Below are 458,406 nucleotides of genomic sequence, written 5' to 3'. Positions count from 1 at the left end.
AGCGCCTCATCGGCGCCGGCGCGCAGCAGGCCGGCCAGGCCCATCGGCGCCACACCCAGCGGCATGGCGTAGCGCTGCCCGAACAAACTCACGCCGGTGTCGACCTGGCGCACGTCCAGACCGTAGCGCGGCACGATCTGGCACGCGTCCAGCGCGGCACGGTTGCGGCGCAGGCACACATCGTCGCCCAGGCCATTGGCGACGAAGTCGCGCGCGAAGCGCGGCGCACGCCGGCCCGCGGCGCGCTCCAGGTCGTCGATGGTGGGATAGCGACGACGCAGCGCGGCGGCCGCGCCGCTCAGGCCGCCAGTGCCCCAGCCATGTGCCGGGGCCGCATTCGCTTCGCGCACCGGGGACGACATCGCGATGGCCTGCTCAGTACTCACAGATCACGTTGACCAGCGCCTGGCGGCCGCCACGGACCGCGGCCACCGCCTGCGCCAGGGCCGTCGGCAGATCGTCGGCGTGCTCCACGCGCAGGCCCAGGCCGCCGCTGGCTTCCACGGCATGCTCGAAGCGCGGCGAAGGCGAGAGTTCGGCCAGCATGCGGTGCGCGTCGCCCGCGGCGTGGCCATCGCGGTACATCGCCTTGGTCGAGTTGCGCACCGCGCCGTACAGCGCGTTGTTGAAGATCACCGTGAGCACCGGCAGCGCATGCGCCTCGCTGACCCAGTGGCAGGCGGTGGGATTGGCGAACATGTAGGCGCCATCGCCCAGCGTGGCCACCACCAGCCTGTCCGGCGCGGCCAGCTTGGCCCCCAGCGCCGCGCCCAGGCCCCAGCCCAGGCCGCCGGCGGGGCTCAGGCCGAAATAGGTATTGGGCCGGGTCTGCGGGCACTGCGGCTGGCGCAGCGGGTACTCGTTGACGATGATCGCGTCCTCGCCCACGGCCTCGGCGATGCAGGCGCTGATCCATTCCGGCGTGATCGCGCCCGCGGGGTTCGCCGCGGCCTGCCGCCACTGCGCGCGCAGCGCAGCGGTGCGTTCGACGCAGGTCTCGGTGCGCGCCTGCACCACCTTAGGGTCGATGCCGCCGGTGTCGTGCAGGGCCTGGGTCAGGGCCTGCAGCAGGGCTGCGGTGGTTCCCGACAGGGCCAGATCGGTGCGGAAGCTGCGCATCGGGTAGCGCACATAGGCCGGGTCCTCGCCCAGATGTGCGACCCGGCAATCGGCCGGCGGCGTTTGCACCGCGGGCACCCACGGCACATCGCAGTCCAGCGCCAGGATCAGATCGGCCCGGGCCACCAGCGGTGCCGGGTCGTAGCCGGCAAACAGCGGATGCTCGGCCGAGATGTTCTGGAAGCGCGGGTGGAACACCGCCACCGGGATGCCGAAGCGCTCGGCGAACGTGGACAGCGCGGCGAAGCCGGCCTCGGTGCGCCCGGCGCTGGCGGTCACGATCAGCGGACGCTGCGCCTGGCGCAACCAGCCGGCCAGCGTGGCGATGTCGTCCGGATCGGGCCGCGGGGCGGCCGGCGGTTTCAGCGGCTGCGGCGCGACCGCATGCGCGCCGACCGCTTCGGCCAGCACGTCGCGCGGCAGGGTCACATAGGTCGGGCCGCGCGGCGAGGTCATCGCCACCTGCAGCGCGCGCTGCACGATCTCGCCGGCCTGCTCGGGCAGATGCAGTTCGTAGTCCCACTTGACCGCTTCGCGGATCATGCCGGCCTGGTCGAACATCTCCTGCGCCCAGTGGATGTAGCGCGTGCGCGTGCCGTGGCGGCCGCGTTCGGAATACGGCGAACGCCCGGCGAACAGCAGCACCGGGGTCTGGTCGCGGCTGGCATCGAGCGCGGCATTGATGGTGTTGGCCGTGCCGACATTGACGTGGACCATCACCGCCTGCGGCTGGCCGTCGATCATGTAGCTGCCGTGCGCCATGGCCACGGCGACGTTCTCGTGCGGGATGACCATCGGCCTCGGGCTGGGCGTGCCATCCAGGGCCGCACGGGCGAAGGCCTCGGCGATCGGCGGGAAGTCGGTGCCGCCGTTGGCGAAGAAATAGCGCACGCCGACCCTGGCCAGGGCCTGGACGAACAGGTCGGCAGCACTGTCGACGCGCGACCGTGCCTCCGCTTTCGCGGTTCCGTCGGACATCACACCCTCCCGGTGTCGACGCACGCCTGGTGCGTCTGTGGTCGTGCCCTTGCCGGTCGCGAGCGGATCGCGGCCTGGGGCGAGTGCGACCGACTCTACAAAGCGCAGCTCAATCAGAACAAGTAATGATTAATTATTGAATTCATCATCATATGTGATGCCCATCCTGGGCTACCGATGCGTTGCGTGCCGTGACCGCGCGCAGGCAGGACGGGATGCGCCGAGGCCGCGCTCTTCTTGCTCTGCAGCAGGCGGCCCGCGCTGCGCCGGCTCGACCGGACCAGGATCCTTCTTACGCAGCCACGCTGGTGCTTCCGCGCCAATCGCTGGGCTACGTCCGCTCTGACGCGCCTTTCGAGCGCCGCTCTGCGCGACCATGCGCCGCCACGCGCCCACGGCCGAGCCGGCGACAGGCGACCACTGCCGCCGTGCGGGGAACGACGTCTCCGGGCTTCCTCCATCGACCCCTCGGCCGCCCACCGGGCTGCCGAACGCATGGCCACCGAGGCCGCGCTGCCCCTGCTGGCACCACGCGTCCTTTCCCTTCGGCCCGTTACACTCCCCGCCCCCCAAATCTTCTCAAGGACTCCCGCCCATGGCGCTACCCGCATTCAAGGCCTACGACATCCGCGGCCGCGTGCCCGACGAGCTGGACGAGGACCTGGCCCGCCGCATCGGCGTGGCGCTGGCCGACATGCTGGACGCCGGGCCGGTGGTGCTGGGCCATGACGTGCGCCTGACCAGCGCCGAGCTGCAGGACGCGCTGTCCGCGGGCCTGCGCGCGAAGGGCCGCGAGGTGATCGACATCGGCCTGTGCGGCACCGAGGAGGTCTATTTCCAGACCGACCACCTCAAGGCCGCCGGCGGCGTCATGGTCACGGCCAGCCACAACCCGATGGACTACAACGGCATGAAGCTTGTGCGCGAGCAGGCCCGCCCGATCAGTTCGGACACGGGGCTGTTCGACATCCGCGACAAGGCCGAGGCCGACACCGCGCCGGCCACCGCGCCGACCGCCAAGGAAGAACACCGCCCGGACAAGTCGGCCTACATCCAGCACCTGCTGAGCTACATCAAGGCCGACGCGCTCAAGCCGCTCAAGGTGGTGGTGAACGCCGGCAACGGCGGCGCCGGCGCCATCGTCGACCTGCTCGCCCCGCACCTGCCGCTAGAGTTCATCCGCATCCATCACGAGCCCGACGGCCACTTCCCCAACGGCATCCCCAACCCGCTGCTGCCGGAGAACCGCGCCGCCACCGCCGATGCGGTCAAGCAGCACGGCGCCGACTTCGGCATCGCCTGGGACGGCGACTTCGACCGCTGCTTCTTCTTCGACGAGCACGGCCAGTTCATCGAGGGCTATTACCTGGTCGGCCTGCTGGCCCAGGCGATCCTGAAGAAGCAGCCCGGCGGCAAGATCGTCCACGACCCGCGCCTGACCTGGAATACCGTCGAGATGGTCGAGGCCGCCGGCGGCGTGCCGGTGCTGTGCAAGAGCGGCCACGCCTTCATCAAGGAGAAGATGCGCGCCGAGAACGCCGTGTATGGCGGCGAGATGAGCGCGCACCACTACTTCCGCGAATTCGCCTACGCCGACTCGGGCATGATCCCTTGGCTGCTGATCGCCGAGCTGGTGTCCACCTCGGGCCGCTCGCTGGGCGACTGGGTCGCCGATCGCGTGGCCAAGTTCCCGTGCAGCGGCGAGATCAACTTCAAGGTCAGCGACGCCAAGGCCGCCGTGCAGCGCGTGATGGACCACTACGCCGACCTCAAGCCGCAGCTGGACTACACCGACGGCACCAGCGCCGACTTCGGCGACTGGCGCGTCAACATCCGCAGCTCCAACACCGAGCCGCTGCTGCGCCTGAACGTGGAAACCCGCGGCGACGCGGCGCTGCTGAAGCAGAAGACCGACGAGATTTCGGCGCTGCTGCAGGGGTGAAAACTCGGGAGTGAGAAGTGAGCGGCATGCGCTGCTCACTTCTCACTCTGCTGCGCCGATCGTTGCCCTAGTTGTCGCCGAACAGGTCGCGCGTATAGACCTTGTCGGCGACATCGTTCAACGCGGGCGCCATGCGGTTGCTGATGATCACGTCGGCCTCGCGCTTGAACGCTTCCAGATCGTTGACCACGCGCGAGCGGAAGAACTCCGCCTCGCTCAGCGTAGGCTCGTACACGATCACCTCCACGCCCTTGGCCTTGAGCCGCTTCATCACGCCCTGGATGCTGGAGGCGCGGAAGTTGTCCGAGCCGGCCTTCATGATCAGGCGGTAGATGCCGACCACGCGCGGCCTGCGCTTGAGCACGTCGGCGGCGATGAAGTCCTTGCGCGTGGTGTTGGAATCGACGATGGCGCGGATCAGGTTCTGCGGCACGCTCTGGTAGTTGGCCAGCAGCTGCTTGGTGTCCTTGGGCAGGCAATAACCGCCGTAGCCGAAGGACGGATTGTTGTAGTGCGAGCCGATGCGCGGGTCCAGACAGATGCCTTCGATGATCTGCCGGCTGTCCAGGCCATGGGTCACCGCATAGGTGTCCAGCTCGTTGAAGTAGGACACGCGCATGGCCAGGTAGGTGTTGGCGAACAGCTTGATCGCCTCGGCCTCGGTCGGCTCGGTGAACAGCACCGGCACGTCCTGCTTCAGCGCACCTTCCTTGAGCAGGCCGGCGAACACCTCCGCGCGCGGCGAACGCTCGCCGACGATGATGCGCGAGGGATACAGGTTGTCGTACAGCGCCTTGCCCTCGCGCAGGAACTCCGGCGAGAACAGGATGTTGTCCGTCCCGAACTGCTGGCGCACCTTCTCGGTATAGCCCACCGGCACGGTCGACTTGATCACCATGGTCGCGGCCGGGTTGATCTTCAGCACCTGGGCGATCACCGCCTCGATCGAGCGGGTGTTGAAGTAATTGGTGTCCGGATCGTAGTCGGTCGGCGTGGCGATGATGACGAACTGCGCGTCGGCATAGGCCTCGACCGGATCCAGCGTCGCCTTGAAGTTCAGGCCGCCCTGCGCCAGCGCGGCCTCCAGTTCGGCATCGACGATGGGCGAGCGGCCCTGATTGATCAGCTCGACCTTGGACGGCACGATGTCCAGCGCCACCACCTCATGGTGCCGCGCCAGCAACACGCCATTGGACAGGCCAACATAGCCGGTACCGGCCACCGCAATCTTCATGAATCGCAACCTCGTGGGGGGATGGAAGCGAGCCTACGATACGGCACGACGCCATAACCGCCGATGGCTTGGCCGGACGAGCACGATCTGCGCGCGAAGGCCGCAGCGCAAAGCGCAACAGCCGTCACGAAAGCCTTACTTCAGTTCGGCCACCACGCTGTCGAGCGCAGTTTCCCAGGCCGGCAGGTCGATGCCGAAGTCGCGTTGCAGGCTCGTCGTATCCAGACAGGAATAGGCCGGACGCCGCGCCGGGGTCGGATATTCGGACGTCGGGATCGCCACCACCTGCGGCGCGCGCGGCAGCAGGCCGGCCGCCACGGCGCGGGCGAAGATGGCCTCGGCGAACCCATGCCAGCTGGTCTGGCCTGCGGCGGTCAGATGCCAGGTGCCGGAGGCTTTCGTTCCCTGTCGCAATACCTGCGCGGTGACGTCGGCGATCAGCGCCGCCGAGGTGGGCGTGCCGATCTGGTCGGCCACCACCCGCAGCTCGTCGCGCTGCGCGCCGACGCGCAGCATGGTCAGCAGGAAGTTCTTGCCATGCGAGGCGTAGACCCATGCCGTGCGGAAGATCAAATGCTGGCCGCCGGCCGCGCGGACCGCCTCTTCTCCCGCCAGCTTGCTGGCGCCATACACGCCCAGCGGCGCGGTCGGCGCATCGACGGCATAAGGCGCGGTGCCCTGACCATCGAACACGTAGTCGGTCGAGTAGTGCACCAGCGGCACGCCACGCGCGGCGCACCAGCGCGCCAGGGCGCCGGGCGACTCCGCATTGGCGCAAAAGGCCGCATCGCGATCCTCCTCGGCCTTGTCCACCGCGGTATATGCCGCGGCATTGACCACCACGGTAGGCGTGAGGCGATCCAGCAGCGCCGGCAGGCTATCGGGCCGATCGAAATCGGCGACTTCGCATGCCGCACCGTCTTCCAGCGTGCCGCTGCGCGTAGTGCAGACCACCTCGCCCAACGGCGCCAGCGCGCGGCGCAGCTCCCGGCCGACCTGACCGTTGGCGCCCAGCAGCAGGAGCGTCACGGCGTGTAGACCGGCAGGCGCGCCTGCGGCACCTCAGCCAGCAGCGGGGCGGCCGCGTCCTTGTCGGACAGGTTCGGCGAGCCGATCGGCCAGTCGATGCCGATGGCCGGATCGTCCCAGCGCACGCCCGCGTCGGCGGCCTTGTCGTAGACGTTGGTGCACATGTAGCTGAAGAGCGCGCGCTCGGAGAGCACCGCAAAACCGTGCGCGAAGCCTTCCGGGATCCAGAACTGGCGCTTGTTCTGCGCGCTCAGCACCACGGCGGCCCAGCGACCGAAGGTGGGCGAACCGAGGCGTACGTCGACGGCGACATCGTAGACCTCGCCTTCCAGCACGCTGACCAGCTTGCCCTGCGGATTGGGCCACTGGTAATGCAGGCCGCGCAGCACACCCTTGGACGAGGACGAGACATTGCTCTGCACGAAACGATCGGGCAGGCCGAGCTCGCCGTAGCGCGCGGCGTTCCAGGTCTCCATGAAGAAGCCGCGCTCGTCGCCGAAGACGGCCGGCTCGATGATGGTGCAGCCTGGAAGCGACGTCTCGATCAGCTTCAAACCACTTCTCCTCGGGCAGCCAGCGCGTGCAGGTAACGGCCGTAGTCGTTCTTCAGCAACGGCGCCGCCAGGCGCTCCAGCTGCGCGGCATCAATCCAGCCGTTCCCGAACGCGATCTCCTCCGGGCAGCAGACCTGCAGGCCCTGCCGTTGCTGGATGGTCTCGATGAAGTTGGAAGCCTCGTGCAAGGACTTGTGCGTGCCGGTGTCCAGCCAGGCGTAGCCGCGACCCAGCGCTTCCAGATGCAGCTGCCCGGCGTCGAGATAGCGGCGGTTGAGATCGGTAATCTCCAGCTCGCCACGGGGCGAGGGCTTCAGCGACGCCGCATGCTCGGGCGCATGGCCGTCATAGAAGTACAGCCCCGTCACCGCGTAATGGGAGCGCGGCTTGGCCGGCTTCTCCTCGATGTCGATCACCTTGCCGCTGGCATCGAACTCGGCCACGCCGTAGCGCTCCGGGTCATTGACCCAATAGCCGAACACCGTCGCGCCCTCACGGCGCGCATCCGCGCGCTGGAGCGTGTCGATCAGGCCGTGACCGTGGAAGATGTTGTCTCCCAGCACCAGACAGCTCGGCTTGCCGCCCACGAAGTCACGGCCGATCGTATAGGCCTGAGCCAAGCCATCGGGACTGGGCTGGACGGCGTACTGGATCTCCATGCCCCACTGCGAGCCATCGCCCAGCAGCTGCTGGAACAGCGCCTGCTCGTGCGGAGTGTTGATGATCAGCACTTCCCGGATGCCCGCCAGCATGAGCACGCTCAGCGGGTAATAGATCATCGGCTTGTCGTACACCGGTAGCAGCTGCTTGCTGACGCCCTTGGTGATCGGATACAGCCGCGTGCCCGAGCCGCCCGCGAGGATGATGCCGCGACGCGCATCCTTCGCAGTGGCGTGCGCATCCACGTGCGGGCTTCTCAATGAAGCGGTCACTGCACGCCTCCGATGCGCTCCAGCCGATAGCTGCCGTCGAGTACGCCATTGACCCAGTCCTGATTGTCCAAGTACCAGTCCACCGTCTGGGTGATGCCCTGCTCGAAGGTGTGGCGCGGCTCCCAGCCCAGCTCGTTCTTTAGCTTGGAGGCGTCGATCGCATAGCGGCGATCATGGCCCGGCCGGTCGGTGACGTGGATGATCTGGCTGCTGCGCGGCTGGCCATCCTCGCGCGGTCGGCGCTGATCCAGCAGCGCGCAGATCGCCTTGACGACCTCGATGTTCTGCCTTTCCGAGTTGCCGCCGACGTTATAGGTCTCGCCCACCCGCCCCTTGGCCAGGACCGTCCGGATCGCCTCGCAGTGATCGGACACGAACAGCCAGTCGCGCACCTGCTTGCCATCGCCATACACCGGCAGCGGCTCGCCGGCCAGCGCCTTGGCGATCACCAGGGGAATGAGCTTCTCGGGGAAGTGATACGGGCCGTAGTTGTTGGAGCAGTTGGTGGTCAGCACCGGCAGCCCGTAGGTGTGGTGGAACGCGCGCACCAGGTGATCGGAGGCCGCCTTGGACGCCGAATAGGGTGAGTTGGGCGCATACGGCGTTTCTTCGGTGAACTTGCCGGTCTCGCCCAGCGTGCCGTAGACCTCGTCGGTGGACACATGCAGGAAGCGGAATGCCTCGGCACGCTCGGCCGGCAGGCCCTTCCAGTAGTCGCGCACGGCTTCCAGCAGGCCGAGCGTGCCCACCACATTGGTCTGGATGAACGCACCGGGCCCATCGATGGAGCGGTCGACATGGCTCTCTGCCGCGAAGTTCAACACGGCATCGGGCTGATGCTCCGCCAGCAGCGCAGACACCAGTGCGCCATCGCCGATGTCGCCGCGGACGAACACGTGGTCGGGGTTACCCTCCAGCGAGGCCAGCGTCTGGAGATTGCCGGCATAGGTCAGCGCGTCGAGGTTGACGACCTTGACGCCCCTGGCGACCGCCTCGAGGACGAAGTTCCCCCCGATGAACCCGGCTCCGCCGGTGACCAACCACGTCTGTCCCACGCATCTCTCCTGATTAGGCAATGAAAGCCGCCCTTGGCGGCAGCGCGCAAGGATAAACCGTGCAGGGCCCGCTTCGTGAACAAGTCTGTCATCGAGACCGGACTGCGGCGCCTGACGACCATACGCTGTCGCACGGTCACGCCCGCCCGGCTAGAATCGTAGATCAAGCCCCGCGCCAGCCGCCGCGGCCGGGCCATCCGCATCCCGTGTCAGAGGACTCGCTTTCACGATGAAGATTCTCGTCGCCTACAAGCGCGTGGTGGACTACAACGTGCGCATCCAGGTCAAGCCGGACAACTCCGGCGTGGTGACCGAGGGCGTCAAGCTCTCCCCCAACCCCTTCGATGAGATCGCCCTGGAGGAGGCGCTGCGCCTGCGCGACAAGGGCGTGGCCACCGAGGTGGTCGTGGCGACCATCGCCCCGGCCGACGCGGCCGCGCACCTGCGCAATGGCCTGGCCATGGGCGCCAATCGCGCCGTGCACGTGGTCGCCGATGGCCCGGTCTCGCCGCTGACCGCCGCGCGCACCCTGCTCAAGCTGATCGAGAAGGAGCAGCCGGACGTGGTGATCCTGGGCAAGCAGGCCATCGACGACGACGCAAGCCAGACCGGCCAGATGTTAGCCACGCTGTGGGGCCGCCCACAGGCCACCTTCGCCTCCAAGGTCGAGATCGCCGACGGCAAGGCCACGGTGACGCGCGAGGTCGACGCCGGCCTGGAAACGCTGGAAGTCGACCTGCCGGCCGTGATCACCACCGACCTGCGCCTCAACGAGCCGCGCTTCATCAAGCTGCCGGACATCATGAAGGCCAAGTCCAAGCCGCTGGAGACCCTCCCCTTCGCCGAGCTCGGCGTGGAGGCCGACGCGGAACTGAAGGTGACCCACTACGCCGCCCCGCCCAAGCGCAGCCGTGGCGTGATGGTCAAGGACGCCGCCGAGCTGGTCGCCGCACTCAAGCAGAAGGGCCTGCTCTAAGGCTGCCTGTCGTTCCCGCGAAGGCGGGAACCCAGTGCCTTTCGCCGCCCGTCCCATCATGGATTCCCGCCAAGGCGGGAATGACGAAACAGGAATCCGCACATGTCCAAAGTCCTCGTCATCGCCGAACACCTGGACGGCGTGCTCAACGCCTCCACCGCCAAGACCGTCAGTGCCGCCGCCGCGCTCAAGCCCGAGGCGCTGGACGTGGCCGTGCTGGCCGCCGATCCGACCGCCGTCGCCGAGGCCGCCGCCAGAATCGCCGGCGTCACCAAGGTGCTGACCGTCGCCGATCCGGCCAACGAACACGCCATCGGCCAGGTGCTCGCCCCGCAGATCGCCGCGCTGGCCGCCGGCTACACGCATGTGTTCGGCCCCTCGACCACCTTCGGCAAGGACCTGATGCCATGCGTGGCCGCGCTGCTGGGCGTGGCCCAGGTCTCGGACCTGATCACCGTCGAAGGCGAACACACTTTCACCCGCCCGATCTACGCCGGCAACGCCATCATCACCGTCGAGGCAGATCCCGCACAGACCGTCGTGGCCACCGTGCGCACCGCCTCCTGGCCGGAAGCCGCGCAGGGCGGCAGCGCCCCCGTCGAAGCCGCCAGCGTCGAGGCGAGCCTGCCGACCCACACCCGCTTCGTCGGCCTGGCGGCCGGCAAGTCCGACCGCCCCGACCTGCAGTCGGCCCGCCGGGTGGTCTCCGGCGGTCGTGGCGTGGGTTCGAAGGAGAACTTCGAGATCATCTACAAGCTGGCCGACAAGCTCGGCGCTGCCGTCGGCGCCTCGCGCGCCGCGGTCGACGCCGGCTACGTCCCCAACGAACTCCAGGTCGGCCAAACCGGCAAGATCATCGCCCCGGAGCTCTATGTGGCCATTGGCATCTCCGGCGCCATCCAGCACCTGACCGGCATCAAGGACGCCGGCACCATCGTGGCGATCAACAAGGACGCCGACGCCCCGATCTTCGAGATCGCGGATATCGGGCTGGTAGGGGACCTGTTCACGATCCTGCGAGAGCTCGAGAACAGCTGACCTAACGCACCAGGCGGACATGAAGGGCCTGTCTGACAGCGTATCGGCATAAACTTGTAAGGCCGCCGAGGCCAGGTCCGCCACCAATCGCATTGCGGGTGTGCCACCACGACGCCTGACGCTCGTAAGAGTCGCATCTGTGGCAAAACTATAGACCAAATGGTTTTAACTGGACTTCTTACCCAGGTCGAGCCGATATCCAGGATCCACGGTCGGCGAGTGCCGACCGTAGCCACAGCTCACTCTGACAGCGACGCCAGTTCACCTGCGTTGGCGCCGCTGCTCACAACCTGCCCGCGGAGTCGTACGAGGCGCGCAAGAGATCTTCGCGGCACAGCGCCGATATCGAAATTGAAGAAGCTCAGCAGCAGCTGAAGCGAAGACAGCAATGCCACCGCGCTCAGCACAACGATGCCAGCACTGGTGGTTCCGCCCACCATCCAGGATTTCCACCAGTGAATGCCGCCGTAAATGGCGCCGAACATACCAAGCCCCATGCCGAAGATCAGCTCCAGACTGGCGATCGAAAAGTCCCGAAGATAGTAAAGATAGAAGATGCGCTTGAAGAAATTCCGCAGATGCTTCCACGCAAATTCGGGCAACACTTTTGTGATCTTGAGGCCACTTTCCTCATCGGCATAATGAGCTTTCATCGGAATGTCGAAAACCACAGCCCGGGAGAGCCCAAGGCGGAACAGAATATCCGTCTCGAAAAAGTAACGCGTACTTATTTTTCCAAGGTTCAATGACTCCAGTGCAGATCTGCCAATGGCTGTATAACCGTTCGTTGGATCGAAGACATCCCAGTATCCGGAAGAGACCTTGTTCAACAAAGACAATGACGCGTTACCAAACAGGCGCATGCGCGGCATGACTGCCACGTCGCTTGGATGAAAGAATCGATTGCCCTTCGTGTAATCAGCTTCTCCCGACAAGATCGGATTGACGAATGCCGGGAGCAGGCCGGGGTCCATCTGCCCATCACCGTCGATCTTGACGACGACCTCTACACCCTCAAGCAAGGCTTGCCTGTAGCCGTGCATCACCGCACCGCCCACACCTTGGTTGACCTGGTTGCGAAGTACAACGACGCGAGGGTCGGTGCATTCGCGCTGGATAAGGTCACCCGAACCATCCGGACACGAATCGTCGACCGCATAGATCCGAGAAACGGATGTCGGTACACGACGAATAACGTCCAGCACATGGCGGGTCACGCGATAGCAAGGGATGACTACCGCGACCCGCGGTACGATTTCTTCGGCCGGATACTCCATCTTCAGGGCCTCATAACCAATAACGATTGAGCAGGATGGTGGGGATATCGATGACCAACGTAATCATGTAAGCGACGAAACAAGCGGTTACCAGCCTTTGAAACATGGGTACGGCCCAATGCCTTCCAGGCACTAGGCCGCCAAACGTGATGGCCAATACCGGCAATACTGGCAAAAAATATCGGCCCTGTACGCCTTCGATTGTTTTGCTCTCAGGGACGGTCCAAGTCACCCACAAGAGCAGCATCGCGCCCACCACATACCCAACCGCAGCAACTCCCAACGCTGACCGGGCGGCAGGACCCAGCCGGACGGGAGCCAACAGGTCTGAGACAAGCGCCAGCGCCAACAGGATGCCGGACGCAGTATAGGTTCCCTTCAGCAACGGAGTATCGAGGTAACCAAGAATTCCGACCATCGACTCCCAATAGAACCTCGCCTTAATCTCAAACGTGCGCATAAGCAAGGCCAAGGCCTCGCCGGGCGACATCAGCGTGCGAGCAAGCCGATCAAAAGGCGACCCAGTCACCGCCATATTCGGGTTGGAGAAATAGTGCGCCACGTGGTATTGCCACGCCAATACAAAAAACAATATCACGATTCCGGGAATCAACTTCGCGACATCGCGATCACGCAACGCCAGAAACGCCGGCAGGACGAGCAACACCAGGAAGACGGGTTTGGCTAGAGCTAGCAACCCTAACAGCAACAACGCCGATTTCCAGGCGCAAAACCTCACCTCTTCTGTGAAGGCACGCGCTTCTGCCGAGAACAGCCAGCTGAAGATTGCGAAGAACAAGAAAGTGCCAGTGATGGTCACGCTATCCAGATTCCCACTGCCAAACTGGGCCAGACACATGGGCAGCAGTGCAACTCCACACATCATTCTGAAGCCGCCCCGCACGATCAGGAGCGCCAGACCCAATAAGCAAACGGACGCTCCCCACATACCAAGCCGCGCCCACATCATGACGACCCAAGGCGGCTGGCTCATATTCCTCGCCAACCCCATTGCTACCGACGCGGGCGCGTACAAAGCAGGAAAATAAATCGCTGCCGGATTATAGTACGCAACTTGGGATTCACTCCATCGAATTTTTCTGGATTTAAGTTCCATTTCCCGCTTGATCTGCACGTCAGGCTTCAAGGGCAGCGCAGTGCCCCACATATTCCCATAATCGAGCAGACTTTTCTCAACGTACATATTCTCGCGGAGACCTAGCTTTTCAAGCATGACATTCCCTTGCAACAGTGAGTAAGCTCGATTTATGTGAGCCAACTCATCGGGAGACTGCAACGGGGGAACGAGCACCGCCATCAGAAGCGAGAAAAATCCGACAAACGTAACGATCAAAAAACTGAAATGTCGCCGACCCTCATCGTTTTGCTCAACTTGTTTGGATTGACAATAAATCGCACGCGCAACACAAGAGGCACCCCCGATCATAGCGAGGAACGCAAATGAACAGAAGATGAGCCAGATCGAGTGAAGACCTGCTGTTACCAAACCGGCGACGACCGCAAGCGCGGCCGCCCCGGGCACAACTCGTCCTTGACGCACTGTAGAAATCGCCGTTTCTTTATTGGACAACCACGACGATCTTGCTATCGCATTCAGTAATTGCGGCGGGTGTACCAGTCCAAACGTATAACCGGTATCGGCCAGGCGCCGCCGGCAGCTTCCCGCTTAGTTCATAACCCGCCATTTTGTACGCAGCGTTACCGTTTGCGACATCGGGACGCTCGGTGCGCTTGCCCGGTAGGAGCATACCCTGACCCGACTGGTCGTACGGCTTGAGAACGCCGTAGACCAGCTCCGGGGTCGCATTACTCTTGTCGCTTATGATGTTCCAGCCAACGATCTTCACATCCTGTCCCGCAGTATAAGCAGCGCTGGCCACGGGAGCGCCGTTAATCTGATCCACCGGCGTCATGCATTCACCGGCCTTGATAGCATCCTTGCTCCAACCGGAAGGAATTTCCACACGGGCGTCAAGCAGGACCGGCGTTTCGTCAATATTGGATGGAGCTGAGGGCGCAGCTGGTGTAGCCGTAGCAGCGGGCTTTGCCGCATCCGCACCCTCCGCTGGTCTTTCTTCGATCTTCGAGCAAGATGCGGCAAGCATTGCAGCAGCGGCAATCATCAACGAGATGCGCGTGTTGTTCTTTTTCATTTCACAGTCTCCGTAAGGTCGTAGTAGTACCGCTCTATTCCTTCCCGCATCGCGATTTTCGGCGTCCAGCCAAGATGCCGACGGGATTTATCGATATTCAGATAGATTCGGTCGACGTCGTATGCCGGGTGAGCACCGTGGGTGACGCTCAATTCGTTCCCCACGATTCCCTCACAGATCCGGATCATCTCATTCGTCGAGGTGCCTGCACCAGACCCGACGTTAAAAACGTCCTCGTCGCCGGCATAGGACATTGCAGCGAAAAACGCCTCGATGACATCATCCACATGAACATAGTCACGAACCTGCGTGCCATCACCCCAAACGGTGAAGGGGGTGGATTTAATCAGCGCGGCAAGTAAATGTCCGACTAAGCCATGAGCACGCTGCCGTTCCTGCCCAGCACCATATGGATTGGCGATACGCAGATTAACCAGCTTGCAGGAACTGCGCCGCAAGCGGCTGCGCAGTGCGGTTTCAACCGCTAGTTTCTGCATGCCGTAAAGGCCGATTGGCGCGCAGGGGCCGTCCTCGCGTGCGTCAGGCACGTCCTGACCATACACCGTGCCGCCGGAGGAAGAAAAAAGCAGCTTGCGCACGCCTGCCTTGATGCACGCATCCGCGAGTCGAAATGCGAAATTTAGATTTCTTTCTACGCCGCCATACCCATGCTTCTCCGCACTCGAAGGAACCGTATCGGTCACTAGATGTACACAGAAGTCGGCCTCGGAGAGCAACGGCGCAAGATCCTCTATTTCGAACACATCCAGGCAAAGATGGGCATCGCGTTGGCCGACAGTGCGGCGTCCAACGGAAACAACATCAAAGCCCTCGGCATGCAACCGCTTACTGAGATGTGAGCCCAAAAAGCCAGTTCCCCCAAGAATCACGACGCGTGAAGTCATGCCGCACCCGGCGCTATCAGAAGATCGTAGACGTGCTTGATCTCGCTGTCCCAGTTCGTCTTCGCAACGAACGCCGAAGCGGCCTCAATCTGTGCTCGGCGCTTTTCCGGATGATCGAGCAGATCGACAATGGCACCGGCAAGCGCCTCGGGAGTTGCAGGCGCGAAGGTCGCGACTTCTTCGTTCAGACCCCAGGTTGCACAGGCGTCGTCATTGGAGACCACCGCGCAGTTGCACGCCATCACTTCGTAGGGAAGAAGTGACATATTGCTGAACGAAAGGATCAAAGCCACGTCGCACTGGGAGTAGAGGTCCGGCAGTTCCGACGTCTTCAAGACACCGCCATTGAGGTGGACATGATCGAAGCGGTAGTTGGAGATATCCCAGCCGGCAAAAATGAAATGCACGTCTGGCCTCATCCTCCCGACCAGATCCAACGCGAGCAGGCCAAGTTCGAAGCCACGTCGGGCTGTCGGCGGGCGGGCGTAGAAGAAAACGCGCCTAATCTCGTCGCGCTTGGGAAGCGCCCGATAATTGTCATGATCGTATGAAAAACCGAAGTGCCCGAGTGCCTTGACCCCATGCCGATCCTCTAGCTCCCTCGGAATCCACGAACCGGCACAGATCGCCTTGAATCCAAGCAAGTACGTCTCAGACGCAGCCGCGGCGTCAAAACCCGCCGGATAGAAGAGGGGCTCGTAGTCCTGAATAAAGTAAAAGCGCTGCACGCCTGGCGACTGATAGTGCTTCGCGAAGTGAGCGGTCAACCAGCTAGTCGCCATGATGCGTTGGGCTGGGGGCAGCTCGTCCTCGCCAAAGTAGACGTCGGCGGCAATGACGCCGAAAAAGCGGCTGATCTTGGCCTTGGCAAGGGCATGGTTGACATGAGAATTAGATCCCACGATCACGACGCCCATCCTCATGCCCATCCCTTCAAGGCCACGCATGAACCTGAAAATGTTCAGGTGACCGCCCGAGCCTTCACCGAAGTCGGGAATAAACCAAAGCATGTCCAGCGGCGCGGTCGCAGACGCGCCTTGACGCAGGACGGGATGGCTTGGGTCAATGGACGCTGGGGCAAGCACAGCGCGGAAAAAACCAGTCACGTCGTTGCGCGCATCAACCTCGGGAGTGATCGGATCCACACCGCGCGACGCCGCGCTCAGCATGCGTGCAACTGCGGGCCGGAATCCATCCTGCCGTGCGATGGAAATGAACCTGCGAAGCCCGCTGACGAGGCTGAATTGGCCGTGCTTGAGCTTCATATCCAGGGAAACACCATGCTGAACCCACGTGGGAAGTCGTTCGGAACGCGCGCCAAGCCAATGCCCCAGATGCTTGGCGACCTGATTGCCATAGGCTTCATAGGCCGCCCTGCGAGACGCGCCGGCGTTGACACGCGTGTAGCGGTAGTCACACAGACCAGCACGCATGCCCCCGCCGAGCGCGCCACGTAAGCGCCCACCGAGCGTATAGCCAAAATAACTTTTGAAGGCTTTCGCTTCATCAAACGAACGCTGGAAAGTCTGCAGGGGGCTGTAGTCGTGCGAATGCTTGACGACCGCATCAAAGGCGTACGCCTTCCGATAGCCTCGCTCGATGATGGCCTTGGCCCACAACTGGTCTTCCGCGAAATCCACATCTGGATAGGGAATCGTTTCCCAAACCGACTTGCGCAGGCAGGAATTGTTGTCAGAATAGAAATGCAGCAGCTGCCGATAACCCAGATCGTCCTGGTATCGCTGAAAATCATCGACCCACAACAACTCCCCAGCCTGGCGGAGATTTTCGAAATGCAAGTCTAAGTCGCGGCGCGCGCACGCACTGGCGTTGTCATGAGCGACATGTCGCCCAAAAACGCCGGCTACCGCGGGATCTTTTTCAAGGGGTGCAACCAGATTGTCTAGCCAGTGTTCGTCTGCCGGAATCGCGTCGTGCGTCAGCAGCGCGACGTACTCACCGCGCGCCATCTGCACACCCAGATTACGGGTACGGCCGTGGCCGTAGTCCTCCGGGGCAATCTGCACGACACGCACCCCTTCATGCTGCTGAAGCAGCTCCAGCGTGCCGTCGGTCGACCCTGAGTCGATTACGATGATTTCGAAAGGCCAGCGGGTGACCTGCCGCTCTACTTCATTAACCACACGATCGATGATCCACGCGGCATTTTTGACCGGTATCAGAACACTGACCTGCGGCATGGCCCGCCCCCCTGCGGGGTTGACTTCCATATTACTTTCCTTTCCTGTTTAGTATTTGACCCAGACGCACGTACCATGTCTGAGAAAGGGCATCGCGCTCGGCAGACAACTGTTCGTTCTTGAGTGCTTGGATGCGGCTTTCCGCGTACAACGATTTTATTTCCTCGTGCAGTTTTTCCTTTTCTGCATGCACGTGCCTCAGTTCACCCTGAAGGCGTTCCACTTCGCCTGCCAGCAGGTTGTTACGCTCCGCTTGCTCGGCCTGCGCGCCCTTGACGACATCCAGAGCGCGCTCGGCCTCCCTGCACTTCTTTTCGAGTTCGGTGTTGACCCAATCGGCATGCGAGAGATGATGAGAAATGCTCTGAATCTCCCGGACCAAGTCCGTATCACGTTCCTTGTTGTCGGCGATACTCGCGGTCGCCGCGGCAACCTCAAGCTCCGTTACGCGCTTGTGCAGACGCTCCTTGTGGACGTAGATATCTGTGAGCGCATGCGTGTGACAATCGGAGGCCTCATTGATGCGTAAGGCGGTATGCTCAAGTGCCAGAAGGTCATCTTCAGTGGTTGCAGCGCACAGCGCCTCGTAGAACAGCTGCAATGCTACTGGGATCGGATGCTCGGCCCCATCATGAACCTCGTGTCGCGCACCGCGATCGAGAAAAGTCTCAATGGAATCCTCCGCCGCTTGATCGCTTCTCACCTGTAGCGAGAAATCAAGCGCCTTTGAGATCCGGCTGACCTGTGTTGGCCAATCGTGTAAAAGCGCGGTGTAGTTGACGACTACGCGCTTCATTCCACGACTATGCCGGAGCGCTTCACTTAGATGCTCCCACCACAGGAGCAAGCCCTGCGAAAGCGGCAGGCCATCACGTCGATTGAGGGAGGAAGCCACTTCCCAAGGATGTCGGACCGCGATGACTGCAGAGAGCGCAACCCCACGGTGAGCGCCAGCGGCTTTTAACCAGAAAGGCAGAAGACGCGATATCCGCGGATCCTTGATAGACCACCGAGGGTGTCGCACGTAGTCGTTTTTCAGCAGCAGCTCAGCTTCTGGCAAAAGCGACCGGACGGCTGCATTCTGGAGCCAATTCGACTCCATCTCTCGCGGATCGCTCCAAGTACGACCGAGCATTGCCAACAATCGTTCGTTGATCTCGATGACTGGCAGCGGCTCCCAATGGCCCGACAGATTGCCTTCACGCGCACCAAGTAGGTTGTCTCCCAGGTGCAGTCCCAGCAGATTGAGCACCCGGGTCAGCGCGGACGTGCCGCTGCGATGCATGCCCAGTACAAACACGCCGTGGGAAAGCGGATGCTGATCCGTCATAACGTGCACTCAGAGATGGAACCAACGAGCTTGAAAGCGCAGGCCGGCTCTTCAGAGAGGTCGTAATAGCCACGAACCAGTCGCGAGGAAGCAGTGGACTCCACCTTGAACATGTAGGCGTCCAATATGCGATGCAGAAACCCCGGCTCCCCCTCCTTATCGATGCCATGACAGCCGACGTTGAGGAAATAGGTCCCTGGGAGGAAAAGGTTCTTGAACTTAAACTCAACTTGGCAGGCCGTGCCCTTGGGCATGGCGTCAAAGGCGTCGCCAACCGCATTGCTGGTCATGCCGAACAGCTCGATGCCTTCGATCGACTTGATCATCATCCCGAGATTAACATTGCGTCCCTCGTCTAGAAACTTGACGGTATAGGCCACGTAGTAGTACTGGCCAGGCGAAAGCACGTTCACTGGCGCGCGTGCTTCATTGAGTATTCGTACGTTCTCGATGCGAGCGCCACGTGGCACAAGCTCGACCATGCTGGTGGTCAGCAGGCCTGCGTCGAAACGCTCGTTGAGTTCGTCATACAACTCGATCTCCGGCGCGGCAATCGCAGTGGTGGTGCCTGGATCGGATTTCTCGGACACCTCGGCCTCAAGCACGCCACTCGCATCAACGGCGCGGATTTCCTCCAGGATTGCCTCTCGCTTGTCCTTCGGCGCGTACAGCAAGCGCTGGTAAAGCGCCACGGCCTGTTTGGGCGCGCCAGAAAGCAACCTTCTACCACCATCAAGCAGGATCACCCGATCGCACAGATACGTCACCGTGCCGGCAGAGTGGGACACGAACAGGAGCGTGCAACCCTGGGACTTCAGGTGCTCGATCTTACCGAAACACTTGCGCTGAAACGCTTCGTCGCCTACCGCGAGCGCCTCGTCCACGATGAGGATATCCGGCTTGACGCTGATAGCCAGCGAAAAAGCAAGACGTATGTACATGCCGCTCGAATACGTCTTCACGGGCTGGTCTATGAAATCCTCCAACTCCGCAAACCTCACGATCTCGGGCATCGCAGCCCGCGCTTCTGCATCGCTCATGCCAAGCAGAGAAGCGCCTAGCAACACGTTTTCCCGGCCGGTGAACTCGGTATTGAATCCAGCGCCAAGTTCAAGAATCGCGGCAATTCGGCCGTTGACTTGAATCTCGCCCGCAGTGGGGGACAGGACACCGCAAATGATCTGCAGCAGCGTCGACTTTCCCGACCCGTTCTTGCCGATGATGCCAACGGTCTCCCCGCGCTCGATCATAAACGAGACATCGTCGAGTGCAGTGAAATCACGGAAATACGCACCTTTTCGATTCAACGACTGCAATAGTCGGTGGTGCGGACGACTGAAGACGCGATAGGTCTTATTCAACCCATGCACACGAATCGCAGGAGGGTGTGTGTGATCAGACGACATCGGCAAAGCCCCTGCGTGCCTTGTTGAAGACAAGGAAGCCAAACAGCGCAAACAGCACCGCGCCGCCAAGGAGCGCCAAGTAATGTCCCCAATCCGGCATGTATCCCATCAACACGGCGTCACGCGCTGATTCGATGATGAAGGTCAACGGATTGGCCTGGACGACATTACGCCAACGCTCGGGCACTTGGGACAATGGGTAAAGGACCGGGATGAGAAACATCATCGCCGTCGTCAGCGGCGCGATAATCAGGCCGATATCACGGATATAGATGCCCAGCGCGGACAAAACCCAGGTCATACCGAAGCACAGGATGGTCAGCGGCACCAGCATTAGCACCGAACACAGGAACGTCAATGGAATACTGCCCTTGACCACCAGGACACCCAGCGCCAAGACTACGAGGCTTGTCAAAGCATTAAATGCAGTGGAGAGTGTCGAAATGATCGGAAGCAACTCGAGAGGGAAAACCACCTTTGTGATGAAACTGGTATTGGCCAGCATCAGACCTGGAGCCTTGAGCGCGCACTCGGCAAAGCAGGTGTAAAAGATCAAACCGGAAAAGATCGCAAGCGCGAACAAGCCCTTGTTCTGCGTCTGCATTCCCCAGCGCGCTTCGAAAACCTCCGTGAATACGAAGGTATAGATCGTCAGCATGAACAACGGCAACAGCAGCGACCAAGCGACCCCGAACAACGAGCCGCGATACTTGCTCAAGACTTCCCGCTGGGCGAGCCGCCAGATCAATGCACGATGCTCGACCACCGAGCGCGCAAGCATGAATAGCTGGACAAGGATCGACTTCATGTACTGAGGCCCACCGCGTGGTCCATATCCGCCCGCAGGTCTTCAACCTCCTCCACCCCCACACTCAACCGCACCAACCCATCGGTGATGCCCAGGCGCGCGCGGCGCTCGGCGGGGATGGAGGCGTGGGTCATCAGGGCGGGGACGTTGACCAGGCTTTCGACGCCGCCGAGGGATTCGGCCAGGGTGAACAGCCGGGTGTGCTCGCAGAAGGACTTGGCCGCGGCCGCGCCACCCTTGAGTTCGAAGGAGATGATGCCGCCGAAGCCGGTCATCTGCTTGGCGGCCAGCGCGTGCTGGGGGTGCGTGGTCAGGCCAGGGTAGATCACCTGCGCCACGGCGTCCTGGGTCTGCAGCCACTGCGCCAGGGCCAGGGCGTTGTCGCAGTGGGCCTTCATGCGCAGGTGCAGCGTCTTGAGGCCGCGCAGGGCGAGGAAGCTGTCGAACGGGCCCTGCACCGCGCCGGCGGAGTTCTGCAGGAAGGCCAACTGCTCGGCAAGTTCGGCGTCGTCGCCGACCACGGCCACGCCACCGACCATGTCCGAGTGGCCGTTGAGGTATTTGGTGGCCGAGTGCACCACCAGGTGCGCGCCCAGGCTGAGCGGGCGCTGCAGCATCGGCGAGGCGAAGGTGTTGTCGACGACCACCTTCAGCCCGCGCGCGCGGGCGATCTGCGCGATCGCGGCGATGTCCACGATCTTGAGCATCGGGTTGGTGGGCGTCTCGATCCACACCAGCTTGGTCTTCGGCGTGATCGCCGCTTCGAACGCCGCCGGGTCGGTCAGGTCGACGAAGCTGAAATCCAGCCCGGCGCTGCGCTTGCGCACGCGCTCGAACAGGCGGTAGCTGCCACCGTACAGGTCGTCCATGGCGATGACATGGTCGCCGCTGTCCAGCAGCTCCAGCACGGTCGCGGTGGCGGCCATGCCCGAGGCGAAGGCGAAGCCGCGGCTGCCGCCTTCCAGCGCCGCAATACAGCGCTCATAGGCGAAGCGGGTCGGGTTCTGCGTGCGGCTGTATTCGAAGCCGCTGTGCTGACCCGGGCTCGGCTGCGCGTAGGTGGAAGTGGCGTAGATGGGCGGCATCACCGCCCCGGTGCTGGGGTCGGGCGCCTGCCCGCCGTGGATGGCGAGCGTCGCCAAAGCCAGGCTGCTGTCGCCGTCCTGGCTCCCGCGGGTGTGGTCGGACATGAGGGGGTTCTTCAGAGATCGAGGGGAATTCTAGCAGTGCCGTCACGCACGCAGGCGCGACGGATTCATGAACGACAAGCTGAATGCGGCGCGGTTCACTGCACGCGCCGGCGCAGATAGTTGAGCAGGTCGATGCGCGTGATCAACCCCAGGAACTGCTCGCCCTGCATCACGATGGCCACCTGCCCGCGATCGAACACCGGCAGCAGCGCTTCGATCGGCGAGGCCACGTCCAGCCGCTCCAGCTTGCTGACCATCGCGGTGGCGACCGGGTCGCCGAAGCGCGCCTCGTCGCCGTACACATGCAGCAGCACGTCGGACTCGTCGATGATGCCGACCAGCTTCTCGCCCTCCATCACCGGCAGCTGCGAGACGTCGTAGAGCTTCATGCGCTGGTAGGCGGTGGTCAGCAGGTCGGTCGGAGCGACCACCACCGTGTCCTTCTGGCTGTATGGGCGCAGGATCAGGTCGCGCAGGTCGCCGTGCTGGGGGCGTTCGATGAAGCCGTTGTCCAGCATCCAGTAGTCGTTGTACATCTTGGACAGGTACTTGTTGCCGGTGTCGCAGACGAACACCAGCACCCGCTTGGGCGTGGTCTGCTCGCGGCAGTAGCGCAGAGCGGCGGCCAGCAGCGTGCCGGTCGAGGAGCCGCCCAGGATGCCTTCCTTGGCCAGCAGCTCGCGCGCGGTCAGAAAGCTCTCCTTGTCCGCGATCGCATAGGCCTTCTTGACCCGGCTGAAATCGGAGATGCCGGGCAGGAAGTCCTCGCCGATGCCTTCCACCAGCCAGCTGCCGGACTTCTCGCTCAGCGTGCCCTCGTTGATGTACTGGGTCAGGATCGAACCGACCGGGTCGGCCAGCACCAGCTCGGTGTCCGGCGAGGCCTTGGCGAAGGCGCGCGACAGGCCGGTCATCGTGCCTGAGCTGCCGCAGCCGAACACGATCGCATCCAGCCGGCCGTCCATCTGCTCCAGGATCTCCGGGCCGGTGCCGAACTCGTGCGCGGCCGGGTTGTCCGGATTGCCGAACTGGTTGATGAAGTAGGCGCCCGGGGTCTGGCTGGCGATGCGCGCGGCCAGGTCCTGGTAGTACTCCGGATGGCCCTTGGCCACGTCCGAGCGGGTCAGCACCACTTCGGCGCCCATGGCCTTGAGATTGAAGATCTTCTCCCGGCTCATCTTGTCCGGCACCACCAGGATCAGGCGGTAGCCCTTCTGCTGGGCCACCAGCGCCAGTCCCAGGCCGGTATTGCCGGCCGTGCCTTCCACCAGGGTCGCGCCGGGCTTGAGCTCGCCACGCGCCTCGGCCGCGCCGATCATCGACAGGCCGATGCGGTCCTTGATCGAGCCGCCGGGGTTGGCGCTCTCAAGCTTCAGGTACAGCTCGCACACACCGGTGTCCAGGTGCTGGGCCTTGACGATGGGGGTGCGGCCGATCAGTTCGAGGACCGAGGAATGGATCGCCATGCGGGCGGGACGCTCGTGATGAGGGCAGGCGATTATGGCATCGCCACCGCAACGAGCCGTTCAGTTCCGCCCGCGCCAAGGGCGGATGCGAAAGCGGCGGCCCCCAGGGCCGCCGCAGGACTACGAATTGCGCGGGTGCCGGCGTCCGACGAGGAAGTCACCGGCACCCGCGACTGTGAACCAGATCAGTGGGGCGTGGATTCGTACTTGCGCTGCAGGCGCTGCTTGGCCAGGAGCTTCTCACGCTTCATCTGGCCCAGGGTGGCGTCGTCGATGGGCAGGACGCCAAGCTCGGCATCCATCACCTTCTTGTTGAGTTTGCGGTGGCGCTCGTAGAGCTGCTTGAACTCGGGATCGGTCTTGATCAAGGCCTCGATTTCGGACTGCGGCTGCTCTTCAAACATGGGCATTCTCCTTCAGCGGAAATACGAACGCCCCGGCCGGGGGACGGCGCAGGGCGTGGCGTGGGGGAAGCGCGGATCGATGAACCAACGCCCGGACGGGGCGTGCACAGCGGTCTGGATTGGGTCGGGCATCGGCTTCATCGGCGCGGCGTCTCCGTCAATCCAGGAGGTCTTCAGCGACCCCCTGGGGATACGACCCTACTCCTGCCCTTCGGGGGCGACAAGCACCGTTCGGCGGACACAGACAGGTCCAGGTTGGCTTGGCGAAGACGACCCTCCCGGCAAGCGGGACGGGCGCCGCAGATTCAGATAAATGACTGATTCTTAATGAAATTACGGCGCCACGATGGCCGCGGCCGCCTGCGTCTTGCTGGCGCCCTTGCCGCCGCCGTCGGTGACCCGGGCCTTGGCCACGCCGGCGGAAATCAGCGCCGTCCGCAGGGCCGCCGAGCGGCCGGCACCCAGCTGTTTATCGCCGTAGCCCACCACGCGCAGCTTGGTGCCCTTGGTGGCGTCCATGTAGGCCGCCAGCGCCTGCACGGCGGACTTGCCGGCGGCCGACAGGGTCGCCTTGCCGTCCTGGAACATGGCTGGCGTCAGCACGAAGGTCTCGGCCCCGTCGGCGCCGAAGCTGGACTTGGGCAGCTTGGCGCCGGAGACCAGTTCTGCCTCCTGGCGGGCCAGGGCGGCGTCCTTCTGCCGGGCCGCTTTGAGCTTGGCCTGCTGGGTGGAGGTGGCGGTGGAAATCACCTCCTGCACCTGTTCGGCCTGCGCGGCCGCCTCGGCCTCGGCCTGCTGACGCAGGCGCTCGGCTTCCTCGGCCTGGATCTGCTGCTGCACGCGCAGGCGCTCGGCCTCCTGGCGCGCACGCGCGGTCTCGCGGCGGCTGGCTTCCAACAGCAGGTCGTTGCGGGTGCGGTCCAGGGTGTCGATCTGGCGGCCGATGGCGCCGTTCTGGGCGGCCACTTCGGCAATCTCGACCCGGCGCTGGGCTACGTACAGCAGGGCATCGCGCTCGCTGCGCTTGGAATCGGCGTAGCGGGCGATGGCCTGGACGGCCTGCAGGCGCTCGTAGGCGCCCTGCTCGCGCAGGTCGGGGTTGGCGTCCAGCGCGCTCAGGCGGGCGTTGAGCTGGGCTACGACCTCGTCGTCGGCGGCCAGCGCCGGCAGCGCCAGGCCCAGCGCCAGGGCGAGCAGCAGGCCGCGGGACAGGGAACGGTTCATGGCGTGCCTCCCGGGGCGTCAAGGGGAAGCTTGGGCAGCGTGTCCTGTGGCGGCAGCGGTGTCGGGGCGGGCGGCGGGGCGGCCAGGACCTTCTGCAGCCGATCGATCTCGGACTGCTCCTGGGCCAGGCGGGCCTGGGCGGTGGCCTGCGCGCTGCGCGCACGGGCCAGGTCGGCGTCGGCCTGCGCCTGCAGGGCCAGCAGCGGGATCTGCTTGCGGCCGCTGCGGCTCTCGCCCAATGCCTGGGCCTGGCTGACCTTGTCGCGCGCGGCCTGGATCAGGTCCGGGGCGTACTGGTCGGCGTCGGCGTCGCTGGCGCGCTGCACGGCGGCCTGGGCCGCGGCGAGTTCGGCCACGCCCACTTCCTGCGCCTGCGCTGCGGCACCGAGTGCGAGGAAGGCCAAACCGGTCACGCACAGCCGTCTGGAGAATTGTGCGAAGCTACGAATCATCTTGATGGCCGCGGCGTTCTAGGGGGAATCCGCGGCCATTGTCGTCAAGCACATAGCGCACTTGCAATGGACGTGCAGGCGCCAAGCCAGCGGGGACTCATCAATGGACATCGGCTATTTCCTCAAGCTGATGACGGAAAAGAACGCGTCGGACATGTTCCTGACCACCGGCGCGCCCGTCTACATCAAGATCGAAGGCAGGCTCTACCCCCTTGGCAACACCGGTCTGCCGCCGGGTATGGTCAAGAAAATCGCCTATTCGCTGATGGACGAGGGCCAGGTGCCGCAGTTCGAGCGCGACCTGGAGCTCAACATGGCCGTGGCCCTGGCCGAGGCCGGGCGCTTCCGCGTCAACGTGTTCAAGCAGCGCGGCGAGGTGGGCATGGTCATCCGCGCCATCCGCAGCAAGATCCCCTCGATCGAGGAGCTGCAGCTGCCGGAGGTACTCAAGGACATCATCATGACCCCGCGTGGGCTGGTGCTGCTGGTCGGCTCGACCGGCTCGGGCAAGTCGACCTCGCTGGCCTCGATGATCGACTACCGCAACTCCAGCACCACCGGGCACATCCTCACCATCGAGGACCCGATCGAGTACCTGCACAAGCACAAGCAGTCCATCGTCAATCAGCGTGAGGTCGGCCTGGACACCCACGCCTTCCACAACGCGCTGAAGAACGCCATGCGCGAGGCGCCGGACGTGATCCTGATCGGCGAGATCCTGGATGCGACCACCATGGAGGCGGCCATCGCCTTCGCCGAGACCGGCCACCTGTGCCTGGCCACGCTGCACTCCAACAACGCCGACCAGACCATCGAGCGCATCCTCAACTTTTTCCCCGAGACCGCGCACAAGAACGTGCTGATGAACCTGGCGCTGAACCTGCGCGCCGTGGTGTCCCAGCGCCTGGTCAAGGGCGTGGACGGGCGCCGGCTGCCGGCCGCCGAGGTCCTGATCAACACCCCGGTGATCCGCGACCTGCTGCGCCGCGGCCAGATCCACGAGATCAAGCAGGCCATGGAGGAGTCGCTGGAGGACGGCATGGAGTCCTTCGACCAGTGCCTGTTCCGCATGGCCAAGGAAGGCAGGATCAGCCAGGAGGAGGCGCTGCGGGCCGCCGATTCGCGCGATGGTCTGGCGCTGAAGTTCCGCCTGTCCGAGGGCGCCTCGGGCGAGCACGACCCTTACGCCGATCTGTACGACAGCAGCGCCCCCTCGACGATCACGCACGGCTTCGGCTGAGGCGCGCCACTGCGTGCTCGTGGGAGCACCTGTCTCTTCAAATCCCGCAGCGGCCTGCCTGGAGAGCGGAGCTTGTGGCGATCCCCTCTTGGGGACTCCGCTGCTCTTCGTTCGGTTCGTGGGGAAGGCCACAGCGGAGCAAGCTCCGCTCTACAGGGGGAGCCATGGCGACTCCCACAGGAGGAGAGACCTCTCAGGCGTCCAGAGGCGCCGGCCCTGGCGCGTCGGGCTGGCGCTCGGGGCTGGCGTGGATGAAGGCCGGCAGCGCCAGGCAGGCCTGCTCGATCCGGGCGATGGTCGGATAGGGCGACAGGTCCACCTCGAAGCGCCGCGCGTTGTACAGCTGCGGAATCAGGCAGCAATCGGCCAGGCCCGGCGCCTCGCCATGGCAATAGGTGCCGGTGACCAGGTCGTTGGCCAGCAGGGTCTCCATCGCCTGCAGCCCCTCGCCCACCCAGTGCCGCACCCAGGCCTCGCGCTCGACCGGCGGCACGCGCCATTCCTCGTCGAAGAAGCGCAGCACGCGCAGATTGCCCAGCGGGTGGATATCGCAGGCCACCAGCTGCGCCAGCGCGCGCACGCGGGCGCGGTCGCGGGCGCTGGACGGCATCAGCGGCCGCTCCGGCCAGCTCTCGTCCAGATACTCCAGGATCGCCAGCGACTGGCGCAGCACCCGCTTGCCATGCATCAGCGTGGGCACCAGGTGCTGCGGGTTGAGCCGCGCGTAGTCCGGATGGTGCTGCTGCCCGCCGTCGCGCACCAGGTGCACCGGCTCCAGGTCGTAGGGCAGGCCCTTGAGGTTCAGTCCGATGCGGACCCGGTAGGCGGCGCTGGAACGCCAATAGGAATACAGCCGCAGACGGTCGGACACGCGCAGAACCTCGAGGAATGTCGCACCGGCCTCCCCCATGGCGGCCGGAACCGGCGATTGTCGCGCACGCGGGCGCCGTGCGCCCGCCTGATGCCCGCCCTAGGCCTGGCGTTCGACGCGCTGCTCGATCGCGCCGAACACCGAGGCGCCGTCGCGTCCCAGCATCTCGATGCGCACCGTGTCGCCGAACGCCAGGAACGGCGTACTCGCCTGCCCGTCGCGCAGGGTCTCTACCACGCGCTGTTCGGCCAGGCAGGAAGCGCCCTTGCCCGTGTCGTGGTTGGCGATGGTGCCCGAGCCGACCAGGGTGCCGGCCACCAGCGGCCGGGTCCGCGCGGCGTGCGCGATCAGCTGGGCGAAGTCGAACTGCATGTCCGCCCCGGCCTCCGGCTCGCCGAACCAGGCGCCGTTGAGCTGGGTGCGCATGGCCAGGTGCAGCTTGTGCCCGGCCCAGGCATCGCCCAGCTCGTCCGGCGTGACTAGCACCGGCGAGAGCGCCGAGCGCGGCTTGGACTGCAGGAAGCCGAAGCCCTTGGCCAGCTCGGCCGGGATCAGATTGCGCAGGGACAAGTCGTTGACCAGGCCGACCAGTTGGATGTGCTCGCCGGCACGCGCCGCGTCCACGCCCATCGGCACGTCGTCGGTGACCACCACCACCTCGGCCTCCAGGTCGATGCCGAAGTCCTCGCTGGCCACGCGGATCGGCTCGCGCGGGCCCAGGAAGCCGGCGCTGGTGGCCTGGTACATCAGCGGATCGGTGTAGAAGCTCTCCGGCACCTGCGCGCCACGCGCCTGGCGCACGCGTTCGACGTGGGCCAGATAGGCACTGCCATCGAGGAACTCGTAGGCCCGCGGCAGCGGCGCGGCCAGGGCCGCCATGTCCAGCGCGAACACGCCGTCGGCCTGGTCCGTCTCCAGCGCCTGCGCCAGGGCCTGCAGGCGCGGGGCGAGGCTGGCCCACTCCTCCAGCGCGCGCTGCAGGGTCGGCGCGATGCCGACCGCGCGCACCGCACGCGACAGGTCGCGCGAGACCACGATCAGCGTGCCGTCGCGGCCGCCTTCCTTTAACGAACCCAGCTTCATTGCCCGCCCTCCACGGCTGCCCCAGCGAAATTGTTGCGATTGTAACCAGTTCGCCGGCAGGCGCGCTCAGTCCTCGCCCTGGAACGCCCCGGCCCGGTAGGTCAGCACCAGCGTGTCGCGGTGCCCGGCCTCGCCGGCCGGCTGGATCGGGGTGGACTCGTGGATCACCCGCGCGTCGTCCAGCAGCAGCGCCGACCACGGCTGGGCCAGGGTGAAGCGCTGGCCGTGGGTGCCTTCGGCCTCGAACACCCGCGTCTCGCCGCCCTTGATGTCCACCCGATCCACCAGCAGCACCGCCACGAAGTCCACGCCGTCGCGATGCGCGCCCTCGGGCGTGGGCCGGCCGATGCCGTCGGTCGTGTCGATGCGGAACTGGTGCGCCTCGATGAACCAGCGCGACTGCCCGCGCAGCCGGGCGAACAGCCGGCCGAACCCATCGATCAGGCCCGACCACGCCGGCAGCGCCAGCGTCCGCGCCTCGACCGGCTCGAACCAGCGGTGCATGCCGCCGTGCAGGGCGTTGTAGTCCTCCGACTGCCAGTGCGCGCGGTGCGGCGCCAGCGTCAGCGCGTCGCCCTCCTGCACGAAGCAGGCGTGGCGGCGGCGGCGATAGCGCCCGCCGTCGCGCAGGTAGGTGTCAACCGCCAGATCGTCCCAGCCCGGCGCGAGCGCGGCCAGCGCCGCCTCGTCGCAGCCGGCGATGCTGCCCACCGCCGCACGGTCGAGCACGGCGTAACCGTCCACGCGCATGCGCTCGAGCACCTCGGCAGCCGGAGTCAGGGGAGGATTCGGGGAAACACGCATGAGCAGGCGCCGTATCGGGGAAGCGGCGGCGATGGCGGCCGCGGAACAGCCGGAAATTCTACACGCGGCCCCAGAGGCGCCCTTGCCCTAGGCGTTGAACAGACACAGGGGGCGCGGGCCCCGTTCAGCGCATGGCGGCGCCAGCGCGCGGGCAAGAAAAAACCCGCCATGAAGGCGGGTTCTTCTTGAAGATGGCAGCCCCGGAAGGATTCGAACCTCCGAATGCCTGAGTCAGAGTCAGGTGCCTTACCGCTTGGCGACGGGGCTATGGTGCAGCTGGGCGGCGAAGTATACGAACCACGCCGCCCAGGGTAAAGCGTAAAACGATCAGCGCTTGGAGAACTGCGTGGCGCGACGCGCCTTGTGCAGGCCGACCTTCTTGCGCTCGACTTCGCGCGCATCGCGGGTCATGAAACCGGCCTTGCGCAGCTCGGACTTCAGGGTCTCGTCGTACTCGACCAGCGCACGGGCGATGCCCAGGCGGATCGCGCCGGCCTGGCCGGTGGTGCCACCGCCGGCGGCGGTCACGACGATGTCGAAGCTCTCGGTGTTCTTGGTCAGCTCCAGCGGCTGGCGCACGATCATGCGCGCGGTCTCACGGCCGAAGAACTCGTCCAGCGGACGGTCGTTGACGGTGATCTTGCCCGAGCCCTTGCGCAGGAACACGCGGGCGGTGGAGGACTTGCGACGGCCGGTGCCGTAGTTCTGAGTGATAGCCATGATTAGATGTCCAGGACCTGCGGCTGCTGTGCGGCGTGCGGATGGTTGGAACCGGCGTAGACCTTCAGCTTGCGGTACATGGCGCGGCCCAGCGGGCCCTTCGGCAGCATGCCCTTGACGGCGGTCTCGATCACGCGTTCCGGATGACGCTCCAGCGCCTGCTGCAGGGTCTCGGTCTTCAGGTTGCCGATGTAGCCGGTGAAGCGGTGATACTTCTTGTCGGTGAGCTTCTTGCCGGTGACAGTGATCTTCTCGGCGTTGATGACCACCAGGTAGTCACCGGTGTCGACGTGCGGGGTGTAGACCGGCTTGTGCTTGCCACGCAGGCGGCGGGCCAGCTCGGAGGACAGACGGCCCAGCGTTTTGCCGGAGGCGTCGACGAGGTACCAGTCGCGCTGGACGGTCTCGTTCTTTGCGGTGAACGTGCTCATGGAAGAAGCTCTTGTGTTTGGTCGGGCGGATTGCGCGTCCGGCGAACAGCCAGGGCGCGGAACTTTGCCACGCGTTGTGAAGGGTGAAACGGAAGGCGCGGAATTGTACGGATGCCGGCCTGGCATTGCAAGTGGCTGCCTGCGGCGGTTGGCAGGCGGCCACGGCGCGGGGGAACATGTCCCCATGGCCGCCTGCCGCGGCGCCTTTCGGACCGACCCGCTCCGCCATGACTGTCACCCGCCTGCATTCGCCGCTGGACCGCCTGCTGGACGAAGCCCAGCGCGCGCTGGAGACCACCCTGGGCAGCCCCTCGGCGCAGCGCCCCTATCCGGCCGCCGCCACGCCCGAGATCGCCCTGGACCCGGCCGAGCGCCGCCACGCGGCCGGGCTGATGCGCATCAACCATGTCGGCGAGGTCTGCGCGCAGGCCTTGTATTCGGGCCAGGCCGCCGTGGCGCGGGACCCGGCCACCCGCGCCCACCTGCTGCACGCCGCCCAGGAGGAAACCGACCACCTGGCCTGGTGCGCGCGGCGCCTGCGCGAACTGGACAGCCGGCCCAGCCTGCTCAATCCCCTGTGGTACTCGGGCAGCTACGCCATCGGCGTGCTGGCCGGCCTGCGCGGCGACGGCTGGAATCTGGGCTTCGTGGTCGAGACTGAGCGCCAGGTGGAGGCCCACCTGGACGAGCACCTGGACATCCTGCCCCCGGCCGACCTGCGCAGCCGCGACGTGCTGCAGGTGATGAAGGCCGACGAGGCCCGCCACGCCGACCAGGCCGAAGACGCCGGCGCCCGCACGCTGCCCTTCCCGATCCCCGGCGTGATGCAGTTCGCCTCGCAGGTGATGAAGACGGTGGCTTACCGGCTCTGAGCGGGTGCGGCCGGGCGCCAAGTGTTCGCTGCCGCCTGGGCGCGGTCCCTGCCTGGGTGCAGCCCAGTGCTTTTGAGGGAGGAGCGGCAGCCCGCCGATCCAGTCGCCACCTCGCAGACAGCGAAGCAATTCCGTGGGAGCCGCCATGGCGGCGATGAAGCCTTCCCGGTAAAGCCCCATCGCCGCCATGGCGGCTCTCCCCTGTAGAGCGGAGCTTGCTCCGCTGGGGCCCTCCCCACGAACCGAACGAAGAGCAGCGGAGCAAGCTCCGCTCTACAGACGGGCGGCTGCTGAGGAGACAGTTGCTCCCACCCAGCAGCGCCCTGCGCGCGTGATCCAGGTGCAGGGCGATTAGCTCTGCTCCGCAGGCCCGATCACGACACCAGCTTCAGGCCGACGACGCCGGCCACGATCAGCCCGATGCAGGCCAGCCGCGCGGGCGAGGCCGATTCGGCGAACAGCAGCATGCCGGCCACCGCCACGCCGGTGGCGCCGATGCCGGTCCAGACCGCGTAGGCCGTACCGACCGGGATGCCCTTCATCGCCTGGGTCATCAGCCACAGGCTGGCGCCGGCGGCCAGCATCGTGCCCACGCTCGGCCACAGCCGGGTGAAGCCTTCGGTGTACTTCAGGCCCATGGCGAAACAGATTTCCAGCAGGCCGGCGGCCAGCAGATAGAGCCAGGACATGGCGAGTTCTCCTTTGCATCCAACAACGGTGTGAAACGCGCAGGGCCGTAAAAAGCGAAACGGCCCGGGCGCGAGCCCGGACCGTCGTCGGTCATCCTGCGGCGCGGCCTTGAGGGCCGCGGGCGGGTCGTCCCGCCTTGATATCAGGACTTTACGTCAGGCCCGTGCAACCGCGCCTGACCCGCGCCCTCACTCGGCCAGGTTGCGGCCGTGGAAGAGCTCCTCGATCTCGCGCTTGAGCAGACTCTCGATCTTCATGCGCTCCTTGAACGAGAGGTTGCGCGCCTTCTCCTCGAACAGGTACTGGTCCAGGTCGAAGTCGGTCAGGTGCATCTTGGTGTGGAAGATGTTTTCCTGATAGACGTTGACGTCGATCATCTCGTAGCGCGACTTGATGTTCTTGGCCATGAAGTCCTGGATCGAGTTGATCTTGTGATCGATGTAGTGCTTCTTGCCCTTGATGTCGCGGGTGAAGCCACGGACGCGATAGTCCATGATCACGATGTCCGACTCGAACGACTCGATCAGGTAGTTCAGCGCCTTCAGCGGCGAGATCACCCCGCAGGTGGCCACGTCGATGTCCGCGCGGAAGGTCGCGATGCCCGCCTGCGGATGGGTCTCCGGATAGGTGTGGACGGTGATGTGGCTCTTGTCCAGATGCGCGACCACCGCATCGGAGATCACCTCCTTGCCGGCCTGCTTCTTGTCGATCACAGGTTCCTCGGAAATGAGGATGGTGACCGACGCCCCCTGCGGGTCGTAGTCCTGGCGCGCGACGTTGAGGATGTTGGCGCCGATGATTTCGGCCACATCCGTCAGGATCTGGGTCAGGCGGTCGGCGTTGTACTCTTCATCGATGTACTCGATGTAGCGCTGGCGCTCGTCCTCGGACACGGCATAGCAGACGTCGTAGATATTGAAGCTCAGCGCCTTGGTGAGGTTGTTGAAGCCCTGCAGCCTCAGACGCGGCAGTGGTTTGACCACGGCAGTGGGACCTGTGAAGGAAACGGGTGAAGGGGCGAATTATGGGGCAAATGCCCTGACGGTGAAATGACACCGCACCGCGCATTGCCGTGAGCGACACATTCAGACTAAGCTCGCTGACATTCGCTTCAGTTCAAGAGCCGACATGAAAGCAGGTCTTCCACCGAGCCTGACCCGTTCGCCGGCCGGCGCGCTGATCCCGGATCTGACGACCATCGAGTCGTTTCTGTCCAACAGCCACCGCCGCCGCTACCCCGCCCGGGCCGATGTCTTCCGCCCCGGCGACCCGGCTGGAACCCTGTACTACGTGGTCAGCGGCTCGGTCAGCATCCTGGCCGAGGAAGACGAGGACCGCGAGCTGGTGCTGGGCTACTTCGGCCCGGGCGAGTTCGTCGGCGAGATGGGCCTGTTCATCGAGTCGGACAAGCGCGAGGTGGTGCTGCGTACCCGCACCCAGTGCGAACTGGCCGAGATCAGCTACGAGCGCCTGCACCAGCTCTTCGGCGGCCAGCTGGCCTCGGATGCGGCCAAGCTGCTGTTCGCCATCGGCACCCAGCTCTCGCGCCGCCTGCTAGATACCAGCCGCAAGGCCAGCCGGCTGGCCTTCCTGGATGTGACCGACCGCATCATTCGCACCCTGCACGACCTGGCCCACGAGCCGGAGGCCATGAGCCACCCGCAGGGGACCCAGCTGCGCGTCTCGCGCCAGGAGCTGGCCCGTCTGGTCGGCTGCTCGCGCGAGATGGCCGGCCGGGTGCTGAAGAAGCTGCAGGCCGACGGCCTGCTGCATGCCCGTGGCAAGACGGTGGTGCTGTACGGGACGCGCTGACGGCGTGAGGGGCCCGGGGGCCCTCGGCGCGGGGCGCCGTGGGGCGGGATTCGGGATTCGGGATTCGGGATTCGGGATTCGGGATTCGGGATTCGGGATTCGGGATTCGGGATTCGGGATTCGGGATTCGGGATTCGGGATTCGGGATTCGGGATTCGGGATTCGGGATAGCAGTGTTCGCTACGCCGCGCCGGATGCGCGGTCGGGATTGCCGGCGGTAAGGCGGCGTTCGTTTTTCTGGGGGCCGGGCGCGCGATGATCGCGGTCGGGATGCGGTCGCCGAGGGCGTCGCGCCTGGTCTTCCCAGTCCTCTGTCCCGCGAGATCGCGATGCGCCGTGCCTTTTTGATGCTGCTGGCGTTGCTGTGCGTGGCGCTGCCGGCGCCGCGTGCGCGGGCGGACGAGGCCTTCGCCCGGCTCGGGCGCGGGGTCAACATCCTCGGCTACGACCCGATGTGGAACGACCCGGCCAAGGCGCGCTTCCGTCCGCCGCTGTACCGCACGATCCGCGACGGCGGCTTCCGCACGGTGCGGGTCAATCTGCAGGCCTTCGCCCACATGGATGCGGACAACCGCCTGGACCCGGTCTGGCTGCAGACGCTGGACACCGTGGTCGCTCAGGCCACGGCGGCGGGCATGAACGTGATCCTGGACGAGCACGACTACCATCCCTGCGCCGCCGACGCAGCCTCATGTCGGACCAGGCTGCTGGCGTTCTGGAGTCAGATCGCCTGGCGCTTCCACCAGGCGCCGTCCTCGGTGCTGTTCGAGATCCTCAATGAACCCGGCGGCCAGGTGACCAGCGAAGTGTGGAACGGCCTGCTGGGCGACGCGCTGCGCATCATCCGTCGCGACAACCCGACCCGCACGGTGGTGATCGGTCCTGCCAAAGGCAACTCCTTCACCGCGCTCGACGGCCTGCAGCTGCCCGACGACCCGCATCTGCTGGTCACCGTCCACTACTACAACCCGTTCCGTTTCACCCACCAGGGCGCTTCATGGGCGCCGGCGGACGTCCGCGACCACACCGGCGTGCACTGGGGCAGCGCGGCCGACCGGGCCAGGCTGTACCACGAATTCGACACCATCGCGGCCTGGGCGCAGGCGCATCACCGGCAGGTTCTGCTGGGCGAATTCGGCACCCATGAGCAGGCGCCACTGGACGACCGCCTGGCCTGGACCGTGGCCGTGGTCAATGCCGCGGAGAAGCGGCATTTCGCCTGGGCGTACTGGGACTTCGATGGCAGCTTCGGCACCTACGACATCGATCGCGGCCAGTGGAACGCGGCGCTGCACCGCGCCCTGGCAGGCAGCGACAGCGCCTACGCAGGCGCTGGCGGCTGACCGCGGAGGAACACGCGTGTCGCGGCGATAGGCGGGAACGAACGCGGCCGCACGGCCGCGCCTGGGACGATCAGGCGCCGACGGTGTCGCCGGCGCGGTCGCGGCAGCCCCAGTTGAGGATGGGCGTGCCGGCCGGCAGCACGCGGCGGAACAGCTCCACTGCGCTGTGCTTGGGATTGACCACCACCGCGCGCCGCGCGGCCTTGAGCAGCGGCAGGTCGGCCGTGCTGTCCGAATAGGCCATGGCGATCTCGCCATAGCCCTGCTCGCGCAGCATGCGCATCTTCTCTTCGTGATGGCAGTGGCGGCGCGCGGCCACGGCGCCGAACTTCGGGCCGACCACCGTGCCGATCACCGGCACGTCCTGGTGGGCGACGAAGGACAGGATCGCGCGGGCCAGCTCCGGCGGGGCGCCGGTGGCCACCACCACCCGGTCGCCGGCGACGCGATGGGCGGCGAAGACCTCCAGCGCGGCGGGCAGCAGCCGGGCCTGCATCTGCGTGCGGTTGGCCTCGACATAGCGATCGATCAGCGCATCCAGGTCGCGGCGGCGGTGCAGGCCGAAGGTGGCGATCCACACATAGCCGGAGATGCCGCGCCGGCGCGTGGGCAGCATCGCCACCAGCGGCCCCAGCAGCGGGGTCAGCGCCAGCGCCACCGCCGTGCGCAGCCAGCTGCGCCGGATCAGCCAGGCGAACAGATGGCTGCCCGAGTCGCCGTCGTACAGGGTGTGGTCGAAGTCGAACACCACCACCGGCGCGTCGGCGGCCGGTACCGGGTGCGGCCCGGCCGCGCTCATGCGGCGAAGAACAGCTGGCGCAGCGACTCGCCCGGCTCGGGCGTGCGCATGAAGGTCTCGCCGACCAGGAAGGCGTGCACCCCCTGCCCGCGCATCGTGGCCACATCGTCGGCGGTGACGATGCCGCTCTCGGTCACCAGGATGCGGTCGCGCGGCACGGCGTGGCGCATGTCCAGGGTGTTGTTCAGCGACACCTCGAAGGTGCGCAGGTTGCGGTTGTTGATGCCCAGCAGCGGCGCCGGCACCTGCAGCGCGCGTTCGAGCTCGTCGATGTCGTGGACCTCGACCAGCACGTCCATGCCCAACCGCATGGCCAGGTCGGCCAGCGACACCAGCTGGTCGTCGTCCAGGGCCGCGACGATCAGCAGGATGCAGTCGGCGCCCAGCACGCGCGCCTCGTACACCTGATAGGGATCGATGGTGAAATCCTTGCGCAGCACCGGCAGGGTGCAGGCCTCGCGCGCCTGCTGCAGGTAGGCGTCGGCGCCCTGGAAGAAGTCCACATCGGTCAGCACCGACAGGCAGCTGGCGCCGCCGAACTCGTAGCTCACCGCGATCTCGGCCGGATTGAAGTCCGCGCGGATCACGCCCTTGGACGGGCTGGCCTTCTTGACCTCGGCGATCACGCCCGGCTCGCCGGCGGCGATGGCCCGGCGCAGCGCGTCGGCGAAGCCGCGCACGGGCGAGGCGTCGCCCACGCGCGCGATCAGGTCGTCCAGCGGAACCTGCGCGCTGCGCGCGGCGATTTCCTCGCGCTTGCGGGCCAGGATGGTGTCGAGGATGTCGCTCATGGGGTCTTGTGCATGCCGCGTGCGGCGCGGCTGGAGGGGAATTGTCGCATTGTCGCCCGTCGCGGGCCTGACCCGGCGGTCAGGGGCCGCCGTAGGCGCGCTCGACCCGCCCGATCCGCAGCTCGAAATGGCTGTACCAGTCGCGGCGGCCGGTAGCGCGCGCCGCGGCGTGCTCGGCATGGGCGCGCCAGGCGGCGATGGCGGCTTCGCTGTCCCAGTAGGAGATGGTGATGCCGAAGCCATCGGCGCCGCGCGCCGATTCCACCCCGAGGAAACCGGGCTGCTGGCGCGCCAGCGCGACCATGCGCGCCGCCGCCTCACCATAGGCGGCGTCATCGCCCGCGCTGCGACGCGAGGAGAAGGCCACCGACCAGTACGGCGGCCTGGGCAGCGTGGCGAAGGCGTCGTCGCTCACGACAGCGCGCGGGTGAAGTCCACGTACTGGCGCAGCTTGTCGGCGGCGCGTCCGTCGGCGATGGCCGCGCGCGCCGCCTCGATGCCGGCGGCGATAGAGTCGCGCACCCCGGCCACGTACAGCGCCGCGCCGGCGTTGTAGGCGACGATGTCCAGCGCCGGGCCGGGCTCGCCGGCCAGCACCGCGCGCAGCATCGCGATGGACTGCTCGGGGCCGTCCACCTTGAGGTTGCGGCTGGCCGACATGGCGATGCCGAAATCCTCCGGATGCAGTTCGTACTCGCGCACCTTGCCGTCGCGCAGTTCGCCCACCAGCGTGCCGGCGCCGAGCGAGAGTTCGTCCATGCCGTCGCGCCCCCACACCACCAGCGCGCGCTCGGCGCCCAGCTGGTGCAGCACGCGGGCCTGGATGCCGACCAGGTCGGGATGGAACACGCCCATCAGGATGTTCGGCGCGCCGGCCGGGTTGGTCAGCGGCCCCAGGATGTTGAAGATGGTGCGCACGCCCATCTCGCGGCGCACCGGCGCGACCACCTTCATCGCCGGGTGGTGGATGGGCGCGAACATGAAGCCGATGCCGGTGGCGGCGATGGCCCGGGCGACCTGCTCGGGCTGCAGCTCGATGCGCGCGCCCAGGGCCTCGAGCGCGTCGGCGCTGCCGGACTTGGACGAGACGCTGCGGTTGCCGTGCTTGGCGACCTTGGCCCCGGCCGCGGCGGCGACGAACATCGCGCAGGTGGAGATGTTGAAGGTGTGCGAGCCATCGCCGCCGGTGCCGACGATATCGACCATGTGCGTGCGATCGGCCACCTCGACCGCGCGCGAGAACTCGCGCATCACCGTGGCCGCGCCGGCGATCTCGCCGATGGTCTCCTTCTTCACCCGCAGGCCGGTGATGATGGCGGCGGTCATCAGCGGCGACATCTCGCCGCGCATGACCTGGCGCATCAGGCCGACCATCTCGTCGAAGAAGATCTCGCGATGCTCGATGGTGCGCTGCAGGGCCTCCTGCGCGGTGATCGTCATGCGCGGGGCTCCAGGAAGTTCTTCAGCAGCGCGTGGCGGCACTGGGTGAGGCGGGTAAAGCTGTCGTGGCTGTCGATCATCGGCAACATGCAAGACCTGTCCATGCGGTTCCAGAGGCCCGGCATCTTCCAGAGGCAATCGAGCCCGCATCGGTACCGCGATCGCCTCGGGGACCCGCGACTGGAAGGACGCCGTGCCGGGGGGCGGGATTCTCTCACGTCCAAGCGCAAGCCGGTCCGGTGCCGCCGCTGGCAGTCCGCCAGCGCCCGACCGCCGCCTGGACTCACTGGAACTGCTTGCGCAGGCTCAACGTGATCGCCCGGCCGATCGGGTCGAGCAACTCCGGCTGGTAGCTCGCGGGCACCGCGCCAGTGCCATCGAGCACCTTCACGCGCCTGTCGAACAGGTTGGCGACCGTCAAGGTCATCCGCGTGCCCCGCAACCACGGATGATCCTGCGCCAGCGGCGTGCGGCCCGTGTTGGCGAAGGCGCGCAGGTTGAACGTCGTCAGGCCTGAAAAATCCAGATTGCCCGTCTCCGCGCCGCCGCCCTCCGCCCGGGTGCCGCTGCGCGAAGTGAAGCTGAGCCGCACGCCATACGCCGAGCGCGTATAGGCGATGCTGCCATCGATCTGGTTGCGCGCCACGCCGCCGCTGCCGCCGATCGCATCGCCGCCGATCGCATCGCCGCCGAGCAGATCCAGCCACGGCAGGCCGTTGCGAATCAGGACGCGGTCGGAAAACACAACGGTGTCGTACAGCGACCATACGATCTGCCCCTGCATCATCGAGGCAGGCATCCCCCCGCCGAAGCCACGCCCGCCGCCGCCACCACCGAAGCCCCGATCGCCTCCGCCCTGCCACCGTCCCTCGCGGGCCTGATCCGGCGGCGGGGCATCGCCTCCCGTGCCTCCCGTGCCTCCCGGGCTTCCAACGCCGCCATCGGCCGCATTGCCGCCACCGCGCGCGGCGAAGCTGGCACGCGTCATGTCAGGCGGCGGCGACGCGCTACTGAAGAAGCCGGCGACCGAATGCGCATCGTTGACCCCGAAGCGCAGCTGCCGGCGCCGTTCCTCGGCGAAATTGAGCGGGCGGCTGTCCACCTCGACCAGGTTGCCGTCGTCGTCGGTGAGGAAGCGGTCGCTCAGCGCCGCCTGCAGGGCCGCGGTAGCCGGCGGCAGGCTGCCGACCGGATCGCGCGTGTCGGTGTCGCTGTAGTTGAAGACGATGGACAGTCGCCGCTGATCGAACGGCTTGATGTTGATGCCGGCCCGGAAACGGTGCTGGTCGCTGGCCAGCAGATCGGGATTTCCGCCACTGATCGAGGTGACGCTGACGGTTTGCCCGGTGGCGTAATCGAACACGCGCGTGCCGATGCTGGTGATGACCGGGTTGGCCAGCTGGGTCAGGGTGGGCGCGGTCTTGCCGGCGTCGAGGTTGGCGGTGAACGTGAGCCGCGTCATCGGCGACCAGCGAAGGCCATAGCCCCAGCGCTGCAGGTCCTGGCCGTAGTCGGAAAGACGATCGAGCTGCGCATGCGCGTTGATCGACAGGTCGCCGAACCTGCCAAGCGTCTCCTGGCCGCGATTGATCAACGGCACCTCGATGCTCGCGGTCGCGCTGGCATCGTTGCGCTTGAAGTCGGCGATGCGCTGCCGGCCGCCCATGCGCGCCACATTGTCGATGCGGCTGTCGGTGTCGGCCAGGCCCAGGCTCACGATCGCATCGCCGGCCGGCAGCTTCAGCAGCGTACCGTTCACCAACACTTGCAGGTTCTTCGTGTCGGCCAGCGAAGTGGCGATGTTGGGCGCGTTGCGCGGGAACATCGCCCCGGTCAACAGGCCGTAGGGGTCGAAGTCCGCGTCGCCCGCATCCAGCAGCGCCTGCGCCGCGCTGTTGTCCACGCCGGCATCGGTGACGGTGCGGCTGCCGGCACGGTTCCAGTAGCCCACCACCGAAAGATGCCAGGCACTGTCGAAATCGTGGTTGAGCGTGCCGCCCAAACGGCTGCTCCAGCCTTTCGAATGCTGGCCCAGCACCACCGGCACGTAGCGGTACACGCGCTGTCCGTCGGCGGACTGCGCGAAGGGATCATCCGCAGGGACGTCCAATGCGGTGCCGGCATAGCCGCGCTCGCCATCGCTGGTATTGAGGTTGCCGGTGTAGTTCAAGGTCAACGAGGTGCGATCCCCCAGCGCCCTGCTCAGGACCGCGTTGCCATCCACCGCGTGACTGGCGTTGGCGAGGCTGCGCGCGGCGCGCGGGTCCAGCGGATCTTCGGCCTGCGCGTCGTAGCCCGGCTGCACCGGCACGGTCGCGATGTCGCGCTCGTCCTCGGTCAGCATCGTGTTGGCCGTGTACTTCAGGTCCAGGTTGAGGCGATCGTCGTCGTGCAGGATGAAGCGGTCCAGGTCGGCGACGCCGGTTTCCATGCCGCCCGCGCTCGGTGCGCTGCCATCCAGCTGCGCGGTGTAGCGGTTGAAGCGCGGCACCAGCACGACATTCACCACCTTCTGGTCGGGCGGATAGCCGTACAGCAAGGCCTCCTCTTCCGGCAGCACGTCGACGCGGCGGATCGCTTCGGTGGGGATGTCCTTGATTTCCTGCATGCCGGCAATCCGCTTGCCGTTGAGCAGCACGATCGGCGTCGAATCGCCGCTGTCGCTGGTGGTCATCGGCGCGATCAGGCCGAGCAACTCCTCCACGGTGGAGGCGCCATAGCTCTGCACCTCCATGCGGCCCAGCTGCAGCTCCGGCCGGATCGTGCCCAGGGCTGCGCCGGGTTCGCTCGGGAGACGACTCGCGGTGACCTTGACCGCGTCGAGCGTGTCGATGGGAGAGGCGACCTCCCCGCCCTCGCCCTGCGCCGGCGACGCTGCGGGGGGCGCGGATTGCTGGGCATGCGCCGTGCCGGCGATCAAGGCGAGCGCGAGTAAGGGTCGAGGTAATCTCATATCGCCTACAACGCGCCAAGTGGGACCGCGTTGACAGGCGGCCGTGATGAAGTGGAGGCCCTGCGGCTAGCGCGCCGCCCCCATCATGGGGCGCCCTTCAAGCCGTGCGCTCCAGGAAGTTCTTCAGCAGCGCATGGCCGTGCTGGGTCAGGATGGACTCGGGATGGAACTGCACGCCTTCCACCGGGAACTCGCGGTGGCGCAGGCCCATGATCTCCTCGATCGAGCCGTCCTCGTTCTCCGTCCACGCGGTGACCTCCAGCGCCGGCGGCAGCGTGGTCTTGTCGACCACCAGCGAGTGGTAGCGCGTGGCCTCGTAGCGGTCGGGCAGACCGGCGAACACCCCGCGCCCCTCGTGCCGGATCGGCGAGACCTTGCCGTGCATGATGCGGCCGGCGCGGATCACATCCCCGCCGTAGGCCTGGCCGATGCTCTGGTGCCCCAGGCACACGCCCAGGATCGGCGTGGTGGCGCCCAGTCGCTCGATCACCTCCAGCGACACCCCCGCCTCGTTGGGCGTGCACGGGCCGGGCGAGATCACGATGCGCTGCGGCGCCATCTTCGCGATCCGGTCCACGTCCAGCGCGTCGTTGCGCACCACCTCCACCTCGGCGCCCAGCGACTGCAGGTACTGCACGAGGTTGTAGGTGAAGCTGTCGTAGTTGTCGATCATCAGCAGCATGGCGGTGTACTCACTGCGCGATCAGGAAGACCGCATAGACGTTTTCGGAAAGGGTGAGGGTGCCGGCTTCGAGCGATTCGCCGTCGGCCGGGCGCAGCGTCGGGTCTACCCGCGCGCCGACGTCGGCCGAAGGCGGCGGTGGTGCCGGCGGGAACGGCGATTCCGGGCTTCGCCATGTCCCGGCCTGGATGCCGTAGCTGAAGGCGGGCGCCACGTCGGAGATGGTGTACAGGCCGGACAATCTGACGCCGTAGGCTTTTGCCAACCCTTCGGCCGCCCGTCGCGATTGCGCGGCCGCTTCGCCCTTCAAGGTCGCGCGCAGCGCGGCCTCGTCGCGGTAGCCGGGCGTGATGCCCGAGAGCTGCAGGAACTCGCTGGTCTTCAATTCACCCAGGAAAGCGCGGGTATCTTCCAGCGTGCCGAAGGCCACCGCCAGTCTGCGCGTGACTTCCGTGCCCTTGAACACCTCGCGTCCCTCTTCGTACGCATGCGCTGGCTTGATTTCCATCGTGGCCGCCTGGATCGAGCCGGGCAAGGCATGGTGGCGATGGAAGGCCGCCAGCACGCCGGTTGCATCGGCCTGCACCTTGCTACGCGCGACCTCAGGCGACGGATCGACCCGATCGAGCGTCACCACCACGCCGAAGCGATCCGGCCGGACCTCCCGGTGCGCCTCGCCCTTGACCAGCAGATGCGGCTGCGCGGGCAGGCTGTTGATCTGCGCGGATGCGACCACCGGGCACAACAGGGCCAGCAGTATCCAGAGACGTTTCATCGCACCGCTCCTGCGTTGGGCAACAGGCCGGCCAACGGCCTGTCGGATGATCCAGGCGTGTTCATCGCACCAGGCGCGCCACTTCGGCGATCAGCGCCTCCACCGCTTCCGGGCGGGTGGCCCAGGAGGTGACGAAGCGGATCACGGCATGGCTGTCGCTGTGCGGCGCCCAGCGCTCGAAGGCGGTCAGGCGGGCCAGCGCATCGATGTGCGCATGCGCCAGCACGGGGAAGATCTGGTTGGTCGGCGAGTCGATCAGCATCCGCACGCCGGCCGACTTCAGGCCCGACTGCAGGCGCTGGGCCATTGTATTGGCGTGCGCGCCGAGTTCGACGAACAGCGCGTCCTCGAACAACGCCTCGAACTGGCAGCCCACCACCATGCCCTTGGCCAGCATCGCGCCACGCTGCTTGATCAGGTAGCGCAGGTCGGCCTGCAGCGCCGGCTCGACCACCACCAGCGCCTCGCCCAGCAGGGCGCCGTTCTTGGTGCCGCCGATGTAGAAGGCGTGGGTGAGCGCGGCGATCTCGGCCAGGCCCAGGTCGGCGCCGGCGGCGGCCAGCGCGCAGCCCAGCCGCGCGCCGTCGAGGAACAGCAGCAGGCCGCATTCGTCGCAGAGGTCTCGCAAAGCCTGCAGCTCGGCGCGGGTGTAGAGCGTGCCCAGCTCGGTGCTGTGCGAGACGTACACCAGGCGCGGCTTGACCATGTGCTCGCTGGTGTTGGCGGCCAGCAGGCCGCGCACGGCGTCCACGGTGAGCTTGCCTTCCACGTGCAGAGCGACCAGCACCTTGTGGCCGGTGGCCTCGATCGCGCCGGTCTCATGCGTGGCCACGTGGCCGGTGTCCACGGCGATCACCGCCTCGTGCGGGCGCAGGAAGGCGGAGATCGCCAGCAGGTTGGTCTGCGTGCCGCCGGCCAGGAAATGCACCTGCGCCTGCGGCTGGCCGCAGCGCGCGCGGATCAGTTCGGCCGCGCGCAGGCTGTGGCGATCCAGGCCATAGCCGGTGTTCTGCTCGGCGCTGGCCTGGGTCAGCGCCTGCAGCAGCCGCGGATGCGCGCCTTCGCTGTAGTCGTTGCGGAACGAGGCCAGTCTGGTCATGCCGTTCCCGTCCATCACAGTCCCTTGGCGGCCTGCGCGACCGCGCGGAACAGGGCGCGGCCCTTGTTCATCGTTTCCTTCCATTCCAGATCCGGGTCGGAGTCGTAGACCACGCCGCCGCCGGCCTGCACGTACAGGTGGCCGTCCTGGATGACGGCGGTGCGGATGGCGATGGCCGTGTCGGCATCGCCATGCCAGCCGATGTAGCCGACGGCGCCGGAATAGACGTTGCGCTTGACCGGCTCGAGTTCGGCGATGACCTCCAGCGCGCGGATCTTCGGCGCGCCGCTGACGGTGCCGGCCGGGAAGGTCGCACGCAGCACGTCGGCGTAGCTCAGTCCCTGCTTCAGCTTGCCGGTGACCTCGCTGACGATGTGCATGACATGGCTGTAGCGCTCGATCACGAACTGCTCGCCCACCTCCACCGTGCCGGGCTCGGCCACGCGGCCGACATCGTTGCGGCCCAGGTCGATCAGCATCACGTGCTCGGCGCGCTCCTTCGGGTCGGCCAGCAGCTCGGCCTCCATGGCCGCGTCCTCCTCCGGCGTGTGGCCGCGGCGACGCGTACCGGCGATCGGGCGCACGGTGACGGTGTCGCCCTGCAGGCGCGCCAGGATCTCCGGCGAGGAGCCGACCACCTGGGTGCCGCCGACATCGATGAAATACATGTACGGCGAAGGGTTGAGCGCGCGCAGCGCGCGGTACACATCGACCGGACGCGCGCGGAACGGCACGCGCAGGCGCTGGCTGGGCACGACCTGGAAGATGTCGCCGGCGCGCACGTATTCCTGCGCGGTGCGGACCACGGCGTGGTACTCCTCGCGGGTGAACGAGGAGCGGAAATCGCCCTCGTCGATCGCATCGGACAGCTGCGTCTGTGGATAGCCGGCCCCGGCCTGGCGCAGGCGGTGCGCCAGCTCGTCCAGGCGGCGGTTGGCCTTGGCCCAGGCCTGCGGCTGGGTGGGGTCGGCGTGCACGATCAGGTACAGCCGGCCCTTGAGGTTGTCGAACACCGCCAGCTCTTCGGAGAGCATCAGCAGGATCTCGGGGGTGTTCAGCTCGTCGGGCTTGTCCACCGCCAGGCGCGGTTCGATGTAGCCGATGCACTCGAAGCCGAACCAGCCCACCAGCCCGCCGGTGAAGCCAGGCAGGCCCTCGAACCTGGGCACCGAATGCGCGGCGCGCAGCGCCTCCACCTCGGCCAGCGGATCGGCGACATGGCGGGACTCGACCACTTCGCCGTAGTCGCGCGTTTCCAGGGTGTGGCCGCGCACGGCGTACACGCGCCGGGCGGGCAGGCCGATGATCGAATAGCGGCCGAAGCGTTCGCCGCCCTCGACCGATTCGAACAGATAGGTATAGGGGCCGTCGGCGAGCTTGAGATAGACCGAAAGCGGCGTGTCCAGGTCGGACAGCACTTCACGGACGACGGGGATGCGGGTGTGGCCTTCAGCAGCGTGCTGCTGGAACTGCTCTGCGGTGATCAAGAGGACATTCCTTACCGGACGCGGGGGCGGGACGGACGACGGCAACAGGCCACCATCGCCACGCGCGGCGAGCGGAAAGGGAGGAACGCTTGGTCGTCACGGCGGGCACGGGCGGTACTTTACCGCACTGCGGCAGGCGTGCAACGCGGACTGTGCCGGCCGGCGTCAGCCGGTGGCCGCGAGGCGCGGCCGGCAGGTCCTGCAGGCGCGTCATCCGCAGATGCCGCGGGCCGACCCCGGCTTGGCGATCGACGGGAGCGCCTGCCCGCCAGGCACCGCCGTATCCTGCCCCTTACTTCCATCACGAACCGCGCCATGTCCGACTTGCCTGCCCTGCCCGCCACGCCTCCGGGGCGCTACGTCCACTACAAGGGCGGCCAGTACGAGGTGATCGGCACGGTGCGTCATAGCGAGACGCTCGAGCCGCTGGTGCTCTACCGCGCGCTCTACGGCGAAGGTGGCCTGTGGGTGCGGCCGCATGCGATGTTCTTTTCCGAGGTGGAGATCGACGGCGCGCGCCAGCCGCGCTTCCGCCGCCTGGACGGGGGGGCGTGAGCGCTCTGGCGATCGCGCTGCGCCAGGCTGTCTGGACCGATGACGGCGCGCTGTCCGCCGCGCCGGGCTCAGTCGACAGCGCGACGTCTCGCTTCGACCCGGTGTCCGGGACGCGCTAATGGAATGCGTGCTGCCGCTACCGGGCTGAGCGCGGCGACCATGGCGCATTGACGGCGCCGGCCCAAAAGAGAACAATTCTCATCAGCCACGCCCGTCGTGCGTTCGCACGCGTCCGCTCGAACCCCAAGGCCAGCCCTCCCCCGCCGCCTGCCGCCCTGTCGCAGGCCGGTTCCTGCTTCTCGATGGGATGTCTGATGTCTTGCCTTGCCTGCGTGTCGTTACCGTCCGACCCCGCTCCTGCGTGTGCGATCTTCCCGTGCGCGCCCGAGGCGACGCGGCCATGAGCGCGGCCTCCATGCGCGGCGCCGCCGTCTCCTCGTCCTGGTTCCGCCGGCCCTGGGTGGGCGTGCTCTCGCGCAGCCTGGCGGCGATCTTCGGCGGCTATGCGCTGGCGGCCAGCACCGGCGCGTTCCTGGCGGTGGCGCTGCCGATCGCGCGCAGCCAGGCGGTGCTGACCGGCATGCTGCTGGCGATCCTGGTGTGCGCCTGCGCGGCGCTGTGGGCCTTCGCCGCGGCCAGCGCCTGGAAGGCCTGGGCCGGGATCCTGATCCCGACCGCGCTGCTGGCCCTGACCACCTGGCTGCTCACGGTGCTGGCGTGAACGCGCGGCCGCCGGTTCGCAGCCCGGGCCGCGTCCGCCAGAGGCGTGGCACGCAGGGCATGACGCCATGAAGCAGGGCTTCCGCCAGTCGATGGCCTGGCTGCACACCTGGACCGGCCTGCTGGTGAGCTGGCTGTTGCTGCTGATCTTCATGGGCGGCACGGCCAGCTATTACCGCGAGGAGATCAGCCGCTGGATGCGCCCGGAGCTTGCGCGCACGGTGGTCTCGCCGGAGCAGGCCGCGACCAGCGCGCTGGCCTATCTGCAGCGCGAGGCGCCGAACGCCGACTACTGGAACGTGACCCTGCCCGATGCGCGCAACCCGGCGCTGGACATGTACTGGATGAACCCGGCCGCCGAGGGCGCTGGCAACGACCGCGCCGCGCGCCGCGCGCGCTTCGGCCAGGCCACGGTCGATGCGGCCACCGGCGAGGCCTCGGCGGTGCGCGACACGCGCGGCGGCGAGTTCTTCTACCGGTTGCACTTCGACCTGTACGCGATCCCGGTGCTGTGGGCGCGCTACATCGTCGGCTTCTGCGCGATGTTCATGCTGGTGGCGATCATCACCGGGGTGATCACGCACAAGAAGATCTTCAAGGACTTCTTCACCTTCCGCCCGCGCAAGGGCCAGCGCTCGTGGCTGGATTTCCACAACGTCAGCGCGGTGATGGCCCTGCCCTACCACCTGGTGATTACCTATACCGGCATCGTCACGCTGATGGCGATGTATCTGCCGATCGGTATCAAGGTGGCCTATCCGGAAGGCGAGCAGGCCTTCTACACCGAGTCCTTCAGCGATCTGCCGGCAGTCGGCCCGGCCGCCGGCAGGCTGGGCGAGCGCAAGCCTGTCGCCGAGCTGCTGGCCGATGCGCGCCTGGCGCTGGGCGGCGCGCCGGTGGCCAGCTTCCGCATCGACCATCCGGGCGATGCGGCGCAGACCTTCAGCGCCTACCAGCGCACCGGCCAGCGGCTGTCCTACGAGGCGCCGTCGGTGCGACTGGATGCGGCCAGCGGCCGGGTCCTGGCGCGCAGCGCCAGCGCTGGCGGCGCCTCGGAGACGCGCGGGGTGCTGTATGGCCTGCACATCGCGCGCTTCGCCGATGCCGGGCTGCGCCTGCTGCTGTTCTGCTCGGGCCTGCTCGGCTGCCTGATGGTGGCCAGCGGCGCGGTGCTGTGGGGCATCAAGGAGCGGACCAAGCACGCCAAGTCGGGCAAGGTCGGGTTCGGCCTGCGCCTGGTCGATGCGCTCAACATCGGCGCGGTCGGCGGCCTGCCGATCGCGTTCGCCAGCTACTTCTGGGCCAACCGGCTGCTGCCGCTGCAGCTGGAGGCGCGGCCGGACATGGAGGCGCGGGTGTTCTTCATCGCCTGGGCGCTCGCCCTGCTGGCGGGCTTCGTCTGGCCGCGGCGGCAGACCTGGGCGTGGCTGCTGTACGTGGGCGCGGGCCTGTTCGCGCTGATTCCACTGCTCAACGCGGCCACCACCCAGATCCATCTGGGCGTGACCCTGCGCGAAGGCGACTGGGCGCTGGCCGGGGTCGATCTGGTGACCTGCCTGCTCGGCCTGGCGCTGGCGGTCTGCGGCTGGCGCATGCAGCACTGGACGCCGCCGGTCTCGGCCGCGGACAAGCGCCGGCGCCAGGCGCAGGCCACGCAGGCGCCGGCGGCCGAAGGCGGCGCGGCATGAGCCTGCTGGCGATCGCGCTGGCCTTCAGCGGCTTCGTCGGCCTGTGCCTGGGCATGGAGAAGCACCAGCTGGAGCTGCACGGCGCCGCGCGTGCGCAGGACCGCGTGCGCCGGCGCTGGGCCTGGCTGGGCTGGGCGCTGGTGGCGGCGTCGTTCGCCTGCGCGGTGGCCGCGCGCGGCTTGGGCATCGGCCCGGTGCTGTGGCTGGTGGCGATGACGGTCTCGGGCATCGCCATCACCTTCGGCCTGCTGCCCTACCGCCCACGCTGGGTGAAGCCGGGCGCGGTGCTGCTGCCGCTGCTGGCGCTGGCGGGCCTGCTGGCCGGTTGATGCCGGGGGCCGCGGCGGCGCGGCGCGGTTACCGGGCCTCTGCCGCGACGCCGGCCGAGCGACCGCGGTGCCGGCGACGCTGGCGGTACAGGGCCTGATCGGCCAGCTCCAGGGTCTGCTCGAGCGTGGCGCCGGCGGCGCGGATGGCGGCGCCCTTGGAGAAGCCGATCGGCACCTGGTCGCCGTGGGCGCGCAGCTGCACCATCCAGGCCTCCAGGCTGGCCGGGTCCTGGTCGGGCAGGATCACCGCGAACTCGTCGCCACCCAGCCGCACCACGACGCCCTCGGCGCCGGCGTGGCGCTGCAGGAACTCGACGAATTCCACCAGCACCGCATCGCCGCGCCGGTGGCCGTGCGCGTCGTTGACCTGCTTGAAGTGGTCCAGGTCGACGGCTACGCAGCCGACCGACCGGTCCTGCCAGCGGCTCTCCAGCTCGTGCAGATAGCGGCGGTTGAAGCAGTGGGTCAGCGGGTCGCGGAAGGAATGGTCGCGCAGCACGCGCGCCTGGGCGACCTGGACGGTGACGTCCTGCGCATAGCCCAGGACGTAGGGCTCGCCCTCGTCGGAATCGACCACGTTGTGGTAGTCCCAGTAGCGCAGGCTGCCATCGCGCGCGATCAGCTCCAGCGTGCCCGAGGCGCTGCCGTCGCGGAACACGCGCTCCAGGTATTCGTGGAACTGCGCCTGGCGCTGGGGCCGGATGCGCTCGGTCAGGCGATGGCCCAGGACATCGGTCAGCTCGATGCCCAGCGAGCGCGCGCTGGCCGGGTTGGCGCTGAGGATGGTGCCCTGCGCATCGTGGGTGCAGATCAGCCCCAGGCTGGATTCGAACAGTTTGCGGAAGCGGCGCTCGCTGGTCTCCAGCGCCTGCACGGCCTTGTGCCGCAGCGTCACGTCCTGGAAGGCGCCGACCAGCTTGGGCTGGCCGTCGATCGTTTCCCGCCGGCCGACCGAGCGGACCCAGATGCGGCGGCCGGCGCGGGTGGTCTGCGGCAGCTCCAGGTCCCAGGGCTCGCCCTGCTCGATCGCGCGGCGCACGGCGTCGCGGAAGGTGTCGCGCACCTGTTCGTCATAGAACGAGAGCGCCTCGTCCAGACCCGACGGGGCGAAGCCCGGCGGCACATCGTGGATGCGGCAGGTCTGGTCTGACCACTGGATCCGTCCGGTGTCCAGGTTGACCTCGAAGCCGCCCACGCCGGCGGCGCGGCCGGTGCGCTCCAGGAAGGCCTCGCTGTCGCGCAGGCGGCGTTCGAGCATGGTGCTGCGCTGCAGGGCGGTGGACAGCTCCAGCGTGCTGCGGGTCAACCCCTCCTGGCTGCGCAGCAGCTGGGCGCGCAGCTCGATGGCCGCCACCGCCGCGTGCGCCAGCTGCTCCAGCGCGGCTCTCTGGGCCGGCTCGAGCTGGCGCGGTACGGTGTCGAACACGCACAGCGTGCCGACCCGGTGGCCGCTGGTCAGCGTCAGCGGGGCGCCGGCGTAGAAGCGCACGTAGGGCTCGCCGACCACGGTCTCGAAGCGCGAGAAGCGCACGTCGCGCCGGGCATCGCGCACCTCCAGCAGCCTGTCGCTGCGGATGGCGTAATCGCAGAAGGCGGTCGTGCGCGCGGTCGCTTCCAGCCCCGGCAGGCCGTGGTTGGACTTGATCCATTGCCGGTCCTGCTCGATCAGGGTGATCAGCGCCACCGGCGAGGCGGTCAGTTCGGCCGCGGCGCGGGTCAGCGCGTCGAACAGCGGCTCGGGCGAGCTGTCCATCACCCGCAGGTCCATCAGACGCCGCAGACGTTCGCTCTCGTAGTCCTGTTCGTGCTCGGCCATGGTGTTTCGAGGGAAAGCCAGGGTGGGTGGGCCTGGCGCGCCGGATTCTCTCGCATCTTCGGCGGCTGCGCGCGTGAGGGCGGGCGACCCGGCGCACAGTTTCCGCGCCGGGCAGGCGCCTGCGCTACTCCACGGTCACGGCCTTGGCCAGGTTGCGCGGCTTGTCCACGTCGGTGCCGCGCGCCAGGGCCGTGTGATACGCCAGCAGTTGGACCGGGATGGTGTGCACCACCGGGCTGAGCACGCCGGTGTGGCGCGAGGTGCGGATCACGTGCACGCCGGCGGACTCGCTGAAGTGGCTGTCCTGGTCGGCGAACACGAACAGCTCGCCGCCGCGGGCGCGCACTTCCTGCATGTTGGACTTGACCTTCTCCAGCAGCCGGTCGTTGGGTGCGATGAACACCACCGGGATGGTGTCGTCCACCAGCGCCAGCGGTCCATGCTTGAGCTCGCCGGCCGGATAGGCCTCGGCGTGGATGTAGGAGATCTCCTTGAGCTTGAGCGCGCCTTCCAGCGCGATCGGGTAGCTCAGGCCGCGGCCGAGAAACAGCGCGTTGTCCCGGCGGGCGAACGCTTCGGCCCAGGCGGCGATCTGCGGCTCCAGGTTGAGCGCGTGCTGCACGCTGCCGGGCAGGTGGCGCAGCTGCTCAAGGTAGTCGGCCTCCTGCGCATCGTCGACCTTGCCGTGCAGGCGGCCCAGCACCACGGCCAGCTGGAACAGCGCGGCCAGCTGGGTGGTGAAGGCCTTGGTCGAGGCCACGCCGATCTCGGCACCGGCGCGGGTATAGCAGACCAGCTCGCTGGCGCGCGGGATGGCGCTTTCGGGCACGTTGCAGATCGACAGCGTATGGGTGTGGCCCAGCGACTTGGCGTATTTGAGCGCCTCCATCGTGTCCAGGGTCTCGCCGGACTGGGAGATGGTGACCACCAGGTGGCGCGGGTCGGCGTGGGCGGCGCGGTAGCGGTACTCGCTGGCGATCTCCACGCTGCACGGCAGCCCGGCGATGGCCTCGATCCAGTAGCGCGCGGTCATGCCGGCGTAGTAGCTCGTACCACAGGCCAGGATCTGCACGCCGGTGATGCCGGCCAGCACCTCGCCGGCGCGCGCGCCGAACAGGCTGGCCGGGAAGCCGCCGGCATCGATGGCCGCCTCGATGGTGTCGCCCAGCGCGCGCGGCTGCTCGTGGATCTCCTTCTGCATGAAGTGCCGGTACGGCCCCAGCTCCAGCGAGGCCAGCGAGACGTCGGACACATGCACTTGGCGCTGCACGGCCGCATCGGTCGCGTCGAACACCGTCACGCCCTGGCGGGTCACATCGACCGTATCGCCTTCCTCCAGGAAGATCACCTGGCGCGTGGCCTGGAGAATGGCCGACACATCGGAGGCGACGAAGTTCTCGCCCTCCCCCAGGCCGACCAGCAGCGGGCAGCCCATGCGCGCGGCGACCAGGCGGCCGGGCTCGTCGCGCGAGACCACCGCCAGCGCATAGGCGCCGGTGAGCTCCTTGACCGTGGCCTGCAGCGCGGCCAGCAGGTCCAGGCCGTGGCTCTGGTGGTGGTGGATGAGGTGGGCGATGACCTCGGTGTCGGTCTGCGACTCGAAGGCGTAGCCCAGCTCGGTGAGCTTCTCGCGCTGGGCCTCGTGGTTCTCGATGATGCCGTTGTGGACCAGCGCCAGGGCGCCGCGGCTGATGTGCGGATGGGCGTTGGCCTCGGTCACGCCACCATGGGTGGCCCAACGGGTGTGGCCGATGCCCAGGGTGGCGCTGAAGTGCTCGGCGCGCGCGGCGGCCTCCATCTCGGCCACCCGCCCGGTACGGCGCACGCGGCGGACCTCCCCCTCGACCACGGCGATCCCGGCCGAGTCGTAGCCGCGGTATTCCAGGCGCTTGAGGCCCTCGATCAGGACAGGGACCACATCGCGATCCGCGATCGCGCCGACGATGCCGCACATGGGTGAATCCTTTGCCGTTCTGCCGTTGAAGAAGCCGCGCCAGTTTACAGGACAGACCTGAGCGGCTTCTGGCGCGGCGGAGCAGCAGCGCCACGGGCAGCGGGCAGAGTGTCGCAGCCGCCCGGAAACGCTCCTCCCCTTTCGCGCAGCGAAGGGGGAGGCTGGGAGGGGGTGCTTTTGCTCTTGCCTCCCCGCGAAAAGCACCCCTCCCCAACCCTCCCCTTGGCCTTCGGCCAAAGGGAGGGGGCAACAGCGCGCACCGCGGCAGGAGACAGACCGCGAGCCAGGCCCCTCCCCTTTCCGCGCAGCGAAGGGGGAGGTTGGGAGGGGGTGCTTTTGCCTTTGCCTCCCGGCGAAGAGCAACCCCTCCCCAGCCCTCCCCTTGGCCTTCGGCCAAAGGGAGGGGGCAAAGGCGCGCAGTGCCGCGGGAGGAAAATCTCATGCAAGCCCCCCTTCTTGTTCGGCCAACAGGAGAGGGCATGCGCTGTCCGCCCGGACAACCCAAGTGTCCGGTCGGACACTGTCCGCGGCGCGGACAGCTTGCAGATCAAGCACTTGCAGTTGGCACGCCCCGTGCGTGATGAAGCGCAGCTTTCCCAGCAGGCGTGCCCCGTGTCCATGCAACAGACCGACAACCCCTTCCGTATCCGCGATACCGCCGCCCAGGACGTGGTGGTCGACACCGGCAAGGGCAAGCGCTGGAAACGCTGGGGCCTGATCGGCGGCGGCGTGGCCGTGCTGGCCGCCGCCCTGGTCTGGGTCGTGATGGGCTGGGCTGCGGGCGGACGCTCGTTCGACGCCAGCCGCGTGCGCATCGCCACGGTCACCCGCGGCGACCTGGTGCGCGACCTGGCCGCCGACGGCCGCGTCATCACCGCCAACAGCCCGACCCTGTACGCCATCGACGGCGGCACCGTCAGCCTGAAGGTCGTCGCCGGCGACGTGGTCAAGAAGGGCGACGCGCTGGCGGTGATCGACAGCCCGGCCCTGCGCAGCAAGCTGGCCCAGGAGGAATCCACCCTGGCCGGCATGGAGGCCGAGGCCAGCCGCGCCACGCTGGACGTGGCCAAGGCGCGCTCGGAGGCGAGCAAGCTGGTCGACCAGGGCAAGATCGACCGCCAGGGCGCCGCGCGCGACGTCGAACGCTACCAGCGCGCCTATGACGCCGGCGCGCTGCCGCAGGTGGAGCTGGCCAAGGCCCAGGACACCCTGACCAAGACCGAGATCGAACTGCAGCACGCCCAGGAAGACGCCTCGCTCAAGCAGCAGGCCGCGCAGCTGGATGCGCGCAACAAGCAGCTGCTGGCCCAGCGCCAGCAGGCCGTGGTGGAGGAACTGCAGCGCCAGGTCGACGCGCTGACCCTGCGCGCGCCCTTCGACGGCCAGGTCGGCCAAGTGCAGATCGCCCAGGGCACCAACGTGGCGATCAACGCGCCGATCCTCTCGGTGGTGGACCTGTCCAAGTTCGAAGTGGAGATCAAGGTGCCGGAGAGCTTCGCCCGCGACCTGGCCATCGGCGTGCCGGCGCAGCTGACCTCCGGCAGCGGCGAACCCTTCCCCGGCAAGATCTCGGCCGTCTCGCCCGAGGTCGTCGCCGGCGAGGTCACCGCGCGCGTGCGCTTCGACGGCCAGCAGCCGCCGGGCCTGCGCCAGAGCCAGCGCATGAGCGCGCGCATCCTGCTGGACACGCGCAAGAACGTGCTCAAGGTCGAGCGCGGCCCGTTCGTCGAACAGTCCGGCGGCCGCTACGCCTACGTCATGGATGGTTCGAGCGCCCAGCGTCAGCCGGTCCAGCTGGGCGTGTCGAGCCTGTCGGAAACCGAAATCCTCTCCGGTCTGAAGGAAGGCGACCGCGTGGTCGTCTCCGGCGCCGACCAGTTCGGCGATGCACCGCGGGTGACGGTGCATTGATGCAAGTCACCCGGTAGAGCGGAGCTTGCTCCGCTGAGGCTCCGCCGTTCATGCCACAGCGGAGCAAGCTCCGCTCTACAGGCTCCGCCGGTCATGCGGCAGCGGAGCAAGCTCCGCTCTACAGACATCGCAGTACCCACCGCCCCACGCCATTCATTCCAACGAAGGACTCCGCCATGCTCGAAATGCACGCCGTCTCCAAGGTCTTCCGCACCGAGCAGGTGCAGACCCACGCCCTGCGCTCGCTGGACCTGCACGTGAAGGAAGGCGAGTTCGTCGCCGTCACCGGGCCGTCCGGCTCGGGCAAGACCACCTTCCTCAACATCGCAGGCCTGCTGGAGACCTTCACCTCCGGCACCTACCGCCTGGACGGCGAGGACGTGAGCCATCTCAACGACAACGCGCGCAGCAAGCTGCGCAACCAGAAGATCGGCTTCATCTTCCAGAGCTTCAACCTGATCCCCGATCTCAACCTGTTCGACAACGTCGATGTGCCGCTGCGCTACCGCGGCATGGCCGCGGCCGAACGCAAGCAGCGCATCACCGAGTCGCTGGAGCGCGTGGGCCTGGGCTCGCGCATGAAGCACTACCCGGCCGAACTGTCCGGCGGTCAGCAGCAGCGCGCCGCCATCGCCCGCGCCCTGGCCGGTAGCCCGCGCCTGCTGCTGGCCGACGAACCGACCGGCAACCTGGACTCGCAGATGGCCCGCGGCGTGATGGAGCTGCTGGAGGAGATCAACGCCGCCGGCAGCACCATCGTCATGGTCACCCACGACCCGGAACTGGCCGCGCGCGCCCAGCGCAACGTGCACATCGTCGACGGCCAGGCCACCGACCTGGTGCGCGAGGCGTCGCTGATGTCCGGCGCCGCGCCGGCCGCTTCCGCGCAGGCCTGAGCCACAGGTTCGCGGCGATGTTCGGCTACTACCTGGCCCTGGCCCTGCGCAGCCTGCGCCGCAACCCGGTGCTGACCGGGTTGATGGTGCTGTCCATCGCCGTGGGCATCGGCGCGGCGATGACCACGCTGACGGTGCTGCATCTGCTGTCGGGCGATCCGCTGCCGGGCAAGAGCGAGACGATCTTCATCCCACAGCTCGATCCTCGCCCTGCTTCGCGCCCCGGGCAGCGTCCGTTCGACAAGCTGGACTACATCACCGCGATGGACCTGTGGCGCCTAGGGCGCCCGGATCGCCAGGCCATGGTGGCCGAGAGCGAAGTCAAGCTGCGCGCGGCCGACGCCGGCACCCCGGCCCTGATGACCCAGATGCTGTCCACGCAGTCCGGATTCTTCCCGATGTTCCAGGTGCCATTCGCGCACGGCGGTGCGTGGAGCGCGCAGGACGATGAGGACCACGCGCGCGTGGCCGTGATCTCGGCCGATCTGAACAACCGCCTGTTCGCGGGGAAGAACAGCGTCGGCCAGCACCTGCGCATCCGCGACGCCGATGTGCGCATCGTCGGCGTGCTGGCGCCGTGGCGCCCTTCGCCCCAGTTCTACACCTTGGCCGGCGGCAGCTTCGCCCATGGCGACACGGCCAGCTTCTACGGCAAGCCGCAGGACGTGTTCATGCCGATGTCCAGCGCGCTGGAAGTCAACGGCCAGCACATGCAGCCGTGGACTTGCTTCGGTAGCGCGCCCACGCCGATGAACCTGACCACGGCCCCCTGCGTGTGGCTGCAGCTGTGGGTGGAACTGGACAACCCGCTCAAGGTCGCGCAGTACCGGCGCCTGCTGTCCGACTATGCCAGCCAGCAGAAGGCGGCCGGGCGTATCGGCATCAGCGAGACCGCGCGGCTGCAGTCGTTGCCGCAATGGCTGGATCACAATCGGGTCGTGCCCAGCGATGCACGCCTGCAATCGTGGCTGGCCGTCGCATTCCTCGGCCTGTGCCTGTTCAACGCCATCGGTCTGCTGCTGGCCAAGTTCCTGCGCCGCAGCGGCGAGATCGGCGTGCGCCGCGCGCTGGGTGCGTCCCGCAAGGATATCTTCGGCCAATGCCTGGCCGAGGCCGGCATGATCGGACTGATCGGCGGCGTGCTGGGCTGGATGCTCACGCTGCTGGGCCTGTGGGTGGTGCGTCAGCAGCCCGTGGAATACGCCGACATGATCGGCATGAACCTGTGGAGCTTCCTGCTGACCTTCGCCGCGGCGATCGCCTGCAGCGTGGTGGCCGGGGTGTTCCCCGCCATGCGCGCCAGCCGCATCGCGCCGGCCATGCAACTCAAAGCGCTGTAAGGACGCCGCCATGCAGATCAAGCCCATCCTCTCCGCGCTGACCCGCCACCGCATCGCCGCAATGTTGATCGCGCTGGAGATCGCGCTGGCCTGCGCGGTCCTGTGCAATGCGTTCTTCCTGATCAGCACGCGTCTGGACCTGCTGCACCTGGACAGCGGCGTGGACGAGAAGGCCTTGGCCACCGTAGCGCTGTCCGGCTGCGATGCCTGCGGCAGCCATACCGAACTCAACGCACGCGTCCTGGACGTGGTGCGCGGGGCGCCCGGCATCCAGGCGGTCGGCACGATCAATTCGCTACCTTTCACCGCACCTGCCGGCAACTCCGGCGTCTGCCTGGACCAACAGTGCGATCACGTCGGCGGCGTGCCGCACTTCTACACGGCCGACGCCGGTGCCATGGCCGCCCTGCGGCTGACGCCCGTGCGCGGCCGCGGCTTCTCCGATGAGGACTATCAGTCCTTCGATCGGTTCGCGCCCAACGCGGCGAACGTGCTGATCACCCGCGCCTTGGCCGAGCACCTGTGGCCGGGGCAGGATCCGCTTGGCAAGGAGCTTTGGGGGGCCGGCCACTATCGCGTCATCGGCATCCTGGAGCATCTTTCCCGACCGGACCCCGGCCGCAGCGAAGACGGCATGATCGGCACCGACTGGTCCGTGGTGGTGCCGGTGCGCAACGACTCGCAGTCGGGCGTTTACGTGCTGCGCGCCGATCCCAAAGAGCTGCCGCGTTTGCTGCAACAGGTGCGCGCTCGGATCACGCAGGTCATTCCGCAGACCCTGCTTGACGATCGCTACAGCCAACCGCTCTCCGAGCTGCGGCAGACCTACTTCCGTCCCGACCGCGCCATGGCCGGGCTGCTGGTGGCGGTGATCGCCGCGATGCTGCTGGTGACCGCGCTGGGCATCGTGGGGCTGGCCAGCTTCTGGGTGGCCCAGCGCACCAAGCAGATCGGCATCCGCCGCGCGCTGGGCGCCACGCGCACGGACATCCTGCGCTACTTCCAGACCGAGAACTTCCTGCTGGCCAGCGGCGGCATCGTGCTGGGGATGCTGCTGGCCTACGGCGGCAACCTGCTGCTGATGAAGTACTTCGAACTGGCGCGCCTGCCGCTGCTCTACCTGCCCATCGGCGCGGTGCTGCTGTGGGGCGTGGGCCAGCTGGCCGTGCTGGGGCCGGCGCTGCGCGCCGCCTCGATTCCGCCCGTCGTCGCCACCCGCGCTGTCTGACGCCTAAGGACCGCCATGCTCGCCTACTACTTCAACCTGGCCCTGCGCAGCTTCAGGCGCAACAAGGTGCTGACCGCGCTGATGGTGCTGGCGATCGCCATGGGCATCGGCGCCACCATGACGACGCTGACGGTGTTCCATGTGCTGTCCGGCGATCCGATCCCCGCCAAGAGCGATCGGCTGTTCATCGTCCAGCTCGACCCGGAGCCGGCGGCGAACTACAAGCCCGGCCAGGAACCGGAAGAACAGCTGACGCGCTTCGACGCCGAAGCACTGCTGCGCCAGGGCAAGGCCAAGCGCCAGGCGCTGATGACCGGCGGTGGCGCGGCCGTCCAGACGGCGGACAACAGCCTCAAGCCGTTCGTGATCGACACGCGCTGGAACTCATCGGACTTCTTCCCGATGTTCGAGGTGCCGTTCCTGTACGGCCACGGCTGGAGCGCGGCGGACGACCAGGCCCGCGCGCGCGTGACGGTGATCTCCAGGAAGCTCAACGACAAGCTGTTCGGCGGCGCCGACAGCACCGGCAAGACGATCCGCCTGGGCGATCACGACTTCCGCATCGTCGGGGTCGCCGACGACTGGGCGCCGCAGCCGCACTTCTACGACCTCAACGTCGGCAGCTACGGCAGCGACGAGCAGCTGTTCGCGCCCTACTCGACCGCCATCGAGCTCAAGCTCTGGGGCAACGGCACCACCAACTGCTTCGGCAAGAACCCCACCAACGATCCGCGCGACCTCAACGCTCCCTGCGTCTGGACGCAGTACTGGGTGGAGCTGGAGAGCCCCGCGCAGGCGGCCGACTTCAAAGCCTACCTGGACAACTACTCGCGCGAGCAGAAGGCGGCGGGCCGTTTCGAACGCGACCCGAACACGCGCCTGCGCGACGTGATGCAGTGGCTGGATTACAACCACGTGGTACCGGGCGACGTGCGGCTGCAGCTCTGGCTCGCGTTCGGCTTCCTGATGGTCTGCCTGCTCAATACCGTCGGCCTGCTGCTGGCCAAGTTCCTGCGCCGCAGCGGCGAGATCGGCGTGCGCCGCGCGCTGGGCGCGGCGCGCAGCGAGATCTTCAAGCAATGCCTGGTGGAGGCGGGAGCCATCGGCCTGGCGGGTGCGGTGCTGGGCCTCGGCGTGGCGGAGCTGGGCCTGTGGGCGGTGCGCCATCGCCCGACCCAGTACGCGGCGCTGGCCCAACTGGACGGCACGATGCTGCTGCTGACCTTCGTCCTGGCCCTGCTCGCCAGCCTGCTCGCGGGCCTGCTGCCCGCCTGGCGTGCGATGCAGATCACTCCGGCGGTACAGCTCAAGACGCAATGAGACAGGAGTGACGCTCCACCGCCCCGCATCGCCCTTCGCGCCCGACCCACTCACGCCTCGCCGCAAGAGGATCCCATGGAAATCCGCCCCATCTTCTCGGCCCTGCGCCGGCACAAGACCGCCGCCGCGCTGATCGTGCTCGAGATCGCGGTGAGCTGCGCCATCGTGTGCAATGCGCTGTTCCTGATTTCCCAGCGCATCGACAATCTGAACCTGCCGAGCGGAATCGCCGAGGACCAGCTGCTGCATATCCGCCTGAGCGGGGTCGGCAAGGACGACAACGCCGATGCGCGCACCGAGGAAGACCTGGCGGCCCTGCGCGCCATCCCCGGCGTCGTCGCCGTCACCACCAGCAACCAGCTGCCTTTTCGCAACGGCTCCTCGAACAGCGGTCTCAGCCTCACCCCCGACCAGGCGGACAACACCCTCAACGCGGCGGCATACCGCGTCGGCCGCGACGCGATCAAGACCTTCGGGCTGAAGCTCATCGCGGGACGCGACTTCAACGCAGACGAGTACCTGCTCGGCACCGAGCTGAACAAGCCGGACATCGATTTCAGCAAGGTGGCCGCGTCCATCATCATCAGCAGCGCGACGGCCAAGAAGCTGTTCCCGAATGAGCCGGCCGTCGGCAAGACGGTGTACATGTCGCAGACGCCGCTGCACATCGTCGGCGTGGTCGAGACCCTCACCCGCCCGACCTTGAACGGCGGCAACCGCACCTACTCGATGCTGCTGCCGATCCGCGACAACTACAACAGCATGGGACGCTACATCATCCGCGTCGGCGACCCATCGCGCCGCGACGAGGTGATGAAGGCCGCCCTGGCGGCGCTGGACAGGATCGACGGCAGCCGCCTGGTGCTCAACAACGAGACCTACCAGGACGTGCGCGCCGATTACTTCAGCGCCGACCGCGACATGATCGGCCTGCTGGGCGTGGTCTGCGCCGCACTGCTGCTGGTCACCGCGCTGGGCATCATCGGCCTGGCCAGCTTCTGGGTGGCCCAGCGCACGCGCCAGATCGGCGTACGCCGTGCGCTGGGCGCCACGCGAGCCCAGATCCTGCGCTACTTCCAGGTGGAGAACTTCCTGCTGGTCGGCATCGGCATCGGCCTGGGCATGCTGCTGGCCTACGCGCTCAATCAACTGCTGATGAGCCGCTACGAGCTGCCGCGACTGCCGCTGGCCTACCTGCCCGCCGGCGCGGTGGTGCTGTGGCTGATCGGCCAGGTGGCCGTGCTGTGGCCCGCCCGTCGCGCCGCGGCCGTGCCGCCCGCCATCGCCACCCGCAGCGCCTGACCCTTACGGAGCGCCCATGATCGCCTACTACTTCAACCTGGCCCTGCGCAGCTTCAGGCGCAACAAGGTCCTGACCGCGCTGATGGTGCTGGCCGTGGCGCTGGGCATCGGCGTGTCGATGACCACGCTGACCGTGTTCCATGTTCTTTCCGGCGACCCGATCCCGGGCAAGAGCGACCGGCTGTTCTACGCGCAGCTCGACCCGTTTCCGATCGACGGCTACACGCCGGGCGAGGAACCGCAGCCCGACATGAGCCGCTACGACGCCGAGACGCTGCTGGCGCAGAAGCGCGCCAAGCGCCAGGCCATGATGACCGGCGGCAGCGTCACCGTCCAACCGGAGGGCACGGCGATCAAGCCCTTCGTCCTCAGCGCGCGCTACACCTCGGCCGACTTCTTCGCGATGTTCGAGGTGCCCTTCGTCTACGGCCGCGGCTGGTCCGCGCAGGACGACAGCGGTCAGGCGCGCGTGGTGGTGATCGCGCGGACGTTGAACGACAAGCTGTTCGGCGGTGCCGACAGCACCGGCAAGACGCTGCGCCTGGATGGGCACGACTTCCAGATCGTCGGCGTGATCGACACCTGGGATCCGCAGCCGCTGTTCTACGACCTGGCAGTGGGCACCTACGGCACCCACGAGCAGGTCTTCGAGCCGTTCCAGACCGCCCTGGGTCTGCACCAGTCGCGCAGCGGCAACATGAACTGCTACGGCGACAACGTCACCTCCGATGCCACCGCGCGCGAGGCGCCCTGCGCCTTCATCCAGTACTGGGTGGAGCTGGAGCGCGCCTCGCAGGCAGCGGACTTCAAGGCCTACCTGAACCAGTACTCGCAGCAGCAGAAGGACGCCGGCCGCTACCAGCGCCCGCCCAATGCGCGGCTGCGCGATGTCATGGACTGGCTGGACTACCAGCAGGCGGTGCCGGGCGATGTGCGCCTGCAGCTGTGGCTGGCGCTGGCGTTCCTGCTGGTCTGCCTGGTCAACACGGTCGGTCTGCTGCTGGCCAAGTTCCTGCGCCGCAGCGGCGAGATCGGCGTGCGCCGCGCGCTGGGCGCCAGCCGCACGGAAGTCTTCAAGCAGTGTCTGGTCGAGGCCGGCAGCATCGGGCTGGTCGGCGGCGTGATCGGCCTGGGCCTGGCGGAACTGGGCCTGTGGGTGGTCCGCCACCGTCCCACGCAGTACGCCGAACTGGCCCACCTGGATGGATCGATGCTGCTGCTGACCTTCGTACTGGCGCTGCTGTCCAGCCTGCTGGCCGGCGCGCTGCCGGCCTGGCGTGCCATGCAGATCACGCCTGCGGTGCAGTTGAAAACACAGTAGGGCGAGGAACGCGTGGAGAGCAAAGAGGAACGAAAGCGAGCACCGCCACCCGTTCGTCCCTCCGACGCTTCGCAGCCTCGCACGCGCGCCTCGCTTCTTCCCGCTCGTTCCTCGTTCCTCTCCGCTCGTTCCTAGCTCCGGGACTTCCATGGAAATCCGCCCCATCCTGTCCACCCTGCGCCGCCACAAGACCGCCGCCGCGCTGATCGTGGTGGAGATCGCGCTGACCTGCGCGATCATCTGCAACGCGCTGTTCATCGTCGGCCAGCGTTGGGAGGCGCTGCGCGAGACCAGCGGGATCGACGAGCAGCAGCTGGTCACCGTCTCGCTCAGCGGCGTGGGCCCGCAGACCGATGTCGATGCATTGACCCAGCAGGACCTGGGCGCCCTGCGCGCGATCCCCGGCGTGGCCAGCGTGGCGCTGGTCAATCAGCTGCCGTTCCGCCGCGGCTCCAACAACTCCTCGCTGGCCACGCAGCCGGATCAGAAGATCCCCACCCTCAGCGCGGCCTTCTACACCGGCGCCGAAGGCACGCTGAAGACCCTGGGCCTGCGCCTGGCGGCGGGGCGCGACTTCGCGGCGGACGAATACATGGACTGGTCCGAGCTGATGAAGCAGGTGGACGGCAACAAGGGCGTGCCGCTGCGCACGATGCCGCTGATCGTCTCGCACGAGGCGGCCAATAAGCTGTTCCCAGGCGAAAGCGCGGTCGGCCGCAAGGTCTACATGGCCAACGTGCCGATGCTGATCGTCGGCGTGGTCGAGCGGCTGCGCCGGCCCAACACGGTCAATGGCGACACCGGCTACTCGATGCTGATCCCGGTGCGCACCCCCTACGAGAACGGCGGCCTGTACGTGCTGCGGGTGCGCGACCCGGCCCAGCGTGCGCAGGTCCTGCGCCAGGCGGTGGCCGCGCTCGAGCGCGTGGCCAGCAACCGCCTGATCATGGACAGCAAGACCTACGACGAATGGCGCAGCGACTACATGAGCAAGGACCGCGACATGATGGGTCTGCTGCTGGCGCTGTGCGCGCTGCTGTTGCTGGTCACCGCGCTGGGCATCATCGGCCTGGCCAGCTTCTGGGTTGCGCAGCGCACCCGCCAGATCGGCGTGCGCCGCGCGCTGGGCGCGACCCGCGGCCAGATCCTGCGCTACTTCCAGATCGAGAACTTCCTGCTGGTCACCCTGGGCATCGTGCTTGGCATGGGCCTGGCCTATGCGCTCAACCAGCTGCTGATGCGCCATTACGAGCTGCCGCGACTGCCGCTGTGGTACCTGCCCGTCGGCGCGCTGCTGCTGTGGGCACTGGGACAGCTGGCCGTGCTGTGGCCCGCGCGTCGCGCCGCGGCCGTGCCGCCGGCGATCGCCACGCGCAGCGCCTGAGCCAGGGACGACGCCATGCTTGCCTACTACCTCCAACTGGCCCTGCGCAGCTTCAGGCGCAACAAGGTGCTGACCGCGCTGATGGTGCTGGCCATCGCGCTGGGCATCGGCGCGTCGATGACGATGCTCACGGTGCTGCACAACCTCTCCGGCGATCCGCTGCCTTCGCGCAGTGGCGTGCTCTATCACCCGCAGGTCGACCCGCGTCCGGCGCGGCTGCCCGGCGCCAACCCCGAGCCGCCCGACGATCTGACCTGGCAGGATGCGGTCAACCTGTATGCGCTTCCGGGCGCGAGCCGGCGCGTGCTGACCAGCGCCAACTGGCTGCCGACGCGGCTGGATGCGGCCGGCAGCCCGCTGACCATGCGCGACACGCGCGCGGCCACGGCCGACCTGTTCGCGATGTTCGACATTCCCTTCGTTTACGGGGCGGGCTGGTCGCAGGCCGACGACGCCAAGCGCGCGCAGGTGGTGGTGATCACCCGTTCGCTCAACGATGCGCTGTTCGGCGGCGCCGACAGCGTCGGGCGCACGCTGGTGATCGCCACACGCAACTTCCGCGTGGTCGGCGTGATCGAGGACTGGAACCCGCAACCGCGCTTCTACGATCTCAACTCCAGCGCCTTCGGCAAGGCCGCGCAGCTGTACATGCCGTTCTTCACCTGGCTGGAGCTGCCCCAGGACTACGGCTACGGGCCGATGGCCTGCTGGGGCCAGGGCGGCAACGGGCTGCACGATCCCAAGACGCCGAACTGCACCTGGGCCCAGTTCTGGGTGCAGCTGGACGATGCGGCGCAGGCGGCGGCCTATCGCAGGACGCTGGAGAACTACAGCGCCCAGCAGCGTCAGCTGGGTCGGTTCGAACGCGCGCCCAACGTGCGCCTGCGTGGCCTGGTGGACTGGCTGGACTACAAGCGCGTGGTACCACCGACGGTGCGCATGCAGACCTGGATCGCCTTCGGCGTGCTGCTGGTGTGCTTGGTCAACGCGGTGGGACTGCTGGTCTCCAAGTTCATGCGCAAGGCCGGCGAGGTGGGCGTGCGCCGCGCGCTCGGCGCCAGCCGCAGGGCGGTGTTCGCCCAGTGCATGACCGAGTCGGCGCTGATCGGCGCCCTGGGAGGCGCGGCGGGCCTGCCCTTGGCCTGGCTCGGCCTGTGGCTGGTGCGGCAGCAACCCATGAGCTACGCCGCTTCGGTGCACCTGGACCCGCAGATGCTGGTCGTCGCCCTGCTCATCGCGGTCACCGCGGCGGGCCTGGCCGGCGTGTGGCCGGCCTGGCGCGCGTCGCGCATCGCCCCCGCCCTGCAGGTGAAGTCGCTATGAGTCCCTTCGATACCGTCCGGCCCATCCTCAGCGCGCTGCGCAGCCATCGCGCCGCCGCCCTGCTGCTGGCGCTGGAGATCGCCCTGACCCTGGCGGTCCTGTGCAACCTGGTGTTCATCGTCTCGGGCAATCTGCAGCGCGCCCGCACGCCCACCGGCGTCCCCGAGTCCGATATCGCCGTGATCCAGAGCATCGGGGTGATCGGCGCGGACAACCCCGGTACCGCCGGCAGCAATCTGGCCACGCTGCAGTCGGTGCCGGGCGTGATGTCGGCGGCTTACGGCGGACCGCCGCTCTGGGGTGTGGATCGCATCAGCCTGTTTGACAGCGTCGATGCGCAGCAGCCACTGGCGCAGGCGTATGTGTTCGCCGGCAGCCAGGGGCTCAACCGCACGCTGGGTGTGCGTATCGTCGAAGGCCGGGATATCCAGGACGCCGAACTGCCTGGCGTGGCCGAACTGGCGGGCGATCCGGCCACCACGCCCTCGGCCAGCCGGCAGATGCCTGCCCTGCTGACCGCACCCTTGGCCGGGAAGCTGTTCCCGGGCCAGTCGGCGATCGGCCAGATCCTGCACGCCAATGTCTTCGGAACGCCGGTCAGCCTGCGCGTGGTCGGCGTGGTGGCACCGGTGCGCGCGGCGATCACCGGCCGCGCCGAGGACGCCGACGCGGTGCTGACCGAGTTCCGCGTGGCCGGCGAGGGCCTGGGCGGCGGCTACATGATCCGCAGCCGGCCCGGGCAGTTGGCCCAGGTCCTGCCGCTGGCGGCCCGCGCCATGCAGCAGGCCAACCCCGGTCATGTGCAGCAGCGCGTGGAACCCATGACCAGCCTGCGCGAGCAGCAGTTCCGCAACGATGCGGCCACCAACCGCATGCTGCTGACGATCATGGGCATCCTGCTGACGGTCACCGCACTGGGCGTGGGCGGACTGGCCAGCTTCTGGGTGCAGCAGCGCACCAAGCAGATCGGCATCCGCCGCGCGCTGGGCGCCACCCGCGGCGACATCCTGCGCTACTTCCAGCTGGAGAACTTCCTGATCGTCGGCGGCGGCGTGGCGGTCGGCGCGCTGCTGGCCTTCGTCCTCAACCAGTGGCTGATGCAGCACTACGAACTGGACCGCCTCGACGCGAAGACCGTCCTGGCCGGCGTGGTGGCGGTCTGGCTGCTGGGCCAGCTCGCCGTCCTCGGCCCGGCCCTGCGCGCCGCCTCCATTCCGCCCGTTGTCGCCACCCGCAGCGCCTGACCCTCCGGAGAGCCCATGTTCGCCTATTACTTCAACCTCGCCCTGCGCAGCTTCAGGCGCAACAAGGTCCTGACCGCGCTGATGGTGCTGGCCGTGGCGCTGGGCATCGGCGCGTCGATGACCACGCTGACGGTATTCCACGTGCTGTCCGGCAATCCGATTCCCGCCAAGAGCGACAAGCTGTTCTACGTGCAGATGGACCCGCGGCCGATGGCCGGCTACAAGCCCGGTGGCGATCCGCTGGATCAGATGACCCGCTTCGACGCGGAGACGCTGCTGCGCGACAAGCGCGCCGACCGTCAGGCGGTGATGAGCGCGGGCAGCGTGGCGATCGAGCCGGACACGCCCGGGCTGACGCCGTTCGTGCTGGAGGCGCGCTTCACCTCGGCCGACTTCTTCCCGATGTTCGACGTGCCCGTCGTGCAGGGCCGGGCGTGGACGGGCGAGGACGATGCGGCGCGGGCGCGGGTGGTACTGCTGTCCAGCGCGCTGGCGCAGAAGCTGTTCGGCAACGCCGACCCGACCGGACGCACGCTGCAGCTGGGCAAGACCGCCTTCCGCGTGATCGGCGTGGTCGGCGACTGGAATCCCAACCCGCGCTTCTACGACCTCACCAACGGCCGCTACAACGGCGAGTCGGAGGAGATCTACGTGCCGTTCTCCACCTCGCGCGATCTGCACTGGGGAAGCAGCGGCAACATGAACTGCTGGGGCGATGGCGACGACAAGGATCCGGAAGGCGCCACCGGCCCGAACCAGCCGTGCGCCTGGCTGCAGTACTGGGCACAGCTGGACACCCCGCAGAAGGTCGCCGACTACCGCGCTTATCTGACCAACTACTCCGACCGCCAGCACGCGGCCGGCCGCTTCCAGCGGCCCACCAACGTGCGCCTGAGCGATGTGATGACCTGGCTGGACTTCAACCAGGTCGTGCCCAGCGACGTGCGCCTGCAGGCCTGGCTGGCGCTGGGCTTCCTGGGCGTGTGCCTGCTCAACACGGTGGGTCTGCTGCTGGCCAAGTTCCTGCGCCGCGGCGGCGAGGTCGGGGTGCGACGCGCACTGGGCGCCACGCGCAAGGACATCTTCCTGCAGTGCCTGATCGAAGCCGGCACCGTCGGCCTGGCCGGCGGCGTGCTGGGCCTGGGGCTGGCGACGCTGGGCCTGTGGGCGGTGCGCCATCAGCCGACCGACTACGCCGACCTGGCGCGGCTCGACCTGCCGATGCTGCTGGCGACCTTCGTCCTGGCGATCGTCAGCAGCCTCATCGCCGGCGTCCTGCCCGCCTGGCGGGCGATGCAGGTCACCCCCGCCATCCAGCTGAAAACGCAGTGAGGCAGGAGTGAGCGCGGAGCAGTGAGACGCGAGCCAGGGCAACGGCCAGACGCTCCAGACCTCCTCCTCTACCGCTCACTCCTCACTTCTCTCCACTCACTTCCCGCACAGGCCTCCCATGGACATCCGCCCCATCCTCTCCACGCTGCTGAGCCACAAGACCGCCGCCGCCCTGATCGTGCTGGAGATCGCGCTGAGCTGCGCTATCGTGTGCAACGCGCTGTTCCTGATCGGCAATCGGCTGGACCATATGCAGCGGCCCAGTGGGTTCGACGAGACGCATCTGGTGTTCGTCAAGGCCAACGGCATCACCAAGGACGAGGAGGCCAAGGCCGTCACCCGGGCCGATCTGGACGGCTTGCGGGCCATTCCCGGCGTGGATTCGGCCACCGTGGTCAACCAGATCCCGTTCGGAAGCTCGGTGTGGATGAGCGGCATCAAGCTGCGCCCGGACCAGGAGGATTCGACTCTCAGCACGACCAACTACATGGTGTCCGAAGACGGGCTCAAGACCCTCGGCCTGCGCCTGCTGGAAGGCCGCGATTTCGCCGCGTCGGAGTACGTGGACGACGGCGACGGCTGGATTCCGTCGGTGATCGTCAGCCGGGCGCTGGCCCAGCGCCTGTTCCCCGATCAGGGCGCGGTCGGCCAGTCGATCTACGTCTTCGGCAACAAGCCGCACCGGATCGTCGGCATCGTCGAGCATCTGCCCAGGCCGCGCGACGGCGGCGCGCCGGCGGCCGAGTACGACATGAGCATGCTGTTCCCCTCGCGCGTCACCTATAGCGATGGCGGCACCTATGCCCTGCGCGTGCACGACCCGGCCCAGCGCGCGGCGGTGCTGGCGCAGGCCCAGCGGGTCATCGCCTCGCATGGCCCCACCCGCATCATCAGCAAGGGCGGCACCGGCACGATGGAAGACAAGCGTGCGCGCTACTACCGCAACGACCGCGCCATGGCCTGGCTGCTGGTGGCGGTGAGCGCGGCGCTGCTGGTGGTCACCGCGCTGGGCATCGTCGGCCTGGCCAGCTTCTGGGTCGCCCAGCGCACCCGCCAGATCGGCGTGCGCCGCGCCCTGGGCGCGACCAAGGGACAGATCCTGCGCTACTTCCAGACCGAGAACTTCATCCTGGCCACCCTCGGCATCGTGCTCGGCATGGTCCTGGCCTACGCCATCAACCAGCTGCTGATGAGCAAGTACGAACTGCCGCGCCTGCCGCTGATCTACCTGCCGGTGGGCGCGGTGCTGCTGTGGCTGCTCGGACAGATCGCCGTGCTCTGGCCCGCGCGCCGCGCCGCGGCGGTGCCGCCGGCCATCGCCACGCGCTCGGCGTGATGCCGACTCACCGCATGTCACGAGGAATCCGAACGTGATCGCCTACTACCTCCGCCTGGCGCTGCGCAGCTTGCGCCGCACGCCGGTGATGACCGCGCTGATGGTGTGCGCCATCGGCCTGGGCATCGGTGCGAGCATGACCATGCTGACGGTCCTGCATGTCATGACGCAGGATCCGATTCCGGCCAAGAGCGGCGTGCTGTTCTATCCCACGCTGGATCCGCTGCCGGCGGACTATCCGAAGAGTACCTGGGGCAATCCGGCCGACAACCTGACCTGGCCCGACGCGATGGCCCTGCTGCGCCAGGGCAAGCCCGCGCGCCAGGCCATCATGGCCGGCGGCGGGCTACTGGTCTGGCCGCTGGACGCGGCTGGTCGCCCTACCGAACGCAGCGGGCGCTACACCACCTGGCAGTTCTTCGACCTGTTCGGCGTGCCGCTGGAACACGGCGGCGGCTGGACCGCGGCGGACGATGCGCAGCAGGCCCGCGTGGTGGTGCTGGGACGCGACCTGGCCATGAAGCTGTTCGGCAGCACCGACGTGGTGGGCCGCAGCGTGCGCCTGAAGGACACGGCCTTCCGCATCGTGGGCGTCGCGGCGCCCTGGTCGCCGCAGCCGCGCTTCTACGTGGACCTGGGCGGTGGCCGGTCCTTCGGCGAGGCCGACGACTTCTTCCTGCCGCTGTCCACGGCGATGGAACTGAAGTTCGACATCTCGGGCAACCGCTCCAGTTGGGCCGACACCGAGATGCAGGACACGCTGCGCTCGCCCAGCATGACCTGGCTGCAGATGTGGGTGGAACTGGAGACGCCGCAGCAGGTCGCCGACTACCGGCGCTTCCTGCACGACTACGCGGCCCAGGAGCATGCCAGCGGACGCTTCCAGCGCGGTCCCGAGACCGCAAGGCTTTATCCGCTGATGGATTGGCTGGGCCACAAGAAGCTGGTGCCGTCCGAGGTGCAGCTGCAGCTGTGGCTGGCGATCGGCTTCCTGATCGTGTGCCTGGTCAACATCGTCGCGCTGCTGCTGGCCAAATTCCTGCGGCGCGGCGGCGAGGTCGGCGTGCGGCGCGCGCTCGGTGCACGTGCGTCCGACATCCTGCTGCAGCTGGGCTGCGAGGCGGCACTGATCGGCGTGGCCGGCGGCGTACTGGGAAGCGTTCTGGCTCAGCTCGGCCTGTGGAGCGTGCGCCAGCGCCCGGACGGCTATGCCCGGATCGCGCAGATGGATACCAGCATGCTGGCGGCCTCGGTCGCGCTGGCCATCGTCGCCACGCTGCTGGCCGGCCTGATCCCGGCCTGGCGCGCCAGCCGCATCTCCCCCGCCCTGCAGATCAAGGCAGTCTGACCATGGCCCTGCCGCTCAAGCCCATTCTCTCGGCGCTGCGCCATCATCGCCTGACGGCCATGCTGCTGACGCTGCAGGTCGCCCTGACCTGCGCCATCGTCATCAACGCCGGTTTCCTGCTGGTCGAGCGCATCCAGCGCATCACCACGCCATCGGGCCTGATCGAGGATGAACTGTCGGTGGTCAGCGCGCGCGGTCTGGACGAATCGGCCAACGCTGCCGCTCAGCAGCGCACCGACCTGGCGGCGCTGCGCGCCCTCGACGGCGTCAAGGCCGCCGCGGCGATCGACGGCGGCAGCCTGCCGCTGTCGAGCAACATCGACATGTCCGGCGCCTGCGCCTCCCAGGCGGACTTCGACCGGGCCAAGGCCGCGCGCGGTACCCAGGGCATCGCCGGCTGCATCTCGATGTCGATCTACAGCGGATCGGACGGCATGCTGGAGACGCTGGGGCTGCGCCTGCTGGCCGGCCGCGACTTCACGGCCGCCGAGCGCGGGGCCGACAAGATCACCGCCGTGATCGTCTCGCGGACCCTGGCCCAACGCCTGTGGCCCGGGGAAAGCCCGGTGGGCAAGCAGCTCTACGGCTTCCAGGGCCCTGTCCCCGTCGTGGGCATGATCGAGGACATCCTGAGCCCGGTGCTGGGCATCGGTGTGGACGACCACATGGTGATGCTGACCGCGCGCGACCGCGCGGAGCTCTCCAGCACCTACGTGCTGCGCAGCGCGCCGCAGGATCGCCAGCGCGTCCTGCACGCCGCTGCCATCGCCCTCGACAAGGCGGGACCCGTCAGGCTGATTCCGGAGGACGGGCAGCGGACGTACACCCAGATCCGCCACGACTATTTCCAGCGCGACACCACCATGCTCGGCCTGCTGCTCGCCTCCTCGCTGGCGCTGCTGTTCGTCACCGCGCTGGGCATCGGCGGCCTGGCCAACTTCTGGGTCGGCCAACGCACCCGTCAGATCGGCATCCGCCGGGCCGTGGGCGCCACGCGGCGCGACATCCTGCGCCACTTCCAGGCCGAGAACTTCCTGATCGTCGGCGCCGGCGTCGTGCTGGGCATGCTGCTGGCCTACGGCCTGAACCAGCTGCTGATGCGCCAGTACGAGTTGGACCGCCTGCCGCTGTTCTACCTGCCCATCGGCGCAGCGCTGCTCTGGGCGCTGGGCCAGCTTGCCGTGCTGGGGCCGGCCCTGCGCGCCACGCGTGTGCCGCCGGCCATCGCCACGCGGGCCGGGTGAGCCATGTCCATCTCGAGGAGACCTTGACCATGCCACGCCCTGTCCTGCTCGCCCTGTTGCTGGCCTGCGCCGCGCCCGCGGCGCTCGCCGCCGCTCCGGCCGACCGTTCCAGCCACCACGAAAGTCATCTGCGCGTCGACGACAGCTCGCTCACCTGGGACAGCGATGGCCGGCGGCTGGCCCTGCGCGACGGCGCCGACGGCGTTCGCGTCTTGGAGGCCAACACCCTCCGCCTGCAGCGGGGCGACGTGGTGACCCGGGTCGGAGACACGCCGGTGCGCAGCGTCCGCCAGTGGCTGGCGGCCCTGCGCGCTCGGCCTGGCGAGAGCGTGGTCCTGCAGGTCCGCGGGATCGACGGACGCGTGCGCGTGGTGCAGCTCTCCGGCGGCGAGATCGCCGACCTGGCACCGCCGCCGCCTCCGCCGCCCCCTCCGCCGCCGCCAGCCCCCATCCGCTGATGCGCATACTTCACATGCACCGCGTCGTTGCCCCGCACGCCCGGCTGCACCAGGGCCTGCGCGTTAAGCTGGACCCAATTTGGTTCCCGGACAGGAGTCCGACAATGAAGGCCACCATCCTGAGCGCGTTCCTGGCCCTCGCGGCGAGCCAGCCGACCGGTGCGGCGGCCGCGGAAGCTTCCTCCTTGCAGAACACCATCAGCGCGCTCGATACGCAGGTCTTCGATGCGTTCAACCGCTGCCAGGATCCGGCGCAGCTGGCGCGCCATGCGGCGTACTTCGATCCGGCGGTGGAGTTCTACCACGACACCGGCGGGGTGACCTGGACGCGCGATGCGATGCTGGCCAACACCAAGCAATATGCCTGTGGCCGCTACACGCGCCAGCTGGTACCCGGCAGCCTGAAGGTCTATCCGGTCAAGGACTTCGGCGCCATCGAACAGGGCCAGCATCGTTTCTGCCAGGCCGGATCGCAGCAGTGCGACGGGCTGGCGGACTTCGTCATCATCTGGCGCCAGCACGACGGCCAGTGGACCATCACCCGCGTGCTGAGCTATGGCCACCGCAGCCAGTGAGCCGCATGCCATGATCTGGCTCCGTTCCCGTTCCTGGACACTCTCCATGCGCCTGCCTGCGTGCTTCCTGCTTGCCGCCGCCATGAGCGCGGCGCCGCTGCATGCCGCGCCACAGACCGCGCCGGACCAGGGCGTGCTGATCTCGCAGGACACGCTGGATGGCTACACCGGCCGCTACGTCACCCCCGACAGGCTGGCGCTGCGCGTGTGGCGCGAAGGCAACGTGCTGAAGCTGCAGCCCGAGGGCGGGTCGACCACGACGCTGATCGCCGATTCGGAAACCACGTTCCACACCGACGGCCAGGCCGCGCGCGTGGAGTTCGCCTTCGACGCGTCCGACCGTGTCAGCCACCTGCTGCTGGTCCAGGGCGGCGCCACGGTCAAGGCCTTGAGGCAGCAGTGAGCGGAGCGGGGTGAGGCGTGAGTCAAAACACTGATCCCCGCGCGCGCCCTCGCTTGTTCCTCACTCCTCGCTCCACCCACTCACTTCTCGCTCCACCATGCCCACTCTGCTGATCATCGACGACAACCCGGCCGTGGCCACGGCGCTGAACGTGCTGTTCTCGCTGCACGACATCGCCACGCTGCACGCGGCCATGCCGGAAGAGGGCCTGGCGCTGCTGGAACGCGAGGCGGTGGACCTGGTGATCCAGGACATGAACTTCTCCGCCGACACCACCAGCGGCGAGGAGGGCCAGGCGCTGTTCGCGCAGATCCGCGCGCGCCATCCCGACCTGCCGGTGGTGCTGCTGACCGCGTGGACCCACCTGGAAGCGGCGGTGGAGCTGGTCAAGGCCGGCGCGGCCGACTACATGGGCAAGCCCTGGGACGACCGCCGCCTGCTGGCCACGGTCAATACGCTGCTGGAGCTGTCCGAGGCGCGCGCCGAACTGGACCGCCGCCGCGCGCGCGATCGCCTGCAGCGCGTGCAGCTGGAGCAGAAGTACGAGCTGTGCGGCGTGGTGTTCAACGATCCGGCCAGCGAGCGCGTACTGGCGCTGGCCTGCCAGGTGGCGCGCAGCGACCTGCCGGTGCTGATCACCGGCCCCAACGGAAGCGGCAAGGAGAAGATCGCGCAGATCGTGCAGGCCAACTCCGCGGTCCGCCATGGCGCCTTCGTCACGCTCAACTGCGGCGCGCTGCCGAGCGAGCTGATCGAGGCCGAGCTGTTCGGCGCCGATGCCGGCGCCTACACCGGCGCCAACAAGGCGCGCGAAGGCAAGTTCGAGGCGGCCGACGGCGGCACGTTGTTCCTGGACGAGATCGGCAACCTGCCGCTGGCCGGCCAGATGAAGCTGCTGCGCGTACTGGAGACCGGCAAGTTCGAGCGTCTGGGCTCCAACCGCGAGCGCAGCGTGCGCGTGCGTGTGATCAGCGCCACCAACGCCGACCTGCCGGCGATGATCCGCGACGGCGCGTTCCGCGAAGACCTCTATTACCGCCTCAACGCGATCGAGCTGGCGCTGCCGCCGCTGGCCGACCGCCCCGGCGACATCCTGCCGCTGGCCGCGCACTTCGCCGACAAGCCCATCGGCGGCTCGGCGCGCGCCGCGCTGCTGCGTCATCCCTGGCCCGGCAACGTGCGTGAGCTGCGCAACGTGATCCAGCGCGCCAGCCTGCTCAGCCCCGGCGCCCACATCGAGGCGGCCGACCTGAATCTGCCGGTCGCCACCGCACCCGTGCGCACGCATGCGCCGGTCCAGGAACCGGACCGCGCGCAGATCGAAGCGGCCATCGCTCGCGCCGGCGGCGTCATCGCCCAGGCCGCCAGCGAACTGGGCCTGAGCCGCCAGGCCCTGTACCGGCGCATGGAGCGCCACGGCATCAAGAGCCCGACATGAAGCACTCGCTCGCCGGCCGCCTGCTGCTGTGGCTGATCCCGCTGGGCGTGGCGGCCATCGCGTTGCCGCTGACGCTGCGGCAGTGGCTCGAGGACGACTGGCTGGTCGGCGTGATCAGCGCCGCGCTCCTGCTGCCACTGGCGGCGTGGATGCTGCACCAGGCGCTGGCGCCGGTGCAGTCGCTGTTCCGCGCGCTGTCCGGCTCGGTCAACAGCTATCGCGACGGCGAGTTCAACTTCGGCATCCACTGGCAGGGCCACGACGAACTAGCCGGCCTGGTGACCTCGCACGAGGAACTGGGTCAGGTGCTGCGCAGCCAGCGCCAGGGCCTGGCGCAGCGCGAACTGCTGCTGGACAGCATGGTCCAGCACTCGCCGGTGGCGATGCTGCTGCTGGCGCCGGGTGGCGATGGCGGCATGCGTGTGGTGTTCGCCAACCTGGCCGCGCGCACGCTGCTCTACGGCGGGCGGCGCATGGAGGGCCAGCCGTTCGAGCCACTGCTGCAGCAGGCCCAGCCCGAACTGGTGGAGGCCCTGCAGCGCGGTGGGGACAGCCTGTTCGCCGTGCCGGCCGATGAGGAAGGCGGCGAAGAGCAGATCTATCACCTGGCGCGGCGCCGCTTCCAGCTCAACGGCCGCCAGCAGGAGCTGCTGCAGCTGTGGCGCCTGACCACCGAACTGCGCCGCCAGGAGGTGCAGACCTGGAAGAAGGTGATCCGCGTGATCAGCCACGAGCTCAACAACTCGCTGGCCCCAGTCGCCTCGCTGGCGCACTCGGGCGGCGAACTGGTGCGGCGCGGCCGCCACGACCAGCTCGAGCACGTGTTCGCCACCATCGAGGAACGCGCGCGGCATCTGGAGGAATTCATCCGTGGCTATGCGCGCTTCGCCAAGCTGCCGCAGCCGCAGAAGCAGGCGATCGAATGGGGCGCCTTCCTGCGTGGGCTGCAGCAGCAGATCGGCTTCAATATCGAAGGTCACGCGCAGGACACGCACAGCCGCATCGACCCGGCGCAGTTCGGCCAGGCCCTGCTCAATCTGGTCAAGAACGCGCACGAATCCGGCGGCGATCCCGCCCAGGTCACCGTGCGCGTGCTGCCGCTGGGCAACCAGGTGCGCGTGGAAGTGCTAGACCGCGGCAGCGGCATGAACGAGGCCGTGCTGCAGAACGCGCTGGTGCCGTTCTATTCGACCAAACGCAACGGCACCGGCCTGGGGCTGGCGCTGACCCGCGAGATCATCGAAGCCCACGACGGCCGCATCGCCCTGCACAACCGCGAAGGCGGCGGCCTGTGCGTGACCCTGCACCTACCAACCACCTGATCCGTTGCTGACGTGGATTGGAGCGGCTCCTCCCTGTAGAGCGGAGCTTGTGGCAATCCCCTTTTGGGGACTCGGCTGCTCTTCGTTCGGTGCGTGGGAAAAGCCTCAGCGGAGCAAGCTCCGCTCTACGGAGATCTGAGGAGACAGTTGCTCCCACCTGCTCCCTCAGCGGCTCCCGGCGTACGCCGTGCAATCCACTTCCAGCAGCGCCTTCATCGGCAGCGCGCTCACCGCCATCGCGCTGCGCGCCGGCAGCCGCTCGGGCTTGAACGCCGCGGTGTAGATGGCATTGAAGGTCGACCAGTTGGCCATGTCGGTGATCATGACCGTACAGCGCGCCACATCGTCCATCGACCGCCCGGCGCGCTGCAGCGCCTTGGCCACATTGGCCATGGTGTTGCGCGCCTGGGCGTCGAATGCGTCCGGCAGCTTGCCCTCCGCATCGACACCCAGCTGGCCGGAGACATACACCGTATCGCCCGCGCGCACCGCCGCCGCATACGGCGCCTTGCTGCCGGCGGGGCTGAAGTATTCAAGATCCGCGGCCGGCGCGACGGCAGCGAACACGGAGAGGATCAACAGCGCGGTACTGCACAGCAGAAGGCGTGACGGCGTCATGGGTCGGGTTCCAGGGGCAAGGAGCGGAAGATGCGCACGCAGGCGCCGCTTCCGGGCACCGGCCTTCGCACCGCGTTGCGCGCAACGCCTCCCCATTGAACGCCCAGCGAACTTACCTGTGTTGCTGGCCCAAGACCAGTGCCGCTTCCAGCAGGGAGCGACTGGAAGGATTGAGGAAGGCGACAACGGCAGCGCGCTGGTCCGACGGCTCGGCAGCTCAGTCCGCTGATAGCGCACAGCGCATCGCCACCCGCAGCTGCATCGGGAAGCCGAGCGCGGCCTCCTGCTGCAGCGTCGCGCGCAACTGCGGTCCGCACTGCGCGAGCGGCAGCTCGACGAAGCCTTCGCTGGCATAGAAGGGCGCATTCCACGGCACATCGCGTAGCGTGGTCAGCAGCATGCAGGGGAAGCCGGCCGCCAACGCGGCCGCGCGCGCATGCCGCAGCAGCGCGCGACCATGGCCGCGACGCGCGTAACGCGGGTCCACATCCATCTGCTGCACCTGGAAGCCATCGTCCAGCTGTCCACCAAGGAGGTACCCAGCGCAGGCGCCGTCCTCGTCCAGCGCCACCCAGAGCTGACCGCGCGCTAGGCCGTCGCGCAACGCGTCCTGATCCAGCCCATGCGCCGCGAACGCGGCCTGCGCCACATGCCCTTCCAGCAACGCGCCAGCACGGCGCTCGATGCCCGGCAGCAGCGCCAGTTCCTGCGCGCGCGCCGCGCGGATGCAGCCGGCCACGGCTTACTTGCGTTTGACCGGCCGCGTCCAGCCTTCCAGGGTCTGCTGGCGGGCGCGGGCGAGGGTCAGTTCGCCGGCCGGGGCGTCGCGGGTGATGACCGAGCCGGCGCCCAGCGTGGCGCCATCGCCGATGGAGATCGGCGCCACCAGCGCGCTGTTGCTGCCGACGAACACGTTGTCGCCGATGGTGGTGGTGAACTTGTTCACCCCGTCGTAGTTGCAGGTGATGACGCCCGCGCCGACGTTGGTGCGGCTGCCGATGACCGTGTCGCCCAGGTAGCTGAGGTGATTGGCCTTGGTGCCCACGCCCAGCACGGCGTTCTTGGTTTCCACGAAGTTGCCGACATGCACACCGTCGGCCAGCACCGTGCCCGGCCGCAGCCGTGCGAACGGGCCGATCTGCACCGCGCCCTCGGTGACCACGCCTTCCAGGTCGCAGTGCGCGCGCACCTCGGTGCCCGGGCCCAGCTTGACGTTCTTCAGGCGCACGAAGGGGCCGATCTGCACGCCGTCGCCCAGTTCGACCTCGCCCTCCAGCACCACGTCCACATCGATCTGCACGTCCAGGCCGACGCGCACGGTGCCGCGCTGGTCCACGCGCGCCGGATCGATCAGCCGCGCACCGGCCAGGCACAGCGCCTTGGCCTGGCGCATCTGCCAGGTGCGCTCAAGCTGGGCGAGCTGCCACGGGTCGTTGGCGCCCTCGGCCTCCAGCGGGTCGGCGACCAGCACCATCTCGGCCGGGGTGAACTCGGCCGCGGCCATGCCGAAGATGTCGGTGAGATAGTACTCGCCCTGCGCGTTGTCGTTGGACAGCTGCGCCAGCCAGCGATGCAGCGCCGTCGATTCGGCGGTGACGATGCCGGTGTTGATGGTGCGGATGCGGCGCTGCTCGTCGTCGGCGTCCTTGTGCTCGACGATGGCGCCGACCTTGCCGTTGGCATCGCGCACGATGCGACCGTAGCCGCTCGGATCGTCCGGCTCGGCCACCAGCACCGCCAGGCGGCCCGGCGCGTGCAGCAGGCGCAGCAGCGTGTCGGCGCGGATCAGCGGCACATCGCCATAGAGCACCAGCACGGTGGCCGCGTCGGGTACCTGTTCCATCGCCTGCTGCACGGCATGGCCGGTGCCCAGGCGCACGGCCTGCTCGGCCCACTGCAGGTCGGGCTGGTCGGCGAAGGCCTCGCGCACCGCCTCGCCGCCATGGCCATAGACCACGTGGATCGCCTCGGGCTGCAGCGCACGCGCCGTATCGATCACATGCGCCAACATCGGCCGGCCCGCGATCGGCTGCAGCACCTTGGGCCGGACCGAGCGCATGCGCTTGCCCTCTCCGGCGGCCAGGATGATCACGTGCAGGGGAAGCGTCATGGGCGTGCGTCGCTGGAAGACATGGCGAAGGATTCTAATCGTCCCGGCCCGCGCCCACGTCACAGCGTGCCGGCAGCGCGCAGTGCTGCGCCTCGCCTGCGATAATCGCGCGTCTGCAGGCTGCAACCCTCAAGGAAGATCGTCTTGTCCGAATCCCGTTCGTCAACCGCCTCGGCGCTGTCCTGGAAGTTCACCCTCGGCCTGGCCGCGCTGCTGACCCTGCTGACCGCGCTGATCAACGGCCAGGACCGCAACTGGGACCTGCGCAACTACCACCTCTACACCGGCTCGGCGCTGCTGCAGGGGCGTCTGACACAGGACATCGCCGCCGCCCAGCTGCAGACCTGGCACAACCCGGCCGCGGATCTGCCGTTCGTGTGGATGGTGCATGCCGGTTGGCCGGGTTGGCTGATCGCGTTCTGGCTGAGCCTGCCCTCGCTGCTGGCGCTGTTCTTCGCCCTGCGCCTGCTGGACCGCTGCTGGCCGCAGGCGCGCAGCCGCATGCGCCTGGTGCTGACCGGCGTGTTGGCGCTGACCGGTGCGGCCGTGGGCCCGAGCGTCGGCTCGACGTTCAACGACGCCCTCATCGCCGCCGGCGCGACCGGGGCCCTGTGGTGGGTGCTGCGCTCGCGCGAGCGGGCCGGCCTGTGGAAGACCTGGCTGCCTGCCGGGCTGATCCTGGGCCTGGCCACCGGCCTGAAGCTCACGGGCGTCATCTATTGCGTCGCGCTGGGCGCTGTCGCCCTGCTGGCCGGCCCCCTGCGCCAGGCACCGCTGCGCGTGCTGGCCGTGGCGGTCGGCGGCCTGCTCGGCGGCGTCGTAACCGGCGGACCATGGGCCTGGGTGCTGTGGCAGACCTTCGGCAATCCGCTGTTCCCGTACTTCAATCAGGTCTTCCAGTCGCCGGACGCCCAGGCGGTGGCCTACAACGACGCGCGCTTCATTCCGCACGGGCTGGATGCCTGGCTGACGGTGTTCCAGTTCACCAAGCGTGGCTTCCATTTCTCCGAGGCCAGGCTGGCCGATCCGCGCATCCTGCTGGGCCTGCTGGCGCTGGGCCTGACGCTTTTCGTGCAGCGCAGGCAACGCCGTGCGTGCGGCGATGTGGCGGTGCTGTTGTTGTTCTGCCTGGTGACCCTGGTCATCTGGACCAGGCTGTACGGCATCTATCGTTATCTGATCGCGGTCGAGCTGCTGTGCGCGATCGCGCTGGCGGGCGCCGCGACCGCGTTCCTGCCCAGGCGTTGGCCGCGCTTCGTGCTGATCCTCGGCCTGGCCTTGGTGATCGGCCTGACCAAGCGACCCAGTTGGGGCCGCACGCATCCGTTCACCACGCCGATGGTGCAGGTGCGTTTCCCGCCCATGGACGAGGAAGCGCTGGTGGTGATCTCGAGCGCTTCCCCGTTGGGGCACGCAGTGTCGTTCCTGCCGCCGTCGGTCCCGGCGATCTCGGTCGCCAACAACTTCATGCAACCTCAGGTCTGCACGGCCCTGCAGGCCCGCGCCGAGGCCCGCATCCGCGAGCACCGCGGCGCGCTCTATCTGCTACGCGAGGTCAGCACTGACCTGGACGATCCTGTCGCCAGCGAGTACACGCGCTACGGCCTGACGCAGGCGGGTGCGTGCCAACCCGTGGCCGACTCGCTGCGCCCACTGGAACTGTGTCCGCTGCAGCGGGTGCGTGAGGTCAGCGTGCTGTGTCCGCAGGCGGGCGCTGCCCCACCAGCTGGTCGGTGATCAGGCGCTGGATCTCGTTGGCACGGCGGTTGACCGTATCCAGGATCAGCCCGGTCGCCAGCGAGACGATGCCCACCAGCGTCAGCGCCACCGCCAGCACCGCGGTCGAGGGATGGGTGACCAGCCCGGTACGGCTGAACTCGGCGATCACCACGCTGCCAAAGCCCAGTCCGGCCAGCACCATCAGCGCCGCCACGCCGCCGAAGAACAGCAGCGGCCGCATGTCCTTGAACAGGAACAGCAGCGTGCGCAGCACGCGCACGCCGTCCCTGTAGGTGCTCAGCTTGGACTGACTACCATCGGGGCGCACGCCGTAGGCGATCGGCCGTTCGGCCAGCACGAAGCCGCTGCTCAGCGCGAACACGGTCATCTCGGTTTCGATCTCGAAGCCATGCGAGAGCACCGGCATCGACTTGACGAACCGCCGCGAGAACGCCCGGTAGCCGGACAACACATCGCGCACGGGGCTGCCGAACAGCATCGCCACGCAGCGCCGCACCAGCTGGTTGCCGATGCCATGGAAGCGGCGGAACGAGGCATGCTGGAAATCCTCCAGCCGCGTGCCGACGACCATATCCGCGCGCCCCTGCCGGACCTCCTCCAGCAGCGCCGCCGCCGCACCGGCCGGATAGGTGTCGTCGCCATCGACCATCAGATAGGCATCGGCCTCGACATCGCGGAACATCGCGCGCACCACATTGCCCTTGCCCTTGGCCGGCACGCGCCGCACCTGCGCACCGGCCGCGCGCGCGGCCTGGGCGGTGTCGTCGGTGCTGGCGTTGTCGAACACCCAGACCTCGGCCTGCGGCAGGGCCGCGCGGAAATCGCCCACCACCTTGGCGATAGTGGTGACTTCGTTGAAACAGGGAATCAGAACGGCGACGCGCACCTGACCTCCATGGCAGGAAACTGCGCGCGATCTTACAGGGCCGCAGGCATGCGTCGGCTAGAATGCGCCGCATGGGCTCCTTCTCGCTACCGCCGCAGCTGTTCAAGCAGGGCTCGATCTTCATCGTCGTCGGCGGCGTGCAGTTGCTGCTGGACTGGAGCGTCTTTGTCGCACTCAGTGCGCTGGGCCTCGACGCGGTGCCGGCCAACCTCGCCGGGCGCGTGGCGGGGGCGATCCTGGGGTTCTGGCTCAACGGGCGCTATACCTTCGCCTCGCGCGAGGACGGGGCGCGGCTGGGGTGGTCGCGGTTCGCGCGGTTCCTGGCGGTATGGATCCCCGCCACGGTGCTCAGCACCTGGATGATTCTGCTGGTCGAACAGCGCCTGGGCCTGCAGCTGGCCTGGCTGGCCAAGCCGCTGGTGGAGGGCGTGCTGGCGGTGCTGACCTTCGCTGCCAGCCGGTATGTGATCTATCGCTGAGCGCCACCACGCTTGGTGGGAGCTGGCCTGCTGTCCAATGGCGTGCTGGCCTTGCTGATCTTCGCTAGTCGCTCGCCGAAGAGCCCCCTGCTTGGTGGGAGCAACTGTCTCTAAGTTCAAGCCGCGGCCTTTTTGTAGAGCGGAGCTTGTGGCAATCCCCTCTTGGGGGCTCCGCTGCGTTTCGACCGGATCATCGGCAAGCCCCAGCGGAGCAAGCTCCGCTCTACAGGTGGGAGCCGCCATGGCGGCGATGGGGCCTTCCCTGAAAACTTTCCGGGGGTAAAGCCCTATCGCCGCCATGGCGGCTCCTACCGAGCGGGGTAGCTGCACTCCACAACGCAAAACGCCGGCTTGCGCCGGCGTTTTGCATTTCCGCGTCTGCGGCCCAGGCCGGGCCGCCCGAGCGCTTAGTGCTTGAGCGTCTTGCGCAGGCGCTCGAGGGCCTGCAGCTGGACCACGGCTTCCATCAGCTTGCGCTGGGCTTCGGCCAGGTCCTCGGTCTCACCGCGGTTGGCCAGCACGCGCTCGGCCTCGTCCTTGGCCGCCTTGACCGCGGCCTCATCGATGTCCTGCGCGCGGATGGCGGTGTCGGCCAGCACGGTCACCACCTGCGGCTGAACCTCCAGGATCCCGCCGGAGATGGCGAAGTCCAGGTGCTCGCCGGAGGGCGTGGTGACCACAACCTTGCCCGCCTTCAGGCGCGTGATCAGCGGCGCGTGCTTGGGCGCGATGCCCAGCTCGCCCAGCTCACCGGTAGCGACCACCAGGGTGGCTTCCCCGTGGTAGATCTCCTGCTCGGCGCTGACGATGTCGCAACGGATGGTGCTCATGGTTACCTCGCTGGTGCGAGGCGGGATTGGGGATTCGGGATTCGGGATTGGCCAAGACGGTCGCACCGCCTTGCCCTCACCCCCACGCCCATCTCCTCGATACCGCCTTGCAAATCCCTAATCCCGAATCCCGAATCCCGGCGCTTACGCCTTCTCAGCCAGCTTCTTGGCCTTTTCCACGGCCTCGTCGATGCCGCCGACCATGTAGAAGGCCTGCTCGGGCAGGTGGTCGTACTCGCCGTCCAGGATGCCCTTGAAGCCGCGGATGGTGTCCTTCAGCGCCACGTACTTGCCCGGGGCGCCGGTGAACACTTCGGCCACGTGGAAGGGCTGGCTGAAGAAGCGCTCGATCTTGCGCGCGCGCGAGACCGACTGCTTGTCTTCCTCGGACAGCTCGTCCATGCCCAGGATGGCGATGATGTCCTTCAGTTCCTTGTACTTCTGCAGCGTGGACTGCACGCGACGGGCGACGTCGTAGTGCTCGGCGCCCACCACCAGCGGATCCAGCTGGCGGCTAGTGGAGTCCAGCGGGTCCACGGCGGGGTAGATGCCCAGCGAGGCGATCTGGCGGCTCAGGGTGACGGTGGAGTCCAGGTGGGCGAAGGTGGTCGCCGGCGAGGGGTCGGTCAGGTCGTCCGCGGGCACGTACACGGCCTGGATCGACGTGATCGAACCGGACTTGGTCGAGGTGATGCGCTCCTGCAGCACGCCCATTTCCTCGGCCAGGGTGGGCTGGTAGCCCACCGCCGACGGCATGCGGCCCAGCAGCGCCGACACTTCGGTACCGGCCAGCGTGTAGCGGTAGATGTTGTCGACGAACAGCAGCACGTCCTTGCCCTTGCCCGAGGCGTCCTTCTCGTCGCGGAAGTACTCGGCCATGGTCAGGCCGGTCAGCGCCACGCGCAGACGGTTGCCCGGCGGCTCGTTCATCTGGCCGTAGACCATCGCCACCTTGTCCAGGACGTTGGAGTCCTTCATCTCGTGGTAGAAGTCGTTGCCCTCGCGGGTACGCTCGCCCACGCCGGCGAACACGGACAGACCGCTGTGCGCCTTGGCGATGTTGTTGATCAGCTCCATCATGTTGACGGTCTTGCCGACGCCGGCGCCGCCGAACAGGCCGACCTTGCCGCCCTTGGCGAACGGGCACATCAGGTCGATGACCTTGATGCCGGTCTCCAGCAGCTCGGTGGAGGAGGACTGGTCCTCGTAGGACGGCGCGGCGCGGTGGATTTCCCAGCTGTCGCTGCCCTCGACCGGGCCGGCCTCGTCGATCGGGCGGCCCAGCACGTCCATGATGCGGCCCAGCGTGGCGCTGCCGACCGGCACGGAGATCGCCTTGCCGGTGTTGGTGGCCACCAGGTTGCGCTTGAGGCCATCGGTGGAGCCCAGCGCGATGGTGCGGACCACGCCGTCGCCCAGCTGCTGCTGCACTTCCAGCGTGATCTCGGTGTTGTCCACCTTCAGCGCGTCGTACACCTTCGGCACTTCGCCGCGCGGGAATTCGACGTCGACGACCGCGCCGATGATCTGAACGATCTTGCCCTGACTCATTTGGATAACTCCACTAATGTCTATTCGAAACTGGTGTCGGGAATGGGGAACGGGGAATCGGGAATGGGAGGATCAAGCATCGCTGCGACCATTCCCGTTTCACCATTCCCCATTCCCGGCTACACAGCGGCCGCGCCGCCGACGATCTCGGAAATTTCCTGGGTGATCGCCGCCTGGCGGGCCTTGTTGTAGGACAGCTGCAGGGTGCCGATCAGCTTGCTGGCGTTGTCGCTGGCGGCCTTCATCGCGACCATGCGCGCGGCATGCTCGGAGGCCACGTTCTCCAGCACCGCCTGGTACACCAGCGACTCCACGTAGCGCACCAGCACGTGCTCGAGCACGGTCTTGGCGTCGGGTTCGTAGATGTAGTCCCAGTCGTGCTTGGCGACGTCTTCCTCGGCCTGCGGCAGCGGCAGCAGCTGGTCGAAGGAGGCCTTCTGCGACATCGTGTTGACGAAGTGGTTGTAGACCAGGAAGACGCGGTCGACCTTGCCCGACTCGTACGCCTCCAGCATCACCTTGACCACGCCGATCAGCTGCTCCACATGCGGCACATCGCCCAGGTGGCTCAGGCTGCCGACCATGTCGACCTTCAGGCGACGGAAGAACACCGAGGCCTTCTGGCCGATGGTCACCACGTCGATCTGCGCGCCCTTGTCCTGCCACTGGCGCATCTCGCCCAGGGTCTTGCGGAACAGGTTGTTGTTCAGGCCGCCGGCCAGGCCGCGGTCGGAGGACACGATGATGTAGCCGACGCGCTCGACCTTCTCGCGCTCCACCAGGTAGGGGTGCTGGAAGTCGGTATTGGCCTGGGCCAGATGGCTGATGACCTGGCGCATCGCCCGCGCGTAGGGGCGCGAGGTCTTCATGCGGTCCTGGGCGCGGCGGATCTTCGCGGCCGAGACCATCTCCAGGGCGCGCGTCACCTTGCGGGTGTTCTGCACGCTCTTGATCTTGTTCTTGATTTCGCGTCCGCCTGCCATCTCTCGCTCCGCTCGTGGGATTCGGGATTCGGGATCCGGGATCGGCCGAAGCCATCCGAATCCCACTCCTGCGAATCCCTAATGCCTAATGCCCAATCCCGGCTGCTGCTTACCAGCTACCGGTCTGCTTGAACTCCGCGATGCCCTGCTTGAAGACGCCTTCGATCTCGCCGTCCCAGGCACCGGTGCCGTTGATCTTGTCCAGCAGCGCGCCCTGGGTGTTGGTGAAGTGCGCATGCAGGCCGGCTTCGAAGGCCAGCAGCTTGTTCACCGGCACGTCGTCCAGGTAGCCCTCGTTGACCGCGTAGATGGACAGCGCCTGCAGGGCGATGGACATCGGCGCGTACTGCTTCTGCTTCATCAGCTCGGTCACGCGCTGACCGCGCTCGAGCTGCTTGCGGGTGGCTTCGTCCAGGTCCGAGGCGAACTGCGCGAACGCCGCCAGCTCGCGGTACTGCGCCAGCGAGATGCGGATGCCGCCGGAGAGCTTCTTGATGATCTTGGTCTGGGCCGCGCCACCGACGCGCGAGACCGAGATACCCGCGTTCACCGCCGGACGGATGCCGGCGTTGAACAGGTCGGTTTCCAGGAAGATCTGGCCGTCGGTGATCGAGATCACGTTGGTCGGCACGAACGCCGAGACGTCGCCGGCCTGGGTCTCGATGATCGGCAGCGCGGTCAGCGAACCGGTCTTGCCCGTGACCTCGCCCTGGGTGAACTTCTCGACGTAGTCCTCGGACACGCGGCAGGCGCGCTCCAGCAGGCGCGAGTGCAGGTAGAACACGTCGCCCGGATAGGCTTCGCGACCCGGCGGGCGCTTGAGCAGCAGCGAGATCTGGCGATAGGCCACAGCCTGCTTGGACAGATCGTCGTACACGATCAGCGCGTCCTGGCCACGGTCCAGGAAGTACTCGCCCATGGTGCAGCCGGAATAGGCGCTGATGTACTGCATCGCGGCCGACTCCGAGGCGGTGGCGGCCACCACGATGGTGTGGGCCAGTGCGCCATTCTCCTCGAGCTTGCGCACGATGTTGGCCACCGTCGAGGCCTTCTGGCCGATGGCGACGTACACGCACTTGATGCCCGAGTCCTTCTGGTTGATCACCGCATCGATGGCCATCGCGGTCTTGCCGGTCTGGCGGTCGCCGATGATCAGCTCGCGCTGGCCACGGCCGATCGGGATCATGGCGTCGACCGACTTGTAACCGGTCTGCACCGGCTCATCGACCGACTTGCGCCAGATCACGCCTGGCGCCACGCGCTCCACCGGCGCGGTCTGCGCGGTGTTGATCGGGCCCTTGCCGTCGATCGGCTCGCCCAGCGCGTTGACCACGCGACCCAGCAGCTCGGGACCGACCGGCACTTCCAGGATGCGGCCGGTGGTCTTGGCCACGTCGCCTTCGCGCAGGTGCTCGTAGTCGCCCAGCACCACGGCGCCGACCGAGTCGCGCTCCAGGTTCAGGGCCAGGGCGAAGGTGGGCGTGCCCTCGCCGGCGGGCGGCAGCTCGATCATTTCGCCCTGCATCACGTCGGCCAGGCCGAAGATGCGCACGATGCCGTCGGACACGCTGGTCACGGTGCCTTCGTTGCGCGATTCGGCGGCCAGCTTGACCTGCTCGATGCGGGTCTTGATGAGGTCGCTGATTTCAGAGGGGTTGAGCGTGGTGGCCATGATGGTTTTCCTTGTGCAGCCGGTGCGCGGCTGCGTATAAATGAAAGCGTGTGCCTGTCGCCAGCCGGTCGCTGCAGCGCGTCCGGCGGCGCCTGGAATCAGCCCGCCAGCGCCGTCTGCAGGCGCGCCAGCTTGCCCTTGAGCGAACCATCGATGACCACGTCGCCGGCATCGATGACGGCGCCGCCGATCAGTGAAGCGTCCACCTCGGTGGTCACCTCGACCTGGCGGCCGAAACGCTTGGCCAGCGCAGCCTTGATCACGTCCAGCTCGCCCGGCGGCAGTTCGGCCGCCGAGGTGACCCGGGCCAGCACGACGTGCTCGGCCTGCGCGCGCAGCTGCTCGTAGAGCGCGGCGATCTCGGGCAGCAGCGCCAGGCGGCCGGCATCGGCCAGCACGCCCAGAAAGCGCGTGAATTCCTCGCCTGCGCCTTCGGGCGCCAGCAGCGCCAGGGCCTGCTCGCGGGTCAGCTGCGGATTGGGCAGCAGCGCGGCGACGCGTGGATCGGCCGCGACCTGGGCGGAGAAACCCAGCGCCTGCGACCACGCCGGCAGCTGCTGCGCATCCTGCGCCGCGCCGAAGGCGGCGCGGGCGTAGGGGCGGGCGAGCGTGATGGACTGACTCATGATCGGATCATCCGCCTTAAATCTGCGCGGCCAGTTCGTCCAGCAGCGCCTTGTGGGCGGCCGGATCGATCTCGCGGTGCAGCAGCTTCTCGGCGCCACTCACGGCCAGCACGGAGATCTGCTTGCGCAGCTCCTCGCGCGCGCGGTTGGCGGCGGCGGCGATCTCTTCCTGGGCCAGTTCCTTCTGCCGGTTCGCCTCGGCGATCGCCTCGTTGCGGGCGGCCTCGACGATCTGGTTGGCGCGGGCGTGGGCCTGGTCGATGATCTCGTTGGCCTTGACGCGGGCGTCCTTGAGGGCCTCGTTGGCCTTCTCCTGCGCCTGCGCCAGGTCCTTCTGGCTGCGGTCTGCAGCGGCCAGGCCTTCGGCGATCTTCTTCTGCCGTTCTTCAAGCGCCGCATTCAGCGGCGGCCAGATGAACTTCATCGTGAACACAATCAGGATCACGAAGGAAAGCATCTGGCCGAAGAAGGTCATGTTGACGTTCATGACGTGTCCTCGACGGGTTCGTTCAACCCGCCATGCGCTGACCGCATGGCGAGCGTTACCTGGCGATCCGCGAATGCGGATCGCGACGACGGCGGATTAGCCGCCCTGCGCGTTCAGCACAGCGGTGAGCAGCGGGTTGGCGATACCGAAGTACAGCGCGATGGCCAGGCCGATGATGAAGGCGGCGTCGATCAGGCCGGCCAGCAGGAACATGCGGCCCTGCAGCACCGGGATCAGCTCCGGCTGACGGGCGGCCGATTCCAGGAACTTGGAACCCATGATGGCGATGCCCAGGCAGGCACCCAGGGCACCCAGGCCGATGATGAGGCCGATGGCGATGGCGGTCATGCCCTGCAGGTGTGCGATGAATTCCATGAAAACTCTCCAGCGATTGGTTGGTTAGTACGAAAGGGTGAAGCGAAAAACGGTCGAAGCGGCTTTAGTGGCCTTCACGCGCACCAGCGATGTAGACGACGGTGAGGATCATGAAGATGAAGGCCTGCAGCAGGATGATCAGGATATGAAAGATGCCCCAGGCCGCGTTGGCGATCACGCCCGGCAGGAAGGTCACCCAGCCGCTCATCAGGCCGGCGATGAGCATGAACACCAGCTCGCCACCGTACATGTTGCCGAACAACCGCATGGCCAGCGAGATCGGCTTGACCAGCCACTCGATGATGTTCATGGCCAGGTTGACCGGCGCCAGGATGATCGCGCCGATGCCGTGCGCATGGAACGGCGCGGTCAGCAGCTCCTTGCCGAAGCCGAAGCCGCCCTTGGCCGCCAGCGCATGGCCGATCAGGATGAAGAACACGGTGACCGACAGGGCCAGCGTGGTGTTCAGGTCGGCGGTGGGCACCATGCGGAAATAGGTGTGGTGCGCCGCCTCGGCGCCCGCGGTGTGGGTGATCAGGAACGACGGCAGATCCAGCGGGATCAGGTCCATCGTGTTCATGAAGACCACCCACATGAAGATGGTCAGCGCCAGCGGCGTCACCGAGTTGCGGTTGCCGTGGAAGGTGTCCTTGACCTGGCCGTCGACGAATTCCATCACCAGCTCGACGAAGGCCTGACCCTTGGTCGGCACCCCGGCGGTGGCGCGGCGCGCGAAGAACGCGAACCAGGCCACAAAAATCAGGCCCAGCGTCAGCGCGATCAGCCAGCTGTCGAAATGGAACGTCCCGCCCAGCGCCTGGCCAGCGTTGTGACCCAGGTGATGGGTGATGTATTCGGTCAGACCGCCCGAATTGTTGGCTTCACTCACGTGGCAACACCTTTGCGTTGGATCAGATTGGCCAGCACCATGCCCAGTGCGGCCCCTACAAGACCTGTGATCAGCGCCAAGCCTGGCAACCGAAATCCGGCCAGACCCGCCACCAGCACCAGCAGTACCACCACCCACTTCGCCGCCACCCCCATCAGCAGTCGCGCGAAGGCGACGCCGGCCGGGGCGATCCCGCCGCCCAGCGCCACTTTCGCGGCAGCCCAGGATCCGGCGGTGAAGCCAAGCCCCCCATACAGCGCTCCGAGGGCGTGCTGCGGCGAGTGCGCCAGCCAGGCCAGCGCGACCAACACGGCGGCGGCAGCCTGCCAGGCTATCGCCCGCTGTGCCAGTTGCCGACCCGTGTTTACGGAGTTCAGCACGTCGTTGGCCTTGTGGGGTGCGAGAGACGGTGAGTGCGAGTGGCCCCGTCAAGCCGCCAAAGTATAGCAGCGCGGCGATTTTCGCGACAACCTTCAAAAGTCTGATTTGCCTGAGAAAAGCTGTCCGTTCGCTCATGTGCGTGTGCGGGCTTGGCTGAAAGCGTTTCCGCAGTGCGGCACGCGCATGCCAGGTTGGCTGGGGAACTTTTCCTCATTGGCGCCGGTCAAGGGCATGCGAGGTCTGCGACCCACTTCCTCGTCGATGCTCTGTCGCAGACCTTCCCGAGCCCCGGCGCGCGCGCCGGGGCTCTTTTGTTGCGCATCGTGCGAGCCCATGGGGCCCAAGCGATGCCAGGCGTGCGCACGCGTAGCCGCTGGCACATGGGCGCCGCGTCCAGGCCGGCGGCGGGTCGTCACACGCCATCCGCATGAATGAATCTTGGAGTCTCATTTCTTCACCGGACGTGCACCGGGCCGCGTGCAGCGTGTGCGCACCTGAGCCGGGCGTCACCGGCATTACATCCGATCCGTAGAGAGAGCACCCCATGAAAGCCATCCCGTCCCTGGCCCTGGCAGGCCTGTCCCTCGCGCTGCTGGGCGCCGTCGCGGCCCCGGCCAGCGCGCAGGAGAACAACGACACCTTCACCCTGCGCGTGGGCGCCATGAACGCCGACGGCGACGCCACCCTGCGCGGCAGCGCCGAGGGCTTCGGCCAGAGCGTGAGCGGCAAGCGCGACTTCGACTTCGGCAGCGCCGAGGTGTCGCCGCGCGTGGATGGCGTGTGGCACATCAGCAACCGCAACCGTCTGATCTTCAACTACTTCCGCTATCAGAAGGACAACAAGCAGACCCTGTCCGAGGACATCTCCTACCAGGGCAACACCGTGCCGAGCGGCAGCTTCGTCAAGCTGGATTCGCGCTTCCAGCTGGCCAGCCTGATCTACGACTTCTCGGTGGTGGAGACCGACAAGTTCTCGATGGGCCTGGAGCTGGGCGCCGAGTGGGCCAAGCTGGACGCCAAGGCCACCGCCGACGCCGGCACGCTGGGCCGCTACCGCGAAACCTGGAAGGAAGACGGCGTCGCCCCCGTGGTCGGCGTGCGCTTCACCGCCACCCCGGGCGATCGCTGGCTGATCAACGTGCAGGGCCAGTACCTGGACGGCAGCTGGGGCAGCTTCGACTACGACGGCAAGATCAAGCGCGCCAACGCCACGGTCGAGTACAAGTTCACCCAGAACTTCGGCGTGTTCGCCGGCTACGACTGGTTCAAGATCAACTACAGCGAGCCCTACACCTCCGGCGACATCACCGGTCGCGCGGGTCTGGACCTGGAGTTCAAGGGCCCGACGGTGGGTCTGACGTTTGCGTTTTAACGCGCTTCAGCGCGATGCGCGCTGAAGCCCCAAAGTTTGCTCTGCAAACTTCGGGCCCCGGCTTATGAGTCTCCAGATCCCCGCGCCTTCGGCGCGCCCCCTTGACTCAAGGGGGTAGCGCTTCAACGCGCGATGCGCGCTGAAGCCCCAAAGTTTGCTGCGCAAACTTCGGGCCCCGGCTTATGAGTCTCCAGATCCCCGCGCCTTCGGCGCGCCCCCTTGACTCAAGGGGGCTCTCCTTCCGGAACGTGGGCTAGGCTTGCTGAAAGGCTTGGTTTGCGACAAAAAAAGCCCCGGCATGCCGGGGCTTTTCTTTGGTCAACTTCGCGCGAAGCCTCGAACTGCCGACAAAACTTCTATCGTCATTCCCGCGAAGGCGGGAATCCAGAGACTTTCGCGCGAAGCGTCGCAGACCCGCGCTCCCGCGATCGCGGGAGCGACGGACGCCGCTTACTTCTTCTTCGGGATGTACAGGTCGGTGATCGTGCCGTCGTAGACCTCGGCCGCCATGCCGACCGACTCGCTCAAGGTCGGGTGGGCGTGGATGGTGTGGCCGATGTCTTCGGCCTCGGCGCCCATCTCGATCGCCAGACCGATCTCGGCCAGCAGATCGCCGGCATGCACGCCGACGATGCCGCCGCCGACGATGCGGTGCGTCTCCTCGTCGAAGATCAGCTTGGTGAAGCCTTCGGTGCGGCCGATGCCGATGGCGCGGCCGCTGGCCGCCCACGGGAACTTGGCCACGCCGACCTTGAGTCCCTTGGCCTTGGCCTCGGTTTCGGTGACGCCGACCCAGGCGATCTCCGGATTGGTGTAGGCCACCGACGGGATCACGCGGGCCACCCACTCCTTCTTCTCGCCCGAGGCGACTTCGGCCGCCAGCTTGCCCTCGTGCGTGGCCTTGTGGGCCAGCATCGGGTTCCCGACGATGTCGCCGATGGCGAAGATGTGCGGCACGTTGGTGCGCATCTGCGGATCGACCGGGATGAAGCCGCGGTCGGTGACCTGCACGCCGGCCTTGTCCGCGCCGATCTTCTTGCCGTTGGGCGCGCGACCCACGGCCACCAGTACGCGGTCCCAGGTGCCGGATTCCAGATCGGGCTTGGCGCCCTCGGTGGCCGATTCGAAGGTCACGGTGATGCCCTTCTTCTCGGCCTTGACGCCGGCGGCCTTGGTCTTCAGATGGACCACGACGCCCTGCTTCTTCAGGCGGTCGGCCAGCGGCTTGACCAGGTCCTTGTCTGCGCCGGGCATCAGCTGGTCCATGAACTCGACCACGGTCACCTGGCTGCCCAGGGCGCTGTACACGGTGGCCATTTCCAGGCCGATGATGCCGCCGCCGACCACGAGCAGGGACTTGGGCACTTCGGCCAGCTCCAGCGCGTCGGTGGAATCCATCACGCGCGGATCGTCCCATGGGAAGTTGGGCAGCTTCACCGCCTGGCTGCCCGCGGCGATGATGCATTGCTCGAAGCGCAGCAGCTGGGTCTTGCCGTCGCTGCCGACGATCTCGATCTCGTTGGCCGACACGAACGTGCCCACGCCCTGGACCACGCGCACCTTACGCTGCTTGGCCATGCCGGCCAGGCCCTTGGTCAGGGTGCCGACGACCTTTTCCTTGTAGCTGCGCAGCTTGTCCAGGTGGATCTTGGGCGCGGCGAACTCGATGCCGCACTCTTCGGCATGGGCGGCCTCGTCGATGACGTTGGCCGAATGCAGCAGCGCCTTGGACGGGATGCAGCCGACGTTGAGGCACACGCCGCCCAGGCTGGCGTAGCGCTCGATCAGCACCGTATCCAGGCCCAGGTCCGCGGCGCGGAACGCGGCGGTATAGCCGCCGGGGCCGGAGCCCAGCACCACGATGCGGCATTCGATGTCGGCCTTGCGGCCGGTGCCGGCCGCGGCCTTTGGCGCCTGGACGCCCTCGGGCTTGGCGGGCGAGGCGCTGACCGGCGCGGCGCGCGGGGCCTGCGAAGGCGCGGCCGCGGCCTCGCCTTCGAGCACCACGACCAGGTCGCCCTGGTTGACCTTGTCGCCGACCTTGACCTTGATCTCCTTGACCTTGCCGGCGGCCGAGGACGGCACTTCCAGCGTGGCCTTGTCCGATTCCAGGGTCAGCAGGCCCTGCTCCTTGGCCACCGTGTCACCGACCGCGACCAGCACCTCGATCACCGGCACGTCGGAGAAGTCGCCGATGTCGGGCACCTTCACTTCGATGGGGCCGGCGGCCGGCGCGGGTGCGGCGGCTTCGGGCTTGGGCTCGACCTTCTCGGCCTTGGGCGCCTCTGCCTTGGCCGGCGCGGCCGGCTGGGGCGCGGCGGGAGCCGGCGCCGCGGCGGCTTCGCCCGCGGCTTCCAGCACCACGACCAGGCTGCCCTGCGAGACCTTGTCGCCGACCTTGATCTTGATTTCCTTCACCACGCCGTCGGCCGAGGACGGCACTTCCAGCGTGGCCTTGTCCGATTCCAGCGTGGCCAGGCCCTGCTCCTTGGCCACGGTGTCGCCGACCGAAACCAGCACTTCGATCACCGGCACGTCGGAGAAATCGCCGATGTCCGGCACCTTCACTTCAATGGTGTTCGCCATGCGCGCAGCCTCCGGTTACAGCAGGACCCGGCGCATGTCGCCGAGCACCTTGGCCAGATCAGCGGTGAAGCGCGCGGCCAGCGCGCCGTCGATCACGCGGTGGTCGTAGCTCAGCGACAGCGGCAGCATCAGCCGCGGCTGGAACGCCTTGCCGTCCCACACCGGCTGGATGGCCGACTTGGACACGCCCAGGATGGCCACCTCCGGCGCATTGACGATCGGCGTGAACGCCGTGCCGCCGATGCCGCCCAGCGAGGAGATCGAGAAGCAGCCGCCGGTCATGTCGGCCGGGCCGAGCTTGCCTTCGCGCGCCTTCTTGGCCAGCTCGCCGGTCTCGGTGGCGATGTCGTTGACGCCCTTCTTGTCCACGTCGCGGATCACCGGCACGACCAGCCCGTTGGGCGTGTCGGCGGCGAAGCCGATGTGGAAATACTTCTTCAGCGTCAGGTTCTCGCCGGTGGCGTCGAGCGAGGCGTTGAAGGTCGGGTACTTCTTCAGCAGCGCGGCGCTGGCCTTGATCAGGAAGGCCAGCATGGTCAGCTTGACGCCGGACTTGGACTTCTCCGCCTCCTTGTTGAGCGTTACGCGCAGGTCTTCCAGATCGGTGATGTCGGCCGAGTCGAACTGGGTGACGTGCGGGATCATGGCCCAGTTGCGCGCCAGGTTGGCGCCGGAGATCTTCTGGATGCGCGAGAGCGGCTTGACCTCGGTCTCGCCGAACTTGGCGAAGTCCACCTTCGGCCAGGGCAGCAGGCTCAGGCCATTGCCGCCACCGGCGGCCACCGGCGCGGCGGCCGGGGCGCCAGCGCCGGCGCCAGAGAGCGCCTGCTTGACGAAGCCCTGCACGTCCTCGCGGGTGATGCGCCCCTTGCGCGCGCTGCCCTTGACCTGGTTCAGGTCCACGCCCAGCTCGCGGGCGAACAGGCGCACGGCCGGGCTGGCGTGCGGCACCTTGTCGGGCATCACGCGCGAGGCGTCGAAGCTGACCGGCGGGGTGCTGGTCGGCGGCGACGGCGGCTCGGCCTGGCCGGCGGTGGCGCCGGAGGCGGTGCGCGACTGGGCCTGGGCGATCTCGCGCTGGGTCAGCTTGTCCGGCGTCGTGCCGGCGGTGTCGACCGGCTCGACCGGCGCATCGGGCTCGGTCGGCTTGGCCGGCGACGGCGCCGCCTTGGGCGCCTCGGCCGGCTTGGCCTCGGCCTTGGGCGCGTCGCCCTCGCCGGCCGGCTCGATCAGGGCCACGACCGACCCTTCCGAGAGCGTGTCGCCGACCTTGACCTTGAGCTCCTTGACCACGCCGCCGAAGGCGGCCGGCACTTCCAGGGTGGCCTTGTCCGACTCCAGGGTGATCAACCCCTGATCCTTCTGCACGGTGTCCCCGACGGACACCAGCACCTCGATCACGGGCACGTCGCTGTAGTCGCCGATATCGGGGACGCGCGCTTCCTGGGCTTGAGCCATCTTGGGGAACTCCGAAGGATTGGGTGGGACGGGCCGGGCATTGTACGTCTGCGATGCGTCGCGCCAACCTTGGCGGATGGTCGTAGCCGAAATTCTGTCAGGCCTTGACGAAATATCGTCCGATCCGCACGATTTCTCCCTGACCCGCGCCCAACACCGCCCGTTCACCCCGTGTTGAGAACAATGCCGTCCGACGTTTGCACGCTGAAGACGCCCCGCCGATCGCGCCACCCCATGGCCCCCACTGCCCCCAACCGTTTCCCCACCCCGCCCGCGCTGGGCGATCACTGCGCGCTGTTCCTGGACGTGGATGGCACGCTGCTGGACTTCCAGGACGATCCCACCTCGGTCCGCCTGCCGGAGGGCGGCCTGGACACCATCACGCGCCTGGCCGCACAGCTGGACGGCGCGCTGGCGGTGGTCAGCGGCCGCCCGCTGAAGGCGCTGGACCTGGTGTTCGCGCCACTCACGCTGCCGGCGGCCGGCATGCACGGGCAGGAGCTGCGCGGCGCCCCGCAGGTCCCGCGCACCGTCCCGGCCGAAGCCCTGGCGGCGCTGCGCCGCGAGGCCACGGTGCTCTCGCACCGCTATCCGGGCGTGCTGGTGGAGGACAAGGGCAGCAACATCGCCCTGCACTGGCGCGCCGCGCCGCGCGCGGCCGAGCCGCTGCGCGACCTGGCCGCCCGGCACCTGCCGCAGCTGACCGGTTATCGCCTGCAGCCGGGCGACCATGTGCTGGAACTGGTGCCCAGCGATGTGGACAAGGGCCGCGCAGTGCGTAGGCTGCTCGAACAGCCACCGTTCGCCGGGCGCACCCCGGTCTTCGTCGGCGACGATCTGACCGACGAGTACGGCTTCGAGGCCGCCAACAGCGCCGGCGGCTGGAGCGTGCTGGTCGGCCGCCGCGCCAACAGCCATGCGATGTACGCGCTGCCCGATGTGGCCGCCGTGCATGCCTGGCTGCAGGCCAGCCTGCAGGACGCGTGACGGGTCTTCCGGATCGGTCTTGATCGCAAGCCTGCAACACCCGCGCTTTCTCCTCCCACTTCGCAACATCCCCACGGAGCCCGCATGCGACAACCCAACCTGGATATGGGCGTGATCGGCAATGGCAGCTTTGGCGCCTTGATCGACAAGCAGGGCCGCGTGGTCTGGAGCTGCATGCCCGCCTTCGATGGCGACCCGGCGTTCTGCGCGTTGCTGGGCCCCAAGGACCAGGTCGGCGGCGACTTCGCGGTGGAGCTGGAGGACCTGGCCTCCAGCGAGCAGCACTACCTGACCAATACCGCGATCCTGCGCACCGTGCTGCGCGATGCGCACGGCAACGCGCTGGAGATCATCGACTTCGCCCCGCGCTGGCGCGAGAACCAGCGCTTCTACCGGCCGGTCAGCATCATCCGCCAGATCCGCCCGCTTACCGGCAACCCGCGCATCCGCGTGCGTGCGCGGCCGCTGGCCGACTGGGGTGCGCGCAAGCCCGAGTCGACCTGGGGCAGCAACCACGTGCGCTGGCTGCTGCCCGAGTTCACCCTGCGCTTGACCACCGATGTGCCGGTGCGCTTCATCCGCGAGGAGACCGCCTTCGTCCTCAACCACCCGGTACACCTGGTGCTGGGCGCGGACGAATCGCTGCGCCGCTCGCTGCCCGGCTACGTGCGCGAGGCGCAGGAGAACACCCATCACTACTGGGCCGAGTGGGTGCGCTATCTGTCCATCCCGCTGGACTGGCAGGACGCGGTGATCCGCAGCGCCATCACGCTGAAGCTGTGCCAGTACGAGGACAGCGGCGGCATCATCGCGGCGATGACCACCTCCATCCCCGAGGCGCCGGACACGCCGCGCAACTGGGACTACCGCTATTGCTGGCTGCGCGATGCCGGCTTCGTGGTGCGCGCGCTCAACCGATTGGGCGCCACGCGCACGATGGAGCAGTTCCTCGGCTACATCTTCAACATCGCCACCCACGACGGCACGCTGCAGCCGATGTACGGCATCAACTTCGAAGTCGAGCTGCACGAGCACGAAGTGCCCAGCCTGGCCGGCTATCGCGGCATGGGCCCGGTGCGGCGCGGCAACCTGGCCTGGATCCAGAAGCAGCACGACGTGTATGGCTCGGTGGTGCTGGCCTCGACCCAGCTGTTCTTCGACCAGCGCCTGGTCGATCCGGGCGACCGGCATACCTTCGAGCGGCTCGAGCCGCTGGGCGAGCGCGCCTTCGCCCTGTACGACGTGCCGGACGCAGGCCTGTGGGAGTTCCGCGGCCGCGCCGAGGTGCATACCTACACCAGCGTGATGTGCTGGGCCGCCTGCGATCGCCTGGCCAAGATCGCCGAACGCCTGGAGTTGCCCGAGCGCGCCGCGCACTGGCGCGCGCGCGCCGACACCATCAGCGCCACCACGCTGGAACGCGCCTGGCGCGAGGACCTGGGCTGGTTCAGCGCCTCGTTCGAAAGCGACTACCTGGACGCCTCGCTGCTGCTGCTGGCCGATGTGGGCTTCATCGCGGCCGACGATCCGAAGTTCGTCGGCACCGTCGAGGCCATCGGCCGCACGCTGAAGAAGGGCGACGCGCTGTTCCGCTATGTGGCGCCGGACGACTTCGGCGAGCCGGAGACCAGCTTCACCATCTGCACCTTCTGGTACATCGACGCGCTGGCGGCGATGGGCCGCACGGACGAGGCGCGGGCGATGTTCGAGCGCATCCTGGCGCGCCGCAACCACGTCGGCCTGCTGTCGGAGGATCTGACCTTTGAAGACGGCGAAGCCTGGGGCAACTTCCCGCAGACCTATTCGCACGTGGGCCTGATCACCGCGGCCATGCGCCTGTCGCGCTCCTGGCAGGAGGCCTCATGAGCCGACTGGTCGTCGTCTCCAACCGCGTCGCCCTGCCCGGCCAGCCGCAGACCGGCGGCCTGGCCACGGGCCTGCGCGCGGCGCTGACCGAGCGCGGCGGCATGTGGTTCGGCTGGAGCGGCAAGGTCACGCGCGAGCCAAGCGGCAGGCTGCACGAGCAGCGCGAAGGCGACATCACCTTCGTCACCATGGACCTGGACCGGGCCGACCACGACGCGTACTACACTGGCTTCGCCAACGGTTCGCTGTGGCCGCTGCTGCACTTCCGCCTGGATCTGGTCGACTACGACCGCAGCAAGCGCGAGGGCTATGCGCGCGTCAACGCGCTGTTCGCCGACAAGCTGGCGCCGCTGCTGAAGGACAGCGACACGGTCTGGATCCACGACTACCACCTGATCCCGCTGGCCTCGCTGCTGCGCGAGCGCGGCGTGGGCTGCAGGATCGGCTTCTTCCTGCACACGCCGATGCCCTCGGCCGACCTGATCGTGGCCCTGCCCGATCACCAGCGCATCTTCAGCACGCTCTACGCCTACGACCTGATCGGCTTCCACACCCGGCGCGACGTGGAGCGCTACCAGGCCTATGTGCGCCTGTTCGCCGGCGGCAAGGTGCTCGGCCCGGACATGATCGAGTCGCCGGACGGGCGCCGCGTACGCACCGGCGACTTCCCGATCAGCATCGACACCGGGCTGATCGCCCAGCAGGCCCGCGCCGCGGCCAACAAGGCGCCTGTGCGCGCGCTGCGCGAGAGCCTGCGCGGACGCGAACTGGCCATCGGCGTGGACCGGCTGGATTACTCCAAGGGCCTGCCCGAGCGCTTCAACGGGTTCGAGCGTTACCTGCAGCGGCACAAGGCCCAGCGCGGCAGCCTGACCTTCCTGCAGATCGCGCCGGTCTCGCGCGGCGAGGTCGCCGAGTACCAGTTGCTGCGCGGCCAGCTCGAACAGATCGCCGGCCACGTCAACGGCACCTATGCCGAGGCCGACTGGACCCCGATCCGCTACGTCAACCAGAACTACACCCACGCCACGCTGACCGGCTTCTACCGCATGGCCCGCGTCGGCCTGGTCACCCCGCTGCGCGACGGCATGAACCTGGTCGCCAAGGAATACGTGGCCGCCCAGGACCCCGAGGATCCCGGCGTGCTGGTGCTGTCGATCCTGGCCGGCGCGGCCGACGAGCTGAGCCAGGCGCTGATCGTCAACCCGCACGACCTGGACGGCGTGGCCGACGCGATCGCCACGGCCGCCGCGATGCCCAAGGCCGAGCGCATCGAGCGCTGGCGGGCGATGTTCGCGCACCTGCAGAAACACGATATTTCCGAGTGGCGGCAGCGCTATCTGGAGGCGCTGGAGCGGGGATGAGGGGCTTTGTGGGGCTGGGTCGGGCGTGGGGCGTCGTGTTGCGGCGCTGTTGCTCAGGGTGGCGCGCCGGCTGTCTGACGGCAGGAAAGGGCGTCGGCGCTTCCGTCTTCAAGCGTTCCCGGTGATCTGAAGCCAGAAGCAAGAGCACCCCTCCCCAGCCCTCCCCTTCGCCTTCGGCGAAAGGGAGGGGGCGGATTGCTTGGTCTGTGACTCAAACGCTCGATGCGGATTATCCAAGACCGCAACGTTCCTCATACGACGATCCAGCCCGCTGACATGGGAACGACACGCTAGCCATGATCTGCCCCCTCCCTTGCGCGCAGCGCAGGGGAGCTCGAAGTCGCGGCTAGCGACTGAGGGGGAGGGGTCGGGGCTTTCCCGATCAAATACCAGCGGCGATGCATTCCTCGTCGTTCCCGCAGAAGCGGCCACCGACGCACCTCAAGCAGGAGCGCCAAGTCCCTGGGTTCCCGCTTTCGCGAGAACGACGGAGTGACCGTAGCGACAGTTCCTGCGGGCAGTCGCGGGGGCCGCGGTAGCCGCTTGGCAGCCGCCGAGGCACGATGAACGCGCCCGAGCTTGCGCAAATCGTTGCCAAAACCGTCACCCAGGCTGAACGCCGCCGTTTAAAACGGCATCGGCCGCGCGTGAAGAAAACCGCCGCGATTTAACGTTTTTCTACACCACGCCTAGCGCTGCGCCTGCGCGCGCATCCAACAAGATGAAGCGTTGCTGTGCGGGAGCCTGAACCACGCATGCCGTGCAGGGAATCGTTCATTTGGCCGCGCCTACGGTGTGCGCCGTCCCGCCAGTGAGCGGGCCCCACAAGACAAGAACGAAGAGGAAGTCCCCATGAAGTCGATCCGTTTGGTTGGCCTGGCCCTGGTGCCGCTGCTCGCCGCCCCGCCGGTCTTTGCGCAGGAAGCCGTCAACGATTCCACGCCGCATGGCGTGGCCACCAACAGCACCACCGGCGGCGACGCTGACGCAGCGTTCAAGCGCTGGGCCGTGGTCGGCAGCGCCACCATGCTGCAGCCGTCCTCGCGTCCGCTGAAGGGCACCACCCTCGACGTCGATGGCGCCACCGCCCCGACGCTGAGCGCCAGCTTCTACGCCACCCCCAACATCGCCGTCGAGCTGTGGGGCGCCGCGGGCAAGTTCAAGCATGACGTTACCGACGACCAGGGCAAGATCGGCAGCGTCGAGCAGATGCCGCTCGCGCTGAGCGCGCAGTACCACTTCGGCACTCCGGACCAGGTGTTCCGTCCGTTCGTGGGCGTGGGCTACTACGAGTCCAACTTCAGCAACGAGAAGCTGGGCAGCGTCCCGGGCTCGCACGTGGGCATCGAAGACGCCAAGGGCGCCATTGGCACCGTCGGCGTGGACATGAACATCAACCCGACCTGGTTCGCCCGCTTCGACGCGCGTTACCTCGACGGTTCGCCGGACCTCACCGTCAATGGCAAGAGCAGCGGCGCATCGCTGGATCTGAACCCGTGGACGGTCGGCTTCGGTATCGGCGCCCGCTTCTGATCCAAGGCGTCGGTGACACCGCAACCGACAAGGCGGCGGCCCTCAGGGGCCGCCGCTTTTTTTATGGGCTTTCGCTAAGGTGTCGCGCCAGCAAACGCGCTTGACCAACCAGCCTCGCACGGCGGGGCGAGGTTCCGCAGCGAATGGACTTGGTCGCCTTTCGAATCGAAGCCTTTGGCTCAACGCCCGAGGCAGCGGTTTTGCGGGCAGTGGCCGCGACGAGCGAGGCAGGACGCCGAGCGCCCGAGTCAGGGCAGGATGCCCTGATCGAGGGAAAAGCGGCCACTGCCCGCAGAACCGCTGCCCAACCGAAGCCGTAAAGCCCCGCACCGCGATCCCGCTGCCGGACGAAGAATCTCTTCCTGCACCACGCCTGGGCACTCACCGCGCCTTCGCGCAAGCGTGGTCAGCATCCTGCGGCAACGAACCATCTGGAGAACCCCATGCCCACCCTGCGCCTGCGCGTGACCGGCGATGACGCGTCCACCCTGCAGCTGACCGATGCGCTCGAGTCCATCGAAGGCATCGAGCACATCGAGGAGATCGAGGACCTGATGCCGCACGGAGACGACGACGACTCCAGCTCGGCCGGCCTGAGCGACGACATGGCAGGTAGCTACTCGGTGATCGAAGTCGAGGCGCCCAACGACGAGGGCGTGCACCGCGTGCGCGAGGTCGCCGAACGCGTGGCCTTCGTCACCGGCGCGGTGATCGAGGTCCTCAACGAGGAAGACGAGCCGTACTGAATCCGGCCCTGACGGCGCCGCCGCGCTGCGCTACCCTTTGCGCCTTCATTTTTCGCGCCAGGTGCGCCATGCCCTCCTTCGACGTCGTCTCCGAGGTCAATTCCCACGAACTGACCAATGCGGTGGATCAGGCCAACCGCGAACTGTCCAACCGCTTCGACTTCAAGGGCGTGGACGCCAAGTTCGTGTTGGAAGACAACACGATCAACCAGTCGGCGCCGAGCGATTTCCAGCTCAAGCAGATGGAAGACATCCTGCGCGCGCGCCTGATCGCCCGCGGCATCGACGCGCGCTGCCTGGAGTTCGGCGAGGTGGAGACCAACCTGGCCGGCGCGCGCCAGAAGATCACCGTCAAGCAGGGCATCGAGCAGAAGCTGGCCAAGCAGATCGCGGCCAAGATCAAGGAATCCAAGATCAAGGTCGACACCCAGATCAACGGCGACAAGCTGCGCGTCAACGGCAAGAAGCGCGACGACCTGCAGCAGACCATCGCGCTGCTGAAGCAGCACGAGTTCGAGCAGCCGCTGCAGTTCGACAACTTCCGCGACTAGCCTGCCACGCATGTCCGACCAGCACGCCGCCCTGCACGACCCGCTCGCCGACACCCGCCGCTGGCTCGAGCGCGCGGTGATCGGGCTGAACCTGTGCCCGTTCGCCAAGGCCGTCTACGTCAAGCAGCAGGTGCGCATGGTGCTCAGCGACGCCACCACGCCCGAGGCGCTGCTGGAGCAGCTGATGGAAGAGCTGGTGCTGCTGCGGGAGACCCCGGCCGAGCTCATCGACACCACGCTGATCGTGCACCCGGACGTGCTGACCGACTTCCTGGACTACAACGACTTCCTCGACAACGCCGACATGGCCGTCGAACAGCTGGACCTGCAGGGGATCCTGCAGGTGGCCAGCTTCCACCCGGATTACCAGTTCGCCGGCGCCGCGCCGGACGATGTGTCCAACTACACCAACCGCTCCCCCTGGCCGACGCTGCACCTGCTGCGCGAGGACAGCGTCGAGCGCGCCGTGGCGGCCTTTCCCGATCCGGACGTGATCGTGGAGCGCAACATCGCCACGCTTGACGAACTCGGCGTGGAAGGCTGGCGGCGCCTGCTGGACGACTGAGCGCATCGCGGAACGCACACGCGTCGCAGATGCGGGGGCGAGGACACTGTGGCGCCATCGCCACCGGAACACCGCCATGTCGCTGACACCGCCGATCACGCCCTGGAACCCCGCGCCGCTGGCCGGCCGCGTCGTGATGATCTCCGGTGGTGCGCAGGGCATCGGGCGCGGGATAGCGCAGGCCGTGCTGGGCGCCGGCGGGCGCGTGGCGATCGGCGACCTGGATGCCGACGCGGGCAAGGCCTGCCTGGCCGAATGGGCGCGCGGGGAGGACGCCTTCTTCAAGCGCCTGGACGTGGCGAGCGAGCGCAGCGTGGCCGCCTTCATCACCGCCGCCCTGAAGCGTTTCGGCCGCCTGGACGGACTGGTCAACAATGCCGGCCCGCCCGATCCGCACGTGCCGCCGCTGGACACGCTGGACCTGGCGCAATGGAACCGGCGCCTGGCCAGCCTGCACGGCGCCTTCCTGTGCAGCCGGCATGCGCTGCCGGCGCTGCGCGCCCACGACGAGGGCGCCATCGTCAATATCGCCTCGACCCGCGCGCACCAGTCCGAGCCGCACAGCGAGGCCTACGCCGCCGCCAAGGGCGGGCTGGTCGCCTTCACCCATGCGCTGGCCCTGAGCGAAGGCCCGCGCGTGCGGGTCAACGCGATCAGCCCGGGCTGGATCGCCACCGAGGCTTGGCGCGGTCCCTTACGCCGGCGCACGCCCAAGCTTTCCAAGGCCGATCACGCCCAGCACCCGGCCGGACGCGTCGGCACGCCGGAAGACATCGGCGCGCTGGCCGTGCAGCTGCTGGCGCCGACGCTGTCCGGCTTCGTCACCGGACAGGAGTTCATCGTCGACGGCGGGATGACGCGCAAGATGCAGTACGCCTGAAGCGGCGCGCCGCCTGGGTCAGGTGGCGGCTTCCAGCTCGGCGATCCGTGCCTCCACGACCGCGATCTCTTCCTGCAGCTGCGCCAGGCGCGTGCGCAGCTGCGGCAGCTCCAGGTCCTCGACCGGCTTGGCCGCGGGCTTGGGACGCTTCTTGGCGTCGCGCACGCGCTTGGCGGCCTCCTTGAGCTCCTGCGCGCCGCCCTGTGCGGCGGCCTGCTGCTCCTGCGCCGGCAGCGTGGCGACCACGGCGGCGGCGTTGATCGACAGCTCGCCCGCGCGTACCGCGGCGATGACCTCGGGCGTGGCCTGCTTCTGGATCTTCTCGATCGCCGCGACCTGGCTGTTGCTGAGCTTGGCAGCGCGGGCCAGTTCCTCGCGCGTGGGCAGCATCGCCGAGGTCACCACCGGCGCGGCGGAGGCCGGCGCGCTGGTGTCCCACGGCGGAGCCCCGGCATCGCCTTCGCCGGCGGCTCCGGCGCCGCCGGCGCGGGCGCGGCCTGGCGCGAGCGTTCGAGCAGGATGTCGCGCCGGCGCAGCGCCAGCACGCCGCGCTGGAAATCCGACACGCTGCGCCGGCCCAGGTGCTGGTCGATCATCCACAGATGCACGTCTTCCATCGAAGTGAAGCGCGTGTTCTGCACGGTGTTGAACGGCAGCCCGTGCTTCTGGCAGATGCCGTAGCGGTTGTGGCCATCGACCAGTACATCGCCCCACAGCACCAGCGCGTCGCGGCAGCCTTCGGCCAGCAGGCTCTGCTCCAGCGCGGCGTACTCGTCGGGCGTGAGCGGATCGATGTAGGCCTTGAGGTCTTCTCTGACGACGATGTTCATGGACTGCCGGGTGTGCGAGGGGGCGGCATTGTAGGCAGCCGCGGCGCGCACGTCGCCCTTGCTTTTGCACGCGTCCTGGCGTGCGTCCTCGCGGGTGGCGTCAGCGGCCGGCCAGACGCGCCTCCAGCAGGCGCTGCGCATCGGTGAGCGAGGCCACGATGCGATGGCCACGCGCGCGCAAGGCCTCGTCCGGCATCACCAGATCGGGCACCTGGATCACCGTCATGCCCGCGGCCAGCGCGGCGGTCACGCCGGCCGGCGAATCCTCCAGCGCCAGGCAGCGCGCGGGATCGGCGCCCAGGCGCTGTGCGGCGAGCAGATAGATGTCCGGGGCCGGCTTGGGCCGGCTGACGTCGTTGCCGGCGGTGACCGCGTCGAAGTAGTCCAGCAGCCCGGCGTTCTCCAGCTTGCGCGGCGCCAGCGGCCGGCGTGTGGAGGTCGCCACGCCGCGCGGAATGCCCTGCTGCTGCAGCCACTGCAGCAGCGCCACGATGCCGGGCCGCAGTGGAACCCCAGCTTCGACTTCCTCGCGGTACAGCACATGACAGCGCGCCAGCAGCGCTTCGATCTGGGCCTCGTCCAGGCGCTCGCGCAGGATCGCCTCGCAGGCCGCGGTGCTGTGCCCGACCATGCGCAGCCAGTAGTCGTCCTCGATCTCGAAGCCCGCCTCGCACGCCGCGCGGCTCCAGCAGCGCAGCGAGGCGCGCTCGCTGTCGAGCATCAGTCCGTCCATGTCGAAGATCACCGCCTCGGGCAGGAAGGACAGTGCGGCGACATCGGCCTTCATGCCTGGGCTCCGGAAAACAGGGTGGCGAGGTCGGCCGCGTCCAGCGCGCGCCACTGGCCCTCGGGAAGATCGCCCAGCGCCAGCCCGCCGATGCGGCTGCGGTGCAGCGCCTCGACGTGGTTGCCGACCGCGGCGAACATGCGCCGCACCTGGTGGTAGCGGCCTTCGTGCAGGGTCAGGCGCACCTGGCGCGGGGCGATGACGTCCAGTTCGGCCGGCAGCAGCGGCTTGGGGTCGGATTCCAGCAGCAGCGTGCCGCTGGCGAAGGTCTGCGCCTCATCGCCGCGCAGATCCTGCGCCAGCGTGGCCTCGTAGACCTTCGGCAGCTGCGCCTTGGGCGAGATGATCCGGTGCAGCAGGCCGCCGTCGTCGGTGAGCAGCAACAGGCCGCTGGTCTGGCGGTCCAGGCGCCCGACCGTGGACAGCACCGGATCGCGCTGGCGCCAGCGCGTGGGCAACAGGTCGTAGACCAGGCGCCCGGCGTCCTTGGTCGAACAGGTGTAGCCGACCGGCTTGTGCAGCAGCACGCACAGGCCCGGCGCGGGATCGAGCGGCTCCCCGTCGATGCGGATCGCGTCGTGGTCGACCGGATCGTCGGTGTAGAGCACCTCGCCGGCCGCATCGGTGACGCGACCCTCGCGGAACAGGGCCTGCACCTGCTTGCGGCTGCCGTAGCCGAGGTTGGCGATATGGCGCACGATCTTCATGCGCGCCCCCCGGTGGCGGCGATGACCTTGAAGCCCGCGCTCTCGGCGGCCACGCGTACCTGTTCGAAGCGCGCTTCCAGCACGGCCTCGTAGGGCAGATGCCGGTTGGCGACCAGCCAGAGCTGGCCATTGCGGTTCATCGAGGAGGCCGCCACCTCGATGAAACGCCGGCCGATGTCCGGCCGTTCGCCGCGCGCCAGCGCATGGAACGGCGGGTTGCTGACGATGACGTCGTACTTCCTCGGCAGGCCGGCCGCCACGTCGTGCCAATGGAAGCCCAGGGCCACGCGCTGGGCCTGCGGCGCCAGGTTCTGCTCGGCCAGCGCCAGTGCGCGCTGCTCGGCCTCGAACAGATCCAGCGCGGCGATGCCCGCACAGCGTGTCAGCAGCGCATCGGCCAGGAAGCCCCAGCCGGCCCCAAGATCGGCCGCGCTGCCGCGCAGGTTGGCCGGCAGCGCATCGGCCAGCAGCTGCGAGGCCGGATCGATCCGGTCCCAGGCGAACACGCCCGGGCGGCTGCGGAACCGCCCGCCGAGGATCGGCCGGATCCGGTCCAGCGGCTGCCATTCGGCCAGCAGTGCCGCGTCGTGCGCCCCCTCCAGCGGCGGGCTCCAGAACACGCGGCAATGGTGCTTGGCCAGCGAGCCACCCAGCCCGGTCAACCGCGCCAGATCCTTCTCCACGGACCTGGCGCCCTCGTCGTTGGCCACGCTCGCCACCACCCGCCCGCCGGGCGCGCAGCGCAGCACCGCCTGCGCCAGCAGCGCGCGCGCTTCTTCCTTCTGGCGTGGGGGCAGGAGCAGGACCAGCGGTGCCTTCGTACCTTCATCACGTTGCGTCTCGACTTCATACCCCTCTCGATGCAACGCATCGAAGGCGGGCCGGAAGCTCTGCTCGCAGCGCAGGGTGAGCCCCTGCAGCGCGCGCAGCGCCACGCCGGGCCGGGCGCGCAGGAACAGCGCATCGCCGCGCACACTGGGCAGCGCTCCGGACTGCAGCGCGTAGGCCAGTGCATCGAGGGGAGGATCGGAGAACGCCACGGAGCATGCCACTACGGAAGAAGCGGCCCATTCTACTGTGCGTGCCGGCGCCGGGCTTTTCCTCATACCCGGCCCACGCTGGCGGGTGGGACATCCGGCACAGACAGATGAGGATCACGACCGCTTTCGCTGACGCGTGCGCTGTTGGGTCGGCAACCTGCTCATGTCTTCGGGAATTGAACGCGCTGTCGACCTTGGCGTACGGTAAGGTCGCGCCTGGACGCATCCCTCATCGCGGGATTCACACGAAGGCCCTGAACCTCGTTCACACCTCGTAACTCAACCAAGGACAGACACGATGAAAGTCACATGGACATCCGCGCTCTCATTGGCCGCGAGCACGCTGCTGTTCGCCGTCGCCTCCGCCAGTCAGGCGCAGCAGACGCCGTCGCAGAAAGCCACCTTCGACGAAGTGGATACGAACCACGACGGATACATTGACCTGGCGGAAAACAACGCCGCCAACGAAAAGCGCTTCAAGAAGTTCGACACCAACGGCGACGGCTACTTCACGCGTGCTGAGATGGTGGCGGCTAACAAGAAGTTCGGGCAATCGGACCAGGTCGCCAACCAGACCGCCCAGTTCTACCTGAGCGGAATGGACCGGGATGGCGATGATGCGGCGAGCTGGAAGGAATTCAGCGACTGGATGAACCAGAAGATGTTCGCTCCGCTGGACGCCGATGGCGACGGCAGGATGTCCAGAGCGGAATTCATCCTGCCTCCCTCTCCGGCAGCGCTCTGATTCGAGGCGCTCAATAAATAAGGGGACGGCAGCCAGCTGCCGTCCCCTCTTCCTCCGGTCAGTGACTTCACTGGAGGACGAAACGCGTCAGTGTCGTCCAGGTGTGTCCCTCGCCCTTTTCTGTCCCTTCCATCCTCCGGATTCGATGGCTTGCGGACACACGCGCATGTACTGGTTCAGCGCATCCACGTCGTCCTGCGTCCAGTCTCTTGGCTTGTAGTAGCCGTAGTTTTCTGGACAGGATGTGGTCGGGATGGAGCACCAGAGCGGCCAGTGCGGAATCCAGGGACCCGTGTACGGGCTGACCGGCTCCCAGGCCATCGTGAAGTAGTTTCCATTACGCTTCCAGCCTTCGGTACAGAAGACGAACGGATCGTTCTTTCGATAATCCAGCCTTTCGTAATACCCGGCACCGCTCTGCGCCAATGCGTGCGCCGATAAGGCCGCGAACAACAGTGCTATCCAATGCATCTTTTTCATGCTCACAGCTCCTTTGCGGCGGCCGGGTGCCCAGCCAGCATCCTGATCTCGACCTGGCCAACCTTAAAACAAGCCCATGACGCCCTCAAGGCTTGTAGGTCGACGCAGTGGGCCTGTACTCGCGGCCGGAGTCTGGGGGATCACAGCCTCCCACAGATTTTAGATGGAGATCCCAGAACGCGCCTTTTCCCTACCGGCTCCTGACCTTCCGATCCCCCAGCAGCGCGCTGATCACGATGCTGGCACCGAGCACGGCGCCGATGAAGAACAGGATCAGGGCGATGGTGGGATAGCCGAACAGCGTGCTGGCGGTGGGGATGCGCATCATCAGCGCCGAGGCCAGGATCAGCGCGGCGGTGACCACGCCGGCGGCCACGCGGTTGGCGATCTTCTGCAGGCTCTCCATCAGGTGCGATTCCTCCAGCCCGGAGATGCGCACCTGCATCTTGTTCTCCGAAAGCAGGCCCAGGATGTCCGACACGCGACGCGGGCCTTCGCGGGCCAGCGTCTGCAGGTCCATCAGCTCGCTGGCCATGTTGGGCGAGGAGAACGACTGGCGCAGGCGGGCGCGCATGACGTGCTGCAGATGGCCTTCGACCACGGCCTTGGCATCCAGCTCGGGCGACAGCGCGCGGCACACCGTGTCCAGGTTCAGCAGGGCCTTGCCCAGCATCGACAGCTCCGGCGGCGTGCGCAGGCCGCAGGCCATGGCGATGCGGACCAGGTCCAGCACCACGCGGCCTTCGGAGCTGGTGGCGCTGTGCGCGGAGTAGCGGCTGATCAGCTGGCCGATCTCGCGGTTGAAGCGCTCGCCGTCGAAGTCCTCCAGCTGCGTGCCCAGGGCCAGCATTTCGCGCGCGACCTGCTCACCGCGCCCGTCGACCGCGGCGAACAGCAGCTTGAGCAGGGTCTCGCGCTGGCCCGGCGGCACGTTGGCGACCATGCCCAGGTCGAAGATCGCCAGCCGATTGTCCGGGGTGACGCGCAGGTTGCCCGGATGCGGGTCGGCGTGGATCTCGCCGTAGACGAAGATCTGGTCGATGTAGCCGCGCAGCAGCGCCGCCGACAGCGGCAGCATCGAATGCTCGGTGCGGCGCAGGGGCGAGATCTGGTCCACGCGCACGCCCTGCACCAGTTCCATGGTCAGCACGCGGCGGCGGGTCAGGTCCCACACCGGGCGCGGCACCAGCAGCTCCGGGTGATCCTTCAGGTGGGTGGCGAAGCGCTCCAGGTTCTCCGCTTCGGCCACATAGTCCAGCTCGGCCACCAGGGTGCGGCCGAACTCCTCCAGCCAGTCGGAGAAGCGCAGGTTGCGACCGACCTTGGTCAGCCGGTCGGCCGCGCCGGCGATCGAGCGCAGCATCGACAGGTCCGACAGCAGGCGCTGGGCCACGCCGGGCTTCTGCACCTTCACCGCCACCACCGTGCCGTCGCGCAGCACGGCGCGGTGCACCTGCGCCAGTGAGGCAGTGCCCAGCGGCTCGGGATCGAAGTCCTCGAAGATCTTGCTCAGGCGCACGCCCAGCTCGGCCTCCAGCGCCAGGCGGATCTGCTCGGCCGGCACCGGCGAGACGTCCTCCTGCATGCGCTCCAGCGCCACCGCATAGGCCGGCGGCACGATGTCCGGGCGCGTGGACAGCATCTGACCCAGCTTGATGAAGGTCGGGCCCAGCGCCTCGAGGTCGCGGCTGAACTCGTCCGGCGTGCCGTCGTCGACGGTGGCGGCCTGCAGCAGCGAGTCCTGCGAGAAGCCGGAGAACACACCGGAACGGCGGTACCGGAACAGGAACTTCATGATCTGCTTGCGCCGCTCCATCGCGCCCTCGTTGTGCGGGGCGGCGGACGGATCGCCGGGAGCGGACGCGGATGGTTCGGTCATGCGGGCCAGGCCTTGAGACAGGTCCGCGATTGTGTGAAGACGGCAGTCGGTGCAGGGTGAACGGGCGGCGGCGCCGCGCTGCGGGAGCAGCACCTCGCAGCCTGCCTGTAGAGCGGAGCTTGTGGCAATCCCCTCTTGGGGACTCCGCTGCTCTTCGTTCGGTTCTTGGGAAAGCCCCAGCGGAGCAAGCTCCGCTCTACAGGGGAGCGGCCCTACCCCTGCAGCTCGCGCAGCGTCACCGACGGCGGGGCGTCGAGCACCTTGCGCGTAGCGATCAGGCCGGCGATCAGCGCGGCCAGCATGCCCAGCGCGCCGCCGACCACGGCCAGCGTCCAGTTGGGCTGCCACGGCAGGTCGAACACCCGCACCGCGACCACCCCGGACAGCACCGAGGCGGCGATGGCCGCCACCAGGCCGGAGAGCAAGCCGATGGCGGCGAACTCGGAGGCCTGCGCGGCGCGCAGCTGGCGCCGGCTGCCGCCCAGCACACGCATCACCCCACCCTCGAGCAGGCGCTCGTCCTGGCTGGCGCTGACCGCGGCCATCAGCACCAGCAGGCCGGCGGCCAGCGAGAACCAGAACACCACCTGCACCACCGTGCTGACCTGGTCGGCGGTGCTGCGCACCTGGGTCAGCACCTGGTCGATGTCGATCACCGACAGGTTGGGGAAGGCCTGCACCAGCTGCGCGGTGAAGCGCGGATGGTCGGGCGGCACGCGCACGGCGGTGATGTGGCTGGCCGCGTAGTCCTGCAGCACGCCGGGCGAGACCAGCACGAAGAAGTTGGGCTTGAAGCTCTCCCAGTCCACCTTGCGCAGGCTGGTGATCCTGCCTTCCAAGGTCTGACCAGCGATATCGAAGCTGACCGTGTCGCCGAGCTTCCAGCCCAACTGTTCGGCGAAGCCCTCCTCGACCGACAGCTCGGTGCCCGACGTCGGCGCCGCCCCCCAGAACCGGCCGGCGGTCACCTTGTTGTCCTCGCGCAGCGTGGCCGCGGTGGAGAGATTGAACTCGCGTTCGGCGCGGCGGCGCGCCTCCTCGTCGGCATAGCGGGCGCCGCTGGTCGCCTCGCCGTTATGGGTCACCAGGCGGCCGCGCACCATCGGGAACAGCGTCGGCGCGCCCAGGCCCTGGCGGGCGATGAACTCGGACACCGATGGCACCTGGTCGTCCTGCACGTTGATGATGAAGCGGTTGGGCGCATCGGCCTGCAGCGCTACCTGCCAGCGGTTGAGCAGGTCGGTGCGCACGAAGGTCAGCAGCAGCAGGGCCATCAGCCCCAGGCCCAGGGCAGCGATCTGCGCGATGCTGGTGCCGGCGCGGCGACTGACATTGGCCAAGCCGTAGCGCAGCGCACCGCGCAGGCGGCGACGCAGGCGGCGCACGGCCAGGATCAGCAGCAGCGCCAGCCCGGCCAGCACCGCCAGCGTGGCGGCGATGCCGGCCAGCATGGCCAGGCCCAGCGTGGCCGAGCCGGCCTGCCACCACAGCAGTGCACCCAGGCCGATCAGGCCGGCCAGCCCGACCAGCCAGGCACTGGGTTCGGTCGGGTCCAGGTCGCGACGCAGCACGCGCAGCGCCGGCACCCGGCGCAGCGCCAGCACCGGCGGCGCGCCGAAGGCCAGCAGCACGACCAGGCCGACGCCGTAGCCGCGCAGCACCGGCAGCCAGCCCGCCGGCGGGATCGCCACCTTCAAGGCCTGCGCCAGCCAGCCGCCGATGGCCCACTGCAGGGCGAAGGCGATGGCCACACCGACGGTGCAGGCGATCAGCCCCAGCAGCACCAGCTCGCCCACATGGATGCCGACCAGCCGCGACTGCTGCGCGCCCAGGCAGCGCATGACCGCCACACCGGACAGATGCCGCTCGCTGTGTCGGCGCGCGGCCATCGCCACGGCCACCGCCGCAAGAATCACCGAGACCAGCGCGGCCAGGCCGAGGAAGCGGCTGGCGCGATCCAGCGCCGAGCGCACTTCCGGGCGCGCGTCCTGGATGGTCTCCAGACGCTGGCCGCGGCCCAGCGCCTCACGCGCGGTCGCGGTGAAGCGCTCCACCGCGCCGGCGTCGCCAGCCACCACCAACCGGTAGCCGATGCGGCTGCCCAGCTGCACCAGCCCGGTGGCGGGCAGGTCGTCGGCATTGAGAAAGACCTTGGGCGCGACGTTGAAATAATCCAGCGCGGCATCGGGCTCCTGGGTCACCAGCGCGACCAGCGTCAGCGTCGCATCTCCCAGGCTGACGCGATCGCCGAGCCTGGCACCCAGTGTGTCGGCGCCGGCGCGGGTCATCCACAGCGTGCCGCGCGCGGGAATTCCGCGCGCGGCGTGTTCGCCGGGCATGGCCGCATCGACCAGGGTGAAGCTGCCGCGCAGCGGGAAGCCCGCGCCCAGCGCGCGCAGATCGCCCAGCCGCAGCTGCGCGTCCTCGCCCTGCCCGACGCGGATCATGGTGTTGAGCTCGGTGGTCTGCGCGCTGCGCAGGCCGCTGGCCTTGGCCGCCTCCAGGATCGTGCCGCCGATGGGCGCATCGCCGCGCACCACCACATCGCCGCCGAGCAGGCGGTTGGCCTCGATCGCCAGCGCGCGCCCGGCGCGGTCGGTGACGAAGCCCACCGAACTCACCGCCACCACCGCCAGCACCAGCGCGGCCAGCAGGATGCGGATCTCGCCCGCGGCCAGGTCGCGCCGCAGCTGGCGCCAGGCCAGGCGCAAGGTGTTCATGCGCCGGCCACCAGCACTCCGTTGTCCAGGCGCAGCACGCGCGTGCAGCGCGCGGCCAGCGCCTCATCGTGGGTGACCAGCACCAGCGTGGTGCCGGCCTGGGCGTTGAGCGCGAACAGCAGCTCCTCGATGGCATGACCGGTGCGCTGGTCGAGGTTGCCGGTGGGCTCGTCGGCGAACAGCAGCGCCGGCCGGGTCACGAAGGCGCGCGCCAGCGCCACGCGCTGCTGCTCGCCGCCGGACAGCTGGCGCGGGTAGTGGCCCAGGCGCCCGGACAGGCCGACCTCGTCCAGGATGCGTTCGGCCGGCGCCTGCGGATCGGCATCGCCGCGCAGCTCCAGCGGCAGCATCACGTTCTCCAGCGCGGTCAGCGAGGGCAGCAGCTGGAAATTCTGGAACACGAAGCCCACCTTCTCCCCGCGCACCTTCGCCCGCCCGTCCTCGTCCAGCGCCGAGAGCACCGCCCCGTCGAGCGTGACCGTGCCGCTGCTGGGCACATCCAGCCCCGCCAGCAGCGAGAGCAGCGTGCTCTTGCCCGAGCCCGAGGCGCCGACGATGGCCACGGTATCGCCGGGGGCGATCTCGAAGGACACAGCGTCGAGGATGGTCAGCGTGCTGCCGGGCAGTCGAACCTGCTTGCCCAGCGCCTGGACCTGCAGCACCGGCGTGCGCCGGGAAATGAGGGAGGTGTCAGCGTGCGGCAAGGCGGCGTCGGCCATGATGAGAAAGTCTTCGGGAACGGGAAAGATGACGATGCCTTCAGCTTATGCGGCCATCGCGCGCGCCATGCAATGGGCGCTGGCGCTGTGCGTGCTGACATTCATGCCACCTGCGTTGGCCCAAACGCCTGCCGGCGGCAAGACGGTGCTGGTGATGGGCGACTCGCTCTCGGCCGGCTACGGCCTGGGCCCGCGCGAGGGCTGGGTGCCGCTGACCGCGGTCAAGCTCAGCCGCGAGGCGCCCGGCTGGACGCTGGTCAACGCCAGCGTCAGCGGCGAGACCAGCGCCGGCGGCGCGGCGCGCATCGGCGCCCAGCTGCAGCGGGTCAAGCCGGCAGTGGTGGTGATCGAACTGGGCGCCAACGACGGCCTGCGCGGCCTGCCGCTGGCGCAGACCAAGGCCAATCTGGACAAGATGATCCGGGCCTCGCAGGGCGCCGGGGCCAAGGTGCTGGTGCTGGGCATGCGCATGCCGCCCAACCTGGGCCGCGACTACACGCAGGGGTTCGCCGACACGTTCAGTGCGCTGGCTAAACAATACAAGACGGCCTTCGTGCCGTTCTTCCTCGAGCCCATCGCCAGCGATCGGGCCAACTTCCAGCCCGACAACCTGCACCCCACCGCGGCCGCGCAGCCGGCGATCCGCGACCACGTCTGGCCGGCGCTGGCGCCGCTGCTGAAGTAAGGTTCGCCCGTGCCGGACCCCGGCACGGGGCTGCGTCGCTGCAGCGCCCCTGGGACCGTCTTCGCATTTCTCCAATGCCCGCTTCATGCCTGGGAAACATCGCCCCACCCATGATCGGACCGACTTCCCCAGCGGAGCGTTCCCATGTTGCGTGCCCTGTTTGTCGGTGGCGTCGTGGACAACAGCGAAATGGATCTGGACGGCCCACAGCCACCGGTCCACTACCCCGAGAACGGCCATACCGGCCATCCCCGCTATCGCCTGCATCTGGTCGGCAAGCACGCCCCGGACGACGCGGTGGTCTACGCGGTCTATGGCGCGCCTGACCTGCCCAGCGAGGAAGTCCAGCGGGTCGCCGAGGAGCGCGGCTACGCGCGGCGCTTCGAGGCCGCACCGCAGCCGGTCGCGTAAGCCCGCGTTCCGGGCGGGCCCTACCCGCCCGGATTCTTCGGGACCGGCGCGCTTCAGAAGGTGCCCAGCGGCACGACCTTGCGCACCTGGTCCAGCCACAGGTATTGCGCATGCGCGGGATGGTCGATGTCGTCCAGGCGCAGCAGCGCGTTGTTGCCCTCGTTGCCGTCATAGTCGCGGAACAGCTGCACGGTGGGCCGCACGGTCACGGTGCCGCGCAGCTCGCGCCCGTCATCCAGGGTCAGCACGACCCTGGCTTCGGAGGGGAGTTCGGTGATCAGGGTTTCCAGACGTGCGATTTCGATCGGATCGGTGTGCACGCGATCGGCGAGCTGGCTCATGCGCGGGGTCTTGTCGAGGGAAAGACCGCGATGCTGGCGAACGGCCCCGTAACGGCGCGTCGAGGCCTGCGGTCGGCACGCATCGGACTTTTCCTACACGGCGACGGGGCGCCGCCCGAGTGTGGACAACTCCGTCACGGATCACGCTGGCCTCCGGCATCCCCCGGTGCCATGAGGTGACCCCATGCAGCGTCTCCTGCTCACCGTCGCCGCGCGCGAACAGGGCTGGCAGCTCTACGAAGGCGACCAAGGCCGCCAGTTCTTCGAGGATCGCGAGGAGGCGCTGCACACCGCCGCGCTGATCGCCGCCACCCTGCACCAGCGCCACGGCATCCGCAGTGGCGTGGTGATGGACATGGCCGGCTGCGAGGCGGTGCTGGTGTCGCGGCACGGGTAGGGACGGCGGGTTCGTCGTCCCCGCGACGTCGAGGTGCGATATTGCCGGGGTCCGGTGCGAAAGCCGCTGGATTCCCGCATGCGCGGGAATGACGGTAGGGGCTGTGCGGCGGCCTTTGACGTTGCTCGGAGTAGCGACCCACGAAGCCGGTCGCCGTCTTGGTCGAGACGCCTCATCGCACGAAGGCGGTTGCTCGATGCGAGCGCCGCGGCGCCTCCCTCGCCCAGCGCTTGATGCAGAAGGCGTCGGCGCTACCCCACGATCCCCGACAATTGCCGCAGGGCCTGCTCGAAGGTGTCCACCGGCTGGCCGCCCTGCAGCAGGTGCTGCTGGTTGAACACCAGCGAGGGCACCGCGCTGATGCCGGCCTGGCGCCAGTGCGCCTCGTCCTGGCGCACGGCCTGGGCATAGCGGTCGCTGCCCAGCACCGCGCGGGCCTCGTCGGCCGGCAGTCCGGCCTGCGCGACGATCTCGGCAAGCACCGCGTGATCGGACACGTCCAGGCCTTCGGTGAAGTACGCCGTCAGCAGCGCCTGCTTGAGCCGCAGCTGCGCCTGAGCGTCGTCCCGTTCGCCGGCCCAGTGCAGCAGCCGGTGCGCATCGAAGGTGTTGAAGCTGCGCGTGCGCTTGTCCAGGTCGAAGACGAAGCCCAGCTCGGCCCCGCGCGCACGGATCGCCTCGCTGTTGGCCCTGTACTGCTCGGCGCTCATGCCGTACTTGCGCATCAGCCGCTGCTGCAGGTCCTCGCCGCCGGGCGCCAGGTCCGGGTCCAGTTCGAACGGCTGGAAATGCAGGTCCAGTTGCAGCCCCTCGATACGCTGGGCGGCGGTCAGCAGCGAGGCCAGGCCGATGGCGCACCACGGGCAGACCACGTCGGAAACGAAATCCACGCGCACCGGGCGGCCGATGCTGTCGGGAACCGCGCTCATGCCCTTCTCCTGTGCAAAGTCAGATGCGCATTGCAGCGCGCCGCGGCGCGCGCCTCAACGGCGCCGGTGGGACGGACCGTCGCCTCAGCCCTTGGGCAGGGATTGCCTGATCTTGCCGATGTCCGCCCAGGGATCGGCCTTGAGGCGCGCGGCGCGCTGCAGCGCCTTGTCCAGGGTGAACTGGCCCGGCGAGGTGATCCGGCCCAGGTCCTCCCAGCGCAGTGGCACGGCCACCGTGGCGTGCTCGCGGGCGCGCAGCGACCAGCTGCACACGCTGGTGTTGCCGCGCCCGTTGCGCAGCCAGTCGATGAAGATCCGCCCCTCGCGCTTGGCCTTGCTCATCGTGGCGATGTACAGCGTCGGCCGGTGCTGGGCCATCGCGTTGGCGAAGGCCTCGCAGAAGGCCTTGGCCGTGTCCCAGTCCGGCCCCGGCGTGATCGGCACCACCACGTGCAGCCCCTTGCCGCCGGACAGGCGTACGAAGCTCTCCAGACCTGCCTGGCGCAGGTTCTCGCGCACCTCGCGCGCGGCGTCCTTGGTCGCCGCCCAGGACACGCCCGGCCCGGGATCGAGGTCGAACACCAGCCGGTCCGGCCGCTCCGGCGCGGCCACGGTCGAGCCCCACGGATGCAGCTCCAGCGTGTTCATCTGCACCAGCGCCAGCACGCCCTCCACGTCCTCGACGTAGAGGTAGTCCTCCTTGCCGCTCTTCTGCCGCAGCGGGATCGCGTGCACGCCCGGGCCGAGCGCGGCGGCGTGATGCTTCTGGAAGAAGCACTGCCCGCCGGCGCCATCCGGGCAGCGCAGCAGGGACAGCGGCCGGCCCGCCAGTTCGGGCAGCAGCAGCGGTGCGATGCGCCGGTAGTAGTCGGCGACCTGGCCCTTGGTGATGCCGTCGGCCGGGTACACGACACGCTCGGGATGGGTGATCGTCACCGCCTGCTCCGGCGCGGCGGCGTCCTGCTTGATGTCCACCATCGACTTGTCCTCGCGCAGTCGCAGGAAGGCGGCCTGGCGCAGCAGCCCCTCCTTGCCCCAGCCGCGGTAGGCCACCTCGGCCACCAGCTGCGGCCTGACCCAGTGCACGGAGCGCGCGTTGAACGGCACGTGCGCCGGCAGCGCCACGGCGGCCTTGTCGGTGTGCAGGGGCTTGAGGGTCTTCAGCAGCGCGGTCAGCGTCACGTCGTCGAAGCCGGTGCCAACGCGGCCCACGTACTGCAGCGCCCCGTCCTGCGGACGCGCCAGCAGCAGCGAGCCGAAGCCGGCGCGCGCACCCTTGGGCGGGGTGTAGCCGACGATGGCGAACTCGTCGGACTGCTCGTGCTTGGTCTTGATCCAGGTGCCGCTGCGCTGACCCACATACGGCGCATCGGCACGCTTGCTGACGATGCCTTCCAGCCCGGCCTTGCCGCTGGCGGCGAAGACCTCCTGGCCATGGCCGACCACATGCTCGCTGTAAGCGATCAGACCGGGCTTGGGGCCGATCAGCGTCTTGAGCAGCGCCTTGCGCTCGGCCAGCGGCGCGCGGCTGATGTCGACGCCGGCCACGCCGGGCAGGTCGAACACCAGATAGCGCAGCGGCGCCTTGGAGGTACCCTCGATGCTGCGCTGCAGGGCGGCGAAATCGCTGCGGCCCTGTTCGTCGATCACCACCAGCTCGCCATCCAGGCGCGCGTCGTTCACCGGCAGCGCGCGCACGGCCTCGACCACCTCGGGAAAGGTGGCGTTCCAGTCTAGGCCGTTGCGCGAGCGCAGCCGCACCTGGCCATCCACCAGGTCGGCCAGCAGCCGGTAGCCGTCCCACTTGATCTCGTGCAGCCAGTCCTCGCCGGCCGGCGGCTGCGCGCGCAGCGTGCACAGCTGCGCGGCGAAGCCGGTCGGATACGGCGCATCGCGCGCGCCTTCCAGGGCCAGCGCGCGCCGGCGCACATCGGCGCCGCGTTTGCTCGCGGCACGCGGCGCGGCCTTGCCGGGTCGCGCCGCCTTGGCACGCGCCTTCGACCGGGCTGGAGCATCCGGCTTGGACGCGGCCGCATCCACCAGGTCGTCGGCCTCCGCATCGGCCGCGAACGCGTCGTCGCGCTTGATCAGCAGCCATTGCTTCTGCCGGCCTTTCATCTGCGTGCGCACCAGCTTCCAGGCGCCGCCGAGCTTGTCGCCGCTGAGCACGAAGTCCAGCTTGCCCGCCGCGATCGCCGCCAGCGGGTCGCCCTCGCAGGCCCAGTGCCCGTGGTCGAACACGTCCACGTGACCGGCGCCGTAGTGGCCCTTGGGGATATCGCCCTCGAAGGTCGCGTAGTCCAGCGGATGGTCTTCCACCTCCACCGCCAGGCGCTTCTCGCCCGGGCGCAGCGAGGGGCCCTTGGGCACGGCCCAGCTCTTGAGCACGCCGTCGGCCTCCAGACGGAAGTCGTAATGGCGCGAGGAGGCGTGATGCAGCTGCACCACGAAGATCGGCCGATGGCGCGCGACCTTGCCGTCGCCGCGCGGCTCGGGCGTCTGGTCGAAGCGGCGCTTGCGCGCGTACTCGTGCAGCGACATGTCAGATCACCTAGCCCGCCTTGCGCAACGGTGCCTTCTTCGCCGGCTTCTTGGCCGACTTGGCGGGAGCCTTCTTGGCGGTCTTCTTGGCCGCCTTCTTCACCGCCTTGGTGGTCTTGGCCGGCCGCTTGGCGACCTGGTCGGTGGCGGTCTTCTTGGCCGGCGTGCGCTTGTTCTCGCCCAGCGACTTCTGCAGCAGGGCCATGAAGTCGACCACGTTGGTGGCATCGCCCTCGCGCTCGTGCTGCGCCGGCTCATCGACCTTCGCGGTGGCGCCCTTGGCCTGGATGCGCTCGGCGATGATGGCCTGCAGGCGCTCGCGGAACTCGTCGTGGTACTCGTCCGGTTTCCACTCCCCGCTCATGGACTGGATCAGCTTGCGCGCCATCTCCATTTCCTTGGGCGAGACGCGGTAGTCCCCGGCATTGCCGCTGGGCAGCTTGTAATCGTCCGGGGCGACCAGCTCCTGCGGATAGCGCAGCAGCATCAGCACCAGCGCGTCGCCCTGCGGCAGCACCGCGCACAGGTACTGGCGGGTACGGATCACCACCCGCGCGATGCCGGCCTGGCCGGTGTCGCGCAGGGTCTCGCGCAGCAGCACATAGCCCTTCTCGGCCTTCTTGCCGGGCACCAGGATGTAGGGCTTCTCGTAATAGCGCACGTCGATGTCGGCCGCGTCGACGAAGGTCTCCACCTCGACCGATTCATGGCCTTCCGGCGCGGCGGACTTGATGTCCTCCTGCTCGACCACGACGTAGTTGCCCTTGTCGTACTCGAACGCCTTGACGATGTCCTTCCACGGCACTTCCTCGCCGGTCTCGGCGTTGACGCGCTCGAAGCGGATCGGCGACTTGTCGCGCGAATCGAGCATGCGGAAGTGCAGATCGACCTTGCGCTCGCCGGACATCAGCGACACCGGCACATTGAGCAGGCCGAAGGTCAGGGTGCCGCTCCAGATCGGTCGGGCCATGACGGGTCCTTCGCACGCGGCAGGCGCCGCAAGGCCCCCGAGTGTGCGAACTGCGCCCGTGGATGGATCGTGACGGGCCGGCGGCGGCTCAGTCCGCGTCGGGCAGCGCGTAACTCAGGTCGTAGAAGTGCTGGCCGTGCTCGATGCGGATGGCCAGCGTGCCGGTGATGCCGGCCAGCGCGCCGGTGCCCGATCCGGGCGAGACCTGCACCTCCAGCTGCTGGCGCTCGCCCTGCATCACGCCGCGATGCACCAGCACGAAGCTGCCGGTCCTGCCGTCCAGCGTGCCGGTGACCCGCTCGATGGCCACGTACGAGGCCGAGGTCGGCACCGCGGCGCGCGCGGCCAGCATCTCGCCAACGCCGGTGCCGACCAGGTCGCCGCTGAAGCGCTTGTCCAGCGACAGGCGCGAGAGGCTGTTGCCATCGTCCGCCTCCGGGCCGATCCCGCCCTGGGGCTGCAGCTTGACCTCGAAGGTCCCGGTGGCGTGATGCATGGCAGGCTCCCGTGCGCAGGCGAATGACATCGATGCAAGGCGCCGAGTCTAGCCCAAGCCGAGACCCTCTCTTCTGCCCGGAGGAGCCGCCATGGCGGCGATAGGGCTCTACCGGTGGAAGCCCGAAATTTCGGGAACGCCACATCGCCGCCATTGGCAAAAAAGGCCACGAGCGTCTCACCCGTAGAGCGGAGCTTGCTCCGCTGCTCTTCGTTCGGTTCGCGGGAAAGGCCCCAGCGGAGCAAGCTCCGCTCTACAAGGAGGCTGCGACTCGATCTGGGAGACAGTTGCTCCCACCGGGCGCGGAAGGCGCGGTATAACGCCGGCCAAACGCGACGCGCGAGCGCCCTGGCAGCCGGCGCAACTTCAGGGGCACGGGCGTAGCATCGGCGCATCCCCCCAAGGCGGGAGTTCCGTCATGAAGCGCTCTGCCCTCTTCGCCAGCGTGCTGCTGGCCGCCCTCAGCCTGCCGGCGCTGGCCGCGCAGTCCAACGTCACCGACCCGAACCTGCCCCGCGCCCTGCCCGCGCAGGGACCGGTATCGGTGTCCTGGACCGATCCGGCGCAGTTCACCGACATCCGCAACAGCCCCAACCGCTGGGAAGCCCAGCGCGGCACCTGGGTCACCGACCTGGCCGGCTATCTGCGCCAGGCCGCCGCCAAGCAGCTGCCGCCCGGGCAGACGCTGGATGTGCGCATCACCGACATCCATCGCGCCGGCGAGTACGAGCCCTGGCACGGGCCGTCGGCCGATCACATCCGCTTCCTCAAGGACATCTATCCGCCGCGCCTGAGCTTCGACTACACCCTGCACGACGCCAGCGGCAAGGTCGTCGACCAGGGCCAGGCCAAGCTGGTGGACCTGTCGTATCTGATGGGCGCCCGGCCGATGGACAGCGATCCGCTGCGTTACGAGAAGCGCATGATCGACCAGTGGACGCGACGCGAGCTGGGCCCGGACACGCGCGCGGCCGGCGCGCCGTGAAGGCCGCGGCGCGTGGGCGGGTACAGTTGAACCCTGCACGCACCGCCGCCATCTTCCAGTCTTCTCCTTGAGACCGCAGGCCCCGCCATGTCCGACTTCGACCTGACGCCCCCCGACACCCTCCAGCGCGCCGAACTGATCGCCGGGCTGAGCGAGGAGGAGCGCCACGTCCTGCTCCAGCACGGCACCGAAGCGCCGTTCTGCGGCGCCTTCCTGGACAACAAGCTCGAGGGCGTCTACACCTGCCGGCTGTGCGGGCTGCCGCTGTTCGCCTCCAGCGCCAAGTTCGACTCCGGCACCGGCTGGCCCAGCTTCTTCAAGCCCTTCGATCCGGCCCACGTCAAGACCATCCGCGACACCAGCTACGGGATGATCCGCACCGAGATCACCTGCGCGCGCTGCGGCAGCCACCTGGGCCATGTCTTCCCCGACGGGCCGCCGCCGACCTACGAGCGCCACTGCCTCAATTCGGTCTCGCTGGCCTTCACCGAGGCCGGTCAGCCGCTGCCCGACCCGCTGCGTCGCGGCGGCGCCGAGGCGCAGCTGGCGCAGGCCGCCTGAGCGCGGCGCGTCAGCGCCAGCTGAAGTCCCACCGCGTCAGGCGCCCGTCGCCGTCGCGGTCGTACTGGGCCATGGCCTGTTCGGCGTAATCGACGAACTCGGCCTCGCTGATCAGCTTGTCGTAGTTCTTGTCCATCGCCTCGATCCGCGCGCGGGCCGTGCCCTCGCGACCGATGCCGCCGGTGTTGGGGTCGATCGAGGCCCGCATCTCGTCCAGGGTGATGAAGCCGTCGTGGTCCAGGTCCAGGGCGGCGAAGGAGGCGCGGGCGCCGGCGTCGTACTCGGCCAGGTTCACCACCCCGTCGTGGTCGGCATCGAGCTGATCGAAACGCGCCTGCGAGACCTGCGCCAGCACGGGCGCGGCCAGGCCCAGCAGGACCAGGCCGAGCAGCGGTTCGGGACGGAGACGGGGCATCGCGGGCGCGCCAGGCGGGACGAGGGCGCCATCCTGCCATGCCGCGCGCCGCCGCAGCCAAGCCGGCGCCGGCGATTCCCACGCCCGGCTATGCTGTGCCCATGAGCGTGTACGTGGACGATGCGGTCTGGCCCTGGCGCGGCCGCCGCTGGGCGCACCTGATGGCCGACTCCCTGGACGAACTGCACGCCTTCGCCGCGCGGCTGGGCATGCCGCGCCGCAGCTTCCAGGACAAGACCAGCGGCGCGCACTACGACATCGACGCGGACACCCGCGCGCTGGCCCTGGCGCTGGGCGCGGTGGCGATCTCGCGCCACCGCGACCGCGCCCAGGTGCGCGCGGTGATCGCGCGGGCCAAGGCGCAGGGGCGCGGGCTGGCGCCGTAGCGCTGTCGGGCGCGCGCCGGTCTTCGCCGGCGTGGGCGTACCCGGGCGGCGGGGCCGCTCAGCGGCCCGGATGAAGGTCGCCCGCCTCCCGCCCAAGCGGTCGAAGCGGAAATCCGGCTTGATCCCGCACCGCGCGCTCAGCCGGCCTCGCTGGCCAGGCGCAGGTCGAAGCCCAGCAGCTGGCTCAGCGCGCGCATGGCCTCGTCGTCGCGGCGCAGCGCCATCCAGCCGCCGTAGCCGTCGGCATCGGCGTTCCAGCACCACAGCGTGTAGCCGTGCGGGCGCAGGCTGTCGTAGGCGATGGACAGCAGCTGCGGCACGTCCAGCCCCTCCATGAAGTCCTCGTCGTCGCGGTCGCCGCCCCACTCGATCTGCAGGCCGTAGCGCGCGGCCAGCTCGTCGAGCGCCTCCATCGTGGCATCGATGTCGTCCGGGCCGACGAAGAAGCCCGAGGTCCAGTCCACGATGTCGCGCAGCAGCCAGGGCAAGGGCTGGTCGTCGCCGGCGGCCAGGCGTTCGCGCAGCAGGTCGAACTGGCGCAGGGCGGTGTCCTCGTCGCCCGGGTTGATCAGCACCAGCAGATTCCAGGCCAGCGCCTCGGGCGTGTCGGCCTCGTCCAGGTCCAGACGATCGGCGTCGTCTTCGTAGTCGGCGGTGTTGTCGGGCATGGCGGAACTCGGCGTGCGGGAAAGGGGCCGGCCCTCGCACGGGATGCGCGCGGCCGGGGCGGCCATTATCCTGTGCGCCCTCGTTGCCCGCAGTGACCGTCCCACCATGTCCGAGACCCCTCCCGACCGCCTGGCCGTCGATCCGTCCAGCCGCTTCCACGATCAGGCCGCGCTGGACCGCGGCGTCGGCGTGCGCTTCAATGGCGTCGAGCGCGACAACGTGGAGGAGTACAGCGTGTCCGAGGGCTGGATCCGCGTGCAGGTGGGCAAGTCGCTGGATCGCCGCGGCCAGCCGATGACGCTGAAGATCAAGGGCAAGGTCGAGCCGTACTTCAAGACCGAGGCGGCTTGATCGCCGCGTTCCCATGGGCCCTTGTGGGCCTTTAGGCCCATGAGAGCAAGGGTTTCCCGCGAAAGCCCCTCGCCGCCATGGCGGCTCCCACCTGTAGAGCGGAGCTTGTGGCAATCCCCTCTTGGCGACTCCGCTACTCGTCGTTCGGTTCGTAGGGGAAGGCCCCAGCGGAGCAAGCCGCCATGGCGGCTCCCACTTGTAGAGCGGAGCTTGTGGCAATCCCCTCTTGGGGACTCCGCTGCTCTTCGTTCGGTTCGTGGGGGAAGGCCCCAGCGGAGCAAGCTCCGCTCTACAGGGAGGGGCTGCAAGATTTGAGGGGGACGGTTGCTCCCACCTGGCCATAGCGCTCAGCGCTGGCGGGTTTCGAGCAGGTCCAGGTTGCGGACGAGCTTGCGCGAGACTTCTTCGGAGATCTTGCGTTCGCGCGCCAGGCGGAACAGTTCGGCGCGCTCGGCGCGCAGGCCGGCCTGGCGCATCTGGCGTTCGACCTGTTCGATCCGGCGCGCCTGGGCCGGGGCGATGTCGGCCTCGCCGCCCAGGCGGTCGACGTGACGCTGGTAGAGCTGGCTGACGCGCTCGGCGCAGGCGCCGTAGAGCTCCTGGTCCTCGACCGCCTCGGCCGAGGCCACCAGCCGCTGGCGCTCGCTCTCCACCGCCACCAGCGCCGCGCGGGCGGCGGCCTTGCGCGCCAGGTCCTCTTCCTGCTGGTCTTCCTGCTCCTCGGGCAGCTGCAGGTTCTTCAGCAGGGGCGGCAGCGCCACCGAGGCGATCAGCAGCGAGACCAGAATCACCGCGGCGGCCAGGAAGATCGCCAGGTCACGCGCCGGGAACGGCGAACCGTCGCCCATCGCCAGCGGCAGGGTCAGCACGCCGGCCAGGGTGATGGCGCCGCGCACGCCGGCCAGCGAGGTCGCCACGATGATCCGCCAGTTGGGGCTGGTCCGCTCCACGCCGCGCGCGCGGTCGCGCAGGAGGTTCAGGCCCAGCGACACCCACACCCAGATCAGGCGCAGCAGGATGAGGCCCAGGCTGATGGCGGCCACGTAGATGGCCAGCCACCACGGCTGCAGGTGGCCGGTCTCGTCGATGCTGCGGATGGCGTTGCGCACGATGCCCGGCAGCTGCTCGCCCAGCAGGGTGAAGACGATGCCGTTGAGGGTGAACTGCACCATGTCCCACACCGCCGTGCGCTGGATGCGCACGCTGGCCGCGGCGCGGCCGGACAGCTCGACATAGCTCATGGTGATGCCGGCCGAAACCGCCGCCAGGATGCCCGAGGCGCTGACCGCCTCGGCCACCACGTAGGCGGCGAACGGGGTCAGCAGGCTGACCAGGATCGATGAGCCGGCCTCCTCGCCGAAGTGGCGCATGATCCAGCGCTGCAGCACGTTGATCGCCCAGGTCACGCCGATGCCGCAGCCCAGGCCGGCCAGCGCCACCCACAGGAAGGTCAGCGAGGCGTCGGCCAGCGAGAACGCGCCGGTCAGCGCGGCGGCCACCGCGAACTGGAAGCACACCAGGCCCGAGGCGTCGTTGAGCAGCGATTCGCCTTCCAGGATGTGCATCAGGCGCTTGGGAATGGGCACGCGCGAGGAAATCGCCGACAGCGCCACCGGGTCGGTGGGCGAGAGGATGGCCGCCAGGGCGAAGGCCACCGCCACCGGCATCGCCGGGATCATCCAGTGGATCAGGAAGCCCGCCCCGACCACGGTGAACACCACCAGCCCCAGGGCCAGCTCCAGGATCACCGTGCGGTCGCGGAACAGCCCCTGCTTGGGGATGCGCCAGCCGTCCAGGAACAGCAGCGGCGGCAGGAACAGCAGGAAGAACAGCTCCGGGTCCAGCTCCACGCCGTGGTTGAACATCGAAATGACCGCGCCCAGCCCGATCTGCACCAGCGGCAGCGGCAGCGAGAACGGCAGGACGCGGACCAGGAAACCACTGGCGGCCACGGCCAGCAGCATGGCCAGGACGATTTCGATCGAGTGCATGACGGTGAACTTACCAGACCGACATGCACTGTCTGCTGATCCGGACCGGGCGATGCGTCAGGTCTTGATCTTCCAGCCGGTACGGAACATCGCCCACACCGCCACCAGGCACAGCACCAGAAAGCCGCAGATCGCCGCCAGGCTGACGCCGACGTCCACGTCGGCCAGGCCGAAGAAGCTCCAGCGGAAGCCGCTGATCAGGTACACGACCGGGTTGAACAGGGTGATCTTCTGCCATACGGGCGGCAGCATGGACACCGAATAGAACGCCCCGCCCAGGAAGGTCAGCGGGGTGACCACCATCAGCGGGATCACCTGCAGCTTCTGGAAGTCGTCGGCCCACAGCCCGATGATGAAGCCGAACAGCGAGAAGGTCAGCGCCGTCAGCAGCAGGAAGGCCACCATCCACACCGGGTGCTGGATCTCGTAGGGCACGAACAGCCGCGCGGTCACCAGGATCAGCAGACCCAGCATCAGCGACTTGCTCGCCGCCGCGCCCACGTAGCCCAGCACCACCTCCACGAACGAGACCGGCGCGGAGAGCAGTTCGTAGATCGTCCCGGACCACTTGGGCATGTAGATGCCGAAGGAGGCGTTGGAGATGCTCTCGTTGAGCAGCGAGAGCATGATCAGGCCGGGGATGATGAAGGCGCCGTAGCTCACGCCTTCCACCGACCCCATGCGCGAGCCGATCGCCGCGCCGAACACCACGAAGTACAGCGAGGTCGACAGCACCGGCGAGGCGATCGACTGGGTGATGGTGCGGAAGGTGCGCGCCATCTCGAAGCGGTAGATCGCCAGCACCGCATGCCAGTTCAGGCCCAGATTCATGCGCGCGCCTCCCGCACCAGGTTGACGAAGATCTCCTCCAGCGAGGACTGCGAGGAATGCAGGTCCTTGAAGTCGATGCCCTGCTCGCCCAGGCGCTTGAGCAGCGCGGCGATGCCGGTCTCCTCGGCCTGCACGTCGAAGGTGTAGACCAGCTGGGTGCCGCCGGCCTGCAGCTCCAGCGGCAGGTCGGCCAGGGCGGCCGGCACGGCCTCCAGCGGCTGCTGCAGGGTCAGGGCCAGCTGCTTCTTGCCGAGCTTGTGCATCAGCGTGGCCTTGTCCTCCACCAGCACCAGCCGGCCGCCGGTAATCACGCCGATGCGGTCGGCCATCTCCTCGGCCTCCTCGATGTAATGCGTGGTCAGCACCACGGTGGTGCCGCGATCGCGCAGGGCGCGCACCAGTTCCCACATGTCGTGGCGAAGCTCGACGTCCACGCCGGCGGTGGGCTCGTCGAGGAACAGCACGCGCGGCTCGTGCGCCAGGGCCTTGGCGATCAGCACGCGGCGCTTCATGCCGCCGGACAGCGCCATGATCTTGGCATCGCGCTTGTCCCACAGCGACAGATCGCGCAGCACGCGCTCCAGCAGCGCCGGATCGGCCGGCTTGCCGAACAGCCCGCGCGAGAAGCGCACCGCGGCCCAGACCGTCTCGAAGGCCTCGGTCGCCAGTTCCTGCGGCACCAGCCCGACCAGCTTGCGCACGGTGCGGTAGTCGCGCACCACCTCGTGGCCCTCGATCTGCACGGTGCCCTCGCCCGGACGGACGATGCCGCACAGGATGCTGATCAGCGTGGTCTTGCCGGCGCCGTTGGGACCGAGCAGCGCGAAGATCTCGCCCTTGCGGATCTCCAGATCGACGCCCTTCAGCGCCTGGAAGCCGCCGTCATAGGTCTTGGTCAGCCCCTTAACCGAGATGGCCGAGGTCATGGTGGCTCCTGTGTTGCATGGATGGAACGACGCGCCGCGCGTGCGGGCGGCGGCGTAGCCTGCGGCAAGCCTCGTGATCGGGCAATGCAGGCCGGCGCGACGCTGTGTCCGTGCATCAGGTTGGCGAGGGGCCTCTTGCGTTCGACGCGGGTGCCATCAAGGGCGCGCGGCAGCGGGTCGACGCGTGTGCGCTTGAACGCGACGGCGTTACCTCCTCGTCGTGGCGAGCGCTGGCTAGCGTTCGCTGGCCCCGGGCTCGCCTGGGACCAGTTGCGCGCTGCGCCGCCGCGGCAGCAGGCGCCAGCCGAAGTTCACTCCGGCCGCCGCCAGCAGGATCAGCAGCGCCCCGAGCACCTGCGTCCAGGCCAGCGACTGGCCGAACGCGATCCGGTCGACCGCGATCGCCACCACCGGATAGACGAACGACAGCGCGCCGGTCATCGCGACGGGCAGCTTCTGGATGGCGCCGTACAGCAGCACGTACATCACCCCGGTATTCACCACCCCGAGCACGACCAGATCGAGCCACTGGCGCGGGCTGGAAGGCAAGGCATCGAACTGCGCGAACGGTGCCAGCAAGACGATGCCGACGCCCAGCTGAAGCAGCGCGAGCAAGTGCGGCGGCGTGCCTTTCAGATGCTTGGTGACGATCGACGACACCGCGTAGAGGAACGCGGCACCGAGCGCCAGCGCGATCCCGTGCAGATACTCGCCCGGCACCGCGAGGACGGCCGGCGGCACGCGCACCACGCCCACCAGTCCGACGAACGCCAGCGCCAGCCACGCCAGGGTCGAGGCGCTGATGCGCTCGCGGAACACGATCGCGCCGAGGCCGACCAGCATGAAGGGCTGCGTGTTGTAGACCGCGGTGGCCATCGAGATCGAGGCGCGCCCGTAGGCCGCGAACAGCAGCAGCCAGTTGCCCACGATCGCCAGCCCGCCGAACAGGACCAGCGCCAGCATCCGCGGCGAGAACGCCTTGCGCCGCAACAGCCCCAGCGCGGCGCAGACGATGATCAGGGTGGCCGCGCCGAACAGGCAGCGGAAGAACACCACATTGGTCGGCGACTGCTGCGAGGACACGACCAGCCAGCCGATCGTGCCGGACATGAGCATGGCCACGACCATCTCGGCCGCGCCACGGCGAATTTCGTTGGAGGCCATTGCCGGGAGTCCCTATCAAGCGTTGCGAACGGCTGAAATTCTAGGAACCCGGGCAGCTCGAATACATGCTAAAAATTACGCCGAAACTTGATTCCTCTTTCGGAAGAAAGGCATTTATGGCAAAGCACCTTCCAACCCCCAGCGTCGCCACGCTGGACGCCATCGACCGCGCGATCCTCGCGGCGCTGGCCCAGGACGCGCGCATGCCGAACAGCGAACTGGCCCGTCAGATCGGCCTGTCGGCGCCGGCCACCGCCGAGCGGGTACGCCGGCTGCAGCACCAGGGCGTGATCGCCGGGTTCGCGGTCGAACTCGATCCGCGCGCGCTGGGCTACACCTTGCAGGCGATCGTGCGGGTCAAGCCGCTACCGGGTCAGCTGCACCTGGTGGAGGAGCTGCTGCAGCGCATTCCCGAGTTCGTCGAATGCGACAAGGTGACCGGCGATGACTGCTTCATCTGCCGGCTCTACCTGCGCACGATCCAGCATCTGGACGGCATCCTGGCCAAGGTCACCGAGCGCGCGGAAACCAGTACCGCGATCGTGAAATCCACCCCCGTGCCGCGGCGGCTGCCGCCGCTGGTCGAAGCAGACTGAGCGCGACGCCAGAGCCGCTTCAGCGAATCCCGACGCTCCGCACGCACCCGCTGTTGGATCCTGCGCCGCGCCGTGATCGATCCACCGCGGCCGCAACGGCCGCACGCTCAGGCCGAAGACGCACAGGCCGCGGCGCGGGCGCGCATCTGCTCGGCCTCGCGCGCGTTGCGGGTCAGTGCGGCGGCCTGTTCGAAGCAGGCGCGCGCTTCGTCGAGGCGGCCGAGCCGTTCGAGCAGATCGCCGCGCACCGCCGGCAGCGCCGGGTATTCGCGCAGCGCGGCCTCGTGGATGAGCGTGTCGGCCAGCGCCAGGCCGGCCTGCGCACCGGCGGCGCGGCCCAGGGCGACGGCGCGATTGAGCTCGATCACCGGCGACGGCGCGACCTGCGCCAGGCGCGCATACAGCGCGGCGATGCGCGGCCAGTCGGTGTCCTGGCTGCGCAGCGCGCGCGCATGGCAGGCCGCGATCGCCGCCTGCAGCGTGTACGGCGCGTCGGCGCCGCCCAGCCGCACCGCGCGCTCCAGCGCCTGCAGCCCGCGCGCGATCTGCAGCCGGTCCCAGCGCGCGCGGTCCTGCGCCTCCAGCAGCACCGGCGTGCCGTCCGCCAAGGCGCGCGCGGCGGTGCGCGAGGCCTGCAGTTCCATCAGCGCCAGCAGGCCGAAGACCTCCGGCGCGCGCGGCATCAGCCCGGCCAGCACGCGCCCCAGGCGCAGCGCCTCGGTGCACAGCGCCGGCCGCATCCAGTCCTCTCCCGCACTGGCCGAATAGCCCTCGTTGAAAATCAGATAGAGCACGTCCAGCACCGCGTCCACACGCTCGGGCAGGTCTTCGCGCGCCGGCGCTTCGAAGGCCACCTGCTGCGCGGCCAGCGTGCGCTTGGCGCGCACGATGCGCTGGGCCACCGTCGGCTCGGGCTGCAGGAAGGCGCGCGCGATCTCGGCGGTGCTCAGCCCGCCCAGCAGGCGCAGGGTCAACACCACGCGCGAGTCGGCCGGCAGCACCGGATGGCAGGCGATGAACATCAGCCGCAGCAGGTCGTCGCCGATGGCGTCGTCCAGCTGCGCGGTGCTGTCAGGCCCCGCCACGACCTGGCCCTCCAGTTCGAAGGCGATGTCGGCGTGCTTGCGCTGGTGCAGCTGCCGCTGGCGCAGACGGTCGATGGCGCGGCGCTTGGCGGTGGCCATCCACCAGGCCGCCGGGTTGTCCGGCAGGCCTTCGCGCGGCCAGTGCTCGAGCGCGGCAACCAGCGCGTCCTGCGCCAGTTCCTCGGCCTGGTCGATGTCGCGCAGCATGCGCGTCAGCACCGCCAGCACCTTGGGGGCTTCCATGCGCCACAGCGTGTCGATGGTGCGGTGGAGGTCGGCGGCCATGGTCGGCGATCAGACCACCGGCCGGCGGCGTGCGCAACCGCGCTGGCGCGGTGCATGCGCCGACCTGGCGCGACGCCGCGCGCATCGATGCGGGGACGCGCCGCGGCGCTCCCCTACGCGTCCCGGCCATGCTCGCGACGCCGCCACGCGCCTAGCGCTGCACGAGCGTCTTGAAGCCGCCCCAGAACATGCGCTTGCCGTCGAAGGGCAGATTCTCCGGACCCCACCGCTTGAGGCGTGGATCGTCCATCGCGCGCTTGTTGACCTGATCGCGGTGGGCGCGCGACCTGAACACGATGTAGGCGAACACCACGACCTCGTCCGGCTTGAGCCTGACCGCCTGCGGGAACGAGGTGTGCTTGCCGGGTTTGACGTCGTCGGCGATGCATTCGACGTACTGCAGCGCGCCATGGTCCATCCAGACCTTGCTGCCCATCCGCGCCATCGCGCGGTAGGCGGCCAGCCTGGCGGTGGGAACGGGGATCACGAAACCATCGACATAGGCCATGTCGGTCTCCTTCGCATTGGACTGGGACGTATCGGGTTGGAACCGGGCTCAGACCTCACAGCCCGGTGCAGGGACGACCACGTTGAGCATCCACGGCGTGCCGAAGCGGTCGGTGAGCATGGCAAAGCCCGGCGACCAGAAGGTCGGCCCCAGCGGCAGCTGGATCTGCGCGCCTTCGGCCAGGGCCGCGTACAGGCGTTCGGCCTGGGCCACATCGTCCAGCTGTAGGCTCACGGTCATGCCGTGCGGCGGCGTGTAGTCCTGCGGCGGGCAGGCGTCGGAAGCCATCAGCGTGACGCCGCCGGCGATCACCATCGCGTGCATCACCGCCTCGTCGGGCATGCCGGGCATCCTGGCGTCCGGCGGCGCCTCGCCGACGGTGGCCATCGCCACCACCGCGCCACCCAGGGTCTGGGCGTAAAAGCGCATCGCCTCGCGGCAGTTGCCGTTGAAGAACAGGTACGGGGCTACGTTCATGGGCTTGCTCCTTGGGAGGGGGAATCAGGACTGTCCGGCGGTGCGTTCGCGCAGCCGGGCTTCCTGCTCGCGCAGTTCCGGCGTCATGGCCTGGCCGAAGTCCTCCATCTCGAACAGCGGGCGCACCTCGACCTCGGCCCCGCCGTCGAACGGCGCACGCTTGAGCCACTCGATGGCCTCGTCCAGCGAGCGCACCTGCCACAGCCAGAAGCCGGAGATCAGCTCGCCACTGGCCGCGAACGGGCCGTCGGTCACCTCGCGTGTCTTGCCGTCGAAGCGCACCCGCGCGCCGCGACTGGAAGGATGCAGGCCCTCGCCGGCCAGCATGATCCCGGCGTTGACCAGCTCCTCGTTGTAGCGGCCCATGGCGGCGAGCAGCTCGGTGGAGGGCATGACCCCGGCCTCCGAATCCTCATCGGCCTTGACGATCACCATCACTTTCATCGCATCGCTCCTCTCGGTGGATGCGCAGGCCGCAAGGCCCGCGCTGTGATGGAACGACGCACCAGCGCGTGCCGGATCGACATCGCGGCGCGAAGAGAATTCGCGATTACCGCCAGGCCAGCGCTGCGGGCGCGACCGGCGCGCCTGCGGCATCATGCGCGCACGCCCTCGTCCAGGAGCCTGACATGCAGTTCCTCATGCTGATCCACGTCGATCCCGCGCTGATGCAGGCCCTGCCGCAGACCGAGTTCGACCGCCTGATGCGCGGCTGCTTCGAACACGCCGACGCGCTGCAGCGGCAGGGCGTGCTGCTGGCCTCGCAGCAACTGGAGGGCGCACAGACCGCGCGTTCGCTGCGCGTGCGCGGTGGCCAGACGCGCGTGACCGACGGCCCCTTCGCCGAGACCAAGGAGCTGCTGGCCGGCTTCAACCTGATCGAGGCGCCGGACATGGCGGCGGCCGAGGCGATCGCGCGGAAGTTCCCCTGGGCCGCCTACGGCTGCATCGAGCTGCGCCCGGTGCGCGACATGAACCGGGTGCGCGAGCAGGTGGGCGCCGCGCCTGGCGCGCTGGAGCTGGCGCGCGCTTGACGGCTGCTTCACCGCCGCCGCTCCTAAAGTGCGATGTCGTCCGACATCGACGCCAAAGGAGGGCTGCATGTCCGTCTCTACGCCATCGACCGAGCCGGGCGCGCGCGCCATCGTGGTGGATATCCAGCACGAACTGCGCTGGTGGCGCGAGCACTACCAGCAGACCGGGCGCGGCGGCTTCGCCCAGGCCGAGCCGACGCTGAAGTTCGCCTACGACAGCTATCTGCTGCACCCGCACGAGCGCCTGCACGCGCTGTGGCCGGACATCCACCGGCGCTACGCGCTGCTGCCCGCGCACGAACAGCTCGGCCGCGCCCAGGCCGAACGGATCATCGCCGAGGTCTGGCAGCACATCCACGGCGACGCTCCGACCGCCTAACGCCGCGCCAGCGCTTACGCGGCTTGCAGCAGCGGGCGAAGCAGGGCCAGGTCGCCGCGCAGCACTTCCATCGCCTGCGCGCGTGCGTCGGCATCGGGCTGACGCAGCACCCAGGACGGATGCACGGTGGCCAGCGCACGCGCGCCGTCGGCCATCACCCGCCACTGGCCGCGCTCGGCCATCAGCTGGAAGTCGCCCCCCAGGACCGCGCGCGCGGCGTTCGCGCCCAGGCAGACGATCGCCTGTGGATCCAGGCGTGCGAGCTCCTGCTGCAGCCAGGGGCGGCAGGCGGCCACCTGCGATGAGGTCGGGTTGCGGTGCAGGCGGCGCTTGCCGCGCTGTTCGAAGCGGAAATGCTTGACCGCATTGGTCAGGTACAGCGCGCCGCGGTCGATGCCCAGCTCGGCCAGGACGCGATCGAGCAGCTTGCCGGCCGGGCCGACGAAGGGCCGGCCGCTGAGGTCTTCTTCGTCGCCCGGCTGCTCGCCGACCAGCACGATGCGCGCATCGGGCGGACCCTCGCCGAACACGGTGCGCGTGGCCGGCTGCCACAGTTCGCAGCGGCGGCACGCGGCGGCGGCGGCGCGCACCGCATCGAGCGAGTCGTCGGCACGCAGGACGGGTTCGGGCGCGGCCTCGGGAATGCGGCGGCGCGGCGCCTCGGGCATGCGCTCGGCCATCTCGCGCACGCGCGTGCCGGCCGACTGCAGCAGCTCGGGCAGCAGCGCGGCCTCGGGCAGATGCTTCCAGTACTTCTGCGGCATCTCCGAACGCATCATGGTCGGGTTGAGCCGTGCGGGGTTGAAGATGTTGGCGTAGTAGGTGCGCCACAGCGCCTCGCGCGCATCGTCGGCCGGGGCATCGGCGCGCACGCCGCCGGGGCCGAAGGCCAGGGCATCGCCGTCCCAGTGCGCGCTGCAGTAAGGGGTGAGGATCGCCCAGCGCATGCCGGCGAAGCGCCGCGCGAAGAACGGCGCGACGCGGTCGACGATGTGGTGCTCGGGCTCGAACCAGGCCACGAAGGCGTTGGCCTCGCCGGGCACTTCGCGGAAGCGCACGAAGGCCTTCATCTTGTGGCTGTCGCGCCGCACCGCCTTGGCCAGCACGCCGGCGCGGTGCACGTCCGCGTCGGTCGCATGCGCGAGCAGGCCGCGCTCGCCCTGCCCCATCCGCCACAGCAGGCGGTACAGCAGGCCATGCCGATGCGGATCGCGGTGGCAGAGCACGGCGCCGGCCAGCGCCAGGAAGTCAGAGGAGACCCGCGGCGCTTCGCGCTGGGCCGGCAGGGTGGTCACTTCGGGCGTGGCCAGCAGGCCGCCCTGAGCGCCGCCTTCCCAATCCACCTGGTCCGGGGCCACGTTCGCGCACCAAGCCGCTCGGGCCGCTATGCGCCAGGCCTCGAGGCTCCACGCCGGCTCTACGCGTGCGCTGAACATCTCAGCCTATCCGCTGAGCAGCACTTCTGCTGCCTTGGGGCAAGGCGCGTGCTTGGCGCGAGAGATGTCTCGCGCACACGCTGATCTGGGCGAATGGATCCGCGCGCGAATGCAAATGCATCAGCGTCGGTAGATCTCCCGATTGCGGGATGGCGGGGCCCGTGCGCTCCGGCTTCGGAGGGGCAGCGGTCCGGCGGGCCGTGGCCGCGCGCGTCGAGTCGAAGGACTTCGGATCGAAAGAAATCCTGATCCATTTGTTGCGGCGCCCCGATCCGGTCAAGCGCTGCGGAGCGCTGGCAGGGATGACCTGAGGTGGCGAGTCCGCTCTCGATGGCGGACCGAGCCAAGGGGAAGCACGCGGCAGGCTCGAGGCGGATGGGCAAAGCGCGCTCACTGACGCAGCACTCCAGCGCAGGCCCTCAAAACAGCCCCATCTGCCGCGGCTTCGGCGCCAGCATGCCGCGCAGCTTCGCCGTGTCGTCCAGCGCCGCGCGCGGATGGTGGTCCAGCACCTGCACGAAGGGCAGCAGCTTCTTCATCGGCAGGCGCAGCCGGGTCAGGTCCTCCACCCGCAGCCGGCGGAAGCGCCGCGAGGCGATGATCCGCTCGACATTGCGCGTGCCCAGGCCGGGCACGCGCAGCAGCAGTTCGCGCGGCGCGGTGTTCACGTCCACCGGGAAGCGCTCGGGGTGGCGCAGGGCCCAGGCCAGCTTGGGATCGATGTCCAGGTCGAGCATGCCGCTGGCGGCGTCGGTCGGCGCGATCTCGTCCACCGAGAAGTCGTAGAAGCGCAGCAGCCAGTCGGCCTGGTACAGCCGGTGCTCGCGCTGCAGCGGCGGCGGCTGCAGCGGCAGCTTGCTGGACGCATCGGGGATCGGGCTGAAGGCCGAGTAGTACACGCGCCGCAGCCGGTAGTTGCCGTAGAGGTTGGTGCTGGTCTGCAGGATGGCGCGATCGTCCGCGCCATCGGCGCCGACGATCATCTGCGTGCTCTGTCCGGCCGGGGCGAAGCGCGGCGGCTTGGCGCGCAGTTTCTTTTCCTCGCGGCGCTGCTCCTTGTTCTCCTCGATCCGCCAGCGCAGCTCGCCCATGGCGGCCCGGATGCCGCCGGGCTTCTTCTCGGGCGCCAGCTGCGCCAGGCCGCCTTCGGTAGGCAGCTCGACATTGATGCTGAGCCGGTCCGCGTAGCGCCCGGCTGCGGCCAGCAGCTCCGGCGCGGCGTCGGGGATGGTCTTCAGGTGGATGTAGCCGGCGAACTTGTGGTCCTGGCGCAGGCTGCGCGCCACCTCCACCAGCTGCTCCATCGTGTAGTCGCTGTTGCGGATGATGCCGCTGGAGAGGAACAGCCCCTCGATGTAGTTGCGCTTGTAGAAATCCAGCGTCAGCCGCACCACCTCGTCCGGCGTGAAGCGCGCCCGGCGCACGTTGCTGGTGACGCGGTTGACGCAGTAGGCGCAGTCGAAGACGCAGAAGTTGGTCAGCAGGATCTTCAGCAGCGACACGCAGCGCCCGTCGGGCGTGTAGGAGTGGCAGATGCCCATGCCCTCGGTGCTGCCAATGCCACCGGTGCCCAGCGAATGGCGCTTGTCCGCGCCCGAGGAGGCGCAGGAGGCGTCGTATTTGGCCGCATCGGCCAGGATCGCGAGTTTCTCGGTGACGTTCACGCCAGCCAGCCTGCCGCAGGCGGGTCTCAATCCGTGAGACGCAAGCGCAGTGGCAACTGAACACGCCCAGCGTGCCCGCCTCGACGCATGCGGCGCACAGGACCTAGCATGCCCGCCGTCCGTTTCCCCCGAGGCGCCCGCCATGAACACGCCGCATCCCGCCCCCGCCGCCAGCCCGGAAGTCCTGTCCCAGCAGGCCGAAGCCGGCGTGCGGCGCCTGGAAGCCGACCTGGGCCGGCCCTTCGACGCCAACAGCGAGCGCCTGAGCGCCAGCCTGGCGGTGCTGGCCAGCGAGCAGGGGCTGAGCCGCATCGATCACGTCGTGCTGTCCGAGCGCAATGCGCAGGTCGGCCAGGGCGAGCTGGTCTTCGTCGTCCAGGGCGCGCTGGGCGATCCGGCCCAGCTGCGGGCGCACATGCGCACCGAGCAGGCCGTGGCGATCCCCGCCGCGCAATCGCGCGAACGCCTGCGCCAGCTGCACGAGCAGCATCAGCTGGCCACGCCCGTCCAGACACCCGCCGATCCGCAGCTGTCGCGCTGATCGCGCGCCCTTCGCAGGCGATCAGCCCAGCGCGACGCCCTGCACGCGCTGCAGGGCCAGCTCCAGCGGCTGCGCGCGGCCCAGCAGGAAACCCTGCACCTGCTCGCAGCCGTGGCGCCGCAGCCATTCCAGTTCCTCGGGCCGCTCCACGCCCTCGGCGATCATCTCCAGCCCCAGGCTGTGGCCGAGCATCAGCAGGGACTTGCAGATGCTGGCGTTGCGCGGATCGCGGTCGACGTCGCGCACGAAGGTGCGGTCGAGCTTGATCGAACTCAGCGGCAGGTGGCGCAGGTAGGACATCGAGGAGAAGCCGGTGCCGAAGTCATCCAGCGAGATGCACACGCCCGCATCGCGCAGGCGCTGCATCGCCGCCATGCCCTGCTCGGGGCGGTGCATCATCACGCTCTCGGTCAGCTCCATGTGCAGCGCGTGCGGCGAGATGCCGGCCAGCGCGCAGGCCTGTTCCAGTTCGGACGGCAGATCGGCCTGCAGCACCTGCAGGGTGGACACGTTGACCGCCACCGGCAGGTCGTCGCAGCCCTGGCGCTGCAGCCAGGCCTGGGCCTGGGCGGCGCGGCGCAGGATCCAGTTGCCCAGCGGCACGATCAGGCCGATGTCCTCGCACAGCGGGATGAAATCGGCCGGCGCGATCTGGGTGCCGTCGCGCTGCGGCCAGCGCACCAGCGCCTCCAGCGCGGCCACGCTGCCGTCGACGGTGCGCACGATCGGCTGGAAATGCAGGTCGAACTCGCCGTGCTCCAGCGCCGTGCGCAGGCGCGCGGCCATGCGCAGGCGTTCGCTGTAGCGCCGCGCCAGCGCGCCGTCGTAGCGGGAGATCTCGAACGCCGAGGAATCCAGCGCATGCGCGGCCAGCGCGGCGTTGTCGATGATGTTCTCCGCGCGCAGGCCGCCGCCCTCGTCGCCGGCCAGGCCGAAGCGCGCCTCCAGGCGCTGCATCGAGCCGTCGCCGTCGCCGACCGGCTCGCGCACCGCCTCGATCGCCGCCTCGATCGCGGCCTGCAGGCGCTCGGCATGCAGCACCGCCAGCACGAAGTCCTCGTCGGGCTGGTGCGCGGCCAGGCCGAACTGCTGGGCCCACAGCTGCAGCCGCGCGGCCAGCGTGCGCAGCACGTCGTCGGCGGTCTGCCGGCCCAGCGCGTCGCGGATCGGCTGCAGCCCGCGCAGCTGCAGGTACAGCACCTGATAGCCGGGATGCTGGCCCTGGTCCAGGCGGTCGCTGAGCGTCTGCACGTTGATCAGGCCGGTGGTCTGGTCGTGACGCGCGCGGTAGGCCAGCTCCTTCTCGTACTCCAGGCGCTCGGAGATGTCCTCGGACAGCACCAGCTTGGCCTCGTGCCCGCCGAAGCGGATGTCGCTGACGTACACGCGCGCCTGCAGGGTCGAGCCGTCCTTGCGCCGATGCTGCGACACGTGCGCGTCCTCGAATCCCGCGGCCACCCCCTGCACCACGCCACTGCCGCCGGGCAGCCCGGCCGGGCAGATGTCCGACAGGTGCATGGTCAGGAATTCCTCGCGGCCGAAGCCGTACTGCAGCGTCGCCGCCCGGTTGACCTCGAGAAAGCGCCGGGTGCGCGCGTCGTGCACCCAGAACGGCAGCGGGTTGCGGTCGAAGATCAGGCGGAACTGGCGCTCGGCATCGCTCAGGCGCGACTGCGCCTCCATGCGTTCGCTGATGTCCACCAGCGTGCCGGTCATGCGCAGGTGACCACCCGCACCGGCGACCACGCCGCCGCGCGCCACGGCCCAGCGTTCCGCGCCGTCCCGGCTGACCAGGCGGAACTCGCAGGAAAAGGCGCCGCGGCTGCGCCAGGCGCTGACGAAGCGGCGCGCCAGCATGCGCCGGTCGCGCACGTGCACGTGCCGGATGAAGGCCCAGAGCGAAGGCGGCTCGGCCTGGCCCAGGCCGAACATCTGGCTGACGTCGGCGCCCCAGACCACCTGCCGCCCGCCCTGCTCCATCGCCCAGGCGCCCACCTTGCCGGTGTGCTGGGCCAGGTGCAGGTGCTCGGAATTGCGCTGCAGCTGTTCGAGCATGTGGCGCTGGTCGCGGTCGGCGCGCCGCACCACCCGCAGCAGCACCGCCAGCATCGCCCAGTACAGGACGTAGAGCAGCGAGGCGATGGCGACGAAGCGATGCCAGGGCAGCAGCACCTGCTCGGTCGAGAGCCCCGCCCAGATCTGCAGCGGATAGCCGGGCAGCGCGCGCGCGGCCACCACCCGGCGCAGGCCGTCCACCTCGCTGACGCGCTGGGTGACGGCGACCTGTGGCGCCAGCTCGCCAGGCTGCGGCACGGCGATGCGCGTGCCGATGCCCTCGCGCGAGGGCTTGCCGCCCAGGCTGCGCACCAGCAGTTGGTCGTTGGGGCCGACCACGCCGAGTGCGCCGTCGCGGCCGGAGTCCAGGCCGTCGATCAGGGCCTGCAGTGCGCGGGTATCCAGCCGCGCCAGCAACCAGCGCGGTCCGCCCTCGCCCTGGACGGTCATCGGCAGGGCCAGCGGCAGCACCGGGCGGCCGTCTTCCAGCCATTGCAGCGGCCCCAGCTGCAGGCGGTCCGATGGGCCTGCGGTCGCACCGGCCTTCCACTGCGGGAAGCTGGGATCGCCGCGGCCGGGCGTCAGCGCGCGGCCCTGCGCATCGACCATGACGACGCTTTCCAGCTCGTGATGCCGCGAGGCCACACCCTCAATGAGTTGCCCGATCAGCCCCGGCGCCCGGTCCGGCGCGGAGGCCAGCAGCGCGGTGGCATCGGCGGCGATGCCGCGCATGGCGCGCTCGAGGTTGCGCAGCTCCAGGCCGATCGCGCGTTCGACGCCGACGACCAGGGCCTGGCTCTGGCGCTCGGCGGCCTGCAGACGGTTCTGGCGATCGCTGATCACCCACCAGCCCAGCCCGATCCCCAGCGCCGCGCCCAGCAGCAGGCCAAACCCGAGCACCGTGCGGGTCTGCACGACCGACTTGACCGGCGATGGGCCTGGAACCGAACGATCCATGTGCACCCGCTGTTGGACGGAGGTCCTGCCACCCCGGGACGGTCATGGGGCCAGCCGCGCCCCCCGAACCCGCGCGGCGACTCGCCCGAAGCATACGCTGCGGCTCCGCCCGCCGACAGCCCGCGCCACAGGACCGGCTCAGGCCCCCGCAGGCCAGCGCCGCATGTCCGCCACGGGCACGTCCATGCGCGCGCAGGCATGGGCGCAGGCGCCGTCCGGCAGGGCGATGCGGAACAGCGGTGCCATGCCGCGCAGGCTGGCGGCCGCCGCCGCCGACTGTGCGTGCCGGGCAGTGTCGAATTCGAGCAGCGTCCGTGCCCAGTCCGGCAGCAGCGCCGCGCCCGCGCCGAGGAACACCGCCCGCGACAGCCCGGCCACCGGCACCGGCAGGCGGACCTGTGCCAGCACGTCCATCACCTCGCGCGAGCGCGCATCGAAGCGCAGTTGCGGCCGCATCGCCGCGAAGTAGGCCTCCACCTGCGCCTGCGAGGCCGGCACCTCGCGGGCGCCCAGCGCCTGCGCCACGCGCCGGCCCTCGTCGAAGTAGCGATCCGCCATCTCCGGCGGCACCGGTCGGCAGTAACGCCGATAGCCCTGCAGGAAGCCGTGCGCCTCGGTGACGTGGACCCAGGTCAGCAGGTCGGGATCGTCGGCGGCGTAGGGCGTGCCGTCGGCCAGCGTGCCGCGCACATGCGCATGGATCCCCCGCACCCGGGCGATCAGCCGCTGCGCCTCGGCGGTCGAGGCATAGCTGGTGCCGGCCACGAAGGCCGTGGTGCGGCGCAGGCGGCCGACCAGGTCCTGGCGGAAGTTGGAATGCTCGTAGACCCCGGCCAGCGCGCGCGGGTGCAGCGCCTGCAGCATCAGCGCGGCCAGCCCGCCGGCCAGCATCCCGGGGAAGTCGCCATGGATGCGCCAGGTCACGCTGTCCGGGCCGAACAGCCCCGGATCGCCGTGCGGCAGGTCGTAGTCGATCCCCGACTGGCCGCGCGGGAAGGCGCCGAGCACCCAGCGTCGCACCGGCGCGGCGGCGGGGGCGATGAGCGTGCGGAGCAGCGACATGCGCCCATCCTACCGGCGGCCGCGCACGGCCTTCGTGGAGGCGCAAACGAAGAAGGCGCCCCGCGGGCGCCTTCCTCCAGGTCCACCACCAGGCCGGCTTCAGCGCGTGATGCGCTGCCAGACCTCGGCGTAGATCGCCCGCGCCTCTTCCAGGCTCAGGCCGCGCGAACGCACCGCCTGGGAATTGGCATAGAGCGCCGAACCGGTGTCCTGGTCGGTATGCGGATGATTGAGATAGACGTCGTAGGCGCTGGACAGCGCCGGCCAGTACAGCTCGAAGGAGCGGTGCTGCGAGGCGCGCGGCATGTTGACGTAGTGCTGGCGCCAGTAATCGCGTTCCCGGTCGATATCGATCAGGACGGCGCGTCCGTGTTCTGCTTGCTGGGGGTGCATGCGACGTGTCCTTGGCTCGGAAGAATGGCCTCGAACAACAGGGTTGCAGCCCACTTGTAAGTGTTAGGTCGAAGTGACGATGAAATTCTCGTTAAACCGCGAGAACACCATTGCAGGCGTCACAGTTCAGAATTGCGATCATTCATAAAATCGCATTTTGACGCTTGTGAGGCGTAACGCGGGTTTCTCAACGCCGGGCTCAGGCGTGCGCGGGCATCGGATATTGCAGGCGCGTGGTCGCCCGCTGGATGCGATCCATCACCCGGGCGAAGATCCGCCCGGCCAGGCTGGGCTCCAGGCCATGGTCGATCGCCTCGGGCGAGTTGGCGAACAGCACGGCGCCGACTTCCCGCCCCGCGTTTGGATGGTGCAGGTAGACGTGATAGGCCCGGATCAGCAGCGGCCAGCACGCCTCGAAGCCCAGTCCGGCCTGCCGGCACGGCAGCTCGCTGTAGTGGCGTTTCCAGAAATCGCGCTCTCGATCGATGTTGACGATGATGCACGCCGCGTCGTCGCGGCGGCCCGGTTCGCTGGCCATGGGGGGCATCCGTGGGGGTGGAGGCGGGTTCGACTTTCGGATGGCCCGGCTTAGGCATGCGTGAAGAATGTCGCAACGCAACATTCACGGCGCTGGCTGCCCGGTTCATCTTCTACCTTCGTCTCACGGAAACTTCGCGGCGCACCGGCCTATGCTGCGCACAAAGGTGGCGGCGCCGGGCCGGCCATCTGTTCAAGGCGAGGATCGAACCATGAGCCAACTCTTCAAGGGCCTGAACCTGCTGCTGGCGGACAACGAGCTGCACCGCAAGCCGCTGGAGGAACAGGCCGCGCACTGGCTGAGCAAGACCGACCGCGGCATCGAACACGAGATCCATCTGCTGGACATCGCCAAGGGCCAGTGGCTCGCCGGTTCGGTGATCGTGTGGCTGGGCGCGTCGCTGACCGCGCTGGCGATCATCGCCGACAACCTGTGGGAACACAGCTACAACCCCAGCTTTCCCAAGATCATCCTGGTGCTGCTGATCTGGGTCGCGATGCTGTTTGTGCTTTGGCTGATCGCGCAAGTCTTCGACCAGAAGGCGGGTCTGTCGCGCTGGGTCAACGCGTTCTCCAGCCGCGAGCCGGTGAGCAACGAAAGCGATTCGGTCGAGCAGGTGCAGGAGGCGCTGGAACTGGCGCGCACCTATCCCGAGGTGCTGGCCTACAAGCAGCGCGTGATCGCGCGCCGACCGCTGCGCCACGAGGACATCCGCATCATGCGCGAGATGGGTCGACAGCACCGCCACGCCGACCTGGCGCGCGAGCTGGTCGCGCTCGGCAACGACTGAACCTGCGTCACAAGTGCCCGGCGACAAGCCGGGCACCTTCGTTTGGGCGGTCCGTTGCGCGCGATGGCGCACGGCACGGACACGCCAAGCGGAGGCCAACGGCCATACCGCGGCGGCGCCCTGACGCGCCCGATGCGGTCACCTCCTTCTGACATCCGCGCGTGACAGCATGGGCCATGCTGTCCTGCATCCTGCCCGCCCACGACGAAGCCGCACTGCTGCCGGGCACGCTGGCCTGTCTGCAGCGCGCGATCGCCGCGTGCGGCGTGGCGGCGGAGATCGTGGTGGTCGACGATGGTTCCACCGATGCGACCGCCGCACTGGCGCTGGCGGCCGGCGTGCGCGTGCTGTCGATCCAGGCGCGTCACATCGCCGCGGCGCGCAACGCCGGCGCGGCCGCCGCTCGCGGCGATCGGCTGTGCTTCATCGATGCCGACACGCACGTCGACGCCGAGGCGCTGCGCGCGGCGCTGGCGGCGCTCGATGGCGGCGCCGTCGGCGGGGGCGCGCGGGTGCGCCTGCAGCGCCCCGTGGCCTGGCATGCGCGTCTGGGCGAAGCGGTCTTCGGCACGCTGCTGCGCTGGGCGCGGATCGCGCCGGGCTGCTTCCTGTTCTGCACGCGCGCGGCCTTCGAGGCCAGCGGCGGCTTCGACCTGCGTTTGTTCGCCGGTGAGGACGTGGCCATGAGCCGCGCGCTGGCCGGGCAGGGCCGCTTCGTGCTGCTGCGCCAGACGGTGTGGACCTCTGCGCGCAAGCTGCAGACCTTCAGCGCGTGGGAACACCTGCGCCTGGCGCTGGCCCTGGCGCGCCATGGCCGCGGGCTCCTGCACAGCCGCGACCGGCTGGCGTTCTGGTACGGCCCGCGACGGCGCGGCTAGCGCGCGTGGCCGCCACGTGTCGGTGCGTGGCAGCGGCCGACATGAAGCGCGCAGACGCCGGTTTTAAGGATCGCGCGCCGGCGTCCGACAGCGCGGCGCAAGGCGTCCGCCGCGTCGGTTCCCTCCGCGCAATGGCACGTGCCGCCATCGCGGCCGTTCGCGAATCTGCACGAATTGGCCACGGCTGATCGGAAGCGTGCGCGAGGTCCGGCGTACGAGCGAACCGAGCGGTTAGAGTTCGCTCCGGGGAATGAACACGGTACATGGAGCGCACGGGGCGATGGGGCGGGCGAGGATCATCGTCGCGGCGACGGGACTGGCGCTGTTGGGCATCGCCGTGCCGATCATCGCCACCCTGGCGATGTCCTGGCATCTGGCCGTGCGCAACGAACAGCAGCGTCTTGACCAGTTCGCCGCGCTGGCGCTGGAGCGCGCGCAGAGCACGATGGACGAGGCGACACAGGTGCTGCACACCATGCAGCGCAGCCGCCTGGTGCCATGTTCGGATGCGCATATCGCGCAGATGCGGCGGGCGGCGATGGACTCGGCCGCGGTCAAGGAAGTCGGCTTCTTCCAGGGCGGTCTGCTGCGCTGCACGTCGTGGGGGCCGACCAAGGTGCGCGTGCCCGACGACCTGCCCGCCGATGCGGTCGGCCCGGACGGGCTGCGCCTTTACGCGCGCGTGCTGCCGCAGATCAGCGGCGGGCGGCAGATGCTGGTCCTGCATCAGCACAACTACAACGTCCTGATCGACCCGGCGCGCTTCTCCGATCTGGTGCTGGAGCCGGATATCGGCCTGCTGGTGCGCAATGCCCAGGGCGTGGTGCTGAGCGAGCGCAACCTCAGCGATGAGGCGCTGTCGCGCGCCATGCGCCAGCGCCGGGACAACGGAAGCGACGCGGCGCATCTGTTCTCGGTGAAGCGGCGCGATGGCTGGATGGTGGTGGTCAGCGCGCCCATGTCACGCGCCGCCGCCGGGCTGCCGCGCCAGCAGAGCATGCTGCTGCCGATCGGCCTGCTCATCGCCGCGGTGGCCGTGGCGATGGTGATCCTGGGCTTCAAGCGCAGGCTCTCGCCCACCGGCGCCCTGACCCGCGCGGTGCAGCGGCAGGAGTTCGTCGCGCACTACCAGCCGATCGTGCGGCTGGCGGACGCGGCCATCGTCGGCGCCGAGGCGCTGGTGCGTTGGCGCCGGCCCGACGGCACCCTGGTGCGTCCTGACCAGTTCATCCCGCTGGCCGAGCAGACCGGGCTGATCGACGCGATCACCGACCAGGTGCTGGCCGCGATCGTGTGCGACCTCGGGCCGCTGCTGGCGGCCCACCCGTGTCTGCACGTGAGCCTCAACCTCAGCGCCGCGGACATGCGCAGTGGCCGGCTGCTGGCGGTGCTGGCGCAGGCGCTGGAAGGCAGCGGCATCGCCCCGCGGCAGCTCTGGCTGGAAGCCACCGAGCGCGGCTTCGTGGACATCGCCGCGGCCCGCCGCACCATCGAGCAGGCGCGCCTGGCGGGCCACCGCGTGGCGATCGACGACTTCGGCACCGGCTACTCCAGCCTGCAATACCTGCAAGGGCTGCCGCTGGACGCGCTGAAGATCGACAAGACCTTCATCGATGCCATCGGCACCGGCGCGGCCACCTCGGCGGTGACCGGGCACATCATCGACATGGCCCGCGAGCTGGGCCTGGACTGCGTGGCCGAGGGCATCGAGACGACCGCGCAGGCCGACTTCCTGCGCGCGCAGGGCGTGGGCTACGGCCAGGGCTGGCTGTTCGGCAAGGCGGTGCCGGCGATGACCTTCATCGAGCTGTACCTGACCCAGCAGGCGGCGCGCGCGGCCGCCGCGGCGCGGGAGAACGAGGCGGGGCACTGAGCGGCTTCAGGACTCCTCGGCGTCGCCGAGCAGGTAGTGCAGCTGGCGCTCGGGGTTTTCCAGGAACGCGCGCGTGACCAGGTAATGCTCGGTCTCGCGATAGCTGACGCGCTGCAGGCTCTGCGGACCGATCTGCACGATCTGCGCATCCGGATAGGCCATCAGGATCGGCGAATGCGTGGCGATGATGAACTGCGCGTTGCGCCGGACCAGCGCATGGATGCGGGCCAGCAGGGCCATCTGCCGCGTGGGCGAGAGCGCGGCCTCCGGCTCGTCCAGTACATAGAGCCCGTCGCCCCTGAAGCGATGCTCGACCAGCGACATGAAGGACTCGCCATGGGACTGGGCATGCAGCGACTCCCCGCCGTATGCCCTGACGACGTCATCACCCAGCGTGTCGATGTTGCTGGCGACGTTGTAGAAGCTCTCGGCGCGCAGGAAGAAGCCGTCCCTGGCCCGCCTCCCGCTGCGCCCCAGGCGCAGGTAGTCGTGCAACGCCGAATGCGAGGCGAGCGTGCTGAAGTTGAAATTCCTGCTGCCGCCCTCGGCGTTGAAGCCCCACGCCACCGCGATCGCCTCCAGCAGCGTGGACTTGCCGCTGCCGTTCTCGCCGACGAGGAAGGTCACCGCGGGGTGGAAGACCAGGCGTTCCTCGGCCAGGCCGCGGATGCCGGGCAGGCTGAAGGGATACCGGTCCATCGGCGGATCCTTCTCGCGCTTGAGCGCGACATCCAGCAGATAGTGCGTGGCATCCCAGGAGGGCATGGGCGATCCTTCGAGGCGGAGACTCCGCCTGCAAGCATGACCCGATCGCCTGCGCGAACGCACGCGCCGCGATCAGCCGGCCTTGCCACACCCCGACAGCTGCTTGTCGGCGTACCACAGCGCGCGGCGCGACAGGTCGTAGGCCGCGTCGATGGCCTGCGGCAGCTGGTACTGGGCGCGGGCCGGGTCGGCGCCGTGGGCCAGCGCGTTCTCGCTGCGTTCCAGCGCCTGCAGGTTGCTGCGCACGTCGGCCAGCCACTTGTCCTTGCGCGGGTCGTGACACATCAGCGCGCGGCCCTGCAGGGCGTCGAGCTGGGCGCGGATGGCCTTGGTCGCCTCCCCGGTGGGCTGCGGCGCCTTCTCGAACGCGATCGGCGCGGCCTTGTAGGCATCGCCGGTGGCCTCGCTGCCGAGGTCGTCGCGGTTCTGCGCCAGGGCAGGATTGAAGCGCGTGTCCGGCGGCGGCCGGGCGGTGGGCGAGCTGCGCCCGCTCTTGAACATGTCGGCGATGGCGCGGTTGACCTTCTGCGCGGCGACATCGCCCAGCGTGCCCTTGGACACCCAGTCCTTCTCGAACCGCGTTTCGTTGTACTGCACCGGATTGGGGCGCTCCATCAGCGCCTTGGTCTTGGCCGCGTCGCGGGCGTTGGCCAGGCCCGGCGGGCTGCCCTGCGGCGGGCCCGGCTCGGCGGCGACGCCGGGGGGCAGCTTGGCCCGCCCGTCGCGGTCGTACACCGCACGGGCGACCTCGCCCTGATCGGCCGGCGCGGTGACCCGAGGCGTAGCCAGCGGCGGCGGAATGGTGGCCGGCGGGCGCTGGTGGGCGGCGACCGGCGGCGGTGGGCGTGAAGGCGCGGCCGGCGTCGCCTCGGCGGCGGCGCGCGGCGGCGCGGCGACCGGTGCGGCCGGGCGTGCGGGCGCGGCGGCCTGTGGCCGGGCGATGAACTCCAGCCGCAGCCGCTGCTCCTGGCTGCGCGCCGGGGCCAGTCGCGCCATCGGCGCCTGCAGCAGGACCAGGGCGATGAGGGCCATGATCGCCAGGCTCAGGAGCGCCGCGGGGACGCGCAGGCGCGACTCGTCCCATTCCATGTGTGCTACTGCCGCCAAGTGTCCCCGCCATTGCGCAAATCAAGCGCGGCATTGTGCGCAAGCGTCCGCACCGAATTGATGGCATTGCGTTACGCACCTTCACGGCATGCGCCCGGCATTCAGCAAGGCCAGGGCGGTGTGATGTTGCGGTGCCGCTCGCCAGGTCCGTCGGGCCCTGCCAGCATCGCCGCATGAGAACGGTTACAGCGAGTGCGATCATGGGGATGCGCGGGCGGACGGGCACGGCGCTGCGCCGGGGCGTGCTGATGGGCTGGCTGTGCATCGCCCTGCCGGCGATGGCCGCCGACGGACTGCCGCCGCCGCGCAGCCAGTGGAAGGCCAGCAGCTCGGCCACCGAGGCGCCGGCCCTGGCCTCGGCGCATGCCTTCGATGGCGACCCGGCCACGCGCTGGGGCGGGCCGTTCTCGCCCGGCCACTGGCTGCAGCTGGACCTGGGCGCGGCCGCCGACCTCGGCGGGGTGCGCATCCAGTGGGACGTCAGCCACGCCAACGCCTATCAGCTGCAGGCCTCGGACGATGGCCAGGCCTGGCGCACCATCTACGCCACCACCGACAGCCCGGGCCGCACCGAGTACGTGCTGTTCCCGGTGGTGCGCACGCGCTACCTGCGCCTGGCCGCGCCGGCGCGCACGGCGGACTGGGGCGTGGGCATCTTCGAATTCCAGCCGCTCACCGTGGCGCAGGCGCCGCGCATCGCCGGCCTGGCCGGCGCGGGCGACCCGGCGTCGCTGTGGAGCCGCGGTCCGGCCCGCGCGCTGGGCCGTCAGCAGGGCGGCTACGGGCTGGAGGTGCGCTTCCCGCAGCCGCAGGAGGTGGCCGGGCTGCAGGTCGACTGGGGCACGACCCCGGCCAGCGTGGCGCTTGAAGGCCGCGATGCCTCGGGCCGCTGGACGCCGCTGGCGCAGGAGCCGCACGCCTTCGGTGCGTCCTCCTACCTGGCCGGCGATGCGCCGCGCACGGTCAGCGCGCTGCGCCTGCTCGCCCGCGCCGGCACCGCGCCCAGCGTGACCCGTCTGCGCGTGCTCGGCCCCAAGGCGGTGATGACGCCGATGAAGCGCTACCAGCTGGCCGCCACCGGGCCGGAGGCGGCGCTGTTCCCGTCCTCGCTGCAGATGAAGCAGGTGTACTGGACGGTGGTGGGCGTGCCGGCCGGGCGGCAGAAGGCGGTGTTCGACGAATACGGCAACCTGGAGGCGTTCAAGGGCGCGCCGCTGGTGCAGCCGGTCTGGCGCGACGCCGGCGGCAAGGCGGCCGCGGCCACGGTGGACACGCCGATCCGGCACGCCCTGCGCGAGGGCTGGATGCCGATGCCGCAGGTGCAGTGGACCGCCCAGCCCGGCCTGGAGCTCACCAGCCAGGCCATCGCCCTGGAGCACGGCGGGGTGCCGGTGGTGCTGGTGCGCCATCGCCTGCGCAATACCGGGGCCACCGCGGTGGACGGCACGCTCTCGCTGCTGACCCGGCCGCTGCAGGTCAGCCCGCCCTGGCAGAACGGCGGCCTGTCGCCGATCCGCGATATCGCCGTCGAGACCGCCCGGGGCGGCGCCGGCGTGCGCGTCAACGGACGGCTGCTGTTCCAGAGCGCGAGCGCGCCCGACCTGCACGGTGTGGCCGCGTTCGGCGCCCATGGCGAAGACGAGATCACCCGCTTCGCCGCGGCCGGCACTGCGCCGCAGGCGCAGCAGGCCAGCGACCCGCAGGGGCTGGCCGCCGGCCTGCTCGGCTGGCGCGTGCACCTGGCGCCGGGCGCGCAGCGCGACATCGTGCTGGCCTTCGCGCTGGGCGACGAGGTGATCGACGCCAAGGCGGTCGAGGCCGCGCACTGGCCGGCCGCGCCGGCGCTGGACGTGCAGGACCTGCTGGGCGACGGCGATGCCGGCGCCCGCTTCGACGCCCTGGCCGATGCGCAGGCCGCGCAGTGGCAGCAGCGGCTGGGCCGGATCGGCCTGTCCCTGCCCGATCCGTCGCTGGTGGACATGCTGCGCGCGCAGGCCGCGTACATGCTGCTCAACCAGAGCGGCCCGGCGATGCAGCCGGGCCCGCGCAACTACAACCGCTCCTTCATCCGCGATGGCTCGGCCACCGCCGCGGTGCTGCTGCGCATGGGCATGGCCGACACCGCGCGCGACTACCTGCGCTGGTACAGCACCCACGCGGTGCACGACAACGGCCTGGTCTCGCCGATCCTCAACGACGACGGCAGCGTCAACACCGGCTTCGGCTCGGACCTGGAGTACGACGCCCAGGGCCAGTACCTGTGGCTGGTGGCCGAGGTCGCGCGCTTGGACGGCGGCGCGCAGACCGTGCGCGAATACCAGCCGCAGGTGAAGCGCGCGCTGCAGTTCCTGCAGGCGCTGCGCGAGCGCACGCTGGTGCCGGGCTATCAGGCCGATCGTCCGGCGCCGGAGCGCTTCGCCGGCATCCTCGCGCCGTCGATCAGCCACGAGGGCTATTCGGTGCCCACCCACAGCTACTGGGACGACTACTGGGCGCTGCGCGGCTGGCACGACGGCGCCTGGCTGGCCGAGCAATGGGGCGACACCGCCACGGCGCAGTGGGCGCGCGCGCAGTACACGCTGCTGCGCGATGCGCTGGCCGCCTCGATCCGCGCCACCATGCGCTGGAAGGGCATCGACACGATTCCCGCCGATGCCGACCAGGGCGGCTCCGACCCGACCAGCGTGTCGATCGCGCTCGATCCCACCGGCGCGCAGGACGTGCTGCCGGCCGACGCGCTGGGACGTACCTTCGATGCCTACCTGGAGCAGGTGCGTCAGCGCGACGCACCCGATGCGCTCTACGCCTACACCCCTTACGAGATGCGCAACGTGCTGACCTTTGTCCACCTGGACCGGCCGGCCGATGCGCAGTTCATGCTCGAGCACGTGGTGCGCGACCGCCGGCCAACGGCGTGGCAGGAACTGGCCGAGGTCGTGTACTCGGACAAGCGCCACGCCATCTATCTGGGCGACATGCCGCATACCTGGATCGGCGCCGAGTACGCGCGCAGCGTGTTCGGCATGCTGATGTTCGAAGGCGACCGCGCGCTGTCGCTGCTGCCCGGCACGCCGCCGTCCTGGGTCGCCGGCCCGGGCCTGAAGGTCGACGGCCTGCCCACCGCCTACGGCACGCTGGCCATGCAGGCCCGGCAGGAGGGCCAGCGGCTGACGATCACGCTGGGCAAGGGGCTCAGGGCCGACAGCGCGCTCAAGGTCTACTGGCCCAACCGCCAGCGGCCCCGCAGCGTCACCGTCGATGGCCAGGCCGTGCGCGAGTTCGATGCGCAGGGCGTCGCGCTGACGCGGCCGTTCTCCACCCTGGTAGCGCAGTGGTGAGGCCGGCGCCGGCGGCCCCTCCGCCGGCGCTCCTGCCCGAGGCTCAGTCCGGGCGGAAGGCCATCGTCGCCTGCACGGCCTTCTTCCAGCCGCCATAGCGGCGCTCGCGGTCGGCCGCCGCCATGGTCGGCTCGAAGCGCGCGTCGATGGCCCACTGGTTGGCGATCTCCTCGCGGCTGGACCAGAAGCCGGTCGCCAGTCCGGCCAGGTAGGCCGCGCCGAGCGCGGTGGTTTCGGACACCTTGGGACGGACCACCGCCGTGTCGAGGATGTCGGCCTGGAACTGGGCCAGGAAGTCGTTGGTGATCGCGCCGCCGTCTGCGCGCAGTTCCTTCAGCTCCAGCTTGGCATCGGCCTGCATGGCCTCGAGCACGTCGCGGGTCTGATAGGCCATCGACTCCAGCGTGGCGCGGATGAAGTGCTCCTTGCTGGTGCCGCGGGTCAGGCCGAAGAACGCGCCGCGGACCTCGCTGTCCCAGTAGGGCGCGGCCAGGCCGACGAAGGCCGGCACCATGTAGACCCCGTCGGTGTCCGGCACGCGCTCGGCGTAGGCCTGCGTGTCGCGGGCCTTGCCGAACATGCGCAGGCCGTCGCGCAGCCACTGCACCGCCGAACCGGCGACGAAGATGCTGCCCTCCAGCGCGTATTCCACCTTGCCGTCGATGCCCCAGGCGATGGTGGTGAGCAGGCCGTTGCTGGACTGGACCGCCTTCTCGCCGGTGTTCATCAGCACGAAGCAACCGGTGCCGTAGGTGTTCTTGGCCATGCCCGGCGTATAGCAGGCCTGGCCGAACAGCGCCGCCTGCTGGTCGCCGGCGATGCCGGCGATCGGCACCTTGTGCCCGAAGAAATGCCGGCCGGCGGTATGGGTATAGACCTCGCTGGACGAACACACCCTGGGCAGCATCGAGCGGGGCACGCCGAGGATGTCCAGCAGTTCCTCGTCCCAGCGCAGCGCGTGGATGTCGTACATCAGCGTGCGCCCGGCGTTGGTCTGGTCGGTGACGTGGGCGTGGTCCTCGGAGAGGTTCCAGATCAACCAGCTGTCGATGGTGCCGAACAGCAGGTCGCCGGCCTGCGCCTTCTCGCGCACGCCCTCGACGTTGTCCAGGATCCACTTGAGCTTGGTGCCGGCGAAGTACGGGTCAATCAGCAGGCCGGATCTGGCGCGGAACAGCGCATCGTGGCCCGCCTCGCGCAGCTCCTTGCACACGCTCTGCGACTGGCGCGACTGCCAGACGATGGCGTTGTATACGGCCTGGCCGGTGTGCTTGTCCCACACCACGGTGGTTTCGCGCTGGTTGGTGATGCCGATGGCCGCCACCTGCGATGCGTCGACGTTGGCCTGGGTCAGCACGTCGGTCATCGTGGTCAGCACGGTGGACAGGATCTCGCGCGGGTTGTGCTCGACCCAGCCCGGCTGCGGGAAGATCTGGGTGAACTCGCGCTGGGCGATGCCTTTGACCGCGCCGCTGCGGTCGAACAGCATGGCGCGCGAACTGGTGGTGCCCTGGTCGATCGCCAGCACGTATTGCTTGTCCATCGGGTGACTCCCTGCGGGTTGGAAGAGCCGGCGCGAGGCGCGCGGCGGAAAACGGTGACGCGTGGCCGGTCCTTCAGACCTTACGGCTTCTGCGCGGCGCGCTGGCGCGCCGGCAGGAACGGATAGATCAGCCACTGATAGGCGGCGGCGCCGACCACGCCGCCGATCAACGGGCCGACGATGGGCACCCACCAGTAGTTGTGCGGCGCGGGGAAGGCCGAGGGCCCCCAGCCGGCGAAGAACGCGAACACGCGCGGGCCGAAATCGCGGGCCGGGTTGATCGCCCAGGCCTCCAGATAGCCCATCGACGCGCCGATGGTCGCCACCAGCAGGCCGATGATCAGCGCGCCGGAGTTGGCGCCCGGCGCCATCTCGTTGTACTGCTCGGTGATGGCGAAGATGCCGAAGATCAGGAACGCGGTGAGGATGGCCTGATCGGTCAGCGCATGGAGCGGTGTGACCGCGAGCCCCGGCGCGGTGAAGAACACCCCGGCCGCGCCGCCGGCTTCGCGCGTGAGCTGCTTGACCTCGTTGTAGTGATCGATCACCGGCGCGTACAGCGCATAGACGATGGCCGCGCCGACCATGCCGCCGATCACCTGCGCGCCCCAGTAAGGCAGCACCTTCTTCCACGAGAACCCGCGGAACAGCGCCAGCGCCAGCGTCACCGCCGGATTGGCGTGGGTGCCCGAGACCGAACCGGTGGCATAGATGGCGATGGTGACGCCCAGCCCCCAGGCGATGCAGACACCCCAGTAGCCGCCGGCATAGGGATTGGGATCGTAGAGGGTGTACATCGCCGCGACCGAATCGCCGAAGGCGATGATGATCGTCATCGCCACCGCCTCCGAGATCAGCTCGCCGAGAAACTGCCGACTCATCGCCGACCTCCTGTCGGACCAGCGGCGATGGTGCGGGGCTTGGTGGACATGTCAGCAACCTCCCAGTGATGACGTGCGGCCGCGCGACGCGGCCAAGGATGTCGGATGGATCAGGCGCGCGTGGCCATCGTCGCGGCGGGAGCGCGCAGCACCTCGGCCAGGCGGCGCTGCTGGGCCGGCGCCAGGCGCAGGCCCAGCTTGCTGCGGCGCCAGAGCAGGTCTTCGGCGTCGACGACCCATTCGTGGTGCCGCAGGTAGTCGACCTCGACCTGATAGAGATCGGCGCCGAAGTGCTCGCCCAGGTCGGCCAGCGTCGTCGCCTCGCCCAGGATGCGCTCGGTGCGCGAACCGTAGTTGCGCACCAGCCGCCAGGCCAGTTCCTTGGGCAGCCAGGGCCGCGCCGTGCGCAGCAGCGCCAGGGCCTGATCGAAGGGCAGCATGTCCCCGCCCGGCAGCGGCGCCCCGTCCGCGGTCCAGGGCTGCGGCTTGCGGCCCAGCTGCGACTCGAGCTTGTCCACGGCCTGCTCGGCCAGCTTGCGATAGGTGGTGAGCTTGCCGCCGAACACGCTCAGCAGCGGCGGCCCGTCCGCATCGACTTCCAGCCGGTAGTCGCGGGTGACCTCGGAGGCGTTGTCCTCCTCGTCCTCCAGCAGCGGGCGCACGCCGCTGTAGGTCCACACCACATCGCCGGGGGCGATGGACTTGCGGAAGTAGCGGTTGGCCGCCGCGCACAGGTAGTCGACCTCGTCCGCGTCGATGCGCGGATGCCCTGGATCGGCCTTGTACTCCATGTCGGTGGTGCCGATCAGGGTGAAGTCGCGCTCGTAGGGAATGGCGAAGACGATACGGCGGTCGGGTTGCTGAAAGATGTAGGCATGGTCGTGCGCGAACATGCGCGGCACCACGATGTGGCTGCCCTTGACCAGACGCAGCGCATAGTCGTGCTGCAGATGCGCGACCTGGTCCAGGAACTGCACCGCCCAGGGACCGGCGGCATTGACCAGGGCCCGGGCCTCGACCGTGATGCGCTGGCCCTGCGCGGTCTCCAGTTCGGCCAGCCAATGCGCGCCATCGCGGCGCGCGCTGACGCAGCGGGTCCGGGTGTGGACGGAGGCGCCGCGCTCGGCCGCGTCCATCGCATTGAGCACCACCAGCCTGGCGTCCTGCACCCAGCCATCGGAGTAGGCGAAGCCCGTGGTGAACTCCTCCTTCAGCGGCACGCCCACCGGCGAGCGGCGCAGGTCGACCCGGCGCGAACCTTCCAGCGTGCGCTTCCCGCCCAGGCGGTCGTAGAGGAACATGCCGATGCGGATCATCCAGGCCGGCCGCAGGTGCGGCTGGTGCGGAAGCAGGAAGCGCAGCGGCCAGGCGATGTGCGGGGCCAGGCGCAGCAGCACCTCGCGCTCGGCCAGCGCCTTGCCGACCAGGCGGAACTCGTACTGCTCCAGATAGCGCAGGCCGCCGTGGATCAGCTTGGTGCTGGCGCTGGAGGTATGCGCGGCCAGATCGTCGGCCTCGCACAGGCACACGCTCAGCCCGCGGCCGATCGCGTCGCGGGCGATGCCCACGCCGTTGATCCCGCCGCCCACCACCAGCACATCGACGCGTTCGACCATCTCACCGCTCCTCGACCGGGCCGCCGCCCGCGCGACGACGGCCGCATGGCGCCGTTCGCGCCTGGACAAAGACGGACAACAACGATCTTAAACGAACATTTACGAACATTTCGTGAGCGCGGCATGCCCGCTCGGGCTCACGGGGTTAGACGATGGTCGAAGGCGCCGCCGATCTGGAGTTCGTTTCGACACCGCCAACGGCGTGCCCCAGGCCGCCTGTTCGGGGCAGCCTCGGGTGAAAATGCATGTCCGGCGAGCCGCCTCCTGCCGAGGGTGGCGCCGGCCTGGTTTGCACCGGCCTGGGGCCAGCGCCAGGCGCCACGAACCCGCCGTCAGTCGCCGACGACGTGGACCCGGGTCTTGCCCGCGGCCAGCACCTCGGCCAGGACGTCCGGCGGCGCGCGGTCGGTGAACCAGTCGTCCACCAGCGCGATCGGCCCCAGCCGGCACAGCGCGTTGCGGCCGATCTTGCTGGCGTCGGCGGCCAGCAGCACCTGCCGCGAATGCTCGACGATGGCCTGGGCCACGCGCACCTCCTGGAAGTCGAAGTCCAGCAGCGTGCCGTCCAGCTCGATGCCGGAGATGCCGATGATCCCGAAGTCCACGGTGAACTGGCGCACCAGATCGATGGTCGGCTGGCCGGTCACGCCCTGGTCGCGCGCGCGCACCATGCCGCCGGCCACGATCACCTCGAAGCTGGGGTTGGTGCTCATCAGCACCGCCACGTTGAGGTTGTTGGTGATCACCCGCAGCCCCTGCTTGTGCATCAGCGCCGCGGCCACGTCCTCGTTGGTGGTGCCCAGGTTGATGAACAGCGAGGAATGGTCGGGGACATGCGTGGCCACCTCCCGGGCGATGCGACGCTTCTGCTCGGCCTGCAGGGACTTGCGCGTGGCGTAGGCGGTGTTCTCCACGCTGGAGGGCAGGCTCACCCCGCCGTGGTAGCGACGCAGCAGGCCGGCCTCGCACAGCAGCATCAGGTCGCGGCGGATGGTCTGCTGGGTCACGTCGAACTGCGTGGCCAATCCGTCCACCTCGGCATAGCCGAGCTGGCGCACCAGCGCCACCAGTTGCTCCTGGCGCCGGTTGAGGACCGGATGTTCCATGCGTACCGCCTGTGCCTGCGAGGTGCCCGCATGATCGTCGATGCGGCGCGCAATGCAACACCGCAGCGCGCAAGGCCTGCGCCCCGCACGCGCCTGCGACACAAGAACAACACACTGCGTCCGCGCGATCGCACTGCCCGGCGCGGGCGACTCCACTAGGCTGAGCGCCTGCGTAGAGGATCCCCGATGAGCGACGCCACACCAGGCCTCAACATGATCCGGACCGGCCCGCGGGGCGGCGTGCCGCTGCTGTTCCTGCATGCGCTCGGCCTGGATCTTTCGGTATGGGAACAGCAGATCCACGCCTTCGCACGCGACCGCGATGTGATCGCGATCGACCTGCCCGGCCACGGACGCTCGCCGCACGGGCGGGAAGCGCCGAGCTTCGCCGGCTTCGCCGAGGCGCTGATCACGCTGCTCGGCGCCCTGCGCACCGGCCCGGTCGATGTCGTCGGCATCTCGGTCGGCGGCATGATCGCGCAGACCCTGGCGGTGACCTCGCCGACGCACGTACGCTCGCTCATGCTTGTCGCCACCTCCTGCACCTTCTCCGATGCGGTCAGGAATCTTCTGCGGCAGCGCGCGGAAACCGTGCGCGCGATCGGCATGGAAGGCATCGCGCCGTTGCACCTCGCGCGCTGGTTCCCGGCGGAGTTTCTCGCGGCGCGCCCCGAAATCGGCGACCGGCTGGGCAAACTGCTGCTGCGCAACGACGCGGACTTTCACGCCCAGCTCTGGGACATGGTCGCCGGCCTGTCGCTGGAGGAGGCGATTGCCTCCCTGCCCCATCCGACCCTGGTCGTCGCCGGCGCGGACGATGCCAGTGCGCCGCCGGCGGCCGGTCAGCTGATCGTCGACCGGATCGCGCACGCGCGGCTGGCGGTCGTGCCTGCGTGCGGGCACTTTCCGCCGCTGGAGCATCCGGACGCGTTCAACGCCTTGCTGCGCGACTTTCTCACCCCGCTTTAGGCGCACCAGGCACCCGCGGGCTTGACGCGCCTACTTGGGCAGGCGCCACCAGGCCGAACCCGCGGTCGGCTGCCGCAGGTCGACGCGCTCGCCGATCACCGGCGTGGACAGCGCGACGCCGCGCTCGGCGGCCAAGGCGCTGATGCGCTCGAACGGCTCGAACCACGGATGCAGCGCCAGGTCGAAGGTGCCGTTGTGGATCGGCAGCATCCAGCGCCCCTGCAGGTCCAGATGCGCCTGCAGGGATTCCTCGGGCCGCATGTGCACGTGCGGCCACTGGCGATCGTAGGCGCCGGTCTCCACCAGGGTCAGGTCGAACGGCCCGAAGCGCTCGCCGATCTGTCTGAAGCCATCGAAATAACCGCTGTCGCCGCTGAAGAACACGCGCAGCCCGTCGTCGATCAACACCCACGAGCACCACAGCGTGGCATTGCCATCGCGCAGCCCGCGCCCGGAGAAATGCTGGGCCGGCGTGGCGACCAGGCGCAGCCCGTCGATGACGGTGGACTGCCACCAGTCCAGCTGTTGCACCTTGGCCGCCGGCACGCCCCAGCGCACCAGCGTGTCGCCCACGCCCAGCGGGGCGACGAAGTGCTCGGCCGAGGCGGACAGCGCGCGCACGGCCGCCTTGTCCAGATGGTCGTAGTGGTTGTGCGAGAGGATCACGCCCTTCAGCGACGGCAGATCCTTCAGCGCGATCGGCGGCGCATGGAAGCGCTTGGGCCCCATCCACGGCAGCGGCGAGGCACGCTGGGCGAAGACCGGGTCGGTGATCCAGAACTGCCCCCGCAGCTTGAGCAGCACGGTCGAATGGCCGAGCCGGTACAGGCTGAAATCCGGCGCGGCCAGCAGTTCGGCACGGGTCAGCGGGCGTACTGGAATCGGGCGGTCCGGCACGCTGGTGCGCGGCTTGTCGAACAGCACGCTGCGGAACAGCCGCAGCGATTCCAGCAGCCCGGTGCGCGGGATCGCGATCGCATTGCGGAAGCGCCCTGCGCTGGACTGCAGCGACGCAGCGCGGGATCCGGGTTCGTTGGAGTCGGCCATGGCAGCACCATGGGGACAACCACCTCGCCTGACAAGCCCAGGCGCTGTCGATCCTGCGTGCGACGCGGCGCGCGCCCGCCGTCAGCCCGCGCGATGGGCCTGTTGATGCTGACGGTACATCGCCGCGGTCAGTTCCAGCCCGACATGCGAGAGCTGGGTAGCCGCGGCCTCGGCCGATTCCTGTGCCACTTCGGCCACGCGCTCGAACATGCCCGCCTCGTAGCGACACACCGCGTCATGCAGCGCACCCTGCGCCAGCTGCTCGGCCAGTTCGGCGGCATCGAGCATGGCCGCGTTGACGCCTTCGCCGGCGAAGGGCGACATCAGATGCGCCGCGTCGCCGATCAGGGTCAGGCCGGGACGGTGGTTCCAGCGATGCCCCACGGGCAGCGCGTGGATCGGTCGCGCGACGAAGTGGTCGTTGGCCGCGCGGAACAGGTCCAGGATCTCCGGCGCGAACCCGGCGAACTCCTCGAGCAGCCCGGCCCGCACGGCCTGCGGATCGCTGAAGTCGAAGCGCTGCTGCGCCCAGTCCGCCGGCACGCGGAAGATGGCGTAGCCGCGCACATGCGCATGCCCGTTACGCTGGGCGATGAGCATCCTGCCCTCGCCTTCGATGTCGAGCTTGCCCGGTCCGACCAGCGCGGACAGCGCCGGATGGTCGCGATCGACCTGGTCGATGCCGAACTCGACGAAGGTCAGGCCGCTGTACTGCGGACGGTAGGACGACAGCAGCGGGCGCACCCTGGACCAGGCGCCGTCCGCGCCGACCACCAGGTCGAACGGGCCGACCAGGCCGCTGGCCAGTTCCAGCTGCCAACGGCCTTCGTCCAGCGCATGCAGGGCCTGCAGCGGCGCGCCCCAGCGCACGGTGCCGGGGGCGAGCGCATCGAGCAGCATCGCGCGCAGCGCGGTGCGGTCGACCTCGGGCCGGCTGCGGTCGAAGCCCTCCCGGTCCTCGAACAGCACCTCGCCGCGGTGGTTGAGCAGGCGCTCGCCCTGGTCTTCGTAGCGGGCGATGCGCGCGAAGGCGTTCTGCAGCCCGGCGCGTTCGATCGCGAGCAGGCCCGAGCCCTGATGCAGATCGAGCGAGCCGCCCTGGGGGCGCTCCAGCGGATGCGCCTCGCGCTCGAACACCTCCGGCGCGAGCCCCTGCAGCTGCAGCAGGCGGGCCAGCGTCAGGCCGGCCGGGCCGCCCCCGACGATGGCGATACGCGGAAGGTTGGCCATGCCTGCTGCTCCGGATATGATAGGTGCCTATATTTAAAACATAGCCACCTATGGAAAGTCAAACCAGCGAACTCGAGCACGCCGCCCGCCACGATCCGCTCAAGCTGCTCGGCATCGCCTATCGCACGTTCTCGCGACTGGTCGACGCGCAGCTGCGCGAGCATGGCTTCGCCATGGGCCAGCTGCCGGTGCTGGTGGCGCTCAAGCACGGCGATGCGCTGTCGCAGGGCGAACTGGCGCGGCGCGCGCGGGTCGAACAACCGAGCATGGCCCAGCTGCTCAACCGCATGGAGCGCGACGGGCTGATCCAGCGCACGCCCGATCCGGCCGATGGCCGCAGCAAGCTGATCTCGTTGACGCCGCTGGCGCGCAGACGCCTGCCCAAGGCCAAGGCGGTGATGGACGCCACCGGCGAACAGGCCCTGGCCGGCTTCGACGCGCAGGACCTGGCCCAGTTCGCCACGCTGATGCTGCGGATCAACCGCAACCTGGACGCGTTGGAGTAGGCACCGCGCCGGCCCGCGTCTGGGCCGGCGCGGCGAGACGGAGGCCTACTTGGCTACGCCGAAGCGATAGATCGTGGTCTGCGTGTAGGTCTGGCCCGGGTCCAGGCGCGTGCTGGGAAAGTCGGCGTGGTTGGGGCTGTCGGGGAAGTGCTGGGCTTCCAGCGCCAGCGCGCCCCAGTGCAGATAGGGCTTGCCGCCCTTGCCGCCTTCGATGCGGTCGATGGCGTTGGAGGTGTAGAGCTGCATGCCGGGCTCGGTGGTGAACACGGTCAGCGTGCGCCCGGTGGTGGGCTCCTCGACGATGACCGCCGGCGTCTCCAGGCCCGGCGCATCGAGCACCCAGTTGAAGTCGTAGCCGCCCTGCTTGGGCTCGGCATGGCGCAGGTCGGCGTTGTCTTCGTGGATGCGCTCGCCCAGGGCGTGCGGCGTGCGGAAATCCAGCGGCGTGCCGGCCACGGGCAGCAGCTTGCCGGTGGGGATCAGCTGCGCATCGGTCTGGGTATAGCGCGCGGCGTTGATCTGCACGCGGTGATCCAGCACCGAGGCGGCACCGGCGCCGGCCAGGTTGAAGTAGCCGTGGCTGGTGAGATTGAGCACGGTCGGCTTGTCGGTGGTGGCGCGGTAGTCCAGCTTCAGGCCATCGTCCTGCAGGGTGTAGACCACGCTGACGTCGAGCGTGCCGGGGAAGCCCATCTCGCCATCGGGCGAGCGGTAGCGCAGGGTCACCGACGGGGTCCCGTCGCTGGCGGGGCTGGCCTCCCACAGCCTGGTGGCGAAGCCTTCCGGGCCGCCGTGCAAGGTGTTGCCGTTGTTGTTGGTCGGGATCTGGTAGGTCTTGCCGTCAAGGGTGAAGCGTCCCTTGGCCAGGCGGTTGGCGTACCGCCCGATCAGCGCGCCGAAGTTGGTCTGCACGGTGGCGGCGTCCTTAAGGTAGCCGTCAAGCGTGTCGTAACCCAGCACCACGTCGTCGGCCTTGCCGTTGCGGTCGGGCACGGTCAGCGCCTGCAGGATGCCGCCGTAGGTGATGATCGAAGCGGTCATGCCGTGGCCGTTGTCCAGCACGAACTTCTGCACCTTGCGCCCATCGGGCAGCGTGCCGAAGTCGCTGGCGACCACATGCGCGGGAGCCGCGGCCGGCGCGGACGAGGCCGCAGGCGCGGCGGCGCCGGAAGCATCGGGCTGGGCACGCGTGGCCGGATCTTCCGGCGGTTGCGAGCAGGCGCCCAGTCCCATCGCCGTCACGGCGGCCAGCAGTGCGATACGCATTCGATGTCTCCCTCCCAGGTGAGGGCGCCAGTGTGCCTCAAGCCGCATGCGGGCGCAGGCGACGCGGGCAGGCCAGGGGCCAGGGGCCAGGGATTAGGGATTAGGGATTAGGGATCGGAGATCAGAGATCAGGGTATGAAGCAGTGCATCGGCTCGCGCGCTGCGTGCCGCATCGCCGGCTACCGCTGTTCCCTGGCCTCTGGTCCCTGATCCCTAATCCCTAATCCCTAATCCCTAATCCCTAATCCCTAATCCCTAATCCCTAATCCCTAATCCCTAATCCCTAATCCCTAATCCCTAATCCCTGGCCCCTGCTTTCCTCCCGCACCCGCAGGAAGCGGGCGAAGCGTGGCAGGCCGCGCCCGGTCAGGCCGTTGTACTGATACGTCACCCACGTGCCCAGCGGCGGCGGCGCGTCGCGCTGGGCGTCGCGCAAGCCGCTGCCGATGCGGAAGCGGCGCCCGTCCGGCGTCTCCACCAGCAACGCACCCAGCCGGCCGGCGTGCCGGCCCTGGCCCGGCACATGCCCGATCACGCGCGCCTCGGCATCGTCCAGGCGCTTGTACTTGAGCAGCGCATCGCTGCGCCCGGGCAGGTAGCGCGCCGCCCGGTGCTGCAGCATCAGGCCTTCGCCGCCGGCCTGCACCACGCGGTCCAGCTCGGCATCCAGCGCAGCCCGGCTGTCGAAGCGGCGCTGCTCGAGCATCCGCAGCTGAGGATGCGTGCCGGTGCCCAGCAGCGCCTGCATCCGCGCCACGCGCGCGGCGAACGCGCCGCCCGCGGCGGGCAGGTCGAACACCATGAAGCGCAACGCGCGCCAGCGCGGGTCGTGCGGATCGCCCGCGCGCACCAGCGCGCTGGCCACGTCGAACTGGCCGCGCCCGATCCACAGTTCGCCTTCCATCGGCACCGGCGGCCAGCCCCGGGTGAACCAGGCCGGCACCGCGATCGGCTCGCCGCCGCGCGTCCACAGCGCTCGGCCGTCCCAGCGCCCGCGCACGCCATCGAGCTTCTCGCTGACCAGATACGCGGCGACCTCGCCCTGCCCGCGATACGCGGTCGCCAGCATCGGCGGCATCTGCAGCGCCGCTGCCTCCACCACCCCCGGCCCGGCCAGGCAAGCCACCAGCACCATTCCCGCCACGACGCGCATCGCCTGCTCCACGAAAGTCAATTCCGGGCTCCAGCCTGGACCTGCGTGGCCGCGGTGTCCGTCGGCGCGCGTCCGATCCGGACGTAGGACAACGCCGCGGCCTGATCCGCGTCGGCCTTCCGTCTTATCATCCGGATCGACCCGGTGGCCAAGGCTGCCGTCGGGCACAGGGACGCACCAAGGGGACAACATGAAGCGCATCATCTGGACACTGGCCGGCGTGGTCAGCGTGGCGGGCTGCACGGTGGTCAAGGTCGATCCCGGGCAGGAGGCGGTGCTGATCGATCGCCCGCGCCTGTTCGGCGAAGGCGGCATCCGCGACGAAACCATCAAGCCCGGCCTGGCCTACACCTGGCTGACCACCGATGCCATCGTGGTGGATGTCAGCCCGCAGGTGCTGGCGGTGGCGTTCGACGATTTCTCCTCGTCGGACAACATCCTGCTCGACTTCGAGACCACCATCCAGTACCGCGTGACCAATGCGCCGCGGCTGCTGCGCAAGTTCGGCCCGGACTGGTTCAAGAACAACATCCGCAGCCAGTACGCGGCCATCGTGCGCGACCAGGTCAAGCGCTTCGACATGACCAGCATGATGAGCGATGTCGCCACCGCCCAGCGCATCGACGACGCGGTGACCGATGCCATCCGCAAGGTAGTCAAGGACCAGGGCCTGGACGTGGAGATCATGAACATCACCCTGGGCCGGGCCAAGCCCAATCCGGACGTGCTGCAGCAGATGAACCTCACCGCGGCCCAGCAGCAGCGGGTCAAGACGCTGGTCGAGGCCACCAATGCCGAGCTGCAGCGCGCCAAGGAGCAGAAGGCCATGGCCGATGCGGACAACGCCTATCGCAATGCGATGAACCTCTCGCCCGAGCAGTACCTGGCACGCCAGATCGCCGAGATCAACGCCGAGGCCTGCACCAAGGCCGCGGCCTGCTACGTCGTGCCCAGCGGCACCAGCGTGGTGGCGAAGTAGGACGCAGGCCGGGGCCGGATCAGACGATCCGCATCCGCCGTCGCCAGCTGGCGATCTGGTTCCAGCGGATGAAGGTGACCAGGCCCGAGGCCAGGATCAGGGCGATGCCGACCCAGGTGATCGCATCGACGCGGCTGTGGAACAGCCAGGCGCCGAAGCCGATCGCCCACAGCATCTGGCTGTATTGGGTCGGCGCGACCGCGCTGACCGGCGCCAGCCGCGTGGAATACATCATCAGGATCGCCGCCAGCCCGGCCAGCAGCCCGTAGCCGGCGATCAGGCCACACTGCGCGGCGCTGGGCCAGACGAAGTGCGGCAGCATCAGGATGCCGCCGGCCACCAGCGGGCCGATCACGCCGGCGCCGTACAGGGTGACGCGCTTCTCCTCCGGCCCGGCCATGCGCAGGCTGATCACCGACACCGCGCCGGTCAGCCCGCACAGGATCGCCGCCACGTGGCCCTGGCTGAGCTGGCGGAAGCCGGGTCGCAGCACCACCAGCACGCCGATGAAGCCCACCGCCACCGCCGTCCAGCGGCGCCAGTGCACTTCCTCGCGCAGCAGCAGCACCGACAGCACGGTGACGAAGATCGGCATCAGGAAGATCAGGGCGAAGGCCTCGGCCATCGGCAGATGGGTGAAGGCGATCACCGAGGTCAGGTTGCCGGCCGCGCCGCAGAACGCGCGCAGCAGCCAGATCGTCGGCTTGCGCGCCACCACCACCTCGCGCCAGCGGTCCTGCGGCTTCTTCAGGAAGGGCACGGCCACCAGCATGAGCAGGGCACCGAAGAACACCACCTCGTAGGACGGCAGGCTGCCGTCGAGCAGCTTCACGAACGCATCGCTGATCGCATAGGCCGCATAGCAGGCGAAACCCAGCAGCACACCCTTGAACATCGTGTCGGTTCCGCAAGCTCGTCGGGCGCGGCGCGCCGGCACCACAGTCTACGGGCAGCGCGGCCAGGCGCCGCGCATCGGCGTTGCGAAACTTCATGCCAGGCCGAGCCCGGCCGTGCTGAAATGGCGCACGCCCGCCGCTGGTCTTCACCTGCATGCTTCGTCCGCTCCTCCCGCCCCGCTGCCGGCCCGCCCCCGCTTCATGCCGACAGCGCTCGCGATTGGCACACGGGAACGCGGCATGAGCCAGCCCTGGTTCCCCGCCGGCGGCAGCGCCATGGCCGCCAAGATCCGCGCGCACGACTGGGCCGCCACCCCGCTGGGCCCGGTGGAGACCTGGCCGGCGCCGCTGCGCGCGGCGGTCAACCTGATGGTCAATGCGCCCGAGTGCATGTTCATGGTCTGGGGCGAGGAGGTGACCTTCCTCTACAACGACGTCTACGCCCCGATCCTGGGGCCGCGCGCGCCCGGCGCGCTGGGCGCCTCGATGCGCGTGCTGTGGGGCGATGTCTGGGACTCGGTGCGCGGCCCGATCGAGAGCGCCTACCGCGGGCAGTCCGAGCGCCACGTGGAGATGTACATCCAGATGCACCGCTACGGCGTGCCGGAGGACACCTGGTGGACGTTCTCCTTCACCCCGATCTACCTGGACGATGGCCGCGTCGGCGGCGCGTTCTGCCTGACCAACGAGGTCACCGAGAAGATCCAGGCCGAGCGGCGCCTGGCGCGCGAGCATGAGCGCCTGGCGCAGCTGTTCGAGCAGGCGCCGATGTTCATGGCCTTCCTCAGCGGGCCCGAGCACCGCATCGAGGTGGTCAACCCCGGCTACCTGCGCCTGATCGACCACCGCGACGTGGTCGGCAAGACCGTGGCCGAGGCCCTGCCCGACGCGGTCGAACAGGGTTATCTGGACCTGCTGGACGGGGTCTACCGCACCGGCGAGGTCTATGCGGCCAATAGCGCCGCCTACGCGGTGCGGGCCGAGCCGGGCGGGCCGGTGCATCCGCGCTTCGTGGACATCGTCTTCCAGCCGATCCGCGACGAGCGCGGGCAGATCACCGGCGTGTTCGTGCAGGGCGTGGACGTGACCGCGCGCATCGAGGGCGAGGCCGCGATGCGCGCGCTGGACGCGCACAGCCGCCAGGTCATCGACAGCGCCACCGACTACGCGATCCTGGCCACCGACCTGCAGGGGCGCATCACCCACTGGAACGCCGGCGCGCAGCTGATCCTGGGCTGGAGCGAGCGGCAAATGCGCGGGCATACGACCGAGCGGCTGTTCACCGAGCAGGACATCGCCAACGGCGTGGCCGAGCGCGAGCTGCTGGACGCGCTGGAGACCGGGCGCGTGGTGCGCGAGCGCTGGCAGGTGCGCCGCTCCGGCGAGCGTTTCTGGGCCAGCAGCGCCACCACCGTGCTGCGCAACGCGGACGGCACGGCGATCGGCTTCGTCAAGGTGCTCGGCGACCGCACCGCCGAACGCATGGCCATCGACGCGCTGCGCGACAGCGAGGCGCGCCTGACGGCGCTGGTCAGCGCCTCGTCGGACGCCTTGTTCATGATCGACGCGCACTGGACGCAGATGCGCCAGCTGACCGGCACCGGCGCGGCCCGCGACAGCTTCGCGCCGATCGAGCGCTGGATGGCGCGGCACATCCCCGATTCGGATCAGCACCGGGTCGTCGCCGCGGTCCACGAGGCGGTGACCAGCCGGCAGCCGCTGACGCTGGAACATCCGGTGCGCCGCAACGACGGCAGCCTGGGCTGGTCGCTGTCGCGCGCGGTGCCGCTGTTCGATGCCGAAGGCAAGCTGCACGGCTGGTTCGGCGCGGCCACCGACATCACCGCGCGCCGCGATGCGGAGAACCGCCTGCGCGAGCTGACCGCCTCGCTGGAGGAGCGCGTGCGCGAGCGCACCGACGAGCTGCTGCTGGCCGAGGAGAAGCTGCGCCAGAGCCAGAAGATGGAGGCCGTCGGCCAGCTCACCGGCGGGCTGGCGCACGACTTCAACAACCTGCTCACCGCCGTCACCATGGGGCTGGATCTGCTGCAGCAGCGCATCGAGGCCGGCCGCTACGACCGGCTGGAGCGCTACCTGGAGATGGCCCGCTCCGGCGCCTCGCGCGCCGCCTCCCTGACCCAGCGCCTGCTGGCGTTCTCGCGCCGGCAGACGCTGGCGCCCACGGCGGTGGACGTCAACCAGCTGGTCGATGGCATGGGCGACATCCTGCGGCGCACGCTGGGGCCCTCGATCCAGACGCATTTCCAGCTGGCCAGCCCGCTGTGGCGCGTGCTGGTGGATGCGCCGCAGCTGGAGAACGCGCTGCTCAACCTGTGCATCAACGCGCGCGATGCGATGCCCGAAGGCGGCCAGCTGATCATCGAGACCCACAACATCGAGCTGGACGCCGAGGCCGCCGCGTCGCTGGAACTCGCGCCAGGCCCGTACGTGCGCCTGGGCGTGCAGGACACCGGCACCGGCATGAGCGCCGAGGTGATGGAGCGCGTGTTCGAGCCCTTCTTCACCACCAAGCCGATCGGCCAGGGCACCGGGCTGGGGCTGTCGATGATCTACGGCTTCATGCGCCAGTCCGGCGGCCAGGTGCGCATGGCCTCGCGGCTGGGCCACGGCACCACGATGCAGCTGCTGCTGCCGCGCCTGGACGGTGCCGAGGACGCCATCGCGGCGGACGGCGTCGAACCGGCCGCGCTGGACCCGCACACCCGTGGCGAGGTGCTGCTGGTCGAGGACGAGGCGCCGGTGCGCGCACTGATCGCCGAGGTGCTGGGCGAGGCCGGCTGCCGCGTCACCGCGGTGGCCGACGGCCACGCCGCGCTCGAATACCTGCGCGGCGCCGCGCCGATCGATCTGCTGCTGACCGACGTCGGCCTGCCCGGCGGCCTCAACGGCCGCCAGGTCGCCGACGCCGGCCGCCAGCTGCGGCCCGGCTTGCGCGTGCTGTTCGTGACCGGCTACGCGGCCAATGCCGCGGTCGGCGCGGGCCAGCTGGAGGCCGGCATGGAGGTGATGACCAAGCCCTTCCAGGCGGCCGAGCTGGCGCGCCGCGTGCAGGCGATCCTGGCCCCGTCGAACTAGCGCGCGCCTGGCGCGCATCCGTTATCCGTTGTCGGATGCGTGCCGGGCGGCCTCAAAGAACGGGCAACCTCAGAAACAGCGCCCGCTTGCTTCGCGTCTCGCGGCCGGGCCGCTCCGCGTCAGAAGCACGCGACAACCAACCGTTGTTCCCGCGAAAGCGGTAACCCAAGGACGTTTCCACGACGAGGCCAAGGACACCTGCGTCCCCGGGCACGACCGGTCGCGTAAGCGATCCGCCTTCGGCCGCCACACGCGTCAGGCCGAAACCGGATGCGGCAGGCAGCCGCGCCGCATCGCATCGCATCGAATGCGCCAACGAAAACGGCCTTAAGCCATGGCCGCATGCCGGCCGAGCTCCCGATCGGCGCAGACGCCGGGAAGCGAGGGCGGTTGCCGCCCACGCCTCCGGCGTCACGCCCCTCAATCGACGAAGCTCAGCATCAGCGCCCGCACCTGCCGGACCGAGACGCCGGCCTGCTGCTTCAGCGCGTCGAGCGCGTAGGCGCTGAGCACTTCGCGGTCCAGGCGCGCCGCCGAACGCGACGCCACGACATGCAGGGTGCCGTCCTGCAGCAGCGACAGACGCAGCGTGGCGCTCTCGTCCGCATCGATGGCCACCCTGGTCTGGACGCTGGCGCGCACGCTCTGCTGCAGGTTCGGCGCGGTCGGCGGCTGGCCGTCCAGCGGATGCAGCACCAGGCTGCCGCCCAGGTCCTCCACGCGTAGGCTGCCCAGCGCGCGGCCTTCGCCGTCGAACACCGGCAGCACCGTCACTTCCGGTTGCGCCAGGGACTCACCACCGGTCGCCAGGCTCACGCCCGTGCCGTTGCGCAGCAACTGTCCCATCGCCGCATCGCCCGAAGCGCCGCCACGTCCGCCATCGCCGGCCGTGCCAGTGCCAGTGCCAGTGCCAGTGCCAGTGCCGGCATCGGCCGTGCCGGACGCGCCATTGCGGGCCGCGCTGGCGACGACCGAAGACGCGCCACCATCGCCCACACGCGCGCCACCGCTGTTTCCAGTGCCGCGGCCCGCGGCGTTGCCCGCGCTGCCTGCGCCACCGACATCGCCCGAGGCGCCCATGCCGGTCGGATCGAGCGAAGTCCCGCTCAGGTGCGGCTGCGCAGATGCGCCCAGCCCGCCCGTCGCGCCGGTCGCCGCGGTGATCGCGCCCGCCGAAGTCAGCGGACCGCCATCGGTGCCGCTGCCCGGACGCGTGCCGTTGCCGCCCAGGATCGGCTGCGAGATGGCATCCACGGCATTGCGACCCGGCAGCTCGTCGATGCCGGCGACCGTCTGCTGGGTCGCGTCGGTCAGGCGGTAGTTGCCTGCATCGGCACCGTTCAGGGTCAGCGAGACCTGGACCGTCTTGCCGGTCGCGGTCGAGGCGTCGTCGTACTGCCCCTGCCCCTGCAGCGCCACCTCGTCGCCGGAGACCACCCCGCGCAGAGGCGGCAGCACCAGCACCGCGTTGCTGCTGCCGTCGAAGCGCTTGTCAAGCACGGCCACGTTGCCAACGGTCAGTTCCTTGGCCGCCACATCGCCACGCGACTGCAGGCTGGTGTTGCTCAGGCGGTAGTTGCCGGCATCATCACCGCGCAGGCCGGCGGTCACGTCCACCTGCTTGCCGGTGCCTGCGTTCTTGTTGTCGTACTGACCCTGCAGGATCAACGCGACGTCGTCGCCGTTGACGGTGCCGGTCAGGCCGCTGCTGCCAACGTTGGCCGTGCGGTTGCCGTCGTACACCTTGGTCGTCACGCTCAATGTGCCGGCATCGAGGGTCTTGGGCGTGATGTCGCCGCTGGACTGCAGGCTGGTGTTGCTCAGGCGGTAGTTGCCGGCGTCGCCACCCAACAGGCCGGCGGTCACGTCCACCTGCTTGCCGGCGCCCGCGTTCTTGTTTTCGTACTGACCTTGAAGGGCCAACGCGATGTCGTCGCCGCCGACGGTGCCGACCAGGCCGCTGCTGCCGACGTTCGCGGTGCGGTTGCCGTCGTACACCTTGGTCGTCACGCTCAATGTGCCGGCATCGAGGGTCTTGGGCGTGATGTCGCCGCTGGACTGCAGGCTGGTGTTGCTCAGGCGGTAGTTGCCGGCGTCGCCACCCAACAGGCCGGCGGTCACGTCCACCTGCTTGCCGGCGCCCGCGTTCTTGTTTTCGTACTGACCTTGAAGGGCCAACGCGATGTCGTCGCCGCCGACGGTGCCGACCAGGCCGCTGCTGCCGACGTTCGCGGTGCGGTTGCCGTCGTACACCTTGGTCGTCACGCTCAATGTGCCGGCATCGAGGGTCTTGGGCGTGATGTCGCCGCTGGACTGCAGGCTGGTGTTGCTCAGGCGGTAGTTGCCGGCGTCGCCACCCAACAGGCCGGCGGTCACGTCCACCTGCTTGCCGGCGCCCGCGTTCTTGTTTTCGTACTGACCTTGAAGGGCCAACGCGATGTCGTCGCCGCCGACGGTGCCGACCAGGCCGCTGCTGCCGACAGTGGCCGTGCGATTACCGTCGTACACCTTGGCCGTCACGCTCAGCGTGCCGGCATCGAGGGTCTTGGGCGTGATGTCGCCGCTGGACTGCAGGTTGGTGTTGCTCAAGCGGTAGTTGCCTGCGTCGCCGCCCAGCAGGCCAGCGGTCACGTCCACCTGCTTGCCGGTGCCTGCGTTCTTGTTGTCGTACTGACCCTGCAGGGTCAGCGCCACATCGTCGCCGCCGACGGTGCCGACCAGGCCGCTGCTGCCGACGTTGGCCGTGCGGTTGCCGTCGTACACCTTGGCCGTCACGCTCAGCGTGCCGGCGTCGATGGTCTTCGGCGTGATCGAAGCGGTGCTGACGCGCGGCGTCGAGGTGGTCGTGTCCATGACATAGTTGTCGGCGTCGCCGCCGCCCAGCTGCGCATTGACCACGACGCGCTTGTTGTCGCCCACGTTCTTGTCCACGAACGCCGCCTGCGTGGCGACGCTGACGTCGTCGCCGACGACGGCGTTGCCGAGGGTGGCGTTGGTCACCTGCGCGCCGGTGCCGCCGTCGTACACCTTGCCGGCGACATCGACCGCCACCGTCAACGCGCGCTTGGCGATGTCGGCATAGGCCGTGCTGTCGACCAGATAGTTGCCGGCATCGTTGCCGCCCAGGGTGATGCCGGATACGGTGACCTGCTTGCCGGTGCCGGCGTTCTTGTCGACGAACGCGGCGCCAGACGCGCCCGCGAAGGCCACGTCATCGCCGCCGATCACGCCGTTCAAGGTGGCGGTGCCCATGCTGGCGGTCGTGGTGCCGTCGTAGATCTTGTCCTGGACCGAACCGGCGCCCAGCTGCAGGGTCTTCTGGCCGATCGTGCCGATGTTGGCGCTGACGCTGGTGCTGGCCACGTCGTAACCGTACACGCGCACCGCGCCATTGCTAGCCTGATTCACGCTCAGGCCATCGACGGTGACCGCCTTGCCGGTCCCGGCATTCCTGGTGTCATAGCGCGCGCTAGTGCCGCTCACGACGACCGTATCGCCGTCGATCGCGCCACTGCTCACCGTATAGCCGATCCCGCCCAGCGCCGCGTCGGTATTGCCGTCATAGGTCTTGCTCGCCGCACCGGTGAGGGCGACGCCGACGGTCGGGGCGACGCGGTAGAGGAAGCCGCTGTCCGCATCCAGCACGGCGGTGCCGGTGTCGGCGTTGTACTGCTTGAACTGCGGCGCCAGGCCACCACGCGTGTCGTTCAGCGGCGAGGTCGAGTACACCAGCCAGCGGCCGTTGCCCGTGCTGACCGCGTTGCTGCCGGCCTGGTTGATGAAGTTGCGGCCTGCCGCCAGCAGCACGCCGGTCTGCTGCTGCGCGCCGTTGCCGGCGCTCACCGCCTGCTGCAGCGTCAGGTCCGCGCTCGTGCCGGTCAGGCGCACGTCCACCGCGCCGGTGGATACAATGCCGGCGAGGCCATCGGCACTGCCCACGCGCAGGCTGGCGTTGTTGCGGAAGTTCAGATCCCCGGTCTGCGCCGCGATGGCGTTCACCTGGTTGCTGGCGGAGTCGAGCGTCACCGCGCCGCTGGAGCGCAGCGCCAGTGCGGCCGCGGTCAGCGCGCCGCTGCCCTGGATGCCGGCACCGGCGCCGTCGTTCAGCGACAGCGTCTGCGCGGCGCTGACGGCATGGTTCAGGGTCAGGCCGTCCTGCGCGGCGCTGAGGTAGAGGCTGCCTCCCGCCACGCCGACGTCCGCAGTCTGCTGCAGGCGGTGTGCCTGCACCTGCACGCGGTTGCCGACGGTGACGTTGAAAGCGTCCATCGTCACATCGTTGCCGCTCGCATCCACGCGCAGCGTGTTCACGCCGTTGAAGCGCGAGAGCGCCGTGCTGCTGAGCACCGCGCTGGTGCCGCCGAACGCGAACGGGCTGCCGCCGGAAAGCGCAAAGGCCACCGTGGCCGCCGCCTGATTGCTCAGGGTGGCGCTGGCGGCATTGAACCCCGTGCCAGCGGTGGCGGCCAGGGTGGCGGCGCTGTTGTTGAAGTTGATCGCACTGTTAAGCCCCAGCGTGCCGGTCGCGTTCAGCCCGACCGTCCCGGTAGTGCCGGCGCGCACGTTCAGTCCGGTCAGCGTATCCGCCGCGCCCAGGGCCCAGTTCGCGCTGGAACTGGTGACCTGGCTCGCACCGCCCACGTCCAGGGCCAGGGTGGTGAAGTCGAAGGTGCTGTCGCTGAGCGTCGCGCCGGCACTGGCGGTGACCGCCAGCTTGGCCGCGGAGACGCCGCCATTGATGCCGAGCACGCGCTGGCCGCTCTTCAGGCTCACTGTGCTGGCGCCGGTGACGATGTCGCTGTCGAACACCAGGTCGCCGCCGTCGCTGCGCCCCATTTCCAGCGTGGCCGCGTTGACCTGGCCGATCGACGCGTTGCTCAGCCCGGTGCCCAGATGCAGCGCGTTGGCGGCGGTCATCTGCCGGATGGTGACCTTGCCGTTGCCGCCGTTGGCGGTGACCTGCTGGCTGAGGTTGATGTTGTCGCCGGTCAGGATGACGTTGCCGGTGCTGTTGCTGAGGCTGCCGGCGGTGATGTCCAGCGTCTTGTCGAGCAGCTCGAAGCTGCCGCTGGCGTTGAAGTTGTAGTTGCCCGACACGCTGATGGTGCCGGTGCCGTCGGCGCGGCCGATGGTGAGGTTGCGGATGCCCGGCAGCTTGTTGAGCGTGGCCGCCGAGGCGAAGCCGTTGGCGTCGCCCAGCACCATGTTGACCGTCGGATCGTAAGGCTCCAGGCGCATCGAGGCGGTGCTGAGGTTGTTCAGGGTCGACGAACCCCAGTCGATCTTGTTGGCGCGCAGCACCAGCACGCCGCTGCCGGTATCGAGGTTGACCGCGACATTGCCGAAGTTGATGTTGCCGCTGGTGTAGATGCTGGCGCCGCCCTTCATGGTGAAAGGGGTATCGATGTCGAAGTCGCCGCTGGCGTCGATCAGGCCATTGAGGATCTTCTCGCCGGTGGTGTAGCTGCCGTCGGCCCTGAACGTCACGCGCCCGGCGCCGAGGGTCATGCTCGAGTTCAGCGTCACCGCACCGCTGCCGGTGGAAAGGTAGACGTTGCCACCGTAGGTGTTGATCGGCGAGCTCAGGGTCAGGTCGCCGCCGCCCGCATTATCCGAATCGCCCCAGATGCGCACGTAGCCACCGTTGGTGGTCACCGCGCCGCTGACCGTGATGCCGTCGGCGCCGTACAGGGTGATCGAGCCGGCGCCGGGGGTGCCGTTGCCGTTCTGGGTGACGTCGTGGGTCGGCAGCGTGGCCGGATTGGTCCCGGCGCCATGCGCGATCAGATTGCCGATGCTGCGCAGGTAACCGGTCCCGGTGCGTCCGCTCTGGAAGTAGATGCTGCCGGTGCCGAACACTTCCACCGTGTTGTTCGGATTGGCGAAGCTGATCGTGCCGCTGGTGTTCTCCAGGCGCAGGCTGACGTTGTTGGCCATGCTCAGGCGGCCGTTGCCGCCGTTCAGCGACAGGTCGCCGAAGGTGATGCCGTTGTCGGCCACCAGCATCACGTTGGCGTTCTGCGCCTGCAGGTCCTGCACGTAGACCGTGCTGCCACCGATGGAACCGCTGCCGGTGCCGCCCGCCTGGATGGAGATGGTGGTCGGATCCAGCAGCAGGTCGCCCATCGCGCCGTGCGCCGCGCTGGCATCGGTGCGGCCGCTGTAGGCCAGATTCTGCTTGCCGGAGACCTCGGCGCGGCCGCCGTCGCCGGCTTGCGCGCCGCCGCGCACGGCGATGCTGCCGGCGAACCGGGTCTCGCCGTCGGACCAGACCACCGCCTCGCCGCCGTTGCCGCTGCTGCCGGCGCTGGCATCGAGCGCGACACTGGCGTCGGCGTCCACAAGCGTGGCGTTGCGCAGCGAGGCGTCGTGGCCCTGCCAGCCGCCACCGACGTGGATGGCGCCGCCGCCGGTCGCGCCGCTGGCGTCCAGGCGTGCGCCGCCGTCCAGGCGCAGCTGCTGACCGAGCACATCGATGCGCCCGCCCTGGCCGGTAGTCGAGCTGGCGTCGAGGCGTCCGCTGACGTGCACCTGGCCGGCGTCGCCGCCGTCGAGCAGGATGCGGCCGCCGTGCACGCCCAGCGAGGTGGCTTCGACCACGCCATCCATGTTGATGACGCTGGAACGCAGCGCGCTGGCGCCGGCGGCGCTGAGCACCACGTTGTTGCCGCGGATGACGCCGCTTTGCGTCAGTTCCGCCTTCAGCGCGTCCTGTGCGACCGCCAGCGACAGCAGCCCGTCGCTGTCGAAGTCCAGGGCGACGCGATCGCCGGCGGCTAGGCCGACCTGCCCGGCCGTGATGCTGCCGGTGTTGCTCACCGCCGGCGCCAGCAGCGCCACCACGCCACCGTTGGCGCGGATCGCGCCCTCGTTGCGCACCGCGCCGGCGGCGCCGGTCGCGGCGAAGCGCGCGCGCCCGGCCAGGAAGTCGCTATCGCTGATGCCCAGCGAGCTGACCAGCAGCCCGCCCACGTCCACCTGCGCGCCCTTGCCGAAGTACACACCGTTCGGATTGACCAGCCAGACCTGGCCGTTGGCGCTGAGCTCGCCCAGGACCTGGCTCGTCGTCCCGCCGAGCACGCGGTTGAGCGCGATCGCGCTGCTGTTGGGCTGCTCGAAGCGCACGCTGGCCTGATTGCCGATGTCGAAGCTGTTCCAGTTCAGGATCAGACGCTGGCTGTCCTGATGCACGGTCAGGTTGGCGCCCTGCTGACCCAGATGCGCGTTGCCGGCGGCGATCTGCGCGCCGCTGGGCAAGCTCCCCGGATCCACGGCATAGGCCGACAGCGGCACGCTGCCGATGGCGATCGCGGCGGCGGCAGCGCGCACCACGGTGCCGCTGCGCTTGCCGCGGCGGCGGGAAATTTCGGCGGCGACGACATAGGCGCCACGCAGTTCGTCCCAGATCAAACGGTAGATGTGATTCATGCGAATCGTCCTCGGAATTCGTGGAGTGGCGGCGTCAGAAGCGCAGGCTGGCCTGCAGCCACAGGTAGGTGTCGTCTCGCAGGCCGTCGGCATTCAGGCCGGAGGCGCTGCGGCCGGGGTTGTCGCCCAGCCGGTGCGCCCAGGCGGCGCGCAGCGACCAGCGCTCGCCCTGCAGGTTCAGCCCCAGGCCGGCGCTGGACAGGCCGTACGCATTGCCCGACCACGGCGTCACCGAGCCGGCCCAGGGGTCGATGTGCTGGCGCACGTGACCGTGGTCGGCGAACAGCAGCGCCTGCGCCCGCGCCTGCGAGGCGATGAGGAAATCGCGACGCAGTTCGGCGTTGACCAGCCAGCCTTCGTCGCCGCTGCCCTCGCCGACCGCTTGCCCGCGTACCCCGGACGGGCCGCCGAGCAGGAGCTTCTCCGACGAATCCAGGTTCTTGTTGGCGAACTGGCCGTTGGCGCCCAGGTATAGGCCCCAGTTGCTCAGCCCGCCCAGGCTCTGGTTACGCTCCACGCGCCAGATCAGCTTGTTGTAGTCGCCGCGGGTGCGCGCACTCAGCGCGTCGGCGATGCGGTCGGCGGCGTTGTCCAGATCCACGCGGCCGGTCACCCAGCCCAGGCTGGCACCGAAGTAACCGCCGCCCCACCAGCCGTCCCACGCGCTGCCGCTGAGCAGGGTGGTGAGCCGATCGAGGTTGCGCTCGCGCAGCACCTGGCCCAGCGCCTTGTCGGTGAGTTCGCGCCGTTCGGCGTCCATGCTGATCCACAGGCTGCGCTTGCGCGTGCGCAGCAGCGGGTAGCTGAGGCCGGCACTGTAGGTGCGGGCGTTTCCGCGCAGTTCCAGCGGCTTGAACTCGGCGCCGATCTCGTAGTGCATCGAGGACGCGGCGAAGTTGGCGCGCAGGCCGGACGGGGTCAGGCCCATGGCGTAGTTCAGGCCCAGCACATCGCTGCCGCTGCTGTGGCTCAGGTTCAAGCCGAGCAGATCCTCGCGCTCGAACGGGCGGTTCACCGCCACCCAGGCGCTGCTGCGCCACTGGCCGGTATAGCGGTTGGAGAAGTTGTCCACACCGACACCGCCGATCCACGCCGGCGCGTCCTCCGTGCGGATCAGCAGGCGGCTGCTGCCGGGCTCGGCGCCCTTCTCCAGGGTGGCGCGCGCGCTCACGCCGGGCACGTCGTTGATCAGCAGCAGCGCGCGCTCCAGCTGATCGTTGCGCACCGGGCCGTTGGGCAACGCGGCGTCGGCGATGGCGGTCGTGCGCGCGCGCAGCGCCGGGTTGTCGGACAGCACCTGCACACGACCGGGCGCGTTCTGCAGACGACCGATCATGATCGCGATTTCCAGCTCGCCGTCGCTCAGGTCTTGGCTCGGCAGATACGCGCGCGCCAGCAGATAGCCCTGCGCCTGCAGCGCGGCGCTGACCCGCTGCGCCAGCGCCTGCAGCTGCGCATGGGTCAGCGACTTGCCCAGGGCATCGGCGACCACCGCCTGGAGCGCCTGCGTGTCGATCGTTTCATCGGCGCCGGTGAAGCGCACCCAGTCCACGCGCGCGCTGAAGGCGCCGTCCTGGGCATCGGGCAGCGGCTGCTGCAGCAAGGGGGCGGCATCGTCGGCCGGCGGCTGCAGCCGTTCCTGGCGCTGCTGCTGGTTGAGCAGCGATCCCGCATCCGGCGGCACGGTCTGCGCCAGCGCGAAATTGACGGCGAATGGCAACGTGCCCAGGCCAAGAAGCTTGGCCAGCCGCGTGGTGTTCATGGATTGTCCCCTGTGGTCTGCGCAGACGGCGCTCTTCGTAATCGGGCGCCATTCTGGAGATCAAGAGAACGTGAAAACTTACGATTTCTGACAGTGACGCAGCACGTCAGAAAGGCCCTGCGCGCACCCGCGGAACGCCGCCCCAGCGGCGCACATTCGACCGATTTTTGTCATTTTCTTCTCCTGCGCGGCGGCGGCATCGCCACGCGCATCTCCCTTGCCGCAGGGCGCGCGCGGGGTTTTGCGCAACGCCAGCCCGGCGCGAGGCCGACGGCGCCATCCGCTCACTCCACGCCGATGGTCTCCGTCGCGTGATAGCCGCGCGCGTGCTCGGTACGGATCGGCAGCTCCAGCCCGCAGATGTCGCGACAGCGCCGGCGCAGACGGCTGATCATGGTGTCCAGACGGCGCTGGTCGAAGGCCATCCATTCCCAGCCCAGCGCCTCGGCGACCTCGCGACGTCCGGCCACCTCACCCTGGCGTTCGGCCAGCAGACGCAGCAGCGCGAACTCGCGCCCGCTCAGGTCCAGGCGCACGTCATCCGGCGTGTACAGACAGGACGCGCGCGCCTCCAGGCGCCAGCCGCGCGGGATGCGCCGCAACAGCGCCGACACGTGCGCGCCCAATTCGGAAAGATGCAGCGGCTTGACCAGGTAATGATCGGCGCCCTTCTCCAAGCCGTGGACCCGGTCCTGGCTGGCGCCGCGTGCGGTCAGCATGACGATCCCGATCTGCGGCCACGCGCGACGCAGGCGTTCTGCCACCTCCAGCCCGTCGGCATCGGGCAGGCCGCGATCCAACACGACCAGGTCGAAGCGCAGGTCGGCGCCGGCGGCGAGGAACGCGGCGACCGAGTCAGCGGCGACCACGCGATGGCCGATCGACACCAGATAGGCCTGCAGCTCCTCGCGCAGGTCCGGCTCGTCCTCAAGCAGACCGATCAGCGCCATGCCGGCGCACCTCCGGGCGATGCCGGCACGCACGGCACGACGGGACACAGGAATCGGATGCGCATCCGCTCACTCCACGGCCGCGGCATTCGTCAACGGCAAGCGCAGACGGAAGGTCGCGCCGGCACCGGCGCTGTGCAGCGTCAACGTGCCACCGAGGCGCACGGCGATGCGCCGGACCAGATACAGCCCCAGGCCCGCGCCGGCGGTGCCGCCGCTATCGCGACCGCGTGCGAACTTGTTGAAGACGCTGGCCTGCTCGTCCTGCGGAATGCCAGGGCCTTCATCGGCCACGGCGATGACCACCGAGGCGTCCTCCACTCGGGCGCTCATGCGGACAGGCGCTTCCGCGGGCGAGTACTTCAGGGCGTTGGTCAGCAGATTGTCCAGGGCGATGCGCAGCAGACCGCGGTCGCTGGTCAGCGTCGGCGCCCCAGCGAGATCGACCTGGACGCGCTCGCGCGCCGGCTCCATCGCATCCAGCGCCTCGGCGATCAGCGGCGCCAGGGCGAAGGTGGTGAGCTGGAGCACGCCCTCCTCGGACAGCAGATGTTCGTTGTCGAGAAAGCGCTCGATCAGTCCGTCCATCCGCTCCACCGAGGCCTGGATCTTCTCGATCCGGCGCTGGTTCGCCGGCTGCAGCGTGGTCTCGGTGTCGCGCAGCATCTGTCCGCTGGCATGGATGATCGCCAGCGGCGTGCGGAATTCGTGCGACAGCATGGTCACGAACTCGCGCTGTTCCTCACGCAGGCGCTGTTCGGTGGTCAGCGCCTGGCGCAGGCGCAGCTCGGTGGCCTGGCGCTGGGCGATCTCCTCGTCCAGTTCGCGGGTGCGCTCACGCACCTTGTGTTCCAGCGATGCCTCGGCGCGCTGGGAGGCGGTCAACGCCAGCGCCAATGCGTCCTGCCGCTCCTTCTCGAGCGTATAGAAGCGCTGGGCGAAGCTGAAGGTCAGCAGCAGCAGGTGCAGGGTCAGGCCCAGCGCCAACGGCGCGCCACCGCGCATGAACGGTGTATTGGGCAGCAGGCCGAGATTGATCAGGAAGGCCCGGAAGAACGCCAGATACAGCACCGAGAACGCGACCAGATACAGCCTGGCCATCGCGTTGCCACGCCAGGTCAGATAGGCCGCCGCGAGCAGCAGCAGCGGAATGCTGAGCAGGCTCATGCCCTGGATCCAGGGCATGACCGTACCGAACGCGCCCAGCAGGAAGCCGACGCAGGCGCAGGCGACCACACTCCAGACCACGACCTCGTAGACGCGCGTGGACCGCGGGAAGTAATCCTGCAGGCGCATCAGCCGGACGCTGAAGGACACCGCGATGCCCACGCTCAGCGCCATCACCACGCCCAGCACCCGGTCGCCACCGTCGGCCATCTCCACATACAGGAACGGGCCGACCAATCCGCGGGTCTTGTACACGGTGTAGGCGCTGCTGGCGATGTAGGCGACATACCAGCGCACCGGCCCGGCGCCGCTGCGTGTCCAGATGAAGGCGCCGGCCAGGCACAGGGCGATGACGAAGCCGAGGAAGACGCTGCCTTGGGTCGCGGCCAGTCCTTCCTGGGCCAGCAGGGCCTGCGGTTCCCACAGCTTCAGCGCCACCGTCATCGCGTTGCGTTCGGTCAGGCGCAGGTACAGCTCGGGATAGCGGCCGTCCGCCGCCTCGAGCTGGAACACCGGCGTACGCATCAGGTAGGGGTACTCGCGCAGCGACACGTCCTCGCCGCGCCGCAGCTCGCGGAAGCTGCCATCGGGCCGCGGCAGGTACAGGCGCACGGTGTCCGCCAGCGGCGCATCCACCTGTAGCAGCAGGACCCGCGGCAGAGGCGGCATGCGGTCCAGCCGCAGCCGCAGCCAGACCGTATCGGGGATGTAGCCGAGATTGAACTCCGGCGGCACCGGCTGCAGCGCGGCGCGCGCGGCCACGGTGCGCACATCGAGCGTGCCCTGCGGATCGCGCAGCATCTCCACCTGACCGTCCAGCGCGATGTAGTTGCGGCCCTGCTGGCTGATCGGCTCGACCCAGCCGCAACCGCCGAGCAACATGGTCAAGATCAGCAGCAGGCCCTGGAACAGCCACGAAGCCCTAAGGCGAGCCGGACGGAACGGATGCCTGGGCGAACGGTATCGCAGGAACACGACGCGGGACCGGCGTGGTGGGCCCCGCATCGCCGAGGCACGATCTGGCACCTGATCGGGACCAATGAAAGCGATGGATCGCACAATTCTCATCGCGCGGGTCCGGCTTGTCCATCATCGCCGGTCCGGCCTGACGCCATCGCAAGCGGCGCGCGGACCCAGTGTCGAACGGCGGCGGGTGAAACGTTCCGAAATGGATTCATATCGCCTCCCTGGCGCCGAGCCCTTGAACGCGGCTCGCTGTATCAACCGGTTCCTTCGGTTACGAGAGACCACGCGCGCCTGCTGGCCAACACGCGTTCCCCCGTCGTCATGATCCTCATACCTCGCAATGCCGCCATCCTCCTTTTAAGTGCAACGCACGCGCCGGGCCGAGCCCTACTGCGGCAGACAGCCACGCACCATCGCCATCAGATCCGCCAGCGAGAACGGCTTGCGCAGCAGCTGCATGCAGGGCCCGAGGAAATCCGGGCGCTCCAGCGCTTCCTCGGCGTAGCCGGTCATGAAGATCACCGGCAGCGCCGGCGCCATGGCGCGCGCCGCGTCGGCCAGTTCGCGCCCGCTCATGCCCGGCAGGCGCACATCGGTCAGCAGCAGGTCGAAGGCCGGCTGCGTGCGCAGCTGGTCCAGCGCCTGCTCGGCATCGCCGGCCTGCACGATCAGCAGGCCTTCGTCGGCCAGCACGTCGGCGGCCATCTCGCGGATGAGTTCGTTGTCGTCGACGAGCAGCACCCGTCGTTCCTGCAGCTGGGTCATGGGTCCGAGGCACATGTGGCGTCGCAGGACCGGCTCCGCTCCCGCGCCGGCCCCGCATGAAGGGGCCCGATCATAAGCGCAGACGCGTGGCGGGGCTGTCAGCGCGCCGACGGCGGGTACAGGTCCAGCAGGCGCAGGGTCACCCCGTTGGTCCAGCCGAAGCCGTCCTGGTTGGGATACTCGCCACCGCCGGCGCGCTGGCCGCTGACCAGAACGTCGTACTTCTCGGTGAGCTTGTGCTCGGCGTCGAACACGCCGGACACCCGCGCCAGGAACGCGCGCCCGATGCGCTCGGCCAGCGCGTCCTGGCCGTAGCGGCGCAGGCCATCGACCGCCACCCACTGCAGCGGCGCCCAGCCGTTGGGCGCGTCCCACTGCTGGCCGCTGCGCACCGGCGTGGTCACCAGCCCGCCCGGGCCGACCAGCTGCGCCTGCACGGTGGCCGCGGTGCGCTGGGCGTGCTCGGGCGAGGCCAGCCCGGCGAACAGCGGGAACAGCATCGCCGCGGTCACCCGGTCGCGCGGGGCGCGCGTGCGCAGGTCGTAGTCGGCGTAGTAGCCGGCCGGGTTCCACAGATGCCGCTCGATGGCGGCCTGGCGCTGCGCGGCGCGGGTGGCGTAGTCGATGCGGCAGGCGCCGGGCTGCTGGGCACAGGCCGCGGCCAGCGTGGCCTCCAGGTGGTACATCAGGCTGTTGAGATCCACCGGCACGATCTGCGTGGTGTGGATGCTGCCCAGCTGCTGCGGATCGTCGAACCAGCGGCTGGAGAAGTCCCAGCCCGATTCGGCCGCCGCGCGCAGGTCGCGATAGACCTCGCCGGCCGGCCGCGCGTCGCGCACCTGCGCGGCGGTGGCCACATCGTGCGCCCAGGCCTCCTGGCGCGGGATGTCGCGGTCGTCCCAGTAGCGGTTGAGCAGGCTGCCGTCGGCCAGGCGCACCACGCGCGCCGAGGCCTGGCCGGGCTTGAGCGCCTCGCTGCCGCGCATCCAGTAGGCGTACTCGGCCTGCAGCTGCGGCAGGTAGCGGCGCCGGACCTCATCGCCCTGCTGCGCCGCCGCCTCGCTGACCATGAAGGCGAAGAACGGCGGTTGCGAGCGGCTGAGGTAGTAGCTGCGCGTGCCGTTGGGAATGTGCCCGTAGGTGTCGACCTGGTAGGCGAAGTTGTCCAGCATCTGCCGCGCCAGCGCGCCGCGGCCGCTCTCGAACAGCCCCAGCATGGTGAAGTACGAGTCCCAGTAGTACACCTCGCGGAAGCGCCCGCCCGGCACCACCGTCGGCTCCGGCAGCGCCAGCGCGCTGCTGTAGGGCGGCACCTGGCGGAAGCTGCGCGTGAGCACCGGCCACAGCGCGTCGATATGGCCGCGCAGATCGGTGTCCTGGGCCAGCTTCGGCACCTGCAGCGGCGGATCCTCGTCGAAGTGCGCCGCGACGAAGGCCTTCAGATCGAAGCCCGGCTGACCGCGCGCGGCCAGGTACTCGGCCTCGACCCGCGCCGGCTCCCCGCGCACGGTCATGTCCACGAAGTGCTTCTGGTCCTCGAACACCCGGCCCATCTGCACCGCCTCGAACAGCTGCGGATACAGCTGGTCCGGCGTGGCCGGCGCGGCCGTCCTGGCCGCGGTGGGGGCCTGCGCCACCTGCGCCGATGGCGTGGCGCAGGCGGCGAGCCCCAAGGCGATGGCGGCGGTCAGCAGGCAGGCGGTGACACGGTGGCGCGGCGCCATGCGCGGCTCCTGGGTTCGAGGAAGAAGACGACGAAGATAGCCAATCGGACCGCAGCCCCGCGTGGCGGTCACGCCGCGCTGCCGCATGGCCGCGCGCCGCGGCGGTATCGTGTGCGCCATGACGCCGCTCAAGTACCTCGCCGGCTATCCCGAGCCCCTCCAGCGACAGGTCCGCGCCCTGATCGACGCCGGCAAGCTGGGCGAGGTGCTGGCCCGCCGCTACGACACCGCCCACGCCGTGCGCACCGACCGCCAGCTCTACGACTACACCCAGGCGATGAAGGAGCGCTACCTGCGCCAGAGCACGCCGCTGCACAAGGTCGTCTACGACCCCAAGCTGCAGGTGGTCAAGCATGCGCTGGGCACGCACACCCAGGTCTCGCGCGTGCAGGGCGGCCGGCTCAAGGCCAGCCGCGAGATCCGCATCGCCACCGTGTTCCGCGACGCGCCGGCGCCGTTCCTGGAGATGATCGTCGCCCACGAACTGGCGCATCTGAAGGAAGCCGACCACAACAAGGCCTTCTACCAGCTGTGCACCCACATGAGCGCCGACTACCACCAGCTGGAGTTCGACCTGCGCCTGTACCTGACGCAGCTGGAGCTGGGCCAGGCCTGATCCGTCTCCCTGGCGATCCGGTCCGGGCCCGGGCCGCACCCTACCCCGCCACGTCCTCGATGCCATCGGCCAGCAGCGGGCGGTCCCGCAGTCCATGGACCTGGACGCTGCAGCCGTGGTGCTCGAAGCGCGCACGCACCTTGTCCAGCGCGGCCAGCGCGGTGACGTCCCAGAAGCGCGCACCCTGCACGTCGATCACCACCGCCTGCCCTTCCGCCTGCCGCGGATCGAAGGCCTCGACGAACGCATCGGCCGAAGCGAAGAACACCGGACCCTGCACGATGTAGCGATGTTCCGGCGCGCCGTCGCGGCCGCGCTGCTCGGCATGGCGCACCTGCAGCGCGCTGGAGGTCTTCCACGCGAAGAACAGCGCGCTCAGCAGCACGCCCACGCCCACGCCTATGGACAGATCGTGCGAGGCCAGGGTGGCCACCACCACCGCCACCATCACCCCGCTGGACAGCCGGGGATGGGTGGACAGCGTGCGCAGCGAGCCCCAGTCGAAGGTCGAGGCCGAGACCATCACCATGATCGCCACCAGCGCCACTACCGGCACCCGCGAGACCCAGTCCTTCAGCAGCACCATCAGCACCAGCAGGAACACGCCGGCGAACAGCGTGGAGAGCCGGCCACGCCCGCCGTAGCGCACGTTGCCCACGGTCTGGCCGATCATGCCGCAGCCGGCGATGCCGCCGAACAGGCTGGCGCCGATGTTGGCCAGGCCCAGCCCCGCGCATTCGCGGCTCTTGCTACTGGGCGTGTCGGTAAGCTCGTCGACGACGCGCGCGGTCAGCATGGACTCGAGCAGACCGACCATGGCGATGGCCAGCGCCGGGCCGGCGATGATGCGCAGCGTGTGCAGATCCAGCGGCACGCCGATGCCATGCCAGGACGGCAGGCGGGTGGGCAGCTGGCCCAGGTCGGCCACGGTCTTCAGCGGCAGCCCCAGCCCCGCGGCCAGCACGGTCAGCGCCACGATGCAGATCAACGGCGAGGGAATCGCCTGCAGTCCCGGCAGCGACAGCCGCGGCAGTCCGTAGATGATCGCCAGGCCCAGCGCCAGCATCGCCCAGGTGGCCACGCCGGCGCCGGCCAGCTGAGGCAGCTGCGCGCTGAAGATCAGGATCGCTAGTGCGTTGACGAAGCCCGTGCGCACCGAGGAGCTGACGAAGCGCAGCATCACGCCCAGGCGCAGCAGGCCGAAGACGACCTGGATCAGCCCGGCCAGCACGCCGGCCGCCAGCAGGTAGGGCAGGCCGTGAGCGGCCACCAGCGGCGCGGCGACCAGCGCCACCGAGCCGGCCGCCGCCGAGATCATCGCCGGGCGCCCGCCGGCGAAGGCGATCACGATGGAGATCACGAACGAGGCGTACAGCCCCACCTGCGGATCGACCCCGGCGACGAAGGAGAATGCGATCACTTCGGGGATCAGCGCGAAGGTGGCGACCGCGCCGGCGAGCAGCTCGCGCAGGGGCCTGCGGCGCCATTGCGCCAGTTCAGAGGAGAGCAGCGACATGAAGAACCTGGAAGCGGTCGCGCCGCGCGCGGATTCAGCGCGGTCGGACAGGGGACGGGGCGCCCCATTGTGCCAAGCGCGCATAGCCGGCGCACGATCGCGCGTCCCGCAGACCGCACGCGGAGCGCCGGATCGCGCGCGCCTTGCGAGCTGCCCCACTGCATCGTGGCCGCGCCGGAGGCACAGGTGCCTGATCGCCGCCCCGGCACAGCGGGTGCGGGATAATCGGCACATGCCTGAAGACGATCCCCGCCCCGTTCCGCCCGAACCGCCGCTGCCCAGCGACTGCTGCGACAGCGGCTGCGACCCTTGCGTGTACGACCTGCACGCCGAGGAGATGACGCGCTACCGCGACCTGCTCGCCGCCTGGCGCGCGCGCCATCCCGAAGCCGATAGCTGATTGAGACCAGGCGCCTCGCTGGCTCTACCGACGCGCGATCAGCTGCGCGAGGACCGCAGCGTCGCCGCGCGCGAGCGCGGCACGCCGATCAGGCCGCTTCGTCGTAACGCCAGACCTCGGCCTCGATCGCCCGCCGCGTCGCGTCGTCGTCGACCAGCTGCGCCAGCACCTGCAGGCGCGCCAGGCGCAGCCAGCCGCCGGCCAAGGTGATGAGCTGGGTCACGCCCAGGGCCAGCCACCAGGCGCCCCAGCCGGCGCCGGAGGCGGCGATGCGCAGCCAGCCCAGCGCGGCGATCAGCAGCGCGCCCAGCACCAGGATCGCCAGGCTCAACGCCCAGGTCGCCAGCGGCCGGCGCAGGTACAGCTTCAGCGCGCGCCACCAGTGCACCACCACCGAGCGGCTGTCATCGCGCGCGGCGATGCGCGCGCGGGTCAGCTCGGTCAGCAGGTACGGCACCAGGCACAGCAGCACCGCGGCCAGCAGCGCGCCGCGCTCGGTCCAGTGGACGGTGGACTCGAGCACGGCGTCGAACCGGCGCTCGCGCGCTACGTGCACCAGCCACACGCCGGCGGCCACGAACGGCGCCAGCGGCAGCAGCGACCACAGCATCAGGCGCAGCTGGCGGCCGTATTCGCGCATGCCCTCGGCGGCCAGCGCGAACAGCCGCACACCGCGGCCCAGCCGCACCGCCGCCACCATCACCCCGGTCAGCCACGGCCACAGCAGCGCCGTGCCCCACAGCGCGGCCAGCACGCCCCAGACCGTCCCGCTGTCCTTGGCCGCGCCGCCGACCACCTCGCCCAGCACCAGCAGGCTCAGCGCGTGCGCATAGCGCGGCGCGTCGATGGCGTGGCTGAGCTGCGCATCCAGCAGCGCATACAGCGGCAGCGCCGCGACCAGGGCGACCAGCGACAGGCTGGCCCACCACAGCAGCAGCGCGCGCCAGTGCAGCGCGCGGATCGCGCCGCGCGCCAGGACCGAGAGGCCATGGAAATCGGTCATCGCGCGCCTCACAGGTTCACCAGCGCGGCCTGCAGCGCCTGCAGCAAGGCCAGGACATCGGCGCTCCAGCGCCGCGCCGCGGCGTGGTCGCCCTCGATGCGCCGGCCGTCGTCGAGCTTGCCCGCGTCCAGGAAGTGGCGCTGCTGCGGATCCAGCTGCGCCGAGACCGCACGCCGCGGGTCGACGAAGCTCCAGCGCTTCCACGGCAGCGCATCGTCCCAGTCGAAGCGGCGCGTGCTGCCATCGGCGAAGGTCACCACCAGCGTCTGCGGCACCGCCGCCCCGCGCCGGCGCACGCTCACCGTGGTGCGCCAGGCGAACGGGCCGGCCTTGGACGCCGCATCCGGATGCGCCTTGTGCCAGGCGGCCGTGCGCGCATCGGCCAGCGCGTCGGTCTCCTCCTCGCCACGCGTGACCGCCTTGCCGCCCTCGACCACGCGCCCGGCCAGCGGCGCGACCGGCTCGCTGGTGAAATCGGCCAGACTGTCGTCGAGCTTGTTCACCGCGTAGACCTGCTGGGCGAACGCACGCTCGATCAGCGCGCGCCTGCCGGTGGAGACGGCCAGCGACTCGCGCAGGTCGGCGATGGAGGGATGGCGGAACTTCCAGGTGGCGTAGTAGTCCTTGAATGCCCGCTCCAGCGCCGGCCGCCCCAGTTCCGCCTCCAGGTCGCGCATCAGCGTGGCGGTGCGCGAGTACACCGAGACATAGCCGCTGGTGTCCAGCCGGTTCCAGGAACTGGCGCCGGTGGGATCGCTCGGGTCGTCCACCTGCGCGCCCAGGCGCTCGAACTCGAACGGATCGGTCACCGGCAGATGCACACCCAGCCGGTTCAACCACGGCGGCAGCAGGTCGTAGCGGCGGTGGCCGTCGCGCAGCATGCGCTGGTCCCAGAACTCGTTGAGGCCCTCGTCCAGCATGGGCTCTTCGAACTCGTTGGAGGCCAGGATCCCGTAGAAATACCCGTGGCCGAACTCATGGATGCTGACGAAGTCCAGCGAGGCGGCGGTGGACGAGCCGGGCGGCACCTTGGCGTAGCCCTCGGCGGTGAAGAAGGTCGGGTACTCCATGCCCCCGGCCTCATCGGCGTTGTACGGCGGGATCACCACCGTCACCGAGCGATACGGATACGGCCCCAGCGTGCGCGAGAAATACGTCAGCGCGTCCTGCGTGGCCTTGAGCGCCGGCCCGGCGCTGGCCACGTATTCGGGCGCATACAGCACCTGCACCGCGACCTTCGGGCTGCCCGGCCCGGTCCAGGTGCCGCGCAATGGCGTGGCGAAGCGCTTGTCGGCGGTCCAGGCGAAGTCGTGCACATCGTCCTGCACGTAGCGGTAGCGCGTGCGCTGGTGGAAGGTCTCCGGCGCGCCCTGCAGCACCCCCGTGGCGCCGACGCGATAGTCCGAGGGCACGTCCAGGGTGACGTCGTAGCTGCCGAAGTCGGCATAGAACTCGCTGTCCAGATGGAACTCGTGCGCGTTCCAGCGCGGCGCGGTGGCGCCCCGTTCGCCGGGCAGCTCCAGCACCGCGATCTTGGGGAACCACTGCCCCACCAGATGGAAGCTGCCGAACCAGCCGGTGCGCGCGATCACCCGCGGCAGCTGCGCGGCGAAGTCGATGTCCAGCGTCGTGCTCTGCCCCGGCGCCACCGCCTGGGGCAGGTCCAGGCGGACCACGGTCATGTCGGTGGCCGGACCGCCATCGGGCTGGACGAAGGTCTGCCGCACCGCCGCCCCGCCCTGGCGCACGCTGGTCATGTCGATCCAGCCCCAGCCGTCCTTGCGCACCGGCACATCGCTGCGAAAGCTCAGTCCCAGGTCGTTCTTCTCGTGGAAGAAGGTGCTGCCGGTGTTGCGGAAGGCGTTGAGATACAGATGCAGATAGACCGCACGGACCGGCACCGCGCTGCGGTTGCGCCAGGTCAGCCGCTCCTGGCCGTCGAGGGTGTGGGTGATCGCGTCCAGCCGCACCTTGATGCGGTAGTCGACCACGCGGTCGGACAGGGTCGGTTCGCGGCCGGTGCGCGGCCCGCCCCAGGCGTCGGGCGCACTGGGGGTGCTGACCGCGCCGGCGTCGGCCCCGGCCAGGGCGATGCCATCGGCGGGGACCGCGACCGGCTGCGGCGCGACGGCCATGGGCATCGGCATGGCCTGGGCCAGCGCCCAGGCCGCACACCCTGCCAGCGCCAGTCCGACCCCGCTGGCCCATCCGCGCTTGTGCATCCCATGTCCCCAGCCGGCCTCAAGGCGGGCCGGTTCGATGACACGATGGTAAGGCTTGGCCCGATCCTGGCAACCCGGCGGGGGTGCGCATGCGCGGGGAGTGCGACTGGCAGCGCTTAGCCCCCTCCCTTTGGCCGGAGGCCAAGGGGAGGGCTGGGGAGGGGTGCTCTTCGCGGGGAGGCAAGAGCGAGAGCAAAAGCAAAAGCAAAAGCAAAAGCAAAGGCAAAGGCACCCCCTCCCGGCCTCCCCCTTCGCTTCGCGAAAGGGGAGGGGCGGTGTCTGCCGACGACTGGGAGAACGGTGAGGTTTCGCTGGACGTCTTCGCTCAACGGCACACGGCACGCGCTAAGGCTTTACGACCGCCGCCACGACCTGTGCGCGCAGCCATTGATGAGCCGGGTCGCGGTGCACGCGTTCGTGCCACAGCATCGCCATCCGGTAGCCGGGCACGGCCAGCGGCGCGGGCACCACGCGCAGGGCCGGATGTCCGCGCACCAGCCGCTCGGGCAGCATCGCCACCAGGTCGGTGCGCACCAGCGCGGACAGCACGAACAGGAAATGCGGCACCGACAAGGCCACGTGGCGCTTCAGGCCCTGCGCCGCCAGCGCCGCGTCGGTCGGCCCGTGGAAGCCACCGCCGTCGGGCGAGACGATCACCTGATCCAGCCTGCAGAACTGCGCCAGCGTCGGCCGCCGCTTCAGGCCCGAATGGCCGGCGCGGCCGACCAGCACATAGCGCTCGTCGAACAGGATGCGCTGACGCATGCCCTCCGGCGCGCCTTCCACGGTGTGGAACGCCAGATCGATCTGCCTCGCCTCGGCCTGCTGCACGATCTGCTGGGGCACCAGCCCGCGCACCGCCAGTCGCGTGCCGGGCGCGGCGGTGCGCAGGCCGGCCAGCGTCGGCAGCACGATGGTCGAAGCGGCGTAGTCGCTCGCGGCCAGCTGCCAGGTGCGCGTCGCGGTGGCCGGGTCGAACGGCGCCGGCGGCGCCACCGCCTGGCCCAACGCCTCCAGCGCGGCCCGCAGCGGCTCACGCAAGGCGTCGGCGCGCGCGGTCGGCCGCATGCCGCGCGGGCCGGGCAGCAGCAGCGGATCGCCAAGCAGTTCACGCAGCCGCGCCAGCTGCACGCTGACCGAAGGCTGCGACAGGTGCAGGCGATGCGCGGCGCGGGTGACGTTGTGCTCGGCCAGCAGCGCATCCAGCGTGACCAGCAGGTTGAGGTCCAGGCGCCGCAGATCGTGCATGGCTATAGCTGGCATTGGAAGGATTCATTTCCACTATAGCGGGGCCAGGCCTACGGTGAGCTTCTCGCTTGCCGTACTTACCGCCATGAACGTGCTGATCGTCCACGCCCACCCCGAACCGACCTCCCTGACCCGGCACCTGGCCGACACCGCGACGGCCACGCTCCTGGCGCAGGGCCACACCGTGCAGCATTCGGATCTCTACGCCATGGGCTGGAAGGCCGTGTTCGATGCGGGCGACTTTCCGGATCGCCTGGACGCGGCGCGCCTGTCCTTCATCCAGGAATCGGGCCACGCCTTCGCCAATGGGCGGCAGTCGCCGGATGTCGAGGCCGAGCAGCGCAAGCTGATGGCGGCCGATGCGCTGATCCTCGTCTTCCCGCTGTGGTGGTTCGGCATGCCGGCCATCATGAAAGGCTGGATCGAACGGGTCTGGGCCTTCGGACTCGCCTACGGCTATCGCGGCGCCGGCAACGCGTATCGCTATGGCGAAGGGGGCCTGGCGGGCAAACGCGCGCTGCTGGGCGTCTGCGTCGGCGGGCCGGAAGCGGACTACGGGCCGCGCGGCATCAACGGCCCGCTCGAGGACCTGCTGTTCCCGATCACGCACGGGACCCTGTTCTTCCCGGGCATGCAGGTGCTTCCCAGCTTCGCGGTCTACGACACCGGCCGGCTCGACGCGATCCGCGTGGCCGAAGCGACGGCGGCCTGGCAAACCAGAGTCGAGCACCTGTTCGATGACGCGCCGCTCCCCTTTCGCCCGCAGAACGGCGGCGACTACCCGGACCGCCACGTGCTGGCCGATCACCTCGCGCCCGGACGCAGCGGATTGACCGTGCACCTGGACGCCGACCCGGCCTGAGCCCTCGCCGCCTGTCGGGTACGATGCCGGCCCGCTCCCGCTGTCGCGCCATGACGTGCCCCACTCCACCGCACCGCTGCTCACCCAGACCACCGCCACGGCCTTGATCGCCGCGCGCGATGCCGGCCTGTCCGAATGGCAGGGCTCGCTCGACCTGGGCCGCTCCACCGGCACCGCGCGCCTGGGCGCGTCCGACTGGGAGTGGCGCGGCGTGCGCTATCCGTATCCGGGCAAGACGCGCGATCGCACGCTGTACCACTTCGACGGCGAGGACTTCGTCCCGGTGTCGCGCTTCGCCGGCGCGCTGATCAAGCTGGTGCCCACGCCATGGGACGTGCCGACCTTCGAGATCGATGGCATCAAGATGCTGCCGACGTCCAAGGCGTCGCCACTGGACGATGCGCGTCGCAAGGTGGCCCTGGTCGCCCCGCGCGGCAAGACGGTGCTGGATACCTGCGGCGGGCTGGGCTACTTCGCCGCGTGCTGCCTGGCCGACGGCGTGGCGCGCATCCTCTCGTTCGAGAAGAACGACAGCGTGCTGTGGCTGCGCACGCTCAACCCGTGGTCGCCCGACCCGGACTCGGCCGAAGCCGGCGGCCGCCTGCAGTTGCAGCAGGGCGATGTCTCGCGCGAGATCGCCGCGCTGCCCGATGCGGCCTTCGACGCGGCGCTGCACGACCCGCCCCGCTTCGGCATCGCCGGCGAGCTGTACGCGCAGACCTTCTACGACCAGCTGGCGCGCGTGCTCAAGCGCGGCGGCCGGCTGTTCCACTACACCGGCAGCCCCAACAAGCTGACCAGCGGCCGCGACGTGCCGCGGGAAGTGGCCCGGCGCCTGGAGAAGGCCGGCTTCCAGGCGCAGCTGGCGCTGGACGGTGTGTTGGCGGTGCGGCGCTAGGCCGCACACCTGCGGTTGCGCCGGCCGCGTGGCAGGGCTGACCTGGATGCAGCGCGCTTTCGGTCTTCCTATCGCCGCACCAGCGCGCCTGTCCGCGTGGTCCCGGCGGAGGAACCCGCAGGCAGCACACCCGCCGCAGTGCCTCGCGGCAGGACCGCCCAGGCACCCGCCTGTTCATGCTCGTCTTGACAGCCTTCGGGCGTGACGCCACTGTGCGAAGCTGCAGCCAGGGGAACTGCAAGAGCCGTGCGGCGCAAGCCGATGCGGCGGGGCTACGGTGTCGCGCGGGCGCCGGGGCTGGCAAGGGGAACCGCGTGCCTCCTGGCCTGCAGGGCGCGTCTGTCGAAGACGTGCCGGCAAGTCGTTCGTGGCACGCCGCCGCGGGGACGCACATCCAGGACGAGACCAAAGAGAAGGAATGCCATGAACAAGTCTCCCGCGCTACTGCTGGCGTGCCTGCTGGCCGGCCTGGCCTCGCAGGCGCAGGCCCAGACCGTGTCGCCGGCCTTCGACGCCTGGCTCAAGTCGCGTCGCGCGCCGGCCCAGCCGGGCGCGGCCACACCGCCTGCCTCGCCTGAGCAGCGCCCGCTGACCGAAAACCTGGCGAGCCAGGCCCCGGCCTATTCCGCTGCGCGCCCGGCGCCGGCGACTCCCGTGCCGCCGGTGCCGCCGCCCGCACCGGTCCCGCCGATGGCCCCGCGCGCCGATGCGCCCGTGGCCGTCGCCTCCGCCCCTGCGACCTACGCGGCGGTGCCTGCGCCGGCCCCGCCGCCGCCGGTGCAGCGCAAGCCGCGCGAGCAGCCCCGCAATGCCAGCGGCGCCTTCGTCGGCGTGCAGGCGGGCAAGGGCTGGGTGTACGAGGACGTGGACCAGACCATGTTCGGCCTGAGCGCCGGCTATCGCTGGCGCGCCGGTTCGGTGTCCTTGATCGGTATCGAGGCCGCGGCGGGAAAGCTGGAGGAAAGGAAGCGGCAGGACGACAAGTACGGCGCGTCGGATTTCTACAGCCTGGGCGCCATCGCACGCTTCAACTTCGGGCGTCGGAGCCCCTGGTTCGCGCTCGCACGCCTTGGTTACTGGTACGGCAACACGACGCAGTACGACACGCTCGGCCGCTACTATCGCCCAGACGGTAGCTCGTACATCAGGTACGACAGGTCGCGCGAACACGTCTATGGTGCCTACGCCGGTTTCGGCATCGGCGTGGATCTCAACCGCCACACCAGCCTGAGCCTGAACTACACCGGTTACGTCTACTCCAACAGCTACGACTACGACGAGTACGACCCCAACTACGCTGACGCGCTCAATCTCGGGCTCGAGGTGCGTTTCTAAACCTCCGTACCCACCTGACGGGCAAGGACACCTCCCCGGCAGCGCGCATTCCGATCCAGCGCTGCACGTGCGAACTGCACGCGCGGCGGGGCGCTCGCCTTGACAGCCCTCCGGCGCACGGCCACTGTGCGAGCCTGCAGTCCGGGGGGGAGCCCGCCATGAAGACATCCACAGCAGCGCTGCTGGCCTGCCTGCTCGTCAGCCTTGCCGCGCCGGCCGGTGCCCAGACCGTTTCGCCCGCCTTCGACGCCTGGTTGAAGGCCCGCCGCGACGCGCACGCCCGCCTGCTGCCGACCGCGCCGGTGGCGGCGACGGCGACGGCCGGGCTCGGCGTGCCGCACGCCCCGGCTGTGGCGACGGCCCCCGCCGAGCCGACCGCCGCGACCACGCTCGAGACCGCGCCGACCGTGGCCCAGCCTGCGCCGCCGGTTCCTGGCTACAGCGTCGCCCCGACACCCGTGCAGCCCGAGCCGGCCATGCCGGAGCCGCTCCCAGCCCACGTGGCGCACACCAAGCTCGGCGCACCGGCCTCCGCATCGGTTTCCCTGCAGGAGCAGGTGTCGGCAATCCTGCCTGCACCGGTCATCGCGCCGCGCCCTGCTCCACCCGCCCTTATGGTCGCAACTCCGCCGGAAGTCGTCGCATCACCGCCCGCCTCGCCGAGCCGATACGCAGCGCCGAAAGCCGCACATGGCGGCGCCACCGATGCGTCGCGCATTCCAACGCGCGACTACGACATGGCGGTCGGGCCGCGCTTCACCGTCGCCACCGGCGGGGTGGACATGGGGCAGTATCTGGCGCTGAGTAGGCAATACCTCCGCTACCAGTGACGGGTGGGACGCCGGGGCCCGGCGTTCCCCTTCAGGGCTGGCTTGAACCGCTCAACAGAGGGCGGGAGGGGTGGCATCCTGGGAAGACCGTGGGACTCGGGCCAACCTTCCGGCACACGCCTCAGCGCGCCGCCATGACAGCGGCATTCTGGGCAACGACGCAGATCAGGACCGACGCCGGAGGCTGTTTTGCAAAGCCGGAGGCCTGCACGTCCAGCAGTACCGCCGGAACATAACCGGCGGGAACGGCGTTTCTGCGCCAGAGGTTGACTGGCACGCGCCACTGGGCAGCAACCTCGCGCATGCGTGGCGCGTCGGCGCTGGCTAGCGCACCAAAATCGGGGTGCGAATGCGTCTCCCTGAGGACAACGCGGCCAGGCTTGTCACTGGCGTGAGTCAGCACCCACTTCCACGTGCCGGCCTTCGGTCGATCCACCACGATGCGTTTGTTGTCGCCGGAGAGATCCGCTTCACCCTGCCTCGTGCACCCCTCGGCCGTACAGGCATACAGATTGATCCAGGCCGAATCGGTCCCGGCCTCCGGGGTCAGTTCCAGCACGAGGCGTTCGGTCCCTTCGGCCACCGTCAGCGTACGCTCGACATCCTGCACGGCGGACAGCGCAATCGTCTCACTGCGTTGTACAGCCAGCGCGTGGCTGCGCAGGTAGCCCTCGAACGGGGCGCCCGTATTGCGAAGCACCACCTCTCCTCCCGCCATGCGTGCCTCCACCGACAACAGCGAGGCGCGCACGCCGATCTTCGTGCGGGGAAGGACGGTGCCTGGCGCCACCGACCAGTCCTGGGCGAAGCCATCGCCCATGTCCATCAAGGTCATCTGCCAACTCCCTGCCATGGGTGTGGCCAGATCCTGCCCCCCGTCCTCGACGGTGAAGGTGGATGCCGCTTGCCAGTTGTTGGGCGCGTGCATGAAGGACCTGATCTCCTTGCGCCCGTCCGACACCTCCAAGCGCACCAGGCCCGCGCCCTCCGGCACGTCGTAGAACAGGTTGACTCGACCGGGGCGATCCAGTTCGAAGGTTTGCTCCACCTGATACCGGTTCTGCGCCGTGAACCGATGCGGCACGACGATGGTGGCCGGGATGACGGCGGCCGGTCCCGCCAGCCCCTCGCGATGCAGCTCCAACAATGCGCTGTAGACCCGCGCCTGGGCGGCATCCACCTCCACGACCAGGGACACGGGCCGACCCAACGGCAGCACGACCTGCGAAGGCGACCGGAACGCCGCCTCATCGCCCGTCCACCGCAGCCGGTAGCGGACCGGCGTGGCAGGGCCGCTGGTACGCGTAAGGGTGATGGTGCGCGCGGCGCGCTGGCCTGGCCGCCAACCTTCGCGCTCGAACAGGCCCTGTCCGGTTCCTGGCCGCTGCAGCCAAGGGCTCATCAGTGTCTTTACGGGCGCCGACACTTCAATGGCTTCCGGCGTCTCATGAGCGATCCGCTGCAGGCGCTGCCAGGCGGCGTCGACCTGGATCAATCCGCGCCCCTGCTTGTAGACCGGCAGGCGCGGCAGCGGCCGCGCGGCGTCACGCAGCGCGCGGTGAAGTACCGAACCGCTCACGCGAAGGCCCTCGCGCTTGGCCGCTCCCACCAGCATCGCCGCGCCGCCCGCCGCCACCGGCGTCGCGCAGGAGGTGCCACTGCAGATGCCGTAACCGATCATCCTGAAAACACCGGGCCGCTTGCCGCCGTCGTCGCGGTCGACATTACCCGGTTCGAGGCTGGTCGGATTCGCGGGGGACAGGAAGTCAGGCTTGAGCCCTCCGTTGCCGGCCGGTCCTTCCGAGCCTGCCCAGTGGAGATCGTCCTGGTAACGCACATGGATACCATAGTTGGCGTAGACCGCATCGGCGCTCTGGTAAGCCCCTATCGACAGCACATTGTCCGGGACCGTCGCGTCGGAGATGGTGGACATGCCAGGCGTATTGAACGCCGTGAACAGGGTCGGCTTGTCGTGCAGCGCCTGCAGCCGACCGAGCACAACGGCGATCAACGAGCCGCCGTCCACGCCGATCTCGTGCAGGCTCGTGATCGCCGCGTGTCCTTCGATCAGCACGACATCGACGGCGGGGTGCTCGTAGGCCGCGATCATGGCGCGCGAGAAGCCGCTGACATCCTCGTTGGCATTGATCGCCACCAGCTGGACACCTGGCGCGACGCCTTCAATCCTGCCCTCCCTGCCCCTGCTCGCGGCCAATGCACCCGCGACGGCGGTAACGTGCGAGCCGAAGCCCATGTTGACCGAAACGTAGTCGCCATCGATCTGAACGGTGTAGCCGACCGTCTCACGGATGCGGGTGGCAGGGTCGTCCTGTCCAAGCACGCCGATCTGCCGTGAGCGCGCATACTCCTCCACGCCGGTTTCGTCGTCGAAATCGCCGTCCTGGTCGGTATCGATCCACAGCATGCGACGCGCCGGCGACCACAGCACACGCGTGCGCAGATAAGTGTTGGCGTTCTCCGGCTTCAGGCCTTCGGGATACCGCCGCCCATGGAAGGCCTTGTCGAGCACGGGCCAGACGGCCCAGAGCGCACCGATCTCCTTGTCCAGGTCGAGCAGCGCCATCCGGTAGTCGCCAGCGGCCGGCACGCGATGGCGGCTTCCCGCGATCGCGATCGCGCCGTCGCGCGCGGCCATCGTCGCGCTCAGGCGGTGGCTCCAGAACCAGCCCTTGCGTGGCGCGGCCGGGTCCAGCGAGGGCTGCAGGCCGGGGATGTTGATGACGTCGCGGAACTTCGGCAGCGTTCCGCCGTTCGCGGCAAGCGCCGTCTGCAGTTCCGGCGAAAGGAAATCCGGAAAGTACTCCACATGTGCGACCACCACGCCCCGACCGTCATTGCCCGCGTGGCGCATGAGGAAGGTGTCCGCGTCCATGTCCTTCCGCACGTCGTACGGGTGCTCCACCGGCGCCATGCCCTCGCGCGGAGGCCAGCCCTCCCGGATATTGCGTACCGGCGAAACGGCGCCATCCGAAGCCGGTTTTGGATCCCAGCCGTCGGGTGGGTTGGTTCCGCGGATGACCCGCTTCTCCACCGCGAACGACACCAGCGGAGCGTTGGCGAGGAAGCGTGTCACCTGCGATGACGGCAGGACGGCGGTGACGAAATCCGTAGGCCGATGCGCGTAGTCGACACGGCCGCCCAGCTGACGTACGAGTCGTTCGACGTCTCCGCTTCTGCCGGGCGTGGCCGCTACCGCCACGCCCACCGCAGGCTGCGCGTTGACCATCCAGGCTTCGCGGCTATCCAGCTGGTGCCGGAATACCGGATTGGCCAGGACGGCGGACGCAAGCGCTGCGCCGGCGGCCAACAGAAGCCAAGGCAGCGCCGGCCGTACGCGTCGCCGTGCCGCCGAACCGCAGGTGAGTGCACCGAACTTCATCATTGCCATCCCTCTAGAAGAAGTGCTGTTTCATTGCATGGACAATCTGGCGCCACGCCCATCCGCACGGAGGGAACCTGATCGGGGCCCACCGGCGCACCGCGCTCGATGTCGTTCCCGTTCGCTAGGTTTCGCGCCCGGCCTGCGTTCCGAGGTCGCCCTGCTGGATCCCATCCGGACCGATCCAGCATTCCTCGTCGGCATCAGGCGGTTGCCCATGACCGCACTCGCGGTCGCGCTCCCAGTGGAGTCCTGGCATGTGGAAGCGTGTCCGGAGCACGCCATGCTCCTGCCCGCCCCCCGAACCGCTGCAGGCCACGACTAGGACCATGGGCAACAGGAATATCGCGCGCCCGGCGGCCATCAGCTTCTCCAGGCCGGCCCGGTTCTTGCCGGTCATCGCGTTGGACGCGCCTGCCGGATGCGCCGTGCACGGGCCGTTCATTCGTGCTTCTCCACGCCGAGGTGCTTGTCGAGGAACTGCACCATGCGCCGACTGACATCGACCGCGCTCGGTGTCGACCAGGTCGCGATAACGTGTCCCTGCCCCGGATAGATCGCCAACTGCACGGGACGATCGAGCCGGCGCAGCCCGACGAAGAGTTTCTTGGACTCCTGATACGGCACGGCGCCGTCCCTCTCGCCCGCGACGATGAGCATCGGCGTGTGGATCCGGTCGATGCGGTAGAACGGCGAGTTGTCGATGAAGCGCTGCGGATTGGCCCATGGCGTTTCGCCCATGCGTCCCTGGCCCTGCTCGGCCCAGCGGATCCAGTGGCTGCCGCCGGCATCGTCCATGCCGGCATAAAAGCTGGCCAGATCGAAGGTCCCGTTGACCGGAATCGCCGCGCGGAACAGCCCGGTATGGCTGACGATGGCGGCCGTGCTGTAGCCGCCGTACGACTGGCCACTGACGGCGAGCCGATCGATGTCCACATAACCGGCACCGGCGACCGCATAGACCTGAGCCAGTACCTCGTCGGTCATCTGCTGGGCGGGATGGCTTGGCGTTCCCTCCGGCGCCAGCACGATGTTGGCCATGATCACGACGTAGCCCCGGCTGGTGAAGACCTGGCTCGGCACGGTGTTCCCCGCGCCGCCGCCGAAGTAACTGGCGCGCGTTGAGAGATCCGAACCGGAGTAGATCATGACGATGCCTGGCAGGCGGTCGCCCCGCTTCGCGCCGGGTGGCAGCAACAACGTGGTGCGGACGCTGGCGATCGATCCATCATGCTGCGGGGTCCGCGTCTGGATCACGGCGGCCGAGCCGTAACGGCGGCCTTCCAGTCTGGAATCAATCGCGGTCAGTTTCTGCCCGCGCGTGACGCTGGTCGAGAAGCGGTACAGATTGGACGGCGTCGCGATGTCTTCATAAATGCCGACAAGCCTGGTGTGGTCGCCACCGGCCACGAACCCGTTGGTGCGGTACATCCCGCTGGAGAGCGTGCTGCGCCGACCGGATGCAATGTCGATGCGCATGACGGCCTGCGCGCCAGTGCTGCGCTGGCGCATCTGGACGGCGAGCCGTCGCGCGTCGGGCTGCCAGAGGACGTTTTCGTTGGCGCGTACCAGATCGAGGAACTGCCAATCGGCCTCTCCCGGCAACGCCAGACGCCGTGGTGCGCCTCCGGACAACGGCACCAGCGCCAGCGCCTGGGGCGCCCGATCCCGACCGGTCCCCTTGGGGTCGATGCCCACCAACAGATGGTTTCCGTCTGCTGTGAAATAGAGCACCGCCGGGGCCAGCTCGCCGAGGCCCTCCGCGATCGGCTGCGGCGCGCCCGGCCCATCGCCGGAGAACGCCACCGACCACAGCCGACCCTCCTTGAGGTAGAACAAGCGGTCCTGGGTGGGATGCCAGCGATAGTCGGCGCGCGTGTAGTTGACGCTGTGCTCGGAGGAGATCAGCCCCTTGGCGATCGACTGCGGTGCACCCCCGGCCGATGGAACCACCTGAAGATCGGTCGCGTACTCGGTGGAAAACTCCTCCCGGGGATGGATCACCGAGATGTAGCTGACCCAGCGCCCAGACGGCGACAGGTCCAGCCGGTTCGGGCGTGTTTCGCTCTCGGCGGGCACGAGTATCCGGGTCCTGCCGTCGCCCAACGAAACCGCCGCCAGCGTCGCGTTGTAATAACGCATCATGAGCACATCGGTGGCGCCCATCCGGCCCGCCCGCTTCTCTGGCTGGTCGGCTTCTCCACCGCCGTAGTGGACGATCGCATCGGTTCCCGCCACGCCGGCGGTGGCTTCCTGGGACCGGTGGCGCGCCGCGGGCGTTGCTCCGGGGGGATTCGGATCCAAGGGAAGATAGAGCGTGGCGCCGTCGGGCGACCAACGTGGTTCGGAACCCGAGAACACGCTGGCCCGCACGACTGCATCGGAGATGCGCCGGCAGGCGCCGGTGCCGGCTTCGTACGTCCACGCGTGGACGAGGCCATCGGCATCGGAGTAGAACGCCAACCGCTGACCGTCGGGCGACCAGGCTGGCGACCACTGGTTGCCTTTCCCGGCGCAGACCGCGCTCGCCATGCCGGCCGACCGCGCATCGGCCGACCCGACATACAGCCGCGCCCCGTCTGCGGTCGTGGGCGTGCCGTTGGGGAGGAAACGGTCATCCTGCGGCTGCGTCGCCGGCGGCGTGACGACGACGTAGGCCACGCTGTCGCCCGAGGGCGACGCTGTAGGCCGTTCCTCATACGGAAACTGGTTGGCTGTGAACGCCAGTTCGTACGGAAAGGCATCGCTCGACGCGGTCCTGTCTCTCGCACTCACCGGAGCGGTCTTCATCGCCACCATGGCCAGGCCGGCCCACAGCGCCATCGCCGGCAGCGCGCCGAGGCGCCTGCGCCGTGGAGCTCCGTGTCTCATCGTCCGCCCCTCTTGGCCGCCTGCTGCATATCGCGGAGCGCATGCCAGTGCGCGTACTGCGCCGCCTTGGCCGGATCGGCCGCGTCCTGGTCCATCAGCCAGAAGCGCCACCAGTCGATGCTGGTGCCCAGCGAGCGCAGGCGATGCCGTGGCCGATTCGTGGTGTGCGATGCGGCCGGAAAGTAGAGAATCTCGGCCGGTTTGCGCATCGCCAACAGCCGGTCGGCGATCGCCCCGTGATGGACCAGCGAAGGCAATCCGTGGGAATGAAACAGCACCGGCGTCGTGATCCGCACGAGTTCGGCGTCGGTAAACGGGCGCATGCGCTCGGTGTACTCGACCGCGCCGCCATCGATGTTGATGGCGGCAGCGAACCGGATCGACGAATGAATCATCAGGTACGAGACGTAGTAGCCGGCGCGGCTCCAGCCGGCGATACCGATGCGCGCAGGGTCGATCAGGCCATCGCGGTCCAGGCGTGCGACCGCCGTCTCGATATCGGCAAGGATGCGCGGGCCCTCGCCGGCGGTCTCGACCACGTCCCGCATCGGCGGCTCGCGCGTGTACAGCACCATGAAGCCCTGCGCGGCCAGCATCTGGGTCGCGTGACTACTGAGCTGCCAGATGCCGTCGAACAGATACGGCTCGCCTTCGCGGCCGAGCGTGCCGTCATCGAGCAGGATTACCAGCGGATAGCGTTTGCCAGGGAGGTATTCGAGCGGCTTGACCAGGAAGCCGTCGGCCGGGGCACCAGGCGCACTGCGCCAGCGGTAGGCCGTGGTCTCACCGAAGCGCAGAGCTGACAGGCCCGGGTTCAACGCGGTCAATGCGGTGACGCTACCGGTCGCGGGATCGTAGGCACTCAGTTCCGGTGGCGTCTTCAGCGTGTCGCGCACGCCAAGCAGCAGGCGGCCATCGCTGACCACATTCCAGCTATCGTTGAATCCGACGGTGAGGGGACCGTAGACCGGACGTCCCCATCCGCCGTCCGCGGTGCGGGACAAGGTGCCGAACTGCTTACCCTTGCGGTCCAGCACGAGCGTACGACCATCCGCCGCCCAGCCGATGGGACGCGTCTCCGGATCCAGGCCCAGCGGCACCCGCCGACGCGTGCCGACGTCCACTTCGACCCAGGTGGGCGGGTCTGCCGGTCGCTCCGGCGACAGCGTGTAGACGATCACCGACGTGCCGTTCCTCGACCACATGGGTCGACCGCTCTCGTAGCGCTTGAACTGAGGGCTTGGCGCATCGAGCAGCGGTTCGATTTTCCCGCTGGCGACATCGACCATCCCGACCAGCGGCGCAGTGCGGCGCGCGTACGCATTCATTCCCTCGCCGTTGTAGTAGGCATAGCGCTCCGGATGCAGCGGCTGCGCGGTTAGTTGGTATGGGTACAGCAGCACCCGTTTGCCGTCGGGCGAGGCGGGGATCGCCCCAAACCCAAGTACGCTGTCGTCGGCAAGCGACTGGCTTGGACTGCCGGCCGCCTCCGGATCACGGTTGTCGGTGGCGGCAGGCAGGCTCTGCCGCGAGTCGAATACCAGGTGCGGCGCGCCATCGCGGATCACGAAGTATTGACGGACCGCGTTCCAGCCGCCAAGGCGCATCAGGGCGGGCATGATCGTCGAGAAACTCGACTGGTTCGGGAACACGTCGCGGTCCCAGAGGAACACACCATCCTCTTCCAGTCGCCGTGTGCCGGCACTGTCCGGAATGTGTGCCGCCGAGAATGCGATCAGCTCGCCTCCGGCGTCGAGGGTGAACGCACGCAGCGGATCGGCGTGGTGCGTCAACTGGCGCTCGGCACCGGAGGCGATGTCGAACAGGTAGGCCTGGGCGATGCCGTTGCCGTCCAGGCCCAGATAGGCGATCGCGGCACCGCCACGTACGAAACGCAGCTGTCGGATCGGCGAAGCGGTCTGGTCGAGCCTGTCCCCGATGTAGTCGCGCGATAGCAGTACGCGGGGAACACGCACGCCGAGCGGCGCGCGCAGGTCGACTAGGCGCAGTTGGTATACGTTGGTATTGCGCGCGAGATCGCCACGCCAGGTGACGAACGCCGCCTGGGCTCCATCGGGCGAGATCGCAGCGACCTCATCGCCTGCGCCCGCCGCGTACTGAATCCGCGTCATTGCGATCGAGTCCTGCACCTGTGCCGGCCGGCCGGCCGCAGCCGTCCGGGCGCACAGGACGATGCAACCCAATAACAAGAATGCCAGGCACCGACGCTGCGCGGCATGGAGCTGCATGGTCGTCATCGAAATGTCCCTTCCGCGTGTTGAATGTTCATCGATCGGCGTGGCGGCGCGTCATCTGTCCAGCGCCCATCGCGTTGGCAACTCATACGGTCACCCCTCCGGCGCCGACGTCTCGCGCTGCGGGAACGCGTCGAACCACGTGAAGATCCGCTGCCACATGTCGCGGATGTTGGCCGGACTCTCCAGCACGTGACCTTCGCCCCAGTAGCGCACGAAGCGCGCCCGCTTGCCCTGGCGATACAGACCATTGAAGAACTCTTCGCCTTGCTGGATGGCGACGTAGTCCACATCACCCTGCACGATCATCAGCGGCGTATTGACGCGGTCCACCTGGAAGATCGGACTGTTGCGCAGATAGCGGTTGAGCTGCTCCCATGGCGGTCCGCCCATGCGAGTCTGCGCGGACTCACTGAGCGCCATCTGGAACAGATCCTCCTGAGGATGGTCGCCATAGCGCAGGCGCGCGTCGAACTGACCGTACAGGCTGATCAGGTTGGACAGGCCAGCCAGCGACACCGCCGCCGCGAAGCGATCGGTCTGCGTCACCAGGCCATAGGTCGAGTAACCGCCGAAACTCTGGCCCATCAGGAAAAGCCGCCTGGGATCGGCGATGCCCATCTCAACGACTTTATCCACGGCCGGCAGCACCCCTTCCGGCAATCGCAGCATGGGATCGTCCGCCGCCCCCTCCGGCCCCAGTGGCATGCTGGGGAGCAGCACCGCGTAGCCGTGCGCCACGGGGATCTGCATGTTCAGTGCATTGGGCAGGGACGGGTCGGCGATGTACGGCTCGGTGGCGCGTGCCATCCATCCGGCGTAGACCCAGGTCAGCAGCGGCAGCCGCTCGCCCTTGCGACGTCCCGGCGGCAACAGCAGCCAGGCAGTGAGCTTCTGCCCGCTGAGGCTGGTGTAACTGATGCGCTGCGCGCTGGCTGGCCTGATATCGGCGAGAAACGCATTGGCATCAATGAGCGGATGCATCCGCCCGCTGTCGGCGACACTGCGCCACAGGCGCAAGCCGGTGCTGTCGTTGCGCAGATAGAGGGCATCACCGCTGCGCGGATCGAAGGCCTTGAGCGCGGCGCGTGGCACGGGCGTCTTCAGCGGGGTCAAACGACCGGTTTCCAGGTCCAGTGCGATTGGCGTGGCCTGATCGCCCTCTCCTGTCTGGAGAATAAGCTTGCGGTAGCTCTGGCCCGGGCGGGGCCACTGCTCCTGGCCGTTGTTGCCGTAGACCGGCCATTGCAGCGCTGCGACGGGCGCGGCGAGTTGGTCCGTCAGGCGCTCTGGCGCGGCACCGATGCGGATGCGCCAGATCTCGCCCCCGGCCAGTCCGACGAAACTGCGATAGCCGGGCTCGGCCCACAGTTCGGCGGGCGCCTTGGCGAGGGAAGCGGTCAGATTACGCGGTGCGCCTTCACGGCCCAGCACCCACCAGTCCCTGCGCGCGGTCACGGCCGGCGCACGGCCGCCCTCGCGGGTGGCGGCATACAGCAGAAGCTCGCCCTGATCGGTCCATTCCAGCTGTTCGCTTTCGCGCACGATGGCCGTGGGATCCAGGTCGTCCAGCGCGCGGACCGTCGATGTCCGGCGTTGCAGGTCGATGAGGTAGAGGGAGGGAGATCCACCACGTCCGGCTTGCGGATAACCGAGGAACGCCAGCGTCGCGCCATCGGGCGACCAGCGCATCGACTCGGCCAGGACATTGGCGCTGGTCGGACCCTCCAGCGCGATGGGTTGGCCCGCGAGCGTGGCCAATCCGATCCCATAGGTGTCCGATACGGCGAAAGGGAGCGGCTCGCCCTGGCGCGGGCGGTACTTCCCGACCGCTTTCGCGAAAGCAACGGTGTCGCCGCGTGGCGAAAGCTGAAGATTGATCGTGCTGCCGGTCACCACACGCGACGTCGTGCCGGCCGCGAGGTCGACCAGCAGCAACTGGCCCTGGGGCCGCGTGGAGAGGTCCACGGGCTCGCCGCTCTCCAGCACGCTGGCGGTGGCCTCCTTGCCGGAGACCACCTTGGGCCACTGGCCACTGGCGATCCGCGGCGTCGCCAGTTCGATCTCCATGCCCACAGGCTTCTCGCCCGGGGGGAGGACCGGCAACAGCAGGCGGCTGCCGTCCACCCAGGTGTAGGGCCTTGCATGGATCTTCGCGGTGTCCACGCCCAGCTCGGAGAGCAGCTTCAACTGCCGAGCCTGCGCGTCCCAGACCCAGGCGCGCACGTTGCCGCCGCGCGTGGACAGCATGGCCAGATAGCGGCCGTCCGGCGACCACTCCGGGGCCCACCAGCCCGAGCCGTCCTCCCGTCCGTGCGTCAGATCGACGGGCACATCGTCGCCCGTCTGGAGCCACACGTCGCTGCCTGCGTTTCCCCACAGGTATTCCCATTTGTGGTTGGCGAGTTCGCGCTTGGGGCGTACGCGCGTGAACGCGAGCGTCCCATCGCGGGCGAACGCGTAAGGCCCACCGTAGTACCGGCCCACATCCTCGATCTCGAAGATGTCGTCGATGCGGAACGGCCGCCCACCATCGTCCTTGGTCCGGGCCGGCAGATCCGGCGGGAATAACGCCGCCAGGAACAACAGGCTGGCCGCCCACCCGTTCATCGGGCGGCGTCGGAAGAACGCCTTGTCGCGAAGGTCCACCTTCGACGTGTCCATCATGTTTCCCCTCTGTGGCATTCGTTCATCCGTCCGCTGCCTTGCCTTTCAATCCAGTCGCTGAACCGCGCCAGTTCCGCGCATGTGCGGTCGATGCGCGGCGTCGGCTCCGACGCCCGCTCGCCCAGACACGGACAGGCGATCGGCCGGTCGCCGCTCCTTCCCACCCCGGCCGCAAAGACGGGCCGCGGCGCAGTCCCGAACAGTGCATCCGGAGTCGCTGGACCCATCGAGCCGTGAATCCGCACCTCGCTTTCGCGCATTTCAGTCAAGCCGATGGCGACCCGCCGATGACATGGCAGGAAGATCTCGTGTCGTTGGGGGTCGTCTGCCAGCGCTGCGGTCCGCGCCCTGGACGGCGTGTCAGAACTTGTATTTCAGATTCGCGTAGAAGTAGCGGCCGCGCACATCGGCCTGCTGGAAGTCGTAGCCGACGAAATTGTTGGAGAACGTGCCCTGGTTGTTGGACGCATTGATCACGCCGACATTCACGCTCAAGCCGTTGGTGCCGCCCTTCGCTCCGCCGAAGTCGTAGCCTGCCTGCGCGTCGTACCACCACTGGGAGGGCATGTAGCGGATCCCGTCGTAGTCCGTATAACCCGCCAGATAGCGCGCCAGCACATTCGCACTCCAGCCGCCGCGCGACCATTGCAGCCCCGTATTGCTCTTCAGCCTGACCGGATAGCCGGCGCGATTGGCATGGCCGACCTCCTCGCTCGGCCTGCCGCCCGGCATGAGCAGGACCTTGTAGCTGTCCACGTAGCTGCCCTTCATCGACCAGATGAAATTGCCCCAGGACTGCGTCTTGAACGCATACGCCGCCTCGAAGTCCACACCCTCCACGACCACCTGACCGAAGTTCAACGTGGTCAGATCCAGTCGCAGCAGACGGCCCGGCAGCCCCGCAGCAGTATCGGCGGCGGTCGGAGCAGCACGGTGGATGAGGTGACCGAACAGTCCGGGGTTGGACAGGATCAGGTCGTAGTCATAGAAGCGCGTGATGAAGTCGGTCTGCTTGACACGGAACAGGCTGGCACCGAACGACAGGCCGGGAATCGACCTCGGTTCGATGATGAAGCCCCCGGTGACGGACTTTCCTTCTTCGGGCTTGACGTAGAGACTGCCGCCATACCGCATCTCGATCTCCACCGCCTCGTCATTACGCAGGGGATCGTCGATGAAGACGGACGGATAGGCGCGCTGCGGCGCATGCAGGTCGTACAGCGAAGGCGCCTTGAACGCGGTACCCGTCGAAGCGCGTAGCAGCAGCCATGCGGCCGGCTTCCAGACCACGCCGAACTGCGGGTTGAACGAGGAGCCGATGTCGCTGTAGTCGTCGTGGCGACCGGCGACATTGAACTCGAGACGCTTTCCTGGCTCCTGGGCGAGCGGCAACGATGCCTCGAAGTAGAGCGAGTCGATCTCGCGCCGTGAGTCGATCGTCGTCGTGGAGACGTCCCACTTGAGCGATTCGCGGCGACCTGCGGCACCTACCGAGTACTGCAGCCGGGTTCCGAACATGTCCCATCCCCCGGACAGCGAACCCTCGAGCATGGTCGCGCCCGTGCTCTGCGTGTACGTATCCCTCAGCCGGATCGCATCGAGCGTGGCCGGATTGTTGGCGTTCGGCAGGCTCGAGAACACATTGAGCGCAACCGCGGGGTCGGTCTTGTCCAGGTACTCCCGGACCCGATCGATGTCGACGAAGTTGCGTTCCACCGTGGTGTTCTCGTCCTTGTCCGACAGCAGACTCACGTCCCAGTCCAGGCCAAGGAGCGTGCCCCGCGCACCGGCGACCAGGCGTGTGAAGCTGGTCAGCGCATCGTCCTGGCGTGGCCCCAGATCGACGAACCGGTAGTTCACGCCGACATCCACCCCGAACGGATTGAAAGGATTCGTCGAGGGAACGACCACATAACCGAAGTCGCCGCCGTAGACCGAATCGGATCCGATCTCGATCAGCTGCTTGATGCGCGTATGCATCAGCTCGCTGTAGAAGGTGATCCCGTTGTCCAGGTGATAGCGCCCGCTGCCGATGACGCCGACGCGCGTGGTGCTGGGTGACAACACGCCCCACGGGGACACATCGGAGTAGTTGAGCACGCCGTCGGTCGCGGCGAAGTCCGCAGGCGTCAGCCCGATGCCGTTGGTGCCCTGGGGGACGCCGGCGAAGGTGTGATTGAGCCCCGGCAGATTCCCCGTTCCCGGGAGCGCGAAGATGTTGCCCGGGAAGCTGTTGACGGAGCGACCGTCCGAACCGCCTTGGGCGCGAAAGTCCCAGGTCGAGGTCGCATCGCGATCCAGCATCCGCAGCGCATCGCGTGTGAAGTACTCGAACACCAGGGTTCCTTCGAACCTGTCACCGGCGCCGCCCATCAGAAGCGAGCCCGACTTCTCTGTCGCATCGCCCTTGTACGAGGTTCCATAGCGCGTCCTGACGACGGCCCCGTCGTAGTCGCTGCGGAGGATGAAGTTGATCGCACCGCCGATGGCATCGCCGCCATAGACCGCCGATGCGGTGTCCGTCAACACTTCCACGCGCTCGATGGCTTCGATCGGGATGGTGTTGAGGTCGAAGAAGTTGCGAGATGCCTGCGCGCCCGACGCATTGACGCGGCGGCCGTTGATCAGGATCAGCGTCGAGCCGTAGCTCAGGCCCCGCAACTGCACGGTAGCCGATCCCAGCCAGCTGTTGTTGCCCGACTCGTCCATGGCCACCGCGGCCTGCGGGATCGCGTTCATCAGTTCGCGCACGGTGGAAACACCCGTGCGCTCGATCTCGGCCCGGTCGATGCGGAGCACAGGCGAAGCGCCTTCGAACTCGCTGCGCTTCAGCCGCGAGCCGGTCACCAGCACCGTGTCCAGATTGGCGGAGGGTTCGGAATCGCGCGCACCGCTTGCCGGATCGCGTGCGGGCGCAGGCGATGGCCTGGTCGCGGGCGTTCGCGCCCGCGCGCCCCTCTTCAGTACCACCGTGTTCGCGTTGAGGAACTCGTAGGTCAGACCCGTTCCGGCCAAGGCCCGCTCAAGCGCCTGCTTCGTCGACAGGTGCCCCTTCACCGCGCCGACACTTTTTCCGCGTAGCAGCTCGATGTCGTAGACGACCTGTACACCGCTCTTCTGGCTGATCCCGTTCACCGCCTCGACCAGGCTCCCGGACGGGATGTCGTAGTCGAACTGCTCGGCTGCGCTCTGCGCGAATGCGTTGCCGGCAAGCGCCAGCGTGATCATTGAAGCCAGACACACGCGCCTGAAAGCGCGAAGTGCCGTGTTGCACCCCGAAATCCCCGTCATTGGCATTGTTCCCCATGGCTGTGATGCGTTCGCGGCGAGCTGCCGCCGAACCGTCATCAACCTGAGACGCCTCGACTGGGGTGGCCCCTACTTTCTCTCCACGATGATTTCCCCGCGCGCTTGCGTCACCTGGACCGGAAGCACCATCGGCAGCGCGATGGCGATGTCCCGCGCATTTCCGACCTTGAAGTTTCCACTCAGGACGAGCCTCTCCAGGGATGGATCGGCCAGCCGAATCTTCATCGCGGAGTACTTGTTGATCTCTCTTACCGCATCCGGTAGCGGCGTGGCGCTGAAGACGTGGAAGCCCTCCGACCAGCCGATCGCGGACTTGACGTTTCCATCTTCCCGCGTCCATACCGCATGCGAGGGCGAGTACCTGGCTTGCTGTCCTGCGGCAAGCCGGATTCCGCCCGACCCATCAGGCGTGCTCTGGGTACTGTCCAGGGCGATGGATCCTTCCACCAGCGTCACCAGGACATTCCCCCGATCCTGCTCGTCAACCTGGAAACGCGTGCCCAGCGCGGTGATCCGCCCACCGGCGGCATCGACTACGAATGGGCGTCGGGCGTCATGCGATACATCGAAGATCGCACGCCCTTGAAGCAGCCGTAGTTGGCGCCTGCCGGGGCTCAGCGTGACTTCCACTCGCGTGGCCAAGTCCATCTGCACGCGCGAGCCATCGGCCAGCACGACGGTGTGAGGATGATTCCCGGTCTGGTAGAGCTGCTGCGGATCGGGCCAGTACCGCAGCGCCATGCCCAGGCCAAGAGCGCATAAGACCACACTCGCCGCTGCCGCCAGCGAAAATGCAGCGTTTCTGCGCGCCGGATGGGCACGCGCCGGCGCTCGCCGTTGCTGCACGGCCGCCGTCCACTCCGCCATCGGATCCTCTTCTGGCTCAAGCGCCTGGCGGGCAAAGACGCCGATGATTTCGTCATCCGCCAACCCGTCGAGCTTGCGCCACAGCGATTCGGTTGCGGCGAACGCCTCGGCGTGTTGCGCCGCACTGCCGCGCCACTTCTCGAAGTCGGCGCGTTCGAGGGTCGAACAATCCGGCGCCATCAGGCGCGCGAACCACGCTTCGGCCTGTTCCCTGGCTGTGTGACGAGTCGACATGTCCATCTAAGACGCCCCTCAGGCGCACTCCCCCACTGCGACACGCAGTGCCGCCAGCACCTGCGAGATGTACTTCTCGACCATTTTCACGGAGATTCCGCAGATCTGCGCGATCTCCGGATACGTCTTCCCATGGGCCCGGCTGAGCAGGAAGACCTTCCGGCACTTGGGCGGGAGCCCGGCGATCACCTGACGGATCAGTTCGAGCTCCTGCTGGGCCAGTACCGTCCGTTCCTGCGAAGGCGCCTCGGATACCAGCTCCAGGTCGTCCACCGACTGTTGCCCGGCTACGTTCCGCGACAGATCCGAACGCACGCGACTCAAGGCCAGGTTGGTGGCGATCCGGTACAGCAGCGACTTCCATACGACCGCGGGCCTGGAGTCGTCATAGCCATAACGCAGGATGCGCAGGTAGCTCTCCTGCACGATCTCCTGCACGTCGTCTTCGGTCGCCGCACGGCGACGTAAAAACGCCGATAGCGCACGCCGATGTTCGATGAAGAACGTATCGAAACTCTGCGCGGGCGCCACGCAGCCGCCCTCCAGCGATTCCTCCGGATCGAACGCCAGTTCCTGAGCGGCGATGTGGGGGCCGTTCGTCATGCGCTTCGTTCACGACGGGGGTGCAGCAGCGGAGTCGGCGGAAATCTCTCACTTCCACTCCACGATGACAAGCCGGGAACTGCGGAATTTCCGATTAACGCGCAAGAAAGTCATCATCTGGTCGCGCGCACTTGAATGCGCCAGAGATAATCAATCATCCCGGTAGGGTGCATGCCCCATGAGGCGTCTTAGGTGCCCCCGTCGTCGGGACGACCGTGAGAAAGGGACCACCGGTATGCCCTGCGTCACGCGCGCCCGGCGCTGTGATCGCACAGGCCCAGCTGGCCATTCGCCACGATTGCAACGGAACGCTCGAGAGCGCCGGTTAATCCTCGGCCTCCGCATGCAATGATGGGCTTGCCGTCCGGCACTCGGCAAAAAAAAAGGCCGGGGTGAGAACCGGCCGAAGGAACATGGAACGTATGCAGCCTGCCGCGTGCCGGTCTCATGAAGCGAGACCGGCACGCGGTGCTGGATCAGCTGGCCTGCTTCATCGCGCGCTTGCGATCGCGCATGACGGCGTGGGTCTCCTGCACCTTGGGCAGCAGCTGGACGATCTCCTGCTTGGCGGCGACCGACAGGTCGGCGTCGTTGGCCGCTTCCTTGAACGCCTTCAGCAGGCGGTCCTCGGATTCTTCCAGCTCGGCCACATAGCCGTACTGGGTGTCGCCGAAGGCGGCGCGGACCTTGCCGTACAGCTCCTGCATGCTGCCGACCAGGGTGCCGTGCTCGGCCGGCTTCTCGCCGGAGGCGGCCACGACGCTGGTCAGGCGGTTGACGATGTCGGCCTTGGTGCCGGCGATGCGGCTGAACAGACCCGCCAGCTCGGCGTCCTTCACCTTTTCGGCGGCATCGCGGTAGAAGCTCTCGCCGTCACGGGCGATCTCGATCAGGTCGTTGACGGCGTGGGCGGTGTGCTTCTCGACGGACATGGGTGTCTCCTGACATTCAAAGGGAGGGCCAGTCTGCCGACGCGCCCGAAGCGGGCCGTGAGCGCTTGTTGCGCGCGCCGTGACGCGGCGCAAACGACTGCGCCGCGCGATGAACGCCACGCAACCGCGCAGGCGCGGCCGGCGATAATGGGCGCCCCTTCCTCAGCGGTTCGCCCAGATGCGTGTCTTCCTGTTGCTGTTGGCACTGACCCTGACCTTCGCGCTCCCGGCGCAGGCCGGCGTGCGGGTCAAGGATGGCGACCTGCTGTTCGTGACCGCCGCCAGGACCGGGCTGAGCGGCGCCATCGACGACGCGACCGCCAAGCAGGGCCAGCCGAGCTACGACCACGTGGGCCTGGTCGCGCACGACGGCCGCACCCAGGTGGTGCTGCATGCCGACGAGGAAGGCTCGCGCGCGCAGCCGCTCAAGGAGTTCCTCGACCAGGCGCGGGCCAAGCAGCGGCAGGTCGTCGTCTATCGACTCAAGCGCGAGCAGCGCGCCGCGATTCCCGACGCCATCGCCAAGGCGCGCACGCTGCTGGGCAAGCCCTACAACTTCACCTACGTGCAGAACGAGGACAGCTACTACTGCTCGGACTTCATCGAACGCGCCTTCCGCGCGCACCATGTCTTCGCGCTGCAGCCGATGAACTTCAAGAACCCGCAGACCGGGCAGATTTCGCCGTACTGGGTCGACTTCTACCGCGGCAAGGGCATGGCCGTGCCGCAGGACGCGCCAGGCACCAATCCCAACGACATGTCCGCCTCGCCGGCGCTGGAGCGCATCGGCGTGCTGCTGCCCTGAACAGCTTTCGACGGTGACAGCGCACCGTCACCTGTCGATGACCCGGCCGGTGCCAAGGTCGGCGCATCCATCCATCCTCGGGAGAAGCACATGGGACTGTTCCGCCTCGTCGCCCTCGGCACCGCCGGCGCCATCGCCTACAAGCTGTGGAAGGACCGCCAGGCGCGCGATGCCGCGGCCGCCCCCGCCTACGATCGTGGCGATGTCACTCCGCCGCACGGCGATCCGCTGATCGGCGCGGCCACCGCCAGCTGGGAACCCGAACCGGCCACGCCGGCCGCGCAGTCCAGCCGCGGCTTCGGCGAAAGCTAAACACCTCAAGGCCGGGGCGCGAACGGCCCCGGCATCGCGACACACCAGCGCCGAAGCGTCAGGCCCTGCTACAACGGGCCGGCGCCTCGGCGTTTTGCTGCGTCGCCTTCAACCCGCCTGAACCGGCCTGTCCGCCGCAGGCTCCACCTGACTGGCGATCCTGCGCGCATAGGCGCGGATCAGCTGGATCATGTCCGGGGTGACGGTGCGCGCCTCGGCGTCCAGCGCGCACACCGTGCCGAAGACGGTGTCGTCCTCCAGCAGGATCGGCACCGAGATATAGCTCTTGAAGCCATACAGCGCCGGCAGCGGGCTGCAGGCATACACCGGATGATCGGCCGCCGCGCCGAAGACGATGACCTCGCGCGACTTGAGCGCATCGCCGCAGATGGTGACTTCCAGCTCCAGCTTCTGCCCCGGCGCCATGCCGAAATCCAGCTGGTCGTAGAAGGCCAGCGCGTTCCAGTGGGTCTGGTCGACCTGGGACAGCGCGGTGAAGCGCATGCCGGTGAGGTCGTGGATGGCGCGCAGCATCTGCGGCACCCCCTCGACCTGCTCGGCCACCTGCGCATCGATCCACTCCCGCGCCTGGCCCGCCTGGGCCGGCGTGCCCCGCTCGCGCCGGATCCGCGCCGCCAGCACCTGGATGGTCAGATGATCGACGAAGCCGCGCACCGCCGAGACCACGCTGCGCACGATCTGGTTGGGCCCGACCAGGCACAGATGCCGGCCCACGCAACGCACATCCTTGAGCCCGTGCCGAAGCTTGAAATCGGCCGCGTGCTTGGACAGCTGGGTCAGCCAGTCGGCGCCGGGCGCGGCGTCCAGCAGCGCCACCAGCACGTCGTCGTGCGCCGCCGCGGCGGGGCCAGGCACCTCGAAGCCTACGATCAGCGGCAGATGCGGCATCGGCGGGGTATGCGGCATCGGCGGCTTCTTCGGTTGGACAGGCACTAGCTTAACGGGGCGGCGCGCCAATTGCGTCGATTCCCTGGACCGACGATGCGATCGGATCGACCGCCGGCCTGGGCCGGCACTTCCCGCCCGCCGGACACCTCCCCAGCCCGCGCTTCCGAACCCCGAGCCGGCGCCTGCGGTGAGGCAGGCTGCACAAGCCGCCGAACGGTCGCATCCAGCCCGCGCGCAGACGCGTAGTTTGGTGAGTGAAGGCCACGTGTCCGTACCGATCGCCGCCTCCCCGTATGGCATGTTTCTTGCTGATCTCCTCGTGGTCTTGTCCGGTGAAATCCCATGGTCCAGTCGCTGAAAACCGAAGAGGAACGATTGGCGCTGATCCGCAGCCTCGATCTGCTCAAGATCGTCGACCTGCCCGAACTCAAGCGGATGACCCAGCTGGTCTGCGAGATCTTCGACATGCCCATGGCGCTGATCTCCATCGTCGGTGAGGATCACCAGTACTTCATCTCGCGCGAGGGCTTCCCGGTCAGTTCCACCGATCGCAGCGCCTCGGTCTGCGACTTCACCATCCGCGGCCGGGAGGTCCTGGAAGTCGAGGACATGACCCAGGATCCGCGCTTTGCCGACAACTGCCTGGTGGTGGACGCACCGCACCTGCGCTTCTACGCCGGCGCCCCGCTCATCACCTCCTCCGGCCACGCTATCGGTGCGCTGTGCGTGCTGGACCACAAGCCGCGCAAACTCACCGAACAGCAGCGCCACCAGCTGCAGACGCTGGCGACGCTGACCATCGACCAGATCAGCCTGCTGCGCTCGGTGGGCCGGCGCGAGCCGGTCACCGGCCTGCCCAACCGCCAGCAGTTCGCCCTGGACCTGGCCGCGCTGGCCGATCTCAGGCCCTACGAGCGCCACACGCTGATGATCCTGGACGTCTTCGACGTGCACGCCGCGCACCTGCTGGGGCAGGCGCGCGGCATGGCGCCGGTGGAGTCGCTGATCCGCCAGATCGGCGAGCGCCTGTCCAAGCTGCTGTCCGACATCGCCCCGCTCTACCACGTGGGCGTGTCGCGCTTCGCCTTCGTGCTCAGCGAGCTGTCCAGCGACGAGCGCGAGGCGATCCTGGAGCGCATCCGTCTGGTGGCCACGCGCTCGGTGCTGGTCGACGGCCTGGAGATCCTGCCCATGTGCCACGGCGGCATCACCGCCTTCGACGCCTCCAACGCCCAGGACGCGCTGCGCCGGGCGATCGTGGCCATGCACCAGGCCCTGGACCAGCGCCAGCCCTGGGTGCGCTACGAACCCACGCGCGACCTCCAGCTGCGCCGCGACTACCGCCTGGCCGCCGACCTGCCGGTGGCCATCGCCAACGACCAGCTGTATCTGATGTTCCAGCCGCGCGTGGAACTGGCCACCCGCAGGATGGTCGGCGTCGAGGCCCTGCTGCGCTGGAAGCACGACGAGCTGGGCGAAGTCTCGCCCGGCGAGTTCGTCCCGGTGATCGAACGGACCGCGCTGATGCCGCAAGTGACCGACTGGGTCATAAGACAATCCCTGTCACAGATGCGGACCTGGATCGCCCGCGGCATGGACCTGGCGCTGTCGCTGAACGTCTCGCCGGCCGACTTCCGCCGCGGCGACCTGCCCGACCGCCTGCTGACCCAGCTCAAGCGCACCGGGCTGGACCCGAGCCATCTGGAAATCGAGATTACCGAAGGCGAATGGCTCGAACGCACGCCCGAAGTCTCGCGCCAGCTCAGCGAGATCAGCCAGATGGGCGTGCGCATCGCGGTGGACGACTTCGGCGCCGGCTACAGCAACTTCGCCTACCTCACCACCCTGCCGATCAACACCATCAAGATCGACCGCAGCCTGGTGCACGGCTTCCCCAGCACGATCCAGAAGGGCGCGATGGTGCGCTCGATCATCGGCCTGGCCCACGACCTGGGCTTCCACACCGTGGCCGAGGGCGTGGAGACCGAGGAAGAAGCCGTGGCACTCAAGACCCTGCGTTGCCGCGAGGCGCAGGGCTTCATCTTCTCCCGCCCCCTGCTCCCGCGCGACATCGACCGCCTGCGCCAGGTCGCCTGACCGGCACGACCGAAACGCCAGCGCCACGCCTCCGTCAGCTCCGCCGCCGGAGTACATGACGGCGCGGCGTCCCGCCCCCTCCCTTTCGCCGAAGGCGAAGGGGAGGGCTGGGGAGGGGTTAGCTGTTGCTGTTGATGTTGCTGTTGCCTTTGCTTTGCGCCCAAAAGCGAACAAGCAAAAGCAACCCCCTCCCAACCTCCCCCTTGCGCTACGCGCAAAGGGGAGGGGCGCTCCGCAAAGCAAGCGCAGGCCGGTTCGCCGGAAGACCTGACGGAGCAGCATCCCGCCCCCTCCCTTTCGCCGAAGGCGAAGGGGAGCTCGAAGTCGCGAACTAGCGACTGAGGGGGAGGGGTTGGCTGTTGCCGTTGCCGTTGCCTTTGCTTTGCGCCGACATCGAGCAGCACCAAAGCGGCAAGCCACTAAACCCCGTGGGAGCCGCCACGGCGGCGATGAGGCTTTCCCGGTAAAGCCCCTCGCCGCCATGGCGGCTCCCACCTGTAGAGCGGAGCTCGCTCCGCTGGAGCCTCCCCCACGAACCGAACGAAGAGCAGCGGAGCAAGCTCCGCTCTACAAAAAGGCCGCGGCTTGAACTGAGAGACAGGTGCTCCCACCAAGCTAGACAGCTTTAGCGCAGCCCGCCGCCCGCCTTGATCCGCTCGCCGGTCAGCCAGCGCGCCGCGTCCGAGGCCAGGAACACCGCGACATCGGCAATGTCGTCCGGCGCGCCAACGCGGCCCAGCGGCGTTTGCGCCACGATCTGCGTCTGCATCGGCGAGCCGATGAAGCCCGCGGTCTGCGCGCCCTCGGTATCGACCATGCCCGGATTGATGCTGTTGACGCGGATCCCGCGCGCGCCCAGCTCGCGCGAGAGCACGCCGGTGATCGCATCCACCGCGCCCTTGGTCGCGGTATAGACCACCAGACCCGGCGGCTCCATCGCGCTGACCGTCGAACCGATGTTGATGACACTGGCGCCCTGCCCCAGATGCGGCAACGCCGCCTGCGTCACCTGCAGCAGACCCAGCACATTGATGTCGAAATGACGATGGAAGTGCGCCGGCGTGACGTCTTCCAGCGGTGCCGCCTCATACACGCCCGAATTGTTGACCACGATATCGAGCCGACCGAAGCGCTCGACGGCTGCGGCCACCAGCGCCTTGGCCTGCTCCGCATCGGCCACGTCGCCCTGCACCGCCACCGCCTGGCCGCCGGCCTGCGTAATACGCGCGACCACTGCATCGGCACCACTGCGGCTGGACGCGTAATTGACCACCACCGACGCGCCGGCGGCGCCCAGCGCCGAGGCGATCGCCGCGCCGATGCCCTTGGAGGCCCCGGTGACCAGGGCGACTTTTCCTGCGAGCTTGCTCATCTTGATGCTTCCTGAAGAAGGGGGAAAACGCGCGCCCTGCCGAACGCAGGCGGCGTGCGGCCAAAAGAATGGGGCGCGGGGACGGGCCGGATAAGCCGGCAATCGGGGGAAAAAGCATCCCGTCTGCGGGATAAGCGCGGCGCGCTTGCGTGATGCGATGCGCGCCATCGCGCCGGCGCGGCGCCGCATCGCGCGCCCTCCGCCAGAACGGGCACGCGGCCCTTGCGCAACGGCGGCGCAACGAAAGTCGCAACGCTGCGTTTTCCGCACGCGGCCAGCGTATCCTGCTCGTCACTTGTCGCTGCCGAAGGCACACATCGCATGGAACCGGCGCGCCCCTCCAACCCGAAAGGCAACGCAGCGCCGTGCGCCAATTGCGGCACAGGCCAGCCACTGGATTTCCAGATCCGGATGGCCTTCCAGCCCATCGTCGATGCCCGCACGCGTTCCATCTACGGCTACGAGGCGCTGGTGCGCACCGCCGAGGGCGGCGGCGCCCTTGAGGTGCTGGCGCGCGTCACGCCCGAGCAGCTGTATCGCTTCGACCAGGCCTGCCGGGTCAAGGCGATCGAGACCGCCGCGCGCCTGGGCCTTCAGGGCTATCTGTCGATCAACTTCCTGCCCAACGCCGTGTACGAGCCGGCCACCTGCATCCAGCTGACGCTGCAGGCCGCGCGGCGCCACGGCTTCCCGACCGAGCGGCTGATTTTCGAGACCGCCGAGTCCGAGCAGGTGCGCGACGAGGCGCACCTGACCCGCATCTTCCGCGACTACCGCGAGCGCGGCTTCCTCACCGCGATGGACGACTTCGGCGCCGGCTACGCCGGCCTGAAGCTGCTGGCCAACTTCCAGCCCGACCTGATCAAGCTGGACATGGCCCTGATCCGCGACATCGACCGCGACCCCGCGCGCCAGGCCATCGCGCGCGGCGTCGTGAGCATCGCCAACGAACTGGGCTGCCAGCCGCTGGCCGAAGGCGTGGAGACCGTGGATGAATTCCGCTACCTGCACGGCCTGGGCATCGCCCTGTTCCAGGGCTATCTGTTCGGCCGCCCCCTGCTCGAACAGCTGGGCGACGTGGACCCGGCGCTGTGGGCCAAGTGCCTGGACGGCTGAAGCCGTCTGGTTGAATAGATATTTGAATAGATAGACGACCGCCAAGACTGCCGAAAAGCCTTGCACCTCAAACCGTTATGACGGATTCGCCTGGCCGCCAAGCGACCGCCGTGAATAGATTCGCGCAGGGGCACCGCCCGTCAGAGAGACGCCAGCGTGGACACGCAGGACTTGGCGCCCTTTCGGCTCACCCAGTCGCCGAGCGCGGGCGCTGAAACGCCCGAGGGCGCCCGTCAGGCCAAGCGCCCCAGGACCGCTGCGGCGCTGCCCCGGCGCCCCCACCCCGGCCAGCCGCCGCATTCAGTGCAGCAAGACGCCTGTGGACCAGGGGCCAGCAGCCGACGGAGGGCTTGGCAGCTCCGACAGTGGCCGCATGGCGTCAGCGCCGCAGGCGACGCCCGACACGCGGTACATGGCCCGGTTCTCGCCGACGGAGGACGGCGGCACATGCGGCTCATTGGGCAGCGGCTGGTCCTGGATCTCGCCCAGCAGCGCCAGCGCCTCGCCGGCGCGGTCGAAGATCGAATGCCCCAGCCGGGACAGCGTGCCCTCGGCGAAGTCGGCCATGTCCTCGGCGGACACCGCATCGGCGTAGGCCCGGATGGTGTCGAGCAGCAGGTTGAGCGCATCGACCTGATCGAGCGTGACGCCGAACAGCATGCGCGGCGAGGCGCTGAAGTCGTAAGGCTTGGGGTGCGGTGTGCCGGCGTTTGCAGACGGCGAGGGCTGCGCGGACTCGTGCGTTACTTCATCCGGGGACGCGTGTGCCGGCGCGTACCGTGCCGGCCCTTTCGCCGCGTCGAGCACTTGGGCGAGTTGCTCGATGACCAAACCCAACGAGTATCTCCATTCGCCCAGGAGCACCTCGGGCGGGCACGCCGCGGACGCGTCAGCAGTCCGCTGCTGCACCAGCCGCGCCAGGAACTCCAAGTGCTCCCTCAGCTGCCGCAGCCGCTGCTGGCACTCCTCGGGCAGCAGATAACTCATCTCACCGTGCCCGCCGAACACGCGCTCGTTCATCGTCGCCTCCTTGTCACCATGAAGTGCCCGCCCGCGGTTAGCGGACGGGAAGTCGGGAGGTTCGAAACCGCTAAGAGCCGGCGGGCGTATTTCCCTTGCGGGTGTTGTATTAGCCGCCCTCCCGACGCAGGCATCGCGTCGGCTGCACCTGCAAAGAATGCAGGCACAAAAAACCCACCGGTTTGACGGAGGTGGGTACCGCTCTTAGAGGAGTTTCGACGCTCCTTAATCGCGAGATTGCTCCTACGCGATTTACCTGTCAACAGGTTCCCTTGGGGCGAGCACAGTTGTGTCCTCGCGACTCCTTCGACAGAGTAGAAGGCGCTCGCATCTATCAGGAAGAGGCACACGACGCATGGAAGGCTCACCGGACCTCACGCAGCAAACGCCCGTCAGCGCGAAGCAACATCAGCCCGCTTTGGTGAAGGACTTGAGCTTTCCTTCGCTCGCCGAAGCGATGGCGCGCTACACCCGGGACACGGACCCCAATCGCGCAGGAGGGCTTGAACGCTGGAGCTTTGTCGTTGCGCTGCTCGGAGCCGGGATCGGCATGCTGCTTGGTTCGATCCTGGAGGGGCGGACCGGCTTGGCTTTCGCCGTCACAGGCCTTGCCTTGGAGATTGGCGGCCTTCTTATCACGCTTGTGCTGCAGGTCAGACGCGAATGGCCGAGCTTCCGCCATCCCTACGCCCAGCACGCGGCGGAGATGGAGCACGAATTCCACCACTACCAAGACATCGTCCGCGCCTTCCCCCTCGAGCAGCGACTGCAGCGCAAAGCCTTCATCCGCAGCCGCAGGTCATCCACCGATGGCCACTCGGCTTTAAAGTTGGCACTTGGACACTGCGAGCCCTGGCGACTATTACCCGCTTTATGGCGGACTTGCTTTCCTCCTGCCTGAGTATCCAATACGCCAAAGTCGTATGAATATGTGAGCCAAAGCCAAAAAGCTTAATCCCTCCATTGAAGAAAGTGTCAATTTATCCATCTTTATCCGTAGGACCACGATACTAAAACGTTTGCCTTATATAACCTACGCGCCTTCCGTCCACCTCTCGATCGCCTCTCACGTAATGAGATAAGTAGCTTAGAAGCTCGGCGGTTCTCTCGTCATCCAGCTCAGATATCTCGCTGAGCCTCGAGCCGAGCCCACTGAAAGATGTGCCTAAGCGAAGTCCTTTATCTGGAAGAAGTAGCCAGCGGTCGTGTACCGGGGACCTATTATCCCCGAGGTCGCTTATCCCAATTACCTCCACGGCTGGCGGATTTTGATCCATTGCCTGATTCCAAGCCCTTTCGAAAGCATTTTCCTCCAAGCTGATTAGAGCCTTTCGGCTAGTTAATACAACCAGCCTCGCCATCGGGCATTGCGCGGAAACAATTCTTATCAAATCTATATCAGCAGGGGAAAAGAACGGATCGCAAAAGATCACCTGCATATTACTATCCTCAGAATACCCAAGCCAGGCCCGCAAGTAAGAAACCGCGTCGCCGTGACCTTCAGCGCCCCGCTTCACAATCAGCCCATTCGCCTCTCGGGAAAAAAGCCTGCTTCCGGAAACACTTGTACGTTCCATTAAATTAACGGAAAGCTCCGTCGAAAGCATGAGAACCTCCCACAACGGCGATACTTTCTGAGATACATCCTCTTGCCTCATTAGCCGACGCGAAATATTTTCTATATACCAAGACAATACCGGAAAGGCATCGTTTAAATCCCAGTCGCCACAAGCCGCTACGTAATTGCAGAGCCGGTCTGGTATAATGGCTTCGCTTCGTCCAGAAACCAGAGAACCCACACTTTTCCAAGCAGCAGCTGGAAGAACATCTCTTTGCACATCCTCTGACTCGTGATTCCCTGATACGGAGGATATTCTCCTTCTGGCTTTCTGAATCTTTGCCTGCCTAGCCAAATCAGCCCTCGCGCTGGCGCGTGCCGGATCATCGTCAACCTCGGCGATCAACTCGTCTAACATCTTTGGATCTATCTGTTCAGCGCTATCTAGCAGCTTTCTGCGCGATCGATTTGCAGCTTGCTCGTCGTCCAAATAAAAGCTGAAAGACATTGCGTCCTTAAGTGCAGCTTTTGTAAGAAGCGGATCGACCCGTTTAGCGGCTTCAATAAATGCTTCAATACGTCCGTGCCGGTCATAAGGCGAAGGAATTCCTGTGACTTCATCCTTCACCCGAGAAAGAACGGTTCGCGCCTCATGTACTAGCTTGCCCGGCATTGAATTCGCGATCTCCATCTGCACTAAAACGCGATCAGCTAAATTACCGATTGCACTCGCACGCACCAAAAGGTCGTGCCAGTCGCCTCCATCAGAAAGGCGCTGTAGATACGCCTCAACCTCAATAAGATAGCCTTCGTGTGCAACCCCATCTGGCACGGGCAACTTCTTCCTCGCGATACCTAATAAACGGCTCCGCAAATCCGCACGTTGCTGGGCAGTAATTTTAGAGCGCGACCCCTTACTCAAGAGAACGGCAACCAAATTTCTGATTGCGGACGAGATGTATAAATCGCAACGCATTTCGTCTATTAGTAATACGCAATCCTCCGCAGCAGACAGTGACACTGCGCAATTTTCAAAATCACCAGTCCAGTGATCACTTTCTGACGAGTTCTTTAGGATGACATCCAGGGTTGTGTTCAGTCGATCATCACGCTCGTATCTATCAAGAGCTTCAATATTAACTAGAGCGGATCTTCCCTTAATAAGGAATAACGGCGTAAAAACTGTACCCCGCATAACGTTGCGGCAATGTTCGTAAGTCGCATATTCGGCGATCAGCGGATTGCAATGCTCATCTATGATTTTTTTTGCCAGATCAGTATCACCTTCACAAACCCCTTTTATAGCGAGATCTGCGAGATATGAGGTCCTCGTGACTGGGTCCTTGATCTGGGCACATAGGCGAGTAAATCGCGCTAGATAGCTATCATCGAATTGACCAAACTTTATTAGAACTCTCGAGGAGCGGAGAACTAGAGATAGACAAGTACACTTTATTCGCTCTGCCGTGCCAGTTTGCTGTAACGACCCTCCCTGAGACTCTTCGGCCTGAGCAAAGAACTTCCTTGCTTGATCGGGAAAACTTTTACCGATGACAGAGACTGCTTGATAAAAGATTTCCGCCCTATCAAGCTCCGAACCAACGTTCTTCGCAGAAGTTTCCAATCTAAATAGCAACTCCTCGTCCAGTCTGTCGCAGTGCTTTAGCTGTGAGCGGATAAGCGCAACGACTGCATCACTACACTGAACAGGATTCCTGACTGAACGAATAATGTGCGTTAGCTCTGTCGACCAGTTCAACGGGTCTTTTCCCCGCACGCCAGAGCGTACCGCAGACACAACAGCGTTGTCTCTAATTCTCGATTCGGAAATCAATCTTATACAGTCGTTAAGACTCTGGCCTCGCTCATCTGTATAAGCAAACGATGGGACTACGGAGGCGACATATTCGTATGCCTTGTCACGAGCCTCTGTTGTATTGAGCTTTTCAATTAATGCTAGGGCCTCAGTTGAGCTGTATTCCGCGATTGCAGCGAGAGGGCGTCTGACCACCTCAAAATGACTAGCGGTATTTTTAAGTAGCTCAATCAGCGACCTCTGTAACTCATCTCTCAGGACTTCTGAAATTCGTTCCTGCGCGTCCAACTGCGAAAACGAGCTTAGGCTCCCAAGCCCTTTTAAAATTAGCGCAAAGCACTCAGCTCTCGCCTCAAGCGAGTCGACTTCCTGAGACTCGTAATACAGGTCGAGTACTCTTTTACGAGCTAACTCCGGGTCATAGCGAGAGCAGCCTATCGCAAGCTTCATACCAAGGCTCACCCTTGCTACTGACCCCGAGGACTCCTGCACCAAACCCATTTGACCGTCAAACTTGGTGACGAGCTCCGAAACCTTCGTATTCTGGCCTTGCACATATGTGAGAGGTGTCGCGAAATCAGCCAGATCTCTCATCCGCGGTAGGTACGATGAGTTATTTATTGCCTGACTAAGCGCATAGTCAACGATATCAAGTGCATTATCTCCAATACTGGGCCCCGCCAGGACACACCTAAGGAAATATATCTTACGCCCCACTTTCATGGGCCCCGCTATTTCCTCGATTTGCGATATCGTTAAGTCGCCAAAATATCCTGAGATAAAAGATATAATTGACTTGTGCCTCTCGTCTGAAACTTGATTACGCGTCTTCTCAATAATTGCCGACTTCGCTTCGCCTTTCTCGGCAGCCGCGGCTAAAGACAAATTTACCAAAGCATTATTTCTTTGATTAGGTTGCCCTTCATCAAGACTAGCTTTGTCCAATATCGCAATTGCTAGGTCTGCATCGAAGAACGCGACATTCTCAGCAAGACTTTCCAAATCATCACTTATTCCTGAAAAGTCAACCTTATCAGCGAGCTCTCTTATACTTTCTATTATTTGATTCTCTACAGCGCCCGACTCTTCCCTTTTTCTTGCGGCATATTCTGCCAACATCTGTATCTGTATTTCGTTTACAGATGTGCTAAGGGCCATGTCCAGGGCCTTCGCGGCCTCCCCGATAGCGACAAGTGCACCAATCTTCGACTTATGCCCACTAGCGAAGGCTACATCAGAAAATATGCTGCGCTGAAGAGCAAATTGAAAAATTTGCTGAGCTTGTTTCAGCTGTGATGCGCTGCGAGCTCCAAGAGCCGCTCTCGCTCGAAGTGAGGATATTGATTTTGTGGTTGAGAGCAGCTGTGAATAGTGCTCGGGAACCAGCATATCGATGATGGACTGCTGTTGATTTATGGAGCTGAGATACGCGGGCAAGAATTGTATAGCCTCAGGCGTACCGGGATTGCTAGAAAGATGCTCGATTTGTAGACTAATAGACTTATGCCTTAAGTAGTCTAGACTTGATGCTGCGAAACGCCGATAAGTCTCAGACTCAAACTCACATATTCCTAATTCGGTCCTCTGAACTATGAATCCGCAGGCTTCGAATATAACCCTGATATCGTCATCTGAGCCCTGACAGGTCAGTTTTAGCTTGTTTATAGACAGTGGATATCTTGAGAAGGCTAACGTTGCCAACATCAGGCGTTGCGTCTCACTGAGTGATTTCGACGCGGCAAATTCCATTGCGATGAAATCCGGGTATCCACACGGATCTGCATTAAGGAGTTCATCGCTGCTAACCCCGGACGCCATTAACTTTCTTACAGATGCAAGCCTGCCGGGAAGTCCTTTGCATATTTTCAAGATGCTGTCGATCTTATTGTCCGGAATATTAAGGCCCTTCAGAAGAAGTTTTGATTCCGTAGGCGAAAGCTTTTGTACCTGATAACTCTTGTATCGTAGGGTGGAAATGTATCTCGAAAAACGCTCTGCGTCGCCGGTTATTAAAAATCTAAAGCCATGTGTGCCGAGCGGGAGGACATCATAAAATATACTTTCTATCCTCCTCTCATCACTTTGCGGCACTTGATGCAATCCATCAATGACGAAATATATAGGACGTATTCCTCTTTTCTTCCTGACTGCCAGCAGTAACGTGTTGTACTCTGAAACGTCCACTGCCGAGTCGCTCGCTAGCTCACGGCCCACATACGCGCTGTATTGTTCCGCAAGTAGTCTTCTCAGATATTCAACGCTATAAGAGAACTTACTCGCTGGCTTTACAAACAAGTAGAAGCAATGCTGAGGCTCGTGAACGCAGAATTGAGCCAGTAATGTCGTCGCACCGCACCCCTCGACTCCCTCGACAAATACAACTGGAACCTCGTCTGTCGCGATCGCCGATATTGTTTCGAGCACATGATGTCGTTCGATCGCGTCAACTGAGACGATTGGAAAGTCCGCCCCATATGATGTGCCATTTGAATGCTCGCCGACGTCCTGTATAGACATTTTCCCTTCCTGATCCTATTGATTTCTGGGCAGAATGATGCCGCCCTGCGGGTAATTTAATCTAGCGCTATATATGAAGCCGCATTCTAACTTCCTGCTCCAACTGGGCACGAGCGTCTCATGATTCCGCCGCGAAGCAAAGTCGACGGCCCACCTCAAGCTCAGCCATGCCCGCTCGAGAAGCACGTGAATCGAATTGATGATCCACTTTAGAGCTTGCCTTCCTTTTGCCAAGCCATGCCGCTTTTGATACGGCAGATTAGTGCCTGCGTATGCTCGCGAAGCGAGGCTCTTGCTCCTTTTTCCTAGAGCAAGCTGCAGATTTTCTCGGTATCAATACATCTCAGGCTGCCCCGCCTTGATTAGCCGCTTCTCTTCTTCACCGACAGGGTTGCGCGCGCGATTTGCACAAGGGCTCGAGTGCTCGCCGAGGCTGGGCATCGTGGTACATGGCCACCTGTAGGACGTACTGGGAAACATACGGAGCTCGAGACAGTGGAGCTAGGCGCTGTGCTAGGACGCTGCTTTCACACCCTCTCCTTTGTCCCCTACGCACACTCGAATTCTCGCCAGCAGGAGGCTCCGCAGTGGCCCGATCGACCCGGTACGACGCGATTGACTTCACCCCGCCCAAGGGCGCCGCGCAGGCGGCGAGCCGGGGCCTCAAGCTGCGGGAGGCGCATGGCCGTGGCGGGACGGCGGTGGGGGTCGCGCGGGCGCGCGACCTGGCGGCGCAGACCACGCTGTCGCCGGCGACGGTGCGCCGCATGACCTCCTACTTCGCGCGCCACGGCGTGGACAAGCAGGGCCAGGGCTGGGCCGATCGCACGCACCCGTCCGCCGGCTATATCGCCTGGCTGCTGTGGGGCGGCGATGCGGGCAAACGCTGGGCCGAGCGGATCGAGCAGCGCATGCGCAAGGCGGAGGCGACCTGACATGGCGACGACCAAGCAAGCGAAGAAAGCCCCGTGGAAGAAGGCCAACCCGGCCAAGAAGTCGGCCAGCAAGACGCTCTCCAGCGGCCAAAAAGCCGAGGCCAAGTCCCGGGCGAAGAAGGCCGGCCGGCCCTACCCCAACCTGGTGGACAACATGGCGGTCGCCAAGAAGGCGTCGAAGAAGGCGACCAAGAAGACTGCGAAGAAAGCCGCAAAGAAGACAGCAAAGAAGACTGCCAAGGAGACAGTCAAGAAGACGGCGAAGAAGACCGCGAAGAAGGCGACCAGGAAAACGACCAAGAAGGTCGCCAAGCGCGCAGGCGCACGCTCGACGGGCAAGACTTCCAAATAAGCCCCGGACGTTGGCGCACGACTGAAGCGCGCTTCCGCGCACGCCGCCCCTTCAGCGCGGAACAGGCCGCTAGCCAGGCGGCTCGCCGCCCAACAGCTTGTCGGTGATCTCGAGCATGGCCCGCAGCCGGTCCATGTGCCTGAGGTCCTGGTGATAGCCGACCCAGATGTCGCGGGTGGGCGGGGTGACGCGCGTGTCGATGCGCTGCAGCCCCGCCGTTGCATCGCCCAGCGGGCGCGGAAGCACGGCCAGGCCGCGCCCGCGCAGGCACATCTGCGCCTGCACGCTGCGGCTGGTGCTGGTGAAGACGCGCGGCGCCTCGGGGAAGCGCTCGATCAGCCAGGCCACGTCCGGGAAATGGCTCTGCGCGGTGTTCATCAGGATCAGGCCCACGGAGGCGGGGTCGGCTTGCGCCGCCGCGGCCGTCTGCGCCGTGGCGTACAGGCCGTAGTGCAGGGTCATCAGGCGGCGCTGGACGAGGTCGGGCTCGCTGAAGGGGACCAGGCGGAAGGCCACGTCGGCCTCGCGCCGGGTGAGATCCAGCAGGCGGTAGCTGGCGATGACTTCGGGAACCACGGCCGGGTGCAGCCGCCCGAGCTCCACGAAGACCGGCGCCAGCACGAAGGCGGCGAACCAGTCCGCTGACGAGATCCGCAGCAGGCCTTCGAGCCGGTCATGATTGCCGGCCAGGCGGCGCTCCATGGAGAGCGCGGCGTTCTCCATGGCCTCGGCCAGCGCGCGCACGCGGTCGCCCGCATCGGTGAGCACCAGGCCCTCGCGGGTGCGGCGGAAGAGCGGCTGCTCGGCCTCGTCTTCGAGCGCCTTGATCCGCCGGCCCACCGTGGGGTGGCTCACGCCGAGGCGGCGGGCCGCCTCACCCAGGGAGCCCGCGCGTGCGACCGCCAGCAGGATCCTGACATCGCTCCATTCCATCGCCGTCAGCCGTTCAAATCTGTACGCCGAATATGCAGGAATGGCAGTGCACAAACAATGTTGTTCGTCGCACGATGCCCACCCCTGCATCGGCGCCCACTGTGCGCCAGGTCGGTGGACGCGGTGCGGCGCCTGGTGCGCCTGCGCCCCCCCGGCAGGGACGCGTGGCCTGCGTGGGCCGCCCGCGCCGATCCCGGCGATCCCATTGGAGTCAGAGAACATGCGCAGATTGAACGGCAAGGTTGCCCTGGTGACGGGCGCTTCGAAAGGCATCGGCGCGGGCATCGCGCGCCGGCTGGCCGCTGACGGCGCGCACGTCGTCGTCAACTACGCCACCGACCGGCATGGCGCGCAGCAGGTCGTCGCCGACATCGAGGCCGCGGGTGGGCGCGCGGTGGCGGTGCAGGCCGATGTGCGCCAGCAGGCCGAGGTCGAGGCACTGGTCAAGGCGACGCTCGACCACTTCGGTCGGCTGGATGTGCTGGTGAACAACTCGGGCGTCTATCGGTTCGCCAGGATCGAGGACAGCACCGAAGCGCTGTATCGCCAGCAGTTCGACATCAACGTGCTCGGGCCGCTGCTGGTCACCGGTGCCGCGGTGCCGTTCCTCGGCGAGGGCGCGAGCATCGTCAACATCAGCTCGTTCGTCACGCGCGTGCTGCCGGCCGAAAGCGCGATCTACAGCGGCACCAAGGGCGCGCTCGATGCGATCACCGGCGTGCTGTCGCGCGAGCTGGGCCCGCGCGGGATCCGCGTCAATGCGGTCAACCCGGGGCTGATCGAGACCGATGGCACCCATGCCGCGGGGGTCATGGGTTCCGAGTTCCATGCGTGGAATCAGGCGCAGACGCCGCTTGGTCGCATCGGCCAGGTCAATGACGTGGCGTCGATCGTCGCGTTCCTGGCCTCCGACGAGGCGGGCTGGGTGACCGGCGAATGCCTCATCGCCTCCGGCGGCATGCGCTGAGGCGGGCCTTCTCCCTGGCGCGCAAGACAAGGTCTTTCCCATGAACTCATCCATCACCGACGCAAACGTGGCGCGCCCCGAGGCGCGTCGCTGGATCGCCCTGGTCGTGCTGCTGACCGGGACGCTGCTGCCGCCGCTGGATTTCTTCATCGTCAATGTGGCGCTGCCGGCCATTCGCGAGGACCTGCAGGCCGCGCCGGGCGTGTCGCAGCTGGTGGTGTCGGTGTACGCCACGGCCTATGCGGTCACGCTGGTGCTGGGCGGGCGGCTGGGCGACATCTGGGGGCGCAAGCGCACGTTCCTGGCGGGCATGGTCGGCTTTGGCGTGGCCTCTGCCCTGTGCGGCTTTGCGCCCTCGGCCGAGGTGCTGGTCGCGGGCAGGCTGCTGCAAGGCATCTCGGCCGCGGTGATGGCGCCGCAGTCGCTGGCCTTCATCCATGCGCTGTTCCAGGCGAGCGAGAAGAACCGCGCGCTCAGCTGGTACGGGGCGACGTTTGGGCTGGCCTCGGCCGCCGGCCAGCTGCTGGGCGGGTTGCTGGTCGCGGCCAGCCCGTGGGGCCTTGGCTGGCGGAGCGTCTTCCTGGTCAATCTGCCGGTCATCGCGGTCGCGATGCCCGCGGCGCTCGTGCTGCTGCCCGAGCGCAAGGCGGTGAACCCCGATCGCCTGGACATGGCCGGCGCGGCGCTGCTGGCGTTGGGGCTGCTGGCGCTGGTGGTGCCGCTGATCGAGGGACGCGAGCGCGGCTGGCCGGTGTGGAGCCTGGGCGTGCTGGCGCTGGCGCCGCTGCTGCTGATGGCCTTCTGGCAGCACCAGAAGGGCCGGGAGCGCTCTGGCGCCTCACCGCTGGTCTCGCCGGCGGCGCTCTCGTCGCGGGCGCTTCGCCGCACGCTGCTGGCGACGCTGTTCTTCTATGCGCTTGCGGCGTTCTTCCTGATTTTTGCGGTGTATCAGCAGGCGGGGCTGCACCACGGGCCGTTGGCTGCGGGCATTGCGATTCTGCCGGTGGGGCTGGGGCTGCTGCTGGGCGCGCTGAGTGGTCCACGCGTTGCGCGGCGGCTGCATGCGCGCACGGCCGCCTTCGCAATGAGTCTGGAAGCGGCAGGGCTGACGGTCGCCGCCGTGCTGGCGGCGTGCGCCGCGCCTGCGTGGCTGCCCCTTCCCCTGGCGCTGATCGGCATTGGGCAAGGGATCGCGCACCCGGCGCTGGTGCGGCTCAACGTGGACCAGGTGGAGGCGCAGTGGGCGGGGCTGGCGGCTGGCGTGGTCAGCGCGGTGCTGCAGATCAGCGCGGCGCTGTCGGTCGCCCTGGTGGGCGGCGTGTTCTTCTCGATGGTGCCTGACGGTGCGGGCGCAAACGTGGTCGCCCATGGGTTCGCCTTCGCATCGCTGCTCATCGCCGCTTCGCTGGCAATCGCCGCGGCCCTGAGCTGGCCGCGGCAGCACCGCGCTGCCAAGAGCGCCCGCGTCGTGCGGGAAGGCCCATGAGCACGTCTTCGGCCGCGCACCTCTGGGTTGAACGCGGGGTGCCCTTCCCCGGACTGCCCTGAGAAGCGTCTCCACGGGCAGATGGAATACGCGGGCGCTTGAGGCGTCCTAGCCCCGACCACGCGATTCACTCTTTCTCACCCACAAGGAACCGCCTCGATGGGCATCTCCCCGATTGGCTGGCTGCACACGCTCGGCAGCCTGCCCGCCATCCCCCTGGCCGCTTACATGCTCGCCAAGCACGGCCGCATCACGCCGGCCAGCAAGGCGGGCCGGGCCTACTTCTGGTTCATGCTGCTGGGCGTGCTGACGGTGTATCCCATCGCGCACCAGCCGGTCAGCAAGCTCGCCGCAACCGTGACCCTGGCGACCTTGCTGGTGGGCTACGGCATCGCCCTCGCCCGGCCCGCCGCGCGGTTGTGGACCTACGTGCAGACCATCGCACTCAGCCTGAGCGTGTTCCTGCTCATGGTGCCCACCGTCTCGGAAACCCTGCGGCGCCTCCCCGTCAGCCACCCGCTGGCGCAGGACCCCAAGGCGCCCTTGCTGCTCGGCGTGCTCGGTGCGCTGCTGCTGGCGCTGGTCATCGGCGTTCCGCTGCAACTGCTGGCGCTGTATCGCCAGCAGCGTCGGGCGCTGGCCGCGACGCCTTGATCCCTGCGTAGCACGTCATCCTGGCGCCTTGACTGGCGCAGGCACCCTGCCCCGTCCGGCCGAAGGCGGCTTTGGTGCTGCCGCTTACCACCTGGCGCTGCCAAAACGCAGGCGGGACGTGCTGTACTAGCGCGCCAGGCGCGTCAGCGACCTGCGCGGCGGACAGCCGGATGAGAAAGGGGATCGATGCAAGGAAGCGACAAGCCATCTGCAGGCTGGGGCGAACTCGTGGTCGTGATCGCGATCGCACTGGGACTGCCCATCTACTCGAGCTTCTCGGCCTTGCTGGCGCCTGCCGTCGAGCGGTCGTTCTCCGCGGCGAATCTGTGGGGCATGGTGTTCTACGAACTGGTAGTGCTGGCGCTGCTGATCCCCGTGCTGTGGTTCCGCGGATGGACGCCGCAGGCGCTGGGTCTGCAGTGGCAGGGGCGCGACATCTACCCGGCGATCGGTCTGCTGATGGCGTGCATCGTGGCCTGCTATCCGCTGAGGTGGCTGGGCGCGGGCATGGCCGAGGGGGTGAATCCTTCCCTGGAAGCGATGGTGGCCGGAAAGCTGACGCTGACCGCGGTGTTGGCGATCTCGCTGGTCAATCCGATCTTCGAAGAGGTGTTCGTCTGCGCCTACGTGATCCGGGTGCTGCAGCGACGCCACAGCCCGGCATTCGCAGTGAACGTCAGCGTGGCGATCCGCGCCTCGTACCATCTGTATCAAGGCCCCATCGGCGCGATTTCGCTGGTCATCGTGGGGCTGATACTCGGCTGGTGGTTCGCGCGCACCGGCCGGCTCTGGCCCGCGATCATCACTCACGGGCTGATGGACCTGCTGGCGCTGATGGCCTACGCCTGAAACCGGTGAAACCGGGGTCAGAGTGCACTTTTCCTACATCGAGCCCCACCATCGCCCGATGCCACTGACCACGCACGGGTGAAACGCTAGCGGCACTTCGGATGCGAAGGATCGCCCATGCCTCGACCGCCCCGCCTGGATCTGCCCGGCGTGCCGCAGCACCTTGTGCAGCGTGGCAACGATCGGCAGCCCTGCTTCTTCGCCGACATCGACCGCACGCGTTACCTGCAGGAGCTGCGCGAGCTGTCGCTGAAGCTGGGCATTGCGATACACGCGTATGTGTTGATGACCAACCACGTGCATCTGTTGCTGACCAGCCCGCGCGCCGGTGCTACCTCCACACTGATGCAGTCCCTGGGCCGACGCTATGTGCGCTACATCAATGACCGCTACCGGCGCACCGGCACGCTGTGGGAAGGACGCTACAAGTCCTGCCCTGTGCAGGATGAGACTTACCTGCTGCGCTGCTACCGCTACATCGAACTCAACCCCGTCCGTGCCGGCATGGTCGCCGATCCCGCAGACTACCCGTGGTCCAGTCACGCTCGCAATGGACAGGACAAAGCCGACGCGCTCATCCAGCCGCACGCGCGCTACACCGCGATCGCCACCGCCGAAGTGCGCGCGGCAACCTACCGCCGCTTCGTGATGGACGCCATTGACCCGGACGAGACCGCAACGATCCGCCTCAACCTGCAGCGCCAGCACGCGCTGGGGGACGTTCGCTTCCGCACGGCCATCGAACACCAGCTCGGACGGCGTGCAGGACCTGCGGCGCGGATGGGAAGGCCGCCGAAGGCCAAGGCGTCAGAAGCGGAAAGTGCACTCTGACCCCTGTTTTGCGCTAATCGCGCCACATCTTCGCGAATTGCGCCGCAATTTTTGATTTCGCGCCGGAATTTGGGTAAGAATGCGCCGGAATTCGGTCCACTAAGACATTCTTATGGCGCGAAAACCTTCGCTGGACCCAGACAAGCTGATCGCGCTGATCGCCGGCAGCCCAGAGGGACTGGGCATGGAGGCGCTGGAAGCAGCCTTCCCCGCCACGCCACGTCGCAACCTCCAGCGCCTCGCGGCGACCCTGGTCGCGCAAGGACGACTGCATGCAAGCGGCGGCGGGCGAGCGCGCCGCTACCGCGTCGCTGCGGACGCCGCGCCCACGCTCCAACGCACCCTGGCCGACGATTTCGGAATCCCGCTGACTTCCGAAGCGGCAAGCGTACGCACCCTAGTACACCGCCCCCTGCCACAACGCACGCCGGTGGGGTACCAACCCGCTTTCCTGTCGCAGTACCAGCCCAATCGGACGGCCTACCTGACGCCCCAGATCCGCGCGCATCTGCACCAGATGGGACGCTCGCCGGTTGAAGACCGGCCTGCCGGCACCTATGCCAGGCAGATCTTCGACCGATTGCTGATCGACCTGTCCTGGTCCTCCAGCCGACTGGAAGGCAATACCTACAGTCGGCTGGATACGCAGAACCTGATTCAGTTCGGCCTGGCGGCCACCGGCAAGGATCAGCTGGAAGCGCAGATGATCCTCAACCACAAGGCGGCGATCGAGATGCTGGTCGAGCAGGCACAGGAGATCGGCTTTAACCGGTACACCCTGCAGAACCTGCACGCGCTGCTGTCCGAGAACCTGCTGCCCGATGCCGTGGCCGGCGGACGGCTCCGGCAGACCGAGGTCGCCATCTCCGGATCGGTCTATGTGCCGCTGTCGGTGCCGCAGTTGATCGAAGCGCACTTCGACACGCTCCTCGCCAAGGCCGCTGCCATCGCCGATCCATTCGAGCAGGCGTTCTTTGTGATGGTGCAGCTTCCGTATCTGCAACCCTTCGATGACGTGAACAAGCGCACCTCCCGGCTTGGGGCCAACATCCCCTTGATCCGCGGCAATCTGGCCCCGCTGTCCTTCGTCGATGTCCCAGAGTCGCTGTACTTGGATGGGACGCTCGGCGTGTACGAGCTCAATGAGGTGGCACTGCTGCGCGATGTCTTCGTCTGGGCTTACGAGCGCTCCTGCCAGCGCTACACGGTGCTGCGCGATGCATTGCCGGCCCCGGACCCACTGCGGCTGAAGCACCGCGAGGTGGTGCGCACCCTGATTGCCGAGCTCATCGATGGCGGTGTTCGCCGCACCGATGTCGGCCGCATCCGGGCACGCGTGGAGGCGCTGGTCGACGCGGAAGACATCGACGATGTCCTCGCACTGACCATCAACGAACTGAACCAGCTGCACGAAGGCAACATCGCGCGCTACCGGATCAGGCCCTCGCAGTTCCGCAGCTGGCAGGCTTTGCACGCCGGCTCCAAATAGAAAGCGGCCCGAAGGCCGCTTCCTTTTGCTTCGCCTCAACGCGGCATCACGCGCCGTCCGGATTCACCTTGTCCACATCGATCTTGTACTGCTTGATCGCGCGGGCCACGTCCTTGCCGGTCATCTTGCCGTCCTTGGCCAGCGCCGCGATGGCGGCGTGGGCGATGTAGTAGCGGTCCACCTCGAAGAAGCGGCGCAGGTTGGCGCGGGTGTCGCTGCGTCCGAAGCCGTCGGTGCCCAGCACGGTGTAATTGGTAGTGGGCAGGAAGGCGCGGATCTGGTCGCTGTAGGCGCGCACGTAGTCGGTGGCGGCGATGACCGGGCCCTGGCGGCCTTCCAGGCACTGGGTGACGTAGGGCTTGCGCTGTTCGCCTTCTGGATGCAGGCGGTTCCAGCGCTCCGCGGCGAAGCCGTCACGGCGCAGCTCGTTGAAGCTGGGGCAGGACCAGATGTCGGCGGTCACGCCGAAATCCTTGTCCAGCAGCTCGGCCGCGGCGATGGCCTCGCGCAGGATGGTGCCACTGCCCAGCAGCTGCACGCGCAGCTCGCCCTTCTTGGGCTTGCCGGCGTCGGTGAGCAGGTACATGCCCTTGATGATGCCTTCCTCCGCACCCGCCGGCATTTCCGGATGGGTGTAGTTTTCGTTCATCAGGGTCAGGTAGTAGTACTCGTCCTTCTGCTCTTCCATCATCGACTTCATGCCGTGCTGGAGGATGACGGTGACTTCGTAGCCGAAGGTGGCGTCATAGCTGCGCACGTTGGGGATGGAGCCGGCGATGACCAGGCTGAAGCCGTCCTCGTGCTGCAGTCCTTCGCCGTTGAGCGTGGTGCGCCCGGCGGTGCCGCCCAGCAGGAAGCCGCGGGTGCGCATGTCGGCGGCCTGCCAGGCGATGTCGCCCACGCGCTGGAAGCCGAACATCGAGTAGTAGATGTAGAACGGCAGCATCGGCACGTTGGATACCGAGTAGCTGGTGCCGGCGGCCAGCCAGGACGAGATGGCGCCCGGCTCGCTGATGCCCTGCTGCAGCACCTGGCCGGACTGGTCCTCGCGGTAGTACATCAGCTGGTCGGCGTCGACCGGCTTGTACTTCTGGCCGAACGGGGCATAGATGCCGATCTGGCGGAACATGCCCTCCATGCCGAAGGTGCGCGCCTCGTCGGCCACGATCGGCACGATGCGCGGGCCCAGCTCCTTGTCGCGCAGGGCGATGTTGAGCGTCTGCACGAAGGCCATGGTGGTGGAGTACTTGCGCTCGCCACTGTCCTTGAGCAGGCGCTCGTAGGTCGAAAGGGGCGGCACGGTGAAGGACTTGTCGGCCTTGCGGCGGCGTGCGGGCAGGTAGCCGCCCAGCGCGGCGCGGCGCTCCTTCATGTAGCGCACTTCCGGCGAGTCCGGGCCCGGGTTGTAGAAGGGCACCTGCTCGGCTTCGGCCAGCTGCTTGTCGCTCAGCGGGATGTTGAAGCGGTCGCGGAAGGTGCGCACCGCGTCGTCGTCGAGCTTCTTGGTCTGGTGGGTCGGGTTGAGCGACTCGCCCGCGCTGCCCATGCCGTAGCCCTTGACCGTCTTGGCCAGGATCACGGTGGGCATGCCCTTGGTGTTCACGGCCGCGTGGTAGGCCGCGTAGACCTTGTGCGGGTCGTGGCCGCCGCGGTTGAGGCGCCAGATGTCGTCATCGGACAGGTTGGCGACCATGGCGGCGGTCTCCGGGTACTTGCCGAAGAAATTGGCGCGCGTGTAGGCGCCGCCGAAGGCCTTGCAGTTCTGGTACTCGCCGTCGACGGTTTCCATCATCAGCTTGCGCAGCACGCCGTCGGTGTCGCGCGCCAGGAGCGGATCCCAGTACGAGCCCCACAGCAGCTTGATCACGTTCCAGCCGCCGCCGCGGAACACGCCTTCCAGCTCCTGGATGATCTTGCCGTTGCCGCGCACCGGGCCGTCCAGGCGCTGCAGGTTGCAGTTGACCACGAAGATCAGGTTGTCCAGGCCCTCGCGGCCGGCCAGGGCGATGGCGCCCAGGGTCTCCGGCTCGTCGCTCTCGCCGTCGCCGATGAAGCACCACACCTTGCGGTCGGACTTCTCGATCAGGCCGCGGTGCTCGAGGTACTTCATGAACTGCGCCTGGTAGATGGCGCTCAGCGGGCCCAGACCCATCGACACGGTCGGGGTCTGCCAGAAGTCGGGCATCAGCCAGGGGTGCGGATAGGACGAGATGCCCTTGCCTTCGCACTCCATGCGGAAGTTGTCCAGCTGGGTCTCGGTGATGCGGCCTTCCAGGAAGGCGCGGGCGTAGATGCCCGGGGCGCTGTGGCCCTGGATGTAGAGCAGGTCGCCGGGGTGGTTCTCCGACGGGGCGCGCCAGAAGTGGTTGAAGCCCACGTCATAGAGCGTGGCGGCCGAGGCGAAGGAGGCGATGTGGCCGCCCAGGTCGCCCGGCTTGCGGTTGGCGCGCACGACCATGGCCATGGCGTTCCAGCGGATGATCGAGCGGATCTTCCACTCCAGCGCGCTGTCGCCGGGGCTCTTGGCCTCCAGGTTGGGGGCGATGGTGTTGACGTACTCGGTGGTGGGCGAGAACGGCAGGTAGGCGCCGGAGCGGCGGGTCAGCTCGACCAGATCCTCCAGCAGCTGGTGGGCGCGCAGCGGGCCTTCGGCGTCGATGACCGCCTTGAGCGACTGGATCCACTCCTGGGTCTCGGCCGGATCCGGATCGCTCTGCAGCATCTCGTTCAACCAATTCATTGCCATCTCCTCGCCTCTGCGCCGCGACGTGTTTGCGGCATCGGTGTCTGTCTGAGCCGGCGATTGTAAGCCAGGGCGCAAGGGCGCGTCGGTTCGACCTTGGAGGTAGACGCTTAAGGATGGCGTTTCTGACGAGATTTCGTCCTGACGGGGTCGGGAAGCTTGCAGTTGTGAGGATTTCGTATGACGAGGAAGTGTCAGATGTGGCGACGGCGCCACAATTCGATATATCTTTTTACCTAAATTCGATATATCTTTTGTCGGCCGCGGGAGCGGCATTGCCTGTCGCCTCGCCCGCCGGTGGCTCAAGCACCCGCGCTGCGTCCGGACATTCGGCGCGGCGCTCGACCATGAGGGATTGCCATGCATCCACGTTCACGCCATCGCGGCCGCGCCCCCGACGAGGACGGGCTGGACCGCCACGCGCCGCGCGAGGGTCGCGGTCGGCGCGGTCGCGACGCCGTCGCAGACCTGTCCGATGCGAACGCCCCTGCCGCGGGGGCCGACGAGGCACGCCGCGAGCGCCATGAGCGCGGCGAGCGTCACGGCCGCCGTGGCGAGCGCGGCGATGGGCCGCGCAGCCCGCGCCGGCTGGCCCACGGCGACCTGCGTCTGCTGCTGCTCGGCCTGCTGGAGGCCCAACCGCGCCACGGCTACGAGCTGATCCAGCTGATCGGCGAGATGTTCCTGGGGCAGTACGCGCCCTCGGCCGGCGCGGTCTACCCCGCGCTGGCCCAGCTGCAGGACGACGGTCTGGTGGTGAGCAGCGAGGACGGGGCGCGCCGCCTGCATGCGCTGACCGACGCCGGCCGCGCCTTCGCCCAGACCCATGCCGAGGCGCTGGACCACGCGCGCCTGCGCACCGAGCGCAGCGCGCGCTCGCTGGTGAAGGCCGGCCTGCCCGCGCCCGTGCGCAACGGCATGAGCGGGATCAAGCGCGCCCTGCTCGCCCACCACGGTCACTGGACGCCGGAATCGGGCGAGGCGATCGCGCGGATCCTGCAACAGGCCGCCGCGCAGATCGCGCAGGTGCCGCGTGGCGACTGACGCCTATCACGCGGCGCTGCAGTCCGCGGGCCTGCGCCTGACCGCGCCGCGCCGGGCGCTGCTGGCGCTGCTGGCCCAACAGCCGGTGGCCTGCGACGCCATGTCCCTGCACCAGCAGCTGCGCGGCCAGGGCCGCCGCGTGAGCCTGGGCACCGTGTATCGCCTGCTGCGGGTCCTGGAGGACCGGCAGCTGGCGATTGCCATCGCCAGCCCGCACGGCCGCACCTTGTGGCGCCTGTGCCAGCCCGCGCCTTCCGCGCCCCTCGATGCGGCGGCCACGAGCGCCTGGTTGCGCTCGCTCGCCGCCGAGCTGGGCTATCGCCTGGTGCCGTTGCACTGACCGCGCCGGGCTTACCTCTCTCTGGAGTGATTCACCATGTCCTTGCATGAAAGCCGCAGGATTCAACACCCGGTCGTGTTCCGTCGCCTCGAAGTGACCGAGGCGATCGACCTCACCCCGCACATGCGCCGCATCGTGGTCGGCGGGCGTGAGCTCGAAGGCTTCGTGAGCGCCTCGCCGGAGGACCACGTCAAGCTGTTCTTCCCCAACGCGGACGGCGAGTTCGTCACGCCCACGCCCGGCCCCAACGGCCCGGAGTTCCCGCCCGGCAAGACGCCCTCGCCGATGCGCGACTACACCCCGCGCCTGTACGACGCGCAGGCCGGCACGCTGGCGATCGACTTCGTGCTGCACGGCGACGGCCCGGCCAGCACCTGGGCCGCGCAGGCCAAGGTGGGCGATGCGCTGGCCATGGGCGGGCCGCGCGGCTCGTTCCTGGTGGCCGAGGACTTCGATCACTACGTGCTGGTGGGCGATGAGACGGCGTTGCCGGCCATCGGCCGCTGGTTGAGCGAGATGCCGGCCGGCCGCAAGGCCACGGTGCTGATCGAGATCCCCGAAGACGCCGACCGCCAGGATCTGCCCACCCAGGCCGGGGCCACCGTGCACTGGCTGCCGCGCAACGGCGTACCCGCCCAGCGCAGCGAACGGCTGGAGCAGGCGCTGGACGATGTGTCGCCCGCCGGCGATACGTTCTGGTGGATCGCCTGCGAATCGCGCCGCGCGCGGGTGATGCGCAAGTTCCTCGAAGGCCACCGCAACGTGCCCAAGACGTGGATCAAGTCCACCGGGTACTGGAAGCATGCGGATAGTGAGGATGATGAAGATTGAGCTGGTGGGAGTGCGTGGAGTGAGTGGGGGGAGTAAGTGTGAGTGGGTGAGGTAAGGGGGGCAGAAGTAAGCGTGAGCGCGGTGCGGAGCCAGGTGAGTGGAGAGGAGAAGCCTGGAAGCTCGTCCTGATGCATCCGAAGTCACGCCCCTCCCCTTTGCGCGCAGCGCAAGGGGGAGGCTGGGAGGGGGTGCTGTTGCTGTTGCTGCTGTTGTTGCGCTCGGCCGCTGCCGACGAAGAGCGGGAGCAACAGCAACATCAAAAGCCAACCCCTCCCCAACCCTCCCCTTCGCCTGCGGCGAAAGGGAGGGGGCGGAAGCCGGCGCTGATCCAGCTCGCGCTGACGCCACCGAAGTGCCCCTCCCCTTTGCGCGTAGCGCAAGGGGGAGGTTGGGAGGGGGTGCTGTTGCTGTTGCTGTTGCTGTTGCTGTTGCTGTTGCTGTTGCTGTTGCTGTTGCTGTTGCTGTCGCGCTCGGCCGCTGCCGACGAAGAGCGGGAGCAAAAGCAAAAGCCAGCCCCTCCCCCTCAATCGCTAGCCGCGATTTCGAGCTCCCCTTCGCCTGCGGCGAAAGGGAGGGGGCGGAAGCCGGGGCTGGTCCAGTTCGCTCTGATGCCACCGAAGGGCCCCTCCCCTTTGCGCGCAGCGCAAGGGTGAGGCTGGGAGGGGGTCGCTCTTGCTATTGCCGTTGCTGTTGTTGTTGCGCTCGGCCGCTGTCCACGCAAAGCAGGAGCAACGGCAACAGCAAAAGCGACCCCTCCCCCTCAATCGCTAACCGCGATTTCGAGCTCCCCTTCGCCTGCGGCGAAAGGGAGGGGGCGAAGGCGGGGTTTCGCTGCAGTGCGGATTGCAGGTGGGGCGCGTTTGACGCAGGATCGGATCGATTTCAATCGATCTAAATTACCATGCGCCCATCTGCCTCGCCTTCGTCGTCCGCGCTTCGTCGCGCGCCTGCTTACGCTCGATGCCACGGTCTGCTGACACTGGCCGTCGCGGCGGCGCTGTGGCTTCCGGTCGGCGCGTCGGCGCAGACGGGGTTCTCCACATCGTTCGAGGAGGGCCAGCCCGCTCCGGTCGCGACGGCAGACAGCGGGACGCAGCTGCGGATCGGCAGCGGGCCGCAGGCGCCGTACACGGCCAAGGCCAATGCGGGTTACAGCGGTGTCAGGGCGCTGGGCTATAGCGGCAGCGGCGGGCGCACGGCCCTGTTCAAGGTCGATACGGTCATCGGGGCGGATACCACGCTGTCGTGGCTGGTGCTGCCGGAGATCGTCGACGGCGACACGGTGGCCTCCACCTATGTCTCGCTGGATGCGGTGCTGGACGATGGCACGCGCGTGTCCGCCACGCCGGCGCGCGATCAGCATGGCTTCGCGCTGGGGGCCAAGGCGCAGGGCGAGTCGAAGTCGCTGTATCCGCAACAGTGGGCGCGCAAGGCGGTGCGGCTGGGCGATGTGCCGGCGCTGCGCGGCAAGCGCGTGGTCGCGATCGAGCTGGAGCTGCAGCCCGGCGCCGGCAAGACCGCGCGCGGCTGGATCGACGATGTCGCGCTGGGCGAGGTGACGCAACCCAAGCGCAGCGCGCCCACCGACTGGGTGCTGACCACGCGCGGCACGCAGGCCAACAGCACCTTCTCGCGCGGCAACAACTTCCCGGCCACGGCGGTGCCGCACGGCTTCAATTTCTGGACGCCGGTGACCGATGCCGGCTCGCTGTCCTGGCTCTACCACTGGAACGAGAAGAACGATGCCGCCAACCGGCCGCGCCTGCAGGCGCTGGCGCTGAGCCACGAGCCCAGCCCGTGGATGGGCGACCGCCAGACCTTCCAGGTCATGCCGTCGCTGGAGCGCGGCGTGCCGGAGGCCGACCGCGCCAAGCGGGCGCTGGCCTTCTCCCACGACAACGAGCTGGCGCGCCCGCAGCAGTACCGGGTGCGCTTCGACAACGGCATCGTCGCCGCGCTGGCGCCGACCGATCATGCGGCGGTGTTCGAGTTCGACTTCCCCGAAGGCAGCGATGCCAACCTGCTGTTCGACAATGTCGATGCGCGCGCCGGGCTGACGCTGGACGCCAAGACCCAGACGCTGTCGGGCTATACCGATGTGCGCAGCGGCCTGTCCACCGGCGCCACGCGCATGTTCGTGTATGCGAGTTTCGATGCGCCGTGGCAGCGCAGTGGCCGCATCGAGACCGGCCGGCCCACCGGCTACATCAAGTTCGCCAAGGGCACGCGCAAGGTGAGCATGCGCATCGCCACCTCGCTGATCTCGCTCGACCAGGCCCGGCACAACCTGGCGCTGGAAGTGCGCGAGGACGACACCGTGGCCAGCGTGGCCGCGCGCGCGCAGCAGCAGTGGGACGCGCTGCTGGGCAAGCTGCAGGTGGACGGGGCCAGCGAGGATCAGCGCACCACGCTGTATTCCAACCTGTATCGCCTGCACCTGTATCCCAACTCCGCCTTCGAGAACGTCGGCAGCCAGGCGCAGCCGCAGTGGCGCTACGCCAGCCAGAACAGCTGGTCGGACAAGGCCACCGAAGGCAGCGCGGTGCGCAGCTTCGCGCCGATCCGCGACGGCAAGGTCTACGTCAACAACGGGCTGTGGGACACCTTCCGCACGGCGTGGCCGGCCTATGGTCTGCTGGATGCGCCGCATGCCGGCGCGCTGATCGACGGCTTCCTGGAGCAGTACCGCGCCGGCGGCTGGGTGGCGCGCTGGTCCTCGCCGGGCTATGCCGACCTGATGGTGGGCACCAGCTCGGACGTGGCCTTCGCCGATGCATACGCCAAGGGCATCGCGGGCTTCGACGCCACGCTGGCCTACGAGGCGGCGCTGAAGAACGCCACGGTGGTCTCGCCGGACCGGCATGTCGGCCGCAAGGGCATGGCGCACTCGCTGTTCCGCGGCTACGCCGACACCGAGACGCACGAGGGCATGTCCTGGACGCTGGAAGGCACGCTCAACGACTTCGGCATCGCCACCATGGCCCAGGGCCTGTCCAGGACCGCGACTTCGGCCAAGGACAAGCAGCGCTACGACGAGGAGGCCGAGTACTTCCGCTACCGCGCGGCCGAGTACGCCAACCTGTTCGATCGCGGCGTGGGCTTCTTCCAGGGCCGCAAGCCCGACGGTGACTGGCGCGTGGACGCGAAGGACTACGATCCGCGCGTGTGGGGCAACGACTACACCGAGTCCTCCGGCTGGACCTTCGCCTTCACCGCCGCGCACGACGGCAACGGCCTGGCCGCGCTGTATGGCGGACGCGAGGCGCTGGCGCGCAAGCTCGATCAGTACTTCGCCACGCCGGAAACGGCCGACCCGAAGTTCAGCGGCTCCTACCGCGGCGTGATCCACGAGATGACCGAAGCGCGCGATGTGCGCATGGGCATGTACGCGCACAGCAACCAGACCGCGCACCACATCGCCTGGATGTACCTCTATGCCGGCCAGCCGTGGAAAACGCAGGCGCTCACCCGCGAAGTGCTGTCGCGGCTGTACCTGGGCAGCGAGATCGGCCAGGGCTATCCGGGCGATGAGGACAACGGCGAGATGTCGGCGTGGTACGTGCTGGCCTCGATGGGCCTGTATCCGCTGCGCATGGGCTCGCCGGACTATGTGATCGGCTCGCCGCTGTTCAAACAGTCCACGCTGGCGCTGCCCGGCGGGCGGGAGCTGATCGTGCGCGCGGCGAACAACTCACCCGAGAACGTCTACGTGCAGTCGCTCAAGGTCAACGGCAAGCCGTGGACCCGGACCTGGATCCCGCATGCGCTGCTGGCGCAGGGCGCGACGCTGGACTTCGTGATGGGCCCGACGCCATCCAAGTGGGGCAGTGCGCCGCAGGATGCGCCGCCCTCGCTGACACCGGCCGGCCAGGCGCCGACCACGCTGGCCGACGTGATCGGCCGCGACGCGCACGTGACCGTGGCGGGCAAGGACGCGCCGGCGCTGGTCGACGACGACGGCAGCACGTTGATGGCCCTGCCCGGCGCGCAGGCGCAGATCGACATCGCGTTGACCCAGCCCGCGCAGCCGAGCTTCTACACGCTCACCAGCGGCGGTCGCGCCATCGAGCACGCCAAGTGGACGCTGGAAGCGCGGCGCGGCAACGGCAACTGGCAGGCGATCGACACGCGCAGCGACGAGGCCTTCCCGTGGACGCTGCAGACCCGGCCTTTCCGCATCGCCAAGCCGGGCAGTTTCGACGCGTACCGCCTGCGCCTGGAGGCGCCGGGGCGCACCGAGCTGGCCGAGATCCAGTTGCTGGCCCCGCATGTGCCGGTGTCGTTGAAGTAGCGCGAGTCAGGTGCGCGCAACGGGACACCGAGGCGCGGGAGTTCGGCATCGAGCGCACGCGCCACGGTTGCGTGCGCTTCCGCCGGGCGGCCGTCATGCGGCGATGACCGCCGATGCTGCCCAGCGCTTCGTGGCGCGCCTCAAGGCCGACCTGACCGTGGCGATGCGGAGCCGCAACGCCGCCGAGGTCGCGCTCCTGCGTCAACTGATCGCCGCGATCGATAACGCCCAGGCGGTGGCGGTGGGCGATCGCCACGCGACCTACGTGGTCCATGCCTTCGGCGATTCGTCGGTGGAAGTTCCACGCCGGTCGCTGGACGATGCTGCGCTGCGCCGTCTGATCGAAGATGAAATCCACGCCCGTCGCGACGCCGCGGCCACCTATCGGCAGCTCGGCCAGGATACGCAGGCGCAGGCATTGGAGGAGGCGATGACGCTGTTGCGTCGCTACCTGGCGCCTGCATGTTGATTTAGGCGCCGCACGCGTCCGGCAATCCGCGCCGCAAGCCCCGGCGCGTACAGCATCCGCGCCCTACTTCGTCGAAGCGTCGGCCTTGGCCACCGCGTGCGCCGAGGCGGACGGGGCCTTCCCATCCCGCACCCGCTTGCGCTCGTCGATCTTCTCGCGGGCGGCCTGCTCGCGGGCGCCGACCACCATCTCGGTCAGCCACTTCACCAGCACCGTGGTGTAGGTGCGCTGGGCCGGCTTTTCGGAGAAGGCATGGTCGGCGCCGGCGATCACCCGCGAGGTGCGCGAGCGGGCGCGGGTGAAGGCGGCCATGTAGTTCTCGATCACCTGGTGCGGGATGATCTGGTCCAGCTCGGCCTCCACGATCAGCGCATCGCCGCGGAACTCGGCGCAGGCGCGCAGCGCGCGGTTGTCCTTCCACGCCACCTGGCGATGACGGAACGGGATCAGGTCCGGGTCCTGGTGCAGCTGGCGCTTGGGCAGCTCCCAGCCCTCGTCCTTGTACAACGCCGGAGTGCGCAGGGCGAGCCAGCGCACCGGCCGCAGCGAGGACAGGATCGCGGCCAGGTAGGCGCCATAGCTGATGCCCACCACGGTGATCGCGTTGCCATCGACATTGGGCTGCTGCACGAACCAGTCGTAGGCGGCCAGCAGGTCGTCCAGGTTCTGCTGGCGCGTGACCCGCTCCAGCATCTGCGCATCGCCTTCGTGGCCGCGCAAGTCGAAGGTCAGGCAGACCACGCCCAGGCCGGCGGCCTCGCGCGCGCGGGCCAGGTCGTGATCCTGGCTGCCGCCCCAGCCGTGGACGAACAGCACGCCGGGCAACGCGCGCGCCGGCGCCAGCAGCGTGCCGGACAGCGCGGCGTCTTCTACTTCGAACGCGATGTGCTCAAGGGTGACATCCATCGACTGCGACCCTAGCGTATTTCAGCAGTCTCCCGAGTGAACCCACCTGCCCGTCGAAGTACACCACCGCGTCGTCGGGCACCGGCTCATCGCTCCAGCTCTCGTGAGTGAGCGCATCGAGCCAGGCGATCTGCGGCTGCGCGGCCAGCGCTTCCAGGGCGAGGATCTCGGCCGGGCTGGCTCCGCCGAAGCGCCAGGACTGCTCGAGCACGCCGCAGCGCGCGTGGCCCTGCGCATCGCACCCATGCACCAGGTCGTAGTTGCGACGCGAGGCGTAGAAGCCCGGATAGGCCGCGCTGATCTGCGCCTCGTAGTGCTGCACCTTGGCGATCGCTTCGTGCGCCTGCGCCGGCAGCGGCACGTGCTGCAGCTGGTCCAGGCCGCCGCGGGCCACGCGCAGCCGCGAACCGCCGTAGACCTCATCGCCGCGCGGCGTGCGCACGGTGTGCTGGGTGCCGAAGTAGGCGATGGACTGGCCGCCCACCTCCACGCAGCCGACGCTGAAGGTGACGGCCTCTTCGAGGTTCAGCTCGACCACCACGCCGGCTTCGATCTCATCGGCGTCCAGCGTGGCGCGCCAGGCCTCCAGCGCGCTCAGCGAATCGACCACGCGCTGGCCGTTGCCGCCGCGCGCGTGGGCGAGCTTGCAGCGCACGCGGCCCTGTTCCAGCAGGCGGGCGACGGCGCTGCGCAGGTCGGCGTCGGTGAACACCGAGTAGCCCGGCAGCACGGCCTCGCCCAGCGCGTCGCCGAGCGCATGCGCCCAGCCCTCCGGCGCGCGCGTACAGCCATCGATCAGGCCATGGGTGACCAGCTTGCTGGCCACGAAGGCCTGCGGCACCACGCCGCCGAACAGATGCGCGGCGCAGCCGATGCCGCGCATCGCCGCTTCCTCGCGGGTCAGCGTTTCCATGGGGATGAAGTAGCCGGGCAAGCCCGGCAGCGCCTGGGCGCGGAACTCGCGCCCGAGCAGCCGCGCCAGGCGGCGGCCCATGCAGTCCACGCTGGCGCGTTCATGCGCGGCGCGGCGCGGATCGGTGAACAGCGGCGTGACCGCCGGCGCGTACGGACGCGGCAGCGTGATCGCGTTGGCCGGCGGGGGACGGGATTCGATGATGGCGACCATGGTCTTCCCTCGGGGGTGGGAGGAACGAAGGCACCAGGCCACACGAAGCGGCCCGGTGCGAAGGCGCCTGCGGCGCAGGCGGTGAAGCGCGGGACTGCGTGTTGCAGGTGGTGGCCGCCAAGGGCCCGATGGGATGCTGCGTGTAGCCGTGGGTGGTGCGCGAACTGGACGACGAACCCGTGCGGTGACGCGAGGACGATCTGCCTGGCCTGCTGTTGCCTGCGCAGATGCGCGATCCCCTGGCGCCGAGTATTACCGCGGCACGTAAATCCTGTGCGAAGCCGCGTGGGCGCCGATATGACAATCGCGACGGGGCTGATGCCCATCGCGACCTGGACGTGGCGGCAAACGGCGGCGCGACGTGAGACGGGTTCCAGAAACGCCTCGCCGGGTGCGCACGACTGCGCGAAAGGCGGCACTGTGTTCGCTCAAGCCGCACCCGCACCGGAGGCCCCAGATGCGCCAGGACCAACTCGACCAGCAACTGCATGCCCTGCACGACAAGGTGGCCGACGGCGCGCCGCCCCTGGACCAGGCCTTCTTCGACGCCTGCGCGGCCGAGGCCTCGGCGATCCTGGCGCACGTGGACGATGCGGCCCAGGCGCGCTATGCGATCGAGCGGATCGACGCGATCTTCGATGCGGTCGGCGTGGACGCGCAGCGGCTGCTGTCCACCGGCCAGCGCAGCCCGCTACCGGTCGGTGCCGGCACGCAGGGCTGAACGCGCCGCTCAGTCGCTCTGCAGTTCGGCCACGAAGTCGTAGGCGTCGCCGCGATAGAACGAGCGGGTGAACTCGACCACGCGCCCGTCGGCGAGGAAGGCGCGGCGCTCGACCAGCAGGCCCGGCGCGCCGGGCTCCAGCTGCAGCAAGGTGGCGGCCTCGCGCTCCAGCGCCACTGCGCGCAGGCGCTGCAGCGCGCGCCGGGGGCGATGGCCGTAGGCGTCCAGCGCCTCGTAGAGCGAGGCGCCGATGCGCTCGGGGTCGGGCAGCAGGCTGTGCGGCACCAGGGTGCGCTCGGCCGCGATCGGCGCGCCGTCGACGTGGCGCAGGCGGTACAGGCGCACCACGCCGCTGCCGGGCGAGAGGTTCAGCGCCATCGCTTCCTCCGGGGTGACCCCGCCGATGCCGCGCTCAAGGAAGGTCACCTGCGGGTCCAGCCCGCGCTCGCGCAGGTCGTCGGTGAAGCTGGTCAGGCGCGAGAAGCTGCGCACGATCCGCTCGGACACGAAGGTGCCCGCGCCCTGACGCTGGCTCAGCAGGCCTTGGTCGATCAGCCCGGACAGCGCCTTGCGCACCGTCACGCGCGAGAGCTGCAGACCAGTGGCCAGGTCGCGCTCGCTGGGCAGGCCGTGGCCCGGGCCGAGCACGCCGGTGTCGATCAGGTGCTGCAGGGCGCGGCGCAGGCGCAGATAGGCCAGGGTGCGGCTGGTCTCGGCCTGCTGCAGGCGGGCGTATTCGGTGGCGATGGCGGACAGCATGCCGCGAAAATACCAATGGGATACCAAGAGTGCAATCACGCGGCGCTCACGGGCCCGTTCATATGCGGGGCTGGGCCGCGTGGTAGGGCGGTGGTATCGTCTGTGCCGATCTCCCCGCATCCTGACAAGGCTTCACCGTGAGCGCCAAGACCGTACCCGTGGACAGCTTCGACCTGGTGATCTTCGGCGGCACCGGTGACCTGGCCCTGCGCAAGCTGCTGCCCGGCCTGCTGCGCCGCTATGCCGACGGCCAGATCCCGCAAGACAGCCGCATCATCGGCGTGGCGCGCGATCCGCAGACCGGCGCCGACTACCGCACCCGCGTGGGCGAGGCGCTGGAGAAGGTCGCCAGCGACGATCCGCTGCTGCGCGCTCGCATCCCGGCCTTCCTGCAGCTGCTGGACTACCGCCCGCTGGATGCGACCAAGGACGAGGGCTGGGACGAGTTCGCCGAGCTGCTCAAGCAGACCGGGGCCGAGCGCATCCGCGTGTTCTACCTGTCCACCAGCCCGAGCCTGTTCGTGGACCTGTGCACGCGCCTGCGCGATGCCGGCCTCAACGACGGCAATGCGCGCGTGGTGCTGGAGAAGCCGATCGGCAAGGATTCGGCCAGCGCCGCGGCGATCAACGACGCGGTCGGCGCGGTGTTCTCCGAGCACCAGATCTTCCGCATCGACCATTACCTGGGCAAGGAGACGGTGCAGAACCTGCTGGCGCTGCGCTTCGCCAACATCCTGTTCGAGCCGCTGTGGAACGCCAACCGCATCGACCACGTGCAGATCACCGTGGCCGAGACCGTCGGTCTGGAGAAGCGCGCCGGCTACTACGACACCTCCGGCGCGCTGCGCGACATGGTCCAGAACCATCTGCTGCAGCTGCTGTGCATGGTGGCCATGGAGCCGCCGGCCACGCTGCAGGCCAATGCGCTACGCGATGAGAAGCTCAAGGTGCTGCGCTCGCTCAAGCCGATCACCGCCGCCGAGGTCAGCCACGTCACCGTGCGCGGCCAGTACCGCGCCGGCGCCTCGGGCGGTGCGGCCGTGCCGGGCTACCTGGACGAGCTGGGCCGCAACGACTCGCGCACCGAGACCTTCGTGGCGATCAAGGCCGAGGTGTCCAACTGGCGCTGGGCCGGGGTGCCGTTCTACCTGCGCACCGGCAAGCGTCTGCCCGAGCGCGTGTCGGAGATCGTGGTGGCCTTCCGCCCGGTGCCGCACTCGATCTTCGACGCCAGCGTCGGCCCCGCCCAGCCCAACCGGCTGGTGCTGCGCTTGCAGCCGGACGAAGGCGTCAAGCTGTGGCTGATGATCAAGGACCCGGGCCCGGGCGGGCTGCGCATGAAATACGTGCCGCTGGACATGAGCTTTGCCGAGGCCTTCGGCGTGCATCAGCCGGAGGCCTACGAGCGCCTGCTGATGGACGTGGTGCGCGGCAACCAGTCGCTGTTCATGCGTCGCGACGAGGTCGAGGCGGCCTGGGCCTGGATCGACCCGATCCTGGACGCCTGGGAGCAGCTGCCCGAGGCGCCCAAGTCCTACACCGCCGGCTCGTGGGGCCCTAACGCCGCCGTGGCGCTGATCGAGCGCGACGGCCGCACCTGGCATGAGGACGCCGGCACGTGAGCCTGCAGATCGACCAGACCCTGACCCAGGTCCACGCCTGGCCCGACCACGATGCGCTGGCGCAGGCGCTGGCCGCGCAGGTGGCCGACGACCTGCGCGCGGCCCTGGCCGAGCGCGGCCGGGCCACCGTGGCCCTGTCCGGCGGCACCACGCCGGTGCGCTTCTTCCAGGCGCTGGCCGAGCAGCCGCTGCCGTGGAAGCAGGTCACCATCACCCTGGTCGACGAGCGCTGGGTGGACGAGTCCAACGCGCGTTCCAACGCCGCGCTGGTGCGCCAGCACCTGATGTACGGCGCGGCGGCGGTGGCGCGCTTCGTGCCGCTGTACCGCAGCTACGACGACGGCCCCGAGGCCGCCCTGCCCGAGCTGGAGGCCGAACTGGCCCAGACCCTGCCGCTGGACGTGGCCGTGCTGGGCATGGGCACCGATGGGCATACCGCCTCGTTCTTCCCCGGCGGCGATTACCTGGCCCAGGCGCTGGACCCGGCCGGCAGCGCGCGCGTGCTGCCCATGCACGCCACCGCCGCCGGCGAGGCGCGCATCACCCTGACCCTGCCGGTGCTGGCCGCCGCCCGGCACCTGTACCTGCACATCGAGGGCGAGCAGAAGGCGCGCACCCTGCAGGAAGCGTTGGCCGCGCAGAACCCGCCGCCGATCGCGGCGATGCTGCGTGCCGCCAGCACGCCGGTGCAGACGTACTGGTGTCCTTGAAGCCAGGAGTGAGTGGAGAGGAGTGAGGCGTGAGCGAAAGCGGGATCGGGCTTTGCTCGATCCTCGCCTTGCCACGCACTCCTCGCTCCCACCCGACGGGCCTGCTTATAATCCCCCCGCCGCCCGGCTCGCCGGTGCGGCATCCCGGTCACCCCCACGTCCGGAACATTCGCAACAACCGACGAGTGTTTTCAGCCACGCCGGCAACGGCGCTGCCAAAGGTGGACTGTGCGCAATCACGACCTGGAGTTCCTCAAGCGCTTTTCGATGGTGATCGGCATCCTGGCGGTGGTCACCGTCGGCCTGATCGTCGGCGCGTTCTTCCTGTCCAAGGTCATTCCGGCCGAAGTCTCGCCGGTGGCGGCCAAGCAGACCCAGGCGCGCATCGCGCCGGTCGGCGCGGTCTATGCCGGCGCCACCGGTGCGGCGGCCCAGGCCGCGGCCAAGGCGGCCGCCGAAGCCGCCGCCGCCGCGCAGGGCGCCTACGGCGGCACGCTGGACGGCAAGACCATCTTCGACCAGCTGTGCACCGCCTGCCATACCGCCGGCATCGGCAATGCGCCGATGCTCAACGCCGCCGGCTTCGGCGCGCGCCTGGCCAAGGGCAAGGAGACGCTCTACAAGCACGCCATCGAGGGCTTCACCGGCCCGGACGGCGGGGTGATGCCGCCCAAGGGCGGCAACCCGGGGCTGAGCGAGGCGCAGATCCACGCCACCGTGGACTGGATGCTCGAACAATCGAAGTAAGCGCGCAGGCACAATGCCTGGCCGAGAACGCCGCCTTCGGGCGGCGTTTTTGCGTTCACCGCCTTCTTCGTTCGCGTCTTACGGAAAATCCCGCATGCCTTCGATCCGTCCGCTGCTGCTGTCCTCCGCCTTGGCGCTGTGCTGCACCTTGCCGGCCTACGCGAAAGAGACGCCGCTGCCGATCGGTCAGGTCCAGGGCAGCCAGGCGCGCAGTGCGCTGGTGGGCCAGACCGTGACGGTCACCGGCACGGTGACCGCGGACCTGCGTGCAGGGCTGCAGGGCTTCTTCGTGCAGGACGCCGGCGACGGCGATGCGGCGACCTCCGATGCGCTGTGGGTCGTGGCTGGCACGGGCGCGACGCTGCCGGACATCCACACCGGTCAGCGCTGGCAGCTCACCGGCACCGTGGCCGAGACCGGCGATGGCCCGCACACCCTGACCACGCTGCAGCTCGCCGACGCCAAGGCCCTCGGCGCGGCGATCGCCACGCCCGCGCCGGTTGTGCTGACCGCCCCGCCCGCCGACTGGGCCGCGCTGGAAGGCATGCGGGTGCGCATCGACGCGCCGCTGACCTTGAACGGTACCGACACCCGCTTCGGCCAGACCATCGCCAGCTTCGGCGGGCCGCTGTGGACGCCGTCCGAACGCGAGGTGCCGGGCACGCCCGGCTACGCCGCACTCGCGGCGGACAACGCGCATCGCCGCCTGCTGCTGGACGATGGCAGCGATGCCCGCGATCCGGCGGCCCTGCCCTACCTGCCCGGTGGCGCGGTGCGCAGCGGCTCGACCGCGACCGGCGCGAGCGGGGTGGTCGACTTCCGCCACGGCGCCTGGCGCCTGCAGGCGCTGACGCCGCTGCAGGCGCAGGCGGCCGCGCGCCCGGCGGCGCCGGACGTGCCGGGCAGTGTCAGGATCGCGGTGTTCAACCTGGAGAACCTGTTCAACGGCGACGGTGCGGGCGGCGGCTTCCCGACCAAGCGAGGCGCCAAAACCGAGGCCGAATACCGCGCCCAGGTCGCCAGGCTGGTGGCCACGCTGACGCCGCTGCGCGCCGACATCGCCGCGCTGATGGAGCTGGAGAACGACGGCTACGGGCCGCAGTCCTCGCTGGCGCAGTTCGTCGAGGCGCTCAACGCCGGCGGCAGCGACTGGCGCTACATCGATGCCGGCAGCGGCCCGGGCGACAACCCGATCCGGGTCGGGCTGATCTACCGCGCCTCGCGGGTCACGCCGGTGGGCAAGCCGGTCACCCTGGAAGGCGGCCCGTTCGTCGAGCACAGCCGCGTGCCGCTGGCGCAGGCCTTCCGCCGCGGCGACGGCGATCTGTTCGTGGTCGCGGCCAACCACTTCAAGTCCAAGGGCTGCAATGAGGCCAGCGGCGCCGACGCCGATGCGCACGACGGCGCCGGCTGCTGGAATGCGACGCGCACCGAGTCGGCCAGGCGCGTGGACGCCTGGCTCAAGTCGGACCCTACCGGCACCGGCGCGACCCGCGCGTTGATCGTGGGCGATCTCAATGCCTATGCGCAGGAACAGCCGCTGCGCACGCTGCGCCAGGCCGGCTGGGCCGACGCCTTCGCCGCGGCCCACGTGGCGGCGCCCTACAGCTATGTCTACGACGGCCAGCGCGGGCGGCTGGACCACGCCCTGCTCTCGCCGGCGCTGGCGCCGCTGCTGCGCGGCGCGGCCGAATGGCACGTCAACGCCGACGAGCCCGAGCCGCGCGGCGACGCGCGCGACGCCACGCCGGGCCCGTGGCGCAGCTCGGACCATGACCCGATGCTGCTGGGGTTCGATCTCTAGCGGATGAGCGCGCGGCCGACGGGGCCGCGCAGGCTCAGTGGCAGGCCTCGCACGGCGGCGCATGCGGACGGCGGCGCCAGTTCCAGACGTGGGCGCTGGCCAGCAGCAGGCTGCCGGCCACGGTCACGGGCGTCTCGACCTCGTGCGAGGGCCAGCCGACCGCGCCGGCGAGCAGCCCGATCAGGCCCAGCGCGGCCAGCGTGACCAGCGGCCAGGGCAGCGGCCGGGCCCGGTGCGCGCGCCACAGCGCGAAGCCGGCCAGCGGCGCGGCGATGGCGACGAACACGATGTGGACCCATTCGGCGTGCGCCCAGGCGCCGAACACCGGCAGCAGCGCCGCCAGCACGGGCAGCAGCAGGCAGTGGGCCAGGCACAGCATCGACAGGCCGATGGCCGAGGCATCGGCGGCCTGGGTTGAGGACAGTTTCATGGCGACTTCTCCATTTGTTACTTAGTAACAATACAGGAGGTGTCAAGCCCTGATGTCAACACGGGCGGCGGGCGACCGGGACCAAGGCGGGCGACGCCGTTGGCCTGTCCCCGGACTGGCCGTCCCCGGTCGCCAGCTGCCTCGGCTCATCCGCCCCGCTGCAAAGCGCTGGTCGTCAGGGCGTGGTGCCGGGCTGGTGGACTTCCGCGATATAGCCTCCGGGGAAACGCAGCATCGCCGCGCGCCTGCCGCCGACCGCATAAGGCCCCACCAGCACCTCGGCGCCGGCTTCGCGGGCCCGGCCCAGGGTGGCGGCCAGATCCTGCACCTCGTAGCCGGTCAGCTCCCGGCCATAGGGCCACGGCAGATGGCCATCGGAGACCAGCAGCAGCACCTTGCCGTACCCGGACTGCAGCAGCACGCGGCGCACGGTGGCGTCGGGACGGCCGATCTCCGTCCCGCTGGCCGCGGCCTCATCCGACACGACCCGCCCGTGCGAGAACGCAAGCCATTGCCTGATGAACGCATCGGCCGCATCGGCGGTGAGGTAGATGCGGTTCTCCGGCACGCTGGTCAGCGCGGCATAGGACGGTGGCGCGGTGTGCCAGTAGAACTGCATGTTGACCCCGCCGGCCCATTGCACCACCACGTCGCGCCCGATCGGATCGGGGAAGGTCTCCACCAGGCGCGTGGCGCCGAGCGAGACGGCGGCGGCGGTGGCCGCGTCGATGTCGGTGACCAGGTAGCCGGTGCGTTCGACGCCGAAGGGATAAGGGATCGGTGTCTTGAAGCCGAACACCGAGAGCGTGCCGACGGGCGAGCGCACCAGCTGCGAGAGCGTCTGGCTCGGCGTCGGCGTGACCTGGACGACGGCCTGCTTGCCGACCGTCCCGCCGAAGGTCGCCACGAAGCTGCGCACGAAGCGGTCGAAGTCCTCCGCCTGCACATAGACGTGGGTGGAGTCGTACTGCGGGCCGACGGCATAGGAGGCGTCGGCCGCAGGCGCGCCGGCTCGCGCTGGCGGCATCCACGATGCGGTCAAGGCGATCAGGGCGACGGCCAGCAGCGGTAGGCGAGGCTTCATGGGCGTGCTCCAGCGAGAGAGACATCGGCGCACCAGCCGCGACGCGAAGTGGACTCAACGCGGTGCGGAACGGACGCAATCGTCAACCGATGCCAAAGCTGGACGGTGACGCTGCGTCACGCATCCTCGAACGCCGCTGCAGGGGCGTCTACCCGCGATCGGTGTGGTGGCTCTTCCCTCTTTCGGGGGAGGACGATCGTCGAAGAGGCGCCGCCAGCGCCGCGACGATCAACCCATGCCGCGACTGATCAGCACGATGGAGGCCAGCGCCAGCGGGATGGCGAGCAGGTTCAGCCGGCCCAGGCGTTCACCGAACACGCCCACGCCCACCGCCGTGCCGAGCAGCACCACGCCGATGTTCATCGCCGCGAACACCGTGGCCGGCGCCTGCGGCAGGGCGCGGTGCGCGGCCAGGTAGAAGCCGATGTTGGCGAAGTTGAGCGCGCCCAGCGCCAGCCCGCCGACGAAGCTGCGCCACTGCAGCCGCACGCCGCGCGCATGCCGCCACAGCTGCCAGCCCAGCATCGGCACGAAGGCCACGGCGAAGGTCGCCAGCAGCGAGGCCGACAGCGGTGCGCCATCGGCGGCGATGCGCTTGAACAGCACATCGGTGGTCGCCCAGCCCACCAGCACCGCCAGCGGCAGGCGCCACTCGGTGGACTGCGGCGTCGGCCCGCCGCGCGGGCGCGCCAGCAGGCAGGGGATGGCCACCAGCCCCAGCGCCAGGCCGAGCAGCTGCGCCGTACCGGCGCGCTGGCCGAACAGGGTGAAGGCGGCGATCAGCGACAGCAGCAGCGACAGGCGCTGGGCGATGTCGGTGCGCACCACGCCGGCGCGACGCACCGAGGCGGCCAGCACCAGGAACAGCCCGGGCAGCAGCAGGCCCAGCGGCAGCCACCAGCGCCATGGCGCGTGTTCGCCGGCCAGCGCCTGCAGCGGCGGGTGCAGCAGGCCCAGCGCCAGCAGCACGCCGGCCAGGTAGTTCCAGGTCACCGCCTGCGGCACATCCAGCCGCCAGCGCGGCGCCAGGCGGAACAGGACCGACACCGCCACGCTGCACAGCACCGCCAGGGCAAGCCACCACATCGATCACCGCCGTGCGCGCGCGTTCAGGGCCGCGCATTATCGCAGCGCGCGCTGGCTCGGGCGGCGGGATTGTGTGCGACGAAAAGAAAGCGGTCGGAAGCCCGCGCAAGGCGCAGCGCCTCACCTCCACGCGCCTCGCGCTTCGTCACGCGCTGCGCGTCGCGCGCTTCCAGGTTCCTACTGCGGCGGCGCAGCCAGCTCCCGCGCGTCGAGAAAACCATCGTGATTGCGGTCCTGCCGGGCGAAGCGCGCGCGCAGCTGCTGCACCAGCGCCGCGCGCGTGACCGGCTTGCCGCGGCTGCCGGGCAGTTCGGCGCCTTCGAGCACGCCGTCGTGGTTGGCGTCGCGTTCGTCGAAGGCATAGGTCATCCAGGACACGTACTCCTCGACGCTGACCCGGCCGTCGTGGTCGCTGTCCATGCGCGCCAAGTAGTCGGCCGTGCCGGCCGGCTGCTGCGCGGACGCGCCGGAGACGAGGGCCAGCGCCAGCGTGGCGGCCAGGGGGGCGTGCATCACGCGGCGTCGGGTCATGGCGGCAGTGTCGCAGCTATGGCGCGATTCGGACGCCGTGCGCGTGTGCGAGGTAGCAGGGCCGGAGAAGCCGCTGGATCCCCGCCTTCGCGGGGATGACGAGCAGAAGCGGCGCCGTGCCCCCCTGGCCCCTGCTCCCGATCAATGATGCGCCAGCGCGTAACCCTTCAGCCGTTGCGAATAGGCCTGCAGCGAAGCGATGCCGCTTTCCTCGGCCTCCTTGCACCAGGCCTGCAGCTGGCGCAGGCGTTCGGCCGCGTCGTGCGAGCGGGCCTCCAGCAGGGTGGCCAGACGCTTGCGGTGCTCGACCAGGGCGGCCATGCGCGGACGCTGGGCGATCCAGTGCTGCAGCGCGTCGCGCGCCTCGGGCTTGAGCCAGCGCCCGTCGTCGACCAGGCCGCGGCGCAGGCGGCGCGGCAGCAGCTGGCGCAGCTTCTGTCCGGCGATGGAGGCCTCCTCGGCCAGCACCGGGCGGAACACGTTGCGCTGGTAGTCGGTCATGGCCTGGAAGCGGTGCGAGAGCAGCGCCCTGAGCGTGTCGGCGTCGGGCACGGCGATGTTGGGGCGGATGTCCAGGCGCGGCGCCACGCGCAGCACCTTGGCCAGGCGCAGCGCCTCCAGGCCCTTGATCGCGGCCCAGCCGATGTCGAACTCGAAGCGGCGCATGGCGAAGCGCGCCGAGCTGGGGAAGGCGTGATGGTTGTTGTGCAGCTCCTCACCGCCGATCCAGAACGCCCACGGCGTCAGGTTGGTCGAGGTGTCGGCCGATTCGAAATTGCGATAGCCCCACCAGTGGCCCAGGCCGTTGACCACGCCGGCGGCCCAGAACGGGATCCACGCCATCTGGATCGCCCACATCGCCACGCCCGGCAGGCCGAACAGCACCACGTAGGCCACGCCCAGCACGATCGGGCCCCAGTTGGCGCGCGGGGTGTAGAGGTGGCGCTCGAGCCAGTCCTCCGGCGCGCCGCGGCCATACTGCTCGATGTCGCCACGGTTCCAGCGGGCCTCGCGGTACAGCTCCACGCCTTCCCAGAACACCTTGCCGATGCCGCGCGTCTGCGGGCTGTGCGGGTCTTCCTCGGTCTCGACCTTGGCGTGGTGCTTGCGATGGATCGCCACCCACTCCTTGGTGATCATCGAGGTGGTCAGCCACGTCCAGAACCGGAAGAAATGGTTCAGCACGGGATGGAAATCCACGCCGCGGTGGGCCTGGCTGCGGTGCAGGTACAGGGTGACCGAGAAGATGGTCAGCTGGGTGCACACCAGCAGCACCAGGGCCAGCTCCCACCAGGTGAACTGGGTCAGGCCGCCGGTCAGGAAGTCGATCAGGGACGGATGCATGGGTTCCCCCTCCAGGGAGTCCAAAGCGCAGGCAACACGCCCACCGCTGGCGTCCATAATGCAGGCTGCCCCCGCAAACTTCACCCGTCGCCCGCGTATGGCGTTCAGCCCCGCCGGCGCATCGCCCGCCTTATGTCAGCATCGTCAGATTCAACGCCCTTTTCCGAGCCCTTGATCGAACTGGACCGCGCCACCGTGGTGCGCGGCGGCACGCCCGTGCTGGAGGCGCTGGACCTGCGCATCCAGCTCGGCCAGCACGTCGCGCTGCTGGGCCCCAACGGCTGCGGCAAGTCGACCTTCATCAAGCTGATCAACCGCGAGCTGTATCCGCTGGCGCGCGAGGGCGAGGCGCCGGTGCGCGTCTTCGGACAGAGCCGCTGGAACGTGGCCCAGCTGCGCACGCGCCTGGGCGTGGTCACCTCCGATGCCACCGCGCTGCTGCAGGAGATGCCGCAGCTGGGCGTGGACGATGCGGTGGTGACCGGGTTCTTCTCAAGCTTCGTGCTGCCGATCGACCAGGACGTCACCGCGCAGATGCGCGCCCGGGCGGCCGAGGCGCTGGAACGGGTCGGCGCCCAGGCGCTGTCCGGCCGGCCGGTGGCCGAGCTGTCCACCGGCCAGATGCGCCGGGTGCTGATCGCCCGGGCGCTGGTCCATCGGCCGCAGGCGCTGCTGCTGGACGAGCCCACCGCCGGCCTGGACGTGGTGGCCCAGCAGCAGTTCTGCGCGCTGATGGGCGAGCTGGCCCGCCAGGGCGTGACCCTGGTGCTGGTGACCCACCACCTGGAGGAGATCGTGCCGGAGATCGACCGTGTCGTGCTGATGCGCGAGGGCCGGATCCTGGCCGACGGCCCGCGCGCCGAGGTGCTGACCGCGGAGCGGCTGTCGCAGGCCTACGGCGCGCCGGTGCGCGTGCAGCGCGACGGCGCCGTGTACCGGGCCATCGCCGGCTGAGCGGCAGGCTTGCCGCGGGCGGGTTGCAGACCCATCTTGCCTAGTCCGCCCCGCCCCTCGCGCGCCCCGCCATGCCCGAACTGCCCGAAGTCGAAACCACGCGCCGCGGCCTGGCCCCGCACCTGGAGGGCGCGGTGGTGCGCGCGGTGCTGCAGCGGCGCGACGACCTGCGCTGGCCGATCCCGCCACAGGTCCGCGCCCACCTGCCGGGCGCGCGCATCGACGCCGTGCGCCGCCGCGCCAAGTACCTGCTGCTGGACACCCAGGCCGGCAGCGCGCTGCTGCACTTAGGCATGAGCGGCAGCCTGCGCGTGCTGCCGGCGGCCACGCCGGTGAAGGCGCACGACCATGTCGACCTGGCCCTGGACGGGGGCCGGGTGCTGCGCTTCAACGACCCGCGCCGCTTCGGCAGCCTGCTGTGGCAGGAACCGGGCAGCGTGCATCCGCTGCTGCAGGGGCTGGGGCCCGAGCCGCTGTCGGAGGACTTCGACGGCGCCTACCTGTTCGCGCGCAGCCGCGGCCGCAGCGCCTCGGTGAAGACCTTCCTGATGGACCAGCGCATCGTGGTCGGGGTGGGCAACATCTACGCGGCCGAGAGCCTGTTCAGCGCCGGCGTCCACCCGCTGCGCGCGGCCGGCAAGGTCTCGCGCGAACGCTACGAGGCCCTGGCCGCGGCGATCAAGGCCATCCTGGCCTATGCCATTACCCGCGGCGGCACCACGCTGCGCGACTTCATCAGCCCCGACGGCGCGCCGGGCTACTTCGAGCAGGAGCTATGGGTCTACGGGCGCCAGGGCCAGCCCTGCAAGCGCTGCGGCACCGCGCTGAAGGTCGAACAGATCGGCCAGCGCACCACGGTGTGGTGCCCGCGCTGCCAGCGGTAGCGGAAAAGTAACGAAAATTCTGTGCTGGTGATTCCGGTTCCACCGGCTATAGTCGGACCTTGTGGGGATCGACTTAGGATGTCGACGCATGGAAGTCGGTACCGATATCACCTTGCTGCTGGACTCGGCGCGCGGCGGCGACCGCGCCGCGCTGGACCGCGTGCTGGCCACGCTCTACCAGGAGCTGCACGGCATGGCGCGGCGCCAGCTGGCCGGCCAGCAGGGCCACACCCTGGACGCGACCGCGCTGGTGCACGAGTCCTATCTGAAGCTGCTCGGCGCCCAGGGCGCGGCGCATTTCGACGACCGCGCGCACTTCTTCGCCTACGCCGCTTCGGCGATGCGCTCGGTGGTGGTGGACTACGCCCGTAGCCGGCTGGCGCGCAAGCGCGGCGGCGACCTCAAGCGCGTGGCCGAGATCCCGGAGGACGTGGAGAGCAACCTGCTGCGCCTGGACGAGACCACCCTGGCGCTCAACACCGCGCTGGACCGGCTGGCCGATGCCGACCCGCGCCTGGCCAAGGTGGTGGAGATGCGCTACTTCGGCGGCCTGTCCGAGCTGGAGATCGCCGAGCTGATGCAGCGCTCGGAGCGCAGCGTGCGCCGCGACTGGCAGAAGGCGCGGCTGTTCCTGCTGGCGGCGATGCAGGACGAGTAGCGCGCGAGCCCAAGACCCATGGATCCCGCGCGCTGGCAGCGCCTGTCGCCCCTGCTGGACCTGCTGCTGGACATGAGTCCGGCCCAGCGCGAGCAGGAGCTGTCCCGTCACCGGCAGCAGGACCCGGCGCTGGCCGACGAGCTGGCCGCGCTGCTGGCGCTGGAAGAGGACGCCGACGACAACTTCCCGCCGCCGCTGCACGAGCCGCAGCCCACCCTGCGCCCCGGCACGCGCATCGGCCCCTACGTACTCGAGCACGTGCTGGGCGAGGGCGGCATGGGCATGGTCTGGCGCGCCAAGCGCGCCGAGGGCGGCTACCAGCGGCGGGTGGCGCTGAAGCTGCTGCGCCCGGGCTTCGCCGACCACCGCCTGCGCCTGCGCTTCTCGCGCGAACGCGACATCCTGGCGCGGCTGGAGCATCCGCACATCGGCCGCCTGCTGGACGCCGGCGTCGGCGACCAGGGCCAGCCCTACCTGGCGCTGGAATACGTCGAAGGCCTGCCCATCACCGACTACTGCCGCCAGCACGGGCTGGCGCTGGAGGCGCGGCTGGCGCTCTTCCGCCAGGTCTGCCAGGCGGTGAGCCATGCGCACGCCAACCTGATCGTGCACCGCGACCTGAAGCCCTCCAACATCATGGTCACCGTCCACGGCCAGACCCGGCTGCTGGACTTCGGCATCGCCAAGCTGCTCGACACGCCCGATGGCGCGGTGGCCAGGACCGAGCTGCGCGCCTTCACCCTGCACTACGCCGCGCCCGAACAGGTCCGCGGCGAACCGGTCACCACCCGCACCGACGTCTACGCGCTGGGCGTGGTGCTGTACGAGATGCTGACCGGCCACAAGCCCTATCGGCTGCGCGGCGAGAACCCGCTGCAGTGGGAGCAGGCCATCATCGCGGTGGACCCGCAGCGCCCCTCGCAGATGGTGCTGAGCGCCAGCGAGACCGGCGAGGTGGGCCTGGACGCGCACCGCCAGGCGCGGCGCCTGCGCGGCGACCTGGACCGCATCGTGCTCAAGGCGCTGGCCAAGCGACCGGAGGACCGCTACCCCTCGGTCGAGGCCCTGTCGGCCGACCTGGGCCGGCACATGGAAGGCCTGCCGGTGCAGGCGCAGCGGCAGAGCCTGGCCTACCGCCTGGGCAAGTACGCCACCCGCCAGCGCTGGTGGCTGCTGGCCGCCTCGCTGACGATCTTCGTGCTGGTCGGCGCGGCGGCGGTCAGCCTGCGCCAGGCGCGCGAGGCCATGCGCGAGGCGCAGCGCGCGCAGGCGATGCAGAACTTCGTGATCGGCCTGTTCGACAACACCGGCGCGGCCCCGCGCGGCGATGCGCTGGACACGCGCAAGCTGCTGGAGGACGGCGTGGCGCGCGGCGAGCGCGAGCTGGCGGGCCAGCCGCTGGCGCATGCCGAGCTGCTGGCCGTGGTCGGCCGCCTGCGCCTGGGCCTGGGCGACTACGAACAGGCCCTGGCCCTGCTCAGGCGCGGCCAGGCGCTGCTGGATGCCACGCCCGACCCGCCCGCGCAGCTGCGCCTGCAGCTGGCCACCCAGCGCGGCCGCGCCCTGGCCCAGTTGGACCGCGGCGCCGAGTGCGTGGCCGTGCTGGGCCCGCTGGAACCGCTGGCCCAGTCGCGCCGGGGCGCCGAACAGGGCGTCGCCAACGAGTTCCTGTCTCAGTACGCGCGTTGCCTGCGCCAGATCGGCAGACGCGATGAGGCCCGGGCGCTGTTCGAGCAGGTGCTGGCACGCCAGCAGTTGGCCGGGCTGCCGACCAACCAGGCCCAGAGCCTGCTCGACCTGGCGCAGACGGCGACCGACCGCGGCGACGAGCCGGCGGCCTTCGAGCTGTACCGCCAGGCGCTGGCGCAGCTGCACGGCCAGAACGACACGGCGCTGGAGATCGACGTGCTGCGCGGCTTCGGCGCGGCCCAGCGCCTGCGCGGCGAGACCGACGCGGCGCAGGCCAGCTTCAACCGCGCGCTGACCCTGGCCGAGGCCTTCTACAGCCCGCAGCACCCGACCGTGGGCAACCTGCGCGCCTATCTGATGGCGCTGGACGTGGACCGCGGACGCTACGCCCAGGCCGAGCGCCAGGCGCGCACCCTGCTGGCCAACGTGCAGCGGCGGCTGGGCCCGCAGCATCGCAACACCGGCCTGGCCTGGAACAGCCTGGGCATCATCGCCATGGAGCGCGGCGACAGCGCCCAGGCGCTGACCAATATCGAACAGGCGGTGGCCATCTGGCGCGCGCCGGGCAACGAGGGGCTGCTGCACGGCGGGTTGTTCAACATCGGCCTGGCGCAGCTGGCCGCCGGCCACCCCGAGCAGGCGCTGGGCGCGTTCCAGGCCTGCCGCCAGCTGCGCGTCGAGCGCTATGGCGCGCAGTCCGAGATCGTCGGCGAGGCCGACCGCATGATCGGCCAGGCGCTGGCCGACGCCGGCGCGCCGGACCAGGCCGCGCCGTGGTTCGACAGCGCCGTGCGGCTGACCGCGGCCAAGACCGCGATGCCGCTGCGCCAGCGCAGCGCCGTGCTGGCCCAGGCCCGCAACCGGGCGCGGCTGGGCCAGACCGCGCCGGCGCAGGCGGCGCTGGCGGCCATGACCCAGCTGACCATCGACACCAGCGAGACCCAGCGCCTGGTCTGGCGCGCCCGCGCCTACCTGGCCGAGTCGCGCTGCGCAGACGCCGCGCCGTCCTCGGCCCCTGACCTGAAGGCCCTGCAGGACGAACTGCACGACGCCCAGCCCGAAGGCGGCACGCTGGTCCGCGAGATCGACGACATCGCCCGGGCCTGCAACGCGCGCCTGCTGGCAGGCAACCGCTAGGGCCCGTCCCGGCGCCCTACTTGGGCAGCGGCAGCGGCGCCTGCAGCGGCTGCATGGACGACTCGCCGCGGGTGATCCGCTTGTATTCGGCGCGGCTGACCGAGACGTAGGACTCGTTGCCGCCGATCTCCACCTGCGGCCCGTCCTGGACCACGCGCCCCTGATCGTCCACGCGCACGGTCATGGTGGCCTTGGCGCCGGTGTGGCAGATGGTCTTGATCTCGCTGAGCTCGTCGGCCCAGGCCAGCAGCGCCTGGCTGCCTTCGAACAGCTCGCCGCGGAAATCCGTGCGCAGGCCGTAGCACAGCACCGGGATGCGGCGCTGGTCGACCACCTCGCTCAGCTGCCACACCTGCGCGCGGCTGAGGAACTGCGCCTCGTCCACCAGCACGCAGTGCAGCGCGCCGTGCGCGGCGATGTCGGCATCGACCACGGCCAGCAGGTCGTCCTCGGCCGTGAACGCCCTGCCCTCCGCGCGCAGGCCGATGCGCGAGGCCACCACGCCCGTGCCGGCGCGATCGTCCAGCCGCGGCGTCAGGATCAGCACCCGCATCCCGCGCTCGCGGTAGTTGTGCGCCGACTGCAGCAGCGTGGTGGTCTTGCCGGCGTTCATTGCCGAGTAATAGAAATAGAGCTTGGCCATGAGGCGAGGAACGAGGAGGAAGGGCCGAGAAACGCGCGACAGCGGTCGCGCCTCAAGGGATGAGAGAATACCCGCAGCGGGAACGCTCCTGCCCTTCCTCGTTTCTCGTAGCTCTTTGGACCCATGGATTTCCTCAACCCCCCGCAGCGCGCCGCGGTGCTGCACGTCCATGGCCCGCTGCTGGTGCTGGCCGGCGCGGGCAGCGGCAAGACGCGCGTGATCATCGAGAAGATCGCGCACCTGATCGCATCAAAGCGCATGCCGGCCAAGCGCATCGCGGCGATCACCTTCACCAACAAGTCGGCCAAGGAAATGCGCGAGCGCCTGGCCAAGCGGGTCAAGGGCGATGCCGCCGAAGGCCTGACCATCTGCACCTTCCACGCGCTGGGGCTGAAGTTCCTGCAGATCGAGCACGCCGCGGCCGGGCTGAAGCGCAACTTCTCCATCTTCGACGCCGACGATTCGGCCGCGCAGATCAAGGACCTGATGCCGGGCGCCAAGCCGGACGCGATCGAGCTGATGAAGTCGCTGGTCTCGCGCGCCAAGAACATGGGCCTCTCGCCCGAGGCCGCCGCCGAGCTGGCCAAGAGCCCGCGCGAGGTCGAGGCCGCCGCGCTGTACGCGCGCTACCAGGCGCGGCTGGCGAGCTTCAACGCGGTGGATTTCGACGATCTGATCCGGCTGCCGGTGCAGATCCTGGAGGGCAATGCCGAGATCACCGCCGGCTGGCGCGAGCGCATCGGCTACCTGCTGGTGGACGAGTGCCAGGACACCAACGACGCGCAGTACCGCCTGCTCAAGGCCATCGCCGGGCCGCGCGGCGACTTCACCTGCGTGGGCGACGACGACCAGAGCATCTACGCCTGGCGCGGCGCCAACCCGCAAAACCTGCTGCAGATGGGCCGCGACTATCCGCAGCTGGAGATCATCAAGCTGGAGCAGAACTACCGCTGCTCCAACCGCGTGCTGCGCGCGGCCAATGCGCTGATCGCGCACAACCCGCACGAGCACCTCAAGCAGCTGTGGTCCGACCAGGCCGATGGCGAGCGCATCCGCGTGTGGGAATGCCGCGACAACGACCACGAGGCGGAGAAGGTCGCCGCGGAGATCGCCTTCCTGCAGGCGGCCAAGCAGGTGCCGTGGAACGAGTTCTGCATCCTGTTCCGCGGCAACTTCCAGTCGCGGGTGATCGAGAAGGCGCTGCAGCTGCTGCGCATCCCCTACCACCTCACCGGCGGCACCGCGTTCCTGGACCGGCAGGAGGTCAAGGACGCGCTGAGCTGGCTGCGGCTGGTGGCCAATCCCGACGACGATGCGGCCTTCCTGCGCGCGGTGCAGAACCCCAAGCGCGAGGTCGGCGCAACCTCGCTGGCGCGCCTGGCCGAGATGGCCCAGCAGCGCCACCTGCCGATGGCGCGCGTGGCCGAGATCACCGGCGCGCTGCAGGCCCTGCCGCCGCGCGCGGCCAACGGTCTGGCCAGCTTCAACGACGCGCTGCGCAGCCTGCGCGAGCAGGCCCCGCGCACCTCGGCGGCCGATCTGGTGCGGCTGCTGGCCGAGCGCTCGGGCCTGCTGGCCGACCTGCGCGTGCAGTCCAAGGACGAGGCCTCGTTCCAGCGGCGCAAGGCCAACCTGGACGAGCTGGCGGACTGGTTCGGCGGCGGCCCGCGCGGCGCCAGCGCGGGCGACCTGGCCGCGCAGCTGGCGCTGCTGTCGCGCAACGACAAGGACGACGGCGGCAACCAGGTGCGGATGATGACCCTGCACGCGGCCAAGGGGCTGGAGTTCCGCTATGTGTTCATCGTCGGCTGCGAGGACGGCGTGCTGCCGCACGAGACCGCGCTGGAGGAAGGCTCGCTGGAGGAGGAGCGCCGGCTGATGTACGTGGGCATCACCCGCGCCAAGGAAGGCCTGTACCTGAGCCACAGCCGCACCACGCGCAAGTTCCGCGAACTGATGCGCCTGCAGCCCAGCCGCTTCCTCGACGAATTGCCCGCGGCCGAACTGCAGCGAGACGGTGCCGATCCCGTGGCCGACGCGGCGCACAAGCAGGAGCGCGCCAAGGCGGGGCTGGCTGCGATCCAGGCGTTGTTTGATGATTAGTGGGTTGGGGTTGGGAGTGGCGTGATGCTGAGACGCCGCGACGTCGAGGAAGGCTAAGACGTGGCGCTGACGTCACGAGCCGTTCCGCTTCTGAGAAGACGGCAACTCAGTGTCTTCAACGTCCCAATGCGATAGCCACCGGGCTCGCGCTTTGACGGTAACGACGAAGCGCGATTGCTGCTGACGCTTGACGGGAAAGCACGGACCCCTCCCCCGCGCTACGCGCAAGGGAGGGGCAAAACGCAGCTGGCTCCTGGTCTATCGGGAAAGCCCCTAAACCCCTCCCCAGCCCTCCCCTGCGCTGCGCGCAAGGGAGGGGGCGCAGCGCCGCTGGCTCCTCGGATATTGGAAAAGCCCCGGCCCCCTCCTCCTCAGTCGCTAGCTGCGACTTGGATCTGCGCTGCGCGCAAGGGAGGGGGCGTTGAGCTGCGAGCTGTCCGTTCCCAGTCTGCGTCCTGTTCTGGGCGCCGGCGCTTTGCCCCCTCCCTTTCGCCGAAGGCGAAGGGGAGGGCCGGGGAGCGGTGCTTTTGCTTTTCGCTTCTGAGGCTTTCGAACGAAGACAAACTCGCAGCCGGCGGCTTCAAGGCTCGGCCTGCACGGGTGTCGGCGTCGGTGCGGCAGACGACACCGCGGCCGCGCTCGGCACAGCAGCAGGCGCCGACCTGGCGCGCACGGATTCGGCCGAGCCGGCCTGCACTTCGGCCAGCACCTGCTGGATCAACGCGGCCGTAGCCGCGGCGGCGGCCGCATTAACGGCCGCCCTGGACGGTTTGGTGGTTGGCATCGCCGCGGCAGTTGCGCCACTCGCACGGGCTTCCATCGGCGAGGCGGCCGAGGCAATCGGTGCGGCGACAGGCAGCGGGGGCGCAGGCTTCGGCAATGCACCGGTGTTGACTGCGGGCGTTGCGGCCACCGGCGCCTTCGCTGCGGATGGCGCGGGTGCTGACGGTGACGCTGTTGATGGTGATGCGGAGGTGCGCGCCGCCGGGGGTTGTGCAAGCGCCGTCGGGACTCCGCTCGGGACGGGTGTCGTTGGGCGTGCCGATGCTGGGACTGACGCTTGCGCAGCGGCGTGGCGCGGCGTGGCTTGTGAAATGGCGGTCGGCGCCATGCCCGCGACAGGCGAAGTGGCTGAAACTGGTAGCGACCACGCGGGTGCGGAGAACGAGGCGGCCGGTGCCGGCCTGGAGGCCAGTGCGAGCAACGGCGCCTGGGGTTGGCCGGAGATCGGTCTTGTCGGCAGTACGCGGGCAGGCGCGGCGGCACTCGCCACACCGGCAGCGGCTGGCACGGCCGCTTGCGCAGGCCTGGATGGCGCAGCGGTGGCGATCGCGGTGGTGGGCAGCTTGGTAGCCGCAGGTCTGGGCGTCGAAGTCGAGGTCGAAGTCGAGGTCGAAGCGGGCGTCGACGGGCGCGGCGCTATGAGCTGTGGCGGTGCCGCGCGCAGTCCCTGCACGGTCGCGACCGCAGAAGCCGGAGCCGCCACAGCGGCAGGCGTCACCACAGAGACAGTCGACGCGGTGAGCGCCGGCGCGGGAGGCCTCGCGGGAGTGGCGGGCCTGGCGGACGCAGCGGCCGGGGTGGGCACGACAGGCGCGGCTTCGTCCGACGCCGTCCCAGCCGCAGGCGCGGCCTTGGCCGATTCAGTTCCAGCCCCAGGCGTCACTTTGGCCAATGCCGCGCCAGCCAACGGCGCCGCTGGGATGGGCGCTGCTCCAGGCGCGGGCGTCGCCTGGACGGAGGCTGCTCCGACCGCGGGCCTCCCCTGGACGGCAGCTGCTCCGCCCGCAGGCGCCGCTTCGGCGCGTACGGCTCCCGCCACCGGCGCCGCTTCGGCGCGTACGGCTCCCGCCACCGGCGCCGCTTCGGTTCGCTCGGCCCCAGCCCCAGCCGCCGCAGCCACCGCCGGGGCCGCCCGCAACCACGGCGAAGACGGCAACACGCAGTCCAGCGTGCGGCCGTACAGCTCGGCCTCGACCCGGCCCTGGTGGACGAACAGGTTGGCACCGCTGCGCTCGTACTTTAGGCCGGCGTTGGTCGGTCGCAGGAACACCACCGCCTGCTGCTTGCCGAAGCCCAGCACGGCGAAAGGCGGGTCGAAGCGGCTGTAGAACGCCGCCGTCAGCGGCGTGCCGGTGCCTTCGCAGACGAACGCCACGCGCGTGCCGGCCACGGTCTGCGGGTCCTGCAGCGCCAGTTCGACCAGCCGCGTGCGCAGCGCCTCGTCCACGCACGCGCTCGGGTCGGCCGCCTTCAGGCAGGTGTCGCGGTCGGCCTGCCACTGCGTCTGCCGCTTGGCCAGGTTGCCGCGGTCCACGCCGCTGCGCAGGCGGGTGGCCAGATAGGCCTCGTGCACGCGCCGGTCCAGCAGGGCCAGGTCGGGCTGGGCGCAGATCAGGCGCTGCAGCGCGCTCAGCGGCGCGTCCAGCGGCAGGGCCGGCTCGCCCTCGATCGCCGGCCTGGGGCACTGGAACGAGGCCCGCACCGTCACCGGCGGGGCCGGCGTGTCCGGCAGCGCCTCCTCGGCCGCGGCGTCGCCCGCCGCGGCGGCCGGCCGAGGGCGGTCGCAGCCGGCGAGCGCCAGCAGCAGCACGACGCCGGCGGTCAGAGGGGTGCGCATTGGATCGATTCCGAGGGCAGCGCGCGGGGCGCGTCCTGGAATGTCACGCCGAAGGCGGCGCGCTCAGGACAGCTGAGGCACCGCAGGCCCGGCCGGCTGCAGCTGCGCCAGGCGCGCCTCGAGGTCGGCCACGCGCGCCTCCAACTCGGCGATGCGGTGCTCCAGCGCGCTGGGCGCGCCCTCGCCGGCCGCGCCGCTGGCGAGGCGCGCGCTGATCGCCGCCACGTCCACCGGGCCTGCCAGCAGGTGCATCCAGCGGTCCTCGCGCTGGCCCGGACCGCGGGGGATCTGCACCACCAGTGCCGGCGCGCGATGGGCCAGGCGCTCGAGGTGATGGCGCACGTCCTCGGCATCGGCGAACGAGGCCAGGCGCTCGGCGCGGGCCAGCAGCTCGCCCGCGGTCTGCGGGCCGCGCAGCAGCAGCAGGCCGAGCAGCGCGACCTGCTGGTTGGGCAGGCTGAAGGCCTTGCCGGTGAGGTGTTCGTAGCGCTCGGCGCGCGAGGAGAACTGCTGGCGCGCCAGGCCGAGCGCCTCCAGCGCGCGCAGCGCGTGCTGCACGGCGCCGGCCTGCAGGTTCATGACCGGATCGCGCGCGGTCTTCTGGTTGGCGGCCGAGACCGCGGCATTGACCGTCAGCGGGTAGACATCCGGCGTGGTGGCCTCCTTCTCGATCAGGCAGCCAAGCAGGCGGGCCTGGGCGGTGTCGAGCACGGGCAGGTCGGCGGCATCGGTCACAAGGCACCTGGGAACGGTTCAAGGGGCCGGCAAGGATAGCCGCCGCACGCGGCCGGCGCCGAAGTGAGGCTGTCACCGCCAGCCGGTAAACTTGCCGGTCTCCTTCGCGTCGATCCCTCCCACGTGACCGCAACCCGACCGCTGCTCCTGAGCCTCTGCACCGTGCTGGCCCTGGCCGCCTGCAAGCGCACCGAACCGGCCGCCGCACCGGCCGCCTCCACGCCGGCCCCGGCCACCGCCGCGGGGACCCAGCCCGTGCCGACCACGCCCACCGCGCCGGCCGACGACAACCTCAACGCGGTGCTGTGGGTGCAGCGTTCGGTCGAATACCAGGCCTTGTCGATCCAGACCTATCGCGCCGCCGCCGACCACCTGGACGCCGCGCTGAAGGAAAAGCACTGGGACGCGCTGGTGCCGGAGGAGCGCGGCAACGCCGCCACCGGCCTGAAGCCGGCGGTGATCCTGGACGTGGACGAGACCGTGCTGGACAACTCGCCCTACCAGGCGCGCCTGATCCGCGACAACGCCGAGTACGACGAGGTCAGCTGGGACCGCTGGGTGGCCGAGAAGAAGGCCAAGGCCGTGCCGGGCGTGGTCGACTTCGCCAAGGCCGCCAACGCCAAGGGCGTGACCCTGCTGTACGTCTCCAACCGCGCCGTGCACCTCAAGGACGCCACCATCGCCAACCTCAAGGCGGTCGGCCTGCCGGTGGCCGACGACAGCGTGTTCCTGGGCCTGGGCACCAATGTGCCGGGCTGCGAGCAGAACGGCACCGAGAAGAACTGCCGGCGCAAGCTGGCCGGGCAGCATTACCGCGTGCTGATGCAGTTCGGCGACCAGCTGGGCGACTTCGTGCAGGTGGTGGCCAACACGCAGGCCGACCGCGAGAAGCTGCTGATGCAGTACCGCGACTGGTTCGGCGAGCGCTGGTGGATGCTGGCCGGACCGACCTACGGCTCGTGGGAGCCGGCGCTGTTCAACAACGACTGGCAGCAACCGCGCGAGGCGCGGCGCGCCGCCAAGCGCGCGCAGCTGGACGTGGCGCCATGAGCGCGCTGCAGCTGGCCCCGCGCGAGCGCCTGATCGTCGCCCTGGACGAACCCACCGGCGCCCAGGCGCTGGAGTGGGTCGATCGCCTGGGCGATGCGGTGAGCTTCTACAAGATCGGCATGGAGCTGCTGGCCTCGGGCGACTACTTCAGCGTGCTCGACGCGCTGGCCAGGCGCGACAAGAAGATCTTCGTCGACCTGAAGTTCTTCGACATCCCGGCCACGGTGGCCGGGGTGATCGCCGGGCTTTCGCGCTGGCCGGTGACCTTCGCCACGATCCACGGCTGGCACGCGCCGATGATGCAGGCCGCCGCGCAGGCGCGCCGCGGAGAGCTGCGCCTGCTGGCGGTGACGGTGCTGACCTCGATGGACCGCGGCGACCTGGCCGCGATGGGCATCGACGCCGATCCGCAGGCGGTGGTGGTGCAGCGCGCGCTGGCCGCGCAGGCCGCCGGCATCGACGGGGTGATCTGCTCGGGCCTGGAGGCCGCGCCGGTGCGCGCGGCGGCCGGCGCCGGCTTCGACATCGTCTGCCCCGGCATCCGCCCGGCCGGCAGCGCGGTGGGCGACCAGAAGCGGGTGCTGGACGTGGCGCAGGCCTTCGCCGCCGGCGCCGATGCCATCGTGGTCGGCCGGCCGATCCGCCAGGCCAGCGATCCGCGCGCGGCGGCCGAGGCGATCCAGCAGCAGATCCTCGCCGCGCAGCAGACCGCGTAATCGTCGCCCGGTGCGGGCGCGCCGCAACGGCACGCTGCACCGCAATCACGTCACCTGGAATCGCGCCGCCGCGGCGGCGCGCGGCCTTCAGACCACCTGGACCTGGTTGAGGTTGTTCCGGGGGTCGAGCCAGAACGACTCGTTGGCGAAGCGCGCGAAGATCTCGCGCGGCAGCACCGGCGTGCGCTCGATCGCCTGGATCTTCGGCTTGACCGCATGCAGGCCGGGCATGCCGACGCGGGCGTCGAATTCGTCGGCGCTGTAGTGCACATGGTCGAAGTCGTGCTCGAACCACGGCTCGCCCAGGAACGCATACACCGCGCGCATCGCCGTGCCCGGATCGCGCGCCAGCGTGTCGTAGTTGAGCAACATCAGGCGCTGGGCGGCATGCGGCCCGTAGAAGGCCTCCTTGGTGGCCTGGAAGGCGAAGCCGACCATGCCGCGCGGGTCGGTCAGCGCCTCCGCGCGCGAGTACACCGTGGTGTTGGTGTCGTAGCGGAAGACCTTGCTGACGCTCAGCGGCTGGGCGCGCACCAGGCGCTCCATGCTGTCCAGCACCCAGGCCAGCGGCCGCACGCAGGCGATGACCCGCGCGCCGGGGAACAGCGTGGCCAGCAGCCCCATGCGGCTGCACCACAGCCGGCTGGTGTCGAACACCACCTGCGGCGCCGCATTGACGCTGTAGAAGTTCTCGACCAGCCCGCGCAGCAGCGCGGCGCGCTGCGCATCGCTGACGTCGAAGGCGAAGTCGTTGCGGCTGCTGGCCTCGGCCATCACCAGGCCCATGATGTCGGCCAGCGGGCTGGTCATGCCGGCGCTGAAGCGCGGGTTCTGGTTGAGGATGGCGGCCAGCAGCGTGCTGCCCGAGCGCGGCAGGCCGGAGATGAAGTGGAAGGCGCGGGGCGATGCGGGCTGATCGGACATGGCGGCGGTCACTGGCGGGAGCGTGGGTCGGAGCCGGACGCGTCCGGCGGCGGCGCGGTCGAGGCGCGCAGACGCATCTGGTAGCCCACCTCGACCATGCTGGCGCCTTCGCGGCCCTGGATGTGCAGCAGCAGCTGGTCGGTGGCGCACTGGCCCATCTCGCGTACCGGCTGGTGGATGGTGGTCAGCGGCGGCCAGATCTGGGTGGCGATGTTGGTGTCGTCGAAGCCGCAGATCGACAGCTCGCGCGGCACCGACACGCCGGCCTCGGCGGCGGCCCAGATGGCACCGGTGGCCATGTCGTCGTCGGCGGCGAAGATCGCGCTGGGCCGCTCGGCCAGCGCCAGCAGGCGGCGCGCGGCGGCCACGCCGGATTCGAAGGAGAAGCGGCCCTGCACCATGTAGTCCGCGCGTTCCTCCAGGCCCGCGCGCTGCATGCCATCGCGGAAGCCGGCCAGGCGCCAGACTCCGGCGCCGTGGCGCGGATCGCCGATGATGTGGGCGATGCGCCGGTGGCCCAGCGCCACCAGGTGATCGACCATCTCCGCGGCCGCCTCGCGCTCGCGCAGCATGACGCCGATGCAGCCCTGCGGGTCGCCCGGCGCGATCGAGGCGAACGGCAGCCCGGTGGCGCGCAGATGCGCCAGCAGCTGCGGATGGTCGGTCAGCGGCGGGGTGAGGATCAGGCCGTCGGGCCGATGGCGCGAGAGCAGGTGCTGCACGCGCTCGACCAGCTCCGGCGCGGGGTAGGCCAGCGGCTGCACCATCATGCTGTAGTCCTGCGCCTGGCAGGCCTGCAGCACGCCGGCCTGCACTTCCATGATGTAGCTGGGCGAGAGGTTGTCGTACAGCAGCATCACCGTGAACGAGCGGTTGGTGGCCAGGCTGCGCGCCGAGGCGAGCGGGTGATAGCCGAGCTCGGCGATCGCCGCCAGCACGCGCGCGCGTACCACCTCGCGCACGTTGGGCTCGTCGTTGAGCACGCGCGAGACGGTCTTCTTCGACGTGCCCGAGGCGCGGGCGACGTCGTTGATGGTGACCCGTGCCGCCGGTCCGCCCATGTTCAATGCGTGGCGGCCGGTGCGGCCTGGGGCAGGCGGGCGAGCGGGCTGTTCCAGCCTTCGATCTCGACGACGGCCGCGGCCGCGGCGCGCGGATGGCGCGCGTGCAGGACGAGCGATTCGCCCGGCCACAGGGTGACGTCGTTGTCATCCCACAGCACCGGCACGAGCGGCTGGCCGGCGGCATCGCGCAGGGCGAGGTGCTGAAACACCGCCGGACCGGCCGCCCCGGCGGGCAGCGACAGCGTCACGGTGGTGAGCTCCTGATCGCCCTCGCGCCGGCTCACCGCCTCGACCTGGCAGGACACCTGGGGCAGCGTCGACAGGCCGCGCAGGTCGGCGTCCTGGCTGGACGGGGTGGCGTACCAGTTGGAATGCTCCCAGTCGAGCACATCGGCGCGGGTGGACAGCCAGTACACGTTGCGCCCGAGCGCGGCGCCGTCGGCGGCGGCCAGATCCAGTTCGACGAAGTAGGTCGTGGACAGGCCGGTGGGCGGCGGCAGCGTGGCGATGCGGCGCGTGCGGTTGCCCGCGAGCGCGATGTCGTCCACCTGGCGCTGGTAACGCACCGCACCGGACAGATCACGCACCCGGAGCGTGGCGCGCAGGCCTTCGACCTGGCGCAGCGTGTGGTTCACCAACACCACCTCGCGCGAGTCGTAGGCGTACTGGATGTGCAAGGGCTCGTTGGCCTTCTTGGCGCCGAAGTAGGCGCCGGCGGGATGCAGATCATAGCCGTACAGATGCCAGTGCAAGGACGGCCAGGCGTTGTTGAGCATCCAGTAGATGACGCCGGTGGCCGGATGGTCGGCGTCCATCCTCGCATTGAACGCCTCGAACTGCGCGCGGGTGTTGTCGTAGTTGTCCAGCTGCGCCTTGGCCACGTAGTCGGCCAGCCCGCTCGGCGCGCCGTAGCGACGCGCCAGCGCCTGGTCGAACAGCGTCAGCACTGCGAACGGCGACCAGGCGGCCGAGGCGTGGTACTGCCGCTGCAAAGGCAGCTTCCACAGCGCCTCCTGCTCCTGCTCCGACAGCATGTGCTGCAAGTCCTCCATGCGCGGGATGTCCGCGCCGGCGCTGACCTCCGAATCGAAGCCGAACGCCCCGCCCAGCTTGTCGGCATACCAGTACGCCGGCGGCACCCAGTCGTAGGGTCCGGCCATCTTCATGCCGGACGGGCCGAGGCCCTCGGCGGGCTTGTCGGCGGCGGCCGAGATCACCGGCAGCGACCAGTGCGCCGCATGCAGCGCATCCAGGTACAGCCTGGCCAGCTTCGGCGGCGGCGCGTTGTCGCTGCCGATCAGGAAGCCGATCACCGACGGATGGTTGCGCAGCAGCCGCGCCTCGGTGGCCATCGAGGCCTGCGCCACGTCGAAGTCGTGCGCCTCCCAGGGCACGCCGCCGGTCTGCGCCGCCGACTCCCACATGTCGCAGCACTCCCAGCCGGCCAGGATCAGCAGGCCGTCGCGATCGGCCAGTTCGTAGAAGCGCTGGTCCTCCAGCTTGCCCTCGGTGCGCAGCGTGTTGAGGCCCAGGTTGCGCACGTAGGCGAACTCGGTCTCCAGCCGCGCCGGGTCGTCGCGCAGGAACATGTCCGGCGCCCAGCCCGCGCCGCGGATCAGCAGCGGCTGGCCGTTGATCGAGAAGCGCCGGTAGCCCTCGGCGGTGAGGTCGGACACCACGCTGCGGATGCCGAAGGCGGTCGCCGCCCGATCCGAATCCGCCCCACCCACCGCCGCGCGCAGTGCCAGCGCGTACAGCGGCTGCTCGCCCATGCCGGCCGGCCACCACAGGCGCGGATGCGCCAGCACCAGGCCGGGCGTGTCATCGGGCGCGAAGGTGACCTCCTGCACCTGGCCGGGCGCCAGCGTGACGGTGCGCGTCAGAGGCACGTCGGCCACGCGCCCGCTGACCGTGACTTCATGGGCGACCGTATCCAGGTTGCGCGCCTCCACCCGCACGGTCAGCGCGGCGCGGGCGTGGTCGTCGGACAGAACGGTTTCGACCTGCGGGTCGCCCAGCGCCACCGGCCCGCTCTGCATGATGTCCACGCCGCGCCAGGGTCCCATGTTGTTGTCCGGCGGCGTGGGGTTCCAGTCCACCCAGCCGATGCTCAGGCTCTGGCGCGGATCGGCCGGATGCACGCGCAGGGCGATCACGTTGCGGCCGGCGTGCACCCACGGCGTGACATCGAATTCGTTGACCGGATAGGCGCCGGCGATGGCACTGCGGTCGGCGACCAGATGACCGTTGACCCACAGGTCGGCCGCGGCGATCACGCCGTTGGTGCGCACCCGCGTGCGCTGCCCAGGCATGCGTGCGCCCAGGACGAATTCGCTGCGGTACCACCACGGCGTCACCACCAGATTGCCCGAGCCGTCCGGCACCTGCACCGCGGTCAGGTTGTCGCTATGGAAGACATCGGGATACAGCCCGTTCTCCAGCAGCGCGGCCATCACCGTGGCGCGCGCACTGGCCGCGTACCAGCCCTGCGTGGAGAAGTCGGCGGCCGAGATCTCCTCGCCGCGCTGCTGCGCCTTGGTGCTGTCCTGGATCTGCCAGTGGGCGATGCGGGTGACGGTCCCGGCGTCCGCTCCAACGGTCGTGGGGGAATACGGCGTGATCGCGCCGGCCGTCGAGGCCGCGGCCAGCATCCACCACAGCAGGTGCCTGCAGGTCTGTCGCATGGCTCAGTGCTCCTCCAGATAGCGTTCTTCGATGCGCAGCGGCGCGAACGGCCACGACGCCGTCTTCCTGGCCCAGATCAGGAAGGCGACGATGCCGGCCAGGATCCACGCGCTGGACAGCAGCAGCGACAGCGTCGAGGCCGACACGTAGACGAAGATCCATCCCGCCGCCGCGACCACGCACGGCAGCGGATACAGCCACTGCCGATAGGGACGCTTCAGGCCCGGCTGGCGCCGGCGCAGGATCACCAGCGCGGCGATCTGCGCCAGCGACTGCACCAGGATGGTCGCGGTCAGCAGCATGTTGATCACCTCGCTGAGGTCGAAGAAGGTGCCGACCGCGGTCACCACGCCCATCACCAGCAAGGCCACGTGCGGGAACCCATGGCGTGCATGCAGGCGCCCGAACACCGCCAGGAACACCTTGTCCTGCGCCGCCTGGAACGGCACGCGCGAACCGCCGAGCAGCCCGGTGAACACCGAGGCGAAGGCCGTCACCACGATCAGCACCGTCATCACCGCGGCCGCCAGATGGCCCCAGCTGCGCTCCACCACCAGCGAGGCCACCGAGGTGGACCGCGCGATCTCCTGCCAGGGCGCGGCGCCGAGCACGCTGATGTTGAGCACCAGATAGATCAGCATCATCGCCACCACCGAGATGATGATCGAGCCGGGCATGGTGCGGCCCGGATCGCGCAGCTCATCGCCCAGATAGGCCGTGGTGTTGTAGCCCAGGTAGTCGTAGATGCCGATCACCAGCCCCGCGCCCAGGCCCAGGAAGAAGCGCCGGCCGAAGGCATCGGGCGGAAAGCCGAATGCATGGGCCGGATCGAAGTCGGAGAACCCCGCCGCCGCCACGCCGGCCACCGCGACCAGCATGATCACCCACAGCCCGACGGTGATCGCCCGCACCGACTCGATGCGCCGGTACAGCAGCCAGACCACCAGCGCCGTGGCCGCCAGCCCGATCAGATGCGCCGGCCACCAGCCCAGCCCGGGCAGGAAGTAGCCCAGGTACTGCACCAGCCCGATGATGCCGGTGGACATCAGCAGCGGGATCGCCAGCAGCATCGTCCAGATGAACAGGAACGGCATCAGCTTGCCGCTGCGGTACTGAAACGCCTCGCGCAGATAGACATAGGTACCGCCCGAGCCCGGCATGGCCGCGCCGAGCTCGGCCCAGACCAGGCCGTCGGCCACCGCCAGCAGCGCGCCGGCGATCCAGCCGACCACCGCCTGCGGGCCGCCCAGCGTGGCCACCATCAGCGGGATGGTGATGAACGGCCCGACGCCGCACATCTGGGTCATGTTGAGCGCGGTGCCCGAGAACAGGCCGATGGAGCGGTGGAAGCCGCCGCCCTGCCCCGCCTGGGGCGCGTTGTGGTCCTGCATGCATCACCTCTTCCAGATCTTGGGCCTTCCCGTTTCCCGCTGCCGGCCCGCGAGCCGGCAGCGCCTCGCGCCATGCGCGACGCGTGCGCTCACCACTGGCCGCGCACGCCGAAGGTGAACATCCGCTCGGAGAAGTTGGAATGCGCCGGCTGGTCGGGCCAGACCAGGTAGTACTTCTGGTATTCGTTGGTGAGGTTGGTGGCGTTGATCACCAGCTCGGCGTACTTGCTCAGCTTGTAGGACACCGAGGCGTCCAGGTACTTCTGCGGCGCCTCGTAGAGCTCCATGCCGGTGATGCCGCCGATGCTGTCGCCCACCGCGCGCCGCGAGCGGTAGTTGTAGGCCAGGCGCGTCTGGAAGGCGCCGTCCTGGTACCACAGGATCAGGTTGCCGGACTTGGTCGAGTTGTCCTGGAACGGGATCTTCTTGCCGGCCAGGTCGCGCTCGCCCGAATCGCTGGGCGCATAGGTCGCATTGACCTCCACGCCGGTGTTGGCCAGCAGGCCCGGCAGGAAGGTGAAGCCCTGGCGGTAGTCGAACTCGGCGCCCTGGATGCTATTGCCCGAGCCCTGCACCGGCTCGGTGATCACGATGCAGTGGTTGCGCACCACCCCGTCCTCGTCGGGCAGGGTGCAGTTGGTCACCGAACCGTTCTTGATGAAGCTCTCCATGTTGATGCGGAACAGCGCCAGGCTGAGCATGCTGCTGGCGTTGATGTAGTACTCCAGCGAGGCACCGTAGTTGCTCGAGCGCCACGGCTTGAGATCGGGGTTGCCGCTGGACTGGCCGCTGGAGACGCGGAAGATCGCCCCGTCCGGCGTCTCCATCAGCGAGTAGTCCAGCTGCAGCCCGCCGCCCCAGGTGCTCAGGTCCAGCGGCATCATGTTCTTGGAGTAGGCCAGGCGCAGCTTCAGCCCTTCGGTGATGTCCAGCGAGAAGTTGGCCGCCGGCAGCACGTCGGTATAGCTGCGATGGGTGGTCTCGGTGCCGGCGAAGACCGGCTCGTCGCCATAGGCGCCCGGCGCGCCGCCGAGGTACTGGGTGACGTTCAAGCCGGTGCGCACCACGCGCACGCCGACGTTGCCGCTGTACGGCATCTGGCCCAGGTCGCCGCCGAAGTCCAGCTGCAGATAGCTGGACAGTTCGTGCAGGCCCACGTCCCAGGTGGTGCCGGGCTCGCCCACCTTGACCGTACCCGGATACAGCGACTGCCAGTAGTCGAGCGGGTTGATCATCGAATCCGGGTTGATCGCCCAGAAGTTGAGCCCAGAGCCGAGCAGGTTGTTGTACTTCTTCCACGCCCGCGACAGCGGTGCGGCGGTCAGCGGCATCTGCAGCGCCGACAGCGAACCGGCGCGGAAGTACCCCTGGTCGTTGCCGGCGGTACACGCGCCGCTGTCCAGCACCACATCGGCGCCGACGTAGCGCACCAGGCAGCCGTTAGGATCGCTGGCGCCCATGCCCGCGTAGACCGGCGCCTCCAGCGTCCAGCCCCGGTTGCCCGCATTGCGGATGCTGTTGCGCACGCCGAACTGCAGCACCAGGCCATCGTTGAAGTGCAGCTTGCCGTCGAAGCGCAGCGCGTTGAGCGCGACCTGGCGGTCGTAGTCGCCCGAGGATTCGAGCGTCTTGAGCGACCAGCCGTACGGGTTGGCGAACTGGTCGGCCAGCCCCTGCGGCAGGCCCATTTTCAGGTAGCGCCCGCGGAAGTCGGCCAGCACCGGCACCGTGTTCTGCGGCATGCCGTTGCTGTTGAACACGCGGTTGCCCCCCAGCTGCGCCGGGTAGACCATCGTGCCCGGCGGTACCGCATCGTCGGGCACGCCGTCCATCAGATGGTTGGGCCACAGCGCGCCGTCGGAGTTGGAGATGTTGACGTCGGTCTCGATGCTGGACTGCGTGGCGCTGGCATGCAGGCCGCGCAGACTGCCGGTGAACAGCCCGCCGTTGTCGTAGTCCAGCTGCAGGTTGAAGTTGCGCGCGATCGAGTCCTTCTGCGCGATCTCCGAGAACGACTCCACATCGCCCGGCCACTTCTGATACACCTGCGTGGTGTACATCTGCGAACCGGCCCAGTCCGGATCCGGCGTGCCGTAGGCGCCGGCGACCGCGCGCCCGGTGTCGCGCGAGACATTGGGCACGTAGGTGGCGCCCTGCCAGTTGGTCGAGTTGAACTGGATGCCGGCGATGGTGTTCCACTCGTGCTGCTGGGAGTAGAAGAAGTCGCTGGTCAGGTTGAAGCCGCCGCCCAGGTCGGCCTGGAAGGACAGGTTGCCGGACTTGCGCTTGCGCCGCGTGGACTGCTGCCACAGGTTGATGTCCTGACTGCCCATGAACACGCCGTTGGACTTGCCGTCGCCGTTGACGTCCACGGTGCCGTCGGCGTTCTGCACGATCTGCGAGGGAATCGGCGCGCCGTTCCACGGCGTCAGGAAGCCGTTGTAGCCGCCGGCGCTGGCCGCGTTCTCGCCGTTGAGCACCACGCCGTACTGGTCCAGGCCCTCGCGCGAGTTCGAGCGCGTGGTGTCCGAGTAGTCGACCGACGCCAGCACGCCCCAGTGATGGTCGTCGTTGTAGGAGATCAGCCCGTTGGCCTCAGGCCCCCAGCGCCGGCTGCTGGTGCCGCGCTCGCCATTGGCCGAGTAGCTGTAGGTGAAGCCGCTGGGCAGGTCCCAGGGCCGGTAGGTGTGCAGGTCGATCGCGCCGCTGATGCCCGAGGCGGTCTCGTTGGCGGTGGCCGACTTGACCACGTCCACGCCCTGGAACAGCGTCGAGGGCAGCATCGTGAAGTCCGGCTGCTGCGAGTCGATCTGGTCGGCGGTGATGAACACCTCGCCGTTGAGCATGGTGCCCACCTGCGGCAGGCCGCGCACGTCCACCGAGGTGCCCACGCCGGCGTCGCGGTTGATCTGCACGCCGGTGATGCGCTGCAGGGAGTCGGTGATGGTGGTGTCCGGCAGCGCGCCGATGTTCTCGGCGGTGATGCTGTCCTGGATGTTGGCGGCGTCGCGCTTGACGTCGATGGCATGGGCCTGCGACTCGCGCACGCCGGTGACGGTGACCGCCGTGAAGTTGGTGACGTCGGGATTCTTGCCGTCCTGGTCCTGGGTGGACTTGCGCGTTGACGCGGGCGTTGTGGCCTGCGTGGCGTCGCTGCGCGTGTCCTGTTCGCCTGATGCGGGATCGGTCGGTGCCGTAACGGCCGCGGCCGGCAGCGCGGCGAACAGGGACAGGGTGACGGCGATGGCCAGCGGATGGATGCGGTGAGCGGTGGACATGAGCATTGACCTCGTGATGGTGGCTTGGCAGGCGCCAGGAAGCCGAGGTACTGCAGGGATGGGAGGGACCGGGTCGCGCAGTCCTGCGCGGGAGACGATGGAAGTCCTGGCTTGCCTCTGGCCGCGCGCGAACGGCGCGACTGCGGCGCGGCGTGCGCCGCGCGTGGGACCCGTTATCCGGAGAACAGGATCTTGGCCAGCGCCCACTGGCCCAGGCGCGGATCGCCCGTGGCGAAGATGCACAGGTCCTGGCGACCGGCATCGGGGAGGACCAGGTCGGCCTCCAGCAGCGCCAGTCCGGAGGACTGCGCTTTGTGGTCCAGCGGCAGACGCGCCAGCAGCGGACCATCGCAGCCGCCGGTATGCAGTTCGAATTCGCCGTCGGGGCTATGCCGGCGCCGCACCACCGCGCCCTTGGCCTCGTCGCCGAAGCGCCAGGTCACGCGCCCGGCCGCCAGCGCCACGCGGCGCGCGCCGTCCAGCGGCACCTGCGGCCAGCGCCAGCAGGCATTGCCGATGTCCACCGAATAGACCGTCCCCGGCGGCGATGCGCCGGCCCGCACGGCCCCGCTCAACCGCGAGGGCGGCTCGCCCGAACACGTCGCCAGCGCACTGCCCGCACGCGTGCGCAGCGCCTGCCGTTCGACCTGCTGACGGCGCACGCCGGTGAGCGACTGGCCGTACGCGCCGAAGGTCGCCACGCGCAGCGTCGTGCCCTGGGCGAGCAACAGCGGCGCGGTGTACAGCGGCGCCTGCGCGTCGGGCGTGCTGCCGTCGATGGTGTAGTGGATGGCGCCGGCCTGGACCTGGTTGGACACGACCGCACGCACGCGTCCATCGGCCTGCGCCTCGAGCGCGATGACGGGCGCGAAGGCGCTGTCCGCATCGGCGATGCCCAGCGCGCGCTCGCGCGCCAGCGTCGCCGGCAGGCGCGCCAGGAAGCCATTCCAGTCGTGGCTGCTCGCCGGCGACCAGGCCAGTTCGGCCAGCGCCGCCAGGCGCGGGAACAGCGCGTGCTGGACTTGGGCGAAGCTCGGCATCTGCTCGGTCCACAGCGCGCCCTGTACGCCGAGCACGCGCCGCGCCTCGGCCTCGCTCGCCCCTTCGGGAATCACCGCGGTGTCGTAGGCCTGGCGCAGGCTCACCACCGGCGGCGGGCCGGGCCATTCGTCGGCCAGCGCGGACTGCACGTGATCGAAGTACAGCGACTCCTGCGGCGCGATCACGACCTGGTGGCCCTGCCGCAGCGCGGCCAGGGCCACGCGCTCGTGATCCTGGCCGTGCCAGGACATCACCACCTGCGAGGCCGGCAGCGCGACGCCGGACTCCACCGCGTCGTCCCAGCCCACCGGCACGCGTCCGCGCCGGCGCAGCCGATCGGCGACCCGCGCCATGAACCAGCCCTGCAGCTGATCGCTGCCGGTCAGCCCCAGCGCGCGCCGCTGCGCCTGCACCGCAGGCGAGGCGTCCCACTGCGCGTGGTCGGCCTCGTCGCCGCCGAAGGAGACGTAGCGCGAGGGGAACAGCTGGGTCGCATGCGCCAGCACGGCATCGACGAAGCGCAGCGTCCGCGCGTTGGGCGCCAGCAGCCAGGCGCTGACGCCCCAGTCGGTCCACACCGCCGGGCGGCGCCCGCTGACGCCCAGCCACGGATAGGCGGCGATGGCCGCCTGCGCATGGCCGGGCATGTCGATCTCGGGCACGACCTCGATATAGCGCCGCGCGGCGTAGCGCACGATCTGCCGTATCTGCGCATCGCTGTAGCTGCCGCAGTAGGCGCCGGCGCGGTCGGCCGGCTCGCTGCCGTCGGCGGCGGCCGGGCGGCAGGCGCCGATGCGCGTCAGTTCGGGATAACTAGGCACCTGCAGGCGCCAGCCCTGGTCGTCGGTGAGGTGCCACAGCAGCACGTCGAGCTTGGCCAGCGCCATGGCATCAATCAGGCGCTCGATCTCGGCCACGCCCTGATAGTGCCGGGCCGAATCGAGCAGCAGCGCGCGCCAGGCGAAGCGCGGCGCATCGTCGATCGCGCCCTGCGCCACCGCCACCGCCGCACCGCGCGCGTGGCCGGGCGGGGTGAGCAGCTGCCACAGCGTGGTTTCGCCGTAGAACGCGCCACGCGGCGTGCGCGCCTGGACCAGGATGCCCTGCGCCTCGATGCGCAGGCGATAGCCGGCCTCGTCCAGCGCGGCGCGCGGGTCGATGACGATGCGGATCGCCGGCGCCGCGCCGTGCGCGCCGGCCACGCGCAGGCGCGGGCCACCGGTCGCCTCGAGCAGCTGCAGCAGATGGTCGGCGAGGAAGCGCGCGTCGCCGGCGTCGGCCCCCTCCACCGCCAGCGCGGCGCCGTCGGCGACCTCGAACGTCCCGGCGCCGGCCGGCACCACCTGCGCCGGCGCCGGCAGCAGCGGCCAGGGCGTCGCGACGTGCGCGGCGGCGGCATGCCCGGCCGCGCACCCGCCGAGGGCGATGCACAGCCGCAGCAGCGCCGCGCGCAGACCGTTCATGCGGCCTGGCCGCCGGAAGGAAACGCGGGCAGCCCCTTGTCCAGATACCAGCGCGCCGCGCCGAGCACGCCGTTGCGCCCGTGCTCGACCACCCACACCGGCACCGGCGCCAGCAGGGTGCGCGCGCTGCGGCCATGCAGGAAGCGCAGGTGGAAGGCGCTGCGCGCCAGTTCGGCCTGCATCGAGGACAGGAAGCCGCCCGCCAGATACACCCCGCCGGTCGCCATGAACGCCAGGGCCAGGTCGCCGGCCAGGCCACCGAGCGCGGCGCAGAACATCGACACGGCCTCGGCCGCCTGCGCATCGTCCTGCGAGGCGGCGGTCACCGCCTCGGGCGCGTGCAGGCGCGGCGCGACGCCATCCAGCGCGCACAGCGCCGTGTAGAGCGTCAGCAGCCCGCGCCCGGACACGATCCGTTCGACCTCGACATAGCCGCCCTGCGGCGCCAGTTCGCTGAGCACCGCGCGCTCGCGCAGCGAATGCGCCGCGAACGCCATCTGCCCCGCCTCGGTGGTCAGCACCACGCCGCCGGCCGCACCCGGCAGATGGACGACCGCGCCCAGGCCGGTGCCCGGGCCGATCACCAGAACCGGCCCACCACTGGCGACGGTCGGCCCACACAGATGGCGGCGCTGCTGCGCGAAGCCTTCCAGCGCGTAGCCCAGCGCCTCGAAGTCGTTGAGCACCGCCACATGCTCCAGGCCCAGCGCCTGGCGCAGCGCGCCGGTGCCGATCGGCCAGGGCAGGTTGTCGTTGACGACCTCCTCGCCGACCAGCTGCCCCGCGCAGGCGAGCACGCAGTGGCGCACCGGCTGCTGGGTCTCGGTGTCGAGGAAGGCGCGCAGCAGCGCGGCCAGCGAAGGGAACTGCGCGCAGGGGTAGCTGCGGTAGGCCAGGGTCTCGAGCCGGTGGCCCTCGCCGGGCAACGCGCGCATCAGCGCGACCCGCGCATGGGTCCCGCCAATGTCGGCGGCCAGGAACACCGAGCTCCCCCGATCCACCGACCGCATCGATGCCGTGACCACCATGCCGTGTTCCCCAACAGGCCCCGGCGGGAGATTAAGCACCACATGACACCGGTGTCAACGAGGGATGACGCGGCCGTGACCGGGGGCGAGCGCGGCCCGTGCCGACGACGGCACGGCGGCACTCATCGAGCAGTGGCAAGTCGCTGGGGGAGATGTCCCCAAAGGCCTTCGACATCACGTGGATGTGCGTGGCCCGCTACGGATCAGGCCAGCTTCGCGGACCCGGCAGCGCCTTCAGTCCGAGGAAAGACGTTCCCACTACCAATCGGGTTGTGACATCGACCACGGCACGCGCTCTAGCTCGAATATTTCAATTTAAAAACAATGACTTAAGTAAATATACTTAAAGTATTGCATTGCCTCTATTCAGCGGTTAGGCTGTGCGCCGTCCGGCCCCTGGGCTGGAGTGTTGCCACAACCGATGTCCTCCGGGCCCGACCCGGATTTTCCAGGCCCGTGCGTCGTCATTCGACCGGGCCTGTTTTTTTGTCCTTCTGCCGATCGAGAGATCGGACACCGCGCGGCTTCTGGGATAGGCAGCGGACAAGACACCGCCTGTAGAGCGGAGCTTGCTCCGCTGGGGCTTTCCCGATGATCGGCCGAAGAGCAGCGGAGCAAGCTCCGCTCTACAAGGAGCACGCGACGTATCGCCCGGCCGGGTCGAGGCGGGTGGCCGGCTTCGCGCGACGGCAAGGTTCTGGGCGTGCCCCACCCCGCGTGTTGCCCGCAGACACATGCAGCGGCCAAGATGCCCCCCACCTGGAGAGAACCCCCCATGCCTCGGGCCCTGCGCATTCCCGCCGCTGTCCTTGCCTGTGCCCTGGCCGTCCTGGCCGCGTGCCAGCGCTCGCCCAAGCCGGTGGTCGACGACCGACCGGACGGCCCGGCCGCCACCGTGCGTCACCTGGCCGCACAGCTGCGCCAGTACGACCTGGCCGGCTTCGCCCGCGATGCCGTGCCCGCCCAGGACTACCAGACCTTCGCCGCCGGCTGGGCCGCCGGCGCCAGCCGCTGGCCGCTGAGCGAACTGCCCCTGCCCGAACGTCTGGTGCCCATGCTGGCCGCGCTGTCGGCCAACGATGCCGACCGCCAGCTGGGCATCGACTACGACCGCAACCTCGCCGGCCAGGTCACCGACCTGCGCAACGCCGCGCAGACCCTGGGCCTGTTCATCGGCCAGTACGTGCGCAGCCAGGGCGAGTTCACCCCCGACCAGCGCGCGCACTTCGGCCAGGTCGTGCCGGCGCTGACCGCCTGGGCGCAGTCCGCCCCGCTGGCCGACGCCCCCCGCGCCCACACCGCCCTGCGCACCCTGGTGCCGGCCGCGCGCGCGACCGGCATCGATTCGGAGACCGACCTGACCCAGGCCGGGATGGCCGGCGCGCTGACCCGGCTGGATCCCTTCTTCGCCGCGCTCGGCGGCGTGCTGGCCGACTACGGCCTGTCGCTGGACGACAGCCTGGCCAAGCTGGAAGTGGGCGAGGTCACCCAGGAGGGCGACCTGGCCAAGGTCGCGGTGACCTACCCGCTGGCCGGCAAGCCGATCCAGCTGACCGTGACCCTGCGCCGCCAGGACGGCCACTGGTACGTGGCCCACTACATGGACCAGGCCGCGGCCCTGCGCAAACGCCTCGAACAGCAGGCGCCCACCGCGCCCGACGCGCCGAACGCGCCTGCGCCCGAGGCGCCGTCGCCCTCCGCACCGCCGGCGTCCTCGCCACCGCCGCCGGACGGCAAGGTGGCCGGAACGGTCACCGGGGCCGGCAACGGCCATTGGGCATAATGACCGCGATGCCTGACCAGAACCCCCTGCCCTTCCCCGAAGACCCGCGTCCCGAGCGCGAGGACGCACCGCCGGCGGAGGCGGCCGACGCCGCGGCGCCCGCCACCGCGCAGCTGCCGGTGGCGGTGTCCGCCCCGATCGGCCGCAGCGGCAAGACCCCGCTGTGGGCACGCCTGCTGCACAAGGTGGTCGACCCCTGGGTCGAGCTGGACATCGAACCCGAGGCGCCGTCCACGCTGCTGGACAGCCGGCCGGTGTGCTACGTGCTGGAAGACTACGGCCTGTCCAACGCCCTGATCCTGGACCGCGCCTGCCAGGCCGCCGGCCTGCCCTCGCCGCTGCTGCCGCTGCCGGTGCCGGGCGACCCGCTGCGGCGCAAGCGCGCCTACCTGGCCCTGTCGCGGCGCATCGCCAGCTCGCTGATCCCCGAGGCCGGCAGCACCAAGACCCACTCCGATTCGCTGGCGCGCCTGCTGCAGGCGCACCGCACCAACCCGGCGCTGGACGTGCAGCTGGTGCCGGTGTCGATCTTCGTCGGCCGCGCGCCGGACAAGCAGAGCGGCTGGTTCGCGGTGCTGTTCTCGGAGAACTGGGCGCTGGTGGGCCGGTTCCGCCGCCTGCTGGCGATCCTGCTCAACGGCCGCAGCACCATCGTGCGCTTCTCCGCGCCGGTGTCGGTGCGCGACGCGGTGGCCGAGCAGCTGCCGCCCGAGCGCACGGTGCGCAAGCTCTCGCGCGTGCTGCGCAAGCACTTCCACCGCATCCGCGAATCGGTGATCGGCCCGGACCTGTCCACGCGCCGCCTGCTGGTGGACCAGGTGCTAGCGGCCGAGCCGGTCAAGGAAGCCATCGCCGACCAGGCGCGCCGCGACAACTCCAAGCCCGAGGAGGCGTGGAAGAAGGCCCACGCCTACGCCTGGGAGATCGCCGCCGACTACTCCAACCCGGTGGTGCGCTCGGCCAGCTTCCTGCTCAGCCACGTGTGGAACCGCATCTACGCCGGCGTGCTGGTGCATCACCTGGACAAGTTCAAGGACGCCGCGCCCGGGCACGAGATCGTCTACGTGCCCAGCCACCGCAGCCACATGGACTACCTGCTGCTGAGCTACCTGCTGTACGAACGCGGCATCGTGCCGCCGCACATCTTCGCCGGCATCAACCTCAACCTGCCGGTGGTCGGCACGCTGCTGCGCAAGGGCGGCGCGTTCTTCGCCCGGCGCTCGTTCCGCGGCAACCCGCTGTATTCGGCGGTGTTCACCGAATACATGGCCCAGCTGGTGGCCGGCGGCTATTCGATCGAGTACTTCGTCGAGGGCGGGCGCTCGCGCACCGGCCGGCTGCTGCCGCCCAAGGGCGGGGTGATCTCGATGACGGTGCGCGCCTACCTGCGCCAGCCGCGCAAGCCGGTGCTGTTCCAGCCGGTCTACATCGGCTACGAGAAGCTGATGGAGGGCAAGAGCTACCTGGACGAGCTGTCCGGCCGGCCCAAGCAGAAGGAATCCATCTGGGGCCTGCTGTGGTCCATCCCCAAGGTGCTGCGCTCCAACTTCGGCCAGGTGGTGGTGAACTTCGGCGAGCCGATCGAGCTGACCGACATGCTGGCCCGGCACGCGCCGGAATGGGACGGCAAGCCGCTGCCCGAGGACGACAAGCCGCGCTGGCTGTCGGACACCGTCGATGCGCTGGCCACCACCATCAACACCCGGGTCAACGCCGCCGCCGACGTCAATCCGATCAACCTGCTGGCGCTGGCGCTGCTGTCCACGCCCAAGCACGCCATGGCCGAGGCCGACCTGATCGCGCAGATCGAGCTGAGCAAGACCCTGCTGGCGCGCCTGCCGTACTCGGACCGCGTCACCGTCACCCCGCACAGCCCCGAGCGGATCATCGCCCACGGCCTGGACATCAACGTGCTGCGCCGCATCTCCCATCCGCTGGGCGATGTGCTGGACGTGGTCGACGAAGACACCGCGGTGCTGCTGAGCTACTACCGCAACAACGTGCTGCATCTGTTCACCGCCGCGTCGTGGATCGCCTGCTGCTTCCAGAACAACCGGCGCATGGCGCGGTCGCGGCTGATCGCGCTGGGCCAGCAGCTGTATCCGTTCCTGCAGGCCGAGCTGTTCCTGCCGTGGACGGCCGAGGAGTTCGCCTCGCGCATCGAGCACACCATCGACGTGTTCATCGAGGCGCACCTGCTCGAGCAGAACCTGCCCCCGACCGGATCGGGGGTCAACGACGACGATGGCGGGGTCCTGCAGCGCAACGCCGGGCAGACCGACGAGGTGTTCCGCCTGCGCGCGATCGGCCACTCGCTGCAGCAGGCCTTCGAGCGCTATTACATCGCCATCTCGGTGCTGGTGAAGAACGGCCCCGGCACGCTGGGCGCGGCCGAGCTGGAGAGCCTGTGCCAGCAGGCCGCTCAGCGCCTGAGCCTGCTCTACGCGCCGGCCGCGCCGGAGTTCTTCGACAGGACGCTGTTCCGCGGCTTCATCCAGAAGCTGCGCGAGCTCAAGCTGGTGTGGCCGGACGAGCACAGCAAGCTGCTGTTCGACGCGCGCCTGGATGCGTGGGCGCGCGACGCCAAGGTGATCCTGGGCCGCGAGCTGCGCCACACCATCGAACGCGTCAGCCCCGAGGCCGCGCGTCCCGAACCGACACCGGCGCCCTCCGAATAAGGCCAGCCGCATGATGTCCCAGCCCGCCGCAAGCTCCGAGATCGCCGGCGACCGCGGGCCGGCCTGGCTGGAGGTGCCGCGTCTGGCCGGGCGCCTGCTGGTACAACACTGGCCGGCGCTGCTGTTCTGGTTCTTCGCCATGCGCGTGTGCTACGACGCGCTGATGCAGCTGGCGGTGCGGCTGGGCGGCTATAGCGCGCTGCTGTCCTTCGCCGCGCTGTCGCTGCTGATCGTCACCCAACTGGCCGGCACGATCATGATGTTCCAGTCGCTGCGGCCCTCGCTGCCGATGCTGGCCGGCGGCGCGACCACGCCGCAGCTGGACCCGGCGCGCGCGCACTGGAGCGGCGCGCTGGCGGTGGCGCTGCTGCCGTTCTTCGCCTACTACGCCGGCTGGGGCCTGCTGGAGAACCTGCGCCGCGACTTCCGCACCGGCTATGTGGTCAGCGTGTGGGACAAGGAGGACCTGGCCAACGTCCTGCATCTGAAGGGCATCTGGATCGCGCTGGCCATCGCCTGGCTGCTGCGCTGGGCGGCCAAGCGCCGCGCCGCCGCCGGCGAGGGCTGGGGCTGGAAACTGCTGGTGACCGTGTGCGAGGCGTACTGGGTGTTCGTCGGCGTGGCGGCCATCGGCAAGCTGCACGGGCTGGCCATGGACTGGTGGCACGAACGGGTGGTCTATGTGGCGGCCACGCGCTGGTGGGAGAGCCCGGCCTCGCTGTTCGCGCTGCTGCCGCCGGCCCGGCGCGTGCTGGACCCGCTCTGGGACGTGGCGACCACGGCCGCCGGGGCGGTGGTGCTGCCGCTGATCTGGCTGGCGATCACCGCGCTGATCTACGGCATCGACCTGAAGAAGGCCCAGCGCCTGGACCAGGCCGACACCCGGCTGGAACAGCTGGTGCAGCGCTACCGCGGGCTGCACTTCGGCCTGCGCATGCTGGTGGACAAGGTCAGCGAGGGCTGGACCAGCAAGGGCGTGCCGGTGGTCAACAGCCTGCGCCTGGTGCTGCGCGCGGGCCTGCCGGCGCTGCTGACCCTGTGCGTGGGCTGGCAGCTGCTGGCCTGGGTCGACTCCTGGGCCTGGCACTGGATGCGGCAGCTGATCGGGCCGCAGTCGCCGGACGTGCAGCAGGTGCAGGGCCAGCTGTACGCGGTGTTCCTGACCACGCCGCTGTCGTTCCGCACCTCGCTGCTGACCGACGTGCTGCGCACCGTGCTGCTGGCGGCCACCTTCGACCGCGCCATCGCACGGCTGCCGGCCGCGCGCTAGAGCGGCACGTCCAGGTAACGGCCGGAGACACCGGCCCGCGGACTCAGCTCGATCCGCGCATGCAGGCCGTGCACCTCCTGCCCGCGCGGCAGCACGAAGGCGTGCTGGAACAGCAGCGGCTGACCGGGCGCGATGGTCACCCGGTTGCCGTTCGCGTCCAGGCCGCTCCCGCAGCCGGTCGGCAGGCGTGGGCCGGCCAGCCGCGGCAGGGCGTTCGGGCCGGCTTCCCAGCGCCGCCCGGCCGCATCGGCGACCGCGCCACGGCAGGTCTCGAACAGCGTCACATCCGCGCCGGGCGCGCGCACGACCTCGTAGCGCAGCAGCAGAACCACCGCATCCTGGCGCAGCCAGCCGCGCAGGCGGCGATCGCCCGGTTCCACCACCTCGGCCGCCAGCAGCCGCCAGCGCGCCCCGCCGAAGCTCGCCCATTGGCCGGGCGCCGCGCGCACCGGGATGTCCGGATGCAGGGTGAGCGCCTCCTGGCGCGCCTGCCGGTAGGGCAGCCACAGGGCCAAGGCGCCCAGCACCAGCGCGCCGGCCAGCCAGCCGGCGTTGCGCCGCCACCATCCGGTCGTGGCCGCTGTCGTCATTGGCGCAGATCCAGGACGGGCTTGGCCTCCTCGAGCATGCTCCGCGCGCGCGCCGCGTCCAGGCCGAGGTCGACATCCACCAGGCTGTCGCCGCCGACGGGCAGGCTGGTGCCCCAGAACAGCTGCAGGTGCGCGCCCTGCAGCTGATCCGGCGGCAGTTCGAAGAACCAGGCGCCGACCTCCTGCAGGGCCGGGGCCAGCTCGCGACCGGAGAGGTTGAACGCCGGCAGGCGCGGACGCTCGGCGCCGGAGGCGACATAGACCCGACCGCTGCGGGTGCGCAGCTGGGCGTTGAGCATGCCCTGGGTCTGGGTGGCCTCGACCTTGGCCAGGACCGACAGCCAGATGCCCGGCGTGCGCAGGGTCAGCGCCTCATCGCCTGGATAGGGGCCATTGAGCAGATAGGCATGGACGACCTTGAGCGCGCCGACCTCGACCCGGAAGTTGCGCCCCACCGCATCGCTCGCCGGCGCCGGCTGCAGCAGCGGCGCATCGCGCTGCTCGTAGCTGGACTGGTGCTTGCGCAGGACCACGATCGCCACCAGCGCCAGCGCGATCCACAGCAGCGGGCGCCAGCGCAGGCGCGGCAGCGACCACGGGCCAGCGTTCATGGCGCCACCACCCGATCGCGCAGGTCGCGCAAGGGCAGCTGCATCAAGGCCTTCGGCGCGCCCTGCATCCAGCCGCCCTGGTCGTTGAGATAGGCCTTGGCCACGTAGTCGCGGGCGAACAGGCCGAACAGCGGCTGCGCGGGCACGGTCGCGCCGGCCGGCAGCGGCCACACCAGCTCCACCCGCTGGGGCAGGCGCGGCTGCAGGGCGGTCAGGATGCTGTGGTCGTCGGCGCGCTTGAGCAGCTCGGGGCGGGTGGGCTCGCCGCGCGCATCGACCAGCACCACGTCCTCGCGCAGGAAGCCGTAGCCGTTGAAGCTGCGCTCGGTGAGGTTCTCGACGTCGGCCTCCAGCACCAGGTACAGGGCCTGGGGATCGGCCGGATCGACCCGGCCGCCCGGCGGGTAGTGCGCGAGCCAGGCCTGGCGCGGGGTCACCGCCATCGCCCCGCTGCGCAGCGTCTTGTCCGCGCCGCTGCGCGGCAGCGGATGCGCCTTGCCCGAGGCGTCGCGGAAACCCCCGAGGACGAAGGTGAGCACCAGGGCCAGCAAGGCCACCGCGGCGGCGGCCTGCCACCAGGGATTGCGTGCCTTGTCGATGAGTTCCTGCTTTCCAACCACATCCAGCGCTCCGTCGGCGCCGGCACCTTAGCATCGTGCCCGCGCGGCGGCGACGCTCAGGCCAGCACGGGGAAGGTCTGCTCCAGCCAGGCGCGCGCGGACAGGCCCAGCTGCGGATGCTGGACCAGATCCACCAGCGGCGAGCCGCAGGTGATGAAGGTGCTGGCGTCCTCGCACACCAGCGCCATGCGCAGCACGCCGGTATCGCCGGGCAGGATCGCCGGCGGCAGGTATTCGCGGAAGCCGTAGAAGGCGAACAGCGCATGCAGCGCGGGCTCGCAGGCGATCAGGCCGAAGCGCACGTCCGAATCGCGCACCAGCCGATAGCTCTCGCGCAGCAGCGCATCGATGACCTGACGTGTGCGGAAATCGGCCAGCACCTGCAGGCGCGAGCCGACCACGATGTGCTCCGGCGCCCAGATGCCGCTGAAGCGGTCCAGCTGCAGCAGCGTGCCCAGCTCGCGCCGCAGCTGCGGGGTATCGGTCGCATGCACGCGCAGCGCCGCCACCATGGCCTCGCCGGCGAATACCGCCACGACGGTGGCGCTGGCCTCCAGTGCGTCGTCGGGTTCGGGCTCACGGCCCTGTTCGGCCGCCAGGCGCCGGCGCATCGCCCGCAGCGGCGCCCCGGCCTGGCCGGGCCCGAGCCGCACCACGCGCAGCCCGGCCCCGGTCGGGGGGAGGGCGATGGCGGAAGCGGCGGAGCCGATCAGAGACATGGGCGGACACACAACACCAAGCGCCCGGACGAGGCAGGGCCGTAACCCACTGTGAAGCAAGCATCGGGCCAATTCCCGCCAAAACCCGGTGAGCACACGCAACTGCGCGCCGATGCGGGGTTTTCCCGCCGGCCTGCGTGGAACGAGCGGGACCGCACCAGTGACGGTGGCGGTCACAAGCCGCCGCTGCGGCTCAGGCCGGTTCGTCGGGGATCAGCGCGCTTTCCAGGCGGGTGATGCAGTCCTTGAGCCACAGCTTGCGCTTCTTCAGGCGCTTGATGGTCAGCTCGTCGGCGTGCAGCTCGGCGATGCTGCGGCTGATCTGGTCGTCCAGATCGCGGTGCTCCCGCCGCAGCGCGGCAAGCCGGATGACCGTATCGCTGGTGAGCTCCTGGTGCACGGCCCAAGCATACGCGGAAGACCGCAACGGGCGGTGCGCACGGGCCCGCCCGGCACCGCCAGGCGCGCGCCGGCCCGGGCAGGGACGGCGGCGGCCGGCTAGAATGCCCGGCCCCCATGTCCACGCCCCTGCCCCTGCAGCTGATCGACAGCGCGCCGCCGGCCACGCCGGCCAGCGTCGATGCGCGCGCGCGCCGCGAGCAGACCAAGCTGGCCAAGCGCCTGCGCCGCCAGGTCGGCCAGGCCATCGCCGACTACGCGATGATCGAGGCCGGCGACAAGGTGATGGTGTGCCTGTCCGGCGGCAAGGACAGCTACACCCTGCTGGACATCCTGCTGCAGCTGCAGCGCAAGGCGCCGGTGCCCTTTGAGCTGGTCGCGGTCAACCTGGACCAGAAGCAGCCGGGCTTCCCGGAGCACGTGCTTCCGGCCTATCTGCAAGGCCTGGGTGTCCCCTTCCACATCATCGAGCAGGACACCTACTCGGTGGTCACGCGCGTGGTGCCCGAGGGCAAGACCCTGTGCTCGCTGTGCTCGCGCATGCGCCGCGGCGCGCTCTACGCCTACGCGGCCGAGCACGGCTTCACCAAGATCGCCCTGGGCCACCACCGCGACGACATGGTGGCCACCTTCTTCATGAACCTGTTCCACCACGCCAAGCTCTCCGGCATGCCGCCCAAGCTGCTGTCCGACGATGGCCGCCACGTGGTGATCCGCCCGCTGGCCTATGTGCGCGAGGCCGACATCGTCGACTACGCACAACGCAGGGCGTTCCCGATCATTCCCTGCAACCTGTGCGGCAGCCAGGAGAACCTGCAGCGCCGCCAGGTCGGCAACATGCTCAAGGCCTGGGAGAAGGAACACCCCGGCCGGATCGAGCAGATCGCCCGCGCGATGGGCGACATCCGGCCCTCGCAGCTGGCCGATGCCAAGCTGTTCGACTTCGCCGCCCTGGGCCATGCCGAGGGCGCCGCCCAGCCCGATGCCCACGCCTGGCTGCGCGGCGAGACGCCCGGGCTGGACTGATGGCGGTGCGTGGGCTGAACAACGCATCGCGACCGCTGGTCGCGCTGTCGGCGCTGGCCGTGCTGGCCGGCTGCGCGCGCGCCGGCGCCGATGCGCCCGTGACCGCGCCCGAGACCTCCACGCCGACCCCGACCCTGGCCGCGCCGGCGGCGAGCGCGCGCCAGGCGGCCCAGCGCCAGGCCAAGATCGAGCAGGCCCTGGCCGGCCAGCAGTATCTGGACGATCCGGCCGGGCAATGGGCGATCAGCGCCACGGCCAGCTCGACCTATGCCACCGCCCTGGCCGGCCACGACGGGCGCTGGACGCCCGAGGCGGCCACCGGCGCGCCCGACGCCGAAAGCGTGCGCTACCCCGAGAAGGGCTGGGCGCCCGAACAGGCCTCGGGCAAACGCCGCGCGCCGGAATGGCTGGAGCTGCGCTACGACACCGCCGTGTCGGCCAGCGCGGTGCGCGTGCGCCAGGTCGGCCTGCCCGGCCGGCTGCGCCGGATCGAACTGATCGATCAGACCGGCGCGCGCCACGTGGTCTGGAACGGCCCGGACCGCACGCCGCGCGACGCCCAGCAGATCACCTGGTTCCAGGCGCGCTTCGCGCCCACGCCCTACCAGACCCGCGCCGTGCGCCTGACCGTGACGCCCGGCGCGCCGACCGGCTCGATCGACGCGGTGCAGCTGGTCGGCGCCCATCCCTGAAGGATCTTTTCGGCACTGCCGCCGCGCCGACGTGTCAAGGCTGTCGGCGCGGTCCGCAGCGGTGATAATCCCCGATCCCTTTCGCCGCGCTGTCCGCCGCTTCCAGCGCGCCGCGCGCCTCATCCGGTCCCCTGCATGTTCTTTCGCAATCTCACCCTGTTCCGCTTCCCCACCTCGCTGGATTTCTCCGAACTCGACGCCCAGGTCGCCCAGGCCCCGCTCAAGCCGGTCGGCCCGCTGGAGATGAACTCGCGCGGCTTCATCAATCCCTTCGGCCGCTCGGAAGACGTCGCCACCCACCGCGCCGACGACGCGATCTGGGTCAGCGTCGGCGGCGAGGACAAGCTGCTGCCCGGCGCGGTGGTCAACGACCTGCTGGCGCGCAAGCTGGACGAGATCGAGGCCAAGGAGGGGCGCCGCCCCGGCGGCAAGACCCGCAAGCGGCTCAAGGACGACCTGCTGCACGAGCTGCTGCCGCGCGCCTTCGTCAAACCCTCGCGCACCGATGCGCTGATCGACGCGCGCTCGGGCTTCATCGCCGTGGACGCGTCCTCGCGCAAGAGCGCGGAGAACGTGGTGTCCGAGCTGCGCGGGGTGATGGGCAGCTTCCCGGCCATGCCGATCAACGCCGAGATCGCGCCGCGCTCGATCCTCACCGGCTGGATCGCCGGCGAACCCCTGCCCGAAGGCCTGAGCCTGGGCGAGGAATGCGAGATGAAGGACCCCATCGACGGCGGCGCGGTGGTGAAGTGCCAGAAGCAGGAACTGCGCAGCGAGGAGGTCGACAAGCACCTGGAGGCCGGCAAGCAGGTCACCAAGCTGGCGCTCAACCTCGACGACCACGTGTCCTTCGTCCTGGGCGAGGACCTGATCATCCGCAAGCTCAAGTTCCTCGATGGCGCGGTCGATCAGCTGGACGACAACATCGACGACCTGCGCGCCGAGCTGGACGCGCGCTTCGCCCTGATGAGCGCCGAGGTGCGGCGCCTGTTCTTCATCCTCGAAGGCGCGCTGAAGTTCAGCAAGGTGGAGTAGCGCCGCTGCGCGCGGGCGGTCCGACACCCGTCACGCGCGTCCGTACAATGCCCCCATGCTGCTGCGCCGGCTCATCGCCAAACCCACCCGCACCGTCGAGCGGGACACCGTCCTGTATCCGGCGGTCGACGGCGGCGCCCCGCTGCAGATCCAGCGCGTGCGCGATCCGCGCGCCCGCCGCATCCGCCTCAGCGTGGACGAGCGCGGCGCGCGCCTGACCCTGCCGCTGCGCGCCAGCCTCATCGCCGGCGATCGCTTCCTCGATCTGCATCGCGACTGGCTCTACGAGCAGTTGGCCCGCAGCGTGCAGGCCTGCGAGGTGCAGCCGCTGCAGCCGGGCCAGAGCACGCACCTGCCGCTGCGCGGCGCGCTGATCCCGCTGCACTGGCAGCCCGGCCGCTACGCGCGCCTGGAGCTGCGCGAGGACGGCCTGCACGTGCAATGGCCGGCGCGCGGCTCGCAGGCCACCCTGGCGCGCGCGCTACGCGAGTTCTACGAGGCCCAGGCGCGCAGCGACGTGGCGCGCTGGATGCCGCGCCACCTGCCCGGCCTGCCGCGCGCGCCGACGCGGCTGCGGCTGAAGATCATGTCCTCGCAATGGGGCTCGCTGAGCCCGGACGGCACGATGGCGCTGGACCTGTCGCTGGTGCTGGCCCGGCCGAGCGCGTTCGAGTACGTGCTGGTCCACGAGCTGTGCCACCTGGCCCAGGCCAACCACTCGCCGGCGTTCTGGGACGAGGTCGAACGCCGCTTCCCCGACTGGCGCGCCGAACGCGCCTACTTCCACCAGGAAGGCCGCGCCCTCAAGGCGCAGCTGCGCGCCTTGCTGCAGCCCTGAAGCAACAGGCACCCGTGGGTGCAGCTGGCTGTGGCTGGGTGGGAGCCACTGTCTCTTCGAATCTCGCAGCGGTCTGCCTGTAGAGCGGAGCTTGTGGCAATCCCCTCTTGGGGACTCCGCTGAGGCCTTCCCCACGAACCGAACGAAGAGCAGCGGAGCAAGCTCCGCTCTACAGGTGGGAGGCAATCGCAGGCCCCGGCCGACCGCAAGAACGATCAAACCGGCTCCGAGCCGCCTCGCTAAGCTGCCCGCACTCGCAAGGGACGGGGACCGATGGTCGCGGCGGAAAAAGCACTCTGGTACATCGAAAGCCACTACACCGAAGCGCTCTCGCTGGAAACCATCGCCTCGGTCGCCGGCGTGTCGCCCTTCCACCTGGCGCGACTGTTCCAGGCGATGACCGGCTGCTCGGTGGTGCGCTACCTGCGCGCGCGGCGACTCAGCGAAGCCGCGCGCCAGCTCGCCGATGGCGCGCCGGACATCCTGGCCATCGCGCTGGCGTCGGGCTATGGCTCGCACGAGGCCTTCACCCGGGCCTTCAGCGAGCAGTTCGGCCTGGCGCCGGCCGCGCTGCGCGCACGCGGCACGCTCGAAGGCCTCGACCTGGTCGAGCCCTGGCGCACCGCGGAAGGCCCCGCCGAACTGCCCGAGACGCCGCGCGTCGTCCACGCCCCCGACTGGCGCATCGTCGGCATCGCCCGGCGCTACGTCGGTGGCACCACGCAGGGCATCCCCTCGCAGTGGCAGGCGCTGTATACCCATCCGTTTGCCCAGCCGCCGTCGGGCACCGCCTTCGGCGTGTTCTGCAACGGGGCGCCCGACGGCAGCTTCGACTATCTGGCCGGATTCGAGCGCCGCGATGCGCGCGATCCGAGCGCTGGGCTCACGCGCCTGACGCTGCCCGCGCGCCGCTACGCGGTCGCGCTGCACCGTGGGCACATCTCGGCGATCCGGCGGACCTGGCGGGTGTTCGTCGGCGACTGGCTCCCACGCTCCGGCCTGCCCGTGGCCGAGGCCCCGGATTTCGAGAAGTACAGCGACGACTTCGACACCCGCACCGGCATCGGCGATGTCGAGCTGTGGATGCCCCTGACCGACTGATCCCCAGGACACCCCGATGACCCTGCTTCGTTTGACCTCCCTGATCGTGCTGACGGCGGGCCTGGCCCTCGGTGCGCGCGCCACGGCCCGCACCGCAGGCGAGTCCCATCGCCTGGCCCACCTGCCAAGCGCGGCCCTGCGCAATGCCGACCACCGCGATGACGTCCGGGTCACCGTGTGGTATCCGGCAGCGCCCGATGCGGCGGAAACAGCGATGCAGATCGGACCGCCGGGCGCGCCGCTGTTCGAATCCGGGCGTGCGGCCAGTGATGCGCCTGTGGCGCCGGGACGCTTTCCCGTCGTCCTGTTCTCGCATGGCAATGGCGGCTCGGCACGCATGATGGCGTGGTTCGGCACGGCGTTGGCGCGCGCAGGCTATGTCGTGGTCGCGGTGGATCATCCCGGCAACAACGGCGTGGATGCGATGACGGTGGCCGGCAGCACCCTGGTCTGGGAGCGCGCCGATGACCTGCGCGCCGCGCTGGCGCTGGTGCGGCAGGATCCCGTGCTCGGCCCGCACCTGGACACGCGCCACATGGGCGTGGCCGGCTTCTCGCTGGGCGGCTTCACCGCCCTGCTCGCCCTGGGCGCGCGCGCCGATCTGGGCCGGCTCATCGCGCGCTGCCATGCCGATCCGCAGGAGGCCGCCTGCCTGCCGCAGGCCGAAGCGCCCGAGCTGACCCTGGCCGCGCGGGAGGCGGCGCTGAAGCGCGCGCCCCTGGCCGCGGAAGCGGCGCGCTCGGGCGATGACCACGCGATCAGCGGCCTGCAGGCCGCCTTCCTGATGGCACCGGGCGCCGCGCTGCTGCTGGCGCCGGACAGCCTGACCTCGCTGGATCGCCCCGTGGCGATCGTGGGCGGCGAGGCCGATACCGTCGCACCGCTCGCCAGCGATGGCCGCTGGCTGGCGGAGCAGCTGCCGCAGGCCACGCTGACCACGCTTCCGCGGGTGGGGCACTACGACTTCCTCGGGCGCTGCACGCGTGCGGGCGTGGCGCGCATTGCCCTGTGCCAGCACCTGGCCGCACCGCAGGAGGCCACGCATGCCACCGCGATCCGGCAGGCCATCGCCTTCTTCGATACCCGTTTGAAAGTCGAGCGCCCTTAGCCGCGCCGAGGGTCGGGTGGCGCCTGCCGGAGTCTGGCCGAGGAGTCTGCGTGTGGCTGGGCGGGAGCACCTGTCTCCTCAGATCTCGCGACGGTCCGCTGTAGAGCGGAGCTTGTGGCAATCCCCTCTTGGGGACTCCGCTGGGGCCTTTCCCACGAACTGAACGAAGAGCAGCGGAGCAAGCTCCGCTCTACAGGCGGGAGCCGCCCTTGTGGCCTGTTGGGCCAATGCGGCGATGAAGCTTTACCGGGAGAGCCCCATCGCCGCCATGGCGGCTCCCACAGGGGGTTAGTCGTTGCTGCCGAGGGCGTTGTCGATCAGGGCGGCCACGGCGGCGGGGTCGTCCATGTGTACGTGGTGGTGGCCGGGCAGCACGAAGGTCTGGCCGTGGCGCAGGCGCGCGGCGCGCTGGCTGCGGATCGGCTCGGGGAAATAGGGCTGGGCGGGCGTGGCCAGGATCACCCGCGTCGGGCAGTCGATCGATTCGACGATGGCATCGACCTGGGCATGCGTGGCGCGATACAGCGAGGGCAGCATCAGGCGCGGATCGCTGCTCCAGACCCAGCCGGCGTCGACCGCGCGCACGCCGCGCTCGACCAGCAGGGTCGCGCTGGTCTGGCTCAGTCCGTTGGCCTGCATGCGCGCACGCACCGGCGCGTCCAGCGATGCGAACACGCGCAGCGGCCGTCGCGCGGGCTGGCGCGCCCGCTCGATGGCATCGCGCAGGCGGCTGCCGGCCTCGGCCGCGTCCTCGGCCAGTCCGCCCAGCGCCTCGATGCAGACCAGCGCGCGCACGCGCCGCGGACAGGCCGCGGCGATCAGGCTGGAGATCCCCGCCCCCATCGAATGCCCGAGCAGCGCGAAGCGCGCCCAGCCCAGCGCATCGGCCGCGTCGAGCACGGCGTTGATCGCCACGAACGGCGAGTACTCCACGCCCGGCGCCAGGTGCGGACTGTGGCCATGGCCAGGCAGGTCCAGCGCCAGCACGTCCAGCGGCTGCGGCAGGTGCTCGAATAACGGCAGCCAGCTGGCCGCGTTGTCCAGCCAGCCGTGCAGGGCGATGACCTTGGGCCCGTGCGGATCGCCGCCGCGCAGCGCGGCCAGCGCGCCGACCTGGGTCGGCACCGTGACCGGGCGCAGGCTCATGCCCGCATCGGCCCGAACTGACGCTCCAGCATCGCCACCAGCGCGCGCGCATGGGCGGGCGCGTCGTTGAGGCAGGGGATGTAGCGCAGCGTGCCGCCGGCATGGGCGAAGCCCTCGGCGAACTGCATGCCCACTTCCTCCAGCGTCTCCAGGCAGTCCACGGCGAAGCCCGGGCAGACCACGTCGACCTGGGTCACCCCGCGCGCGGCCAGGGCGGCCAGCTCGGTATCGGTGGCCGGTTCCAGCCAGCGTTCGCGGCCGAAGCGCGACTGGTAGGTCAGCGTCCACTCTCCCTCGCCCAGGCCCAGCGCCTGGGCGATCAGCGCGGCGCTGCGCTCGCAGCGCTGCGGATAGGGATCGCCGTTGTTGGCCACGCGCTGGGGCAGGCCGTGGAAGGAGAACAGCAGATGCGCGCCGGCGCCGTGGCGCGCGCGCCAGTGCGCGATCGACTCGGCCACCGCGGCGATCCAGTCCGGATCGTCCGAATAGTCCTCGACCCACTGCAGCCGTGCGTCCGGCGCGGCCGGATTCACCGCGCGCGCCACGTCCTGCATCGAGGCGGTGGTGGTGGTCGAGTACTGCGGATACAGCGGCAGCATCCGCACCAGCCCGCCTTCGTCCCGGGCCTGCTGCAGCAGCGCGCGCAGCGAAGGCTCGCCGTAGCGCATGGCCGGCACCACACGCCAGTGCGGCAGCAGGGCCTGCACCTGCGCGGCCAGGCCGGTGGTGTACACCGCCAGCGGCGAGCCGCCTTCCAGCCAGACCTTGGCGTACTTCTCGGCCGACTTGGGTCCGCGCAGCGGCAGGATCACCCCGCGCAGCAACGGCTGCCACAGCAGGCGCGGAATCGCGACCACGCGCGGGTCGCTGAGGAACTCGGCCAGATAGCGGCGCACCGCCGGCGCGGTCGGCGCGGTCGGCGTGCCCAGATTGGCCAGCACCAAGGTGCCGGCGATGGCGGAGGACGAGGAGGAAGCGGCCTGGCCCATGGCCGTGGCGAGGGGGGCGTCGGACATGGGCGGCATGATGACAGATGCCGCGCGGGCTCATGGCCGATTCACTCGCCGCTCACTAGGCTCGCGGCGTTGCATGGCGGCCGATGGCATCGTCGGCGCGCGCTGCGTTGTCCTGCCACTTCCCCCGGAGTCTCCCGCATGCCCCTGTCCCGTTTCGCGCCGCGCCGCCTCGCCCGCCTGGGCGTGCTGCTGCTGGTCAGCCTCGCCGCCACGCAGGCCTTCGCCGGCACCGAACAGGACGACCGCGCCGTCAACGCTACGCGCGTGCTGACCGACATCCAGCGCATCCCCGAGGAGTCCATCCCCGACAAGCTGCTGGACGAGGGCAAGGCGATCATCGTCATCCCCGATTCGCTCAAGGTCGGCCTGCTGTTCGGCGGGCGCAGCGGCCACGGCCTGATGTCGGTGAAGAATCCCGACGGCACCTGGTCGCAGCCGGTGTTCGTCAAGCTCACCGGCGGCAGCGTCGGCTTCCAGGCCGGCGTGCAGTCCTCGGACATCGTGCTGGTGTTCCGCAACGACCGCTCGCTCAACAACATCGTCAACGGCAAGGTGACCCTGGGCGCCGACGCCGGCGTGGCCGCCGGCCCCGTCGGGCGCAACGCCTCGGCCGCCACCGACGGCCAGCTCAAGGCCGAGATCTGGTCCTGGTCGCGCGCCCGCGGCCTGTTCGCCGGCATCGCGCTGGACGGGGCCGTGCTGTCCATCGACGACGATGCCAACGTGGCCGCCTACGGGCCGGGCGCCACGCCGCGCGCGATCTTCGAGGGGCGCACCGCTCACCCCTCCGCGCAGGTGGTGGGTTTCCGCGATGAGCTGGAGGAAGCCACCGCCGCCGCCCGCGCCGCCCGTGGCGGCGACGCGCGCCCGGTGGTGACCACCGGCACGCCCAGCGCGCCGCCGGCCGCGCCGGCCTATCCCGAGGCGCAGACCGCGCCGATCGGCGCCGGCCAGCCGGCCCAGCCGCAGCCCGCGCAGCCGCAGCCGGCCCCGCAGCAGGGCTTCCAGCCGGTGGGCGAAGGTGAAATCCGCACCGAACAGCTGAACTGAACGCACAGGACCGGCACGCGGCACCGCGCTTGCGGTCGCCGCGGTCAGCGCAAGCGCGCGCGGCGTAGGCTATCCTGACTGTCCACTTCTACCCGGCGGGTCCGACATGGGCGGTTTGAGCATCTGGCACTGGATCATCGTGTTGGCCATCGTGCTGCTGGTGTTCGGCACCAAGCGGCTGACCAGCGGCGCCAAGGACCTGGGCAGCGCGGTGAAGGAATTCAAGAAGGGCATGCGCGACGACGAGGACAAGCCGGTCGCGCGCCTGTCCGACGAGGCGCGTGGCGCCGACGAGGCCGCCGCCAAGGAGCGCGAGCGCGAACGCAGCGGCGACGCCCGCTGATCGCAGGCGTGGTCGTGCTGGCCCCCTGCCCGCGCCGGCCCGGCGGACGCTGAGGGCCGCGTCATGTTCGAGATCGGCTTTCCCGAACTCATCGTCATCGCCGTGGTCGCCCTGGTGGTGCTCGGCCCCGAGCGCCTGCCCAAGGCGGCCCGCTTCGCCGGGCTGTGGGTGCGCCGGGCGCGCAACCAGTGGGACTCGGTCAAGCAGGAACTGGAGCGCGAGCTGGCCGCCGAGGAGCTCAAGCGCAATCTGCACGAGGCCCAGGAGGCCCTGCGCCGCACCGAGGAACAGGCCCGCCGCGGCGGCGCCCAGGCGCAGCAGCAGTTCGACGAGCTGCGCACCGCGGTGAAGGACACCGGCACCGAGCACGGCGCCGCGGCGAACGCCGACACCGCCGCCGACGTGGCAGCCGCGTCCGCGCCGCACGCGCCCGTGGAGTCCACCGCCGCCGAACCCGCCGCATCCGAGCCAGGCCATGAACGCCCCCGTGCCTGACCGTTCCGAGCACGAGGCCGAAAGCAGCCTGATGGAGCACCTGCTCGAGCTGCGCACGCGGCTGATCCGGGGGCTGGCCGGCGTGGCGCTGGTGCTGGTGATCGCCATGCCCTTCGCCAAGCGCATCTTCGAGCACCTGGCGCGCCCGCTGCTTTCGCAGCTGCCGGTCGAGCAGGCCGCCAAGATGATCGCCGCCGACCCCACCTCGGGCTTCTTCGCGCCGATCAAGCTGGCCTTCTACCTGGCCCTGTTCGTGTCCTCGCCGTGGCTGATCTACCAGGCCTGGTGCTTCGTGGCGCCGGGCCTGTACCGGCACGAGAAGCGCCTGGCGGTGCCGCTGCTGGTGTCCTCGATCGCCCTGTTCTTCGCCGGCTGCGCCTTCGCCTACTTCGCCGTGCTGCCGGCGGTGTTCCATGCGCTGACGCTGTTCACCCCCGACGTGGTCACCCTGGCGCCGGACCCGGCCAAGTATCTGGACTTCGTGGTGGTGATCTTCCTGGCCTTCGGCCTGAGCTTCGAGCTGCCGGTGGCGATGGTGATCGTGGTGGCCGTGGGGCTGGTCACGCCGCAGCAGCTCAAGGAATCGCGCGGCTACGCCATCGTCGGCGTCTTCATCATCGCGGCGATCATCACCCCGCCCGACGTGGTCTCCCAGCTGATGCTGGCCCTGCCGATGTGCCTGCTCTACGAGCTCGGCATCCTGGCCTGCCGCTGGGTCCTCCCGCGCAAGGCCGCACAAGCCTGAAGCTCGCGCCCAGCGGCTTCTGCCTCATGGCGCCTCCCACCTGTAGAGCGGAGCTTGCTCCGCTGGGGCCTTCCCCACAAACCGAACGAAGGGCAGCGGAGCGAGCTCCGCTCTACAAACGGACGGATGCTGGAGTTGAGGAGACGGTTGCTCCCACATGGGTCGCACCCGGCCGATGACCCCGCTGAGGATGGATCAGGACTTCTTGCGCGCCGAAGCCGCTTAGCGCAACGCCTGCGGCAGCGGGCCAGCGGGCGGTGGCCGCGCCTAGCGAGGCAGGAGGCCGAGCGCCCGAATCAGGGCAGGATGCCCTGACTGAGGGACAAGCGGCCACCGCCCGCCGGACCGCTGCCCCTCCGAAGCCAAGAGCTCACGCGCCGCAATTCCCCAACAGGGGAGAGCCCCGACCGGAGGAACGTCAGGCCGCGAAGGTCGAAGGCGGCGGCAGCGGCTCGGTCGGCGCGACGGCGCCAGGCTGGCCCAGCAGCTGGCTCCAGGCGCTGGTCACGCAGCCGGCCAGCAGCGGCAGCATCACCCCCATCAGCAGCACATTGGTCAGCAGGATGCCCAGCAGCTGCCCGGCGACCATGGCCACGGCCAGGCCCAGCAACTGCACCACGATCAGCAGCGGCACCAGCACGATCACCAGCAGCAGGTAGAACACCACCACCGCCGGCAGATTGTGCAGACAGGCGCGCAGGCTGTTGAACATCGCCTCCATGCCGCGGCGCTGGCCGAACAGCACGTCCGGCACCGCCACGAACACCAGCAGGCTGGCCACCAGTCCGCCGGCGATCAGCAGCAGCAGCCACAGCAGCAGGCGCCCGGCCGGCAGCTGCGCCACCATGGCCGGATCGGGCTCCCCGCCGCTGGCGGCCTGCTGCTCGAGATGGCCGATGACCTCCTGCAGCTTCTGCACGCCCTCGGTGCCCAGCAGCGCCATCAGCAGCAGGCCGGCGGCGATGGCCAGCAGCACCTGCGGCAGCAGCGTGGCCACCAGGCTGGAGATGCGGCCGGAGCGGAACCCGCCGAACAGGTCGCCCGGCACCACCGGCTGCGCGCCGGCCACCTTGCGCGCCGCGCCGACCATGCCGGCGAACAGCACCGGCGAGGCCAGCCCCAGCAGCAGCTGCAGGAACAGCCCCGGCACCGTGGCCAGCGCCATGACCTGGGCCACCAGCAGCGACAGCAGCGCCCACAGCGCGCCCAGCGCCCCCAGCTGCAGCGGCGCGCGCTTGAGCGCGGCCAGCCCGTCCAGGAGCCATTGCGCGCCGGCGCTCGCGGGCACCTTGTTGATCATCGACATCGAGACAGTTCCGAATGAACGCAGGGGGGGGAGGACAGGAAAGGCCCGGCGCGCCTGGCCGGGTTCAGCGGGCCCGGGCCTGGCGCGCGTGGCGCACGAACTGCCGCAACAGTGTGCGCGCCTGCGGCGCGGCCGTCACCTCGCGGTGGATGCGCACCGGACACTGGCCGGTGCTGCGCAGGTGCTCGGCGCGGGCGACCACGTAGCCGCGCATGTGGTGGGTGGCGAACTCGGGGTGGAACTGCACGCCCCAGGCGCGCTCGCCCCAGCGGAAGGCCTGGCAGCCGTCGCGCTGCGAACGCGCCAGCACCGTGGCCCCTTCCGGCGCGCGCAGCACCGTCTGCACATGGCTGGTGTGGGCCATGAAGCCCTCGGGCAGGTGCGCGAACAGCGGGTCCTGCGCGGCAGGCGGATGCAGGTCGATGCGCACCGTGCCCGATTCGCGCCCGGCCGGGTTGTAGGCCACCTCGCCGCCCAGCGCGTGGGCCAGCAGCTGGTGGCCGTAGCAGATGCCCAGCAGCGGCTGGCCCTCGTGCGCGGCCTGGCGCAGCCAGCCGGCGGCGCGCTCGCTCCAGTCGGCGCGGTCGGTGACCATGGCCGAGGAGCCGGAGACGATGATCCCGGCGAAGTCGCCATGCGCGGGCAGCGCGTCGCCGCGCTCGACATTGGCCACCACCGCCTCGTCGGCCTCCAGGCCGGCGGCGACGCGGATCCAGTGGGAGAACCCGCCGTGGCGCTTGAGACTGCGCAGCGGCTGGCCGGTTTCGACGATCAGGAAGGGTGGGTTCATTCCCGAGGGGGCAGGACGGAGACGACTTCCTCGATTGTCGTCAGACCGCGCGCCACCATGTCAAGGCCTGCGTCGCGCAGCGTGCGCATGCCCTGGATGCGCGCGGCGCGGGTGAAGGCGGCCAGATCCATGTCGGCGCGGACCATCGCCCGCAGCTGCGGGGTCAGCGGCATCAGCTCGTACAGGCCCACGCGGCCCATGTAGCCGGTGCGGCGGCATTCCAGGCAGCCGACCGGGGCGTTGGGCGCGGCGTCCTCGGGCACCTGGCGGCCGGTCTCCAGCAGCGCGTCCCAGGCGTGGGCCGGCAGTGTGGTGGGCTGGCGGCAGTGCGGGCACAGGGTGCGCACCAGGCGCTGGGCCAGCACGCCGCTCAGGGTCGAGGCGACCAGGTAGTGCGCCACGCCCAGGTCCAGCAGGCGGGTGATGGCCGAGGGCGCGTCGTTGGTATGCAGGGTGGACAGCACCAGGTGGCCGGTCAGCGAGGCCTGCACCGCCATCTGCGCGGTCTCCAGGTCGCGGATCTCGCCGATCATGATGATGTCCGGGTCCTGGCGCAGCAGGGTGCGCACGCCGGAGGCGAAGTCCAGGTCGATGTTGTTCTGGACCTGCATCTGGTTGAACTCGGGCGAGATCATCTCGATGGGGTCTTCGACCGTGCACACGTTGACGTCGGCGGTGGCCAGCTTGCGCAGCGTCGAGTATAGCGTGGTGGTCTTGCCCGAGCCGGTCGGGCCGGTCACCAGCACGATGCCGTGCGGCGCCTCGACCAGCGCGTTCCAGCCGGCGGCCTCGGTCGGGCTGAAGCCCAGCTCGGCGATCGGCTTGAACGCGGTGTCCGGGTCGAAGATGCGCATTACGCACTTCTCGCCGAAGGCGGTGGGCATGGTCGACAGGCGCATCTCCACCTCGCGCCCGCCGGGCGAGCGGGTCTTGATGCGGCCGTCCTGCGGGCGGCGGCGTTCGGCCAGGTCCATGCGGCCGAGCACCTTGATGCGCGAGACCACCGCGGTCATCACCGGCGGCGGCAGCTCGAACACCTTGTGCAGCACCCCGTCGATGCGGAAACGGATGCGGCCCAGCTCGCGGCGCGGCTCCAGATGGATGTCCGAGGCGCGCTGCTCGTAGGCGTACTGCAGCATCCAGTCGACGATCTGCACCACGTGGTGATCGTCGGCGCCGACCTCGCCGCTCTGGCCCAGGTCGACCAGCTGCTCGAAGCTGGGCATGGACGCGTTCTGCTCGCGATCGCGCTGGTCCTTGGCGCCGCGCACCGAGCGCGTCACGCCGAAGAACTCCATCGTGTAGCGGTGCAGGTCCAGCGGATTGACCAGCGCCAGCTCGATGTGGCGCCGGGTCAGGTGGGTCAGGTCGGGCTTCCAGCTCAGGTCCAGCGGCTCGCTGGTGGCCATCAGCACGCGGTCGTGCTCGACCGCCAGCGGCAGGATGCGGTGGCGGCGGGCGTAGGCCTGGCTGACCACGGCGGTGACGCTGGCCACGTCCACCCTGGTCGGGTCGATGCGCAGGTAGCGCACCTCCACACGGCGGGCCAGCCATTCGGTCAGGCGCTCCAGGCTCAGCTCGCCCCCGGCGGCCGCGGCCAGCTTGAGGTTGGCCAGCAGCACCAGCGGGTGCACCTCGCTGGCGCTGCGCGCGCCGGCGGCGGACATCTGGATGCGGCCGCGGTCGGCCTCGGCGACCAGGCCGTCGGCCAGCACCGCGCGGGCGACCTGGGCGAAGTCCAGCCGGCCCGACCCGAGCACCGTGGACTCCGGCGAGAAATCGGCCCTGCGCTGGGTCTGTTCCATTGCGGCATCGGCCCCCTGGCCGTGTCCATGCGGCCAGAAGCGGTCGCATCACGCCCGTATACTAGCCCACCCCTTTTTCCGCCCTTCGCCGCATGACTGTCACGACGGCCACACCCATCACGTTCCAGGGCCTGATCCAGACCCTCAACCAGTTCTGGGCAGCCCAAGGCTGCGTGCTGATCCAGCCGCTGGACCTGGAAGTCGGCGCGGGCACCTTCCACCCGGCCACCTTCCTGCGCGCGCTCGGCCCCGAGCCGTGGAACGCGGCCTACGTGCAGCCCTCGCGCCGCCCCACCGACGGCCGCTACGGCGAGAACCCCAACCGCCTGCAGCGCTACTACCAGTACCAGGTGGCGATGAAGCCCAACCCGGACAACCTGCAGCAGCTGTATCTGGATTCGCTCAAGGCGCTGGGCATCGACCCGCTGGTGCACGACCTGCGCTTCGTCGAGGACAACTGGGAATCGCCCACGCTCGGTGCCTGGGGCCTGGGCTGGGAAGTGTGGTTGAACGGCATGGAAGTCACCCAGTTCACCTACTTCCAGCAGGCCGGCGGCCTGGAATGCCGGCCGGTGCTGGGCGAGATCACCTACGGGCTCGAGCGCCTGTGCATGTACCTGCAGGACTGCGACAACGTCTACGACCTGGTGTGGACCTACGGCCCGGACGGCACGCCGGTGACCTATGGCGATGTCTACCACCAGAACGAGGTCGAGCAGAGCGCGTACAACTTCGAGCATGCCGACGTGGCCGAGCTGTTCCACCGCTTCGACGCCTGCGAGCGCGAGGCGGTCAAGCTGGTCGAGGCCGGCCTGCCGCTGCCCGCCTACGAGCAGGTGACCAAGGCCAGCCATAGCTTCAACCTGCTCGACGCGCGCCGCGCCATCAGCGTGACCGAGCGCCAGCGCTACATCCTGCGCGTGCGCGCCCTGGCCCAGGCCGTGGCCAAGGCGTACTACGCGCAGCGCGAGAAGCTCGGCTTCCCGGGGCTCAAGCGCGCCGCGCACGAGGCGGCGGCATGATCCTGATCGGCATGTTCGACTCACCGTTCGTGCGCCGCGTGGCGGTGAGCATGGACGTGCTGGGCATGCCGTTCGAGCATCGCGACTGGTCCACCGGACGCGATGCCGACAGGATCCGCGCCTACAACCCGCTGGGCCGCGTGCCGACGCTGGTGCTGGACGATGAAGCGGTGCTGTTTGAATCGTCCGCGGTGCTGGATCACTTGGACCAGACCGTCGGCGCCGAACGCGCACTGCTGCCCGCCGCCGGCGCGGAACGTCGCCAGGCGCTGCAGCTGATCGCGCTGGCCACCGGCGTGGCCGACAAGGCGGTGACGATGGTGTACGAGCGCGTATTCCGCCCCGAGGACAAGCGCCATGGCCCTTGGCTCGCGCGCTGCCAGACCCAGGTGGAGCACGCACTGGCGGCGCTGGAGACGCACTGCACCGCGCGCGCAGGCCATGACTGGCTGATCGGCGAGCGCATGACCCAGGCCGACATCACCCTGGCCTGCTGCTGCAGCTTCGCAGCCGAGGCGGTGCCGTTCGATCTGTCTCCGTATCCGGCCGTGCAGGCGCGCGTGGCCCGCTACGAGGCGCTGCCGGTGCTCAAGAAGTTCCACGTGGCCTTCGACGCACCGACGTGACGTGCATTGAGCCCCTCTCCCCCCGGGAGAGGGGTTGGGGTGAGGGCCGGCGGAGTCTGCAGCGCTCGGACTTCACCGACTCCGCCCAACCCTCATCCGCCCCTTCGGGGCACCTTCTCCCGAGGGGAGAAGAGAACAGCAAGGTTTCCTGACATGAGCGAACAACTTCCCCTCCTGATCGAACTGGGCACCGAGGAGCTGCCGGTCAAGGCGCTGCCGGGGCTGGCCGATGCGCTGTTCGAGGGCATCAAGGCCGGGCTGGAAAAGCGCGGCGTGGCGGTGGACGCGCGCGAGGCGCGGCCGCTGTTCACCCCGCGCCGGCTGGCGGTGCTGCTGCCGGGCGTGGCGGTGGAGCAGCCCGAGCAGGCCAGCGAGGTGTTCGGCCCGTACGTGAACATCGCCCTGGACGCCGACGGCCAGCCGACCAAGGCGCTGAGCGGTTTCGCGGCCAAGGCCGGCGTGGACTGGACCCAGCTCGAGCGCACCACCGATGCCAAGGGCGAGCGCTTCGTGCTGCGCGCCACGCGCGCCGGCGCGCGCACCGCCGACCTGCTGCCCGAGGTGATCGCCGAGGCCGTGGCCGCCATGCCGATCCCCAAGCCGATGCGCTGGGGCGACCACGACTACGCCTTCGCCCGGCCGGTGCAGTGGCTGGTGGCGCTGCTGGGCGAGCAGGTCATCGACACCACGCTGATGGGCGTGGCCGCCGGCCGCGAGAGCCGCGGGCATCGCTTCGAGCACGACGCGCCGGTGTCGATCGCCGCGCCGGGCGACTATGTGGCCGCGTTGGAAGCCGCGCGCGTACTGGTCGACCCGCAGCAGCGCCGCGCCCGCATCATCGAACAGGTCCAGGCCGCCGCGCGCAGCGTCGATGGCGACGCGCGCGTCACCGACGACAACCTGGAACAGGTCGTGTGCCTGACCGAGTGGCCGAACGCGGTCGCCTGCAGTTTCGAACCCGCCTTCCTGGCCGTGCCGCAGGAAGCGCTGATCGAGACGATGGAGATCAACCAGAAGTTCTTCCCGGTGCTGCGCGACGGCGTGCTGACCGAGCACTTCATCGGCATCGCCAACATCGCCTCGCGCGATCCGGCGCAGGTGCGCGCCGGCTACGAGCGGGTGATCCGCCCGCGCTTCGCCGATGCCAAGTTCTTCTTCGACGAGGACCTCAAGCAGGGCCTGGTGGCGATGGGCGAGGGCCTTGCGACCGTCACCTACCAGGCCAAGCTGGGCACGGTGGCCGACAAGGTCGCGCGCGTGGCCGCGCTGGCGCAGGCCATCGCCCCGCAGGTCGGCGCCGACGCGGCGCTGGCCCGGCGCGCGGCCGAGCTGTCCAAGAACGATCTGCAGTCGCGCATGGTCGGCGAGTTCCCCGAGCTGCAGGGCATCGCCGGGCGCCATTACGCGCTGGCGGCCGGCGAACCGCAGGAGGTCGCGCTGGCCATCGACGAGGGCTACCAGCCGCGCTTCGCGGGCGACGACATCGCGCTCTCGCCGCTGGGCAAGGTGCTGGCCATCGCCGAGCGCCTGGACACGCTGGCCGGCGGCTTCGCCGCGGGCCTCAAGCCGACCGGCAACAAGGACCCGTTCGCGCTGCGCCGCAATGCGCTGGGGCTGGCGCGGACGATCATCGAGAGTGGGTTTGATCTGGATCTGCGCAACTTCATCTCGCTTGCGCGGCATTACGCGCTGACAGCGGCTGCAACAAGCTCTGAGAAGGCGGTCTCCGAAGCCAAGTCGGATAAGGATCGCGATGCTGCGCAAGAGCAGTTCACCGAATTTGCGGCAAAGCGCGATGGCGATCCGACCGAAGGAATCGAAGAAATCTACGACTTCATCCTCGACCGCCTGAAGGGCTACTACGCCGACAAGGGCGTGCCGACCACGCAGTTCAACGCGGTGGCCGAGCTCAAGCCGGCCTCGCTGTACGACTTCGACCGCCGCATCGAGGCCATCGGCACCTTCGCCGCGCTGCCCGAGGCCGCCGCGCTGGCCGCGGCCAACAAGCGCATCGGCAACATCCTCAAGAAGGCCCAGGCCGAGGGCGTGCAGATCCCCGATCACCTGGATCGTGGCCTGATCGAACACCCGGCCGAGGCCGCGCTGGCCGAGGCCGTGCAGGCCGCGATCGGCGACACCGACACCGCCCTGCATCAGCACGACTACGTCGCGGTGCTGGCGCGCCTGGCACTGCTGCGCGAGCAGGTGGACAGCTTCTTCGACATGGTGATGGTCAACGCCGAGAACCCGGCCGTGCGCGGCAATCGCCTGGCCCTGCTGCATCGGCTGCATGCGCGCTTCGGCAAGGTGGCCGATATCGCGCAGCTTTCGGCCTGAGGACGGCCTGGGAGGCCCGTTGTTCCCGCGCAGACGGACACAGCGGGCTCGGGCTTTTCCAGGTGCAAGGCGCTGGGTTCCCGCGTTCGCGGGAACGACGGTGTGGCTTCTTGCGGCGCCTTCGGGACGCAATGCCGTCATGGCGCCTTAACCCGGCGCAGGACGGCGGTTGGGTATGCTTTCCCCCATGCGCGTCCTTTCCTCGCTTGCCCTCGCCGCCGCGTTGTCTCTGTCTCCGGCGCTGGCGTGGGCGGCGGCCATCGTCGACCAGGTCCAGATCAAGGGCCTGAACGAGGACGATGAAACCCAGGCCGCGATGGCCGAGAACATCCGCGTGGCCCTGACGCTGAACGACGCGCTGGGCAAGCGCCTGGGCGAGGCGCGGCTGGAATATCTGCTGGAGCAGACCAAGGACGAGGCCGCCCACGCGCTGGAACCCTTCGGCTACTACGGGCCGACCATCACCGTCACCACGACCCGTCTGGATGCCAGCCAGGCCGCGCGCGTGGAGCGGCAGAAGAAGACCGGCGGCAAGGACAAGGACGACGATGAGGATGACGACGACGATCGCGACACCGCGCCGCAGCCCAGCGCCCAGGTGCAGCGCGACGCCAGTGACGCCGACGGCAAGGTGACCACCTCGGTGGCCCCGGCCGACGTCAATCCCGATGCCAGCGAGGGCACCACCGCGCAGCAGGCCACCGGGCAGGCCGCGCCGAGCGCCGCCAACGCGCCGCGCGTGCGCGCGCCGGCCGATCACCTTACCGTGGTGGTCACCGTGGACCCGGGCGAACCGGTGCGCGTGCGCGATGCCGATATCCGCATCGAGGGCGAAGGCGGCAGCGACCGCTACCTGGCCCAGGACCTGAAGGACTTCGCGCCGCGCCCGGGCCAGGTGTTCGACCACCAGACCTACGAGGCCAGCAAGCTCAAGATCGTGCGCCGCCTGGCCGAGCGCGGCTATCTGGATGCGGACTTCCAGGACCGCCGGGTCGAGATCACCCGCGCCCAGCATGCCGCCGACATCGACCTGTCCTGGGTCAGCGGCATCCGCTACGACATGGGCCCGACGATCTTCCATCAGGATTACTTCCGGCCCGGCCTGCTCGACCAGCTGGTTTACTGGGACGAGGGCAGCTACTACCACCAGGGCAAGCTGGACCGGCTGCGCCAGTCGCTGGTGGCGCTGGACTACTTCAGCAACATCGACATCCAGCCCGATCCCGATCACGCGGTGGACGGCCGCGTGCCGATCGACGTCAACCTCAAGCTGGCCAAGCGCAACATCTACACCGCCGGCCTGAGCTACGGCACCGAGTACGGCGCCGGTGTGCTGGCGGGCATCGAACGCCGCTACGTCAACTCGCGCGGGCACAAGTTCAAGGCGCTGCTGGACTACGCGCAGAACCGCAAGTCGCTCACCGGCACCTACCGCATCCCGGCGTTCAAGTGGCTCGATGGCTGGTATGCGGCCACCGCGCAGCTGTACGACGAGCAGACCGACTACATCGACACCCGCCGCATCGAGCTGATCGGCAGCCGCAGCGGCCAGCTCAACGAGAACTGGACGCTCACCGCCTCGATCCATGCCCTGCGCGAGCGCTGGAAGCTGGAGCTGGAGGACGAGAACGGCGACGGCGCCGAGGCGGCCGCGCCGTATCGCTACGCGACCTACGTCTATCCGCAGCTGGAGGCGCAGTACGTCAACGTGGACGATCGCCTGTTCCCGCGCAGCGGCATCGTCGCGCGCTCGACCCTGCGCGGCGGCCTGGAGGGCGCCGGCTCGGACACCAACTTCGCCCAGCTGCAGGTCGGCGCGAGCTGGTTCAAGGGCATCGGCGCCAACGACCGCTTCATCCTGCGCGGCGAGATCGGCCAGACCAGCGCCGGCTCGCCCGACGCGCTGCCGCCGAGCCTGCGTTTCTACGCCGGCGGCGACAACAGCATCCGCGGCTACCAGTACCGCGAGGTCGGTCCACGCGTGCGCACCGAGGGCGGCGAGTATTCGGTCGGCGGCAAGAAGCTGATCACCGCCAGCGCCGAGTACGAGCACTACTACAAGGGCGGCCCCTTCGGCGGCGCGATCTTCGTCGACACCGGCAGCGCCTACAACGACTCGCCCGATCTCAAGACCGGCGTCGGCGTCGGCGTGCGCTACCGCTCGCCGATCGGCCCGGTGCGGGTGGACATCGCCCACGGCCTGAACGATCCCGACTCGGTCGTGCAGCTGTACTTGAGCATCGGGACCAGCCTGTGAGCCGCACGCCGCAGGACCTCACCCCCGAGGAGCGCGAGGCGCGCATCGCGCAGCTGCGCGCCCGGCGCAAGGCGCGCATGCGCACGCTGGCCATCCGCAGCGCGATCGGCGTGGCCACGCTGGTGGTGGTGGCGCTGGTGGGGCTGTACTGGCTGCTGCAGACCGTGGCCGGCCGCGACGTGCTGCTGGCGCAGGTGATCGCGCGTCTGCCGGCCGGCAGTTCGCTGACCTACGCCAGCGCCGAAGGCCCGGTCGCCGGGCCGCTGACGCTGCGCGACGTGCACTTCCACATGGACGGCATCGACTTCACCGCCAAGCGCGTGCTGCTGGACCCGGACCTGCGCCCGCTTCTGGGCAAGCGCCTGCGCCTGGACCGGCTGGAAGTGGAGGACGGCACGCTGGAGGTCGCGCCCAGCCCGGACAAGCCGTTCGAGCTGCCGCGCTGGCCCGAGGTGATGCCGCAGATCGAGCTGCCGCTGAACCTGCAGGCCGACACGCTGCAGGTCGACCGGCTGCGCTACACCTCCGGCGGCGAGCCGGTGATCTTCCTCGGCAGCATCCGCGGCGGCGTGGACCTGGGCGATGGCTATGCCGAGGCCAGCGCGGTGAAGATCACCAGCGACCGCGGCAACTTCTCCATCGACGGCCACTACCGGCCGGGCGACGACTACGACACCGACCTGACCGTCTCCGCCGGCTTCCCCGCACCGCGCGGCAAGACGCCGGCGCGGCTGGGGCTGGTCGCCCGCGGCGACGTCAAGCACATGCAGGTGGCGGTGGGCGGCAACGCGCCGGCGCCGGTGCGCGTGCATCTGGACGTGCGCGGCGCGACCAAGCCGGACTGGGCCATGCGCGCGGTCAGCAAGCAGCTGGACCTGTCGCTGCTGGGCGTGGGCGCGGCCGATGCGCCGCCGCTGGCCTTCGACCTGCAGGCCAGCGGCACCGACGGCGGCGCGGCCATCAGCGGCCACGCCCAGCAGGGCGAGAACGCGGTGGTGATCGAGCCCTCGCACGTGCGCATCGACGACACCACGCTGACCGTGCAGCCGCTGGCGGTGCAGCTGCTCGACGGCCGCGTCACGCTCAACGGCCATGCCGACTTCACCCAGACCGAAGACCCGAGCTTCAAGTTCGCGGTCAACGCGCGCGGCCTGAAGTGGGGCGAAGGCGATGCGCGCATCCAGGCCGATGCGGACCTGGGCGTGGCCGGGCGCAAGGCGGACTGGGCGGCGATCGGCACGGCCGATCTGGCGCGCGGACAGGACAAGGCGAAGGTCGACTTCGACGGTCGCGGCGACCTGGAGAAGGTGCTGCTCAAGACGCTCAAGGCGACCACGCCGGCCGGCGGGCTGCAGGTGACCGGCCAGGTCGGCTGGGCGCCGCAGCTGTCCTGGGACGTGACGGCGACGCTGCAGAACTTCGACCCGGGCTACTTCGCCGCCGGCTGGAAGGGCGCGGTCACCGGCCAGCTGTCCAGCAAGGGCGCACAGCGCGATCCGGCCGCGGGCAAGGGCACTGGGTTCGATGCGACGCTGGACATCCCGCAGCTGGGCGGCCGCCTGCGCGACCGCAAGCTGGCTGGCAGCGGCAACTTCGTCCTGCAGGGCGACAGCGGCCAGGGCAAGCTGGATCTGAGCCTGGGCGCCAGCCGCGTGCAGGCGCAGGGCAAGGTGGCCGACACGCTGGATATCGATGCGACCTTGAATCCGCTGGAGCTGGCCGACCTGCTGCCCGGCGCCACCGGCGTGCTGGCCGGCACGCTGAAGCTCTCCGGCCCGCGCGCCGCGCCGACCATCGAGGCCGACCTCACGGGCAACGCGCTCAAGTTCGACACCTATACCGCGCAGACCCTGAGCCTGAAGGGCCGGCTGCCGTGGAAGAGCGGCGATGGCCAGCTGGCGCTGACCGGCACCGGCGTGCAGGCCGGGCTGGCGCTGGACCGCCTGGACGTGCAGGCGCGCGGCGCGGTGCAGGACCTGCAGCTGCATGCGCAGGCCGACAGCCAGATGGCCTCGCTCACCCTCGCCGGCGCGGCGCGCCAGGCACAGGACGGCGCCTGGTCCGGCACGCTGGAGACGCTGCGCATCGTCCCGTCCAAGGGCGATGCCTGGGCGCTGACCCAGGCCGCACGCTTCAGCCAGAAGGGCCAGGCCTTCACCCTGTCCGACAGCTGCCTGGCCGGCGGCGACGGCGGCAGCCTGTGCGTGTCGGCCGACTGGCCGCGCAACGGCGTGCGCGCGCATTCGGACCGCCTGCCGCTGACCCTGGTGCAGCCGTGGCTGCCGCAGCAGGACGGCCGCCAGCTCAGCCTGCGCGGCGACCTGACGCTGGAGGCCAACCTCAAGCCGCAGGCCAACGCCTGGCAGGGCCAGGTGCACATCGCCTCGATGGACGGCGGCCTGAAGATGGGCAAGAACAGCCGCGGCGAACTGGTCCACTACGATCACTTCAGCATCGATGTGGACATGACGCCGCAGAAGATCCACGGCCGCCTCGGCACGGGCTTCGCGGGCAACGGCTTCGTCGATGCGACCTTCGATACCGGCTGGGACAGCTACGCCCCGCTGACCGGCAACATCTATCTCTACAACGACCGCCTGTTCTGGCTGGAGCTGTTCTCGCCGGACCTGGTGCGTCCGCAGGGCAAGCTCAAGGGCCACATCGGCCTGGCCGGCACGCGCGGTGCGCCGTTGCTCAGCGGCGAGGCCGACCTGAGCGACTTCACCGGCGACCTGCCGGCGCTGGGCATCACCCTGGTGCAGGGCAATGCGCAGCTGACCGCGCTGTCCGACGGCACCGCGCAGATCAAGGGCAGCGTGAAGTCGCAGTCGGCCACCGGCGGCGGCGGCACCGGCGGCGCGCTGTCCATCGACGGCTCGCTGGGCTGGCAGGGCGGCGACGAGCCGCTGCTGTTCCACGTGCGCGGCGACAACTTCCTGGCCTCGGACACCACCCAGCTGCGCGCGGTGATCGACCCGGACATGACCATCGCCCTGCAGGGCAAGGTGCTGGGCGTCGGCGGACAGGTCACGGTGCCCTCGGCCAACCTCAACCTGGAGAAGCTCAGCGAAGGCGTGTCCACCTCCGAGGACGTGGTGGTGCTGGACCCGGCCGATCCGGAGGAAGGCGGCAGCTCGCTGCTCAAGCTGGACCTGGCGGTGAACCTGGGCGACCAGGTGCGGATGAAGGGCTTCGGCCTGGAAGGCTCGCTGCAGGGCCAGATGAGCGTGCACTCGCGCGCCGGCCGCGCCATGTCGGCCACCGGCCAGCTCAACGTCGATGGCCGCTACACCGCCTATGGGCAGAAGCTGACCATCACCCGCGGCGAGCTGAGCTGGAGCAACGACGACGTCTCCGACCCCAACATCAACATCCGCGCCGAACGCGAAGTGGTCAGCGCCGGCGTGACGGCCGGCATCGACGTCACCGGCCGTGCCAGCGCGCCGCGCGCCAGCGTCTGGTCCAACCCGGAGACCTCCGAATCCGACGCGCTGGCCTACCTGGTGTTGGGCCGCCCGCTGAGCACCGCCAGCAGCCAGGAAAGCGCGCAGGTCAGCGCCGCGTCCTCGGCGCTGTCGGCCGGCGCCGGCCTGCTGGCCTCGCAGCTGGGCGCCAAGATCGGCCTGGACGACGCCGGCGTGTTGGAGTCGCGCACGATGGGCGCCTCGGTGTTCGGCATCGGCAAGTACCTCTCGCCCAAGCTCTACGTCAGCTACGGCGTGGCCATGGTCGGCGGCGGCTCGGTGGTCACCCTGAAATACCTGCTGCGCAAGGGCTTCAACGCCGAGATCGAATCGTCCACCGTGGAAACGCGCGGGTCGATCAATTGGCGCAAGGAGAAATAGCCCTCATCGCCAGCAGCGCGAAGGCGCTGCGCGGCCAGCTCAACATCTTCAAAGGTCAAGGAATCAGGCCATGAACCGGGAAGACTGTATCGCTGTTGGATCGCGCCTGTTCGCGATCTTCCTGTTGATCACGTTGCTGCGGTCGTTCCTGCCGAGCATGGCGGCGCTGCGCACGCAGCACGACACCACGGCGATGGTCTGGAGCCTGTCGGTGCTGGCCCTTGGCCTGCTGATCTGCGCCGCGCTCTGGCGCTTCCCGCTGACCATCGCCCGCAAGCTGCTGCCGGTGATGAAGGAGCCGCGCGCCGATCACGCCATGGGCGCCTCGACCGCGTTGTCGGTAGGCCTGACCCTGCTTGGATTCTGGACGCTGCTCACGGCGCTGCCCGACGCCAGCTACTGGGCCACGATCTTCCTGCTGACGCGACACGAAGCCTCCGGATACTTCGCCTGGGGCCCCGAGCAGCTGGGCGGCGTGGTCTCGACGTTGCTGCAGCTGGTCCTGGCGATCTGGATGATCTTCGGAAGCACGGGCCTGCAGCGCCTCGTCACCCGTGGGCGATACGGCCGCGACGCCGACTCCGCCTGACCGCACTCGGCTCCGCGGACAACGATCTCGCGGTCTTTTGCAGCACGCCGGCTTTCGCATGACACGCCGCCCATGACCAAACCGTCATGCGCTTCCCATTTGCCGCGTGCGCGGGTGGCCGCTACTGTCGCCGCCACGTTTCGCATCGCATCCGGATCCACATGACCCGCACCCTGCCCCTGGCCGCCTCGCTGGCGCTGCTGCTGTCCTCCACCGCCCGTGCCGACGAAGGCATGTGGCTGCCCACGCAGCTGCCGTCGCTGGCCGAGCCCCTGCGTGAGGCGGGTTTCCGCGGCGATCCGTCTGCGCTGGCCGATGTCACGCAGGCGCCGCTGAGCGCGGTGGTGAAGGTCGGCGGCGGCACCGGCTCGTTCGTCTCCGGCGACGGGCTGCTGGTCACCAACCACCACGTGGCCTACGGCGTGATCCAGTACAACACCAAGGCTGGCGCCAACCTCATCGACGATGGCTTCGTCGCGCAGGCGCTCGGCGAGGAGCTGCCGGCCAATCCGGATTTCCGCGTACTGGTCACCACCGCCTTCGACAAGGTCACCGACCAGGTGCTGGCCGATGCGAAGGGCAAGACCGGCCGCGCCTACTTTGATGCCGTGGACGCGGCCAGCAAGCGCCTGGTGGCCGCGTGCGAGGCCGCCGGCAACGTGCGCTGCAGCGTGGCCACGATGGACTACGGCGCGGACTTCTATCGCGTGACCCAGCTGGAGCTGCGCGACATCCGCCTGGTCTATGCGCCGCCGCGCGCCATCGGCAACTACGGCGATGAGATCGACAACTTCATGTGGCCGCGCCACGCGGGCGATTTCACCTTCCTGCGCGCCTATGTCGGCAAGGATGGCAAGCCGGCCGACTACAGCGCCGACAACGTGCCCTATCAGCCGCCGGCGTTCCTCAAGATGGCCGTGCAGGGGCCGAAGGAAGGCGACTTCGCCATGCTGGCCGGCTATCCCGGCATCACCTATCGCAACCGCACCGCGGCCGAGTTCGAGGCGCAGGTCGGCCATGTGCTGCCGGCGCGGGTGGCGGTGTTCGATGCGCTGATCGCGCAGATCGAACAGGCCGGCAAGACCAATGCCGAGGCGCGCACGCGCTATGCCTCGCAGCTGCAGTCGCTGAAGAACAACCGCAAGCGCGCCGCCGGCGAACTGGAAGGCCTGCAGCGCAGCGATGCCGCGCGCCTGCGTGCCGCCGACGAGGCCGGCATGCTCGCGGCTACGCGCGGCGCGCAGAAGCAGCAGATCGATCAGCTGCAGCAGCTGCTGGCCCAGGGCCAGGCGCTGGGCGATCGCGACCTGCTGCTGAGCCTGGTCGCCGGGCAGACGCAGCTGCTGCGCTCGGCGCTGACCCTGGAGCGCCTGCGCCTCGAATCGGCCAAGCCCGATGCGCAGCGCGAGACCGGCTACCAGCAGCGCGACCAGGCGCTGATCGAAGGCCAGCTCAAGCAGGTCCAGCGCCGCTACGACGCGACCACCGAGAAGGCGCTGCTGACCGTGCTGCTGAGCCGCTACCAGCAGCTGCCCGAGGCGCAGCGTGTGCCGGCCTTCGACGCCGCCTTCGGCCGCACGCCGGCCGAACTGGCCAAGGCGCTGGATGCGCTGTACGGCGCGACCACGCTGGGGACGGAAAGCGAGCGCCTGTCGCGCTTCGCCGCCGCGCGCCAGGGCCAGCCGCTGGCCGACGATGCGCTGATCGCACTGGCCGCCAAGCTGGTGCCGGCGCAGCTGGAACTGGAGAACGCCCGCAAGACGCGCGAGGGCGATCTGCTGCGCCTGCGCCCGGCCTACATGCAGGCGCTGGCCGCCTGGCGCGCCAAGCAGGGCCGCGCCAGCTATCCCGATGCCAACAGCACGCTGCGCGTGAGCTTCGGCCGGGTGACGCCGCTGGCGCCGCGCGATGCGGTGGCCTATGCGCCGCTCACCACGGTGGCCGGCATCGTGGAGAAGAACACCGGCACCGTGCCGTTCGACGCGCCCAAGCCGCTGCTGGAGGCGATCGCCAAGGGCGATTTCGGCAGCACCGTCGACCCGGTGCTGAAGACCCAGACCGTGGACTTCTTGACCAACCTGGATACCACCGGCGGCAACTCCGGCTCGCCCGTGCTCAACGCCAAAGGCGAGCTGATGGGCCTGAACTTCGACAGCAACTGGGAAGCGGTCAACGCCAGCTGGTGGTACGACCCGCGCTACAAGCGCGCCATCCACGTCGATGCGCGCTACATCCGCTGGCTGCTGGCCAAGGTCTATCCGGCCCCTGCCCTGCTGCGCGAGATGGGCGTGCCGGCGCAGTAGGTCTTGCTTCTGCCCCCTCTCCTTCGCCTTAGGCGAAGGGGAGTTCGAGGTCGCAAACTAGCGACTGAGGGGGAAGTGCCTTTGCGCTTCGCTTCAAGATCTGCGCGACCTGAGGCAACCCCCTCCCAGCCTCCCCCTGCTGCGCAAGGGGAGGGGCAGCACGCTGCACCCTGCTTGGCCTTCTGGCCCAGTAAGCCCACAGACCCAAGGCGCTGCACCGCTTCTGCCCCCTCCCTTTCGTCGTAGACGAAGGGGAGCTCGAAGTCGCGATCTAGCGACTGAGGGGGAGGGGTGCTTTTGCTCTTTGCTTTGAAATCTGCGCGACCCAGGATCGCCTCGCAGTTGCCGGTGGTCTCAAGGTGCAAGATCCTGTTTTCCCGATCCCCCACAGGGAGCATGCCGCAGTGACCCAGACCGCCAACGTGATCGCCGTGGATCACACGGGCTTTGCCGTTTCCTCGTTGGACGAGTCCATCCGCTTCTGGACGCAAGCGCTCGGCTTCACGCTGCAGCGGCAGTCGGAGATGGGAGGCGAATTCCTCCGGCAGGTCACAGGGGTGGCCGATCCGAGCGTGCGGACCGCGATCGTCGAGGCGCCGGACGGCTTCGTGATTGAACTGCTGCAGTACTCGGGAGGCCGCGAGCATGGAGCCGTACCGGAGAGCGCAGGTGCGATCGGCGCCGCCCACCTGGCGCTGGCCGTGAAGGACATCCGCGCCGCCATCGCGCGCGTCGAGGCGGCGGGTTGGAACGCGAAAGGCAGCCCGCAGCCGATTCCCGGCGGGCCACGCAAGGGGACGTTGGTTGCCTATGTCGCGGGCCCCGATCGCATCACGATCGAGTTCATGCAGCCGCCAGCGGGATGATCAGGCGGGTGAGAGGCTTAGCCGCGCGTGCAGTCCGAGTGATTAGCAGCACTTCGTTCGACGATGTCGCCGCGCTGGGGCGCAATCCAACGGGAACTGCGATTAGCGAACCCGTCAGTGAAAAGACTGCTGCTCTTCGGTAGAAATCGCCTCGGCTGAGACAACCCCCTCCCGGCCTCCCCCTGCTGCGCAAGGGGAGGGGCGGAGCGTGAGCTAGGTGACCTTCTTGAAGACCGTGATGCCCAGGACGAACAGGATCACGGCGATGATGATGAAGGCCCAGAACAGGAACTTGGCGATGGCGAACGCGCCGCCGGCGATGCCGCCGAAGCCGAGTACGCCGGCCACCACACCGATGATGGCGAAAATCAGCGCCCACTTGAGCATGGGATGTCTCCTTGCACGGTCAGATGACGGCACCCTAGCCAGCGTGCAGTGCGCATCGGGTGAGGATGCGCAGACGCGATGCTCACATCCCGCGCAGCACGGCCAGCGACGACAGCGCGGCGCGTTGCGGGGGTATCCCACGGCCGGCGCGATCACGCACATGCTGACGGCCCGCCGACCTCGCAGTCCCGGTGATCCCTGCAGTCCTCCTTGCCTTTGGCCTCTGGCCTTTGGCCTCTGGCCTCTGGCCTCTGGCCTCTGGCGCGAGTCTCCCGCGCAATCCCGCTCCAAGCCAGCGAACCGCCCGCCAACGCACCACGCGCCGGCCGCCGCTGCCCTCAGCGCATCAACGGCGCATGCTGCTGCACCTCCTGCTCGCGCGACTGCACCTGCGGCGGTGGCGCCTGCGGGACCTGCAGGGCCTGCGCGCTCTGCTCCAGCGGCTGGCGGCTGGCCTGGGCGCTTTCGACATGGCTGCGCAGGGCGTCGGGCGCGCCCGGCTGGCCCTGGACGGAGAACAGCCGGCCATCGCGACCTTCGTGCACGCTGTCGATCCGGTGCAGGCCGTCCTGCTGCGCCTGTGCCGCCATCGCCGCGGCAGTCTGGCGGAAGGCCATCCCGTCCAGGGCGGCACCGGTCTGCGTGCGTCCCAGGCCTTGCGCGGCATCGTCGTAGAGGCGGTTGCCGGATAGCCCGTCAGGCGCCGCGGCCGGCACGCCGAGCCGTGGCTTGGCGCTGGTATCGACATACGTCGCGCTGGTGGAGACCTGGCCCTTGGACACGCCCAGCGCCTTGAGGTCGACCTCGATTTGCGGCGCGCCCTTGCCCGGGTGGTAATGCGCCTCGGCCTGGCCGGCGTAGTCGAGCAGTTGGGAGACGTTCTGCTGCGGGTAGCCGCGCGCTTCGTAGAAGTAGGTGTTGACCGCGGCCAGGTTCTCCTTGGTCCCCGCCATCTTCAGCCCGTCCAGCGTGATGCCCGGACGCGGCGTATAGGTCGGGTTGGCCGGCGTGCCGCCCTTCTGGATGTACGGATCCATGTCGTTGGGCGAGGTGTTGTAGACATCGCGCAGCGTCGCCTTGGGGTTGTCCTTCAGCACCTGGGCGACCACGACGTTGTAGCCGGTCAGTTCGGCATGCGTCTCCAGGCTGCGCGAAGTCTCGTTGAACTGCTTGATCACCGCGGTGTAGTCGTGGACCTTGCCGCCGCTGCCCGCCAGCGCATTGACGCCTTTCTCCAGGCTGGCGTCCGAGGTCATGATCTGCGCGCGATCGGCCGCGTGCTTGACCTCGTGGCCCAGGGTGAAGCGCACCGAGTTGAGCATCTCCGGGTCGGTGCGCGCGATGTGCAGCTGGCTGGGGGAAATCTGGATGGTGCGCGAATCGCCCATGTAGACGCCCAGCGCGCCGTTGACGTTGAGCGCCTCGATCCTGTCCAACTGCTTCTTCTCGATCGCGTCGAGCACATTGGCCTTTAGGCCCGGCGTGCTGTCCAGCACGGCCTTGAGGTCTTCCCCCGGATGCACGCTGCCGCTGGCATTGGCCTTGTCGAAGGCATCCAGCATCGACTGCAGCTGCTGTTCCGGGGTGGGCGAGGGCTTGCCTGCGACGTGCTTGTCGTTCATGTCCTGGTCCTCGCCAACGCTACTGGTAGACGCCGATCACCATGGACGCCACGCAGTCCGGCGCGTGCGAGGCGCCGCGCGCGGGGCGGACATGCAGGTTCACGCTCACGCCCTGGCGGGTGAAGTACCAGGCTTCGTTGCCGCGGTGGCCGGCCGGCAGGTGCTGGCCGGAGAAGCCGGCGGCCGCCAGCGCGCTGCGGTAGCCCTCGACGCTGGCGCAGGGCGCGGCCGCATCGTCGGGTTCGAAGGAGAGCAGCAGGCTGTCGACCTGGCCGGAGGCGTTCTTGTGCGAGGACACCAGGCTGTAGCGGCCCTGGCCTGCGACCGGGCCGGCGATGCCATAGATCGTCGGGTCTTCGGCATTGACCTCCACCTCCACGCCCGTCAGGCGCTGCAGCTGCGCCGGTGCGAGATCCTCGCGGCTGTGGATGCCGTCGATCAGGCGCAGGACGCGCTGGTTGAGATCGTCCAGGCTCAGGGGCGTGGCGGTGGTGGCATTCATCATCGGATCCTTCGAAGGGATGGAAGCGGCGGCGGGGGCGGCGTCCGGACGCGTCGGTGTCGCGCAGCCCGTGGTCGCAAGGCCGCTCAGGGCCAGCCAGATCAGGCGCAGGGTAACGACGGCGGCAGATGGGGTCGGACGGTGCATGGAGATCGGTCTCGCTGCGAGAGAGAGGCCACCCCCGGATGGCCCGGTTCACCTTCTAGCAGCGCCCCGGAAAGCGGTCAAACCCGTCAGCTGCGACGTCTGTCCCAGCTTCAGTGTCTTCACCGGAAGAACTGGCTCGGCGTCTGCCCGAAGCGGCGCTTGAACATGGTCGCGAATGCGCTGGGGCTGTCGTAGCCCAGCGACAGCGCCACATCGATCACCTTCTCGCCCACCGCCAGGCGCTCCAGCGCGCGCAGCAGCCGCGCCTGCTGACGCCACTGGCCGAAGGTCATGCCCAGCTCGCGCTGGCACAGGCGCTGGATCGTCTTGACGTCCACCTCCAGGCGCGCGGCCCAGTCCTGCAGGGTGGAGGCATCGTCGGGCGCCTGTTCCAGCTGGCGGCCGATCGCGCGCAGCCGCGCGTCGCGTGGCTCGGGCAGATGCAGGGGCAGCACCGGCAGGGTCTGCAGTTCGTCCAGGATCAGGCGCATGAGCCGGCCATCGCGCGAGTCGGCCGCGCACGGCGAGGCGACCTCGGCCGCGGCATGGATCAGCGCGGCCAGCAGCGGCGTCACCGAGACGGTCGAAGGCGCCTTCGGCGCGGCCGGCAGTGCGCCGGGCAGGATGTACAGGCTGCGCATGCGCACCAGACCGATGCAGTGCACCTGATGCCCCACGCCCGCCGGCATCCACAGCGCGCGCGTGCTCGGCACCACCCAGCGGCCATCGCCGGCGCGCACCGCCAGCACGCCGCCTTCGGCGTAGACCAGCTGGTGCCGGTCGGGATGGTGGTGCAGCGGAATCCGCGTGTCGGCCGGGTAATCGCGGGCCAGGCAGGTCACCGGCACGTCGGCGGCCGCCCCGACGCGACGGGGTTCGCCCAGACCATCGATGTCCTTTTCGCGGGAGGTCATGACCAGATCGCGCAAGAAAGGCGTCGGCCGCGACTTTACCATGCGCCCCCTGCCCGTCCCGGACCGTGCCGCCGTCATGTCGACCACCACCGCGCCCTTGCCCGCCCAGCCCGCCACGTCAGCGCCCGCGCGCGGCCCGGTGGCGGTGGGCGTGCTCGCCGCGCTGACCGGCTCGCACCTGGTCAACGACATGATGCAGTCGCTGATTCTGGCGCTGTATCCGATCCTCAAGGGCCAGTTCCAGCTCAGCTTCGCCCAGGTCGGCCTGATCACCCTGACCTACCAGCTCACCGCCTCGCTGTTCCAGCCGCTGATCGGCCTGCGCACCGACCGCAAGCCGGCGCCGTACTCGCTGCCGATGGGCATGGGTTCCACGCTGTGCGGCCTGTTGCTGTTGGCCTATGCGCCCAACTTCGTCATGGTGCTGTGCGCGGCGATGCTGGTGGGCATCGGCTCGGCGGTGTTCCATCCCGAGTCCTCGCGCATCGCGCGGCTGGCCTCGGGCGGGCGGCATGGGCTGTCGCAGTCGGTGTTCCAGGTCGGCGGCAATACCGGCACGGCCATCGGCCCGCTGATCGCCGCGGCGGTGATCGTGCCCAACGGGCGCACCAGCGTGGCCTGGTTCGCCGGTGCGGCGCTGATCGGCATGGGCCTGTTGACCTATGTCGGACGCTGGTACGGCCTGCAGCTGGCGCGCAGCGCGGCCAGGCCCAAGGCGGCGGCGCCGGCCGGCATCGCGCCGCTGCCGCGACGCACGGTGGCCTGGGTGATCGGCGTGCTGCTGGTGCTGATCTTCAGCAAGTACTTCTACATCGCCGGCATCAGCAGCTACTACACCTTCTTCCTGATCCAGAAGTTCCACCTGTCCGTGCCCAGCGCGCAGCTGCATCTGTTCGGCTTCCTGCTGGCCTCGGCGGCCGGCACGCTGATCGGCGGGCCGGTGGGCGACCGCATCGGCCGCAAGCCGGTGATCTGGGCCTCGATCCTGGGCGTGGCGCCGTTCGCGCTACTGCTGCCCTACGCCAGCCTGGGCTGGACCACGGTGCTGACGGTGATCATCGGCTTCGTGCTGTCCTCGGCGTTCTCGGCGATCCTGGTCTATGCGCAGGAGCTGATGCCGACCCGCATCGGCACGGTGTCCGGGCTGTTCTTCGGCTTCGCCTTCGGCATGGGCGGGCTGGGCGCGGCGGTACTGGGCGTGCTGGCCGACCACACCAGCATCTTCTGGGTCTACCAGGTGATCTCGTTCCTGCCGCTGCTGGGCATCGTGGCCGCCTTCCTGCCTAACCGCCGGCACGCCTGAGCCGGCGTGCGGCCCGGCCCGCGCGGCAGCAGCTACCGCGCGCCGAGGCCGCGGATCAGCAGGACCAGGATCACCGCGACGACGACCAGCAGCACCGGCACCCACCGCCGGACGCCCGGCCGTCGGGGTCGCGGATTCGCATCACCCGGTAATCCCGCCGCCTCCGGCGGTCGACGCGTATGACGCGTCGTGGCCTCGGCTGGGCGAGCGGACGAGGACTGCGCCAGGGTCAGCTGGGTCAGCCGCGCCATGTAGCGGTCGGCGAAGGCGATCTGCTCGGCCTCGGGCAACTGCTGGACGACGGCCTCCAGCGCGCGACCGGCCTGGCGCAGCATCCGATCCTGTGGGCCTGCGAATTCGCGCGCGTGCTGTTCTGCCAACTGCTCTGGATCGGGGATCATGGTGACGTCCTGTCATGGGTGGTACTTCCGAGCCGGCCGGCGATCCACGGCCCTTAGTTCTTCTAGCAGCGGCTCGGCATCGCGTCAAACCGCAATTTGGACATGCGCGGTGAAAGTCAACCGCTTGGACTGGCGCACGCAGGACGCCACAATCGCCGGCCCTGTAGTCCCGGTTGAACCACGCAATGGCAGCACTCTCCGCGGCGCTCGCGCGCCAGATCACCCAGACCATCGCCGACGAAATCGGCGCGCAGGCCGCGCAGGCGCAGGCCGCCATTGCCCTGCTGGACGAAGGCGCCACGGTCCCGTTCATCGCGCGCTACCGCAAGGAAGTCACCGGCGGGCTGGACGACACGCAGCTGCGCACGCTGGAAACGCGCCTGGTCTACCTGCGCGAGCTGGAAGACCGCCGCGCCGCGATCCTGGCCAGCATCGACGAGCAGGGCAAGCTGACCGACGAACTGCGCAACGAGCTGCTCGCCGCCGACAGCAAGTCGCGCCTGGAAGACCTCTACCTGCCCTACAAGCCCAAGCGCCGCACCCGCGCGCAGATCGCGCGCGAGGCCGGCCTGGAGCCGCTGGCCGATGGCCTGCTGGCCGACCCCACGCGCGTACCGGAGGACTTCGCCGCTGGCTTCGTGGATGCCGACAAGGGCGTGGCCGACGCCAAGGCCGCGCTGGAAGGCGCGCGCGCCATCCTGATGGAGCGCTGGGGCGAGGACGCCGCGCTGCTGGGCGAACTGCGCACCTGGCTGCAGGACAACGGCGTGATCCGCGCCCGCGTGGTGGAAGGCAAGGAAGACGCCGGCGCCAAGTACCGCGACTACTTCGACCACAGCGAGGCGCTGGCCAAGATCCCCTCGCATCGCCTGCTGGCCCTGTTCCGCGCGCGCCGCGAGGAGTTCATCCAGCTCGACCTGGAGCCCGGCGCCGACGTCGAGGCCGGCAACGCCTATGCCGAAGGCCGCATCGCGCGCGCGGCCGGCATCGACCACCGCGGCCGCCCGGCCGACGCCTGGCTGGCGCAGGCCTGCCGCCTGACCTGGCGCGCCAAGCTGCACCTGCACCTGATGCTGGACCTGTTCAACCAGGCGCGCGAGAAGGCCGAAGGCGAGGCCATCGAGGTGTTCGGCGACAACCTCAAGGACCTGCTGCTGGCCGCCCCGGCGGGGCCCAAGACCGTACTCGGCCTGGACCCGGGCATCCGCACCGGCTGCAAGGTCGCCGTGGTCGATGCCACCGGCAAGCTGGTGGCCACCGACACCATCTACCCGCACGAACCCAAGCGCCAGTGGGAGCAGTCGCTGCAGACGCTCAAGCGCCTGTGCCAGCAGCACGACGTGGCGCTGATCGCCATCGGCAACGGCACCGCCAGCCGCGAGACCGACAAGCTGGCCGGCGAGGTCATCAAGGCCTGCAACAACCCCAAGCTGCAGAAGATCGTGGTCAGCGAGGCCGGCGCGTCGGTGTACTCGGCTTCGGAAACCGCGGCCAAGGAATTCCCCAACCTGGACGTGTCGCTGCGCGGCGCGGTGTCCATCGCCCGCCGCCTGCAGGACCCGCTGGCCGAGCTGGTGAAGATCGAACCCAAGGCCATCGGCGTGGGCCAGTACCAGCACGACGTGGACCAGTTCCGCCTGGCGCGTGCCCTGGACGCGAAGGTGGAGGACTGCGTCAACGCGGTCGGCGTGGACGTCAACACCGCCTCGGCCGCGCTGCTCACGCGCGTGTCGGGCCTGTCCCAGGCCGTGGCCGAGAACATCGTGGTCTACCGCGACCAGCACGGCCCCTACCCGACCCGCAAGGCGCTGCTGAAGGTGCCGCGCCTGGGCGAGAAGACCTTCGAGCAGTGCGCCGGCTTCCTGCGCATCAACGACGGCGAGCAGCCGCTGGACGCCTCGGCGGTGCACCCGGAGGCCTATCCGGTGGTCGAGCGCATCCTGGCCCAGGCCGACGGCAAGACCATCAAGCAGATCATTGGCGACACCGCCTTCCTGCGCGGGCTCAAGGCCGAGCGCCTGACCGACGAGACCTTCGGCGTGCCCACCGTGCGCGACATCCTCAAGGAACTGGAGAAGCCCGGCCGCGACCCGCGCCCAGAGTTCAAGGCCGCGCGCTTCGCCGAGGGCGTGGAGGACATCAAGGACCTGCGCGAAGGCATGATCCTGGAAGGCGTGGTGAGCAACGTGGCCGCCTTCGGCGCGTTCGTGGACATCGGCGTGCACCAGGACGGCCTGGTCCACATCTCCGCCCTGTCCGACACCTACGTCAAGGACCCGCGCGAAGTGGTCAAGGCCGGCGACATCGTCAAGGTCAAGGTGCTCGAGGTGGACGTGGCGCGCAAGCGCATCGCCCTGACCCGCCGCCTGGACGACGTCCCCGGCGCCCCCACCAGCGGCCCGCGCGAGGACCGCAATGCGCGGAGTAACGAGCGCGGCGGCCCGCGCCACGGCAGCGGGAACGCACGGCCGCCCAAGCCCACCGCACCGCCGGCGGACAACGCGCTGGCTGCGGCGTTCGCGCGGGCGCGGGGGAAGTGATCGCGCGCGTGCGGCCCGAACACGGGTGATCCGCACGCACTCGCCCAACCCGGGTCCGTCATCCCCGCGCAAGCGGGGATCCAGGGACTTTCGCACGGACGCTGACGGCACCCTCGTCGATGGACGAGCCAGCATCCACGACCTGTCGCAGCCTGCGCGACCAGCACGCGTAGACTCCGAGCCAGCCTGGCCAACAGGGGCGGTGCGCAGGTGCGTACCGGTTGGGGGCGTGTCGCCATGGAAGACCTGTCACCGTCGGACTTGAAGACGATCCTGCATTCCAAGCGGGCCAATCTTTACTACCTCCAGCATTGCCGCGTCCTGGTCAACGGCGGCCGGGTCGAATACGTCACCGACGCAGGCAAGCGATCGCTGTACTGGAACATCCCGATCGCCAACACCACCACGATCCTGCTTGGCACCGGCACCTCGGTCACGCAGGCGGCGATGCGCGAACTGGCAAAGGCCGGCGTGCTGGTCGGCTTCTGCGGAGGTGGTGGCACGCCGCTGTTCACCGCCAACGAGATGGACGTCGAGGTGGCCTGGTTCTGCCCGCAGAGCGAGTACCGGCCAACCGAATACCTGCAGACCTGGGTACGGTTCTGGTTCAACGACGACTTGCGCCTGGCGGCGGCGAAGGCCTTCCAGCAGGCGCGCGCGCGACGCATTGGCGAACAGTGGCGGCATCGCGCGCTGCGCGAGGCCGGGTTCGCGCCGGACACCGCTCGGCTCGACGCGCTGCTCGCGCGCACGGCCGGGCAGATCGAGCTCGCGCAGGACAGCACCGCGCTGTTGACCGAGGAAGCGCGCCTGACCAAGGCGCTGTTTAAGCTGGCGGTGGACACGGTCGGCTATGGCGACTTCACCCGCGCCAAGCGCGGCACGGGCAGCGATCCGGCCAACCGCTTCCTCGACCACGGCAATTATCTGGCCTACGGGCTGGGCGCCACCACGGCCTGGGTGCTGGGGCTGCCGCACGGGCTGGCGGTGCTGCATGGCAAGACCCGGCGCGGCGGACTGGTGTTCGACGTGGCCGACCTGGTCAAGGATGCCAGCATCCTGCCGCAGGCCTTCGTCTCGGCCATGCGCGGCGATGACGAGCAGACCTTTCGCCGCGGCTGCATCGAGGCGCTGACCCGCAGCGAGTCGCTGGACTTCATGATCGACACGCTCAAGGCGGTCGCGCTGGACATCGCCGCGCAGGTCAAGGCATGAACATCCTGCTGGTGTCCGAGTGCGACAAGCGCGCCCTGATCGAAACCCGGCGCATCCTCGACCAGTTCGCCGAACGTCGCGGCGAACGCACCTGGCAGACGCCGATCACCCAGGCCGGATTGGATGCTCTGCGCCGGCTGCTGCGCAAGACGGCACGCAAGAACACCGCCGTGGCCTGCCATTGGATCCGCGGCCTGGACCACAGCGAACTGCTGTGGATCGTCGGCGATGCGCGCCGTTTCAACGCCGAGGGCGCGGTGCCCACCAACACCACAGTGCGCAACGTGCTGCGAGGCGAGGACGAGAACGACTGGCACAGCGCCGAGGACATCCGCCTGCTCGCCCAGCTTGGCGCCCTGCTGCACGACCTGGGCAAGGCCAGCCTCGCCTTCCAGCGACGCCTGCGCGGTCAGCTGCAGGAAAAAAATCTATATCGCCACGAGTGGGTCTCGCTGCGGCTGTTCCAGGCCTTCGTCGGCGACGACGACGATGCGGGCTGGCTGGCGCGGCTGGCAGCGGCGGAGTACGACCAGACCTCGTGGACCGCGCCGGGCCGCTACCTGAGGGACGGCGTCGATCCCGGCATCGAACGCTACCCGTTCCGGTCTATGCAGGCGCGCGCGCCACTGGCGGCCGCCGTGGCTTGGTTGATCGTCACCCACCATCGCCTGCCGGTGATCCCCGCGCGGAACGAGGACGGCACCCAGGCCCGGCTGGGGCGGCGTGCCTCGGAGTTCAGGCACGCCTGGCTCACCACGCCGTTGGCGGAGGTCGCCCACGACTGGAACGAGGTGCGGCCCGCACCCGGTACCGATGCGAAGCCTTACTGGGAACTTGCCGGTGAGCTGCCCGTCATCGCCGCAGGATGGCGCACGCAGGCGGCGCGACTGGCGCGCCGGCTCGCAGCTCTGCGCGGGCGACGCGACGGCGACTGGCTCGGCAATGCCTACGTCATGCATCTGGCGCGGCTGTGCTTGATGCTGGCCGACCACCATTACTCCAGCCTGAGCCTGGACAAGGCGGGCCAGCCGGTCGCCGCACGCCAAGGCTTCGTACGGAGCGGGCAGACGCTCTTTGCCAATACCGCAAAGAACCTCCACGGCGAACGCATCGCCAACCAGTCGCTGCTTGAACACCTGCTCGGCGTCGCCCACAGCGCCGGCCTGATCGCCCATGCCCTGCCAGGCTTTGAACGCCACCTGCCACGGCTGGCCCAGCATCGAGGCCTGCGCAAGCGCAGTGCCGATCCGCGCTTCTCCTGGCAGGACAAGGCCTTCGACGCCGCGGCCAGTCTGCGCGGGCAGGCCGTCGAACACGGTGCCTTCGTGGTCAACATGGCCTCCACTGGTTGCGGCAAGACCCTGGCCAACGCGCGCATCCTGTATGCCCTGGCGGATCCGCAGCTTGGGCTGCGCGCCAGCTACGCGCTCGGCCTGCGCACGCTGACCCTGCAGACCGGCCGCAGTTACCGCCACGACCTGCACCTGGGCGACGACGAGCTGGCGGTGCTGGTCGGCGGATCGGCCAGCCGCGCGCTGTTCGAATTCCACGAGCGTCAGGCCGAAGCCGGTGGCTCGGCTTCGGTGCAGTCGCTGCTGGAGGAAGACAGCCGCGTGCTCTACGACGGCAACGTGGCCGACCATCCACTGCTGTCGCGCGCCCTGGCCGACGCCGACATCCGCAAGCTGCTTTCCGCGCCGATGCTGGTCTGCACGGTGGACCACCTGGCGCCCGCCACCGAGGCCCTGCGCGCCGGGCGCCAGATCGCGCCGATGCTGCGGCTGATGAGCGCCGACCTGGTGCTGGACGAACTGGACGACTACGACCTCGACGATCTGCCGGCGCTGACGCGGCTCGTGCACTGGGCCGGCATGCTCGGCACGCGGGTGGTGCTGTCGTCGGCGACGCTGCCGCCGGCGCTGGTGGAGGGCATGTTCATGGCTTACCGGGCCGGACGCTGCCTCCATCGCCGCAATCGCGGTGCCGACGGCGGCCGCGATGAAACGCTGATCGAGGTGCCATGCCTGTGGACAGACGAGTTCAGCGTCCATGTGCAGACCTGTCGCGACGATGCGGCGTTCGCTGCGGGCCACAGGTCGTTCGTCGACAAGCGCGTCCGCAAGCTGGAACAAGCCGAACCACTGCGTCTGGCCGAAGTGATTCCGCTCCCTGTCGTCGCGCAGCAACGCGAACGCACCCGCAGCGACTTCGCCACCCATCTGCATCGGGCCTGTCTGCGCCTGCATGCCGATCACGCCAGCCTCGACCCCGTCAGCGGCAAGCGGGTCAGCTTCGGCATCGTGCGCATGGCCAACATCGACCCGCTGATCGATGTCGCCTGCGCCCTGCACATGCAAGGCGCGCCGGAAGGGACGCAAATCCACTTGTGCGCTTACCACGCGCGCTTTCCGCTGGTGCAGCGCTCGGCGATCGAGCAGATGCTCGATACCGCGTTCAATCGCCGCAACAAGGACGCCATCTGGCGAATGCCCTCCGTACGAGCCGCGCTCGACGCGCATTCGGCACCTGATCAGCTGTTCGTGGTGCTGGCCTCGCCGGTGTGCGAAGTGGGCCGCGACTGGGATGCGGACTGGGCCGTCGTCGAACCCTCCTCGATGCGATCACTGATCCAGCTGGGCGGCCGCGTACAGCGGCACCGCCGGCTCGCGCCCCGCACGGCGAATGTCCTGGTATTCGACACCAATCTGAAAGCACTAGAGTCGCCAGGCGGCGGAACGCCCGCCTTCTGCCTGCCCGGATTCGAGAAGCGCACCGCGGACGATCGCTTCCTGCTGGCCTCGCACCGTCTGGCCGACGTGCTGCGCGCGCAGGACTTCCGGCGCGTGGATGCCATCGCGCGGATCCGCCCCCGGGCCGAGGCCGAATGGAGGCCGCGCCACGACCTGGTCGATCTGGAGCAGGCCCGCATCGCCGCCAGCATGCGGCCCTACCTCGCGCCTGCGCCTGCGGGTTCGTCGCGCCGTGCACCCCCGCCCTCGCCGGAGGCGGAACCCGACCACGCGCCCCTGGCATGGCGATATCCGCAGGCGGCGCTGATCGGCGTGCTGCCGCAGCAGCAGCCCTTCCGCAACGACCGCGAGCCCAAGGCCACGCTGGTATTCCTGCCCGGCGAGGAAGAGGACGAATGGATTCCGTATCGCGTCGAGGAGGCGCTGGAGCGCAGCGGCCAGTCGCCCTATGTTCCGGCGTGCGAGCTGCTGCACGAGATCGCCTTGGAACCGGCCCCGGGCATTGCCGTCTGGGGCGGTTTCGAATTGCCCACATTGCTGACCGAACAGGCCGAGGCATTGGACCGCCCTCTGGCCGCCATCGCACCGGCGTACACGATGCTGCAGCTGCCGCGCAGCGACCAAGGCTGGCGCTGGCATCCTTGGCTGGGCTTCACCCGCAGGCGCTGAGGCGGCTCAATGCCAGGGATCGACCAACGCGATGCCGCAGTCCGCAAAATCCCGCACGTTGCGGGTTGCCAGTGTCGCGCCGTGCGCGCGCACGATGCCGGCAATCATCATGTCCGCCTGCCCGGTAGGTCGGCCCAGCGCACGGCACCGCACCGCGATCTCGGCGAACGCATCGGCCGCGGCCGCATCGTAAGGCAGGACATGGCCGGCCATGTCCTGCGAGAAGATCGCCTCGATCTCCTGCAGCAGGAGGGTGCGACGCCGACCTTCCGGGAGCAGGCGAGCGCCGTAGAGCATCTCGCCTCGCGTGATGGCAGTGGTGAACAGGTCCGAGCGCATTTGCTGCTTCAGCCACGCCACGGCCCGGGCATCCGGCAAGGGGCGCTGCCACTCGGACAGCACATTGGTGTCGAGGATGATCACTCCGCGGATTCGGTACCGCCGAAATCCGGCGGCGCACGCATTTGCTCGCGCGGCGGCAGTTCGAGTTCGATGCCGCCCAACGGTTCGACCCGCGCACGAATCGCCGCATACAGCGCGGCGCCCGAATCATCCCCGCCTGGAGTCGTCAGCACGGCGCGCAGGATGCTGCGCGCCTCCTCCTCCATCGAATGCCCGTGCCGTGCCGCGCGCAGGCGCAAGCGCGCCTTCAAATCGTCGTCGAGGTTGCGGATGGTCATGGTGGCCATGAGGAGACCCTCCGGGGGTGACTGCAATGATTGCATTGTAGTCACCCCCGGAGGAAAGAACTGCCTGTGCGGCAGCAAGCTTTAAAGAACTACACACTCTTCTGAGCTACCTACACGGCAGCGAACAATACCCTATTTATCAAATTTAAATAATTAAACACTGGTTTACATACCGATCAGTCGATGGCATCCTCTGTACTAGGTGCCCCAGCGCCGTTGGCGCGGCGCTGGGGCAGAACAGCCAGCCGGATTGGAGCCCGGGCCTACACACGAAAGGTTAGCCGTGTAAGGGGATGCAAGAAGTGCTCTATCGACGCTTCAAAACAATACGCATCTGAGGGCTAAGCCCTCCAACACTCCCTGCGGCTAGCTGCCGCAGGGATTCTACAGGCATGCCCCGGACGGGGCCTATGAAAGGACTCATATGACTGACGAGCTACACCCCATTTCTCGGGCCGGGCGCTTTCGCCAGGCCATCGGCGCCTTCATCGAGACCCGCCGCGCGGCCAAGCTGAAGGGACAGGAGGACGCAGCCGGGGCCGCGTCCAAGTACGACTACGCCACCTGGCTCGCCGATGCCGCGCGCCGGGTGGGGCAGATCCAGGCGGTCACCCACGTGCTCAAGGCCACCCATCCGGACGCGCGCGGCAGCAGCCTGCACGTTGCGCCGGGCGGCCTGCCGGCGCACGCCGAGATAGGCAGCCATGTGCTGGGCGAGGACTATGCCGAGGACGTGGTCGGCAACGCTGCGGCGCTGGACGTGTTCAAGTTCCTCAAGGTCGAAGTCGAAGACCGGCGCCTGCTGGACTGGATGCAGGCCGGCGACGCCGATCTGCTGGCCGCCCTATCCGACGACGCCGCGCAGGCGGCGGGCTGGATGCAGGCCTTCGCCGCGCTGGTGCGCGAGGACCAGCGGCCGGCCTCGCACCCGATGGCCAAGCAGGTCTACTGGCTGGTCGGCGACGATCCCCTGGACGATGGCGGCTATCACCTGCTGCAGCCCATGTTCTCCAGCACGCTGGCACATGCGGTGCATGCCGAGATCCAGGACGCGCGCTTCGGCGAGGCCAATACGGCCGCGCGCAAGGCCTTCCGCGCGGGCGCGCCGTCGGAGGCCGTCTATCACGACTATCGCGGCCTGGTCGTGCGCAAGCTGGGCGGCACCAAGCCGCAGAACATCTCCCAGCTCAACAGCGAGCGCGGCGGCGTGAACTACCTGCTGCCGTCCTTGCCGCCGCCGGCGTGGGCGCCGCGCGGCAGCAACCTGTTCAAGCGCGAGTCCGCCTTCGATGAGCTGCTCCGGTTCGGCGGGGTGCGCGAGCTGGTGTATGCGCTGGCCGACTTCCTCAAGGCCAATCCCGACCCGGTGGCGGACACCCGCGAGCAGCGCGACACCTTGGCCCAGGCGATCGCCGACGAACTGGGCATGTTCGGCGCGACGATCCGCGGCGGCTACGCGCCGGGCTGGTCGCGCGAGGCGGAATGCCAGCTGCCCGACTGCGAGCAGCTATGGCTCGACCCGGGACGGTACGACCTGGACATCCGCCACGATCCGCAGCATCCGGAGTGGACCACGCAGGACGAAGCCTTCCGTCGCAACTACGACTGGGGCGACTGGCCCGACGAGCTGGCGACCCGCTTCGGACTGTGGCTCAACGGCCAGCTACGCAAGCGCGGCGGCGACGCCTTGGCCGGGCTTAACGAGCCGGAGATGCGCCATTGGGCCAGGCAGGCGGTCCTCGATGTCGCCTGGCCGGTGCCCATGCAGCGCCGCGCCAACCGGGGTGCGGCATGAGCGCCCTGCCCCGCTTTACCCATCTGCTGGTGCTGCCGCACGTGCGCGTGCAGAACGCCAATGCCATCTCCAGCCCGCTGACCCACGGTTTTCCCTCCATGACGGCCTTCCTGGGCCTGATGTGGGCACTGGAGCGCAAGGCACGCCAGGCAGGGCTGGCGCTGGAGTTCAACGCCGTCGGCGTGGTCAGCCACGGCTGGCAGGAACAGGTGACCGAGGGCGGCTTCGTCAAATCCTTCCGCCTGACCCGCAACCCGGTGGACAAGGACGGCAGCACCGCCGCCATCGTCGAGGAGGGCCGCATCCACCTCGACCTCAGTCTGGTCCTGGCGGTCCATGCAGAGTACTGGGACGTGCAGACGCAGGCGCACGATGTCTCGCGCATCGCCGATCTGCTGGCCGGCATGCGTGTAGCCGGCGGCAGCGTGCTGGCGCCCGCTCATCCCATGGCGTGGCGCCAGCGTCCCTGGCTGGCCGACCTTACCGGCAGCGAGGAGGATCGGCGCAAGTCGTTCCGCGAGGTCTGCCTGCGGCTGCTGCCCGGCTCGGCACTGGTCGCACGCGACGACCTGCTCGCCGCGCGCAGCTGGGACAGGCGCGCGGCGGCGCCCGAGACCACGCGCCTGGAGGCGTGGCTGTCCTTCTCGCGCCTCCATTGGCGCCACGAGCCCGTGGCGGACCGCGGCAAGGGCCGCTGGGTCAGTGACCGCGGGAAGGGCAGTGGCTGGATCGTCCCGATCCCGGTGGGCTACGGCGCGCTCGGCCCGGTGCACGCTGCGGGCAGCGTGACCCACGCCCGCGATGCCGCCACGCCGTTCCGCTTCGTCGAAAGCCTGTACTCGCTGGGCGAGTGGATCGGCACCCACCGCCTGCAGGCCCCGCACCACCTGCTCTGGTATGCCGACAGCCGCCCCGACGACGGTCTGTACCGGTGCCGCAACGACTACCGCCCTGCCGGCTCCACGGCCGATCCACTCTCCGCTTGATGCCCATCACGACAAGGAATTCCATCATGGCAACCGAAGCTCTCAAGACCGCCTCCGTCCTCGCCTTCGAGCGCAAGCTCGACCCGTCCGATGCCCTGCTCTTCGCCGGCCCCTGGGACCAGCGCGACGACGACGCCGACTGGCAGCCGGTCCTGGTTCGCGAGAAATCCGTGCGCGGCACCATCTCCAACCGCCTCAAGACCAACGGTCAGGATCCGGCCAAGCTGGACGCGGCCATCCAGAATCCCAACCTGCAGACCGTGGACGTGGCCGCGCTGCCCGCCGATGCCGACACGCTGAAGGTGCAGTTCACCCTGCGCATCCTCAGCGGCGTTGGCGACCCGTCCGCCTGCAACGACGCCGGCTACCGCCGCAAGCTGCTGGACACCGTGGCCGGCTACGTCCGCGAACACGGCCTGGGCGAGCTGGCACGACGCTACGCCGCCAACCTCGCCAACGGGCGTTTCCTCTGGCGCAATCGCATCGGCGCCGAGCAGGCCGAGGTCCACGTGGCCCATCTGCAGGACGGACTTCCGGTCGCCGAGTGGCGCTTCGATGCGCTGGCCCATGCCATGCCGACGCTGGCGCCGCCGCCGGCGCAGGCCGCATCCGTGAGCGCGCTGGCCGCGGTGATCGAAGCCGGCCTTGCCGGTACGGCCCACGCGCTGTTGCGCGTCACCGCCTTCGTCCGCCTGGGTCATGGCCAGGAGGTGTTTCCTTCGCAGGAGCTGATCCTCGACCGCGGGCGCGGCGACAAGAGCAAGACCTTGTACAAGATCGGAGACGACAAGGACGCCGCGGCCGCCATCCACTCGCAGAAGATCGGCAACGCCCTGCGCACCATCGACACCTGGTATCCGGGCGCCGATGAGAACGGCGCCATCGCCGTGGAGCCGTATGGCTCGGTCACGACCCAGGGCAAGGCGTACCGGCAGCCCAAGGAGAAGCAGGACTTCTATACCTTGCTGGATGCCTGGGTGCTCAAGGACAAGGTCCCGCCGGTCGAGCAGCAGCACTTCGTGATCGCCACGCTGGTGCGCGGCGGCGTCTTCGGCGAGGCGGGTTGAGGCCATGACCACGCACTTCATCGACCTGCGCGTGCTGCCCGACCCGGAGACCGGGCCGGCGCAGCTGCTGGGCGCGCTGTACGGCCGCCTGCATCTGGCCCTGGTCCGGCACCGTCGCGACGACATCGGCGTCAGCTTTCCCCACTACAGCCTCAACCCGCGGGCGCTGGGGCCCGTTCTGCGCCTGCATGGGACGGCCGAAGCCTTGCGCGGATTGATGGACACCGCCTGGCTGGGTGGCATGCGTGACCACGTTCGTATCGGCGAACTGGCGCCCGCGCCCCAGCATGCTGAGCACCGCACCCTGCAGCGACGGCAGTTCAAGACCAGCGTCGACCGCCTGCGCCGCCGCCGCATTCAGCGCAAGGGCGAGACCGCCGAGCAGGCGGCGCATGCAATTCCCGAAAGTGTCCAACGGCAACCCGACCTGCCCTATGTTCATCTGCGCAGCAGCAGCACCGCCCAGCCATTCTGCCTGTTCCTTGCCCGCGGACCACTGTGCGAGCAACCAGTGCTCGGCCCCTTCAACAGCCACGGCCTGAGCAGCAGCGTCACCGTGCCCTGGTTCTGACCCTTTTCTCCGCGACAGGCGGAGGCGCTTTGACAATCAAGCACTTGGCCACGACCCACTAGAAACGGGGGCCGTGGCCTTTCCGCACCTATCCTTTTGGGATTCAATGATTTAGGGAAGCACGTATCTAGTTCGCTGCCGCGTAGGCAGCTCAGAAAAAGCGTAGCTTGACGCCCTCGAAGCGATACCACGTTCGCTGCCGCGTAGGCAGCTCAGAAAGTTCCGAGGGTCGTCGATAGCGCCTGCGCGCCGTTCGCTTCCGCGTAGGCAGCTCAGAAAGTCAGCGGCCGCGTCCCCCTCCGCCTTGGCCAGTTCGCTGCCGCGTAGGCAGCTCAGAAACGGCCTACCTGCGGGGACGAAGCTTTTGGCCAGTTCGCTGCCGCGTAGGCAGCTCAGAAATGGAAAGTAAGCGCGGGCGAGGCCCACGCCTTGTTCGCTGCCGCGTAGGCAGCTCAGAAAGGACGGCACTTGGCGTGTGTCCTACCTGGACAGTTCGCTGCCGCGTAGGCAGCTCAGAAACGAAAGAGCGGGAGGCTGCGTGATCATCTCCAGTTCGCTGCCGCGTAGGCAGCTCAGAAAAGGTGCGCTCAGCAGCGCCGAACAGGTCCAACGTTCGCTGCCGCGTAGGCAGCTCAGAAAGCCAGTCCCAGCGGCTCGGCCAGGCCCATCTCGTTCGCTGCCGCGTAGACAGCTCAGAAAAGTGGCAGCCAATCGAGACGGCGCCGCTGACCGTTCGCTGCCGCGTAGGCAGCTCAGAAAGGAGCGCTGGCCTTTGTTCCGGCTGGGCTGGGGTTCGCTGCCGCGTAGGCAGCTCAGAAATCATCGACCATGCAGCGGGCCACGCCCTCATCGTTCGCTGCCGCGTAGGCAGCTCAGAAAGCAGCACGCCGCGCGGGACGCCCTATCTCGTCGTTCGCTGCCGCGTAGGCAGCTCAGAAAGTCCTTGTCCGGCGGGGTGTTGCGCTGGATGGGTTCGCTGCCGCGTAGGCAGCTCAGAAATGCATGCCGGTGTGCACAGCCACCTGGCCACCGTTCGCTGCCGCGTAGGCAGCTCAGAAAACCCGCCTGGCCTTCCGCCTGGACGCCATCCAGTTCGCTGCCGCGTAGGCAGCTCAGAAATTGTCGGACGCGGGCATCGGCAAAGCCTTTGCGTTCGCTGCCGCGTAGGCAGCTCAGAAACCGATGCGGGCCCAAGAAAAGAAGCGTTATCTGTTCGCTGCCGCGTAGGCAGCTCAGAAAATCGCCGCCCAGGCCGGGGAGGTGGGGAATGGGTTCGCTGCCGCGTAGGCAGCTCAGAAATTCCTGGACGGCATCGACTTCCCCTATGCCGTGTTCGCTGCCGCGTAGGCAGCTCAGAAATGGATCGAGGCCACGTAGGCCGCCTGCTGATCGTTCGCTGCCGCGTAGGCAGCTCAGAAATGGGCATGTGGTGGAACCAGACCATGGGCTGCGTTCGCTGCCGCGTAGGCAGCTCAGAAATGCGCGACCAATGCGCCGCGGCCGAGGTGCCGGTTCGCTGTCGCGTAGGCAGCTCAGAAATCTGCCTGGTTGCAGATCGTGGCGCCAAGCCAGTTCGCTGCCGCGTAGACAGCTCAGAAAATTCGCGCGACTCGTCGGACGTGGCCGCGCGCGTTCGCTGCCGCGTAGGCAGCTCAGAAAGCTAAGCCATTCGTGATCCTGCCGTCCTTGCAGTTCGCTGCCGCGTAGGCAGCTCAGAAAAATTCGAGAAGCTGCTGGACCTGCAACTGAAAGTTCGCTGCCGCGTAGGCAGCTCAGAAAGCCTCGGCCGCAGCCTTCACGTCCGCGCGCCAGTTCGCTGCCGCGTAGGAAGATCAGAAAGCAGGTGCGCGACCTCTACATGGCCACCAGCCGTTCGCTGCCGCGTAGGCAGCTCAGAAAACACGGCCCTGCCCTGAGGCCTACCGGTGATGGTTCGCTGCCGCGTAGGCAGCTCAGAAAAGACACGGGGCGTGCTGTTGTTGTACCCGAAGGTTCGCTGCCGCGTAGGCAGCTCAGAAAACCCCGATCGTGCGCGCCGCGATGCTGCTGGCGTTCGCTGCCGCGTAGGCAGCTCAGAAATGGTGGTCCACGCGCTTGACCACGAACACGTTGTTCGCTGCCGCGTAGGCAGCTCAGAAATGGAGGCGATCCCCTGCCCCATGTGCGACCGCGTTCGCTGCCGCGTAGGCAGCTCAGAAAAGCGAGCACACCGAGGGCGTGCGCCTGTTCCGGTTCGCTGCCGCGTAGGCAGCTCAGAAAGAACAGATCAGTCGTCGTCATGTCCCGTTCCTGTTCGCTGCCGCGTAGGCAGCTCAGAAAACCACTGCAGCGCCGGCCGTCAGCTGAATGCCGTTCGCTGCCGCGTAGGCAGCTCAGAAACGAACCAGAACGATCTGCCGCTGCAGTAACGTGTTCGCTGCCGCGTAGGCAGCTCAGAAAGGCAGCGCCTCGCGCAGGGATTCCCAGAGCCATGTTCGCTGCCGCGTAGGCAGCTCAGAAACCTGAGCAGATCATCTCTGCCCTCAACGTCCGGTTCGCTGCCGCGTAGGCAGCTCAGAAATCGGTCGCAGATGCGGAATGCACGTCCTACGGGTTCGCTGCCGCGTAGGCAGCTCAGAAAAGTGCCGGAACTTCCAGGGCTGCGGCGACTTGGTTCGCTGCCGCGTAGGCAGCTCAGAAATGCGCGATCGACGTCTTCGGCTTGAGCGCGGTGTTCGCTGCCGCGTAGGCAGCTCAGAAAAAAGCGTGTGGGCACGAGCAAGCGTGGAATATTGTTCGCTGCCGCGTAGGCAGCTCAGAAAAAGATGAGCGCGCAGCTGCGCTACACCTCCGAGTTCGCTGCCGCGTAGGCAGCTCAGAAAACCTGCAGGTGCGCGGTCATCTGCCGCTTCTGGTTCGCTGCCGCGTAGGCAGCTCAGAAAACCAGGGGCACGGCGACGCCCTGGTCGCCGCCGTTCGCTGCCGCGTAGGCAGCTCAGAAAAGGAATTCAGCGAGGAATGGGCGCGTCAGGCGGTTCGCTGCCGCGTAGGCAGCTCAGAAACACCTACAGGAGAAAATCGATGTCCGACGCCTGTTCGCTGCCGCGTAGGCAGCTCAGAAATGGAAGGGCTCAACGGCCGGCCGATGGTCAACGTTCGCTGCCGCGTAGGCAGCTCAGAAAGTTCGGGTGGCCAGCTCGGTGAGCTCGGGCGTGTTCGCTGCCGCGTAGGCAGCTCAGAAAGCGTAACCGCTGCCTCGAATACCAGCGCCAGCGTTCGCTGCCGCGTAGGCAGCTCAGAAAAGGTAGAGGCGGTCATACGCGGCGCCGTCTGGGTTCGCTGCCGCGTAGGCAGCTCAGAAAACGATCGACTCGATCGTGCCGACGTTCGTAGCGTTCGCTGCCGCGTAGGCAGCTCAGAAATCGCGGAATGCGCGCAGGAGGGCTTCGACGCCGTTCGCTGCCGCGTAGGCAGCTCAGAAAAGATCCGGATCGCGTCCAAGCGCCTGGCGCAAGTTCGCTGCCGCGTAGGCAGCTCAGAAATTCTTGAAAGTGCGAAAAAAAGGACCTCGCCCGTTCGCTGCCGCGTAGGCAGCTCAGAAATTGCAGCGGGCCACGTCCTCATCGACCCCGGCGTTCGCTGCCGCGTAGGCAGCTCAGAAAAGCACCTGCCACCAGGTCCGGACGTCGGCCGGGTTCGCTGCCGCGTAGGCAGCTCAGAAAACCTACGGATGGGACTACAACGGCGGTCGCAAGTTCGCTGCCGCGTAGGCAGCTCAGAAATAAGCCGAAAGCATGCCGCTACTGCGGGCAGCGTTCGCTGCCGCGTAGGCAGCTCAGAAATGTGGGTCGTGCCAGCGAAAACCGAGGGCTCGGTTCGCTGCCGCGTAGGCAGCTCAGAAATCCCGCTCGGCGTAGCGCGCCAACAGGCCTCGGTTCGCTGCCGCGTAGGCAGCTCAGAAATCCTGCGACCGCCGCGCGTACCCTGCCCTACTGTTCGCTGCCGCGTAGGCAGCTCAGAAATGATCCTCGCTCAGGAAAAGGAGCCGCCGTATGTTCGCTGCCGCGTAGGCAGCTCAGAAGCGTGAGCGTGGTGCTACCGACCTCGACGCCGTGTTCGCTGCCGCGTAGGCAGCTCAGAAAATCGCCTGGCGCCGGAGGTCCGCCCCGGACTGGTTCGCTGCCGCGTAGGCAGCTCAGAAATACCTGACAGGCCAGCGCGTGAGTGATTTCTGGTTCGCTGCCGCGTAGGCAGCTCAGAAAGATCAGCGCCACCTGGGACAGCGTGCTCGTGCGTTCGCTGCCGCGTAGGCAGCTCAGAAAAATCGAACTGGTGGATCGCCAGGCGGCGCAGGGTTCGCTGCCGCGTAGGCAGCTCAGAAACTTCCGCCGCGCCACCGTGCCGCCACCCTGGCGTTCGCTGCCGCGTAGGCAGCTCAGAAAGGGTCCTTGTAGTTGACCACCACGACGTTGACGTTCGCTGCCGCGTAGGCAGCTCAGAAATCAACCAGAAGGAAAATTGGTCCGCTGAACTGGTTCGCTGCCGCGTAGGCAGCTCAGAAATGGCGCGAGGTGCCGTCGATCTGATCGGCGGGGTTCGCTGCCGCGTAGGCAGCTCAGAAAGCCCAGTCGTACTCGCAGACCAGGGTCGAATTGTTCGCTGCCGCGTAGGCAGCTCAGAAATACCGCGATCGCTACAAGCTGACCACTATGCGGTTCGCTGCCGCGTAGGCAGCTCAGAAAACTGGTCAGGTCGTGGTGCCTGGCGTGCAGCGGTTCGCTGCCGCGTAGGCAGCTCAGAAATGATGTGCCGCGCTCGGACAGTCAATCTCGACGTTCGCTGCCGCGTAGGCAGCTCAGAAAACACGCAGGTGCTGCCCGAGCAGCTCAGCCGCGTTCGCTGCTGCGTAGGCAGCTCAGAAATCCGGCTGGTCGGCCTCTGCGGCCTCGGCAATGTTCGCTGCCGTGTAGGCAGCTCAGAAATTCAGGCCCCACGTGATGTGGCCGATCTCCAGGTTCGCTGCTGCGTAGGCAGCTCAGAAAAGGCACAGTCATCGGCCGCGGGCGCTGTCCGTGTTCGCTGCCGCGTAGGCAGCTCAGAAAGATCGGGCTGCGCATGTTGCTGGGCCTGTCACGTTCGCTGCCGCGTAGGCAGCTCAGAAAGCCCCGCCCGCGTCCCATGGGGACGCACGGGAGTTCGCTGCCGCGTAGCAGCTCAGAAAGGCAGTGCCCGGTTGCCCTGCTCTACGCCATCGTTCGCTGCCGCGTAGGCAGCTCAGAACGGCCCAGACGTCCACCTCGTCTTTCGCTGCCGCATAGTCAGCTCAGAAAGCCGCAGTCGAAGACCGCGCGCTCGGCCTTGTTCGCTGCCGCGCAGGCAGCTCAGAAAAGCATTCGATAGTGAGTCCACTACCACAACATCCTCACCCAGCAGGCTCCGCAATGATCACCTCAACCCCCATGCGCTGCAGCCCCTCCCGCGTGGCGGCGTCGATGCCGGCGTCGGTGATGATGGTCTGCACCTGCTCCAGCTTGGCGATGCGGTGCAGGCTGACCTTGCCGAACTTGGAGGCGTCGGTCAGCACGACCACGCGGCGGGCGTGTTCGACCATGCGCTGGTTGAGGCGGGCCTCGGAGGCGTCGTGGGTGGTCAGGCCGAACTGCAGGTCCAGGCCGTCCACGCCGAGGAACAGGGTGTCGAAGCTGTAGGCGTTGAGGCTCAGCTCGGCCTGGTTGCCCTGCAGCGACAGCGACTGCTTGCGCAGCTGGCCGCCGGAGAGCAGCACGTTGACGCCGGGCGCGGTGGCCAGTTCCCAGGCGATGTTCAGGCCGTTGGTCATCACCGACACGTCGCGATGGCCGTGCAGGTGGCGCGCCAGGGTCATGGTGGTCGAGCCGGAGTCGATGATGATGTTGTCGCCGGGCCTGACCAGCTGCGCGGCGCGCAGGCCGATGGAATCCTTCAGCGGCAGGTTGAGCGTGTCCTTCTCATGGATGTCGCGCTCCTGCGGCGGCGTGCGCACCAGGCTGGCGCCGCCATGGGTGCGCGTGGCCAGGCCCTGGGCCTGGAAGTGGTTGAGGTCGGCGCGGATGGTCACCGCCGAGACGCCGAAGCGCTCGACCAGCGCGCCCACCTGCACGCCGCCCTGCTCGATCAGGGTCTGCAGGATCTGCTGGCGGCGGGAGCGGGTGTTGCGCGTGGCCATCGCGGGGTGCCGGGAGGGTTCGGCAGCTTAGCCGGACGCGTCGCCGACGCCACGACCGGGAAGCGAGGACTGCGACGAGGACATGGCGTGCTCCTGGGGACTCGAGGACAGGCCCGGCTGGCAGGCAAGCAGGGCCGCGCCGCGCGCGCCGCCGGCGTCGCCGAAGTGCGGCGGCACGATCGGCGGAACCTGCGCGCCGGCGAACAGGTGCGCGGCCACCGCATCGGGCAGCTGCGCATACAGCGGTGCGTATTGCGACAGCCCGCCGCCCAGCACAATCACGTGCGGATCCAGGGCCAGCACCAGCGCGGCCAGGCTGTGGCCGAGCAGATCGCGATGGATCTCCAGCGCCTGGCGGGCACGCGCATCGCCCGCCTCGGCCAGCGCGATCACCGCGGCCGCGTCGGGCGCGGTACCGCCCAGGTGGCGTTCCAGCGCGGCCAGGCCGCTGCCGGAGACATAGCGCTCCACGCAGCCCTGCAGGCCGCAGCCGCAGGGCAGCAGCGGCAGGCCATGGCGCTGCAGCAGATGGCCGGGCACGCTCCAGTGGCCCCATTCGCCGGCCAGGCCGTTGAAGCCGGTGATCAGCCGTCCGTCCACGCAGTAGCCGCCGCCCGCGCCGGTGCCGAGGATGGCGCCGAACATGCTCGGATAGCCCTGCGCGGCGCCGCCGTGGGCCTCGGACAGGGCGAAGCACTGCAGGTCGTTGCCGAAGGCCAGTGGCCGCGCCAGCCGCGCGCGCAGGTCGGCGGCGACGGTCTGTCCGGTCAGCGCCGGCACGTTGGCGCTGAGCTGGCGGCCGCTGCCGCGCTCGCGCACGCCCGGCAGGGCGATGCCGATGGCGCTGGTCGCCTGGCCCAGCCCGGCGTCGGCCTGCGCCACCAGCGCGGCGACCGCAGCGAGGAAGCCGGCGTAGTCGCCCTGCGGCGTGGCCACGCGCTGGCGCCAGCGCACCTGCGCGGCCGCATCGCAGGCCACCAGTTCGATCTTGGTGCCGCCGATGTCGATGCCGTAGCAGGCGGGCGATGCGTCAGCCATGGTGGATGGTGACGCCCTGCACGACGCGGTTGACGGTGCCGTCGGGGAAGGGATTGTCCGGGGTCAGCCCCAGCGCCGCCGAGCGCCGCAGCGCGTAGAGCTGGGCCAGGCCCAGCCACACCGGCGCCAGCCACGCATCGTCCAGCGCCGGCGTGGTCGCCGGCACGGTCAGGGTGAAGTCGTCGTCGGCCCCGATGTCGGCGTGCGGGCCGATCGCCAGCACCTGGCCGGCCACGCCGTCGCGGCGCAGTTCGGCCAGCAGGTCCTGCTCGTAGCGACGCGCCAGCGGCTGCACGCTGCGCAGCACGATCACCAGGGTGCGCGCATCCAGCGTGGACTTGGGGCCGTGGCGGAAGCCCAGCGGCGTATTGGCCAGCGCCAGCACGCGCCCGGCGGAGAGTTCGAGCACCTTCAGCGCGGCCTCGCGCGCCAGTGCCTCCAGCGGCCCGCTGGCCAGATAGATCACCCGCTCGAACGGGCGCGCGGCCAGCGCCGCCACCGGCGCGTCCCACCGCGCCAGGCCCTGGCGCGCCAGCGCGGCCACCTGATGCAGGCGCGCGCCGCGCGTGTCCACATCGCCGCGGTCGAACACCGCCAGCGCCGCCAGCAGCATGCAGGTCAGGCTGCTGGTCATGGCGAAGGCCTGATCGCAGCTGTCCGGAGGCATCAGCAGGGTGAAGGTGTCGGCCCGCCCGGCGCCGCGCCGCGCCAGTTCGCCCTGGGCGTTGCAGGTGATGTCGAGGAAGCGCGCCTGGTCCACGCTGGCGCGCACCAGTTCGACCGCCGCCACGCTCTCCGGGCTGGACCCGCTGCGGCCGAAGGACACCAGCAGGGTCGGCCGGTCGCGCTGCAGGTACAGCGCCGGATGGGTCAGCAGGTTGGTGGTGTGCAGGGCCCGCACCTCGGCCGGCCACTGCGCGTTGATCGTGTCGGCCACCATCTCGGCGATGAAGCCCGAGCTACCGGCGCCGGTGAACAGCACGCGCTGCCGCGGGTCGGTCAGCGCATCGCCCAGGAAGGCCTGCAGCTGCGGCCAGGTCTGGGCGAGGGTCCGGGCCAGCGCGTCCCACAGCGCCGGCTGCTGGGCGATTTCGGCCGCCGTGTGCGCGCCTCCCAAGCGCTGCCAGGCGGGGGCATCGGAAAGCGGAATCAGGTCCATGCAAGCATCCAGTTGGGCCGGCGCAACATCCCGTCTTCCTTTCGAAATGTCAAATAACGAAAGAAAATGAAAAGGTTCGCCATTGCATGCACCGCGCTGTGGGCAGGCCGTCGCTGCTCCAGCGCATCAATCGAGCCAGCCACGGGCGGCTCAACGCGGGAGGCGCCAGCAAAGCGAAACAATCCCGCCGGCCAATCTTTCTTTTCAGCACGCGATTAGTTGCTTTTGCCTTTCATTTCGTTGACACCTTTCGAAATACTGCCGTACAGTCGGCGACGAACTGCAATTCGCACGTCGGTCGAACCGGCAAACGGAGCCTTCCAGGTGCAAGTCCGAGCCCCGCGATCGCCGCTGCGTGCCACCCTCCTGTCAGCGCTGCTGCTGGCCTCCGGTGCGGCCGGGGCCATGTCGATCGGCAACGTGCGGTCGGTCAGCGCGCAGGGCGAGCACGCCTGGCTGCTGCGCACCGACAACGGCGGGGTGATGCGCATCGAGGTGGTCGCCGCCGACATCGTGCGCGTGCAGGCCGGGCGCGACGGCAAGCTCACCGGCGCCGGCGACAAGGCGACGCCGATCGTGCTGCCGCAGCCGGCCACCGCCGCGCAGGCGCGCCTGGAGGAAGACGCCCAGGAGCTGCGCGTGCGCACCGATGCGCTGGTGCTGCACGTGCAGCGCGCGCCCTTGCGCCTGCGCCTGGAGCGGCTGGACCAGGGCCGGGCGGTGGCGCTGTGGCAGGAGCTGCAGCCGCTCGACCTGGACCAGGACCGCAGCGTGCAGGTGCTGTCCTCGCAGCCGGACGAAGGCTTCTACGGCGGCGGCCAGCAGAACGGGCGCTACCAGTTCAAGGGCCGCGAGCTGGAGATCTCCTACTCCGGCGGCTGGGAAGACGGCGACCGGCCCAGCCCGGCGCCGATGCTGCTCAGCGACCGCGGCTGGGGCATGTTGCGCAACACCTGGCGCGACGGCGACTACGACCTGCGCCAGCCCGACCAGGCCACGCTGCTGCATCGCGAGGACCGCTTCGACGCCTATTACTTCGTCGGCGCCGGCCTGCCGCAGCTGGTGGAGCGCTACACCCGGCTCACCGGCCGGCCCACCCTGCTGGCGCGCTGGGCGCTGTCCTACGGCGATGCCGATTGCTACAACGATGGCGACAACGCCAAGAAGCCCGGCACCGTGCCCGACGGCTGGCACGACGGCCCCACCGGCACCACGCCCGACGTGATCGACACGGTAGCGCGCCAGTACCGCGCGCACGACATGCCCGGCGGCTGGATCCTGCCCAACGACGGCTACGGCTGCGGCTATACCCAGCTACCACAGGTCGTGCAGGGGCTGGCCAAGTACGGCTTCAAGACCGGTCTGTGGACCGAGAACGGCGTGGACAAGATCGCCTGGGAGGTCGGCACCGCCGGCAGCCGGGTGCAGAAGCTGGACGTGGCCTGGACCGGCAAGGGCTACCAGTTCGCCATGGATGCCAACCGCGCGGCCTACGACGGCATCCTGGACAATTCCGACTCGCGCCCGTTCCTGTGGACGGTGATGGGCTGGGCCGGCATCCAGCGCTATGCGGTGGCCTGGACGGGCGACCAGAGCGGCAGCTGGGACTACATCGCCTGGCATATCCCCACGCTGATCGGCTCGGGGCTGTCGGGGCTGGCCTACGCCACCGGCGATGTGGACGGGATCTTCGGCGGCAGCGCCGAGACCTACACCCGCGACCTGCAGTGGAAGGCGTTCACGCCGGTGCTGATGGGCATGTCCGGCTGGTCGTCCAACGACCGCAAGCACCCCTGGTGGTTCGACGAACCCTATCGCAGCATCAACCGCGCCGCGCTCAAGCTGAAGATGCGCCTGACGCCGTACATGTACGGGCTGGTGCACGAGGCGGCGCAGACCGGCGCGCCGCCGGTGCGCGGGCTGATGTGGGACTTCCCCGGCGACCCGCATGCGCACGATGAGACCTACAAGCACCAGTTCCTGCTCGGCCGCGACCTGCTGATCGCGCCGGTCTACCGCAGCCAGGCCGCCAGCCGCGGCTGGCGCCGCGACATCCACCTGCCGGCCGGCACCTGGATCGACTACTGGGACGGCCGCCGCGTGCAGGCCGGCGCGCAGGGGCGGCAGCTGGACCGCCAGGTCGATCTAGCCACGTTGCCGGTGTTCGTGCGTGCCGGGGCGATCGTGCCGATGTATCCGGAGATGCTGTTCGACGGGCAGAAGCCGCTGGACGAGGTGACCTTCGACCTGTATCCGCAGGGCGACTCGCAGTACACGCTGTACGAGGACGACGGCAGCACGCGCCGCTACCAGCAGGGCGAATCGAGCACGCAGGACGTCGTCGTGCACGCTCCGGAGCAGGGCGCTGGCCCGGTGCGGGTGGAGATCGGCGCGGTGCAGGGCCAGTACCAGGGCCAGCTGGCGCAGCGCCGCTACGCCTTGCGCGTGTCCAGCCGGCAGGCGCCGCGCGCCGTGCGGCTGGACGGCCGCGCGCTGCCGCAAGTGGCCGATGCCGCCGCGCTGGAGCGCGCGACCGAAGGCTGGTCCTTCGACGCCGGCGAGCGTCGCGGCACGCTGCACGTGCGCACCGCGACGGTGGATATCCGCACGCCGCTGGCGCTGGAGCTGGACTTCCCCGTCGCGCCCGCGCTGGCCGACGACGCCTACTCGGCCGCGCCGGAGCTGGGCCGCGCACTGCCCGCCGACAGCCTGCTCGTCGTCAACCGACCGGCCGAGGAGCCCGGGCAGCCGCTGGAGAACGCCTTCGACGACGACCCCGGCACCTGGTTCCGCACCGTGCGCAACCAGGCCGTGCGCACCGGCGCGCACGAGTGGGTGGTCGGCTTCGGCGAGCGCAAGCTGATCGACGGCATCGAACTGGCCCCCCGCAACGATGCCAACTGGAAGCACGGCCAGGTGCGCGACTACGAGGTCTACCTGGCCGACAGCAACGGCGAGTGGGGCGCACCGGTCGCGCGCGGCACGCTCAAGCTGGCGCAGGGCACCCAGCGCATCGACTTCCCCGCCCACGCCGGGCGCCTGCTGCGCTTCCGCGTGCTCAGCGTGCAGAACCCGGAGGGCGACGGCGCCTCGGCCACCGATCCGATGGTGCTGGCCGCCCAGGGTGGTGGTGGCGCGCGCGCCATCGATGCGCTGCAGCCGCGCGATGTCGGGCCGATCACCCTGTCCACCTTCCATATCCTCGAACACGTCGAACCAGAGCGCCCCGCCCAGCAGCGCTTCCTGTCCGAGCTGCCGCTGCCGGCGGCGCTGGCCGGCCGGGTCATGCCCGACCGCGCGCTGCGCGGCGGCGAGCTGCGCATGAACGGCCTGCTGTTCCGCCGCGGGCTGGGCGTGGGCCCCGACAGCCGCATCGACCTGGCGCTCAAGGGCCAGTGGCGCCTGCTGCGCGCCGACCTGGGCATCGACGATGCCTGTCGCCAGGCCGGTGGGCTGCAGTTCCAGGTGTTCGGCGACGGCCGCCTGCTCTACGACAGCGGGCTGGTCCAGGCGCCGGGCGTGGTCAAGCCCGAGCTGGACATCCGCGGCCTGTCGACCCTGAGCCTGCGCACCACCGGTGCGACCGGCGCCTCACCGTCCCAGGTCTGCGCCGACTGGGCCAATGCCGTGCTGATCGGCCAGGAGGGCGACACCGCCAGCGTCCTGCGCCCATGACCCCCGCGTAACACCGCTCTGCCCCGCCCTTCCAGCCGCAGCCGCAAGGCCGCGGCCCTGGGATCGCTTTGTCCGGCGCACCGCCACCCAAGCGCCGTTATCTGCCAGGAGAGACCCTCGATGTTGCCCGCACGCCCGTTCCGCCCCCGCTCCCGTTCCCCGCTGTCGCTGGCCCTGGCCAGCGTGCTGCTGGCCCTCGCCCTGCCCGCCGCCGCCCAGGACACCACCGACCAGGACGGCGAGCAGGCCAAGGACCAGCAGGCCACCGACCTGGCCCGCATCCAGGTCACCGGTTCCAACATCAAGCGCACCGATGTGGAAACCGCCTCGCCGGTGCAGGTCATCAGCAAGCAGGAAATCGAGAACATGGGCGCGCGCACGCTGCTGCAGGTGCTCGACAACCTGCCGGCGGCGCGGCCGGCGCAGCAGGACTTCCGCTCGCTGTTCTCAGGCTCCGACGGCGCCTCGCAGGCCAACCTGCGCGGCCTGGGCGCGCAGGGCACGCTGGTGCTGCTCAACGGTCGCCGCCTGTCCTATTACGGCGCGCCGGCCGGCTTCCAGACCCAGTTCGTCAACATCGATGCGATTCCCGCCGCGGCGATCGAACGCATGGAAGTGCTCACCGACGGTGCCTCGGCCGTGTACGGCACCGACGCGATCGCCGGCGTGATCAACGTGATCACCAAGCGCGACTACCAGGGCGCCGAGATCAACCTGACCACCGACCGCTCCTCGCGCATCGACTCCTACGGCGAGCACCAGGCCAGCATCACCGGCGGCTTCGGCGACCTGGACCGCGACCGCTACAACGTCTACGGCTCGGTCAACTACTACAAGCGCGACGCGATCCCGCTGAGCGATGTCTACGACAAGCGCCCGGCGCAGTACTACGTCAACAATCCCAATTACCTCAAGAACCTGCGCCTGGGCACCGGCAGCAAGCCCGGCGAGTTCAATCCGGGCAGCTACTTCGCCTTCGACCCGGTCACCGGCGCGCGCGTGCAGGAGGCCGCGCCCGGCTGCAACAACGTGCTCACCACCGAGGCCGCCGGCCCGCGCTGCATCTGGCAGACCTGGATGAACAACGAGATCGACGGCGGCGCGCAGTCCGAGCGCACCACGGTCTACCTCAACAGCCACTTTCTGGTCGGCGACACCACCGAGGCCTTCGCCGAGGGCACCTACACCGACATCGACCTGCGCGCCAACGGCGGCACGCCGCGCGCGTTCAACACCACCACCGGCAATCCGACCAGCTGGTTCTCGCGCAATACCGGCACCACGGTCAACCAGTTCCTGTATCCGTATCTGGGACCGAACAACGAGTACAACCACGCCAGCCCGGCGCTGAAGGCGATGATGGGCGGCGTGGTCGGCCTGCAGTACCTGCTGCAGGACGCAGGCGATGACTACTTCGGCCAGCGCAATACCGACAAGAGCTATCGCGTGGTCACCGGCCTGCGCGGCCAGTGGGGGCAATGGAACTGGGAGACGGCCTTCGCCACCGCCGGCAGCCACTCGGTCACCTACCAGACCGTCAACGTCAACCTGAAGGGCTTCGAGAAGGCCTTCGGCCCGTTCACCGTGGATCCGGGCACCGGGCGGGTGATCATCTCCGACCATCCGGCGTACAGGTTCGGTGAGATCAGTGAGGCCAACGCGGCGCTGATCCGCGAGGCGTTCCCGACCTTCGACATCCAGTCCTGGACGCGCCTGCACACCCTGGACGGCAAGATCGAAGGGCCGATCGCGCAGCTGCCGGCCGGCGAGATGCGCGCGGCGTTCGGCTTCAACGCCACCCGCGAGACCTTCTACACGCCGGGCAACCCGGACGCGGCCAATGGCCTGATCACCCAGCAGGGCGGCTCGTGGTTCGACGGGGCGCGCAACACCTATGCGCTGTTCGCCGAGACCGTGGCCCCGCTGACCGAGAAGCTGGAATTGGACGCGGCGTTGCGGGCGGACAAGTACCCCAACTTCGACACCAACCTGGCGCCGAAGATCGGCCTGAAGTACCAGGCGCTGCCGCAGCTGATGCTGCGCGGCACCTACTCCGAGGGCTTCCGCGCCCCCAGCCTGGCCGAGGCCGGCACCGGCGGCGTGTTCGCCCAGCTCGGCGGCTACCGCGACGAGACACGCTGCGCCGAGACCAACGCGATCGCCAACCTGCTGCTGCAGTCGCGGCGCGCCGGCGATGTGGACCTGGGCAATGCGCTGCTCAACAGCGACTGCAGCCGCACCGTGGCGCGCATGACCCAGCCCAACAAGAACCTGCAGCCGGAGAAGGCCAAGATCGCCACGCTGGGCTTCGTGTTCGAGCCGGTGCGCTGGCTGTCGGTGTCGGCCGACTACTGGTTCGTCTATCGCCGCAACGAGATCGTCGCGCCGGACTACAGCAAGCAGACCGACATCCTGTCGCTGACCCGCTCGCCGATCACCGACGCAGACCGCGCCAACCTGGCGCAGCTGGCGGCCATGTGCGCCGACCCGAGCGCGGGCGTGGCCTGCCCCGGCACGCTGCCCGGCTACAGCGTGGGCAACGTGTCCGCCGTGGTGGGCCAGTACAAGAACCAAGGCAAGACGCTGATCGACGGCTTCGACATCGATGCGCGCAGCCAGTTCTCGCTCGGGGCCTGGGGCAAGTTGAACCTGGGCCTGGCCGCCACTATCGCGCGCCGCAGCGAGAGCTACATCGACGAGGAGTACCGCTGGTACTACGGCAATACCGTGGGCTACTACAACAACCCACGCCTGCGCGCCACGCTCAACGCCGACTGGACCTACCAGGCGTTCACCACCAGCCTGTTCTTCAACTACACCGACGGCACCAAGTGGGGCTGGGACCGCATCGACGCTCAGGACAACAATGCCGATACCTGCACCGCCGGCTACCTGCCGCTGGAGAAGAGCAAGTGCGACGGCGCGCCGTCGTGGTGGACGGCCAACCTCAGCGTCGCCTGGCGCCCGGACGCGCACTGGAACGTGGGCCTGACGCTGAAGAACCTGTTCGACCGCAAGCCCTTCTACGATCCCAACAGCTTCCTGGGCGACTCCAGCGATTACGCCAGCATCTATGGGCGGGTGGTCAGCCTGCAGGCGGGATACAAGTTCTGACCGTACGAGGGCGGCGTCTGGCTCCTCCCCTTGCGAAGCAGGGGGAGGCTGGGAGGGGGTTGGCTCCGCGCGCATGATGGTAGAGCGCCCCTCCCCACCTCCCCTTCGCCTACGGCGAAGGGAGGAGCCAAGCACCAGGCAACACGCGACACCGTTCCAACGCGCCGGCGCGCAGCGCCGGCCCATCGCATTCCAATGAGGAGATCTTCCACCCATGAACCGCAGAGACTTCATCGCCGCAGGCGGCCTGCTGGCGGCCACCAGCCTGTTGTCGCCCACCCCCGCCTGGGCGCGCAGCCGGCGCCTGCGCATGGGCGTGATCGGCACCGGCATGCGCGGCCAGGTGCATCTGACCGAGCTGCTGCGCCGCGACGATGTGGACGTGGTGGCGCTGTGCGACATCGAGCCGATCATGCTTAGGCAAGCCCAGGCGATGGTCGCCAAGGCCGGCAAGCCGGCGCCGAAGCTGTATGGCGCCGACGGCGACGTGAACGCGTGGAAGCGCCTGCTTGAGACGCGCGGGCTGGACGGCGTCATCATCGCCACGCCGTGGGAATGGCACGCGCCGATGGCCATCGGCGCGATGCAGGCCAAGGTGGCGGTGGGCTGCGAGGTGGTCGCCGGCATCACCCTGCAGGACCACTGGGACGTGCTTGAGACCCAGCTGCGCACCGGCACGCCGTACATGCTGCTGGAGAACGTGTGCTACCGGCGCGATGTGATGGCGGCCCTGCAGATGGTGCGCGCCGGCCTGTTCGGCGAGCTGATCCACCTGCAGGGCGGCTACCAGCACGACCTGCGCGGGGTGAAGTTCAACGACGGCAATCCCGCCCACCCCTACGACAGCGGCGTGGAGTTCGGGCCGAAGGGCTGGTCGGAGGCGCGCTGGCGCACCGAGCATTCGGTCGAGCGCAATGGCGATCTCTACCCCAGCCACGGCATCGGCCCGTGCGCGATGTACACCGGCATCAACCGCGGCAACCGCTTCACCCGCATCAATGCCTTCGCCACCAAGGCGCGCGGCCTGCACGACTACACGGTGGAGAAGAGCGGCGGCACCACGCACCCCAGCACCAAGGTCACCTTCAAGCTGGGCGATGTGGTCACCACCACCCTGGCCTGCGCCAACGGCGAGACCATCCTGCTGCAGCACGATACCTCGCTGCCGCGCCCGTACTCGCTGGGCTTCCGCGTGCAGGGCACCAAGGGGCTGTGGATGGACCTCAACCACGGCGTCCATATCGAGGGCCGCAGCCCGCCGCACGAGTGGGAGGACTTCAAGGCCTACCAGGACCAGTACGAGCATCCGCTGTGGAAGCAGTACGCCGGCGATGCCGCCGGGGCGGGCCATGGCGGCATGGACTGGTTCGTCATGCACGCCTTCGTCGAGGCGCTCAAGGCCCAGGCGCCGATGCCGATCGACATCTTCGATGCGGTGACCTGGAGCGCGATCACCCCGCTGTCCGAGCAGTCCATCGCGCAGGGCTTCCAGACGCTGGACTTCCCGGACTTCACCCGCGGCCAGTGGCAGCAGCGCAAGCCGATCTTCGCCTTCGACGCGCGCTACTAGCCCGCACGACGCTTCACCTCGCGACGCCGCCCGGCTCTGCCTGGCGGCGTTTTTTGTTCTCGTCGCAGTGTGGGGATACGAATCAGGTGATGGCATCAGAGCGAAGCCGGCGCACGGGCTTCGCCAGCCAGCCTCGACCCGGCCGGGCACGGCTCCTCGGCTCGGTCCGCCATCCCTGGCGGACTCGCCGCCGCGGGCCATCCATGGCCCGCTCTCCGCGCGCCCGGCCGGGTCGAGGCTCCGCGAGCGTGCAGATCAGGACTCCTTTCAACGAAGCCATTGAGCAAGCGCTCTACCCCTCCCTTTCGCCGCAGGCGAAGGGGAGGGCCGGGGTGGGGTGCTTTTGCTCTTCGCTTCTGTGGCTTGACCGGGAAAGCCCCGACCCCTCCACATCCCTCCCCTGCGCTGCGCGCAAGGGAGGGGGCCTCAAGTCGAAGCCATCCCGTCACCGATCGCGCCCCGCCCCATCTCTTTCGCCATAGGCGAAGGGACCAAGGGCTCGACGACCGCACAAACCGAAGCCCCGCGACCTGACGCGCTAGGCAGCGGGCCAGCGGGCGGGGGCCGCGCCTAGCGAGGCAGGAGGCCGAGCGCCCGAATCAGGGCAGGATGCCCTGATTGAGGGACAAGCGGCCGCCGCCCGCCGGCCCGCTGCCCATCCGAAGCCCAGCACGCACCACCGCCCTCACCGGGAGAAAATTCCTTGCGCGCGAGGCCCAGCCATTGGACCAAGGTAGTAGCCCAATAGTCCGATATTCGCACCATCAAGCGAATATCGAACTTGAATGCTGCACTGCGATAAAACTAGCGTGTGCACCTGTCCTCGCGGGTGCCGGATCGACGGCGGCCGTTGCCGCGGCATCACGCGCACCCCGCCCTTGCGGCATGCTGCGCGGCCCGCGCAGACACCCCTGTACCGCCGGAGATCCAGATGCGCCCCGTCCTCCTTGTCGCCAGCGGCCTGCTGGCCTGCCTGCCGCTGCTGGCCGCCGGCCATCAGGCCGAGCCCGATCCGGCCCCGCGCCAGGTACTGAAGGTGGACCGCTACGACGATGACGAGGCCCCGGGCTCGCTGCGCTGGGCCATCACCACCGCCAACGCCGCCCCGGGTACCTATCGGATCGAGATCGCCGCGGTCGGCGCCGCGCCCTATGTGATCAAGCCGCGCGCGCCGCTGCCGGAGATCAAGGGCCCGGTGGCCATCGTCGGCCTGCCCTTCGCGCAGTCCGGCCAGTACGTAGCCATCGACGGCGCCGCCTATGTCACCGGCACCGGCACCCAGGCCTGCCCGGGCGCGGTGCCGGGCCAGTACGGCACCAATGTGCGCACCACGACCCTGCCGGGCCTGGTCCTGCGCGACACGCAAGGGGTCGAGCTGGCCGGGCTGGAAGTGCGCAACTTCTGCATCGGCGTGCTGATCAACCGCAGCCACGACAACTGGCTGCACGACAACCGCATCGTCGCCAACAAGGGCGGCGCCGGGGTGATGCTGACCGGCGACGACGGCAACGGCCAGTCCACGCCCACGACCACCGTGCACAACCGCGTGGTGCGCAACGAATTCATCGACAACGGCGATGGCCTGGAGCTGACCCGCGGCGCGGCCTGGAACCTGGTGGCCGACAACCTGTTCCGCTCCACCGACGCCAACCCCGAGCCCTCCCAGGGCATCGAGATCCTGTGGGGCAACGACAACCTGGTGCTGCGTAACCGCTTCGAGGACTACTCCGACGGCCTGCAGATCAACTGGGGCAACCGCAACACCATCGCCGCCAACACCTTCACCGGCAATTCCATCGGCGTCAACCTGACCGGCCGCGACAACGTGGTCGACGGCAACACCATCACCGGCAACGGCATCGGCGTGGCGCTGCGCCCGCAGCCGGTCTCGCGGCCCAACCGGATCACCGGCAACGCGATCTTCGGCAACGGGCTGAAGATCGAGCGCTGCCAGGCCGGCGGCGCCTGCGTGCCGGGCCAGGCGCGCGGGGCGATCGTGTTCGGCGTACCGGGGCTGGAGCATGCCGACTTCGTCGGCTCGCGCGGCGGCGGCGTGGAGAGCGACCCCGCCAAGCTGGCCAAGATCTGCAGCGCGCGCGTCACCGACCACTGCCAGCCCGCGCCCAACGACGACCTGGCCGTGCCGGTGGTCGAACAGGCCCGCCGCAGCGGCGCCACCCTGCAGATCCAGGGCCAGCTGCGCGGCACGGCCAACACCGTCCAGCGCGTGGAAGTCTTCGGCAACCCGCGCGCCAGCGACACCGAGGCGGCCCGCTACCTGGGCGATGCCCTGGTGACCACCGACGCCCAGGGCCAGGCGCGCTTCTCCTTCGCCGTGCCGGCCACGGCCGACGTCGCCGGCGTCACGGCGACCGTGACCGCCGTGGACGGGGCCACCTCGCCCCTGTCCGCGCCGCGCGCCGTGGCGCGCTGAGGCCCCTGCCCGACCGCCGCACCCGTAATTCCTTCGCATTCACAGGTAATCCCCCATGTCGTACGTCTCCCGCCCCTTCCCCCGCGCCCTGACGCCGCTGGCGTTCGCCCTGCTGGCCACGCCGCTGCTGGCCCAGGCGCAGGACCGCTTCGATGCGACCACCATGACCGGCGGCTGGAACGGCGAGCGCGCCGCGCTGGTGGACAAGGGCATCAGCCTGCGCGGCGACTACGTCGGCGAGGCGATGGGCGTGGTCGATGGCGGCCTGGACACCGGCGCGCGCTACGCGCAGCAGGTGCGCGTGGGCTTCGATCTGGACATGGGCAAGCTGGCCGGCTGGGACGGCGGCACCTTCCGCTTCACCCTCAACGACCGCCGCGGCCGCAGCACCTCGGCCGACCTGGTGGGCAACCGCTTCCCGATCCAGGAAGCCTACGGCGGCCAGTACACGCGCCTGTCCGAGCTCAGCTACGACCAGACCTTCAACGCCGGCCGCTCGTACTTCAAGCTGGGCTTCTACGCGATGGGCAACCAGTTCGGCCTGCTCAGCGCCGGCACCAGCTTCGTCAACGCCGCCTTCTGCGCGCATCCGCTGGCCATGAGCGGCAACAGCGGCTGGTACAACTACCCGACAGCGCGCTGGGGCGGCGAGTTCGCCGAGCAGCTGACGTCCTCGGTGAACCTGCGCGCCGGCTGGTTCCAGGTCAATCCCAACCTGGGCGGCAACATCGAGCGCAACGCCTTCCGGCCCTTCGTCGAGGGCACCACCGGCTCGCTGTTCCCGGTCGAGCTGACCTGGAAGCCGGGCGCCGGCACGCTGTATCCGGGCGTGTACAAGTTCGGCGGCTATTACGACTCCTCGCGCGTGCCCAAGAAGGGCCTGGACACCAGCAGCGTCACCGGCCGCGACGGCGCCTACGTGCTGGCCGAGCAGAAGCTCTACACGCCGGGCAGCGACGCGAGCATCGGCCTGAACGCCTTCGCCGAGTACATGGTCTCCGACAGCGACACCGCCCAGCTCAAGCGCTGGTACGCCATCGGCGGGGTATGGCAGGGCGTGGGCGCGCGCAGCAAGGACCGCATCGCGCTGGGCTACGTCGGCTCGGACATCAACCACCGTCTACTTGATGCGCGCCGCGCCGCGCTGACCACCGCCGGCGTGCCGGCCGATTCGCCGCTGTTCGCGCTCACCGGTGCCGAGGAGCTGTACGAGCTGTCCTACAGCTTCCAGGTCAATCCGTGGCTGATGCTGCGCCCGGATGTGCAGTACATCACCAACCCCGGCACCTTCTCCTACGCCCAGACCGACAACGCCTTGGCCGTTGGCCTGCAGGCCAAGATCACCTTCTAAAAAGACGCCGCATCGCACGCCATCGCTCCCGGGAGGGACTTGAGATGAAGCTCCGCCGTACTACCCTAGCCGCCCGCATGCTGCTGGCCCTCGCCCTGATGGCCGGCGCCGCCACCGCCGCCAATGCCGCCGACATGACCAACGCGTCCACCCCGCCCGCCGTCCGCACCATCGCCGTCAAGGGCGTGCAGATCGGCCAGGGCGCGCCGAAGACCATCGTGCCGATCACCGGCAAGACCGCGGCCGAGCAGCTGGCCCAGGCCCAGCGCATCGGCGCCAATGCCGACACCGACGTGGTTGAGTGGCGCATCGACTACCTGGACATCGCCAGCGACGCCAAGGCGCTGGTCAAGCTGGCCCCGCAGATCGCCGCGGCCGCGGGCGGCAAGCCGGTGATCCTGACCTTCCGCACCAAGGCCGAGGGCGGCGCCACCGCGATCGCCGATGCCGACTACGGCAAGCTCTACGCCGCGCTGATCAAGGCCCATGCCGCCGACCTGTACGACGTGGAGATGTTCCGCGACCGCGCGGTGGTTGAGGCCATCGTCGCCGCCGCGCACGCGGCGGGCGCCTACGTGGTGATGTCCAACCACGACTTCCACGCCACGCCGGACACGGCTGAGATCGTCGCCCGGTTGCGCCAGCAGCAGGCCCTCGGCGCGGACGTGCTGAAGATCGCGGTGATGCCGCAGAACCCCGGCGATGTGCTCAAGCTGCTCGATGCCACCTGGCAGCTGCGCCAGAGCAGCGACCGGCCGCTGCTGACCATGTCGATGGGCCCGGTGGGCGTGGTCTCGCGCCTGTCCGGCGAGACCTTCGGCCAGGCCATGACCTTCGGCATGATCGGCACCGCCTCGGCGCCGGGCCAGATCGAGGTCGGCACGCTGCGCGGGATCCTGACCACGCTCGACAACGCCACCAAGAAGCCGCAGTAACGCTGCCCACGGCGCCCGTGACCGCCGCATGCGGCGGCGATGCGCGCCCGTGTGCGAGCAAGGTCGTCCTCGACGCGAGCGCTGCGCTATCGGCGCCGCGTCGGCCAGTCCGATTGAAGGAGTCGCCATGGCCCACGCCACAGCCCCCAACGCCCCGCTCACGCTGCAGTCGATGAGCCCGTTCCAGTGGCTGGCCATCGCCATCTGCGTATTGCTCAACATGCTCGATGGCTTCGATGTGATGGTGATGGCCTTCGCCGCGCCGCACGTGTCGGCCGACTGGGGCCTGAGCGGCAAGGAGCTCGGGCTGATGCTCAGCGCCGGCCTGGTCGGCATGGCCGCCGGCTCGCTGGTGCTGGCGCCGCTGGCCGACCGCTACGGCCGGCGCGCGATGATCCTGTGGTGCCTGGTGATCCTGACCGTGGGCATGGCGCTGTCCGGCCTGGCGCGCAATGCCTGGCAGCTGGCCGGGCTGCGCGTGTTCACCGGCCTGGGCATCGGCGGCATGCTCGCCGGCGTGGGCGTGATCACCGCCGAGTACGCCAGCCCCAAGTGGCGCAGCACCGCGGTGGCGCTGCAGGCCACCGGCTATCCCATCGGCGCCACGCTGGGCGGGCTGATCGCCACGGTGCTGCTGGAGCGCTGGGGCTGGCACGCGGCGTTCTTCTTCGGCGCGTTGGCCTCGCTGCTGTGCATTCCGGTGGTGCTGGCGCTACTGCCCGAGTCGCTGGACTTCCTGCTCAGCCGGCGCCCGCCCGACGCGCTGGCCCGGCTCAACGCGCTGCTGGCGCGCATGCGCGCCCCGAAGCTGGACGCGCTGCCGCCGGTGCCGCCGGCGCCGGAGAAGGCGGGCTACGCGGCGCTGTTCACCCCGCGCCTGCGCCGCAACAGCGTGCTGATCGCGCTGGGCTTCTTCATGCACATGTTCGCCTTCTACTTCGTGCTGAGCTGGACGCCCAAGCTGCTGGTGCAGGCCGGGCTGTCGGCCGAGCAGGGCGTCACCGGCGGGGTGCTGCTGAACCTGGGCGGCATCATCGGCGGGGCCTTGTTCGGCTGGCTGGCGGCGCGCTTGGCCCTGCCGCGACTGACCGCCGTCAGCTTCCTGATCGCCGCGCTGGGCATGGTGGTGTTCGCCTCGCTGGGCACGCAGCTGCAGATGGCCTTCCCGGTGGCCTTCGTGATCGGCGCGGCACTGTTCGGCTCGATGGCCGGCCTGTACGCGGTGGCGCCGATCGTGTTCGAGCCGACCGTGCGCACCACCGGCCTGGGCTGGGCGATCGGCATCGGCCGCGTCGGGGCGATCCTCTCGCCGATGACCGTCGGTGTGTTGGTCGACGCCGGCTGGCAGCCGGCCAACCTGTACTACGTGCTGGCCCTGCCGCTGCTGGTGGCCATCGCCGCGGTGCTGACGATGCGCCTGCAGCCGGCGCGCTGAGGGCCGGCGCGGATGCGTGCAGGCCGGCCGCGCCCAAGCATTCGACTTTGGTCCAGTTTGTGCGAATAACGAACTTAAAACCGATATTCGGATTGACGCGATTTTTCGCGCGGTCCACCTTGACGGCCCGCGCGGCTTGCGCGCGCGGACTGTCCAAGCGAGAGGATGCGACTTCGATGTCCCTGATTGCCCAAGCGCGCGCGGCCGGCGGCGGCGCGGTGACGCCATGATCGACAAGACCCTGCCCTCGTGCGCGGCGGCGGTGGCCGACATCCGCGACGGCGCCACGGTGATGATCGGCGGCTTCGGCACGGCCGGCATGCCCGATGCGCTGATCGAGGCGCTGATCGAACACGGCGCGCGCGAGCTGACCATCGTCAACAACAACGCCGGCAACGGCGAGACCGGCCTGGCGGCGCTGATCAAGCACAAGCGCGTGCGCAGGATCGTGTGCTCGTTCCCGCGGCAGAGCGACTCGCAGCATTTCGATGCGGCCTATCGCGCCGGCGAGATCGAGCTGGAGCTGGTGCCGCAGGGCAACCTGGCCGCGCGCATCCACGCCGCCGGCAACGGGCTGGGCGCCATCTTCACCCCGACCGGCTACAGCACCGAGCTGGCCGCCGGCAAGGAAACCCGCGAGATCGACGGCAGGCACTACGTGCTCGAGTACCCGATCCATGCCGACGTGGCGCTGATCAAGGCGCACCGCGGCGATCGCTGGGGCAACCTGGTGTACCGCAAGACAGCGCGCAACTTCGGCCCGCTGATGGCCATGGCGGCCAAGTGCACCATCGCCCAGGTCCACGAGGTGGTCGAACTCGGCGGGCTCGATCCCGAAGCCGTCGTCACCCCCGGCATCTTCGTCCAGCGCGTGGTCGCGGTCGGCCACGCGGAGGCCCGCGCATGAGCGGCTATCAGCGCATGACCCGCGAACAGATGGCCGCGCGCGTGGCGCGCGACATCCCCGAGGGCGCCTACGTGAACCTGGGCATCGGCCTGCCCACCCAGGTGGCCAACTACCTGCCGGCGGACAAGGAGATCTTCCTGCAGAGCGAGAACGGCCTGCTCGGCATGGGCCCGGCGCCCGCGCCGGGCCAGGAGGATCCGGACCTGATCAACGCCGGCAAGCAGCCGGTGACGCTGCTGACCGGCGGCTGCTATTTCCACCACGCCGATTCGTTCGCGATGATGCGCGGCGGCCACCTGGACATCTGCGTGCTGGGCGCCTTCCAGGTGTCCCAGCATGGCGACCTGGCCAACTGGAGCACCGGCGCGCCCGACGCCATCCCCGCCGTCGGCGGTGCGATGGACCTGGCCATCGGCGCCAAGCAGACCTACGTGATGATGGATCTGCTGACCAAGACCGGCGAGAGCAAGCTGGTCGCCGAATGCAGCTATCCGCTGACCGGCCTGCGCTGCGTCAGCCGGGTCTACAGCGACCTGGGCGTGTTCGACCTCGGCCCCGACGGGGCGCGCGTGGTCGAGCTGGTCGATGGCCTGTCCATCGAGGAACTGCAGCGCCTGACCGGCCTGACCCTGGCGCACTGAACGGAGCAAGCGCATGAGTGAAGTCTTCATCGTCGATGGCATCCGCACGCCCGTGGGCCGCTATGGCGGCATCCTGAGCGGCGTGCGCGCCGACGACCTGGGCGCGGTGCCGCTGGCGGCGCTGCTGGCGCGCCACCCCGACCTCGATCCGGCCGCGATCGAGGACGTCTACCTGGGCTGCGCCAACCAGGCCGGCGAGGACAACCGCAACGTGGCGCGCATGAGCCTGCTGCTGGCCGGCCTGCCGGTCAGCGTGCCGGGCAGCACGGTCAACCGCCTGTGCGGTTCGGGCCTGGATGCCATCGGCACGGTCGCACGCGGCATCCGCGCCGGCGAGCTGGGCCTGGCCATCGCCGGCGGCGTGGAGTCGATGTCGCGCGCGCCGTGGGTGATGGGCAAGGCCGAGAGCGCCTTCGCCCGCAACCAGCAGATCGAAGACACCACCATGGGCTGGCGCTTCGTCAACCCGAAGATGAAGCAGCTTTATGGCGTGGACCTGATGGGCGAGACCGCCGAGAACGTGGCCGCGCGCTACGGCATCTCGCGCGAGGACCAGGACGCCTTCGCCCTGCGCAGCCAGCAGCGCACCGCCGCCGCGCAGGCCGCCGGCTTCTTCGAGGGCGAGATCACGCCGGTCACCGTCCCGGGCAGGAAGCGCGGCGAGACCATCGAGGTCGGCGTGGACGAGCATCCGCGCGCCGACACCACGCTCGAGGGCCTGGCCAAGCTCAAGCCGATCTTCCGCCAGCCCGGCACGGTCACCGCCGGCAACGCCTCGGGCATCAACGACGGCGCCGCCGCGCTGCTGCTGGCCAGCGCCGAGCAGGTGCAGGCGCTGGGCCTGACGCCGCGCGCACGGGTGCTGGGCTTCGCCAGCGCCGGCGTGGAGCCGGCCTACATGGGCATGGGCCCGGTGCCGGCCACGCGCAGGCTGATGGCGCGCCTGGGCCTGTCCATCGGCGACTTCGATGCGATCGAACTCAACGAGGCCTTCGCCGCCCAGGGCCTGGCCTGCCTGAGCGAACTCGGCGTGGCCGACGATGCCGCCCACGTCAATGCCAACGGCGGGGCGATCGCCCTGGGCCATCCGCTGGGCATGAGCGGTGCGCGCATCACCCTGACCCTGCTGCGTCAGCTCGAGGCCAGCGGCGGCCGCCGCGGACTTGCGACCATGTGCATCGGCGTGGGCCAGGGCGTGGCGCTGGCGATCGAGCGGGTTTGAGTGGACCGAGGATCGTTCTGTCCTGTAGAGCGGAGCTTGCTCCGCTGGGGCCTTCCCAAAGAGCTGAACACCTGCACGTCTTTCGCGTGAAGCAACAGCAACAGCAACAGCAGCGGAGCAAGCTCCGCTCTACATGAAGCAATAGCGGCGCCTCGGTGTCGCCCAGCCAACGGAGCCCGCGATGCGCGATTCCCCCCTTTCCGGCTACCGCAAGCCATACCCCGGCTCGCAACCGCCCTACATCCACCCGCCCTACGCCTCCACGGTGCTGCGCGGCGTGGGCAGCGACCCCATCGCCATTCCGGTGACGCTCTCGGAGGTCACCGGGCCCACGCTGGACCGCCTCACCCTGGGCGAGCATGCGGCCGACCTGACCGCGGGCTTTGCGGGCGAGCCGCTGGGCGAGCGCATCATCGTCTCCGGCCGCGTGCTGGACGAGAACGGCAAGCCGGTGCGCAACACCGTGGTCGAGGTCTGGCAGTGCAATGCCGCCGGCCGCTACCTGCACGCCGGCGACCAGCACGACGCGCCGCTGGACCCCAACTTCAAGGGCACCGGCCAGGTGCTGACCGACGCGCACGGCCACTACCGCTTCAAGACGGTCAAGCCCGGCGCCTATCCGTGGCGCAACCACTACAACGCCTGGCGCCCGGCGCATATCCATTTCTCGCTGCATGGCGCGGGCATCGGCCAGCGCCTGGTCACGCAGATGTACTTCCCGGGCGATCCGCTGCTGGCCTTCGACCCGATCTACAACTGCGTGCCGGACCCGCAGGCCAAGGCGCGCATGGTCTCGGCCTTCGACTGGGAGACCACGCAGAACGAGTACGCGCTGGGCTATCGCTTCGACATCGTGCTGCGCGGCCGCAAGCAGACCGTCTGGGAGTAACGCATGAGCCTTCAATCGACCCCGTGGCAGACCGTCGGCCCCTACTACCGTCTGGGGCTGGAGCCGCTGTACCACACGCAGATCGCCCCGCCCGAGGCCAAGGGCGAACGCATCACCATCACCGGCACGGTCTACGACGGCCTGGGTACGCCGGTCAGCGATGCGGTGCTGGAGCTGTGGCAGACCGATGCCGACGGCATCTACGACCACGCCGAGGACCCGCGCCGCGACGCGCACGACCCGGCGTTCCATGGCTGGGGCCGCGTGCCGACCGACGCGCAGGGGCGCTTCTCCTTCAGCACCATCAAGCCGGGCCGCGTGCCGGGCCTGAAGGGTGTCGCGCAGGCGCCGCACCTGGTGGCGCTGGTGTTCATGCGCGGCCTGCTCAAGGCGGCGCCGACGCGCATCTACTTCTCCGACGAGCCCAGCAATGGCGAGGACGGCATCCTGGCGCTGGTGCCGGAAGCGCGCCGCGAGACGCTGATCGCGCGGCAGACGGCGCCGGGGCAGTACGCGTGGGATGTGAAGATGCAGGGCGAGCGCGAGACGGTGTTCTTCAGCTACTGAGCGCCGCTGTTGCGCATTGGCTGTTGCTGTTGCTGTTGCTGTTCCGCTGTTGCTGTTCCGCTGTTGCCGTTCCGCTGTTGCCGTTCCGCTGTTGCCGTTCCGCCGTTGCTGTTGCGCTTTTGCTCTTCTGTCTGAGCCGTAAAGCACGCCGAGCACCGCAGTGAAGCAGGGCCGAAGAGGCGCCCTGTTTGAGCGAAGCGAGTTTGGGCGCCGTGCCCTGCTTCGCGAGGAGCGCAGGGGACCGACGCGCAGCGTCGGCGTGCGTCCCGGCGAGAAGCGGTTTTGGCTACTTTTGACAAGACAAAAGTAGCTCGCGCGGCGAAGCCGTGCGAAAGCTTTGCTCTTAAGAGGCGTCGGCAGAACATGCAAGTATTGCTTGCATATTCAATACAAGTTTCACCATGCAGAACCACAGCAAAGGCAACGCGCCTGCGGCGCGCCAAGTGCAAGGCTTTCGCGCCTGCGGCGCGACTTCCTTTTGTCTTGTCAAAAGGAAGCAAAACCGCTTCTCGCCGGGACGCGAGCCGCCGCTACGCGGCGGTCCCCTGCGCTTCTCGGAAGACGGGGCACGTCGCCCAAACTCGCTTCGCTCAAACAGGGCGACTCTTCGGCCCCGTCTTCCTGCGATGCTCGGCTCGCTTTACGGCTCAGACAAAAAGCGAAGTGCAACAGCAACAGCAACAGCAACAGCTAATGCAACGGCAACGGCAACGGCAACGGCGGCTTGACGTCATCCTTCCTGCCATCAGCCCACCATAATCCCATCAAGCCTCACACCAAAGACCCGTATCGATGACTTCCCGCCTGCTCGCCCCCCTGTTCGGCGATCCCGACATCGACACCCTGTTCGATGACCGCGCACGGCTGCAGGGCATGCTCGACTTCGAGGCCGCGCTCGCGCGCGCCGAAGCACGCTGCGGCGTGATTCCCGACAGCGCCGTCGGCCCGATCGCCGAGGCCTGCCAGGCAGAGGCCTTCGATCTGGACGCCCTCGGCGCGGCCACCGCGCTGGCCGGCAACCCCGCCATCCCGCTGGTCAAGGCGCTCACCGCCAAGGTGAAGGCGCATGACGAAGACGCCGCGCGCTGGGTGCACTGGGGCGCCACCAGCCAGGACGTGATCGACACCGGCACCGTGCTGCAGCTGCGCCAGGCGCTCGACACCCTGACGCCCAAGCTCGACCGGCTGTGCGCCATCCTGCGCACGATGGCGCAGGCCGAGCGCGGCACCGGGCTGCCCGGCCGCACCCTGCTGCAGCAGGCCGTGCCGGTCACCTTCGGTTTGAAGGCCGCCGGTTGGCTCGATGCGCTGCAACGCGCGCAACGACGCCTGCAGGCCCTGCGCGCCGACGCACTGGCGCTGCAGTTCGGCGGCGCCGCCGGCACGCTGGCCTCGCTCGAGGACCGCGGCCTGGAGGTAGCCGAGGCGCTCGCCCGGGAGCTGGAGCTGCCGCTGCCCCCCCTGCCCTGGCACACCGCGCGCGACCGCATCGTCGAGGTCGGCACCGCCTTCGCGCTGCTGGCCGGCGCGCTGGGCAAGATCGCCACCGATATCGTGCTGCTGATGCAGTCCGAGGTCGGCGAGGCCTTCGAACCCAGCGGCGCCGGCAAGGGCGGCTCCTCGGCGATGCCGCACAAGCGCAACCCGGTCGGCTGCGTGGCGGCCATCGCCGCGGCCACGCGCGTGCCGGCGCTGGTGTCCACGCTGTTTTCCGCCATGAGCCAGCCGCACGAGCGCGCGCCAGGCCAGTGGCATGCCGAATGGGAAACGCTGCCCGAACTCATCCGCCTCACCGCCGGCAGCCTGGCGCAGATGACCGTGGTGCTCGATGGCCTGCAGCTGGACCGCGCACGCATGGCCGCGCATCTGGACAGCTTCGGCGGCCTGCTCTACGCCGAGGCGGTGTCGGTCGCGCTGGCCGCCACGCTCGGCAAGTCCGCCGCGCATGCGCTGGTCGAGGCCGCCGCCAAGCGCGCGGTCGGCGAGCAGCGCCACCTGCGCGAGGTGCTGGCCGAAGACGCGCAAGTCGGTGCCGTCCTCGATGCCGCGCGCCTCGACGCGCTGTTCGCCGCCGACAGCTGGCGCGGCATGAGCGACACCTGGATCGACCGCGTGCTCGCGGCCGATTGATCCCTTTCCCGCGACGGAGCCAACCATGGCATTTCTCGACCTGCCCACCCATCGCCTGCACTACCGCATCGACGGCGCCGAGGGCGCGCCCTGGCTGACCTTCTGCAACTCGCTGGGCACCGACCTGTCGATGTGGGACCCGCAGGTGGCCGAACTGGGACGCGACTTCCGCATCCTGCGCTACGACCGCCGCGGCCACGGCCAGTCCACCGCGCCCGCCGGGCTTTACACGATCGACCAGCTCGGCGGCGATGTGGTCGCGCTGTGGGACGCGCTGCGGATCGAACGCACGCATTTCTGCGGGCTGTCCATCGGCGGGCTCACCGGGCAATGGCTGGGCCTCAACGCCGCCGACCGGCTGGCACGGCTGGCGGTGTGCGCCACGGCCGGCAAGATCGGCACGGCCGAGAGCTGGGAGGCGCGCATCGCGCAGGTGCGCGCGCAGGGCCTCAAGGCGCTGGCCGAGGGCACGGTGATGCGCTGGTTCACCGAGCACTACACCGACACGCACGAGGAACAGGTGCGCGCGGTGCTGGACACCTTCCTGGCGACCTCGCCCGAGGGCTATGTCGGCTGCTGCAACGCGGTCGGCCAGGCCGACTTCCGCCACGACCTGGCCGGCATCGCCGTGCCGCTGCTGGCCATCGCCGGCGACGACGACCCGGTGTGCCCGCCGGCCGACCTGCAGTTCATCGCCGAGCACGTGGCCGACGGCCGCTTCGCCCAGGTGCCGGGCCGCCACATCTGCAATCTCGAATCGCCGGCCGCCTTCACCGCCGCGCTGCGCGACTTCCTCACCGCCTGAAAGCCTCAAGGACCCCACGATGGACGAACAAGCCCGTTACGAAGCCGGCCTGGCCGTGCGCAAGGCCGTGCTGGGCGAGGCGCATGTGCAGCGCTCGCTGGACGCACGCACCGACTTCACCCACGACTTCCAGCACTTCATCACCCGCGCCGCCTGGGGCGAGGTGTGGACGCGCGATGGCCTGCCGCGGCACACCCGCTCGCTGCTGACCATCGCGATGATGGTCGCGCTGGGCCACGACGAAGAATTCAAGCTGCACATCCGCGCCGCCCGCAACAACGGCGTCAGCGCCGACGAGATCAAGGAAGTGCTGCTGCAGACCGCGATCTACTGCGGCGTACCCGCGGCGAACCACGCCTTCGCCCTGGCCAAGCCGATTCTGGAAGAGCAGGCGGCCGAGTCGGCCAAGTGAGGCTTTGGTCGGTGTGACCCGCAGAGCCAATCCGTTCTGCGCATCACCCTTGGCGATTTGAAACGGCGCTCTTCGCGCGATCCCGCACAGGTAGCTCAAAAGAGAAGCACGAGCGAGAAGCGCAAAGTCCCTGGATTCCCGCTTTCGCGGGAATGACGATCTGAAAGGACTGCTTCGGCCCCGGCTCCCCGTCCCCGCGCGCCGTCCCTCCTCCCGCTGTTGCTGTTGCTGTTGCTGTTGCTGTTGCTGTTGCTGTTGCGGTTGCGGTTGCGGTTGCGGTTGCGGTTGCGGTTGCTCGCAGCCTCTGCTTTTGCAGTTGCCTTACCTGTCTGAGCCGTAAAGCACGCCGAGCACCGCAGCCTGATCGGGCCGAAGAGGCGCCCTGTCTGAGCGAAGCGAGTTTGGGCGCCGTGCCCGATCAGGCGAGGAGCGCAGGGGACCGATGCGAAGCATCGGCGTGCGTCCCGGCGAGAAGCGGTTTTGCTTCCTTTTGACAAGACAAAAGGAAGTCGCGCCGCAGGCGCGAAAGCTTTGCACTTGGCGTGCCGCAGGCGCGTTGCCTTCCCCATTATCTTCGAGGCAAAGCACCGAAGTGCCCGACCCGCGCGCAAGCCAGCGCAAGCGTCCCTAACTCAACACCGCCCCCAACCGCGCCGCCGCCTGCCGCAACGGCGGCAACAACTGCGCATGCATCGTCTGCAGACTCACCCGTCCCGCCTGGGTCCCGATGTTGAGCGCCGCGATGACCGCCCCGGCCCGGTTACGCACCGGCACCGCGATCGAGCGCAGGCCGATCTCCAGCTCCTGGTCGGTCAGCGAGAGCTCCTCGCGCCGCACCTTGGCCAGCACCTCGAGCAGCTCGGTCGGGTGGGTGATGGTGCGCTCGGTGCGCGGGCGCAGCGGGTTGCGCTCCAGATAGCCCTCCAGCGTGTCCGGCGGCAGCGAGGCCAGCAGGATGCGGCCCATCGAGGTGCAGTACGCCGGCAGGCGGCTGCCCGAGCGCAGGCCGATGGACATGATGCGCACCGTCTCGGCGCGCGCCACGTACAGCACGTCGTCGCCGTCGAGCACGCCCAGCGAGCAGGACTCGTGCACGGCATCGCGCAGCGCGTCCAGCACCGGCTGGGCCGCCACCGCCAGCGGCGCGGAAGCCACGTAGGCGCCGCCGATGCCCAGCACGCGCGGCAGCAGCACATAGCCGCGGCCGTGCTCACCTACGTAGCCCAGCTTGGCCAGCGTATACAGCGCGCGCCGCACCGCCGCGCGCGGGATGCCGGTCTCGGCGCTGATCTGCGACATGGTGACCTCGCGTCCGTGCTGGGCGAACACGCTCAGCACGGCCATGCCGCGCGCCAGCGAGGTCATGAAGTCCGGATCGCCCTGGGCCGCCTCGATCTGCCGCATGATCTCGCGCGCCAGGCCGCGCTCGGCGATCGCCGAAGCCGGAGCGGGCTTGCGACGAGCGCGGGGCTTGGAAGAGTCGGTCATCGGCGGGCGGTTCTGCGGGCGGGCGGAGCGCCATGGTAGCGGCGCGCGCGGCGGGCGCCCAAACGAGAAGCGGCGGACCGGTGAAGGTCCGCCGCTCGTTGCTGCCTTGACGCTGGCGTGGCCGACGCGCGAAACGCGGCTTACTTGGCGTCCGGCAGGGTGTAGGCGATCACGTAGTCGCCGCGATCCGGCGACTGGCGCGCGCCGCCGGCGGTGACCACGATGTACTGCTTGCCGTTGACCGCATAGGTCATCGGGCCGCCCTGGCTGCCGACCGGCAGACGCGCCTTCCACAGTTCCTTGCCGGTGCCGCTGTCGAAGGCGCGCAGGTAGTAGTCCTGCGTGCCGGCGATGAACACCAGGCCGCCCTGCGTGGCCAGCGTGCCGCCCAGGGTCGGCATGCCGACCGGCATGGGCATGTGCATCTTGATGCCCAGCGGACCGGTGTCCTCGACCGTGCCCACCGGCACCTGCCAGGCGATCTGGCGGGTCTTGAGGTCGATCGCGCTCAGCGTGCCGAACGGCGGGGCCTGGCAGGGGATGCCCAGCGCGGACAGGAAGCGGTTCTTGTTGACCGCGTACGGGGTGCCCTTGAGCGGCACCGCGCCCATGCCGGTGTTGACCGCCTCGCCGCCGCTGGAGGCGGCCGCCTTGTCGGCCTTCTGCGGGATCATCTGCACCCACAGGCCCAGGCGCATGTCGTTGGCGAAGGCGTAGCCATGCACCGGGTCGAAGGACAGGCCGCCCCAGTTCATGCCGCCCAGCGAGCCGGGGAAGCTCAGCGACACATCGGTGCCCGGCGCGGTGTACAGGCCCTCGTAGCGCATCTGCTTGAAGGCGATGCGGCACAGCATCTGATCCAGCAGGGTGGCGCCCCACATGTCCGACTCGGCCAGGTGCTTGGTGCCGATCTGCGGCATGCCCACCGACAGCGGCTGGGTCAGCGAATAGGGCTCGCCGGGGATGTCGGCAGCCTTGACCGGGACGTCCTTGACCTCGGTCAGCGGCTTGCCGGTGGCGCGGTCGAGCACGTACAGCTGGCCGGCCTTGGTGCCGATCATCACCGCCGGGGTGGTGCCGTTGCCGGTGGGGAAGTCGATCAGGCTCGGCTGCATCGGCAGGTCGAAGTCCCACAGATCGTTGTGCACGGTCTGGTAGACCCACTTCACCTGGCCGGTGCTGGCGTCCAGCGCGGTGATCGACGCGCCGAAGCGATGATCCAGCGCGGTGCGCTCGGCGCCGTACAGGTCGGTGGACGGGCTGCCCATCGGCAGGAACACGGTGTTCATCGTCGCGTCGTAGGACATCGGCGCCCAGACGTTGGGCGTGCTGCGCGCGTAGGTCTGGCCCTGGGCCGGCGGCGCCTTGTCGTCCGGATTGCCCGGGTCGAAGGCCCAGCGCTGGGCGCCGGTGATCACGTCGAAGCCGCGGACCACGCCGCCAGGCATGTTGGCCTGCACGTTGTCGGCCACGCGCCCGCCGACCACCACGGTGGTGCCGGCCAGGGTCGGGGCGGAGGTGAGCTGATAAAACGGATCGGGCGCGGCGCCCAGCCCGGCCTTCAGGTCGACCTGGCCATCGGTGCCGAAGCCCTGGCAGAACGCGCCGGTATCGGCATCCAGGGCGATCAGGCGGCCGTCGATGGTGTTGGTCAGCAGGCGACGCTCACAGTTGGCGCCGGCCGGCAGGCTGACCGGGGTCACCGCCGTGGAGCCGGCCGCGGTGGGCTGCACCAGCGGCTTGCTCGCATCGAAATAGGCCAGGCCGCGGCAGCGCTGCCAGACCGAGGACTGGGCGTTGATCTCGCGCTTCCACAGCTGCTTGCCGCTGGCCGCGTCCAGCGCGATCACGTTGTTGTGCGGCGTGCACAGGAACACCTTCTGGCCGATCTGCAGCGGCGTGGTCTGGTCCTCGGCGCCGTTGCCGTTGCTCTGCGCGATGTCGCCGGTGCGATAGGTCCAGGCGACCTTCAGGTCCTTGATGTTGTCGCGGTTGATCTGGTCCAGCGCGGCGAAGCGGCTCCCGCCGTCGGTATTGCCGTAGGCCGCCCAGTCGGTCTGCGCATGCGCCGGGTCCACCGGCACCAGCGCCGGGCCGGGGCCCTTGGCGGCCACCGTCGGATGGGGCACGAACATGCCGGCCAGGCCGCCGGCGCAGGCCAGCGCCAGCACCGCCGCCAGCGCGTAGGCGCCGCGTCCGCCGGGCAGGCCGCGGGCGCGGCGCAGCGTCGGGTAGGCCAGCGCCACCAGCAGCGCCAAAACCGCGGGCATCATCAGCCGCGAGGCCAGCGGCCAGAATTCCAGGCCGGCGTCCCACAGCGCCCAGACGACGCTGAGCACGAAGGCCACGGCGTACAGCCAGGCACCGGCCGGGCGGCGCAGCACCAGCAGCACCGCCGAGACCAGGCTGGCCGCGCCCATCAGCAGGAAGTAGAGGCTGCCGCCGAGGGTGGCGAGCCTGATGCCGCCGGCCAGCAGCGCCAGGCCGATCAGCGCCAGCAGCAGGCCGACGCTCCACAGCAGTATCCGGCCACCGGCCGGCACGTTCGTTTGGGTTTGCACGTTCTGATTCCTCTGCAACGTGATGGCGGCATCCGCCGTCGAAGGACGGCCGCAGCGAGGGCGGGCGCCGGGGCGCAGGATGGCATGCCGCGGCCCAGGCGGGCGTCGGCGGGTTGGGCGATTATCGCATTAGCGTTCGGTAATAGCACACGCGTGCCAGGGCCGATGGATGCGACGGACTGTGCCGGCTCCGACGTTTTTCCGACCTTGGTGAAGGGCGTACAACGCCCCGCCGCGGGGATGTCGCGATGCAACACATCTGCGGAGTAGCGTTGCGCGCTTCTCACCGGCTGCAATCCCATGTCCGACCTTCCGCTGGCGCCTCGTCGTCTTGTTCACTGTGCCCTGTTGCTGGCCGTTACCGCGGCCGGGGGCTGCTCCGCCAACAAGCCGACCACCGAGACGCCGCCGCGGGTCGGGGTGATGACCCTGGGCGCACGCACGCTGCCGGTCGAGCGCACCCTGCCCGGCCGGACGGTGGCCTACGAGACCGCCGATGTGCGCCCTCAGGTCGGCGGGCTGCTGCGCCAGCGCCTGTTCGAGGAAGGCCAGGAGGTCAAGGCCGGGCAGCCGCTGTATCTGATCGATCCGGCGCCGTACCAGGCCGCCTTTGATGTCGCCCGCGGCAATCTGGTCCAGGCCGAGGCGGCGCTGGCCAGCGCGCGACCCAAGGCCGAGCGCACCCGCACCCTGACCGCCATGGACGCGGCCAGCAAGCAGGATGCCGACGATGCGCTGTCCACCCTGCGCCAGGACGAGGCGGCGGTGGTCGCGGCCAAGGCCAATGCGCAGGCGGCCAAGATCAACCTGGACTACACCCGCATCACCGCGCCGATCTCCGGCCGCATCGGCACCTCCGCCTATACCGTCGGCGCGCTGCTCACCGCCGACCAGGACACCGCGCTGACCACCATCCAGCGGCTGGATCCGATCTACCTGGACGTCACCCAGTCCAGCACGCAGATGCTGGCCCTGCGCCGCCAGCTCGATGCCGGGCAGATCCATGCCATCGACGGCAAGGCCCAGGTGCAGGTGCGGCTGGAGGACGGCAGCCCCTATGCGCACGCCGGCACGCTGGAGTTCGTCGGCACCCAGGTCAACGCCGGCACCGGCAACGTCACCCTGCGCGCGGTGGTGCCCAACCCCGAGCACCTGCTGCTGCCCGGCATGTACCTGCGCGCGGTGCTGCCGATGGCCACCGACCCGGGCGCGGTGCTGGTGCCGCAGCAGGCGGTGACCCGCGACAGCAAGGGCGAGCCGCTGGTGAAGCTGCTCGACGCGCACAACCAGGTGGTGGAGCGCCGCATCCGCACCGGCGAGGTGGTCGGCCACGACTGGGTGGTGGAGTCGGGCCTGAAGCCGGGCGATCGGCTGATCGTGATCAACGCCAGCCGCGCCGAGCTGGGCAAGCCGGCGCAGCCCTACCCGGTCAGCGCCGCGCAGCTGGACGCCACGCCGGCGCTGCCGACCGACGACGCCCAGGCCGAGTAAGGGACCCCTCGCATGTCGCGCTTCTTCGTCAACCACCCGACGGTGGCCTGGGTCATGGCCATCGTCATCGTGCTGATCGGCATGCTCGCCATCCACGCGCTGCCGGTCGAACGCTATCCGCAGATGGCGCCGCCGACCATCACCGTGCGCGCCAGCTACACCGGCGCCTCGGCGCAGACGGTGGAGAACACCGTCACCCAGCTGATCGAGCAGTCGCAGCAGAGCCTGGACCACCTGCTCTACATGACCTCCACCAGCGCCTCGGACGGCAGCGCCCAGGTCAACCTGGTGTTCGAGACCGGCACCAACGCCGACACCGCCCAGGTGCAGGTGCAGAACCAGCTGCAGTCGGTGATGTCGGTGCTGCCCCAGGCCGTGCAGCAGAACGGTCTGGTCATCACCAAGTCCAGCGGCTCGCTGTTCGAGGTGGTGGCGTTCACCTCCGACGACGGCAGCATGGACAACTTCGATGTCGCCAACTACATGGAGTCGAACATCGATGACCAGATCAGCCGCGTCAGCGGCGTGGGCAACATCCAGCCGCTGGGCTCGGAATACGCCATGCGCATCTGGCTGGATCCGGAGAAGCTGCGCAAGTACGCGCTGATGCCCTCCGATGTGGAGAACGCGCTGCAGTCGCAGAACACCGACGTGTCGGCCGGCGAGATCGGCGGCCAGCCGGCGCTGCGCGGCCAGCGCCTGGACGCGACCGTGACCACCCGCAGCCGCCTGCAGACCCCGGCGCAGTTCGGCGCGATCGTGCTCAAGAGCGACGCCAGCGGCGCCGCGGTGCGCCTGTCGGACGTGGCCACCATCGGCCTGGGTCCGGAGACCTACGACAGCATCACCCGCTTCAACGGCAAGCCCTCGGCCTCGCTGGGCATCGAGCTCAACTCCGACGCCAACGCGGTGGAGACCTCCAAGGCGATCGAGCAGCGCCTGCAGGAACTCAAGCAGTACTGGCCGCACGGCTACAACTACCACATCGCCTTCAGCACCACGCCCTTCGTCACCACCTCGATCAAGGAGGTGGTGATCACCCTGATCGAGGCGGTGCTGCTGGTGGTGGCGGTGATGTACCTGTTCCTGCAGAACTGGCGCGCCACGCTGATCCCGACCATCGCCGTGCCGGTGGTGCTGATGGGCACCTTCGGCGTGCTGGCCGCGTTCGGCTACTCGATCAACACCCTGACCATGTTCGCCATGGTGCTGGCGATCGGCCTGCTGGTGGACGATGCCATCGTGGTGGTGGAGAACGTCGAGCGCGTCATGAGCCAGGAAGGCCTGCCGCCCAAGGAGGCCACGCTGCGCTCGATGCAGCAGATCGGCGGTGCGCTGGTCGGCATCGTGCTGGTGCTCACCGCGGTGTTCGTGCCGATGGCGTTCTTCAACGGCGTCACCGGCGTGATCTACCGGCAGTTCTCGATCACCATCGCCGCCTCGATGATCCTGTCGGTGCTGGTGGCCATGACCCTGACACCCGCGCTGTGCGTGACCATCCTCACCCCGCTGCACCAGGGCGAGGAGGCGATCGGCTCGCACGGGCGCCTGGGACGGTTCTTCCTCTGGTTCAACACCCGCTTCCGCCAGCTGTCCGAGCGCTACCGCGGGCTGGTCGAGCGCGTGCTGGGCCGGCGCGCGCTGGGCCTGATCGCCTATGCGCTGCTGATCGCGGTCACCGGCGTGCTGCTGTGGCGCCTGCCCGGCGCGTTCCTGCCCGACGAGGACGAGGGCATGCTCAACGTGCTGGTCAAGCTGCCGGCAGGCTCCACCCTGGAGCAGACCCTGGCGGTGACCGACCGCCTGACCCAGGCGGCGCTGAAGGATGCCGGCGTGCGCTCGGTGCTGTCCTCGGCCGGCTTCAGCGTGACCGGCGCCGGCCAGAACGTCGGCATGGCCTTCATCCGCCTGAAGGACTGGGACGAGCGCGACGACGACGCGGCGACCATCGCCGATCATCTGAACAAGGCGCTGGCCGACGTGCCGGACGCGGAGCTGTTCGTGACCTCGCCGCCGGCGATCACCGGCCTGGGCGACGCCTCGGGTTTCACCTTCGAGCTGATGGACTACGAAGGCGCCGGCCACAACGCCCTGGTCGCCGCGCGCGACAAGCTGCTGCGCCTGGCCCAGCACGACCCCAAGCTGATGAACGTGCGCTACGCCAGCCTGGAGGACGCGCCGGTGTACGCGGTCAAGATCGACGACGCCAAGGCGCAGGCGCTGGGCCTGGACCCGGGCGACATCAACGCCACGCTCAACAGCGCGCTCGGCGGCGACTTCGTCAACAACTTCATCTACAAGGGCCGCATTAAGAAGGTCTTCGTCCAGGGCGATGCGCAGGCGCGCATGACGCCGCAGGACCTGGATCGCTGGACGGTGCGCAACGCCGGCGGCGACATGGTGCCGATGTCCTCCTTCACCCAGTCGCACTGGACCAGCGCGCCGGCCGCGCTGGAGCGCTACAACGGCGTGTCGGCGATGGAGCTGACCGGCCAGGCGGTGCCCGGGGTCAGCTCGGGCGCGGCGATGGACGAGATGGCCGAGCTGAGCAAGCAGCTGCCGCACGGCTTCGGCTACGCCTGGTCGGACATGGCCTACCAGGAGAAGCTGTCGGCCAACCAGGCGCCGGCGCTGTACGGCATCTCGCTGCTGTTCGTGTTCCTGTGCCTGGTGGCGCTGTACGAGAGCTGGTCGATCCCGTTCGCGGTGATGCTGGCGGTGCCGGTGGGCGTGTTCGGCGCGGTGGCGCTGATGAGCCTGCGCGGGCTGGAGAACGATGTGTACTTCCAGGTCGGCCTGCTGACCACGGTGGGCCTGGCGGCGAAGAACGGCATCCTGATCGTCGAGTTCGCGCGCGAGCTCGAGCACAAGGGCGAGAGCCTGCTCGCCGCCACGCTGCATGCGGTGCAGATGCGCCTGCGGCCGATCCTGATGACCTCGCTGGCCTTCCTGCTCGGCGTGCTGCCGCTGGTGTTCAGCAAGGGCGCCGGCTCGGCCGCGCGGCACTCGCTGGGCACCGGCGTCACCGGCGGCACGCTGGCCTCGATCACGCTGGGCCTGTTCTTCGTGCCGCTGTTCTACGTGATCGTGCGGCGGCTGTTCCCGGATCGCACGGCGGCCAGCACGGAGGTGCAGGCATGAGCACGCCCGCCCGCATCGGCATGGCCGCGGCCACGCTGCTGGCCCTGGCCGGCTGCACCCTGGCGCCGACCTACCAGCGCCCGGCCGCACCCGTGCCGGCCGACCTGGCCGCGGCCGACGCCGCGCCCGCCGCCGAAACCGCCGTCGACACGCTGGCCCTGCCGGACTGGCAGCAAGTGTTCCTGGATCCGCGCCTGCGCCAGACCATCGCGCTGGCGCTGCAGAACAACCGCGACCTGCGCGTGGCGATGCTGTCCATCGACAAGGCCCGCGCGCAGTACCGCCTCCAGCGCGCCGCACAGCTGCCGTCGTTCGATGCCAATGCCAGCATGAGCCGCGGCCGCACCAGCGCCGCCAGCAACGACGACGGCGTGTCCGAGGTCAGCACCAGCGACGCGCTCCAGGTCGGCCTGAGCAGCTGGCAGCTGGACCTGTTCGGCCAGCTGCGCAGCCTCAGCCAGGAGGCCCAGCAGAACTGGCTGTCCAGCGCGGAGAACCAGCGCAGCGTGCGCCTGAGCCTGATCGCCCAGGTCGCCGCGGCCTGGCTGACCGTGGCCGCCGACCAGGCGCAGCTGACCCTGGCCCAGCAGACCCTGGACAGCCAGGCGCAGACCCTGCAGCTGACCGAGCGCCAGCACAGCGTCGGCAGCGTGTCGGGATTGGACCTGGCCCAGCAGCAGACCAGCGTGGAGTCGGCGCGGGTCGCCGTGGCCAGCGCCGCCACCCAGCTGGCGCAGGCGCGCGATGCGCTGCAGCTGCTGGTCGGGGCGCCGGTCGATGCCACCCTGCTGCCGACCGAGCAGGCGCTGCAGGACAGCGTCGCCCTGGCGCCGCTGCCGGCGCACCTGTCCTCGGCCGTGCTGCTGCAGCGCCCGGACGTGCTCGCCGCCGAACACAGTCTGCAGGCGGCCAATGCCGACATCGGCGCCGCGCGCGCGGCGTTCTTCCCCTCGCTGAGCCTGACCGCCTCCACCGGCCGCAGCAGCGATGCGCTGTCCACGCTGTTCTCGGCCGGAACCCGCACCTGGTCGTTCGTGCCCAGCATCACCGCGCCGATCTTCCACGCCGGCGCGCTGAAGGCCTCGCTGGATGCCTCCAAGCTCGGCAAGGACATCGCCGTGGCGCAGTACGAGAAAGCGATCCAGTCGGCCTTCGCCGAAGTGGCCGACGCCCTGGCCACGCGCGACCACCTGCAGGCGCAGCTGACCGCGCAGCAGGCCTTGGTGGACGCCAGCCAGCGCAGCTACACCCTGGCCGACGCACGCTACCGTGCCGGCCTGGACGGCCACCTGGCGGTGCTGGATGCGCAGCGTTCGCTGTACGCCGCGCAGCAAGCGCTGATCGCCCTGCGCCAGCAGGACGCCAGCAACCGGGTCACGCTGTACCAGGTGCTGGGCGGCGGCGCCGACGCCCAGGCCACCGCCGCGCGCTGAGCCGCCGCGGCGCGGGCACGCGCCCGTCCTCGCCCGCGCATGAGCCCATGCGCGATCGCCATCTGCGCGGGGCATCGCACGGCCGGCGCGTGGCCGATAATCGCGGTCCATCGCCTCTGGGGAGATCGTCGATGTCGCGCCGCCTTGCCGCCCTGCTGATCCTGGGCCTGTTCGCCTCGTCCCTGGCCCCGGCGCGCACGCCGGCGCAGGGCGCGACACCGCCCACCGCGCACCTGACCGTGCCCGCCGACGATGGCCTGCCCCTGGCGGTCTGGGCGCGCGTGCCGGCGCATCCGCGCGGCACGATCCTGCTGGTGCACGGGCGCACCTGGAGTTCGCGCCCCAACTTCGATCTGCAGGTTCCCGGCGAGCCGGCCGATGCGCGCTCGGTGCTCGCGGCGCTGGCCAAGGCGGGCTACGCCGCCTACGCGCTGGACCTGCGCGGCTACGGCGCCACCCCGCGCGACGCCTCCGGCTGGGATACCCCGGAGCGCGCCGCCAGCGATGTGATCGGCACGCTGCGCTGGATCGCTCAACGCCATCCCCAGCTGCCCGCGCCTGCCCTGCTGGGCTATTCGAACGGCTCTTTGGTGGCGCTGCTGGTCGCGCAGCAGCAGCCGGCCGCGCTGTCGACGCTGGTGCTGTACGGCTTCCCGGTCGATGTCGACGCCCCGCCGTCGCCGCCCGCCGACACGCCGGCCCAGCCCCCGCGCCAGCCCACCACCGCCGAAGCGGCGGCCTCGGATTTCATCACCGCCGGCGCGTTCCCGCCGGCGGTGCGCGAGGCCTATGTCGCCCAGGCGCTGGCCGCCGACCCGGTGCGCAGCGACTGGCGCGCGACCGAGCAGTTCCGCTTCACCCCCGAACAGGTGCGCCTGCCCGTGCTGCTGCTGCGCGGCACCCACGACCCGCTGGCCACCCAGGACGAGAGCGGCCACCTGTACCGGCGCCTGGGCAGCGGCGACAAGACCTGGGTCACCCTGCCGGACGCGGACCACGTCGCCCACGTCGAGGACGGCCACGCCGGCTGGGTGCGCGCGGTGACCGAGTTCCTCAGCCGCCCACGCGTGCCGGCGAAGCCCGCACCGTGAAGCGCACGACGCCCGGCATCGCCGGGCGTCGGATCGGTCACGCGTTGAAGTGAGGGCTTGGCGCCTCAGGCGACGCGGCTGGCGCCGCGCCGCGCGCGCTCCAGGTGCACCAGCAGCAGCGAGATCGCCGCCGGGGTCATGCCGGGGATGCGCTGGGCCTGGCCGACGGTCTGCGGGCGCACGCGTTCGAGCTTGCCCTGCACCTCGGCCGAGAGCCCGCGCACGCCGGCGTAGTCGAACGCCTCCGGAATCGGCGTGCCCTCGTTGCGCTGCTGGCGCTCGATCTCCACGCGCTGGCGATCCAGATAGCCGGCGTACTTCACCGCGATCTCGACCTGCTCGGCCACCTGCGCATCGTCCACGCCCGGGCCGATGCCTTCGACCCGCATCAGCCGGGCGTAGTCCAGCTCGGGGCGCTTGATCAGGTCCAGCGCGCTGCTCTCGCGGCTGACCGCCACGCCAAGCGCGGCCTCCAGCTGGCGGCCCAGCGCGTTGGCCGGGGTGGCCCACAGCGCGCGCAGGCGCTGGGTCTCGCGCTCGACCGCCTCGCGCTTGGCCTCGAAGCGCGACCAGCGCGCGTCGTCGACCAGCCCCAGCGCGCGGCCGACCGGCGTCAGGCGCGCATCGGCGTTGTCCTCGCGCAGCTGCAGGCGGTATTCGGCGCGGCTGGTGAACATGCGGTACGGCTCGGAAGTGCCGTGGGTGATCAGGTCGTCCACCAGCACGCCCAGATAGGCCTGGTCGCGGCGCGGCGACCAGGCGTCCCGGCCCTGCACCGCGCGCGCGGCGTTGAGCCCGGCCAGCAGGCCCTGCGCGGCGGCCTCCTCGTAGCCGGTGGTGCCATTGATCTGGCCGGCGAAGAACAGCCCGGCCACCAGCTTGGTCTCCAGCGAGGCCTTCAGCCCGCGCGGGTCGAGGAAGTCGTACTCGATCGCATAGCCCGGCCGGGTGATGTGCGCCTGCTCGAAGCCGACGATGCTGCGTACCAGCTCCAGCTGCACGTCGAAGGGCAGCGAGGTGGAGATGCCGTTGGGATAGATCTCGGCCACGTCCAGGCCTTCGGGCTCGACGAAGATCTGGTGGCTGGCCTTCTCGGCGAAGCGCACCACCTTGTCCTCGATCGAGGGGCAGTAGCGCGGGCCGATGCCCTCGATCTGGCCGCTGTACAGCGGCGAGCGGTGCAGCGCGTCGCGGATGATCTGATGCGTGCGCTCGGTGGTGTGGGTGATCCAGCAGCTGACCTGACGCGGGTGCTCGCGCACATCGCCCAGGAAGCTCATCACCGGCAGCGGATCGTCGCCCGGCTGCGGCACCATCGCCGCGTAGTCCAGCGTGCGCCCGTCGATGCGCGGCGGCGTGCCGGTCTTGAGCCGGTCGATGGCGAAGGGCCGCTCGCGCAGGCGCGCGGCCAGCGTCGTGGCCGGCGCATCGCCCATGCGCCCGGCGGCGTACTGGGTCGGCCCGATATGGATCTTGCCGGCTAGGAAGGTGCCGGCGGTCAGCACCACGGCCGGCGCCTCGAAGCGCAGCCCGGTCTGGGTCAGCACCCCGCGCACGGCGTCGCCTTCGATCAGCAGGTCGTCCACCGCGGCCTGGAACACGGTTAGGCCCGACTGCGACTCGACCATGCGCCGGATCGCGCTGCGGTACAGCGCGCGGTCGGCCTGGCAGCGGGTGGCGCGCACGGCCGGGCCCTTGGAGGCGTTCAGCATGCGCCACTGGATGCCGGCCAGGTCGGCGGCGCGGGCCATGGCCCCGCCCAGGGCGTCGATCTCCTTGACCAGGTGGCCCTTGCCGATGCCGCCGATGGCCGGGTTGCAGCTCATGGCCCCGACCGTCTCGATGTTGTGGGTCAGCAGCAGGGTGCGGGCACCGGCGCGCGCGGCCGCCAGCGCGGCCTCGGTGCCGGCATGGCCGCCGCCGACCACGATGACCTCGTAGCGGTGGAAGGACGCATTCATGGCGCGGATTTTCTCATGCGAAGGGCGGTCGCGGGCCCGGCAGCGGGGCCGGCGCGAAAAAGTTGGCACGGCTTCTGCGTAACCCCATCGGCACCCATCGTGGCAAGCGACTTCGGGCGCCTAAGGCTGGTATTGGAACAGGGGCCAGCCGCTAGCGCACGTTGGGGACGCCGGGGTCGGCAGTCGGGGGACTGCCGGCCCCTCTTTTTTTTTTGGCCACGGCGGCGGTCGAACAGCGGCGCGCCCTGGCCGGGAATCCAGCGGATCCCTAGAAAACACAACGCCCGGCATGGCCGGGCGTTGTGCTGTTTAGGCGCCGACGACCGGCAAGGGCCGGAACAGGGGGGATCCAGATTTCCCCACCGGGCGTCGGCATGGAAGCCGTTGTCAGCTCGTGTTACGTCAGAAAACGACGCAACCGGTCAACGTGGCGCTAGCTTGCGGGCGCGACCGGCTCGGACGCAAGCACTCATTCATCGTTGCCGATCGGGCGATGACGGAAGTGAGACGCTCGTGGCATTGCCTATTCCTCGTTGCGCGAACGCGGGGTCAGCCGCGGCGGCAGGGACGGGCGGCTGGGCATGGACCGCATCGGCCGCTCGACGCCTTCGGCGCGCGGCGGCATGGCCGGGCGCGACATGCCGGCCGGGTTGGACGGATTGGACGGCCGCTGCGGGCGCAGGCGGTCGGGCAGCTGCGGGCGCCCGTTGCCGCCGGTCATCGGCGGGCGCGGCCAGCCGCCCGGCGGCGGGCGATGGTCGCCATCGCCGGGCCGGCCGTCGTGCGGCGGGCGCGGCGCCGGGCGGATCACGTAGTACGGGCGGTTGTAGTAGTACGGCGCGTAGCCATACCCATAGCCGCCATAGCCGCCATAGCCGCCGCCGTAGCCGTAATAGCCATAGCCCGGGACGCCGCCGTAGTAGCCGCCCCAGTAGCCGTCGGGATAGGTGTAGCGGTAGGTCGGGCTGCCCCGGTAGTAGCCACCCGGGCCACTGCCGCCGGCGTAGTCGTAGGTGGCGCAACCGCCCAGCGCGGTGAGGGCGATGGCGGCGATCAGCAGGCGTTTCATGGTGGACCCCCCGGTCTGCACCGTTCTCAAGGTCGCCAGATTGGGCCTAACGCATTGAACCCGTGATTAATTCTGTCAGGCGCGTGACTTGCTGCAGTGCGGCGGCAAAAGCGCATCGGGTACGCTTAAGGGCATGTCCGACCTGCCCCATTTCGACGACGTTCTCGACGCCGCCGCCCGCATTGCGCCGCATGCGCGCCTCACCCCGACGCTGACCTCCTCCACCCTCGACGCCATGAGCGGCGCCCGGCTGTTCTTCAAGGCCGAGCACCTGCAGCGCACCGGCGCCTTCAAGTTCCGCGGCGCCTGCAATGCGGTCTGGGCGCTGGACGATGCGCAGGCCGCGCGCGGGGTGGTCACCCATTCCTCGGGCAACCACGGCGGCGCCCTGGCGCTGGCCGCGGCCACGCGCGGCATCCCCTGCCATGTGGTGGTGCCCGAGAACGCCGTCGAGACCAAGTTGGCCGCGATCCGCCGCAACGGCGCGGTGCTGCACCTGTGCGCGCCGACCATCGCCGCGCGCGAGGCGGGCGCCGCCCGGATCCAGGCCGAGACCGGCGCGCACCTGGTCCACCCCTACACCAACCCGTTCGTGATCGCCGGCCAGGGCACCGCGACCCTGGAGCTGCTGGAACAGGCCGGCCCGCTCGATGCGCTGGTCACGCCGGTCGGCGGCGGCGGGCTGGCCTCCGGTTCGGCGCTGGCCCTGCACGCGCGCCACCCCGAGGCGCAGCTGTGGCTGGCCGAGCCGGAAGGCGCCGCCGACACCGCGCGCTCGCTGGCGGCCGGGACGCTGCAGCTGGACTTCGTCCCCGATACGGTCTGCGACGGTCTGCGCGGCACGCTGGGTGCGCCCGATTTCGACCTGCTGCGTCAGCACCGGGCCCGCGTGGTGACCGTGTCCGACGCCGACACCATCGCCGCCATGCGCCTGCTGTGGCAGGTGACCAAGCAGATCGTCGAGCCCTCCTCGGCCATCGTCCTGGCCCTGGTGCTGGCCAACCGCGAGGCCTTCGCCGGCAAGCGGGTGGGCCTGGTGCTGTCCGGCGGCAACGTCGACCTGGACGCGCTGCCCTGGTCCAGGGTGTGAGCCGCACGCGTCGCCGCTGGGGCCTGTGGGGCTGGGCGTGGCGCCTGGTCTGCGTGCTGCTGCTGTGGCTGGTCGGGGTCTCGGCCTACATCATCGGGGTGGGCTGGCGCGACGAGGCCGCGCCGGCCGACGCGATCATCGTGCTGGGCGCGGCGGCCTACGACGCGCGGCCTTCGCCCGTGTTCGAGGAACGCCTGCGCCACGGCATCGACCTGTACCAGCGCGGCCTGGCCGGGCATCTGATCTTCACCGGCGGCTTCGGCGGGGCCGGGGCGCGCTTCGCCGAATCGCAGGTCGGGCGGCGCTATGCGCTCAAGGCCGGCGTGCCCGAGCAGGCGATCCTGATCGAGACCACCTCGCGCACCACGCGTCAGAACCTGCAGCAGGCCGCGCGCCTGATGCAGGCGCACCAGCTGCACACCGCGATCATCGTCTCCGACCCGCTGCACATGGCCCGGGCGATGCGGCTGGCGCGCCAGGAAGGCATCAGCGCGCTCGCCTCGGCCACGCCGACCAGCCGCTTCCGCAGCGTCCGGGCCAGCTGGAAGTTCTTCCTGCAGGAGCTGTACTTCTTCCACCGCGACCTGGTGCTGGAGGCGGTCTGAGACCCTCACGCGGGCGGCCTTCAAGTCCGGGCGCGCGCGGACGTTATCATCCGGGTTCCGCTCCCACGAACGACTGGCTTTCATGAAGATCGACGGTACCCGGCGCCAGGACCGCGCCACCGAACTGGTGCTGGCCTACTACGCCGCCTTCAACCGCGGCGACCGCGCGGCGATGCTGGCCCTGCTCGCCGACGAGGTGGCCCACGACCTCAACCAGGGCGAGCGCCAGGTCGGGCGCGAGGCGTTCACCGCCTTCCTGCAGCGCATGGACGCCTGCTACAGCGAACAGCTGCGCGACATCGTGGTGATGGTCTCGCCCGACGGCAAGCGCGCGGCGGCCGAGTATGTCGTGCATGGCACCTACCACCACACCGACGCCGGCCTGCCCGAGGCCTCCGGCCAGACCTATGTGCTGCCGGGCGGGGCGTTCTTCGAGATCAAGGGTAAGCGCATCGCCCGGGTCAGCAACTATTACAACCTGCAGGACTGGATCGCCCAGGTCGGCGGCTGAGGCCGCGGCGGGATCGCACGCGCCCCGGGCGCCAGCGGCGTGCCGGGCGCCCTTGCCGTTGCTGCGGCGTGCCATGGCGATCGACGCCGGCGTGCGATGCTGGCGTCCCCCCGCGTCCCTGTCCGTTCAACGGAGCCTGCAATGATCAAGGTCAGCGTGATGTATCCCTATGTGGCCGGCGCGCGGTTCGATCACGCCTACTACGCCAACAGCCACATGCCGCTGCTCAAGGCACGCATGGGTGATGCCTGTCTGTTCTACACGGTCGACAAGGGCCTGTCGGGCGGGCTGCCCGGCAGCGATCCGGCCTTCGTGGCCATGTGCCACATCTATAGCGACTCGGTGGACAGCTTCACCGCGGGCTTCGGGCCGCACGCGCAGGAAATCCTGGGCGACATCGCCAATTACACCGACCTGGAGCCGGTCATGCAGATCAGCGAGGTCGTGATCGGCCAGCCCTGAGCGGGCGCGCGTCGCCGCGGCTCATTCGCCGCGGCGGCGGATGGGGATGCGCGAGACCGGCACCGCGGCCACATCGCGGCCGCTTTCGCGGATCGGCGCGCCGGCCTGCGGCGCCCAGGCGTGGGCGTAGATGACCTCCCAGCTGCTGGGCAGCACGCCCTGCGGCGTGCGCATCGCCTCGTAGGCGCGCGCGGCGGCGGCCAGCCGCGCCTTGCCGGTCAGCGTCGCGCGGCGCTGGGCCAGCGCGTTGGTCGCGCCCAGCGCGCGCAGTTCGCGCATCAGCGCCGGCAGATCGGGATAGGTCAGGGTGAACAGATCGCGGTCCAGCACCGGATCGCGGAAGCCGGCCATCATCAGCGCATCGCCGAACTGGGCGATCTGCGGGAACGGGCTCACGTGCGGCGCCGGATCGCCGGCGAAGGCCTCGCGCAGCTCGATCAGCGTCTGCGGACCGAAGGTGGAGCACAGCAGCAGCCCGCCGGGCTTTAGCACGCGGCGAAAACCCGCGAACGCGGCCGGCAGGTCGTCGACCCACTGCAGGCACAGGTTGGCGAACAGCACATCGACGCTGCCCTCGGCCAGCGGCAGCGCGCGCGCATCGGCGCACACCCGCGCGAACGGCTTCCACCAGCCGGCCTGCTTCTTCGCCTCGCGCAGCATCGGCAGCGAGAAATCCAGCGCCACCACCTGCGCCTTGGGCCAGCGCTTGCGCAGCCTGGCCGCCGCGCTGCCCGGGCCGCTGCCCAGGTCCAGCACGACCTGCGGCACGCGCTGGTCCAGGTAGTCGAGCGATTCGAACAGGCGCTGCTCGACCTCGCGGTGGAGCACGGCGGCATCGGCATAGGTGCCGGCGGCGCGCGCCAGGGCGCGGCGCTGGTGGCGGACATCGAACAGGGGCATGGGCGTATTGTCCGCCAGCGCACAGTCCCGCGTCAGGCGCGACACTGGCACGCTCCAGTTCACCACGTGCGCAAGGCGCCGTCCAGGAACGGCACCAGCGCCGCTTCAACGGCGTCCAGGTGCGCCAGGAACGGCGCATGACCGCCGCCGGCGATCTCCACGAAGCCGGCCTGCGGTGCCAACCCGGCGGCGGCCATGCCGCGCGGCTGCACCAGCCGGTCGCGCGCGCCGGCGATCCACAGAGAGGGCATGCCCAGGCCCGGCAGCAGGTGGCGCAGGTCGCTGCGTTCGAGCAGCGCCAGGCCGGCCTGCAGCGCAGCCGGCGCCGGTTCGCCGCGGGCGAAGAGCATGGCGCGCAAGCTGCGCAGCGTGGCCTGCCCGTGCGCGCTGCCCAGCGTGTCCAGGGCGATGAAGCGCTCCAGCGTGCCGCGATAGTCCTGCGTCAGGTCGCGGCCGAACTGGGCGAACACCGCCGGCGGCACCGCGTGCGGCCAGTCCGGCGCGGCGGTGAAGCGCGGCACCGAGGACAGCATCGCCAGCGCGCGCACCTGGCCCGAGCTGGCCGCGGCCTTGAGCGCGAACAGGCCACCCAGCGACCAGCCCAGCCACGCCGCCGGCGGCGTGGCGGCGCAGATCGCCGCGACCGTGGCCGCCAGGGTCAGCGGCACCGTGCTGTCGCGGCTCAGGCCGTGGCCCGGCAGGTCGACCACGTGCAGTTCGAAGCGGTCGGCCAGGCGTTCGACCAGCGGCGCGAACACGCCGCCATGCAGCGCCCAGCCGTGCACCAGCACCAGGGGCGCGCCGCGGCCGTGGATTTCGATGTGCAGGGTCATGAGGGTCGCGGTGTGGGCTGCAAGCGATCTGCCACGCGCGCGGACACCGAACGGGCATCGATCCCGCGCAGCACGGCGACAGGCGCCGCGCTCACGCCACGCCGGCTGCCTCTTGCAGCTGCGGCGCGCGGGTGCGGGCCAATGCCTCGACCAGGCCGTCGATGTCTTCGGGCGTGTGCAGCGCGGTCAGCGTGACGCGCAGGCGTGCCGTGCCCTCGGGCACGGTCGGCGGGCGGATCGGCTTGACCCAGTAGCCGGCCGCTTCCAGCGCCGCCGACCAGGCCACCGCCTGCGCGTCGGCGCCGCACAGCACCGGCTGGATCGGCGTATCCGAGCGCAGCAGGTCCAGCCCGGCCGCCGCGGCCTTGGTGCGGAAACGATCGATCAGGCCGGCCAGCCGCTCGCGCCGCCAGTCGTCGCGCCGCGCGTGGCGGATCGCCTCGCTGCTGGCGCGGGCCAGCGCCGGCGGCAGCGCGGTGCTGTGGCTGTAGGGCCGCGCGGTCTCGGCCAGGTGCTGGATCAGCGCGGCATCGCCGACCACCAGCGCGCCGTAACCGCCCAGCGCCTTGTCCAGGTTGATCAGCTGCAGCGGGACGTCTTCCACGGTCAGGCGCGCCTCGGCCACGCTGCCGCGACCGGCCGGACCGCGCACGCCCACGCCGTGCCCATCGGCGACGTAGAACAGCGCCTTCTGCACCCGCGCCACCAGGGCCAGCGCGCGCAGCGGCGCCACGTCGCCGTCCATGCCGAACACGCCATCGGTGGCCAGCAGCGCCGCGCCATCGGGCACGTTGCGCAGCTGGCGGATCGCGCCTTCGGCGTCGCCATGCGGATAGCGGCGCAGCCGGCAGCCGGCCAGGCGCGAGGCGTCCATCAGGCTGGCGTGGTTGAGCCGGTCCTGCACGCAGACATCGCCCTCCTCGCCCAGCAGCGCCTGCTGCACGGCCAGGTTGGCCAGGAATCCGTTGCCGAACAGCAGCGCCGCCGGCGCCTCCAGCCAGTCGGCGACGTCGCGTTCCAGCGCCGCGTGCGCGGCGTGGTAGCCGCTGGCCAGCGGCGAGGCCCCGGCGCCGGCGCCCTCGCGCGCGGCCGCCTCGGCCAGCGCGTTGGTCACCTGGAACTGCTGCGACAGGCCCAGATAGTCGTTGCCGCAGCATTCGACCAGCCAGCGGCCGTCGACCTCGACCCGCACGCCGTCACGGCGTGCGACGGCGCGGCGCACCCGCACGCGGTCCTGGGCCACGCGCAGCTTGCGCAGCGCGGCGATGCGGTCGTGCAGATCGGGGCGGGCCATGCTGCGTCCTGTGCGTCTGGCGTGGGTCGGCCGGCTAGCGTAATCCAGCCGGTGGCGACCCGGATGACCGGCCACGCCGCCTGAAGGCGCCGCGTATCCGCCAGCGCCGTCCCGGCCACGGCACCCGCCGGCCCGACAGGCGCTAAAGTCGCCGCATGCATCGGCAAGGACTGCCCTGGACGATCCGCATGGAGGCTTCCCCGACACAGTGGTTGCAACGCCTGGGACGCGCGCTGCTGGCGCCGCGCTGCCTGGTCTGCGATGCGCGCGGAGAGGGTGGGCTGGACCTGTGCGCGGACTGCGCCGCCGCGCTGCCGTGGAATACCACCGCCTGCCCCCGCTGTGCGCTGCCGATGCTGCACGCCCAGACCTGCGGACACTGCCTGCGCCATCCGCCGCCGATGACTCTCACCGTCGCCGCGCTGGTCTATGGCCCGCCGCTGGACCGGCTGGTGCCGCGCCTGAAGTTCCACGGCGACCTGGCGGCCGGCCGGCTGCTCGCCACGCTGATGGCCCAGGCCATGTCCGGCGCGCCACGGCCACAGGCCCTGGTGCCGGTGCCGCTGCACGACCGACGCCTGCGCCGCCGCGGCTACGACCAGGCGCTGGAACTGGCGCGCGCCGTGGGCCGCCGCCTCGACCTGCCGGTCCTGGACAGCGCGCTGCTGCGCAGCCGCGACACCGCCCCCCAGTCCGAACAGGATGCGCAAGCCCGCCGCCGCAATCTGCGCGGTGCCTTCACCGTGCGGCCAGGCGCCGCCCTGCCCGCGCACGTGGCCCTGGTCGACGACGTGATGACCACCGGCGCCACCCTGCACGCCGCGACGCGCGCCCTGCTGCGCGCCGGTGTCGCTCGAGTGGATGGTTGGGTCTGCGCGCGGGTGGAGTGAGTCGGCCGCTCACTGGGCTGTCTTGAATACTGCAGCAACGGCGAGAGGTTTATGCTGCTGGGCAGACCGCCGTGGCAGCGCGCCCGCGTGTCATCCTGCCCTCGCCCGCCTGTCAGGAGAATGCCGATGTCCTTCGCCGCCGTTTCGGTTTCGCGCAGTTGGTGGGTGTTCCTGCTGTTCGGTCTGGTGGCCGTGCTGTTCGGCGTGTCCACGCTGATCTGGCCGGGCGGCACCGTGCTGGCGCTGGTGCTGGTCTTCGGCGCGTTCTCGCTGGCCGATGGCATCGTCAGCCTGATCAGTGCCTTCAGTCGCGAACACGTGCTGCCGCGCTGGCTGCTGGCGCTCTATGCGCTGATCTCCATCGCCTTCGGCGTGCTGGCCATCGCCCAGCCGGCGCAGATGGCCGCCGCGCTGCTGTGGCTGCTGGCGGTGTGGCTGGTGATCGCCGGGGTGGCGCGCATCGTATTCGCCGTGCAGGTGCGCAAGCACATTCGCGGCGAGTGGCTGCTGGTGCTCAGCGGCGTGCTGTCGATCCTGCTGGGCGTGCTGTTCTTCGTCTACCCGGCGGCCGGGCTGCTGACGATGGCGCTGTGGTTCGGCATCGGCGCGATCGTCTACGGCGCGCTGCAGCTGGTGGTCGCCTTCCGCCTGCGCGGGCATCGCCTGGCGGCCTGAGCCCGTCCGCTCAACCGGCCGGCATCACCGGCGGGACGTAGGGCAGGGTCAGCCCCAGCAGCCACAGCAGGCCGATCACCAGCGGGATGTGCACCAGCAGCTGGATGAAGGTGAAGCCGACGATGTCGCGCGCCTTCAGCCCCAGCACGCCCAGCAGCGGCAGCATCCAGAACGGGTTGATCAGGTTGGGCAGGGCCTCGGCGGCATTGTAGACCTGCACCGCCCAGCCCAGGTGGGCGTGCAGTTCGTTGGCCGCCTGCATCACATACGGCGCCTCGATCAGCCACTTGCCGCCGCCGGAAGGGACGAAGAAGCCCAGGATGGCCGAGTACACGCCCATCACCGCCGGGAACGTGTCCTGCGTGGCCACGTGCACGAACAGCTGCGACAGATGGTGCGCCAGGGTGTCGCCGTCGGCGCCCTTGGCCCCGGTGAGGATCATCGCGATGCCGCCATACAGCGGGAACTGGATCAGCACGCCGGTGGTGCTGGGCACGGCCTTGGCCACCGCGTTGAGGAAGCTGCGCGGACGCCAGTGCAGCAGCAGGCCCAGGGAGAGGAACAGGAAGTTGTAGGTGTTCAGGCTGGCGATCGCGGTGACCACCGGCTTGGAGGCGAACTCGCCGGCCAGCCAGCCGAAGGCCAGCAGCGACAGCAGCACGGTCAGCAGCGGGCTGTATTCGAGCCATTCGCCCGGGCGCGTGCGCGGCGGCAACGCCTTGTCCGGCTCGCTCTGCGCCGCCTCGGGGAAGTCGGCCGCGGTGCGCGCGGCCCGGCCCTGCGGCGCGGTGACCCAGCAGATCAGCAGCGAGACCCCGATCAGGACCGCGGTCAGCACGATCGACTGCCACAGGAAGATCGTCTCGGTGAAGGGCAGCACACCGGTGATCTCCAGCAGGCCCGGCGGCATCGAGGCCGGATTGGCCTGCAGCTGCGCGGCCGAGGAGCTCAGGCCCATCGCCCACACCGCGCCCAGTCCGAGGTAGGCCGCGGCGCCGGCGGCGCGGTAATCCATCTTCAGCTCGCTGCGCCTGGCCAGCGCGCGCACCAGCAGGCCGCCAAACACCAGCGAGAAGCCCCAGCTCAGCAGCGAGGCCAGCATGCTCACCAGGCCCACGTACACGATTGCCCCGCGGCCGCTGCGCGGCACCCGGGCCAGCTGGTCGATGAAGCGCGCCACGACCGGCGCGGTCGCCACCGCGTAGCCGCCGATGACCACGAAGGCCATCTGCATGGTGAAGGGGATCAGGCTCCAGAAGCCGCCACCGAAGGCCTCGGCCGTGGCCTTGGGCGTGGCGCCGGCGAGCATCGCGGCGATGGCCACCAGGATCACGCCCAGCACCGCGAACACGTAGGCATCGGGGAACCACTTCTCGGCCCAGGCCGCGCTGCGCAGTGCCGCGCGGGCCATCACGCCCTGCCGGGCCTCGCCTTCGTTCGCTGCCATGAGCCTGCCCTCGTCATCCGATCCCCGACCGGCATTGTCCAAGCCCTGGCCCGGCGCGGTCTGCTGGACGATGGTCTAGGCGCCGGCCGCCCGGCCGCGGCGCGTCAGGCCTTGAGCGCCAGCGACACCGCGATGCCGGCGAACACCGCCGCGCCGACCCAGTTGTTGTGCAGGAAGGCGCGGAAGCAGGGCCCGCGCTCGCGGTGCCGGCACAGCCAGAACTCGTAGGCCACCAGCGCCACCGCCACGCCCAGGCCCAGCCAGTACGGCCAGCCCAGCGCCGCCTGCCGCCCGACCAGCGCCAGCGCCACGAACACCAGCGCATAGAGCAGCCCCTGGATCGCCAGGTCCAGATCGCCGAACAGGATGGCGGTGGACTTGGACCCGGCGCGCAGGTCGTCCTCGCGGTCGACCATGGCATACCAGGTGTCGTAGGCGGTGGCCCACAGGATGTTGGCCGCGTACAGCAGCCAGCCCAGCGCCGGCACCGTGCCCTGCACCGCGGCGAAGGCCATCGGGATGCCGAAGCCGAACGCCAGCCCCAGATAGACCTGCGGCAGGTAGGTATAGCGCTTGAGATAGGGATAGCTGGCGGCCAGGAAGGCGGCCACCACGCTCAGGCCGATGGTCAGCCGGTTCATGGTCAGCACCAGGCCGAAGGCCACCACCATCAGCACCGCGAACACCCACAGCGCCTCGCGGCCGCTGACCCGCCCGGCGGCCAGCGGCCGCTCGCGGGTGCGCTCGACCTGCGGGTCCAGCCAGCGGTCGGCGTAGTCGTTGATCACGCACCCGGCCGAGCGCGTCAGCCAGACCCCGGCGGTGAACACCAGCAGCGTCCACCAGGGCGGCAGCCCGCCCGCGGCCAGCCACAGCGCCCACCAGGTCGGCCACAGCAGCAGCAGCGCCCCGATCGGCCGGTCGCCACGGACCAGCTTCCAATATTCCGCCAGCCGCCCGGGCCGCGGCGCCGGCGGCGCGTCGAATCGTTCGTAAGCCATCGCAAAAGGGTAGCAGGCCCGCGCAAGCCACCACGGCAGCGTGCGCTCGCCCAAAGTCGTCGCCTGCCTCTCTTCGTCGTCCTCCCGGGGGAGCCACTGTCTCCTCCGATCACGTCGCGCCCTCTTGTAGAGCGGAGCTTGTGGCAATCCCCTTTTGGGAACTCCGCTGCTCTTGGTCCGGTCCGCGGGAAAGCCCCAGCGGAGCAAGCTCCGCTCTACACGCGGGAGCGGCCCTTCGGCCCATGGCGGCGAGAGGCCTTCCCCACGCCGCCCCGCACCGCATTGCCGCTTCCGGCCACAACTGGCGTTAGTCCCCCGCAGGGCGCGCTGCGCGGCCCCCCGACGCCCCCCATTCCCGTCCACACCCCAGGAAAACTCGATCGCATGCACGTTCTGGTCTGTGGAGGAGCCGGCTACATCGGTGCGCACGCCGCGCTGGCGCTGGCGCGGGCGGGCCATGAGGTCACCGTCCTGGACAACCTCAGCACCGGCCACCGCGCGGCGGTGCGCTGGGGGCGGCTGGTCGAGGCCGACCTGCTGCAGCCGCGGACGCTGGACGCGGCCTTCGAGCGCCCGGTCGATGCGGTGATGCATTTCTGCGCGCACTCGCTGGTGGACGCGTCGGTGCGCGATCCGTACGCGTACTACGAGAACAACGTGGTCGGCACGCTCAACCTGCTGCAGGCGATGCGCCGGCACGGGGTGGAGCGGCTGGTGTTCTCCTCGAGCGCGGCGATCTTCGGCCATCCGCAGGGCGCACGGATCGACGAGGCCCATCCCTGCGCCCCGATCAGCCCCTACGGCGCCAGCAAGCTGATGGTCGAGCGCATGCTGGCCGACGCCGCGCGCGCTTACGGGCTGCGCTCGGTGTGCCTGCGCTACTTCAACGCGGCCGGCGCCGCGGCCGAGGAAGGCATCGGCGAATCGCATGCCCGCGAGACGCATCTGATCCCCAACACCTTGCGCGCGGCGCTGGGCCGCGGGCCGGCGCTGCAGATCTTCGGCGACGATTACGACACGGCCGACGGCACCTGCGTGCGCGACTACGTCCATGTGCTGGATCTGGCCGACGCGCACCTGCGCGCGCTGACGCTGATGGAGCAGACGCCCGGCGCGCATGCGTTCAACCTGGGCAACGGCCAGGGTTTCAGCGTGCTGCAGGTGCTGCAGGCCGCGCGCGCGATCAGCGGGCGCCAGATCGACTACACGCTCGCGCCCCGCCGCGCGGGCGATCCGGCGACGCTGGTGGCCTCCGGGGACAGGGCGCGCACCGTGCTCGGCTGGCAGCCGCGGCACGCCACGCTGGACGCCATGATCGGCAGCGCCTGGCGCTGGCATCGCGCGCAGGCGTACTGAGATCCGCAGCGAGCGGCCTGCACAGCGCCCGGGGCGCGTTGCGCGGGTGCGGCGGTCCCGCCCGGTTGCATCGGACGCACGCGGCGACGCTGGCGGCTGCGGCTGACGGCAAGTTCGCGTCGGCCGATGTTTTCAGGGATAATGCGCGCCGCCGTCGGCCCGCCGCGGCGTGTTGTTGCACCATGCGCCTGTAGCTCAGCCGGATAGAGTAGTGGCTTCCGAAGCCATTGGTCGGGGGTTCGAATCCCTCCAGGCGCGCCAGCAACCCCTCCGCAAGTCCCAGGCAATCTGCGGCGCTTGCGAAATCAAAACGTCTTGGCCGGAGGTTCTTGGCAAGTCGAATGGACGGCGAGATCAGGTCTTGCTCGAGTCCCACAGGTCCTGAGGCCCAGTGCCGAGTTAGATAAGAAGAGAAGGTTGACAGGCTGATGGGGCCAGTTGCCACGGCAAGTTCTGCCACTGCAGTTGGCGAAGTCGCAGGCCGGAGTCAAGCCCGATCCGTTCAACTTGGGCAATCTTGCCCGACATCACGTCCGTGATTCGATCGTATCGACGACTCTGATTGTGCTAGCCGAATCGGAAATCACGCCGAGCCGTCACCCTTGGTGAACCGATCGTGGTCGGCGCCCAAGCCATCTTGCAGCAGACGTTACCCCATCGGCCAACCAGCAGATCGGCGCCACCACTGCCGTTGAGTATGTCTGTGCCGCCCCTCGCCAGACAGTGAATCGTCGCCGCTGCCGCCGTTGAGCGTGTGGCGCTCCGCGTTGGACATGTGATTAGTCCTTCTTGATCAGACGGCCAACCAGGCTTTCAGATTCTCGGGCCATCGCCCGCCATTCGGGAAGCAACGGCCCCCTAAATTTCACCGTGATCCAAACATCAAATTTTTTGGAGAACCTCATCTCATCGCAGCGCATCGAACCCGTCCGATATAGCTCACAGAGGATCAGAATCTCGATCTTGTTTTCATCATTGACACTCCAGTAAGTGACCTTCTGATATCTCACACGCGTCTGTATCGGGCCTCCTTTAAAGAGGCCCAGTGACGTATCAAATGGAAACTTCCGGGTTCGGTACTGCCTCGACACCTCGTCGGTTGCAGGTTTCGAATCAGGAGAAAGATAGTAGTTTCTCATCCTCTCCAAGGCGGCCGAAGGATCCTTCGATCTGACCACGTCCAATACGATGCTGATCAGGTCCGGATCGTGGGAAGTCTCATAGAATCGCTTAACGGGCGGCTTCAGATCAGGCCAAGACGTCGAAAGCGCTATTTGGCTTGCTCGATCTCGGCAGCCCTTTTCCCACTGTCTTGACGCCTCACCGCCCCAGTAATCGATGCCTTCATAGCTCAGCGGGAAAAACTGATAAGCGCTGGGAAACTCAAGAATCACGTTTCCAATCGTGGCACATGCCAGCTTCGGCCTTGCGGTAGAGGAGGGCGAAGGTGATTCTGAAACGGAGCAGCCTGCTATCGCCAAAGCGATAGACATCGAGCCAACAAATCTCATTAAATTCATTTGATGTCCCTAAATTTTTGCTTTCATCCTGTGAATAGATTTTGGCTGGATAGCACGCTTTCGACGGGTCCGGTATCTCCTTACCTTTCCTGCAGAGCTTCTTGTCCGGTTTTTGGAGATGGCCAATGGACAATCGGACGATATCCGGTCCTGATTTCCGTGCCCAAGGACATCCCCGAAATCATGGACATGCTTACACCGTCGACCCGCAAACTGCCCCACACAATCTGGCAAGCATGATGCCCGGCATGCGTCGGCGTCGCCAGCCGAGCCCCAGGCCGATCATTCACGCTGGACCATTGTCCGATCGGACGCCCGGCACTGTCCGATCGGACACCTCGCATCACAGATGCGCCTGGCGCGCCGTGCTAGCGGCTGGCATGGAGTGTGCGAAAGACCTCTCCTGAACGTTGAGCGAGGCGCTGCGGCTACCGCCGACGCGCCCTCGCCTGGGAAAAGTCCATGCCCGCTTTGCAGAGCCCTCCACATGGCGCATCACGCGGATGCGATCCGGCGTCCCGCGATGTCCAAGCACGCATTCCGCGCGCCGCTCGGTCAACGGGCTTTCCGTTGGCTAGCCGCGCGTGCCGCCTGCCGATGCCTTCGCACCGGTCGATCGGCATGCCATGTCACCAAGGCGGACCTAGGTGGATTCCAAGGGGTCTCGAGCACACGACCGGCAGCCGGACGATGGCACGCGCCGCAATGGAGGATCGAAGTGATGCCGAGCCATGCACTTGCAGGGACGCTGACGCTGCTGTCGCTGGTTTCCAGCCAACCAGCGCTTGATGCTTCGACACGCTATGAGCTCAGCGCCGAGACCGACGACGGCCGGATCACCGCGCTCGACGTGACCATCCGGCTGCAGGCCGACCCCTCCGGGCGGACCGTGATCGACTGGGCCGAGCAATGGGCGGGCGAGGAGCATCTGGGCCAGTGGGCGCGCGACATTTCAGTCGAAGGCGCGCGGCGCACCGCGGTGGCGCCACACGGGGGACGCATCGTGGACTCGGCGCCTGGCGCGCCGCTGGTGATGCGCTATCGGATCGTGTCGGCCCATCAGGCCGCTCCCGCTGTCTCGAACAGCAGGCAGCCGGATCCGATCGTGCGTCCCGACTGGTTCTACGCGGTCGGGTTCTCGCTCTATGCCCGGCCCGCCGGACGCGAGGACCTGCCGGCGACCTTCACCTGGCGCGGTCCGCACGGCATCGGCTTCGCTTCGGACGCGCAGCACCTGCAAGGATTGATGCACCGACCGCGCACGGGCAAGGACATTCGGGAAAGCGTGGCCATCGGCGGCCGCGGCCTGCGGGTCTCGACCATGCGGGTGGGCGGTGAGCCGCTGCGCGTGGCCTCCATCGGCCGTTTCGGTTTCGATATGGCGGCCTTCGCCCGCCTTGCGGGGAAGGTCATTGCGTCCGAGCGCACGTTCTGGTGTGACGACCAGGCAGGCCCCTTCCTGATCACGGCCATCCCCCTGACTTCGGAGCCGAAGCAGACGGGATTCAGCGGGACGGGCCTGGGCGATGCCTTTGCCACCTGGATCGGACAGGACACGCCGCTGCCGGATCTGGCCTGGTTCCTTGCGCACGAATACTTCCATAGCTGGAATCCCAGACAGCTGGGGCATACCGAAGACGCGACCGAGGCCCGGACGTACTGGATCAGCGAGGGGTTCACCGACTTCTTCGCGCGCAGGCTGATGCTGCGGGCGGGGCTGCTTTCGCCGGAGCGATTCGTCGAAGAGTGGAACGAGGTCCTCGCGCGCTACGCCCGCTCGCCGTATCGCACCTCGCCCAATGCCGTCGTCGCCGATCGCTTCTGGAAGGACGAACGCGCCCGCATGATGCCGTACCAGCGCGGGGCGCTGCTGGCCGCGGTCTGGGATCGCCGCTTGCGTCAGCGCTCCGGCGGGCGCACGAGCCTCGACGATGTACTCCAGGACCAACGCAGACGCGCGCAGGCCGATCCCGCGCTTGCGCTGCAGGACGCGCTGGTCGCGGCGGCCGCCCACGCCGGGCTGGACCTGCGGCCGGAGATCTCCAGGTACGTCGACCAAGCAGCGCCCGTGCTCCTGTCGGAAGACGCGTTCGGCGAATGCGCCCGCGTGGTCTCCGTCGACACGCCGGTGTTCGACAGGGGCTGGGACACCGAGGCGACGACGCGGCAGGGCGACGTCGTCACCGGGCTCGACCCTGCCTCCAAGGCCTATGCCGCGGGACTGCGGAACGGGATGAAGCTGCTCTCGCAGTCCGGCGGAAACCCGGCCGATCCACAGGTCGAGATCACGCTCGTGGCCCAGGACGCGTCCGGCCAGCATCGCCTGCGTTTCAGGCCCCTCGGGCGGGAGACGGTGAAGCTCCAGCGCATCGAGTTGAACGCCGCGCGCTTCTCCGCCAGGCCGGAGGCGTGTCGCCAGGACCTCGCCGGCTAGAGGCTGGCCGCGCGACGGCGAACACGGCGCCGCGCGGACCGCGCAGCGTCAGACCCTTTCCACCGCGATCGCCAGCCCCTGGCCGACACCGACGCACATCGTGGCCAGGCCCAGCCTGCCGCCGCCGACGTGCAACTGGTGCACGGCGGTCTGCACCAGGCGGGTGCCGCTCATGCCCAGCGGATGGCCCAGGGCGATGGCGCCGCCGTTCGGGTTCACGCGGGCGTCGTCGTCGGCCAGGCCGAGCGCGCGGGTCACCGCCAGCGCCTGGGCGGCGAAGGCTTCGTTGAGTTCGATCACGTCGAAAACCTGCAGCGGGCGCTGCAACCGCGTCAGCAGCTTGCGCACCGCCGGCACCGGGCCGAGGCCCATCACGCGCGGCGCGACGCCGCCACTGGCCATCCCCAGCACGCGTGCGCGCGGCGTCAGGCCGTGGCGCTGCACGGCGTCGGCCGAGGCCACGATCATCGCCGCGGCGCCATCGTTGATGCCCGATGCGTTGCCGGCCGTGACCGTGCCACCCGGATTCACCGGCTTGAGGGCGGCAAGAGTCGCCGCATCGGTCTGCGGGCGCGGATGCTCGTCGGTATCGACCACCGTCTCGCCTTTGCGCCCAGGGATGCGCACCGGGACGATCTCCTCGGCGAAGTAGCCCGCAGCCTGCGCCCGCGCGGCGCGCTGCTGGCTGCGCAGGGCCAGCGCATCCTGGTCCTCGCGCGACACGCTCGCGTCGGCCGCCACGTTGTCGCCGGTCTGCGGCATGGTATCCACGCCGTACAGCGCCTTGAGCTGCGGATTGACGAAGCGCCAGCCCATGGTGGTGTCTTCCAGCTTCTGATCGCGGCCGAACGCGCTGCCCGCCTTGCCCATCACGAACGGCGCGCGCGACATCGACTCGACACCCGCGGCGATCGCCAGCTCCATCTCACCCAATGCGATGGCCCGGTACGCCGCGCCCACCGCTTCCATGCCGGACGCGCACAGGCGGTTGAGCGTGACGCCCGGCGCCCCCTGGGGCAGGCCGGCCAGCAGCAGCGCCATGCGCGCGACGTTGCGATTGTCCTCACCCGCCTGGTTGGCGCAGCCCATGAAGACCTCGTCCAGCGCCGACCAGTCCACGCCGGGATTGCGCTGCATCAGCGCGCGCAGCGGAAGCGCGGCCAGATCGTCGGTACGCACCGGCGCCAGGCCACCGCCGTAGCGGCCGATGGGCGTGCGCACGGCATCGCAGAGAAAAACGTCCTGCATGGGAACTCCGTGAAGCGAGGGGGAAGTCAGGGCCGGGCCGGCGCGCGCGTGGCGGCCACGATGGTGATGGCGCCGGCCAGCAGCAGCGTGCCGTAGGCCAGCTGCGAGGCGGCCAGGGTCCCGGTCTTGTCGATCAGCACACCGACGATCATCGGCACGAACACGTTGCCCAGGCCGGCCAGCGTGGTGACCAGCGCGATGCTGCCCGCCGCCTTGGGGCCGGAGAAGGTGCTGCCCGGCAGGGTCCAGAACGGTCCGGTCGCGCCCAGGGTGGCGGCGGTGCACACGGTCAGCAGCGCGATTGCCGGGGCGGTGCTCAGGTGGGTCGTGCCAAGTACCAGCCAGGCGGCGGCGGCCGTGCCCAGGCACAGGGCCACGTGCCAGCGGCGCTCGCCGACCTTGTCCGAGTGGCGCGCCACCAGGAACTGGGTGACCAGGCCGGCCAGGAACGGGATCGAGGACAGCAGGCCGACGTGCAGCACGTCCTTGATGCCCGAGTTCTTGATGATGGTCGGGATCCAGTACGCATTGGCCGCCGCACCGCTGAAGACCGCCAGCGCGACGAAGGACAGGATGTAGACGCGCTTGTCGCCGAAGGCCTGCCACAGCGAGTGGTGCTGGCCCGGCGAGGCGGCGCTGTCGCGGTCCACGTCGGCCTGGACCAGCGCCTTCTCCGGCGCCGTCAGCCACTTGGCGTCGGCCGGCTTGTTGTCCAGGAAGTAGTAGACGACCACGCCCAGCACGCAGGCCGGCAGGCCTTCGACGATGAACAGCCACTGCCAGCCGTGCAGGCCAAGCGCGCCGTCGAACAGGCGCATGATCGTGCCCGCCAGCGGTCCGCCCAGCATGCCGGCGATCGGCAGCGCGGCCATGAACAGCGCGGTGACGCTGGCCCGGCGCGCCTTGGGAATCCAGAAGGTGATGTACAGCAGCACGCCCGGGAAGAAGCCCGCCTCGGCCGCGCCCAGCAGGAAGCGATACAGATAGAACTCGGTCGGCGAGCGCATCATCGCGAACGCCGCGCAGGCCAGCCCCCACAGGATCATGATGCGCAGGAACGTCAGGCGCACGCCGATCTTCTGCAGCCACAGGTTGCTGGGCACCTCGAACACGAAGTAGCCGATGAAGAACATGCCGGTGCCGATGCCGTACATGACCTCGTTGAAGCCCAGCTGGTGCATGAAGTCCAGGCGGGCGAAGCCGATCACGTTGCGGTCGATCAGCGCCACGGTGTAGCACAGCATGATCAACGGCAGGATGCGCCACTTGATCTTGCGGTAGGTGGCATCGGCCGGCGAGGGCTCGGCCACGCCGGTAGCGGAAGAGGGTTGCACCTGGGAACTCATCGGAAATCTCGCGTCAGGGTGTCAGGCGGCGCCGCGCCCCGCCAGACTGGCCGGCGGCGACGCGCTGCGTTAGGAGGAGGCTGCGGGCGGGCATTCAGTACTTGACGTGCAGGCCCAGGGCCAGGTTGTCGACCGTGGCGCCCACCGGCGCGCGCACCGGCGAGCCGTAGCTGGACGAGACGCCGTTGTCGATGCGCCCGGCCAGGGCGACCAGCGAGGTGTACTTGAACAGGCTGTACTGCACGCCGACGTTGTAGGCCTGCGCGCCCAGCCCGTAGGTGCTGCATGGCGCCGCGCCCGACAGCACGCAGTGGCCGGCGCCGGCGTGGATGTAGTTGGCCGCCAGGATCAGCTTCGGCGTGGCCTGCCATTCCGCGCTGACCTTCCAGGTCGGCACGGTGTAAGACTTGAACTTGCCGTAGGCCGCGGTCGGGTCTTCGGCGTACTGCACGCGCGAGAGGTCCACGCCCAGCTTGACGCGCTTGGTCTGGTAGGCGGCGCTGAGGCGCAGGTTGCGGTCCTGCGAACCGCCGCCCTGGTTGGTGATCGAAGTGGCCGCCGGCGTGGTGGTGGGCACGCCACTGATCACCAGATGGTTGGTATGCCGCTCGTACTGCAGCGCGGCGTACCACGGCCCCTGCTCCCAACGGATGCCGTAGGAGTACGCGCGGCGAGGGCGGCCGTAGTCGGGGCCGTCCCGGTGCGGCATGTAGCTGGTCCCGAGGGAGAAGCCGTTCCACTTGGCGCTCTCCCACTTGTAGCCGTGGCTGGCGCGGGTGACCCACGTCGTCGTCCCTGCGCGACTGCCCGTGCCGAAGGCCGCGCCGCCGAGCAACGCGGAGGTCGACACGAAATTGCTTTCGCTCACGCCGAGCATGCGCACCGGATCGCCCCAGTTGGACAGGATGCTGTTGATGCGTCCGCCGGTGAAGGTCCCCAGGACGCGATGCGCCACGTAGACGTACGCATCGCGGCTGCGGTTGAAGTACTCGCTGTTGTCGTAGGGCTCGGTGACCTGCTCGTCCAGGCGGAAGCCGACGTCCCAGTCCGGGTTGAAGCGGTAGTGCCCGCGCATGGCGAAGAACGACTGCGACCAGTTGACCCGGTCGGCATCCGGCTTGTCGGTGACGCTGCGCAGGGTCGTGCTGGTGTTGGACTTGGTGGTCAGGGTGCTGACCTGGCTGCCGACCGCGGTGTGCTGACCGAACGAGGTCCACTGGTACTGCGGATACAGGTTGCCGAAGAACTCGATGTTGGCGTCTTCGTTGCCGAAGGTGGCGGCATGGCCGCTGCCGACCATGGCCATCAGGCAGGCGCCGACGGCGATGCGATGGCGGCGCGGACGCGGCGAGGTGTTGCGGACAGGCATCGAGTTCCCTCCCAGGAGTGGATGCGAGAAGCGGGAGCGAGGCCGCCTGCGGCGGCACGCTGGATGGGTGAAGCGCGGGGCGGGCGCGCGGCGGCTCAACGCAGGCCGGCCGACCAGCGGGCGATGGCCTCGACCACCTGCTGCGGCTGCTCGGGCAGCAGGGCGTGGCTGGCGCCGGGAATGGTGACCACGCTGACGCGCGGGCCCAGTTCCTCGCGCAGCTCCTGGCGGCGATCGGCCGGCATGAAGGGATCGGATTCGGCCTGCAGGTCCAGCAGTGGCACCTTGCCGCCCGCGCTCCACCACAACGCCTTGGGCGTGGCATCGCTGGCGTTGCGCTGGCTGGTGCGCACCTCGGGGTGCCAGCCGTCCAGCCACACCGAGGCATCGTTGCCCGGCGCGAAGAAGGTCGCCTGCAGCTCCTTCAGCCGATCCTCGCGCGAGGTCTTGGGATCGGCGATACGGATGATGCTGGCCGACAGGGACTTGGGATAGGTCTTGGCCGCCGCGGCCGCGACCACCACACCGCGCACGGACTGCGGATGCCGTGCGGCGAGCATGCGCGCCACCCAGTTGCCGTAGGCATGCCCGACGACGATCGCCGGCGCCTTGCCGGCCTGGTCGATCGTGCAGGCCACATCGTCGGCCAGATCCGTCAGCGTGATGCCTTCCATCGGCCCGCGGCTGTCGCCCAGACCGCGCGGCTGCGGGCGCAGCACCTGGTAGCCCTTGGCGGCCAGGCCCTCGGCGATCGGGTCGTAATCCAGCGAGTCGCGGCCCAGCGACGGCAGCAGCACGATGGTCGGCCCCCGGCCGTCCACCACCACATCGATGCTGGCATCGCCGCAGGTCAACTGGCGATGCGCACGCGCACCTGCCGCCTCGGCGGCGCCCACGGTGGCCGGCAAGGCCAGACAGAACAGAACACGCACCCACGAGCGCTTCATCAGGCAATCCCTCCCGGTATTGCAGGCGCCGGCCGGACGCGGCCGCACGACGCCTGTGCGCCGCATCCCAGGGACGACGGCACGACGGACTTCAATCGGATGACCGGCCTGGCGCGGCCGGACGGTGTTAGTGGACCGGTCTTGGCACCGGCACCTGTCGCGTGCCGCGGGCGATCGCCTGGCGCGCGTCCTGGCTGGACATGAGGCCCTCCTCCTCGATGGCGTGGACCTGCGTTGCGCTGCAGGCGTCGATGGGGCGGAGTCTAGGCACGGTGTTTTTTCGGGCGCACGCCGTCGACGGTCAATCCAGCTATGGCGCGAATGCGATGGCTCGCACCCGCCCTGCCGATCGCCCGCAAACGTGAGGTTTCCAGGGGATTCAAGGCGTCGGAGCGGCCCTTATCCTTTAGTCGAAGGGCGCGTCTGGAGGCGTTTGGCGCCGTTGGCCATCGGGCGGTTTGCTACCCTCGTTCACCTGATCCAGCGCGCCCGCCGTTCCGTCATGCCCACACCCAAGGTCACCAATCTTTCGCTCGATCTGGTGACCGATCTGGGGCGCTGGCGCGCGTTCGTGGCGATCGGCGAGCTGGGCAGCGTCACGCGCGCGGCGCTGTTCCTGGACACCAACCAGTCGGTGCTCAGCCGCCAGATCAACGCACTGGAGCGCGACTGCGGCGCGCGCCTGTTCAATCGCACCGGGCGCGGCGTGCAGCTGTCCGAGCTGGGCGAACGCCTGTTCCCGCAGGTCAAGGCGCTGCTGGCCGACGCGGCGCAGCTGGAACGCGACATCCGCGGCGAAGCGCTGGAGCCGACCGGCCGGGTCACGATCGGCATGCTGCCGTCGATCTCGCAGGCGGTGACCGGCCGCCTGTTCTCGACCCTGCGCACGCGTTATCCCGCGGTCACGCTCAAGATCCTGGAAGGCTCCGGCGGCCAGGTCGAGGAGTGGCTGGCCGATGCCCGCGTCGATATCGCCGTGCTGTACCGCTATGGCACCTCGCTGCCGGAAGGCGAGCAGTCCCTGGCCGTGGTCGACAGCTATCTGATCGGCCGACGCGGCGATGCGCTGACCGCCGCCGAGACCGTGCCGTTCACCCGCCTCGACCAGCTGCCCCTGGTGGTCCCCAGCGCGCCCAACGGCTTGCGCACGGCGCTGGATGCGCTGGCGCGCAGCTGCCATATCGGGCTCTCGCCGGCGATCGAGGCGGACTCGCTGCCGCTGCAGAAATCGCTCTCCGCCGGTGACGGCGTCTACACGGTGCTGCCCATCCACGCGGTGTGGAAGGAACTGGCCGACGGCGTGCTGCAGGCCGCGCGCCTGGTGGATCCACCCATGCAGCGGATCGTCTCCATGGCGCTGAGCCGCTCCAAGGGGCCGGCCCGCGCGGTCTCGGCCGTGGCCAGCGAGATCGATCACGCGTTCCAGTCGCTGGCGGCCGAAGGCCTGTGGCAGCGCGCCTTCGCCCCGACCCCCGACGCATAGCAGACATGCCGGCGGACGCGTAGCGCGCCCCGTCGCCCCACCCTATAACGACCGATCGCGCGTCCGATGCGCGCCGTCCTGCGTTCGAACCGGAGTTGCCATGCCCCGCATCACCCTGCCCGATCCCGCCCACATGGATGCCGACCAGCGCGCGGTCCACGACCGCATCGTCAACGGCAAGCGCGGCAGGATCCAGGGCCCGCTGCGCGCCGCACTGCATAACGCGGAGCTGGCGGCGCGCTGGTCGGCCCTGGGCGAACTGCTGCGTTACGACACGTCCCTGACGCCGCGCCAGAGCGAGCTGGCCATCCTGGTCACCGGCCGGGCCTGCAACTCGCCGTTCGAGTGGCACGCGCACCGCCTGGAGGGCGAGAAGGCCGGCCTGTCCGCGGAGATCCTCGAGGCGCTGCTGGCGCAGCAGATCCCCGCGGGGGTGGACGAGACCGAGCACGCCATCGTCTGCTTCGCTCGCGAGCTCAACGCCGCCAACTCGGTCAGCGATGCGACTTACGCGCGGGCGCTGGCCCTGCTGGGCGAGAAGGCCGTGGTCGAGCTCACCGCGCTGGTGGGCTATTACACGATGGTGGCGATGACGCTGAACACCCACGAGATCCCCTTGCCGGAGGGCGTCGCGCCGGCCTTCGACCTGCCGCAGCGCAACGGCCTGTGAGCGGCTGGGACTGCCATGCGCATGTCTTTGGCCCGTATGCGCGCTTTCCGCTGGCCGACACCAGCGTGCATTCGCCCCCGCAGGCCAGCGTCGAGCAGTACCTGGCGCTGCTGCAGGCGCTGGACCTGCAGCATGGCGTGCTGATCCATCCCAGCGCCTACGGTCGGGACTTTTCAGCACTGTTCGACGCACTGGACCGCTTTCCGCAGCTGCGCGGGGTGGCCGTGGCGCGCGTGCAGGATGGAATGGACCTGCGCGGGCTGCGCGAGCGCGGCGTGCGGGCCTTGCGCTTCAGCCACCGCAGCGGCGGCGACTTCCCCGGCGCGGCCACGCTGGAGGATCTGAAGCGGCTGGCGCCGGCGCTGGCCGCGGCGGGCCTGCATGCCGAACTGTGGAGCGACACCGAGGCGCTGTCCGGCGTCACCGGCACGCTGCGCGAACTGCCCGTGCCCCTGGTGATCGACCACGCGGGCGGCTTCGACCTGGATGCAGGTGTCGACGCGCCGGCGTTCCGCGCGCTGCTGTCCTTGCTGGAAGGCGGCAACACCTGGATCAAGCTGTGCATGTACCGCAACCTGCTGCGCAAGCCGCAGCCCGAGCGCGGCCGTGCCTTCCAGCAGGCGCTGCAGCACGCGCGCGCGGACCGCATGCTGTGGGGCAGCGACTGGCCGCATCTGCGCGTGGAACCGGCGCCGGACACCGGCGCGCTGCTTGCGACCTTCCGCGACTGGGCGGGCGATGCCGCGCTGGCGCGCCGGATCCTGGAAGACCATCCGCGTGCGCTGTATGCCTGACCGGCACGGGGCGCGCGCAATACGACCTTGGTCCTAACGGCTATGCGCGCAGCCGCATAGCAGCTCTGCCTGGCATCGCGTCGGCGCGCGCGCAGGGGCTTCCTAGACTGGCCTTCGACGAATCATCAAGGCCTTGCCGCAATGGACGACCTGACCCAGCTGCGCGTGAAGATCCAAGCCCACGTGGCGGTGCTGACGCTGGATGCGCCGCCGGTCAACGCGCTGACCCGCACGCTCAACGACGAGCTGGTGCTGGCGCTGGACCGCATCGGCGAGCTGGATGAGGTCCGCGCGGTAGTGCTCACCGGCGCCGGCAAGGTGTTCTGCGCAGGCGCCGACCTCAAGGGACGTGCCGAAGTGATCAAGGGCCCGGGCGATCTGGGCGCGCACCTGCGCCGCACCCGCGAATGCTTCCACGCGATCCGCGAATGCGCCAAGCCGGTGGTGGTGGCCATCAACGGGGCCGCGCTCGGCTCCGGCCTGGCGATGGTCGCCTCCTCGGACATCCTGGTCGCCTCGGAGCGCGCCTCGCTGGGCCTGCCCGAGATCGACGTCGGCCTGCTCGGCGGCTGCCGCCACGCGATGCGGCTGTTCGGCCACTCGCGCCTGCGCCGCATGGCGCTGACCGGCCTGCGCGTCGACGGCGCCGAGCTCTACCGGCTGGGCCTGGTCGAGGCCTGCGTGGCGCCGGAGGCGCTGCTGCCCACCGCGCTGGAGATCGCCCACACCATCGCCGCCAAGAGCCCGGTCGCCACGCGCATGAGCAAGCACACGCTCAACACGATCGAGCAGCTGAGCCTGCGCGACGGCTATCGCTACGAGCAGGACATGACCGCCGCGATCGGCCGCACCGAGGACGCGCGCGAGGCGCAGGCCGCCTTCCGCGAGAAGCGCGCGCCGGTCTTTGTCGGCCGCTGATGCCCTCCTTCCCTCTCCCATCGCCGCCGCGCGGCGATGTCGCACGGATATCCCGATGAGCTCCAACGCACGCCCGCTGTCGGGCATCAAGGTCCTGGATCTGAGCCGCATCCTGGCCGCGCCGTGGGCCGGGCAGATCCTGGCCGACCTGGGCGCCGAGGTGATCAAGGTGGAGCGGCCCGGCGCCGGCGACGACACCCGCGCCTGGGGGCCGCCCTTCCTCAAGGACGCCGACGGCCGCAACACCGGCGAGGCGGGCTACTACCTGGCCGTCAACGCCGGCAAGCAGTCGATCACCATCCGCATCGACACGCCCGAGGGCCAGGACATCGTGCGCAGGCTGGCGGCGCAGGCCGACATCGTGCTGGAGAACTACAAGGTCGGCACGCTCAAGCGCTACGGCCTGGACGCCGACAGCCTGCGCGCCATCAACCCCAGGCTGATCTATTGCTCGGTCACCGGCTTCGGCCAGGACGGCCCGCGCGCCGAACAGCCGGCCTACGACTTCCTGATCCAGGCAATGGGCGGCCTGATGAGCGTCACCGGCGAGCGCGATGGCAAGCCCGGCGGCGGCCCGCAGAAGGTTGGCATCCCCATCGTCGACCTGATGACCGGCATGTATACCGCCGTGTCGGTACTGGCCGCGCTCAACCGGCGCCACGTCACCGGCCTGGGCGACACCATCGACATCTCCATGCTGGATGTCCAGGTCGCCTCGCTGGCCAACCAGGCGATGAACTACCTGGTGTCCGGCCGCACGCCGCAGCGCAACGGCAATGCGCATCCCAACATCCAGCCGCAGGACGTGTTCGCCTGCGCCGATGGCGACGTCATCCTGGTGGTCGGCAACGACGGCCAGTTCGCCAAGCTGTGCCAGGTGCTGGGCCAGCCCGCGCTGGCCGAGGGCGCCTTCGCCACCAATGCCGGGCGCGTGGAAGGCATCCAGGCGCTGTCCGCGCGGCTCTCCGAGGCCTTCGCCGGGTGGCGGCGCGCCGACCTGCTGGCCGCACTGGACGCGGCCGGCGTGCCGGCCGGCGCCATCAACTCGGTACCCGAAGTGCTTGAAGACCCGCAGGTGGTGGCCAGACAGATGGTCCGCCGCGTCCCGCATCCGCTGGGCGTGGAGGTGCCCCTGGTGTCCAGCCCGATGCGCTTCGCCGATGCGCCGCTGCAGCCACGCGTGGCGCCGCCGCTGCTGGGCCAGCACAGCGACCGCGTGCTGCAAGCGCTGGGTTACACCGACAATGACATCCAGGCCCTGCGGGCCAAGGGAGTGATCTGATGAAATTGCACTGGTCGCCCAAGTCGCCGTTCGTGCGCAAGGTGATGGTGGTGGCCCATGAGCTAGGCTGCGTCGAGGCGCTGCAGCTGCAGCGCTCGGTGGCGGCGATGCTCAAGCCCAATCCGGCCATCATGACCGACAACCCGCTGTCCAAGATCCCCACCCTGGTGCTGGACGATGGCCAGGTGCTGTTTGATTCGGCGGTCATCTGCGAGTACCTGGATGCGCGCTTCCACGGCGCGCTGTTCCCGTCCGGCGATGCGCGCTGGAAAGCCCTGCAGCAGCTGGCGTTGGGCGACGGGCTGCTGGACGTGCTGATCCTGTGGCGCAACGAGCGCGAACGCGCGCTTCCGCTGCAGTCGTTGATCGATGCCTTCGCGCTCAAGACCGAGGCCTCGCTCGCACGCCTGGAGCGCGAGATCGAAGCCCGCCCCGGCGCGGCGATCGACATCGGCCAGATCGCGATCGGCTGCGCGCTGGGCTATCTGGACTATCGCTTCGAAGAGGTCGCCTGGCGCGCGCGCGCGCCGAAGCTGGCCGCCTGGTACGCCACGCTGGCGCAGCGTCCGTCCTTCGTTGCCACGGAGCCGGCCGATGGCTGATGCCCATGCCCTCGCGCTGGATCGCGCCGTGGTCGTCATCGGCGCCGGCACCATGGGCGCCGGCATCGCCGAGGTGGCCGCCGTCGCCGGCCATCGCGTCTATCTTTGCGACACCAGCGAAGCGGCGCTGGACAGGGGCCGTGCGCAGATCCGCGCCAGCCTCGACCGGCGCGTGGCCAAGGGCAAGGCCAGCGCCGAGGATGCCGCCTCCGCCTTCGCCCGGGTGATCGCCGCGGGCCCGAGCGCGCCGCTGCAAGGCGTGGGCCTGGTGATCGAGGCCATCGTCGAAAACCTCGACATCAAGGTCGCTGCGCTGACCGAGATGGCCAGGCGCGTGGACGACGATGCCATCCTGTCCACCAACACCTCCTCGCTGTCGGTGACCGCGCTGGCCGCACGCCTGCCCGCGCCGGAGCGCGTGGCCGGGCTGCATTTCTTCAATCCGGCGACCATCCTGCCGCTGGTCGAAGTGGTCCGCGGCCACGCCACCGACCCGGCCCTGGTCGAGACGCTGGTCGCCACCGCGCGCGCCTGGAAGAAGACGCCGGTGGTGTGCCAGTCCACGCCCGGGTTCATCGTCAACCGCGTGGCGCGCCCGTTCTACGGCGAGGCGCTGCGCCTGCTGCTGGAACAGCAGGCCACGCCGGAGACCGTCGATGCGGTGATGCGCGAGTGCGGCGGCTTCCGCATGGGGCCGTGCGAGCTGATGGACCTGATCGGCCATGACGTCAATTTCGCCGTGACCCGCTCGGTGTGGCAGGCGTTCTTCCACGATCCGCGCTACCAGCCCTCGCTGGTGCAGCAGCAGCTGGTGGACGCCGGCTGGCTGGGGCGCAAGAGCGGTCGCGGCTTCTACGATTACCGCGACGATGCGCCGCGCCCCGATGTGCGCGACCTTCAGGGCCCGGCGCCGGCACGGGTCCGCATCGAAGGCGCGCTCGGCCCCGCGCAGGGCCTGGTGGCGCTGCTGGAACAGGCTGGCCTGAATGTCGAAAAGACCGAAGGCGCGGGCCTGCTGCGCGTGGACGGCGTCGCCCTGGCGCTGACCGATGGCCGCAGCGCCGGCGCACGCAGCCAGGCCCTGGGCGAGCCGGTGGTGCTGTTCGACCTGGCCCTGGACTACGCCGCCAGCAAGCGGATCGCATTGTCGGCCGCCGAGGGCACACCCGCTGACGTCATCGCCCAGGCCGCAGGCCTGTTCACCGCGTTGGGCAAGCAGGTCTCGCTGCTGGGCGACGCCGCCGGCCTGGCGGTCTCGCGCACCGTGGCCATGCTGGTCAACGAAGCCGCCGACGCCGTGCAGCAAGGCATCGCCTCGGAAGCCGACATCGACGCGGCCATGACCGGCGGGGTGAACTACCCGATCGGGCCGCTGGCCTGGGGCCGCCGCGTGGGGCTGGACTACATCGCCGCCGTGCTGACCCATCTGTCGCAGGGCTACGGTGAAGACCGCTACCGCGTCTCGCCCTGGCTGCAGGCGCGTGCGCGTGAGGTGTCGCATGGCTGAGTTCGTCAGCGTGGCCACGCAGGCGCGCGTGGCGGTGGTGACCCTGTCGCGGCCGGCGCGCCGCAACGCCCTCAACCTGCAGGTCAAGCGGGAACTGGTCGACGCGCTGGAAGGAGCGCTGGCCGACGCGGAGGTCGCGGCGATCGTGCTCACCGGCGCCGGCGGCTACTTCGTGGCCGGCACCGACATCGCCGAGATGGCCGACATGCAGCCGATCGATCATGTGCTGCAGCGCTCGGGACACCTGTTCGAGGTCGTGCGTCACGCCTCCAAGCCCATCATCGCCGCGGTCGAGGGCTATGCGCTAGGCGGCGGCTGCGAGCTCGCGCTGGCCTGCGACCTGATCGTCGCCGCCGAGGATGCCCGCTTCGGCCAGCCCGAGATCAAGGTCGGCATCATGCCCGGCGCGGGCGGCACCCAGCGTCTGCTGCGCGCCGCCGGCCGCTACAAGGCCGCGCTGTGGGCGCTGACCGGCGAGATGATCCCCGCCGGCGAGGCCTACGCCGCCAACCTGGTTTCCAGGCTCGTCCCCAGCGGCCAGGCGCTCGATGCCGCGCGTGAGATCGCCCTGCAGATCGCCGGGATGCCGCCGCTGGCCGTGCAGGCCATCCGCGAGGCCCTGCGGCTGGGCGCCGACGCCCCGCTGGACACCGCCCTCTCCCTGGAGCGCCGCCTGTTCGAGCGCCTGTTCGACACGGCCGACCAGCGCGAAGGCATGCGCGCCTTCCTCGAGAAGCGCGCCGCGGTCTTCAGCGGGCGCTGAGCGTTGATGAGCGGGCGTCCAAGCGGTTCGCTCGCCGTCACACCGCCCGCACATCGGCGGCAGGAAGCTGGCTCCCCGGGGCTGCTGGAAGTGCGTCATGCGACTGCTCTCCTCCCTGCTGTTCTTCGCGCTGGGCCTGTCGATCGGCTCGGTCATCAGCGCCGTGCGCGACCAGCCCTTGCCCGAAACCGCAACCCCGACCACCGAGCGGGTGAGCGCCAGCGGCGCGCTGCCGGAGCAGAGCGCGGTTCGGCCTGCGGGCAGCCCTGGCCCCAGCGCCGCCCCGGGTTCAGGCGGTTGCGGCCCGGATCAAGCCGCCTGCCCGGCTGCCGCCGAGGCCTCCCTGCGCGGCTGAACGACGCGGGGCCGGCGCCAAGTGCTTGCGTGGACTGGGAAAGCTGCGCATAATGCGCGGCTCGCTGCGTCTGGCTTTCGGCCGGATCAGGGTCAGGAAGCGCGATTCCTTGCCCGCCTGGCAGCGGACCCATCCCGTATCGCATGGCCTGACCGCATCGGCGGCATCGGCCGGGGCCGCCATCTCCCAGGCTATGGGCGATCAAAATTACATCGAGGTGCACAGATGTCCCGCGTATGCCAAGTGTCCGGCAAGCGAGTGATGACGGGTAACAACGTCTCGCACGCCAACAACAAGACCCGCCGCCGTTTCCTGCCCAACCTGCACGAGCGCCGCTTCTGGGTCGCCAGCGAGAACCGCTGGGTCAAGCTGAAGGTTTCCGCGCACTCCCTGCGCACCATCGACAAGAACGGCATCGACTCCGTTCTGGCTGAGCTGCGTGCGCGCGGCGAAAAGATCTAAAGGAGATCAATCATGGCAGGCAAGCGCGACAAGATCCGCCTGATTTCTTCGGCAGGCACCGGTCACTTCTACACGACCGACAAGAACAAGAAGAACACCCCGGGCAAGATGGAAATGAGCAAGTACGATCCGGTGGTGCGCAAGCACGTGGTCTACAAGGAAGGCAAGATCAAGTGACCTCACGGCGCGGGCGCGAGCGCCCGCCTTTGCCGTGAGGTCATCCCCGCGAAAGCGGGGATCCAGCGCCTCCAGAAAAAGCCCGCCGCAAGGCGGGCTTTTTCGTGGGCCGATGGTGGGGCACCGAGCTCGATACGCGTTGCTCGGTGGGAGCAACTGTCTCCCTCAAATCTCGCAGCCGCCTGCCTGTAGAGCGGAGCTTGTGGCAATCCCCTCTTGGGGACTCCGCTGCTCTTCGTTCGGTTTGTGGGGAAGGCTCCAGCGGAGCAAGCTCCGCTCTACCGGGGGAAGCCGCCGTGGCGGCTCCCACAACAGCAGGGGCTTCGGGATGACAGCGTCGACCGGATCGAGGCGTGCGGGGCTGCACCGGCTATCGGCGCGGCGCGCGGATCGGCAGAATCGGGCGATGACCCGATCCGCGGTGACTGGATGACCGAGACCTCTGCCATCGGCGGCTGGCTGCTGTTCCTGGACTGGGTGATCCGGCTGGCGGCGCTGGCGTGGATTCCCTCGCGCACCACGCCGGCCGCGGCGCGCAGCTGGCTGCTGCTGGTGGGCTTCGTACCGCTGCTGGGCCTGCCGCTCTATCTGCTGTTCGGCCATCCCTGGCTCTCGCGCGAGCGCATCCGCCGCCAGGCCGAGGCCTCGCAGATGATCCGCGACGAGCAGAAGCCCCTGGTCCAGCTGCGCTGGCATCCGACCGGCGACGGCGCCGACACCGAGATGGTGCCGCTGGTGGAGCGGCTGGGCGATTTCATGCCCACCCACGGCAACGCGGTAACGCTGCTGGACGACTACGAGGGCTCGCTGCGCGCGCTGCTGGAGGACATCGCCGGCGCGCGCGACCGGGTCCACCTGCTCTATTACCTGATGTTCGACGACCAGGTCGGCGATCTGGTGTGCGAGGCGCTGCTGCAGGCGGCCGCGCGCGGCGTGCAGTGCCGGCTGATGCTGGATGCGGTCGGCGCCAAGCGCGGCCTGCGCGCCTACACCGCACGCCTGCGCGCCGGCGGCGTGCAGGTGCAGGAGCTGCTGCCCGGCGGCCTGCGCTGGCGCCGCAGCGGGCGCATCGACCTGCGCAACCACCGCAAGATCGCCGTGATCGACAACCGCGCCGCCTATGTCGGCTCGCAGAACCTGGCCGATGCCGGCGCCTTCGTGCGCGGCTATCCCAACCGCGAACTGGTCGCGCGCGTGGAGGGCCCGGCGGTGTCGCATCTGGAGGCGGTGTTCGCCAGCGACTGGTACCTGGAAACCGGGCAGCGCCTGGAAGTGATCGCCACCACCCCGGTGCGCGACGCCAACGTGGCCGCGCAGCTGCTGCCTTCGGGGCCGGCCTATCCGTTCTCCAATGCGCGCGACATGGTGTGCGCACTGATCCATCTGGCCCAGCAGAAGCTGGTGATGGTCACCCCGTACTTCGTGCCCGACGACGCCACGCTGAGTGCGCTGCGCATCGCCGCGCTGTCCGGCGTGGACACCCAGCTGATCCTGTCGGCCAGCAACAACCAGACCCTGACCGCCTGGGCGCAGGAGTCCTACTACGGCGAGCTGCTGGCCTCGGGGGTGAAGATCGCGCACTACCGGCCGCACTTCCTGCATGCCAAGCACATGAGCGTGGACGACTCGATCGCGCTGGTCGGCTCGATGAACCTGGACATCCGCTCGTTCGCGCTCAATGCCGAGGTCGGCATGCTCTGCTACGACGCCGACGTGGTCGCCAGCATGCGTAGGATCGAGGCCGGCTACCTGGCCCAGGCCGAGCAGCTGACGCTGGAGCGCTGGAACAGGCGGCCGGCGTGGAAGCGCAGCCGCGAGGGCATCGCACGGCTGGCCGACTCGTTCATCTGAAGCCGCGCGTGGCGGCGGCGAAGCGCGTTGCGCGCGACGTCGATGCCGCATGCGCGGAAACGCGCGACGACCGCCGGATTGGCGCGCGGCGCCCCGCGCTTCAGTGCGGCCCGGATACCGCCAGCGCCTCGCGCGCCACGACCTCGGCCTGCCCGCGCAGCTCCGGGATCGCCAGCGACTCCCACAGCGCGCCGATGCGCAGACTGCCAATGGCCAGCAGCCCGGGCACGGGCTGGCCATCGGCATCGCGCAGGCGGCCGTTGGGACAGGTGTCCAGGCCGATGCCGTGCGGGCCGGGCGCGGCCAGGCCGCTGCCGACCAGCTCGGCCAGCAGCGGATTGCGCATGGCCTGCACGCGCAGCTCCACGCCGGTGGCGTTGATCACGTGGGCCCCTTCCAGGGCGAGGATCTCGCCGCGCGGGCCGTGGCCATGCAGCTGCACGCAGCGCGCGCCGGCCATGGCCGTGTCCAGCCGCGCGCGATGACGCTGCAGCTGGCCGCGGGCGAGCGCCTGTTGCAGCTGCGCGTGCACCGGGGCGGCGATGCGATGGCGGTGCACGTCCCACAGGCGCACGACGTGGCGCAGGAAGCGGCGCTGGTCGGCGGCGGACAGCGTGGTCCACAGCCGCTGCACGTGCGGGCGCAGGGCATCCATCGCCGCCTGCCACGGCACGCCCCGCGCCTGGGCGCGGGCGACCTCGCGGCGCACGGCGCGCAGGCGCGCGCGCAGCGGCAGGGCGAGCAGGGCCTGCACATCGACGGCCTGCGCCGGTGCGCCGTCGACATGCGGCAGCGGCATCAGCCCGTGGCGGGACAGCACATGCAGCGGGCCGCGATGCCCGGCCGCCAGCAGCGCCAGCGCCGCATCGACCATGCTCAGGCCGGAGCCGACGATGCACACCGCGGCATCGGCCTCGATGCCGTCCAGCGCCGCGTTGTCCCAGGCCTCGATCCGTCGCTCCGGCGGCAGCGAGCGCGCGCCGCGCGCCGGCAGCGGACGCGGCGCGTTGCCGGTGGCCAGCACCACCGCCCGCGCGCGCACCGGGCCGGCGCCGTCGAGCTGCAGCAGGAAGCCCTCGGCCTCGCGTTCCAGGCTCAGCGCGCGGGCCGGGAGGTGCTGCAGCGTGGCCGGACTGTCCGCACGCGCCTGGGCCAGGCGCGCGGCCAGGTAGGCGGCGAAGCGCTGCCGCGGTACGAAGGCCTCGGCGATTTGCGCGCGCGGCGTGTCGGGCTCGGCGTCCTGCAGCCAGTCGACGAAGTCGCCGGGCGCCGCGTCGAAGGCGCTCATGCCGCCGGCGCGCACGTTGAGCAGGTGCTCCGGTCGCTCGGTCGCGTGCGCGGCGCCGCGGCCCAGCACGGCGCGCGGCTCGAGCACCGCGATGCGCAGCGCCGTGGTGGCCTGGCGCAGCAGCTGGACCGCCACCAGCGTGCCGGCGGCGCCGCCGCCGACGATGGCGACATCGAACGGGCTCGCGCTCATCGGCGCCTGGCCTTGGCGGCCTCGGGCGGCGCCGTCTCGACCAGCGGTTGCGGGCAGCCAGTGGCGAAGAATTCGACCAGGAAGTCGATGAAGCTGCGCACCTTGGGCGCCAGGTGGCTGCGGCTGGCGTAGACGGCGAAGATCCGCAGCGGCGGCACCTCGTAGTCCGGCAGCACCCGCGCCAGGCGGCCATCCTCCAGCGCCTGGCCGACGATGAAGTCCGGCTGCAGGGTGATGCCCATGCCGGCGATGGCGGCCTCGCGCAGCAGGTCGCCGTTGTTGGCGCGCAGGCGCTCGGTCACGCGCAGGGTCTCGGCGCCGCCCGGCCCTTCCAGCGTCCAGGTGTCGCCGCCGGAGGAGTAGCGATAGCCGAGCACGCCCAAGCGCTCCAGATCGGCCACGCTCTGCGGCGTGCCGACCCGGGCCAGATAGGCGGGCGAGGCGCACAGGAACATCTGCGCCTGCGCCAGGGGCCGGGCGATCAGCGAGGGGGTGGGCTGGCGGGTGATGCGGATGGCCAGGTCGTAGCCTTCCTCGACCAGGTCGACCAGGCGATCGGACAGGTCCACGTCCACGGTGACCTGCGGATGCAGCTCGGCGAAGCGCGCCACCAGTTCGCCCAGGCGGGCGATGCCGAAGCTCACCGGCGCGTTGATGCGCAGCAGGCCGGCCGGCTCCAGGGTCTGCGCGGTGATGGCGGCCTCGGTCTCGTCGAACTCGGCCAGCAGCTTCAGGCAGCGCTCGTGGTAGGCCGCGCCGGCGCTGGTCAGGCTGACGTGGCGGGTGGTGCGGTTGAGCAGGCGCGTGCCCAGGCGCTGCTCCAGCCAGGCCACGTGGCGGGTGACGCTGGGCGTGGACATGTCCAGGGCCTCGGCCGCGGCGGAGAAGCCGCTGCGTTCGACCACGGTCGCGAAGACGCGCATGGCATCGATGGTGTCCATTGTTGCTCGCCCTGTAACAAATTCTGGCCCGGGGCACAGTTTATCCCCGAGCGTTGCCACAATAGGGTGGTGGCCTGCTTCCCTGTCGTGACAGGTTCGCCCATGAACGCCGCCGCCCGCCTGCCCTCGCTGTATATCTCCCATGGCTCGCCGATGACCGCGCTGGACCCCAAGCTGGTCGGCGTGCGCCTGGGCGAGCTGGCGCGCACGCTGCCGCGCCCGCGCGCGGTGGTCATCGCCTCGGCGCACTGGCTGGCGCGCTCGCCGCTGGTGGGCGGCAGCGCGCGGCCGGAGACCATCCACGACTTCGGCGGCTTCCCGCAGGCGCTGTTCGACATCCAGTACCCCGCGCCGGGCGCGCCGGAGGTGGCCGGGCGCGTGGCGCAACTGCTGGACCAGGCCGGCCTGGCGCCGCACATCGACCCGAACCGCGGCCTGGACCACGGCATGTGGGTGCCGCTGCGCCTGCTCTATCCCGACGCCGACGTGCCGGTGGTGCCGCTGTCGATCCAGCCGCTGGCCGGGCCGGCGCACCAGCTGGCGGTGGGCCGCGCGCTGGCGCCGCTGCGCGATGAGGGCGTGCTGGTGATCGGCTCGGGCAGCCTCACCCACAACCTGCACGACTGGCGCGGCGCCGACCACACCCGGCAGGCGCCGTACGTGCAGCCCTACATCGACTGGGTCGAGGCCACACTGCGCCAGGGCGACGTGCAGGCACTGCTGGACTACCGCCGGCGCGCGCCGAACGCCGCGCAGGCCCATCCCACCGACGAGCACTGGCAGCCGATCTACGTGGCCCTGGGCGCGGCCGGCGAGCGGTTCCGCGCCACGCGCATCGATGCGGGCATCGACATGGGCTTCCTGGCGATGGACATCTACCGCTTCGACGACGCGGCATCGGTGCAGGCGGCGGCGTAGCGCGCCGCGGCGACCCAGCGACCCGCCAGCCCCGCCGCCAGCCCGCCCGCCATCGTCGTTCCCGCGAAGGCGGGAACCCATGGACTTTGGCGCATAGCGCTTGAGGCGCTGGGTTCCCGCCTTCGCGGAAAAGAAGGTTTCTAGCCGCCCATAGCGCGAGCGCAAACCCAATCTCGTCCCCCGCGACACCCCATGCGAAAATAGCGCGCATGAGTGACGGCACCCGCCCGGCGGCAGGCAAGGACACGGGCGAGGGGCAGCGCGGCCTCGATGACGCCCTGAAGGCGCGCATCCGCGATACCTACGCCGCGCTGCGCGCCAATACGCCCGGCTTCACCACGCGCCGCGCGCAGAGCCAGATGATCGGCGTGGCCTCGCGCGCCTTGGGCAGCAGCGGCGGCGTCGGCGTGGTCGAGGCGCCGACCGGCGTCGGCAAGTCGCTGGGCTATCTGACCGCCGGCGTGCCCATCGCGCTGGCGGCCAAGAAGAAGCTGGTCATCAGCACCGGTACGGTCGCGCTGCAGTCGCAGCTGGTCGAGCGCGATCTGCCGGCCTTCCTCAAGGCCACCGGCCTGCAGGCCAGCGTGGCCCTGGCCAAGGGCCGCACCCGCTACCTGTGCACGCGCAACGTGGCCGAGCTGCAGGGCACCGCGCCGGCGCAGGAATCGATGTTCGGCGACGAAGGCGCGCTGTACGACCGCCCGCTGAGCCCGGCCGACGCGACCCTGGCCAACCGGCTGGCCAGGCTGTTCACCGACAACCAGTGGAACGGCGACCTGGACGCCGCGCCCGAGGCGGTCGGCCCGGCCCTGCGCGGGCGCATCACCACCAACGCCGCCGGCTGCGCCGGGCGCAAGTGCTCCTACGCCAATCAGTGCCCGGTGCTGAAGGCGCGCACCGCCGTGCGCGAGGCGCAGATCGTGGTCACCAACCACGCGCTGCTGCTGTCCACCCTGGCGCTGGGCGACAACGAGAACGGCCAGCCGCTGATCGCCGCACCCGGCGAGATGCTGCTGGTGCTGGACGAAGGCCACCACGTGGCCGGCGTGGCCATCGACCAGGGCGCCGCGCGCCTGCCGCTGGACGACATGGGCCGGCGCACCAGCCGCCTGCAGACGCTGATCGCGGCTACCTACCGGCTGGTGGACAAGGAGACCATCGCCAAGCTGCATCCCAACGAGGCGATCGAGCTGGCGGTCGGCGTCAGCCGGCAGCTCAAGGCCTTCCACGGCCTGCTGGAGGCGGCGTGGACGCCCGACCCGTCCGAGCGCGAGCCGCAGTGGCGCGCGCCCAACGGCCGGCTGCCGGCCGACTGGTCGATGCCGATCGAGGCCCTGGCCGACGACACGCGCAGCCTGTTGAACTGGGTCAGCGCCGCCGCGCCGCTGGTGGGCAAGGCCAAGCAGGACGACGCCACCAAGGAGCGCGTGCAGCGCAACCTCGGCATGGCCCTGGAGCTGGTCCAGGCGCAGTACGACCTGTGGGCCGGCTGGCGCCGCGAGGACCCGGACGGCGCGCCGCCGATGGCGCGCTGGATCACCCGCGACCGCGATGGCGACCTGGTGCTGCACTGCTCGCCGGTCTCGGCCGCGCAGGTGCTGCGCCAGCTGCTGTGGAAGGAGGTCGATTCGGTGCTGATGACCTCGGCCACGCTGACCGGCGGCAACGGCTTCACCGCGCTGGCCATCGACACCGGCCTGCCGGAGCACGCCGAGACGGTGACGCTGGAATCGCCGTTCGATCTGCCGCGCCAGGCGCAGCTGGTGGTGCCGAAGTTCCCCGCCGCGCCCGACGACCGCGAGGGCCATCCCAAGGAGGTCGCGCGCTATCTGGTGCGCGAGCTGGACTGGGGCAAGGGCTCGATGGTGCTGTTCACCTCGCGCTGGAAGATGGAGAAGGTCGCCGACCTGTTGCCGGTGAGCCAGCGCAACCGCGTGCTGGTGCAGGGCGAGGGCAACAAGTCGCAGATCATCGGCGAGCACCTGCGCCGCATCGCCGCCGGGGAGGGCTCGGTGCTGTTCGGCCTCAATTCCTTCGGCGAAGGCCTGGACCTGCCCGGCGAGGCCTGCACCACGGTGGTGATCACCCAGGTGCCGTTCGCGGTGCCGACCGACCCGCAGACGGCGACCCTGAGCGAGTGGCTGGAGAGCCGCGGGCACAACGCCTTCAACCTGATCGCCATCCCGCACGCGCTGCGCACGCTGACCCAGTTCGCCGGACGTCTGATCCGGACCTCGACCGACACCGGCCGGGTGATCATCCTCGACTCGCGCCTGCTCAGCCGCCGCTACGGCCGCCAGATCATCGACGCCCTGCCCCCGTTCGCGCGGGTGATCGGCTGACCGCTCCGCGGACGCAGCGGTTGTCGCCGTTTGCCGGTATTGTGCCTACGGTCACATCGCCGACGCTTCTTGAAGATGAGCGCCATCGCCCCCGCCCCCAAACGCCGCGCCGACGCCGAGCAGAACCGCACCCTGCTGCTGCAGGCGGCCGAGGAGGTGTTCACCGAACACGGCGTGCAGGCGCCGCTGGAGCTGGTGTCGCGCCGCGCCGGCGTCGGCCGGGCCACGCTGTTCCGCAACTTCCCCGACCGCCACACCCTGGTGCTGGCGCTGCTGGAGCGCGGCCTGGACCAGATCGAGGCCGAGGCCCAGCGCCTGGGCGACGATGCCGACGCGCTGGTGCCGCTGCTGCGCTTCGTGCTGGACCGGGTGGCGACCCATGCGCCGCTGGTGGACTACTGGCAGACCCAGGGCCGCGACCAGCCGGAGATCGAGGTGGCGATGATGCGGCTGGTGACGATCTTCCAGCCGCCGTTGCAGCGCGCGGTCGACGCCGGCCGCTGCCGGGCCGACCTGGTGCCCACCGACGTGCTGCTGCTGCTCAAGCTGTTCAGTGCCTGCGCGGTGCCGATGATGCAGCCGCTGGCGCCGTTCGAGCGCATCTGGGGCTTCGCGATGGACATCGTGCAGCCCGTCGCGGGCGAGGCCGACGCGGCCGGCTAAGGCCGCGTACGCCTGCTTTCGCCCCTCCCCTTTGCGCGCAGCGCAAGGGGAGGCTGGGAGGGGGTGCTTTTCGCGCAATGTTCGATGGTCAGCTCAGTACAGAACGCTGAAGCGCTGGCCGCTGTGCTTGGGCGATTCGATCTCGTCGAGCAGGGCCACCGCGTAGTCCTCGTAGGAGATGCGGCTTTCGCCCTTGGCATCGGTGAGGAAGGCGTCGCCGCCCAGTCGGAACTGGCCGGTGCGCTCGCCCGGGCCGAAGAACGCCGCCGGCGACAGGAAGGTCCAGGTGATGTCCTTCACCCCGCGCAGCTCATCCAGGAAGGTCGCGCCGGGCAGCGCCTCGGACTTGTACGCGGCCGGGAACTCCGGCGTATCGACCAGGCGCACGCCCGGGGCGACTTCCAGCGAACCGGCGCCGCCGACTACGGCCAGGCGCGGGATCTTGGCCGCGCGCACCGCGGTCAGCACGTGGTCGGCCGTGACCTCGGCGAACCTGGCGGCGCTGATGAAGACATCGTGGCCGGTCAGCTTGGCGCCCAGCCCCGCCGGATCGGCGGTGATGTCGCCCTGGACGAAGGCCACGCCCTCGGGCAGATCGTCGGCCGGCTTGCGCGCGATGACGGTGACGGTGTGGCCGCGGCGCAGGGCCTCGGCCAGAAGACGACGGCCGACATTGCCGGTCCCGCCGAGCAGAGCGATGGATGCCATTGGAGTAACTCCCTAGCTGGTTACGAAAAATAACCATGCCATCATGGGCGTCACGCCCGCGTCTGCCAAGAAGGGAACCCCACGTGTCCAGGTAACCCCCAGGTAACCCCGTCACCCAGGTCCCCGACATCCCCAATCCCGAATCCCCAATCCCGATCAATCCAATGACCCTGCACCGCTCCACCGCCCCCTACGCCGCCCACTGCCCCGTGCGCGATGTGCTCGACCGCCTGGGCGATCGCTGGAGCACGCTGGTGTTGCAGGCGCTGAAGGACGCGCCGCTGCGCTTCGCCGCGCTGCAGCGGGCCATCGACGATGTGTCCAAGCGCATGCTGGCCAAGACCCTGCGCGGGCTCGAGGAAGACGGGCTGGTCACGCGCACGGTGTTCCCCAGCAAGCCGCCGGCGGTGGAGTACGCGCTGACGCCGCTGGGCCGCAGCTTCGTGCCGCATATCGAGGCGTTGGTGGCCTGGGCGGAGACGCACCACGACGCGATCCGCAGCGCGCGCCGCCGCTATCAGGCCACGCCCGCGCACGACGCCGCACGCTGAGGTCGCGACCGCCGCGACAGGCGGCGCCGTCACCGGGTTGCGGGAGGCTTTGTCGTGTCGCTGGCGCGGCGCGGTCACGAACCGATGCGCGCCAGGACGCTACCCTGTGCGCATGACCTCTGCTGTGAACCACGGCTTCTCGCAGGACCACGCCGCCCTGCTCGATTCGCTCGCGGCCACGCCCGACCTGCTGCTGATCCAGGATCTGGACGGGGTGTGCATGGGGCTGGTGCACGACCCGCTGACGCGCACGCTGGAGCGTGAGTACCTGGAGGCGGCGGCCCGGCTGGGCGATGCGTTCGCCGTGCTGACCAATGGCGAGCACATCGGCGCGCGCGGGGTGAACGCCATCGTCGATCGCGTATTCGGCGCGCCCGGCCACGCCGCCGCGCACGGCGCCTACCTGCCCGGCCTGGCGGCCGGCGGCGTGCAGCTGCAGGACCGCTTCGGCACGCTCAGCCATCCGGGCGTCAGCGACGCGGAACTGGCCTTCCTGCAGGGCGTGCCCACGCGCATGACGCGCTGGCTCTCCACGCTGCTGCTCGGCGCGCCCTACCACCTCGAACCGCATCGCGTGGCCACGCTGGCGGCCACCTGCGTGCTGGACAACCCGGCCTCGCCCACGCTCAACCTCAACGCCCTGCACCATGCTTTGGCCAAACAGCCGGCGCTGTACGCGCAGCTGCAGCGGCAGGCGGCGGACTTCATGCAGGCGCTGCTGCGTGAGGCGCGGGCGGAGGGGTTGGACGGCGCGTTCTTCGTCCACTACGCGCCCAATCTGGGGCGCGACGACGCCGGTGCCGAGCGCCTCAAGCCGGCCGCGGAGGGCGATGCGGGCACCACCGACTTCCAGTTCATGCTCGAGGGCGCGGTCAAGGAGGCCGGTGTGCTGGTGCTGCTCAATCACCATGTGCACGCGCGCACCGGTCGCTGGCCGCTGGGCGCGGATTTCAATGCGCGGCAGGCCCCGCGCACGATCGAGGCCCAGGTGGCATTGGCGCAGGCGCAGATCGCGCCGGCCGACATGCCGCGCCTGGTCGGCGTGGGCGACACCGTCACCAGCGTGGCGCACGACGGCGCGCAGCTGCGCGGCGGCAGCGATCGCGGCTTCCTGACCCTGGTGCAGCGTCTGGGCGAGGCCTTCGGCACCGACAACCGCGTGCTGTTCGTGGACAGCAGCGCCGGAGAAGTACGACGGGCCGCGTTGGATGCGGCGCGCCTGTCGGCAGGCGCGGGCGATGCGGGCTTCGATCCGCGCACCGCGGCGCTGGGCATCACCGACGCGGACGATCCGCTGCGACTGGATGTGGTGTTCCCTAGTGGTCATGCGCAGTACGTGGAGTTCTTCTGCGCGCTGGCGCAGCGGCGTGCGGCGTAGCGGGGGCGAAGCAGCTGGAACTGCCGGGGCTGACACGTGGACTCACAGCGGCGCCGGCACCGGAGTTGAGATGGACCTCGAAGCGGGAGACCGTCGGCTGAACGGGTAACGTGCTTTCCAAGCGCTCCGCTTCTGCCCCTCCCCTTTGCGCGCAGCGCAAGGGGGAGGCTGGGAGGGGGTTGCTCTTGCTTCTGCAGCCAGTCGCTGTGGGTCTAAGGCAACAGCAACAGCAACGGCAAAAGCCAACCCCTCCCCGGCCCTCCCCTTCGCTTCGCGAAAGGGAGGGGGCAAAAGGCTTGAGCGCCTATCGCAATCCGGTGCCAGCGCGCCCTGCACGCCTGCCGTGCGCGCTGCTTTTGCCCCTCCCCTTTGCGCGAAGCGCAAGGGGGAGGTTGGGAGGGGGTTGCTCTTGCGCTGTTGCTGTTGCTGTTGCTCCACGCCAGTAGCAACGGCAAAAGCAACCGCAACCGCAACCGCAACCGCAACAGCAACAGCAACAGCTCACCCCTCCCCGGCCCTCCCCTTCGCTTCGCGAAAGGGAGGGGGCGAAAAGCCTTGTGCGCTTGCAGCGCTCCGCGCCCTGCCGTGGCTCAGTCGAGCAGGGCCAGGGCGCGCCGAACGTCTTCGGCGGTGCGCGGGCGGATCATGCGCGCGATCTCTTCGCCGTCGCGCAGCAGCACCACGGTCGGCCACAGCTTGACCCGGAACGAGCGGCCCAGCGGGCGGCCGCGGCCGTCTTCGATCTTCATGTGGGCGATGTCGCCGCGCGCGTCGAAGGCGCGCTTGAAATGCGCCTGCGCCTCGATGCAGTGCGGGCACCAGGCGGTGCCGAACTCGAGGGCGGTGAGGCCAGGCATCGCGTCAATCTGCGTGCGCGCCGGCTCGGGGCTGGTGAATTGTCCGGTGTAGGCCATCGTGGTGCCCCTCCCAAGGCATGGATGCAGGGCACCCTACCGCAGCGCACCTGACGCCGGCCAGCACATGGCCGGCTACAGCGCCCGGACGTAGACCAGCTGCCCGCCGTTGCCGCCGGCGGCGCGCTCCTGCACGGCGAAGTGGCGCGACTGGCTGCGGAACAGGTCGCTGAGCTTGCGATGGCCGTACAGGCGCGGATCGAAGTCGGGGCGGATCTTGTTGAGATAGGTGCCCACCGCGCCCAGCGAGGCCCAGCCTTCCTCGTCGGAAGCCTCCTCGATGGCCTGGCGCAGCAGCGACAGCGGCGGCGTATTGCCCTTGGCCTGCACCGGCTCGCTCGCCGCGGCGCTCGCGGCCTGCTTGCTCGCGCGCTTGGCCGGCGCGGGCTTGGCCGTCTCCGGCGCGGCACTGGCGGGCTCGGCGCGCAGCACATCGTTGTAGATGAACTTGTCGCAGGCCTGGACGAAGGCATCGGGCGTCTTGCGCTCGCCGAAGCCGTAGACCACCAGGCCTTCCTCGCGCAGGCGCTGGGCCAGGCGGGTAAAGTCGCTGTCGCTGGAAACCAGGCAGAAGCCGTCGAAGCGGTGCGTGTACAGCAGGTCCATCGCGTCGATGATCATCGAGCTGTCGGTGGCGTTCTTGCCGCTGGTGTAGGCGAACTGCTGCACCGGCGCGATGGAGTGCTTGAGCAGCGCGGCCTTCCACTGGGTCATGCGCGAGCTGGTGAAGTCGCCATAGATGCGCTTGACGCTGGCCACCCCGTACTTGGCGACCTCGGCCAGCAGGCCTTCGATCACCGCCGGCTGGGCGTTGTCGGCATCGATCAGCACGGCCAGGCGCTGCTGGTCGTCCTCGCTGGCGGCCTTGAGCGGCGATTTGGGTTTCATGCGGACTCCTTCGTAAAGCCGACATCCTACGCGCCACCCTCGGAGCGCCGCGTCGCCGCAGCGTGCAATGGGCGCCGTGCTTCGGCCACACTTGCGCACCCGTCCGGATTCCAAGGCTTACCGCATGTCCGCTTGGCTGCGTCGCAAACCGCTCGACCAGATCACCGTCCACGAAGCCGGGCGCCGCCTGGTGCCCACGCTGTCCTGGCCGCATCTGGTGGCGCTGGGCATCGGCGCCATCGTCGGCACCGGCATCTACACGCTGATCGGCGTGGGCGCCAACCTGGCCGGGCCCGCGGTGCTGATCTCGTTCCTGGCCGCCGGCATCGTCTGCGCCTGCGCGGCGCTGGCCTATGCCGAGATGTCCACGATGATGCCCGCGGCCGGCAGCGCCTACACCTACAGCTACGCGGCGCTGGGCGAGGTCATCGCCTGGGTGGTGGGCTGGAGCCTGATCCTGGAGTACTCGCTGGTGGTGAGCACCGTGGCGGTGGGATGGTCGGGGTACTTCGTCGGCTTCCTGCAGTGGCTGGGCGTGTCGTTGCCGCATGCGCTCGTCGCCGGCCCGCACGCCGGCGGCGTACTCAACCTGCCGGCGGTGCTGATCACCTTCGCCGTGGCCGGCCTGCTGATGGCCGGCACCCGGGAGAGCGCCACGCTCAATGCGGTACTGGTGGTAGTCAAGCTGATCGCGCTGGCGGTGTTCGTGGCGCTGGCGCTGCCGGCTTTCGACAGCGCGCACCTCACCCCGTTCATGCCCTATGGCTTCTCCAAGTCGCTGGGCGCCGATGGCGTCGAGCATGGGGTGATGGCCGCGGCGGCGATCATCTTCTTCGCCTTCTACGGCTTCGATGCCATCTCCACCGCGGCGGAGGAAACCAAGAACCCTGGCCGCGACCTGTCCATCGGCATCGTCGGCTCGATGATCGGCTGCACGCTGATCTACGTGCTGGTGGCGCTGGCGGCGGTGGGCGCGATGCACTTCACCGTGTTCGGCAAGAGCGCCGAGCCGCTGGCGCTGATCCTGCGCGAGCTGGGCCACGGCACGGCCGCGGCGGTGATCGGCATCGCCGCGGTGATCGCGCTGCCGACGGTGCTGCTGGCCTTCCTGTACGGGCAGAGCCGGATCTTCTTCGTGATGTCGCGCGACGGCCTGCTGCCGCGCGGGCTGTCCAAGGTCAACGCGCGCACCGGCACGCCGGTGGCGACCACGCTGTTCACCGCGATCCTGGTCGCGGCGCTGGCCGGCGTGGCGCGGCTGGACGAGATCGCCGCGCTGGCCAATGCCGGCACGCTGGCGGCCTTCACCGCCGTGGCCGCCTGCCTGCTGGTGCTGCGCAAGCGCGAGCCGGGCCGCGCGCGCAGCTTCCGCACGCCGCTGGCCTGGGTCGTCGGCCCGGTCGCCATCGCCGGCTGCCTGTATCTGTTCTTCAGCCTGCCCAGCCGCACCCAGCTCTACTTCCTGGTGTGGAACCTCATCGGCCTGGTCGCCTACCTGGCCTACGGGCGGCGCAAGGCCGAGCTGGGCAGGACCGACGCCCCGCGCTGAAGTCGCGGGCGCTTCCCTGCCCTGTGCGGACTAGGTCCGCTGGGCAGGGAAGCGCAGCAGGCAGATCAGCACGATGCCGATGACGCAGAACACCAGCGGCACGCACAGCGCATAGGTCCAGTTGCCGGTGTGCGCCACCAGCTGCGCCATCACCACCGGGAAGATGCCCGCGCTCACGTTGCCCCAGAACGCGGTCCAGGCCGCCAGCAGCGGCGTGCGGCGCCCGCCGAAGTCCTGCACGGACGACCACAGCACGCCCTGCACCAGGCCCACGCCGCACAGCGACAGGCACAGCGTGACCACCACCAGGTGCAGGTTGCTGATGAACGGCACCAGCGCCAGCGCGCCGCCGCCCATGCACAGGCCGAGCACGCCGGCCGGCAGGCGCGCCTGCTTGAGCGAGCCGCCGCGCTTGAGCAGGTGATCGGCGAAGAAGCCGTAGGCGGTCACGCTGGCATACAGCGCCAGCCAGGGCATGGCGTTGTACCAGCCCGAGGCGGTGAGCGTGACGCCGCGTTCGCCGGTGAGGTACAGCGGCAGCCAGCTGAGGAAGAAGGCCTGCACGCTGATCAGGCAGAAGTAGAACGAGGACAGCAGCCAGGTGGTGCGCGAGGCCAGCATCTGGCGCAGCTCGGGCCAGATCCGCGTCTGGCCGTCGGTCGTCGCGACCGGCCCGCCGGGCTGGCCGCGGGTGAGCAGGCACCACACCCCGCACAGGCCGACGCCGATCAGCGCATAGGCGTAGAAGCACACCCGCCATCCGTAGCGGTAGGCCAGCGCGCCGGTGAGGATCGAGCCGACCACCGGCCCGAGGTACTGACCCGACAGCGCGATGGAGGTGAAGCGCGAGCGCCGCTCGGCGGGAAACCAGCGCGCGATCGCGGCCACCGAACTGGGCCAGTCCGGGGCCTGCGCCGCGCCCAGCAGCAGGCGCAGCAGCAGCATGGTCCAGAAGCCGGCCGCCAGCGGCATCAGCCCGATGGCCAGCGACCAGCCGAACAGCGCGATCGCCAGCAGCCTGCGGAAGCCATAGCGCTGGATCAGCCAGCCCGAGGGCAGCTGGAACAGCGCATAGGTCCAGGAGATGGCCGCGAGGATGTAGGACATCTGCGCCAGTCCGAAGCCGAACTCGCGCTGGATCACCGGCGCCACCATCACGAAGGCGTTGCGATCCACCGACAGGATCAGATTGATCGGCGCCAGCGCGAAGAAGAACGGCACCCAGGGCCGGATCCCTGCGCCGGTGGTACGCGCGCTCTGCTCACCCATGCTCATTGCATCCTCTGGTGGGGGGAACCGGACCTGGCATCGGGCCGACGGACCGATGCCAGGCCATGGCGCTGGATCAGAAGTCGAAGGTCACGTTGGCGAAGAAGGTGCGCGGATCGCCGAGGAAGATGTACGTGGCCGAGCCGCCGATCCAGTAGGTCTTGTCGAACAGGTTGCTCACGCCCGCACGGTAGGTGACCGCGTGGCTGCCGACCAGCTGCTGGTACTTGGCCGTCAGGTCGTAGAGCGTGTAGCTGGGCGCGCTGACGGTGAGCTTCAGGGCGGTGTTCTGGTAGGCCACGGTCTTGCCGGTGTAGCGGGCCTGGGCCGAGAACGAGAGCCCTTCCACCGCCGGCACCGTGTAGTCGGCGTGCAGCGAGGCGCTGGTGCGATACGCGCCGGGCACGCGCTTGTTGAGCAGCCAGGGGAAGGAGGCGTTGAGGTAGTCGGCCTTGTCCAGCCACACGGCCGAACCGCCGACGACCAGATCGTCGCTGAGCTTCAGGTCCAGCTGGCCGTCCAGGCCCTGGTAGCGGCTGATGCCGCTCTGCACCCAGACGTTGCGCTCGTTGCCGTAGCCGGTGGCGCGGTCCACGCGGAAGGCGGCCAGCGCCGTGCGCACCAGGCTGCCGTCGTTCTTGAAGCCCAGCTCCCACTGCTTGCTGGTGCCCGGCTCCTTCAGCTCGCCATAGTTGACGTACTGCGCGCCGACCGCGCTGCCCGGCTCCAGGGCCTCCGAATAGCTGGCGTACACCGTGGTCTGCTCGCGCGGCTTGTACATCAGCGCCAGCGTCGGGGTGGTCTCGTCGGTGGTCACCTCGAGACTGGACTTGGTGTAGCTGGTCGGCGAGGCGAAGGTGTAGCGGCTCTGCTGCTGGCTGTAATGGGTGAAGCGCACGCCGGCGATGGCCAGCCAGTGCGGCGTCAGCTGCACGGTGTCGCTGACGAACAGCGCCTGCTGCCGGTTCCAGTTGTTGGGGAAGCGCGCCTGGCCGTCCACGTCGATCGGCGTGTAGTTGAAGTCCTGATCGACATACAGGTTGCGATAGCCGTAGTTGCGATAGCCCGGCAGCTGATGCGACAGGCCGCGCGTCTCGCGCTGCTTGATCGTGGTGCCGCCCAGCACCAGCCGGTTCTCCAGGCCGAACACGTCCACCGTGCCGGTCAGCAGCAGCTGCACCGCGTCGTTGTTGTAGATCTGCAGCCCCTCGAAGGTCCGGTCCTGATAGCGGCCGGCGGCGTTGATCAGGCTCAGGTAGTCCTTGGAGAACACCTGGTCGGTGCGGCTGTGGGTCAGGCGCAGGTCGGCGCTCCAGTCCTGCGCGAACTTCCAGTTCAACCCCGTGCCCACGTACAGGAAGCGCGGGTTGTCGTAGGCCTGGTCGGCCTGCGGATTGCGCACCACGCCCTCGGGCGAGGGCAGCCGCTCCTGGTTGTAGGAGGTCAGGAAGACCATCGGCGCCGGCTTGCCGAAGCGCGACTTGACGTAGATCGAGTCGAACGACCAGGTCAGCGCATCGGTGAGGTTGGCGGTGGTGGCCAGCGACAGCGCGCGCCGCTTGACGTCGGTGCCGGTCGGCGTGGTGCCGTCCTCGTTGACCGCGTTGAGGCGGAAGCCCAGACCGCTGCCATCCGAAGCGCCGCGGCCGATGTCCACATGTTCCTTGAGGATGTTGTTCGAGGTCCAGCCCACATCGGCGCTGAGCAGGCTGCCCTCGACCGGCTTCTTGGTCACGTAGTTGACCGCGCCGCCCGGCGAGGTGAAGCCGTACATGAAGCCCGAGGCGCCCTTCATCAGCTGGATCTGGTCCATGACCTCGATCGGCAGGCTCAGGCCCCAGGTGGTGACCGGCACGCCGTTGAGCTTCTGGCTGCCGTCGGTGGAGGAGATCGCGATGCCGCGCACCGAGATGAAGGACGACCAGCCGGTGTAGGCGCTGCCGGCCTGGCGGGTCACGCTGGCGTCGCCGCCGAAGGCGTCGTACAGCGAGGCCGGCTGCTTGTCCTGCAGGGCCTCGGAGGACACGGCCGAGATGGAGAACGGCGTGTTGAGCTTGGACACCACGCCCAGCGCGCCGCCAGTCACGTCCTTGATCTGGCGGGTGCCCTTGGTGATGACCTTGCCCAGTTCCTTGACGTTGTCCTCGCCGCCATCGGCGGGCGTGGCGCTCTGCGCGGCAAGCGGGCCGGCGGCCGCGCCCAGCAGCACGGCGGTGATGACACAACACAGCAGGCGGGGCCGCGCGAGGGCGCGCCGCGCAGGGGCATGAGACACGACGGGGAGGGCGGAGCGGGTCATGGGGAGGTGTTCCTGAGAAGGCTGACAGGGAGGGCTGGCGAGCAGTGGAACGGCGGGAGGAGCGGGCGCGCTGAGCGGGTCAGTCGCCGATGCGGATGCAATGCGTCGGCGGCAGCTGCCGCCGTTGGGACAGGGTGGGCAGGCGCTGGCGCGCGTCGATGACCTCGGCCGGATCCAGGCGCGCGCCAAGCACGGTGGGGGCATCGCCGGCGGCCGCGATGACCTGCCCGAACGGCGCGACGATGCGGCTGTGGCCGTAGGTGCGGACGCCATCGCGTTGGCCGCACTGGGCCGGCGCGACCACGTAGCTGCAGGTCTCGATCGCGCGGGCGCGCAGCAGGACCTCCCAGTGCGGCGGGCCGGTGACCACCGAGAACGAGGCCGGGATCAGCAGGACATCGGCGCCGGCCTGGGCCAGGGCCTCGTAGAGATAGCCGAAGCGCAGGTCGTAGCAGATCGACAGCCCCAGGCGCAGGCCCAGCGGCACGATCTCCACCACCGTCGGTGCGCCCTGGCCGGGGCGCACGCTGGCCGACTCCTGGAAGTCGCCAGCGCCGCCCAGGCGCACGTCGAAGGTATGCAGCTTGTCGTAGCGCGCCACCACATCGCCGCGCGGGTCGATCACATGGCTGCGGTTCCAGATGCGCGTGCCGTCCTCGGTGCGCAGCAGCAGCGAGCCGGTGTGCAGCCAGATGCCGAGCTCGCGCGCCAGGTCGGTGCACAGGGCCAGCGTGGTGTCCTGCGCCTCGGGCAGGCAGGTGCCCGGATAATCGCGGTTGTCGCGCAGCAGCAGGTTGGCCGCTTCCGGCAGGCATACCAGCTGCGCACCGGCATGCGCCGCCGCGCGCACCGCCGTGGCGATGGCGGCGTTGTTGGCGGCCACGTCCGCGCCGCTGCACAGCTGCACGGCGGCCACCTGCACCGGCGCGCTCATGCCGCGCCTCCACCGAGGCGGTCGTGCGCGGCCAGGAAGGCATCGATGTGCCGCATCGTCGCCTCGCGCTCCTCGACATGGCACATATGCGAGGACGCCGGCATGCACACCCAGCGCGCGTCGGGGATGCGTTCGACATAGGCGGCCACGCAGGCCGGCGTGGCCTCGTCGTGGGCGCCGGAGATGACCAGCGTCGGCGCCTGCACCTGGTCCAGGCGCGCGCCGATGTCCCAGTCGCGCAGGCTGCCGATGACGTGGAACTCGGTCGGCCCGTTCATGCTGAAGTACACGGTGGGATCGTCGGCCATCGCGGCGAAGGTGCGCTGCACTTCCGCCGGCCACGGGTCCAGGCGACAGACGTGGCGCTGGTAGAAGACCTGGGTGGCGGCCTGGTAGTCCGGATGCTGGTAGTCGCCGGTGGCCTCGTGGCGCTCCAGCGCCTCGCGCACGTCCTGCGGCAAGGCCTTGCGCAGCCGTTGCGCCTCGCGCACCCACAGCGGAAACGACGAAGGCGAGGAGGCGATGACCAGGGCGTTGAGCCCGGCCGGCCGCCGCACCGCGTGCTCGGCCGCCAGCATGCCGCCCCAGGACTGGCCCAGCAGGTCGTAGCGCTGGGCGATGCCCAGGTGTTCGAGCATCGCATCCAGCTCGTCCAGGAACAGCTGCACCGTCCAGAAGGCATCCGGCGCCTCACGCAGGTGCGTGGAGCGCCCGTTGCCCAGCTGGTCGTAGAACACCACCGGCCGGCCGCCCTGCGCCAGGTCGGCGAAGGCCTCCAGATAGTCGTGCGTGCAGCCCGGCCCGCCGTGCAGCAGCACCAGCGGGACCAGGCCGGAGCGCAGGTCGCCGATCACCCGATACCACGTGGCATGCCCCCTGAAAGAGACATGGCCTTCGCGGGGGACACTGCGCTGGTGCATCGATCGTTCCGGTTGCGGGGACAGTCCCCTTCGCAACCAAGACTCGCGATCCGGCGGGCTTGCGACAACTGTAAGAAATTGCAGTTTTATTGCGAGGGCCGGTCGCTAGCATGGATCCGCAACCCGCCAGACCCCGCCGGCCTCACCGCCGCGGCGACGGCCCGCTCTTTGAGAATTCGCACATCAATCCAGCGGCTCGCGCAGATAGCCGAAATGCGCGGCACGGGCGATGGCCTGCGCCCGGTTGCGCCCGCCCAGCTTGCGCGCGGCGCTCTGCAGATGCAGCACCACGGTGGACTCGGAGCGCTTGAGCTTCCAGGCGATCTGCTTGGAGGACAGGCCCTGGGCCGAGAGCACGATGCACTCCTGCTCGCGCACGCTCAGGCCGATGCCGACCGGGGTGAGCTCTTCGCGGCCGAACAGCTGCGCCAGCCGATCGTTGGTCGCATGCGCCAGATAGGCCAGGCGCAGCACGTGCAGGTCCAGCGCCTGGCGCGCCTCGGCGAAACACGCGTCGTGCCACAGCGCGGTCATCGTGGCGAAGCGGTTGCCAGGCATGTGCAGCGGCACGGTGACCCCGCGCGTGTAGTGCCAGTCGTGCAGCACTTCGGCCACCGCGTGGCTGTCCTCGTCCAGATGCGGCTGCAGCGCCGAGGCCTCCTTGCGGTGATAGGACCAGAAGAACGGGCAGGACCCGCGCAGCGCCAGCGCCTGCACCGGATCCTTCTGGTAGAGGCCCTGGCGCACCCACAGGTCGCGCATGTCCGAGGGCACGTTGCAGGGCTCGATCACGCTGGGCGTCATCAGCACGCCTTCGGGCGTGGTCGGCACCGGGGCGAAGTCGTAGATGAGCGCGTCGAAGCCGAAGCGACGCGCGATCTGCAGCGCATTGCGCAGGCAATCCTGGACGCTGGTCGCCGCGGGCACCATGTCGGGCAGTTCCCACGAATTGTCGATGGCGTGCATGAGCCGGATGTCCCCAAGCATCTCGCCCCGGCCCGCTGCGGGCCAGGAAGCGGCAATGGCGAACCCGGTCGTCCTGTCCGGGCGTGGAGCGCCCCTCCCCAGGGTCGCTTGCGGGGTCCTGGCCGGTCGCGGGCCGGTGCTGCGGCCCACCGTGCGCCTTGCGTCGCGCTGCCTCGCGCCTCCGTGCCGACCGATCGCCAGGGCCGCGCTGGTACAACCCCGAGCGCCTGCGTCCGGATCATAGCGCGGTTTTTTCGGCGCACGCGCGCGCAGGCCCCGACGGATTGATGTGCACCGATCGCCTTGGATTTCCCCATTTATTTCCGGAGTCGCGCCATCAACATCACCGTCAACAACAGCAAGCTGTTCACCCGCGGCCGCACCCCGCAGCTCGCGTGCCGCTACGACCAGCGTTTCAGCTACTGCCTGTATCTGCCGCAGACGCCGTACACCACCGCCTCGCGGATCGTGGTCGCCATGCACGGCAGCGAGCGCAGCCACCAGGACTACTGCGATGGCTTCGCCCAGCTGGCCGAACGCTCCGGGGCGGTCGTGCTGGCGCCGCTGTTTCCCTGCGGCATCGGCGACCCGGACGACATGGACAACTACAAGTACATCCGCTACCACGACATCCGCTTCGACCTGGTGCTGCTGCGCATGGTCGAAGAGCTGCGCCAGCGCTACGGCCTGCAGCCGGCGCCGCTGCAGCTGTTCGGCTTCTCGGGCGGCGCCCACTTCGCGCATCGCTTCCTCTACCTGCATCCGCGCACGCTGGAGGCGGTGTCGATCTGCGCCCCGGGCCATCCCACGCCGCTGAACCTGCACGCGCCATGCTGGTTGGGCGTGGCCGATCTGGAGCAGCAGTACGGGCAGGCCGTGGACCTGCCGGCGATCCGCCAGGTCGCTATCCACCTGGCCGTGGGTGAACTGGACAACGCCGAGCTGCCGCCGCTCTCGCCGCGCGCCGCGCCCGGCGTGCCGACCCTGCAGCATGGCGCGGGCCAGACCCGCATCGAACGCCTGCAGGCGCTGTCGGCCAACTACCGCAGCTGCGGGGTCGATCACCAGTTCGAACTGGTGCCCGGGGCCGGCCACCAGCGCGCGCCGCTGCAGGCCGCCGCCGCGCGCTTCTTCCTGCGGCAGCGGGGGCTGGGCGATGAATGAGCTGCCGACCCATCGCCTGGTCCAACGCCTGCGCGCGGGCGCGGTCTCGCGCGGCGCGTGGCTGTTCACCCCCAGTGCGGATGTCGCCGAGATCATGGCCGGCTTCGCCCTGGACGCGCTGATCCTCGACCTGGAACACACGCCGACCAGCCTGGACCTGGCGCTGGCCCAGCTGCGCGCCATCGGCGCGCACGGCCCGACGCCGCTGGCACGGGTGGACGCGGCCGACAGCCGGCTGATCAAGCCGCTGCTGGATGCCGGCGCGCAGGGCATCCTCGCGCCGAACGTGGAGTCGGCCGAGCAGGCCGCCCAGCTGGTCGCGCACTGCCGCTATCCGCCCGCCGGCCGGCGCGGCCTGCACTACACGGTCTGCCGCGCCGCCGGCTGGGGCGCGCACGCTTCGGCCTATGCCGCGCAGGCCGAGGCCAACACGCTGGTGGTGGCGATGATCGAGTCGGCGCGCGGCGTGGCCGCCATTCCCGAGCTGGCCCAGGTGCCGGGCCTGGACATGCTGTTCTTCGGCCCGCTGGATCTGTCGGCCAGCATCGGCGTGCCAGGCCGCTACGACGCGCCGGAGTTCCTCGAGCTCTGGCACGAGGGCGAGCGCCGCTGCCGCGAGGCCGGGCTGGCCCTGGGCGGCACCGTGCTGCCCGGCCACGGCGCCGCGCGCCTGGCTGCGCGCGGCTATGGGCTGGTCACGCTGGGCGCGGACGTGGGCTTCCTGCGCGCCGGCGTGGCCGCGACGCTGGAGGACCCGGCGCACCGGCTGGCGTCGACCGCGGAGGCCGAGGCATGAGCGCCCTGCCCCGCTATCGCCTCGGCGACTTCCCCGAGCCGCTGGACGCTCCCCTGCGCGCCGCACTGGCCCAGGTGGAAACCTCCACCGTCGGCCACGGCATCCCGTGGGGGCTGATGCGCCGCGACCTGCGTCCGGTCGCGCCCGGGCTGCGCCTGGTGGGGACCGCGGTCACCCTGGCCATCCCGGGCGCCGACTCGACCCTGCTGCACCACGCCCTGAGCCTGCTGCGCCCGGGCGATGCGCTGGTGATCGACCGCCTGGGCGATCGCGACCATGCCTGCCTGGGCGGCATCGTCGCCGCGGCGATCCAGCGGACCGGCGCCGCCGGCGTGATCCTCGATGGCCCCTGCACCGACCTGGAGCAGCTGCAGGCCACCGGCCTGCCGGTGTGGTGCCGCGGCACCTCATCGGTCACCACCCGCCTGCTGGACTGGGGCGGTCGCCTCAACCACCCGGTGAGCTGCGCCGGCGTGGTGGTCCAGCCCGGCGATGCGGTGGTGGCCGATGCCGACGGCGTGCTGGTGCTGCCGCGCCAGGAGGCCGCGGAGATCGCGCGCGCCGCGCTGGCCCTGCAGGCGCGGGCCGACACCCTGCTCGACGCGGTGCGCGCTGGCCAGGCGCTGGGCGTGCACAGCGGCGCCAGCGCCCTGGTCCTGGCCGGCGCCGGGCCCACGCGATGAGCTACCGCCACGTCATCGACGGCACGGTCTGGGACTTTTGCGATCTGCGCACGCTGCTGGCCAAGGCCAGCCCGCTGCGCTCGGGCGACCAGCTGGCGGGGCTGACCGCCGACTCGGAACTGGAGCGCATGGCCGCGCGCCTGTGCCTGGCCGAGGTGCCGCTGCGGCGCTTCCTGCACGAGGCGCTGATCCCCTACGAGCAGGACGAGGTGACGCGGCTGATCCTGGACACGCACGACGCGGTCGCCTTCGCACCGGTGGCGCACCTGACCGTGGGCGAGCTGCGCGACTGGCTGCTGTCCGAGCGCGCCACGACCGCGGCGCTGACCCAGCTGGCGCCGGGCCTGACCCCGGAGATGGTGGCCGCGGTCAGCAAGCTGATGCGCAACCAGGACCTGATCCTGATCGCGCGCCGCTGCGAGGTGGTCACGCGCTTCCGCAACACGCTCGGGCTGGCAGGCACGCTGTCGGTGCGCCTGCAGCCCAACCATCCCACCGACGATCTGCGCGGGATCGCCGCCAGCATCGTCGATGGCCTGCTGTACGGCGCCGGCGATGCGGTCATCGGCATCAACCCGGCCAGCGACGACCCGCGCGGCCTGGCCGCGCAGGTGCGCATGCTCGACGACATCATCGCCGGGCTGGAGATCCCCACCCAGAGCTGCGTGCTGACCCACATCACCAACAGCCTGCGCATGATCGAGCGCGGCGCGCCGGTGGACCTGGTGTTCCAGTCCATCGCCGGCACGCAGGCGGCCAACGCCAGCTTCGGCATCGACCTGGCGCTGCTGGAGGAGGGCCACCAGGCCGCGCGCGCATTGGGGCGCGGCAGCGTGGGCCAGAACGTCATGTACTTCGAGACCGGGCAGGGCAGCGCGCTGTCGGCCGGCGCGCACCATGGCGTGGACCAGCAGACCTGCGAGGCGCGCGCCTACGCGGTGGCGCGCCAGTTCCAGCCGCTGCTGGTCAACACCGTGGTGGGCTTCATCGGCCCCGAGTACCTGCTGGACGGCAAGCAGATCATCCGCGCCGGGCTGGAGGACCACTTCTGCGGCAAGCTGCTCGGCCTGCCGATGGGCTGCGACGTCTGCTACACCAACCATGCGCAGGCCGACGCGGACGACATGGACAATCTGATGACCCTGCTGGCCGCCGCGGGCCTGACCTACATGATGGGCGTGCCCGGCGGCGACGACATCATGCTGATGTACCAGAGCAGCGCCTTCCACGACGCGCTGTACCTGCGCCGGCTGCTGGGGCTGCGGCGCGCGCCGGAGTTCGAGCGCTGGCTGCAGCGCGTGTCGCTGGCGGACGCCAACGGCGCGCTGCTGCAGCACGGGCGGCAGCCGGAGATGATGCAGCGCCTGCTCGCGCGCATGCCGCCGCAGGCCGGCCCATGAGCGAGGACACCGATCCGGACCTGCGCGCGCCCCTGCCCGACCCCTGGCAGGCCCTGCGCGCGCACACCCCGGCCAGGATCGGCCTGGGCCGCAGCGGCACCAGCCTGCCCACGCGCGAGGTGCTCGCCGCGGGCGTGGCGCATGCGCGGGCGCGCGATGCGGTCCACGCCGCGATGGACTGCGCGGCCCTGCGCGCCGCGCTGGCGCCGCTGGGCCTGCAGGCGATCGAGGTGGACAGCGCCGCGCCCGATCGCGCCCGCTATCTGCGTCGCCCCGACCTTGGACGGCAGCTGTCCGCCGAGAGCCGCCAGGCGCTGGGCCAGCAGCCGCGCCTGCGCCAGGACGACGCCCTGCTGCTGGTGATCGCCGATGGCCTGTCGGCCACCGCCATCGCGCGGCACGCCGTGGCGGTCTGCGCCCTGATCCTGGCCCAGCGCCCGGCCGACTGGTCGGTAGGCCCGGTGATCCTGGCCCGGCAGGCGCGCGTGGCGCTGGGCGATGCCTGCGGCGATCTGCTCGGCGCGCCGATGGTGGCGGTGCTGATCGGCGAGCGCCCGGGCCTGAGCACCTGCGACAGCCTGGGGATCTACCTGACCCACACCCCGGGCCCGGGCCTGACCGATGCCGACCGCAACTGCATCTCCAACATCCACGCCGCCGGGCTGTCGCCGGCCCAGGCCGCCGCCAAGCTCTGGTGGCTGATCGGCGCTGCGCAGCTGTTGGGCGCCACCGGCGTGGCGCTCAAGGACGAAAGCCAAGGCCTGCTGCCCGGCTGAGGGCCCGGGCCGGCAGGCCTGTGTTGGCCTACTTGCGCGCGGACAGATCGATCGCGCACACCGCCGCGCCGTCGCCGCCGCCGGAGAGCTCGCGGATCGGCGGCAGCTGCTGCGCCCGGGCGATGTCGAGCTTGCCGGCCGGGCAGTCGAAGGTCAGCGGGCCGGCGGCCTTGACCGGGGCGAAGTGCCAGGAGGTCGGCTCGAGGTCGGCCGGCGTGATCCTGCCCTTGGCCTTGATCCAGGCCGCCAGGATCTCGCGACTGCCGTCGGGCGCGGCCAGCACGATGTTGCGGCCATCCAGGCCCGGGAAGCCGCCACCGCCGCTGGCGCGGTAGTTGTTGGTCACCACCACGAACGGCTGCTTCGGGTCGATCGGCTTGCCCCGGTAGGTCAGCTGGGTGATGCGCTGGCCGGCCGGCTTGGTCACATCGATCACATAGGCCACGCCGCCCTGCAGCTGATCGACGTTGTAGGGCACGTAGCGGGTGTTGACCAGCGCCTGCGGGCCGGGCTTGGCCGGGTCGATGGTGTTGTAGCGCTGGGCCGAGGTCTCCAGCCAGGCCTTGACCCCGGCGCCGTCGGTCTTCACCGCCGTCAGCGTGTTGGGATAGAAGTACAGATCGGCCGCGCTGCGCAGGGTCAGCGTGCCGGCGGGCACGTCGGTGTAGTCGTCCGGCCCGCCGAAGCCGGTGCGGAACGGCGCGGCCGCCGACAGCACCGGCACGTCCTTCAGTTCCGGATGCTGCACCGGCAGCTCGCGCAGCACGTAGTCGCGCTGGGCGGCGTTGACCACGGCCAGCGCGGTGCTGTTGCCCACATCGGCGAAGTAGCTGGAGAAGTGCACGGTGCTGGTGCCGATCGGCGTGTCGACATAGGCCTGCGCGGCCGCATGCGCACGCGCCACCAGCGGTGCGATGGCCGGATCGACCGGCACGCACTCGGTCTTGGACGTGCAGATCGGGCGCACCTCGCTGTGCGTGCCGGCCGGGTCGATCGCCCAGCGCCCGTCGCGGCGCACCAGCTTCAGGTCAATCACGCCCAGGTCCTTGCCGAAGAAGCCGCCCATCACCGCCGGCTTGCCGCGCACGAAGCCGCGCGTGGCGTCGGTCTGCGGCAGATCCTTGTAGCGCGGCCCCGGGAATTCGGTATGCGAATGGCCCAGCAGCAGCACGTCGATGCCGGGCACGCCGGCCAGGTGCCAGCCGCCGTTCTCCATGTCCGGCGTGTACGGCGCGGCGTTGAGCCCGCCGTGCAGGATGCCGACCACCAGGTCAGGGTGCTGGGCCTGGATCTGCGGCAGGTAGCGCTGCGCGGCCTCGACCACGCCGGTCACGGTGACCTTGCCTTCCAGGTTCTGCTTGTCCCAGTCCAGGATCGGCGGCGGGGTGAAGCCGATGATGGCCACGCGCAGCGGCACGCGCGCCGGCTTGCCGTCGGCGCCGGTGACGGTGATGTCCTTGGACACGATGGTCCAGGGCTGGAAGATCGGCTGGCCGTCGCGCGCGCTGAAGACGTTGGACAGCACCAGCGGGAAGTCGGGCCCCTTGCACTTGGTCTTGGCGCCGCCGTCGACGTTCATCGGCGTGCCGGTGACCTGCGACAGGAAGCCCAGGCCGTAGTTGAACTCGTGGTTGCCGGCGGTGCCGCCGTCGTAGCCCATCGCGTCGAAGGCCTGGTAGATGCCCAGCTCCTCCTCGCAGCCGACCGGCTGCACCTTGGCCTGGAAATCGGCCAGCACCGAGCCCTGGATGGTGTCGCCGCTGTCGAACAGGAAGGTATTGGGAAACTCCGCCCGCGCGCGGCGGATCAGCGTGGCCACCCGCTCATAGCCCAGCGTGGGGTCTTGCTTCTGCTTGTAGTAGTCGTAGCTGAGGATGTTGGAGTGGACGTCGGTGGTTTCCAGGATCGCCACCTGCGCGGTGGCGCCATCGGCCAGCGCCGAGCGCGTAGCGGGCGCCGAGGCGCAGCCGGCCAGCGCGGCGGGAACGGAGCAGGACAGCAGGAGCAGGCGTTTTGAGATCACGAGCGGCACGCGGCGGAGCGGGCGGGCGAAAGTAGCAGATCGCGTTGGCCTGCCAATGTCACACCGGCGCATCGGGTGCGATTGAGGCGGGGACGCAGTGATGCGCTCGCTATACTTGACGCCTGCGCGCAGCGCTCCGGCTCCTTCCGCTCCAGGGACGTCCCCGATGCCCGAGATCAGCCATCTGCTTGCCTTCGCCCTTGTCGCCTTCGGCATGGTCCTGACGCCGGGGCCGAACATGATCTATCTGATCTCGCGCTCGATCAGCCAGGGCACGTCCGCTGGCCTGATCTCCCTGATCGGCGTCGCGCTCGGCTTCGTGTTCTACATGCTGTGCGCGGCGCTGGGCATCACCGCTTTCGTGGTGGCCGTGCCCTATGCCTACGACACCTTGCGCCTGGCCGGCGCGGCCTATCTGCTGTGGCTGGCCTGGCAGGCGCTGCGCCCTGGCGGCCGCTCGCCGTTCCAGGTGCGCGACCTGCCCAAGGACGATGCCCGCAAGCTGATCACGATGGGATTCCTCACCAATCTGTTCAATCCCAAGATCGCGGTGATGTATCTGTCCCTGCTGCCGCAGTTCGTCGATCCCGCGCGCGGGGATGTGCTGAGCCAGTCGCTGGTGCTGGGCTCCACCCAGATCGTCATCAGCGTGGCGGTCAACGCCGTGATCGCCATGTTCGCCGGCCGCATCGCGCAGTTCCTGGCGCAGCGGCCGACCTGGCAGCGCGTGCAACGCTGGCTGATGGGCACGGTGCTGGCCGCGCTGGCGGTGCGCATCGCCACCGAATCGCGCCGCTAGCCTGCGGCGCCGGGCCGCGCCATACGCCGGCGCACGTGGCCGTGGGGCGATGCGGGGCTTAAGATGCCGCGCGCAACGTGTTCCCCATTCGAGAGGCATCGTCTTGATCATCCATCCCAAGGTCCGCGGATTCATCTGCACCACCACCCATCCGCTGGGCTGCGAGCTCAACGTGCGCGACCAGATCGCCGCCACGCGCGCGCACGGCGTGCGCCAGGACGGTCCGAAGAAGGTGCTGGTGATCGGCGCCTCCAGCGGCTACGGCCTGGCCGCGCGCATCAGCGCGGCGTTCGGCTTCGGCGCCGACACGCTGGGGGTGTTCTTCGAGAAGCCCGGCAGCGACAAGAAGGCCGGCACCGCGGGCTGGTACAACGCGGCCGCCTTCGACAAGTTCGCCAAGCAGGCCGGGCTGTACGCGCGCTCGATCAACGGCGATGCGTTCTCCGACGAGGCGCGGGCCAAGGTCATCGAGCTGATCAAGACCGAGATGGGCGGCCAGGTGGACCTGGTGGTGTATTCGCTGGCCTCCCCGGTGCGCAAGCTGCCGTCCACCGGCGAGCTCAAGCGCTCGGCGCTCAAGCCGATCGGCGCGCCCTACACCTCCACCGCCATCGACACCAACAAGGACACCATCACCACCGCCAGCATCGAGCCGGCCACCGAGGAAGAGATCGCCGACACGGTCACCGTCATGGGCGGCCAGGACTGGGAACTGTGGATCGATGCGCTGGCCCAGGCCGGCGTGCTGGCCCCGGCGGCCAGGACGGTGGCCTTCAGCTACATCGGCACCGAGATCACCTGGCCGATCTACTGGCACGGCGCGCTGGGCAAGGCCAAGGCCGACCTGGACGCGACCGCGCAGCGGCTGGGCGCCAGGCTCGCCGCCACCGGCGGCAGCGCCAACGTGGCCGTGCTCAAGTCGGTGGTGACCCAGGCCAGCTCGGCCATCCCGGTGATGCCGCTGTACATCTCCATCGTCTTCAAGGTGATGAAGGAGCTGGGCCTGCACGAGGGCACCATCGAGCAGCTGGACCGTCTGTTCCGCGAGCGCATGTACCGCGCCGACGGGGCCGCGCCGGAGCTGGACGACGAGCAGCGCCTGCGCCTGGACGACTGGGAGCTCAAGCCCGAGGTGCAGACCGCGGCCAAGGCGATCTGGCCGCAGGTCACCAGCGAGAACCTGTTCGAGCTGACCGACTACGCCAACTACAAGCGCGAGTTCCTCAAGCTGTTCGGCTTCGAGCGCGACGATGTGGATTACGACGCCGATGTCGATCCGGACGTGAAGTTCGATGTGATCGAGCTCTGAGGAGCGTTGCGCAGGAACGGGTAGGGAGGAACAAGGGACGACACGTAAGCGCCTCCCTTGAACCTCCCACCTTCATTCCCGCGAACGCGGGAACTGCTGTTCGGCAGACGCACGTCTGACCATGCAGCGCCGCTGGCTTCACAGCGCGAACGTCCATGGATTCCCGCGTTCGCGGGAATGACGGTAGGGGTTGGTTGCGGGCTCCTGCTCGCGCCCCATTCCTCCGCCCTCGCTCCTGTTTCTCACGGAACATTTCCCCGCGCGGCGTATGTTTGCCGCTTCCGCTCTCCCCCCTGTCTCCCCCACTTCCGCCACGATGAATCCAGCCTCGCCCCCCCACGGCGCGCCCGCGGTGATCCGTGTCACCGCCGGCAATTTCCTCGAGATGTACGACTTCATGGTCTATGGCTTCTACGCCACGACCATCGGTCACACCTTCTTCCCCTCGCAGAACGCCTTCGCCTCGCTGATGCTGTCGCTGGCGACCTTCGGCGCGGGCTTCCTGATGCGCCCGCTCGGCGCGCTGGTGCTGGGCGCCTACATCGACCGCCACGGCCGGCGCAAAGGCCTGCTGCTGACGCTGGGGCTGATGTCGCTGGGCGTGCTGCTGATCGCCTTCGTGCCCGGCTACGCCACGCTGGGCGTGCTGGCGCCGCTGCTGGTGCTGCTGGGCCGGCTGCTGCAGGGCTTCTCGGCCGGTGCGGAGCTGGGCGGCGTGTCGGTCTACCTGTCCGAGATCGCCACGCCCGGCCACCGCGGCTTCTACGTGGCCTGGCAGTCGGCCAGCCAGCAGGTGGCGGTGGTGTTCGCCGGCGCGCTGGGCGTGGCCCTGCACGCGTGGCTGGCGCCAGCGCAGATGGACGCCTGGGGCTGGCGCATCCCGTTCTTCATCGGTTGCCTGATCGTGCCGGTGATCTTCTTCATCCGGCGCTCGATGGAGGAAAGCCCGGAGTTCGCCGCGCGCACCGAGCGCCCGGACGGCCGCGCGGTGCTGCGCTCGCTGCGGCAGAACACCGGCGTGGTGCTGGCCGGCGTGGGCATGGTGATGATGACCACGGTGTCCTTCTACCTGATCACCGCCTACATGCCGACCTACGGCCGCGACGCGCTGCAGCTGTCCGACCTGGACAGCCTGCTGGTGACCTGCTGCATCGGCCTGTCCAACTTCGTCTGGCTGCCGGTGTTCGGCGCGCTGAGCGACCGCGTCGGCCGCCGCCCGCTGCTGGTGGCCGCATCCCTGGCCACCCTGCTCACCGCCTGGCCGCTGCTGCACTGGCTGGTGGCCTCGCCCTCGTTCGTGCGGCTGCTGATCGCTGGCGAATGGCTCTCGCTGCTCTACGGCGCCTACAACGGCGCGATGGTGGTGGCGTTGACGGAGGTGATGCCGGCCTCGGTGCGCACCACCGGCTTCTCGCTGGCCTACAGCCTGGCCACGGCGACCATGGGCGGCTTCACCCCGGCGGTCTCGACCTGGCTGATCCACGCCACCGGCAGCAAGGCGGCCCCGGCGCTGTGGCTGTCGCTGGCCGCGCTGATCGGCCTGGCGGCGACGCTGGTGCTGTTCCGTCGCGCGCGGGTGCAGGTCGGCGAGCCGACGCCTTCCTGAGCCTGGTGGCGGGCGTGGGCGAACGCTCGGCGGTGCGCTCACCGCCCCGCCTCGGCCGCGTTCCTAGCTGCGCTGCATGCCCCAGCGCCGCACGGTCAGCCGCTCCAGGCCGCTGAAGACCACCACTTCCACCAGCAGCCCCAGCACGATCACCATGGCCAGGCCGGCGAACACCTTGTCGGTGTAGAGCTCGTTGCGGTTCTGGAAGATGTACCAGCCCAGCCCGCCCTGGCCCGAGGTGGCGCCGAACACCAGCTCGGCGGCAATCAGCGTGCGCCAGGCGAAGGCCCAGGCGATCTTCAGCCCCGACAGGATCGAGGGCAGCGCCGCGGGCACCAGCAGCTGCACGACATAGCGCGGTCCGCGCAGGCCCAGGTTACGCCCGGCCATGCGCAGGGTCTGCGGCACCGCCTCGAACCCGGCGAAGGTGCTCAGCGCCAGCGGCCACAGCACCGAGTGCACCAGCACGAACACCAGGCTGCCGGTGCCCAGCCCGAACCACAGCAGCGCCAGCGGCAGCAGCGCGATGGCCGGCAGCGGATTGAACATCGCCACCAGCGTGCTCAGCACATCGCGGCCGATGCGCGTGGAGGCCGCCAGCGCGGTCAGCGCGAACGCGCCGAGCACGCCCAGCGCATAGCCCTGCGCCAGCACCCACAGCGAGGCGGCCACGCGGCGCGGCAACTCGCCGGAGATCAGCCCGTCGTAGAAGGCGCGCGCGGTCTGCAGGAAGCTCGGCAGCAGCAGGTCGTTGCCGACCAGGCGCGCGGCGATCTCCCAGACGAGGGCCAGCACCACCAGCACCAGCGCGCGGCGCAGGCCATCCGGCCAGGGCCGGCGCCGCGCCTGCGGGATCGCGCGCGCGGCCTCCACCGGCACCACGCTGCGCGTGTATTCCGGGCGCACCGGCGGCTGCCGGCGCAGCGGCGTGGCCACCGCGCTCATGCCTGGGCCTCGCTGCGCGTGCGCAGCGGCGTCGGCGCGGCGTGCGGCGCCTCGAACAGCAGGTGGTGGATATGCGCGCTGGCCTGCTGGAAGGCGACGCTGGCGCCGCTGCCGGCATCGAACTGGTGCGCGTTGAGTTCGGCGCGCACCTGGCCCGGGTGCGGCGAGAGCAGCAGCACCCGGCTGCCGACCACCAGCGCCTCGTCAATGGAATGGGTGACGAACAACAGGGTGAAGCGCACCTGCTCCCACAGCTCCAGCAGCTGGGCCTGCATGCGCTGGCGGGTCAGCGCGTCCAGCGCGGCGAAGGGCTCGTCCATCAGCAGCACGCGCGGCTGCATCGCCAGCGCGCGGGCGATGGCCACGCGCTGCTTCATGCCGCCGGACAGGGTGTGCGGATAGGCGTCGGCGAAGGCGGTCAGGCCGACCTTCTCCAGCGCATCGCCGGCGCGTTCGCGCGCCTCGGCCCGGCCCAACCTGCGCGCGACGCGCAGGCCGAACTCGACGTTCTGCCGCACCGTCTTCCACGGCGCCAGCTGGTCGAACTCCTGGAACACCACGCCGCGATCCGGCCCGGGCGCGGCGACCGGCGTCCCGTCCAGCCGGATCTGGCCCTCGCTCGGCGTCAGGAACCCGGCCACCGCCTTGAGCAGGGTCGACTTGCCGCAGCCCGACGGGCCCAGCAGCACGAAGCGGTCGGCCTCGTGCACGTCGAAGCTCACCCGGTGGGTGGCGCGCACCACGCGCCCGGCCTCGGCGTACTCCAGGCTGACGTGGTCCACCTGCAGCATCGGCTGCGGCAATGCGTGCACGTTCATGGCCTAGAGCGTGTCATGGGCTTTGAGGCGAGTGCGAAGCCGCCTGGGGCGCGTCGAGTCAAGGCGCGCGCCGCCGCCCAGGCTGGCCGCCTGGGCAAGGGGCGCAACGCAGGATCGGCGCGCCCCAGGCGACTTCCCGGAGGGTTGGCCGTCAGCGGCACGGAGCCGGCGCCGCGCGGCTTGCCTTGGCGGCCAGCCAAGGCCGCACCGCGCGACACCACCTCCGCACCGCTGACGACCAACGCATCTCGCCTCAAAGCCCATGACACGCTCTAGCTCCCGCCCGCGATCAGCGGGTCGTCGAAGAAGTAGTCGCCCACCGCGCCCGGCGCCTGCTTGATCGCGCCGACCTGCTGCATGAAGCGGCCCAGCCCCAGCGTGTTCTGCGGCGCGATGGTGAACTGCACCTGCGGATCGCGCAGCACGGCCAGCACCTGCTCGCGCTCGCTGCCCGGATTGCGCTGCACGTAGACCTCGGCCGCCTCCTCGGGATGGGCGACGATGAACTTGGCCGCCTGGTCCAGCCCGGCCAGGAAGGCGTGGTACAGCGCGGGATTGTCCTTGCGGAACTTCGCCGTGGCGTACAGCACCGTGGCCGAGGACGGACCGCCCAGCACCTGATAAGAGTCCAGGATCACGTGCGCGGCCGGATTGCGCGCCAGCTCCTGCTGCTGGAACGGCGGAGTGGAGAAATGCGCGGTGATCTCGCTGCCGCCGGAGATGATCGCCGCCGCCGCGTCCGGATGCGGCAGCGCGACCTGCTGCGCATCCAGCTTCAGCGCCTGCGCCTGGCCCCAGCGCTGGGCCGAGGCGTACTGCAGGATGCGCGCCTGCACCGACACGCCGACCGCCGGCACGGCGATGCGATCGCTCGGGCGCAGATCGTCGATGCTGCGCACCGACGGCGCGTTGCTGATCAGCTGATAGGGGAAGTTGCCCAGCGAGGCCACGCCGCGCACGTCCTGGCGGCCGCGCGTGCGGTCCCACAGGGTGAACAGCGGCCCGGTGCCGGCGCCGGCCACGTCGATGGCGCCGCTGAGCAGCGCATCGTTGATCGCCGCGCCGCCCGACAGCTGCCGGGTCTCCACCTTGACCGCCAGGCCCTGGGCCTTGGCCTGCTCGACGATGAAACCCTTGGCGTCGGCCACGTCCAGCAGCAGGTAGACGATGCCGAACTGCTTGCCGATGCGCAGCGTGGCCTGCTGCGACGCCGCGCCCGCCGGCGCTTCGCCCTGGCCGGCGTTGCCGCAGGCCGCCAGCAGCGCGGCGCACAGCAGCAGCGCCGTGGCGGGCAGCAGGCGGCGGCGCAGGAACGCGCGGGTCGATGCGGAACGTGGGGGCATTGGACAGGCTCGGGATTGGGGATTCGGGATTAGGGATTGGGCGCGCTGCTTCAGAACGGCACGTCGCCCTCGATGGTGGTGCGGTAGAGCAGGCGGCGTTCGCTGTCAGGGGTGCCGGCGGCCAGGTGCATGACCGAGCGGTTGTCCCAGAACACCAGGTCGTGCGGCTGCCAGCGATGGCGGTACACCAGGGATTCCCGCGTGCTCAGCGCGAACAGCTCGGCCAGCAGCGCATCGCTTTCGTCCTGCGGCAGGTCGACGATGCGGGTGGTGAAGTGCTCGCTGACGAACAGCGCGCGGCGGCCGGTCTCCGGATGGGTGCGCACCACCGGATGCCGCACCGGCACGACCTCGTCGATCTGTTCCTGGGTCAGCGCCGGGCGATAGGGATTGCGCGCACGCAGCTCCTCGTACTTGGCCAGGTAGCTGTGCTCGGCGAGGCGGCCGTCGATGGCGCGGCGCAGCTCGGCCGGCAGCGTGTCGAAGGCCAGGTGCTGGTTGGCGAACAAGGTGTCGCCGCCCTCGCGCGGCAGCTCCTGCGCGTGCAGCAGCGAGCCCAGGCTGGGCCGCTCCTTGTAGGACAGGTCCGAATGCCAGTAGTGGCCCGCATCGCCCAGGCCGATCGGCTTGCCGTCCTGCTTGATGTTGGACACCACCAGCACCTCCGGATGCCCGGCCAGCTGGAAGTTGCGCAGCACGTGGATCTGCAGCGGCCCGAAGCGGCGGCTGAAGTCCACCTGCTGGGCCGGGGTGATGCGCGCATCGCGGAACACCAGCACGTGGTGGTCCAGGTGCGCGCGGTGGATGCGCGCGAAGGTCGCCGCGCTCAGCGGGCGCGACAGGTCCAGGCCCCAGACTTCCGCGCCCAGCGGCGAGTCGAAGGGGACGATCTCCACAGCGTCGGCGATGGCAGGGGAAACGGCGTGGGCAGCGACAGCCATGGGCGGCTCCGGGAGGGATCACGTCCAACGGCGCCGTGCGCCGCCGGACCTGCCACCCTAGGGGCCGTCAGACGGCGACTGAAATAGCCATCGGGCATGTCATCCGCCTTCGATGGCATATGCCGCGCAAGGCGGCCGTCAGGAACGGGCCTTCCCCGGCCCGCCGGGCGCCCAGGCCGGCAGCGTGCGGCCGCGGGCGACCTTGAGGATGCGGCCCCAGATGCGGGCGAACAGCTCGGTCAGCTGCTGATGGTCCATGCCGTGCGGATGGCCGCGCGATCCGGCCTCGTAATGCGCCAGCGCCTCGATCAGCGAGGCGCGCGGGTAACGCACGTACAGCGTGTAGACCAGCTCGATCAGCGGCCAGCAGCGGTGGATGTCGTCGCCCGCCTTGGCGCAGGGCAGGTCCATGAAGCGCGTCCGCCAGTATTCCTGCTCGACCTCGAGGTCCAGCCAGTCTGGCCAATCGCGGCGGCTCGGGTCCTGATCCATGGGAGGGACGTTACCCGGCGGCCGGGAAGCCGGCGTGACGGCAATCCCACTCCCCCGCCGCCCGGGCGTGCTGCGCCGCGCCAGCCGGCGACGCGATCCTGCGGCACCATGCCCTTCCCCTACGCGCGCCGGGAGCGCCATGTTCCGTCCCCTGTTCCTGCTGGCGTGCACGACGCTGTGCGCCGGCGCCGCGCTCGCCCAGCAGCCGCCGGCGCGCACCTGGGCCAATCCGGTCGACCTGGACTATCGCTACAACTTCGAGCAGCTCAACGAAGGCATCAGCTACCGCACCGGCGCGGACCCGGCGATCGTGCGCCATGGCGATGCCTGGTACCTGTTCCTGACCATCGCCGACGGCTACTGGCGCTCCACCGACCTGCTGCACTGGACCTTCGTCCGGCCCAGCCGCTGGCCGTTCGAGGCCCTGGTCGCGCCGGCGGCCGTGTCCGACGGGCAGCGCCTGGTGCTGATGCAGTCGGCCTTCGCCCCGCGCGCGGTGCTGCAGAGCACCGATCCGGCCAGCGGCCGGCTGGACTTCCTCACCCGCCTGCTGCCCGAACTGACCGATGCGGTGAAGGAGAACTGGGACAGCCAGGTGCCGCCGGGCATGATCCCGTCGGGCCCCTGGGACCCGGATCTGTTCATCGACGACGACGGCCAGTGGTATCTGTACTGGGGCAGCTCGGACGTGTATCCGCTCTACGGCATCGCGCTGGACCGCACCGCGCGCGGCCTGGCCTATCGCGGCCATCCCCAGGCCCTGCTGGCACTCGACCCGACGCGGCACGGCTGGGAGCGCTTCGGCCAGGACCATCGCGGCGCGGTCTTCCCCGACGGCCGGCCGGTGGGCAACTACCTGGAAGGCGCGTGGATGACCAAGCACGCCGGGCGCTACTACCTGCAGTACGCCGCACCAGGCACCGAACACAACAGCTACGCGACCGGCACCTATGTGGGCGATGCGCCGCTGGGGCCGTTCACCTACGCGGCCTACAACCCGGTCGCCTACAAGCCGGGCGGCTTCGTCCAGGGTGCCGGACACGGCTCGACCTTCCAGGACGCGCACGGCAACTGGTTCAACAGCGGCACGCCGTGGATCGGGGCGAACTGGACCTTCGAGCGGCGCATCGCCCTGTTCCCGGCCGGCTTCTACCCCGATGGCCAGATGCGCGTGTCCACGCGCTTCGGCGACTTCCCGCACTGGATGCCGGACGGCCCGGTCGATGATCCCGAGGCGCTGTTCACCGGCTGGATGTTGCTGTCCTACCGCAAGCGGGCCATGGCCTCGTCCGACGACGGTACCCATCGCGCGGCCAATGTCACCGACGAGGATCCGCGCACGTTCTGGGTGGCCGCCTCGGCCGACGCGGGCCAGACGCTGAGCGTGGACCTGGGCGGCGAGCGCACGGTGCGCGCGGTGCAGGTCGACTTCGCCGACTTCCAGTCCGGGGTGTTCGGCGACGGGCCGCAGGTGTACACCAGCTTCCGGCTGCAGCACTCGCACGATGGCCAGCACTGGGCGCCGCTGGCCGAGGTCGGCGACGACCCGGCCACGCGCCGCGACCGCCCCAACGCCTACCTGCCGCTGCCCGAGCCGGTGCGCACGCGCTACATCCGCTACGTGCACGGCCATGTCGGCGCGCAGCACCTGGCGATCAGCGACCTGCGCGTGTTCGGCAACGCCGACGGCCCCGCCCCGCCCGCGCCCACCGGCCTGCGCGCCACGCGCGAGACCGATCGCCGCAACGCGACCGTCCGTTGGAACCCGGTCCCCGGCGCGGTCGGCTACAACGTGCGCTGGGGCCTGCGCGCCGACCGGCTGACCCTGACCTACCAGGTCTTCGCCGACCGCGGCACCACGCTGGACCTGCGCGCATTGAACACCGACCCTGGCTATGTGGTGTCGGTGGAAGCCTTCGACGAACGCGACGTGTCGCCGCTGGCCGCGCCGGTCGCGCTGCCGTAGCCGCGGCGCGCGGGCAAAAAAAGGCCGGGGGGAACCGGCCAGAAGGAGAACGCCACCGGCCCTGCGTGCGACTTGCTCAGGGTCGCGCCCATGGTCCTTGCGAGCGGCGTTCCTTGCCGTTGCGAGGGCTGCTGCCGGGGCGGATCGAGCATCGCCCGTCTCGCCTGACGCAGGCCGTCGGGCGATATCCCGCTACGGCGTAGGAAAAATCCGAATGCGCGCAGGACTGCACACCCGGTCACGACCTTCGCCCCGGATCACTGGACCTGGCCGCTCGGTGGGAGCAACTGTCTCCTCAAATCCCGCAGCCGCCTGTCTGTAGAGCGGAGCTTGCTCCGCTGGGGCATTCCCTACGAACCGAACGAAACGCAGCGGAGCGAGCTCCGCTCTACAGGGGGGAGCGGAGCGCTGCGATGGCGCGCCTCAGGCGGCCGATGACCAGCGGCCCGGCATGCCGCCCGACTGCGGGATGGCGCGGCGCGCGCCGGCGCCGCCGCGCATGCAGCTCCAGCGCGGGCGGCCGCAGCCGACCAGGATGGTATCGGTGGCGATCTCGAAGGCCTCGGTCTGGGCGACGCTGAAGTTGCGCGTCAGGTCTTCGTAGACCTCGGCGAACGCGCTCCACCAGTCCTGCCCTTCGGACGCCTGCTCGGTGTGCGTGGCCACGTACTCGGCCACCAGATCGATGGCCTGGCGCACTTCCTGGTCGCTCACGCCCCGGCGGAAGATGCGCTCCTCGATGTCGCGGGCCGCGGCCGACAGAGGCTGTTGTCTTACTGCGTTCATGCGATGCGCTGCCTGGCGGCGGGTCAAAACCGGGCGGCATGGTGGGCACAGCGATGTTTACGAGGGGTGTAGGCCAGATGCCATCCGCGTTGCAGGCCGCGCAGGCCTTGCCGCTACTGCGTTTGCCACTGAACAAGCGGTTGGGAATGTGATCGCCGGGCCGCGCCGACCGCCTTCGCTGGCGCAGTCAAGCCGCACTGCGGCAAGCACTTGCGCGATGAGCCCGGATGAGGGTCAGGCCCGCGCGGCGTGCGCGCGCTTGACCTGATACATGGCCACGTCGGCCTCGCGCATCAGCGCCGCGATGTCGTAATGCGGCCCGTATTGCACCGACACGCCGATGCTCGGCGTCACCTGCAGCGCGTGCGCGTTGGCCAGCAGCGGCGTGCGCATGGCGTACTCCAGCTTGCGCACCACGGCCTCCGGGTCCGAGGCATCGTGCACGTGGTGCAGCAGTACCACGAATTCATCGCCGGCCAGGCGGGCGACGAAGTCCTCCGGGCGCAGCGTCTGGCGCAGGCGCTCGCCGAAGCCGCACAGCACCGCATCGCCGGTCTCGTGGCCGTAGGTGTCGTTGATCGGCTTGAAGCCGTCCAGGTCGATGAACAGCACCGCCAGCGGCTCGCCGGTGGTGCGCGCACGGGCCAGGGCGATGTCCAGCTCGACCATCCAGGCCAGGCGGTTAGGCAGGCCGGTGAGCGGGTCGGTCAGCGCGCGCTCCTGCAGCATGCGCGAGAGCCGGGTCTGGGCGGTGACGTCGTGTACGGTCAGCAGGAAGCCGGCGCGGCGCGCATCGCCGGGCGCCCGCGGGGTCGCGTCCGGCACATAGATGGCGTGCATGTGGCGCAGCTCGCCGTGGCGGTCGACCACGTCCAGGTCGAACTCGGCCGTCTGCCCGGCCAGTGCGGCATCGGCGTGCGGCAGGAGGCTGGCGAAGTGCTCGGGGGCGAGCACCTCGGCCATGTGCCGGCCGATGACATCGCCGGGCGGCCGCCCCAGCCAGTGCGCGTAATGGCGGTTGACGAACTCGTAGCGCAGATCCTGGCCCACCCGCGCCACCAGCGCCGGCACGTTGTCGGTGATGGTGCGCAGGCGCTGCTCGCTTTCGCGCAGCGCGGATTCGGCCTGCCGCTGCTGGGTGAAGTCCTGGATCTGCGAGACCAGGTGCAGCGGCGCGCCGTGCGCGTCGCGGATCAGCGACACCGACAGGTGGGCGTGGAGCAGGTGACCGTCCCGGTGGAAGTAACGCTTGTCCAGCTGGTAGCTGGTGCGCTCGCCACGCAGCAGCTCGTCCAGCAGGTCCAGATCGACATCCAGGTCCTGCGGATGGGTCAGCCGCTGGAAGTCCAGCCGCATCAGCTCATCGCGCGTGTAGCCGAAGATCGCGCACACCGCGTCGTTGACGTCCAGCCACTGGCCTTCCAGCGACACCAGCGCCATGCCCTGCGCAGCGGCGGAGAACGCCTCGCGGAAGCGCCGGCCTTCCACCAGCGCCGCCTCCTGCGAGGCGCGCAGCCGGGTGATGTCGTGCATCACCACCACCGCGCCCAGCAGCGAGCCGTCGGGCGCGCGCAGCGGGTCGCCGTTGCACAGCACCGAGCGCGAGGGCTGGCCGGCGGCCAGGATCACGATCTCGGCCTCCTGCACATGTTCGCCCGACAGCGCGCGCACCAGCGGAATCTGGTCGGTGCGCAGCGGCGTCCTGCCGTCGGCCTGGAACAGGTCGAAATGCCGGGCCCACTGCGCCTGCGGCACCTTGGCCGGGTCCAGGCCGTGCCAGGCGCGCGCCTGGCGATTGAACTGGCCCAGCTGGCCCTGCGCGTCGCAGGTGACCACCGCATCGGGCATGGACTCGAGCAGGCGTTCGAGGGTCTGCTCGCGCGCCTCGGCGTGGTGCAGCACGCTGCGCGTCTCCAGTGCGCCGGTGGTGCGCGTGGCCAGCCGCAGCAGGCCCTCGCGCTGGGCCTCGGTGAGCTGGCGCGGGACCGTGTCGATGACGCACAGCGCGCCGTAGACATGGCCGCTGCTGCCCACCAGCGGCGCGCCGGCGTAGAAGCGCATGTGCGGCTCTCCCACCACCAGCGGGTTGTCCACGAAGCGCGCATCGGCGCTCAGGTCGGACACTTCCAGCAGCCCGCCGTGCTCCAGCGCGTGCGCGCACAGCGCCATGTGCCGGGGCGTCTGCGGCAGGCCCAGGCCGACGCGCGCCTTGAACCACTGCCGTGCCTCGTCGACCAGGCTGACCAGCGCGATCGGCGTCTCGCACAAGCGGGCGGCCAGCCAGGTCAGATCGTCGAACATCGGCTCGGCCGGGCTGTCCAGCACCTGCAGCGCGCGCAACGCGGCCAGTCGATCGGGCTCGTGCGGTGTCGTCGGCTTGGCAGGATCGGCGGGTGCGGACATGCGGACGTCTCGTGGAAGACCGTGCGGCGCGGCGCCGGCCTCGCGGAATTATCGGGCCAGCGCGCCCGGTTCGGAACACAGCCCGCTGCAGCCTGCCTGCAGCGGCGGCATGCCGTGGTGAGCGCGGGCGCACCTGCCTGAACGTCCGTACAGGCAGGCCGGGCGCGGCCCCGCATCGCGCCGACGGCCGACCCGGCGCTGGCAGGGCCTAGGCGCCCGAGGCGATGTGCTGTTGCAGCATCGGCAACGGACTTTGTCGCACAGCGGGCTGTCTGCCCGGCACGGGGCTGTTTAGGCTGGCCGCTGGATTCTCACCTTAAGGCCCTGCCGCCATGACCAACGCCTTCCTCGACGCGCACAAGACGCGTCGCACCCAGTACGCCCTCGGCAAGTCGCTGCCCGTCTCGCGCGAGGAGATCACCGCGCTGATCCAGGACGCGGTCAAGCACGCGCCGTCCTCGTTCAACTCGCAGAGCTCGCGCGTGGTCATCCTCTACGGCGCGCAGAGCGACAAGTTCTGGGACCTGGTGCGCCAGGAGCTGAAGAAGATCGTGCCGGCCGATGCGTTCGACGCGACCGAGAAGAAGCTGGCCAGCTTCGCGGCCGGCGCCGGCACCATCCTGTTCTACGAGGACCAGGACGTGGTCAAGGGCCTGCAGGAGAAGTTCGCCCTGTACGCCGACAACTTCCCGGTGTGGTCCGAGCAGTCCAGCGGCATGGCCCAGCTGGCCGTGTGGACCGCACTGGCCACCGTCGGCGTGGGCGCCAGCCTGCAGCACTACAACCCGCTGCCCGACGCCGCCGCGGCGGCCGAGTGGAACCTGCCGGCCAGCTGGAAGCTGCGCGCGCAGATGCCGTTCGGCTCGCACGAGGCCGAGATCGGCGGCAAGGCCTTCATCGACGACGCCCAGCGCTTCCGCGTCTTCGGCTGAGCCCGCACGCCCGGCCGGCCCCGGTCGAAGCGATCCGACACCGCGCCCCCGCAGGCCACCTGCGGGGGCGCGTTCGTTTGCGCCGACGCTGCTTGAGCCCTTGCCGGCACCGGCAAGGCAACGGATAGTGACGCAGCTCCAACTTCTGCGTCGGGCGAACGCCATGACACTTGCGCCGCTGCTGCTGGGTCTCGTGCTGCTGCTCGTCGTTGGCGTGTGGTGGGCGGCACGGCGTCGCCGACCCGGCAAGACCCTCGCCGTGGTCGCGGCCACGCCCGCGGCCGGGCAGGCGCCGCCGCCTTCGACCCCGGCCGAGGTCCCGCGCCTGCATCCGCTGATGCGCAGGCTGTACGCGGCGACCATGCACCGGCCGGACCTGGCCGACGCGACCCGGCCCATCGAGGGCCTCCAGGCGCAGGTGCTGCACCAGGCCGACTCGATCCTGGACTGCCTGGACCTGCAGCCGCAGTACATGCCGCGCCGCCCCAACCTGCTGCCGCAGCTGATGCGCGCGGTCAACGATCCGGCCGCCGACGGCCGCGCGATCGCCGCGATCATCGCCCAGGATCCGGCCCTGGCGACCAGCCTGCTGCGCATCGCCAACAGCGCGCTGTACCGCGCCGCCGGCGCGCCGCCGGTGGACACGCTGGAACGCGGCGTGGCGCTGATCGGCACCGACGGCATCCGTCGCATCGCCGCGACCGCCCTGATGCAGCCGGTGCTGAGCCTGGAGGGCGGCATGTTCGCCCAGCTCCCCGCCGCGATCTGGGGCTACGCCCTGCACGCGGCCACCGCCGCGGCCGACCATGCCGCGCGCCACGGGCGCGGCGAGGACGCGCTGTCCGCGCAGCTGCTGGGCCTGCTGCAGGGCCTGGGCGCGGTGGTGGTGCTGCGCGTGCTGCAGGAGACCTACGCCCGCCACGACGGCGCCGCGCCGGAGCTCGCGGTGGCCGCGACCCTGCTGGACCGCCATACCATCGCCACCGCCCGCACCGTCACCGCCGGCTGGGACCTGCCGCTGCCGATGGCCGAGGCGCTGATGGAGCAGCGCCCGCAGCGCGATGGCCAGGCCCCGGCCACGCCGCTGGGCATCGCCCTGCGCTACGGCCGCCTGGCCGCCGCGCTGGCCGCGCTGGCGCGCCTGGACCAGCTGACCGACGCCGACGCCCTGGCCCAGCTGGCCACGCTCGAACCCGACACGCAGGCCAACGCACGCCTGTGGACGCGCCTGCGCGCCGAAACCCCGACCGACTGAAGGCCTCGGCTCAGAACGAGACCTGCGCGCGCACGCCGACCGTATTGCCCGAGTCCGGGCCCTGGTAGCTGCCGACCTTGTTGTCGGTGCGCCAGTGCACGACGTTGAGCATCAGCCGCGCGAAGCTGGTCAGGTACCAGTTGACGCCGAAGGTGAAGGCCTCGCCCTCGCCGCCGCGCGCGGCGTCGGTGAAGTCGTAGTCGTCGTAGCGCGCCAGCACCTCGAACGCGCCCCAGCCGCCCTCGGTCACCGGACGCAGCACCTTGGTGGTGGTCCACACGCCCGAACGCGAGGAGAAGCCCGGCTTCTCGCCGGTCAGCAGCCAGCCGGCGTAGTAGCTGCTGGCCTTCTGCTCGCGCGAGGCCTCGGTGGAGGAATTGATGGTGCGCACCGTGGTCTCGGCGAAGGCCCAGCCGCTGCGCCAGGTGCCGCCCAGCTCCGCGCCCCAGGCGTGGTCGTCGGTCACCCCGCCGATCGAACTGGCGGAGATGGCGACCTGGCCGTTCCAGCCCAGCGCCACGCGCGAGGTCTTGTTGATGCTGGTGATGTCCTTGCCCAGGTCCTCGTACCAGTACCAGCCGCCCACGTGCAGGAAGCCGGCGCTGGTCTTGACCGGATTCCAGTGCGCGCGCGCGGTGTAGGCGATGGTGTCGCTGGCGCTGCTGTCGCCGCCGATGTCGTCGCCGGTCACCGCCAAGCTGGCGTGCCAGTTGCTGCCGTAGAGCTTGGTCGTCACGCCCAGGCCGAAGAAGCCGCTCTGCATGCCGCCCACCGAGCCGACCGCGTTGCGCTCCATGAAGGGCGTGGTGGTGCCGCCGGTGGCGCCGTCGATGCTGCGGTCCTTGAGCTTGCTGCCCACGTAGACCTCGGCCGGCAGCCCGCCCAGCTTGGTGTCCCAGGACAGGTAGACGTCCTTCATGGTCACTTCGTTGCCGGCGAAGTCGGCCTCGATCTTGTAGCCCAGCGGGCCGGCCTCGCCCTCGGCGCCGAGGCGGCCGCTGGCCATGTCGGTGCCGGTGACGTTGCGCGCGTCGAAGCGCGAGCCGTGCGTGCTGGTGAAGTCCATCAGCACGCGTCCACGCGGATGGAAGGTGAAACGGCCATCGGCGCTCTTGAACTCCGGACCGCCGTCGCTCCAGCTGACGTTGCCGTCGCTCTTGGCGCCGCCACCGGCGACCGCCATCTGCGCGACCTGGGCCTTGAGGATCGCCAGCTCGTCGTCGCTGCGCGTGTCGGCCACCGCCGCGGCGACCTGGGCCTGGGTGGGATTGGCCGACGTGCCGGCCACCGCCGCGCCCGGCTTGCCGCCTTCCAGCGCCGACAGGCGTGCGTTCATCGCGCTGAGCTGTTGCTGCTGCTGCGCGATCTGCTGCGCCTGCAGCTCGATCATCTTGCGCAGCTGCGCCTCGGTGGCGCTGTCGGCCAGCGCCGGGGCGCTGAGCGCGGACAAGGCGCTGGCGATCGCCGCGGCCAGCGCGGCGTGTCGGACGTGCTTCATGGTGAGGATTCCCCGTAGAGGTGCGGCCCGCGGGCCGCGGGTGTCATTCGCCGTCTGCGGCGCCGGACGCAGCAGGATCGGCGCCGGACGTGCCGGCCGCCTGCATGAAGCCATGCATGCGCGCCCAGGTGGCGAACAGGCGCGGCCACTGCGCCGGTTCGGTGCCCGGCTTGCCCAGCCCCCAGCTGTGGCCGCCGCGTTCGAAGATGTGGAGTTCCACCGGTACCTTGGCCTTCAGCGCGGTCTGGTACATCAGCAGGCTGTGGCCGACATCCACGATGGGATCGTCCACCGCCTGGGCCAGGAACACCGGCGGCATGTCGGGGCGCACGTGGTCCTCGACCGAATACGCGGTGCGGTAGTCGGCCTGGGTGGACAGCTCGCGCGCGCTGCGGGTCTTGTCCAGCGGCGGCTTCATCGACACCACCGGGTACAGCATCCCTAAGAAGGCCGGACGCGCGGACAGCGCATCGGCCGCATCCACGCGCGGATAGAAGTCGTAGTCCCATCGGGTGGCGATGATGCCGCTCAGGTTGGCACCGGCCGAGGAGCCGATGATGCCGATCCTGTCCGCATCGAAGCCCCACTGCGCCGCATGCTGGCGCATCAGCCGCATCGCCCGCTGCGCATCCTGGAAGGGGGCCTCGGCCTTCCAGCCGTCGGCCGGCAGCCGGTAGTACAGCACCGCGCTGGTCACGCCGATCGAGGCCAGCCACTGCGCCATCGGCCGCGCCGCTGTGCCGACCTGGATGCGGAAGTAACCGCCACCGCCGACGATCAGCGCCGCGGTGCCGTTGGGATGCGCGGCGCGATAGATCTCGATGCGCGGGTTGGAGATCTGGCTCACCGAACCGGTGGCGCTGCCCTGCTTGCCGATCTTCTCCGGGCTCTTGACCACCTGCGGCAGGCTGCCTTCGGGCCAGAGCGCCAGGGTCTGTGTCGCCGTCTCGCCGGTCTGCGCCCATGCCGGCATCGTCGCCAGCAGCAGGCAGGCCATGCACCCGCGCATCGCATGCATCAATCGTCGCATCGTCCACCCCTCCCAAGGCTGTCGTGCCCTGCGCGCCTGACATCGAAGACAGACGCGAAGAGCCGGTGCGGAGTTATAGACCAGCGCGACGACGCGGCAGATAGCCCATTGGAGCTAATGCCTTGGTGCTAGCGGTCGCCCCAGGCGACCGGTCCTGCCCGCGCGACGCTCCGTCGCCAGCTGTGCGGGCGAGATCGTCGGTGCGCCAGGAGCGGGCGTCATGGAGGCCTTGCGATACCGCGAGATCGTGCGCGGATAGGACAGCTTCAACGTCATGGATATCGGGATCCGTTGTGCGTGTCGCGCTTCATGCCTCGCCCATGAGTGCTGAGTACCGGCGACGGTCTGCCGTGGCCGCAATCGCTGGTGACAGCTCGTACGCACAGTGCGCTTCTTCGCATGCTTCTCACCCGCATAACTCCCGCTTGAACCCACGCGTTAAATCCGTCTGAGGCAAACGTGAAGGTTTGGATGCGCTTCAGATGCGAAGCCTCCTACTGGTTTGTGTCGCACACGGCGCATCCGCGCCAGCGACGGTTCTGAAACCGGCGATCCCTGTGGACATCACCACGCTCGCCCCCCAGTCGAAAGGTCATTTGTATGAAGAAGATTTTCCTCCCTGCGGCCATCAGCGCAGCCCTGATCGCCCCGTCCGCGTTTGCGCAAACCGGCGGCGATACCTATCGCCCGGACCTGCAGGTCGGCCAGGGCAACTGGTTCGTCTCGGGCAGCGTCGGCCGCACCGACGGAGGCACCGCGGGTCGCTTCGGCAGCGGCGACTTCAACGTGTTCGAAGGCCGCCATGGCCGCCGCACCGGCTATGACGGCAGCGTGGGTTACCGCTGGAAGGTCGGCCCGCAGTGGGGCCTCGGCGTGGAAGGCGGTTACGCCGACCTCGGCAACCTCAAGGTCTCCAACGCGTTCAACAGCGATGAGGTCAACCAGCGCGACAGCGAGAACGCCCTGCGCGGCTGGCATGTGGGCGGCAACGCACGCTTCAACGTGACCCCGCAGTGGTACATCGGCGCGCGCGGCGGCTACTTCCGCGCCTCGGACAACAACATCGACTACTACAACTCCGTCGGCCAGAACCTGGGCCTGAAGAGCGGCGGCGACAGCGGTCGCAACAGCTACTACGCCGGCATCGGTACCGGCTGGAACGCCACGCAGAACTTCAGCGTCGGCCTGCACTACGATTACTTCCGGGCCAAGGCCGGCGAGGTGCGCGACCCGGCCACCGGCATCCGCTTCGATGGTCCCAAGCGCTCGACCGCCCTGCTGGGCCTGACGGCGGAGTACGCGTTCTAGGTCCATTCCGCAGCGCATGAACCACACCCATCGCGGGCGTCGAAACCGCCTGCGATGGGGCTTGCTGATTTACATCGCTACGCGCGCAGCAGCGTGGTGGGAGCGCCAAGGACGATCGCATCGGGTCGCCGACATCGGGATTTCTCCGCAGCTCTTGGCCACGGCGCCAATGACCTTGGTTTGGGCTCCGGCGACGAGCTTGGGTTAGCGCTTGGGGCGCACCGCTTTCAGCCGTCGGTCGAGACGGTCAGCGCTTCCCACTGCGCCAGCTCGGCCTCCAGCGCCTTCAACTTCTCGCGCACCAGCCGTAGGGCGTCGCTGCCCAGCAGCAGATGCGCGGGCGGCGCCGGCGCATCGATGACCGCCAGCATGGCGCGCGCGGCCTTGCGCGGGTCGCCCAGCTGCTTGCCGCTGACTTCCTGGCGGCGTTGGCGGATGGGATCGAACAGCGCGTCGTAGTCGCCGATGCTGCGCGGCGTGCGCACCATCGATCGCCCGGCCCAGTCGGTGCGGAACGAACCCGGCGCCACCGAGGTCACGCGGATGCCCAGGTCGGCCACCTCCTTGCCCAGCACCTCGCCGATGCCCTCCAGCGCGAACTTGCTGCCGCAGTAGTAGGCGATGCCCGGCAGGGTGATGAAGCCGCCCATCGAGGTGATGTTGAGGATGTGGCCGGCGCGGCGCGCGCGCATGTGCGGCAGGATCGCCTGGATCATCGCCACGGCGCCGAACACGTTGGCCTCGAACTGCCGCCGCAGCTCCTCCAGTGGCGATTCCTCCAGCACGCCTTCGTGGCCGTAGCCGGCGTTGTTGACCAGCACATCGATCGCGCCGAGCTCGGCCTCGATGCCCGCGACGACCGGCGCGATCGCCACGGTGTCGGTGACGTCCAGCACGCGGGCGACGGCGCGGCCCGGGGCCAGGGCTTCGAACGCTTCGACGGCCTGCACGCTGCGCACCGTGCCGACCACGCGATGCCCGGCGGCCAGCGCCTCCTGGGCGAGCGCGCGGCCGAAGCCGCTGCTGACACCGGTGATGAGCAGCTGTTTGGACTTGGACATGGGCGGGCTCCGGTCGTGTGAGGGGAGTGCACAATAGAAATCCGCAACCCGCCTTCGAAGGCCAATCCGCCTCCGATCCTTGCCTATTCCTATGAACAACCCTCCATCATCGTCGGATGCGACCGGCGCCGGGCTGCTGCCGCTGGCGCCGCTGGTGCAGGCGCTGGCACCGCGCGAGGGCTATACGCTGACCGCGCTGGAGAGCGTGCGCCTGCTGCGCTCGGACCGGCCGCTGGCGCGCACGCCGGTGCTGTACGACCCCGGCATCGTCATCGTCTGCCAGGGCCGCAAGCGCGGCTACTTCGGCCGGCGCACCTATGTCTACGACGCGCACCAGTACCTGGCCGTCTCGGTGCCGGTGCCCTTCACCATGGAGACCGACGCCACCGCGCAGGCGCCGCTGCTGGCGCTGTACCTGCACCTGGACTTCCCGCTCGCCGCTGAGCTGATGCTGGAGATCGACCGCCACGGCGGCCCGCCCCGCACCGCCGCGCCGCAGAGCCTGCTGTCCAGCCCGATCGATCCGCCGCTGCACCAGGCCGTGCAGCGCCTGCTGCTGGCGCTGGCCACGCCGATGGAGGCGGCCATCCTCGGCCCGCAGCAGCTGCGCGAGCTGTATTACCGCCTCCTCACCGGACCGCAGGGCCCCACGCTGCGCGCGGCGCTGGCCATGCAGGGCCGCTTCGGCCGGATCGGCAAGGCGCTGCGGCATCTGCATGCGGCCTACGCGCAGCCGCTGAGCGTCGCGCAGCTGGCCGAGGAAGCCGGCATGAGCGCACCGTCGTTCCACAGCCACTTCAAGGCCGTCACCTGCACCTCGCCCATGCAATACCTCAAGTCCACGCGCCTGCACCAGGCGCGCCTGCTGATGGTGCGCGAAGGCATGACCGCCGCCGCGGCCTGCCACGCGGTCGGCTACGAGAGCCCCTCGCAGTTCAACCGCGAGTTCAAGCGCCTGTTCGGCCTGACCCCCGCGCGCGAGGTGCGACGCATGCGCGACAGCTTCGCCGTGCCGCCCAAGCAGGCGGTGGCGGAGTATGTTTCGTCGCACTAGCAGCGCTGCGACAACCCCGTCCACCTTCCGATACCACTTCCGCCCGCCGTGACCACCACGACCACCCTCTACCGCCCCGTCGGACCTGAAGAGCTGGAACTGCTCAGGCAGTCCGACTTCACCCGTTGGCCGCCGCGTTTGCCGGAACAGCCGATCTTCTATCCGGTCACGAACGCGGAATACGCCGCGGAAATCGCCAGCAAGTGGAACGTCGCGGACAGCGGCTATGGCGCGGTGACCCGGTTCCAGGTCCATTCCCATTTCATGGATCGCTACCAGATCCAGAAGGTGGGCGGCGCCCGTCACACCGAATGGTGGGTGCCGGCCGAGGAACTCGAAGCACTGAACGACCATATCGTCGGCAAGATCGAGGTGATCCAGGAATTCGGCAGCAAGTAGTTGCCGCGCAGTCCTGCGATTAGTTCGGCGCCTGCGCCTCGCCATGCTGCGCGGCCCTGCGCATCTGCTCCTCCGTCAACGGCGGCGGACGGGCGATGGCGGGGTGCTCGTAGGGGCGCATGCCGGTCACCTGTTTGATGCCTTTCCAGGTGTGCAGCAGGCCTTGGTTGATGCCGTAGTGGACGTAGCCTCCATAGCCGCCGTCGCGAGGATCCTTGCCCATCAGTTCAGGGCTGATGCCGGGGTCGTAGACCTTGTCGAACGTGTTGGGCTCGACGGTGACGGGATTCTTGAAGGTGTAGAGATCCAGCACCTCCTCGTCCGGGCGCAGCGCCTGGACGCGATCGAGGGTGGTGACGGCGGTGGGCGGCGTTGTGGGTGGAGCCGGCGCGGGCGATGCCTGTTGGGCGAGGACCGGTTCCATGCCGATGCCTGACGCCAGCCAGGCGTAGGCGAACAGTCGCGCACGCCGCGGCGCCCTCATGCGCTCACCTGCTCACATCGTTGGCCGACGCGCCGTCCGCACAGCCCTGTCCGTCCTCGCCGCAGGCGCGGGCGGCGCGGTCCATCTGCTCAAGGCTCAGCGGTGGCGGGCGCGCGGTCGGGGGGTGGACCTGACCCTTGACGCCTGGGATCGCCTGTAGCCCCTTCGCAGCGGCGCCGACCAGCTTGGAGAGGCCGTAGGCCACATAGCCGCCGCTCTCGGAGATGTCCTTGACCGACGGCGGCGGCTGATAGGCCTTGGAGAAGGGATTCGGATCGACCTGGATCGGATTGCGGAAGCGATAGAGATCCAGCACCTCGCCCTCTTCCGGCGGCAGCGCCTTGACCTCGCCCAGGGTGGGCACGTCGCTGCCGGCGCTCAGGCCGGGCGGCGGCGCGGCCGTGTCCACCGTGTCTTGCGTGGCCTGGGTGCCGGCGGAGCGGTCGTCGGGCACCTGCTGCGCATTGGCCAGCGGCGCGCAGGCCAGCATGGCCAGCCAGAGGCTGCGGACGATGGCGATCCTGCTCAGAGTGCTGCTCCTTGTCGGCCGTCAGTGCGAAAGGCGCCGTTGCACGGCGCGCCAGACTCTACCGCCATCGCCCGGGGCCGCGGGTTGGTTTTCCGTTGCGCGGCCGGCGAGCACGCCCGCCGCGCGCAGGGGCGGTTCAGGCCTGGGGATCGACTTCGGTATCGCCCAGCGCGTGGCGCACATAGAGCTGCTTGACCAGCACGTACAGCACTACCGTCATCGGCGCGGCCAGGACCACGCCCATCGGCCCGAACAGGGCACCGATGCCGAACAGCGAGAACAGCAGCAGCGCCGGCGGCAGGTCCACCGCGCGCGCCTGGATCAGCGGCTGCAGCACATGGCCTTCGAGCTGCTGCAGCACCACGAACAGCGCCAGCGTGCCCAGCGCCACCTCCGGCGAGACGGTGAAA

The 458,406-nt window shown here is 69.3% G+C and carries 376 protein-coding genes, 2 tRNA genes, 4 pseudogenes and 1 CRISPR repeat array (2 of these 383 running past the window's edge); of the genes and pseudogenes, 187 read left to right on the top strand and 195 right to left on the bottom strand.

The annotated features are described in order from the left end of the window. On the bottom strand, positions 1-362 hold the beginning of the coding sequence (locus MWN52_RS02910; protein ID WP_286576536.1) for an alpha-hydroxy acid oxidase. The gene continues 871 nt to the left of window position 1, outside the view; only the first 362 of its 1,233 coding nucleotides appear in the window; its start codon is at positions 360-362; its stop codon lies beyond the left edge, outside the window. 13 nt (positions 363-375) lie between these two features. Next, on the bottom strand, positions 376-2,097 hold the full coding sequence (locus MWN52_RS02905; RefSeq protein ID WP_286576535.1) for a thiamine pyrophosphate-requiring protein: 1,722 nt from the start codon (positions 2,095-2,097) through the stop codon (positions 376-378). Positions 2,098-2,692: 595 nt separating this feature from the next. On the opposite strand from MWN52_RS02905, the gene MWN52_RS02900 reads away from it, so the two are divergent. After that, positions 2,693-4,039, top strand: coding sequence for a phosphohexomutase domain-containing protein (locus MWN52_RS02900; RefSeq protein ID WP_286576534.1), 1,347 nt, complete (start codon positions 2,693-2,695; stop codon positions 4,037-4,039). A gap of 67 nt (positions 4,040-4,106) precedes the next feature. Here the strand turns inward: MWN52_RS02900 and MWN52_RS02895 are convergent, their stop codons facing one another. The 5 genes from MWN52_RS02895 to rfbB all read right to left on the bottom strand — a co-directional run bounded on the left by MWN52_RS02895 (position 4,107) and on the right by rfbB (position 8,843). Continuing rightward, positions 4,107-5,273 carry a nucleotide sugar dehydrogenase gene (locus MWN52_RS02895; protein WP_286576533.1) on the bottom strand — a complete coding sequence of 389 codons (1,167 nt, stop codon included), beginning with the start codon at positions 5,271-5,273 and terminating at the stop codon, positions 4,107-4,109. A gap of 135 nt (positions 5,274-5,408) precedes the next feature. Continuing rightward, positions 5,409-6,302, bottom strand: coding sequence for a dTDP-4-dehydrorhamnose reductase (gene rfbD / locus MWN52_RS02890; protein WP_286576531.1), 894 nt, complete (start codon positions 6,300-6,302; stop codon positions 5,409-5,411). Further along, complete coding sequence (gene rfbC / locus MWN52_RS02885) at positions 6,299-6,856, bottom strand: dTDP-4-dehydrorhamnose 3,5-epimerase (protein WP_286576530.1); 558 nt, start codon at positions 6,854-6,856, stop codon at positions 6,299-6,301. Before rfbC ends, rfbD begins: the two co-directional genes overlap by 4 nt. Next, complete coding sequence (gene rfbA / locus MWN52_RS02880; protein ID WP_286576529.1) at positions 6,853-7,761, bottom strand: glucose-1-phosphate thymidylyltransferase RfbA; 909 nt, start codon at positions 7,759-7,761, stop codon at positions 6,853-6,855. The genes rfbC and rfbA overlap by 4 nt, the downstream gene beginning before the upstream one ends. A 23-nt stretch (positions 7,762-7,784) precedes the next feature. After that, positions 7,785-8,843 (bottom strand): dTDP-glucose 4,6-dehydratase, encoded by a 1,059-nt coding sequence (gene rfbB, locus MWN52_RS02875; protein WP_286576527.1) that lies wholly within the window; start codon positions 8,841-8,843, stop codon positions 7,785-7,787. Between the two features lie 229 nt (positions 8,844-9,072). Here rfbB and MWN52_RS02870 point away from each other — a divergent pair, with 229 nt between their 5' ends. Together MWN52_RS02870 and MWN52_RS02865 are read left to right on the top strand one after the other, a co-directional pair. Continuing rightward, on the top strand, positions 9,073-9,819 hold the full coding sequence (locus tag MWN52_RS02870) for an electron transfer flavoprotein subunit beta/FixA family protein (RefSeq protein ID WP_286576525.1): 747 nt from the start codon (positions 9,073-9,075) through the stop codon (positions 9,817-9,819). A gap of 102 nt (positions 9,820-9,921) precedes the next feature. After that, the gene (locus tag MWN52_RS02865; RefSeq protein WP_286576523.1) at positions 9,922-10,857 is read left to right on the top strand and encodes an electron transfer flavoprotein subunit alpha/FixB family protein; all 936 of its coding nucleotides are present in this window, start codon (positions 9,922-9,924) and stop codon (positions 10,855-10,857) included. A gap of 239 nt (positions 10,858-11,096) precedes the next feature. Here MWN52_RS02865 and MWN52_RS02860 read toward each other — a convergent pair whose 3' ends face one another. The 13 genes from MWN52_RS02860 to MWN52_RS02800 form a co-directional block, all read right to left on the bottom strand. Next, the gene (locus MWN52_RS02860; protein ID WP_286576521.1) at positions 11,097-12,134 is read right to left on the bottom strand and encodes a glycosyltransferase family 2 protein; all 1,038 of its coding nucleotides are present in this window, start codon (positions 12,132-12,134) and stop codon (positions 11,097-11,099) included. Positions 12,135-12,144: 10 nt separating this feature from the next. Further along, entirely contained in the window at positions 12,145-13,725 is a 1,581-nt protein-coding gene (locus tag MWN52_RS02855; protein WP_286576519.1) for a DUF2142 domain-containing protein, read from the bottom strand. Next, positions 13,715-14,308 (bottom strand): hypothetical protein, encoded by a 594-nt coding sequence (locus MWN52_RS02850; RefSeq protein WP_286576518.1) that lies wholly within the window; start codon positions 14,306-14,308, stop codon positions 13,715-13,717. The genes MWN52_RS02855 and MWN52_RS02850 overlap by 11 nt, the downstream gene beginning before the upstream one ends. Continuing rightward, positions 14,305-15,213, bottom strand: coding sequence for an NAD-dependent epimerase/dehydratase family protein (locus tag MWN52_RS02845; RefSeq protein WP_286576517.1), 909 nt, complete (start codon positions 15,211-15,213; stop codon positions 14,305-14,307). The genes MWN52_RS02850 and MWN52_RS02845 overlap by 4 nt, the downstream gene beginning before the upstream one ends. Beyond that, positions 15,210-17,444, bottom strand: coding sequence for a glycosyltransferase (locus MWN52_RS02840; RefSeq protein WP_286576516.1), 2,235 nt, complete (start codon positions 17,442-17,444; stop codon positions 15,210-15,212). The genes MWN52_RS02845 and MWN52_RS02840 overlap by 4 nt, the downstream gene beginning before the upstream one ends. Position 17,445: 1 nt before the next feature. Beyond that, positions 17,446-18,744, bottom strand: coding sequence for a sulfotransferase family protein (locus MWN52_RS02835; RefSeq protein WP_286576515.1), 1,299 nt, complete (start codon positions 18,742-18,744; stop codon positions 17,446-17,448). Continuing rightward, entirely contained in the window at positions 18,741-20,114 is a 1,374-nt protein-coding gene (locus tag MWN52_RS02830) for an ABC transporter ATP-binding protein (RefSeq protein ID WP_286577669.1), read from the bottom strand. Before MWN52_RS02830 ends, MWN52_RS02835 begins: the two co-directional genes overlap by 4 nt. 25 nt (positions 20,115-20,139) lie before the next feature. After that, complete coding sequence (locus MWN52_RS02825) at positions 20,140-20,958, bottom strand: ABC transporter permease (protein WP_286576513.1); 819 nt, start codon at positions 20,956-20,958, stop codon at positions 20,140-20,142. Then, the gene (locus MWN52_RS02820; protein WP_286576512.1) at positions 20,955-22,148 is read right to left on the bottom strand and encodes a cystathionine gamma-synthase; all 1,194 of its coding nucleotides are present in this window, start codon (positions 22,146-22,148) and stop codon (positions 20,955-20,957) included. The genes MWN52_RS02825 and MWN52_RS02820 overlap by 4 nt, the downstream gene beginning before the upstream one ends. A gap of 95 nt (positions 22,149-22,243) precedes the next feature. After that, entirely contained in the window at positions 22,244-23,614 is a 1,371-nt protein-coding gene (locus tag MWN52_RS02815) for a pyridoxal-phosphate dependent enzyme (protein WP_130515247.1), read from the bottom strand. A gap of 185 nt (positions 23,615-23,799) precedes the next feature. Continuing rightward, the gene (locus MWN52_RS02810) at positions 23,800-24,018 is read right to left on the bottom strand and encodes an HP1242/YdcH family protein (protein WP_130515246.1); all 219 of its coding nucleotides are present in this window, start codon (positions 24,016-24,018) and stop codon (positions 23,800-23,802) included. Between the two features lie 333 nt (positions 24,019-24,351). Continuing rightward, positions 24,352-25,242 (bottom strand): OmpA family protein, encoded by an 891-nt coding sequence (locus MWN52_RS02805; RefSeq protein ID WP_286576511.1) that lies wholly within the window; start codon positions 25,240-25,242, stop codon positions 24,352-24,354. Continuing rightward, positions 25,239-25,655, bottom strand: coding sequence for a DUF4398 domain-containing protein (locus MWN52_RS02800; protein WP_286576510.1), 417 nt, complete (start codon positions 25,653-25,655; stop codon positions 25,239-25,241). Before MWN52_RS02800 ends, MWN52_RS02805 begins: the two co-directional genes overlap by 4 nt. A 142-nt stretch (positions 25,656-25,797) precedes the next feature. On the opposite strand from MWN52_RS02800, the gene MWN52_RS02795 reads away from it, so the two are divergent. After that, on the top strand, positions 25,798-26,934 hold the full coding sequence (locus tag MWN52_RS02795; RefSeq protein WP_130515239.1) for a PilT/PilU family type 4a pilus ATPase: 1,137 nt from the start codon (positions 25,798-25,800) through the stop codon (positions 26,932-26,934). A gap of 193 nt (positions 26,935-27,127) precedes the next feature. Here MWN52_RS02795 and maiA read toward each other — a convergent pair whose 3' ends face one another. The 6 genes from maiA to rplM form a co-directional block, all read right to left on the bottom strand. Continuing rightward, positions 27,128-27,805, bottom strand: coding sequence for a maleylacetoacetate isomerase (maiA, locus tag MWN52_RS02790; RefSeq protein WP_130515237.1), 678 nt, complete (start codon positions 27,803-27,805; stop codon positions 27,128-27,130). Between the two features lie 99 nt (positions 27,806-27,904). Then, on the bottom strand, positions 27,905-28,888 hold the full coding sequence (locus tag MWN52_RS02785; RefSeq protein ID WP_286576509.1) for a fumarylacetoacetate hydrolase family protein: 984 nt from the start codon (positions 28,886-28,888) through the stop codon (positions 27,905-27,907). Positions 28,889-28,954: 66 nt separating this feature from the next. After that, positions 28,955-29,692, bottom strand: a complete 738-nt coding sequence (locus MWN52_RS02780) for a 2OG-Fe dioxygenase family protein (protein WP_286576508.1) — start codon at positions 29,690-29,692, stop codon at positions 28,955-28,957. A gap of 192 nt (positions 29,693-29,884) precedes the next feature. Then, a tRNA-Gln gene (locus tag MWN52_RS02775) sits at positions 29,885-29,959 on the bottom strand. A 60-nt stretch (positions 29,960-30,019) separates the two neighbouring features. Then, the gene (gene rpsI, locus MWN52_RS02770; protein ID WP_130515233.1) at positions 30,020-30,412 is read right to left on the bottom strand and encodes a 30S ribosomal protein S9; all 393 of its coding nucleotides are present in this window, start codon (positions 30,410-30,412) and stop codon (positions 30,020-30,022) included. A 2-nt stretch (positions 30,413-30,414) separates the two neighbouring features. Then, positions 30,415-30,843 (bottom strand): 50S ribosomal protein L13, encoded by a 429-nt coding sequence (gene rplM, locus MWN52_RS02765; protein ID WP_130515231.1) that lies wholly within the window; start codon positions 30,841-30,843, stop codon positions 30,415-30,417. 227 nt (positions 30,844-31,070) lie between these two features. Between rplM and coq7 the strand changes: the two genes are divergently transcribed. Beyond that, the gene (coq7, locus tag MWN52_RS02760; protein WP_130523740.1) at positions 31,071-31,715 is read left to right on the top strand and encodes a 2-polyprenyl-3-methyl-6-methoxy-1,4-benzoquinone monooxygenase; all 645 of its coding nucleotides are present in this window, start codon (positions 31,071-31,073) and stop codon (positions 31,713-31,715) included. Between the two features lie 374 nt (positions 31,716-32,089). Here the strand turns inward: coq7 and sugE are convergent, their stop codons facing one another. Then, complete coding sequence (gene sugE, locus MWN52_RS02755; protein WP_130515227.1) at positions 32,090-32,404, bottom strand: quaternary ammonium compound efflux SMR transporter SugE; 315 nt, start codon at positions 32,402-32,404, stop codon at positions 32,090-32,092. A 189-nt stretch (positions 32,405-32,593) separates the two neighbouring features. Further along, on the bottom strand, positions 32,594-33,388 hold the full coding sequence (gene speD, locus MWN52_RS02750; protein WP_130515225.1) for an adenosylmethionine decarboxylase: 795 nt from the start codon (positions 33,386-33,388) through the stop codon (positions 32,594-32,596). A gap of 145 nt (positions 33,389-33,533) precedes the next feature. Between speD and crp the strand changes: the two genes are divergently transcribed. Together crp and MWN52_RS02740 are read left to right on the top strand one after the other, a co-directional pair. Next, positions 33,534-34,217, top strand: a complete 684-nt coding sequence (crp, locus tag MWN52_RS02745) for a cAMP-activated global transcriptional regulator CRP (protein WP_130515220.1) — start codon at positions 33,534-33,536, stop codon at positions 34,215-34,217. A 329-nt stretch (positions 34,218-34,546) separates the two neighbouring features. Then, a complete protein-coding gene (locus MWN52_RS02740) occupies positions 34,547-35,560 on the top strand; it encodes a glycoside hydrolase family 5 protein (RefSeq protein ID WP_286576505.1) in 1,014 nt (337 codons plus the stop codon). Between the two features lie 70 nt (positions 35,561-35,630). Here MWN52_RS02740 and MWN52_RS02735 read toward each other — a convergent pair whose 3' ends face one another. The 9 genes from MWN52_RS02735 to trpE form a co-directional block, all read right to left on the bottom strand. Beyond that, the gene (locus MWN52_RS02735; protein WP_286576503.1) at positions 35,631-36,359 is read right to left on the bottom strand and encodes a haloacid dehalogenase-like hydrolase; all 729 of its coding nucleotides are present in this window, start codon (positions 36,357-36,359) and stop codon (positions 35,631-35,633) included. Then, entirely contained in the window at positions 36,356-37,150 is a 795-nt protein-coding gene (gene trpC, locus MWN52_RS02730; RefSeq protein ID WP_130515216.1) for an indole-3-glycerol phosphate synthase TrpC, read from the bottom strand. The genes MWN52_RS02735 and trpC overlap by 4 nt, the downstream gene beginning before the upstream one ends. 79 nt (positions 37,151-37,229) lie before the next feature. After that, positions 37,230-37,565: an antibiotic biosynthesis monooxygenase family protein gene (locus MWN52_RS02725; RefSeq protein ID WP_286576502.1), complete on the bottom strand. Its 336-nt coding sequence runs from the start codon at positions 37,563-37,565 to the stop codon at positions 37,230-37,232. Further along, positions 37,562-38,590, bottom strand: a complete 1,029-nt coding sequence (gene trpD, locus MWN52_RS02720; protein WP_286576501.1) for an anthranilate phosphoribosyltransferase — start codon at positions 38,588-38,590, stop codon at positions 37,562-37,564. Before trpD ends, MWN52_RS02725 begins: the two co-directional genes overlap by 4 nt. A 283-nt stretch (positions 38,591-38,873) precedes the next feature. Next, positions 38,874-41,510 (bottom strand): TonB-dependent receptor, encoded by a 2,637-nt coding sequence (locus MWN52_RS02715; RefSeq protein ID WP_286576500.1) that lies wholly within the window; start codon positions 41,508-41,510, stop codon positions 38,874-38,876. Between the two features lie 130 nt (positions 41,511-41,640). Next, the gene (locus MWN52_RS02710; RefSeq protein WP_286576499.1) at positions 41,641-42,225 is read right to left on the bottom strand and encodes an anthranilate synthase component II; all 585 of its coding nucleotides are present in this window, start codon (positions 42,223-42,225) and stop codon (positions 41,641-41,643) included. 10 nt (positions 42,226-42,235) lie between these two features. Then, entirely contained in the window at positions 42,236-43,000 is a 765-nt protein-coding gene (locus MWN52_RS02705) for an SIMPL domain-containing protein (RefSeq protein ID WP_286576498.1), read from the bottom strand. Positions 43,001-43,061: 61 nt separating this feature from the next. After that, on the bottom strand, positions 43,062-44,114 hold the full coding sequence (locus tag MWN52_RS02700) for a threonine aldolase family protein (RefSeq protein WP_425608071.1): 1,053 nt from the start codon (positions 44,112-44,114) through the stop codon (positions 43,062-43,064). After that, a complete protein-coding gene (trpE, locus tag MWN52_RS02695) occupies positions 44,114-45,586 on the bottom strand; it encodes an anthranilate synthase component I (RefSeq protein ID WP_130523763.1) in 1,473 nt (490 codons plus the stop codon). Before trpE ends, MWN52_RS02700 begins: the two co-directional genes overlap by 1 nt. Positions 45,587-45,901: 315 nt before the next feature. On the opposite strand from trpE, the gene MWN52_RS02690 reads away from it, so the two are divergent. The 4 genes from MWN52_RS02690 (at position 45,902) to MWN52_RS02675 (ending at position 48,878) form a co-directional block, all read left to right on the top strand. Beyond that, positions 45,902-46,141 carry a DUF1653 domain-containing protein gene (locus MWN52_RS02690; protein WP_286576496.1) on the top strand — a complete coding sequence of 80 codons (240 nt, stop codon included), beginning with the start codon at positions 45,902-45,904 and terminating at the stop codon, positions 46,139-46,141. Positions 46,142-46,541: 400 nt separating this feature from the next. Further along, the gene (locus MWN52_RS02685; RefSeq protein WP_286576495.1) at positions 46,542-46,862 is read left to right on the top strand and encodes a DUF3649 domain-containing protein; all 321 of its coding nucleotides are present in this window, start codon (positions 46,542-46,544) and stop codon (positions 46,860-46,862) included. 67 nt (positions 46,863-46,929) lie between these two features. Continuing rightward, positions 46,930-48,549: a PepSY-associated TM helix domain-containing protein gene (locus tag MWN52_RS02680; protein ID WP_286576494.1), complete on the top strand. Its 1,620-nt coding sequence runs from the start codon at positions 46,930-46,932 to the stop codon at positions 48,547-48,549. Then, complete coding sequence (locus tag MWN52_RS02675; RefSeq protein WP_286576493.1) at positions 48,546-48,878, top strand: DUF3325 domain-containing protein; 333 nt, start codon at positions 48,546-48,548, stop codon at positions 48,876-48,878. The genes MWN52_RS02680 and MWN52_RS02675 overlap by 4 nt, the downstream gene beginning before the upstream one ends. A gap of 28 nt (positions 48,879-48,906) precedes the next feature. On the opposite strand, the gene MWN52_RS02670 is transcribed toward MWN52_RS02675, so the two are convergent. Both MWN52_RS02670 and glmS read right to left on the bottom strand, forming a co-directional pair. Next, positions 48,907-50,694, bottom strand: a complete 1,788-nt coding sequence (locus MWN52_RS02670) for a sensor domain-containing diguanylate cyclase (protein WP_286576492.1) — start codon at positions 50,692-50,694, stop codon at positions 48,907-48,909. A 124-nt stretch (positions 50,695-50,818) separates the two neighbouring features. Beyond that, a complete protein-coding gene (gene glmS, locus MWN52_RS02665; RefSeq protein ID WP_286576490.1) occupies positions 50,819-52,648 on the bottom strand; it encodes a glutamine--fructose-6-phosphate transaminase (isomerizing) in 1,830 nt (609 codons plus the stop codon). Between the two features lie 762 nt (positions 52,649-53,410). Here glmS and MWN52_RS02660 point away from each other — a divergent pair. The 19 genes and pseudogenes from MWN52_RS02660 to MWN52_RS19585 all read left to right on the top strand — a co-directional run. Continuing rightward, positions 53,411-54,559, top strand: a pseudogene (locus tag MWN52_RS02660) (efflux RND transporter periplasmic adaptor subunit); the annotation flags it as partial. A 176-nt stretch (positions 54,560-54,735) separates the two neighbouring features. Then, the gene (locus tag MWN52_RS02655; RefSeq protein ID WP_130530516.1) at positions 54,736-55,455 is read left to right on the top strand and encodes an ABC transporter ATP-binding protein; all 720 of its coding nucleotides are present in this window, start codon (positions 54,736-54,738) and stop codon (positions 55,453-55,455) included. Between the two features lie 17 nt (positions 55,456-55,472). Further along, on the top strand, positions 55,473-56,795 hold the full coding sequence (locus MWN52_RS02650) for an ABC transporter permease (RefSeq protein ID WP_286576487.1): 1,323 nt from the start codon (positions 55,473-55,475) through the stop codon (positions 56,793-56,795). A 10-nt stretch (positions 56,796-56,805) separates the two neighbouring features. After that, complete coding sequence (locus MWN52_RS02645; RefSeq protein WP_286576486.1) at positions 56,806-58,023, top strand: ABC transporter permease; 1,218 nt, start codon at positions 56,806-56,808, stop codon at positions 58,021-58,023. A gap of 15 nt (positions 58,024-58,038) precedes the next feature. Continuing rightward, positions 58,039-59,343 carry an ABC transporter permease gene (locus tag MWN52_RS02640; protein ID WP_286576484.1) on the top strand — a complete coding sequence of 435 codons (1,305 nt, stop codon included), beginning with the start codon at positions 58,039-58,041 and terminating at the stop codon, positions 59,341-59,343. A gap of 75 nt (positions 59,344-59,418) precedes the next feature. Further along, positions 59,419-60,645 (top strand): ABC transporter permease, encoded by a 1,227-nt coding sequence (locus MWN52_RS02635; RefSeq protein WP_286576481.1) that lies wholly within the window; start codon positions 59,419-59,421, stop codon positions 60,643-60,645. Positions 60,646-60,661: 16 nt separating this feature from the next. Beyond that, on the top strand, positions 60,662-61,966 hold the full coding sequence (locus MWN52_RS02630; protein WP_286576479.1) for an ABC transporter permease: 1,305 nt from the start codon (positions 60,662-60,664) through the stop codon (positions 61,964-61,966). Between the two features lie 148 nt (positions 61,967-62,114). Then, entirely contained in the window at positions 62,115-63,350 is a 1,236-nt protein-coding gene (locus MWN52_RS02625; RefSeq protein WP_286576478.1) for an ABC transporter permease, read from the top strand. A gap of 15 nt (positions 63,351-63,365) precedes the next feature. Next, positions 63,366-64,673, top strand: coding sequence for an ABC transporter permease (locus tag MWN52_RS02620; protein WP_286576477.1), 1,308 nt, complete (start codon positions 63,366-63,368; stop codon positions 64,671-64,673). Next, complete coding sequence (locus MWN52_RS02615) at positions 64,670-65,917, top strand: ABC transporter permease (protein WP_286576476.1); 1,248 nt, start codon at positions 64,670-64,672, stop codon at positions 65,915-65,917. The genes MWN52_RS02620 and MWN52_RS02615 overlap by 4 nt, the downstream gene beginning before the upstream one ends. 15 nt (positions 65,918-65,932) lie before the next feature. Next, on the top strand, positions 65,933-67,249 hold the full coding sequence (locus MWN52_RS02610; protein ID WP_286576474.1) for an ABC transporter permease: 1,317 nt from the start codon (positions 65,933-65,935) through the stop codon (positions 67,247-67,249). A gap of 118 nt (positions 67,250-67,367) precedes the next feature. Continuing rightward, positions 67,368-68,585 (top strand): ABC transporter permease, encoded by a 1,218-nt coding sequence (locus MWN52_RS02605; protein ID WP_286576472.1) that lies wholly within the window; start codon positions 67,368-67,370, stop codon positions 68,583-68,585. Between the two features lie 34 nt (positions 68,586-68,619). Continuing rightward, on the top strand, positions 68,620-69,933 hold the full coding sequence (locus tag MWN52_RS02600; RefSeq protein ID WP_286576469.1) for an ABC transporter permease: 1,314 nt from the start codon (positions 68,620-68,622) through the stop codon (positions 69,931-69,933). 2 nt (positions 69,934-69,935) lie between these two features. Continuing rightward, a complete protein-coding gene (locus tag MWN52_RS02595) occupies positions 69,936-71,177 on the top strand; it encodes an ABC transporter permease (RefSeq protein ID WP_286576466.1) in 1,242 nt (413 codons plus the stop codon). Between the two features lie 29 nt (positions 71,178-71,206). Next, positions 71,207-71,635 (top strand): PDZ domain-containing protein, encoded by a 429-nt coding sequence (locus tag MWN52_RS02590; RefSeq protein ID WP_286576465.1) that lies wholly within the window; start codon positions 71,207-71,209, stop codon positions 71,633-71,635. Positions 71,636-71,739: 104 nt separating this feature from the next. After that, positions 71,740-72,210 carry a nuclear transport factor 2 family protein gene (locus MWN52_RS02585; RefSeq protein WP_286576464.1) on the top strand — a complete coding sequence of 157 codons (471 nt, stop codon included), beginning with the start codon at positions 71,740-71,742 and terminating at the stop codon, positions 72,208-72,210. Between the two features lie 46 nt (positions 72,211-72,256). Beyond that, positions 72,257-72,613: a hypothetical protein gene (locus MWN52_RS02580; RefSeq protein WP_286576463.1), complete on the top strand. Its 357-nt coding sequence runs from the start codon at positions 72,257-72,259 to the stop codon at positions 72,611-72,613. Positions 72,614-72,710: 97 nt separating this feature from the next. Further along, positions 72,711-74,051: a sigma-54-dependent transcriptional regulator gene (locus MWN52_RS02575; RefSeq protein ID WP_286576462.1), complete on the top strand. Its 1,341-nt coding sequence runs from the start codon at positions 72,711-72,713 to the stop codon at positions 74,049-74,051. Beyond that, positions 74,048-75,373 (top strand): sensor histidine kinase, encoded by a 1,326-nt coding sequence (locus MWN52_RS19585; RefSeq protein WP_379653965.1) that lies wholly within the window; start codon positions 74,048-74,050, stop codon positions 75,371-75,373. Before MWN52_RS02575 ends, MWN52_RS19585 begins: the two co-directional genes overlap by 4 nt. Positions 75,374-75,538: 165 nt before the next feature. Here the strand turns inward: MWN52_RS19585 and MWN52_RS02565 are convergent, their stop codons facing one another. The 3 genes from MWN52_RS02565 to glmU form a co-directional block, all read right to left on the bottom strand. Then, positions 75,539-75,991: a RidA family protein gene (locus MWN52_RS02565; protein ID WP_286576461.1), complete on the bottom strand. Its 453-nt coding sequence runs from the start codon at positions 75,989-75,991 to the stop codon at positions 75,539-75,541. A 217-nt stretch (positions 75,992-76,208) separates the two neighbouring features. Further along, on the bottom strand, positions 76,209-76,730 hold the full coding sequence (locus tag MWN52_RS02560) for a GNAT family N-acetyltransferase (RefSeq protein WP_286576459.1): 522 nt from the start codon (positions 76,728-76,730) through the stop codon (positions 76,209-76,211). 3 nt (positions 76,731-76,733) lie between these two features. Beyond that, entirely contained in the window at positions 76,734-78,101 is a 1,368-nt protein-coding gene (gene glmU, locus MWN52_RS02555) for a bifunctional UDP-N-acetylglucosamine diphosphorylase/glucosamine-1-phosphate N-acetyltransferase GlmU (RefSeq protein WP_130530479.1), read from the bottom strand. 144 nt (positions 78,102-78,245) lie between these two features. Between glmU and MWN52_RS02550 the strand changes: the two genes are divergently transcribed. After that, positions 78,246-79,838, top strand: a complete 1,593-nt coding sequence (locus MWN52_RS02550) for a glycosyltransferase 87 family protein (protein ID WP_286576456.1) — start codon at positions 78,246-78,248, stop codon at positions 79,836-79,838. On the opposite strand, the gene MWN52_RS02545 is transcribed toward MWN52_RS02550, so the two are convergent. Further along, positions 79,789-80,727, bottom strand: a complete 939-nt coding sequence (locus tag MWN52_RS02545; RefSeq protein ID WP_286576455.1) for a glycosyltransferase — start codon at positions 80,725-80,727, stop codon at positions 79,789-79,791. The two genes, MWN52_RS02550 and MWN52_RS02545, sit on opposite strands and share 50 nt — an antisense overlap. Positions 80,728-80,798: 71 nt before the next feature. Here MWN52_RS02545 and MWN52_RS02540 point away from each other — a divergent pair, with 71 nt between their 5' ends. Then, a complete protein-coding gene (locus tag MWN52_RS02540; RefSeq protein WP_130515129.1) occupies positions 80,799-81,206 on the top strand; it encodes a GtrA family protein in 408 nt (135 codons plus the stop codon). 407 nt (positions 81,207-81,613) lie between these two features. On the opposite strand, the gene MWN52_RS02535 is transcribed toward MWN52_RS02540, so the two are convergent. The 9 genes from MWN52_RS02535 to MWN52_RS02495 form a co-directional block, all read right to left on the bottom strand. Continuing rightward, positions 81,614-82,036 (bottom strand): F0F1 ATP synthase subunit epsilon, encoded by a 423-nt coding sequence (locus tag MWN52_RS02535; RefSeq protein ID WP_130515127.1) that lies wholly within the window; start codon positions 82,034-82,036, stop codon positions 81,614-81,616. A gap of 144 nt (positions 82,037-82,180) precedes the next feature. Then, complete coding sequence (atpD, locus tag MWN52_RS02530; protein WP_130515125.1) at positions 82,181-83,587, bottom strand: F0F1 ATP synthase subunit beta; 1,407 nt, start codon at positions 83,585-83,587, stop codon at positions 82,181-82,183. A 119-nt stretch (positions 83,588-83,706) separates the two neighbouring features. Beyond that, positions 83,707-84,570 carry a F0F1 ATP synthase subunit gamma gene (gene atpG / locus MWN52_RS02525; protein ID WP_130515123.1) on the bottom strand — a complete coding sequence of 288 codons (864 nt, stop codon included), beginning with the start codon at positions 84,568-84,570 and terminating at the stop codon, positions 83,707-83,709. A 109-nt stretch (positions 84,571-84,679) separates the two neighbouring features. Then, entirely contained in the window at positions 84,680-86,242 is a 1,563-nt protein-coding gene (gene atpA / locus MWN52_RS02520) for a F0F1 ATP synthase subunit alpha (RefSeq protein ID WP_286576452.1), read from the bottom strand. Positions 86,243-86,340: 98 nt separating this feature from the next. Then, entirely contained in the window at positions 86,341-86,868 is a 528-nt protein-coding gene (locus MWN52_RS02515) for a F0F1 ATP synthase subunit delta (RefSeq protein ID WP_286576450.1), read from the bottom strand. Positions 86,869-86,884: 16 nt separating this feature from the next. Beyond that, positions 86,885-87,355, bottom strand: a complete 471-nt coding sequence (locus MWN52_RS02510) for a F0F1 ATP synthase subunit B (RefSeq protein ID WP_286576449.1) — start codon at positions 87,353-87,355, stop codon at positions 86,885-86,887. 96 nt (positions 87,356-87,451) lie between these two features. After that, a complete protein-coding gene (atpE, locus tag MWN52_RS02505) occupies positions 87,452-87,730 on the bottom strand; it encodes a F0F1 ATP synthase subunit C (RefSeq protein ID WP_130515115.1) in 279 nt (92 codons plus the stop codon). Between the two features lie 64 nt (positions 87,731-87,794). Beyond that, complete coding sequence (gene atpB / locus MWN52_RS02500) at positions 87,795-88,619, bottom strand: F0F1 ATP synthase subunit A (RefSeq protein ID WP_130515113.1); 825 nt, start codon at positions 88,617-88,619, stop codon at positions 87,795-87,797. After that, complete coding sequence (locus MWN52_RS02495; RefSeq protein ID WP_234852646.1) at positions 88,616-88,999, bottom strand: hypothetical protein; 384 nt, start codon at positions 88,997-88,999, stop codon at positions 88,616-88,618. Before MWN52_RS02495 ends, atpB begins: the two co-directional genes overlap by 4 nt. Positions 89,000-89,544: 545 nt before the next feature. On the opposite strand from MWN52_RS02495, the gene MWN52_RS02490 reads away from it, so the two are divergent. Then, positions 89,545-90,372 (top strand): porin family protein, encoded by an 828-nt coding sequence (locus MWN52_RS02490; protein ID WP_286576447.1) that lies wholly within the window; start codon positions 89,545-89,547, stop codon positions 90,370-90,372. A gap of 450 nt (positions 90,373-90,822) precedes the next feature. Here the strand turns inward: MWN52_RS02490 and lpdA are convergent, their stop codons facing one another. Continuing rightward, positions 90,823-92,958, bottom strand: a complete 2,136-nt coding sequence (gene lpdA, locus MWN52_RS02485) for a dihydrolipoyl dehydrogenase (RefSeq protein ID WP_286576446.1) — start codon at positions 92,956-92,958, stop codon at positions 90,823-90,825. Positions 92,959-92,973: 15 nt separating this feature from the next. Further along, positions 92,974-94,416, bottom strand: coding sequence for a dihydrolipoyllysine-residue acetyltransferase (locus MWN52_RS02480; protein ID WP_286576444.1), 1,443 nt, complete (start codon positions 94,414-94,416; stop codon positions 92,974-92,976). Between the two features lie 234 nt (positions 94,417-94,650). Between MWN52_RS02480 and otsB the strand changes: the two genes are divergently transcribed. The 8 genes from otsB (at position 94,651) to MWN52_RS02440 (ending at position 102,908) form a co-directional block, all read left to right on the top strand. Continuing rightward, a complete protein-coding gene (gene otsB / locus MWN52_RS02475) occupies positions 94,651-95,403 on the top strand; it encodes a trehalose-phosphatase (protein WP_130515105.1) in 753 nt (250 codons plus the stop codon). Positions 95,404-95,487: 84 nt separating this feature from the next. Next, positions 95,488-97,269 (top strand): glycoside hydrolase family 15 protein, encoded by a 1,782-nt coding sequence (locus MWN52_RS02470; RefSeq protein WP_286576443.1) that lies wholly within the window; start codon positions 95,488-95,490, stop codon positions 97,267-97,269. Further along, positions 97,266-98,633: an alpha,alpha-trehalose-phosphate synthase (UDP-forming) gene (gene otsA / locus MWN52_RS02465; RefSeq protein WP_286576442.1), complete on the top strand. Its 1,368-nt coding sequence runs from the start codon at positions 97,266-97,268 to the stop codon at positions 98,631-98,633. The genes MWN52_RS02470 and otsA overlap by 4 nt, the downstream gene beginning before the upstream one ends. 852 nt (positions 98,634-99,485) lie before the next feature. Beyond that, complete coding sequence (locus tag MWN52_RS02460) at positions 99,486-100,166, top strand: OmpW/AlkL family protein (protein ID WP_130523799.1); 681 nt, start codon at positions 99,486-99,488, stop codon at positions 100,164-100,166. Between the two features lie 443 nt (positions 100,167-100,609). Then, positions 100,610-100,912: a hypothetical protein gene (locus MWN52_RS02455; RefSeq protein ID WP_286576441.1), complete on the top strand. Its 303-nt coding sequence runs from the start codon at positions 100,610-100,612 to the stop codon at positions 100,910-100,912. Between the two features lie 68 nt (positions 100,913-100,980). After that, complete coding sequence (locus MWN52_RS02450) at positions 100,981-101,463, top strand: YajQ family cyclic di-GMP-binding protein (protein WP_130523800.1); 483 nt, start codon at positions 100,981-100,983, stop codon at positions 101,461-101,463. Positions 101,464-101,473: 10 nt separating this feature from the next. Then, entirely contained in the window at positions 101,474-102,028 is a 555-nt protein-coding gene (locus MWN52_RS02445; protein WP_286576438.1) for a DUF1415 domain-containing protein, read from the top strand. 76 nt (positions 102,029-102,104) lie between these two features. Beyond that, positions 102,105-102,908 carry an SDR family oxidoreductase gene (locus MWN52_RS02440; RefSeq protein WP_286576436.1) on the top strand — a complete coding sequence of 268 codons (804 nt, stop codon included), beginning with the start codon at positions 102,105-102,107 and terminating at the stop codon, positions 102,906-102,908. Between the two features lie 18 nt (positions 102,909-102,926). Here the strand turns inward: MWN52_RS02440 and MWN52_RS02435 are convergent. From MWN52_RS02435 to MWN52_RS02420, 4 genes and pseudogenes are all read right to left on the bottom strand, one after another. Then, positions 102,927-103,738, bottom strand: a pseudogene (locus MWN52_RS02435) (ParB N-terminal domain-containing protein). A 100-nt stretch (positions 103,739-103,838) separates the two neighbouring features. Further along, entirely contained in the window at positions 103,839-104,525 is a 687-nt protein-coding gene (locus tag MWN52_RS02430) for an HAD family hydrolase (protein WP_286576435.1), read from the bottom strand. Beyond that, complete coding sequence (locus MWN52_RS02425; RefSeq protein WP_286576434.1) at positions 104,522-105,232, bottom strand: pseudouridine synthase; 711 nt, start codon at positions 105,230-105,232, stop codon at positions 104,522-104,524. Before MWN52_RS02425 ends, MWN52_RS02430 begins: the two co-directional genes overlap by 4 nt. Continuing rightward, complete coding sequence (locus tag MWN52_RS02420) at positions 105,229-106,272, bottom strand: class I SAM-dependent methyltransferase (protein WP_425608070.1); 1,044 nt, start codon at positions 106,270-106,272, stop codon at positions 105,229-105,231. The genes MWN52_RS02425 and MWN52_RS02420 overlap by 4 nt, the downstream gene beginning before the upstream one ends. 298 nt (positions 106,273-106,570) lie before the next feature. On the opposite strand from MWN52_RS02420, the gene MWN52_RS02415 reads away from it, so the two are divergent. After that, a complete protein-coding gene (locus MWN52_RS02415; protein ID WP_286576433.1) occupies positions 106,571-107,017 on the top strand; it encodes an EF-hand domain-containing protein in 447 nt (148 codons plus the stop codon). An 87-nt stretch (positions 107,018-107,104) separates the two neighbouring features. Here MWN52_RS02415 and MWN52_RS02410 read toward each other — a convergent pair whose 3' ends face one another. The 4 genes from MWN52_RS02410 to MWN52_RS02395 all read right to left on the bottom strand — a co-directional run bounded on the left by MWN52_RS02410 (position 107,105) and on the right by MWN52_RS02395 (position 112,815). Next, positions 107,105-107,497: a hypothetical protein gene (locus MWN52_RS02410; RefSeq protein ID WP_286576432.1), complete on the bottom strand. Its 393-nt coding sequence runs from the start codon at positions 107,495-107,497 to the stop codon at positions 107,105-107,107. A gap of 190 nt (positions 107,498-107,687) precedes the next feature. Next, positions 107,688-109,376 carry an ABC1 kinase family protein gene (locus tag MWN52_RS02405; protein WP_286576431.1) on the bottom strand — a complete coding sequence of 563 codons (1,689 nt, stop codon included), beginning with the start codon at positions 109,374-109,376 and terminating at the stop codon, positions 107,688-107,690. A 212-nt stretch (positions 109,377-109,588) separates the two neighbouring features. Continuing rightward, positions 109,589-112,096, bottom strand: coding sequence for an ABC transporter permease (locus tag MWN52_RS02400; protein ID WP_286576430.1), 2,508 nt, complete (start codon positions 112,094-112,096; stop codon positions 109,589-109,591). Further along, positions 112,093-112,815: an ABC transporter ATP-binding protein gene (locus tag MWN52_RS02395; protein WP_286576428.1), complete on the bottom strand. Its 723-nt coding sequence runs from the start codon at positions 112,813-112,815 to the stop codon at positions 112,093-112,095. Before MWN52_RS02395 ends, MWN52_RS02400 begins: the two co-directional genes overlap by 4 nt. A gap of 28 nt (positions 112,816-112,843) precedes the next feature. Here MWN52_RS02395 and MWN52_RS02390 point away from each other — a divergent pair, with 28 nt between their 5' ends. Both MWN52_RS02390 and MWN52_RS02385 read left to right on the top strand, forming a co-directional pair. After that, complete coding sequence (locus MWN52_RS02390) at positions 112,844-113,500, top strand: arylesterase (RefSeq protein WP_235871541.1); 657 nt, start codon at positions 112,844-112,846, stop codon at positions 113,498-113,500. A 147-nt stretch (positions 113,501-113,647) separates the two neighbouring features. Beyond that, complete coding sequence (locus MWN52_RS02385) at positions 113,648-113,911, top strand: hypothetical protein (RefSeq protein ID WP_286577667.1); 264 nt, start codon at positions 113,648-113,650, stop codon at positions 113,909-113,911. A gap of 53 nt (positions 113,912-113,964) precedes the next feature. On the opposite strand, the gene MWN52_RS02380 is transcribed toward MWN52_RS02385, so the two are convergent. Further along, the gene (locus MWN52_RS02380; protein WP_286576427.1) at positions 113,965-114,252 is read right to left on the bottom strand and encodes a DUF3247 family protein; all 288 of its coding nucleotides are present in this window, start codon (positions 114,250-114,252) and stop codon (positions 113,965-113,967) included. Positions 114,253-114,436: 184 nt separating this feature from the next. Between MWN52_RS02380 and MWN52_RS02375 the strand changes: the two genes are divergently transcribed. Further along, positions 114,437-114,649, top strand: a complete 213-nt coding sequence (locus tag MWN52_RS02375) for a hypothetical protein (RefSeq protein ID WP_130515063.1) — start codon at positions 114,437-114,439, stop codon at positions 114,647-114,649. 251 nt (positions 114,650-114,900) lie between these two features. On the opposite strand, the gene MWN52_RS02370 is transcribed toward MWN52_RS02375, so the two are convergent. From MWN52_RS02370 to MWN52_RS02355, 4 genes are all read right to left on the bottom strand, one after another. Continuing rightward, on the bottom strand, positions 114,901-115,578 hold the full coding sequence (locus MWN52_RS02370) for a DsbA family oxidoreductase (RefSeq protein WP_286576426.1): 678 nt from the start codon (positions 115,576-115,578) through the stop codon (positions 114,901-114,903). Positions 115,579-115,662: 84 nt separating this feature from the next. Beyond that, positions 115,663-118,119, bottom strand: a complete 2,457-nt coding sequence (gene ligD, locus MWN52_RS02365) for a DNA ligase D (RefSeq protein ID WP_286576425.1) — start codon at positions 118,117-118,119, stop codon at positions 115,663-115,665. Between the two features lie 10 nt (positions 118,120-118,129). Beyond that, the gene (gene ku, locus MWN52_RS02360; protein WP_286576423.1) at positions 118,130-119,089 is read right to left on the bottom strand and encodes a non-homologous end joining protein Ku; all 960 of its coding nucleotides are present in this window, start codon (positions 119,087-119,089) and stop codon (positions 118,130-118,132) included. 88 nt (positions 119,090-119,177) lie between these two features. Then, positions 119,178-119,585 (bottom strand): DUF3224 domain-containing protein, encoded by a 408-nt coding sequence (locus MWN52_RS02355; protein WP_130523815.1) that lies wholly within the window; start codon positions 119,583-119,585, stop codon positions 119,178-119,180. Positions 119,586-120,003: 418 nt separating this feature from the next. Here MWN52_RS02355 and MWN52_RS02350 point away from each other — a divergent pair, with 418 nt between their 5' ends. Then, positions 120,004-120,570, top strand: coding sequence for a DUF3016 domain-containing protein (locus MWN52_RS02350; RefSeq protein ID WP_130536054.1), 567 nt, complete (start codon positions 120,004-120,006; stop codon positions 120,568-120,570). Positions 120,571-120,657: 87 nt separating this feature from the next. Next, a complete protein-coding gene (gene msrB / locus MWN52_RS02345) occupies positions 120,658-121,131 on the top strand; it encodes a peptide-methionine (R)-S-oxide reductase MsrB (RefSeq protein WP_286576421.1) in 474 nt (157 codons plus the stop codon). Positions 121,132-121,141: 10 nt separating this feature from the next. Here msrB and MWN52_RS02340 read toward each other — a convergent pair whose 3' ends face one another. Next, a complete protein-coding gene (locus tag MWN52_RS02340; RefSeq protein ID WP_130515051.1) occupies positions 121,142-121,546 on the bottom strand; it encodes an EF-hand domain-containing protein in 405 nt (134 codons plus the stop codon). 101 nt (positions 121,547-121,647) lie between these two features. On the opposite strand from MWN52_RS02340, the gene MWN52_RS02335 reads away from it, so the two are divergent. Next, positions 121,648-121,932 carry a DUF4031 domain-containing protein gene (locus tag MWN52_RS02335; RefSeq protein WP_130516160.1) on the top strand — a complete coding sequence of 95 codons (285 nt, stop codon included), beginning with the start codon at positions 121,648-121,650 and terminating at the stop codon, positions 121,930-121,932. A 137-nt stretch (positions 121,933-122,069) separates the two neighbouring features. Here the strand turns inward: MWN52_RS02335 and MWN52_RS02330 are convergent, their stop codons facing one another. Further along, complete coding sequence (locus tag MWN52_RS02330) at positions 122,070-122,600, bottom strand: DUF6630 family protein (protein WP_130530433.1); 531 nt, start codon at positions 122,598-122,600, stop codon at positions 122,070-122,072. Positions 122,601-122,706: 106 nt separating this feature from the next. Between MWN52_RS02330 and MWN52_RS02325 the strand changes: the two genes are divergently transcribed. After that, on the top strand, positions 122,707-122,952 hold the full coding sequence (locus MWN52_RS02325) for a DUF3297 family protein (RefSeq protein WP_130515047.1): 246 nt from the start codon (positions 122,707-122,709) through the stop codon (positions 122,950-122,952). Positions 122,953-123,299: 347 nt separating this feature from the next. On the opposite strand, the gene MWN52_RS02320 is transcribed toward MWN52_RS02325, so the two are convergent. The 4 genes from MWN52_RS02320 to MWN52_RS02305 all read right to left on the bottom strand — a co-directional run bounded on the left by MWN52_RS02320 (position 123,300) and on the right by MWN52_RS02305 (position 127,864). After that, the gene (locus MWN52_RS02320) at positions 123,300-124,943 is read right to left on the bottom strand and encodes a Na+/H+ antiporter (RefSeq protein WP_130515045.1); all 1,644 of its coding nucleotides are present in this window, start codon (positions 124,941-124,943) and stop codon (positions 123,300-123,302) included. Positions 124,944-125,000: 57 nt separating this feature from the next. Further along, positions 125,001-125,762, bottom strand: a complete 762-nt coding sequence (locus MWN52_RS02315; protein ID WP_130524203.1) for an ABC transporter permease — start codon at positions 125,760-125,762, stop codon at positions 125,001-125,003. A gap of 8 nt (positions 125,763-125,770) precedes the next feature. Beyond that, positions 125,771-126,700, bottom strand: coding sequence for an ABC transporter ATP-binding protein (locus MWN52_RS02310; protein WP_286576420.1), 930 nt, complete (start codon positions 126,698-126,700; stop codon positions 125,771-125,773). 234 nt (positions 126,701-126,934) lie between these two features. Then, positions 126,935-127,864 carry a DMT family transporter gene (locus tag MWN52_RS02305; RefSeq protein ID WP_286576419.1) on the bottom strand — a complete coding sequence of 310 codons (930 nt, stop codon included), beginning with the start codon at positions 127,862-127,864 and terminating at the stop codon, positions 126,935-126,937. A gap of 116 nt (positions 127,865-127,980) precedes the next feature. On the opposite strand from MWN52_RS02305, the gene MWN52_RS02300 reads away from it, so the two are divergent. Next, on the top strand, positions 127,981-128,460 hold the full coding sequence (locus MWN52_RS02300; protein WP_130515039.1) for an Lrp/AsnC family transcriptional regulator: 480 nt from the start codon (positions 127,981-127,983) through the stop codon (positions 128,458-128,460). A 107-nt stretch (positions 128,461-128,567) separates the two neighbouring features. Here the strand turns inward: MWN52_RS02300 and MWN52_RS02295 are convergent, their stop codons facing one another. From MWN52_RS02295 to MWN52_RS02280, 4 genes are all read right to left on the bottom strand, one after another. Further along, positions 128,568-129,830, bottom strand: coding sequence for an RNA polymerase sigma factor (locus MWN52_RS02295; RefSeq protein WP_286576417.1), 1,263 nt, complete (start codon positions 129,828-129,830; stop codon positions 128,568-128,570). A 151-nt stretch (positions 129,831-129,981) separates the two neighbouring features. Continuing rightward, positions 129,982-130,338, bottom strand: coding sequence for a DUF1428 domain-containing protein (locus MWN52_RS02290; RefSeq protein WP_130523821.1), 357 nt, complete (start codon positions 130,336-130,338; stop codon positions 129,982-129,984). Positions 130,339-130,386: 48 nt separating this feature from the next. Beyond that, complete coding sequence (locus MWN52_RS02285; protein ID WP_130523822.1) at positions 130,387-130,815, bottom strand: VOC family protein; 429 nt, start codon at positions 130,813-130,815, stop codon at positions 130,387-130,389. A gap of 24 nt (positions 130,816-130,839) precedes the next feature. Next, complete coding sequence (locus MWN52_RS02280; RefSeq protein ID WP_286576415.1) at positions 130,840-131,259, bottom strand: YciI family protein; 420 nt, start codon at positions 131,257-131,259, stop codon at positions 130,840-130,842. 185 nt (positions 131,260-131,444) lie between these two features. Between MWN52_RS02280 and MWN52_RS02275 the strand changes: the two genes are divergently transcribed. Together MWN52_RS02275 and MWN52_RS02270 are read left to right on the top strand one after the other, a co-directional pair. Further along, a complete protein-coding gene (locus MWN52_RS02275; protein WP_286576414.1) occupies positions 131,445-131,849 on the top strand; it encodes a YciI family protein in 405 nt (134 codons plus the stop codon). A 67-nt stretch (positions 131,850-131,916) separates the two neighbouring features. After that, positions 131,917-132,228 (top strand): hypothetical protein, encoded by a 312-nt coding sequence (locus MWN52_RS02270; RefSeq protein ID WP_286576412.1) that lies wholly within the window; start codon positions 131,917-131,919, stop codon positions 132,226-132,228. 14 nt (positions 132,229-132,242) lie between these two features. Here MWN52_RS02270 and MWN52_RS02265 read toward each other — a convergent pair whose 3' ends face one another. After that, positions 132,243-133,664 carry a UdgX family uracil-DNA binding protein gene (locus MWN52_RS02265; protein ID WP_286576411.1) on the bottom strand — a complete coding sequence of 474 codons (1,422 nt, stop codon included), beginning with the start codon at positions 133,662-133,664 and terminating at the stop codon, positions 132,243-132,245. A 419-nt stretch (positions 133,665-134,083) separates the two neighbouring features. Beyond that, positions 134,084-135,328: a putative DNA modification/repair radical SAM protein gene (locus MWN52_RS02260; protein ID WP_130523828.1), complete on the bottom strand. Its 1,245-nt coding sequence runs from the start codon at positions 135,326-135,328 to the stop codon at positions 134,084-134,086. Between the two features lie 142 nt (positions 135,329-135,470). On the opposite strand from MWN52_RS02260, the gene MWN52_RS02255 reads away from it, so the two are divergent. After that, positions 135,471-135,869, top strand: a complete 399-nt coding sequence (locus MWN52_RS02255; protein WP_286576410.1) for an XVIPCD domain-containing protein — start codon at positions 135,471-135,473, stop codon at positions 135,867-135,869. Between the two features lie 21 nt (positions 135,870-135,890). On the opposite strand, the gene MWN52_RS02250 is transcribed toward MWN52_RS02255, so the two are convergent. The 4 genes from MWN52_RS02250 to MWN52_RS02235 form a co-directional block, all read right to left on the bottom strand. Beyond that, entirely contained in the window at positions 135,891-138,881 is a 2,991-nt protein-coding gene (locus tag MWN52_RS02250; protein WP_286576409.1) for a bifunctional diguanylate cyclase/phosphodiesterase, read from the bottom strand. A gap of 138 nt (positions 138,882-139,019) precedes the next feature. Next, positions 139,020-139,943 carry an oxygenase MpaB family protein gene (locus MWN52_RS02245; RefSeq protein WP_130523831.1) on the bottom strand — a complete coding sequence of 308 codons (924 nt, stop codon included), beginning with the start codon at positions 139,941-139,943 and terminating at the stop codon, positions 139,020-139,022. A 99-nt stretch (positions 139,944-140,042) separates the two neighbouring features. Beyond that, positions 140,043-140,336, bottom strand: coding sequence for a hypothetical protein (locus tag MWN52_RS02240; RefSeq protein ID WP_130515017.1), 294 nt, complete (start codon positions 140,334-140,336; stop codon positions 140,043-140,045). A gap of 199 nt (positions 140,337-140,535) precedes the next feature. Beyond that, on the bottom strand, positions 140,536-140,874 hold the full coding sequence (locus MWN52_RS02235; protein WP_130530405.1) for a hypothetical protein: 339 nt from the start codon (positions 140,872-140,874) through the stop codon (positions 140,536-140,538). Between the two features lie 211 nt (positions 140,875-141,085). Between MWN52_RS02235 and MWN52_RS02230 the strand changes: the two genes are divergently transcribed. From MWN52_RS02230 to MWN52_RS02220, 3 genes are all read left to right on the top strand, one after another. After that, on the top strand, positions 141,086-141,664 hold the full coding sequence (locus tag MWN52_RS02230) for a hypothetical protein (RefSeq protein ID WP_130515013.1): 579 nt from the start codon (positions 141,086-141,088) through the stop codon (positions 141,662-141,664). A 176-nt stretch (positions 141,665-141,840) separates the two neighbouring features. Further along, a complete protein-coding gene (locus MWN52_RS02225) occupies positions 141,841-142,542 on the top strand; it encodes a glycosyltransferase (protein WP_286576407.1) in 702 nt (233 codons plus the stop codon). A gap of 280 nt (positions 142,543-142,822) precedes the next feature. After that, entirely contained in the window at positions 142,823-144,415 is a 1,593-nt protein-coding gene (locus MWN52_RS02220) for an EAL domain-containing protein (protein ID WP_286576405.1), read from the top strand. Between the two features lie 6 nt (positions 144,416-144,421). Here the strand turns inward: MWN52_RS02220 and MWN52_RS02215 are convergent, their stop codons facing one another. Both MWN52_RS02215 and MWN52_RS02210 read right to left on the bottom strand, forming a co-directional pair. Next, complete coding sequence (locus MWN52_RS02215) at positions 144,422-145,180, bottom strand: AAA family ATPase (RefSeq protein ID WP_286576403.1); 759 nt, start codon at positions 145,178-145,180, stop codon at positions 144,422-144,424. Between the two features lie 72 nt (positions 145,181-145,252). Then, positions 145,253-146,269: a hypothetical protein gene (locus tag MWN52_RS02210; RefSeq protein ID WP_235872930.1), complete on the bottom strand. Its 1,017-nt coding sequence runs from the start codon at positions 146,267-146,269 to the stop codon at positions 145,253-145,255. 266 nt (positions 146,270-146,535) lie between these two features. On the opposite strand from MWN52_RS02210, the gene MWN52_RS02205 reads away from it, so the two are divergent. Beyond that, positions 146,536-149,625 carry a discoidin domain-containing protein gene (locus tag MWN52_RS02205; RefSeq protein WP_286577666.1) on the top strand — a complete coding sequence of 1,030 codons (3,090 nt, stop codon included), beginning with the start codon at positions 146,536-146,538 and terminating at the stop codon, positions 149,623-149,625. 43 nt (positions 149,626-149,668) lie between these two features. Here MWN52_RS02205 and glpK read toward each other — a convergent pair whose 3' ends face one another. From glpK to MWN52_RS02185, 4 genes are all read right to left on the bottom strand, one after another. Then, complete coding sequence (gene glpK, locus MWN52_RS02200) at positions 149,669-151,168, bottom strand: glycerol kinase GlpK (RefSeq protein ID WP_130523836.1); 1,500 nt, start codon at positions 151,166-151,168, stop codon at positions 149,669-149,671. Between the two features lie 80 nt (positions 151,169-151,248). After that, positions 151,249-152,049 carry an MIP/aquaporin family protein gene (locus tag MWN52_RS02195; protein WP_130552271.1) on the bottom strand — a complete coding sequence of 267 codons (801 nt, stop codon included), beginning with the start codon at positions 152,047-152,049 and terminating at the stop codon, positions 151,249-151,251. Between the two features lie 110 nt (positions 152,050-152,159). Further along, positions 152,160-153,665: a glycerol-3-phosphate dehydrogenase gene (glpD, locus tag MWN52_RS02190; protein ID WP_286576399.1), complete on the bottom strand. Its 1,506-nt coding sequence runs from the start codon at positions 153,663-153,665 to the stop codon at positions 152,160-152,162. 332 nt (positions 153,666-153,997) lie between these two features. Then, positions 153,998-154,771: a DeoR/GlpR family DNA-binding transcription regulator gene (locus MWN52_RS02185; RefSeq protein WP_130515000.1), complete on the bottom strand. Its 774-nt coding sequence runs from the start codon at positions 154,769-154,771 to the stop codon at positions 153,998-154,000. 186 nt (positions 154,772-154,957) lie between these two features. Here MWN52_RS02185 and MWN52_RS02180 point away from each other — a divergent pair, with 186 nt between their 5' ends. Next, positions 154,958-155,740, top strand: a complete 783-nt coding sequence (locus tag MWN52_RS02180; RefSeq protein WP_286576397.1) for an alpha/beta fold hydrolase — start codon at positions 154,958-154,960, stop codon at positions 155,738-155,740. Between the two features lie 30 nt (positions 155,741-155,770). Here the strand turns inward: MWN52_RS02180 and MWN52_RS02175 are convergent, their stop codons facing one another. Both MWN52_RS02175 and MWN52_RS02170 read right to left on the bottom strand, forming a co-directional pair. Then, positions 155,771-156,787: an MBL fold metallo-hydrolase gene (locus tag MWN52_RS02175; protein WP_286576396.1), complete on the bottom strand. Its 1,017-nt coding sequence runs from the start codon at positions 156,785-156,787 to the stop codon at positions 155,771-155,773. Between the two features lie 81 nt (positions 156,788-156,868). After that, positions 156,869-158,017 carry an FAD-dependent oxidoreductase gene (locus tag MWN52_RS02170; RefSeq protein ID WP_286576394.1) on the bottom strand — a complete coding sequence of 383 codons (1,149 nt, stop codon included), beginning with the start codon at positions 158,015-158,017 and terminating at the stop codon, positions 156,869-156,871. Positions 158,018-158,067: 50 nt separating this feature from the next. Here MWN52_RS02170 and MWN52_RS02165 point away from each other — a divergent pair, with 50 nt between their 5' ends. Then, positions 158,068-158,523, top strand: coding sequence for a MarR family winged helix-turn-helix transcriptional regulator (locus MWN52_RS02165; RefSeq protein WP_130514993.1), 456 nt, complete (start codon positions 158,068-158,070; stop codon positions 158,521-158,523). 45 nt (positions 158,524-158,568) lie between these two features. Here MWN52_RS02165 and MWN52_RS02160 read toward each other — a convergent pair whose 3' ends face one another. Together MWN52_RS02160 and MWN52_RS02155 are read right to left on the bottom strand one after the other, a co-directional pair. Next, positions 158,569-159,789: an aldose epimerase family protein gene (locus tag MWN52_RS02160; RefSeq protein WP_286576392.1), complete on the bottom strand. Its 1,221-nt coding sequence runs from the start codon at positions 159,787-159,789 to the stop codon at positions 158,569-158,571. A gap of 283 nt (positions 159,790-160,072) precedes the next feature. After that, positions 160,073-160,954: a DNA ligase gene (locus tag MWN52_RS02155; RefSeq protein WP_286577665.1), complete on the bottom strand. Its 882-nt coding sequence runs from the start codon at positions 160,952-160,954 to the stop codon at positions 160,073-160,075. Between the two features lie 178 nt (positions 160,955-161,132). Between MWN52_RS02155 and MWN52_RS02150 the strand changes: the two genes are divergently transcribed. Further along, the gene (locus MWN52_RS02150) at positions 161,133-161,921 is read left to right on the top strand and encodes an SPFH domain-containing protein (protein WP_130523843.1); all 789 of its coding nucleotides are present in this window, start codon (positions 161,133-161,135) and stop codon (positions 161,919-161,921) included. 19 nt (positions 161,922-161,940) lie between these two features. Here MWN52_RS02150 and MWN52_RS02145 read toward each other — a convergent pair whose 3' ends face one another. Then, positions 161,941-162,816, bottom strand: coding sequence for a DMT family transporter (locus tag MWN52_RS02145; protein WP_286576390.1), 876 nt, complete (start codon positions 162,814-162,816; stop codon positions 161,941-161,943). 241 nt (positions 162,817-163,057) lie between these two features. On the opposite strand from MWN52_RS02145, the gene MWN52_RS02140 reads away from it, so the two are divergent. After that, on the top strand, positions 163,058-165,913 hold the full coding sequence (locus tag MWN52_RS02140) for a hybrid sensor histidine kinase/response regulator (protein WP_286576388.1): 2,856 nt from the start codon (positions 163,058-163,060) through the stop codon (positions 165,911-165,913). 420 nt (positions 165,914-166,333) lie between these two features. Here MWN52_RS02140 and MWN52_RS02135 read toward each other — a convergent pair whose 3' ends face one another. The 6 genes and pseudogenes from MWN52_RS02135 to treA form a co-directional block, all read right to left on the bottom strand. Further along, positions 166,334-173,341 carry a YDG domain-containing protein gene (locus MWN52_RS02135; protein WP_286576387.1) on the bottom strand — a complete coding sequence of 2,336 codons (7,008 nt, stop codon included), beginning with the start codon at positions 173,339-173,341 and terminating at the stop codon, positions 166,334-166,336. Positions 173,342-173,375: 34 nt separating this feature from the next. Continuing rightward, positions 173,376-175,103 carry a ShlB/FhaC/HecB family hemolysin secretion/activation protein gene (locus MWN52_RS02130; protein WP_286576386.1) on the bottom strand — a complete coding sequence of 576 codons (1,728 nt, stop codon included), beginning with the start codon at positions 175,101-175,103 and terminating at the stop codon, positions 173,376-173,378. Between the two features lie 284 nt (positions 175,104-175,387). Next, positions 175,388-176,053 carry a response regulator transcription factor gene (locus tag MWN52_RS02125; RefSeq protein WP_286576385.1) on the bottom strand — a complete coding sequence of 222 codons (666 nt, stop codon included), beginning with the start codon at positions 176,051-176,053 and terminating at the stop codon, positions 175,388-175,390. Between the two features lie 69 nt (positions 176,054-176,122). Continuing rightward, on the bottom strand, positions 176,123-178,102 hold the full coding sequence (locus MWN52_RS02120; RefSeq protein ID WP_286577664.1) for a sensor histidine kinase: 1,980 nt from the start codon (positions 178,100-178,102) through the stop codon (positions 176,123-176,125). Positions 178,103-178,573: 471 nt separating this feature from the next. Next, positions 178,574-178,924 carry a response regulator gene (locus MWN52_RS02115; RefSeq protein WP_286577663.1) on the bottom strand — a complete coding sequence of 117 codons (351 nt, stop codon included), beginning with the start codon at positions 178,922-178,924 and terminating at the stop codon, positions 178,574-178,576. Positions 178,925-179,049: 125 nt separating this feature from the next. Then, positions 179,050-180,730: pseudogene (gene treA / locus MWN52_RS02110) on the bottom strand (alpha,alpha-trehalase TreA). 30 nt (positions 180,731-180,760) lie between these two features. Here treA and MWN52_RS02105 point away from each other — a divergent pair. Continuing rightward, positions 180,761-181,291 carry a M48 family metallopeptidase gene (locus tag MWN52_RS02105; protein ID WP_130530374.1) on the top strand — a complete coding sequence of 177 codons (531 nt, stop codon included), beginning with the start codon at positions 180,761-180,763 and terminating at the stop codon, positions 181,289-181,291. Positions 181,292-181,331: 40 nt separating this feature from the next. On the opposite strand, the gene MWN52_RS02100 is transcribed toward MWN52_RS02105, so the two are convergent. Then, a complete protein-coding gene (locus MWN52_RS02100) occupies positions 181,332-182,807 on the bottom strand; it encodes a SulP family inorganic anion transporter (protein WP_131658661.1) in 1,476 nt (491 codons plus the stop codon). 232 nt (positions 182,808-183,039) lie between these two features. On the opposite strand from MWN52_RS02100, the gene MWN52_RS02095 reads away from it, so the two are divergent. Beyond that, the gene (locus MWN52_RS02095; protein ID WP_130536023.1) at positions 183,040-183,207 is read left to right on the top strand and encodes an oxidoreductase-like domain-containing protein; all 168 of its coding nucleotides are present in this window, start codon (positions 183,040-183,042) and stop codon (positions 183,205-183,207) included. A gap of 88 nt (positions 183,208-183,295) precedes the next feature. Here MWN52_RS02095 and MWN52_RS02090 read toward each other — a convergent pair whose 3' ends face one another. The 3 genes from MWN52_RS02090 to MWN52_RS02080 form a co-directional block, all read right to left on the bottom strand. Continuing rightward, positions 183,296-184,210 (bottom strand): hypothetical protein, encoded by a 915-nt coding sequence (locus tag MWN52_RS02090; protein WP_286576382.1) that lies wholly within the window; start codon positions 184,208-184,210, stop codon positions 183,296-183,298. 8 nt (positions 184,211-184,218) lie between these two features. Further along, a complete protein-coding gene (locus MWN52_RS02085) occupies positions 184,219-186,432 on the bottom strand; it encodes a M1 family metallopeptidase (RefSeq protein ID WP_286576381.1) in 2,214 nt (737 codons plus the stop codon). Positions 186,433-186,777: 345 nt separating this feature from the next. Then, complete coding sequence (locus tag MWN52_RS02080) at positions 186,778-187,680, bottom strand: LysR family transcriptional regulator (protein ID WP_286576379.1); 903 nt, start codon at positions 187,678-187,680, stop codon at positions 186,778-186,780. Positions 187,681-187,765: 85 nt separating this feature from the next. On the opposite strand from MWN52_RS02080, the gene MWN52_RS02075 reads away from it, so the two are divergent. The 4 genes from MWN52_RS02075 to MWN52_RS02060 all read left to right on the top strand — a co-directional run bounded on the left by MWN52_RS02075 (position 187,766) and on the right by MWN52_RS02060 (position 191,605). After that, entirely contained in the window at positions 187,766-188,542 is a 777-nt protein-coding gene (locus tag MWN52_RS02075; RefSeq protein ID WP_286576378.1) for an NAD(P)H-dependent oxidoreductase, read from the top strand. A 55-nt stretch (positions 188,543-188,597) separates the two neighbouring features. Continuing rightward, positions 188,598-189,440 (top strand): class I SAM-dependent methyltransferase, encoded by an 843-nt coding sequence (locus MWN52_RS02070; protein WP_286576377.1) that lies wholly within the window; start codon positions 188,598-188,600, stop codon positions 189,438-189,440. Between the two features lie 423 nt (positions 189,441-189,863). Then, a complete protein-coding gene (locus MWN52_RS02065) occupies positions 189,864-190,775 on the top strand; it encodes an outer membrane beta-barrel protein (RefSeq protein ID WP_286576376.1) in 912 nt (303 codons plus the stop codon). A 158-nt stretch (positions 190,776-190,933) separates the two neighbouring features. Next, entirely contained in the window at positions 190,934-191,605 is a 672-nt protein-coding gene (locus MWN52_RS02060; RefSeq protein WP_286576375.1) for a flagellar biosynthesis protein FlhF, read from the top strand. Positions 191,606-191,726: 121 nt separating this feature from the next. Here MWN52_RS02060 and MWN52_RS02055 read toward each other — a convergent pair whose 3' ends face one another. The 9 genes from MWN52_RS02055 to MWN52_RS02015 form a co-directional block, all read right to left on the bottom strand. Then, complete coding sequence (locus MWN52_RS02055) at positions 191,727-195,005, bottom strand: S8 family serine peptidase (protein ID WP_286576374.1); 3,279 nt, start codon at positions 195,003-195,005, stop codon at positions 191,727-191,729. A 124-nt stretch (positions 195,006-195,129) separates the two neighbouring features. Further along, positions 195,130-195,405, bottom strand: coding sequence for a hypothetical protein (locus MWN52_RS02050; protein ID WP_286576372.1), 276 nt, complete (start codon positions 195,403-195,405; stop codon positions 195,130-195,132). 41 nt (positions 195,406-195,446) lie between these two features. Then, a complete protein-coding gene (locus MWN52_RS02045) occupies positions 195,447-197,828 on the bottom strand; it encodes a S9 family peptidase (protein ID WP_286576370.1) in 2,382 nt (793 codons plus the stop codon). A 44-nt stretch (positions 197,829-197,872) separates the two neighbouring features. Then, entirely contained in the window at positions 197,873-200,134 is a 2,262-nt protein-coding gene (locus MWN52_RS02040; protein WP_286576368.1) for a hypothetical protein, read from the bottom strand. A 90-nt stretch (positions 200,135-200,224) separates the two neighbouring features. Beyond that, on the bottom strand, positions 200,225-202,798 hold the full coding sequence (locus MWN52_RS02035; RefSeq protein WP_286576367.1) for a S9 family peptidase: 2,574 nt from the start codon (positions 202,796-202,798) through the stop codon (positions 200,225-200,227). A gap of 360 nt (positions 202,799-203,158) precedes the next feature. Then, positions 203,159-206,026, bottom strand: coding sequence for a TonB-dependent receptor (locus MWN52_RS02030; RefSeq protein WP_286576366.1), 2,868 nt, complete (start codon positions 206,024-206,026; stop codon positions 203,159-203,161). 150 nt (positions 206,027-206,176) lie between these two features. Then, positions 206,177-207,214 (bottom strand): FecR family protein, encoded by a 1,038-nt coding sequence (locus MWN52_RS02025; protein ID WP_286576364.1) that lies wholly within the window; start codon positions 207,212-207,214, stop codon positions 206,177-206,179. A gap of 12 nt (positions 207,215-207,226) precedes the next feature. Beyond that, complete coding sequence (locus MWN52_RS02020) at positions 207,227-207,811, bottom strand: RNA polymerase sigma factor (protein ID WP_286576362.1); 585 nt, start codon at positions 207,809-207,811, stop codon at positions 207,227-207,229. 476 nt (positions 207,812-208,287) lie between these two features. Continuing rightward, a complete protein-coding gene (locus MWN52_RS02015) occupies positions 208,288-208,743 on the bottom strand; it encodes a PA2169 family four-helix-bundle protein (RefSeq protein ID WP_286576361.1) in 456 nt (151 codons plus the stop codon). Positions 208,744-208,921: 178 nt separating this feature from the next. Here MWN52_RS02015 and MWN52_RS02010 point away from each other — a divergent pair, with 178 nt between their 5' ends. Beyond that, positions 208,922-209,548 (top strand): YiiX/YebB-like N1pC/P60 family cysteine hydrolase, encoded by a 627-nt coding sequence (locus tag MWN52_RS02010; RefSeq protein ID WP_286576359.1) that lies wholly within the window; start codon positions 208,922-208,924, stop codon positions 209,546-209,548. 90 nt (positions 209,549-209,638) lie between these two features. Next, positions 209,639-209,860: a hypothetical protein gene (locus MWN52_RS02005; RefSeq protein WP_130523854.1), complete on the top strand. Its 222-nt coding sequence runs from the start codon at positions 209,639-209,641 to the stop codon at positions 209,858-209,860. 108 nt (positions 209,861-209,968) lie between these two features. Here MWN52_RS02005 and MWN52_RS02000 read toward each other — a convergent pair whose 3' ends face one another. After that, positions 209,969-210,787 (bottom strand): GAF domain-containing protein, encoded by an 819-nt coding sequence (locus MWN52_RS02000; protein WP_286576357.1) that lies wholly within the window; start codon positions 210,785-210,787, stop codon positions 209,969-209,971. Between the two features lie 324 nt (positions 210,788-211,111). Here MWN52_RS02000 and MWN52_RS01995 point away from each other — a divergent pair, with 324 nt between their 5' ends. Further along, entirely contained in the window at positions 211,112-212,866 is a 1,755-nt protein-coding gene (locus MWN52_RS01995; protein ID WP_286576356.1) for a sensor domain-containing phosphodiesterase, read from the top strand. Between the two features lie 625 nt (positions 212,867-213,491). Here the strand turns inward: MWN52_RS01995 and MWN52_RS01990 are convergent. Further along, entirely contained in the window at positions 213,492-214,238 is a 747-nt protein-coding gene (locus MWN52_RS01990) for a glucose 1-dehydrogenase (RefSeq protein ID WP_286576355.1), read from the bottom strand. A gap of 321 nt (positions 214,239-214,559) precedes the next feature. On the opposite strand from MWN52_RS01990, the gene MWN52_RS01985 reads away from it, so the two are divergent. Next, positions 214,560-215,354: an EAL domain-containing protein gene (locus tag MWN52_RS01985; protein ID WP_425608069.1), complete on the top strand. Its 795-nt coding sequence runs from the start codon at positions 214,560-214,562 to the stop codon at positions 215,352-215,354. Between the two features lie 300 nt (positions 215,355-215,654). Here MWN52_RS01985 and MWN52_RS01980 read toward each other — a convergent pair whose 3' ends face one another. Continuing rightward, positions 215,655-216,374, bottom strand: a complete 720-nt coding sequence (locus tag MWN52_RS01980) for an XAC0095 family protein (RefSeq protein ID WP_286576353.1) — start codon at positions 216,372-216,374, stop codon at positions 215,655-215,657. A gap of 355 nt (positions 216,375-216,729) precedes the next feature. Between MWN52_RS01980 and MWN52_RS01975 the strand changes: the two genes are divergently transcribed. After that, positions 216,730-217,275: a hypothetical protein gene (locus MWN52_RS01975; RefSeq protein WP_286576352.1), complete on the top strand. Its 546-nt coding sequence runs from the start codon at positions 216,730-216,732 to the stop codon at positions 217,273-217,275. Positions 217,276-217,384: 109 nt separating this feature from the next. On the opposite strand, the gene MWN52_RS01970 is transcribed toward MWN52_RS01975, so the two are convergent. Next, entirely contained in the window at positions 217,385-222,265 is a 4,881-nt protein-coding gene (locus MWN52_RS01970; RefSeq protein WP_286576351.1) for a hypothetical protein, read from the bottom strand. Between the two features lie 587 nt (positions 222,266-222,852). Here MWN52_RS01970 and MWN52_RS01965 point away from each other — a divergent pair. Continuing rightward, complete coding sequence (locus MWN52_RS01965) at positions 222,853-223,200, top strand: hypothetical protein (protein ID WP_205956107.1); 348 nt, start codon at positions 222,853-222,855, stop codon at positions 223,198-223,200. Position 223,201: 1 nt separating this feature from the next. Continuing rightward, a complete protein-coding gene (locus MWN52_RS19580) occupies positions 223,202-223,552 on the top strand; it encodes a hypothetical protein (protein ID WP_286576350.1) in 351 nt (116 codons plus the stop codon). Between the two features lie 69 nt (positions 223,553-223,621). Here the strand turns inward: MWN52_RS19580 and MWN52_RS01955 are convergent, their stop codons facing one another. Further along, positions 223,622-224,485 carry a LysR family transcriptional regulator gene (locus MWN52_RS01955; protein ID WP_286576349.1) on the bottom strand — a complete coding sequence of 288 codons (864 nt, stop codon included), beginning with the start codon at positions 224,483-224,485 and terminating at the stop codon, positions 223,622-223,624. Between the two features lie 220 nt (positions 224,486-224,705). Here MWN52_RS01955 and MWN52_RS01950 point away from each other — a divergent pair, with 220 nt between their 5' ends. The 6 genes from MWN52_RS01950 to MWN52_RS01925 all read left to right on the top strand — a co-directional run bounded on the left by MWN52_RS01950 (position 224,706) and on the right by MWN52_RS01925 (position 230,761). After that, on the top strand, positions 224,706-225,452 hold the full coding sequence (locus MWN52_RS01950) for an SDR family NAD(P)-dependent oxidoreductase (protein ID WP_286576348.1): 747 nt from the start codon (positions 224,706-224,708) through the stop codon (positions 225,450-225,452). Between the two features lie 40 nt (positions 225,453-225,492). After that, the gene (locus MWN52_RS01945; protein WP_286576347.1) at positions 225,493-226,938 is read left to right on the top strand and encodes an MFS transporter; all 1,446 of its coding nucleotides are present in this window, start codon (positions 225,493-225,495) and stop codon (positions 226,936-226,938) included. A 159-nt stretch (positions 226,939-227,097) separates the two neighbouring features. Further along, complete coding sequence (locus MWN52_RS01940) at positions 227,098-227,592, top strand: hypothetical protein (RefSeq protein ID WP_286576346.1); 495 nt, start codon at positions 227,098-227,100, stop codon at positions 227,590-227,592. Positions 227,593-227,778: 186 nt separating this feature from the next. Continuing rightward, positions 227,779-228,441: a CPBP family intramembrane glutamic endopeptidase gene (locus MWN52_RS01935; protein ID WP_286576344.1), complete on the top strand. Its 663-nt coding sequence runs from the start codon at positions 227,779-227,781 to the stop codon at positions 228,439-228,441. 117 nt (positions 228,442-228,558) lie between these two features. Further along, positions 228,559-229,272, top strand: a complete 714-nt coding sequence (locus tag MWN52_RS01930; protein WP_286576343.1) for a transposase — start codon at positions 228,559-228,561, stop codon at positions 229,270-229,272. A gap of 112 nt (positions 229,273-229,384) precedes the next feature. Next, complete coding sequence (locus MWN52_RS01925) at positions 229,385-230,761, top strand: Fic family protein (RefSeq protein WP_286576341.1); 1,377 nt, start codon at positions 229,385-229,387, stop codon at positions 230,759-230,761. 46 nt (positions 230,762-230,807) lie between these two features. Here the strand turns inward: MWN52_RS01925 and aceE are convergent, their stop codons facing one another. Next, positions 230,808-233,501: a pyruvate dehydrogenase (acetyl-transferring), homodimeric type gene (gene aceE, locus MWN52_RS01920; RefSeq protein ID WP_130514939.1), complete on the bottom strand. Its 2,694-nt coding sequence runs from the start codon at positions 233,499-233,501 to the stop codon at positions 230,808-230,810. A 363-nt stretch (positions 233,502-233,864) separates the two neighbouring features. On the opposite strand from aceE, the gene MWN52_RS01915 reads away from it, so the two are divergent. From MWN52_RS01915 to MWN52_RS01890, 6 genes are all read left to right on the top strand, one after another. After that, the gene (locus MWN52_RS01915; protein ID WP_286576340.1) at positions 233,865-234,548 is read left to right on the top strand and encodes a PadR family transcriptional regulator; all 684 of its coding nucleotides are present in this window, start codon (positions 233,865-233,867) and stop codon (positions 234,546-234,548) included. After that, positions 234,538-234,888: a Fur family transcriptional regulator gene (locus tag MWN52_RS01910; RefSeq protein WP_286576338.1), complete on the top strand. Its 351-nt coding sequence runs from the start codon at positions 234,538-234,540 to the stop codon at positions 234,886-234,888. The genes MWN52_RS01915 and MWN52_RS01910 overlap by 11 nt, the downstream gene beginning before the upstream one ends. Before the next feature lie 36 nt (positions 234,889-234,924). Further along, positions 234,925-235,719, top strand: a complete 795-nt coding sequence (locus MWN52_RS01905) for a siderophore-interacting protein (protein ID WP_286576335.1) — start codon at positions 234,925-234,927, stop codon at positions 235,717-235,719. Between the two features lie 194 nt (positions 235,720-235,913). Then, positions 235,914-236,372: a hypothetical protein gene (locus MWN52_RS01900; RefSeq protein ID WP_286576333.1), complete on the top strand. Its 459-nt coding sequence runs from the start codon at positions 235,914-235,916 to the stop codon at positions 236,370-236,372. A 248-nt stretch (positions 236,373-236,620) separates the two neighbouring features. Beyond that, on the top strand, positions 236,621-240,010 hold the full coding sequence (locus MWN52_RS01895; RefSeq protein ID WP_286576331.1) for a GH92 family glycosyl hydrolase: 3,390 nt from the start codon (positions 236,621-236,623) through the stop codon (positions 240,008-240,010). Positions 240,011-240,113: 103 nt separating this feature from the next. Beyond that, entirely contained in the window at positions 240,114-240,479 is a 366-nt protein-coding gene (locus tag MWN52_RS01890; RefSeq protein ID WP_286576329.1) for a GatB/YqeY domain-containing protein, read from the top strand. 63 nt (positions 240,480-240,542) lie between these two features. Here MWN52_RS01890 and MWN52_RS01885 read toward each other — a convergent pair whose 3' ends face one another. Next, entirely contained in the window at positions 240,543-241,385 is an 843-nt protein-coding gene (locus tag MWN52_RS01885; protein WP_286576327.1) for an alpha/beta hydrolase family protein, read from the bottom strand. Next, entirely contained in the window at positions 241,369-242,511 is a 1,143-nt protein-coding gene (locus tag MWN52_RS01880) for a DUF3182 family protein (RefSeq protein WP_286576326.1), read from the bottom strand. Before MWN52_RS01880 ends, MWN52_RS01885 begins: the two co-directional genes overlap by 17 nt. 457 nt (positions 242,512-242,968) lie before the next feature. Between MWN52_RS01880 and MWN52_RS01875 the strand changes: the two genes are divergently transcribed. After that, the gene (locus tag MWN52_RS01875) at positions 242,969-243,232 is read left to right on the top strand and encodes a hypothetical protein (RefSeq protein WP_130514921.1); all 264 of its coding nucleotides are present in this window, start codon (positions 242,969-242,971) and stop codon (positions 243,230-243,232) included. Positions 243,233-243,241: 9 nt separating this feature from the next. On the opposite strand, the gene MWN52_RS01870 is transcribed toward MWN52_RS01875, so the two are convergent. Next, on the bottom strand, positions 243,242-243,991 hold the full coding sequence (locus MWN52_RS01870; protein WP_130514919.1) for a GntR family transcriptional regulator: 750 nt from the start codon (positions 243,989-243,991) through the stop codon (positions 243,242-243,244). 137 nt (positions 243,992-244,128) lie between these two features. On the opposite strand from MWN52_RS01870, the gene zwf reads away from it, so the two are divergent. From zwf to MWN52_RS01850, 4 genes are all read left to right on the top strand, one after another. Continuing rightward, positions 244,129-245,613, top strand: coding sequence for a glucose-6-phosphate dehydrogenase (zwf, locus tag MWN52_RS01865; protein ID WP_130534957.1), 1,485 nt, complete (start codon positions 244,129-244,131; stop codon positions 245,611-245,613). Then, entirely contained in the window at positions 245,610-246,323 is a 714-nt protein-coding gene (pgl, locus tag MWN52_RS01860) for a 6-phosphogluconolactonase (protein WP_286576322.1), read from the top strand. The genes zwf and pgl overlap by 4 nt, the downstream gene beginning before the upstream one ends. Before the next feature lie 228 nt (positions 246,324-246,551). Beyond that, positions 246,552-247,070, top strand: coding sequence for a c-type cytochrome (locus MWN52_RS01855; RefSeq protein WP_130514913.1), 519 nt, complete (start codon positions 246,552-246,554; stop codon positions 247,068-247,070). A 94-nt stretch (positions 247,071-247,164) separates the two neighbouring features. Then, complete coding sequence (locus MWN52_RS01850) at positions 247,165-248,874, top strand: ExeM/NucH family extracellular endonuclease (RefSeq protein WP_286576320.1); 1,710 nt, start codon at positions 247,165-247,167, stop codon at positions 248,872-248,874. A 34-nt stretch (positions 248,875-248,908) separates the two neighbouring features. On the opposite strand, the gene MWN52_RS01845 is transcribed toward MWN52_RS01850, so the two are convergent. The 5 genes from MWN52_RS01845 to MWN52_RS01825 form a co-directional block, all read right to left on the bottom strand. Further along, positions 248,909-249,304 carry a MerC domain-containing protein gene (locus MWN52_RS01845; RefSeq protein ID WP_130514909.1) on the bottom strand — a complete coding sequence of 132 codons (396 nt, stop codon included), beginning with the start codon at positions 249,302-249,304 and terminating at the stop codon, positions 248,909-248,911. A gap of 175 nt (positions 249,305-249,479) precedes the next feature. Next, positions 249,480-250,388, bottom strand: a complete 909-nt coding sequence (locus MWN52_RS01840; protein WP_286576319.1) for a VOC family protein — start codon at positions 250,386-250,388, stop codon at positions 249,480-249,482. 228 nt (positions 250,389-250,616) lie between these two features. Then, complete coding sequence (locus tag MWN52_RS01835; protein ID WP_286576318.1) at positions 250,617-251,474, bottom strand: EamA family transporter; 858 nt, start codon at positions 251,472-251,474, stop codon at positions 250,617-250,619. A gap of 177 nt (positions 251,475-251,651) precedes the next feature. Further along, entirely contained in the window at positions 251,652-252,005 is a 354-nt protein-coding gene (locus tag MWN52_RS01830; protein WP_286576317.1) for an EF-hand domain-containing protein, read from the bottom strand. Between the two features lie 141 nt (positions 252,006-252,146). Next, complete coding sequence (locus tag MWN52_RS01825; RefSeq protein ID WP_286576316.1) at positions 252,147-253,349, bottom strand: DesA family fatty acid desaturase; 1,203 nt, start codon at positions 253,347-253,349, stop codon at positions 252,147-252,149. Between the two features lie 132 nt (positions 253,350-253,481). On the opposite strand from MWN52_RS01825, the gene MWN52_RS01820 reads away from it, so the two are divergent. The 4 genes from MWN52_RS01820 to MWN52_RS01805 all read left to right on the top strand — a co-directional run bounded on the left by MWN52_RS01820 (position 253,482) and on the right by MWN52_RS01805 (position 258,671). Continuing rightward, a complete protein-coding gene (locus tag MWN52_RS01820; RefSeq protein ID WP_286576314.1) occupies positions 253,482-254,303 on the top strand; it encodes an ABC transporter ATP-binding protein in 822 nt (273 codons plus the stop codon). Positions 254,304-254,374: 71 nt separating this feature from the next. Next, positions 254,375-255,187: a bifunctional DNA-formamidopyrimidine glycosylase/DNA-(apurinic or apyrimidinic site) lyase gene (gene mutM, locus MWN52_RS01815; RefSeq protein WP_130523885.1), complete on the top strand. Its 813-nt coding sequence runs from the start codon at positions 254,375-254,377 to the stop codon at positions 255,185-255,187. Positions 255,188-255,275: 88 nt separating this feature from the next. Next, the gene (locus MWN52_RS01810; protein ID WP_130514894.1) at positions 255,276-255,845 is read left to right on the top strand and encodes an ECF-type sigma factor; all 570 of its coding nucleotides are present in this window, start codon (positions 255,276-255,278) and stop codon (positions 255,843-255,845) included. A gap of 18 nt (positions 255,846-255,863) precedes the next feature. Continuing rightward, complete coding sequence (locus MWN52_RS01805) at positions 255,864-258,671, top strand: serine/threonine-protein kinase (RefSeq protein WP_286576311.1); 2,808 nt, start codon at positions 255,864-255,866, stop codon at positions 258,669-258,671. A gap of 16 nt (positions 258,672-258,687) precedes the next feature. Here MWN52_RS01805 and MWN52_RS01800 read toward each other — a convergent pair whose 3' ends face one another. After that, a complete protein-coding gene (locus MWN52_RS01800) occupies positions 258,688-259,314 on the bottom strand; it encodes a thymidine kinase (RefSeq protein ID WP_286576310.1) in 627 nt (208 codons plus the stop codon). A gap of 123 nt (positions 259,315-259,437) precedes the next feature. Here MWN52_RS01800 and MWN52_RS01795 point away from each other — a divergent pair, with 123 nt between their 5' ends. Next, entirely contained in the window at positions 259,438-261,417 is a 1,980-nt protein-coding gene (locus tag MWN52_RS01795; protein WP_286576308.1) for a UvrD-helicase domain-containing protein, read from the top strand. A gap of 580 nt (positions 261,418-261,997) precedes the next feature. On the opposite strand, the gene MWN52_RS01790 is transcribed toward MWN52_RS01795, so the two are convergent. Both MWN52_RS01790 and MWN52_RS01785 read right to left on the bottom strand, forming a co-directional pair. Beyond that, positions 261,998-264,037 carry a lysozyme inhibitor LprI family protein gene (locus tag MWN52_RS01790; protein WP_286576306.1) on the bottom strand — a complete coding sequence of 680 codons (2,040 nt, stop codon included), beginning with the start codon at positions 264,035-264,037 and terminating at the stop codon, positions 261,998-262,000. Between the two features lie 63 nt (positions 264,038-264,100). After that, on the bottom strand, positions 264,101-264,772 hold the full coding sequence (locus MWN52_RS01785) for a YceH family protein (RefSeq protein WP_286576304.1): 672 nt from the start codon (positions 264,770-264,772) through the stop codon (positions 264,101-264,103). Between the two features lie 123 nt (positions 264,773-264,895). On the opposite strand from MWN52_RS01785, the gene MWN52_RS01780 reads away from it, so the two are divergent. Further along, a complete protein-coding gene (locus MWN52_RS01780; protein WP_286576303.1) occupies positions 264,896-265,822 on the top strand; it encodes a 5'-nucleotidase, lipoprotein e(P4) family in 927 nt (308 codons plus the stop codon). Next, positions 265,819-266,538, top strand: coding sequence for an orotidine-5'-phosphate decarboxylase (gene pyrF, locus MWN52_RS01775; protein ID WP_130534945.1), 720 nt, complete (start codon positions 265,819-265,821; stop codon positions 266,536-266,538). Before MWN52_RS01780 ends, pyrF begins: the two co-directional genes overlap by 4 nt. Before the next feature lie 87 nt (positions 266,539-266,625). On the opposite strand, the gene MWN52_RS01770 is transcribed toward pyrF, so the two are convergent. The 7 genes from MWN52_RS01770 to MWN52_RS01740 form a co-directional block, all read right to left on the bottom strand. After that, complete coding sequence (locus MWN52_RS01770; protein ID WP_130534944.1) at positions 266,626-267,462, bottom strand: sulfotransferase family protein; 837 nt, start codon at positions 267,460-267,462, stop codon at positions 266,626-266,628. A gap of 8 nt (positions 267,463-267,470) precedes the next feature. After that, positions 267,471-268,523, bottom strand: coding sequence for a LacI family DNA-binding transcriptional regulator (locus tag MWN52_RS01765; RefSeq protein ID WP_130534943.1), 1,053 nt, complete (start codon positions 268,521-268,523; stop codon positions 267,471-267,473). Positions 268,524-268,525: 2 nt separating this feature from the next. Continuing rightward, the gene (locus MWN52_RS01760; RefSeq protein WP_286576302.1) at positions 268,526-271,210 is read right to left on the bottom strand and encodes a glycoside hydrolase family 2 protein; all 2,685 of its coding nucleotides are present in this window, start codon (positions 271,208-271,210) and stop codon (positions 268,526-268,528) included. A gap of 3 nt (positions 271,211-271,213) precedes the next feature. After that, positions 271,214-272,602 (bottom strand): APC family permease, encoded by a 1,389-nt coding sequence (locus MWN52_RS01755; protein WP_286576300.1) that lies wholly within the window; start codon positions 272,600-272,602, stop codon positions 271,214-271,216. 89 nt (positions 272,603-272,691) lie between these two features. Beyond that, the gene (locus tag MWN52_RS01750; protein WP_286576298.1) at positions 272,692-275,880 is read right to left on the bottom strand and encodes a TonB-dependent receptor; all 3,189 of its coding nucleotides are present in this window, start codon (positions 275,878-275,880) and stop codon (positions 272,692-272,694) included. 173 nt (positions 275,881-276,053) lie between these two features. Then, positions 276,054-278,384 carry a beta-N-acetylhexosaminidase gene (locus MWN52_RS01745; protein WP_286576297.1) on the bottom strand — a complete coding sequence of 777 codons (2,331 nt, stop codon included), beginning with the start codon at positions 278,382-278,384 and terminating at the stop codon, positions 276,054-276,056. Further along, on the bottom strand, positions 278,381-279,412 hold the full coding sequence (locus MWN52_RS01740) for a glucokinase (RefSeq protein WP_286576296.1): 1,032 nt from the start codon (positions 279,410-279,412) through the stop codon (positions 278,381-278,383). The genes MWN52_RS01745 and MWN52_RS01740 overlap by 4 nt, the downstream gene beginning before the upstream one ends. A gap of 775 nt (positions 279,413-280,187) precedes the next feature. On the opposite strand from MWN52_RS01740, the gene MWN52_RS01735 reads away from it, so the two are divergent. The 3 genes from MWN52_RS01735 to MWN52_RS01725 are packed head-to-tail and all read left to right on the top strand — an operon-like array spanning position 280,188 to position 285,143. Continuing rightward, the gene (locus MWN52_RS01735; protein WP_286576295.1) at positions 280,188-281,195 is read left to right on the top strand and encodes a hypothetical protein; all 1,008 of its coding nucleotides are present in this window, start codon (positions 280,188-280,190) and stop codon (positions 281,193-281,195) included. Then, a complete protein-coding gene (gene plsB / locus MWN52_RS01730) occupies positions 281,195-283,873 on the top strand; it encodes a glycerol-3-phosphate 1-O-acyltransferase PlsB (RefSeq protein ID WP_286576294.1) in 2,679 nt (892 codons plus the stop codon). Before MWN52_RS01735 ends, plsB begins: the two co-directional genes overlap by 1 nt. Positions 283,874-283,883: 10 nt before the next feature. Beyond that, complete coding sequence (locus MWN52_RS01725; protein ID WP_286576292.1) at positions 283,884-285,143, top strand: hypothetical protein; 1,260 nt, start codon at positions 283,884-283,886, stop codon at positions 285,141-285,143. On the opposite strand, the gene MWN52_RS01720 is transcribed toward MWN52_RS01725, so the two are convergent. The 5 genes from MWN52_RS01720 to MWN52_RS01700 form a co-directional block, all read right to left on the bottom strand. Further along, positions 285,140-285,733, bottom strand: coding sequence for a hypothetical protein (locus MWN52_RS01720; RefSeq protein ID WP_286576291.1), 594 nt, complete (start codon positions 285,731-285,733; stop codon positions 285,140-285,142). The two genes, MWN52_RS01725 and MWN52_RS01720, sit on opposite strands and share 4 nt — an antisense overlap. After that, a complete protein-coding gene (locus MWN52_RS01715; RefSeq protein ID WP_286576290.1) occupies positions 285,730-286,344 on the bottom strand; it encodes a hypothetical protein in 615 nt (204 codons plus the stop codon). The genes MWN52_RS01720 and MWN52_RS01715 overlap by 4 nt, the downstream gene beginning before the upstream one ends. Then, positions 286,341-286,964 carry a hypothetical protein gene (locus MWN52_RS01710; protein ID WP_286576289.1) on the bottom strand — a complete coding sequence of 208 codons (624 nt, stop codon included), beginning with the start codon at positions 286,962-286,964 and terminating at the stop codon, positions 286,341-286,343. The genes MWN52_RS01715 and MWN52_RS01710 overlap by 4 nt, the downstream gene beginning before the upstream one ends. A gap of 56 nt (positions 286,965-287,020) precedes the next feature. Further along, complete coding sequence (locus MWN52_RS01705; protein WP_286576288.1) at positions 287,021-287,683, bottom strand: hypothetical protein; 663 nt, start codon at positions 287,681-287,683, stop codon at positions 287,021-287,023. A 193-nt stretch (positions 287,684-287,876) separates the two neighbouring features. Beyond that, a complete protein-coding gene (locus MWN52_RS01700) occupies positions 287,877-288,083 on the bottom strand; it encodes a YdcH family protein (RefSeq protein WP_130523903.1) in 207 nt (68 codons plus the stop codon). Positions 288,084-288,199: 116 nt separating this feature from the next. Here MWN52_RS01700 and ttcA point away from each other — a divergent pair, with 116 nt between their 5' ends. The 6 genes from ttcA (at position 288,200) to MWN52_RS01670 (ending at position 293,882) form a co-directional block, all read left to right on the top strand. Further along, positions 288,200-289,108, top strand: a complete 909-nt coding sequence (gene ttcA / locus MWN52_RS01695; protein WP_286576285.1) for a tRNA 2-thiocytidine(32) synthetase TtcA — start codon at positions 288,200-288,202, stop codon at positions 289,106-289,108. Further along, positions 289,108-289,800 (top strand): hypothetical protein, encoded by a 693-nt coding sequence (locus tag MWN52_RS01690; RefSeq protein ID WP_286576284.1) that lies wholly within the window; start codon positions 289,108-289,110, stop codon positions 289,798-289,800. The genes ttcA and MWN52_RS01690 overlap by 1 nt, the downstream gene beginning before the upstream one ends. Positions 289,801-289,935: 135 nt before the next feature. Further along, complete coding sequence (locus tag MWN52_RS01685) at positions 289,936-290,835, top strand: recombination-associated protein RdgC (protein ID WP_130514848.1); 900 nt, start codon at positions 289,936-289,938, stop codon at positions 290,833-290,835. A gap of 55 nt (positions 290,836-290,890) precedes the next feature. Next, positions 290,891-291,673 carry a M48 family metallopeptidase gene (locus MWN52_RS01680; RefSeq protein WP_286576283.1) on the top strand — a complete coding sequence of 261 codons (783 nt, stop codon included), beginning with the start codon at positions 290,891-290,893 and terminating at the stop codon, positions 291,671-291,673. A 273-nt stretch (positions 291,674-291,946) separates the two neighbouring features. Next, the gene (locus tag MWN52_RS01675; protein WP_286576282.1) at positions 291,947-292,774 is read left to right on the top strand and encodes an AraC family transcriptional regulator; all 828 of its coding nucleotides are present in this window, start codon (positions 291,947-291,949) and stop codon (positions 292,772-292,774) included. Between the two features lie 16 nt (positions 292,775-292,790). After that, positions 292,791-293,882, top strand: coding sequence for an alpha/beta hydrolase family protein (locus MWN52_RS01670; RefSeq protein WP_286576281.1), 1,092 nt, complete (start codon positions 292,791-292,793; stop codon positions 293,880-293,882). A gap of 288 nt (positions 293,883-294,170) precedes the next feature. Here MWN52_RS01670 and MWN52_RS01665 read toward each other — a convergent pair whose 3' ends face one another. Continuing rightward, on the bottom strand, positions 294,171-295,028 hold the full coding sequence (locus tag MWN52_RS01665; protein ID WP_286576280.1) for an alpha/beta fold hydrolase: 858 nt from the start codon (positions 295,026-295,028) through the stop codon (positions 294,171-294,173). Continuing rightward, a complete protein-coding gene (gene hemH / locus MWN52_RS01660) occupies positions 295,025-296,017 on the bottom strand; it encodes a ferrochelatase (protein WP_130534996.1) in 993 nt (330 codons plus the stop codon). Before hemH ends, MWN52_RS01665 begins: the two co-directional genes overlap by 4 nt. A gap of 165 nt (positions 296,018-296,182) precedes the next feature. Between hemH and MWN52_RS01655 the strand changes: the two genes are divergently transcribed. The 4 genes from MWN52_RS01655 to tatC all read left to right on the top strand — a co-directional run bounded on the left by MWN52_RS01655 (position 296,183) and on the right by tatC (position 298,677). Further along, the gene (locus MWN52_RS01655) at positions 296,183-297,094 is read left to right on the top strand and encodes a lipid-binding SYLF domain-containing protein (RefSeq protein ID WP_130534926.1); all 912 of its coding nucleotides are present in this window, start codon (positions 296,183-296,185) and stop codon (positions 297,092-297,094) included. A gap of 106 nt (positions 297,095-297,200) precedes the next feature. Next, a complete protein-coding gene (gene tatA / locus MWN52_RS01650; RefSeq protein ID WP_130514837.1) occupies positions 297,201-297,437 on the top strand; it encodes a Sec-independent protein translocase subunit TatA in 237 nt (78 codons plus the stop codon). 63 nt (positions 297,438-297,500) lie between these two features. Further along, a complete protein-coding gene (gene tatB, locus MWN52_RS01645) occupies positions 297,501-297,932 on the top strand; it encodes a Sec-independent protein translocase protein TatB (RefSeq protein ID WP_286576278.1) in 432 nt (143 codons plus the stop codon). Then, a complete protein-coding gene (tatC, locus tag MWN52_RS01640) occupies positions 297,913-298,677 on the top strand; it encodes a twin-arginine translocase subunit TatC (protein ID WP_130514831.1) in 765 nt (254 codons plus the stop codon). The genes tatB and tatC overlap by 20 nt, the downstream gene beginning before the upstream one ends. A gap of 418 nt (positions 298,678-299,095) precedes the next feature. Here tatC and MWN52_RS01635 read toward each other — a convergent pair whose 3' ends face one another. The 3 genes from MWN52_RS01635 to MWN52_RS01625 form a co-directional block, all read right to left on the bottom strand. After that, positions 299,096-299,983, bottom strand: coding sequence for a BPSS1780 family membrane protein (locus MWN52_RS01635; RefSeq protein ID WP_130514829.1), 888 nt, complete (start codon positions 299,981-299,983; stop codon positions 299,096-299,098). A 64-nt stretch (positions 299,984-300,047) separates the two neighbouring features. Next, positions 300,048-300,773, bottom strand: a complete 726-nt coding sequence (locus MWN52_RS01630; protein ID WP_286576277.1) for a glutamine amidotransferase — start codon at positions 300,771-300,773, stop codon at positions 300,048-300,050. After that, complete coding sequence (locus MWN52_RS01625; protein WP_286576276.1) at positions 300,770-302,578, bottom strand: GspE/PulE family protein; 1,809 nt, start codon at positions 302,576-302,578, stop codon at positions 300,770-300,772. Before MWN52_RS01625 ends, MWN52_RS01630 begins: the two co-directional genes overlap by 4 nt. Before the next feature lie 92 nt (positions 302,579-302,670). Between MWN52_RS01625 and glyQ the strand changes: the two genes are divergently transcribed. The 8 genes from glyQ to MWN52_RS01580 all read left to right on the top strand — a co-directional run bounded on the left by glyQ (position 302,671) and on the right by MWN52_RS01580 (position 316,423). Beyond that, entirely contained in the window at positions 302,671-303,600 is a 930-nt protein-coding gene (glyQ, locus tag MWN52_RS01620) for a glycine--tRNA ligase subunit alpha (RefSeq protein WP_130530262.1), read from the top strand. Continuing rightward, positions 303,597-304,226: a glutathione S-transferase family protein gene (locus tag MWN52_RS01615; RefSeq protein WP_130534923.1), complete on the top strand. Its 630-nt coding sequence runs from the start codon at positions 303,597-303,599 to the stop codon at positions 304,224-304,226. Before glyQ ends, MWN52_RS01615 begins: the two co-directional genes overlap by 4 nt. A gap of 153 nt (positions 304,227-304,379) precedes the next feature. Further along, the gene (gene glyS, locus MWN52_RS01610) at positions 304,380-306,563 is read left to right on the top strand and encodes a glycine--tRNA ligase subunit beta (protein WP_286576271.1); all 2,184 of its coding nucleotides are present in this window, start codon (positions 304,380-304,382) and stop codon (positions 306,561-306,563) included. A gap of 187 nt (positions 306,564-306,750) precedes the next feature. Next, entirely contained in the window at positions 306,751-308,820 is a 2,070-nt protein-coding gene (locus MWN52_RS01600) for an autotransporter assembly complex protein TamA (protein WP_425608068.1), read from the top strand. A 77-nt stretch (positions 308,821-308,897) separates the two neighbouring features. Continuing rightward, positions 308,898-312,665 carry a translocation/assembly module TamB domain-containing protein gene (locus tag MWN52_RS01595; RefSeq protein WP_425608104.1) on the top strand — a complete coding sequence of 1,256 codons (3,768 nt, stop codon included), beginning with the start codon at positions 308,898-308,900 and terminating at the stop codon, positions 312,663-312,665. A gap of 70 nt (positions 312,666-312,735) precedes the next feature. Next, on the top strand, positions 312,736-313,254 hold the full coding sequence (locus MWN52_RS01590; protein ID WP_286576267.1) for a hypothetical protein: 519 nt from the start codon (positions 312,736-312,738) through the stop codon (positions 313,252-313,254). 161 nt (positions 313,255-313,415) lie between these two features. Then, positions 313,416-315,557: a S46 family peptidase gene (locus MWN52_RS01585; RefSeq protein WP_425608067.1), complete on the top strand. Its 2,142-nt coding sequence runs from the start codon at positions 313,416-313,418 to the stop codon at positions 315,555-315,557. Positions 315,558-315,979: 422 nt separating this feature from the next. Continuing rightward, positions 315,980-316,423 (top strand): VOC family protein, encoded by a 444-nt coding sequence (locus MWN52_RS01580; protein ID WP_286577661.1) that lies wholly within the window; start codon positions 315,980-315,982, stop codon positions 316,421-316,423. Between the two features lie 213 nt (positions 316,424-316,636). On the opposite strand, the gene MWN52_RS01575 is transcribed toward MWN52_RS01580, so the two are convergent. From MWN52_RS01575 to MWN52_RS01560, 4 genes are all read right to left on the bottom strand, one after another. Beyond that, positions 316,637-316,810, bottom strand: a complete 174-nt coding sequence (locus tag MWN52_RS01575; protein WP_130514813.1) for a DUF1328 domain-containing protein — start codon at positions 316,808-316,810, stop codon at positions 316,637-316,639. Positions 316,811-317,148: 338 nt separating this feature from the next. Continuing rightward, positions 317,149-318,432 (bottom strand): XVIPCD domain-containing protein, encoded by a 1,284-nt coding sequence (locus tag MWN52_RS01570; RefSeq protein ID WP_286576264.1) that lies wholly within the window; start codon positions 318,430-318,432, stop codon positions 317,149-317,151. 19 nt (positions 318,433-318,451) lie between these two features. Continuing rightward, positions 318,452-318,934 carry a hypothetical protein gene (locus MWN52_RS01565; RefSeq protein ID WP_286576262.1) on the bottom strand — a complete coding sequence of 161 codons (483 nt, stop codon included), beginning with the start codon at positions 318,932-318,934 and terminating at the stop codon, positions 318,452-318,454. Positions 318,935-319,200: 266 nt separating this feature from the next. Then, a complete protein-coding gene (locus tag MWN52_RS01560) occupies positions 319,201-319,995 on the bottom strand; it encodes an AraC family transcriptional regulator (protein ID WP_286576260.1) in 795 nt (264 codons plus the stop codon). Between the two features lie 76 nt (positions 319,996-320,071). On the opposite strand from MWN52_RS01560, the gene MWN52_RS01555 reads away from it, so the two are divergent. Beyond that, positions 320,072-321,298, top strand: coding sequence for an MFS transporter (locus MWN52_RS01555; RefSeq protein WP_130514808.1), 1,227 nt, complete (start codon positions 320,072-320,074; stop codon positions 321,296-321,298). Between the two features lie 32 nt (positions 321,299-321,330). Here MWN52_RS01555 and MWN52_RS01550 read toward each other — a convergent pair whose 3' ends face one another. Next, positions 321,331-321,699 (bottom strand): hypothetical protein, encoded by a 369-nt coding sequence (locus MWN52_RS01550; RefSeq protein ID WP_286576256.1) that lies wholly within the window; start codon positions 321,697-321,699, stop codon positions 321,331-321,333. 185 nt (positions 321,700-321,884) lie between these two features. On the opposite strand from MWN52_RS01550, the gene MWN52_RS01545 reads away from it, so the two are divergent. From MWN52_RS01545 to cas3f, 3 genes are all read left to right on the top strand, one after another. After that, positions 321,885-324,239: a Tex family protein gene (locus MWN52_RS01545; protein WP_286576255.1), complete on the top strand. Its 2,355-nt coding sequence runs from the start codon at positions 321,885-321,887 to the stop codon at positions 324,237-324,239. A gap of 237 nt (positions 324,240-324,476) precedes the next feature. Continuing rightward, positions 324,477-325,454, top strand: a complete 978-nt coding sequence (cas1f, locus tag MWN52_RS01540; protein ID WP_286576253.1) for a type I-F CRISPR-associated endonuclease Cas1f — start codon at positions 324,477-324,479, stop codon at positions 325,452-325,454. Then, on the top strand, positions 325,451-328,873 hold the full coding sequence (gene cas3f / locus MWN52_RS01535) for a type I-F CRISPR-associated helicase Cas3f (protein WP_286576252.1): 3,423 nt from the start codon (positions 325,451-325,453) through the stop codon (positions 328,871-328,873). The genes cas1f and cas3f overlap by 4 nt, the downstream gene beginning before the upstream one ends. A gap of 6 nt (positions 328,874-328,879) precedes the next feature. On the opposite strand, the gene MWN52_RS01530 is transcribed toward cas3f, so the two are convergent. Together MWN52_RS01530 and MWN52_RS01525 are read right to left on the bottom strand one after the other, a co-directional pair. Next, entirely contained in the window at positions 328,880-329,296 is a 417-nt protein-coding gene (locus MWN52_RS01530; RefSeq protein WP_286576250.1) for a type II toxin-antitoxin system VapC family toxin, read from the bottom strand. Further along, positions 329,293-329,562, bottom strand: coding sequence for a FitA-like ribbon-helix-helix domain-containing protein (locus tag MWN52_RS01525; RefSeq protein WP_286576248.1), 270 nt, complete (start codon positions 329,560-329,562; stop codon positions 329,293-329,295). The genes MWN52_RS01530 and MWN52_RS01525 overlap by 4 nt, the downstream gene beginning before the upstream one ends. A 424-nt stretch (positions 329,563-329,986) precedes the next feature. On the opposite strand from MWN52_RS01525, the gene csy1 reads away from it, so the two are divergent. The 4 genes from csy1 to cas6f are packed head-to-tail and all read left to right on the top strand — an operon-like array spanning position 329,987 to position 333,981. Next, positions 329,987-331,357 carry a type I-F CRISPR-associated protein Csy1 gene (gene csy1, locus MWN52_RS01520; RefSeq protein ID WP_286576247.1) on the top strand — a complete coding sequence of 457 codons (1,371 nt, stop codon included), beginning with the start codon at positions 329,987-329,989 and terminating at the stop codon, positions 331,355-331,357. Next, complete coding sequence (gene csy2, locus MWN52_RS01515; protein ID WP_286576244.1) at positions 331,354-332,343, top strand: type I-F CRISPR-associated protein Csy2; 990 nt, start codon at positions 331,354-331,356, stop codon at positions 332,341-332,343. Before csy1 ends, csy2 begins: the two co-directional genes overlap by 4 nt. 26 nt (positions 332,344-332,369) lie before the next feature. Then, a complete protein-coding gene (gene csy3 / locus MWN52_RS01510; RefSeq protein ID WP_286576243.1) occupies positions 332,370-333,410 on the top strand; it encodes a type I-F CRISPR-associated protein Csy3 in 1,041 nt (346 codons plus the stop codon). 4 nt (positions 333,411-333,414) lie between these two features. Further along, on the top strand, positions 333,415-333,981 hold the full coding sequence (gene cas6f / locus MWN52_RS01505) for a type I-F CRISPR-associated endoribonuclease Cas6/Csy4 (protein ID WP_286576242.1): 567 nt from the start codon (positions 333,415-333,417) through the stop codon (positions 333,979-333,981). A 130-nt stretch (positions 333,982-334,111) separates the two neighbouring features. Further along, positions 334,112-339,122: direct repeats of the CRISPR family, unit length 28 nt; unit sequence GTTCGCTGCCGCGTAGGCAGCTCAGAAA. 260 nt (positions 339,123-339,382) lie between these two features. Here cas6f and MWN52_RS01500 read toward each other — a convergent pair. The 3 genes and pseudogenes from MWN52_RS01500 to MWN52_RS01490 all read right to left on the bottom strand — a co-directional run bounded on the left by MWN52_RS01500 (position 339,383) and on the right by MWN52_RS01490 (position 342,362). Beyond that, the gene (locus MWN52_RS01500) at positions 339,383-340,165 is read right to left on the bottom strand and encodes a DeoR family transcriptional regulator (RefSeq protein ID WP_286576240.1); all 783 of its coding nucleotides are present in this window, start codon (positions 340,163-340,165) and stop codon (positions 339,383-339,385) included. Positions 340,166-340,270: 105 nt separating this feature from the next. Beyond that, positions 340,271-341,203 (bottom strand): annotated as a pseudogene (locus tag MWN52_RS01495) (ROK family protein); the annotation flags it as partial. Beyond that, positions 341,196-342,362: an SIS domain-containing protein gene (locus tag MWN52_RS01490; protein WP_286576237.1), complete on the bottom strand. Its 1,167-nt coding sequence runs from the start codon at positions 342,360-342,362 to the stop codon at positions 341,196-341,198. The gene MWN52_RS01490 and the pseudogene MWN52_RS01495, both read right to left, overlap by 8 nt. Before the next feature lie 405 nt (positions 342,363-342,767). Between MWN52_RS01490 and MWN52_RS01485 the strand changes: the two genes are divergently transcribed. The 15 genes from MWN52_RS01485 (at position 342,768) to pcaC (ending at position 364,449) form a co-directional block, all read left to right on the top strand. Next, positions 342,768-346,037: a TIM-barrel domain-containing protein gene (locus MWN52_RS01485; protein WP_286576236.1), complete on the top strand. Its 3,270-nt coding sequence runs from the start codon at positions 342,768-342,770 to the stop codon at positions 346,035-346,037. 120 nt (positions 346,038-346,157) lie between these two features. Next, positions 346,158-349,151 (top strand): TonB-dependent receptor domain-containing protein, encoded by a 2,994-nt coding sequence (locus tag MWN52_RS01480; RefSeq protein WP_286576234.1) that lies wholly within the window; start codon positions 346,158-346,160, stop codon positions 349,149-349,151. Between the two features lie 214 nt (positions 349,152-349,365). Further along, positions 349,366-350,721 (top strand): Gfo/Idh/MocA family protein, encoded by a 1,356-nt coding sequence (locus tag MWN52_RS01475; protein WP_286576233.1) that lies wholly within the window; start codon positions 349,366-349,368, stop codon positions 350,719-350,721. A gap of 931 nt (positions 350,722-351,652) precedes the next feature. Further along, entirely contained in the window at positions 351,653-353,155 is a 1,503-nt protein-coding gene (locus MWN52_RS01470; RefSeq protein WP_286576232.1) for a NosD domain-containing protein, read from the top strand. 55 nt (positions 353,156-353,210) lie between these two features. Continuing rightward, complete coding sequence (locus MWN52_RS01465) at positions 353,211-354,506, top strand: carbohydrate porin (RefSeq protein WP_286576230.1); 1,296 nt, start codon at positions 353,211-353,213, stop codon at positions 354,504-354,506. Positions 354,507-354,583: 77 nt separating this feature from the next. Then, on the top strand, positions 354,584-355,441 hold the full coding sequence (gene aroD, locus MWN52_RS01460; protein ID WP_286576228.1) for a type I 3-dehydroquinate dehydratase: 858 nt from the start codon (positions 354,584-354,586) through the stop codon (positions 355,439-355,441). Positions 355,442-355,568: 127 nt separating this feature from the next. Next, positions 355,569-356,876 (top strand): MFS transporter, encoded by a 1,308-nt coding sequence (locus MWN52_RS01455; protein ID WP_286576227.1) that lies wholly within the window; start codon positions 355,569-355,571, stop codon positions 356,874-356,876. Between the two features lie 226 nt (positions 356,877-357,102). Continuing rightward, positions 357,103-357,783, top strand: a complete 681-nt coding sequence (locus tag MWN52_RS01450; protein WP_286576226.1) for a 3-oxoacid CoA-transferase subunit A — start codon at positions 357,103-357,105, stop codon at positions 357,781-357,783. Continuing rightward, positions 357,780-358,424 carry a 3-oxoacid CoA-transferase subunit B gene (locus MWN52_RS01445; RefSeq protein ID WP_130514751.1) on the top strand — a complete coding sequence of 215 codons (645 nt, stop codon included), beginning with the start codon at positions 357,780-357,782 and terminating at the stop codon, positions 358,422-358,424. Before MWN52_RS01450 ends, MWN52_RS01445 begins: the two co-directional genes overlap by 4 nt. A gap of 13 nt (positions 358,425-358,437) precedes the next feature. After that, positions 358,438-359,646: a 3-oxoadipyl-CoA thiolase gene (gene pcaF / locus MWN52_RS01440; RefSeq protein ID WP_286576225.1), complete on the top strand. Its 1,209-nt coding sequence runs from the start codon at positions 358,438-358,440 to the stop codon at positions 359,644-359,646. 181 nt (positions 359,647-359,827) lie between these two features. Then, entirely contained in the window at positions 359,828-360,535 is a 708-nt protein-coding gene (pcaH, locus tag MWN52_RS01435; protein WP_130514747.1) for a protocatechuate 3,4-dioxygenase subunit beta, read from the top strand. Between the two features lie 3 nt (positions 360,536-360,538). Then, positions 360,539-361,102 (top strand): protocatechuate 3,4-dioxygenase subunit alpha, encoded by a 564-nt coding sequence (gene pcaG / locus MWN52_RS01430; protein WP_286576224.1) that lies wholly within the window; start codon positions 360,539-360,541, stop codon positions 361,100-361,102. A 792-nt stretch (positions 361,103-361,894) separates the two neighbouring features. Further along, a complete protein-coding gene (locus MWN52_RS01425; RefSeq protein WP_286576223.1) occupies positions 361,895-363,232 on the top strand; it encodes a 3-carboxy-cis,cis-muconate cycloisomerase in 1,338 nt (445 codons plus the stop codon). Between the two features lie 25 nt (positions 363,233-363,257). Further along, positions 363,258-364,037: a 3-oxoadipate enol-lactonase gene (gene pcaD / locus MWN52_RS01420; RefSeq protein ID WP_286576222.1), complete on the top strand. Its 780-nt coding sequence runs from the start codon at positions 363,258-363,260 to the stop codon at positions 364,035-364,037. Positions 364,038-364,056: 19 nt separating this feature from the next. Further along, on the top strand, positions 364,057-364,449 hold the full coding sequence (gene pcaC, locus MWN52_RS01415) for a 4-carboxymuconolactone decarboxylase (protein WP_286576221.1): 393 nt from the start codon (positions 364,057-364,059) through the stop codon (positions 364,447-364,449). Positions 364,450-365,076: 627 nt separating this feature from the next. Here the strand turns inward: pcaC and MWN52_RS01410 are convergent. Both MWN52_RS01410 and MWN52_RS01405 read right to left on the bottom strand, forming a co-directional pair. Further along, the gene (locus tag MWN52_RS01410; RefSeq protein ID WP_286576220.1) at positions 365,077-365,937 is read right to left on the bottom strand and encodes an IclR family transcriptional regulator domain-containing protein; all 861 of its coding nucleotides are present in this window, start codon (positions 365,935-365,937) and stop codon (positions 365,077-365,079) included. Between the two features lie 140 nt (positions 365,938-366,077). After that, positions 366,078-368,498, bottom strand: coding sequence for a membrane-bound PQQ-dependent dehydrogenase, glucose/quinate/shikimate family (locus MWN52_RS01405; protein WP_286576219.1), 2,421 nt, complete (start codon positions 368,496-368,498; stop codon positions 366,078-366,080). Between the two features lie 300 nt (positions 368,499-368,798). Here MWN52_RS01405 and MWN52_RS01400 point away from each other — a divergent pair, with 300 nt between their 5' ends. The 4 genes from MWN52_RS01400 (at position 368,799) to MWN52_RS01385 (ending at position 375,654) form a co-directional block, all read left to right on the top strand. Next, positions 368,799-369,989 (top strand): efflux RND transporter periplasmic adaptor subunit, encoded by a 1,191-nt coding sequence (locus tag MWN52_RS01400; RefSeq protein WP_165494640.1) that lies wholly within the window; start codon positions 368,799-368,801, stop codon positions 369,987-369,989. A gap of 12 nt (positions 369,990-370,001) precedes the next feature. Then, entirely contained in the window at positions 370,002-373,130 is a 3,129-nt protein-coding gene (locus MWN52_RS01395; protein WP_286576218.1) for an efflux RND transporter permease subunit, read from the top strand. Continuing rightward, positions 373,127-374,563 (top strand): efflux transporter outer membrane subunit, encoded by a 1,437-nt coding sequence (locus MWN52_RS01390; RefSeq protein WP_286576217.1) that lies wholly within the window; start codon positions 373,127-373,129, stop codon positions 374,561-374,563. The genes MWN52_RS01395 and MWN52_RS01390 overlap by 4 nt, the downstream gene beginning before the upstream one ends. Before the next feature lie 131 nt (positions 374,564-374,694). After that, complete coding sequence (locus MWN52_RS01385) at positions 374,695-375,654, top strand: alpha/beta hydrolase (protein ID WP_286576216.1); 960 nt, start codon at positions 374,695-374,697, stop codon at positions 375,652-375,654. Positions 375,655-375,719: 65 nt separating this feature from the next. Here MWN52_RS01385 and mnmG read toward each other — a convergent pair whose 3' ends face one another. Continuing rightward, positions 375,720-377,615, bottom strand: a complete 1,896-nt coding sequence (mnmG, locus tag MWN52_RS01380) for a tRNA uridine-5-carboxymethylaminomethyl(34) synthesis enzyme MnmG (RefSeq protein ID WP_286576215.1) — start codon at positions 377,613-377,615, stop codon at positions 375,720-375,722. A 523-nt stretch (positions 377,616-378,138) separates the two neighbouring features. Beyond that, the gene (locus tag MWN52_RS01375) at positions 378,139-378,684 is read right to left on the bottom strand and encodes a hypothetical protein (RefSeq protein ID WP_286576214.1); all 546 of its coding nucleotides are present in this window, start codon (positions 378,682-378,684) and stop codon (positions 378,139-378,141) included. 133 nt (positions 378,685-378,817) lie between these two features. Here MWN52_RS01375 and MWN52_RS01370 point away from each other — a divergent pair, with 133 nt between their 5' ends. The 4 genes from MWN52_RS01370 (at position 378,818) to MWN52_RS01355 (ending at position 381,352) form a co-directional block, all read left to right on the top strand. Continuing rightward, a complete protein-coding gene (locus MWN52_RS01370) occupies positions 378,818-379,774 on the top strand; it encodes a pyridoxal-phosphate dependent enzyme (RefSeq protein WP_130530170.1) in 957 nt (318 codons plus the stop codon). Next, complete coding sequence (locus MWN52_RS01365) at positions 379,759-380,379, top strand: YdcF family protein (RefSeq protein ID WP_130524224.1); 621 nt, start codon at positions 379,759-379,761, stop codon at positions 380,377-380,379. Before MWN52_RS01370 ends, MWN52_RS01365 begins: the two co-directional genes overlap by 16 nt. Before the next feature lie 82 nt (positions 380,380-380,461). Next, positions 380,462-380,890: a ketosteroid isomerase-related protein gene (locus MWN52_RS01360; protein ID WP_286576213.1), complete on the top strand. Its 429-nt coding sequence runs from the start codon at positions 380,462-380,464 to the stop codon at positions 380,888-380,890. Between the two features lie 141 nt (positions 380,891-381,031). Further along, positions 381,032-381,352 (top strand): EthD family reductase, encoded by a 321-nt coding sequence (locus tag MWN52_RS01355; protein WP_286576212.1) that lies wholly within the window; start codon positions 381,032-381,034, stop codon positions 381,350-381,352. A gap of 21 nt (positions 381,353-381,373) precedes the next feature. On the opposite strand, the gene bioC is transcribed toward MWN52_RS01355, so the two are convergent. The 3 genes from bioC to MWN52_RS01340 all read right to left on the bottom strand — a co-directional run bounded on the left by bioC (position 381,374) and on the right by MWN52_RS01340 (position 384,379). Next, positions 381,374-382,252, bottom strand: a complete 879-nt coding sequence (gene bioC / locus MWN52_RS01350) for a malonyl-ACP O-methyltransferase BioC (protein WP_130514719.1) — start codon at positions 382,250-382,252, stop codon at positions 381,374-381,376. A 59-nt stretch (positions 382,253-382,311) separates the two neighbouring features. After that, a complete protein-coding gene (gene bioH / locus MWN52_RS01345; protein WP_286577814.1) occupies positions 382,312-383,079 on the bottom strand; it encodes a pimeloyl-ACP methyl ester esterase BioH in 768 nt (255 codons plus the stop codon). Positions 383,080-383,176: 97 nt separating this feature from the next. Then, positions 383,177-384,379: an 8-amino-7-oxononanoate synthase gene (locus MWN52_RS01340; RefSeq protein ID WP_286576211.1), complete on the bottom strand. Its 1,203-nt coding sequence runs from the start codon at positions 384,377-384,379 to the stop codon at positions 383,177-383,179. Between the two features lie 188 nt (positions 384,380-384,567). Here MWN52_RS01340 and MWN52_RS01335 point away from each other — a divergent pair, with 188 nt between their 5' ends. Together MWN52_RS01335 and MWN52_RS01330 are read left to right on the top strand one after the other, a co-directional pair. Further along, positions 384,568-385,269 carry a ComF family protein gene (locus tag MWN52_RS01335; protein ID WP_286576210.1) on the top strand — a complete coding sequence of 234 codons (702 nt, stop codon included), beginning with the start codon at positions 384,568-384,570 and terminating at the stop codon, positions 385,267-385,269. A gap of 126 nt (positions 385,270-385,395) precedes the next feature. Further along, entirely contained in the window at positions 385,396-385,944 is a 549-nt protein-coding gene (locus MWN52_RS01330; RefSeq protein WP_130523952.1) for an HdeD family acid-resistance protein, read from the top strand. A gap of 10 nt (positions 385,945-385,954) precedes the next feature. Here the strand turns inward: MWN52_RS01330 and MWN52_RS01325 are convergent, their stop codons facing one another. Then, on the bottom strand, positions 385,955-387,355 hold the full coding sequence (locus MWN52_RS01325) for a short-chain fatty acid transporter (protein WP_286577813.1): 1,401 nt from the start codon (positions 387,353-387,355) through the stop codon (positions 385,955-385,957). Between the two features lie 140 nt (positions 387,356-387,495). After that, positions 387,496-388,392 (bottom strand): 4-hydroxybenzoate octaprenyltransferase, encoded by an 897-nt coding sequence (gene ubiA, locus MWN52_RS01320; protein WP_286576209.1) that lies wholly within the window; start codon positions 388,390-388,392, stop codon positions 387,496-387,498. A 384-nt stretch (positions 388,393-388,776) separates the two neighbouring features. Between ubiA and galE the strand changes: the two genes are divergently transcribed. Continuing rightward, positions 388,777-389,748 carry a UDP-glucose 4-epimerase GalE gene (gene galE / locus MWN52_RS01315; protein ID WP_286576208.1) on the top strand — a complete coding sequence of 324 codons (972 nt, stop codon included), beginning with the start codon at positions 388,777-388,779 and terminating at the stop codon, positions 389,746-389,748. Positions 389,749-389,932: 184 nt separating this feature from the next. Next, positions 389,933-390,009: transfer RNA gene (locus MWN52_RS01310), tRNA-Arg, on the top strand. 518 nt (positions 390,010-390,527) lie between these two features. On the opposite strand, the gene MWN52_RS01305 is transcribed toward MWN52_RS01310, so the two are convergent. Beyond that, on the bottom strand, positions 390,528-391,142 hold the full coding sequence (locus MWN52_RS01305; RefSeq protein WP_286576207.1) for a hypothetical protein: 615 nt from the start codon (positions 391,140-391,142) through the stop codon (positions 390,528-390,530). 847 nt (positions 391,143-391,989) lie between these two features. On the opposite strand from MWN52_RS01305, the gene MWN52_RS01300 reads away from it, so the two are divergent. Continuing rightward, a complete protein-coding gene (locus tag MWN52_RS01300) occupies positions 391,990-393,702 on the top strand; it encodes a M61 family metallopeptidase (RefSeq protein ID WP_286576206.1) in 1,713 nt (570 codons plus the stop codon). A gap of 48 nt (positions 393,703-393,750) precedes the next feature. Here MWN52_RS01300 and pcaF (MWN52_RS01295) read toward each other — a convergent pair whose 3' ends face one another. From pcaF (MWN52_RS01295) to MWN52_RS01280, 4 genes are all read right to left on the bottom strand, one after another. After that, complete coding sequence (gene pcaF, locus MWN52_RS01295; protein WP_286576205.1) at positions 393,751-394,950, bottom strand: 3-oxoadipyl-CoA thiolase; 1,200 nt, start codon at positions 394,948-394,950, stop codon at positions 393,751-393,753. A gap of 26 nt (positions 394,951-394,976) precedes the next feature. Continuing rightward, on the bottom strand, positions 394,977-396,296 hold the full coding sequence (locus tag MWN52_RS01290) for an MFS transporter (protein WP_286576204.1): 1,320 nt from the start codon (positions 396,294-396,296) through the stop codon (positions 394,977-394,979). Between the two features lie 94 nt (positions 396,297-396,390). Further along, on the bottom strand, positions 396,391-397,665 hold the full coding sequence (locus MWN52_RS01285; protein WP_286576203.1) for a porin: 1,275 nt from the start codon (positions 397,663-397,665) through the stop codon (positions 396,391-396,393). Between the two features lie 95 nt (positions 397,666-397,760). Then, entirely contained in the window at positions 397,761-398,612 is an 852-nt protein-coding gene (locus tag MWN52_RS01280) for an alpha/beta fold hydrolase (RefSeq protein ID WP_286576201.1), read from the bottom strand. A 502-nt stretch (positions 398,613-399,114) separates the two neighbouring features. On the opposite strand from MWN52_RS01280, the gene MWN52_RS01275 reads away from it, so the two are divergent. From MWN52_RS01275 to cls, 12 genes are all read left to right on the top strand, one after another. Continuing rightward, positions 399,115-400,095, top strand: a complete 981-nt coding sequence (locus MWN52_RS01275) for a LysR substrate-binding domain-containing protein (protein WP_130523965.1) — start codon at positions 399,115-399,117, stop codon at positions 400,093-400,095. 100 nt (positions 400,096-400,195) lie between these two features. Beyond that, positions 400,196-400,765, top strand: coding sequence for a carboxymuconolactone decarboxylase family protein (locus tag MWN52_RS01270; protein WP_286576200.1), 570 nt, complete (start codon positions 400,196-400,198; stop codon positions 400,763-400,765). Then, the gene (locus MWN52_RS01265) at positions 400,762-401,559 is read left to right on the top strand and encodes an amidohydrolase family protein (RefSeq protein WP_286576199.1); all 798 of its coding nucleotides are present in this window, start codon (positions 400,762-400,764) and stop codon (positions 401,557-401,559) included. The genes MWN52_RS01270 and MWN52_RS01265 overlap by 4 nt, the downstream gene beginning before the upstream one ends. 141 nt (positions 401,560-401,700) lie before the next feature. After that, complete coding sequence (locus tag MWN52_RS01260) at positions 401,701-402,477, top strand: enoyl-CoA hydratase/isomerase family protein (RefSeq protein ID WP_286576198.1); 777 nt, start codon at positions 401,701-401,703, stop codon at positions 402,475-402,477. A 55-nt stretch (positions 402,478-402,532) separates the two neighbouring features. Then, the gene (locus MWN52_RS01255) at positions 402,533-403,759 is read left to right on the top strand and encodes a CaiB/BaiF CoA transferase family protein (RefSeq protein ID WP_286576197.1); all 1,227 of its coding nucleotides are present in this window, start codon (positions 402,533-402,535) and stop codon (positions 403,757-403,759) included. Continuing rightward, entirely contained in the window at positions 403,759-404,361 is a 603-nt protein-coding gene (locus MWN52_RS01250; RefSeq protein WP_286576195.1) for a glutathione S-transferase family protein, read from the top strand. The genes MWN52_RS01255 and MWN52_RS01250 overlap by 1 nt, the downstream gene beginning before the upstream one ends. After that, positions 404,354-405,868, top strand: a complete 1,515-nt coding sequence (locus tag MWN52_RS01245; RefSeq protein ID WP_286576194.1) for a 3-hydroxyacyl-CoA dehydrogenase — start codon at positions 404,354-404,356, stop codon at positions 405,866-405,868. The genes MWN52_RS01250 and MWN52_RS01245 overlap by 8 nt, the downstream gene beginning before the upstream one ends. Next, positions 405,861-406,631, top strand: coding sequence for an enoyl-CoA hydratase-related protein (locus tag MWN52_RS01240; RefSeq protein ID WP_286576192.1), 771 nt, complete (start codon positions 405,861-405,863; stop codon positions 406,629-406,631). The genes MWN52_RS01245 and MWN52_RS01240 overlap by 8 nt, the downstream gene beginning before the upstream one ends. Before the next feature lie 97 nt (positions 406,632-406,728). Continuing rightward, on the top strand, positions 406,729-406,986 hold the full coding sequence (locus MWN52_RS01235; protein ID WP_286576191.1) for a hypothetical protein: 258 nt from the start codon (positions 406,729-406,731) through the stop codon (positions 406,984-406,986). Positions 406,987-407,211: 225 nt separating this feature from the next. Then, positions 407,212-407,448: a 50S ribosomal protein L28 gene (gene rpmB, locus MWN52_RS01230; RefSeq protein WP_014159265.1), complete on the top strand. Its 237-nt coding sequence runs from the start codon at positions 407,212-407,214 to the stop codon at positions 407,446-407,448. Positions 407,449-407,457: 9 nt separating this feature from the next. Further along, the gene (gene rpmG, locus MWN52_RS01225) at positions 407,458-407,625 is read left to right on the top strand and encodes a 50S ribosomal protein L33 (protein WP_122231031.1); all 168 of its coding nucleotides are present in this window, start codon (positions 407,458-407,460) and stop codon (positions 407,623-407,625) included. A 429-nt stretch (positions 407,626-408,054) separates the two neighbouring features. Then, the gene (gene cls / locus MWN52_RS01220; RefSeq protein ID WP_130514676.1) at positions 408,055-409,476 is read left to right on the top strand and encodes a cardiolipin synthase; all 1,422 of its coding nucleotides are present in this window, start codon (positions 408,055-408,057) and stop codon (positions 409,474-409,476) included. A 100-nt stretch (positions 409,477-409,576) separates the two neighbouring features. Here cls and MWN52_RS01215 read toward each other — a convergent pair whose 3' ends face one another. Then, positions 409,577-410,956, bottom strand: coding sequence for an FAD/NAD(P)-binding protein (locus MWN52_RS01215; protein WP_286576188.1), 1,380 nt, complete (start codon positions 410,954-410,956; stop codon positions 409,577-409,579). Continuing rightward, positions 410,953-411,897 carry a LysR family transcriptional regulator gene (locus tag MWN52_RS01210; RefSeq protein ID WP_286576187.1) on the bottom strand — a complete coding sequence of 315 codons (945 nt, stop codon included), beginning with the start codon at positions 411,895-411,897 and terminating at the stop codon, positions 410,953-410,955. Before MWN52_RS01210 ends, MWN52_RS01215 begins: the two co-directional genes overlap by 4 nt. 102 nt (positions 411,898-411,999) lie before the next feature. Here MWN52_RS01210 and MWN52_RS01205 point away from each other — a divergent pair, with 102 nt between their 5' ends. The 3 genes from MWN52_RS01205 (at position 412,000) to MWN52_RS01195 (ending at position 415,820) form a co-directional block, all read left to right on the top strand. Beyond that, positions 412,000-412,815 (top strand): dioxygenase family protein, encoded by an 816-nt coding sequence (locus tag MWN52_RS01205; RefSeq protein ID WP_286576186.1) that lies wholly within the window; start codon positions 412,000-412,002, stop codon positions 412,813-412,815. Between the two features lie 209 nt (positions 412,816-413,024). Next, on the top strand, positions 413,025-415,157 hold the full coding sequence (dinG, locus tag MWN52_RS01200; RefSeq protein ID WP_286576185.1) for an ATP-dependent DNA helicase DinG: 2,133 nt from the start codon (positions 413,025-413,027) through the stop codon (positions 415,155-415,157). A gap of 75 nt (positions 415,158-415,232) precedes the next feature. Further along, entirely contained in the window at positions 415,233-415,820 is a 588-nt protein-coding gene (locus MWN52_RS01195) for a TetR/AcrR family transcriptional regulator (protein ID WP_130514671.1), read from the top strand. A 93-nt stretch (positions 415,821-415,913) separates the two neighbouring features. Here MWN52_RS01195 and MWN52_RS01190 read toward each other — a convergent pair whose 3' ends face one another. Further along, complete coding sequence (locus tag MWN52_RS01190) at positions 415,914-416,528, bottom strand: NAD(P)-dependent oxidoreductase (protein ID WP_286576184.1); 615 nt, start codon at positions 416,526-416,528, stop codon at positions 415,914-415,916. A 164-nt stretch (positions 416,529-416,692) separates the two neighbouring features. On the opposite strand from MWN52_RS01190, the gene MWN52_RS01185 reads away from it, so the two are divergent. Both MWN52_RS01185 and stpA read left to right on the top strand, forming a co-directional pair. Then, positions 416,693-417,079: a winged helix-turn-helix transcriptional regulator gene (locus MWN52_RS01185; protein WP_286576181.1), complete on the top strand. Its 387-nt coding sequence runs from the start codon at positions 416,693-416,695 to the stop codon at positions 417,077-417,079. Positions 417,080-417,191: 112 nt separating this feature from the next. Beyond that, the gene (gene stpA / locus MWN52_RS01180) at positions 417,192-418,457 is read left to right on the top strand and encodes a glucosylglycerol 3-phosphatase (RefSeq protein ID WP_286576179.1); all 1,266 of its coding nucleotides are present in this window, start codon (positions 417,192-417,194) and stop codon (positions 418,455-418,457) included. Positions 418,458-419,047: 590 nt separating this feature from the next. Here stpA and MWN52_RS01175 read toward each other — a convergent pair. Then, positions 419,048-419,371: a thioredoxin family protein gene (locus MWN52_RS01175; protein ID WP_286576178.1), complete on the bottom strand. Its 324-nt coding sequence runs from the start codon at positions 419,369-419,371 to the stop codon at positions 419,048-419,050. Between the two features lie 75 nt (positions 419,372-419,446). Beyond that, complete coding sequence (locus tag MWN52_RS01170; protein WP_130530109.1) at positions 419,447-420,259, bottom strand: NYN domain-containing protein; 813 nt, start codon at positions 420,257-420,259, stop codon at positions 419,447-419,449. Between the two features lie 124 nt (positions 420,260-420,383). Between MWN52_RS01170 and MWN52_RS01165 the strand changes: the two genes are divergently transcribed. After that, the gene (locus MWN52_RS01165; protein WP_286576176.1) at positions 420,384-421,808 is read left to right on the top strand and encodes an amino acid permease; all 1,425 of its coding nucleotides are present in this window, start codon (positions 420,384-420,386) and stop codon (positions 421,806-421,808) included. A 30-nt stretch (positions 421,809-421,838) separates the two neighbouring features. Here the strand turns inward: MWN52_RS01165 and MWN52_RS01160 are convergent, their stop codons facing one another. The 5 genes from MWN52_RS01160 to MWN52_RS01140 all read right to left on the bottom strand — a co-directional run bounded on the left by MWN52_RS01160 (position 421,839) and on the right by MWN52_RS01140 (position 428,196). Then, positions 421,839-423,077 carry an MFS transporter gene (locus MWN52_RS01160; RefSeq protein WP_286576175.1) on the bottom strand — a complete coding sequence of 413 codons (1,239 nt, stop codon included), beginning with the start codon at positions 423,075-423,077 and terminating at the stop codon, positions 421,839-421,841. 76 nt (positions 423,078-423,153) lie between these two features. Continuing rightward, complete coding sequence (locus MWN52_RS01155; RefSeq protein ID WP_286576172.1) at positions 423,154-425,352, bottom strand: TonB-dependent siderophore receptor; 2,199 nt, start codon at positions 425,350-425,352, stop codon at positions 423,154-423,156. 103 nt (positions 425,353-425,455) lie between these two features. Further along, positions 425,456-426,310: a nitrilase-related carbon-nitrogen hydrolase gene (locus tag MWN52_RS01150; RefSeq protein ID WP_286576171.1), complete on the bottom strand. Its 855-nt coding sequence runs from the start codon at positions 426,308-426,310 to the stop codon at positions 425,456-425,458. Continuing rightward, the gene (locus tag MWN52_RS01145) at positions 426,307-427,230 is read right to left on the bottom strand and encodes a proline iminopeptidase-family hydrolase (RefSeq protein ID WP_345783504.1); all 924 of its coding nucleotides are present in this window, start codon (positions 427,228-427,230) and stop codon (positions 426,307-426,309) included. Before MWN52_RS01145 ends, MWN52_RS01150 begins: the two co-directional genes overlap by 4 nt. Positions 427,231-427,413: 183 nt before the next feature. Further along, entirely contained in the window at positions 427,414-428,196 is a 783-nt protein-coding gene (locus MWN52_RS01140) for a helix-turn-helix transcriptional regulator (protein WP_205956729.1), read from the bottom strand. 303 nt (positions 428,197-428,499) lie between these two features. On the opposite strand from MWN52_RS01140, the gene MWN52_RS01135 reads away from it, so the two are divergent. From MWN52_RS01135 to eutC, 5 genes are read left to right on the top strand one after another with little or no spacing between them, the layout of a single operon-like run. Then, entirely contained in the window at positions 428,500-429,360 is an 861-nt protein-coding gene (locus MWN52_RS01135; RefSeq protein WP_286576169.1) for an alpha/beta hydrolase family protein, read from the top strand. Further along, positions 429,353-430,156: an HpcH/HpaI aldolase family protein gene (locus tag MWN52_RS01130; protein ID WP_286576168.1), complete on the top strand. Its 804-nt coding sequence runs from the start codon at positions 429,353-429,355 to the stop codon at positions 430,154-430,156. Before MWN52_RS01135 ends, MWN52_RS01130 begins: the two co-directional genes overlap by 8 nt. Next, positions 430,153-430,839, top strand: coding sequence for an RraA family protein (locus MWN52_RS01125; RefSeq protein WP_286576167.1), 687 nt, complete (start codon positions 430,153-430,155; stop codon positions 430,837-430,839). Before MWN52_RS01130 ends, MWN52_RS01125 begins: the two co-directional genes overlap by 4 nt. Beyond that, positions 430,836-432,239, top strand: coding sequence for an ethanolamine ammonia-lyase subunit EutB (locus MWN52_RS01120; protein ID WP_286576166.1), 1,404 nt, complete (start codon positions 430,836-430,838; stop codon positions 432,237-432,239). Before MWN52_RS01125 ends, MWN52_RS01120 begins: the two co-directional genes overlap by 4 nt. Further along, positions 432,236-433,015: an ethanolamine ammonia-lyase subunit EutC gene (eutC, locus tag MWN52_RS01115; RefSeq protein WP_286576165.1), complete on the top strand. Its 780-nt coding sequence runs from the start codon at positions 432,236-432,238 to the stop codon at positions 433,013-433,015. The genes MWN52_RS01120 and eutC overlap by 4 nt, the downstream gene beginning before the upstream one ends. Positions 433,016-433,043: 28 nt before the next feature. Here eutC and MWN52_RS01110 read toward each other — a convergent pair whose 3' ends face one another. Next, positions 433,044-435,035: a bifunctional 2',3'-cyclic-nucleotide 2'-phosphodiesterase/3'-nucleotidase gene (locus MWN52_RS01110; protein WP_425608143.1), complete on the bottom strand. Its 1,992-nt coding sequence runs from the start codon at positions 435,033-435,035 to the stop codon at positions 433,044-433,046. Positions 435,036-435,204: 169 nt separating this feature from the next. On the opposite strand from MWN52_RS01110, the gene MWN52_RS01105 reads away from it, so the two are divergent. The 3 genes from MWN52_RS01105 (at position 435,205) to tcuC (ending at position 438,752) form a co-directional block, all read left to right on the top strand. Then, a complete protein-coding gene (locus tag MWN52_RS01105) occupies positions 435,205-435,837 on the top strand; it encodes a LysE family translocator (protein WP_286576163.1) in 633 nt (210 codons plus the stop codon). Between the two features lie 103 nt (positions 435,838-435,940). Then, positions 435,941-437,146 carry an enoyl-ACP reductase FabV gene (gene fabV, locus MWN52_RS01100; protein ID WP_286576161.1) on the top strand — a complete coding sequence of 402 codons (1,206 nt, stop codon included), beginning with the start codon at positions 435,941-435,943 and terminating at the stop codon, positions 437,144-437,146. Between the two features lie 316 nt (positions 437,147-437,462). After that, the gene (tcuC, locus tag MWN52_RS01095; protein WP_286576160.1) at positions 437,463-438,752 is read left to right on the top strand and encodes an MFS transporter; all 1,290 of its coding nucleotides are present in this window, start codon (positions 437,463-437,465) and stop codon (positions 438,750-438,752) included. A gap of 63 nt (positions 438,753-438,815) precedes the next feature. Here the strand turns inward: tcuC and MWN52_RS01090 are convergent, their stop codons facing one another. The 5 genes from MWN52_RS01090 to MWN52_RS01070 form a co-directional block, all read right to left on the bottom strand. Beyond that, the gene (locus MWN52_RS01090; protein WP_286576159.1) at positions 438,816-439,697 is read right to left on the bottom strand and encodes an ABC transporter permease; all 882 of its coding nucleotides are present in this window, start codon (positions 439,695-439,697) and stop codon (positions 438,816-438,818) included. Next, a complete protein-coding gene (locus MWN52_RS01085; protein WP_425608142.1) occupies positions 439,694-440,500 on the bottom strand; it encodes an ABC transporter ATP-binding protein in 807 nt (268 codons plus the stop codon). Before MWN52_RS01085 ends, MWN52_RS01090 begins: the two co-directional genes overlap by 4 nt. A 287-nt stretch (positions 440,501-440,787) precedes the next feature. Further along, positions 440,788-441,858, bottom strand: coding sequence for an ABC transporter substrate-binding protein (locus tag MWN52_RS01080; protein ID WP_345783503.1), 1,071 nt, complete (start codon positions 441,856-441,858; stop codon positions 440,788-440,790). Between the two features lie 50 nt (positions 441,859-441,908). Beyond that, a complete protein-coding gene (locus tag MWN52_RS01075; RefSeq protein WP_286576158.1) occupies positions 441,909-442,799 on the bottom strand; it encodes a TauD/TfdA dioxygenase family protein in 891 nt (296 codons plus the stop codon). Positions 442,800-442,937: 138 nt separating this feature from the next. Then, complete coding sequence (locus MWN52_RS01070; protein ID WP_286576157.1) at positions 442,938-443,291, bottom strand: hypothetical protein; 354 nt, start codon at positions 443,289-443,291, stop codon at positions 442,938-442,940. A gap of 139 nt (positions 443,292-443,430) precedes the next feature. Between MWN52_RS01070 and MWN52_RS01065 the strand changes: the two genes are divergently transcribed. Further along, entirely contained in the window at positions 443,431-445,257 is a 1,827-nt protein-coding gene (locus tag MWN52_RS01065; protein WP_286576156.1) for a family 43 glycosylhydrolase, read from the top strand. A gap of 423 nt (positions 445,258-445,680) precedes the next feature. On the opposite strand, the gene MWN52_RS01060 is transcribed toward MWN52_RS01065, so the two are convergent. Together MWN52_RS01060 and MWN52_RS01055 are read right to left on the bottom strand one after the other, a co-directional pair. Next, entirely contained in the window at positions 445,681-446,043 is a 363-nt protein-coding gene (locus MWN52_RS01060; protein ID WP_286576155.1) for a hypothetical protein, read from the bottom strand. Positions 446,044-446,277: 234 nt separating this feature from the next. Next, positions 446,278-448,446 carry a sensor domain-containing diguanylate cyclase gene (locus MWN52_RS01055; RefSeq protein WP_286576153.1) on the bottom strand — a complete coding sequence of 723 codons (2,169 nt, stop codon included), beginning with the start codon at positions 448,444-448,446 and terminating at the stop codon, positions 446,278-446,280. Positions 448,447-448,778: 332 nt separating this feature from the next. On the opposite strand from MWN52_RS01055, the gene MWN52_RS01050 reads away from it, so the two are divergent. Beyond that, on the top strand, positions 448,779-449,378 hold the full coding sequence (locus MWN52_RS01050; RefSeq protein WP_286576152.1) for a nitroreductase family protein: 600 nt from the start codon (positions 448,779-448,781) through the stop codon (positions 449,376-449,378). A 163-nt stretch (positions 449,379-449,541) separates the two neighbouring features. Beyond that, entirely contained in the window at positions 449,542-450,633 is a 1,092-nt protein-coding gene (locus tag MWN52_RS01045) for an HDOD domain-containing protein (protein ID WP_286576150.1), read from the top strand. Between the two features lie 10 nt (positions 450,634-450,643). Here MWN52_RS01045 and MWN52_RS01040 read toward each other — a convergent pair whose 3' ends face one another. Both MWN52_RS01040 and MWN52_RS01035 read right to left on the bottom strand, forming a co-directional pair. Further along, positions 450,644-452,131, bottom strand: coding sequence for an OprO/OprP family phosphate-selective porin (locus tag MWN52_RS01040; RefSeq protein ID WP_286576149.1), 1,488 nt, complete (start codon positions 452,129-452,131; stop codon positions 450,644-450,646). 43 nt (positions 452,132-452,174) lie between these two features. Further along, positions 452,175-453,161, bottom strand: a complete 987-nt coding sequence (locus MWN52_RS01035; RefSeq protein ID WP_286576148.1) for an alpha/beta hydrolase — start codon at positions 453,159-453,161, stop codon at positions 452,175-452,177. Positions 453,162-453,761: 600 nt separating this feature from the next. Here MWN52_RS01035 and MWN52_RS01030 point away from each other — a divergent pair. Further along, entirely contained in the window at positions 453,762-454,469 is a 708-nt protein-coding gene (locus tag MWN52_RS01030) for an outer membrane protein (protein ID WP_131659835.1), read from the top strand. A 227-nt stretch (positions 454,470-454,696) separates the two neighbouring features. Here MWN52_RS01030 and MWN52_RS01025 read toward each other — a convergent pair whose 3' ends face one another. Next, entirely contained in the window at positions 454,697-455,530 is an 834-nt protein-coding gene (locus MWN52_RS01025) for an oxidoreductase (protein ID WP_286576147.1), read from the bottom strand. 91 nt (positions 455,531-455,621) lie between these two features. Between MWN52_RS01025 and MWN52_RS01020 the strand changes: the two genes are divergently transcribed. Together MWN52_RS01020 and MWN52_RS01015 are read left to right on the top strand one after the other, a co-directional pair. Next, positions 455,622-456,584, top strand: a complete 963-nt coding sequence (locus MWN52_RS01020; protein WP_286576146.1) for an AraC family transcriptional regulator — start codon at positions 455,622-455,624, stop codon at positions 456,582-456,584. A gap of 48 nt (positions 456,585-456,632) precedes the next feature. Beyond that, positions 456,633-456,983, top strand: a complete 351-nt coding sequence (locus MWN52_RS01015; RefSeq protein WP_337053038.1) for a hypothetical protein — start codon at positions 456,633-456,635, stop codon at positions 456,981-456,983. A gap of 19 nt (positions 456,984-457,002) precedes the next feature. Here the strand turns inward: MWN52_RS01015 and MWN52_RS01010 are convergent, their stop codons facing one another. The 3 genes from MWN52_RS01010 to MWN52_RS01000 all read right to left on the bottom strand — a co-directional run. Next, the gene (locus MWN52_RS01010) at positions 457,003-457,407 is read right to left on the bottom strand and encodes a hypothetical protein (protein ID WP_286576145.1); all 405 of its coding nucleotides are present in this window, start codon (positions 457,405-457,407) and stop codon (positions 457,003-457,005) included. A gap of 64 nt (positions 457,408-457,471) precedes the next feature. Beyond that, positions 457,472-457,957, bottom strand: a complete 486-nt coding sequence (locus MWN52_RS01005) for a hypothetical protein (protein ID WP_286576143.1) — start codon at positions 457,955-457,957, stop codon at positions 457,472-457,474. A 175-nt stretch (positions 457,958-458,132) separates the two neighbouring features. After that, positions 458,133-458,406, bottom strand: partial view of an AI-2E family transporter gene (locus tag MWN52_RS01000; protein WP_130516108.1) — the 3' portion only. Its footprint extends 710 nt past the window's final position; the window shows 274 of its 984 coding nt (coding positions 711-984); the start codon falls outside the window, past its right edge; the stop codon is at positions 458,133-458,135.

Origin of the sequence: Pseudoxanthomonas winnipegensis (assembly GCF_030322905.1) — a bacterium.
GTDB lineage: Bacteria > Pseudomonadota > Gammaproteobacteria > Xanthomonadales > Xanthomonadaceae > Pseudoxanthomonas_A > Pseudoxanthomonas_A winnipegensis.
The sequence above is the reverse complement of the archived record's forward strand: the minus strand, read 5'-3'. Positions and strand labels throughout refer to the sequence as shown.

Excerpts from the sequence above, each read along its gene's own strand:
- MWN52_RS01210 (WP_286576187.1), bottom strand. The coding sequence starts at position 411,897 with ATGGACACCATCGATGCCATGCGCGTCTTCGCGACCGTGGTCGAACGC.
- MWN52_RS01835 (WP_286576318.1), bottom strand. The coding sequence starts at position 251,474 with ATGTGGTGGCTTGCCCTGGCGGTGCTGTGCAGCGTGGCGGTGTCGGTC.
- MWN52_RS01905 (WP_286576335.1), top strand. The coding sequence starts at position 234,925 with ATGTCCTTGCATGAAAGCCGCAGGATTCAACACCCGGTCGTGTTCCGT.
- cas3f (WP_286576252.1), top strand. The coding sequence starts at position 325,451 with ATGAACATCCTGCTGGTGTCCGAGTGCGACAAGCGCGCCCTGATCGAA.
- plsB (WP_286576294.1), top strand. The coding sequence starts at position 281,195 with ATGACCGCGATGCCTGACCAGAACCCCCTGCCCTTCCCCGAAGACCCG.
- mutM (WP_130523885.1), top strand. The coding sequence starts at position 254,375 with ATGCCCGAACTGCCCGAAGTCGAAACCACGCGCCGCGGCCTGGCCCCG.
- MWN52_RS02285 (WP_130523822.1), bottom strand. The coding sequence starts at position 130,815 with ATGAACGTAGCCCCGTACCTGTTCTTCAACGGCAACTGCCGCGAGGCG.
- MWN52_RS01615 (WP_130534923.1), top strand. The coding sequence starts at position 303,597 with ATGATCCTGATCGGCATGTTCGACTCACCGTTCGTGCGCCGCGTGGCG.
- aroD (WP_286576228.1), top strand. The coding sequence starts at position 354,584 with ATGCTGCTGGCCCTCGCCCTGATGGCCGGCGCCGCCACCGCCGCCAAT.
- MWN52_RS01145 (WP_345783504.1), bottom strand. The coding sequence starts at position 427,230 with ATGCACCAGCGCAGTGTCCCCCGCGAAGGCCATGTCTCTTTCAGGGGG.
- MWN52_RS01465 (WP_286576230.1), top strand. The coding sequence starts at position 353,211 with ATGTCGTACGTCTCCCGCCCCTTCCCCCGCGCCCTGACGCCGCTGGCG.
- MWN52_RS01665 (WP_286576280.1), bottom strand. The coding sequence starts at position 295,028 with ATGAGCCTGCGCCCGGTCACGGTGCCGACCCAGGTCGGCGCGCTGGCC.
- MWN52_RS02870 (WP_286576525.1), top strand. The coding sequence starts at position 9,073 with ATGAAGATTCTCGTCGCCTACAAGCGCGTGGTGGACTACAACGTGCGC.
- MWN52_RS02840 (WP_286576516.1), bottom strand. The coding sequence starts at position 17,444 with ATGGAAGTCAACCCCGCAGGGGGGCGGGCCATGCCGCAGGTCAGTGTT.
- MWN52_RS02605 (WP_286576472.1), top strand. The coding sequence starts at position 67,368 with ATGGACATCCGCCCCATCCTCTCCACGCTGCTGAGCCACAAGACCGCC.
- tatB (WP_286576278.1), top strand. The coding sequence starts at position 297,501 with ATGTTCGAGATCGGCTTTCCCGAACTCATCGTCATCGCCGTGGTCGCC.
- MWN52_RS01735 (WP_286576295.1), top strand. The coding sequence starts at position 280,188 with ATGCCTCGGGCCCTGCGCATTCCCGCCGCTGTCCTTGCCTGTGCCCTG.
- crp (WP_130515220.1), top strand. The coding sequence starts at position 33,534 with ATGAAAGCAGGTCTTCCACCGAGCCTGACCCGTTCGCCGGCCGGCGCG.
- tatA (WP_130514837.1), top strand. The coding sequence starts at position 297,201 with ATGGGCGGTTTGAGCATCTGGCACTGGATCATCGTGTTGGCCATCGTG.
- bioC (WP_130514719.1), bottom strand. The coding sequence starts at position 382,252 with ATGCCCCTGTTCGATGTCCGCCACCAGCGCCGCGCCCTGGCGCGCGCC.
- MWN52_RS02410 (WP_286576432.1), bottom strand. The coding sequence starts at position 107,497 with ATGAAAAAGATGCATTGGATAGCACTGTTGTTCGCGGCCTTATCGGCG.
- MWN52_RS01260 (WP_286576198.1), top strand. The coding sequence starts at position 401,701 with ATGGACGACCTGACCCAGCTGCGCGTGAAGATCCAAGCCCACGTGGCG.
- MWN52_RS02235 (WP_130530405.1), bottom strand. The coding sequence starts at position 140,874 with ATGGCCAGCGAACCGGGCCGCCGCGACGACGCGGCGTGCATCATCGTC.
- MWN52_RS01255 (WP_286576197.1), top strand. The coding sequence starts at position 402,533 with ATGAGCTCCAACGCACGCCCGCTGTCGGGCATCAAGGTCCTGGATCTG.
- MWN52_RS01745 (WP_286576297.1), bottom strand. The coding sequence starts at position 278,384 with ATGAACGGTCTGCGCGCGGCGCTGCTGCGGCTGTGCATCGCCCTCGGC.
- MWN52_RS01130 (WP_286576168.1), top strand. The coding sequence starts at position 429,353 with ATGAATGAGCTGCCGACCCATCGCCTGGTCCAACGCCTGCGCGCGGGC.
- MWN52_RS02590 (WP_286576465.1), top strand. The coding sequence starts at position 71,207 with ATGCCACGCCCTGTCCTGCTCGCCCTGTTGCTGGCCTGCGCCGCGCCC.
- MWN52_RS01195 (WP_130514671.1), top strand. The coding sequence starts at position 415,233 with ATGAGCGCCATCGCCCCCGCCCCCAAACGCCGCGCCGACGCCGAGCAG.
- MWN52_RS01385 (WP_286576216.1), top strand. The coding sequence starts at position 374,695 with ATGTCGCGCCGCCTTGCCGCCCTGCTGATCCTGGGCCTGTTCGCCTCG.
- MWN52_RS01670 (WP_286576281.1), top strand. The coding sequence starts at position 292,791 with ATGACCCTGCTTCGTTTGACCTCCCTGATCGTGCTGACGGCGGGCCTG.
- MWN52_RS01355 (WP_286576212.1), top strand. The coding sequence starts at position 381,032 with ATGATCAAGGTCAGCGTGATGTATCCCTATGTGGCCGGCGCGCGGTTC.
- stpA (WP_286576179.1), top strand. The coding sequence starts at position 417,192 with ATGACCTCTGCTGTGAACCACGGCTTCTCGCAGGACCACGCCGCCCTG.
- MWN52_RS01740 (WP_286576296.1), bottom strand. The coding sequence starts at position 279,412 with ATGGTGGTCACGGCATCGATGCGGTCGGTGGATCGGGGGAGCTCGGTG.
- MWN52_RS01980 (WP_286576353.1), bottom strand. The coding sequence starts at position 216,374 with ATGAACGAGCGCGTGTTCGGCGGGCACGGTGAGATGAGTTATCTGCTG.
- MWN52_RS01185 (WP_286576181.1), top strand. The coding sequence starts at position 416,693 with ATGACCCTGCACCGCTCCACCGCCCCCTACGCCGCCCACTGCCCCGTG.
- hemH (WP_130534996.1), bottom strand. The coding sequence starts at position 296,017 with ATGGGCCAGGCCGCTTCCTCCTCGTCCTCCGCCATCGCCGGCACCTTG.
- MWN52_RS01370 (WP_130530170.1), top strand. The coding sequence starts at position 378,818 with ATGTCCGACCTGCCCCATTTCGACGACGTTCTCGACGCCGCCGCCCGC.
- MWN52_RS01970 (WP_286576351.1), bottom strand. The coding sequence starts at position 222,265 with ATGTCTATACAGGACGTCGGCGAGCATTCAAATGGCACATCATATGGG.
- MWN52_RS01545 (WP_286576255.1), top strand. The coding sequence starts at position 321,885 with ATGGCAGCACTCTCCGCGGCGCTCGCGCGCCAGATCACCCAGACCATC.
- MWN52_RS01690 (WP_286576284.1), top strand. The coding sequence starts at position 289,108 with ATGGCGGTGCGTGGGCTGAACAACGCATCGCGACCGCTGGTCGCGCTG.
- pcaF (WP_286576205.1), bottom strand. The coding sequence starts at position 394,950 with ATGCAGGACGTTTTTCTCTGCGATGCCGTGCGCACGCCCATCGGCCGC.
- MWN52_RS01075 (WP_286576158.1), bottom strand. The coding sequence starts at position 442,799 with ATGGCTGTCGCTGCCCACGCCGTTTCCCCTGCCATCGCCGACGCTGTG.
- MWN52_RS01570 (WP_286576264.1), bottom strand. The coding sequence starts at position 318,432 with ATGAACGACAAGCACGTCGCAGGCAAGCCCTCGCCCACCCCGGAACAG.
- MWN52_RS19580 (WP_286576350.1), top strand. The coding sequence starts at position 223,202 with ATGGCGACGACCAAGCAAGCGAAGAAAGCCCCGTGGAAGAAGGCCAAC.
- MWN52_RS02675 (WP_286576493.1), top strand. The coding sequence starts at position 48,546 with ATGAGCCTGCTGGCGATCGCGCTGGCCTTCAGCGGCTTCGTCGGCCTG.
- MWN52_RS02025 (WP_286576364.1), bottom strand. The coding sequence starts at position 207,214 with ATGGACATGTCGACTCGTCACACAGCCAGGGAACAGGCCGAAGCGTGG.
- MWN52_RS02090 (WP_286576382.1), bottom strand. The coding sequence starts at position 184,210 with ATGACCGATTTCCATGGCCTCTCGGTCCTGGCGCGCGGCGCGATCCGC.
- MWN52_RS02350 (WP_130536054.1), top strand. The coding sequence starts at position 120,004 with ATGAAGCGCTCTGCCCTCTTCGCCAGCGTGCTGCTGGCCGCCCTCAGC.
- csy2 (WP_286576244.1), top strand. The coding sequence starts at position 331,354 with ATGAGCGCCCTGCCCCGCTTTACCCATCTGCTGGTGCTGCCGCACGTG.
- MWN52_RS02265 (WP_286576411.1), bottom strand. The coding sequence starts at position 133,664 with ATGTTCAGCGCACGCGTAGAGCCGGCGTGGAGCCTCGAGGCCTGGCGC.
- MWN52_RS01760 (WP_286576302.1), bottom strand. The coding sequence starts at position 271,210 with ATGCGACAGACCTGCAGGCACCTGCTGTGGTGGATGCTGGCCGCGGCC.
- MWN52_RS02615 (WP_286576476.1), top strand. The coding sequence starts at position 64,670 with ATGAGTCCCTTCGATACCGTCCGGCCCATCCTCAGCGCGCTGCGCAGC.
- MWN52_RS02125 (WP_286576385.1), bottom strand. The coding sequence starts at position 176,053 with ATGGCGCTGATCGGTCTGCTTGAGGACGAGCCGGACCTGCGCGAGGAG.
- MWN52_RS02020 (WP_286576362.1), bottom strand. The coding sequence starts at position 207,811 with ATGACGAACGGCCCCCACATCGCCGCTCAGGAACTGGCGTTCGATCCG.
- MWN52_RS01390 (WP_286576217.1), top strand. The coding sequence starts at position 373,127 with ATGAGCACGCCCGCCCGCATCGGCATGGCCGCGGCCACGCTGCTGGCC.
- pcaG (WP_286576224.1), top strand. The coding sequence starts at position 360,539 with ATGAGCCTTCAATCGACCCCGTGGCAGACCGTCGGCCCCTACTACCGT.
- MWN52_RS01020 (WP_286576146.1), top strand. The coding sequence starts at position 455,622 with ATGAACAACCCTCCATCATCGTCGGATGCGACCGGCGCCGGGCTGCTG.
- MWN52_RS02815 (WP_130515247.1), bottom strand. The coding sequence starts at position 23,614 with ATGGCGATCCATTCCTCGGTCCTCGAACTGATCGGCCGCACCCCCATC.
- MWN52_RS02220 (WP_286576405.1), top strand. The coding sequence starts at position 142,823 with ATGGGGCGGGCGAGGATCATCGTCGCGGCGACGGGACTGGCGCTGTTG.
- MWN52_RS02510 (WP_286576449.1), bottom strand. The coding sequence starts at position 87,355 with ATGAACGTCAACATGACCTTCTTCGGCCAGATGCTTTCCTTCGTGATC.
- MWN52_RS01205 (WP_286576186.1), top strand. The coding sequence starts at position 412,000 with ATGAACGCCGCCGCCCGCCTGCCCTCGCTGTATATCTCCCATGGCTCG.
- MWN52_RS01400 (WP_165494640.1), top strand. The coding sequence starts at position 368,799 with ATGTCCGACCTTCCGCTGGCGCCTCGTCGTCTTGTTCACTGTGCCCTG.
- MWN52_RS01850 (WP_286576320.1), top strand. The coding sequence starts at position 247,165 with ATGCCTTCGATCCGTCCGCTGCTGCTGTCCTCCGCCTTGGCGCTGTGC.
- MWN52_RS01335 (WP_286576210.1), top strand. The coding sequence starts at position 384,568 with ATGGAGGCTTCCCCGACACAGTGGTTGCAACGCCTGGGACGCGCGCTG.
- MWN52_RS02340 (WP_130515051.1), bottom strand. The coding sequence starts at position 121,546 with ATGCCCCGTCTCCGTCCCGAACCGCTGCTCGGCCTGGTCCTGCTGGGC.
- MWN52_RS01120 (WP_286576166.1), top strand. The coding sequence starts at position 430,836 with ATGAGCTACCGCCACGTCATCGACGGCACGGTCTGGGACTTTTGCGAT.
- MWN52_RS02580 (WP_286576463.1), top strand. The coding sequence starts at position 72,257 with ATGCGCCTGCCTGCGTGCTTCCTGCTTGCCGCCGCCATGAGCGCGGCG.
- MWN52_RS02535 (WP_130515127.1), bottom strand. The coding sequence starts at position 82,036 with ATGAGCACCATCCGTTGCGACATCGTCAGCGCCGAGCAGGAGATCTAC.
- MWN52_RS02480 (WP_286576444.1), bottom strand. The coding sequence starts at position 94,416 with ATGGCTCAAGCCCAGGAAGCGCGCGTCCCCGATATCGGCGACTACAGC.
- ubiA (WP_286576209.1), bottom strand. The coding sequence starts at position 388,392 with ATGGCTTACGAACGATTCGACGCGCCGCCGGCGCCGCGGCCCGGGCGG.
- galE (WP_286576208.1), top strand. The coding sequence starts at position 388,777 with ATGCACGTTCTGGTCTGTGGAGGAGCCGGCTACATCGGTGCGCACGCC.
- pcaH (WP_130514747.1), top strand. The coding sequence starts at position 359,828 with ATGCGCGATTCCCCCCTTTCCGGCTACCGCAAGCCATACCCCGGCTCG.
- MWN52_RS02135 (WP_286576387.1), bottom strand. The coding sequence starts at position 173,341 with ATGAATCACATCTACCGTTTGATCTGGGACGAACTGCGTGGCGCCTAT.
- MWN52_RS01975 (WP_286576352.1), top strand. The coding sequence starts at position 216,730 with ATGGAAGGCTCACCGGACCTCACGCAGCAAACGCCCGTCAGCGCGAAG.
- MWN52_RS01805 (WP_286576311.1), top strand. The coding sequence starts at position 255,864 with ATGGATCCCGCGCGCTGGCAGCGCCTGTCGCCCCTGCTGGACCTGCTG.
- MWN52_RS02440 (WP_286576436.1), top strand. The coding sequence starts at position 102,105 with ATGTCGCTGACACCGCCGATCACGCCCTGGAACCCCGCGCCGCTGGCC.
- rpmB (WP_014159265.1), top strand. The coding sequence starts at position 407,212 with ATGTCCCGCGTATGCCAAGTGTCCGGCAAGCGAGTGATGACGGGTAAC.
- MWN52_RS01590 (WP_286576267.1), top strand. The coding sequence starts at position 312,736 with ATGAACCGGGAAGACTGTATCGCTGTTGGATCGCGCCTGTTCGCGATC.
- MWN52_RS02845 (WP_286576517.1), bottom strand. The coding sequence starts at position 15,213 with ATGACTTCACGCGTCGTGATTCTTGGGGGAACTGGCTTTTTGGGCTCA.
- MWN52_RS02825 (WP_286576513.1), bottom strand. The coding sequence starts at position 20,958 with ATGAAGTCGATCCTTGTCCAGCTATTCATGCTTGCGCGCTCGGTGGTC.
- MWN52_RS02305 (WP_286576419.1), bottom strand. The coding sequence starts at position 127,864 with ATGGCCTCCAACGAAATTCGCCGTGGCGCGGCCGAGATGGTCGTGGCC.
- MWN52_RS01635 (WP_130514829.1), bottom strand. The coding sequence starts at position 299,983 with ATGTCGATGATCAACAAGGTGCCCGCGAGCGCCGGCGCGCAATGGCTC.
- MWN52_RS01070 (WP_286576157.1), bottom strand. The coding sequence starts at position 443,291 with ATGGATCAGGACCCGAGCCGCCGCGATTGGCCAGACTGGCTGGACCTC.
- MWN52_RS01875 (WP_130514921.1), top strand. The coding sequence starts at position 242,969 with ATGCGCCAGGACCAACTCGACCAGCAACTGCATGCCCTGCACGACAAG.
- MWN52_RS02295 (WP_286576417.1), bottom strand. The coding sequence starts at position 129,830 with ATGGCCGCCGACCTCCACCGCACCATCGACACGCTGTGGCGCATGGAA.
- glpK (WP_130523836.1), bottom strand. The coding sequence starts at position 151,168 with ATGGACAAGCAATACGTGCTGGCGATCGACCAGGGCACCACCAGTTCG.
- MWN52_RS02160 (WP_286576392.1), bottom strand. The coding sequence starts at position 159,789 with ATGCGTATCGCACTGCTGGCCGCCGTGACGGCGATGGGACTGGGCGCC.
- MWN52_RS01725 (WP_286576292.1), top strand. The coding sequence starts at position 283,884 with ATGATGTCCCAGCCCGCCGCAAGCTCCGAGATCGCCGGCGACCGCGGG.
- MWN52_RS01490 (WP_286576237.1), bottom strand. The coding sequence starts at position 342,362 with ATGGACCTGATTCCGCTTTCCGATGCCCCCGCCTGGCAGCGCTTGGGA.
- MWN52_RS01950 (WP_286576348.1), top strand. The coding sequence starts at position 224,706 with ATGCGCAGATTGAACGGCAAGGTTGCCCTGGTGACGGGCGCTTCGAAA.
- aceE (WP_130514939.1), bottom strand. The coding sequence starts at position 233,501 with ATGAATTGGTTGAACGAGATGCTGCAGAGCGATCCGGATCCGGCCGAG.
- MWN52_RS02290 (WP_130523821.1), bottom strand. The coding sequence starts at position 130,338 with ATGGCCTATGTCGATGGTTTCGTGATCCCCGTTCCCACCGCCAGGCTG.
- MWN52_RS02565 (WP_286576461.1), bottom strand. The coding sequence starts at position 75,991 with ATGACGCCGTCACGCCTTCTGCTGTGCAGTACCGCGCTGTTGATCCTC.
- otsA (WP_286576442.1), top strand. The coding sequence starts at position 97,266 with ATGAGCCGACTGGTCGTCGTCTCCAACCGCGTCGCCCTGCCCGGCCAG.
- MWN52_RS01770 (WP_130534944.1), bottom strand. The coding sequence starts at position 267,462 with ATGTCCGATCAGCCCGCATCGCCCCGCGCCTTCCACTTCATCTCCGGC.
- MWN52_RS02470 (WP_286576443.1), top strand. The coding sequence starts at position 95,488 with ATGCGACAACCCAACCTGGATATGGGCGTGATCGGCAATGGCAGCTTT.
- MWN52_RS01600 (WP_425608068.1), top strand. The coding sequence starts at position 306,751 with ATGCGCGTCCTTTCCTCGCTTGCCCTCGCCGCCGCGTTGTCTCTGTCT.
- MWN52_RS02195 (WP_130552271.1), bottom strand. The coding sequence starts at position 152,049 with ATGAGTCGGCAGTTTCTCGGCGAGCTGATCTCGGAGGCGGTGGCGATG.
- MWN52_RS01125 (WP_286576167.1), top strand. The coding sequence starts at position 430,153 with ATGAGCGCCCTGCCCCGCTATCGCCTCGGCGACTTCCCCGAGCCGCTG.
- MWN52_RS01275 (WP_130523965.1), top strand. The coding sequence starts at position 399,115 with ATGCCCACACCCAAGGTCACCAATCTTTCGCTCGATCTGGTGACCGAT.
- MWN52_RS02050 (WP_286576372.1), bottom strand. The coding sequence starts at position 195,405 with ATGACCGGCAAGAACCGGGCCGGCCTGGAGAAGCTGATGGCCGCCGGG.
- MWN52_RS01985 (WP_425608069.1), top strand. The coding sequence starts at position 214,560 with ATGGAACCGGCGCGCCCCTCCAACCCGAAAGGCAACGCAGCGCCGTGC.
- MWN52_RS01825 (WP_286576316.1), bottom strand. The coding sequence starts at position 253,349 with ATGCATCCGTCCCTGATCGACTTCCTGACCGGCGGCCTGACCCAGTTC.
- coq7 (WP_130523740.1), top strand. The coding sequence starts at position 31,071 with ATGACTGTCACCCGCCTGCATTCGCCGCTGGACCGCCTGCTGGACGAA.
- MWN52_RS02685 (WP_286576495.1), top strand. The coding sequence starts at position 46,542 with ATGAGCGCGGCCTCCATGCGCGGCGCCGCCGTCTCCTCGTCCTGGTTC.
- MWN52_RS01035 (WP_286576148.1), bottom strand. The coding sequence starts at position 453,161 with ATGCGACGATTGATGCATGCGATGCGCGGGTGCATGGCCTGCCTGCTG.
- pcaC (WP_286576221.1), top strand. The coding sequence starts at position 364,057 with ATGGACGAACAAGCCCGTTACGAAGCCGGCCTGGCCGTGCGCAAGGCC.
- lpdA (WP_286576446.1), bottom strand. The coding sequence starts at position 92,958 with ATGGCGAACACCATTGAAGTGAAGGTGCCGGACATCGGCGATTTCTCC.
- MWN52_RS01290 (WP_286576204.1), bottom strand. The coding sequence starts at position 396,296 with ATGAGTTCCCAGGTGCAACCCTCTTCCGCTACCGGCGTGGCCGAGCCC.
- MWN52_RS02640 (WP_286576484.1), top strand. The coding sequence starts at position 58,039 with ATGCTCGCCTACTACTTCAACCTGGCCCTGCGCAGCTTCAGGCGCAAC.
- MWN52_RS01215 (WP_286576188.1), bottom strand. The coding sequence starts at position 410,956 with ATGAGCGCGAGCCCGTTCGATGTCGCCATCGTCGGCGGCGGCGCCGCC.
- MWN52_RS01565 (WP_286576262.1), bottom strand. The coding sequence starts at position 318,934 with ATGAATGCCACCACCGCCACGCCCCTGAGCCTGGACGATCTCAACCAG.
- MWN52_RS01140 (WP_205956729.1), bottom strand. The coding sequence starts at position 428,196 with ATGCACGCCATCGACAATTCGTGGGAACTGCCCGACATGGTGCCCGCG.
- cas6f (WP_286576242.1), top strand. The coding sequence starts at position 333,415 with ATGACCACGCACTTCATCGACCTGCGCGTGCTGCCCGACCCGGAGACC.
- MWN52_RS02445 (WP_286576438.1), top strand. The coding sequence starts at position 101,474 with ATGTCCGACCAGCACGCCGCCCTGCACGACCCGCTCGCCGACACCCGC.
- MWN52_RS02275 (WP_286576414.1), top strand. The coding sequence starts at position 131,445 with ATGCAGTTCCTCATGCTGATCCACGTCGATCCCGCGCTGATGCAGGCC.
- MWN52_RS02895 (WP_286576533.1), bottom strand. The coding sequence starts at position 5,273 with ATGAAGATTGCGGTGGCCGGTACCGGCTATGTTGGCCTGTCCAATGGC.
- MWN52_RS01870 (WP_130514919.1), bottom strand. The coding sequence starts at position 243,991 with ATGCTGTCCGCCATCGCCACCGAATACGCCCGCCTGCAGCAGGCCGAG.
- MWN52_RS02145 (WP_286576390.1), bottom strand. The coding sequence starts at position 162,816 with ATGTTCAAGGGTGTGCTGCTGGGTTTCGCCTGCTATGCGGCCTATGCG.
- trpC (WP_130515216.1), bottom strand. The coding sequence starts at position 37,150 with ATGAGCGACATCCTCGACACCATCCTGGCCCGCAAGCGCGAGGAAATC.
- MWN52_RS01705 (WP_286576288.1), bottom strand. The coding sequence starts at position 287,683 with ATGTCTCTGATCGGCTCCGCCGCTTCCGCCATCGCCCTCCCCCCGACC.
- MWN52_RS02280 (WP_286576415.1), bottom strand. The coding sequence starts at position 131,259 with ATGAAAGTGATGGTGATCGTCAAGGCCGATGAGGATTCGGAGGCCGGG.
- ttcA (WP_286576285.1), top strand. The coding sequence starts at position 288,200 with ATGTCCACGCCCCTGCCCCTGCAGCTGATCGACAGCGCGCCGCCGGCC.
- MWN52_RS02370 (WP_286576426.1), bottom strand. The coding sequence starts at position 115,578 with ATGAGCGCGGTTCCCGACAGCATCGGCCGCCCGGTGCGCGTGGATTTC.
- atpD (WP_130515125.1), bottom strand. The coding sequence starts at position 83,587 with ATGAGTCAGGGCAAGATCGTTCAGATCATCGGCGCGGTCGTCGACGTC.
- MWN52_RS01925 (WP_286576341.1), top strand. The coding sequence starts at position 229,385 with ATGGCGCGAAAACCTTCGCTGGACCCAGACAAGCTGATCGCGCTGATC.
- MWN52_RS01595 (WP_425608104.1), top strand. The coding sequence starts at position 308,898 with ATGCGCACGCTGGCCATCCGCAGCGCGATCGGCGTGGCCACGCTGGTG.
- MWN52_RS02270 (WP_286576412.1), top strand. The coding sequence starts at position 131,917 with ATGTCCGTCTCTACGCCATCGACCGAGCCGGGCGCGCGCGCCATCGTG.
- glmS (WP_286576490.1), bottom strand. The coding sequence starts at position 52,648 with ATGTGCGGCATCGTCGGCGCGATCGCGGATCGCGATGTGGTCCCTGTC.
- MWN52_RS02430 (WP_286576435.1), bottom strand. The coding sequence starts at position 104,525 with ATGAAGGCCGATGTCGCCGCACTGTCCTTCCTGCCCGAGGCGGTGATC.
- MWN52_RS01625 (WP_286576276.1), bottom strand. The coding sequence starts at position 302,578 with ATGGAACAGACCCAGCGCAGGGCCGATTTCTCGCCGGAGTCCACGGTG.
- MWN52_RS02225 (WP_286576407.1), top strand. The coding sequence starts at position 141,841 with ATGCTGTCCTGCATCCTGCCCGCCCACGACGAAGCCGCACTGCTGCCG.
- MWN52_RS01240 (WP_286576192.1), top strand. The coding sequence starts at position 405,861 with ATGGCTGAGTTCGTCAGCGTGGCCACGCAGGCGCGCGTGGCGGTGGTG.
- MWN52_RS01675 (WP_286576282.1), top strand. The coding sequence starts at position 291,947 with ATGGTCGCGGCGGAAAAAGCACTCTGGTACATCGAAAGCCACTACACC.
- MWN52_RS02240 (WP_130515017.1), bottom strand. The coding sequence starts at position 140,336 with ATGCACCCCCAGCAAGCAGAACACGGACGCGCCGTCCTGATCGATATC.
- MWN52_RS01500 (WP_286576240.1), bottom strand. The coding sequence starts at position 340,165 with ATGGCCACGCGCAACACCCGCTCCCGCCGCCAGCAGATCCTGCAGACC.
- MWN52_RS02515 (WP_286576450.1), bottom strand. The coding sequence starts at position 86,868 with ATGAGTCAGTCCATCACGCTCGCCCGCCCCTACGCCCGCGCCGCCTTC.
- MWN52_RS02300 (WP_130515039.1), top strand. The coding sequence starts at position 127,981 with ATGGCAAAGCACCTTCCAACCCCCAGCGTCGCCACGCTGGACGCCATC.
- tcuC (WP_286576160.1), top strand. The coding sequence starts at position 437,463 with ATGAATCCAGCCTCGCCCCCCCACGGCGCGCCCGCGGTGATCCGTGTC.
- MWN52_RS02380 (WP_286576427.1), bottom strand. The coding sequence starts at position 114,252 with ATGAGCCAGCTCGCCGATCGCGTGCACACCGATCCGATCGAAATCGCA.
- MWN52_RS01895 (WP_286576331.1), top strand. The coding sequence starts at position 236,621 with ATGCGCCCATCTGCCTCGCCTTCGTCGTCCGCGCTTCGTCGCGCGCCT.
- MWN52_RS02630 (WP_286576479.1), top strand. The coding sequence starts at position 60,662 with ATGATCGCCTACTACTTCAACCTGGCCCTGCGCAGCTTCAGGCGCAAC.
- MWN52_RS02735 (WP_286576503.1), bottom strand. The coding sequence starts at position 36,359 with ATGAGCGCGGCCGGGCCGCACCCGGTACCGGCCGCCGACGCGCCGGTG.
- MWN52_RS02075 (WP_286576378.1), top strand. The coding sequence starts at position 187,766 with ATGAACGTGCTGATCGTCCACGCCCACCCCGAACCGACCTCCCTGACC.
- rplM (WP_130515231.1), bottom strand. The coding sequence starts at position 30,843 with ATGAGCACGTTCACCGCAAAGAACGAGACCGTCCAGCGCGACTGGTAC.
- MWN52_RS02000 (WP_286576357.1), bottom strand. The coding sequence starts at position 210,787 with ATGCCGCATACCCCGCCGATGCCGCATCTGCCGCTGATCGTAGGCTTC.
- MWN52_RS01280 (WP_286576201.1), bottom strand. The coding sequence starts at position 398,612 with ATGAAGCGCTCGTGGGTGCGTGTTCTGTTCTGTCTGGCCTTGCCGGCC.
- ku (WP_286576423.1), bottom strand. The coding sequence starts at position 119,089 with ATGGCCCGACCGATCTGGAGCGGCACCCTGACCTTCGGCCTGCTCAAT.
- MWN52_RS02140 (WP_286576388.1), top strand. The coding sequence starts at position 163,058 with ATGAGCCAGCCCTGGTTCCCCGCCGGCGGCAGCGCCATGGCCGCCAAG.
- MWN52_RS01945 (WP_286576347.1), top strand. The coding sequence starts at position 225,493 with ATGAACTCATCCATCACCGACGCAAACGTGGCGCGCCCCGAGGCGCGT.
- MWN52_RS02395 (WP_286576428.1), bottom strand. The coding sequence starts at position 112,815 with ATGGCCGACGCCGCCTTGCCGCACGCTGACACCTCCCTCATTTCCCGG.
- MWN52_RS02865 (WP_286576523.1), top strand. The coding sequence starts at position 9,922 with ATGTCCAAAGTCCTCGTCATCGCCGAACACCTGGACGGCGTGCTCAAC.
- MWN52_RS01840 (WP_286576319.1), bottom strand. The coding sequence starts at position 250,388 with ATGAAGCCTCGCCTACCGCTGCTGGCCGTCGCCCTGATCGCCTTGACC.
- MWN52_RS02680 (WP_286576494.1), top strand. The coding sequence starts at position 46,930 with ATGAAGCAGGGCTTCCGCCAGTCGATGGCCTGGCTGCACACCTGGACC.
- MWN52_RS02795 (WP_130515239.1), top strand. The coding sequence starts at position 25,798 with ATGGACATCGGCTATTTCCTCAAGCTGATGACGGAAAAGAACGCGTCG.
- MWN52_RS02210 (WP_235872930.1), bottom strand. The coding sequence starts at position 146,269 with ATGGAATGGGACGAGTCGCGCCTGCGCGTCCCCGCGGCGCTCCTGAGC.
- MWN52_RS02180 (WP_286576397.1), top strand. The coding sequence starts at position 154,958 with ATGAGCGACGCCACACCAGGCCTCAACATGATCCGGACCGGCCCGCGG.
- MWN52_RS02170 (WP_286576394.1), bottom strand. The coding sequence starts at position 158,017 with ATGGCCAACCTTCCGCGTATCGCCATCGTCGGGGGCGGCCCGGCCGGC.
- MWN52_RS02205 (WP_286577666.1), top strand. The coding sequence starts at position 146,536 with ATGGGCTGGCTGTGCATCGCCCTGCCGGCGATGGCCGCCGACGGACTG.
- MWN52_RS19585 (WP_379653965.1), top strand. The coding sequence starts at position 74,048 with ATGAAGCACTCGCTCGCCGGCCGCCTGCTGCTGTGGCTGATCCCGCTG.
- MWN52_RS02850 (WP_286576518.1), bottom strand. The coding sequence starts at position 14,308 with ATGAAAAAGAACAACACGCGCATCTCGTTGATGATTGCCGCTGCTGCA.
- MWN52_RS01575 (WP_130514813.1), bottom strand. The coding sequence starts at position 316,810 with ATGCTCAAGTGGGCGCTGATTTTCGCCATCATCGGTGTGGTGGCCGGC.
- MWN52_RS02010 (WP_286576359.1), top strand. The coding sequence starts at position 208,922 with ATGCGTGTCTTCCTGTTGCTGTTGGCACTGACCCTGACCTTCGCGCTC.
- MWN52_RS01550 (WP_286576256.1), bottom strand. The coding sequence starts at position 321,699 with ATGATCCCCGATCCAGAGCAGTTGGCAGAACAGCACGCGCGCGAATTC.
- MWN52_RS02030 (WP_286576366.1), bottom strand. The coding sequence starts at position 206,026 with ATGATCACGCTGGCGCTTGCCGGCAACGCATTCGCGCAGAGCGCAGCC.
- MWN52_RS02625 (WP_286576478.1), top strand. The coding sequence starts at position 62,115 with ATGGAAATCCGCCCCATCCTGTCCACCCTGCGCCGCCACAAGACCGCC.
- MWN52_RS01790 (WP_286576306.1), bottom strand. The coding sequence starts at position 264,037 with ATGCGCACCCCTCTGACCGCCGGCGTCGTGCTGCTGCTGGCGCTCGCC.
- MWN52_RS02245 (WP_130523831.1), bottom strand. The coding sequence starts at position 139,943 with ATGTCGCTGCTCCGCACGCTCATCGCCCCCGCCGCCGCGCCGGTGCGA.
- MWN52_RS01990 (WP_286576355.1), bottom strand. The coding sequence starts at position 214,238 with ATGAGCAAGCTCGCAGGAAAAGTCGCCCTGGTCACCGGGGCCTCCAAG.
- MWN52_RS01800 (WP_286576310.1), bottom strand. The coding sequence starts at position 259,314 with ATGGCCAAGCTCTATTTCTATTACTCGGCAATGAACGCCGGCAAGACC.
- csy1 (WP_286576247.1), top strand. The coding sequence starts at position 329,987 with ATGACTGACGAGCTACACCCCATTTCTCGGGCCGGGCGCTTTCGCCAG.
- MWN52_RS01445 (WP_130514751.1), top strand. The coding sequence starts at position 357,780 with ATGAGCGGCTATCAGCGCATGACCCGCGAACAGATGGCCGCGCGCGTG.
- MWN52_RS01150 (WP_286576171.1), bottom strand. The coding sequence starts at position 426,310 with ATGAGCGCGCCGGTGCAGGTGGCCGCCGTGCAGCTGTGCAGCGGCGCG.
- MWN52_RS01480 (WP_286576234.1), top strand. The coding sequence starts at position 346,158 with ATGTTGCCCGCACGCCCGTTCCGCCCCCGCTCCCGTTCCCCGCTGTCG.
- MWN52_RS02375 (WP_130515063.1), top strand. The coding sequence starts at position 114,437 with ATGCAGCGTCTCCTGCTCACCGTCGCCGCGCGCGAACAGGGCTGGCAG.
- pcaD (WP_286576222.1), top strand. The coding sequence starts at position 363,258 with ATGGCATTTCTCGACCTGCCCACCCATCGCCTGCACTACCGCATCGAC.
- MWN52_RS02610 (WP_286576474.1), top strand. The coding sequence starts at position 65,933 with ATGTTCGCCTATTACTTCAACCTCGCCCTGCGCAGCTTCAGGCGCAAC.
- MWN52_RS02585 (WP_286576464.1), top strand. The coding sequence starts at position 71,740 with ATGAAGGCCACCATCCTGAGCGCGTTCCTGGCCCTCGCGGCGAGCCAG.
- MWN52_RS01055 (WP_286576153.1), bottom strand. The coding sequence starts at position 448,446 with ATGTCCGCACCCGCCGATCCTGCCAAGCCGACGACACCGCACGAGCCC.
- MWN52_RS02450 (WP_130523800.1), top strand. The coding sequence starts at position 100,981 with ATGCCCTCCTTCGACGTCGTCTCCGAGGTCAATTCCCACGAACTGACC.
- trpD (WP_286576501.1), bottom strand. The coding sequence starts at position 38,590 with ATGACGATCACCGCGCAGGAGGCCCTGCAGCGCACCATCGAGCATCGC.
- MWN52_RS02015 (WP_286576361.1), bottom strand. The coding sequence starts at position 208,743 with ATGTCCGTCGAGAAGCACACCGCCCACGCCGTCAACGACCTGATCGAG.
- MWN52_RS02250 (WP_286576409.1), bottom strand. The coding sequence starts at position 138,881 with ATGGATCGTTCGGTTCCAGGCCCATCGCCGGTCAAGTCGGTCGTGCAG.
- MWN52_RS02105 (WP_130530374.1), top strand. The coding sequence starts at position 180,761 with ATGGCCGCGCGCCGCGGCGGTATCGTGTGCGCCATGACGCCGCTCAAG.
- MWN52_RS02215 (WP_286576403.1), bottom strand. The coding sequence starts at position 145,180 with ATGCCCTCCTGGGATGCCACGCACTATCTGCTGGATGTCGCGCTCAAG.
- MWN52_RS02805 (WP_286576511.1), bottom strand. The coding sequence starts at position 25,242 with ATGAACCGTTCCCTGTCCCGCGGCCTGCTGCTCGCCCTGGCGCTGGGC.
- MWN52_RS01890 (WP_286576329.1), top strand. The coding sequence starts at position 240,114 with ATGACCGCCGATGCTGCCCAGCGCTTCGTGGCGCGCCTCAAGGCCGAC.
- MWN52_RS01300 (WP_286576206.1), top strand. The coding sequence starts at position 391,990 with ATGCCGAGCCATGCACTTGCAGGGACGCTGACGCTGCTGTCGCTGGTT.
- MWN52_RS02860 (WP_286576521.1), bottom strand. The coding sequence starts at position 12,134 with ATGGAGTATCCGGCCGAAGAAATCGTACCGCGGGTCGCGGTAGTCATC.
- MWN52_RS02040 (WP_286576368.1), bottom strand. The coding sequence starts at position 200,134 with ATGACGACCATGCAGCTCCATGCCGCGCAGCGTCGGTGCCTGGCATTC.
- MWN52_RS01330 (WP_130523952.1), top strand. The coding sequence starts at position 385,396 with ATGTCCTTCGCCGCCGTTTCGGTTTCGCGCAGTTGGTGGGTGTTCCTG.
- MWN52_RS02330 (WP_130530433.1), bottom strand. The coding sequence starts at position 122,600 with ATGCCCGACAACACCGCCGACTACGAAGACGACGCCGATCGTCTGGAC.
- MWN52_RS02100 (WP_131658661.1), bottom strand. The coding sequence starts at position 182,807 with ATGTCGCTGCTCTCCTCTGAACTGGCGCAATGGCGCCGCAGGCCCCTG.
- MWN52_RS02175 (WP_286576396.1), bottom strand. The coding sequence starts at position 156,787 with ATGGCCGACTCCAACGAACCCGGATCCCGCGCTGCGTCGCTGCAGTCC.
- MWN52_RS02905 (WP_286576535.1), bottom strand. The coding sequence starts at position 2,097 with ATGTCCGACGGAACCGCGAAAGCGGAGGCACGGTCGCGCGTCGACAGT.
- MWN52_RS01025 (WP_286576147.1), bottom strand. The coding sequence starts at position 455,530 with ATGTCCAAGTCCAAACAGCTGCTCATCACCGGTGTCAGCAGCGGCTTC.
- MWN52_RS01395 (WP_286576218.1), top strand. The coding sequence starts at position 370,002 with ATGTCGCGCTTCTTCGTCAACCACCCGACGGTGGCCTGGGTCATGGCC.
- msrB (WP_286576421.1), top strand. The coding sequence starts at position 120,658 with ATGTCCGACTTCGACCTGACGCCCCCCGACACCCTCCAGCGCGCCGAA.
- MWN52_RS02655 (WP_130530516.1), top strand. The coding sequence starts at position 54,736 with ATGCTCGAAATGCACGCCGTCTCCAAGGTCTTCCGCACCGAGCAGGTG.
- rpsI (WP_130515233.1), bottom strand. The coding sequence starts at position 30,412 with ATGGCTATCACTCAGAACTACGGCACCGGCCGTCGCAAGTCCTCCACC.
- MWN52_RS02455 (WP_286576441.1), top strand. The coding sequence starts at position 100,610 with ATGCCCACCCTGCGCCTGCGCGTGACCGGCGATGACGCGTCCACCCTG.
- pyrF (WP_130534945.1), top strand. The coding sequence starts at position 265,819 with ATGAGCGCGCTGCAGCTGGCCCCGCGCGAGCGCCTGATCGTCGCCCTG.
- MWN52_RS02035 (WP_286576367.1), bottom strand. The coding sequence starts at position 202,798 with ATGATGGACACGTCGAAGGTGGACCTTCGCGACAAGGCGTTCTTCCGA.
- MWN52_RS01585 (WP_425608067.1), top strand. The coding sequence starts at position 313,416 with ATGACCCGCACCCTGCCCCTGGCCGCCTCGCTGGCGCTGCTGCTGTCC.
- pcaF (WP_286576225.1), top strand. The coding sequence starts at position 358,438 with ATGAGTGAAGTCTTCATCGTCGATGGCATCCGCACGCCCGTGGGCCGC.
- MWN52_RS01250 (WP_286576195.1), top strand. The coding sequence starts at position 403,759 with ATGAAATTGCACTGGTCGCCCAAGTCGCCGTTCGTGCGCAAGGTGATG.
- MWN52_RS01680 (WP_286576283.1), top strand. The coding sequence starts at position 290,891 with ATGCTGCTGCGCCGGCTCATCGCCAAACCCACCCGCACCGTCGAGCGG.
- MWN52_RS01045 (WP_286576150.1), top strand. The coding sequence starts at position 449,542 with ATGACACTTGCGCCGCTGCTGCTGGGTCTCGTGCTGCTGCTCGTCGTT.
- MWN52_RS01630 (WP_286576277.1), bottom strand. The coding sequence starts at position 300,773 with ATGAACCCACCCTTCCTGATCGTCGAAACCGGCCAGCCGCTGCGCAGT.
- atpE (WP_130515115.1), bottom strand. The coding sequence starts at position 87,730 with ATGGAATTCATCGCACACCTGCAGGGCATGACCGCCATCGCCATCGGC.
- MWN52_RS01915 (WP_286576340.1), top strand. The coding sequence starts at position 233,865 with ATGCATCCACGTTCACGCCATCGCGGCCGCGCCCCCGACGAGGACGGG.
- MWN52_RS01845 (WP_130514909.1), bottom strand. The coding sequence starts at position 249,304 with ATGAAACTGTCCTCAACCCAGGCCGCCGATGCCTCGGCCATCGGCCTG.
- MWN52_RS02065 (WP_286576376.1), top strand. The coding sequence starts at position 189,864 with ATGAACAAGTCTCCCGCGCTACTGCTGGCGTGCCTGCTGGCCGGCCTG.
- MWN52_RS01755 (WP_286576300.1), bottom strand. The coding sequence starts at position 272,602 with ATGCAGGACCACAACGCGCCCCAGGCGGGGCAGGGCGGCGGCTTCCAC.
- MWN52_RS02085 (WP_286576381.1), bottom strand. The coding sequence starts at position 186,432 with ATGCACAAGCGCGGATGGGCCAGCGGGGTCGGACTGGCGCTGGCAGGG.
- MWN52_RS02900 (WP_286576534.1), top strand. The coding sequence starts at position 2,693 with ATGGCGCTACCCGCATTCAAGGCCTACGACATCCGCGGCCGCGTGCCC.
- MWN52_RS01685 (WP_130514848.1), top strand. The coding sequence starts at position 289,936 with ATGTTCTTTCGCAATCTCACCCTGTTCCGCTTCCCCACCTCGCTGGAT.
- MWN52_RS01450 (WP_286576226.1), top strand. The coding sequence starts at position 357,103 with ATGATCGACAAGACCCTGCCCTCGTGCGCGGCGGCGGTGGCCGACATC.
- MWN52_RS02650 (WP_286576487.1), top strand. The coding sequence starts at position 55,473 with ATGTTCGGCTACTACCTGGCCCTGGCCCTGCGCAGCCTGCGCCGCAAC.
- MWN52_RS02335 (WP_130516160.1), top strand. The coding sequence starts at position 121,648 with ATGAGCGTGTACGTGGACGATGCGGTCTGGCCCTGGCGCGGCCGCCGC.
- glyS (WP_286576271.1), top strand. The coding sequence starts at position 304,380 with ATGAGCGAACAACTTCCCCTCCTGATCGAACTGGGCACCGAGGAGCTG.
- MWN52_RS02080 (WP_286576379.1), bottom strand. The coding sequence starts at position 187,680 with ATGCACGATCTGCGGCGCCTGGACCTCAACCTGCTGGTCACGCTGGAT.
- sugE (WP_130515227.1), bottom strand. The coding sequence starts at position 32,404 with ATGTCCTGGCTCTATCTGCTGGCCGCCGGCCTGCTGGAAATCTGTTTC.
- glmU (WP_130530479.1), bottom strand. The coding sequence starts at position 78,101 with ATGACGCTTCCCCTGCACGTGATCATCCTGGCCGCCGGAGAGGGCAAG.
- MWN52_RS01050 (WP_286576152.1), top strand. The coding sequence starts at position 448,779 with ATGACCAACGCCTTCCTCGACGCGCACAAGACGCGTCGCACCCAGTAC.
- tatC (WP_130514831.1), top strand. The coding sequence starts at position 297,913 with ATGAACGCCCCCGTGCCTGACCGTTCCGAGCACGAGGCCGAAAGCAGC.
- MWN52_RS02810 (WP_130515246.1), bottom strand. The coding sequence starts at position 24,018 with ATGTTTGAAGAGCAGCCGCAGTCCGAAATCGAGGCCTTGATCAAGACC.
- MWN52_RS02045 (WP_286576370.1), bottom strand. The coding sequence starts at position 197,828 with ATGGCGCTGTGGGCCGGCCTGGCCATGGTGGCGATGAAGACCGCTCCG.
- MWN52_RS02165 (WP_130514993.1), top strand. The coding sequence starts at position 158,068 with ATGGAAAGTCAAACCAGCGAACTCGAGCACGCCGCCCGCCACGATCCG.
- MWN52_RS02575 (WP_286576462.1), top strand. The coding sequence starts at position 72,711 with ATGCCCACTCTGCTGATCATCGACGACAACCCGGCCGTGGCCACGGCG.
- MWN52_RS02355 (WP_130523815.1), bottom strand. The coding sequence starts at position 119,585 with ATGCATCACGCCACCGGGACCTTCGAGGTCAAGCTGCAGCCCCAGGGC.
- MWN52_RS01175 (WP_286576178.1), bottom strand. The coding sequence starts at position 419,371 with ATGGCCTACACCGGACAATTCACCAGCCCCGAGCCGGCGCGCACGCAG.
- MWN52_RS02400 (WP_286576430.1), bottom strand. The coding sequence starts at position 112,096 with ATGAACACCTTGCGCCTGGCCTGGCGCCAGCTGCGGCGCGACCTGGCC.
- MWN52_RS01010 (WP_286576145.1), bottom strand. The coding sequence starts at position 457,407 with ATGGAACCGGTCCTCGCCCAACAGGCATCGCCCGCGCCGGCTCCACCC.
- glyQ (WP_130530262.1), top strand. The coding sequence starts at position 302,671 with ATGACTGTCACGACGGCCACACCCATCACGTTCCAGGGCCTGATCCAG.
- MWN52_RS02635 (WP_286576481.1), top strand. The coding sequence starts at position 59,419 with ATGGAAATCCGCCCCATCTTCTCGGCCCTGCGCCGGCACAAGACCGCC.
- MWN52_RS01560 (WP_286576260.1), bottom strand. The coding sequence starts at position 319,995 with ATGACCTCCCGCGAAAAGGACATCGATGGTCTGGGCGAACCCCGTCGC.
- MWN52_RS02700 (WP_425608071.1), bottom strand. The coding sequence starts at position 44,114 with ATGGACGGGAACGGCATGACCAGACTGGCCTCGTTCCGCAACGACTAC.
- MWN52_RS02095 (WP_130536023.1), top strand. The coding sequence starts at position 183,040 with ATGCCTGAAGACGATCCCCGCCCCGTTCCGCCCGAACCGCCGCTGCCC.
- MWN52_RS01750 (WP_286576298.1), bottom strand. The coding sequence starts at position 275,880 with ATGTCCACCGCTCACCGCATCCATCCGCTGGCCATCGCCGTCACCCTG.
- otsB (WP_130515105.1), top strand. The coding sequence starts at position 94,651 with ATGGCCCCCACTGCCCCCAACCGTTTCCCCACCCCGCCCGCGCTGGGC.
- MWN52_RS02540 (WP_130515129.1), top strand. The coding sequence starts at position 80,799 with ATGGGCTCCTTCTCGCTACCGCCGCAGCTGTTCAAGCAGGGCTCGATC.
- MWN52_RS02130 (WP_286576386.1), bottom strand. The coding sequence starts at position 175,103 with ATGAACACCACGCGGCTGGCCAAGCTTCTTGGCCTGGGCACGTTGCCA.
- MWN52_RS02320 (WP_130515045.1), bottom strand. The coding sequence starts at position 124,943 with ATGCACTCGATCGAAATCGTCCTGGCCATGCTGCTGGCCGTGGCCGCC.
- MWN52_RS02120 (WP_286577664.1), bottom strand. The coding sequence starts at position 178,102 with ATGTTGCTCGGCGGTTGCGGCTGGGTCGAGCCGATCAGCCAGCAGGGC.
- MWN52_RS01720 (WP_286576291.1), bottom strand. The coding sequence starts at position 285,733 with ATGACGACAGCGGCCACGACCGGATGGTGGCGGCGCAACGCCGGCTGG.
- MWN52_RS02595 (WP_286576466.1), top strand. The coding sequence starts at position 69,936 with ATGGCCCTGCCGCTCAAGCCCATTCTCTCGGCGCTGCGCCATCATCGC.
- MWN52_RS01995 (WP_286576356.1), top strand. The coding sequence starts at position 211,112 with ATGGTCCAGTCGCTGAAAACCGAAGAGGAACGATTGGCGCTGATCCGC.
- MWN52_RS02835 (WP_286576515.1), bottom strand. The coding sequence starts at position 18,744 with ATGACGGATCAGCATCCGCTTTCCCACGGCGTGTTTGTACTGGGCATG.
- MWN52_RS01160 (WP_286576175.1), bottom strand. The coding sequence starts at position 423,077 with ATGGGTGAGCAGAGCGCGCGTACCACCGGCGCAGGGATCCGGCCCTGG.
- MWN52_RS02060 (WP_286576375.1), top strand. The coding sequence starts at position 190,934 with ATGAAGACATCCACAGCAGCGCTGCTGGCCTGCCTGCTCGTCAGCCTT.
- MWN52_RS02705 (WP_286576498.1), bottom strand. The coding sequence starts at position 43,000 with ATGAAACGTCTCTGGATACTGCTGGCCCTGTTGTGCCCGGTGGTCGCA.
- eutC (WP_286576165.1), top strand. The coding sequence starts at position 432,236 with ATGAGCGAGGACACCGATCCGGACCTGCGCGCGCCCCTGCCCGACCCC.
- MWN52_RS02185 (WP_130515000.1), bottom strand. The coding sequence starts at position 154,771 with ATGGAACATCCGGTCCTCAACCGGCGCCAGGAGCAACTGGTGGCGCTG.
- MWN52_RS02055 (WP_286576374.1), bottom strand. The coding sequence starts at position 195,005 with ATGAAGTTCGGTGCACTCACCTGCGGTTCGGCGGCACGGCGACGCGTA.
- MWN52_RS01235 (WP_286576191.1), top strand. The coding sequence starts at position 406,729 with ATGCGACTGCTCTCCTCCCTGCTGTTCTTCGCGCTGGGCCTGTCGATC.
- cls (WP_130514676.1), top strand. The coding sequence starts at position 408,055 with ATGACCGAGACCTCTGCCATCGGCGGCTGGCTGCTGTTCCTGGACTGG.
- MWN52_RS01470 (WP_286576232.1), top strand. The coding sequence starts at position 351,653 with ATGCGCCCCGTCCTCCTTGTCGCCAGCGGCCTGCTGGCCTGCCTGCCG.
- MWN52_RS02620 (WP_286576477.1), top strand. The coding sequence starts at position 63,366 with ATGCTTGCCTACTACCTCCAACTGGCCCTGCGCAGCTTCAGGCGCAAC.
- cas1f (WP_286576253.1), top strand. The coding sequence starts at position 324,477 with ATGGAAGACCTGTCACCGTCGGACTTGAAGACGATCCTGCATTCCAAG.
- MWN52_RS02740 (WP_286576505.1), top strand. The coding sequence starts at position 34,547 with ATGCGCCGTGCCTTTTTGATGCTGCTGGCGTTGCTGTGCGTGGCGCTG.
- MWN52_RS02255 (WP_286576410.1), top strand. The coding sequence starts at position 135,471 with ATGAACACGCCGCATCCCGCCCCCGCCGCCAGCCCGGAAGTCCTGTCC.
- MWN52_RS01190 (WP_286576184.1), bottom strand. The coding sequence starts at position 416,528 with ATGGCATCCATCGCTCTGCTCGGCGGGACCGGCAATGTCGGCCGTCGT.
- MWN52_RS02390 (WP_235871541.1), top strand. The coding sequence starts at position 112,844 with ATGACGATGCCTTCAGCTTATGCGGCCATCGCGCGCGCCATGCAATGG.
- MWN52_RS02325 (WP_130515047.1), top strand. The coding sequence starts at position 122,707 with ATGTCCGAGACCCCTCCCGACCGCCTGGCCGTCGATCCGTCCAGCCGC.
- atpA (WP_286576452.1), bottom strand. The coding sequence starts at position 86,242 with ATGGCCACCACGCTCAACCCCTCTGAAATCAGCGACCTCATCAAGACC.
- MWN52_RS02710 (WP_286576499.1), bottom strand. The coding sequence starts at position 42,225 with ATGCTGCTGATGATCGACAACTACGACAGCTTCACCTACAACCTCGTG.
- MWN52_RS01030 (WP_131659835.1), top strand. The coding sequence starts at position 453,762 with ATGAAGAAGATTTTCCTCCCTGCGGCCATCAGCGCAGCCCTGATCGCC.
- MWN52_RS01525 (WP_286576248.1), bottom strand. The coding sequence starts at position 329,562 with ATGGCCACCATGACCATCCGCAACCTCGACGACGATTTGAAGGCGCGC.
- MWN52_RS01555 (WP_130514808.1), top strand. The coding sequence starts at position 320,072 with ATGTCGACCACCACCGCGCCCTTGCCCGCCCAGCCCGCCACGTCAGCG.
- mnmG (WP_286576215.1), bottom strand. The coding sequence starts at position 377,615 with ATGAATGCGTCCTTCCACCGCTACGAGGTCATCGTGGTCGGCGGCGGC.
- MWN52_RS01940 (WP_286576346.1), top strand. The coding sequence starts at position 227,098 with ATGGGCATCTCCCCGATTGGCTGGCTGCACACGCTCGGCAGCCTGCCC.
- MWN52_RS01375 (WP_286576214.1), bottom strand. The coding sequence starts at position 378,684 with ATGAAACGCCTGCTGATCGCCGCCATCGCCCTCACCGCGCTGGGCGGT.
- MWN52_RS01170 (WP_130530109.1), bottom strand. The coding sequence starts at position 420,259 with ATGAAACCCAAATCGCCGCTCAAGGCCGCCAGCGAGGACGACCAGCAG.
- MWN52_RS01165 (WP_286576176.1), top strand. The coding sequence starts at position 420,384 with ATGTCCGCTTGGCTGCGTCGCAAACCGCTCGACCAGATCACCGTCCAC.
- MWN52_RS01270 (WP_286576200.1), top strand. The coding sequence starts at position 400,196 with ATGCCCCGCATCACCCTGCCCGATCCCGCCCACATGGATGCCGACCAG.
- MWN52_RS01425 (WP_286576223.1), top strand. The coding sequence starts at position 361,895 with ATGACTTCCCGCCTGCTCGCCCCCCTGTTCGGCGATCCCGACATCGAC.
- MWN52_RS01820 (WP_286576314.1), top strand. The coding sequence starts at position 253,482 with ATGTCAGCATCGTCAGATTCAACGCCCTTTTCCGAGCCCTTGATCGAA.
- MWN52_RS01040 (WP_286576149.1), bottom strand. The coding sequence starts at position 452,131 with ATGAAGCACGTCCGACACGCCGCGCTGGCCGCGGCGATCGCCAGCGCC.
- MWN52_RS01810 (WP_130514894.1), top strand. The coding sequence starts at position 255,276 with ATGGAAGTCGGTACCGATATCACCTTGCTGCTGGACTCGGCGCGCGGC.
- atpG (WP_130515123.1), bottom strand. The coding sequence starts at position 84,570 with ATGGCAGGCGGACGCGAAATCAAGAACAAGATCAAGAGCGTGCAGAAC.
- MWN52_RS01080 (WP_345783503.1), bottom strand. The coding sequence starts at position 441,858 with ATGCCCCCACGTTCCGCATCGACCCGCGCGTTCCTGCGCCGCCGCCTG.
- MWN52_RS01340 (WP_286576211.1), bottom strand. The coding sequence starts at position 384,379 with ATGGCCCGCCCCGATCTGCACGACCGCATCGCCGCGCTGCGCAAGCTG.
- MWN52_RS02005 (WP_130523854.1), top strand. The coding sequence starts at position 209,639 with ATGGGACTGTTCCGCCTCGTCGCCCTCGGCACCGCCGGCGCCATCGCC.
- MWN52_RS01830 (WP_286576317.1), bottom strand. The coding sequence starts at position 252,005 with ATGACCCGACGCCGCGTGATGCACGCCCCCCTGGCCGCCACGCTGGCG.
- MWN52_RS02690 (WP_286576496.1), top strand. The coding sequence starts at position 45,902 with ATGTCCGACTTGCCTGCCCTGCCCGCCACGCCTCCGGGGCGCTACGTC.
- MWN52_RS02645 (WP_286576486.1), top strand. The coding sequence starts at position 56,806 with ATGCAGATCAAGCCCATCCTCTCCGCGCTGACCCGCCACCGCATCGCC.
- csy3 (WP_286576243.1), top strand. The coding sequence starts at position 332,370 with ATGGCAACCGAAGCTCTCAAGACCGCCTCCGTCCTCGCCTTCGAGCGC.
- MWN52_RS01765 (WP_130534943.1), bottom strand. The coding sequence starts at position 268,523 with ATGGGCGGACCGGCGGCACGGGTCACCATCAACGACGTCGCCCGCGCC.
- MWN52_RS01885 (WP_286576327.1), bottom strand. The coding sequence starts at position 241,385 with ATGGATGTCACCCTTGAGCACATCGCGTTCGAAGTAGAAGACGCCGCG.
- MWN52_RS02670 (WP_286576492.1), bottom strand. The coding sequence starts at position 50,694 with ATGGCCGAGCACGAACAGGACTACGAGAGCGAACGTCTGCGGCGTCTG.
- MWN52_RS01285 (WP_286576203.1), bottom strand. The coding sequence starts at position 397,665 with ATGCCTGTCCGCAACACCTCGCCGCGTCCGCGCCGCCATCGCATCGCC.
- MWN52_RS01105 (WP_286576163.1), top strand. The coding sequence starts at position 435,205 with ATGCCCGAGATCAGCCATCTGCTTGCCTTCGCCCTTGTCGCCTTCGGC.
- MWN52_RS01795 (WP_286576308.1), top strand. The coding sequence starts at position 259,438 with ATGGATTTCCTCAACCCCCCGCAGCGCGCCGCGGTGCTGCACGTCCAT.
- MWN52_RS01485 (WP_286576236.1), top strand. The coding sequence starts at position 342,768 with ATGTCGATCGGCAACGTGCGGTCGGTCAGCGCGCAGGGCGAGCACGCC.
- MWN52_RS02405 (WP_286576431.1), bottom strand. The coding sequence starts at position 109,376 with ATGACCGAACCATCCGCGTCCGCTCCCGGCGATCCGTCCGCCGCCCCG.
- dinG (WP_286576185.1), top strand. The coding sequence starts at position 413,025 with ATGAGTGACGGCACCCGCCCGGCGGCAGGCAAGGACACGGGCGAGGGG.
- MWN52_RS02150 (WP_130523843.1), top strand. The coding sequence starts at position 161,133 with ATGAAGCGCATCATCTGGACACTGGCCGGCGTGGTCAGCGTGGCGGGC.
- MWN52_RS01455 (WP_286576227.1), top strand. The coding sequence starts at position 355,569 with ATGGCCCACGCCACAGCCCCCAACGCCCCGCTCACGCTGCAGTCGATG.
- MWN52_RS02415 (WP_286576433.1), top strand. The coding sequence starts at position 106,571 with ATGAAAGTCACATGGACATCCGCGCTCTCATTGGCCGCGAGCACGCTG.
- MWN52_RS02490 (WP_286576447.1), top strand. The coding sequence starts at position 89,545 with ATGAAAGCCATCCCGTCCCTGGCCCTGGCAGGCCTGTCCCTCGCGCTG.
- MWN52_RS01065 (WP_286576156.1), top strand. The coding sequence starts at position 443,431 with ATGTTCCGTCCCCTGTTCCTGCTGGCGTGCACGACGCTGTGCGCCGGC.
- MWN52_RS02230 (WP_130515013.1), top strand. The coding sequence starts at position 141,086 with ATGAGCCAACTCTTCAAGGGCCTGAACCTGCTGCTGGCGGACAACGAG.
- MWN52_RS02425 (WP_286576434.1), bottom strand. The coding sequence starts at position 105,232 with ATGAAGATCGTGCGCCATATCGCCAACCTCGGCTACGGCAGCCGCAAG.
- MWN52_RS02785 (WP_286576509.1), bottom strand. The coding sequence starts at position 28,888 with ATGAAGCTGGGTTCGTTAAAGGAAGGCGGCCGCGACGGCACGCTGATC.
- glpD (WP_286576399.1), bottom strand. The coding sequence starts at position 153,665 with ATGGTCGAACGCGTCGATGTGCTGGTGGTGGGCGGCGGGATCAACGGC.
- MWN52_RS01060 (WP_286576155.1), bottom strand. The coding sequence starts at position 446,043 with ATGAACGCAGTAAGACAACAGCCTCTGTCGGCCGCGGCCCGCGACATC.
- MWN52_RS01655 (WP_130534926.1), top strand. The coding sequence starts at position 296,183 with ATGCCCCTGTCCCGTTTCGCGCCGCGCCGCCTCGCCCGCCTGGGCGTG.
- MWN52_RS02460 (WP_130523799.1), top strand. The coding sequence starts at position 99,486 with ATGAAGTCGATCCGTTTGGTTGGCCTGGCCCTGGTGCCGCTGCTCGCC.
- MWN52_RS02820 (WP_286576512.1), bottom strand. The coding sequence starts at position 22,148 with ATGTCCGACCACACCCGCGGGAGCCAGGACGGCGACAGCAGCCTGGCT.
- MWN52_RS02310 (WP_286576420.1), bottom strand. The coding sequence starts at position 126,700 with ATGACCTCGGCCATCTCGGTTAAGGGGCTGACCAAGACCTATGACGGC.
- MWN52_RS01245 (WP_286576194.1), top strand. The coding sequence starts at position 404,354 with ATGGCTGATGCCCATGCCCTCGCGCTGGATCGCGCCGTGGTCGTCATC.
- MWN52_RS01090 (WP_286576159.1), bottom strand. The coding sequence starts at position 439,697 with ATGAGCGCGGTGGCCACGCCGCTGCGCCGGCAGCCGCCGGTGCGCCCG.
- MWN52_RS01935 (WP_286576344.1), top strand. The coding sequence starts at position 227,779 with ATGCAAGGAAGCGACAAGCCATCTGCAGGCTGGGGCGAACTCGTGGTC.
- MWN52_RS01325 (WP_286577813.1), bottom strand. The coding sequence starts at position 387,355 with ATGGCCCGCGCGGCACTGCGCAGCGCGGCCTGGGCCGAGAAGTGGTTC.
- MWN52_RS01880 (WP_286576326.1), bottom strand. The coding sequence starts at position 242,511 with ATGGTCGCCATCATCGAATCCCGTCCCCCGCCGGCCAACGCGATCACG.
- MWN52_RS01360 (WP_286576213.1), top strand. The coding sequence starts at position 380,462 with ATGAAGATCGACGGTACCCGGCGCCAGGACCGCGCCACCGAACTGGTG.
- MWN52_RS02780 (WP_286576508.1), bottom strand. The coding sequence starts at position 29,692 with ATGCGTGTTTCCCCGAATCCTCCCCTGACTCCGGCTGCCGAGGTGCTC.
- MWN52_RS01005 (WP_286576143.1), bottom strand. The coding sequence starts at position 457,957 with ATGCTGGCCTGCGCGCCGCTGGCCAATGCGCAGCAGGTGCCCGACGAC.
- MWN52_RS01715 (WP_286576290.1), bottom strand. The coding sequence starts at position 286,344 with ATGAACGCTGGCCCGTGGTCGCTGCCGCGCCTGCGCTGGCGCCCGCTG.
- MWN52_RS01410 (WP_286576220.1), bottom strand. The coding sequence starts at position 365,937 with ATGACCGACTCTTCCAAGCCCCGCGCTCGTCGCAAGCCCGCTCCGGCT.
- ligD (WP_286576425.1), bottom strand. The coding sequence starts at position 118,119 with ATGTCGCTGCACGAGTACGCGCGCAAGCGCCGCTTCGACCAGACGCCC.
- MWN52_RS01475 (WP_286576233.1), top strand. The coding sequence starts at position 349,366 with ATGAACCGCAGAGACTTCATCGCCGCAGGCGGCCTGCTGGCGGCCACC.
- MWN52_RS01955 (WP_286576349.1), bottom strand. The coding sequence starts at position 224,485 with ATGGAATGGAGCGATGTCAGGATCCTGCTGGCGGTCGCACGCGCGGGC.
- MWN52_RS01930 (WP_286576343.1), top strand. The coding sequence starts at position 228,559 with ATGCCTCGACCGCCCCGCCTGGATCTGCCCGGCGTGCCGCAGCACCTT.